Source organism: Microbacterium sp. SYP-A9085, assembly GCF_009649635.1.
Classification (GTDB): domain Bacteria; phylum Actinomycetota; class Actinomycetes; order Actinomycetales; family Microbacteriaceae; genus Microbacterium.
Map to the genome: position 1 here is coordinate 280808 of NZ_WJII01000002.1, position 359563 is coordinate 640370.

At 70.5% G+C, this 359563-nt stretch carries 316 protein-coding genes, 1 tRNA gene, 1 rRNA gene, 1 pseudogene and 1 riboswitch (1 of these 320 only partly in view); of the genes and pseudogenes, 149 read left to right on the plus strand and 170 right to left on the minus strand.

The features are described from left to right. On the plus strand, window positions 1-462 hold the 3' portion of the coding sequence (locus tag GH740_RS06125) for an aquaporin (RefSeq protein ID WP_153745204.1). 294 nt of this gene lie to the left of the window's left edge; 462 of the gene's 756 nt are visible here — the last part of the coding sequence; the start codon falls outside the window, past its left edge; the stop codon is at window positions 460-462. A gap of 57 nt (window positions 463-519) precedes the next feature. Here GH740_RS06125 and katG read toward each other — a convergent pair whose 3' ends face one another. The 3 genes from katG to GH740_RS06140 all read right to left on the minus strand — a co-directional run bounded on the left by katG (window position 520) and on the right by GH740_RS06140 (window position 4423). After that, window positions 520-2775: a catalase/peroxidase HPI gene (katG, locus tag GH740_RS06130; RefSeq protein WP_153745205.1), complete on the minus strand. Its 2256-nt coding sequence runs from the start codon at window positions 2773-2775 to the stop codon at window positions 520-522. Window positions 2776-2809: 34 nt separating this feature from the next. Continuing rightward, the gene (locus tag GH740_RS06135; protein WP_253941271.1) at window positions 2810-3259 is read right to left on the minus strand and encodes a Fur family transcriptional regulator; all 450 of its coding nucleotides are present in this window, start codon (window positions 3257-3259) and stop codon (window positions 2810-2812) included. A gap of 168 nt (window positions 3260-3427) precedes the next feature. Further along, window positions 3428-4423 (minus strand): stage II sporulation protein M, encoded by a 996-nt coding sequence (locus GH740_RS06140; RefSeq protein WP_153745207.1) that lies wholly within the window; start codon window positions 4421-4423, stop codon window positions 3428-3430. Between the two features lie 17 nt (window positions 4424-4440). Between GH740_RS06140 and GH740_RS06145 the strand changes: the two genes are divergently transcribed. Both GH740_RS06145 and GH740_RS06150 read left to right on the plus strand, forming a co-directional pair. Beyond that, entirely contained in the window at window positions 4441-5277 is an 837-nt protein-coding gene (locus GH740_RS06145; RefSeq protein ID WP_153745208.1) for an RDD family protein, read from the plus strand. A gap of 139 nt (window positions 5278-5416) precedes the next feature. After that, window positions 5417-7090 carry a tannase/feruloyl esterase family alpha/beta hydrolase gene (locus GH740_RS06150; RefSeq protein WP_153745209.1) on the plus strand — a complete coding sequence of 558 codons (1674 nt, stop codon included), beginning with the start codon at window positions 5417-5419 and terminating at the stop codon, window positions 7088-7090. A 165-nt stretch (window positions 7091-7255) separates the two neighbouring features. Here the strand turns inward: GH740_RS06150 and ahcY are convergent, their stop codons facing one another. Beyond that, on the minus strand, window positions 7256-8728 hold the full coding sequence (gene ahcY, locus GH740_RS06155) for an adenosylhomocysteinase (RefSeq protein WP_153745210.1): 1473 nt from the start codon (window positions 8726-8728) through the stop codon (window positions 7256-7258). A 32-nt stretch (window positions 8729-8760) separates the two neighbouring features. Further along, the gene (locus GH740_RS06160) at window positions 8761-8967 is read right to left on the minus strand and encodes a DUF3499 family protein (RefSeq protein ID WP_153745211.1); all 207 of its coding nucleotides are present in this window, start codon (window positions 8965-8967) and stop codon (window positions 8761-8763) included. A gap of 116 nt (window positions 8968-9083) precedes the next feature. Here GH740_RS06160 and GH740_RS06165 point away from each other — a divergent pair, with 116 nt between their 5' ends. Next, window positions 9084-9518 (plus strand): metallopeptidase family protein, encoded by a 435-nt coding sequence (locus GH740_RS06165; protein WP_172978314.1) that lies wholly within the window; start codon window positions 9084-9086, stop codon window positions 9516-9518. A gap of 33 nt (window positions 9519-9551) precedes the next feature. Here GH740_RS06165 and GH740_RS06170 read toward each other — a convergent pair whose 3' ends face one another. From GH740_RS06170 to GH740_RS06185, 4 genes are all read right to left on the minus strand, one after another. Further along, window positions 9552-10970 (minus strand): HNH endonuclease signature motif containing protein, encoded by a 1419-nt coding sequence (locus tag GH740_RS06170; protein WP_153745212.1) that lies wholly within the window; start codon window positions 10968-10970, stop codon window positions 9552-9554. A 76-nt stretch (window positions 10971-11046) separates the two neighbouring features. Next, a complete protein-coding gene (locus tag GH740_RS06175) occupies window positions 11047-12426 on the minus strand; it encodes a DUF5719 family protein (RefSeq protein ID WP_153745213.1) in 1380 nt (459 codons plus the stop codon). After that, window positions 12423-15377, minus strand: a complete 2955-nt coding sequence (locus GH740_RS06180) for a glycosyltransferase family 2 protein (RefSeq protein WP_153745214.1) — start codon at window positions 15375-15377, stop codon at window positions 12423-12425. Before GH740_RS06180 ends, GH740_RS06175 begins: the two co-directional genes overlap by 4 nt. Before the next feature lie 74 nt (window positions 15378-15451). After that, a complete protein-coding gene (locus tag GH740_RS06185) occupies window positions 15452-15772 on the minus strand; it encodes a WhiB family transcriptional regulator (RefSeq protein WP_153745215.1) in 321 nt (106 codons plus the stop codon). Window positions 15773-15962: 190 nt separating this feature from the next. Here GH740_RS06185 and GH740_RS06190 point away from each other — a divergent pair, with 190 nt between their 5' ends. The 3 genes from GH740_RS06190 to GH740_RS06200 all read left to right on the plus strand — a co-directional run bounded on the left by GH740_RS06190 (window position 15963) and on the right by GH740_RS06200 (window position 22394). Then, window positions 15963-17381, plus strand: coding sequence for an O-antigen ligase family protein (locus tag GH740_RS06190; protein ID WP_153745216.1), 1419 nt, complete (start codon window positions 15963-15965; stop codon window positions 17379-17381). Next, window positions 17378-18679: an O-antigen ligase family protein gene (locus tag GH740_RS06195; protein WP_367640864.1), complete on the plus strand. Its 1302-nt coding sequence runs from the start codon at window positions 17378-17380 to the stop codon at window positions 18677-18679. The genes GH740_RS06190 and GH740_RS06195 overlap by 4 nt, the downstream gene beginning before the upstream one ends. A gap of 91 nt (window positions 18680-18770) precedes the next feature. Continuing rightward, a complete protein-coding gene (locus tag GH740_RS06200) occupies window positions 18771-22394 on the plus strand; it encodes a CDP-glycerol glycerophosphotransferase family protein (RefSeq protein ID WP_172978315.1) in 3624 nt (1207 codons plus the stop codon). A gap of 17 nt (window positions 22395-22411) precedes the next feature. Here GH740_RS06200 and GH740_RS06205 read toward each other — a convergent pair whose 3' ends face one another. Then, the gene (locus GH740_RS06205; RefSeq protein ID WP_153745218.1) at window positions 22412-24829 is read right to left on the minus strand and encodes a hypothetical protein; all 2418 of its coding nucleotides are present in this window, start codon (window positions 24827-24829) and stop codon (window positions 22412-22414) included. Window positions 24830-25010: 181 nt separating this feature from the next. Here GH740_RS06205 and gmd point away from each other — a divergent pair, with 181 nt between their 5' ends. The 3 genes from gmd to GH740_RS06220 are packed head-to-tail and all read left to right on the plus strand — an operon-like array spanning window position 25011 to window position 28164. Further along, the gene (gene gmd, locus GH740_RS06210; RefSeq protein WP_367640867.1) at window positions 25011-26048 is read left to right on the plus strand and encodes a GDP-mannose 4,6-dehydratase; all 1038 of its coding nucleotides are present in this window, start codon (window positions 25011-25013) and stop codon (window positions 26046-26048) included. Next, a complete protein-coding gene (locus tag GH740_RS06215; protein ID WP_153745219.1) occupies window positions 26045-26974 on the plus strand; it encodes an NAD-dependent epimerase/dehydratase family protein in 930 nt (309 codons plus the stop codon). The genes gmd and GH740_RS06215 overlap by 4 nt, the downstream gene beginning before the upstream one ends. Continuing rightward, window positions 26974-28164 carry a DegT/DnrJ/EryC1/StrS aminotransferase family protein gene (locus GH740_RS06220; RefSeq protein WP_153745220.1) on the plus strand — a complete coding sequence of 397 codons (1191 nt, stop codon included), beginning with the start codon at window positions 26974-26976 and terminating at the stop codon, window positions 28162-28164. The genes GH740_RS06215 and GH740_RS06220 overlap by 1 nt, the downstream gene beginning before the upstream one ends. Window positions 28165-28191: 27 nt before the next feature. Here the strand turns inward: GH740_RS06220 and GH740_RS06225 are convergent, their stop codons facing one another. Both GH740_RS06225 and GH740_RS06230 read right to left on the minus strand, forming a co-directional pair. Beyond that, complete coding sequence (locus GH740_RS06225) at window positions 28192-30825, minus strand: CDP-glycerol glycerophosphotransferase family protein (protein ID WP_172978316.1); 2634 nt, start codon at window positions 30823-30825, stop codon at window positions 28192-28194. Continuing rightward, on the minus strand, window positions 30825-32531 hold the full coding sequence (locus GH740_RS06230) for a DUF4012 domain-containing protein (RefSeq protein WP_153745222.1): 1707 nt from the start codon (window positions 32529-32531) through the stop codon (window positions 30825-30827). Before GH740_RS06230 ends, GH740_RS06225 begins: the two co-directional genes overlap by 1 nt. Window positions 32532-32797: 266 nt before the next feature. Here GH740_RS06230 and GH740_RS06235 point away from each other — a divergent pair, with 266 nt between their 5' ends. Continuing rightward, window positions 32798-35170, plus strand: a complete 2373-nt coding sequence (locus GH740_RS06235; RefSeq protein WP_153745223.1) for a CDP-glycerol glycerophosphotransferase family protein — start codon at window positions 32798-32800, stop codon at window positions 35168-35170. On the opposite strand, the gene GH740_RS06240 is transcribed toward GH740_RS06235, so the two are convergent. Next, window positions 35148-36581: a glycosyltransferase gene (locus GH740_RS06240; protein ID WP_153745224.1), complete on the minus strand. Its 1434-nt coding sequence runs from the start codon at window positions 36579-36581 to the stop codon at window positions 35148-35150. The two genes, GH740_RS06235 and GH740_RS06240, sit on opposite strands and share 23 nt — an antisense overlap. A 142-nt stretch (window positions 36582-36723) precedes the next feature. On the opposite strand from GH740_RS06240, the gene GH740_RS06245 reads away from it, so the two are divergent. Next, entirely contained in the window at window positions 36724-38127 is a 1404-nt protein-coding gene (locus GH740_RS06245; RefSeq protein ID WP_153745225.1) for a bifunctional cytidylyltransferase/SDR family oxidoreductase, read from the plus strand. After that, window positions 38124-40733 (plus strand): glycosyltransferase, encoded by a 2610-nt coding sequence (locus GH740_RS06250; RefSeq protein WP_153745226.1) that lies wholly within the window; start codon window positions 38124-38126, stop codon window positions 40731-40733. Before GH740_RS06245 ends, GH740_RS06250 begins: the two co-directional genes overlap by 4 nt. A gap of 33 nt (window positions 40734-40766) precedes the next feature. Here the strand turns inward: GH740_RS06250 and GH740_RS06255 are convergent, their stop codons facing one another. Beyond that, window positions 40767-42911 carry an acyltransferase family protein gene (locus tag GH740_RS06255; RefSeq protein WP_153745227.1) on the minus strand — a complete coding sequence of 715 codons (2145 nt, stop codon included), beginning with the start codon at window positions 42909-42911 and terminating at the stop codon, window positions 40767-40769. Window positions 42912-43017: 106 nt separating this feature from the next. Here GH740_RS06255 and rfbA point away from each other — a divergent pair, with 106 nt between their 5' ends. Genes rfbA through rfbD form a run of 3 tightly spaced genes read left to right on the plus strand, consistent with a single transcriptional unit; the run spans window position 43018 to window position 46291 of the window. Then, window positions 43018-43890 carry a glucose-1-phosphate thymidylyltransferase RfbA gene (gene rfbA, locus GH740_RS06260; RefSeq protein ID WP_367640871.1) on the plus strand — a complete coding sequence of 291 codons (873 nt, stop codon included), beginning with the start codon at window positions 43018-43020 and terminating at the stop codon, window positions 43888-43890. Next, entirely contained in the window at window positions 43887-44885 is a 999-nt protein-coding gene (rfbB, locus tag GH740_RS06265; protein WP_153745229.1) for a dTDP-glucose 4,6-dehydratase, read from the plus strand. The genes rfbA and rfbB overlap by 4 nt, the downstream gene beginning before the upstream one ends. Beyond that, window positions 44885-46291: a dTDP-4-dehydrorhamnose reductase gene (gene rfbD / locus GH740_RS06270; protein ID WP_153745230.1), complete on the plus strand. Its 1407-nt coding sequence runs from the start codon at window positions 44885-44887 to the stop codon at window positions 46289-46291. Before rfbB ends, rfbD begins: the two co-directional genes overlap by 1 nt. A 17-nt stretch (window positions 46292-46308) precedes the next feature. On the opposite strand, the gene GH740_RS06275 is transcribed toward rfbD, so the two are convergent. The 9 genes from GH740_RS06275 to GH740_RS06315 form a co-directional block, all read right to left on the minus strand. Next, window positions 46309-47052, minus strand: a complete 744-nt coding sequence (locus tag GH740_RS06275; protein ID WP_153745231.1) for an ABC transporter ATP-binding protein — start codon at window positions 47050-47052, stop codon at window positions 46309-46311. Continuing rightward, on the minus strand, window positions 47052-47927 hold the full coding sequence (locus GH740_RS06280) for an ABC transporter permease (RefSeq protein ID WP_367640874.1): 876 nt from the start codon (window positions 47925-47927) through the stop codon (window positions 47052-47054). Before GH740_RS06280 ends, GH740_RS06275 begins: the two co-directional genes overlap by 1 nt. Window positions 47928-48022: 95 nt before the next feature. Beyond that, the gene (locus GH740_RS06285; RefSeq protein WP_153745232.1) at window positions 48023-50176 is read right to left on the minus strand and encodes an FG-GAP-like repeat-containing protein; all 2154 of its coding nucleotides are present in this window, start codon (window positions 50174-50176) and stop codon (window positions 48023-48025) included. 93 nt (window positions 50177-50269) lie between these two features. Next, window positions 50270-51391, minus strand: coding sequence for a glycosyltransferase (locus GH740_RS06290; RefSeq protein ID WP_367640876.1), 1122 nt, complete (start codon window positions 51389-51391; stop codon window positions 50270-50272). A 4-nt stretch (window positions 51392-51395) separates the two neighbouring features. Continuing rightward, on the minus strand, window positions 51396-52772 hold the full coding sequence (locus tag GH740_RS06295) for an LCP family protein (RefSeq protein ID WP_153745517.1): 1377 nt from the start codon (window positions 52770-52772) through the stop codon (window positions 51396-51398). 71 nt (window positions 52773-52843) lie between these two features. Then, on the minus strand, window positions 52844-53311 hold the full coding sequence (gene purE, locus GH740_RS06300) for a 5-(carboxyamino)imidazole ribonucleotide mutase (RefSeq protein WP_153745518.1): 468 nt from the start codon (window positions 53309-53311) through the stop codon (window positions 52844-52846). 126 nt (window positions 53312-53437) lie between these two features. Next, window positions 53438-54574 (minus strand): 5-(carboxyamino)imidazole ribonucleotide synthase, encoded by a 1137-nt coding sequence (locus GH740_RS06305; RefSeq protein ID WP_153745234.1) that lies wholly within the window; start codon window positions 54572-54574, stop codon window positions 53438-53440. 44 nt (window positions 54575-54618) lie between these two features. Continuing rightward, window positions 54619-55173: a PH domain-containing protein gene (locus GH740_RS06310; RefSeq protein ID WP_153745235.1), complete on the minus strand. Its 555-nt coding sequence runs from the start codon at window positions 55171-55173 to the stop codon at window positions 54619-54621. A 57-nt stretch (window positions 55174-55230) separates the two neighbouring features. Then, window positions 55231-56010, minus strand: a complete 780-nt coding sequence (locus tag GH740_RS06315) for a biotin--[acetyl-CoA-carboxylase] ligase (protein ID WP_153745236.1) — start codon at window positions 56008-56010, stop codon at window positions 55231-55233. Between the two features lie 257 nt (window positions 56011-56267). Between GH740_RS06315 and GH740_RS06320 the strand changes: the two genes are divergently transcribed. The 3 genes from GH740_RS06320 (at window position 56268) to GH740_RS06330 (ending at window position 59165) form a co-directional block, all read left to right on the plus strand. Beyond that, window positions 56268-57128, plus strand: coding sequence for an endonuclease domain-containing protein (locus GH740_RS06320; RefSeq protein WP_153745237.1), 861 nt, complete (start codon window positions 56268-56270; stop codon window positions 57126-57128). 205 nt (window positions 57129-57333) lie between these two features. Next, window positions 57334-58929 (plus strand): acyl-CoA carboxylase subunit beta, encoded by a 1596-nt coding sequence (locus GH740_RS06325; protein ID WP_367640880.1) that lies wholly within the window; start codon window positions 57334-57336, stop codon window positions 58927-58929. After that, the gene (locus GH740_RS06330; RefSeq protein WP_153745239.1) at window positions 58926-59165 is read left to right on the plus strand and encodes an acyl-CoA carboxylase subunit epsilon; all 240 of its coding nucleotides are present in this window, start codon (window positions 58926-58928) and stop codon (window positions 59163-59165) included. The genes GH740_RS06325 and GH740_RS06330 overlap by 4 nt, the downstream gene beginning before the upstream one ends. A 299-nt stretch (window positions 59166-59464) precedes the next feature. On the opposite strand, the gene GH740_RS06335 is transcribed toward GH740_RS06330, so the two are convergent. From GH740_RS06335 to GH740_RS06350, 4 genes are read right to left on the minus strand one after another with little or no spacing between them, the layout of a single operon-like run. Next, entirely contained in the window at window positions 59465-60541 is a 1077-nt protein-coding gene (locus tag GH740_RS06335) for a hypothetical protein (RefSeq protein WP_153745240.1), read from the minus strand. Then, a complete protein-coding gene (locus tag GH740_RS14295; protein ID WP_367640883.1) occupies window positions 60538-61791 on the minus strand; it encodes a sensor histidine kinase in 1254 nt (417 codons plus the stop codon). The genes GH740_RS06335 and GH740_RS14295 overlap by 4 nt, the downstream gene beginning before the upstream one ends. Next, window positions 61788-62450, minus strand: a complete 663-nt coding sequence (locus GH740_RS06345; protein ID WP_153745241.1) for a response regulator transcription factor — start codon at window positions 62448-62450, stop codon at window positions 61788-61790. The genes GH740_RS14295 and GH740_RS06345 overlap by 4 nt, the downstream gene beginning before the upstream one ends. 9 nt (window positions 62451-62459) lie before the next feature. Continuing rightward, complete coding sequence (locus GH740_RS06350; RefSeq protein WP_153745520.1) at window positions 62460-63800, minus strand: class I SAM-dependent RNA methyltransferase; 1341 nt, start codon at window positions 63798-63800, stop codon at window positions 62460-62462. A 52-nt stretch (window positions 63801-63852) separates the two neighbouring features. On the opposite strand from GH740_RS06350, the gene GH740_RS06355 reads away from it, so the two are divergent. From GH740_RS06355 to GH740_RS06365, 3 genes are all read left to right on the plus strand, one after another. Further along, window positions 63853-64500, plus strand: a complete 648-nt coding sequence (locus GH740_RS06355) for a nucleoside triphosphate pyrophosphatase (protein ID WP_153745242.1) — start codon at window positions 63853-63855, stop codon at window positions 64498-64500. A gap of 78 nt (window positions 64501-64578) precedes the next feature. Further along, complete coding sequence (locus tag GH740_RS06360) at window positions 64579-66345, plus strand: biotin carboxylase N-terminal domain-containing protein (protein ID WP_153745243.1); 1767 nt, start codon at window positions 64579-64581, stop codon at window positions 66343-66345. A gap of 139 nt (window positions 66346-66484) precedes the next feature. After that, on the plus strand, window positions 66485-67318 hold the full coding sequence (locus GH740_RS06365; protein ID WP_153745244.1) for a hypothetical protein: 834 nt from the start codon (window positions 66485-66487) through the stop codon (window positions 67316-67318). Between the two features lie 4 nt (window positions 67319-67322). Here the strand turns inward: GH740_RS06365 and GH740_RS06370 are convergent, their stop codons facing one another. Then, window positions 67323-68762: an NAD(P)H-quinone dehydrogenase gene (locus GH740_RS06370; protein WP_153745245.1), complete on the minus strand. Its 1440-nt coding sequence runs from the start codon at window positions 68760-68762 to the stop codon at window positions 67323-67325. A gap of 155 nt (window positions 68763-68917) precedes the next feature. Between GH740_RS06370 and GH740_RS06375 the strand changes: the two genes are divergently transcribed. The 3 genes from GH740_RS06375 to GH740_RS06385 all read left to right on the plus strand — a co-directional run bounded on the left by GH740_RS06375 (window position 68918) and on the right by GH740_RS06385 (window position 72190). Continuing rightward, window positions 68918-69748, plus strand: a complete 831-nt coding sequence (locus tag GH740_RS06375; RefSeq protein ID WP_153745246.1) for a purine-nucleoside phosphorylase — start codon at window positions 68918-68920, stop codon at window positions 69746-69748. Beyond that, window positions 69748-71412, plus strand: coding sequence for a phospho-sugar mutase (locus GH740_RS06380; RefSeq protein WP_153745247.1), 1665 nt, complete (start codon window positions 69748-69750; stop codon window positions 71410-71412). The genes GH740_RS06375 and GH740_RS06380 overlap by 1 nt, the downstream gene beginning before the upstream one ends. A 193-nt stretch (window positions 71413-71605) precedes the next feature. After that, window positions 71606-72190: a GNAT family N-acetyltransferase gene (locus GH740_RS06385; RefSeq protein ID WP_367640887.1), complete on the plus strand. Its 585-nt coding sequence runs from the start codon at window positions 71606-71608 to the stop codon at window positions 72188-72190. Window positions 72191-72285: 95 nt separating this feature from the next. On the opposite strand, the gene GH740_RS06390 is transcribed toward GH740_RS06385, so the two are convergent. Continuing rightward, the gene (locus tag GH740_RS06390) at window positions 72286-74199 is read right to left on the minus strand and encodes a transcription antiterminator (RefSeq protein WP_367640889.1); all 1914 of its coding nucleotides are present in this window, start codon (window positions 74197-74199) and stop codon (window positions 72286-72288) included. A gap of 136 nt (window positions 74200-74335) precedes the next feature. Here GH740_RS06390 and GH740_RS06395 point away from each other — a divergent pair, with 136 nt between their 5' ends. The 7 genes from GH740_RS06395 to GH740_RS06425 all read left to right on the plus strand — a co-directional run bounded on the left by GH740_RS06395 (window position 74336) and on the right by GH740_RS06425 (window position 81127). Continuing rightward, the gene (locus GH740_RS06395) at window positions 74336-74737 is read left to right on the plus strand and encodes a PTS sugar transporter subunit IIB (protein ID WP_153745248.1); all 402 of its coding nucleotides are present in this window, start codon (window positions 74336-74338) and stop codon (window positions 74735-74737) included. Further along, entirely contained in the window at window positions 74734-75009 is a 276-nt protein-coding gene (locus GH740_RS06400; protein ID WP_153745249.1) for an HPr family phosphocarrier protein, read from the plus strand. The genes GH740_RS06395 and GH740_RS06400 overlap by 4 nt, the downstream gene beginning before the upstream one ends. Window positions 75010-75013: 4 nt before the next feature. Continuing rightward, a complete protein-coding gene (gene ptsP / locus GH740_RS06405) occupies window positions 75014-76696 on the plus strand; it encodes a phosphoenolpyruvate--protein phosphotransferase (protein WP_153745250.1) in 1683 nt (560 codons plus the stop codon). Between the two features lie 31 nt (window positions 76697-76727). Beyond that, complete coding sequence (locus tag GH740_RS06410; protein ID WP_172978318.1) at window positions 76728-78296, plus strand: PTS mannitol transporter subunit IICB; 1569 nt, start codon at window positions 76728-76730, stop codon at window positions 78294-78296. Between the two features lie 83 nt (window positions 78297-78379). Further along, the gene (locus GH740_RS06415; protein WP_153745251.1) at window positions 78380-78820 is read left to right on the plus strand and encodes a PTS sugar transporter subunit IIA; all 441 of its coding nucleotides are present in this window, start codon (window positions 78380-78382) and stop codon (window positions 78818-78820) included. Beyond that, a complete protein-coding gene (locus GH740_RS06420) occupies window positions 78817-79965 on the plus strand; it encodes a mannitol-1-phosphate 5-dehydrogenase (protein WP_153745252.1) in 1149 nt (382 codons plus the stop codon). The genes GH740_RS06415 and GH740_RS06420 overlap by 4 nt, the downstream gene beginning before the upstream one ends. Window positions 79966-80185: 220 nt before the next feature. Further along, window positions 80186-81127, plus strand: coding sequence for a DUF559 domain-containing protein (locus GH740_RS06425; RefSeq protein WP_216644910.1), 942 nt, complete (start codon window positions 80186-80188; stop codon window positions 81125-81127). Between the two features lie 176 nt (window positions 81128-81303). Here the strand turns inward: GH740_RS06425 and GH740_RS06430 are convergent, their stop codons facing one another. The 12 genes from GH740_RS06430 to GH740_RS06485 all read right to left on the minus strand — a co-directional run bounded on the left by GH740_RS06430 (window position 81304) and on the right by GH740_RS06485 (window position 96190). Further along, a complete protein-coding gene (locus GH740_RS06430; protein WP_153745253.1) occupies window positions 81304-82293 on the minus strand; it encodes an ABC transporter permease in 990 nt (329 codons plus the stop codon). Continuing rightward, a complete protein-coding gene (locus tag GH740_RS06435; protein WP_153745254.1) occupies window positions 82290-83225 on the minus strand; it encodes an ABC transporter permease in 936 nt (311 codons plus the stop codon). Before GH740_RS06435 ends, GH740_RS06430 begins: the two co-directional genes overlap by 4 nt. Further along, window positions 83222-84913 carry a dipeptide ABC transporter ATP-binding protein gene (locus GH740_RS06440; RefSeq protein ID WP_367640894.1) on the minus strand — a complete coding sequence of 564 codons (1692 nt, stop codon included), beginning with the start codon at window positions 84911-84913 and terminating at the stop codon, window positions 83222-83224. Before GH740_RS06440 ends, GH740_RS06435 begins: the two co-directional genes overlap by 4 nt. Then, window positions 84910-86568, minus strand: coding sequence for an ABC transporter substrate-binding protein (locus tag GH740_RS06445; RefSeq protein WP_153745255.1), 1659 nt, complete (start codon window positions 86566-86568; stop codon window positions 84910-84912). Before GH740_RS06445 ends, GH740_RS06440 begins: the two co-directional genes overlap by 4 nt. Before the next feature lie 84 nt (window positions 86569-86652). Further along, window positions 86653-87768 (minus strand): adenosine deaminase, encoded by a 1116-nt coding sequence (locus tag GH740_RS06450; protein ID WP_153745256.1) that lies wholly within the window; start codon window positions 87766-87768, stop codon window positions 86653-86655. Window positions 87769-87809: 41 nt separating this feature from the next. Next, window positions 87810-89096: a thymidine phosphorylase gene (locus GH740_RS06455; protein WP_153745257.1), complete on the minus strand. Its 1287-nt coding sequence runs from the start codon at window positions 89094-89096 to the stop codon at window positions 87810-87812. A 49-nt stretch (window positions 89097-89145) separates the two neighbouring features. After that, complete coding sequence (locus GH740_RS06460; RefSeq protein WP_367640897.1) at window positions 89146-89544, minus strand: cytidine deaminase; 399 nt, start codon at window positions 89542-89544, stop codon at window positions 89146-89148. 22 nt (window positions 89545-89566) lie between these two features. Further along, the gene (locus GH740_RS06465) at window positions 89567-90844 is read right to left on the minus strand and encodes an ABC transporter permease (RefSeq protein WP_153745258.1); all 1278 of its coding nucleotides are present in this window, start codon (window positions 90842-90844) and stop codon (window positions 89567-89569) included. Further along, window positions 90841-92217: an ABC transporter permease gene (locus GH740_RS06470; RefSeq protein ID WP_153745259.1), complete on the minus strand. Its 1377-nt coding sequence runs from the start codon at window positions 92215-92217 to the stop codon at window positions 90841-90843. The genes GH740_RS06465 and GH740_RS06470 overlap by 4 nt, the downstream gene beginning before the upstream one ends. Next, window positions 92214-93728: an ABC transporter ATP-binding protein gene (locus tag GH740_RS06475; protein ID WP_153745260.1), complete on the minus strand. Its 1515-nt coding sequence runs from the start codon at window positions 93726-93728 to the stop codon at window positions 92214-92216. The genes GH740_RS06470 and GH740_RS06475 overlap by 4 nt, the downstream gene beginning before the upstream one ends. A gap of 90 nt (window positions 93729-93818) precedes the next feature. Further along, the gene (locus GH740_RS06480) at window positions 93819-94946 is read right to left on the minus strand and encodes a BMP family protein (RefSeq protein ID WP_153745261.1); all 1128 of its coding nucleotides are present in this window, start codon (window positions 94944-94946) and stop codon (window positions 93819-93821) included. 128 nt (window positions 94947-95074) lie between these two features. Further along, window positions 95075-96190: a mannose-1-phosphate guanylyltransferase gene (locus tag GH740_RS06485; RefSeq protein ID WP_153745262.1), complete on the minus strand. Its 1116-nt coding sequence runs from the start codon at window positions 96188-96190 to the stop codon at window positions 95075-95077. Window positions 96191-96478: 288 nt separating this feature from the next. Between GH740_RS06485 and sdhC the strand changes: the two genes are divergently transcribed. Genes sdhC through GH740_RS06515 form a run of 6 tightly spaced genes read left to right on the plus strand, consistent with a single transcriptional unit; the run spans window position 96479 to window position 102150 of the window. Further along, the gene (gene sdhC / locus GH740_RS06490) at window positions 96479-96913 is read left to right on the plus strand and encodes a succinate dehydrogenase, cytochrome b556 subunit (protein WP_367640901.1); all 435 of its coding nucleotides are present in this window, start codon (window positions 96479-96481) and stop codon (window positions 96911-96913) included. Between the two features lies 1 nt (window position 96914). Continuing rightward, the gene (locus tag GH740_RS06495; RefSeq protein ID WP_153745263.1) at window positions 96915-97355 is read left to right on the plus strand and encodes a succinate dehydrogenase hydrophobic membrane anchor subunit; all 441 of its coding nucleotides are present in this window, start codon (window positions 96915-96917) and stop codon (window positions 97353-97355) included. A 31-nt stretch (window positions 97356-97386) separates the two neighbouring features. After that, a complete protein-coding gene (gene sdhA, locus GH740_RS06500) occupies window positions 97387-99192 on the plus strand; it encodes a succinate dehydrogenase flavoprotein subunit (protein WP_367640903.1) in 1806 nt (601 codons plus the stop codon). After that, entirely contained in the window at window positions 99192-99962 is a 771-nt protein-coding gene (locus GH740_RS06505) for a succinate dehydrogenase iron-sulfur subunit (protein ID WP_153745264.1), read from the plus strand. The genes sdhA and GH740_RS06505 overlap by 1 nt, the downstream gene beginning before the upstream one ends. 57 nt (window positions 99963-100019) lie before the next feature. After that, window positions 100020-101270, plus strand: a complete 1251-nt coding sequence (locus GH740_RS06510) for a YihY/virulence factor BrkB family protein (protein ID WP_367640905.1) — start codon at window positions 100020-100022, stop codon at window positions 101268-101270. 10 nt (window positions 101271-101280) lie between these two features. After that, window positions 101281-102150, plus strand: a complete 870-nt coding sequence (locus GH740_RS06515) for an exodeoxyribonuclease III (protein ID WP_367640907.1) — start codon at window positions 101281-101283, stop codon at window positions 102148-102150. A 21-nt stretch (window positions 102151-102171) separates the two neighbouring features. Here GH740_RS06515 and ppsA read toward each other — a convergent pair whose 3' ends face one another. Next, window positions 102172-104559, minus strand: coding sequence for a phosphoenolpyruvate synthase (gene ppsA / locus GH740_RS06520; protein WP_153745265.1), 2388 nt, complete (start codon window positions 104557-104559; stop codon window positions 102172-102174). A gap of 14 nt (window positions 104560-104573) precedes the next feature. Beyond that, the gene (locus GH740_RS06525; RefSeq protein ID WP_253941272.1) at window positions 104574-105431 is read right to left on the minus strand and encodes a pyruvate, water dikinase regulatory protein; all 858 of its coding nucleotides are present in this window, start codon (window positions 105429-105431) and stop codon (window positions 104574-104576) included. 228 nt (window positions 105432-105659) lie between these two features. Here GH740_RS06525 and trpS point away from each other — a divergent pair, with 228 nt between their 5' ends. Genes trpS through GH740_RS06540 form a run of 3 tightly spaced genes read left to right on the plus strand, consistent with a single transcriptional unit; the run spans window position 105660 to window position 108160 of the window. After that, a complete protein-coding gene (gene trpS, locus GH740_RS06530) occupies window positions 105660-106670 on the plus strand; it encodes a tryptophan--tRNA ligase (RefSeq protein ID WP_367640910.1) in 1011 nt (336 codons plus the stop codon). Window positions 106671-106710: 40 nt separating this feature from the next. Next, window positions 106711-107265, plus strand: coding sequence for a GNAT family N-acetyltransferase (locus GH740_RS06535; RefSeq protein ID WP_153745266.1), 555 nt, complete (start codon window positions 106711-106713; stop codon window positions 107263-107265). Window positions 107266-107296: 31 nt separating this feature from the next. After that, entirely contained in the window at window positions 107297-108160 is an 864-nt protein-coding gene (locus GH740_RS06540) for an Fpg/Nei family DNA glycosylase (RefSeq protein ID WP_153745267.1), read from the plus strand. A 3-nt stretch (window positions 108161-108163) separates the two neighbouring features. Here the strand turns inward: GH740_RS06540 and glpK are convergent, their stop codons facing one another. After that, window positions 108164-109699, minus strand: a complete 1536-nt coding sequence (gene glpK, locus GH740_RS06545; protein WP_367640913.1) for a glycerol kinase GlpK — start codon at window positions 109697-109699, stop codon at window positions 108164-108166. A 60-nt stretch (window positions 109700-109759) separates the two neighbouring features. Further along, window positions 109760-111445, minus strand: coding sequence for a glycerol-3-phosphate dehydrogenase/oxidase (locus GH740_RS06550; protein ID WP_153745268.1), 1686 nt, complete (start codon window positions 111443-111445; stop codon window positions 109760-109762). 337 nt (window positions 111446-111782) lie between these two features. On the opposite strand from GH740_RS06550, the gene ribD reads away from it, so the two are divergent. The 4 genes from ribD to ribH are packed head-to-tail and all read left to right on the plus strand — an operon-like array spanning window position 111783 to window position 115234. Then, entirely contained in the window at window positions 111783-112820 is a 1038-nt protein-coding gene (ribD, locus tag GH740_RS06555; RefSeq protein ID WP_153745269.1) for a bifunctional diaminohydroxyphosphoribosylaminopyrimidine deaminase/5-amino-6-(5-phosphoribosylamino)uracil reductase RibD, read from the plus strand. Window position 112821: 1 nt separating this feature from the next. Continuing rightward, entirely contained in the window at window positions 112822-113475 is a 654-nt protein-coding gene (locus GH740_RS06560; protein ID WP_153745270.1) for a riboflavin synthase, read from the plus strand. After that, on the plus strand, window positions 113472-114764 hold the full coding sequence (ribA, locus tag GH740_RS06565; RefSeq protein WP_153745271.1) for a GTP cyclohydrolase II: 1293 nt from the start codon (window positions 113472-113474) through the stop codon (window positions 114762-114764). Before GH740_RS06560 ends, ribA begins: the two co-directional genes overlap by 4 nt. Continuing rightward, entirely contained in the window at window positions 114761-115234 is a 474-nt protein-coding gene (gene ribH, locus GH740_RS06570) for a 6,7-dimethyl-8-ribityllumazine synthase (protein WP_153745272.1), read from the plus strand. The genes ribA and ribH overlap by 4 nt, the downstream gene beginning before the upstream one ends. A gap of 199 nt (window positions 115235-115433) precedes the next feature. Here the strand turns inward: ribH and GH740_RS06575 are convergent, their stop codons facing one another. Further along, on the minus strand, window positions 115434-115853 hold the full coding sequence (locus GH740_RS06575; RefSeq protein WP_253941273.1) for a DUF2269 family protein: 420 nt from the start codon (window positions 115851-115853) through the stop codon (window positions 115434-115436). A gap of 226 nt (window positions 115854-116079) precedes the next feature. Here GH740_RS06575 and GH740_RS06580 point away from each other — a divergent pair, with 226 nt between their 5' ends. Continuing rightward, the gene (locus GH740_RS06580; RefSeq protein WP_153745274.1) at window positions 116080-116991 is read left to right on the plus strand and encodes a hypothetical protein; all 912 of its coding nucleotides are present in this window, start codon (window positions 116080-116082) and stop codon (window positions 116989-116991) included. Between the two features lie 70 nt (window positions 116992-117061). On the opposite strand, the gene GH740_RS06585 is transcribed toward GH740_RS06580, so the two are convergent. Genes GH740_RS06585 through GH740_RS06595 form a run of 3 tightly spaced genes read right to left on the minus strand, consistent with a single transcriptional unit; the run spans window position 117062 to window position 119768 of the window. Continuing rightward, the gene (locus tag GH740_RS06585; RefSeq protein WP_153745275.1) at window positions 117062-117895 is read right to left on the minus strand and encodes an ABC transporter permease; all 834 of its coding nucleotides are present in this window, start codon (window positions 117893-117895) and stop codon (window positions 117062-117064) included. Further along, window positions 117892-118791, minus strand: a complete 900-nt coding sequence (locus GH740_RS06590) for an ABC transporter permease (RefSeq protein WP_153745276.1) — start codon at window positions 118789-118791, stop codon at window positions 117892-117894. The genes GH740_RS06585 and GH740_RS06590 overlap by 4 nt, the downstream gene beginning before the upstream one ends. After that, the gene (locus tag GH740_RS06595; RefSeq protein ID WP_367640918.1) at window positions 118788-119768 is read right to left on the minus strand and encodes an ABC transporter ATP-binding protein; all 981 of its coding nucleotides are present in this window, start codon (window positions 119766-119768) and stop codon (window positions 118788-118790) included. Before GH740_RS06595 ends, GH740_RS06590 begins: the two co-directional genes overlap by 4 nt. Before the next feature lie 102 nt (window positions 119769-119870). Between GH740_RS06595 and GH740_RS06600 the strand changes: the two genes are divergently transcribed. The 3 genes from GH740_RS06600 to GH740_RS06610 are packed head-to-tail and all read left to right on the plus strand — an operon-like array spanning window position 119871 to window position 123504. Next, entirely contained in the window at window positions 119871-120986 is a 1116-nt protein-coding gene (locus GH740_RS06600) for a 5-methyltetrahydropteroyltriglutamate--homocysteine S-methyltransferase (protein ID WP_153745277.1), read from the plus strand. Between the two features lie 59 nt (window positions 120987-121045). Continuing rightward, window positions 121046-121843 (plus strand): SDR family oxidoreductase, encoded by a 798-nt coding sequence (locus GH740_RS06605; RefSeq protein ID WP_153745278.1) that lies wholly within the window; start codon window positions 121046-121048, stop codon window positions 121841-121843. Then, window positions 121843-123504 (plus strand): class I adenylate-forming enzyme family protein, encoded by a 1662-nt coding sequence (locus GH740_RS06610; protein ID WP_153745279.1) that lies wholly within the window; start codon window positions 121843-121845, stop codon window positions 123502-123504. The genes GH740_RS06605 and GH740_RS06610 overlap by 1 nt, the downstream gene beginning before the upstream one ends. A 196-nt stretch (window positions 123505-123700) precedes the next feature. Here GH740_RS06610 and GH740_RS06615 read toward each other — a convergent pair whose 3' ends face one another. From GH740_RS06615 to GH740_RS06630, 4 genes are read right to left on the minus strand one after another with little or no spacing between them, the layout of a single operon-like run. Beyond that, complete coding sequence (locus tag GH740_RS06615; protein ID WP_153745280.1) at window positions 123701-124693, minus strand: VOC family protein; 993 nt, start codon at window positions 124691-124693, stop codon at window positions 123701-123703. Between the two features lie 29 nt (window positions 124694-124722). Then, a complete protein-coding gene (locus GH740_RS06620; RefSeq protein WP_153745281.1) occupies window positions 124723-125817 on the minus strand; it encodes a PrpF domain-containing protein in 1095 nt (364 codons plus the stop codon). Continuing rightward, a complete protein-coding gene (locus GH740_RS06625; RefSeq protein ID WP_367640921.1) occupies window positions 125807-126505 on the minus strand; it encodes a 4-carboxy-4-hydroxy-2-oxoadipate aldolase/oxaloacetate decarboxylase in 699 nt (232 codons plus the stop codon). The genes GH740_RS06620 and GH740_RS06625 overlap by 11 nt, the downstream gene beginning before the upstream one ends. After that, a complete protein-coding gene (locus GH740_RS06630; protein ID WP_153745282.1) occupies window positions 126502-127257 on the minus strand; it encodes a PIG-L deacetylase family protein in 756 nt (251 codons plus the stop codon). Before GH740_RS06630 ends, GH740_RS06625 begins: the two co-directional genes overlap by 4 nt. Before the next feature lie 221 nt (window positions 127258-127478). On the opposite strand from GH740_RS06630, the gene GH740_RS06635 reads away from it, so the two are divergent. Further along, window positions 127479-128885 (plus strand): aminomethyltransferase family protein, encoded by a 1407-nt coding sequence (locus GH740_RS06635; RefSeq protein ID WP_153745283.1) that lies wholly within the window; start codon window positions 127479-127481, stop codon window positions 128883-128885. Between the two features lie 146 nt (window positions 128886-129031). On the opposite strand, the gene GH740_RS06640 is transcribed toward GH740_RS06635, so the two are convergent. Beyond that, window positions 129032-129943 carry a LysR family transcriptional regulator gene (locus GH740_RS06640; protein WP_153745284.1) on the minus strand — a complete coding sequence of 304 codons (912 nt, stop codon included), beginning with the start codon at window positions 129941-129943 and terminating at the stop codon, window positions 129032-129034. Between the two features lie 121 nt (window positions 129944-130064). Between GH740_RS06640 and GH740_RS06645 the strand changes: the two genes are divergently transcribed. After that, complete coding sequence (locus tag GH740_RS06645) at window positions 130065-131417, plus strand: aminomethyltransferase family protein (RefSeq protein WP_153745285.1); 1353 nt, start codon at window positions 130065-130067, stop codon at window positions 131415-131417. A gap of 42 nt (window positions 131418-131459) precedes the next feature. Here GH740_RS06645 and GH740_RS06650 read toward each other — a convergent pair whose 3' ends face one another. From GH740_RS06650 to GH740_RS06660, 3 genes are read right to left on the minus strand one after another with little or no spacing between them, the layout of a single operon-like run. Beyond that, entirely contained in the window at window positions 131460-131900 is a 441-nt protein-coding gene (locus GH740_RS06650; RefSeq protein WP_153745286.1) for a MarR family winged helix-turn-helix transcriptional regulator, read from the minus strand. A gap of 32 nt (window positions 131901-131932) precedes the next feature. Continuing rightward, a complete protein-coding gene (locus GH740_RS06655; RefSeq protein WP_153745287.1) occupies window positions 131933-133288 on the minus strand; it encodes an FAD-dependent oxidoreductase in 1356 nt (451 codons plus the stop codon). Then, window positions 133285-135018 carry a dihydroxy-acid dehydratase gene (locus GH740_RS06660; protein ID WP_153745288.1) on the minus strand — a complete coding sequence of 578 codons (1734 nt, stop codon included), beginning with the start codon at window positions 135016-135018 and terminating at the stop codon, window positions 133285-133287. The genes GH740_RS06655 and GH740_RS06660 overlap by 4 nt, the downstream gene beginning before the upstream one ends. Window positions 135019-135120: 102 nt before the next feature. Here GH740_RS06660 and GH740_RS06665 point away from each other — a divergent pair, with 102 nt between their 5' ends. Together GH740_RS06665 and GH740_RS06670 are read left to right on the plus strand one after the other, a co-directional pair. Then, window positions 135121-136563 carry an aldehyde dehydrogenase gene (locus tag GH740_RS06665; RefSeq protein WP_216644913.1) on the plus strand — a complete coding sequence of 481 codons (1443 nt, stop codon included), beginning with the start codon at window positions 135121-135123 and terminating at the stop codon, window positions 136561-136563. Window positions 136564-136646: 83 nt separating this feature from the next. Continuing rightward, window positions 136647-137771, plus strand: a complete 1125-nt coding sequence (locus tag GH740_RS06670; RefSeq protein ID WP_153745289.1) for an NDMA-dependent alcohol dehydrogenase — start codon at window positions 136647-136649, stop codon at window positions 137769-137771. A 93-nt stretch (window positions 137772-137864) separates the two neighbouring features. Here GH740_RS06670 and GH740_RS06675 read toward each other — a convergent pair whose 3' ends face one another. Further along, the gene (locus tag GH740_RS06675; protein WP_153745290.1) at window positions 137865-138659 is read right to left on the minus strand and encodes an IclR family transcriptional regulator C-terminal domain-containing protein; all 795 of its coding nucleotides are present in this window, start codon (window positions 138657-138659) and stop codon (window positions 137865-137867) included. Window positions 138660-138760: 101 nt separating this feature from the next. Between GH740_RS06675 and GH740_RS06680 the strand changes: the two genes are divergently transcribed. The 10 genes from GH740_RS06680 to GH740_RS06725 all read left to right on the plus strand — a co-directional run bounded on the left by GH740_RS06680 (window position 138761) and on the right by GH740_RS06725 (window position 148850). Beyond that, window positions 138761-139222, plus strand: a complete 462-nt coding sequence (locus GH740_RS06680) for a MaoC family dehydratase (RefSeq protein WP_153745291.1) — start codon at window positions 138761-138763, stop codon at window positions 139220-139222. Beyond that, window positions 139219-140124, plus strand: coding sequence for an SDR family NAD(P)-dependent oxidoreductase (locus tag GH740_RS06685; protein ID WP_153745292.1), 906 nt, complete (start codon window positions 139219-139221; stop codon window positions 140122-140124). Before GH740_RS06680 ends, GH740_RS06685 begins: the two co-directional genes overlap by 4 nt. 2 nt (window positions 140125-140126) lie before the next feature. Next, complete coding sequence (locus GH740_RS06690; RefSeq protein ID WP_153745293.1) at window positions 140127-141728, plus strand: AMP-binding protein; 1602 nt, start codon at window positions 140127-140129, stop codon at window positions 141726-141728. Continuing rightward, a complete protein-coding gene (locus GH740_RS06695) occupies window positions 141725-142594 on the plus strand; it encodes an amidohydrolase family protein (RefSeq protein WP_153745294.1) in 870 nt (289 codons plus the stop codon). Before GH740_RS06690 ends, GH740_RS06695 begins: the two co-directional genes overlap by 4 nt. Next, window positions 142591-143769: an acyl-CoA dehydrogenase family protein gene (locus GH740_RS06700; RefSeq protein ID WP_153745295.1), complete on the plus strand. Its 1179-nt coding sequence runs from the start codon at window positions 142591-142593 to the stop codon at window positions 143767-143769. Before GH740_RS06695 ends, GH740_RS06700 begins: the two co-directional genes overlap by 4 nt. 146 nt (window positions 143770-143915) lie before the next feature. After that, window positions 143916-144710: an ABC transporter ATP-binding protein gene (locus GH740_RS06705; protein ID WP_253941274.1), complete on the plus strand. Its 795-nt coding sequence runs from the start codon at window positions 143916-143918 to the stop codon at window positions 144708-144710. Then, window positions 144707-145567, plus strand: a complete 861-nt coding sequence (locus tag GH740_RS06710) for an ABC transporter ATP-binding protein (RefSeq protein ID WP_153745297.1) — start codon at window positions 144707-144709, stop codon at window positions 145565-145567. The genes GH740_RS06705 and GH740_RS06710 overlap by 4 nt, the downstream gene beginning before the upstream one ends. Beyond that, window positions 145564-146448, plus strand: a complete 885-nt coding sequence (locus GH740_RS06715) for a branched-chain amino acid ABC transporter permease (RefSeq protein WP_153745298.1) — start codon at window positions 145564-145566, stop codon at window positions 146446-146448. The genes GH740_RS06710 and GH740_RS06715 overlap by 4 nt, the downstream gene beginning before the upstream one ends. Then, on the plus strand, window positions 146445-147584 hold the full coding sequence (locus GH740_RS06720; RefSeq protein WP_153745299.1) for a branched-chain amino acid ABC transporter permease: 1140 nt from the start codon (window positions 146445-146447) through the stop codon (window positions 147582-147584). The genes GH740_RS06715 and GH740_RS06720 overlap by 4 nt, the downstream gene beginning before the upstream one ends. Window positions 147585-147599: 15 nt before the next feature. Then, window positions 147600-148850: an ABC transporter substrate-binding protein gene (locus GH740_RS06725; protein ID WP_153745300.1), complete on the plus strand. Its 1251-nt coding sequence runs from the start codon at window positions 147600-147602 to the stop codon at window positions 148848-148850. A gap of 92 nt (window positions 148851-148942) precedes the next feature. Here the strand turns inward: GH740_RS06725 and GH740_RS06730 are convergent, their stop codons facing one another. Then, the gene (locus tag GH740_RS06730; protein WP_216644914.1) at window positions 148943-149809 is read right to left on the minus strand and encodes an IclR family transcriptional regulator; all 867 of its coding nucleotides are present in this window, start codon (window positions 149807-149809) and stop codon (window positions 148943-148945) included. Between the two features lie 312 nt (window positions 149810-150121). Between GH740_RS06730 and GH740_RS06735 the strand changes: the two genes are divergently transcribed. The 5 genes from GH740_RS06735 to GH740_RS06755 are packed head-to-tail and all read left to right on the plus strand — an operon-like array spanning window position 150122 to window position 154812. After that, entirely contained in the window at window positions 150122-150904 is a 783-nt protein-coding gene (locus GH740_RS06735; RefSeq protein WP_153745301.1) for an ABC transporter ATP-binding protein, read from the plus strand. Beyond that, a complete protein-coding gene (locus GH740_RS06740; RefSeq protein ID WP_153745302.1) occupies window positions 150891-151601 on the plus strand; it encodes an ABC transporter ATP-binding protein in 711 nt (236 codons plus the stop codon). Before GH740_RS06735 ends, GH740_RS06740 begins: the two co-directional genes overlap by 14 nt. Window positions 151602-151604: 3 nt before the next feature. Then, window positions 151605-152486 carry a branched-chain amino acid ABC transporter permease gene (locus GH740_RS06745; protein WP_367640930.1) on the plus strand — a complete coding sequence of 294 codons (882 nt, stop codon included), beginning with the start codon at window positions 151605-151607 and terminating at the stop codon, window positions 152484-152486. Beyond that, a complete protein-coding gene (locus GH740_RS06750) occupies window positions 152486-153550 on the plus strand; it encodes a branched-chain amino acid ABC transporter permease (RefSeq protein ID WP_153745303.1) in 1065 nt (354 codons plus the stop codon). The genes GH740_RS06745 and GH740_RS06750 overlap by 1 nt, the downstream gene beginning before the upstream one ends. Before the next feature lie 2 nt (window positions 153551-153552). Further along, entirely contained in the window at window positions 153553-154812 is a 1260-nt protein-coding gene (locus GH740_RS06755) for an ABC transporter substrate-binding protein (RefSeq protein ID WP_153745304.1), read from the plus strand. Window positions 154813-154876: 64 nt separating this feature from the next. On the opposite strand, the gene GH740_RS14060 is transcribed toward GH740_RS06755, so the two are convergent. Further along, on the minus strand, window positions 154877-155527 hold the full coding sequence (locus GH740_RS14060) for a GntR family transcriptional regulator (protein ID WP_367640932.1): 651 nt from the start codon (window positions 155525-155527) through the stop codon (window positions 154877-154879). Window positions 155528-155798: 271 nt separating this feature from the next. Here GH740_RS14060 and GH740_RS06765 point away from each other — a divergent pair, with 271 nt between their 5' ends. Next, window positions 155799-157292 carry an aldehyde dehydrogenase family protein gene (locus GH740_RS06765; RefSeq protein WP_153745306.1) on the plus strand — a complete coding sequence of 498 codons (1494 nt, stop codon included), beginning with the start codon at window positions 155799-155801 and terminating at the stop codon, window positions 157290-157292. 290 nt (window positions 157293-157582) lie between these two features. Next, window positions 157583-159610, plus strand: a complete 2028-nt coding sequence (locus GH740_RS06770) for an ABC transporter ATP-binding protein (RefSeq protein WP_153745307.1) — start codon at window positions 157583-157585, stop codon at window positions 159608-159610. 57 nt (window positions 159611-159667) lie between these two features. Here the strand turns inward: GH740_RS06770 and GH740_RS06775 are convergent, their stop codons facing one another. After that, entirely contained in the window at window positions 159668-161452 is a 1785-nt protein-coding gene (locus tag GH740_RS06775; protein ID WP_253941308.1) for a phosphoenolpyruvate carboxykinase (GTP), read from the minus strand. A 237-nt stretch (window positions 161453-161689) separates the two neighbouring features. Between GH740_RS06775 and GH740_RS06780 the strand changes: the two genes are divergently transcribed. After that, on the plus strand, window positions 161690-163129 hold the full coding sequence (locus GH740_RS06780) for an XRE family transcriptional regulator (protein WP_153745309.1): 1440 nt from the start codon (window positions 161690-161692) through the stop codon (window positions 163127-163129). 15 nt (window positions 163130-163144) lie between these two features. Here GH740_RS06780 and GH740_RS06785 read toward each other — a convergent pair whose 3' ends face one another. Together GH740_RS06785 and GH740_RS06790 are read right to left on the minus strand one after the other, a co-directional pair. Continuing rightward, window positions 163145-164218 carry a winged helix DNA-binding domain-containing protein gene (locus GH740_RS06785; RefSeq protein ID WP_367640935.1) on the minus strand — a complete coding sequence of 358 codons (1074 nt, stop codon included), beginning with the start codon at window positions 164216-164218 and terminating at the stop codon, window positions 163145-163147. 46 nt (window positions 164219-164264) lie between these two features. Continuing rightward, window positions 164265-165197, minus strand: a complete 933-nt coding sequence (locus tag GH740_RS06790) for a carbamate kinase (protein ID WP_153745310.1) — start codon at window positions 165195-165197, stop codon at window positions 164265-164267. Window positions 165198-165259: 62 nt separating this feature from the next. Here GH740_RS06790 and GH740_RS13935 point away from each other — a divergent pair, with 62 nt between their 5' ends. From GH740_RS13935 to GH740_RS06805, 3 genes are read left to right on the plus strand one after another with little or no spacing between them, the layout of a single operon-like run. Continuing rightward, the gene (locus GH740_RS13935) at window positions 165260-166189 is read left to right on the plus strand and encodes a DUF2877 domain-containing protein (RefSeq protein WP_153745311.1); all 930 of its coding nucleotides are present in this window, start codon (window positions 165260-165262) and stop codon (window positions 166187-166189) included. Beyond that, window positions 166186-167724 (plus strand): acyl-CoA synthetase FdrA, encoded by a 1539-nt coding sequence (fdrA, locus tag GH740_RS06800; protein ID WP_216644915.1) that lies wholly within the window; start codon window positions 166186-166188, stop codon window positions 167722-167724. Before GH740_RS13935 ends, fdrA begins: the two co-directional genes overlap by 4 nt. Beyond that, window positions 167721-169145 (plus strand): DUF1116 domain-containing protein, encoded by a 1425-nt coding sequence (locus GH740_RS06805; RefSeq protein WP_153745313.1) that lies wholly within the window; start codon window positions 167721-167723, stop codon window positions 169143-169145. The genes fdrA and GH740_RS06805 overlap by 4 nt, the downstream gene beginning before the upstream one ends. A 17-nt stretch (window positions 169146-169162) precedes the next feature. Here the strand turns inward: GH740_RS06805 and GH740_RS06810 are convergent, their stop codons facing one another. Genes GH740_RS06810 through GH740_RS06835 form a run of 6 tightly spaced genes read right to left on the minus strand, consistent with a single transcriptional unit; the run spans window position 169163 to window position 175959 of the window. Continuing rightward, a complete protein-coding gene (locus GH740_RS06810) occupies window positions 169163-170512 on the minus strand; it encodes an MFS transporter (protein ID WP_216644916.1) in 1350 nt (449 codons plus the stop codon). Window positions 170513-170537: 25 nt separating this feature from the next. Next, window positions 170538-171542: an ABC transporter ATP-binding protein gene (locus GH740_RS06815; protein WP_153745315.1), complete on the minus strand. Its 1005-nt coding sequence runs from the start codon at window positions 171540-171542 to the stop codon at window positions 170538-170540. After that, a complete protein-coding gene (locus GH740_RS06820; RefSeq protein ID WP_153745316.1) occupies window positions 171529-172554 on the minus strand; it encodes an ABC transporter ATP-binding protein in 1026 nt (341 codons plus the stop codon). The genes GH740_RS06815 and GH740_RS06820 overlap by 14 nt, the downstream gene beginning before the upstream one ends. Next, a complete protein-coding gene (locus GH740_RS06825; protein WP_153745317.1) occupies window positions 172551-173426 on the minus strand; it encodes an ABC transporter permease in 876 nt (291 codons plus the stop codon). Before GH740_RS06825 ends, GH740_RS06820 begins: the two co-directional genes overlap by 4 nt. Beyond that, window positions 173407-174375: an ABC transporter permease gene (locus GH740_RS06830; RefSeq protein ID WP_216644917.1), complete on the minus strand. Its 969-nt coding sequence runs from the start codon at window positions 174373-174375 to the stop codon at window positions 173407-173409. The genes GH740_RS06825 and GH740_RS06830 overlap by 20 nt, the downstream gene beginning before the upstream one ends. Before the next feature lie 30 nt (window positions 174376-174405). Beyond that, complete coding sequence (locus GH740_RS06835; RefSeq protein ID WP_172978319.1) at window positions 174406-175959, minus strand: ABC transporter substrate-binding protein; 1554 nt, start codon at window positions 175957-175959, stop codon at window positions 174406-174408. 185 nt (window positions 175960-176144) lie between these two features. On the opposite strand from GH740_RS06835, the gene GH740_RS06840 reads away from it, so the two are divergent. From GH740_RS06840 to GH740_RS06850, 3 genes are all read left to right on the plus strand, one after another. Further along, on the plus strand, window positions 176145-176846 hold the full coding sequence (locus GH740_RS06840) for a GntR family transcriptional regulator (protein WP_153745319.1): 702 nt from the start codon (window positions 176145-176147) through the stop codon (window positions 176844-176846). 118 nt (window positions 176847-176964) lie between these two features. Then, window positions 176965-177573, plus strand: coding sequence for an ankyrin repeat domain-containing protein (locus GH740_RS06845; RefSeq protein ID WP_216644918.1), 609 nt, complete (start codon window positions 176965-176967; stop codon window positions 177571-177573). Between the two features lie 29 nt (window positions 177574-177602). After that, window positions 177603-178634, plus strand: a complete 1032-nt coding sequence (locus tag GH740_RS06850; RefSeq protein WP_153745321.1) for a hypothetical protein — start codon at window positions 177603-177605, stop codon at window positions 178632-178634. A 54-nt stretch (window positions 178635-178688) separates the two neighbouring features. Here the strand turns inward: GH740_RS06850 and GH740_RS06855 are convergent, their stop codons facing one another. From GH740_RS06855 to GH740_RS06870, 4 genes are read right to left on the minus strand one after another with little or no spacing between them, the layout of a single operon-like run. Next, window positions 178689-179909 carry a Xaa-Pro peptidase family protein gene (locus tag GH740_RS06855; protein ID WP_153745322.1) on the minus strand — a complete coding sequence of 407 codons (1221 nt, stop codon included), beginning with the start codon at window positions 179907-179909 and terminating at the stop codon, window positions 178689-178691. Then, window positions 179906-180961 carry a sugar phosphate isomerase/epimerase gene (locus GH740_RS06860; RefSeq protein ID WP_153745323.1) on the minus strand — a complete coding sequence of 352 codons (1056 nt, stop codon included), beginning with the start codon at window positions 180959-180961 and terminating at the stop codon, window positions 179906-179908. Before GH740_RS06860 ends, GH740_RS06855 begins: the two co-directional genes overlap by 4 nt. A gap of 4 nt (window positions 180962-180965) precedes the next feature. Then, the gene (locus tag GH740_RS06865; protein ID WP_172978320.1) at window positions 180966-182399 is read right to left on the minus strand and encodes an FAD-binding oxidoreductase; all 1434 of its coding nucleotides are present in this window, start codon (window positions 182397-182399) and stop codon (window positions 180966-180968) included. 25 nt (window positions 182400-182424) lie between these two features. After that, complete coding sequence (locus GH740_RS06870) at window positions 182425-183489, minus strand: sugar phosphate isomerase/epimerase (protein ID WP_153745325.1); 1065 nt, start codon at window positions 183487-183489, stop codon at window positions 182425-182427. A 349-nt stretch (window positions 183490-183838) separates the two neighbouring features. Between GH740_RS06870 and GH740_RS06875 the strand changes: the two genes are divergently transcribed. Next, on the plus strand, window positions 183839-185455 hold the full coding sequence (locus tag GH740_RS06875; RefSeq protein WP_172978321.1) for a sensor histidine kinase: 1617 nt from the start codon (window positions 183839-183841) through the stop codon (window positions 185453-185455). Further along, window positions 185452-186156, plus strand: coding sequence for a response regulator (locus GH740_RS06880; protein ID WP_367640942.1), 705 nt, complete (start codon window positions 185452-185454; stop codon window positions 186154-186156). Before GH740_RS06875 ends, GH740_RS06880 begins: the two co-directional genes overlap by 4 nt. A gap of 2 nt (window positions 186157-186158) precedes the next feature. Here the strand turns inward: GH740_RS06880 and GH740_RS06885 are convergent, their stop codons facing one another. The 9 genes from GH740_RS06885 to GH740_RS06925 all read right to left on the minus strand — a co-directional run bounded on the left by GH740_RS06885 (window position 186159) and on the right by GH740_RS06925 (window position 197417). Next, window positions 186159-187199, minus strand: coding sequence for an Ldh family oxidoreductase (locus GH740_RS06885; protein WP_153745327.1), 1041 nt, complete (start codon window positions 187197-187199; stop codon window positions 186159-186161). An 8-nt stretch (window positions 187200-187207) separates the two neighbouring features. Then, window positions 187208-187933, minus strand: coding sequence for an antibiotic biosynthesis monooxygenase (locus GH740_RS14300; RefSeq protein WP_153745328.1), 726 nt, complete (start codon window positions 187931-187933; stop codon window positions 187208-187210). A 118-nt stretch (window positions 187934-188051) separates the two neighbouring features. Further along, window positions 188052-189242 (minus strand): MFS transporter, encoded by a 1191-nt coding sequence (locus GH740_RS06895; RefSeq protein WP_153745329.1) that lies wholly within the window; start codon window positions 189240-189242, stop codon window positions 188052-188054. Beyond that, window positions 189242-191890 carry an aconitate hydratase AcnA gene (acnA, locus tag GH740_RS06900; RefSeq protein WP_153745330.1) on the minus strand — a complete coding sequence of 883 codons (2649 nt, stop codon included), beginning with the start codon at window positions 191888-191890 and terminating at the stop codon, window positions 189242-189244. Before acnA ends, GH740_RS06895 begins: the two co-directional genes overlap by 1 nt. Next, entirely contained in the window at window positions 191883-192209 is a 327-nt protein-coding gene (locus GH740_RS06905; RefSeq protein ID WP_153745331.1) for a putative quinol monooxygenase, read from the minus strand. Before GH740_RS06905 ends, acnA begins: the two co-directional genes overlap by 8 nt. Then, window positions 192206-193303 carry an isocitrate/isopropylmalate dehydrogenase family protein gene (locus GH740_RS06910; protein ID WP_153745332.1) on the minus strand — a complete coding sequence of 366 codons (1098 nt, stop codon included), beginning with the start codon at window positions 193301-193303 and terminating at the stop codon, window positions 192206-192208. Before GH740_RS06910 ends, GH740_RS06905 begins: the two co-directional genes overlap by 4 nt. Further along, window positions 193300-194427 carry an ABC transporter ATP-binding protein gene (locus GH740_RS06915; RefSeq protein ID WP_153745333.1) on the minus strand — a complete coding sequence of 376 codons (1128 nt, stop codon included), beginning with the start codon at window positions 194425-194427 and terminating at the stop codon, window positions 193300-193302. The genes GH740_RS06910 and GH740_RS06915 overlap by 4 nt, the downstream gene beginning before the upstream one ends. Then, the gene (locus GH740_RS06920; RefSeq protein ID WP_153745334.1) at window positions 194420-196183 is read right to left on the minus strand and encodes an iron ABC transporter permease; all 1764 of its coding nucleotides are present in this window, start codon (window positions 196181-196183) and stop codon (window positions 194420-194422) included. Before GH740_RS06920 ends, GH740_RS06915 begins: the two co-directional genes overlap by 8 nt. Before the next feature lie 64 nt (window positions 196184-196247). Then, complete coding sequence (locus GH740_RS06925) at window positions 196248-197417, minus strand: ABC transporter substrate-binding protein (RefSeq protein ID WP_153745335.1); 1170 nt, start codon at window positions 197415-197417, stop codon at window positions 196248-196250. 232 nt (window positions 197418-197649) lie between these two features. On the opposite strand from GH740_RS06925, the gene GH740_RS06930 reads away from it, so the two are divergent. The 6 genes from GH740_RS06930 (at window position 197650) to GH740_RS06955 (ending at window position 201664) form a co-directional block, all read left to right on the plus strand. After that, window positions 197650-198342, plus strand: coding sequence for a GntR family transcriptional regulator (locus tag GH740_RS06930; RefSeq protein ID WP_153745336.1), 693 nt, complete (start codon window positions 197650-197652; stop codon window positions 198340-198342). Between the two features lie 17 nt (window positions 198343-198359). Beyond that, window positions 198360-198833, plus strand: coding sequence for a ribonuclease E activity regulator RraA (gene rraA / locus GH740_RS06935; RefSeq protein WP_153745337.1), 474 nt, complete (start codon window positions 198360-198362; stop codon window positions 198831-198833). After that, window positions 198830-199495, plus strand: a complete 666-nt coding sequence (locus GH740_RS06940; RefSeq protein ID WP_153745338.1) for an aspartate/glutamate racemase family protein — start codon at window positions 198830-198832, stop codon at window positions 199493-199495. Before rraA ends, GH740_RS06940 begins: the two co-directional genes overlap by 4 nt. Next, on the plus strand, window positions 199492-199773 hold the full coding sequence (locus GH740_RS14070; RefSeq protein WP_153745339.1) for a four-carbon acid sugar kinase family protein: 282 nt from the start codon (window positions 199492-199494) through the stop codon (window positions 199771-199773). Before GH740_RS06940 ends, GH740_RS14070 begins: the two co-directional genes overlap by 4 nt. After that, window positions 199740-199826, plus strand: a complete 87-nt coding sequence (locus GH740_RS13945; RefSeq protein ID WP_367641054.1) for a hypothetical protein — start codon at window positions 199740-199742, stop codon at window positions 199824-199826. Before GH740_RS14070 ends, GH740_RS13945 begins: the two co-directional genes overlap by 34 nt. A gap of 185 nt (window positions 199827-200011) precedes the next feature. After that, window positions 200012-201664, plus strand: coding sequence for a thiamine pyrophosphate-binding protein (locus GH740_RS06955; protein WP_153745340.1), 1653 nt, complete (start codon window positions 200012-200014; stop codon window positions 201662-201664). A 13-nt stretch (window positions 201665-201677) separates the two neighbouring features. Here GH740_RS06955 and GH740_RS06960 read toward each other — a convergent pair whose 3' ends face one another. Continuing rightward, window positions 201678-203561, minus strand: coding sequence for an FAD-dependent monooxygenase (locus GH740_RS06960; RefSeq protein WP_153745341.1), 1884 nt, complete (start codon window positions 203559-203561; stop codon window positions 201678-201680). A 127-nt stretch (window positions 203562-203688) separates the two neighbouring features. Here GH740_RS06960 and GH740_RS06965 point away from each other — a divergent pair, with 127 nt between their 5' ends. Then, on the plus strand, window positions 203689-204438 hold the full coding sequence (locus GH740_RS06965) for an IclR family transcriptional regulator (protein ID WP_153745538.1): 750 nt from the start codon (window positions 203689-203691) through the stop codon (window positions 204436-204438). Between the two features lie 68 nt (window positions 204439-204506). Here GH740_RS06965 and GH740_RS06970 read toward each other — a convergent pair whose 3' ends face one another. Then, entirely contained in the window at window positions 204507-205937 is a 1431-nt protein-coding gene (locus GH740_RS06970) for an MFS transporter (protein ID WP_153745342.1), read from the minus strand. A gap of 146 nt (window positions 205938-206083) precedes the next feature. Here GH740_RS06970 and GH740_RS06975 point away from each other — a divergent pair, with 146 nt between their 5' ends. From GH740_RS06975 to GH740_RS07000, 6 genes are all read left to right on the plus strand, one after another. Continuing rightward, complete coding sequence (locus GH740_RS06975) at window positions 206084-207604, plus strand: fumarylacetoacetate hydrolase family protein (RefSeq protein WP_153745343.1); 1521 nt, start codon at window positions 206084-206086, stop codon at window positions 207602-207604. Next, window positions 207601-208284: a GntR family transcriptional regulator gene (locus tag GH740_RS06980; RefSeq protein ID WP_153745344.1), complete on the plus strand. Its 684-nt coding sequence runs from the start codon at window positions 207601-207603 to the stop codon at window positions 208282-208284. Before GH740_RS06975 ends, GH740_RS06980 begins: the two co-directional genes overlap by 4 nt. Then, window positions 208281-209840 carry a 5-carboxymethyl-2-hydroxymuconate semialdehyde dehydrogenase gene (gene hpaE, locus GH740_RS06985; protein WP_153745345.1) on the plus strand — a complete coding sequence of 520 codons (1560 nt, stop codon included), beginning with the start codon at window positions 208281-208283 and terminating at the stop codon, window positions 209838-209840. The genes GH740_RS06980 and hpaE overlap by 4 nt, the downstream gene beginning before the upstream one ends. Window positions 209841-209863: 23 nt before the next feature. Then, entirely contained in the window at window positions 209864-211027 is a 1164-nt protein-coding gene (gene hpaD / locus GH740_RS06990) for a 3,4-dihydroxyphenylacetate 2,3-dioxygenase (protein WP_153745346.1), read from the plus strand. 171 nt (window positions 211028-211198) lie between these two features. Next, window positions 211199-211984 (plus strand): 2-oxo-hept-4-ene-1,7-dioate hydratase, encoded by a 786-nt coding sequence (gene hpaH, locus GH740_RS06995; RefSeq protein ID WP_153745347.1) that lies wholly within the window; start codon window positions 211199-211201, stop codon window positions 211982-211984. Continuing rightward, window positions 211969-212772, plus strand: coding sequence for an HpcH/HpaI aldolase/citrate lyase family protein (locus GH740_RS07000; RefSeq protein WP_153745348.1), 804 nt, complete (start codon window positions 211969-211971; stop codon window positions 212770-212772). The genes hpaH and GH740_RS07000 overlap by 16 nt, the downstream gene beginning before the upstream one ends. Before the next feature lie 108 nt (window positions 212773-212880). Here the strand turns inward: GH740_RS07000 and GH740_RS07005 are convergent, their stop codons facing one another. Together GH740_RS07005 and glyA are read right to left on the minus strand one after the other, a co-directional pair. Next, window positions 212881-213762: a bifunctional methylenetetrahydrofolate dehydrogenase/methenyltetrahydrofolate cyclohydrolase gene (locus GH740_RS07005; protein ID WP_153745349.1), complete on the minus strand. Its 882-nt coding sequence runs from the start codon at window positions 213760-213762 to the stop codon at window positions 212881-212883. A 181-nt stretch (window positions 213763-213943) separates the two neighbouring features. Next, a complete protein-coding gene (gene glyA / locus GH740_RS07010) occupies window positions 213944-215218 on the minus strand; it encodes a serine hydroxymethyltransferase (protein WP_153745350.1) in 1275 nt (424 codons plus the stop codon). 39 nt (window positions 215219-215257) lie between these two features. Further along, a riboswitch (ZMP/ZTP riboswitch) is annotated at window positions 215258-215340 on the minus strand. A 166-nt stretch (window positions 215341-215506) separates the two neighbouring features. Between glyA and nagA the strand changes: the two genes are divergently transcribed. From nagA to GH740_RS07030, 4 genes are all read left to right on the plus strand, one after another. Further along, the gene (nagA, locus tag GH740_RS07015; protein WP_153745351.1) at window positions 215507-216652 is read left to right on the plus strand and encodes an N-acetylglucosamine-6-phosphate deacetylase; all 1146 of its coding nucleotides are present in this window, start codon (window positions 215507-215509) and stop codon (window positions 216650-216652) included. 627 nt (window positions 216653-217279) lie between these two features. Continuing rightward, window positions 217280-218239: a hypothetical protein gene (locus GH740_RS14075; RefSeq protein ID WP_253941276.1), complete on the plus strand. Its 960-nt coding sequence runs from the start codon at window positions 217280-217282 to the stop codon at window positions 218237-218239. A 371-nt stretch (window positions 218240-218610) separates the two neighbouring features. Continuing rightward, window positions 218611-218985, plus strand: coding sequence for a YrdB family protein (locus GH740_RS07025; RefSeq protein ID WP_153745352.1), 375 nt, complete (start codon window positions 218611-218613; stop codon window positions 218983-218985). Next, window positions 218982-220340, plus strand: coding sequence for an FAD-binding oxidoreductase (locus tag GH740_RS07030; RefSeq protein ID WP_153745353.1), 1359 nt, complete (start codon window positions 218982-218984; stop codon window positions 220338-220340). The genes GH740_RS07025 and GH740_RS07030 overlap by 4 nt, the downstream gene beginning before the upstream one ends. 16 nt (window positions 220341-220356) lie before the next feature. On the opposite strand, the gene GH740_RS07035 is transcribed toward GH740_RS07030, so the two are convergent. Both GH740_RS07035 and GH740_RS07040 read right to left on the minus strand, forming a co-directional pair. Further along, window positions 220357-221136 carry a glucosamine-6-phosphate deaminase gene (locus GH740_RS07035; protein WP_153745354.1) on the minus strand — a complete coding sequence of 260 codons (780 nt, stop codon included), beginning with the start codon at window positions 221134-221136 and terminating at the stop codon, window positions 220357-220359. A gap of 164 nt (window positions 221137-221300) precedes the next feature. Further along, window positions 221301-222395: an ROK family protein gene (locus GH740_RS07040; RefSeq protein ID WP_367641056.1), complete on the minus strand. Its 1095-nt coding sequence runs from the start codon at window positions 222393-222395 to the stop codon at window positions 221301-221303. Window positions 222396-222678: 283 nt separating this feature from the next. Here GH740_RS07040 and GH740_RS14305 point away from each other — a divergent pair, with 283 nt between their 5' ends. After that, window positions 222679-224088, plus strand: coding sequence for a L,D-transpeptidase (locus GH740_RS14305; RefSeq protein ID WP_153745355.1), 1410 nt, complete (start codon window positions 222679-222681; stop codon window positions 224086-224088). Between the two features lie 61 nt (window positions 224089-224149). Here the strand turns inward: GH740_RS14305 and GH740_RS07050 are convergent, their stop codons facing one another. Beyond that, window positions 224150-226369 carry an NADP-dependent isocitrate dehydrogenase gene (locus GH740_RS07050; RefSeq protein WP_367640955.1) on the minus strand — a complete coding sequence of 740 codons (2220 nt, stop codon included), beginning with the start codon at window positions 226367-226369 and terminating at the stop codon, window positions 224150-224152. A gap of 154 nt (window positions 226370-226523) precedes the next feature. On the opposite strand from GH740_RS07050, the gene GH740_RS07055 reads away from it, so the two are divergent. Next, complete coding sequence (locus tag GH740_RS07055; protein WP_153745357.1) at window positions 226524-226976, plus strand: N-acetyltransferase; 453 nt, start codon at window positions 226524-226526, stop codon at window positions 226974-226976. A gap of 23 nt (window positions 226977-226999) precedes the next feature. Here the strand turns inward: GH740_RS07055 and GH740_RS07060 are convergent, their stop codons facing one another. The 4 genes from GH740_RS07060 to GH740_RS07075 all read right to left on the minus strand — a co-directional run bounded on the left by GH740_RS07060 (window position 227000) and on the right by GH740_RS07075 (window position 233202). Further along, on the minus strand, window positions 227000-228811 hold the full coding sequence (locus GH740_RS07060) for an ABC transporter ATP-binding protein (RefSeq protein WP_367640957.1): 1812 nt from the start codon (window positions 228809-228811) through the stop codon (window positions 227000-227002). Continuing rightward, complete coding sequence (locus GH740_RS07065; RefSeq protein WP_153745358.1) at window positions 228808-230622, minus strand: ABC transporter ATP-binding protein; 1815 nt, start codon at window positions 230620-230622, stop codon at window positions 228808-228810. The genes GH740_RS07060 and GH740_RS07065 overlap by 4 nt, the downstream gene beginning before the upstream one ends. Before the next feature lie 565 nt (window positions 230623-231187). After that, window positions 231188-231682 (minus strand): methylated-DNA--[protein]-cysteine S-methyltransferase, encoded by a 495-nt coding sequence (locus GH740_RS07070; RefSeq protein WP_153745359.1) that lies wholly within the window; start codon window positions 231680-231682, stop codon window positions 231188-231190. Beyond that, the gene (locus GH740_RS07075; RefSeq protein ID WP_153745360.1) at window positions 231679-233202 is read right to left on the minus strand and encodes an Ada metal-binding domain-containing protein; all 1524 of its coding nucleotides are present in this window, start codon (window positions 233200-233202) and stop codon (window positions 231679-231681) included. Before GH740_RS07075 ends, GH740_RS07070 begins: the two co-directional genes overlap by 4 nt. 128 nt (window positions 233203-233330) lie before the next feature. Here GH740_RS07075 and GH740_RS07080 point away from each other — a divergent pair, with 128 nt between their 5' ends. Then, window positions 233331-234746 carry an NAD(P)/FAD-dependent oxidoreductase gene (locus tag GH740_RS07080; RefSeq protein ID WP_153745361.1) on the plus strand — a complete coding sequence of 472 codons (1416 nt, stop codon included), beginning with the start codon at window positions 233331-233333 and terminating at the stop codon, window positions 234744-234746. Between the two features lie 53 nt (window positions 234747-234799). Here the strand turns inward: GH740_RS07080 and purH are convergent, their stop codons facing one another. Genes purH through GH740_RS07095 form a run of 3 tightly spaced genes read right to left on the minus strand, consistent with a single transcriptional unit; the run spans window position 234800 to window position 238485 of the window. After that, window positions 234800-236413 (minus strand): bifunctional phosphoribosylaminoimidazolecarboxamide formyltransferase/IMP cyclohydrolase, encoded by a 1614-nt coding sequence (purH, locus tag GH740_RS07085; RefSeq protein ID WP_153745362.1) that lies wholly within the window; start codon window positions 236411-236413, stop codon window positions 234800-234802. 28 nt (window positions 236414-236441) lie between these two features. After that, complete coding sequence (gene purN / locus GH740_RS07090; RefSeq protein WP_367640961.1) at window positions 236442-237044, minus strand: phosphoribosylglycinamide formyltransferase; 603 nt, start codon at window positions 237042-237044, stop codon at window positions 236442-236444. Window positions 237045-237087: 43 nt separating this feature from the next. Beyond that, complete coding sequence (locus tag GH740_RS07095) at window positions 237088-238485, minus strand: DUF6350 family protein (protein WP_216644919.1); 1398 nt, start codon at window positions 238483-238485, stop codon at window positions 237088-237090. A 137-nt stretch (window positions 238486-238622) separates the two neighbouring features. Between GH740_RS07095 and GH740_RS07100 the strand changes: the two genes are divergently transcribed. After that, window positions 238623-240083, plus strand: coding sequence for an NCS2 family permease (locus GH740_RS07100; protein WP_153745363.1), 1461 nt, complete (start codon window positions 238623-238625; stop codon window positions 240081-240083). A gap of 61 nt (window positions 240084-240144) precedes the next feature. Then, complete coding sequence (locus tag GH740_RS07105; protein WP_153745364.1) at window positions 240145-240540, plus strand: VOC family protein; 396 nt, start codon at window positions 240145-240147, stop codon at window positions 240538-240540. Between the two features lies 1 nt (window position 240541). On the opposite strand, the gene GH740_RS07110 is transcribed toward GH740_RS07105, so the two are convergent. From GH740_RS07110 to sucC, 4 genes are all read right to left on the minus strand, one after another. Continuing rightward, window positions 240542-240982: a nitroreductase family deazaflavin-dependent oxidoreductase gene (locus GH740_RS07110; protein ID WP_153745365.1), complete on the minus strand. Its 441-nt coding sequence runs from the start codon at window positions 240980-240982 to the stop codon at window positions 240542-240544. 125 nt (window positions 240983-241107) lie between these two features. Further along, window positions 241108-241866 (minus strand): MBL fold metallo-hydrolase, encoded by a 759-nt coding sequence (locus GH740_RS07115; protein ID WP_153745366.1) that lies wholly within the window; start codon window positions 241864-241866, stop codon window positions 241108-241110. A gap of 86 nt (window positions 241867-241952) precedes the next feature. Next, complete coding sequence (gene sucD, locus GH740_RS07120) at window positions 241953-242855, minus strand: succinate--CoA ligase subunit alpha (RefSeq protein ID WP_153745367.1); 903 nt, start codon at window positions 242853-242855, stop codon at window positions 241953-241955. 28 nt (window positions 242856-242883) lie between these two features. Next, window positions 242884-244047 carry an ADP-forming succinate--CoA ligase subunit beta gene (gene sucC, locus GH740_RS07125; RefSeq protein ID WP_367640965.1) on the minus strand — a complete coding sequence of 388 codons (1164 nt, stop codon included), beginning with the start codon at window positions 244045-244047 and terminating at the stop codon, window positions 242884-242886. A gap of 179 nt (window positions 244048-244226) precedes the next feature. On the opposite strand from sucC, the gene GH740_RS07130 reads away from it, so the two are divergent. Both GH740_RS07130 and GH740_RS07135 read left to right on the plus strand, forming a co-directional pair. Next, on the plus strand, window positions 244227-244901 hold the full coding sequence (locus GH740_RS07130) for a TetR/AcrR family transcriptional regulator (protein WP_153745369.1): 675 nt from the start codon (window positions 244227-244229) through the stop codon (window positions 244899-244901). Between the two features lie 198 nt (window positions 244902-245099). Continuing rightward, window positions 245100-246143, plus strand: coding sequence for an ATP-dependent DNA ligase (locus tag GH740_RS07135; RefSeq protein ID WP_153745370.1), 1044 nt, complete (start codon window positions 245100-245102; stop codon window positions 246141-246143). 6 nt (window positions 246144-246149) lie between these two features. Here GH740_RS07135 and ligD (GH740_RS07140) read toward each other — a convergent pair whose 3' ends face one another. From ligD (GH740_RS07140) to GH740_RS07150, 3 genes are all read right to left on the minus strand, one after another. Beyond that, entirely contained in the window at window positions 246150-247175 is a 1026-nt protein-coding gene (gene ligD, locus GH740_RS07140) for a non-homologous end-joining DNA ligase (RefSeq protein ID WP_153745371.1), read from the minus strand. Window positions 247176-247240: 65 nt separating this feature from the next. Next, window positions 247241-248539 (minus strand): SseB family protein, encoded by a 1299-nt coding sequence (locus GH740_RS07145; protein WP_153745372.1) that lies wholly within the window; start codon window positions 248537-248539, stop codon window positions 247241-247243. A gap of 26 nt (window positions 248540-248565) precedes the next feature. Next, complete coding sequence (locus GH740_RS07150; RefSeq protein WP_153745373.1) at window positions 248566-250995, minus strand: ATP-dependent helicase; 2430 nt, start codon at window positions 250993-250995, stop codon at window positions 248566-248568. Between the two features lie 88 nt (window positions 250996-251083). Here GH740_RS07150 and GH740_RS07155 point away from each other — a divergent pair, with 88 nt between their 5' ends. Further along, window positions 251084-251515, plus strand: a complete 432-nt coding sequence (locus tag GH740_RS07155) for a VOC family protein (protein WP_153745374.1) — start codon at window positions 251084-251086, stop codon at window positions 251513-251515. Window positions 251516-251525: 10 nt separating this feature from the next. On the opposite strand, the gene GH740_RS07160 is transcribed toward GH740_RS07155, so the two are convergent. After that, window positions 251526-252497: a hypothetical protein gene (locus GH740_RS07160; protein WP_153745375.1), complete on the minus strand. Its 972-nt coding sequence runs from the start codon at window positions 252495-252497 to the stop codon at window positions 251526-251528. Window positions 252498-252607: 110 nt separating this feature from the next. Continuing rightward, window positions 252608-255748: a S8 family serine peptidase gene (locus GH740_RS07165; protein ID WP_153745376.1), complete on the minus strand. Its 3141-nt coding sequence runs from the start codon at window positions 255746-255748 to the stop codon at window positions 252608-252610. A gap of 242 nt (window positions 255749-255990) precedes the next feature. Between GH740_RS07165 and GH740_RS07170 the strand changes: the two genes are divergently transcribed. The 4 genes from GH740_RS07170 to GH740_RS07185 all read left to right on the plus strand — a co-directional run bounded on the left by GH740_RS07170 (window position 255991) and on the right by GH740_RS07185 (window position 258616). After that, window positions 255991-256063 (plus strand) — tRNA-Met (locus tag GH740_RS07170). Between the two features lie 104 nt (window positions 256064-256167). Beyond that, window positions 256168-256572 (plus strand): hypothetical protein, encoded by a 405-nt coding sequence (locus GH740_RS07175; RefSeq protein WP_153745377.1) that lies wholly within the window; start codon window positions 256168-256170, stop codon window positions 256570-256572. 218 nt (window positions 256573-256790) lie between these two features. Further along, on the plus strand, window positions 256791-257660 hold the full coding sequence (locus GH740_RS07180; protein WP_153745378.1) for an SAM-dependent methyltransferase: 870 nt from the start codon (window positions 256791-256793) through the stop codon (window positions 257658-257660). 89 nt (window positions 257661-257749) lie between these two features. Continuing rightward, complete coding sequence (locus GH740_RS07185; RefSeq protein ID WP_153745379.1) at window positions 257750-258616, plus strand: hypothetical protein; 867 nt, start codon at window positions 257750-257752, stop codon at window positions 258614-258616. An 88-nt stretch (window positions 258617-258704) separates the two neighbouring features. Here GH740_RS07185 and GH740_RS07190 read toward each other — a convergent pair whose 3' ends face one another. Then, window positions 258705-259679: a glycerophosphodiester phosphodiesterase family protein gene (locus GH740_RS07190; RefSeq protein WP_367640971.1), complete on the minus strand. Its 975-nt coding sequence runs from the start codon at window positions 259677-259679 to the stop codon at window positions 258705-258707. Between the two features lie 161 nt (window positions 259680-259840). Between GH740_RS07190 and GH740_RS07195 the strand changes: the two genes are divergently transcribed. The 4 genes from GH740_RS07195 (at window position 259841) to GH740_RS07210 (ending at window position 263339) form a co-directional block, all read left to right on the plus strand. Continuing rightward, window positions 259841-260758 (plus strand): Bax inhibitor-1/YccA family protein, encoded by a 918-nt coding sequence (locus tag GH740_RS07195; RefSeq protein ID WP_153745380.1) that lies wholly within the window; start codon window positions 259841-259843, stop codon window positions 260756-260758. Window positions 260759-260953: 195 nt separating this feature from the next. Then, window positions 260954-261271 (plus strand): helix-turn-helix domain-containing protein, encoded by a 318-nt coding sequence (locus tag GH740_RS07200; protein WP_153745381.1) that lies wholly within the window; start codon window positions 260954-260956, stop codon window positions 261269-261271. Window positions 261272-261326: 55 nt separating this feature from the next. Further along, the gene (gene ligD / locus GH740_RS07205) at window positions 261327-262538 is read left to right on the plus strand and encodes a non-homologous end-joining DNA ligase (RefSeq protein ID WP_153745382.1); all 1212 of its coding nucleotides are present in this window, start codon (window positions 261327-261329) and stop codon (window positions 262536-262538) included. An 87-nt stretch (window positions 262539-262625) separates the two neighbouring features. Further along, window positions 262626-263339, plus strand: coding sequence for an MBL fold metallo-hydrolase (locus tag GH740_RS07210; RefSeq protein ID WP_153745383.1), 714 nt, complete (start codon window positions 262626-262628; stop codon window positions 263337-263339). A 23-nt stretch (window positions 263340-263362) separates the two neighbouring features. Here the strand turns inward: GH740_RS07210 and GH740_RS07215 are convergent, their stop codons facing one another. The 6 genes from GH740_RS07215 to guaB form a co-directional block, all read right to left on the minus strand. Next, window positions 263363-264745, minus strand: coding sequence for a glycosyltransferase (locus GH740_RS07215; RefSeq protein ID WP_367640974.1), 1383 nt, complete (start codon window positions 264743-264745; stop codon window positions 263363-263365). A gap of 156 nt (window positions 264746-264901) precedes the next feature. Then, complete coding sequence (gene guaA, locus GH740_RS07220; RefSeq protein ID WP_367640976.1) at window positions 264902-266518, minus strand: glutamine-hydrolyzing GMP synthase; 1617 nt, start codon at window positions 266516-266518, stop codon at window positions 264902-264904. Further along, the gene (locus GH740_RS07225; protein ID WP_153745384.1) at window positions 266515-266982 is read right to left on the minus strand and encodes a DUF3817 domain-containing protein; all 468 of its coding nucleotides are present in this window, start codon (window positions 266980-266982) and stop codon (window positions 266515-266517) included. The genes guaA and GH740_RS07225 overlap by 4 nt, the downstream gene beginning before the upstream one ends. 38 nt (window positions 266983-267020) lie before the next feature. After that, a complete protein-coding gene (locus tag GH740_RS07230) occupies window positions 267021-267827 on the minus strand; it encodes an SURF1 family protein (protein WP_153745385.1) in 807 nt (268 codons plus the stop codon). Continuing rightward, a complete protein-coding gene (locus GH740_RS07235; protein ID WP_153745545.1) occupies window positions 267824-268942 on the minus strand; it encodes a GuaB3 family IMP dehydrogenase-related protein in 1119 nt (372 codons plus the stop codon). The genes GH740_RS07230 and GH740_RS07235 overlap by 4 nt, the downstream gene beginning before the upstream one ends. Before the next feature lie 360 nt (window positions 268943-269302). Further along, on the minus strand, window positions 269303-270805 hold the full coding sequence (gene guaB, locus GH740_RS07240; protein ID WP_153745386.1) for an IMP dehydrogenase: 1503 nt from the start codon (window positions 270803-270805) through the stop codon (window positions 269303-269305). A gap of 274 nt (window positions 270806-271079) precedes the next feature. Here guaB and GH740_RS07245 point away from each other — a divergent pair, with 274 nt between their 5' ends. The 4 genes from GH740_RS07245 to GH740_RS07260 are packed head-to-tail and all read left to right on the plus strand — an operon-like array spanning window position 271080 to window position 275222. Then, window positions 271080-272456: a branched-chain amino acid ABC transporter permease gene (locus tag GH740_RS07245; RefSeq protein ID WP_367640979.1), complete on the plus strand. Its 1377-nt coding sequence runs from the start codon at window positions 271080-271082 to the stop codon at window positions 272454-272456. Window positions 272457-272459: 3 nt separating this feature from the next. Then, on the plus strand, window positions 272460-273437 hold the full coding sequence (locus tag GH740_RS07250) for a branched-chain amino acid ABC transporter permease (protein ID WP_153745387.1): 978 nt from the start codon (window positions 272460-272462) through the stop codon (window positions 273435-273437). A 52-nt stretch (window positions 273438-273489) separates the two neighbouring features. Beyond that, window positions 273490-274488, plus strand: coding sequence for an ABC transporter ATP-binding protein (locus GH740_RS07255; protein WP_367641059.1), 999 nt, complete (start codon window positions 273490-273492; stop codon window positions 274486-274488). After that, window positions 274485-275222: an ABC transporter ATP-binding protein gene (locus GH740_RS07260; RefSeq protein WP_367640982.1), complete on the plus strand. Its 738-nt coding sequence runs from the start codon at window positions 274485-274487 to the stop codon at window positions 275220-275222. Before GH740_RS07255 ends, GH740_RS07260 begins: the two co-directional genes overlap by 4 nt. Before the next feature lie 96 nt (window positions 275223-275318). Here the strand turns inward: GH740_RS07260 and GH740_RS07265 are convergent, their stop codons facing one another. The 3 genes from GH740_RS07265 to groES all read right to left on the minus strand — a co-directional run bounded on the left by GH740_RS07265 (window position 275319) and on the right by groES (window position 278056). Beyond that, window positions 275319-276596: an ABC transporter substrate-binding protein gene (locus GH740_RS07265; RefSeq protein ID WP_153745389.1), complete on the minus strand. Its 1278-nt coding sequence runs from the start codon at window positions 276594-276596 to the stop codon at window positions 275319-275321. 117 nt (window positions 276597-276713) lie between these two features. Then, window positions 276714-277646, minus strand: coding sequence for an EamA family transporter RarD (gene rarD / locus GH740_RS07270; protein WP_367641061.1), 933 nt, complete (start codon window positions 277644-277646; stop codon window positions 276714-276716). A 113-nt stretch (window positions 277647-277759) separates the two neighbouring features. Beyond that, complete coding sequence (groES, locus tag GH740_RS07275) at window positions 277760-278056, minus strand: co-chaperone GroES (RefSeq protein WP_017203655.1); 297 nt, start codon at window positions 278054-278056, stop codon at window positions 277760-277762. Window positions 278057-278362: 306 nt separating this feature from the next. Between groES and GH740_RS14210 the strand changes: the two genes are divergently transcribed. From GH740_RS14210 to GH740_RS07295, 4 genes are all read left to right on the plus strand, one after another. Then, the gene (locus GH740_RS14210; RefSeq protein ID WP_153745390.1) at window positions 278363-280336 is read left to right on the plus strand and encodes an Hsp70 family protein; all 1974 of its coding nucleotides are present in this window, start codon (window positions 278363-278365) and stop codon (window positions 280334-280336) included. A gap of 14 nt (window positions 280337-280350) precedes the next feature. Next, window positions 280351-282858, plus strand: coding sequence for a LuxR C-terminal-related transcriptional regulator (locus tag GH740_RS07285; RefSeq protein WP_153745391.1), 2508 nt, complete (start codon window positions 280351-280353; stop codon window positions 282856-282858). A gap of 103 nt (window positions 282859-282961) precedes the next feature. Then, window positions 282962-283873, plus strand: a complete 912-nt coding sequence (locus tag GH740_RS07290) for an IniB N-terminal domain-containing protein (RefSeq protein ID WP_253941277.1) — start codon at window positions 282962-282964, stop codon at window positions 283871-283873. Window positions 283874-283955: 82 nt separating this feature from the next. Further along, window positions 283956-284495, plus strand: a complete 540-nt coding sequence (locus GH740_RS07295; protein ID WP_153745392.1) for a hypothetical protein — start codon at window positions 283956-283958, stop codon at window positions 284493-284495. Here GH740_RS07295 and GH740_RS07300 read toward each other — a convergent pair. From GH740_RS07300 to GH740_RS07310, 3 genes are all read right to left on the minus strand, one after another. Further along, window positions 284403-285941: a dynamin family protein gene (locus GH740_RS07300; protein ID WP_153745393.1), complete on the minus strand. Its 1539-nt coding sequence runs from the start codon at window positions 285939-285941 to the stop codon at window positions 284403-284405. The genes GH740_RS07295 and GH740_RS07300 overlap by 93 nt on opposite strands. Further along, window positions 285938-287794 carry a dynamin family protein gene (locus tag GH740_RS07305; protein ID WP_367640990.1) on the minus strand — a complete coding sequence of 619 codons (1857 nt, stop codon included), beginning with the start codon at window positions 287792-287794 and terminating at the stop codon, window positions 285938-285940. The genes GH740_RS07300 and GH740_RS07305 overlap by 4 nt, the downstream gene beginning before the upstream one ends. A gap of 109 nt (window positions 287795-287903) precedes the next feature. Further along, the gene (locus GH740_RS07310; protein WP_172978322.1) at window positions 287904-288875 is read right to left on the minus strand and encodes a hypothetical protein; all 972 of its coding nucleotides are present in this window, start codon (window positions 288873-288875) and stop codon (window positions 287904-287906) included. A 163-nt stretch (window positions 288876-289038) separates the two neighbouring features. Between GH740_RS07310 and GH740_RS07315 the strand changes: the two genes are divergently transcribed. Next, window positions 289039-290229 (plus strand): class I SAM-dependent methyltransferase, encoded by a 1191-nt coding sequence (locus GH740_RS07315; protein ID WP_153745395.1) that lies wholly within the window; start codon window positions 289039-289041, stop codon window positions 290227-290229. 5 nt (window positions 290230-290234) lie between these two features. Here GH740_RS07315 and GH740_RS07320 read toward each other — a convergent pair whose 3' ends face one another. The 8 genes and pseudogenes from GH740_RS07320 to GH740_RS07355 form a co-directional block, all read right to left on the minus strand. After that, window positions 290235-290741: a hypothetical protein gene (locus GH740_RS07320; RefSeq protein WP_153745396.1), complete on the minus strand. Its 507-nt coding sequence runs from the start codon at window positions 290739-290741 to the stop codon at window positions 290235-290237. Next, the gene (gene tsaD, locus GH740_RS07325) at window positions 290738-291817 is read right to left on the minus strand and encodes a tRNA (adenosine(37)-N6)-threonylcarbamoyltransferase complex transferase subunit TsaD (RefSeq protein ID WP_153745397.1); all 1080 of its coding nucleotides are present in this window, start codon (window positions 291815-291817) and stop codon (window positions 290738-290740) included. The genes GH740_RS07320 and tsaD overlap by 4 nt, the downstream gene beginning before the upstream one ends. Next, window positions 291814-292386, minus strand: a complete 573-nt coding sequence (gene rimI, locus GH740_RS07330) for a ribosomal protein S18-alanine N-acetyltransferase (RefSeq protein ID WP_153745398.1) — start codon at window positions 292384-292386, stop codon at window positions 291814-291816. Before rimI ends, tsaD begins: the two co-directional genes overlap by 4 nt. Continuing rightward, on the minus strand, window positions 292383-293024 hold the full coding sequence (gene tsaB / locus GH740_RS07335) for a tRNA (adenosine(37)-N6)-threonylcarbamoyltransferase complex dimerization subunit type 1 TsaB (RefSeq protein WP_367640995.1): 642 nt from the start codon (window positions 293022-293024) through the stop codon (window positions 292383-292385). Before tsaB ends, rimI begins: the two co-directional genes overlap by 4 nt. A gap of 181 nt (window positions 293025-293205) precedes the next feature. Continuing rightward, window positions 293206-293682 (minus strand): tRNA (adenosine(37)-N6)-threonylcarbamoyltransferase complex ATPase subunit type 1 TsaE, encoded by a 477-nt coding sequence (tsaE, locus tag GH740_RS07340; protein ID WP_367640997.1) that lies wholly within the window; start codon window positions 293680-293682, stop codon window positions 293206-293208. Window positions 293683-293701: 19 nt separating this feature from the next. Next, on the minus strand, window positions 293702-294826 hold the full coding sequence (gene alr / locus GH740_RS07345; RefSeq protein ID WP_367640999.1) for an alanine racemase: 1125 nt from the start codon (window positions 294824-294826) through the stop codon (window positions 293702-293704). A gap of 134 nt (window positions 294827-294960) precedes the next feature. Further along, window positions 294961-295305, minus strand: a pseudogene (locus GH740_RS07350) (holo-ACP synthase); the annotation flags it as partial. A 67-nt stretch (window positions 295306-295372) separates the two neighbouring features. Next, the gene (locus GH740_RS07355) at window positions 295373-296050 is read right to left on the minus strand and encodes a transcriptional regulator (RefSeq protein WP_172978323.1); all 678 of its coding nucleotides are present in this window, start codon (window positions 296048-296050) and stop codon (window positions 295373-295375) included. A gap of 154 nt (window positions 296051-296204) precedes the next feature. On the opposite strand from GH740_RS07355, the gene GH740_RS07360 reads away from it, so the two are divergent. Genes GH740_RS07360 through GH740_RS07385 form a run of 6 tightly spaced genes read left to right on the plus strand, consistent with a single transcriptional unit; the run spans window position 296205 to window position 302436 of the window. Then, window positions 296205-297578 (plus strand): MFS transporter, encoded by a 1374-nt coding sequence (locus tag GH740_RS07360; protein ID WP_153745401.1) that lies wholly within the window; start codon window positions 296205-296207, stop codon window positions 297576-297578. Beyond that, complete coding sequence (locus tag GH740_RS07365) at window positions 297578-298492, plus strand: sugar kinase (protein ID WP_153745402.1); 915 nt, start codon at window positions 297578-297580, stop codon at window positions 298490-298492. The genes GH740_RS07360 and GH740_RS07365 overlap by 1 nt, the downstream gene beginning before the upstream one ends. Window positions 298493-298508: 16 nt before the next feature. Next, window positions 298509-299114: a bifunctional 4-hydroxy-2-oxoglutarate aldolase/2-dehydro-3-deoxy-phosphogluconate aldolase gene (locus tag GH740_RS07370; protein WP_153745403.1), complete on the plus strand. Its 606-nt coding sequence runs from the start codon at window positions 298509-298511 to the stop codon at window positions 299112-299114. Then, window positions 299111-300415 carry an alanine racemase gene (locus GH740_RS07375; RefSeq protein WP_153745404.1) on the plus strand — a complete coding sequence of 435 codons (1305 nt, stop codon included), beginning with the start codon at window positions 299111-299113 and terminating at the stop codon, window positions 300413-300415. Before GH740_RS07370 ends, GH740_RS07375 begins: the two co-directional genes overlap by 4 nt. A gap of 9 nt (window positions 300416-300424) precedes the next feature. Further along, window positions 300425-302032: an amidohydrolase family protein gene (locus GH740_RS07380; protein WP_153745405.1), complete on the plus strand. Its 1608-nt coding sequence runs from the start codon at window positions 300425-300427 to the stop codon at window positions 302030-302032. A 23-nt stretch (window positions 302033-302055) separates the two neighbouring features. Beyond that, window positions 302056-302436 (plus strand): RidA family protein, encoded by a 381-nt coding sequence (locus GH740_RS07385; protein WP_153745406.1) that lies wholly within the window; start codon window positions 302056-302058, stop codon window positions 302434-302436. A gap of 6 nt (window positions 302437-302442) precedes the next feature. On the opposite strand, the gene glmS is transcribed toward GH740_RS07385, so the two are convergent. Together glmS and coaA are read right to left on the minus strand one after the other, a co-directional pair. Then, entirely contained in the window at window positions 302443-304296 is a 1854-nt protein-coding gene (glmS, locus tag GH740_RS07390; protein WP_153745407.1) for a glutamine--fructose-6-phosphate transaminase (isomerizing), read from the minus strand. 221 nt (window positions 304297-304517) lie between these two features. Next, window positions 304518-305471 carry a type I pantothenate kinase gene (coaA, locus tag GH740_RS07395; protein ID WP_172978324.1) on the minus strand — a complete coding sequence of 318 codons (954 nt, stop codon included), beginning with the start codon at window positions 305469-305471 and terminating at the stop codon, window positions 304518-304520. A 73-nt stretch (window positions 305472-305544) separates the two neighbouring features. Between coaA and GH740_RS07400 the strand changes: the two genes are divergently transcribed. After that, entirely contained in the window at window positions 305545-306891 is a 1347-nt protein-coding gene (locus GH740_RS07400; RefSeq protein WP_153745408.1) for an NAD(P)/FAD-dependent oxidoreductase, read from the plus strand. Between the two features lie 343 nt (window positions 306892-307234). Next, window positions 307235-308179, plus strand: a complete 945-nt coding sequence (locus tag GH740_RS07405; RefSeq protein WP_367641006.1) for a Ppx/GppA phosphatase family protein — start codon at window positions 307235-307237, stop codon at window positions 308177-308179. Between the two features lie 57 nt (window positions 308180-308236). On the opposite strand, the gene glmM is transcribed toward GH740_RS07405, so the two are convergent. The 4 genes from glmM to GH740_RS07425 form a co-directional block, all read right to left on the minus strand. After that, window positions 308237-309598 carry a phosphoglucosamine mutase gene (gene glmM, locus GH740_RS07410; RefSeq protein WP_153745410.1) on the minus strand — a complete coding sequence of 454 codons (1362 nt, stop codon included), beginning with the start codon at window positions 309596-309598 and terminating at the stop codon, window positions 308237-308239. Window positions 309599-309612: 14 nt separating this feature from the next. Continuing rightward, a complete protein-coding gene (gene rpsI, locus GH740_RS07415; RefSeq protein ID WP_367641009.1) occupies window positions 309613-310095 on the minus strand; it encodes a 30S ribosomal protein S9 in 483 nt (160 codons plus the stop codon). A gap of 26 nt (window positions 310096-310121) precedes the next feature. Then, a complete protein-coding gene (gene rplM, locus GH740_RS07420; protein WP_367641011.1) occupies window positions 310122-310568 on the minus strand; it encodes a 50S ribosomal protein L13 in 447 nt (148 codons plus the stop codon). A gap of 198 nt (window positions 310569-310766) precedes the next feature. Next, window positions 310767-311600, minus strand: coding sequence for a lysostaphin resistance A-like protein (locus tag GH740_RS07425; protein ID WP_367641013.1), 834 nt, complete (start codon window positions 311598-311600; stop codon window positions 310767-310769). Window positions 311601-311646: 46 nt separating this feature from the next. Between GH740_RS07425 and GH740_RS07430 the strand changes: the two genes are divergently transcribed. The 12 genes from GH740_RS07430 to GH740_RS07485 all read left to right on the plus strand — a co-directional run bounded on the left by GH740_RS07430 (window position 311647) and on the right by GH740_RS07485 (window position 326033). Next, on the plus strand, window positions 311647-312246 hold the full coding sequence (locus GH740_RS07430; RefSeq protein WP_367641063.1) for a low molecular weight phosphatase family protein: 600 nt from the start codon (window positions 311647-311649) through the stop codon (window positions 312244-312246). A gap of 68 nt (window positions 312247-312314) precedes the next feature. Next, complete coding sequence (locus GH740_RS07435) at window positions 312315-313859, plus strand: polysaccharide biosynthesis tyrosine autokinase (protein WP_153745411.1); 1545 nt, start codon at window positions 312315-312317, stop codon at window positions 313857-313859. A 3-nt stretch (window positions 313860-313862) separates the two neighbouring features. Further along, window positions 313863-314768, plus strand: coding sequence for a hypothetical protein (locus GH740_RS07440; RefSeq protein ID WP_153745412.1), 906 nt, complete (start codon window positions 313863-313865; stop codon window positions 314766-314768). 100 nt (window positions 314769-314868) lie between these two features. Then, a complete protein-coding gene (locus GH740_RS07445; RefSeq protein WP_153745413.1) occupies window positions 314869-316461 on the plus strand; it encodes a sugar transferase in 1593 nt (530 codons plus the stop codon). After that, entirely contained in the window at window positions 316458-317684 is a 1227-nt protein-coding gene (locus tag GH740_RS14310; protein WP_153745414.1) for a glycosyltransferase family 4 protein, read from the plus strand. Before GH740_RS07445 ends, GH740_RS14310 begins: the two co-directional genes overlap by 4 nt. Beyond that, a complete protein-coding gene (locus tag GH740_RS07455) occupies window positions 317681-318511 on the plus strand; it encodes a glycosyltransferase family 2 protein (RefSeq protein ID WP_153745415.1) in 831 nt (276 codons plus the stop codon). The genes GH740_RS14310 and GH740_RS07455 overlap by 4 nt, the downstream gene beginning before the upstream one ends. A 299-nt stretch (window positions 318512-318810) precedes the next feature. Beyond that, complete coding sequence (locus tag GH740_RS07460; RefSeq protein WP_172978325.1) at window positions 318811-319746, plus strand: glycosyltransferase; 936 nt, start codon at window positions 318811-318813, stop codon at window positions 319744-319746. Between the two features lie 13 nt (window positions 319747-319759). After that, on the plus strand, window positions 319760-321229 hold the full coding sequence (locus GH740_RS07465; protein WP_172978326.1) for a lipopolysaccharide biosynthesis protein: 1470 nt from the start codon (window positions 319760-319762) through the stop codon (window positions 321227-321229). Window positions 321230-321258: 29 nt separating this feature from the next. After that, complete coding sequence (locus GH740_RS07470) at window positions 321259-322131, plus strand: polysaccharide pyruvyl transferase family protein (protein WP_253941324.1); 873 nt, start codon at window positions 321259-321261, stop codon at window positions 322129-322131. Window positions 322132-322142: 11 nt separating this feature from the next. Next, window positions 322143-323474, plus strand: coding sequence for an O-antigen ligase family protein (locus GH740_RS07475; protein ID WP_172978328.1), 1332 nt, complete (start codon window positions 322143-322145; stop codon window positions 323472-323474). A gap of 105 nt (window positions 323475-323579) precedes the next feature. After that, entirely contained in the window at window positions 323580-325373 is a 1794-nt protein-coding gene (locus GH740_RS14315; RefSeq protein WP_153745420.1) for a DUF4012 domain-containing protein, read from the plus strand. 93 nt (window positions 325374-325466) lie between these two features. Then, a complete protein-coding gene (locus GH740_RS07485; protein ID WP_153745421.1) occupies window positions 325467-326033 on the plus strand; it encodes an LPXTG cell wall anchor domain-containing protein in 567 nt (188 codons plus the stop codon). A 180-nt stretch (window positions 326034-326213) separates the two neighbouring features. Here GH740_RS07485 and GH740_RS07490 read toward each other — a convergent pair whose 3' ends face one another. The 4 genes from GH740_RS07490 to GH740_RS07505 form a co-directional block, all read right to left on the minus strand. Then, window positions 326214-326390, minus strand: coding sequence for a hypothetical protein (locus GH740_RS07490; protein ID WP_153745422.1), 177 nt, complete (start codon window positions 326388-326390; stop codon window positions 326214-326216). 73 nt (window positions 326391-326463) lie between these two features. Further along, window positions 326464-327189, minus strand: coding sequence for an endonuclease/exonuclease/phosphatase family protein (locus GH740_RS07495; RefSeq protein ID WP_153745423.1), 726 nt, complete (start codon window positions 327187-327189; stop codon window positions 326464-326466). A gap of 54 nt (window positions 327190-327243) precedes the next feature. Further along, window positions 327244-328194, minus strand: coding sequence for an N-acetylmuramic acid 6-phosphate etherase (murQ, locus tag GH740_RS07500; protein WP_367641020.1), 951 nt, complete (start codon window positions 328192-328194; stop codon window positions 327244-327246). Beyond that, on the minus strand, window positions 328187-329074 hold the full coding sequence (locus tag GH740_RS07505; protein ID WP_172978329.1) for a BadF/BadG/BcrA/BcrD ATPase family protein: 888 nt from the start codon (window positions 329072-329074) through the stop codon (window positions 328187-328189). Before GH740_RS07505 ends, murQ begins: the two co-directional genes overlap by 8 nt. Window positions 329075-329180: 106 nt before the next feature. Between GH740_RS07505 and GH740_RS07510 the strand changes: the two genes are divergently transcribed. From GH740_RS07510 to GH740_RS07540, 7 genes are all read left to right on the plus strand, one after another. Next, window positions 329181-330029, plus strand: coding sequence for a MurR/RpiR family transcriptional regulator (locus GH740_RS07510; RefSeq protein ID WP_153745425.1), 849 nt, complete (start codon window positions 329181-329183; stop codon window positions 330027-330029). Window positions 330030-330145: 116 nt separating this feature from the next. After that, window positions 330146-331129, plus strand: coding sequence for a GNAT family N-acetyltransferase (locus GH740_RS07515; RefSeq protein WP_153745426.1), 984 nt, complete (start codon window positions 330146-330148; stop codon window positions 331127-331129). Further along, entirely contained in the window at window positions 331126-331818 is a 693-nt protein-coding gene (locus tag GH740_RS07520; RefSeq protein WP_153745427.1) for a PIG-L deacetylase family protein, read from the plus strand. Before GH740_RS07515 ends, GH740_RS07520 begins: the two co-directional genes overlap by 4 nt. A gap of 41 nt (window positions 331819-331859) precedes the next feature. Continuing rightward, window positions 331860-333179, plus strand: a complete 1320-nt coding sequence (locus tag GH740_RS07525; RefSeq protein WP_153745428.1) for an ABC transporter substrate-binding protein — start codon at window positions 331860-331862, stop codon at window positions 333177-333179. Between the two features lie 16 nt (window positions 333180-333195). Continuing rightward, window positions 333196-334149 (plus strand): carbohydrate ABC transporter permease, encoded by a 954-nt coding sequence (locus GH740_RS14095; protein WP_172978330.1) that lies wholly within the window; start codon window positions 333196-333198, stop codon window positions 334147-334149. Next, the gene (locus GH740_RS07535) at window positions 334146-334994 is read left to right on the plus strand and encodes a carbohydrate ABC transporter permease (protein WP_153745430.1); all 849 of its coding nucleotides are present in this window, start codon (window positions 334146-334148) and stop codon (window positions 334992-334994) included. Before GH740_RS14095 ends, GH740_RS07535 begins: the two co-directional genes overlap by 4 nt. Further along, the gene (locus tag GH740_RS07540) at window positions 334991-336391 is read left to right on the plus strand and encodes an FAD-binding oxidoreductase (protein ID WP_153745431.1); all 1401 of its coding nucleotides are present in this window, start codon (window positions 334991-334993) and stop codon (window positions 336389-336391) included. The genes GH740_RS07535 and GH740_RS07540 overlap by 4 nt, the downstream gene beginning before the upstream one ends. A gap of 88 nt (window positions 336392-336479) precedes the next feature. Here GH740_RS07540 and truA read toward each other — a convergent pair whose 3' ends face one another. Then, on the minus strand, window positions 336480-337325 hold the full coding sequence (gene truA / locus GH740_RS07545) for a tRNA pseudouridine(38-40) synthase TruA (protein ID WP_367641025.1): 846 nt from the start codon (window positions 337323-337325) through the stop codon (window positions 336480-336482). Between the two features lie 121 nt (window positions 337326-337446). On the opposite strand from truA, the gene GH740_RS07550 reads away from it, so the two are divergent. Beyond that, window positions 337447-339363, plus strand: a complete 1917-nt coding sequence (locus GH740_RS07550) for an acyltransferase family protein (RefSeq protein ID WP_153745432.1) — start codon at window positions 337447-337449, stop codon at window positions 339361-339363. A gap of 319 nt (window positions 339364-339682) precedes the next feature. On the opposite strand, the gene rplQ is transcribed toward GH740_RS07550, so the two are convergent. From rplQ to rrf, 33 genes are all read right to left on the minus strand, one after another. Next, window positions 339683-340237: a 50S ribosomal protein L17 gene (gene rplQ / locus GH740_RS07555; protein WP_153745433.1), complete on the minus strand. Its 555-nt coding sequence runs from the start codon at window positions 340235-340237 to the stop codon at window positions 339683-339685. A 35-nt stretch (window positions 340238-340272) separates the two neighbouring features. Beyond that, the gene (locus GH740_RS07560) at window positions 340273-341268 is read right to left on the minus strand and encodes a DNA-directed RNA polymerase subunit alpha (RefSeq protein ID WP_367641028.1); all 996 of its coding nucleotides are present in this window, start codon (window positions 341266-341268) and stop codon (window positions 340273-340275) included. 148 nt (window positions 341269-341416) lie between these two features. Next, window positions 341417-341815, minus strand: coding sequence for a 30S ribosomal protein S11 (rpsK, locus tag GH740_RS07565; RefSeq protein ID WP_129385805.1), 399 nt, complete (start codon window positions 341813-341815; stop codon window positions 341417-341419). Window positions 341816-341848: 33 nt separating this feature from the next. Continuing rightward, window positions 341849-342229 carry a 30S ribosomal protein S13 gene (gene rpsM / locus GH740_RS07570; protein ID WP_153745435.1) on the minus strand — a complete coding sequence of 127 codons (381 nt, stop codon included), beginning with the start codon at window positions 342227-342229 and terminating at the stop codon, window positions 341849-341851. Window positions 342230-342441: 212 nt separating this feature from the next. Next, window positions 342442-342558, minus strand: coding sequence for a 50S ribosomal protein L36 (rpmJ, locus tag GH740_RS07575; protein WP_153745558.1), 117 nt, complete (start codon window positions 342556-342558; stop codon window positions 342442-342444). 65 nt (window positions 342559-342623) lie between these two features. After that, window positions 342624-342845 (minus strand): translation initiation factor IF-1, encoded by a 222-nt coding sequence (gene infA / locus GH740_RS07580; protein ID WP_029145881.1) that lies wholly within the window; start codon window positions 342843-342845, stop codon window positions 342624-342626. Between the two features lie 325 nt (window positions 342846-343170). Next, window positions 343171-344175 carry a hypothetical protein gene (locus GH740_RS07585; protein WP_153745436.1) on the minus strand — a complete coding sequence of 335 codons (1005 nt, stop codon included), beginning with the start codon at window positions 344173-344175 and terminating at the stop codon, window positions 343171-343173. A gap of 223 nt (window positions 344176-344398) precedes the next feature. Further along, window positions 344399-345091, minus strand: a complete 693-nt coding sequence (locus GH740_RS07590) for a thioredoxin domain-containing protein (protein WP_153745437.1) — start codon at window positions 345089-345091, stop codon at window positions 344399-344401. Between the two features lie 13 nt (window positions 345092-345104). Then, window positions 345105-345938, minus strand: a complete 834-nt coding sequence (map, locus tag GH740_RS07595) for a type I methionyl aminopeptidase (RefSeq protein ID WP_367641032.1) — start codon at window positions 345936-345938, stop codon at window positions 345105-345107. 1 nt (window position 345939) lies between these two features. Beyond that, window positions 345940-346542 (minus strand): adenylate kinase, encoded by a 603-nt coding sequence (locus GH740_RS07600; RefSeq protein WP_153745438.1) that lies wholly within the window; start codon window positions 346540-346542, stop codon window positions 345940-345942. After that, the gene (gene secY / locus GH740_RS07605; protein WP_153745439.1) at window positions 346539-347861 is read right to left on the minus strand and encodes a preprotein translocase subunit SecY; all 1323 of its coding nucleotides are present in this window, start codon (window positions 347859-347861) and stop codon (window positions 346539-346541) included. Before secY ends, GH740_RS07600 begins: the two co-directional genes overlap by 4 nt. A 145-nt stretch (window positions 347862-348006) precedes the next feature. Next, complete coding sequence (gene rplO, locus GH740_RS07610; protein WP_153745440.1) at window positions 348007-348606, minus strand: 50S ribosomal protein L15; 600 nt, start codon at window positions 348604-348606, stop codon at window positions 348007-348009. After that, entirely contained in the window at window positions 348606-348791 is a 186-nt protein-coding gene (rpmD, locus tag GH740_RS07615; RefSeq protein ID WP_153745441.1) for a 50S ribosomal protein L30, read from the minus strand. Before rpmD ends, rplO begins: the two co-directional genes overlap by 1 nt. Continuing rightward, window positions 348791-349495, minus strand: coding sequence for a 30S ribosomal protein S5 (gene rpsE / locus GH740_RS14215; protein WP_367641036.1), 705 nt, complete (start codon window positions 349493-349495; stop codon window positions 348791-348793). Before rpsE ends, rpmD begins: the two co-directional genes overlap by 1 nt. Then, the gene (rplR, locus tag GH740_RS07625; protein WP_153745560.1) at window positions 349492-349851 is read right to left on the minus strand and encodes a 50S ribosomal protein L18; all 360 of its coding nucleotides are present in this window, start codon (window positions 349849-349851) and stop codon (window positions 349492-349494) included. The genes rpsE and rplR overlap by 4 nt, the downstream gene beginning before the upstream one ends. 2 nt (window positions 349852-349853) lie before the next feature. Continuing rightward, the gene (gene rplF, locus GH740_RS07630; protein WP_153745442.1) at window positions 349854-350390 is read right to left on the minus strand and encodes a 50S ribosomal protein L6; all 537 of its coding nucleotides are present in this window, start codon (window positions 350388-350390) and stop codon (window positions 349854-349856) included. A gap of 6 nt (window positions 350391-350396) precedes the next feature. After that, window positions 350397-350795: a 30S ribosomal protein S8 gene (gene rpsH / locus GH740_RS07635; RefSeq protein WP_153745443.1), complete on the minus strand. Its 399-nt coding sequence runs from the start codon at window positions 350793-350795 to the stop codon at window positions 350397-350399. 180 nt (window positions 350796-350975) lie between these two features. Further along, window positions 350976-351566, minus strand: a complete 591-nt coding sequence (gene rplE, locus GH740_RS07640) for a 50S ribosomal protein L5 (RefSeq protein ID WP_153745444.1) — start codon at window positions 351564-351566, stop codon at window positions 350976-350978. After that, entirely contained in the window at window positions 351566-351907 is a 342-nt protein-coding gene (gene rplX / locus GH740_RS07645) for a 50S ribosomal protein L24 (protein WP_153745445.1), read from the minus strand. The genes rplE and rplX overlap by 1 nt, the downstream gene beginning before the upstream one ends. A gap of 2 nt (window positions 351908-351909) precedes the next feature. Continuing rightward, a complete protein-coding gene (gene rplN, locus GH740_RS07650) occupies window positions 351910-352278 on the minus strand; it encodes a 50S ribosomal protein L14 (protein ID WP_153745446.1) in 369 nt (122 codons plus the stop codon). Then, entirely contained in the window at window positions 352279-352614 is a 336-nt protein-coding gene (gene rpsQ / locus GH740_RS07655; protein ID WP_153745447.1) for a 30S ribosomal protein S17, read from the minus strand. Continuing rightward, window positions 352614-352928, minus strand: a complete 315-nt coding sequence (rpmC, locus tag GH740_RS07660) for a 50S ribosomal protein L29 (protein WP_153745448.1) — start codon at window positions 352926-352928, stop codon at window positions 352614-352616. Before rpmC ends, rpsQ begins: the two co-directional genes overlap by 1 nt. Beyond that, on the minus strand, window positions 352928-353347 hold the full coding sequence (gene rplP, locus GH740_RS07665) for a 50S ribosomal protein L16 (RefSeq protein WP_153745449.1): 420 nt from the start codon (window positions 353345-353347) through the stop codon (window positions 352928-352930). The genes rpmC and rplP overlap by 1 nt, the downstream gene beginning before the upstream one ends. Next, entirely contained in the window at window positions 353347-354090 is a 744-nt protein-coding gene (rpsC, locus tag GH740_RS07670) for a 30S ribosomal protein S3 (RefSeq protein ID WP_153745450.1), read from the minus strand. The genes rplP and rpsC overlap by 1 nt, the downstream gene beginning before the upstream one ends. After that, window positions 354090-354482 carry a 50S ribosomal protein L22 gene (rplV, locus tag GH740_RS07675; RefSeq protein WP_153745451.1) on the minus strand — a complete coding sequence of 131 codons (393 nt, stop codon included), beginning with the start codon at window positions 354480-354482 and terminating at the stop codon, window positions 354090-354092. The genes rpsC and rplV overlap by 1 nt, the downstream gene beginning before the upstream one ends. Before the next feature lie 22 nt (window positions 354483-354504). Beyond that, window positions 354505-354786 (minus strand): 30S ribosomal protein S19, encoded by a 282-nt coding sequence (gene rpsS, locus GH740_RS07680; protein WP_153745452.1) that lies wholly within the window; start codon window positions 354784-354786, stop codon window positions 354505-354507. A gap of 13 nt (window positions 354787-354799) precedes the next feature. After that, entirely contained in the window at window positions 354800-355639 is an 840-nt protein-coding gene (gene rplB, locus GH740_RS07685; RefSeq protein WP_153745453.1) for a 50S ribosomal protein L2, read from the minus strand. Window positions 355640-355664: 25 nt separating this feature from the next. Beyond that, window positions 355665-355964 carry a 50S ribosomal protein L23 gene (gene rplW, locus GH740_RS07690; protein WP_153745454.1) on the minus strand — a complete coding sequence of 100 codons (300 nt, stop codon included), beginning with the start codon at window positions 355962-355964 and terminating at the stop codon, window positions 355665-355667. Next, window positions 355961-356617 carry a 50S ribosomal protein L4 gene (gene rplD, locus GH740_RS07695; protein WP_153745455.1) on the minus strand — a complete coding sequence of 219 codons (657 nt, stop codon included), beginning with the start codon at window positions 356615-356617 and terminating at the stop codon, window positions 355961-355963. Before rplD ends, rplW begins: the two co-directional genes overlap by 4 nt. A gap of 4 nt (window positions 356618-356621) precedes the next feature. Continuing rightward, window positions 356622-357281 (minus strand): 50S ribosomal protein L3, encoded by a 660-nt coding sequence (rplC, locus tag GH740_RS07700; protein WP_153745456.1) that lies wholly within the window; start codon window positions 357279-357281, stop codon window positions 356622-356624. Between the two features lie 8 nt (window positions 357282-357289). Then, window positions 357290-357598 carry a 30S ribosomal protein S10 gene (rpsJ, locus tag GH740_RS07705; RefSeq protein WP_029145857.1) on the minus strand — a complete coding sequence of 103 codons (309 nt, stop codon included), beginning with the start codon at window positions 357596-357598 and terminating at the stop codon, window positions 357290-357292. A 552-nt stretch (window positions 357599-358150) separates the two neighbouring features. Next, window positions 358151-359017 (minus strand): hypothetical protein, encoded by an 867-nt coding sequence (locus GH740_RS07710; protein ID WP_153745457.1) that lies wholly within the window; start codon window positions 359015-359017, stop codon window positions 358151-358153. A gap of 426 nt (window positions 359018-359443) precedes the next feature. Further along, a 5S ribosomal RNA gene (rrf, locus tag GH740_RS07715) occupies window positions 359444-359560 on the minus strand. Window positions 359561-359563 lie beyond the last annotated feature (3 nt).

Below are 359563 nucleotides of genomic sequence, written 5' to 3' on the forward strand. Positions count from 1 at the left end.
TACTGGGCCGCGCAGGTCGTGGGCGGCCTCGTCGGCTCGACGCTGCTGGTCCTGGTGGGCCTGTTCGGACCGGACGGGTGGCTGAGCCGTGCGCAGTCGGCCGGGTTCGCCAGCAACGGCTTCGGCGAGCACTCCCCCGGTGGCTGGGGCATCGGCGCGGCGATCATCGCCGAGGTGATCCTCACCTGCGTGTTCGTGCTCGTGGTGGCCGGATCCGTCAGCTCGCGTGCGCCCGTGGGGTTCGCGGGAATAGCGATCGGCCTGGCCCTGACGCTCATCCACCTCGTCTCGATCCCGATCGACGGCACGTCGGTGAACCCGGCGCGCTCGATCGCCACCGCGGTGTACGGCGGCGTCGCGCCGCTGGCCCAGCTGTGGGTGTTCATCGTGTTCCCGCTCGTGGGCGGCGCCATCGCGGGAATCGTGCACCGCGCCCTGTTCCCGGAGCCCACTGTCCGCTGACGCTCAGATATGAAAGCTGCCCGCCCCGAACGGGGGCGGGCAGCTTTCGTGCGGGGATCACTCCAGGTCGAAGCGGTCCAGCTCGGTGATCTTCGTCCACGCGGCCACGAAGTCATCCACGAACTTGCCGGCGGCGTCGTCCGCGGCGTACACCTCGGCGACCGCGCGCAGTTCGGCGTTCGAACCGAACACGAGGTCCGCGCGCGTGCCGATCCAGCGCTGCGCGCCGGTGGCGACATCCGTCCCCGCGAAGGCGTGCGAGCCCGGGTCCAGCGGCGCCCACTGCGTGCCCATGTCCAGCACGTTCACGAAGAAGTCGTTCGTGAGCACGCCCGGCCGGTCCGTGAACACGCCGAGCTTCGAGCCGTCCCAGTTCGCGTCGAGGACCCGCAGGCCCCCGACCAGCACCGTCATCTCGGGCGCCGTGAGGGTCAGCAGGCTCGCCTTGTCCACGAGCAGATGCTCGGCGGGAAGCTCCGCCGCAGCGGCCGCCGGTCCGACGTAGTTGCGGAACCCGTCGGCGATCGGCTCGAGGTACCCGAACGACTCGACGTCGGTCTGCTCCTGCGCGGCGTCGGTGCGACCCGGCCGGAACGGCACGACGACGTCGTGACCGGCATCCTGCGCCGCCTTCTCGACGCCGGCGTTGCCCGCCAGCACGATGAGGTCGGCCAGCGACACGGACGTGCCGAAGCCGTCCTTGATGCCGCGCAGCACGTCCAGCACCTTCCCGGAGCGGGCCGGGTTGTTGACCTCCCAGTCCTTCTGCGGAGCCAGCGCCAGGCGGGCGCCGTTCGCGCCGCCGCGCTTGTCGCTGTCACGGTAGGACGCCGCGGCCGCCCACGCCGTGGACACCAGCTCGGACACCGTCAGGCCCGACGCGAGGATCTGCTGCTTGAGCGCCGCCGCGTCCGCGTCGTCGATCAGGGTGTGGCCGACGGACGGCACCGGGTCCTGCCAGATGAGCTCCTCGGCGGGGGCGAGCGCCCCCCGGTAGCGGATCGCCGGACCCATGTCGCGGTGCGTGAGCTTGAACCAGGCGCGCGCGAAGGCGTCGGCGAAGGCATCCGGGTCGTCCCGGAACTTCGCCGAGATCGGCCCGTAGACGGGGTCGAAGCGCAGCGACAGGTCGCTCGTGAGCATGCGCGGCTCGCGGCGGGCGGTGGCGTCGTGCGCCATCGGCACCATGTCGGCGCCGCCTCCGTTCACCGGCCGCCACTGCTTCGCCCCGGCGGGGCTGTCCATCAGCTCCCACTCGTAGGCGTACAGGATGTGGAAGAACTCGTTGTCCCAGCGCGTCGGGTGGTAGGTCCAGGTGACCTCCAGCCCGCTCGCGGTCTGGTCGTCGCCCTTCCCTGTGCCGTGCGCGTTCTTCCAGCCGATGCCCATCTGCTCGATCGGAGCGTCCTCCGGCGAGGGGCCGACGAGGTCGGCGGATCCCGCGCCGTGCGTCTTGCCGAACGTGTGACCGCCGCCGATCAGCGCCACGGTCTCCTCGTCGTCCATCGCCATCCGCTTGAACGTCTCCCGGATGTCGCCGGCCAGCTCCACCGGGTCGGGGTTGCCACCGACGCCCTCGGGGTTGACGTAGATGAGTCCCATCTGCACGGCGGCGAGCGGATTCTCCAGCTCGCGCGTCGCGCCCGGCGTGTAGCGCGCCTCGTCGCCGAGCCACGTGCTCTCCGAGCCCCAGTACACGTCGTCATCCGGCTCCCACGCGTCCACCCGTCCGCCGCCGAACCCGAATGTGGTGAAGCCCATCTGCTCGAGCGCGACGTTGCCGGCGAAGATCATCAGGTCGGCCCAGGAGACGGCCGAGCCCCACTTCTTCTTGACCGGCCAGAGGATGCGGCGCGGCTTGTCCAGGCCGGTGTTGTCCGGCCAGCTGTTCAGCGGCGCGAACCGCTGCTGACCTGAGTTGCCGCCGCCGCGGCCGTCGGTCACGCGGTACGTGCCGGCGCTGTGCCAGGCCATCCGGATCATCGCGGGCCCGTAGTTGCCGAAGTCGGCGGGCCACCAGTCCTGCGGCGTGGTGAGCACCTGCTCGATGTCGCGGCGAAGCTCGTCGAGGTCGACGTCGGAGAAGTTCCTGCGGTAATCGAACTGCGCGCCCAGCGGATTAGTCGCGGGCGGATTCTTCGCAAGGATCCGCAGGTTCAGCCGGTTCGGCCACCAGGTTCGGGCGCTCGAGCCGCCGGCGCGGCTGACGCCACCGACGACCGGGCACGCGCTGCCCTGCGCGGCGGCGGCCGATTCCTCGGCCGTGGGCGTGGGAATGATGCTCTCGGTCTGGTCGATGACGCTGTCGGTCATGGTGTCCTTCCTGTGGTGGAGTGGTCGATGAGAGTCAGCTGGATGCCGCGTCCTGGGCGGCCGCACAGTCGGCGCACACGCCCCAGAACGTCACCTCGGCCTCGGTGATCCGGAATCCGTGCGTGTCGGACGGCGCCAGGCACGGCGCCTCGCCGACGACGCAGTCGACATCCGCGACCGCGCCGCATTCCGTGCAGGCGAGGTGGTGGTGATTGTCGCCCACGCGCAGCTCGAACAGCTGCGGCCGACCGGCCGGCTCGATGCGGCGGGCGAGCCCCGCCTCGGCGAAGTCGTTCAGCGCGTTGTACACGGACTGCAGGCTCGGGTGCTCGAGGGCGGGCGCCACGCGCGCGTACACGTCGTCGGCGCTGGAGTGCGGGTGCTCGCGCAGCGCCGTGAACACCGCGCTGCGCGAATCGGTCACGCGCAGCCCCGCCCCGCGGATGGCGGCGGCGGGCTCGAGGGCGGGTTCGGAGGCGGGCATGCCTCCCATCCTACCTTTTATTTGATCAAACCAAAATTACTGGACCCCACGCCTTTCCGGTTCGGGGCGCATCCCTGCAGATACGACTGCAGAACTACGCCCCAACCGCCGGAATGCGCCCCGGACCCGCTATCCCGCGCCGAGCCGGGCCATCCGGCGCCGAGCCCGCTATCCCGCGACGAGTCGCGGCGTGCCGGCCTCGCTCTCGGCGAGGTCCCCCGTCTCCCCCGACCGCGCCGCCCGGCGCCCCACGACGAGCATGTAGAACAGGAACACCGCGAGCGCCAGCGCCCCCAGCAGCACCTTGACCGGCCACGGCCAGGGCTGCGGCGTGATGAACCCCTCGACGGCGCCGGACAGGGCGAGCGAGAACACGAGCCCGATGGCGACCGTGACCAGGGCCCGTCCGGCCGCGGCGAGCGCCTCGCCACGGGGGCGCCGGCCGGGTGCGACCCACGCCCAGAACACGTGCAGTCCCGCGGCGGCCGCGACGAACACGCTCGTGAGCTCCAGCATCCCGTGGGGGGCGATGAACTGCCAGAACACGTCGCCGTGCCCGAGCGCTGTCATCACCGCGCCGGCGGTGCCGACGCCCACGGCGTTCTGCATCACGATGTACAACGGCCAGATCCCGGTGATGCCGAACAGCACGCACTGCACGGCGATCCACGCGTTGTTGGTCCACACCGTGCCCGCGAACACTGCCGCGGGGTTCTCCCGGTAATAGCCGGTGAACCGGTGCTCGGCGTAGTACTCCAGGTCCGCGCGGCTGCCCAGGGCTGCCAGCGCGCTCGCATCGGAGGCGATCCAGATCGCGACGAGCGACCCGATCACCGCGAAGCCCAGGGCCACCGCGAGCGTCGTCCAGCGCAGCCGGTACAGCGCGGCGGGCAGCTGGTGCAGGAAGAACCGCGACAGCGCGCCGCGCGTGTCGGTGCCGCTGCCGGTCAGGCGCAGCCGGGCGCGGGCGAGGATCGTGGACACGTAGTCACCGAGCGGAGTGCGGCCGGCACTCGTCTTGATGTCGGCCAGATCCGCGGACGCGGCGCGGTACCGGATGACGAGTTCGTCGACCTCCCGGCCGCGCAGGCGCCGGGCGCGGCTGAGCTCGTCCAGCCTGTCCCACTCGGTGCGACGGGCGGCCGCCAGCGCGTCGAGGTCCATGTGGTTCACTGTAGGTCATGGCCGTCGAACCCATCGCGATAGTGCCGGACGAGGTGCTCACCGGCGAGGCCGTCGCGCTGGACGTGCAGCCGCTGGGGTTCTTCCTGCGGGCGCTCGGCACGCTGATCGACGTGCTGGTGGCGGTGGCGGGGATGCTGCTGCTGGCGTGGGTGTCGGGCTGGATGCTGGGCGAGGACATCATCGGCACCGATGTCTCGAGCATCCTCAGCATCCTCATGATCGTGCTCGTCACCGTCGTGCTGCCGACCGCGGTGGAGACGCTCAGCCGCGGCCGCAGCATAGGACGGCTCGCGGTCGGGGGACGCATAGTGCGCGCCGACGGCGGCGCCGCGGGATTCCGGCAGGCGCTGATCCGGGCGCTGGTCGGGGTGCTGGAGATCTGGATGACGCTGGGGGGCCTGGCCGCGCTCGTCGGCGCTTTCACGCCCCGGTCGCAGCGGCTGGGCGACCTGCTGGCGGGCACATACTGCCAGCGCACCCGCACGCCCGCGCTGCCGGCGAGTGCGCCGGGGCTGCCGGCGGCGCTGGGCGAGTGGGCGCAGGTCGCGGATGTCACGCGCCTGCCCGATCCGCTGGCGCGCCGCTGCGCCCAGTTCGTCCGGCAGGCGGAGCGGATGCAGCCCTCCGCACGAGCCAGGCTCGCGGCATCCCTCGCCGACGAGGTGGCGGCGTTCGTGTCGCCGCTGCCGGCAACGGATGCCGAGACACTTGTCCGCGCCGTCGTGGCGGTGCGCCGCGAGCGGGAGTACGCCGCGCTTCGGCTCGAGGACGACCGGGTGGCCGGGCTCGTCGCGCGCACGCCGGCCGGCCCGCGCGGCTTCCCGCAGCGCTGAGCGATCCCGGCGGCGCCGCGCCGGCGGTTGCCGGGTTCTCATGCAACCCTCATCTCGGATTCGTTGACAAGCCCGGTCAGGCTTGGCCAGGGTCGGGCACAGATGCCGTCCGGCACAGCCAGATCGAGGGAGAGTGGCGATGAGAAGGACTGCTGTCATCGCGGCGCTGAGCGCCGTACTGCTCACCGGCGGGGTGATCAGCGGATGGGCCTCGGCCGCCGCACCCGCCGCCGCCCGCGGCATCGCCGCGCACGCTGACGCCGGGCACCCCGGCAACGGCGCCAAGACGTCGATCACCGAGCGCGTGTGCGATGGGCTGGCCGACGCCTCCGTGCCGGCAAAGGAGATCGGGCTGCCGACCACCGGGGCCACGGTCACGAAGACGACGTGGGTCGTCGACGGACGGGTCGGGCAATGCCAGGTGGTGGGCGACATCCTGCCCGTCGACCCGCAGGCGCCACCCATCGAGTTCCAGGTGAACCTTCCCGCGAATTGGAACCACCGCGCCCTGCAGCTGGGCGGCGGCGGATACGACGGGTCCCTCGTGACGGGCCTGGGGACGTACCCGCTGCAGCCGGCCGGACAGAAGACGCCGTTGCAGCAGGGCTTCGTGACGCTCGGCTCGGACGGCGGCCACAAGGGCAGCGGCGGGTTCGACTCCACGTTCGGCCTGAACGACGAGGCGCTCGCGAACTACGGCACCGAATCGATCAAGAAGACCCACGACGTGGCGATGGTGCTGATGAAGCGCACGTTCCGCGCGACGCCGAAGTACTTCTACTTCATCGGGTTCTCGCAGGGCGGGCACGAGGCGATCAACGCGGCCGGCCTGTATCCGAAGGACTACGACGGCGTCGTGGCCGGCACCCCGTCCTACAACGTGGCGATGATGCACGCGGGCATCGGATCCGTGTACCGCGACGCGCTGTACGCCGACGGCGGGGCGGGCTGGCTGAACCCCGCGAAGACGCAGCTGCTCGTGAAGGCGGTGTACCGGGCCTGCGATGGCCTGGACGGGCTCAGCGACGGCGTGATCTCGAACGTCCGGGCATGCCAGCAGACATTCGACGTCACGACGCTGCGCTGCGCGGCGGGTGCCGACACCGGTGACACGTGCCTGTCGGACGCGCAGATCCGCGCCGTGACCGAGATCGCCAGCCCGCACAACATCGGGTTCCCGATCGAGGGCAACGCGGTGGCCGCGGGCGCGCCGATCCTGTACGGCGGCACGTACACCGTGTTCACCCTGGGCACCGTCTCGCAGCCGGCCAACCCGGCCAGCGGAAAGGAGGCGTTCCAGTACTCGGTGCTGAACGCCCTGGCGACGAACATCGTCACCCGCGACCCGAACTACGACACCCGCACGTTCAACCTGAACGAGTGGGCGGACCGGATCCAGAAGGTCGGCGAGCAACTCGACAGCACGAGCGTGGACCTGTCCACGTTCGCCCGGCGCGGCGGCAAGATGATCCTCACGACGGGTCTGGCCGACGACGGGATCTCGCCCGAGAACACGATCCAGTTCTACCAGCGGCAGGCGGCCGCCTTCGGCGGCAGACTGGGCTCGTTCCTGAAGTTCTACACGATGCCCGGCTTCTCGCACGGGTTCGGGCCGTACAGCGTGACGTATGACGCGCTGCCGGCGCTCATGAACTGGGTCGAGAAGCACAAGGCGCCCACGCACCTGCACACGATCGACGCGAACGCCGCCAACAACGGCCGCACCCGGCCGCTGTGCGAGTACCCGTCGTGGCCGAAGTTCACCGGTCACAACCCCGACAAGGCGTCGAGCTTCACCTGCGTGACGCCCTGAGGCCGGGACGCCGCGCCGGCCGCGCGCGCATCGTCATCCGGCCGGCCGGCGAGCCGAGGGCATTGCGCCCAGCGGAGGGCATCCGGGAGCGGATCGCCCTCCGCCGGCGCGAAAGCCCTCCGCTCGCGCGCATCGCCGACGGCCCGGCGCGGAGCCTCGCGCGCCTCAGTACCGGTAGTGGTCGAGCTTGTACGGTCCCTCGACGGGCACGCCGATGTAGGCGGCCTGCTCGTCGGTGAGCGTCGTCAGGCGGACGCCGAGCGCGTCCAGGTGCAGGCAGGCCACCTTCTCGTCGAGCACCTTCGGCAGGGTGTACACGCCGGTCGGGTAGGCGTCGTGCTTCGTGTACAGCTCGATCTGGCCGAGCACCTGGTTCGTGAACGACGCGCTCATCACGAACGACGGATGCCCGGTCGCGTTGCCGAGGTTCAGCAGCCGCCCCTCGGACAGGACGAGGACGCTGCGCCCGTTCGGCAGCCGCCACTCGTGCACCTGCGGCTTGATCTCGACCTTGACCGCATCCGGCAGCGCCTCGAGCCCGGCGATGTCGATCTCGTTGTCGAAGTGACCGACGTTGCCGACGATAGCGAGGTGCTTGAGCGCCAGCAGGTTCTCAACGGTGACCACGTTCTTGTTGCCGGTGCCGGTGATGAGGATGTCGACCTGGTCGGCGACATCCTCCAGCCGGGTCACCTGGAAGCCGTCCATCGCCGCCTGGAGCGCGCAGATGGGGTCGATCTCGCTGACGATGACGCGCGCGCCCTGCCCCCGCAGGGCCTCGGCGGCGCCCTTGCCCACGTCGCCGTAGCCGACGACAAAGGCGACCTTGCCGCCGATCAGGACGTCGGTGGCGCGGTTGATCCCGTCCGGCAGCGAGTGCCGGATGCCGTAGGTGTTGTCGAACTTCGACTTCGTCACCGAGTCGTTGACGTTGATCGCCGGGAACAGCAGCGCTCCGGACGCGGCCAGCTCGTACAGGCGGTGCACACCGGTGGTGGTCTCCTCGGTGACACCGAGCAGTCCGTCGGCGATGCGGGTGAACCGCTGCGGGTCACGGGCGAGGCTCCTGCGGAGCAGGTCGAGGATGACGCCGTGCTCGGCGGAGTCGGACGCGACGACATCCGGCACCCGGCCCGCCTTCTCGAGTTCGACGCCCTTGTGCACGAGGAGGGTAGCGTCTCCCCCGTCGTCGAGGATCAGATTCGGCCCGTCGAACCCGGACGCCGACCAGTCGAAGATGCGGTCGGCGAGGTCCCAGTACTCGGCGAGGGTCTCACCCTTGAACGCGAACACCGGCACGCCGCGCGGCTCGGCAACGGTGCCGTGCGGGCCGACGACGACGGCGGCGGCGGCCTCGTCCTGGGTGGAGAAGATGTTGCAGCTGGCCCAGCGCACCTGCGCGCCCAGGGCGACGAGGGTCTCGATGAGCACTGCCGTCTGCACGGTCATATGTAGCGACCCGGCGATGCGGGCGCCCTTCAGCGGCTGCGAGCCGGCGAACTCCTCACGCAGGGCCATGAGCCCGGGCATCTCGTTCTCCGCGAGCCGGAGCTGGTGGCGTCCCGCTTCGGCGAGCGACAGGTCGGCGACGCGGTAGTCGAGCGGGCGTGCGGGAGCCTCAGGCAGGGATGTCGGCATCCGGCCATTCTCCCACGCGGGAATGCACGCGCCTACAGCTGCAGCGTCTCGTGCTTGACGATCACCCAGCCGCGGGGCACGGAGAGCCGCTCGGTGTGGATGGCGCACAGATCGTGGGCATGCGGGTCGCCGGCGCGGCCGAGCGGCCCGATCGCGGCCATCTGATCGGCGTAGTCGTAGGTGAGGGTCGACACCGCTTCACGGGAGCATCCGACCTTGGAGCACAGTCTCTGGCGCATTTGCCTTCCACGCTAGCGGTCCCTCCCCGCCGTGCCGCCGACCGGCGCGCCCAAACCACCGCCGGGCACGCGTGGTCGGACCATCCCGGCTCGCGCGCCGACCCTAGGATGGACGCATGATGCGGCGGCGGATCCAGGCCAGCGCGCGGCGGGCCCCGACGCGGCACGGGCGCCACGGCCGCGAGGGTCGCAGCCCGGTGGTCCGGCCGCCGCTGCCCCCGCTCGAGTCGCGGTACGAGAAGTTCGACCTCACCGTCGGCACGACGGCGGAGTTCCTGCGATCGGCGTGGGAGGAGCTGCGTGACGTGCGCTTCGAGATCGCCGACATGCCCGCGGCGTCCGACGACGATGGCATCCCGCGCTGGCTCGTCGATCGCAAGGACAAGCGGATCGTGATGTTCCGCATCCCGATCGAACGGCTCAGCCACCTGCACCGCAGCGACGATCTGCACCGCCGGGTCGAGATCGAGGGCTGCGTGTTCCGCGCCGCCGCCGAGTACCTCGGCCGCGACCCCTGGGATCTCGGCCCGGAGCGGTTCCGAGACTTCTGAGCACCACGCCGACGGGCCGGCCCACCCCGTCCCTCACCCCGTCCGTGCCGCCGCGACGGGTGCGCGCATCCAGGCGGGATGCCGCCCGGCGGGCCGCCATCGGCGACGGCGATCCCACCAGCCTGGCCCGCGCACCTCCGGCACGCCGCCGACCATCCGGATCTCCCACCCGCTGGTGCTGATCGTGCGGTGATGGAACCAGCACAGCGCGACACCGTTGTCGGTCGACGTCTTTCCCCCGGCGGCCCATTCCTCGACGTGGTGGATCTCGCACCACGCGGCGCGGATGTCGCAGCCGGGGATGACGCATCCCCCGTCGCGCAGAGCGATGGCCCGACGCTGGTAGGGCGTGAAGATCCGGTCGTCAACCTGGATGCCGAGGATCCTTCCGAAGCTGTCGAACGTGACCCGCTCGATCCGGCCACAGCAGGCGATGTGCTGTGCGACGTGCATCGAGACGGGTTCGTCGACGCCGTCGATGTGCGCATACCCGGCGCCCGCCTGCAGATCCTCGGCGCGCACCGCCACCGTCAGCGTGGGCGCCGCTCCCCCGAGACTCGGCGTGTCGGCGGATCCGGCCGCCGCGACCAGGATCGCCGCGAGCGCGTCATGCCGCCGCTGGCCCGTCGTGCGCCGGTCGGCCTGCAGCATCGGCGCATCGTCGTCCTCCGGGTCCTCGACGAATACCGGGCCTCGTCGCTTCGGGTTGTCGATCGCGTCGAACAGCAGCTGCAGCTGGGCCGCGACATCCACCAGCAGGTTCCCGCGGAGGGACACGACGCCGTCCCGCGCCCGCCCGAGCCGTACCTCGCGCACGCGCAGCGCCCGATCCTCGCGCGGCTCGGCGCCGTCCGGATCGAGCACCTGCGCCCAGACCTGCGCCTGCCACCGCAGCTCATCCGCCCCGGCCGGCGGCTCGCCTTCCGGACCGGTTCCCGCGGCGGCGGCCGCAAGCTCGACATCCGCGGCCAGCCGCTGCTCCGCGGTCGCGGCCGGCAGCGCCTGCTCCAGTACGCGGAGTACCCCGCTGACGGCCTCGGCCGACACCGCGCCGCCTGTCAACGCCTCCCGCAGCTGCGGATACCGTGCCGGCAGGGCCTGGCCGCTCGTCAGTGCGGTGGGACGATGGATGCCGCGCGCCGCGCACACCAGCTCTGTGGCACGGGCGGCCGAGCAGCGGGTCGCCCGCCGCAGAAGCTCGTTCAGATCCCGGCATCCCGCGCCGGTCGCGATCCGGTCCAGCCGATCGGCCGCGGCATCCCGCGCCCCGATGTGGCCGGTGGCCTCCACGAGGATCGCGTCGACGAGCCGCGACAGCTCGGACGCGCTCGCCAGCACGCCCAGCAGCTCATCGTCCGATGCCGCTGCCAACGCGTTCCCGCCCAGCGCCTCGCGCACCACGCAGGACAGGGCCTCGGTCAGGCCACCCAGTCGCTGCGTCAGTGCTTCCATGGACCCCATTCAACTCGGGGGTTCCGACATGAAAGCGGGTCTGACCGGGAGTTATCCACAGGTGACGGAAACGCCTCTACGGGTACACGACCACCGGCGCGGATGCCGCGTTCTGCGGCCACACCGGGTACGACGCCAGCGCCCCGTCGCCGGCGAACGCGACCGCGGCGTACGCCGCCCCATCGAGGGCGATGCGATACGCGCGTCCCGCCGCCAGCGGGACGACGGTCGCCCGGCCCGCGGCAGCGGAAACCGTCGTCGCGGTCCCCCCGTCCGCGGGCGCGACCGACACCGCGACCGCGTCCTTCCCGGCCGGCGTCACGACGAGGGCCGGGCTGGGTCCGGCCGGCACCGCGAACAACGAACCATCCACTGCCGGCGCCAGCTGCGGGGCCGCGGGGATCCAGGCGAAGTCATCGCCGGCGCCGGTCCCCGTCGCCTGCCACACTGCGGCGACCACGGGCTGGTCCGCGGTGACGACGACGGTGTACGAACCGGGCGCGAGCGCGGGCAGGGATGCCTCCACAGGTGCGCCGGCCTTCAGCGGCACCGTCATCGCCGATCCGACCGCGCCGCGCGCGCCGAGAACCGTCACGGTCGCCGTCGTCGCCCCGGTGGGGGCGAGCAGGCGCACGACGGCCGGGGCGTCGGGCGTCGGCGCCGTCACGCGCACGCCGGGGATGACCTGCGTGGTCGCGGCGGCGGCGATGGCGCCCTCCTGGTCGACCCCGCCCGGCGTCAGGCCGCGCACGATGCTCGACTGCAGCGCGGCGCGCACCGGCGCGCCCGTGGCGGTCACGCGCAGGATCGGCGCTTCGTCGCCGAACCCGAGCCCCGCCAGCGGCAGCACCTGCTGCGTGCCAGGCGCGACGATGATACGCGATCCCGCGCCCGGGTGCCGGGGCCCGTCGACGCCGTAGAACGTCAGGTCGACGGTCGCGGTGACCTTCCCCGGATTCGCCAGCAGCACGAGGTCCGCGGCTCCCGTGGACGTCGACCCGCCGACGAGCCACGACTCCATCAGGGCGGGCGTGCACGCGGCGGCGGCGAAGCCCGCGAGGTCCTCCGCAGTGACGGTGGCGGATGCCGCGCCCGCCGCCGCGGGGACGGTGCGACCGGTCGCGGGCGCCTCGAGCCTGGTGGGGCCGGACTCCCCCGGCACCCCGGTGGTGGCGAGCACGTCGCGTCGCAGGGCGCCGCCGGCGGTGACATCCTCGCCGGAGGCGACCGAGATCCCGGAGGCCGAGTGCGCGTCGCGGGCCAGGGCCAGCAGCGGCCCCGGGCAGGTCAGTACCGCATCCGCGGCCACGGGGGCGACGGACACCGACGGCGCCGGCGCCGTCCGCGGCATCCAGCCGAGCGCGACGCCCCCGCCGACCACGACCAGGGCGACCACGGCGATGGCGCCTCCGGCCGTGTACCGGGCCGCGGTGCGGAGATTCGCCGAGCGGGTCATGCCGCGTCCTCCTCGTCGACGGCCTCGTCCGCGGGGGCGAAGGATGCCGCCACGGCCACTGCGTCCGCCTCGCGTCGCCCGACGACGCGCGACGTGTACCGCGCGCGACGGCGGGAGGCCCCCGTGGGCACGGCGAGCAGCAGGCCGGCGCCCACGGCGATCAGCTGGAACAGCATGATCGCACGGGCCAGCGACATCACCGCGGGCGAGGCCTCCGCCCGCTCGGCCACGCCCCCGGTCACGCGCCACAGGGTGCCCTTGTCGGTGTCGCCGACCGAGTCGAGGCCGGCGCGCTGATTCAGCGCGGTGACCGCGGTCAGTCGCAGCGCGCGGGCCGGGTCGGCGGTCTGGTCCGCGGGCGCCAGCAGCACAAACCCGATGCTGTCGGCCTCCAGGCGCTGGACGACATCGGACGAGCTGGGGCTGACGAGGTCCCCGGCGAGGTTCGCGAGCTGCCGATCGTGAGCGTCGAGGGCCGTGCGGGTGGCGAGCACCGTGGACTGGCCGCCGAGCGTGGCGCTCTCGCCCCACACCACGCGCGCGCCGACGCCGCCGCCGGCCAGCGGCTGCAGCACGAGGGTGCCGGTGTCGGGCCGGCTGTGCCCTTCGGCGCTCACGAACGCCGGGAGCGTGGACGCCGGCCCGTCGGTGAGCGCCGACGCGCCGCGCAGGTGCGCTGTCAGCGCGGGCAGCGCGAACACGCCGAGCGCCAGCATCAGCGCCGTCGCGACGAGCACCCTGGGGCGCCCGGCGGGCAGCGCCCGGTCGGCGTCGGCGGAGGGATGCCGCGCGAAGCCGGTGTCGAGCGTCAGCGCAGCGGCGCCGACCACGCCCGCCCAGGCCAGGCTCAGCGCGGTGCCCGGCCAGATCGGGACGGCGGCGCCGTCCGCGACGCTGACCGCGACGCCCACGACGATGAACGCGGTGACGATGCCGAGCGCGGCCACCAGCAGCAGCGCGCCCCCGGCCAGCCAGCGGCGGGTGAACACCGACAGCAGGGCGAGGGCTCCCAGCGGCGCAAGGAGCAGCAGCATCCACACCGCCGGCATCCCGGCCACCCACGGCCCGAACGCGCCGCCGGTCAGGAGCGCGCCCCACCCGCCCGGATCGGCGGTCGGCGATCCGGCGGCCAGCAGCGCGCGGCCGGCCGCATCCGCACTCACCTGGGCGCCGGCGAAGGGCACACCCGGGTCGGCGAGCAGCGCCCACGGGTTCTGCGCGCCGAGCTGCCGCAGCACGAGCGGCACGGCGAGCACGACGGCGGGGATCACGACCCACGCGACGCGGGCAGCGCCGTGCCCGTGCCGCACCGTGAGCATCACGACAAGCAGGACGACCCACAGCGCGACGAGGGCGGGCGCGAGCGAGGGTGCGCACGCGACGACCGCCGCGAACAGAAGGGATGCCGCGCCCGCGGCGCCCCAGGAGCGGTGCGCGACGCAGCCGGCGTAGAGCAGCCACGGCAGCAGGAGGTGCACGAGCACCCCGGTGGGGCGGCCCTGGCCGAGCGCGGCGAGGAACGTCGGCGCGAGCGCCCAGGCGACGGCGGCGGTGCAGCGCAGGATCGACCGGTCGGTGATCCGGGTCGCGGCGAACCACGCGCCGAGCACGGCCAGCGGCAGGGCCAGCAGCCACAGGGCGACGAGTGCCCGCGAGGGATCCCCCGGCCACAGCGTGCCGAGCACCGCGACCACCGCGGAGAACGGATCGGCGGGCTCGACCTGCGCGAGTCCGATCGGGCGCAGCCCGTACCCCGCGTCCGCCCACAGCCGCGCGACCGTCGAGCGCAGCGGGGCGAGCGCCCCTCCGCCGAGGGCCGGCCAGACCAGGAGCGATGGGAACAGGGCGAGGGATGCCACGAGGGCGGCGAGCACGACCCAGGCGCCGCCGCCGGCGAAGAAGCGCAGCTCGCCCCGCCGCGTGCCGGTGTGCGCGACGTCCAGGTCGGGCAGCAGGGCCGTGCGCAGCTCGTCCCGAGTGACCCGCAGCGGCGCGAGCTGGCTCCACGCCACGCTCCGCGCGCGGCGGATCCGGGCCCGGGCGCGGACGATGCCGCCGATCCGGACCACGGCCACGAGCGCGGCGCCCCACTCGGGCAGGATGCGGCCCGGCGTCTTCGCGACCAGCTGCACGATAGTGCGCCACAGCGCTATCGGCGCCGTCGCGAGCCACAGCAGCGGCAGTGCGACCGGCGGCGCGTACGCGAGCCGGCGCTGCAACTGGGCGCGGCGGCGCACGTACCAGGTGTGCAGCGTCCGCTCCGGCGGAAGCCCCGGCAGTCCCGCGACGCCGTCCCCGTGCACGGCGACCCGGGCGGCCGGGACCACGCACACGCGCCCTCCGGCGAGCCGGATCCGGATGCCGAGGTCGAGGCCCTCGTCCGCGCCGGCGAGGGCCGGGTCAAGCCCCTGCACCTGCTCCCACGCGTCCGCGCGGACGAGGATGCCGCGCACGTCGGAGCCGAGCACGTCCTCGGTCGCGTCGTGCTGCCCTTGGTCGAACTCGCCGTCGGCGAGGCCGACGGTGCGGCCGTACGCGGTCATCGACGCGCCCAGCGAGACGATGTGCGCGCGGTCGTCCCAGCGCACGAGCTTGGGCGCCACAACGCCCACCGACGGCGCTATCTCGAGCGCGTCGGCGAGGTGCTCGAGGGCGTCCGGCTCGGGGACGGTGTCCTGCGCGAGCAGCCACACCGCGTCGCCCTCGCGCCGGCGGGTGGCCAGCGCCACCGCGTCCGCGAACCCGGTCGTCCGTCCGGCCGTGAGGACGATGGCCCGGGATGCCTGCGCGAACGCGGCCGCGTCGGCATCCTCGCCGCACAGCACTATCGTCAGCACCTGGATGGGGTGCGTCTGCGCGGTCAGCGCCGCCAGCATCCGCTCCAGGCGGTGTGCGGCCGGGATGCGCGCGTCAGGACGCACGACGAGGATGGCGTGAACTCGGGCGGGCATGGCTTCGTCAGCCTAGGCGAGCGGTCGCCGGGTTCCCGCCCGACGCGCCGCCGTTGCGGCCCGCCGGAGTCCGCTCAGCTCGCGCGACGCTTGAGCTTGCGACGCTCGCGCTCGCTGAGACCGCCCCAGATCCCGAAGCGCTCGTCGTTCTGCAGAGCGTATTCGAGGCACTGGGCCCGGACCTCGCACGACGCGCAGATCCTCTTGGCATCCCGAGTCGATCCCCCCTTCTCAGGGAAGAACGCCTCCGGATCTGTCTGTGCGCAGAGTGCGTCGGCCTGCCATGCGAGCGGATTGTCTTCTTCGACAGGGCGCCGGATGCCCGGCACCCCCAGCTCGATGGGATCGACGAACCAATCTGCGGGAACGCCTGAGCGGTACGATGCGCCCGTCATCTCGTTCTCCAACCTGCTTCCCCCCACGCGGTACGCGCTTGCTGATAATTACACAGGTGTCATTCAGAATGGTCAAGTCGCAGATCGTAAAGCCTCATCTTCGCGTTGAACCTTCACGACGCGCCGGAGAGTGCCGCCGTCGGGTAACGACCGGGTCACAGCGGACGCGCACGGTACCCTGAATCCCACCATGGCCGTCCTCTCGAAGCATCCGGTGTCGGCGCCGCCGAGCGCGCCGGTGCGCGAGAAGACGCGGCACATCCTGCTGCGCGGCTGGTGCATCGTCGTCCTGTTCCTGGCGTTGTCCGGCGTGTCGTGGGTGAACGCGATCGGCGCGGTGGCCGCGAGCGCACTTACCGTGGCGGCGAGCGTCGTCTCGCTCGTGCTCTGGGTGGCGGTGCGGCCGCCGGTGAACTGGCGGCGGGTGCCGTGGTTCCCGATGGCGTACCTGGTGTGGGCGGCGCTGTCGGTGGTGTGGTCGCAGTGGCCGGCGACGACGGCGATCACGTGGGGCCTGCTGGTGCTCACCACGATGCAGGGCCTTTTCGTGGCGGCCGTGCTCACGTGGCGCGAGATCCTGCGCACCATCGGCTCGGCGGTGAAGTGGTGCCTGGGCCTGTCGATCCTGTTCGAGCTGGCCGTGGCGGTGTTCGTGCGGGGCCCGCTGCTGCCCGAGTTCGTGATCCCCGCGCAGCGCGCCGCCGACCCCATCGTGTACTGGTGCCGCGGGAACCTCTTCAACGGCGGTCGCATCCAGGGCATCTTCGGCAATGCGAACCTGCTCGCCATCGTCGCCCTGGTCGGCATCATCGTGTTCGCCGTCCGGATCGCCGCGGGGGCGCCGCGGCGGCCCCTTTTCGTGGCCTGGATCGTGCTGGCGGCGTACCTGATGTACCGCGGGTCGTCGGCGACGGTGTACCTGTCGGCGGTCATGGCGCTGCTGGTGCTCGTCACGGTGCTGCTGATGCGCACGGCGCCCACGCCCGCCCGGCGCACCCTCTATTACGCCCTGTTCGCCGTTGTGGGTGTGGGCGGCGCGCTCACCGCGTGGCTGCTGCGCGACACCGTCTTCACGGCCCTCGGCCGCTCCGCCGACCTCACCGGGCGCGAGCGGATCTGGCAGGCGGTGCTGGAGCGGGTCGGCGAGCGGCCCGTCGTGGGCTGGGGCTTCGCGACGCCGTGGCTGCCGTTCGACCCGCACTTCGACCGGTGGATCGTCGACCACGGGCAGTCGGTGATGCAGGCGCACAACATGTGGATCGACGTCGCACTGCAGCTGGGCGTGATCGGCGTCGTGATCATGGCGCTGCTGTATCTGGCGTTCCTGTGGCGGACGTGGTTCTTCGCGGTTGACCGCCCGCGCTGGGATCTGCGCGCGGACCGCCCGTACTCGCCACTGAGCCTCGCGCCCACCCTCATCGCCGCCGTGCTCGTGGTGCAGGGGATCGCCGAGTCCGAGCCGCTGCTGCTGTGGGGCTGGATGTTCGTGGTGATGCTCGCCTTCAAGATCAAGCAGTCCCCGCACGTGGGGGTCGGGCCCGCCGAGCAGCGGGTGGCGATAGAGCGGGGCGAGCTCGTCGCGGACGGCGGTCCGGGGGCGCCGGCGTGAGCCGTCCCGCCGAGCACCCGTCCCACTGGCTGCCCGAGATGCTCCGGTCGGCGGGCCTGGCCCGGGCTTTCACGCTCGCGACGCTCGGCACCGTGTTCTCCGGGCACGCGATCCAGTGGCTGGCGGGCCTGGTGACGTACGTCACGATCGTCGCGGGGCTGTGCGTCGTGGGGCTCGGGATGCTGGTGGCCCGCCGCCGTGAGATATCGCTGTGGCGGCTGCTGCCGGTGTCACTCGTCGTGTTCCTGTGCTGGACGATCATCAGCGTGTTCTGGAGCGTCTCGCCGTCCGACACCGTGGTGGGATGGGTGTCCCAGGTGGCCGTGGCGTTCCTGGCGATAGTGATCGGGCACGTCCGCGACACGCTGCAGACCGCGCGCGCGCTCGGCGACGTGATGCGCTGGCTGCTGTCGATCTCGCTGGGGCTGGAGATCCTCATCGGCATCCTGATGCGACAGCCCGTGCACTGGCTGGGCATCGACGGCAACATCGCGCGCTTCGGGCCGGTGGAGGGCATCTTCGGCAGCCGGAACATGCTGGGGTTCGTCGCGGTGCTGGCCCTGGTCACATTCGTGGTGGAGTGGCGCACCTCCTCGGTGCGGCCCGGGGTCGCGGTGTACTCGGTGGCCGTGGGCGGCGTCATGGCCGTGCTCAGCCGCTCCCCCACCGTGCTCGCGCTGGCCGCCGCGGTGGGGGCGGCCGTCGCGGCGCTCGCACTCGTGCGGCACGCGCGGCCGCACAACCGGATGACGCTGCAGTGGAGCCTGGGCGCGGCGGTGGTGCTGGGACTCAGTGCCGCGTACGTGTTCCGTCACCAGTTGATCGCGGCGGCCGGTCCCGACTTCTCGATCCGCGCGAACCTGTGGCGGGTGCTCTCCTTCTATGTGCGGTTCTACCCGGTTCAGGGGTTCGGCTGGTTCGGGCCGTGGCCGCGCGAGGAGTATCCGTTCGTCGCCATCGACTTCTCCCTCGGCAAGCAGTACACGACCGCCCTGAACGCCTACGCCGACCTGGTGCTGCAGATCGGCTGGGTGGGGACGTTCCTGTTCATGGCGATGGTCGGCATCGCCGTCATCCGCTCCTGGCTGGTCGCGGCAGAACGCCGCTCGATCGTGTACGCGTGGACGCCGCTGATCCTGGTGACCCTCGTCGTGAACTCGCTGTTCGAGAGCTTCGCGCTGTTCGGCGCCGGCTGGCTGATCCTCGTCGTGTGCCTCGTGCGGGCCGGGCAGTCCCGGTCGTGGCGGGAACGGCTGGATGCCGTGGAAAGCGCGGAGACGCTGCCGCCCCGCCGGTGATCCGTACCCCCGCCGCCTGGGAATCGGCTCGGTCGGCCCCGGAATGGTGCTCTTAGACTTGCTTGGTCCACACCCCTTGGAGAGTCTCCGTATGCCCGAAGAATCGCCCGACCGCCGCCGAATCGCCGTTGCGCCGTTCCGCATCGCCGGGCGATGGATACGCCACATCGTCAGATCCATCGGTCTGCTGCTGCGGATTCCCGGTGCCCGCAGGGGTCTGCTCAGCATCGTGGTGCCCGTGTACAACGTCGAGAAGTACGTCCGAGGCGCCGTCCGCTCCCTCCTGGACCAGGATTACCGGAACATCGAGATCATCATCGTCGACGACGGTTCACCGGACGCGAGCATGCAGATAGTGCGCTCCATTCAATGGCGCAATCCCGCGATCCGCATCGTGCGGCAGGCCAATGCCGGCCTCGGTGCCGCCCGGAACACCGGCGCCCGTCACGCGCGGGGCGAGTTCCTCACGTTCCTCGACAGCGACGACAAGATCAACCCGTGGGCGTACACGTCGGCGATCGGCACTCTGAACCGCACCGGGTCGGATTTCGCGGTGGCGCCGTACTCCCGGCTGGACGGATCCGTCGTCCGGGCGGCGGGTGCGTGGATCTACGAGGCCCACGAACGGGAGCAGCACCGGGCGACCCTTGACAGCCATCCCGAGATCCTCGTGAACATGGTGGCGTGGAGCAAGGTCTACCGTCGGGAGTTCTGGACGCGCACCGGACTGGACTTCCCCGAGGGGGTGCTGTACGAGGACCAGGCGACATCGACACGGGCGTACGCCGCGGCCAAGAGCTTCGACATCCTCTCGGAGCCGGGTGTGCTGTGGCGGATCCGTGGCGACCGCACCTCGATCTCTCAGCAGTACACCGAGACCCGCAACGTCCGGGACCACCTCCAGGCGGCGCTTGACTCGCTGCGGGCTCTCGCCGACGCAGGATTCACGCAGGCGTACGCGGTCCGAGTCGGCCAGCTGCTCGCCAACGACTATTCGCACCCCCTCCCCGAGCTTCCCTCGTTCACCGCCGAAGCGTGGCAGAACCTCAAGGCGGCCATCGACACCCTGTTCGACGCTGCGGACTCCATCGACCGCACGTCGATCCCCGCGCGCAGCAAGGTGCTGTACTCGCTCATCCGCCAGGGACGCCGACGCGACGCCGAGCGCTTCCTGGCGCTCGGCGGCTGGGAGGAGCACCGCGTCCCGTCGGTGGTGGACGACGGACGGGTCTACGCCGACCTTCCCTTCTTCGCCGACCCCGACTCCGGGGTGCCCCAGGACGAGTTCGAGCGCTGCACGTTCGACACCCGCCTGCGCTCCGCGGTCACGCGGGCCGAGTGGACCGCCGACGGTACGCTCGACCTCACCCTCTGGGCGTCGATCACGAACCTCGACAGCGACCCACTCACCGTCACCGCGGACCTGGTGGGGAGCACGCTGCCGATACGAATCCCTCTGACCGTGACACGACGGCCGGACCCGCTGTCCGGCATCCGGATGTCGACCCCGAACGTCGATGCCACCGCGCATCACTTCGACGTCGTGATTGACGCCACGTCACTTCCGCGCGTGCCCACGACGTATTCGATCCTGATCACGGCGACCGCAGCCGGTGTCGCGCGGACACGCCTCCTTCATCTCGGTGCGCCGCCGGCGACGACCGGCGCACTCTCGCTTGCACCGCTGCTGACCGCGGAGCTGCATGCCGATCGCCGGGGCTACGCCACGCTCGACGTCGTCGCGTGGGCGGGGGCGGTGACCGGGATGACGCGCCGCGGCCGCGTCCTCACCCTCGCCGTCGACGCCCCGCCGTCGGTCGGCGACATCCAGCTCATCGACGACGAGTCCCGGAACAGTCGTGTTCTGGCCACCGGCGAGATCGTCCGCAGCGCGCCCGGCGCGCGGACCGGGACGGCAACGATCACCCTGCCCCGTCTCAAGCGCCATCCGCGCCCGCAGGCGTGCCGCCTCGAGCTCGGCCGGGATGATGACCGCCTCCCGGTACTGGCCCCTGGGGCGCCGCACCGATACGACGCCGTCTCCTTCGACAAGCCGGTGACGCTGGTGCAGAACGACGCCGGCCGGTTGTGGATGGCGCCGTCTGACGCCGGAACATCGCGCCGCTCACTCATCCCCGCCGGGAACGCGATCGTCTGGCGCAGGAAGCAGGCCGTCGGCTGCACCGATGTGACCGTCACCGGGGACACGCTCGTCATCGACATCCGGGGTGCCGACGATGTGGAAGGCGCCGTCCTCGAGCAGGCCGGAGTCCATATCGCCGCCGAGATCACGCGGGACGGCGCCGTGCACCGGCTCGCTTTCCCTCTGCATCGCGATCCGTGGCGGACCGGGTCGCTCCGCCCCTGGTCGACCGGCGACTGGACCTTGCACCTCATGGTGGCCCGCGGCGATGAGGTCGTCCTGGAGGCCGCGCGCGGACTGCTGGCCCGCATGCCGTTGGTGCTCGAGGGCGCGGATGCGACGTATGCGCCGCAGGTGAGGACGGGAACCCTCGTGGTCACCGTGGCGCCGCGTCTGAGTGTGCACGAGCTGAATCCGTTCCACCAAGAGCAGCTGCGCAGACGCTATCGCGGGGCGACGGCGCCTCTGCGGCACGCCGTGCTCTTCCGGAACCTGTACGGAGACAGTGCCAACGACACCTCGAAAGCCGTCCACGAGCAGTTGCGCGCACAGGGGACCGACCTCGAGCTTCTGTGGGCCGTCAAGGGGTTGGACGTCGTCCTTCCGGAGGGCGCGACCCCCATCCTCGAGGGCAGTGCCGAGTATTGGGATGCCTTCGCCCGGGCGAAGTACGTCATGGTCAACGTGCACCAGCCCGATTGGTTCGAGAAGAAGCCCGGCCAGGTCGTGATCCAGACGTTCCACGGGTATCCGTTCAAACTGGCCGGCCGCCGGCATTGGCAGAAGACCCGGCTGCCGCGGCGACGCGTGGACTCCTTCTACCGGCGGGCCCTCGAGTGGGACTACCTGCTGTCCCCCGCGCCGTACGCGACGCCCTTGCTCGCGGAGTTCCTGCCCACCGACCTCGGCTGGCAGGGAGAGTTCCTGGAGATCGGATACCCGCGCAACGATGTCCTGCTGTCTGCGGACGGCGTCGACATCCGGAATCGGACGCGCGCGCGGCTGGGCGTGGCCGACGACCAGAAGGTGGTGCTCTATGCCCCCACCTACCGGGATTACCTGTCCCGGGGCGAGTTCCGCGCGGAGGCCACGAAGCTTCTGGACGTCGACGCCCTGGCCCACACACTGGGCCCCGACTACACGATCATCAGTCGCGGCCACGTCATGAACGCCCGCGCCGGCGCGACGACGGTCGTCGGCAATGCCGGCATCGACGCGACGGCGTACCCGGACGTGAACGACCTGATCCTGGCATCCGATGCCGCCGTCGTCGACTACTCGTCACTACGCTTCGACTACGCGCTCACCGACAAGCCGATGCTGTTCCTGAACCCGGACCGGGATCGGTACTTCGACGGGCGCGACCCGATGGTCCCGTACGAGCCGACGGCGCCCGGCCCATGGCTGAGTTCGACGTCCGATGTCGCACGATCCCTCGCGTCCGACGAAGCTGTCGGCGGCCGGTATGCGACCGAACGCGAACGCTTCCGCTCGCTCTACATGCCGCTCGAGGACGGCCACGCAACCGAGCGGCTCATCGACCGCGTGTTCCGTGTGCGCGGCGACGCCTGAGCCGCGCTGACGGCGGATCAGCCCTTGGCCAGAACCGGCGTCGGCGCACCGGCCGTCGCCCGGTGCCATGCGTCGCCGCCCGGCTCGAGCGAATAGCCCGTCCCGAAGATGTGCTCCACCCGTGTACTGACCATCGCCGCGCATGCGCTGAATCCGCTCTTGCCGCAGACAACGACCTTGCCCAGTGCCATCAGATGGAAGTCATCGGTGGACGCGAAGTGGTGGTTCCCCTCCACGTACGTGAGCCGGTCGCCGGCCACATCGAGCCCGAGTTCGACGGCATGCGCCCGGCAGTAGTCGAGATCGTCGGAGAAGACGAACCAGTGCTTGTCCGCGAACTCGTCCAGCTGCGCGGTGCGCAGGACGAAGTCGCGGTAGTACGCATCGCTGTCGGCGATACCCAGTGACACACGGTCGCCGCGTCGGATGTGGACCACGACGGCGTCGGTCGCCAGCATCTGCTGCTCGACCCGCCTGCTGTCGTCATTCACCAGTGGCGGCAGATGGATGGCGTCCTCCCACAGCGCCTTCTTCGTCATCAGGTGGTACTTCAGCAGTCCCTCCTTGGCCAGCACGTCCATGAACAGCACACCGGGAGGGGCGGCGATGAGCCGCTCGTAGCCTTCGAGGTCGATCACCTGCACCGTGAGGCATGACGGAAAGTCGCGTCGATCCAGCGACGCCTTCAGGTGCATGCGGTCGGTGGCGAGGATCATCTCCGTCAAGCCCAGCGCGTGATACTCGCTCCGGTTGTCGCGTCGCACCGTGATGTCCCGCTTGCGCGCCTCCCGCAGTCGGCGGGAGAAGATCTCCGAGAAGACGCCGTCCGACCGCGTGAACGGAAGCACGTCGGGGCGCATATGCGGAGTGTGCGCGAGCATCTCGTCGTTGTCGAAGAGCAGATCGTCGACGTACAGGCGCAGGTCCATCTGGTCGGCGAACTCACGACAGTACACGTAGTAGAACAGCTGGTCGCCGAACCCGCTTCGCAGACAGCACACCCGCGCCTTCGCGTCGAACAGGAAGCCCGCATCGACGCGGGCGGACCACCCAGGGTCGGGGACGGCGGTGCCGTGCATGCCGACGACGTAGTTCTCGTTCGCGAGAATGTCGATGTAGTCCAGCCGGTCCAATGAATCGACGAACTCATCCGCGCCGGAGAACTCCAGGCGGAACGGTTCGCGGGCGCCGGTGCGCCCTCTCTCGAAGTACGCGAACCAGCTCTCGAGCGCATCGTCGATGTCGGCGAGGGTCGCGACGTAGCCGCGGTCGACGAAACGCTGCGGGTCCCACTCGGGATCCCGGCCGACCCTGCGAACCTCGATCGGGACCGGACGTCGGGGGTCGATCGTCACGTCGTGCCCGTCGGCCACGCGCACGACCACCCGGCGTGCAGCGGCGGATGCCGCCGACGGCGGCACCTCGGTGAACGGGTGCCGGTCCAGCGCCTCGCGATTCGCCTCCACCCGCGCCGCCGTGCGCAGCACCAGCTCGCCGCCGGCGGCGACGACCTCGTGCGCGACCGCCTGCCAGTCGACCTTCGGGTAGGCGATTGCCAGGGCAGCGAGAGCGAACGCATCGGCCGGCGTGCGAACGGCACCCTCGCGCACGAGACGCTGCAGCTCCCGGCGCTTGGGCTTCTGCCGCCGCGACAGCAGACGGCTCGCCCAATCTTGGAACGCCTGGTCGCGAGGACCGAGCGTGCTCGGCTCGACCGTGCCGCCGCAGGCGGCGACGATGGCCGCCTCGACCGCGATGTGGAAGTCCCAGCCGAGTCGGACGCTTGGCTGGCTGCCGTCGGCGGTGGGGAGGAAGTCCTCCGCCAGCGTCAGCACGCGACAGCCGGTGCGTTCCGCGAATCGCCGGTCGAGCCGGTCCAGCAGATCGCCGGCGCGGCGGATGTCATCGAGGGCGGACCGCGCCTGCACCGTGCGGCCGTCCCAGTACAGGCGCGAGCAATGCGACCGCAGCAGAATGATCCGCTGCGCGGGGTAGACGTCCAGGACCGCGTCGACGAAACGATCGAAGCCCGGGATCAGCGTGCGTTCGAGTTCGTCCCGCCCGAGTTCCTGGGGCCGGATGCGCCGCAGCCCCGAGTGCTCCTCGAGCCACGGCGCCACATCGGCGGCCAGTGCCGTGGACAACGACTCCCCCACCTGCAGGAGCTCGCGCAGGGCGAGCGTCGTGTCGATCACGAGGACGTCGGCGTGGGCCGCGCGCAGGGCGCCGCGGACATCCTTCGACAGGTCGAGTCGAGCACCGACGGTGCCTTTTCCGGACTCCAGGCGTGAGCGGAGGAACGGGTCCGGCGTCGCCCCGAGCGACAGCGGCGATGCGTCGAAGACCCGCGATACCACCGAGAACCGCCGATCGACGTTCAGATCGATCATGGAGACAAGCTCGCCGCCGAGCAGCTGCACCGTGATACCGCTCACCGCCCACCTCTCTGTCGGAGTCGGACGCACCGGGGGATGCCATCCTGCGTGAGGCCGGGAAGGCCCGGTTCCCCGAGTGTACCGAGTCCTGACCCAGCGCCGGACAGGGCCCGATCGCCCGGACACGTAGACTTGTCGGCGGAGTTCGGGACCAGCCCGCCCATCGACAACAGGAGCAGCAGTGGCCAAGCGCGCATTCATCACCGGGATCACCGGCCAGGATGGCTCATACCTCGCAGAGTTCCTGCTCGCGAAGGGATATGAGGTCCACGGGCTCATCCGGCGCGCCTCGACCTTCAACACCGCCCGTATCGACCACCTGTTCGTCGACCCGCACGACGCGGACGCGCGACTGTTCCTGCACTACGGGGACCTCAGCGACGGAGCGCGCCTGGTGACCCTGCTGGCCGAGATCCGCCCGGATGAGGTCTACAACCTGGCCGCCCAGTCGCACGTGCGCGTGTCGTTCGACGAGCCCGAGCACACCGCCGACACCACCGGCACCGGAACAATCCGGCTGCTGGAGGCGGTGCGCCTGGCCGGGATCGAGACGCGCTTCTACCAGGCGTCATCCTCCGAGCTGTACGGTTCCACCCCGCCGCCGCAGAACGAGAGCACCCCGTTCCATCCGCGGTCGCCGTACGCGGCGGCGAAGCTGTACAGCTTCTGGATCACCAGGAACTACCGGGAGGCGTACGGCCTGTTCGCGGTCAACGGCATCCTCTTCAACCATGAATCGCCGCGCCGCGGTGAGACGTTCGTCACGCGCAAGATCACCCGTGCTGTCGCCCGCATCAAGGCCGGCGTGCAATCGGAGCTGTATCTGGGCAACCTCGACGCGGTCCGCGACTGGGGCTACGCGCCCGAGTATGTCGTGGGCATGTGGCGGATGCTCCAGGTGGACCGGCCGGACGACTATGTCCTGGCGACCGGCGCGGGGTACACCATCCGGGACTTCCTCGACATCGCCTTCGGCCACGCCGACCTCGACTGGAACGACTACGTGCGCTTCGACGAACGCTATCTGCGTCCGTCCGAGGTGGACGCCCTGATCGGGCAGTCGGCCAAGGCGCAGGACGCGCTCGACTGGCAGCCGAGCGTGAAGGCTCCGGAACTGGCCCGCATCATGGTGGATGCGGACATCGCCGCCCTCGAACACGAGGGCACGCACTGGATCGACGAGGTCACGTCGGTGACGTGGGAGGGAGCCCTCGCATGAGGGTCGCCGTCACAGGCGCGCGCGGCATGCTCGGCAGCGCACTGGTCGGGTCGCTGCGTCGCCTTCGCCCGGACGTCGAGATAATGCCCATCACGCGGGCCGAAGCAGACCTGACCGATCGGGACGCGACCCGGCGGGCACTGGCCTCGGCTGCGCCGGATCTGGTCCTCCACGCCGCGGCGAAGGTCGGCGGCATCAGCGCGAACATCGCATCCCCGACGGAGTTCCTCGCCGACAACCTCGCGATCGACACCAACGTCGTCATGGGTGCGCACGAGCTCGGCGTCGACAAGCTCGTCTACTTCGGCAGTTCGTGCATGTATCCGAAGGACTACCGACAGCCCCTCGTGGAGACGGACATGCTCCAGGCGCCCCTCGAGCCGACGAACGAGGGCTATGCGCTGGCGAAGATCAGCGGCGGCAAACTGTGCGAATACATCTCGCGTCAGTACGGGGCCGCCTACCGTGTGCTCATCCCGTCCAACCTCTACGGGCCCAACGACCACTACGGCAGCGTCGGAAGCCATCTCGTCGCCGCGGCCCTGTACAAGGCCCACGTCGCCAAGCGCGACGGCGCCGACCACATCGACGTGTGGGGCGATGGGACGGCGCGACGCGAGTTCACGTTCGTCGAGGACGTCTCGGACTGGGTGGCGACGGCTGCCGGCGACCTGTCCGCGTGGCCGCCGATGATGAACATCGGGCTCGGAACCGACCACTCGATCCTCGACTACTACCGGTACGCCCTGAACGTCGTCGGCTACGACTGCGAGTTGCGGCTCGACCCGAGCAAGCCGGCCGGCATGCACCAGAAGCTGATGGACTCGTCCCTGGCCGCCGGGTTCGGGTGGACTGCCCCGACGGATGCCGAGTCCGGCATGCGCGCAGCCTACGCGGCCTATCTCGCACAACAGACGGAGCACTGATGTCCCCTACCGCCACCCCCTGGTACCCCCTGGCGACCACCACATGGGACGACGCCGAATACGACGCGCTGCAGCGGGTCATCGCATCCGGGCGATTCACGATGGGCCCGGAGGTCCGCGCCTTCGAGGACGAGTTCGCGGCGTTCGTCGGGTCTCGCCATGCCGTCATGGTGAACTCCGGCAGCAGTGCCAACCTCGCCGGGATGGCGGCGGCGTTCTTCGCCCCGGAGCTGAACCTGCAGCGCGGCGACGAGGTCATCGTCCCCGCCGTCTCCTGGGCGACCACGTATTATCCGATATCGCAGATGGGCCTGGTCCCGGTGCTCGTCGACGTCGACCTGGACACGCTGAACATCGACCCGGCGGCGGTGCGCCGCGCGATCACCGACCGCACGCGCGCGGTGTTCGCGGTGAACCTGCTCGGAAATCCCGCCGACTACACCGAACTGCAGGCGATCTGCCAGGAGCACGACCTGGTCCTGTTCGAGGACAACTGCGAATCACTCGGTGCTGCGCTCGACGGCCGGCAGGCCGGGACGTTCGGGGCGTTCGGCACATTCAGCTGCTTCTTCTCGCACCACATCTCGACGATGGAAGGAGGCCTCGTCGTCACCGATGACGAGTTCCTCTACCAGGCGATGCTGTCGCTGCGCGCGCACGGGTGGACCCGGGAGCTGCCCGACGACAATCTTGTCTTCCCCAAGACCGGTGACCGCTTCGACGACCTGTTCCGGTTCGTCCTGCCCGGCTACAACCTCCGCCCGCTCGAGATGTCGGGGGCGCTCGGCCGCCAGCAGCTGCGAAAGCTGCCGGGTCTCGTGCAGGGCCGTCGCGACAACGCCGGCACGTTCCGTTCCCTGTTCGAGAGTGTGCCGAACGTGCGGACCCAGCGTGTGCTTCCGGGGGCGGACAGCAGCTGGTTCGGTTTCTCGATGATTCTGGAAGGCCCTCTCGCCGGACGTCGCAGTCAGCTGGTGGCGGCACTGGAAGCGGCGGGCATCGAGTCCAGGCCGATCGTCGCCGGGAACTTCGCCCGCAATCCCGTGATGGCGCGCCTCGAGGCCCGCGTCCCGTTCGACCTCCGCAACGCCGACCGCATCCACGACGACGGCCTGTTCGTCGGCAACCACCACTACCCGATCGACGAGCAGCTGACCGCGCTCGCCGACATCGTCCGCACGCTGGCCTGACGGCATCCGCCGGACGCCGGTTCGGTGTCAGGCGGTGCCGGAAGGATTCCACCGATCGGGCGGCGCCGCCGTCACTCGCTCATCGAGCGGGCGGCGGGTGCGGATCTCGATCATGGCGGCGAAGACCCGCTCGCGGTTGCGCCCGTCGCGCTGGGGGAACGCGCGTCGCATCCGCTCCCGGTACTCGGGCGCCGCACCGGATTCAACCACCCGGACGAGGGCGGCGGCGGCGGTGTCGGCTTCGACGCAGACCGGCCCGAAGCCGTGCTCGTCGTAACGGAAGTAGCCGTCGCGCTCGGTGTGCCCGCTCCGGTACTCGTCGGCGTCGAACTGGTAGTAGACCACCGGGATCTGAAGATACGCGGCGTTGAACGCGGTCGACGAGTAATCGGTGACGAGGGCGGCAGCATCCACCAGCAGCGCCCGCATGTCGGCGTCGGCGTAGGACGCCCGCTGCACGTGCGCCGGCACGCGGAAGTCACCGAGGTGGGCGCGCATGTTCGGATGCGGCATGAACACGACGTCGTGCCCGGCCGCCGCCAGTTCGGCGATCCGCGGGCTGTTCAGCAGGTCCTGCCAGCACTGCGCATAGCGTGAGCGCATGAACGCGCCGACGCGCTCGCGGGCGCTGGACGTGGAGGTCATGTCCCCGACCAGGTAATCGCGCCAGGTCGGCATGATCAGCACCGTGCGCCGCGGAGAGTCGCCCCGCGCGCGCTGCAGCTGAAGGAGGACGTCATGGCGCGGCAGCCCGGTCAGCCGGACCTCTTTCGCCCCGAAGACGTACGGCGACGATCCGGTGATGTAGTCGTACTCCTCTTCGGTGGAGGTGATGAACGCGTCGATGTCCTTCTTGTTCAGCCACTCGGAGATATCGCCCTTGATGACCCCGTGCTGCAGGAAGGTGAACGCATACCCGCTTCGCAGCCGCCGTGGCACGGACGCGGTGATGAACCGGTCGGCATGGCTGGACACGAGATTGTCCGCGTGGGCCATGAGGGCCAGATGCCTTCCGGTGCCGTACGCGACCAGCCGCGCACCACGGGCCGCGAGCCGCTGCCAATCCCTGCTGTCGCGGCGGATCACGAACCACGCGTTGACCTCGGGATGGTTCTCACGCACCCAGAAATACATGTCCTCGGCGCTGTCTGCGGCGTCGACGTCCCGATCGATGAACACCCACGCGTGCCCGAACGTCCTCGCCGCCCGGGCGGACCGTCGCGCCAGCTCTCCGCGTGCCATATCGACGCCCCTGCGGAGGAATCTCTTCCCGCGCGCGATCGTTTCGCGGGCCCCCACTCGCTTCAGCCGAGCCCGTCGAGCATGCCATGTCGTGGCCGCGGCCGCCGCGTCGACACCGTACGCGTCCCGAGCCCTGCGCTCCGGTGTGCGCAGCGTCTGGGGCGTCCCGTCGATCTCGATCCGCACATCGACGTCGTCGGGCAGCCAGAGCGTACGCTGCCACGCGATCGCACGGCCTGCGTACTCCAGCGCCTGCTCCTTCGTGAACCGCGGCTCGATCTCTCGGTCGTCGCCGAGGACCCTTTCCGAGGGAACCGGGTCGCCGCCGTGCGTGTAGGTGTATGCGCGCAGACCCCGCCGCGGATCGTGCTCTGCGGCCGCGACCGCGCCATGGACGGTCGAGCCCTTGGCGATGAGCAGCGCATCACGCATCCACGGCTCGATCGGCATCAGTGCGAAGTCGTCGATCGCATCGTCGTCGATGTGCGTGAGGTAGGTGGAGATGAGTTCGGACAGCGCGACCTGCATCCGGTCGGAGAACATCACCCGCCGTGCCTCGCCGGCTTGCGAGGCGCGCAGAATCCAGAACTGGTCGTACAGGAAGAGATTCTGCAGCCAGCGCGGCACCGCACCGTGCCGACGCTCGGCGATCTCGATCAGCGGAAGGAACCCGTGCCGAAGATGATCGACGTACTTGCGCGGATCCGCCTTGCCGACCTGGATCGTCGAGTCCTGACGCTGTCGGTAGAGATACTCGGCGCCGGGGACGAAGAGCACCGTCGGGTCGTCGATGTGCAGGAGGTATTCGGAGATGAAGGCGCCGTCCTCGAAGCGCAGCCGAAGCTGTTCCGGGAAGCGGATCCCGTTCTCCTCCACGACGCTGCGCCGGATCAGGGCAGACGTCACGTGGGGTTGGATCCAGTCCGCCTGGACATCGAGGTGACGCAGCACGACGCCGTGACGGAATCTGCCGTCGAGCGCGTGGGTGTCGTCTCCGCGTCCTCGTCCGTACCAGAGCCGTATCCGCGTCGAGACGACGTCGACCCGTTCGTGGGGATGCCGCGCCAATGCCGCTTCGCATTCTGCGAAGTAGGTCGGGCGAAGGACGTCGTCGGGATCGGGGAACGTCACCCACTCGCCTGTGGCGTGCGCCAGACCCATGTTCCGCGCAGAGGCCTGACCGCCGTTCGGCTTCGAGAGGAACACGACGTTCGCGGCATTCCTGTCTGCGAACTCCTTCGCCAATCGCGGCGTCCGCCCGTCGTCCGAGCCGTCGTCCACCAGGATCACCTGCAGTCGCTCGAAGCCGACGGTCTGCCGCTGCAGCGATGCGAAGAACTCTGGCAGGTACGGGGCGACGTTGTACAGCGGCGTGACCACCGAGTACGTGGCGCCGGCGGTCGGGGGCCTGCGGCGCATCATCGCTGCGGCGGCAGGAACAGGCCGTCGCACGTCTTCGCGACCGTGACCGGTGTGGTGGTCACCGTCGGCGTGTATCGCACCGACAGCGGGCCGAGTTCCCCCTTGGGCAGGGGGCTGGTGAACGTCACGGTCTTCGACTGACCGCTGGGCACGAAGATGCGGATGCTCTTCGCGTCCCGGCCGGCCTCGACGCCCGAGCGCCAGTCCGCGTAGGAGTCGCCGAACTCCGGGTCGGTGGCGGTGATGCTGGAGCCGGGGGGAGCGAAATAGATGATGTCCTGGATGAAGGTGTTCCGCAGCAGGCCGTATCGCTTGTTCCGGACGCCGAGCTGGTACTTCGTCATCCCCTCCAGGGGAGCGCTGTTCGCGATCGTCAGCGACGTCGTCATCGTCCGCGCATCGGCGTTGCAGGTCACGTTGACCTTGGTCTTCATGAAGTATTCGAGCTTGCTGTACGCGGCGTCATTGACGAAGATGCCGACTTCCGTCGTCTTCTCATTGCTCGTCGCGAGAGCCCCGTCCAGCCCCAGCTGGACCGCCATCGCCTGTTCGGCCGGGCGCGCGAACCACACGTGCAGGCGCTGCTCCGTCACCGAGATCTGGAGCTGATCCAGCATCTTCATGACATCCCACTTGCCGGATGCGACCTTGTCGAACACCCGCGAGGCGACGTCCGCGAAGAACATGTCCTGCTGGGCGTTGATCGGGTATCGCGTATAGGCGTCGTACAGGAGGGCTTCCACGACGTTGCCCGATGTGAGCGTGCGGCCGTCGGCGGTGGCGATGGGGCCGGTGACCTTGAGCATGTGCGAGAGGACGATGGGATCCACCGAGATCACGCCGTCCAGACGCGTGCCCTGGGTGTTGAACCACAGATTGTCGAAGGTCTGCGCTGTGGTGGGGAAATCGGGAGTGCGGGTGAAGTTCCCGAAGCCCATGAACGTGTCCGGCTCATACAGGCGCAGCGTGTCTTCGGGCAGGTCGATCACCCGCTGGTTGCGGGGGAAGCTGTAGGTGCTGGTCTGGGCGGCGAGCTTCACCTTGCCGTTGTCGACGGTGACGATGGCGGTGGCAGCGGGCAGCCCTCCGCCGCTGCGCGACTCGGCGTTGTTCTGGAAGATCAGCATGTAGGTGCGCTTCTCGTCGACCCCCGCGGCCTTCAACAGGGTGGGCAGATAGTGCTGGACGTTCTCCAGCGCGGGGCCCGCCTGATCCATGATCTCGAACAGCGACCCGATCGCCTTGTCGACGACGGGGAGGATCTTCGTCCGATCGATGCCGTCGAGCTTTTGCTGCGCTTTCGCGAACGCGTCGGTGATCTCGGGGAGCGACGAACTCGCCTCCTGGATGGGCTTGAGGTTGATCCCGCCGCCCTTCACCGAGACCTTGTCGAGGCGGAGGGTGCTCAGCAGCTTCACGCCGGCCGGCATCGCCCCCTCGGCGAGGATGTGCGTCGCCTCGGTGGCCTTGCGCACGGCATCCACGTTCTGGCCGACGAGGGGGATGCCGGCGGCGATCTCCCACAGCGGCCCCTGCACGGTGGTGTCGGCGGCGCGGGTGAGGTCGAGGACCTTGTCTCCTGCGAGCGCGATCTTGCCCGAGTCGCCCGCCTTCAGGTACCCCGTGATCGAGGAGATGTGCGCCTTCGCGGACAGCAGGTCATCCTGCACCGACATGGCCTGCTGGGCGAACACCAATGCCACTCCGCCGAGCCCAGCGATCACGCCCACGACGGCGGACGCCGCGATCCAGGGCCACCGCCGGCGACGGCGACGCGCCGCGTGGGATCCGGCACGATCCGCGCGGTAGCGTCCGTGAGAATGGCGAGGGGGCACCCGTCGACATTATCGGGTCGTCACTGTGACGCCGCTGAAGGGCACGCAGGAGAGCGACCTTCCGCCGCCGATCGGTCGATCGAGTCGAATAGACTCTGCCCGACCACCACTCGCATGAGGAGAGCCCCGCCACGATGCCCAGCATCCGAAGCATCCTGCGCCGCAGCAGCCTCCTGCAGAAGTGGCGGTGGGCCCCCTACTTCCTCAGTTACGCGCTGCTGGCGAGGTTCACCCGCGTCCGCCCGGGCCGCATAGTGTTCCTCTCCGACTCCCGGGCGGGGTATTCCGGCAACCTCGCCTTCCTCCGCGACGAAGTCCTCCGCCAGGATCCCGGCGCCGAGATCATCGGGATCTTCAAGCGCGGCCTGCGGTCACGCCGGCCCCTCCGGGACATGGTCCGCCTGCCGTGGATGACCGCGACGGCCCAGACGATCGTCGTCGACGACTTCTATCCCCTCATCTACCCGTTCCACATCCGGCCCGCTACCCGGCTCGTCCAGGTGTGGCACGCCGCCGGGGCGTTCAAGCGCGTCGGCTACAGCCGGGCGGGCCTGCCCGGTGGGCCGATCCCCGGATCGATCATCCACCGCAACTACACGGACGTCACGGTGAGCAGCGAGGGCGTCAGACCGGACTACGCCGAGGCCTTCGGGGTGGACCTCGACCGGGTGAAAGCACTCGGTGTGCCCCGCACCGATGTGTTCTTCGACGAACGGATCATCCGGGAAGCGGGCCGCGCGGTGCGCGCACGCTACGGCGTCCCCGAGGGGACGCGGATAGCCCTCTACGCGCCCACGTTCCGCGGCAACGGCCAGCTGACCGCGACGTTCGACTACGACGGCGTGGACTGGGCGACGCTGGCGCACGATCTCGCCGACGACTTCGTGCTCCTCGTGAAGATGCACCCGTTCGTCCGCCCGCTGACGGTCGCCCGTCCGGGGACCGTCGGCGTCCTGGATGTCAGCGCCGACCGCGAGATCACACAGCTGCTGATGGCGGCCGACGTGTTGATCACGGACTACTCGTCGACGATTTTCGAGTACGCGCTGCTGCGGCGTCCCGTCGTCTTCTTCTGCCCGGACCTGCAGGAGTACACGGCAGAGCGGGACTTCTACCATCCGTTCAGCGAGTATGTGACCGGGCCGCTGGTCACCGATCCGACCGGGCTCGCGCAGGCCATCCTCGACGCGCGGTACGAGGCCGGTTCCACGGACTTCCTCGAGCGCTTCATGGGGGCGTGCGACGGACGGTCGTCCGAGCGCATCACGCGGGAACTCATCCTCACGCCGCGGGAGGGCGGGCGCCCCGAGGCCGCCGCCCCCGGGGGCAGCTCCCCCGCGCCGACACGGGCGTCGGGAGCGATGGGCCTGCGGCTGCTCGTCGCCTACACCGCCCGCGTCGCACTGAACGTCGCCTACGCGCCGCTGCGGCTCCTGCCGCGGCGGCGGAAGGTGGTGATGATCAGCCGCGAACACGAGAGCGTGCCCGGCGACTTCGTCGACCTGGCCGCCGCCATCACCCGCGCCGATCCGTCGATCCGGATCGTCACCCTCGTGCGGATGGTGCCGCCCGGCTATCTCGCGAAGATCGGCTACGCGCTCCACATGCTCACGCAGCTGTTCCATGTGGCGACCTCACGGGTGCTCGTCATCGACACCTACTCGATGGTGGCGAGCCTGCTCCGACACGGCCGCGGGCTCACGGTCGTGCAGATCTGGCATGCCCTGGGCGCCTTCAAGAAGTTCGGGCTCAGCATCCTCGACCACGAGGAAGGGCGGGATCGCCGCCTCGCCCGCGCTATGCGAATGCATGCCGGCTACGACATGGTGCTGGCCAGCGGCGAGGACTGCCGGCCTGCGTTCGCCGAGGCGTTCGGGACGACCCCCGATCGTGTGACTGTCGCCCCGCTCCCCCGCGTCGACCGCCTTCTGGATCCGGACCGCGCCCGGATCACGCGCGACCGGATCCGCGCGGTGCACCCCCACCTTCAGGGACGCCGCGTCGCCGTGTTCGCGCCGACGTTCCGGCTGGACGGGACCGTCACCGTGGACACGGCCGTGCTTGCGCGCGCCCTGGAAGGGATCGGCATCCACCTCGTGGTGAAGGTGCACCCGCTGATGGCGACGGACTTCGGGCCGCACGTGGACACCGCACCGGGCTTCTCGACCCAGGAGATGCTCGACGTCGCCGACCTGTTCATCACCGACTACTCCTCGGCGCTGTACGAGGCCGCCGTCCTCGGCATCCCGAGCTACTTCCTCGCCCCGGACCTCGACGAGTACACGGCGTCACGCGACTTCTACCTCGACTACCGCCGCGACCTCCCCGGCCCGATCGTGCGCGACGTCGACGAGCTCGTCGCGTCGATCCGGGCCGGCGAGGGCACCGCGGATGCCGCACGCGCGTTCGCCGCCCGCTGGGTGCAGGTGCCGCAGGATGCGGGCATGTCGACGACCGCGTGCGCGGACACCATCGCGGCGGCGGTCATCCGTTCCGTCGACGCCTGATCCGGCGCGCGAGCCGGTGCAGCACCAACTGCGCGTCCCACACCAGTCGCCGCCACGGTGAGCCGAGCGGCCCCGGCACCGGTTTCCACACCCGCACCTCGCCCTCGCGGGCGGGGACCGCCCCGCGCAGCTGCCCGAACACGCGACGCCGGTGACGGTCCTGACTCTGGCCAGGCGAGTCGCCACGCACACCGTCGATCACGGGCCTTGCGGCGCCGTCGGCGACGACCCGCGCCCCGCCCGGCGCCGCCGCACTCCACCGGTGCAGCAGCTGCTGCCCGAAGTAGTCCGGGGTGCTGACCGCCCCCACCGCATCGATCCGTTCGTCGCCGGTCCGGACCTCGACCGACGTCGGATCCGCGACCGCGAGATCGAGGCTGGGGCCCCGCCGGTAGGCGCCGACCCACGCCGGGATCGGCCTGCCCGCGAGCAGCTGCAGCAGCAACCGGGATTCCAGCGGAAGGGCTGTGGCGTCGTAGCGGAACAGCCGGTCCTCGTCGACGTGGGCCGCGCAGGCGGCGAGGGCGTCCAGCGTCGCCCGCTGTCCGTCCGCGTCCAGGACCGAGGCGTAGCCGTCCGCCGTGAGCTGGACCGGCAGCAGCCACTGACACTCGTAGAGGAACATCGCCTGCAGCCATTCCGGCACCCCGCCCGATGCCGCCGCCCGCTCCATCAGCTGCGCGTAGCCGTCACGGAACCGGCCGATGTACGTGTCCGGATCGCGACGGAATCCGTCGATCGCGGAGTCCGCGGCGGCGCGTCGCCGATACACATAGCGCGCGCCGGCCACGAGGCCGAGCACGGGTTCAACCTCGTGCAGCAGGAACTCCGCGACGAACAGCGCGTCCTCCGAGGCGTGCAGGTTCGTGCGGAACCGAACACCCCTGTCGGTGAGGTCGCCGCGACGGAAGAACACCGACGCCACGTTGAGCTGGAAGAAGTCCGGAAACCGGACCATCGACACCCGGCGATCGCCCGCCATGAAACGGAACTTGAGGGCGTGCACATCGCGAACCCTGGTCTCCGGCTCGCGGAGACGGACCAGCCGCGTGGAGGCCAGCGAGACCTGATCACCGTGACGCCGCAGAAAACGCGCGACACGGCGGAAGTAGTCGTTCGCCACGAAGTCGTCCGAGTCGGGGAACGTCACCCAGTCGCCGGTCGCCGCGTCCATGCCCGCGTTGCGTGCAGCGCTGACTCCCGCATTGGCCTGGCGGATGACGCGGCCCGCGGTCCGCGTCTGTGCGAGCCACTCCTGCGCCAGCCGGGCAGAGCCATCCGGAGAGCCGTCGTCGACGAAGATCACTTCGAGGATGTCGTCGCCGAGCCGCTGCGCCGCGAGACTGCGCAGCAGGTCGGGCAGGTACCGCTCCACACGGTACAGCGGAACGACGGCGCTGATGAAGGCCATCTGCAGGGAACCCCCTTTCCGGTCGCTGCCCGCGCAGTCGGGCGCAGTGAGGCGGCCGCACAAGGCACTCAGACAGTAAACCGTAAGATGGGCACGCGCCACCTCGGCGCGTTGCGCTCATCGTTCCATGAGGTGTCGATACATGGCAGACAGCACCAGAACAGTCGCGGTCGTTCTCGCGGGCGGGATCGGAGTCCGCGTCGGACTGGGCATCCCCAAACAGCTCATCCGCATCGCGGGGAAGGCGATCGTCGAACACACCCTGGAGGCGCTGGAGGCGAGCGAGCGCATCGACGAGATCATCATCATGATGAACGCCGGTGCCATCTCGGAGCTGGATCGCCTCAAGACAGACCCGCGTTTCCCGAAGCTCACCCGCATTCTTCCCGGTGGACAGACCCGCAACGACACGACCCAGCTCGCCATCGCGGCCCTCTCCGGTGACGACACGAAGGTGCTGTTCCACGATGCGGTCCGTCCGTTCATCGACGATCGGATCATCGACGACTGCATCGACGCCCTCGACACGTATGAGGCCGTCGACACCGCCATCCCGTCGGCCGACACGATCATCCAGATCGACGACGCCGGTCACATCTCCGGAATCCCCGACCGCAGCCACCTGCGCCGCGGCCAGACGCCCCAGGCCTTCCGCCTGGGCACGATCCGGCGTGCGTACGAGCTTGCGCGCAAAGACCCGACGTTCCACGCGACAGACGACTGCGGCGTGGTGTTCAGCTACCTTCCGGAGGTGCCCATCCACGTGGTGGACGGTACGCCCGAGAACATGAAGGTGACCGAGCCGATCGACGTCCACATCGCCGACAAGCTCTTTCAGTTGCAGTCCACGAGCCTCTCGCTCGAGGGGATGCAGGCGCTCCCGGACCTGACCGGCAGGGGTGTCGTGGTCTTCGGCGGCAGTTATGGGATCGGCGCGAGTATCGTCCGGCAGGCGGAGTCCGCCGGCGCGACGGTGCGTGAATACAGCCGTTCCACGACCGGAACGGATGTGACCTCGGCGAAGCAGGTGAAGAACGCGCTGGCCGACGCCGCGCGGCACCTCGGACGGATCGACGCCGTGGTCGTGACCGCCGGCGTGCTGCGGATCGCACCGCTGGTCGACACGACGAAGAAGGACCTGAAGAAGACGATCCAGACGAACCTCACCGCACCGGCGCTGATCTGCAGAGAGGCCTACCGGTACCTCGCCGAGACACAGGGTCAGGTGATCCTGTTCACCTCCAGCTCGTACACCCGCGGTCGCGCGAACTACAGCACGTACTCCGCAACGAAAGCCGGCGTCGTCAACCTCACTCAGGCCCTCTCCGAGGAATGGGCCGACGACGGAGTGCGGATCAACTGCATCAACCCTCAGCGCACCGCGACGCCGATGCGCACCGCTGCGTTCGGCGAGGAACCGGCGGGCACCCTCCTCGACCCGGAGGATGTCGCCCGGGTCACCACGCACGTCATGCGCGCCGGCCTCACCGGTCAAGTCGTCACCGTCGACGTCGCCGCGATGGCCGCCCTCAAAGAGCGGAAATGACCGGCTCGATCCGTTTCAGCCTCGTCGTCCCGATGCACCGAACAGCGCTGTATCTTCCCGCGCTGCTCGAGTCGCTGGGTGCGCAACGGCCGGGCCCATACGACGTCGAATTCATCTTCGTCGACGACGGTTCACCCGACGATGCCGCCGACATCGCCGAGCGGTGGCTCGCCGCCGGAGCGCGTTCGGGGCGCGTGCTCCGTCAGGAGAACCGCGGCGTCAGCGAGGCGCGGAACGCCGGGATCGCCGCAGCCGCGGGAGACTGGATCGGTTTCCCGGACAGCGACGATTTCGTGGGCGACCGATATCTCGATGCGGCGGCACGCGCGATCCTGGCAGATCCGACGGCGGTGCTGGTCAGCACGAACGTGAAGTGGTTCCGGGAATCGGTCGGTCGGGTCACGGACAATCACGTCCTTCGGCGGAAGTTCGCGGCCGGAACGCGCGTGGTGGATCTGGATCGCGACCCCCGGTTCATCCAGACGCAGGCGGCATCCGCGTTCTTCCGGCGTGACCTCATCCTCACGCACGGTACCCGCTTCCGACCCGGACTGGACATGTCCGAAGACGCCGTGTTCGTCGCCGACTATCTCCTGGACGCGCCCGACCGGTGCGTGCTGTGTGTCGCCGACAGCGAGTACATCTACCGCCAGCGCGCGGCCGGCGATTCAGCCGTCGACACCGCACGTTCCAACCCGAACTTCTACCTCGGCCGATTCGACGACGGATATGCCCCTGTCTTCGAAAAAGCGGTGATGCGGGGACCCATCCCCGCCTGGCTCGAGACGACGTTCATCTACGACGTCAGCTGGTTCCTGGCGCGGGAGGACGATGTCGCCACGAAGGCGACCTGGCTGACGGCTGACGAGAAGCGTCGCGTCCTCGCGGCCCTGAGCGGCATCATGCACCACGTCGCCGACCGCAGCATCCATGCGTATGGGATCACGCCGCTGTCCGTCGAGCTGCGGTGCCTGCTTCTTGCGCTCAAGGGCTCCGGGTTGCCGGACCAGGGCGTCGCCAAGGCCGTCGTCGCCGACGGGCGGGGAATCGACGTGCGATACCTGTTCCAGGGCGCCCCACCGGTGGAGCGCTTCACTCGCGGGGATGAGACCCTGACCCCCACCACGGGAAAGATCCGCCGGATCGACGTGTTCGACCAGGACCTGATCCGAGAGCGCATCGCGTGGCTGCCACCGGGCGAGCTGCCGCAGCTCGACCTGGACGGGCGCGCCGTCGCCCTCTCCGTCGGGACGTATCAAGCCCTCCACGCCCAGCCGCTCCGGGATGCCTCACCGGCCCCCGCGGGGCCTGTGCGTCGCCTGGCATGGCGCGCCCTCGAACGGGCGCGCGCCGAGATCGCCGTGATCATCCCGGGCGCCTTCGCGGCGCACGCGCGTACAGCCACGCGCGCCGCGGGGATGCGGGCTCGCCGGGGCACCCGGACACGGCAGCTGCTGGGGCTCTCCCACCGCTTCCGGCGGGCCTGGGTTCTGATGGACAGGGTGTCGGCCGCCGGCGACAGCGCGGAGTACCTGTATCGCTATCTGCGCGAGCATGAGCGATCGGTCAATCCGTGGTTCGTGCTGTCCGCCGGCTCACCCGACTGGGCGCGTCTGCGCAGGGACGGCTTCCGGCTCGTGGGATACGGAACCGCGAGACATCGGGCCCTCCTGGCCGCAGCCCCGGTGGTTCTGTCGACTCATCTCGACGTGGAGGTGACCGAGCCCTTTCCCGAGCTGTTCTATCCGGATCGGCGCCGGCCGTGGCGGTTCGTGTACCTGCAGCACGGCGTCCTGCAGCACGACCTGTCGCACTGGTTCAACAAGAAACCCATCGACATCATCACGACTGCGAGCGTCGACGAGCAGAAATCGCTCGTCGAGGACGACTCGTCGTATGTGCTCACGTCGGTGCAGGCGAAGCTGACGGGGTTTCCGCGGCATGATGAAGTCGCCCGGCTGGCGGCGGGCGCCGATCCCGCGCAGCGCGACATCATCCTGGTGGCCCCGACGTGGCGGAACGGGATGCACGCGGCGAAGACCGCGCCCGGCGCACTGCGCACTCTCAAGGAGCCGTTCGAGGCGACCGCGTTCGGCCATTCCTGGCTGTCCCTCTTGAACGACCCCGGGCTGCACGCGGCGGCCGCGGAGCATGGCGTGCGGGTCGTGTTCCTCCCGCATCCGAATCTGCGAACCCAGATCGATCCCCGCTTGCTGGCCGAACCGGTCGAGCTGATGCGGTCGGTGGACGATGTGCACCGACTGCTCATGCGGTGCCGATGCGTCGTCACCGACTACTCATCGATCGCGTTCGAAGCCGCGCTCGCGGGTGCGGATGTGTCCTACTTCCAGTTCGACCGTGACGAGTTCCTCCGCGGCGGGCACACGTATCTGCCCGGATACTGGTCGTACCAGGAGCACGGCTTCGGGCCCGTCTCGACGACCGTGGACGACGCGGTGTCCGTCGTCGAGCGCCAGCTGACCGGCGGCGCCGACCGAGCGCTGTATCGGGGACGGGTGGACCGCACCCTGCCGATGGTCGACGGACGGTCGAGCGAACGGATCACGGTCCGCGTGAAGTCCCTGCTGGCTGCCACCTCGGGATAGCGGACAGCTCCGGTCGTCGCGACGTTGCGGCGGCTACCTGGCGGAACGTGCCATCAGCGCGTCTGCGCTGCGCGCGATGTCCGGCGCCAGCGACCGTGCAAAGGTTCCGGAGAGATGGCCGCGGTCGAAGTACACGATCACTCCCCCGAGCACGGAATAGCAGACCTGGCCGGAGCAGATCCGGTCGGTGAGATCGAGCACCGACAGGTTCGGTGCGGAAATGGCCTGTGCGGCGTCGGCAAGCGGGTCGGTCTGCTTCCGCGATGCGGTCCCGTCGCATGCGGACAGGTCGTCCTCATGCTCGCTGACGCAGTCGGGTACGTTCGTCAGCTCGGTGGCGTACGGCGTGTCACGCAGCACGAGCACCGGCACACCGGCGTCGACCCAGGTCTTCAGGACACGCGTGTAGGACTTCTGCGCCTCCGGGAACGTCTGCGCCAGGGTCAGGCCGGGCATCGTGCGGGAGGTGCGGTTGGAGAAGACGACGAGGTCGTAGCCGGCCTTCTTGATCGTCGCGATGACCTTGTCGTTCCAGGCCAGGCAGTTCGCGGTCCTCTCGGGCGTTTCGAACTGGATCTTCTCGTCGACGGTGTAGCACTCCGAGATGAGGTATGTCGTGATGCTCCAGTTCTGCGTCGTCGCGATCTGCTGAAGCGCCGGCAACCAGTGACCCGCATGCGAATTGCCGACCAGGGCCACCCGCTTGGCATCCGGCGCGGTGCTGCCGTAGTGGCATGTCTTCTGGTCGCTGAAGTCACCGAGGATCCAGCAGCCGTCGGCATACGGCTCCGGCTTGTCGTCCTGCGCGAAGACCGGGCTGGTCAGCAGCCGGTCGCCGTGCGGCGAGCAGCCGGGGTTCACCAGGGCCCGCGATCCGAAACACGAGGTCGGATCGCTGAGCGCGCGGGTGAGCTTCGTCTGGGCGTTCGCGGCTTGCACGTTGACGAACGCGATCGCCGACCCGCAGACCAGACCGATCGCGAGCATCCCCACCGCACCGAAGACGAAGGAGCGCCGAAGAGGTACCCCGAGCGGCTTGCGGCCGCGGAACCGGTCCTCGACGAAGATCTTCGTCAGCCACGCCAGCCCGAACGCCAGAACGATGGCGAGCACCTTGGCGACACGGTGCAGATCCTGGCCGAGAACATACGGCAGAAGCACGAGCGCCGGCCAATGCCAGAGGTACATGCTGTACGAACTGTCGCCGACGATCTGCACCGGCTTCCACGACATCGGCCGCAACGGTGAGAACCGGCCACGCTCGACGGCCGCGATGATGACGAGGGCCGTGCCGACGACGGGGATCGCGGCCGTCGCGCTGGGGAACGGAAGGGCGCCGGTGTACACGAACGCGGAATACGCGATCATCGCGAGGCCCGCGTACGCCACGATCAGCCGGACACCCGCCCGCCCGTCCAGCCGGCGCTGTGCCCAAGGGAAGACGCAGGCGGCGAGGCCGCCGAGCCCGAGCTCCCACGCTCGGGTCCACGAGACGAAGTACGCCGACGCGGGGTCGGTCGCGGTGATCCACACGGAGGCGACGAGCGACGCGGCGACGATGACGCCGATGGCGACTCCCACCGCACGCCGGTCCGCGTCTTCGCGCCGGCGCCGGACGAGCCAGATCGCCAGCAGGACGACGATCGGCCACACGAGGTAGAACTGCTCCTCGACCGACAGCGACCAGAAGTGCTGCACCGGGCTGGGGGCGGCATCGGCGGCCAGGTAGTCGACGGCCTGGCCGGCGAGGAACCAGTTCTGCACGTAGAGGGCGGACGCCGCGACCTGCTCCGCGACCCCCTTCCACACCGTCTGCGGGGCCCATACCAGCGTGACCACGATCGTGACGACCAGAACGAGGAACGACGCCGGCAGCAGCCGTCGGATGCGGCGTCCCCAGAAATCGGCCAGCTGCCCCCCGGTCTGCGGGGGCTTGCCGATCAGGTGGCCGGTGATGAGGAAGCCCGAGATCACGAAGAAGACGTCGACACCGACGAAACCGCCGGGAAGACGCCCCGGGAAGAAGTGGTAGACCACGACGAGGAGGACGGCGAGCGCACGCAGCGCCTGGATGTCGGCCCGGATCGGTGTGACGTGAGCCGCGGCCGTATCGCGCTCGCGACGGTGCGTCGTCCTCGACCCGGGCAGACCGATGTCGGGCTTCTCGAAGACGGTCATCACCCGTGGATTTTACGCGACCTCACCTGAACGCCCGTGGAGAACGCGCACGGCGGGCTCGGCGCAGCCTCTGCTGGCGTGCGGCGTGCTCTGCCAGGATGGCAATGTGAAAGGCATTATCCTCGCCGGGGGCTCCGGCACGCGTCTGCATCCGATCACGCTGGGGGTGTCGAAGCAGCTGATCCCGGTATACGACAAGCCGATGGTCTACTACCCGCTGTCCACTCTCATGCTCGCCGGGATCCGCGACATCCTGGTCATCACGACCCCTCACGACGCGCCGTTCTTCGAGCGGCTGCTGGGCGACGGGTCGCAGTTCGGGATCTCGCTCACGTTCGCGCAGCAGCCCTCACCCGATGGCCTGGCCCAGGCCTTCACGATCGGCGCGGACTTCATCGGCGACGACAAGGTCGCCCTCGTCCTCGGCGACAATCTGCTGTACGGCCCCGGCCTCGGCCGGCAGCTCAAGCGTTTCGCCGACGTGGACGGCGGTGCGGTGTTCGCCTACTGGGTGTCGCAGCCCGAGGCCTACGGCGTGGTGGAATTCGACGGGGACGGACGGGCCGTCTCGCTCGAGGAGAAGCCCGCGCACCCGAAGAGCAACTACGCCGTGCCCGGTCTGTACTTCTATGACAACGACGTGATCGAGACCGCACGCGGCCTGCAGCCCAGCGCCCGCGGCGAGTACGAGATCACCGACGTGAACCGCGCCTACCTCGACCGCGGCACCCTGCACGTCGAGGTGCTCCCCCGTGGCACCGCGTGGCTGGACACCGGCACGTTCGACCAGATGACCGACGCCGGCGACTACGTGCGGACCATGGAACGACGCACGGGGATGAAGATCGGGTGCCCGGAGGAGATCGCGTGGCGGCAGGGGTTCCTCACCGACGATGAGCTCGGCGAGCGCGCCGCGCTGCTGGCGAAGTCCGGATATGGCGGGTACCTGCTCGACCTGCTGGAGCGAGGGCGAGCATGAGCCGACTGCTGGTCACCGGCGGCGCCGGATTCATCGGGTCCAACTTCGTGCACCACCTGGTCGCGCACACCGACCATCACGTCACGGTGCTCGACAAGCTGACGTACGCCGGGAACCGCGCGTCGCTGGCCGATCTGCCCGAGGACCGCGTGACGTTCGTGCACGGCGACATCCTCGACGCCGGCCTCGTCGACGAACTGTTCGCGGACACCGACGCCGTCGTGCACTATGCCGCCGAGTCGCACAACGACAACTCGCTGCACGATCCGCGGCCGTTCCTGGACACGAACATCGCCGGCACCTACACGCTGCTGGAGGCCGCGCGCCGGCACGGCACCCGGCTGCACCACATCTCCACCGACGAGGTGTACGGCGACCTCGCGCTCGACGACCCCGGCCGCTTCACCGAGCACACCCCGTACAACCCGTCCTCACCGTACTCGTCCACGAAGGCGGGATCGGACCTGCTCGTCCGCGCCTGGGTGCGGTCATTCGGCGTGCAGGCGACGATCTCCAACTGCTCCAACAACTACGGGCCGTACCAGCACGTCGAGAAGTTCATCCCCCGTCAGATCACGAACGTCATCCGCGGCATCCGCCCCAAACTGTACGGCGCCGGTCACAACGTGCGGGACTGGATCCACGCCGAGGACCACTCCTCCGCAGTGCTGACGATCCTCGAGCGCGGGCGGATCGGAGAGACGTACCTCATCGGCGCCGACGGCGAGAAGGACAACAAGACCGTGATCGAGCTGATCCTCACGCTGATGGGCGAGGATGCCGGAGCCTACGATCACGTCACCGACCGGGCCGGCCACGACCTGCGGTACGCGATCGACTCGACCAAGCTGCGGGACGAGCTGGGCTGGCAGCCGCGATACCGCGACTTCGAGGCGGGGCTGGCCGACACCATCGACTGGTACCGAACCCACGAGGACTGGTGGGCGACCGCCAAGGACGCCACCGAGGCGTTCTACGCGAGCAAGGGCCAGTGATGGCCGAGTACGGCAAGGCGCTGCGATCCACGGCGACACCCATCCCGGGGCTGGTCGTCTGGGACCTTCCGGTGCACGGCGACAGCCGCGGCTGGTTCAAGGAGAACTGGCAGCGCGAGAAGATGACGGCCGCAGGCTTGCCGGATTTCGGCCCCGTGCAGAACAACATCTCGTTCAACGACGCGGTCGGCACCACCCGTGGCATCCACGCCGAGCCGTGGGACAAGTTCGTCTCCGTCGCCACCGGACGGATCTTCGGTGCGTGGGTCGACCTGCGCGAGGGCCCGAGCTTCGGCGCCGTGTTCACGTGCGAACTGGACCCGTCGCGGGCGATCTTCGTGCCGCGCGGCGTCGGCAACGCGTACCAGACGCTCGAGCCGGACACCGCCTATACCTACCTCGTGAACGACCACTGGTCGCCGGATGCGACCTACACGTTCCTGAACCTCGCCGACGAGACCGCCGCGATCGCCTGGCCGATCCCGCTCGATCGGGCCGAGCTGTCGGCGAAGGATGCCGCACACCCGCGTCTCGCGGACGTCACCCCGGTGCTGCCCCGCAAGACCCTGGTGATCGGCGCGAACGGGCAGCTCGGCCGTGCGCTGCGTGCCGAGTTCGGCGACGCCGCGCACGTCGAGTACGCGACCCGCGCCGAGCTGGACCTCGCCGATCCGGCGCTGGAGACCGCGCGGCGCTGGCGCGACTACGAGGTCGTGATCAATGCCGCCGCATATACGGCTGTGGATGCCGCCGAGACGGCGGAGGGACGCGCCGCCGCGTGGGCGGTGAACGTGACCGGGGTCGCCGCGCTCGCCCGCGTCGCGACCGCGTACGGGCTCACGCTCGTGCACGTCTCGAGCGACTACGTGTTCGACGGCACCTCTGATCGACCGTATCGCGAGGACGACCCGCTGTGCCCGCTGGGAGTGTACGGGCAGACGAAGGCTGCCGGCGACGGGGTCGCGGCCACGGTTCCCCGGCACTACATCGTCCGCACGTCGTGGGTGATCGGCGATGGGAAGAACTTCGTGCGCACGATGGCCTCACTGGCCGACCGCGGCGTCGATCCACGGGTCGTCGACGACCAGATCGGACGCCTCACGTTCACGGACGATATCGCACATGGCATCCACCATCTGCTGAGCACACACGCGCCATTCGGGACGTACAACCTGACGAACACAGGGCCGGCTGTGAGCTGGGCGGGCATCGCGCGACAGGTTTTCGCCCTCACCGGGCACGACCCGGCACGGGTCACCGGCGTGTCGACGGAAGACTACTTCTCGCAGGCGGCCATGCCGATCGCACCTCGGCCGCGCAACAGCGTGCTGGAGCTCAAGAAGATCCGCGGGGTGGGAGTCACGCCCGAGACGTGGGACGCCCGCTTGCGGGCCGCGCTGCGCTGACGCGGCGACCGCTGCCGCTACCCCTCGAGGACCTGCAGCGCCTCGTCGATGGCGCCGTCGAAGACGACCTCCCCCTTGCGGATGACGATTCCGCGCGAGCAGAGCTCCTTGACCTGTCCGGCACTGTGGCTGACGATCATCATCGTCACGCCCTGAGCCGCCATCTCCTTGAGCTTGGCGTTGCACTTGGCGCGGAACGGGGCGTCGCCCACGGACAGCACTTCATCGACGAGGAGCACGTCGAGTTCGACGTGGATCGCCACGCTGAACGCGAGGCGCATGAACATGCCGGACGAGTAGTGCTTCACCTCCTGGTCGATGAAGTCGCCGATCTCGCTGAACGCGACGATCTCTTCGAAGCGCTCCTTCGTCTCCTTCTCGCTCATCCCCAGGATGGCGGCGTTCAGGAACACGTTCTCGCGGCCGGTGAGGTCCGGATGGAACCCCGCGCCCACCTCGATGAGTCCGGCCACCCGACCGCGTGTCAGGACCTGGCCCTCGTCAGGTCGCAGGACCCCCGAGACCATCTTCAGCGTGGTGGACTTGCCTGAGCCGTTCAGGCCCATCACCGCGACCGACTCGCCCTCGTGGATCGTGAACGAGACGTCCCGCAGCGCCTGGAACTGCTGTGAGCGCACGGGCTGGCGCTTCACCCAGCTGATGAAGGCGTCCTTGAACGAGCGGGTGGAACGCTTGTTGAACCACTTCGAGACATGCTCGACGACGATGGCGGGCTGCGCGGTCATGGTCCTCGGTGTCATCACAGGTCCTGTGCGAACGTGCGCTCGAAGCGTCGGAAGACGAACTGGCCGACGATCGTGACGACGACGATGATGGCGATGCCGATCAGCAGGATCCAGCCGAATTCGGGCGGCCAGCCCAGCTGCTTGTCGGCCGGGACGACCGGCGACCAGAAGGCGTTGTGGAACATCTCCACGGCGACGGTGATGGGATTGCTCATGTAGGCCATGAAGATCCATCGCGCGTGCTCGGTATGGTCGTACACCATCGCCCACGTGTACATGATCGGCGACGACCATGTCGCTATCGTGCGGATGATCTCGATGAAGTTCTGGGCGTCGCGGAAGCGGACGTTGATCGCGGAGAACAGGAGACCCACGCCCAGCACGAACGTCGTGACCAGAAGCAGGCCGCCCACGGCGAGCCCCACCGAGGCGAACGTCGGCATCCACCCGAAGATCAGCGAGACGATCACCAGCACTGCCAGCTGGGGCAGGAAGTGGATGAACGATCCGACGACGGCGGAGATGGGGAACAGCTCGCGCGGCAGGTAGATCTTGCGCACGAGGGCCTTGTTGTCCACGATCGACCGGGTCGTGGCGCCCATGGCCTCGTTGAAGAGGTTCACGACGACCAGCCCGGAGAACAGGTACAGGGGGTAGTCCTCCACGCGACCGTGCAGACCCAGGATCTGCCCCATCACGAGGTAGTAGATGAGGAACTGGATCGTCGGCCGCACATAGGACCACAGCCAGCCGAGCACCGAGTTGCGGTACCGCAGCGAACTGCCCTTCGAGATGAGCAGCCGCAGCAGGTATCGATACCGGAAGACGTCGAGGAGCCCTCGGCCCTTTCCAGGTGTGTCGAAGGCGCTCTTGTCGAAGGTGGTTGTCACGGGTATGTCGTCCTAGCGGCCGCGCGCGTCCGCATCCGGGCCACCCGCAATCCTAGTGGACGAGCGGCTGAGAACCGTCTGGGGCGCGACTGCGCTCAGTGGATCTGGACCATCCCGTTCCAGCCCCAGCCCACGGCAGACCAGCCCGACCAGCCGCCCGAACCGTTGCCGCGATACAGCCACAGCTCTCCGTTGCGCTTTCGCGCCAGCACGTCGGAGTGGCCGTCGCCGTTGAAGTCGCCCGGGCTGAACACCGACGTGAACGATCCCCACCCGGTGCCGATCTTGCGAGCGCCGAGCCACGAACCGGTTCCGCTCATCCGGTACAGCCACAGCGTGCCATCGGTCTTGCGCGCGATGAGGTCCGGCCGGCCGTCGCCGTCGAAGTCGGTCGCGGCGAACAGCGCAGAGAACGACCTCCATCCACTCCCGATCACCGGGCGGCGTTCGGAGACCCATCCGCCCTTCCCGTCCCCCCGGTACAGGGTCAGGTAACCCGCCCGGTTGCGGGCGATCAGGTCGGTGTGACCGTCGCCGTCGAAGTCGATACCGCCGATGAGCGCCGTGAACGATCCCCAGCCTGTTCCGATCCGCACGGGGGACGCGAACGTGCCGGAGCCTGCACCGCGATACAGCCAGAGACTGCCGTCGCTGCGCCGCGCCGCGATGTCGGGGCGCCCGTCACCGGTGAAGTCGCCGAGCGGGACGAGGGTGGCGGTCCCCCAGCCGGGGACCGGGGTGGATGACGCGCGCCACTTGCCCCTGCCGTCGCCGGGGTAGAGCAGCAGTCGTCCGTCCTTGCGCACGGCCAGGACATCCGAGGTCTTGTCGCCGTTCAGATCTCCGACGCCCGCCGACCGGACCCCCGCAGCCTCCGCGGGCGGGGCGGACGGGGTCGACGGGGTCGACGGCGTCTCGAGCGCGAGGTAGTCGCTGTGTGCCCACATCGCCGTGCCGCCGACACTCAGCCGCCACCATTCGCCGTACGTACCGGTTCGGGTGTACTTCTGCCCCTTCGTGATCGACCGGACCCCCGTGGAGCAGTCCGTCGAGGGGGCCGTGCGCGCGTTCAGCGACGACACCGTGACCACGGCCGTGCCGGAGGCGCTCGTCACCTTGGCCGGTTGCGCGCACCCGGTCACGGCCGGTGCACCGTCACCGGACGTGCTGTCGACCGTCAGGTAATCGCTGACCACCCACAGCGTCGCACTGCCGACCGCGATCTGCGACCACGCGCCGTACACGCCCTCGACGTCCACGGCGGTGCCGCGGGACAGGGAGCGGATCCCGCTGCCGCACAGCGTGGTGGGTGCGGTGCGAGCGTTCAAGGCGTCGACGTTCACCTTCGCGGTCTGTGTGCGGGTCGCCACATCCGCGGCGGCCGGCTTCGTGCACGCGCTGATCTGCGCCGGCGCCCCGGTCGAGGTGGAGGCGTCGGGCGCGAACCAGGCCACGTAGTAGTTGTAGAAGTTGCGGTTGCCGTACGTCGAGCAGGCGTCACCTAGGCCCCAGCCGGCGGCCAGCGCAGCGACGTTCGGGCGGTACGGCGTGTAGTTGTACAGGTTCGCGGTCGCCTGATTCTTGATGTAGACCTTCGACGACCCACACGAGGAACTGGGGTCCCACTTGATCGTGTTGTACTGGCCCGCACGGTAGCTGAACGAGGTCGGGTACTTCGTGTAGATCTGCATCTGCCGAGCACCCAGATACACCTGCTTCCAGAACCCGGCCGACGCCGCCGAGCAGCCGTCCGCGGTGTCCGGGCAGTTCTGGCCCATGGCGTGCTCGAAGTTCCACGCGCTCGGCTTCGTCGAGGTGACCAGACCCTGCTCCTTCTGCAGCATCACGATGATGACCTTGGGGTTGATCTGGCACGCGATCGACGCGCGGTAGATCATCCGCGCCGCGGTGACGCCCTTCTCGGCCGTCGCACCCGCACAGTACGAGTCCTTGGACTGCGCCTCGATGTCGCCGCGGTAGGTCTTCAGGCACGTCGCACCCGACGCGCACGTGGGGACCTTGCTGTTGAGGAACGTCTGGATCTGCGCCTCGGTCATCGAGCCGGACCGGTAGAACTCGGCATCCGAGATGATGTACCCGCCGTCGATGATCGTGCCCGGCAGCTCGGCGGCCTGCGCCGTTGTTGCGGGAGCCACCGCCGTGAGGGCGGCTGCCGCCATCAGGGCCGACAGCAGCAGGATGAGCCATCGCCGGGGAGCGGTCGAGGCCGGACGCGCGCGAGAAAGCATGTGGACATTGTGACTGAAGTGGCGCGTGATTACCACCCGAATCTGAGATCCCGACGCGCGACACGCTGAATCCAGCGGGCTGGAGGGTTGATTTCAGAGGTCGGCGTGCAGCTGCCAGACCCGGTCGGCGGCCTCCCGCCATGAGAAGGCGCGACCCCGGTCGCCGGAGAGGACCGCAAGGCGCTCCAGCGCGGCCGTGGACGAGAGCGCGTCCGTGATCGCGGCCGACAGCGCCGCGGCATCCTCGCCATCGTCGTTCTCGTCGCCCACGACGCGTCCCCCGTCGAGGACGACCTCGCGGTGGTCCGGCGATGCCGCGGCCACGACCGGTACGCCCAGGGCCATCGCCTCCACGATCCGCCACGGGAACGCTCTGCGCCGCGACGGCGCGACCACGATCGCGGCGACGTCCAGGATCGCGGCCCGGTCCCCCGGATCGGGGTCGACGCGCACATGCACCCGGCGCGCCGGGATTCCCGCCGCCTCGGCGTACTCCACGATCGCGGGCTCCTGCCCCTCCCGCGCGTCCACCACGACGATCGGCAGGTCGGCGCCGGAGCCGGCGATCGCGCGGAAGCCGGTCTGAAGCGCCGCCGAGGGCGCGGCATCCCCGACCAGCACGATGATCCCCTCGGGCACGCTCAGTGTGCGCCGGCGCCCCACGGCGTCGACGGGCACCGCGAACCCGGCGGGTGCGGCCCCGGCGATCACGCGCACGCGGCCGTCGACGTCGACGATCTCCGCGAGCCGCTGCGCCATCGCGTGCGTGGGCACCACGACGGCATCCGCGTGCTTGCGGGCGCGCTTGAGCATCGCCTTGAACCACATCTGAGCCGGCCGCGGCAGCTCCTCCGGCTGCTCCCAGGGCAGCAGGTCCCACAGCGTCACGACCGTCTGGTCGTGGTCGTTCACGCGGTCGTGGCGCCCCAGCGGCGCCAGCAGGGTCGGCGAATGGATGAGCCCACCGCCGGTCCCGGCCGTCACACCCAGCTGCCACGCTGCCGCCAGCTCCCGGCGGCCCATGCCCAGCCGGCGCACCTCGGCGACGCCGGGCAGGTCCAGTTCGTGCGCCCCCGACGGCACGAGCGCCCCGACCTCGCAGCCGCTGGGCGCGGCCTGCACGAGCGCGTGCGTCAGCTCGCGGGACGCCGTCGCGAGGTCCGGGTCGGTCTGGGTGATCAGCTGGTCCAGCACCACCCGCAGCAGCACGCTCACCGCATCATCCCTTCGGGGTCGGGGTCGGTGTCGGCGGGTGCAGGGCCTTGCGGACGAGACCGTGCACATAAGCGATGTCGGGGTGCGTCTGATCGACCTCGGCGCCGTCCGGAGTGAGCTCGATCGAGGTGACCTTATGCCCCTTCGCCTTGATCGCGAGGTCGGTGAAGTAGCCGAACATCGACGACGGGATGTCGGTCTTCACGAGGTGCTCCCCCGCCTTCGTGATCTGCTCGAAGCGGCCGAGCACGGTCCCGGGGGTGAACTGCTTGAGGACCGCCTCCTGCAGCTGCCGCTGCCGCTTCATCCGGTCCCAGTCGCTCGTGGTCTTGCGGGAGCGCGCGTACCACTGGGCGGTCTTGCCGTCCATGTGCTGCGGCCCCTTCTCGATCCACCCTGTCGCCCACTCGTCCACGGGCTGGCCCTCGTACTTCGGCCCGCCGCCCTCCGGCAGGCGCTCGCTCACCGTGATGTCCACGCCGCCCAGGGCGTCCACGAGCGCCGCGAACCCCGCCATGTCGATGAATGCGTAGTACGGGATCCTGATCCCGAGCAGGCCCTCCGCGGCATCCTTCGTCGCCTCGACACCGGGCGTCGAGGCGTTCTTCTCGGCGTCCGGGTAGATCCTGCTGCCGTCGCGGCACACCTCCAGCTCGGTGTTGAGCTGGTTTATGGCGCCCGTCCACCCGCACGTCGGGCTGCCGTGCCCGGTGTGCACGTCGGGGTAGAGCGTATGCATCGGGCTGTCCTTCGGGAACGGGAAGCCCTCCAGGTCGCGCGGGATGCCGGTGATCACCACGCGGCCGGTGTCGGCGTTCACCGACACCACCGAGATCGAGTCGAACCGCATCGAGTCGCGGCCCTTCCCGCTGTCGGCGCCCAGCAGCAGGATGTTGTAGTAGCCGTCCGAGGGCGGCACCGCCGGGCCCTCGGACACGAAGATGCTGCCGAGCGCGCTGCGCGCGGCATCCGTCTTGCTCACCGCCATCCCGGTGCCGACGCCGGAGACCACCAGCAGGACGGTGGAGAGCACCGCGATGCCGAACCGGGCGCCGGGGCCGGTCCTCACGAGCCGGACCAGGCGCAGCGTGTCGATCGTGAGCACTATCCACAGCACCAGGTACGCCACCAGCACCGCTTCGAGCAGCAGCGATGCCGCGAAGATCCGGCCGCCCCACGGCAGCGGCACCGCCGCGGTGAGGATCGAGGTCAGCACCGGCAGCGAGGTCACCGCGGTCACGACGGCCACGACGATCAGCACCCACATGAGGATCGTCGCGCCCAGGCCGAACCGGCCCAGGCGCCGATTGCCGGCGAGCACCTGCGCCGAGCCGGGGAGGAGGAAGTTCATCACGACCAGCCACCAGCCGCGCCGCGTCATCAGCGACGTCGCCTCGGCGTCCGGATATCGCAGCGGCCGCTCCTCGACGATGTGGCGCGCGGCCTGCGCCGTCACAGAGACTCCTTGAGCCGGCGGTTCTTCTCCTCCACCTGACCGGCGAGGTCCCGCGCATACGCCTCGATCCGGTCGGCGAGCGCCGCGTCGGACGCACCGAGGATGCGGGCGGCGAGGATGCCCGCGTTGCGGGCGCCGCCGATCGACACCGTGGCGACGGGGATGCCCGCGGGCATCTGCACGATGCTCAGCAGGGAGTCCATCCCGTCGAGGGTCGCCAGCGGCACGGGGACGCCGATCACGGGGAGGGATGTCACGGATGCGAGCATGCCGGGCAGGTGCGCGGCGCCGCCGGCTCCGGCGATGATCGCCTTCAGCCCGCGCGCGCGGGCGCCGCGCCCGTACGCGACGAGCTTGTCCGGCGTGCGGTGCGCGGAGACCACCTCGACCTCATGCGGGATGCCGAAGTCCGTCAGCGCCTGCGACGCGTCGCTCATCACCCGCCAGTCCGAGTCGGAGCCCATCACGACGCCGACGAGGGGGGAGGTGGAGGAGTGCAGCGGCTCGGTCACCCGTCAAGGCTAGGGTGCATGACTGGAAGATCCCCGCAACGGCACGGGTTCGCGGTCCGTGCGGCCCGCCCCGGCGCGTCAGTCCTGGAAGAGCGACGCGGCCGCGCGGGCGTCATACGCGACGTCGTCGAGGTCGTCGCCGACGGCGTTCACATGTCCGACCTTGCGGCCCGAGCGCGGGTCCTTGCCGTACGTGTGCACCTTGACGGCGGGGTGCGCGGCGAACACGCTCCCAAGACGGTCGTCGAGGCTGCCGGAGGCGGGCCCGCCGAGGATGTTCACCATGACGGCCCACTCCTGCCGCGGCGACGGGTCGCCCAGGGGCAGGTCGAGCACCGCCCGCAGGTGCTGCTCGAACTGACTGGTCATCGCGCCGTCCTGCGTCCAGTGCCCGGAGTTGTGCGGGCGCATCGCGAGCTCATTGACGAGGATGCGGTCGTCGGTCGTCTCGAACAGCTCGACCGCCAGCATCCCGGTCACCCCGAGGCCCTCGGCGATGCCGACGCCGACGCGGGCGGCGGCGTCCGACAATGGCGCGCTGAGGTGCGGGGCGGGCGCTATCACCTCGGCGCAGACGCCGTCCCGCTGGATGGTCTCCACGACCGGGTAGGCGCGCACCTGCCCGGACGGGCGGCGGGCGACCTGCTGCGACAGCTCGCGTCGGAAATCCACGAGCTCCTCCACGAGGAGCCGGCCGCCGCGGGCGTCCTCGGCCAGCGCCGCGAACCAGTCCTCGGCCTCGGTGGCCGCGCTCACCACGCGCACGCCCTTGCCGTCATACCCGCCGCGCGGCGTCTTCACCACCGCCCGGCCGCCGTGCCCGTCGAGGAACTCCTGCAGCTGTGCGGTGTCGGACACCGCCGCCCAGTCCGGCTGCGGCATCCCGAGCTCGTCGAGGCGGGCGCGCATCAGCAGCTTGTCCTGGGCGTACTGCAGCGCGTCGGGCCCGGGGTGCACGGCAACGCCGGCGTCCACGAGCGCGCGCAGCACCGGCTGCGGGACGTGCTCATGATCGAACGTGACGACATCCACGGTCTTCGCGAACTCCAGGACCGTGTCCGCGTCGCGGTAGTCGCCGACGGCGGATGCCGCCAGCTGCGCCGCCATGCCGTCCTGCTCGGCGAGCACCTGCAGGTCGACGCCGATCTCGACGGCGGGCGCGATCATCATCCGGGCCAGCTGGCCCCCGCCCACCACTCCGACTCGCAGCGTCATCCTGCTCCCTTCGCCCCGACCATTCTCGCGTATCGACGCGCGAGTCAGGATCCCGCGGACGCCAGCGGGATGGACGTCGCGTCGCGGTGGGCGAGGATCTGGCTGACCTCGACCTGGTCCACGAGCGCCTCGTGCACGAGCGCGACGCTCGGGACGTTGCGCAGCCGCATCGGCTCGTCGACCCCGTTGGACAGGATGAGCGTGCCCGTCCCCCACAGCCGCTGCAGCGGACCGCGGCGCAGCTGGATCGTGTACCCCCGGACGTGCTCGAGCTCGCGGCGGCGCACGCGGAGGATGCCACGGCGCTCCATGATGCGGCGCGTGGTCAGCAGGTACACGTGCGACCACCAGGACAGGAACGGCATCACCACGAGCAGCACCACGACGACGATGGCGGCACCGCCGAGCATCAAGTCCTCGAACGGGGCCGGGAGGTTGCCCCACAGCCGCCCGGTGGCCGCGGCAACCCCGATCAGCACGAGCGCCGACCAGAACAGCCGGCGCGCGTGCGGGCGGAACCGGGCGATGCGCAACTCAGGCGTCGGCGATCCCGGGGCCGGCGTGAAGGGCCGTCCCCCGATGGTCGTCGGCTGGCTCATACGTCCATTCTCACCGGCACCGCCGACATCCACGCGCATATGGCGCCGGATGTCGCCTCAGGCTCCCCGCACGTGCACGACATCCCCCGCCGAGACGGCGGTCTCGGCCGCCCCGGACACGACGACGAGCCGTCCGTCGTCGTCGAGCCGCTGCGCGATGCCCTCCAGCTGCGACCCGTCGGGCAGCAAGACCCGCACCCGCTGGCCGAGGGTCAGGCACAGCGCCTCGATCTCGCCGCGCACGCCCGCCTGCGCCGCACTGCCCCGCGCGAGGGCCGCGAGCTGCTCGTCGAGCGCTGTTAGGTAATCGGCGAGGAGCCGGTCCTCGTCCGCCTCGCGCCCTATCTCGGCGAATGAGGTGGCGGTGGGCAGCGGCAGGTCGGCACGGCTCATCCGGGTGTTGATGCCGGAGCCGATCACGACGACATCCTCGCTGATCATCTCGGCGAGGATGCCGCAGATCTTCCCCCCGTCCACGAGCACGTCGTTCGGCCACTTCAGACCCACGGAGTGCCCGGTGCCGAGCAGTTGCGCGCCGATGGCGCGGGCCATCGCCGCCCCCGCGGCGAGCGGGATCCAGCCGCGGGACGCCGGCGGGATGCCGGGGATGCGCACCACCACCGACACGGCCAGGGAGGTGCCCGGCGGTGCCGTCCAGGTGCGGTCGAGCCGGCCGCGCCCGGCGCGCTGGTCATGCGTCAGCAGCAGGCTCAGGTGCGGCCACGCCGACGGCTCCGCGGATGCCATGGCCACGACATCCGCGTTCGTGGACCCCGTGGACTCGACGACCTGGACCCGCGGGCTGACGGCCGCGGTGCGCGGAAATCCCTGTGTCATGGGGCGAGCTTACGGCGTGGCCGCGCGGGGCCGTCGGCGGCGGCGGCGCTGCTGCGGGCACCGCGCCGAGCGGAGGGCATCCCGCCCAGCGGAGGGCAGGAGGGGCGGGAGAGCCCTCGCGCGAGTCGAAAGCCCTCGCCTCGGCGGCCGCGCGCGGCGCGCCGCCGGCGCCTCCCCAGGCCGGGGTCTGCCGCGACTTCTCCACAGAATCTGCCCGCGGCGGCATCCACCCACCCGCCGCGCACGACACTCGGGGGATGGAACCGCCGATCGTATCGAGCCGAAGGCTGCGGGAGAGGATGACGGCGTTCGGGTACGTGCACCGTCTGGACCTGGTGGATGCCGGATGGAGCGGTGAGAGCATCCGGGCCGCCGTGCGGGCGGGACAGTTCATCGTCGCCCGCCGCCACTGGATCCTCGCGCCGGAGAGCGGCCCGATCCTCGTGCGCGCCGCCCGCGCCGGCGGCAGGGTGACGTGCCGCAGCGCCACGCGGCTGCTCGGGCTGTGGGATCCAGGACTGACCGACGTCGGGCACATCGCCGTAGGCGCCCACTCCAGCAGCTGCTTCGAGTCCGGCATCGTCGTGCACCGGGCGAAGCCGATCGCACCGATCCCGCCGCGGGACCTCGTCGATCCGATCGAGAACGTGCTGGCGGCCATCGCCACGTGCTTCCCGTACGAACAGGCACGCTCGATCTGGGACTCCGCACTGCGGGCGCGGAAGACCACCCTCGAGCACCTCCGCGCCGTGCCGGGCTGGCCGCCGCAGGCCCGGCGGCTGCTGACGGAGGCCACCGCGCTGTCGCACTCCGGGCTCGAGACGAGGGTCGTAACGCGCCTTGCCCGCGTCGGCGTGGCGATGGTGCAGCAGGCGCTGATCGCCGGCCATCGGGTCGACGGACTGATCGGCGAACGGCTCGTGATCCAGATCGACGGTTACGAGTTCCATCAGGATGCCCGGCAGCGCCGCTCGGACATTGCGCACGACGTCGAGCTGCGGCTGCTCGGCTACACCGTGCTCCGGTTCGACTATTTCCAGGTCGTGCACTGCTGGCCGCAGGTGGAGGCGCAGATCCTCGCCGCCATCGCGCAGGGTCTCCACCTCGCCGCCCGCTGAGCCGTCTCACCTCGCCGCCCGCTGAGCCGAGGGCATCCCACCCGGCGGAGGGCATTCCGCGCGCATCCGCCCTCCGCTCGCGCGCAGGCCCTCCGCTCGGCAGGGGCGGGCAGGGTACGGGATGCCGCGCCCGTGCGACTCCCACAGTGAATGGCGGGTCTGCTTGTGCGCGGCCTCCAACCGGCGGCTGGCGGCGGTCGTTAGGGTGGAATGCGTGACGGAACCGGACCTGACCACGACCGCCGGCAAGATCGCCGACCTGCGCGCCCGCTTCCAGCAGGCCGTGGTCGACGCCGAGGCGACGGCGCAGACGAAGCAGCACGCGAAGCACAAGCTGACGGCGCGCGAGCGCATCGACATGCTGCTGGACAAGGGCTCGTTCACCGAGATCGACGAGTACGTGCGGCACCGCACGACCGCGTTCGGCATGGACAGGGCACGCCCCTACGGCGACTCCGTCGTCACCGGCGTCGGCACGATCCACGGCCGCACCGTCGCCGTCTACGCGCAGGACTTCTCCACGTTCGGCGGGTCGCTGGGCGAGGTCGCCGGCGAGAAGATCATCAAGGTCATGGAGCTCGCGCTGCGCAGCGGCATCCCGATCGTCGGCATCCTCGACTCCGGCGGCGCCCGGATCCAGGAGGGCGTGGTCGCGCTCGGCAAGTACGGCGAGATCTTCCGCCTGAACACCGCCGCCTCCGGCGTCATCCCGCAGATCTCGATCATCATGGGCCCGGCCGCCGGCGGCGCCGTGTACTCCCCCGCCCTCACCGACTTCGTCGTGATGGTCGACAAGTCCAGCCAGATGTTCGTCACCGGACCGGATGTGATCAAGACCGTCACCGGCGAGGACGTCGGGATGGAGGAGCTCGGCGGCGCGTACACGCACAACACCCGTTCCGGCGTCGCGCACTACCTGGCCGACGACGAGGACGACGCGATCGACTACGTCCGCGGTCTGCTCGGCTTCCTCCCCGACAACAACATGGCCGAGCTGCCGGTGTACGAGAGCGCGTTCGAATGGGAGACCACCGACTCCGACCGCGCCCTGAACACGGTGATCCCGGACTCCCCCAACCAGCCGTACGACATCCACCTGGTGATCGAGCGGATCGTGGACGCGGGCGACTTCCTCGAGGTGCAGCCGCTGTTCGCGCCGAACATCGTCGTGGGCTTCGGCCGCGTCGAGGGCCGCACGGTCGGCATCATCGCGAACCAGCCGAACCAGATGGCGGGCACCCTGAACATCGACGCGGGTGAGAAGGCGAGCCGCTTCGTGCGGTTCTGCGACGCGTTCAGCGTGCCGATCGTGACCCTCGTCGACGTGCCCGGATACCTGCCCGGCACCGACCAGGAATGGACGGGCGTCATCCGCCGCGGCGCGAAGCTGCTCTACGCGTATGCCGAGGCCACCGTGCCGCTGGTCACCGTGATCCTCCGCAAGGCGTACGGCGGGGCCTACATCGTGATGGGGTCCAAGCAGCTGGGCGCCGACGTGAACGTCGCATGGCCCACCGCGGAGATCGCCGTGATGGGCGGGCAGGGCGCCGTGAACATCCTGTACCGCGGCGAGCTCAAGCGCGCCGCGGAGGCCGGGGAGGATGTCGCCGCCGTGCGCGCGCGGCTCGCGAACGAGTACACGTACAACGTGGCATCCCCGTTCCTGGCCGCCGAGCGCGGCGAGCTCGACAGCATCCTGGAGCCCGCGCAGACCCGCGTTTTCATCGCCAAATCGCTGCGGGCGCTGCGCGGGAAGCGGGCAAGTCTGCCCGCGAAGAAGCACGGTAACATCCCGCTATGAGCGCGGCGCAGGCGGACGCGGCGGCCGACGAGCCGCTGCGGATCGAGGTGGTGCGCGGCACTCCCACCGATGAGGAGCTGGCCGCGCTGATCGCCGTTGTCAGCGAGGAGTATTCGTCCCAGGAGGCGGCGGCCACGGCGGCCGACGAGCCCTCCCGGAGCGCCTGGGACCTCACCGCGCGGAGCCTGCGCGAGCCGCTGCGGCGCGAGTTCGGCTGGGGCGGATTCGCCGGCTGACGGCCCGTGCGCGACGCGGTTTTCGCCGGGTTTCTCCTGGAGAAATTACGCGCGTAAATGTCCCCCAAAATGCCTACAGATTTTCCGGGCGCGCTGACGGATACTTGAGGTGCTGGAACGCTTCTGCGTTCGGCTGGCCGGCTCGTCCAGGGTAGACGAGCTCAGGTTCGGCCACCGTGGATGGTTTTCGGGTAACCGTCCACCAGGCGAGGGGCGGGCGGCTTCGCCGCCCCTCGCCTCTCTCTTCGCCTCCGCGCACGACGCCGCGGGATGTCACGGGCTGAGCCGGGATGCCGCGGTCAGTCCGCGGCGGGCGGGCGCGGGATCTCGCGCCACAGGTCCACGCTGTCCTCGTCGGTGAGCGCGCCGCCGGCCGCCGACCGGCCCACCACCGTCACCGCGACCTGCGGGTGGGTGGAGGCGCGGATGAACAGGCGATCCGAGTCCGCCTCGCGCAGGGCCGCAGCCAGATTCGCGCGGATCTGGGCGAGCTGCGTCCCGGTCAGGCCGTCCAGGCCCCCCTCGTCCAGCACCGACACCGTCGCGCCGCGCCGGCGCGCGGCATCCAGCTCGGCGCGCACCCCGTCGTCCAGCAGCCGGGCGCCGCGCAGCTCGTCGCGCAGCTGTCCCTCGGCGATCCGGGCCTCGACGCGCTCCCGCTCGTCGAGATCCCCGGACTGCTCGATGGCGCGGGACAGGATCGGACCGGCCACCGCGAGGGCTCGCTGCACCTGCACGCGCCGCTCGCGCTGCCGCCCGAGCTGCGCCGCCCGCCACGCCGACGCGGTCCGCTGCAACTGCGCGAGCCGGGCGGCGTCACGCGCGGCGCGGTCCATCGACAGCAGCAGCAGCTGTGCGGCCACCACCCACATCACCGAGCCCACGAGCCCGAACGTGAGCGCCGCGAGCGGGCCGATCCAGATCATCGTGGACACGCCCAGCAGGATGAGGCCGATCCAGGCCACCAGTGGCCGGCGGCGGACCATGACCATCGTCATCAGCAGGCCGATCGCCCCCACGTACCAGGTGCCGTAGGACGTCGTGCGCGAGTCGTCGCCTACGCAGTACACGACCGCGGTCGGCATCGCCAGTGCCACCACGAGGGCGACCGCGCACACCCACAGCGGCAGGGGCGTGGGACCGCCCCGCCCCGTGGACATCATGGCGTCGTCGGTCTCCGCGGGTGCGGGGGCCGGGGTCCCGTCCACCACGAGCGCGAGCGCGGCGGCAGCGAGGTAGACGAACGCCACCAGCACCATCACGACGGGGTGGTCGACGGTGCCGCCGGCCCAGACCAGGCCGCGCACGGACAGGTACAGCGCGAACGCGGCCCCGAGCACCGTGAGCATGCCCTGGACGCTGCCCCTCACCTTCATGCGCCCTCCGCCCACTCCAGCGTCACCTGCGTGCCGTCGGGGCTGGAGTCGATGCTCGCGCGCCCGCCCACGGCGGCGACCCGCGCGATGATGGACCCGCGGATGCCGAGCCGGTCGTCGGGGATCGCGTGCAGGTCGAACCCCGGGCCTCCGTCGCGCACGCGGACGGCGACCTGCACGGGGTCCGCCTCGCACGCCACACTCACCCTCAGGCCGGCGGCGCCCGCGTGCTGGATGGCGTTCGCTATCGCCTGCGCGGCGGCCAGCGTCAGCGCCCGGGCCACCACGCCGGGCAGGCGCACGTCGGTCGTGTGCACGCGTTCGACGCGCAGCGGATGGCCGAGTTCCGCGGCGGACGTCTCGATCTCACGCGCTATCGTGTCGGCCGCCACCGGTGCCTCCGACCCCATGCTCGCGTCGCGCTCGGCGTTCGCGAGCCGGGTCAGCGCCTCGCGCGACATCCCGACCGCCAGGGTCCGCTCGCGGTCGCTGTGCGCGCGCTCCACCGCCAGCAGCGCCGCCAGCACGCTGTCGTGCATGAGCGCGCCGACAGCCACCCGCTCCTGCTCCGTCGCGTCGGCGGCCGCCGCAGACGCGTACGACGCGACGGCGGCCGCGCGGGCGGCATCCACGTTCGCCGCAACGGTGCGGAACACCCACCCGAGCACGACGATGATGCCGCCCAGGATCAGGGCGAACGACACGTCCACCGGGACCGGGACCAGGTACGCAGGCGCGAACCCGGTCTGCGTCAGCCGGACGACCCCCCACAGCACGGGGATGACGATGGTGGTGATCACCTGCAGCCGCAGCGGGAAGCTGAGCACGGACGCCGCGGTGCCGATGTTCAGAAGGAAGAAGATCCAGGGCTCCGCCCCGCCGGCGATCGGCACTCCGCTGGTGGCCACCGGCCACAGCACGAGCGCGCCGGTGAAGAACACGACGAACACCCCCGCGAAAAGGCGCACGCCGCGGCCGATGAAACAGGCCACCAGCATCACGAGGTACGGGATGAAGACGATCATCTCCATCGCCGGATGCCAGCCCGGCGCCTCCACGCCCGGGTCCAGGGCGGCGAAGAACCCCTGCGCACCGAGCGCCACGCACCCCACGGCGATGACGATCCCGATGATCCGCTCGACACGGGCCCGCGTGAACGAGCCGAGACGAGCGACCCCCTCGGACGACTGCGGGAGTCGTCCCCAGGCGTCGGCGAGGGGGGCCCGCTCGGTGTCAGGGGGCGGTGTCACTGATCGCCGGCATCCTCGATCGGGGTCAGGATGCCGTCCTCGACGGCACGGCGCAGCAGGTCGACCTTCGTCGGGGCGGGACGGCCCACGTCGACGTACTTGACCCGGACGCGGTTGATGTTCTCCTTCGCGGTGGAGTACGCGATGCCCAGCCGGTCGGCGACCACCTTCAGTGGCAGGCCCGTCGCGTACAGGCGCAGCACCTCGCGCTCGCGCGCCGACAGCTGCGCGTCCGCGAACGCCTGGTCGCCGTCCACGGCGCTGGCCCATTCCACGTTGTTCAGCGGCTCGCCGTGGGCGACGGCCTGCACCGCGGCGATCACCTCGTCGATCGGCGACGCCTTGCTGACGATGCCGGCGGCGCCGGCGGCGAGGGCCTCGCGCACCGCCGCGGGGCGGTCGGCGACGCTGTGGATGATGACGCTGGAGCCGTCGGATGCGAGCCGCTGCACATTCTCGGTCACGGTCGTGCCGTCGCCGAGCGTCAGGTCGAGCACCACGACGTCGGCGGGCAGGGCGGCGTTCACGGCGCGCCAGTCGATGTAGGCGGTGACCGAACTGCCGGAGAACACGACATCCATCCCGTCGGCGCGCGCGCAGGCGGCCTCGAGCCCGAGCCGGACGGACTCGTGATCGTCGATCAGCGCCACATGGGTCATGACCTCAGGCTAGCGTGACCCCGCGACGGGGGTGAGCGCCGCCACGGCCTCGATGTGGTGCGAGTTCGGGAACAGGTCCACGGCCGTCACGGCGGACGCCTCGTATCCGGCCTCGCGGAACGTCTTCAGGTCGCGGGCCAGGGCGATCGGGTCGCAGGCGACGTAGACGACGGATGCCGGGGCCAGCGCGGCGATGTCGCGCACCACCGCGGCGCCGGCGCCGGAGCGCGGCGGGTCCAGGATCACGGCGCCGTCGCGCAGCCGCTGCAGTTCGCGCGGCGACGCCGTGGCGCGCAGCTGCGCGAGCCAGCGGTCGACGCGGGATGTCTCGGCGCGCGCTCCGACCCACTCGGCGAGATTCTCGCCCGCGTGCTCGGTGGCGCGGGCGTCCGACTCGACGCTCACCATCCGCGCCGCGCGGCCCGCGAGCCCGCCGAGCACGGTGGCGAAAAGGCCGACGCCGCCGTACAGGTCCAGGTGCAGCGCCTCCGGGTCGAGTGCGTCCGGGAGCGCCGCGGTGACGAGCCCCGTGAGCGTGGCCGCGGCGCGGTCGTGCACCTGCCAGAAGCCGCCGGCATCGACGCGGAAATCGCGGTCGCCGACCCGTTCCATGACGACCTCGCGCGCCGCCTCGTCGGCGTGCTTGACGCGGGCGGCCACCGCCTGGGCGGCGCGCCGCTCCGTCTCGTCGGGTCGGCGTCCGCCACGGCGCCGCACGGGCTGCCGGCGTCGCTCGGCGGGGCGCGGGACGATGCGCACGCGCCCGTCCGCGGGCCGGACCAGATCGATGCGGCCGGGAGCCGATGCGTGCACGGTGGCGGCGAGCCGCTCGATCGGAGCGACCGCGAGCGGCAGGTCGTCGACGGGGATCACGGTGTGGCTGCGCGCGGCGTACGGGCCGATGCGGCCTTCCTCGTCCACGTGCAGGCTCACGCGGGTGCGCCAGCGCAGGCCGTCACGCTCGTCGTCGCCAGGCACCGGGACCATCTCCGGCGTCACGTCGAGCCCGCCCATCCGTGCCAGGGCGTCCTGCAGCACATCGAGCTTCAGCGTGCGCTGGTGGGTGAGGTCGATGTGCCCGAAGTCCGCGCCGCCGGGCCGGCGCTCGGGCGGCGTGTCGATGTCGGCGGCGCGCCACACATGCGCGCGGCGGTGTGGTGAGGCATCCCGAACCTCCAGCGCCTCGCCCCGCCAGAACGACTTCTCCCCGGTCTGGGTGAGCTGCACGCGCACGCGTTCGCCGGGGAGCGTGTCGGGCACGAAGACGACCCGCCCCTCGTGCCGCCCCACGAAGACGCCCCCATGGGCGACGGCGGTGATGTCGAGTTCGACCTGGTCGCCCGGTTGCATCATCCGATCGTTCCACACCTGCCTGACCGACCGCCGCCGCTACCGTGGAGCCATGCGTGTGTGCCTGGCCTCCACCTCCCCCGCCCGTCTCATGCTGCTGCGGCAGGCCGGCATCGATCCGCAGACGATGGCGCCCGACGTGGATGAGGAGGCGATAGTGTCGGCCGTCCAGTCCGCGGAGGGCCGGATGCTGGAGCCGGAGGAGTACGTGCTGCTGCTGGCGCGCCGCAAGGCGGCGGACGTGGCATCCCGCATCGCCGCCGACGACCCTGGGTTCGACGGCGTCGTGATCGGCGGCGATTCGATGTTCGTTCTGGACGGGCGGATCCTCGGCAAGCCGTACACGCCGGAGACTGCGACGCAGCGGTGGCGCGAGATGCGGGGCCGCACCGGCGTCCTGCACTCCGGGCACAGCGTGTTCCGGCTGACCCCGGGCGCTGCCCCCGTCGAGGCGCACGCCGTGGCCGAGGCATCCGTCACGTTCGCCGCCGACGTCACCGACGACGAGATCGACGCGTACGTCGCCACCGGCGAGCCGCTCCTGGTCGCGGGCGCTTTCACTGTCGACAGCCTCGGCGGTGCGTTCATCGAGCGGGTCGACGGCGACCCCTCCACGGTGGTCGGGATGTCGCTGTCCACGCTGCGCCGGCTCGTGCGCAGCCTCGGGGTGGGGTGGCCGGATACGTGGACGTCCTCGTAGATGCCTGCACATAAAAGCGCGGGTTTCTTGTGCGGTGCAGTCAAAAGCGGCCGAAATCGGCTGGGTAGGCTGAACACCATGCCTGAAATCGCCAAGGTGCTCATCGCGAACCGCGGCGAGATCGCCGTCCGTGTCATCCGTGCCGCCCGTGACAGCGGGAAGGCGTCGGTCGCCGTCTACGCCGACCAGGACCGGGACGCCCTGCACGCCAAGCTCGCCGACGAGGCGTACGCCCTGGAGGGCGCCACGAGCGCGGAGACGTATCTGTCGATCGACAAGATCCTCTCGATCGCCCGCCGCTCGGGCGCAGACGCGGTGCACCCCGGGTACGGGTTCCTCGCCGAGAACGCCGAGTTCGCGCGCGCCGTGATCGGCGCGGGCCTGGTCTGGATCGGCCCCTCCCCGGAGGCCATTGAGGCGCTCGGCGACAAGGTCACCGCCCGCCACGTGGCCGAGAAGGTCGGGGCGCCGCTGGCGCCCGGCACGCAGGGCACCGTGTCCGGCGCCGACGAGGTCGTCGCTTTCGCGCAGGCGCACGGGCTGCCGGTGGCGATCAAGGCCGCGTACGGCGGCGGCGGGCGCGGGCTGAAGGTCGCCCGCGAGATGGACACCATCGCCGAGCTGTTCGAGTCGGCCACCCGCGAGGCCGTCGCGGCGTTCGGCCGCGGCGAGTGCTTCGTCGAGAAATACCTGGACAAGCCGCGCCACGTCGAGACGCAGTGCCTCGCGGACACCGCCGGCAACGTCGTCGTGGTGTCCACGCGCGACTGCTCGCTGCAGCGGCGCAACCAGAAGCTCGTCGAGGAGGCGCCGGCGCCGTTCCTCACCGACGCGCAGCGCGACGTCCTGTACACGTCGTCCAAGGCGATCCTGCGGGAGGTCGGCTACGTCGGCGCGGGCACATGCGAGTTCCTCATCGGGGCGGACGGCACGGTGTCGTTCCTCGAGGTGAACACCCGTCTGCAGGTCGAGCACCCGGTCTCCGAGGAGGTCACCGGCCTGGACCTCGTGCGCGAGCAGTTCCGGATCGCCGAGGGCGGCATCCTCGACTACGACGATCCGGCTCCGCTCGGGCACTCGTTCGAGTTCCGCATCAACGGCGAGGACCCGGGGCGCGGCTTCCTCCCGCAGCCCGGCCCGATCAAGGTGTTCAAGACGTTCGGGGGGCCCGGGATCCGCCTGGATTCGGGCGTCACGGCCGGGGATGTCGTCGGCGGGACGTTCGACTCGCTGCTGGCGAAGATCATCGTGTCCGGCCGCGACCGCGCCGAGGCCCTGGAGCGGGCACGGCGCGCGCTGGACGAGTTCGAGGTGGGCGGGCTGCCCACGGTGCTGCCGTTCCACCGCAAGGTCGTGCGCGACCCGGCGTTCACCGCCCCGGACGGCGTGTTCGGCGTGTACACGCGGTGGATCGAGACCGAGTTCGTGAACGACATCCCGCCGTGGGACGGCGAGGTCGCCGACCCCGAGCACGTCGAGACGCGGCACACCGTCGTGGTCGAGGTCGCCGGCAAGCGCCTGGCGGTCAGCCTGCCCGACCGCATCGCGGCCGCTCCGGTGGCCGCCGGCCGCCCCGCCGTGGCGCCGCCAACGCGCCGCGCGCACTCGTCCGCCGCCGCGATGGGCGCCTCCGGCGATGCCGTGAAATCGCCGATGCAGGCGACGGTCGTCAAGGTCGCCGTCGAGGAGGGGCAGCCGGTCGTCAAGGGCGACCTGGTCGTCGTGCTCGAGGCGATGAAGATGGAGCAGCCGATCCAGGCGCACAAGGACGGCGTGATCGGCGGCATCGACGCGACCCCCGGCTCGACCGTGTCGGCGGGGCATCAGCTGCTGACGATCTCGTAGCGCGGCATCCCGCTCGGTCGCAGCGCGGCGCGGCATCCCGTTCGGTCGTCACGAAATGCGACCTGGGAGGCCACGAACCCGCACTTTGCGACGACTGAAACGCCGGCGCGGAGGCGACGCTCGTGGCTAGGGTCGACACATGGGGATCCTTGCGCGCCGTGGGCTCACCGCGGCCGTGTTGCTCGCCGTCTGCCTGTCCGCGGCGGCGTGCGCCCCCACGCGGGGCTTCGACGCCGACGTCGCGTACGCATGGGCCGACACGCAGTTCCATGCCGAATTCGCGCGAGGATCGCTGGGGCTCGCCGTGGTCGGCACCGACGGGACCTCGAGCTCTGCCGAGACCGGCCTCTCTTTCGCGGCCTCGACGGTCACGGATCTGCGAGTGCGCTGCTACGGCGGAGCGATGATCCAGATCGACGCGCGGATCACCGGCGGGACGGACCATGCGGCGTTGCGCGGGCTCGTCCCGTGCGATCGGACGGATCACCTGATCCCGCTGGCACCGGCATCCCGCTTCCCGGCGACCTCGGTCACGCTGTATGCGATATCGCGGGCAGAGACCGCGGCACTTGTCATCGTCGAAGGCGCGGCAGCCCCGGGCGACGTCTGGGACGGGTACTTCGACAATGAGCTCGGGCGGATCCCGGCGTCTGCCGCGTACTCCGGATCGTTCGCCGCCTCCGGGGTCTTCCAGAGCTCGGATGCCTCGGTTCCCGCAGGCCATCACCGCGTCACGGTCACGTGCGCGGGCGAGGCCACCGTCACGGTCACGCTCGCCGGCCTGGACGAAAGTCGCAACGGCGGAAGCGTCGACGCGTCACCCGCGCTGACGACGGACATCGTGTGCCCGGTCACGGCGCTGCTGGAGCTGACCACAGACCGGTCCGGAATCTCGATGCGCCTGGACAGCCACGGCACGCCCGGCGCATTCCTGGTCCGCGTCGATCCGGGCTATCACCCGCTCGGGCCGTGAGCGATCAGCCGCCGACGTGGATCTGGTGCATCGCGCGGGTCGCGTCCGTGATGCTCCCCGACAGGGACGGATACACCGCGAAGACCCGTGACAGCTGGTCGACGGTGAGACGGCGCTCGACGGCGACGGCCACCGGGTAGATGAGCTCCGACGCCTTCGGTGCGACGATCACACCGCCGATCACCGTGCCGCTGCCGGAGCGGGCGATGACCTTGACGAAGCCGTCCTTGGTGCCCATCATCTTCGCGCGAGGATTCGCCGCCAGCGGCAGCTTGTGCACGACCCCGTTGATGAGGCCGGCGTCGACATCCGCCTCCTGCCAGCCGACGGTGGCGATCTCGGGGGCGGTGAAGATGTTCGAGGCGATCCGGCGCCGCTCGAGCGGGATGACGACGTCGCCGAGCGCGTGGAACACCGCGGTGCGGCCCTGCATCGAGGCGACGGATGCCAGGGGCACGAACGTGGTGCAGTCGCCGGCCGCGTAGATGTTCGGCACCGAGGTGCGTGCGACGCGGTTGACCTGGATGTGCCCCGACTCGGTCATCTGGATGCCGGCCTCTTCCAGGCCGATGTGCTTCGTGTTGGGGATCGAGCCCACCGCCATCAGGCAGTGGCTGCCGGTGATCACGCGGCCGTCGGAGAGCGTGACTTCGACGCCGTCGCCGGTGTTCACGACCTTCTCCGCGCGGGATTTCGACAGCACCTGCATGCCACCGCGCTTGAAGACCTTCTCGAGGACGGCCGCGGCATCCTTGTCCTCCCCCGGCAGCACGCGCTCGCGGCTGGAGACAAGCGACACCTTCGCGCCGAGGTTCATGTACGCGCCGGCGAACTCGGCGCCGGTGACGCCGGAACCCACGACGATGAGGTGCGGCGGCAAAGCCTTCATGTCGTACAGCTGGGTCCAGGTGAGGATGCGGTCGCCGTCCGGCAGCGCCGACGGGAGCTCGCGGGGGGCCGCGCCCACCGACACGACGAGCGTGTCGGCTTCGATGCGGTCGAAGTCGGTGCCGCCGTGGGCGGTGGCGGCCACGATGGCGTTGCTTCCCTCGAGACGTCCATGCCCGGAGATGATGCGGACGCCGGCATCGACCAGGGCCGCGCGCATGTCGTCGGACTGCTGCCGCGCGAGTGAGAGCAGGCGGTGGTTGACGGCCGCGAGGTTTATGGCGATCTCGGGCTTGAGTGGCTTGCCGTGCGCGCCCTTCGCGAACAGCTGGACGCCGAGGTCGGATGCCTGCGCTATTGCCACCGCCGCGTCGGCGGTGGCAATAAGGCTCTTCGACGGAACGACGTCGGTGATGACGGCCGATCCGCCGACGCCGGCGCGCTCGACGAGCGTGACCTCGGCCCCGAGCTGGGCGGCTGCGAGGGCGGCCTCGTATCCGCCCGGCCCCCCGCCGAGGACGGCGACGGACTGGGTGCGCTCGAAGCTCAACGACATGGAACCCATTCTCTCAGGCCCGCCCTCCCGCCGAGGCATCCCCTAAGTTCGCGGCTGCCTCGCGGGCTTCGGGGCTGCCTCGCGGAGTTCGGGGCTGCCTCGCGGAGTTCGGGGCTGCCTCGCGGGCGAGGGGCGGCCCGGGCTACCGTGGGGGGATGCACGAGATGGACAATCCGCTGGACGATCCGGCCGCAGACCCGTTCGAGATCGCCCGCACCGCCGCCGCCGACATCGCACACCTGACCGGCGTCGGACGGCACGACATCGCCCTCACGCTCGGCAGCGGCTGGGGGAAGGCCGCGGAGGTCGTGGGCGAGACGATCGCCACGATCCCCGCCACCGAGGTCACCGGATTCAGCCACCCCGCGCTGGAGGGTCACGTCGGCACGCTGCGCAGCATCCTCACCCCATCCGGCAAGCGGATCCTCGTGATCGGCGCCCGCACCCACTATTACGAGGGCCACGGCGTGCGCCGCGTCGTGCACTCGGTGCGCACCGCGGCGGCGACCGGCGCGACCGTGATGGTGCTCACGAACGGCGCCGGCGGCGTGAACCGCACGTATACGCCGGGGCGTCCCGTGCTGATCAGCGACCACATCAACCTCACCGCCGACTCGCCGCTGGAAGGCGCCACGTTCGTGGACCTCACCGATCTGTACTCGCGGCGGCTGCGCGGCATCGCACGCACGGTCGACCCGTCGCTGCCCGAGGGGGTGTACTGCCAGTTCCGCGGCCCGCACTACGAGACGCCGGCGGAGGTGCGCATGGCCGGCATCATCGGCGGTGACATCGTCGGAATGTCCACGGCGCTCGAGGCTATCGCGGCGCGCGAGGCGGGCATGGAGGTCCTCGGCTTCTCACTCATCACGAACCTCGCCGCCGGCATCCAGGAGACGCCCCTCAGCCACGACGAGGTGCTCGATGCCGGGCGCGCCGCCGAACCGGTGATCTCGCAGCTGCTCGCGCGGGTCGTCGAGGCGATCTGATGGACGCCGAACTCGCCGCCCGCGCGCAGGCCTGGCTTGCGCAGGACCCCGACCCGCAGACGCGCGCCGAGCTGCGCGAGCTGCTCGATCGCGCGACCGCAGGCGATGTGGATGCCGCGGCCGACGTGGCCGACCGGTTCCGCGGGCGTCTCGGGTTCGGCACGGCGGGCCTGCGCGGTCGGCTCGGGGCGGGCAGCAACCGCATGAACCGCGTCCTCGTCGCCCAGGCCGCCGCCGGATTCGCCGCGTATCTGAACGAGAAGGGCGGCCCGGATGCCGCCCCCACCGTCGTGATCGGCTACGACGGGCGCCGCAACTCGCGCGCTTTCGCTATCGACTCCGCCGAGCTGTTCGCGGGCGCCGGCCTGCGCGCCATCCTGCTGCCGCGCCTGCTGCCGACACCGGTCCTTGCATTCGCCGTGCGGCACCTCGGTGCCGACGCGGGCGTCATGGTGACGGCATCCCACAACCCGTCCGACGACAACGGGTACAAGGTGTACCTCGGCGGCAGCGACCACGGTTCGCAGATCGTCGCGCCCGCCGACAGCGAGATTGCCGCGCACATCCAGCGGGTGGCCGACGAGCTGAGCGTCAGTGAGCTGCCGCGCTCGACCGCGTACGAGACCGCTGCGGAGAGCCTGGTCGACGACTACGTCGCGGCGACCGCGGCTGTGGGACCGGCGCCGGCGGGAGCGACGGGCCTGCGCTGGGTGTACACGGCGATGCACGGCGTCGGGTGGGAGACGATGTCGCGCGTGCTCGAGTCGGCGGGGTACCCGCAGCCGACGACCGTGACCGCGCAGATCGAGCCGGACGGCGCGTTCCCGACCGTGGCCTTCCCGAACCCGGAGGAGCCCGGGGCGATGGGTCTGGCGTTCCAGACCGCGCGGGAGGCGGATGCGGAGTTCGTCATCGCGAACGACCCGGACGCGGACCGTCTCGCGGTCGGCATCCCGTCCCCCGGCGCGGAGGGCGGATGGCGGCGGCTCACCGGGAACGAGGTCGGGCTGCTGCTGGGCTGGCGCGCGGCCCGGGATGCCGCCGGCGGAACCCTCGCCTGCTCACTCGTGTCCTCGCCGGGCCTGGAGGCGGTCGCGGGGCACTACGGCATGGACTTCGCCGCAACGCTCACCGGGTTCAAGTGGATCTCGCGGGCGCCGGGGATCGTGTACGGATTCGAGGAGGCCCTCGGCTACCTCGTGAATCCCGACACCGTGCGCGACAAGGACGGGATCTCGGCGGCCGTCGCCATCCTGCAGCTCGCCGCCGAGGCGCGCGCCGGCGGGCGGACGCTCGCCGGCCTGCTGGACGAGTTCGCGGGCATGTTCGGCGCGTTCGCGAGCGACCAGATCTCGATCCGCGTCGACGATGTCGCCGTGATCGGCCGGATCATGGCGGCGCTGCGCGCGTCGGCTCCGGAGCGGCTCGGGGATGCCGCGGTGGACGCCGTCGAGGACTTCCGCGACGGGCGGGATGGCCTGCCGCCCGCGGACGTCCTGCGGTTGCGCGTCGCCGGGGGCGCACGCGTCATCGTGCGTCCTTCGGGCACCGAGCCGAAGCTCAAGGCGTACCTCGACGTGCGCGGGGACTCCGCGCGGGATGCCGCCGCCCGGTTGGACGCGCTGCGCGACGCCGTCACCGCCCTGCTCGACGCGCTGCAATAACGCGCCGCGCTCTCCGCGAGGCATCCCCCAACTTCGCGAGGCATCCCCCAGCTTCGGGGCTGCCTCGCGGATTTCGGGGCTGCCTCGCGGGTTTCGGGGCTGCCTCGCGGGTTTCGGGGCTGCCTCGCGGATTTCGGGGCTGCGTCGCGGGTTTCGGGGCTGCCTCGCGGAGGTGCGGGTCTAGGCTCGTGCCGTGGAATTCGTCGAGCCTGTCACCCTGGAGAACGGCCACGTCCGGCTCGAGCCGCTCACCACGGCGCACGCGGGCGACCTCGCCGATGCCGCCGTCGGCCTGGAAAGCGCGTGGTACACGGCGGTGCCCACGCCCGCCGGCGTGCCGGACGAGATCGCCACGCGGCTGCGCTGGCAGGCCGAAGGCCACATGAACCCGTTCGCGATCCGGCGCATCGCCACCGGCCGGATCGTCGGGATGACCACGTTCTGCCACATCGACCAGCCGAACCGGCACGTCGAGATCGGCTACACCTGGCTGGGCATCGAGGCGCAGCACACCGAGGTCAACCCGGCGGCGAAACTGCTGCTGCTCGGCCACGCGTTCCAGGCATGCGACGCCATCTGCGTACAGCTGCGCACGCACTGGCACAACCGGCAGTCGCGCGCGGCGATCGAGCGCCTCGGCGCCAAGCAGGACGGCGTGCTGCGCAACGACCGGATCATGCCCGACGGCACGTTCCGCGACACCGTCGTCTACTCCATCCTGCCGCACGAGTGGTCGGCGGTCCGGCGCGGCCTGCTCGCCCGGCTCGAACGGAACTGACAGGCGCGTTCGGGGCGCATCCGTGCGCCGCAACCTGCAGAGATCCGCACCGAACGCAGAGATCCGCCTCAAACCGAGCGGGGTGAGCCGGCGCGCTACCCGTCGATCACGGCGACGAGCTCGTCCAGGAACGAGGAGAAGTCGGTCGCGCGCCGCACTATCCGCTGCACCGAGTCGCGCTCGCTGAACACCTCGACCAGCTGCTCGAACACGGTCTGGAACGCCTCCCGGTCCGCCTCCGAGAACGCCACCATCGCGACCACCTGCACGCGCGCGTCGCCCCACGCTATCGACCGGTCCGCGACGCCCACCGCGATCACGGTCCGGGTCGCGGTCATGCCGATCGCATGCGGCACCGCCAACGCGTCCGTGAACGCCGTCGACGACAGCCGCTCGCGCTCGATCGTGCGCTGCACGTAGTCGTCGTCGATCACGCCCTGCGCCACGAGCATCCCGCCCAGGCGCCGGATCACCGCCTCGACCGGCTCGTCCGGCAGCGCGGCCGTGAATGCCGCGCCGTCGAAGTATCCCTCCAGTTCGCGCCGCAGCCGCGCGAGCCGCCGGCCGCGCCGGATCCGGGATGCCGCGGCCTGCACCCGCTCCACGTCGGCGTCGCCGAGGAACGGCTGGATGCGCACCACCCGGTCGCCCAGGGGCGGCGCGTCCACCGTCGACAGGATGAGATCGGTGCCGATCGCCGCCCAGTCCGGGTCGAGCCGGGTCTGCAGGTCCACCACCTCGATCGACTGCCCCAGCGACCGGTCCACGGACGAGCGCAGCAGCTCGTGCATCTCGTAGTAGCCCGGGCAGACGATCGTCGCGGTCAGCAGCTGCTCGGCGCGGCGGCTGCGCTCCAGCCGCCCGCCCACGTGCAGCGCTATGTACGCTATCTCGTCGTCGGGCAGCGACATCCCGAGCCGCTCCCCCAGGCCGCTGGCGATCGAGACGGCGATGTCGAAGATCATCGGATACGTCGACTTCAGCGACCGCGCCAACGGATTGCGCGACCACGCCTGCTCGGCCGCGCGCCGGCGCAAGTTCTGCACGTGCATGGCCAGCCGGCGGATGAAGTCCTCGTGCACGAGGTCGACGAGGAACTCCTCCGCCGCCGCCGTGACGAGGTCCCGCACCGCGTCCAGCACCGCGGGGTCCAGGCTCGTCCCGGGTGCCGCGGCCGCCGGGTCCGGGGTGATCACCCGGGTCAGCAGGAGCATCGCCAGGTGCTGCCGGTCCCCCGCGCCCAGTCGCACCCCGAAGTGCTGCTCGACGAGCGCCGCCACCAGCTCCGCGACGGCGTCCGCGGTCTCGTCGGCGGCGGCGACGGCGCTCTCGAGCGCGCGGCCCTGCGCGACGCGGTCGGCGGCGATGCCGATGTGCATCACGACATCGGCGATGCCGAGCTCATTGATGTAGTACCCGCGCGCGACCAGCGCCGCCCGCAGCGCCGTCTCGAACGCGCCGAGGCCCTGCGCGCCCAGCGACCCCTCGCCGAGCGCGCGCCGCAGCGCCTGCGGATCGAAGGCCCCGGCATCCATCTCCTCGTGCACGAGCCGGCTCAGCAGCCGGCGCTGCGCGCTCTCCGCGCCGTGCAGCCGCACCCGCGAGCCCGCCCGCGCCAGCACGAGCGTCGTGCCGGTGAGCAGGGCCCGCACCCGTGCGAGGTCCGCTTCCACCGTCGCGTCCGAGACATGCAGGGTGTCGGCCACGTCGTGCACGTCGATGCCGTCCTCGGCATCCAGGAGCGCCCGCACGAGCGTGTGCAGCCGGTCGCCGGGCGTGCCGGCGTCCGCCGCCGGCGCCCGCTGGGCGGCCCCGGCATCCGGCCCCGCCCGGTAGCCCTGCGCGCCGGACTCGACCACGACGCCCGGCACCCGTCCGTTCAGGGCCGTCACGTACGACCGCACGCTGCGCGGCGTCACCCCGAGCGCATCGGCCAGACGCGCGGCGGTCACCCAGTCGCCGGTGCGCACAAGGGTCGCCAGCAGGCGGTCTTGTCGCGCTCTGGTCACCAGCGGCCTCCGGTATCGGGATGCTGCGACCAGTCAATCACGCCCGGACCGGCCGGGTCTGTTTCCGCCCCCGTGGAAACAGACCTGGTTGTCCCGCCGTGCGCCGGGTCGGGACAATGACGATCAGGAGGGATCGATGAGGATCATCGTGATGTGCGCCGCCGGCGCGTCGAGCACGTTCGTGGCGCAGCGGCTGCGCACGGCGATAGCGGCCGACGGCGGGTCGGACACCGCCCGCGCGGCGTCGCTGTCATCCCTGCCTGCATGCCTGGACGACGCGGACGTGCTGCTGCTGGGCCCGCACCTGTCCGGGCATGCCGCGCAGCTCGGGCAGGACGCCGCACGCCGCGGCGTGCGCGTGGCGGTGCTGCCCGAGGACATCTTCACCGACCGCGACGGACACCGCGCCCTGGCCATCGCCGCCGCCGCCACGGCACCGAGCACCGCCGCCGCCACGGCACCGACGTACGCCGCCACGACACCGACCGCACCCACCGCCGTCCCACGGCAGCGGGCCCAGGAGAGGACCGACAGATGAGCCAGGCGACCCGGACCACGCGGATCGGCTCCGCCCACGGACTGCACGCCCGTCCCGCGAAGCTTTTCGCGCAGGCGGCCAAGGATGCCGGCATCCCGGTGACGATAGCGAAGGGCGACGGCAACCCCGTCAACGCCGCGAGCATCCTCGCCGTGATCGCGCTGGGCATCGAGCAGGGCGACGAGGTCACCGTCGGAGCCGACGGCGACGATGCCGACGGCGTGGCCGACCGGCTGGCCGAGCTGCTGCGCACCGACCACGACGCGGAGTGAGGGCATGGCCACGCTGAGCGGGGTGGGGATCGGGACCGGCGTCGCCGCGGGCCCCGTGGCCCGCATGGCCGACCCGCTGCCCGCACCGGCGAACGTGCCCAGCACGCTCGCCGCCGACGCGGAGCGCGCCCGGGCGCACGAGGCGCTGTCGGCCGTGGCCGCCGAGCTCGGCGCACGCGGCGAGCGCGCCGGGGGGCTCGCGCAGGAGGTGCTCGAGGCGCAGGCGATGATGGCCGAGGACCCGTCCCTCATCGAGGAGATCGACGCGCGCCTGTCCGCCGGGCGCACCGCCGAATGGGCCGTGCACGACGCGTTCGCGTCGTTCCGCGACACGCTCACCGCACTCGGCGGATATCTCGGCGAGCGCGCCGCCGACCTGGACGACGTCGCCCAGCGCGTCGTGGCCCGGCTGCGGGGCGTCCCGGCCCCCGGCCTGCCCGACCCCGGGCATCCGTTCGTCCTCGTCGCCCGCGACCTCTCCCCCGCCGACACCGCCGTACTCGACCTTCGCAATGTGCTCGCCCTCGTCACGCTCGACGGCGGCCCCACCTCGCACACCGCCATCCTCGCCCGCGAGAAGTCGATCGTCGCGGTCGTCGGCGTGGCAGAGGCCTCAGCGCTGGCGGACGGGCAGACCGTGATAGTGGATGCCGCCGCCGGCCTCGTCGCCACGGACCCGTCCGCCGCCGACCTGGCCGATGCCGCCGACCGGGCCCGCGCGCACGCCGCCACGGCGTCCTCGCCGCCCTCGCCCGGCGCACTGCGGGACGGCACCGCGATCCCGCTGCTGGCCAATCTCGGCACGCCGGCCGATGCCGGGGCCGCGCGCGCGCTGGGCGCGGAGGGCGTAGGCCTTTTCCGCACCGAGTTCCTGTTCCTGTCCGCCGACGCGGCGCCCACCGTGGCCGCGCAGCAGGCCGAGTACGAGCGGCTGCTGGCGGGATTCCCCGGCATGAAGGTGGTCGTCCGGCTGCTGGATGCCGGGGCCGACAAGCCGCTGCCGTTCCTCAACGACGCCGACGAGGAGAACCCCGCCCTCGGTGTGCGGGGCCTGCGCGCGCTGCGCGCGCACGAGGGCATCCTGCGCGACCAGCTGACCGCGCTCGCGCAGGCGGATGCCGCGACCCGCGACCGCGGTGAGGGCGCCGACCTGTGGGTGATGGCGCCGATGGTCGCCACCGTCGAGGAGACGCGGTACTTCACAGACCTCGCTCGCGAGCACGGGATCCGCACCGCCGGCGTCATGGTGGAGATCCCCGCCGCGGCGCTGCTGGCGGACCGGCTGCTGGCGGTCGCCGACTTCGCCTCGATCGGCACGAACGACCTGACCCAGTACACGATGGCCGCCGACCGGGTGCTCGGCGCCGTCGCGGGGTACCAGGATCCGTGGCATCCCGCCGTCCTCCGGCTCGTGCGCGAGGTGGGCGCCGCCGGGTCGGCCGCCGGCAAGCCGGTCGGCATCTGCGGCGAGGCCGCCGCCGACCCGCTGCTGGCCCTGGTGCTCGTGGGCCTGGGCGCCACGTCCCTGTCGATGGCGCCGGCGGCCCTCGCCGCGGTGCGGGCCCTTCTGACGGAGCATTCGTTCGACGACGCGAAGCGCGTGGCCGAGACATCCCTGGCCGCCGAGGATGCGGCCTCCGCGCGCGCGGCCGCACGCGCCGCGGCATCCATCCCCGCGTCGGCATGAGCCGGCGCACCACACAGAAAGAGACACGGCCATGACAACGGTGTCCGTACCCGCAGCGCAGAGAGGCGGCGCACGCGTCCATATCCAGCGCTTCGGCACATTCCTGTCCGGCATGATCATGCCGAACATCCCGGCGCTGATCGCGTGGGGCATCTTCACGGCGTTCTTCATCGACGTCGGGTGGACTCCCAACGCAGACCTGTCCACGATCGTCGGCCCGATGATCCACTACCTGCTGCCGATCCTGATCGCCTACACCGGCGGCCACATGGTCTACGGGGTGCGCGGCGCGGTGGTGGCCTCGATCGCGACGTTCGGCGTGATCGCCGGCTCCGACAACCTGATCGCGCAGTTCAACGCCGAGCTCGCCAAGACCGACCCGACCGCGGCGCCGCTGGGCCAGATCCACATGTTCATCGGCGCGATGATCATGGCCCCGATCGCGGCGTACACGATGAAGTGGCTGGACCGGCTGTGGGAGGGGAGAATCAAGGCGGGCTTCGAGATGCTCGTGAACATGTTCTCCGCCGGCATCTGGGGCTTCGTGCTGGCCGTGATCGGCTTCTACCCGCTCGCGTGGCTGGTCAACGGCCTGATGAACGTGCTCAGCACGGCGGTGAACTGGCTGGTCTCCGCGCATCTGCTGCCGCTGACGAGCATCCTGATCGAGCCGGCGAAGGTGTTCTTCCTGAACAATGCCATCAACCACGGCGTGCTGACACCGCTCGGCATCGAGCAGGCCTCCGGCGAGGCGCACAAGTCGATCCTGTTCCTGCTCGAGGCGAACCCCGGACCCGGCATCGGCCTGCTGCTGGCGTTCACGATCTTCGGGATCGGCGCGGCGCGGGCCTCCGCCCCCGGCGCGGCGGTCATCCAGTTCATCGGCGGCATCCACGAGGTGTACTTCCCGTTCGCGCTGATGAAGCCGACGCTGATCATCGCGCTGATCCTCGGCGGCATGACCGGCGTCACCACGAACGTCCTGTTCAACAGCGGACTGCGCGCACCGGCGGCGCCGGGCAGCATCATCGCCGTGATAGCCCAGACGTATCAGACCGACTACGTCGGCGTGATCCTGTCGGTGATCCTCTCCGCGGCGGTCACGTTCGTGGTCGCGGCGGTCATCCTGCGGGCCTCGCGCAGGAAGGACCTCGCCGCCGCGGCGGCGGGCACCGACCGGTTCGAGGCGGCGATCAGCCAGACCGAGACGAACAAGGGCAAGTCCTCCGACGCGCTCGCGGGCTTGCGCGACGGCGCGACCGAGGCGGCCGCAGCCGGTGCGGACACGCTGGTGGGCGGGCGGACCGTCACGAGCATCGTGTTCGCGTGCGACGCGGGGATGGGGTCGTCCGCGATGGGGGCGAGCGTGCTGCGCAACAAGATCAAGAAGGCGGGCCTGGACGGCGTCACGGTGGTCAACAAGGCCATCGCGAACCTGGACGGATCGGCCGACCTGATCATCACGCAGAACCAGCTCACCGACCGCGCCCGCACCCGGGCGCCGGACGCGATCCACGTGTCGGTGGACAACTTCATGAACTCGCCGAAGTACGACGAGGTCGTGGAGCTGGTGCGCGAGCAGCACGAGCCCACGCCGTAGCGCAGACGGCTGCGGGGTCGGGCCGGTGGGAGACCCCCGGCCCCGCGGCTCCCCGGACATCCTCTTCACGGACAGGAGCAGACATGGCAGGCGACGTCCTCACCCCCGGGCAGGTGCGCATCCACGCCGCCGGCGCGACGCAGGAGGAGGCGATGCGGGAGGCCGCCGACATCCTGCAGGCCGCCGGCGCCGTCACCGGCGCGTACTACGACGCGATGCAGCAGCGCGAGCAGACCGTCTCCACGTACATGGGCAACGAGCTGGCGATCCCGCACGGCACGAACGAGACGAAGGACGCGATCCTCGACTCGGCGCTGTCGTTCGTCCGCTACGACGGCGGCATCGACTGGGGCGGCGACCCGGTCACGTTCGTCGTCGGCATCGCGGGCAAGGGCGACGAGCACCTTGAGATCCTGTCGCAGATAGCGATCCTGTTCTCCGACGACGACGAGGTCGCCACACTCAAGGCGGCCGCCACGCCGGAGGAGCTGTTCGCCCTGCTGTCGACCGTCAACGGATCATGAAGGCCGTCCACTTCGGCGCCGGCAACATCGGCCGCGGCTTCGTGGGGCTGCTGCTGCACGAGGGCGGCTACGAGCTCGTGTTCTCGGATGTCGCTTCTGCGCTGGTCGACGCGCTGCGCGCGGCCGACGCGTACACCGTGCACGAGGTGGGAGCGGCCGGCCGGGATGTCACGGTCACCGGGTTCCGGGCGCTCAACAGCGCCGAGGAGCCGGATGCCGTCGCCGACGAGGTCGCGACGGCGGAGCTGGTGACCACGGCGGTGGGCCCGACGATCCTGCGGTTCGTGGCGCCGCTGATCCTGGAGGGGCTGCGCCGGCGCGCGGCCACGGCGGCGCCGCTGCAGGTGATGGCCTGCGAGAACGCTATCGGCGCGACCGACACCCTGCGCGCCGAGATCGTCGGCGCCGCCGGCGACCAGTGGCCGGATCTGGCATCCCGGGCGGTGTTCGCCAACACCGCCGTGGACCGCATAGTGCCCGCGCAGCCGGAGGGGTCGGGGGTGGATGTCACGGTCGAGCCGTTCTTCGAGTGGGCCATCGAGCGCACGCCGTTCGGCGACACCCCGCCGCGCATCCCGGGCGCACACTTCGTCGACGACCTCGCGCCGTACATCGAGCGGAAGCTTTTCACCGTCAACACCGGCCACGCCGCGACCGCGTACTTCGGCGCGATCGCCGGGATCGAGCGGATCTCGGACGCGCTGGCCGAACCGGGCATCGCGGCGCGGGTGGCGGCCGCGCTGGAGGAGACGTCCGCGCTGCTGGCGGCCAAGCACGGGCTCGACCCCGGTCAACTCGCGGCCTACCGGGCGACGATCCTGGACCGGTTCCGCAACCCGGCGCTGCCCGACACGGTGTGGCGGGTGGGCCGGCAGCCGCTGCGCAAGCTGTCGCGGCACGAGCGGTTCATCGGGCCGGCGGCCGAGGCCGCCGAGCGCGGCCTGCCCACCTCGGCGCTCGTGGCCGCGGTGGCCGCGGCGCTGGCATTCGACGACCCCGCCGATGCGCAGTCCGTCGACCTGCAGCGGATGCTGCGGGAGCTGGGCGCCGATGCGTTCACCACCGAGGTGATGGGCCTTGCGGCATCCCACCCCCTCTACCCCGCCGTGCGGGACGCCGTCGCCGCCCGGCAGGTCGGGCTCTAGGCGGCGCGCCCCGTCGTTCAGAACTCATCCTGTCCCGGCTCCGACGTCGGGAAACCGGGCGGATTCGGCGGAGACCGCCCGAAACTGGATGAGTTCTGAACCAGGAACTGCACCATGCTCAGGCGTGCCGGTTCCTCCCCGGGCGCCGCGGCGCGCCGAGTTGCCCACAGATTTCGGGTGCGGGCCTCCCCGACGCGCCGGACACGAGTGTCATGGCGGGATGGCAGATGCGAAGAAGACGCCGCGTGAGCTGTCGGCGGAGATCCTCCCCGCCACCTTCCTGAGCCGGGCGGCCCTGGTGGCGCGAGGACTGCGGAGCCGCGACATCACGCGCCTGGTCGCCGGCGGCGAGATCATCCGATTGCGCAACGGCCGCTATGTGGGCTCCGATCTCCGGCCGGCCCTGGTCCGCGCCGGCAAGCTCGGTGCGCGTCTGGACTGTGTCTCGCTGCTGAGCGCACTCGGGGTCTTCGTGCACACTCACCACGGCCTGCACGTGCAGATCGAGAACGGCGCCACTCGACTGCCGATCCCTGAAGCGGACGTCGTCCGCCATTGGCGCCGATCGCGCCGGAACCCCAACCATCCCGCCGCCGATATCGTCGAAGCCCTGGCCCAGTCATTCCGATGCCAGCCTCTGCGCGAGGCGATCGCCACCCTCGACAGCGCCTGGCACCACGGCCTCGTCGACGAAGCCGCAGTGGCCGCCGTGTTCGGTCTCCTCCCCCGCCGCTATCGTCCACTGCGCCGGCTCTTGGACAGGAGATCGGAGTCGGGTCCCGAGACGATCATGCGGCTGATCCTTCTGGGCCTCGGATGCGATATCGAATTGCAGGTCAGGATCCCGGGTGTCGGACGCGTGGACTTCGTCGTGGACGGATGGCTCATCATCGAGTGCGACAGCCGGGAACATCACGCCGGATGGGAGAACGAGAAGCGCGACAGACGGCGCGACCTCGTCGCCGCCACGCAGGGCTACACGACAGTTCGGCCGATCGCGGAGGACATCCTCTACCACCGCGAGGAGATCGTCGACATGCTCGGGCAGGTCCTGGCCCACCCACCCGTCCGGGCGAGGGGTCAGAACTCATCTTCCACGACGCGGACGGTGCGGAAATCCGCGGGATTTGGGCCTGCGCGCGCGACGGTGACGGAGTCCTGAACCTCCGGCCAGCGCGCGCCGCGCGGCGCATCGTGTGACCGCAGCACCCGTGCCGACGGCGGCACCGCGCAGAACTCCGTCTGTTCCGTCCGATCGGGCACTGCACGGGCGCAGATCGGCATCCCGCGGGTTGGATGAGCGGAGTTCTGAACGGTCAAACCCGGGAGCAGGACGGGTCAGGCGGCCTTCACGCGGGGGTCGACGAACCCGTACAGCAGGTCCACGACCACGTTCGCCACGACGATCAGGAACGCCGAGAACAGGGTGAAGCCGACCACCAGCTGCAGGTCGAGGCTGTGCACCGCGTCGATCAGCATCGCGCCCAGACCCTGCATCGAGAACACCTTCTCCGCGATCACGGTACCGCCCAGCAGCGCCCCCAGGTCGAGCCCGAAGATCGTCACGACCGGGATGATCGCGTTGCGCAGCCCGTGCCGCAGCACCACCCGCGGCTCGCGCAGCCCCTTCGCGCGGGCGGTGCGGATGTAGTCCTGCCCCATCGACTCGATCATCTCGCCGCGCGTCAGGCGCGCGTAGATGGCGGCGCTGATGAACGCGAGCGTGCACCACGGCAGCACAAGATGCAGCAGCCACTGCACCGGGTCCTCGCTCAGCGGCACGTACCCGCCCGTCGGCAGCCATTGCAGCGTGAACCCGAACAGCAGGATCGCCAGCAGCCCCACCAGGTAGCTCGGCGCCGACACCCCCGCGATGGCGAGCGTCATGACGCTGCGGTCCAGCCACGTGCCGCGCCGCAGCGCGGAGATCACGCCGCCCACGACGCCCAGGATCAGCCACAGCACAGCGGCCCCCACCGCGATCGACGCGGACACGGGGAATCGGGATGCTATCAGCTCGGTCACCGACGCGTTCTGCTGGAACGAGTACCCGAAGCAGGGGGCGGCGCAGGAGATCGCGGCATCCCCGCTGCCGAAGCTGCGGCCCGCGACGATCCCCCACAGGAACGCACCCAGCTGCTGCCACCAGGGCAGGTTCGTGCCCATGAACTGCTTCGCCCGCTCCAGGTTCTCCGGCGTGCAGGGCTTCCCGCAGCTCAGCTGCGCGGGGTTGGCCGGCAGCAGGTAGAACACCGCGAACGAGATCACCGCTATCACGGCCAGCACCAGCAGCATCCCGGCCGCCCGCTGCAGGATGAACCGGGTCATCGCCGCGCCCCCTTCGGGTCCAGCGCGTCGCGCAGCCCGTCGCCGAGCACATTGAACGCGAGCGTGATGAGGAACAGTGCGACGCCCGGGAACACGAGGTACATGGGGCTTATCTGCACCCAGCCCACCGCTTCGCCGATCGTCCGCCCCCAGCTGGGGGTGGGTGGGGGCACGCCCACGCCGAGGAACGACAGCGCCGCCTCGAACCCGATCATCGAGGGCACCATGATCGTGGTGTACACGATGATCGTCGCCGACACGTTCGGCAGCACCTGCGTGAACGCCACCCGCCAGCCGCCCGCGCCCATCGCCGTGGATGCCGTGACGAACGCCCGCTCGCGCAGCGACAGCACCTGTCCGCGCACGACCCGCGAGATCGACGGCCAGCCGAACAGCCCGATCACGAGGATCATGAACAGCGGCTTCGGGAACGCGGTCGGGACGATGGCGGTCAGCGCGATCATGAACACCAGCACCGGAAACCCGAACATCACGTCGACGACGCGGCTGGCCACCCTGTCGTACCAGCCGCCGAAGAACCCGGTGGTCACGCCCACGAGCACACCGATCAGCACGGACAGCACCGTGGCGGACACGCCCACGAGCAGCGAGATGCGTGCGCCGTACACGACGATCGAGAACAGGTCGCGGCCGGTGAGCGGCTCGACGCCGAACCAGTGCGCCCCGCTGATCCCGCCGCCGAACCCGAGCGGCGCGCCGGAATCGTCGAGCAGGTCGAGGTGGTACGTGTAGGGGTTCTGACCGGTGATGCCGGTCAGCGGGGCGGCGAGCACCGCCGCCGCGACGAACACGATGATCACGACGGCGCCCGCCGTGGCCCACGGATCGGCCAGCACCGACCGCAGCACCGGGACGAAGCCCGTCCGGCGCGATGCGATACCCGCGCCCTCGATCGTGTTCGCGACGGTCATGCCGCCGTCTCCGCGTCGCCGGCGAGCTGCCGCCAGGCCTCACGACGCACCTGCTGGGCGTCCGGATCCGCGACGGGAGCCGCCGCCAGCAGCCGTCGCGTGTACGGCTGGACCGGGTGCGCGAGCAGCTGCCGCGCGGGGCCCGCCTCCACTATCCGGCCGGCCTGCATCACGGCGACGTCGTGGGCGACCTCGCGCACGACGGCGAGGTCGTGGCTGATGAAAAGGGACGCGAACCCCAACTCGCGCTGCAGGTCGACGAACAACCGCAGCACCTGCGCCTGCACCGACACATCCAGCGCGCTGGTGGGCTCGTCGGCGATCAGCAGCACCGGATGCAGCGCTATCGCGCGCGCAATGGCGACACGCTGCCGCTGCCCGCCGGACAGCTCGTGCGGATACCGCTGTGCGAAAGCGGACGGCAGGGCCACCGCATCCAGCAGCTCGGCGACCCGCGCACGCCGCTGCTGCGGGCCGAGGTCGCTGTGCAGCCGCAGCGGCTCCGCGATGGCCCGGCCGACCGTGCCGCGCGGATTGAGGGATGACGCCGGGTCCTGGAAGACGTAGCCGATGCCGCGGCGCACCCGCCGCAGTTCGCGCCGCGACGCCGTGGCCAGGTCGACGCCGCCGACCACTACGGATCCGGTCGCCACGTCCACGAGGCCGGCGAGCGCCCGGCCGAGCGTGGACTTGCCGGACCCGGACTCGCCGACGAGCCCGAACGTGCGACCCGGGTCGATCCGGAATGTCGCGTCCGCGACGGCGCGCACGGGACGCCGCGCCCAGCCGCCGCGCCCGTACACTATCGACGCGTCCCGCACCGCGACGACCGGCTCCGGCGCGGCATCCGCGGCGCGGCGGGCGTCCGCGGCGTCCGGCGCGTCGAGCCGGGGCACGGCGGCCAGCAGCTCACGGGTGTAGGCGGCCTGCGGGCGCGCGAAGAGGGTGCGTGCGTCGGCGCGCTCCACGACAGCGCCCTGCCGCATCACCACGACGTCGTCGGCGAGGTCGGCGACGACGCCCATGTCGTGGGTGATCAGCAGCACCGCCATCTGCCGCTCGTTCCCCAGCCGGCGGATGAGCTCGAGGATGCCGGCCTGAACCGTGACATCCAGTGCCGTGGTGGGCTCGTCGGCGATCAGCACGGCCGGGTCCCCGGAGATCGCCATCGCTATCATCGCCCGCTGCAACTGGCCGCCGCTGAGCTCGTGCGGGTGCGATGCGGCCACCCGGTCGACATCCCGGATCCCCGCCGTGCGCAGCAGCTCCCGCACGCGCCGGCGCAGCTGCGCACGGGAGCGGCGCCCGCCGTGCGCGGTGAGCGCCTCAGCGAGCTGCCATTCGATCGTGTACACGGGGTCGAACGCGCTCATCGGCTCCTGGAAGATGGTGCCGACCACGCCGCCGCGCACCTCGCGCAGCCGCCCCGCGGGGGCGCCCACGAGCTCCTGCCCGCGCAGCCGGATGCTGCCGGTCACCCGTGCCGTCGGCGGCAGCAGGCCCAGGACCGACATGGCCGTGACGGACTTGCCCGACCCCGATTCGCCGACAAGCGCGAGGACCCGGCCCGGATACAGGTCGAAGCCCACACCGTCCACGACGGTGCGGGCTGCGCCTGCGGTGCTGTCGGCGAAGGCGATCTGGACCGCCTTCGCCGACAGCACCGGTTCGACCGGGCCGATGGTCACTGCTTCAGTGTGACAGTGAGGTAGTTCGGGTAGGCGGGGAAGGAGGCGACGAAGAAGTCGTCGACGGATCCGCCGCGCAGGAACGACTGCTTGGCGTATGTGAGCGGGACGATCGGCGCGTCCTGCATGATTCGCTTGTCGGCCTGCGCCCACAGCTGCTGCGCCGCGGCGGGGTCGACCGCGGCGGTGGCCTGATCGATCAGCGCGTCGACGTCGGGGTTCGCGTAGCGGGAGAGGTTGTACCCGCCGCCGCCGACCTGGCTGGAGTCGAACAGCGGCTGGATGTTGCCGTTCGCGCTCGGGAAGTCGGGCTGCCAGCTGCTGAGGATCAGGTCGTAGCCCGGGTTGTCGCCGGTGGCCTCGGTGTACATGTTCGTCAGGTCCATCGGGGTGATCGTGACCTTGATGCCCGCCCGCTCCAGCCCCTGCGCGATGGCCTGCGCCTGCGCCTGGCTGGACGTGTCGTTCGCGGCCCACAGGGTCAGCGACAGGTCCGTGGCGTGCCCCGCGGCGGCCAGCAGCCGCTTGGCCTTGGCGACGTCGCCGTCGTCACCGGCCGGGTACAGGTCGTACTCGACGCGGCCCGGGATGCCGGGGGTGATCAGCGTGGTCGCGCGGATAGCGGCCTGGCTGCCACCCTGCGCGATGATGAACGCCTTCGGGTCGATCGTGTACTCGATGGCCTGGCGCACCGCGACATCCTTCAGCGCGCCGCGCTGCGTGTTCATCGCGAGGTAGGTGATGGGGCCGGCCTCGCTGGTGGCGAGGCGCTTCTTGGCATCCGGGTTCTTGTTGACGAGGTTCAGCTCGGCCGCGCCCAGGTACGTCGCCAGGAACGACGTCTTCGCGCTGCCCGCGTCGCTGATCAGCGACTGCGTGCTCGTTGCGACATCCTGGCTCTCCTTGAAGATGATCCTGTCGGGGCCGGCGGTGCGCACCGGGTCGGTGCTCTTGTCCCAGTGCGTGTTGCGCACGAGCTCGAGCGCCGTGCCCTGCTTGTTGGACGCCACCTTGTACGGGCCGGTCGCGACCGGGTTCTCACCGTAGGTCTGCGGGTTGTCCTTCGCCTTCGGAACGGGAGCGAACGCCGGCATCGACGCTATCCACGGCCAGTCGCCATACGGCGCGTTCAGGTGGAAGACGATCGTCTTGGCATCGGGGGTGGAGATCGAGGCGAGGTCGCCGCCGGTGTACGGGCCCTGGTACTTCTCGCCGCCCACCAGCAGCGACTTGTGGTAGCCGAGGCCACCGGACAGCTCCGGGGCGAAGGACCGCTCCACGCCGTACTTGATGTCCTGCGCGGTGATCGGCGTGCCGTCGGCGAACTTCAGGCCGTCCTTGAGCGTGTACGTCCACGTCTTGCCGCCGTCCGTGGCGGTGCCGGTGTCGGTGGCCAGGTCCGGCACCACCTTCGCGGCACGGCCGGGCTGGATGTCCCACGTCGTCAGCCGGCGCTCGAGGAGGCCGAGCGTCGTGATGGCGAGATTCTGGCTCTTCGCCGGGTCGAGGTTTATCTGGGTCGCCGACGTGAGGATCGTCAGCGTGCCACCGGTGTCGTCCGTCTTGGCGGGGCCGCCGCCTCCGCCTGCGCAGGCGGTCAGCGCGAGTGTCGCTGCGGCTGCCACGGCGATCGCCGCGGTGACATGTCTTCTCATATGATCCTCGTTTCGTCGGTATCTACCAGCGTGTCACCGGCCCGACGTATTCCCGGCGTCGCCGAAACGTGACGTCACCGCGGGTCAGCCGCCGAACCCGGAGACGATCACGTCGATGAGCTCCTCGCGCTCCTCGACCGGCAGGAACGTGCCGGCGGCCGCGTTCAGCTGGAACGCCTCGATGTCGCCGAGATCGTAGTCGAACGCGTCGGCCAGCAGCGCGAGCTCGCGGGTCAGCGACGTGCGGCTCATCGTGCGGTTGTCGACGTTGACGGTCACCGCGAACCCGAGCTGGTAGAGCAGGTCGAACGGGTGGTCGGAGAGCTCCGTGCCCCACGCCGCGATGGCTCCGGTCTGCAGGTTCGAGGACGGCGAGAGCTCGAGCGGGATCTCCCGGTCGCGGACCCAGCGCGCCACGTCGCCGAAGCGCACCTGCACCTCGTCGCCGTCGTGGCCGATGATCTCCAGGTCCTGCGCGATCCGCACGCCGTGCCCGAGTCGCAGCGCCCGCCCGTCGATCAGGGCCGAGCGGATGGAGTCCACTCCGGCGGCCTCCCCCGCGTGCACGGTGGCGGGGAAGAACGCCGACGCCAGGTAGTCGAAAGCGTCGCGCAAGCGCGACGGCGGGAACCCGTCCTCGGGGCCGGCGATGTCGAACCCGACCGCGCCCCGGTCGCGCCAGGACACCGCGAGCTTCGCGACCTCGAGGGCCCGGTCGGTGTGCCGCATCGCCGAGATCAGCTGCCCGACCCGGATGTCGTGCCCGGCGGCCGCGGCCGCATCCTCGCCCTGCTCGATGCCGGCCTGCACGGCGGCCACGGCCTCGTCCGGGCTGAGCCCGCCGGCCCCGTGCTGCTCGGGCGCCCAGCGCACCTCGCCGTACACGACGCCGTCGGCGACGAGGTCCTCCACGAACTCGCGGGCCACCCGGGTGAGAGACTCGCGGGTCTGCATGACCGCTATCGTCAGGTCGAACGTCTTCAGGTACTCCACGAGCGAGCCCGAGTCGGCCTGCCGGGCGAACCAGTCGCCGAGCGCGGACGCGTCGTGTGCGGGGACCGGGATGCCGGCGGCATCCGCGAGCTCGATGATCGTCGCGGGCCGCAGCCCGCCGTCCAGGTGATCGTGCAGCGACACCTTGGGCAGGCTGCGCAGCGAGACGCCGCCGATGCGGGCGTCGTCGTTCTGGTCGATGGGCATGATGGTGCTCCTTGCAGGGTGGGATGCCGTCGTGCGGCTCGTTACGCGGTGATGCGCTCGATCACGATGCCGCGGCTGGCGGCGGCCGTGTCGCCGATCGCCCAGCCGCCCTCGAGCGCGGCCAGGGCGCGGGGGATGCGGGATGCGTCGTCGGCGGCGAGCGTGAAAACGGGCTGCCCGGCGGTGACGGCGTCGCCGGGTTTGACGTGCAGGTCGATGCCGGCCGCGTGCACGACCGGGTCCCGCGGGCGGGCGCGGCCGGCGCCCAGGCGCCACGCGGCGACGCCGAAGTCCCAGGCGTCGATCCTGGTGACGATGCCGGCCGTCGCGGCGGTGACGGTGTGCGTCTCGCGCGGGGTGGGCAGCGGCGCGTCGGGGTCGCCGTCCTGGGCGCGGATCATCGCCCGCCACACGTCCATGGCGCGGCCGTCGCGCAGCGCCGTCTCGACGTCAGCGTCCGGCTGCCCGGCCAGGGCGAGCATCTCGCGCGCCAGCGTCGCGGTCAGCTCCACGACATCCGCGGGGCCTCCCCCGGCGAGCACCTCGACGGACTCGCGGACCTCGTTCGCGTTGCCGATCGCCAGGCCCAGCGGCGTGTCCATGTCGGTGATCAGCGCCGTGGTGGCCACCCCGGAGTCGGCGCCGAGCGCGACCATGGTCCGCGCGAGCTCGCGGGCCTTCTCGAGGTCGTGCATGAAAGCGCCCGAGCCCACCTTCACGTCGAGCACCAGCGACTCGGTGCCCTCGGCGATCTTCTTCGACATGATGCTGGAGGCGATCAGCGGCACCGCCTCAACGGTGCCGGTGACATCCCGCAGCGCGTACAGCCGCTTGTCGGCGGGGGCCAGGCCCGACCCGGCCGCGCAGATCACGGCGCCGATGCCGCGCAGCTGCGCGAGCATCTCGTCGTTGGAGAGCGCGGCGCGCCAGCCCGGGATCGACTCGAGCTTGTCGAGCGTCCCGCCGGTGTGCCCCAGGCCCCGGCCGGACAGCTGCGGGACGGCGACGCCGAACGCCGCCACCAGTGGCGCCAGCGGCAGCGTGATCTTGTCACCGACGCCGCCGGTGGAGTGCTTGTCGACGGTGCGCTTGCCGAGCCCGGCGAAGCTCATCCGCTCCCCCGACGCGATCATGGCGTCGGTCAGCACCCGGACCTCGTCCCGGTCCATCCCGTTCAGCAGCACCGCCATCGCGAACGCCGCCATCTGCGCGTCGGTGACGTACTCGCGCGTGTACGCATCCACCATCCAGCGCAGCGCGTCCGGGTCGACCCCGGTCCGGTCGCGCTGGGCGCGGATCACGTCGACGGCGTCGTACGGCTCCGTCATCGCGCGACCGGTCCCCGAGCGAGGGGCGCGGCCGCCCGGCGACGGGCGGTCACCGCACCGTCTCCAGGTCGCGCGGCCCGAACGCGTCCGGCAGCACCTCGTCGATGGTGCGGATGCCGGACACCGTGTCCAGCAGCATCCCGGGCAGCGCGTGCTCGTGCAGCAGCTGCCGGCACCGGCCGCACGGCATGATCGTCTCGCCCTGCCCGTTCACGCAGACGAAGGCGACCAGCCGCCCGCCGCCGGACATGTGCAGGTCCGAGACCAGGCCGCACTCCGCGCACAGCGTCACGCCGTAGGACGCGTTCTCGACGTTGCACCCCTGGATGATGCGGCCGTCGCTGACCAGTGCCGCCGCGCCCACGCGATACCGCGAGTACGGCACGTAGGCGCGCTCGGACGCCTCCCGCGCCGCCGCGTGCAGCGCATCCCAGTCGATGTCGGTCACGTTGTCTTCCTCCGATGCCCGGCTAGCCCTTGATGTACGGTTTGCCGTCTGCCGCGGGCGCCTTTATCTGCCCGGCGAAGCCGGCGACCGCGAGGATCGTCACGACGTACGGCAGCATCAGCATGAACTCGCTGGGGATCGGGGTCTTCAGCACCGTGAGCAGGTTCTGCAGGTTCGTCGCGAAGCCGAACAGCAGCGCCGCCAGCGTCGCCCGGACCGGGTCCCAGCCGCCGAAGATCACGGCGGCCAGGGCGATGAAGCCGAGTCCGGCGGTCATGTCCTTCGTGAACTGCGGGACCGACACGAGCGTGAAGTAGGCCCCGCCGATGCCGGCGATGGCCCCGGCCAGCAGCACGTTCCAGAACCGGGTGGGGTTCACCCTGATGCCGACGGTGTCCGCGGCCTGCGGGTGCTCCCCCACGGCGCGCAGCCGCAGGCCCCAACGGGTGCGGTACATGCCCCAGGCGACCACGCCGACCACGATGTACATGAGGTACACGATGAACGTCTGGTCGAACAGGACCGGACCGATCACCGGGATGTCGCCCAGCAGCGGGATCTTCCAGTTCGGGAACGTGACGGCGTTGTTCAGCGTCGCCTCGTTCGGGGACAGCATCGCGCCGTAGAGGAAGCCGGTGAGCCCGGAGACCAGCACGTTCAGCACGACGCCGACGATGATCTGGTCGACGAGGTACCGGATGGCGAACGCGGCGAGCACGAAGGCGACGAGGACCCCGCCGATCATCGCGCCGATGAGTCCGACGAACGGGTTGCGCGTGATGCTCGACAGCAGCACGGCCGAGAACGCGCCCAGCAGCAGCTGGCCCTCGATCGCGATGTTGACCACGCCGCCGCGTTCGCCGATGACGCCGGCCAGCGCGCCGTACACGAGCGGCACCGACAGCGAGAGCGCCCCGGCGAGCGTTCCGGCGACGGGGACGACGCCGCCGTCCTGCGCGGCCCATGCCAGGAATGCGAACATGCTCAGCACGGCATACAGGATCGGCAGCCACAGTCCGGAGCGGCGGTAGCCGACGGCATCCCACCACGCCCACGCGGTCAGCACCGCGACGAGGATCCAGGTGATCCACACCGTGGGGGCGGAGGGCACGTGGATGTCGGGGATCGACCAGGCTATGCCGTCGCTGACCCGGAACACGCTGTCGCCGGTGACCGGGGACAGCAGGAACAGCAGTCCCAGCACGACGGACACTATCGTCAGCGTGATCGCCACTTTGAGGTGGCGGGTGCGCACGACGGTGGGGGTGAACACGGCCTCGTCCGCGGTCATCGTCGTCATGAGGCCACCGCCTTGCTGTCCGCGGCGGCGCGGCGTCGCACCGCCTTCGCGCGTCCCCTGGCCGACCGGTCGGAGTCGTCCTTCGGGAGGAAGAAGATGGCGCGCACCAGCGGCGGCGCGGCGATGAACAGCACGATCATCGACTCCACCACCAGCACGATGTCCACCGGGATGCTCTGCGCGGCCTGCATCGTGAACGACCCCGCCTTCAGCGCGCCGAACAGCAGGCCCGCCCAGAACGTTCCCCATGCCCGGCTGCGTCCGAGCAGCGCGACGGTGATGGCGTCGAACCCGATCCCGGCGTCGATGCCGTCACCGAAGCCCGTGGGCACGGAGCCGAGGATCTGGTTCATGCCGGCCATGCCGGCAAGGCCTCCGGCCAGCAGCATCGCGTACACGTACATCCGCTGCACGCTGATTCCCGCGGCCCGTGCCGCGTGCGGGTTCTCGCCGACCGCGCGCAGCCGGAAGCCGAGCGTGGACCGCTCGATCAGCCACCAGACGATCAGCGTCGCGATGACCACGATCGGGAAGCCCCAGTTCAGCAGCGGGAACTGCTCTCCGAGCAGGGACGGGAACTGGGCGGACTCCGGGGTGGGCGCCGAGATCGGCTGGTTCGTGCCCGGCTTCTGCAGCAGATGCGGGGTGCGGATAAGCCAGCGGATGAGGTACAGCGCGACGAAGTTGAGCATGATCGTGAGGATCACCTCGTGCGCGCCGGTGCGGGCCTTCAGCAGGCCCGCGATGCCGCCCCAGATGGCGCCTCCCGCGATCCCGGCCAACAGGGTCAGCGGCATGTGGATCCACAGCGGCAGGTCCAGGCTGAACGTGGCCATGGCCGCCGCCGCGCAGGCGACCAGCATCTGGCCGCGGGCGCCGATGTTGAAAAGGCCCGCACGGAACGCGAGGGCGACGCCCAGGCCCGCCGCTATCAGCGGCGCCGCGAAGCCGAGCGTGTTCGTCAGCGGCCGGATGAACTTGACGAACGAGTTCGCCTCGGGGTTGACGATCGAACCCTGGAACAGCGCGTAGTAGCCGCCGGAGACCGCGTGCCAGACCGCGGCGAGCATGTCCTGCGGGCGAGCGAAGAAGTAGCCGGCGGTGGCCTGCACGGTCTCGTCGGTGGCGGCGATGAGGATGCCGCCCACGATCATCGACGCGACGATGGCCAGGACCGTGGTCACCACCGAGCCGCGCAGGATCTCGCGCATCAGCTGGTTCGAGCGCGGCGGGGGCGGGATGTGGCCGCCGGCCTCGGCGGGCGGCCGCTCGGCGCGCGCGGACTGTCCGGTCAACGGACCGGATGCCGTGGGCAGCTGCTCGGGCGGGAGCCCGGTGGGCTCGGGGCCGGCGCCGGGAACACGGTCGCTCATGCGGCGGCCTCCGTGGGGTTCTCGCCGGCCATCATCAGGCCGAGCACGTCGCGGGGCGTGTCCCCGGGCACTATGCCGACGATGGCGCCGCGGTACATCACGGCGATCCGGTCGGCGAGCGCGACGACCTCGTCGAGCTCGGTGGAGACCACGACCACCGGCACTCCGGCGTCGCGGGTGGCGATGATGCGCTTGTGGATGAACTCGATCGATCCGACATCCACGCCGCGGGTGGGCTGCAGCGCCAGCAGCAGCTTGAGATCGCGGCTGAGTTCGCGGGCTATCACGAGCTTCTGCTGGTTGCCGCCGGACAGGGACCCGGCGGCGCTGGCGGGACCCTGCGTGCGGATGTCGAACTCGGCGATCTTCTCGTGCGCGAAATCGTCCAGCACGCCGCGCCGCACGGTGCCCAGCGTCTGGAAGCGCGCGTCGGAGCTGCGGTCGAGGATGAGGTTCTCGGCGACCGTGAAGGAGCCGACCAGGCCGTCCTCCTGACGGTCCTCGGGCACGAATCCCACGCCCTCGTCGAGGATGCCGCGCACGCCCTTGCCGAGGAGCTCCTCGCCGTCGAGGGTTATCGACCCGGTGACCTTCTCCTGAAGGCCCACGATCGCCTCGGCAAGCTCGGTCTGGCCGTTGCCCTGCACGCCGGCCACCGCGAGCACCTCCCCGGGGCGGACGTCGAAGCCGACGTTGTCCACGACCACGGCGCCCTGGGCGGACAGCACGCGCAGGTCGCGGATCTGCAGCCCGCCGGTGCCGATCCGCGGCGGGTCCTTGTGCACGGTCAGCTCGACGGCGCGGCCCACCATCATCGAGGCCAGCTGCGCGTTCGTCTCGGTGGGGCTGGCCTCGCCGATCACCTTGCCCAGCCGCACCACGGTGATCCGGTCGGCGACCGCGCGCACCTCGCGCAGCTTGTGGGTGATGAACACAATCGCGGTGCCGTCGTCCCGCAGCTGCCGCATGATCCCCATGAACTCGTCGGTCTCCTGCGGGGTCAGCACGGCCGTCGGCTCGTCGAAGATGAGGATCTTCGCGTTGTGGGCGAGCGCCTTGATGATCTCCACCCGCTGCTGCACACCCACCGGCAGGTCGCCCACCCGAGCGTCCGGGTCGATGTGGAACCCGAATCGGTCGGCGAGTTCGCGCACGCGGCGCCGGGCGGTGCCGATGTCGAGGATGCCGAGCGCGTTCGTGTCCTCATGGCCGAGCATGAGGTTCTCGGCCACCGTGAACACCGGGATCAGCATGAAGTGCTGGTGCACCATCCCGATTCCCGCGGCGATGGCATCCCCGGGGCCGCGGAAGTGCTGCACCACCCCGTCGATCGCGATCTCGCCCTCGTCGGCCTGGTACAGGCCGTACAGGACGTTCATCAGCGTGGACTTGCCGGCACCGTTCTCCCCCAGCAGCGCGTGGATCTCGCCACTGCGCAGCTCGAGGTCGATGCGGTCGTTGGCCACCAGGCTCCCGAAGCGCTTCGTCACGCCCCGCAGCTCGAGCTTCATACTGTGCACCCTATCCGCATTGCCCGTCCCCACGAAGGAGGGCGGCCGGGCCGGATGCAAGGCATCCGATCCGGCCGCCCGACCCTCCGACTACTTCGGCGAGTTGGTCGACGTGACCTTCAGCGTGCCGTCGATGATCTGCTTCTGCAGGTCGGCGAGCTTGGCGGTCAGGCCGCTGGGCAGCTTGCTCTCGAAGTCGTGGAACGAGCTCAGTCCCACGCCCTCGTTCTTCAGGGTGCCCACGTACGGGGTGACATCGAACTTCCCGGTGGATGCCGACTTCACGGTGTCGTAGACGGCCTGGTCGATGCGCTTCATGACCGAGACCAGCGTGACGCCGGCCACGGACGGGTCGGCGACGGCGAGGTCGGAGTCGACGCCCATCATCATGGTCTTTTTGCCGCTGTCCTTGATCGCGGCTGCGGCGCTCTTGTAGATCGGGCCGCCGACCGGCAGGATCACGTCGACGCCCTGGTCGAGGATGCCCTTCGCGGTCTGCTTGGCGGTGTCGTTGGCCGCGAAGCCGCCCGTGAACGAGCCCTTCTGCGCCGCGACGTCCCAGCCGTAGGTGGCGACCTTCGTGCTGTTGTCGTCGTTGAACTTCTTGACGCCCTCGATGAAGCCGTCCATGAAGATCGACACGGACGGGATCTGCAGGCCGCCGAACGTGCCGACCTTGTCGACGCCGTCCTGGTGCGACCATGCGGCGGCCGCGTAGCCGCCCAGGTACGCCGCCTCGACGGTGTTGAACAGGAGGGGCTTGATGTTCGGCGCGTCGGGCTTGCCGTCCTGGTTGGCGTCGGCGCCGTCGTCGATGATCGCGAAGTCGACGTCCGGGTTCGCCTTGGCGGCCTTGATCGTGTCCGCCGACAGCTTGAAGCCGACCGAGATGATCAGAGTGCAGTTCTGGGCGAGCAGGTTGTCGATGTTGGGGCCGTAGTCGCTCTCCGCGTTGGACTCCACCTCGACGGCCTTGACCTTGAGCTCATCGGCGGCCTTGTCGATGCCGTTCTTGGCCGACTCGTTGAACGACTTGTCGTTCCAGCCGCCGTCGTCGGAGACGATGCAGGGCTTGAAGCCGGCCACCGCGGTGCTTCCCCCCTGGGACGGCGCGGTGGTGTTGTTCGCCTCGGGAGCGGCACCACAGCCGGCCAGGGCGAGGATCAGGCCCGCGGCGGCGGAAACGCCGACGAGCTTGCGAGCAGGAGAGATGGTCAACTCGACCTCCACAGAAACGGGCCGCGAGGCTCGCGGCGGTCCTTAGAAGTTACCCAGTGTGACACCGAATTTGCGCACTTCGCACCCGTGTGCCTGCGAATGGTTACCGTTCCGCAATGTTGGCGGGTCTACAGCACGTCACCGCGCCCGGTCAGCTTCAACGCATCGACGACGCCTTTGACCCGTTGCGCGTTCTCGCTCGTGGTCACCAGCAGGGCGTCCGGAGTGTCCACGACCACGATGTCCTTGACCCCGATCAGCGAGATCACGCGCCGGGTCTGGCTGACCACGATGCCGCTGGCGGCGTCGGAGAGGACCCGCGCGTTCTCGCCGAGGATCGCCAGGTCGTTCTTGCGTCCGTGGGAGTTGAGCTTGGCCAGGCTCGCGAAATCGCCCACGTCGTCCCAGTCGAAATGCCCGGGGATCACCGCGAGCCGGCCCCGCTCGGCGGCCGGCTCGGCGACCGTGTAGTCGATGGCGATCTTCTCCAGCGTCGGCCAGACCCGGTCCACGACCGGCCCCCGGGCGTCCCGGTCGTCCCACGCCTGGGCGAGGTCCATGAGGCCCGCGTACAGGTCCGGCCGGCTCTCGGCGATCTCCCCGAGGATGACATCGGCGCGCGCGATGAACATGCCCGCGTTCCACAGGTAGGAGCGGTCGGCGAAGTACTCCTTCGCGGTGGGAAGGTCCGGCTTCTCCACGAACCGCTCGACAAGCGCCGCCTCCGGGGCGCCGTCGACGATCAGCTCACCCGCCTTCTTGATGTAGCCGAAGCCGATGGACGGCTCGGTGGGCGGGATGCCGATCGTGCAGATGTACCCCTCGCGCGCCACCTCGATGGCCTGGCGCACCGCCCAGTCGAACAGGTGCGGCACGTCGATCACATGGTCGGCGGCGAACGAGCCGACGATGACATCCGGCTCGCGACGGGACAGGACCGCGGCGGCAAGGCCGATAGCGGCGGTGGAGTCGCGCGGCTCGGACTCCAGGAACACGTTCTTGTCGGGGATGCCGGGCAGCTCCTTCTCCACGGCGGCCCGGTGTGCGCGTCCGGTGACCACGGCGATCCGGTCGGGCCCGACCAGCGGCTCCAGCCGGTTCCAGGTGTCGCGCAGCAGTGTGTGCCCCGACCCGGTGAGGTCGTGCAGGAACTTCGGTGCGTCGGCGCGCGACAGCGGCCACAGCCGGCTGCCGATGCCGCCGGCGGGGATGATCGCGTAGAAATCGGGAATGGGGTCGGCCATGGCCTCCAGGGTAATCGGGTGGCGTGGTGCTGCGGGGATGCCGGTGGGCTGAGCTTCCCGCGACGGCCTGCGGCCGTCGCCCGCCAGACCCGAGCCAGCTCAGCCCACCGGCATCCCCTGCGCTGTGCCCGCTGGCTTGTCGTGACGTCGAGAGAGGTAAGGTCCGCCTAATCGACCCCCGTCGAGCCGCGGGAATAGGATGGAGCCGCGCCCGAGCGACGCCGAGGCCGATCGGCCTTCGAGGGGCATGGTCCGCCCCGACTCGAGTTCGACCCAAGGAGGACGGACGTGTCTGCACCAGCACGCGTCACACCGACGGTGGCCGAGACGACATCCCGAGCTCCGCGGGGAACGCTGTACCGCGGGCACGAGGGAATGTGGTCCTGGGTGCTCCACCGCATCACCGGCATCGGGATCTTCTTCTTCCTGCTGGTGCACGTTCTGGACACGGCCCTGATCCGTGTCGCGCCCGACGCGTACGACGCCGTGATCGGCACGTACAAGCAGCCGATCATGGGAATCGGCGAGATCGTCCTGGTCGGCGCCATCGCCTACCACGCGTTCAACGGGCTGCGCATCATCCTCGTCGACTTCTCGCGCTGGGCCGCTGCGCACGAGCGGCAGCTGTGGTGGGGTGTGCTGGCCCTGTGGGTCGTCGTCATGGCCGGTTTCGTGCCGCGCCAGATGATCGTCATCGTGGCCGAGCTCACCGGAGGACACTGACATGACCGCCGACACCATCGCGGCCCCTCGCACGCCCGCCCCCCGCCGCAAGGGCGTCAACCTCGAGAAGTGGGGCTGGGTGTTCATGCGCGGCTCCGGCGTCATCCTCGTGGTCCTCATCTTCGGGCACCTCATCGTGAACCTCGTCATGGGCGAGGGAGTGCGTCAGATCGACTTCGCTTTCGTGGTCGGCAAGTACGCCACGCCGTTCTGGCAGTGGTGGGACGTCGTGATGCTCTGGCTGGCGCTCATCCATGGCACGAACGGCATGCGCACCATCGTCAACGACTACATCGCCCACATCGGCACCCGCCGGGTGCTCATCTGGGCGCTGTGGATCGTCGCCGCACTCCTCATCCTGCTGGGCACGCTCGTGGTCTTCACGTTCGATCCCTGCATCCCGCCCACCCCGGACTCGCTGGCCGGCATCTGCCCCGCGTGATCCGCACCCCCGAGACGAAGGCATTCCACACGTGAGCACCTACCCCGCAGGCGGCGTCGTCAAGGACGGCGTGCACTACCACCAGTTCGACATCGTGATCGTCGGCGCCGGCGGCGCCGGCATGCGCGCGGCCATCGAAGCAGGCCCCAACGCGAACACGGCCGTCATCTCGAAGCTGTACCCCACCCGCTCGCACACCGGTGCGGCGCAGGGCGGCATGGCCGCGGCGCTGTCCAACGTCGAAGAGGACAACTGGGAGTGGCACACCTACGACACCGTCAAGGGCGGCGACTACCTCGTCGACCAGGATGCCGCGGAGATCCTCGCCAAGGAGGCCATCGACGCGGTCATCGATCTGGAGAACATGGGGCTCCCGTTCAACCGCACGCCCGAGGGCAAGATCGACCAGCGCCGGTTCGGGGGGCACACGCGCGACCACGGCAAGGCCGCCGTGCGCCGCGCCTGCTATGCGGCCGACCGCACCGGGCACATGATCTTGCAGACGCTGTACCAGAACTGCGTGCGGCTGGGCATCAACTTCTTCAACGAGTTCTACGTGCTGGACCTGATCACGGTGAAGGACGACGAGGGCAACACGCAGGTCGCCGGTGTGGTCGCCTACGAACTGGCCACCAGCGAATTGCACGTGTTCCAGTCCAAGGCCGTCATCTTCGCCACCGGCGGCTTCGGGAAGATCTTCAAGACCACCTCGAACGCGCACACCCTCACCGGTGACGGCGTCGGCATCGTCTGGCGCAAGGGCCTGCCGCTGGAGGACATGGAGTTCTTCCAGTTCCACCCGACCGGGCTGTACGGCCTGGGGATCCTCCTCACCGAAGGCGCCCGCGGCGAAGGCGCGATCCTGCGCAACGCGTCGGGCGAGCGGTTCATGGAGCGCTACGCGCCCACGATCAAGGACCTCGCCCCCCGTGACATCGTCGCCCGCAGCATGGTCCAGGAGGTGCTCGACGGCCGTGGTGCCGGCCCGCACAAGGACTACGTGTACCTGGACTGCACGCACCTGGGCGCCGAAGTGCTGGAGACCAAGCTCCCCGACATCACCGAGTTCGCCCGCACCTACCTGGGGGTCGACCCCGTCGTCGAGCCGGTTCCGGTGATGCCCACCGCGCACTACGCGATGGGCGGCATCCCGACCACGAACAACGCCGAGGTGCTGCGCACGAACACCGACGTCGTGCCCGGCCTGTACGCGGCCGGCGAATGCGCGTGCGTGTCCGTGCACGGCTCGAACCGCCTGGGCACCAACTCGCTGCTGGACATCAACGTGTTCGGCAAGCGGGCCGGGCGCAACGCCGTCGAATACGTGAAGACGGCCGAGTTCGTGCCGCTGCCCGAGGACCCCGCCCGCGAGGTGCGCGAGATGATCGAGGGCCTGCGCGAGAACACCGGCACCGAGCGCATCGCCACGCTGCGCAAGACGCTGCAGAACGACATGGATCTGAAGGCGCAGGTGTTCCGCACCGAGCAGTCGCTGGGCGAGATGCTGGACACCATCGAAGAGCTGCGCGAACGCTACAAGAACGTGCACGTCGACGACAAGGGCAAGCGGTTCAACACCGACCTGCTCGAGGCCGTCGAGCTCGGGTTCCTGCTGGACATCGCCGAGGTCGTCGTGCACGCCGCGCGCAACCGCAAGGAGAGCCGCGGCGGCCACATGCGCGACGACTACCCGAAGCGCGATGACGAGAAGTACATGAAGCACACGATGGCGTACCTGACCGGGGACCCGCATTCGTCGGATGCCACCGATCACATCACCCTGGACTGGAAACCGGTCGTCATCACCCGCTATCAGCCCATGGAGAGGAAGTACTGATGTCCACCGCGGTGATCGAGTCGGAGCAGCCGGGCGCGGCGGAGGAGCCGCCGATCCAGTCGTTCCTCGTGACGTTCATCATCCGTCGGTTCGACCCCGAGGTCGACGAGGAGCCGCGCTGGGTCGACTACGACGTGGAGATGTACCCCACCGAGCGCGTGCTGGACGCCCTGCACAAGATCAAATGGGACCAGGACGGATCGCTGACGTTCCGCCGCTCGTGCGCGCACGGCGTCTGCGGCTCGGACGCCATGCGCATCAACGGCCGCAACCGGCTGGCGTGCAAGACCCTCATCAAGGATCTGGACATCTCCAAGCCGATCTACGTCGAGGCGATCAAGGGCCTGCCGCTGGAGAAGGACCTCGTCGTGGACATGGACCCGTTCCTGGACGCGTACAAGGCCGTGCAGCCGTTCCTCATCTCGCACTCCAAGCCCGAGCACGGCCACGAGCGCCTGCAGTCCGCCGAGGAGCGGGCGCGGTTCGATGACACCACGAAGTGCATCCTCTGCGCGGCGTGCACGTCATCGTGCCCGGTGTTCTGGACGGACGGTCAGTACTTCGGTCCCGCGGCGATCGTGAACGCGCACCGGTTCATCTTCGACTCCCGGGATGACGCGGCCGATGTGCGGCTGGACATCCTCAACGACAAGGAGGGCGTCTGGCGCTGCCGGACGACGTTCAACTGCACCGAGGCGTGCCCGCGCGGCATCCAGGTCACCCAGGCCATCGCGGAGGTCAAGCAGGCGATCCTGCGCGGCAGCCGCTGAGCCGATTCCCTCGGGCGCCCGCCGGTCGATCCGGCGGGCGCTCGTTAGTCTGTGACCGTGGACGGGTCTCGGGAGCGGGGCGTGCCGGCGCAGCACCGGCGCCCGGTCGACGCTCTCGCCCTGCATGACGAACAATCGCTGCGCGAGCGGTGGGATGCCGCGGCGACGGGTCTGCGGGAGCGGTTCGACGAGCCGATCAGTCGTGCGAGCGCCCTCACCCGCCGCACGCTCGGGTGGTTTCCGATCCGCGTGTGGCGGCATTTCCTGCGCAGCAACGGCTTCCTGCTGGCAGCGAGCATCAGCTACCAGTCCCTGTTCGCGATCTTCGCCGTGATCTACGTCGCTTTCGCGACCCTCGGCATCTGGGCGGGCGCCGACCCCGCGATCACCGCACGGATGATCGCTCTGATCAACCGCATCCTCCCCGGAGTGATCGGCGATCCGCCCGCGGGGCTCGTGTCGCGGGACGCGGTGACAGCGGTCGCGAGCGGCGGCGGCTCGGTCCTTGCGCTGACCGGCGCCGTCGCCCTGGTCGTGGCGGGATGGACCGCGATCGGGTTCGTCACGTTCACCCGGCGGGCGGTGCGCGTGATCTTCGACCTGCCGTTCGACGCGCGCAGCTACGTCCTCCTGAAGGCCCGCGACCTGCTCGCCGCGGTGCTGTTCGGCCTGGCGTTCCTCGTCGGCGCAGCCGTCGGCGCTCTCGCCGGCGGCGCGCTGGACGCGCTGTTCCGGCTGGCCGGGCTTCCCCTGCAGGGGACCGCCCTGACCGTGAAGGTGCTGTCGGTGCCGGTGGCGTTCGCGATCAACGCCACCGCGCTCGCGGGGCTGTTCCGGTTCCTCAGCGGCACCACGCTGGCGTGGCGGCGGATCTGGCCGGGTGCGCTGCTGGGCGGTGCGGCGATCGCCGTGCTGCAGCTGGGCCTCGGATTCCTCGTCGCGTACACGCCGTCGAACCCGCTGCTGGCCACGTTCTCCGTGCTGATTGCGTTCCTGCTCTGGTTCCGGCTGATCGGGATCGTGATCCTCGTCGCGGCATCCTGGATCGCTGTCTGGGCGCAGGACCGCCGGATCCCGCTGCGTGTGCCCAGTACGGCCGAGCGGCTGCTTGCCGAGCACGAGGCGCTGCTGCTGGCCGCGCACATCCGGCTGCGTGAGGCACGTGCGGCTCGTGCGGTCGCGGGCCGGTTCCGGCGATGGCGCGCCGATCGTGCCGTGCGCGCCGCCGACGAGGACCTCCGCCGGATCGAGGCCGCCCGCCCCTCCCCCGCGGGGCCTGCCTCGCTGAGCGTCGGCGGCGGCGGTTAGGGTGGGACGCGTGCCCGCTCCCGACCGCCTCCCCGACACCGTCCGCATCGCCTCCATCAACGTCAACGGCATCCGCGCCGCCGTTCGCCGGGGAATGTGCGCCTGGCTCGACGAGGCAGACGTCGACATCATGGCCCTGCAGGAGGTGCGGGCCACCGGCGATCAGCTGCGGGCGGCGCTGCCGGGCTGGGAGATCGTCGATCACGAGGCGCTCGCGAAGGGGCGGGCGGGGGTCGCGATCGCCACGCGCACCCCGGTCGCCGCGGTGCGCACGGGACTGCAGGCGGACCAGCTCGATTCGGCGGGACGCTGGATCGAGGCGGATGTCGCGCTCGGCGCGCGCACCCTCACCGTGGTCAGCGCGTACGTGCCCACCGGCGAGGCCGACACCCCCAGGCAGGACCACAAGTGGGCGTTCCTGGACGCGATGGAGCAGCGGATGCCGCAACTGGCCGCCGACGGCGCACTGGCGCTGATCATGGGCGACCTGAACGTCGGGCACCGTGAGCTCGACATCCGCAACTGGCGCGGGAACGTGAAGAAGGCCGGCTTCCTGCCACGCGAGCGGGCGTACTTCGACCGGTTCTTCGGCCCGGCCGGCGCTCCGGTCGAGGCTGTGGACGGCACCGCCGCCACGGGCCTGGGCTGGGTGGACGTCGGGCGCCGCTTCCACGGCGAAATCGATGGCCCGTACTCGTGGTGGTCCAGCCGCGGCAAGGCGTTCGACAACGACACCGGCTGGCGCATCGACTACCACGTGGCAACGCCCGCGCTGGCCGATCGCGTCCGCGGTTACTGGATCGGACGGGCCCCGTCCTGGGACACCCGGTGGAGCGACCACGCCCCGGTCGTCGTGGACTACGCCGTCACCGCGCACTGACCCACCGGCCGGCGCCGCCGCTCAGCGGGCGGCGGGCACCGGATGGCGGGACAGCCGCATCCACGTCTCGACGATCGTGTCCGGGTTCAACGACATCGACTGGATGCCTCGATCGACGAGCCATTCCGCCAGGTCCGGATGATCGGAAGGTCCCTGGCCGCAGATCCCGATGTACTTCCCCCGCCGCACGCACGCGTCGATCGCCATCCCGAGCACCGCCAGCACCGCCGGATTGCGCTCGTCGAACGTCGACGCGATCAGCGACGAGTCACGATCGAGCCCCAGCACCAGTTGCGTCATGTCGTTGGACCCGATCGAGAAGCCGTCGAACACGTCCAGGAACTCATCGGCCAGCAGCGCGTTGGAGGGGATCTCGCACATCATCACGACCTCGAGTCCGTTCTCGCCGCGCCGCAGGCCGTTCTCGGCGAGCAGGTCGACGACCGCCTGCCCCTCGGCGACCGTGCGCACGAACGGCACCATGATCTTCACGTTGGTCAGACCCATCCGGTCGCGGACGTGCTTCAGCGCCGCACACTCCATGTCGAAGCAGGAGCGGAAATCGCCCGACACGTAGCGGGAGGCGCCCCGCCAGCCCAGCATCGGGTTCTCCTCGTCGGGCTCGTACGCCTCTCCCCCGAGCAGGTTGGCGTACTCGTTCGACTTGAAATCGCTCATCCGGACGATCACCGGGTGCGGGGCGAACGCCGCGGCGATCATCGAGATGCCCTCGGCCACCCGCTGCACGAAGTAGTCACGCGGCGACGGGTAGGCGGCGACGCGCTCGTCGATCTGCGCTCGCAGGCCCGCGGGGAGCGTGTCGTGCTCCAGCAGCGCACGGGGATGGATGCCGATCTGCCGGTTGATGATGAACTCCAGGCGGGCAAGGCCCACGCCCCGGTTCGGCAGCTTGGCGAACGCGAACGCCTGATCGGGCGTGCCCACGTTCATCATCAGATCGACCGGGATCTCCGGCATCGCGTCCAGCCGGGTCTCCTCCTCGACGAACGTCAACCGCCCCTGGTACACGTGCCCGTCATCGCCCTCGGCGCACGAGACCGTCACGCCGCTGCCGTCCGTGAGCGTGCGGGTGGCGTCGCCGGTGCCGACCACGGCCGGGATGCCGAGCTCGCGCGCGATGATCGCGGCGTGACAGGTCCGCCCGCCGCGATCGGTGACGATCGCGGCGGCGCGCTTCATGATCGGCTCCCAGTCCGGGTCGGTCATGTCGGCCACCAGCACGTCCCCGGGCCGGAACTGGTCCATCTGCCCGACATCGCGCAGCACCCGCACCGAACCGGCGCCGATCCGCTGTCCGATCGCGCGGCCGGTGGCCAGCACCTCACCGCGCTCGCGCAGCACGAACCGGCGCATCACCGCGCCGTCGGTCCGGGAGACCACCGTCTCGGGGCGGCCCTGCAGGATGTACAGCTGCCCGTCCACGCCGTCGCGCGCCCATTCGATGTCCATCGCGCGCCCGTAGTGCTCCTCGATCACCAGGGCATGCCGGGCCAGCTGTTCGACCTCCTCGTCGGTGATGCTCAGCCGCCGTCGATCCGCCACGGGCACGTCCTCGAACGCGGTCGACGCGTCGACGCTCCTGCCGCCGGCGTAGCGCATCGCCACCGCCTTCTCGCCCGCCTGGCGCTTCAGGATCGCGGGGCGCCCGGCCCGCAGCGCCGGCTTGTAGACATAGAACTCGTCGGGATTGACGGCGCCCTGCACGACCGCCTCGCCGAGGCCGTAGGAGCTCGTGACGAACACGGCATCATCGAACCCGGACTCCGTGTCGACCGTGAACATCACGCCCGACGCGCCGACATCCGAGCGCACCATCCGCTGCACCCCCGCGGACAGGGCCACGTCGTGATGCGCGAAACCGTGGTGCGCGCGATAGGCGATCGCCCGGTCGTTGTACAGCGACGCGAAGACGCGGGCGATGGCGTGCAGGATGTTCTGCACGCCCCCGATATTCAGGAACGTCTCCTGCTGACCGGCGAATGAGGCGTCCGGCAGGTCCTCGGCGGTCGCCGACGAACGGACCGCCCATGTCACGGCATCCGGGTCGGGGTCGTCGGCGAGGAGGGTCGCGTACGCCTCCCGGATGTCATCCTCCAGCTCGCGCGGGAACGGCTGGTCCTCGATCCACCGTCGCACCTCGGCGCCGACCCTGGCCAGCGCCGCCACGTCCTCGATGTCCAGCGCCTGCACCGCACGGTGGATGCGGGCGGCGAGCCCGTCATGCGCGAGGAAGGCGCGGTAGGCGTCGGCGGTGGTCGCGAATCCACCGGGCACGCGCACCCCGGCGGCGGACAGGTTCGAGACCATCTCGCCCAGCGACGCGTTCTTGCCGCCGACCTGCGGGAGGTCCCCCATTCCGATCTCGTGGAACCACAGGATGTTGCTCATTTCGGGCCTCCCGGTTAGGCACGCAGCTTCATGGTCTGCATGATGACGGCGGACATCTCCTCGACGCTTCTGGTCGCGGAGTTCAGGAACGGGACGCCGTTGCGGCGGTACAGGTCTTCGGCGCGACGCAGCTCGAGGGTGCACTGCTCGAGGCTCGCGTAGCGCGAGGACGGCCGCCGCTCGTGGCGCACCTGGCTCAGCCGCAGCGGCGTCGTCGTCAGGCCGAAGCAGCGGTCGCGGTACGCGGCGACGGTCCGCGGCAGACTCACGGTCGGATAGTCGTCGTCGGTGAGCGGGTAGTTCGCCACCAGAAGCCCGTACTGCAGCGCGAGGTACATCGTGGTCGGCGTCTTGCCGCACCGCGAGGGGGCGATCACGATGACGTCGGCGATGTCGAGGGCCCGGCCGCTCTGGCCGTCGTCATGCTCGATCGCATACTCCACCGCACGCATCCGCGCGAGGTACCGGTGCATGTCGCCGACGCCGTGGTACTGGCCGAGCGCGGGGGACGCCGTCGCGCCCAGCGCGCTCTCCAGCTGGGCGAGGTGGCCGGCCAGCAGGTCGATCACAACAGCGCCAGAATCCTCGATGATGCCGCGCAGCCGCGGATGCTTCACGGTCGTGAACACCAGCGGCGACATCCTCGCCGCGTCGGCGGCGCGGATCTCGGCGACCACCTGATGGGCGCCGTCGACGGTGTCCACGAAAGGGATGGTGCGGCGCGCGAACTCGATCGCCGGGAAGTTGACCAGCAGTGCGCTGCCGAGGGTCTCCGCCGTGATGCCGGTGCTGTCCGAGATGAAGTACACCGCACGCCGGGTCGCCGCCGGAGGCGGAGCGGCCTCGACGCGGTGCATGCTCGGATCGGTCATCACGGCTCCGACGGTGGACGGCAGAAGGACTGGACTGGTCCGAGGCTAGGAGGCCGGAGGGGGTGTCTTATCCGGACCTCCCCCCGAAAGAACGACCGATTCTTCAGCGGAAACAAGATCCCCGCCGCTCCGCGCCGGCAGTGCGTCCGCGGCGATCGGCCGGGACCGCCGGGCGGGGCGGCGGGGCGGGCCGCCGGGCGCCGTCAGCACGCCCCATAGGATTGACGGGTGAACAAGCCCCGTCTCTACTCAGGAATGCAGCCCTCGGCCGCCTCCCTCCAAGCCGGCAACTACATCGGGGCGCTCCTGCAGTGGCGGGACCTGCAGGACACGTACGACGCGTTCTTCTCGGTGGTCGACCTGCACGCCCTCACGCAGCCGAACGACCCTGCCGAGCTGCGGGCGAAGACCCGCCGCACCGCCGCGCAGTACATCGCCGCGGGCATCGAGCCGTCGCGCTCGACGCTGTACGTGCAGTCGCACGTGCCCGCGCACGCCGAGCTGACCTGGATCCTGTCCACGATCACCGGCTTCGGTGAGGCGAGCCGGATGACGCAGTTCAAGGACAAGTCGCAGCGGTACGGCGCGGACGCCACGACGGTCGGGCTCTTCACCTACCCGGTCCTGATGGCCGCCGACATCCTGCTGTATCAGACCGACATCGTGCCCGTGGGCGAGGACCAGAAGCAGCACGTCGAGCTCACGCGCGACATCGCGGAGCGCTTCAACTCCCGCTACGGCACCGTGTTCGAGGTGCCCCGGCCGGTGATCCAGAAGGACACCGCCCGCATCTACGACCTGCAGAACCCGACCGCGAAGATGTCGAAGTCGGCGGAGTCGGACGCCGGTGTGCTGTGGCTGCTGGACGAGCCCGCGAAGACCGCGAAGAAGATCATGCGCGCGGTCACCGACTCGGAGGGCTCGGTGCGGTACGACCGCGAGAACAAGCCGGGCGTGTCGAACCTGCTCGTGATCTACGCCGCGCTCACCGGGCGTCAGATCCCGGCGATCGAGGACGAGTACGCCGGCCGCGGCTACGGCGACTTCAAGAAGGGCCTGGCCGAGGTCGTGGTGAACGAGTTCGGGCCGGTGCGGGACCGTGCCCTCGCGCTCCTGGACGACCCCGCCGAGCTCGACCGGGTGCTGGCGGCCAACGCCGGCCGCGCCAGCGAAGTGGCCGAGCGGACGCTGGCCGACGTGTACGACAAGGTGGGCCTGCTGCGGCGCGTGGCGCTCTGACGCCGCGGCCCGGCACCGGCCGCCGGATAACCTGGGACGGATGGAACCGATCACGCTGCGCACCGCGCGCCTTGTGCTGAGCCGCCCTGCCCCCGAGGACGCGACGGCGATCACCGTCGCCGCGCAGGACCCCGAGGTGCCGCGCTGGACCACGCTGCCGTCGCCGTACACGCTGCGGGACGCGGAGGAGTTCATCGAGCGCAGCGAGCGCGGCTGGAAGGACGGCACGAACCTGAACTGGTCCGTTCACCGCGACGGCCGGTGGGTCGGGATGGTGGGACTCGCGCACGTCACCCGCGGCGGGGACGCCGAGATCGGGTACTGGATGTCGGCCTCCGCCCGCGGGCAGCGCCTGCTCACCGAGGCGGCGCGCGCCGTGATCGACGTCGCGTTCGGCGAGCTGGACCTCGTCCGCATCGAATGGCGGGCCACGGTCGGGAACATCGCCTCGGCGCGGTCCGCGCGCGCCCTGGGCTTCCGGTACGAGGGGATGCTGCGGCAGGGCCTGTCCGACCCGCGCGGCCGGCACGACGGGTGGATGGCGGCGCTGCTGCACGACGACGACCGTACGCCGCAGGACTGGCCGATGCTCTGACGCCGTCGGCGCGGCGTGGCAGGATGGGCGCATGCCGGAGATGCCGGAGGTGCAGGGCCTGGCCGAGTTCCTCGACCACCGGATCGTCGGGCTGCAGATCCGGCGGGCGACGGTCGCGAACATCGCCGCACTGAAGACGTACGACCCGCCGATCGACGCGCTGCGCGATGCGTCGGTGACCGGTGTCAGTCGGCACGGGAAGTTCGTCGACGTCGCGACGGATGCCGACGCCCATCTGGTGTTCCACCTGGCGAAGGCGGGATGGTTGCGCTGGTATGACGCGCTGCCGGCCACGATCATCAAGCCCGGACGCACGCCGATAGCGCTGCGGGTCGCGCTGTCGGACGGCGCGGGATTCGATTTGACCGAGGCCGGGACGAAGAAGTCGCTCGCCGTCTACGTGGTGCGGGACCCGGCCCACGTGCCGGGCATCGCACGGCTCGGCCCGGACCCGCTGGACCCCGGCTTCACGCGCGACGCTTTCGCGGCGCTGTTGGCCGGAAAACGCACGCAGATAAAGGGGCTGCTGCGCGACCAGGCCGTGATCGCCGGAATCGGCAACGCGTACTCGGACGAGATCCTGCACGCAGCACGGATGTCGCCGTACGCACTGGCGGCGAACCTGTCCGCGGCGGACGTGGACGGACTGTACGCCGCAATGATCGCGACGCTGCGCGATGCCGTGGCCACCGCTTCAGGCCGGCCTCCCGCCGACCTGAAGGACGCGAAGCGGCGCGGCATGCAGGTCCACGGCCGGCGCGGCCAGGCGTGCCCGGTGTGCGGCGACACCGTGCGCAGCGTGTTCTTCGCGGACAACAGCCTGGAATACTGCGCGACGTGCCAGACCGGCGGCAAGGTCCTGGCCGACCGGCGGCTGTCGCGCCTGCTGAAGTAGCGCTCAGGCCTCGTCCGGCATCCGGGTGTCGTCGTCGACCCAGTCCAGGGACTTCGTGACGGCCTTCCGCCAGATCCGGTAGCGGCGCTCGCGTTCGTCGGCGGCCATCGCCGGCTCGAACCGCCGATCCTCCTGCCACAGGCCGCGCAGCTCGTCCAGCCCGCTCCACACGCCGGTGGCCAGCCCCGCCGCATACGCCGCGCCCAGCGCCGTGGTCTCGACCACCGCGGGGCGCACGACCGGGATGCCGAGGATGTCGGCCTGGAACTGCATGAGCGCGTCGTTGCGCGTCATCCCGCCGTCCACGCGCAGCTCAGGCAGGGCCCGGCCGGTGTCGGCGAGGACCGCGTCGATGACATCCCGCGTCTGGAACGCCGTGGACTCCAGCGCCGCACGCGCTATGTGCGCCTTGTTCACATAGCGGGTCAGTCCCACCAGGGCGCCGCGGGCGTCCGGCCGCCAGTATGGCGCATACAGCCCGGAGAAGGCGGGCACGAAGTGGGCGCCGCCGTTGTCGTCCACGGTCGCCGCGAGCGTCTCCACGTCCTCGGACCGGGAGATGATGCCCAGGTTGTCGCGCAGCCACTGCACGAGCGAACCGGTCACCGCGATCGAGCCCTCCACCGCGTACCGCGCCGGCTCCCCTTCGCGACGGTACGCGACGGTGGTGATCAGTCCGTGCTCGCTGCGCACGATCTTCTCGCCGGTGTTCACGATCAGGAAGTTGCCGGTGCCGTACGTATTCTTCGACTCGCCGGCGTCGAAGGCGGCCTGGCCGAACGTCGCGGCCTGCTGGTCGCCGAGGATCCCCGCGATCGGGATGCCGCGGACCGCCGGCGGCGCCTGGGCCGTCCCGACGACCTGCGCGGACGAGCGCACCGCCGGCAGCATCGCGCGCGGGATCCCCCACTGCCGCAGCAGATCGTCGGACCAGTCCAGGGTCTCCAGGTCGAACAGCAGCGTGCGCGACGCGTTCGTCACATCCGTGACGTGCACTCCGCCGTCCGCGCCGCCGGTGAGGTTCCAGATCACCCAGGCGTCGGGCGTGCCGAACAGCAGGTCGCCGGCCTCGGCGGCATCCCGGGCCCCGGGCACCCGATCGAGGATCCAGGCGATCTTCGACGCCGAGAAGTACGTCGCCAGCGGCAGCCCCGTCGTCGCCGCGAAGCGGTGCACGCCGGCGGGGTCGGCGGCGGCGAGCGCGTCGATGCGGTCCTGCGTGCGGGTGTCCTGCCAGACGATCGCGTTGTGCACGGGGCGCCCGGTGCGGCGGTCCCACACGATGGCGGTCTCGCGCTGGTTCGTGATCCCGATCCCGGCGACGTCGCGGGCGGTCAGCTCCGCCTGCGACAGTGCCTGCGCGAGGACCCACTGCGTGTTCGTCCAGATCTCGGCGGGATCGTGCTCGACCCATCCCGCGCGCGGGAAGATCTGCTCGTGCTCGCGCTGCGCCGCCGCGACGATCCTGCCGGCGGCGTCGAACACGATGGCCCGGGTGGACGTGGTCCCCTGATCGATCGCCAGCACGTGCGCTGCCACGCCGCCTCCTCGCAGACTGTTCGGTTGCCGTGTGGCCACGCTACCGCGCGGCCACGGCGGTCAGGATGCCACGGGCACGGCCGCGTGCACGGCGGCCAGCGCCCGCGCGACCTCGGCGTCCACGTCCCACTCCAGCAGCGCGGCGACGGCCTCGGCGACCTCCCGTGCCGACGCGGCCGTGACCCGGCCGGTGAACGCGATGGTCGTGCGGCGCATCAGGAGGTCCTCGAGGTGATGCACGGCCTCGGTGCGGGCGAGGTGCCGCAGCTCGCCGGTCGAGTAGCCCGGCACGGTCTGCAGCATCCGGTCGTCGGGGTCGGCGACGATGGCGGCGATGACGTCGGCGGCCACCGTGCCGTACCGCGACAGGAGCGTGCCGGCGCGGGCGACGCCGACGCCGGTGCCGTGGTCGGCGAGCCACTGCTGCCGCGTGCGCTCGGTGGTGGGATAGCCGCGGCCGCCGCCGATCGCCACGCCGCGCGTGGAGCGCCGGCGCGGCGTCGCGAGAGCCTGCAGCGCACGGTCGGCGAGGTGCTCTGCGGACGACCGGAACGTCGTCCACTTCCCGCCCACCAGGCTCAGCAGCACGACATCCCCGGGCATCCGGCTCGCCTCGACGCGATAGTCCCGGGAGACGAACCCGGGCGCCAGATCGCCGTGCCCGGGCAGGGGCCGCACCCCGGCGTACCGGTACACGATCTGCTCGCGGGAGACCGGGACGCCGGGCAGCACGTGCCCGATAAGCCCGAGGAAGTAGTCCACCTCCGCGTCCGTGCACACAAGCGGCTCCACCATGTCGTGCTCGAGGTCCGTGGTTCCCACGAGCACACGCCCCGCCAGCGGGTAGATCAGCACAATCCGTCCGTCGCTGTGCTCGAAGAACAGCTCGCGGCCGCCGGTGGCCGCCAGCAGCTCGGGGTTGTCCAGGACGATGTGCGAGCCCTTCGTCCCGCCCATGAACCGGGTCGGCTCGTGCAGGGCCGCGTTCGTGAGGTCCGTCCACGGTCCCGTCGCATTGACGACGACGGATGCCGTGAACCGGACCTCATCGCCGGTCGCGGCGTCCCGCAGCACGACCCGGCCGTCGTCCGCGGCGACCGCCGCCGTCCGGTTCGCCGCCCGGGCCCGGTCACCCCCCGCGGCGACGCCGTCGCGGAGCACGTCCAGTCCGAGCCGCTCCGGGTTGCGCAGCGACGCGTCCCAGTACGTCGCGGTGTACCGCACGTCCGGGTTCAGGCGCGGCAGCCGCCGCAGCGATCCGCGCCGACCGTGGAACGTGTGCTTGGGCACGCGGCCCCCGCCTCGGGAGAACGAGTCGTAGATGACCAGGCCGATCTTTATCAGCAGGGCGCCGCGCTCGCGCGGGCTGGTGGCCCGGTGCCGGACGAACCGCCACGGCGCCGACAGCACTCCGGAGAACGTCGAGAAGATCGGGATAGTGGTCTGCAGCGGGCGGACGTAGTGCGCAGCGGTGCGCAGCAGCATGTTGCGCTCGGTGACGGCCTCGTGCACGAGCCGGAACTCGCCGTTCTCCAGGTACCGGATGCCGCCGTGGATCATGTGGCTGGAGGCCGCGGACGAGCCCGAGACGAAGTCATCGCGTTCCACGAGGGCGACATCCACCCCCTGCAGCGCGAGGTCGCGGAACGTGGCGATGCCGTTGATGCCGCCGCCGATCACCAGAACGTCCGCGTATGGCCTTGCCGCCAGCGCGGCGAAGCCGTCCCGCTGCAAAGTGCCGTGCATGCTGTCCTCCCTGGCCCCAGGCTACGTGGGCCGGGTCACAACGGCCTGAACGCGCGCGGCCGCGGGGGGAAGGATCCGGGACCTGCTGCGTTGGGTAGACTCGGGAGCACAACGTGCTCCGGGGTCGGTGAGAATCCGAACCGGCGGTGACAGTCCGCGAACCGCGGCGTCGCATCCTCGATGCGGCCGCGGTCGACCCGGTGGAACTCCGGGACCGACGGTGATGCGATGGCCAGCCATCGCGAGTCCGGATGGGAGGCAGCACGTGCAGCGCGCGGCGCGTCCGCGGGCTGCCGCCTCCCGTACCCGCAGCGCCCCGGACGAGTCAGGAGAGCGGATGTCGGTGAGTGCCGTCGAGCGCAGCGCCATGCGTCGTGCGCTCGCCCTCGCCCGCCGCGGCCCTCGCGGCGTGAACCCGCAGGTGGGCGCGGTGATCCTCTCCCCCGACGGCGACGTGCTCGCCGAGGGCTGGCACCATGGCGTGGGCACGCCGCACGCCGAGGTCGACGCCCTGTCTCAGCTCGCCCCCGGCGCGGCGCGGGGCACCACCGCGGTCGTCACGCTGGAGCCGTGCAACCACACCGGGCACACCGGCCCGTGCGCGCTGGCCCTGATCGAGGCGGGCGTCGCCCGAGTCGTGTACAGCGCCGAGGACCCGGGGGTCCGCTCCGGCGGCGGCGCCGCGCGGCTGCGCGCCGCGGGGGTGGATGTCGCCGGCGGCGTGCTCGTCGACGACGGCGTCGCCCTCATCGACGACTGGCTCGTGGCAACCCGGTTGGGCCGCCCCTACATCACCGTGAAGTGGGCACAGAGCCTGGACGGCCGGGCGGCGGCATCCGACGGCACCAGCCGGTGGATCACCGGCCCCGCCGCCCGCGCCGACGTGCACGAGCGGCGCGCGTCCACCGACGCCATCCTCGCCGGCACCGGCACGATCCTCGCCGACGATCCCGCCCTCACCGCGCGCACCCCCGCCGGCGCGCTGCACGAGCACCAGCCGATCCCGGTGGTCCTGGGCACGCGCGCCGTCCCCGCGGACGCGGCCGTGCGCCGGCATCCGCATCCCCCGCTGTTCTACGACGATCTCCACGTCGCCGTCGCCGACCTGCACGCGCGCGGCATCCACCGGCTGTTCGTCGAGGGCGGCCCCACCGTCGCCAGCGCGTTCCTGCGTGCGGGCCTGTACGACGAGATCCTCGCGTACACGGCCCCCGTGCTGCTCGGCGGCGACCGGCTCGCGCTCACCGACATCGGCGTGGCCACGATCGGCGCCGCCCGCCGGTTGCGGGTGGCATCGATCGAGAAGCTCGGCGACGACCTGCTGATCGTCGCGCACCCCCGCCCGGATGCGACCCGGGCCGAAAGGAGTTCGTGACATGTTCACGGGGATCATCGAGGAGACCGGCCGGATCACGGCCGTCGCACCGTCCGGCGACGGCGTACGGCTCACCGTGCAGGCGCCGCTGGCGGTGACGGATGCCGCGCACGGCGATTCCATCGCTGTGTCCGGCGTGTGCCTGACCGTCGTCGACCAGGGCGAGGACTGGTTCACCGCCGACGTCATGCGGCAGACCCTGGACATGTCCACGCTCGACGCGGACGCGGCCGGGCGCCGCGTGAACATCGAACGGGCCCTGCGCGCGGACGCGCGACTGGGCGGCCACATAGTGCAGGGGCACATCGACGGGACCGGCGAGGTCCTCCAGGTGCGGCCCGGCGACCGCTGGCGGGTGCTGCGGGTGGCGCTGCCCGGCGACTGCGCCGACCTCGTCGTCGACAAGGGGTCGATCGCCGTGGACGGCGTCTCGCTGACCGTCAGCGCCGTGAGCGCCGCCACCGCCGCGCCCGCCTGGTTCGAGGTGTCGCTGATCCCGGAGACCCTGGTTGCGACCACGCTCGGCGAGCGCGCGCCGGGCGACCACGTGAACCTCGAGACCGACATCCTGGCCCGCCATGTGCGGCGCCTGCGTGCCTTCACCCCGGACGCGGCCGACCCCGCGCCATCCCTCATCGAAGGAGGCTCGCGATGAGCCTGTCCACCATCCCCGAGGCGCTCGACAGCCTGCGCGCCGGCCGGCCGGTCCTGGTCGCCGACGACGAGAACCGCGAGAACGAGGGGGACGTCATCCTGTCCGCCCAGCTCGCGACACCGCAGTGGCTGGCGTGGACGATCCGCTACTCGAGCGGCTACCTGTGCGCGCCGATGCCCGCGGAGTGGGCCGACCGGCTCGACCTGCCGCCCATGGTGGCCAACAACCAGGACTCGCGCGGCACCGCCTACACGGTGAGCGTGGACGCGGCGGACCGGATCTCGACCGGCATCAGCGCCGCCGACCGCGCGCACACCCTGAACGTGCTGGCGAACGCGCAGTCGACGCCGTCCTCCGTCATCCGCCCCGGGCACGTGCTGCCGCTGCGGGCCGTGGACGGCGGGGTGCGTGAGCGCAGCGGGCACACCGAGGCGGCGGTCGAGCTGATGAGGCTCGCAGGCCTGTCGCCGGTCGGCGCCATCGCGGAGGTCGTCGCCGAGGACGGCAGCATGATGCGGCTGCCGGGGCTCATCGAGATGGGCCAGCGCGAAGGCATCCCGGTGATCACCATCGAGCAGCTGATCGCGCACCTGGACGAGCACGAGCCGCGCACCGCGCCGCTGGCGCACCGGCGCCGGGTGAGCCTGCGTGCGGAGGCCAACGTGCCCACCGCGCACGGCCGATTCCGCGTCCTCGCGTACAAGGACCGCATCACCGGCACCGACCATCTCGCGATAGTGTCGGGCGACCTGTCCGGGGATGCCCCGCTCGTGCGCGTGCACTCGGAGTGCCTCACCGGCGAGGCGTTCGGTTCGCTGAAGTGCGAGTGCGGCCCGCAGCTGCAGGCGGCGCTGGACGCCATCGACCGCGACGGCGGCGTCGTGATCTACATGCGCGGCCACGAAGGCCGCGGCATCGGGCTCATCAACAAACTGCGCGCCTACAGCCTGCAGGAGCGCGGCATGGACACCGTCGACGCGAATCTCGCGCTGGGGCTTCCCGCGGACGCCCGCGACTACGCCGCGGCCGCCGGCATCCTCGCCGAGCTCGGCGTGGAACGGGTCCGTCTGCTGACGAACAACACCGACAAGGTCGACCAGCTGCGCAGCTTCGGGCTGGACATCATCGAGCAGGTGCCGCTGCTGGTGGGCGTCGGCCCGAACAACCACCAGTACCTGCAGACCAAGCGGGACCGGATGGGACACATCATCGACGCCGACGACCTCGCCGACGCGCTCGCGCACATGCACACGGCGGAGGGCACCGGACACGAGGGAGCGAAGGCATGAGCAAGGCGGGGGCGCCCCAGGCGCAGCAGGTCGACGGCACCGGCGTGGAGGTCGTGGTCGTCGCGGCCCGCTGGCACGAGGCCATCTCGCAGGGCCTGATCGCCGGGGCTCAGCGCGCCCTGGACGCCGCCGGCGCGTCGCACCGGCTCGTGCGCGTGCCGGGATCGTTCGAGCTCGCGCTCGCCGCACAGGCCGCGTTCGCCGGCGGCGCCGACGCCGTCGTGGCGCTCGGGGTGATCATCCGCGGCGGGACGCCGCACTTCGAATACGTTTCGGCGGCGACCACCGACGGTCTCAACCGGGTCGCGCTGGACGCCGGCCGGCCGATCGGCTTCGGCGTGCTCACTCTGGACGACGAGCAGCAGGGGCTCGACCGGGCGGGGCTGCCGAGGTCGCAGGAGGACAAGGGCGCGGAGGCGGCGGATGCCGCGCTGCGCATGGTGGGACTGCTGCGGGGGCTGCGCGGCTGAGTCTTCCCGGGTTCCGTCGGGCTGGGTTTCCGTTGGGCTGGGTTTCGGGAGCTGCGCGGGATGCCGTCGGGCCGAGCATCCCGCGACGGCCTGCGGCCGTCGCCCGCCAGGCCCGAGCCGGCTCGGCCCGACGGCATCCCGCTCCGCTGTGCCGCTTTCCGAGATGGCTCAGTTCAAGGCGCCCCGGGGCGGTTGGGTGCTAGGGCTTCCAGATCATGAGGACGACGACGGCCAGCAGCAGGAGCGCCGAGAGGCCGCTGGTGGCGGCGATGATGCCGTAGTTCGCCGGCTTCGCGCCCTCGGCGGCCCCCTCGGCCGCGGCGGTCATCCGAGGCACGACCACGAAGATCGTGAGCAGGAACGCTATCGCGTACAGGATGATCGACCACAGGATCCACGGGGTCGTGAAGCTCAGGTTGAATTTCGGGTCGGCCATTCCCATGACGCCGAATCCGAACACGAACGTGAGCAGCGACAGCCATGTGAAGATTCCGGTCGAGCGGGCCAGCGTCCGCACCTGCGCTGCGTTGCCGCTGCGCAGGGATCGCAGGCCCGTCATCGGGAGAATCGCCATCGGGCCGACGATGAAGACGGCGGTGGCAACATGCAAGACGGTCATCACGGTATCCATCCCCCGAGCTTAGGCCACCCTGAAGGTTCCCGCATCGCCGGGCGCGGCATCCCCGCTCGCCCTGACCTCCACTTGCGTGAGGTGGCACGAATGGCGGGAATTTCGCTTGTCATTCCCGCCATTCGTGCCACCTCACGGGCGGGGGCGGAGGACGCGGCGGGCAGGGTGTGGATAAGTCCGCGGGGAGATCGGCGCGGCGGAGCATTCTGGACGGATGGCTCGCAGCGCTGCTCCCCTCCCCGAGCCGTTTCCGGGGAAGTCGTTCTCGGTCGGGGCGGCGCGCGCGCACGGCATCTCCCGCAGCCGAACGCGGGCGGGCGACCTCATCCGGCCGCACCAGGGCGTCCGATCCCCCGCCGGTGTCGACCTGCCGTTCGGGCACCGGTGCGCGGCACTGGAGACCCGGCTGCCCGCCAGCGCTGCGTTCAGCCATGTGACGGCCGCCCGCCTGCACGGGCTGCCGCTGCCGACCGCGCTCGAGGACGAGGACGTCTTCGATGTGACGGTTCCGCGCGCGACACGGGCTCCCCGCGTGAAACGGGTGCGCGGCCATCATTCCACCCTCGGCGAGAAGGATGTCGACGAACGCACGCATGTGCGCGCCACCACCCCCGAGCGCACGTTCTGCGACCTCGCCTCGATGCTCACGCTCGCTCAGCTCGTGGCGGTCGGCGATGCACTCCTGCGCCGGGGCGGTGACGGGGCGGCGCGGCGCCTTGCCCGCTCGGCCGCCGCCCATCCCGCCCGCAAGCATCGTCGCCGCCTGCGTCGCGCCCTCGAGCTCCTGGATGCGAGGTCCGAGTCGCCGAAGGAGTCGGAGCTCCGCGTCCTCCTGATCGAGGCGGGATTCCCCGTGCCGGAGGTCAACCACGTCGTCGCGGACGGCGCCGGGGCATTCGTGGCACGCGTCGACCTCGCCTATCCGGGCCTGAAGATAGCGATCGAGTACGAGGGCGACCAGCACCGCACGGACAAGGCGCAGTGGCGCAGGGATCTCACCCGCCGTCGTCGCCTCGAGGCGCTCGGCTGGATCTACCTGTCCGTGACGCAGGCCGACCTGACCGACCCCGCCGCGCTCTTCGCCGACCTTCGCGCCGCCCTGGCCCGCCGCATCCCGTCTTCGTGAGGTGGCACGAATGGCGGGAATTCACGCCGAAATTCCCGCCATTTCTGCCACCTCACGCCGGATGAGAGGGTCAGTCGAGGAAGAGGGCGCGCAGGCGCTTCGTGGTGAAGACGAGGCCCACGGCGATCATCGCAAGGTAGTACAGGATGTGCCAGGCCATGCCCGCGGTGTAGGCGCCCGTGGTCAGCGCCCGGATCAGCTCGACGCCGTGCCAGAGCGGGAACGCCATGATCACGGACTGGATCCACTCCGGGTAGATCGAGATCGGGTACAGCGTCGCCGAGAACAGGAACATCGGCAGCAGCACGATGTTGATCCAGTCCATGTGCTGGAACGTCTTCATGTAGCTGGTGACAGCCATGCCCAGGCTCGCGAAGCCGAACGCTATCAGCAGCACCGCCGGCAGGGCGAGGATCGCGGTGGCCGCCAGGTTCAGCCCGAACGCCTGCATGATGATCATGAAGCCGCATGCGTACAGCAGCCCCCGCAGCAGCGCGTAGAGAATCTCGCCGAGCGCGACATCCAGCGGACCCAGGGATGTCGCCAGCATCCCCTCATACAGCTTCCCGTAGTTCAGCTTGAAGAACACGTTCCACGTCGAGTCGTAGATGGCCCCGTTCATCGCCGACACCGCCAGCAGCGCGGGCGCTATGTACGCCGCGTACGGCACCGACACGTCCGGCGACACCTGGACGTCGCCGACCAGGGCGCCGAGGCCGATGCCCAGGGACAGCAGATAGAACACCGGCTCGAAGAACCCGGAGAGGATGACGACCCAGCTGGACGAGCGCGCGGCGATGAGCCCTCGCTGCACGACCGCCCACGGGTTGCCTGCCCAGAGGGCCCGTACTCCCCCGCGCCGGGCGCGGACATCCGTCGGGGCCGGGGATGTCACGGCGGTCATTTCGCGAGCCTCCGCGTGAAGATGCGACGGGCGAGCAGGTATCCGCCGCCGGCGAGCACCACCAGGTACCCCAGGTGGACGGCAAGCATCACCGGATCGATCGGCGCGCCGAATGTCGTCATCCGTCCGAGTTCGGTGGCGTGCCACAGCGGGGAGATCCAGCCGATCCACTGCAGCCAGACCGGAAGCGTCCACAGTGGGTAGAAAGTGCCCGAGAACAGGAACATCGGCATGAACACGAACCGCTGGACGAGGGCGAACTGACCCTTGTCCTGCTCCAGGGACGCGGCGTATGCCATCAGCGGCATCCCGAACGCGAGGCCCGCCAGGAGCCCGATCGGCACCGAGATCCAGCCCGTGGCCGGTGCGGGCACCGTCACGAGCGGGAACACCGCGCCGAACGCCCAGATGAACGCGTAGTAGGCGGCGCCGGCGAACAGCATCCGCGCCGATGCCGCGACCGCCACGCCGTTCGCGATCTGCGGCGACGAGAGCGCCGACGCGTTGAACCCGTAGAAGTAGCGCCGCCACTTGAACCCGGCCATCACCGGATAGGTGAACTCCTCGGAGGCCACGGCGATCGTGGCCGTCATCAGCAGCGCCGGCGCGACGAACACGAGGTAGGATACCGTGCTGCCGTCGCCGGCCGGGATCTCCTGACGGATGAGGGCCGCCAGCCCGACGGCCAGCCCGAACAGGTACACCAGCGGCTGGGCCAGAGCGCCGACGAGGATCGTCCAGCCGTACGCGCGCATGGCGCGCAGCATGTGCTCGGTCGCGTACCACGTGCCGTACCGGCGCGGCCGGCGCCCGGCCTCCAGCGCCTCGGCGCGCAGGTCGTCGAGCGTGGGGTGCGCGCCGCGGTTCGGCTCTTGCGCCTGCTGGAGGGATGTCATTCGATCAGCGACCTTCCGGTCAACCGCAGGAAGACATCCTCCAGGCTCGAACGACGCACGAGGCTCGTCAGCGGCTGCAGCCCGACTTCGGCGATGCGGGTGAGCACGCTCTCCCCGTCGTGCGCGTACACGAGGACGCGGTCCGGCAGCACCTCGACGCGGTCGCCGACACCGGCCAGTTGCGCGGCGGCGTGCGCGTTGTGCTCCGAGCCGAACCGCACCTCGGCGACCTCGCGGCTGGAGTGCTCGCGGATCAGCGCGGCCGGGGTCCCCTGGGCCATGATCCGTCCCTTGTCCACGACGATGAGCCGGTCGCACAGCTGCTCGGCCTCGTCCATGTAGTGCGTGGTCACCACGAGCGTCGTGCCGCGCTCCTTCAGCCGGAACAGCCGGTCCCACAGGATGTGCCGCGCCTGCGGGTCAAGACCCGTGGTCGGCTCGTCCAGCAGCAGGATGCGCGGATCGTTGATGAGGCCGCGGGCTATCGTGAGACGGCGCTTCATGCCGCCGGAGAGCTGGTCGACCTTGCTTCCGGCCCGGTCCTGCAGCTGCGCGAACGCCAGCAGCTCGTCCGCCTTCTGCGCGCACACCCGCCCCGGCAGCCCGAAGTACCGTCCATACACATACAGGTTCTCGCGCGCATTCAGCTCGCCGTCGAGGTTGTCCTCCTGCGGCACGACGCCCAGGCGCGACCGGATCTCCGGTCCATACCGGTCGGGGTCCAGCCCCAGGATCTCCAGCTCCCCGGACGTGCGGGTGGACACCGCGCCCACCATCTTCATGGTGGTGGACTTGCCCGCACCGTTGGGGCCGAGCAGGCCGAACGACTCCCCCGGGGCGACCTCGAAGTCCAGCCCGTCGACGGCGAGGAACTCCGGCTGGGCGGAACGCGCGCTCGAGCCGCGCACGGAGCGCGGGGATCCCTTCACTCGGTACGCCTTGACGAGGTTCGCTGCACGGATCACGGGAGCGGGCACCGGACTACTCTAATCGCGGCCGCAGACACCGGTCGCGCTGTTCGGATGACGTCGCATGACACGGGATGTCGACGCCGCCGGCATCCGGAATACCATCGCACGATGACCACCACACCTCCGTTCCGCGCCGACGTCGTCGGCAGCTTCCTGCGCCCCGCCTCGCTCAAACAGGCCCGCCGCCGCCACGCGGACGGCGAGCTCGACGACGCCGGGCTGCGCGCCGCCGAGGACGCCGCCATCGCGGACCTGGTGGCGCGGGAGGCGGACGCCGGGCTGGCGCTCGCCACCGACGGCGAGTTCCGCCGGTCGTGGTGGCATTTCGACTTCTTCGGCTTCCTTGACGGCGTCGACATCGTGGAGCTGGACCACGGCATCCAGTTCCAGGGGGTGCAGACCAAGCCGCGCGGCGTCGAGGTCTCCGGCCCGATCCGGTTCGATGCCCGGCATCCGTTCCTGCAGCACTTCGCATCGCTGAAGGAGGCGCTGGCGCGGACGACCGGAGCGACCCCGAAGTTCAGCATCCCGTCGCCGACGGTGCTGGACTTCCGCCTCGAGCCCGGCCATATCGCGGAATCGGCATATGACGGGCGGGATGCCATCGTCGAAGACCTCGTGCAGGCGTACCGGGACGCGCTGGCCGCGTTCTACGACGCCGGCGCGCGCTATCTGCAGCTGGATGACACCGCATGGGCGTACCTGTGCAGCGACGCCGAGCTCGCAAAGGCGCGGGAGCGGGGCATCGACACGGACGGGATCGCCGCACGGTACGCCGGCATCCTGAACCGGGTCCTGGCCGGCAAGCCGGACGATCTCGTCGTCACCACGCACGTGTGTCGCGGCAACTTCCGCTCCACGTGGATCTCCTCGGGCGGGTACGAGCCGGTCGCCGAGCAGCTGCTGGATGTCGTGCAGTACGACGGCTACTTCCTGGAGTACGACAGCGACCGCGCCGGCGGGTTCGAGCCGTTGCGCTTCCTGCCCCGCGGGGACAAGACGGTGGTCCTCGGTCTTGTCACCACGAAGACCGGGCAGCTGGAGAATCCCGACGACATCAAGCGCCGCATCGACGAGGCCACCGCGTACGCGCCGCTGGAGCAGCTCGCGCTCAGCCCGCAGTGCGGCTTCGCGTCCACCGAGGAGGGCAACACGCTCAGCGACGACGAGCAGTGGGCGAAGATCCGCTCGGTGGCGGAGATCGCCGCCGACGTGTGGGGCTGACCTGCAGCCCGACGCAGGACTAGGCTGACGACCGTCTCACGACGTCGTCAGGAGCCCGCATGCCCGGATCCGCTTCGTCCGTCCTGATCACGGGCGGTTCGCGGGGGATCGGTGCGCGCCTGGCCGCCCTTCTGGCGGCCGACGGCATGGACATCACCATCACGTACCGGCGCTCCGCGGATGCCGCCGACGCTGTCGTCGCCGGCATCCGCGCGGCGGGCGGCACTGCACGTGCGGTGCGCACCGAGCTCGAGTCGCCGGACGACCTGGACGCCCTGTTCGCCGGCGACACGGCGTTCGACGCGGTCGTGGCCAATGCCGCGGCATCCGCCTTCAAGCCCATCGCGCAGCTGTCGGCGCGGAACCTGGAGCGCTCGTGGGCCACGAACGTCCGGTCGTTCGTACTGCTCGCGCAGCGGGCGGTGCCGCGGATGCCGGATGGCGGCCGCATCGTCGCCATCACCAGCTACGGCGCCGGGCGCGCGTTCCCCGCGTACGGCGCGATCGGGGCGGACAAGGCGGCCGTGGAGTCGTGGGTGCGCCATATGGCCGCGGAGTTCGGGCCGCGAGGGATCACGGTCAACGCCGTGAACGGGGGCCTCATCGAGACCGACTCGCTGCACGGGTTCTATGCGACACCGGGAATGCCGCCGCTCGCGGACGTCACCGCGCGCATCCCGCTGGGGCGCGTGGGCAGCGCGGATGAGATGGCGCACACGGTGCGGTTCCTGCTGTCGCCGCAGGCGGGCTACATCACGGGGCAGGCGATCGTCGTCGACGGCGGGCTCACTATCACCGCGCCGCCGTTCTGGGAGGACGTGCGCCGGGCACAGGCCCGGATGCAGGAGGAGGAATGATGACCGGGAACAGCGATTACGACCCCACCGCCCTGCGGCAGGTCTTCGAGGCGCACTTCACCTGGGCCGCCGCGTTCGAGCGCAACGTGCACCGGTACGCGCGGCGGCGGGCGCTCACAGATCCGCCGAGCGGCCGGTCCTGGACGTATGCCGAGCTGGGCGCCGTGACGGGCCGGCTCGTGGCGGGGCTGCGTGCGCGGGGTCTGGGCACCGGGGACGTCGTCTGCTACCAGCTGAAGAACACACCGGAGTTCGCGTTCCTGTACATCGCGGCGCAGGGTCTGCGGGCGGTGAGCTCGCCGATGAACTTCCGCCTCGCGCCGGCCGAAACCGCGCACATCCTCGACCAGGCCGCGCCCACGCTGTTCGTCTACGACGGGACGGATGCCGCGAGCGCCGCCGCCGCCCTCGACCTGGCCGCACACCGGCCCCGCATCGTCGCCGCGGTGGGCGGCGAGCTCATCGACGGGGCGATCCGGTTCGAGGAGCTCTTCGCCGCGGAGGCGCCGTCCTTCCATGCGCCCGAGGACGCGAGCACGTGGGACGAGACATCCCGGCTCTACACGAGCGGAACCACGGGCCTGCCCAAGGCGGTGCCGCTGGCGAGCCTGAACGAAGTGCTCACTGCGCACGACGTCACGATGCACTTCCCGCTGGGCCCGACCGACCGGACCATGAACATGTCGCCGTGGTTCCACCGCGGCGGAAACTACTGCGCGGGCCCGAACACCGCGTTCTTCGTGGGCGCGGAGGCAGTCACGCTCCCCCAGTTCGACGCAGATGTCGTGCTGGATGCTGTCGAGCGGCACGGGCTGACGTATGTGGTCGGCGCACCGACGAACCTGGAGCGGCTCGCCGACGCGCAGGAGACGCGGCCTCGGGACCTGTCGAGCCTGCGCGGGATCGTGACGATGGGCGCGCCGCTCGGGCACGACGCGGCGCTGCGGTACCAGCGCGTGCTCACGCCGCGGGTGGCGAACGGCTACGGGACCACGGAGGCGTTCTGGAACACCTATCTGCGCCCGGACGACCTGCCGGACGCCGCCGGCGCCGCCGGACGGGCGTGCCTGGACGACGACGTCGCGGTGGTACGGGTACAGGCCGATCGGATCTCGGAGCCTCATGAGCACGCGCGCAAGGACGGCACCGAGGTCGGCGAGGTCATCATGCGATCCGTCAAGAGCGGATACGCGTACCTCGGCAACCCGAGCGAGCAGGCGGAGAAGTTCCGCGACGGATGGGTGTACCCGGGGGACCTCGCCACGTGGGACGAGGACGAGATCGTCACGGTCGTCGGCCGCAAGGACGACATGATCATCTCCGGCGGGGAGAACGTCCATCCCGTCCAGGTCGAGGAGGTGCTCAGCGGCCACGCCGGCGTGATGGACTCGATCGTCGTCGGCCTGCCGGATCCGCAATGGGGCGAGCTCGTTGTCGCCTACGTGCAACCGCGTGCGGGAGCGCTGACTGATGCCGATGCCGCCGCCTCCGAGCTGGACGCGTTCCTGCGGGCCAGCGTGCGGCTCGCGGACTTCAAGCGGCCCCGCCGCTACGCGTTCGTGGACGAGCTGCCGTACACCGCGACCGGCAAGAAACAGCACTTCAAGATGAAGGAGCAGGCGCCCGCCGACGCCGAGGCCGGTCGCTTCGTCGCCCCGTAGCGCGGGGCCCGCGGCCCCGGGGGCACACCACGGCTTCAGTCGTCACGAAATGCGACCTGGCGGCAGCAGAACGCGCACTTTGCGACGACTGAAGCGGACAAGGATGCCGGTCGGCCGAGCTGGCTCGGGCCCTGGCGGGCGCCGGCCGTAGGCCGGCGCGGGAGGCTCGACCGACCGGCATCCTTCGCAGAGAGGATCAGTGGCCGGCGAGGGCCTGCCGGTCGATCTCCTCCTGGTTCTCGACGTACGGGGTGCCGTGGGTGTGGAACGTCGCGACGGTCTTCATGCCCCACGCCTGGCCCTTGGCGCGCTCGGCGGCGCTCCATTCGACGACGGGCCAGTCCGGGTCCAGGAGCAGCCGCGCCTGGGCGTTCGCGAACTCGATGCGGTTGCCGCCGGGCTCCCACACGTACAGGAAGAACGTCTGGTTGATCGCGTGCTTGTACGGGCCGTACTCGATATAGACGCCGTTCTCCAGGCAGATGTCGGCGGCCTTGAGGATGTCCTCGCGCGAGTCCGGGGCGAACGCGAAGTGGTGGAAGCGGCCGCGCGTCTTCGTCCAGTCCTCGGAGTACACGACGTCGTACGACTTCTGGTGGAACCGGAACCACCACGCCGCCATGTGGCCGTCGTCCATGCGCACGCGCTCGGACTCGCGGGCGAACATCACGTCGCGCCAGAACTCGCCGGCCGCGTCGACATCGGCGGCGAGATAGTTGATGTGGTCGAGGCGCCGGGCGTTGATGCCGCGGCCGGGATACGCGGACGCCTGGTTCTTCAGCGCGGGGCGGTCCTCGTCGTCGGGCACGTAGTGCTCGGTGTCGTAGTAGAGGGCCATCAGGTGCCCGTCCGGGTCCTCGAACTCGTACGAGCGGCCGACGCCGACCTCCGGGTCGCGCCAGCCGTGGCCCAGGCCCGCCTTCTCGATGGCGGCGACCCGGCGGTTCAGCGCGTCCGGGCTGGTGGCGCGGAAAAGGGTGCGTCCGACGCCGTTCGTGTCGGATGCCGTGAGCTTCAGCGAGTACTGCTGGTACTCGTCCCACGTGCGCAGGTAGGCCGAGTCGCCCACTCGCGCGACCTCGCGCATCGCGCAGATGTCGCGGAAGAAGTGCAGACTCTCCTCGAATTTGGGGGTGTACAGCTCGACTGCGCCCAGGTGGGCGAGGTCGAAGCTCTCGGCGTGTGCCATAGGGTCCTCCTGTTGCGGTTGTACGGATGTCAGGTGCGGGGGCGGGGGAAGACCCGCCCGTCGAAGAGCTTGCGGGCGGTGCGCAGCGACGTCGACGTCGCTCGCCACACGCCGTCGGATCCCTGTTCGACGGCCACGCGGGCGGTGAACACGCCCTGGGGGTGCTCCAGGGGCGTCTGGTCCGGGTCGTCGATCCGTGCCATCGCGGAGCCGACGGCCCCGGGGATGCGGATGCCGGCGGCGACGGATGCCGCCATCAGCACGCCGATCGAGGTGTGCACGCGGGCGGGGATGAACGCCCGGGTGCCGATAGCGCCGCCGTGCCGGGGCGGCGTGAGCAGGAACATCTTCGGCACTGTCTGCGCGGACACGTCGCCGAGGCCGAACAGCTCCCCCGCCGCCAGCCGCACCTGCTCGACCTGCACGTGGAGCCCGGCGCGCTCCTCGAGCTCGGCGGGGGTCTCGGTGCCGTCCACGCCGAACTCCGCGGCATCCATCAGCACCACCGGCATCCCGTCGTCGACGAGCGTCACCCGGTGGCCGGCCACCTCGTCGACGACGTTGCCGGTGGGCAGCAGCGGCTTCGCCGGCGCGAGCTGCAGGTCGATCGGGCACGCGGTGCCGGGCACCCCGTCGATCGAGGCCGCGCCGTCGTAGTCGGGGCGCCCGTCCCGGACGGCGAAGGATGCCGTGGCCACGTCGCCGGTGTTCACAAGGCGGATCCGCACGGTGGCCGTCGGCTCCGCGGCCTCGATGAGCCCGCGCTCCAGCGCGAAGGGGCCCACGCCTGCGAGCAGGTTGCCGCAGGTCTGCCGGTCGCTGACGACGGGTTCGTCGACGGCCACCTGCAGGAACAGGTAGTCGATGTCGACGTCGGGCTCTTGCGAGCGCGACACAATGGCGACCTTGCTCGTCAGCGGATGGGCGCCGCCGATCCCGTCGATCTGGGCCGGGTCGGGGCTGCCCATGATCCGCAGCACGAGGTCATCGCGCACGGCCGGGTCGGCCGGCACGTCGTCGGCGAGGAAGTACGCGCCCTTCGAGGTGCCGCCGCGCAGGAGCATGCAGCGGATGCCGTCCCGCACCGGGTCGGCGGCCGCGCTGCCGTGCGGGTCAGCGGCCATCGTATTCCTGCTGGGTCATATACACGACGCCCAACTCGGACAGGCTCTGCCGCAGGCCCTTGCGGTCCAGGCTCAGCGCCCCGCCCTGGTACGCGGCACGGTCGGCGGCCTCCTTCTCCACGCGTGCGTCGGACGCGGCCAGCGCGGCGGCGGCATTCTCCCGCGGCACGCACAGGACGCCGTCGTCGTCGGCCACGATCACATCGCCGGGCCGGACCACCACACCGCCGAGCACGACCGGCACGTTCACCGAGCCGCCCGTCGACTTCACGGTGCCCTGCGCGTTGACGGCTGCCGACCACACCGGGAATCCGAGCTCGCGCAGCTCCGCGACATCCCGCACCCCGGTGGTGGTGATCAGGCCCCGCACGCCGCGGGCGTGCAGGGCGGTGCCGAACAGCTCGCCGAACGCGCCGTCCACCGACGGCGAGACGGTCGTGACGACGAGGATGTCGCCCTCGCGGCACTGCTCGACGGCGGCGTGGATCATGAGGTTGTCGGCGGGCCAGCTGAGCACCGTGACGGCGCTGCCGGCGATCCGGGCGCCGTCCTGGATCGGCCGCAGCGACGCGCCGACCAGGCCCGTGCGCCCCATCGCCTCGTGCACCGTGGCGACCCCGTGCGCGCCGAGGGCATCCACGACCGCGGCATCCGGGCGGGCGATGTCGGTGACGATGACGCCGCTCACTGCAGCACCCCCGTCACCTCCGGGTAGTACCGCATGTAGGCCTCGCCCATCGTCTCGTGCGGCAGCCCCAGGTTTGGCCCCGCGTTGCGCTTGACCTGCACGCCGCGGCGCACGGCCAGGTCGGTGTAGTACGACCACATGTGCTTCTGCGCCGGCATGCACTCCATCGCGGCGCGCTTGGCGGCAAACGCGTCGGTGATGTCCAGGAGCACGTTGGGCTTGAAGTCGCACTGCTCACTCTGGTGCGGCTCGAAGAAGAACACCGGCGGAGCGCCGATGATGTCCGCCTTCGTCGGGAACGAGCCGTCGGAGTTCGCGACGCCGATCGCCTGCGCGAGCACCCGCGCCTGCAGCGCCATCCGGGCCGCGGCGGGGTGGTCGCCGTTGTATGGGTCGACGAGGGGGTGGGTCAGCACCACGGTCGGCTTCACCCGGCGGTACACGTCGACCAGGCGCGATACGGCCTCGTCGCTCTCGCGCAGCGGATAGTCGCCCAGGTCGAGGAACTCGATCTCGGCACCCAGGGCGGATGCCGCGGCCTCGGCCTCGGCCCGGCGGATGGCCTTGATCTCGTCGAGCGACTTCCCGGCCAGCCACTGGCTCGCCGATTCGCCGCGCTCGCCGTAGCTGAGGCAGGCCACGACAGCCCGCTCGCCGCGCTGGACGGCCGCCGCGATAGCCCCGCCGGCACGCCACACGAAGTCGCCCGCGTGGGCGCTCACGACCAGGAGTGAAGGGGTGCTGTCGGCCATGGGGCTCCTCATCTTCTCGCGCCGCCGCGGGTGACGGCAGACTGCCCCCAGACAAGCACACCCGGGCATATTGGTCAAGATTTTGTCTACAATATTGGTTCCGGAGAATCACTATGCCAAATACCTATGGACATAGTGGCTCGGGAGCCATAGCATGAGGTCGGATCGAACCCCGGTGCACGGTCGTGCCGGGTACGCCAACGATGTCGAGGGAGTTTTCCATGGCCGAGAATCTGCAGCAGCTGCTGGACGAGAAGGGGAACATCGTTCAGATGCTCCGCAACTCGCAGCTGGGCACCTATATCTACCCGGTGGTTCCCGCCGAGTTCAGCAACTGGCGACGGGAGCAGAAGGCATGGCGCGAGACCGCCGTGCTGTACGACCAGACCCATCACATGGTGAACTTCTTCGTGTCGGGCCCCGACGCGCTGAAGCTGCTGAGCGAGACCGGGATCAACTCGTTCGCGAACTTCCCGGTCGACACCGCGAAGCAGTTCGTGCCCACCGCCTCCAACGGCGGCGTGATCGGCGACGGCATCCTGTTCCGTGAGGCCGAGAACGAGTACGTGTACGTCGGCCGCAACCCCGGCGCGAACTGGCTGCAGTTCCACGCCGAGACCGGCGGCTACGACGTCGAGTTCCGCTACGACGACCGCTCGCCGTCGCGCCCGTACGGCGCCGCCGTGCACCGCGACTACTACCGTTTCCAGATCCAGGGCCCGAACGCCTGGCAGATCATCGAGAAGCTGGCCGGCGGCACCGTCGAGAAGGTCAAGTTCTTCCACATGGGGCACATGACCATCGCCGGCTCCCAGGTGCGCACGCTGCGTCACGGGATGGCCGGTGCGCCCGGTCTCGAGCTGTGGGGACCCTACGCCGAGCACGGCAAGATCCGGGATGCCATCCTCGAGGCGGGCCGCGAGTTCGGCATCGAGCCCTGCGGATCGCGCGCGTACTCGTCGAACACGCTGGAGTCGGGCTGGATCCCCTCCCCGCTGCCGGCCATCTACACCGGTGGTGACGTCGAGCGCCGCTTCCGCGAGTGGCTGCCCGCGAACGGCTACGAGGCGATCAACGCCCTCGCCGGCTCGTTCGTCTCGGACAGCATCGACGACTACTACCTGAACCCGTGGGAGCTCGGCTACGGCTCGTTCGTGAAGTTCGACCACGACTTCATCGGCCGCGACGCGCTCGAGAAGCTCGACCCCGAGCAGCAGCGCAAGAAGGTCACCCTGGCCTGGAACGACGAGGACCTCGCGAAGATCCTCGCGTCGGTCCTGGACCGCACCGGCCCCGGGTACCAGTTCTTCGACCTGCCGAACGCGAACTACGGCTCGAGCAACTACGACGCCGTGATCGACGCGGACGGCAACACCGTCGGCCTGTCGCTGTTCACGGGCATCACCGCGAACGAGAAGCGCGGCCTGTCGCTGGCCACCGTCGACCGCGACGTCCCGATCGGCGCCGAGGTCCGCGTCGTGTGGGGCGAGCCCGACGGCGGCTCCGGCAAGACCACGGTGGAGCCGCACGAGCAGTTCGCCGTGCGCGCGATCGTCAGCCCGGTCCCGTACGCGGAGACCGCCCGCCAGGAGTACCACGGCGGCTGGCGCACCACCGGCACGCTCTAAGGCAGCTCACGGACGCCGCTCGGGGACTCCCCGGGCGGCGTCCGCGTGTGCGCGGCGTCGGAGATCGTGGGGCGGCGCGCCGCCGCGGCCGCCGCCGGATCGGCGTGGCGCGCACGATCTCCGGCACGCGGCACGGCGCCAGCCCGTCAGGAGCCGGCGTGGATCGCGGCGAACCGGCCCGGCGTGGCCGAGATGATGTCGCCGACGGTCGAGTAGAACCAGTCCAGCGCGCCGAGGTGCTGGGTGGTGGGCCGCCGGTACAGGTGCAGCTCGGCGTCGGGCAGGTCGAACGGCACGTCGTGCACGGCGATCGGCCAGGTGCCGGTCCAGCCGCGGGCGAGCGTCTCCGGGATCGTCGCGATGAACTCACCGGTTGCCAGCAGATCCGGCAGCGACACGAAGTGCTGGACGCGCAGCACCGGCGCGCTGACGCCGCCCAGCCGCCGATGCGCGGCCTGCAGGTTCTGAGCGCTGGAGTCGCTGGTCACCCAGACGCGGCGCGCGCCCCGGTAGTCGTCCACCGTGAGCGGACCGGCCGCCAGCGGGTGGGTGTCCCCCATCGCGACGCGGTACCCCTCCCGCTTGACGCGCCGGTGCTCGCACGCCAGCGGCGCGGATGTCACGGCCAGGTCGATGGCGCCGCGGGCGAGCTCGTCGCCGATCGTCGCATTGTCCAGCGGGACGACATCCAGCCGCGCCCGCGGCGCCCGCTCCCCGACGACCCGGGCGATGTCCGGGAGCCAGCCGATCTCGCCGAGCTCGGACAGGGCTATCCGGAACACCCGCTCGGAGCCGGCCGGGTCGAAGCCGTGCACGGCATCCAGCGCCCGGTCGATCACGGTCACCGCGTCCCGGAACTCGGGGTACAGCGCATCGGCGAGCGGCGTCGGCTGCATCCCGCTGCCCTCGCGCTGGAACAGGGCGTCGTCGCACTGGCGGCGCAGGCGCCCGAGCGCCTGGCTGACGGCCGGCTGCGTGACGAACAGCCGCCCGGCGGCCGCGGTGAGGCTTCGCGACTCGTACACCGCGACGAACACGCGGACGAGGTTCAGATCCACCGGCGGCTCCTCCACAGGCTAAGCAGCGATTCCCGCATCATAATCGATGCTTATCGGGAAACCCTTCCAAAATACCCACCGTTTACTAACATGGCGAGCAACCCGACACGAAGGAGTCTCCATGGCCGCATCCGCTTCACAGGTCATCGCCGAGGCCGGCAGCCCCGTCCACTACCTGCGCAACGCCCCCGCCCGCCCCACGGTCTTCCCGGTGACGCCGGAGTTCACGAACTGGCGCTCCGAGCAGCGGGCGTGGCGCGAGTCGGTCGCGCTGCTGGACCAGTCGCACCACATGACGGACCTGTTCATCTCGGGTCCGGACGCGCTGCGGCTGCTGTCGGATGTCGGCGTCAACAGCTTCGCGGACTTCCCCGTCAACGCGGCCAAGCAGTTCATCGCGGTGAACCACGAGGGCTACCTCATCGGCGACGCGATCCTGTTCCACCTCGAGGAGGGCCGCTACGACCTCGTGGGATGGCACATGGTCATCGACTGGCTCCAGTTCCACGGCGAGCGCGGCGACTACGACGTCACGTTCGAGCGGGACGGCAGCTCGCTGGTGCGCGCCGGCGACCCGGTCCTGTACCGCTTCGAGATCCAGGGGCCGCACGCACTCGCGCTCATGGAGAAGCTGACCGGCGGCCCGGTGCCGCACACGAAGTTCTTCGGCATGGCCGATTTCACGATCGCGGGCGTCCGGGTGCGGTCGCTGCGGCACGGGATGGCCGGGCAGCCCGGGTTCGAGCTGTTCGGGCCGTGGGCCGACGGCGCGCGCGTGCGCGCCGCGATCGTCGAGGCGGGCGAGCAGTTCGGGCTGGTCCTGGTGGGCTCGCGCGCCTACTCGTCCGCGAACCTCGAGTCCGCATGGGTGCCGTCCCCGCTGCCGGCGGTGTTCACCGGCGAAGAAGCGGCCGAGTACCTGGAATGGCTGCCGGCGTCCCGGCTCGGCTCCCTCGCGGGCAGCTTCGCCTCCGACGACATCGAGGACTACTACCTGACGCCGTACGACCTCGGCTACGGGCGCAGCGTCGCGTTCGACCACGACTTCATCGGCCGTGCGGCCCTGGAGCGGATCGCCGCGGGCCCGCTGCGGCAGAAGGTGACGCTGGTGTGGGATGCCGACGACGTCGCCGCCGCGCAGCGGACGCTGCTGGAGGAGGGCGTGCCGGCGAAGTACATCGAGTTCCCGAAGGCCCGGTACGGCCAGTACCAGGTCGACCGGGTGCTCGCGGGCAGCCAGGATGTCGGCGTCTCCCACGACTGCGGCTACATCGTGGGCGAGCAGGTGTTCGCGTCGCTGGCCAGCGTCGATGCGGACGCGGCCGCACCGGGGACCGAGGTCGTCGTGCTGTGGGGCGAGGAGCCGAACTCGCGCAAGCCCGCCGTCGAGCCGCACCGCCAGGTGCCGATCCGCGCGATCGTGCAGCCGGCCCCGTACTCGCGTTTCGCCCGGGAGAACTACCGCGCGAATTGAGCGGCCGCGCCGGTCGCGGCGTCCGGCGCCCTCACTCGGGCGTCAGGATGCCGTGACCGGCGCGCTCTCGTGCAGGGAGCGGCGCGCGCGGCGCAGGTACTCCGCGAACGCGGCGGCCTCGTCGGCCGTGAATTCGCTCAGGATCAGCCGCTCCAGCTCGGCGACGTGCGGCCGCGCCCGCGCGATGGCCGCCGACCCGGTGTCGGTGAGGTACAGCAGCAGCCGCCGGGCGTGCCCAGGATCCCGCTCCCGGCGCACGAGCCCCGCCTCCAGCAGCGGATCCATCGTCTGGGCCATGGTCTGCGCGCGCACGAACGAGCGGCGGGCGAGCTCCGAGCTCGTGATCCCGGGACGCCGCTCCAGGACGGTCAGCGCGGTGTACTGCGCCGTTGTCATCCCCGCCGCCGCACACGCGCCGTCGATGTAGGGCCGGAGCGCGAGCTCCACCTGCTTGATGACGTACGTGAAGTTCGTGTTGTCCATGGCGCGTCCAGGCTAGCGCGGCGCCGTGGCGATCACAGCGCTGTCGCCACCGGCGCCGTCGTGCCCAGGTACGCCCCGTCCTGCTCGAGGCGCCGCTGCAGCACGGCGGTGTCCACGGCGGCCGCCGTCGTCCCGGACGCGAGCGCGATGTCGGCCGCGGTGCCCGCGGCCTGCCCCATCGCGAAGCAGGGCCCGGTGACCCGTCCCGACGACTGCCCGCGCTGCGTCATCGACGCGCAGCGCCCCGCCACCAGGAGGTTGTCCACGTGCTGCGGCACGAGCATCCGGTACGGGAGCTGGTTGAATCCGCGGGATTCGCGCGGCGCGAACCGGAACTCGACGTCCCCGGCCACGTGAGCCTCCACCGGCCACCCGTTCACGCCGATGGTGTCGTCGAAGTCCGCGCACCCGAGCACGTCGTCCTCGGTGAGCTGGTACGGCCCGACGATGCGGCGCGTCTCGCGGATGCCGATCTGCGGCGCTATGTCGACCACGTACGAGTCCTGGAAACCGGGGGTGTGCTCGCGGATGAACGCGAAGGTGTCGCGCACCTGACGGCGGCCCTGGATCTCGCCGTGCGTGAGCTGGCGCACGTCGGTGCCGTCCACGGCCGAACCGTCGTCGTTGGAGAGCTGGGTGAGGTTGGAGCGCCACTCCAGCGGATTGCGCTGCGGCCGCACTATCGGCTTCTTCCGCGGGAACCGGTGGGTCCCGGCGGCCTCGGCCTCCTCCATGATCCGGGCGATCGTCTTCCAGGCCTGGCCCGCCTCGTCGGGGTGCACGCCGTTGATGCGGAACATCAGCGACGGGTACAGCAGGTGCTCGCTGCGCTCGAACGGCGCACCGGCCATGGCCGCGACATCCGCGTCCCCGGACGTGTCGATGAAGAACTGACCGCGGATGACGCCCGCGCCCGACTTCGACTCGACCACGACGCCGTCCAGGCGTCCGTCCGCGCCGGTCACCACGCCCTGCACGGATGCGTGGAACAGCAGCTCGGCACCGGCCGCCAGCACGAGATCGTCGGCGGCCAGCTTGTACGCGGAGATGTCGAACGCCTGCGCCTGGATGCGCTGTTCGACGGACAGGTGCGGCTCGCTCAGGCCGTCCAGCTGCTCGAGACGCTCGAGCAGCTCGTCGGTGTAGCCGCGGATGACCCGGAGGTCCTCGCCGTGCACGCGGGCGTGCAGGCCGCAGAAAGTGCTCAGGCCCCCCATCGTGCCGGCGCCGCCGAGGAACCCGTACCGCTCGATGAGCAGGGTCGAACGTCCGGCGCGGGCGGCCGCGGTGGCGGCCATGATGCCGGCGGGGCCGCCACCGACGACGACGACGTCGTACTCGCCGATGACCGGGACGTCACGGGCGGGAAGGTGCACGGTGGCGCTCATGCCGACGCCTCCGATCCCGCGAACACCGCATTCTCGTGGCCGTCGCACGCTCCGCACGCGCGGCATCCGAGGACCGCCCCGCATGAGAGCGGCTGGACGATCTCGCGGTACTGGTCGAGGTATCCCCCGCCGGTGTCGCGCTTGACGGTCGGCGCGTACACCTCCCGCGCGGCGAGCACGTCGGCGGGCACGTTCAGGTCGAGGCTGCCGGTGGCCAGGTCGATCGAGATCTCGTCGTCGTCGCGCACGCGGCCCAGCGGACCGTCGGCGATGCCCTCGGGCGAGACCTCGCCCACCGTGATGCCCTGGTTGACGAGGCCGCTGAACTGTCCGTCCGTGACGAACGCGACCTTGTCGGCCAGGCCCCGCGCGTTCAGCGCGAAGATGAACGACGACGTGAATCCGAGCGCGGGGCCGCCGACCGCGCCGATGCCGCGGATCACCGCGACATCGCCGGGCTGCAGCGTCCCGTCGGAGATCCCGTCGATCGCCTGCTCGCGGGTGTCGAACACGCGGGCGGGGCCGGTGAACTGCTTGGGACCGGGATCGGGCACCGGGCGCTTCGCGACCGCGCCGCCCGGGGCGAGCGTGCCGCGCAGCACGACGATCGCCGGGTCGGTGCTGTACGGGGCCTCGATGGAGCGGATGACATCCCCGTCCGCCGGAACCGCGTCCTGCGCGTTCTCGGCGAGTGTGCGACCGGTGACGGTGAGCGCCTCGCCCTCCAGGAGCGGCATCAGCTCGCGCAGGATCGTGGCGGCGCCGCCGGCGTCCTCGAACTGCTCGGTCAGGGTTGCGCCGTTCGGGCGCACCGAGCACAGCACCGGTGTGGAGCGCCCGAGCGTGCGGTACGCCTCCCAGACGTCGACATCGACGCCGGCCTCGACGGCGACGGCCTGCAGGTGCTTGATCGTGGTGGTGGATCCGCCGACGGCGAGCATCGTGCGCACGGCATTGCGGATCGAGCCGGCCGTGATGATGTCGCGGGGGCGGATGTCGTGCTCGATCATGTGGACCAGGGCCGCCGCCGAGCGGCGGACGTTGTCCCACATCCGCTCGCTGTTCGCGCGCACCGGCGCGGCACCGGGCACCGCCATGCCGATGGCCTCCGCGACGATGTGCATCGAGTTGGCGGTGGCCAGGCCCGCGCAGACCCCGGGGCTGAGGATCGCGTCGTCGGCCATCTCCTGGAGGTGGTCGGTGGGCTCCTTCGTGACCGCGGCCATCGCCGCCTGCAGGAAGATCTCCTCGACGTCGGCCTCGCGGCCGGCGGCCAGGCCGCTGTGCTGGTAGCCGCACGGGATGATGATCGTCGGCACGTTCAGCCGCCCCGCCGCCATCAGGTGCGCCGGGGTGGTCTTGTCGCAGGAGCTCAGCGCCACTATCGCGTCGAGCTGCGCGCCCTCGACGGCGACCTCCACGTCGTTGACCATGAGGTCGCGGGCGGAGAGGATGTAGCTGCCGCCGCGGCCGGCGCTGGTGATGAAGTCACTGGGCGCCGCGGTGCGGATCTCGAACGGCAGCACGCCGAGCGCACGCAGCTCCTGCTTGAGGACCGGGACGATGTCGTCCAGGTGCGCGAAGCACGCGGCGAGGTCGGACGAGCTGTTGACGATCGCGACCTTCGGCTTGTGGAGCTCGTCGGCACGGATCCCCAGCGGCCGCCACTCCGCTCGCCGGGCGATCCCCAGTGCCGACGACGGGGAGAAATTGCTGCGCAGTTCGGTCATATCCCTCATCGCCTTCGGTGGGTGGTCGCCTCCAGTGTACGCATGGCGGTCGATTGGTCGCAATGCGTGACATCTTCGGGTCGCCGGTGTTAGCCTGCCCCCGTGCCCGATACAACGATCGTCTCCGAGACAGTCTTCGCCGGCGGGGAATTCCTCACACCCACCGGCGCCGCCTCCCTGACCGTGGTCAACCCGTTCGACGAGACCGTGATCGGTCACGCCCCCGACGGCACCGCCGCCGACGTCGACCGGGCCGTGCGCGCGGCGCGCGAGGCGTTCGACCGCGGGCCGTGGCCCCGACTGTCCCCCGCCGAGCGCGGCGAGTGGATGGACCGCCTCGCCGACCACCTCGAAGAGCGCGCGACCGATATATCGTCGTTCGTCGTCGACGAGATCGGGCAACCCGTCTCCGTGGCGCGGTTCATGAACGGCATCCGGCCCGTCCAGCACCTGCGTTACTACGCGCGCCTCGCGCGCGAGCTGCACACCGAGCAGCAGCGCGCGAACGTCGACCGCGCGGGGCACTCCCTGCACCTGCGCCGTCCGCTCGGCGTCGCCGCGCTGATAGTGCCGTGGAACCACCCGCAGTCCTCCACCACCCTGAAGCTCGGCCCGGCCCTCGCCGCCGGCTGCACGGTCGTGATAAAGCCGGCCGCCGAGTCCCCGCTGGACATCTTCGCCCTCGCGCGCGCCGCACAGGCGATCGGCCTGCCGCCCGGGGTCATCAACATCGTCCCCGGCGGCCGCGAGACCGGCCAGGCCCTCGTCGCGCACCCGGACGTCGACAAGGTGGCTTTCACCGGGTCCACCGCCGCCGGCCGCCACATAGCGGCAGCCGCCGGCTCCCGCCTGGTGCCGGCCACGCTCGAGCTCGGCGGCAAGTCCGCGGCGCTCCTGCTGGAGGACGCCGATCTGTCCACCGTGACGGCCAGCCTGCGCTACGCGTCGTTCGGCAACTCCGGTCAGAACTGCGTCTCGCTGTCGCGGGTGCTGGCCCCGGCATCCCGCTACGACGAGGTCGTCGACGCCGTCGTGGCGCTCGCCCGCGATCTGCGCGTGGGCGACCCGAAGGACGCCGCGACCGAGGTCGGGCCCCTCGTGTCCGAGCGCGCGCTGCAGCGCGTGACGGGGATGCTCGACCAGGCCCGCGCCGAGGGCGCGACGATCCTCGCCGGCGACACGCCCACCCCGGACCGCGGCTGGTTCTTCGCCCCCCGAGTGATCGTGGGCGCGGGCGTGGACAGCATGATCGCGCAGCAGGAGATCTTCGGCCCCGCCATCAGCATCCACCCCTACACGGACATCGACGACGCCGTGCGCATAGCGAACGCCACCCGTTACGGGCTGGCCGGGGCGGTCTTCGGCGGCGACGAGGAGCAGGCCCTCGCTGTCGCGCGGCGCGTGCAGACCGGCTCGATCGGGATCAACGGGTACGCCCCAGACCTCGGCTCGCCGTTCGGCGGCACGAAGGACTCGGGCCTCGGCCGCGAGTTCGGTCCCGACGCCATCGAAAACTATCGCGAGAGCACGTCGATCTTCCGTTGAGCGGCCTGGCCGTCGCATCCATTTGCAGGTAACCTGATATTCCGGTCGACGTCGACCGTCCGCACCGGTTCCGAAGGAGGAGCATGCCCATCACGTCCCGCGCCGCAATCGTCCGCAAGGTTCCCGGCGAGTTCGAGGTCGCCGACGTCATCGTCGACGATCCGCGGCAGAACGAGATCCGGGTCCGGGTGGTCGCCGCCGGCATGTGCCACTCGGATTACCACATGATGACCGGCGACAGCGTGGCCGGGCACCTGCCGATGGTGTGCGGCCACGAGGGCACCGGGATCGTCGAGTCCGTCGGCCCGAACACGCCCGGCTGGGCGGTCGGGGATGCCGTCGTGTTCACGTGGATCCCGAGCTGCGGCAAGTGCCGCTGGTGCGCGTCGGGCATGACGAACCTCTGCGACCGGGGCCGGTACCTGCTGGCCGGGCACCGGTTCGACGACGAGAACAGCTACCGGTTCGCGCTGGCCGACGGCACCCCGGTCGGGCAGATGTGCCAGGTGGGCTCGTTCTCCGAGCACACCCTCGTGTCGGTGGACTCGACGATCAAGCTGCCGTCGGCGGACGACCTCGACAAGCTCTGGCTGCTCGGCTGCGGCGTCGGCACCGGCTGGGGCAGCGCCGTCTATGCGGCCGAGACCGCCCCCGGCGACGTCGTGATCGTGATGGGCGTGGGCGGCGTCGGCATCAACGCCGTGCAGGGCGCGCACCACGCCGGGGCCGTCGACGTGATCGCCGTCGACCCCGTCGAGCTCAAGCGCGAGGCGGCGCTGCGCCTGGGCGCCACGCACGCCTTCGCCTCCATGGACGAGGCCGCCGACTACGCCCGCTCCGTGACGAACGGGCAGGGCGCGGACCGCGCCATCGTCACGGTCGGCGTCGTCTCCGGCGAGCACGTCGCGCAGGCCGTGTCGTCGATCCGCAAGGGCGGCGTCGCGGTGATCACCGGCATCGCCCCCGACAGCGAGACCGGCATCCCGATCAGCCCGCTCGAGCTCACCCGCTACCAGAAGCGCATCCAGGGCACCATCTACGGGCACGCCAACCCGCAGGCCGACGTGCTGCGCCAGCTGCAGATGTACCACGCGGGGCAGCTCAAGCTCGACGAGCTGATTACCAAGATGTACCCGCTCGACGACATCAACCAGGGCTACCGCGACATGATCGAGGGCCGCAACATCCGAGGCGGCATCCTCTTCTGATCCCCACCCCTCACTCGCTGAGGGGACGCGAATGGCGGGAATGACGGCGATCATTCCCGCCATTCGCGTCCCCTCACGCGCGGGGCGGCAGGGTCAGCGGTTCGGGATGCGCAGGTTCGGGTTCGCGCCCAGGTAGCCGCGCGCTATGCGCTCGGCGGCCGCGGCCAGCACCGGCACCGCGTCGCGGGTGAGGGATGCCTCGTCCTGCCGCACGGTGGTCGACGAGATCCCGAGCGCGCCCACGGCCTCGCCCTCCACCGCGATCGGCACGGCCGCGGCGACGCTGCCCGGCGTGAGCTCCTCGATCGACACGTCGTATCCCTGCCGGCGCACCCGGGCGATCCGCGAGCGCAGCCGGTCGCGGTCCGTCAGCGTCGCCGGCGTGTACCGCTCCAGGACCGCGCGGGACAGATACGTCTCGAACGCCGGCGCCGGCAGATCCGCCAGCAGCACCTTGCCCACCGCGGTGGCGAACGCCGGCAGGCTCCCGCCGACATGGATGGATCCGGGCAGCGGGCGGTGGTCCTCGACCCGCGCCACATGGATGACGTCGGGCCCGCTGAGCACGCCGAGGCTGCACGTCTCCCCCAGCTGCGCGACGACGTCGTCCATCGCGCTGCGCGCGATCTCCGGCAGCGAGGACGCCGAGAAGTACGCGGCGCCCAGCTCCAGGATGCGCGGCGTGAGACTCCACAGCCCCTTCCGGCCGCGGACGTAGCCGAGGTGCTCGAACGTCAGCAGGATGCGGCGCACCACCGGGCGCGGCAGCTCGGCGCGCGCGGCGACCTCGCCCGCCGACAGTTCGGTGGCGCGCCGGTCGAACACGCGCAGCACGGCGAACGCCCGCTCGATGCTCTGCACGCGGTCGCGGGATCGGTCGGCTGTCACGGCCTCATCCTAGGGCCGCCTGACACCCGTCCAATTATCAGGTAACCTGAGATAGAGCACTATCGCTCGCACACGACACGCATCGACGCGGAAGAGGTGACATGGCCGAGAACGCGGTATCCGCGACCATCGAGGACCTGCCCGAGCTGAAGGGACGCGCCTTCGGGCCGTCCGACTGGCGCGAAGTGACGCAGGACGAGGTGAACCTGTACGCCCAGATCTCGGGCGACGACAATCCGATCCACGTGGACGCGGAGTTCGCCGCGAACACGCCGTTCGGCACCCGCATCGCGCACGGCCTGCTGACGCTGAGCCTCGTCGTCACGCACATGCGGCAGATCTTCCGGATCACCGGCGCCGGGATGGGCATCAACTACGGCCTGAACCGCGTCCGCTTCCCCGCGCCCGTCCCGGTCGGCTCGCGCATCCGCGTGTCCGGCGAGATCGCCGACGTCACCGACATCGGCGGCGGCTGGCAGGTCATCGTCCCGGTCACGTTCGAGGTCGAAGGCGGCGCGAAGCCCGCGTGCGTGGCCGAGCTCGTGCTGAGGTACTACCGATGAGCGCGCCGATCCGCCTGGACGGCAAGGTCGCGATCGTCACCGGCGCGGGCCGCAGCCTCGGCCGCGCGTACGCCCTTGCCCTCGGCACCGCCGGCGCCGCCGTCGTCGTCAACGACATCGACGCGGAGTCCGCCGGCCAGACCGTGGACGACATCCGCGCCGCCGGCGGCCGCGCCACAGCCGTGATCGCACCCGTCGGGCCCACCCCCACCGCGGACGCGCTCGTGGCCGCCGCGGTCGACGAATTCGGCAGGCTCGACATCCTCGTCGCCAACGCGGGGGTCCTCCGCGACCGGGTGCTGTGGAAGATGAGCGACGACGACTTCGACCTCGTGATCGCCACGCACCTGCGCGGCTCGTTCACGTGCGGACGCGCCGCCGCCACCCGGATGCGCGAGCAGGGCGACGGAGGGCGCATCATCCTGATCGGATCGCCCGCCGGCCAGTTCGGGAGCTTCGGCCAGACGAACTACGCCACCGCGAAGGCGGGGTTGGTCGCGATGGCCCGCACGTGGTCGCTGGAGCTCGCGCGCGCCGGGATCACCGCGAACGCCGTGATCCCCACCGCGCTGTCGCCGATGACCGCCACGATCCCGAAGTACACGCAGGTGTACGAGGACTACCTCGCCGGCACGCCCATCCCCGTCACCTACCGGCGCGACAACGCGTTGGGAACGCCGGAGGATGTCGCGTCGCTCATCGTGTGGCTGGCCTCGGACGCGTCCGCCGACGTGACCGGGCAGGCCATCGGCATCGGCGGCGACCGGCTCACGCTGTACGCGCACCCGTCGGCGCTGCGCGCGCTGAACCATGACGACGGCTGGGCGCCCGAGGACATCGACGCCGCCTGGCACGACGACCTCGCCGCGCAGGCGCAGCCGTCCGGGCCCGCCAAGGACTGACGATGCGCGCGCACTACGCCGACCTCTGGCAGGCGGTGGCCCGTGCGGTCCCCGACCGGGTCGCGCTGCAGACGATCGACGGCGAGCGCTTCACGTACGAGCGCTTCGCCCGCGAGGCGGGGGCGCTTGCGGCGTCCCTGTCCGCGCGCGGCGTGCGCGCCGGTCAGACCGTGGCGATCCTGCTGTACAACCGGCCCGAGTTCCTGATCACGTTCTTCGCGTGCCTGGCCGCCGGCGTCATCCCGGTGCCGCTGAACTACCGATTCCGCGCGGGCGAGGTCACGGCGCTGCTGGACGACTCCGCCGCGGCGGTGCTGATCTACCCGACGTCGCTGGCGGCGGTGGCAGGGGATGCCGTCGCCGCGGCGGATCACGCCGTGGACCTCATCGCGGTCGCCGACGACGACACCGCCGAGGCTCCGGGCCTGCCCTGGGCCGAGGCCGTCACCGGCACCGCCGCGTTGCCGCAGGCCGCCCCCGACGACACCGAGTTCTGGATCTACACCGGGGGCACCACCGGGCGGCCCAAGGCGGTGCGCTGGGACGAGCAGGACATGTTCGAGGCGCAGATGGTCGCCACGTACTCGCTGTCGGACCGCCCGTGGCCGCACACCCTTGAGGAGGCCGTCGGGATAGCGAGCGACCCGCGCCACCCGCGCATGGTGAACCTGCCGCTGGCCCCGTTCATGCACGGAACGGCGCTGACGACGTCGATGAACACTCTCACCGTCGGCGGGACCGTGCTGATCACGTGCTCGCCGCGGCTGGATGCCGAAGCCGCGGTCCGGTTCGCGAACACCGAGGGCGCCACCCGCATCATCGTCGCGGGCGACGCGGTCACCATCCCGCTCGTCGAGGCCGCCGAGCACCTGGGCGTCCGCCTTCCCACGGTGACGTCGGTGATGAGCTCGGGGATGCGGTTCAGCCCGGACAGCAAGCGGCGGCTGCACGAGCTCGGCGAGATCACGATCCACGACCTGCTGGCCTCCACCGAGGGCGGCGGGTTCGCCGTCACCACCACGAGCGGCGTCGCCGACCTGCCCGGCCGTCCGAAGCTGTTCCCGTCCGCCGTCGTCCTCGACGAGCAGCAGCGCGAGGTGCAGGACCGGCCCGGCGCGCTGGGCGTCCTCGCGCAGCGCGGCGCGCTCCCGCTGGGCTACCACGGCGACCCCGCCAAGACGGCGGCCACGTTCCCCGTGATCGGCGGGGTGCGCCACGTCGTCCCCGGCGACTGGGTGCGCGTGGAGGACGACCGGCACATCGAGTTCCTCGGCCGCGGCAGCGGCGTCATCAACTCCGGCGGCGAGAAGATCTATCCGCTCGAGGTGGAGGAGGCCCTCCTCACGCACCCCGCCGTCGCCGACGCCGTCGTCCTCGGCGTCCCCGACCCGCGCTTCGGCGAACTCGTGACCGCCGTCGTGGAGCCCGCCGCCGACGTCACCGCCGAGGAGCTGCTCACGCACGTGGACGGCATCCTCGCCGGCTACAAGCGCCCCCGGCACATCCTCTTCCGCACCTCGATGGACCGCACCCCCACTGGCAAGGTCGACATCGGCCGGATGCGCGACGAGGTCGTCCACGACCGCGACAAGGAGCACCAATGAGCGCCCTCGAGAACATCCGCGCCATCGACACGCACGTCCACATCCAGGTCGACGACAGCGGCCACTACGGCGCGTCCGACGAGCAGCGCGAGGCGATGAGCCGCTACTTCGGCAGCGGGGAACCCGCCCGCTCCGTCGACGAGACGGCGGCGTACTACCGTGAGCGCGCGATGATGGCGGTCGTGTTCACCGTGGACGCCACCACGAACTCCGGACACGCGCCCAACAGCATCGACGACATCGTCGCCGGCGCCGCCCGCAACCCGGACACGCTCATCGCGTACGGGTCGGTGGACCCGCTGCAGGGTGCGGCCGCCCTGGACGAGCTGCGGCGTCAGATGGCGCTGGGCGTGCGCGGCTTCAAGTTCCACCCCACCGTGCAGGGCTTCGACCCGTCCGATCCCACGCACGACCCGATCTTCGCCGCGATCGAGGAGGCCGGGCTGCCGATCGTCGTGCACACCGGGCAGACCGGCGTGGGCGCGGGCATGCCCGGCGGCCTCGGCCTGCGGCTGGGACTGTCCAACCCGATGCTCCTGGACGAGGTCGCCGCGCGGCATCCGCAGCTGCAGATAGTGATGGCGCACCCCAGCGTGCCCTGGCAGGACGAGGCCATCTCGATCGCCACGCACAAGGCCAACGTGTGGATCGACCTGTCCGGCTGGTCGCCGAAGTACTTCAGCCCGGCCCTCGTGCGCGCCACCCGCACCTACCTCAAGCACAAGATGCTGTTCGGCTCGGACTTCCCCGCCCTCACCCCCGACCGCTGGCTGCGCGATTTCGCCGGCCTCGAGCTTCCCGACGAGGTCGTCCAGCTCGTCCTGAAGGACAACGCGGTGCGCCTGCTCGGCCTGGACGGGTCATGACCGCCGCCGCGCTCGACTACCCCGGCGACCTGCTCGGCTTCGCCGACGACCTCACCGACGCCGAGCGCGACAAGCTCGCGCTGCTGCGCGCGTACCTCGACGAGCACGTGCGGCCCGTGCTCGTGGACCGGTGGGAGCGCGGCGAGAACCTCGCCGACTTCCGCGCGCCGCTGGCCGCACTGCACCTGCTGGACGACCCGGACCTGCTCGACGGGAACGGCGCGCTGCGCCCCCTGTACCGCGGCTACGTCACGCTCGAGCTGTGCCGCCTCGACCTCGCGATGTCGATCACCTACGGCGGACAGGTCGGCATGTTCCGCACGCTCGTGCACGCCGGCGGCAGCCCCGAGCAGATCGCCGCGTGGGACCCCGGCATCCTGGACTTCTCGTTCACCGGATGTTTCGCGCTGTCCGAGCCCGACCACGGATCGGACGTCGCCGGCGGCCTGGAGACCACCGCGCGCCGCGACGGCGCCGACTGGGTGATCGACGGCGCCAAGCGCTGGATCGGCAACGCCACGATCTCCGACAACATCGTCGTGGTCGCCCGCGAGGACGGCAGCGAGCGCGTGCTCGCGTTCGTCGTGCCCGCCGACGCCCCCGGGTTGCACCGCGAGGTCATCGCGCACAAGGGCGCCGCGCGCCTCGTGCACAACGCCGACATCACGCTGCAGGGGGTACGCGTCGGCGAGGACCGGCGCCTGCCGCGCATCGAGTCGTTCCGCGACATCAACCGCGCGTTCCGCGAGCTGCGCGCGACGATAGTGTGGGCAGCCGCCGGCATGCAGCTGGGCGCCTACCGCGCGGCCGCGGACTATGCCCAGGAGCGCCGGCAGTTCGGCCGGCCGATCGCGGGGTTCCAGCTGATCCAGGACAAGCTCGTGCGGATCACCGCGAACATCGCGCAGACCCTGGCGCTCGCGGTCCGCACGACCACCCATCCGCTCCAGGACGACGTCACGCCGAGCCTGCTGAAGCTCATCGCCGCCGACCGGCTGCGGGAGTCGGCGGCCCTGGCCCGCGAGATCATGGGCGGCAACGGCATCCTCCTCACCGGCGACGCCATGCGCTTCTTCGCCGACGCCGAGGCCATGTACACGTTCGAGGGCACCCGGGAGATGAACACGCTCATCGTGGGCCGTGCGCTGACCGGGCTGGGCGCCTTCACCCGCTGACCGGCGCCCTCCGCCGCGCAGGGACTCCGTCCAGTCTCAGGCAGACTGGCACTTGATTTGATTCTCAGGTTGCCTGATACTAGGGGAACCTGCTGCGGAAGCAGCGGATGCCGAAGGTCGATCTCACCGCCGAGAGGACACGTCCATTGCTTGACGACGACGCGCCCGGTCGCTCCGCGACCACGGCGCCCGAGCGCGGGCTCGCGCTCCAGATCGCCGGACTCAGCGTGCGGTACGGCCGCTCGATCACGGCCGTGCGCGACGCGAGCCTGACCGTTGCCGCCGGCGAGGTCGTCACGCTGATGGGCCTGAACGGGGCCGGAAAGTCCTCGCTCGCGCGTGCCGTGACCGGGCTGCTGCCCGCGCAGGGCGGCTCCATCACGGCCGGACGCATCCACAGCTTCGGCACCGACGTCACCCGCCGCTCCCCGCGCAGCGTCGTCCGCCACGGCGTGGCGCAGACGCTCGAGGGCCGCCGCATCTTCGGCGCGATGACGGTCGCGGAGAACCTGGAGATGGGCGGCGTCACCGTGCGCGGCGCCCAGCTGCGGGAGAACCGCGACCGCATGCTCACCCTGTTCCCGCGGCTGGCCGAGCGCCGCGACCAGGCCGCGGGGCTCCTCTCCGGCGGCGAGCAGCAGATGCTGGCCGTCGCCCGCGCACTGATGTCCTCGCCGCGGCTGCTGGTCCTCGACGAGCCCACCCTGGGCCTGTCCCCGAAGCTCGTGACGTTCGTGGGCGACACCATCCGCGCGATCGGCGCCACCGGCACGAGCGTGCTGCTGATCGAGCAGAACGCGACGATGGCGCTGGCGGTCTCCGACCGCGGCTACGTCATCGAGCATGGCCGCATCGTGCACACCGACACCGCCGCGAACCTCCGCGCCGACGAGGGCCTGCAGCGCCTGCTGCTGGGGCTGGGGACGGAGGATGCCGCATGAGCACGGATCCCCGCCCGCTGCTGCAGGTCCAGGATGTCGAGCTCACGATCGGCGGGCTGCACATCCTGCGCGGGGTCACGTTCGACGTCCATCCCGGTGAGTTCTTCACCGTGATCGGGCCCAACGGCGCCGGCAAGACGTCGCTGCTGAACGTCATCAGCCGCATCTACCGGCCCACCGGAGGCGACGTCCGCTTCGACGGCGCCTCCCTGCTGGACGCGAAGCGGTCGGCGCTGGCGGGCCTGGGCATCGCCCGCACGTTCCAGAACCTCGCCCTGTTCGAGCAGATGGATGTCATGGACAACGTCGTGCTCGGTCGCCACCGGCTGATGCGCTCCGGCGTGCTCACCGGCGCCGCCTGGTTCGGCCGCGCCCGGCGCGAGGAGGCCGTCGCGCGGCGCGCATGCGAGCCGCTCATCGACCTGATGGGGCTCGGCGACTATCTGCGCCGCCCCATCCGCGACCTCCCCTACGGCATCAAGAAGCGCATCGAGCTGGCCCGCGCTCTCGCCGTCGAGCCGCGCCTGCTGATGCTCGACGAGCCGGCCGCGGGCATGAACGAGGAGGAGACCGACGAGCTGGCCGAGTGGATCCTCGTCGCCAAGCGCGAACTCGGGCTCACCGTCGTCATGATCGAGCACGACATGGGCCTGGTGACCCGCCTGGGCGACCGCGCGCTCGTCCTCGACTTCGGCACCACCATCACGATCGAGCCGCCGCGCGCGGCGATCGCCGACCCCCGCGTGATCTCCGCGTACCTCGGCGGCGAGGACGCCGAGGCCGGCGATGCGACCGTCACCGGGAACATCGGCCTCGCCCTGCCGCGGGCCGCCACCAGGAAGGGAGCCGCACGATGACCGACATCCTGCAGACCCTCGTCTCCGGTGTCGCGCTGGGATGCTTGTACGCCGTGCTGTCCCTCGGGTTCGTCGTGGTCGCGCGCGCGTCCGGCATCCTGAACCTCGCCCAGGGCAGCTTCGTGGTGATGGGCGCGTACCTCTCCTATGCGCTGATCCACCAGGCCCGCCTGCCGTTCTGGGTGGGGGTCGTGACAGCGATGGCGATAGTGGCGGTGTTCGCCGTCGCGCTCGAGGCGCTCGTGGTCCACCGCGTCACCGACCACTTCGTCGCCCTGCTCGTGACGTTCGGTGTGACGATAGCCATCGGCCCGCTGATCACCGCCATCTGGCCCGGCGACTCGCTCAACCTCGGCGACCCGTGGGCGCTGAACGTGATCCGCGTCGCCGGCATCGGCATCACCGCCCGCGACGCGACCCTCATCCCGATCACCGCGCTGCTGCTGGCCGCGTTCTTCGTGTTCTTCCGGTTCACCCGGATCGGGCTGAGCCTGCGTGCCACGGCGATCGACAGCGAGGCCGCGCAGGCGCAGGGCGTGAGCACCCGCTTCGTCTACGGCATCTCCTGGGGCATCGCCGGAGCCCTGGGCGCGTTCGGCGGCGTCGTGCTGTCCACGACCGTGGGCGGCGGCGTGCGGCCCGGCCTCGAGGTCTACGCGTTCCTGGCCCTGCCGGTCATCATCCTCGGCGGGCTGGAGTCGCCGCTGGGCGCCGTGGTGGGCGGGCTGATCATCGGCGTGGTCCAGCAGTTCACGGTCTCTCTGGTCCCGGAGAACTGGGGGTCGGGGTTCTCCGACGTCGTGCCGTACCTCGTGATGCTCGCGATCCTGCTCATCCGGCCCGCAGGCCTGTTCGGCACAGAGGAGATACGACGCGCATGACCGCCACCACCGTCGACGGTGTCCTCGCCCGCAGCGACCGCGCCCGCGCCCCGCGGCTTTTCGACACCCTGACCACCAAGATCCTCGCAATAGTGTTCCTCGTCGCCATCGTCGCCATCCCGCTGAACATCGGTGACAGCTACGTGCTGACGGTCCTGGCCACCGCCGCGGTCGCGGCCATAGCCGCCGCAGGGCTCAACCTTCTCACCGGCTACGCCGGCCAGATCTCCCTCGGCCACGCTTTCTTCGTGGGCGCCGGCGCTTTCGCCGGTCAGGTGCTGGGCGGCCAGCTCGGCCTGCCGCTGCTGCTCTGGCTGCCGCTGGCGGGACTCTTCGCTGGAGCGCTCGGCGCGATGGTGGCCCCGTTCGCGTTGCGGCTGCGCGGCCCGTACCTGGCCATCGTGTCGCTGGGGCTCGTATACATCGGCATCTACGCGGCCCGCAACCTCCCCGCCCTGACCGGAGGGCTGAACGGCACCGTGGTCACCGCGCCGGTGGCGATCGGCCCGGTCGACTTCGCCGCGCTGCGCGTCGGCCCGTTCCTGCTCACCCGCGAGCAGGGCATGTTCATCCTGTGCTGGGGCGTGCTCGCGCTGATCCTGCTGGCCACCGCGAACATCGTGCGGTCGCGCTCCGGCCGGGCGATGCAGGCCATCCGCGACCACGACCTGGCCGCCGAGGTGCTCGGCGTGCGGCGACTGCCCGCGATGATGAACGCGTTCATCGTGTCGTCGGTGTTCGCCGGCATCGCCGGCGGCCTGCTCGGCGTGCTGCTGCAGTACATCCGCCCGGAGAACTTCGGCCTGGACCTGTCGATCCAGTACGTCGCCATCGTCGTCATCGGAGGGCTCGCCACCGTCTGGGGGCCGGTCCTGGGATCGCTGTTCATCGGCCTGGTCCCGGTGCTGGCGATCTGGCTGGCCGACTACCTGCCGTTCATCGCCAAACCCGGCCAGCACGGCGGGATCAGCGTCTCGGGGTTCGGGCTGGTCGTCTACGGCGTTCTCATCGTCCTGTTCCTCCTGTTCCGCCGAGGTGGCCTCATCTCGTTCTTCCGGCTCCCTCGCCGGCGGCGGGATGCCACGGCCGGGCCGGCCGCACCCGATCCCCGCACCCCTGAGAATCCGCATCCCTGAGGAAGGACACACATAGTGAAGATTCGCACCACCGGCGTCCTCGCCGTCGTCGCAGCGACGCTGCTGCTGACATCCTGCGCCGTGCAGAATACCGGCGGCACGCAGACCACCGGCCCGCAGCAACTTCGATCCGTCCCCGGATTCGACGCCGCGAAGGGCGTCATCCACGTCGGCCAGATGACGGCGCTCAGCGGCCCGCTGGCGCCCTCCTCGAACGAGCAGGTCGCCGGCCAGCAGGCGTACTACGACCACATCAACGCGTCGGGCGGCATCGCCGGCAAGTACAAGGTCGAGATCGTCACCGCCGACAACCAGTACAACCCGCAGCTGGCGGTGCAGGAGTACCAGCGCGTGAAGGACCAGGTCGTGATGCTGTCGGGCGTGCTCGGCGATCCGTCGACCGAGGCGCTGCTGCCGATCCTGCAGCAGAACAAGGCCGTCGCGCTGCCGTCCACGCAGAGCTCGCGGTTCACGAAGGACGAGAACCTGGGCATGACGTTCACGTCGTACCAGTCGAACGTGTGGAACACGATGTCGTACCTGTTCGAGCACGGGAAGATCACGAAGGACTCGATAGTGTGCTCGATGATCCAGGCCGACCAGTCCGGGCAGGCCCGGCAGGACGGCCTCGAGTACGCCGCGAAGCAGCTGGGCTTCACGGTCGGGCCGAAGGCCGAGTTCGCCCCCACCGACGCGGCGTTCACCGCGCAGGTGCAGACGCTGAAGAACGCCAAGTGCCAGGTGGTCGTGTTCGGCGGTGCGACCAACAACGTGCCGAACCTCGTCGCCGCCGCGACGCAGCTGTCGTACTCGCCGACGTGGCTGGCCGAGTTCTTCGCCATCGCGCAGTCGTTCAAGGACACCGACATCGCCGGCTACCTGCACGACCACTTCCTCATCACCGGGCTCGCCGGCGACCTGGACGACACCTCGATCGAGGGCATCAAGGTGCTCACCGAGCAGCTGGGCAAGGCCCCGACGATGCAGAACGTGTACGGGTTCATGCAGGCGATCACCGCGACCACGATCCTCACGAAGGCCGTCGAGCTCGGAGACCTGTCCGGACCCGGCATCATGAAGGCGATGGACGCCCTGGACAAGGTGAGCTACCTCGGCCTGAACGGCGACATGACGTACGGTCCCGCCGCGGACCGGCTGCAGCCGGACACCTCGTCGATCTTCTCGTACGACCCGAAGGCGCCGGGGAGCCTGAGGTCGATAGCGTCCAACTACGTGGCGCCGCAGGGCCGCGGCCCCGGGTTCTGAGCCGACGCCGCCCACTGTCGCCTGCCGACGCTCGTGCCCGCGCACGACCCGGCAGGCGACAGTCGCGTGTGGGGCGGATGCCGCGAGCGCGGCTATCCCGCCGCCGCCCGCTCCTCGCCGAGGCCCGCGAAATAGTCCAGGGACGCCAGTGAACTGTTCACGAGCGCGTGCACGCCGCGGCCGTGGGCGGGCGCACCGTCGGGCAGGTAGGCGTCCTCGAGGGCCCGGGTGACGCCGGCAGCGGCCAGTGTGAGCAGCTCGATGATCCCCCGGGCGGACCGCCCGTCGTTGGGGATCACGACGCCGAGCGCCGCGTACACCACGCCGTGCGGGCCCATCACCGGGACCGCGACACCGCGGGACTGGTCGTGGATGTGGCCGGGCAGGTCGGCGAACCCGTCCGCGCGCACGCGACGCAGGCGCGCCCGCAGCGCGGCCTCGCCGACGATCGTCTGCGCGGTGAACCGCGGCCAGCCGGCCGCGACCACGTCGCCCAGGGTCTCCGGGTCGGCGTGCGCGAGCAGCACCAGCCCGCTCGAGGACACCGGCATCGGCGTACGACCGCCGATCAGTGTCGCGTTTATCACGGCCTCGCGGGTCGACATCCGCTCGATGAACAGGACGTCCCGCCCGCTGCGGACCCCCAGCTGGGTGTGCTGACGCACGCGTGCGTGCACGCCGCTCATCCACGGCCGGGCCAGCTCCCGCAGGCCGAGCGCGCCGGGCGTGCGCGACGCGAACTCCCACAGCCGCACGCCGAGCCGGTAGGTGCGGTCCGGCAGGCGCTCCAGCATCCCCTCAGCCTCCAGCTGCGCGACCAGCCGGTGGGCGGTGGAGGGGGCGAGACCCGCGGTGTGCGCTATCTCGGTCAGCGTCAGGAACGGGCGCAGCGTGTCGAACGCCTCGAGCACCCGCAGGTGCTTGCGCAGCGCCGATTCGCCGTCCGATCCCCGTGCCACCACGACCTCCTCCGACGCCAGGCTACCCGCCCGCCGCGACGCGGGCGCCGTGCGCGAGTTCCGTTGAAGGGAAACGGAGCCCCGAACGCGGCGCGGTGAGAGGATTCTGGTGGTGACCTGCGGATCGCCGAAGCCGGTCGACAACGGTTGGGTAAAGACACGCGTAACCTCACACCAAAATCGTTGACAATCCAAGCGCGGATCCGTACCGTCCCATGCCAAGGACAGTGTCCGTCCTGACCTGAGGACGCGAACCCGACGACACTGGCCGAGACCGTCCGACCCGGGACGATGACGACATGGGAGGCGAGCATGGCTGCTCGATTGACGCTGCAGGACGTGAGCCTGCACTTCGGTGGCGTCAAGGTGCTCGACGACGTCGGGTTCGAGGTGGAGCCCGGTCAGATCTTCGGACTGGTCGGGCCGAACGGCGCCGGCAAGACGTCGCTGTTCAACTGCATCAGCGGACACTACCGCCCCAGCGGCGGCTCGATCCGCATCGATGAGGAAGAGGTGCGCGGTGCGCGCCCGGCCACCCTCGCCCGCCACGGTCTCGCGCGCACGTTCCAGCATCCCGCGCTGCAGCTGAACCAGACGGTGCTGGAGAACGTGCTGCTGGGCGCGCACACCCGCCTGCCCGGCGGGCCGCTCGAGTGGTCGCTGCGGCTGCCGCACACCGCCCGTGCCGAGCGGCGCCTGCGCGACGAGGCGCGGGCGCTGCTCGAGCACAACGGCCTGGGCTGGGCCACCGACGTGCGCGCCGACGAGCTCTCGCACGGCCTTCACAAGGGCATCGAGCTGTGCCGGGCCCTGCTCATGAAGCCGCGCCTGCTGCTGCTGGACGAGCCGGCGGCGGGCCTGCCGCACTCCGAGGTCGAGCAGCTCATCGCAAGCGTGCGCCGCATCCGCGAGGAGGACGACATCACCGTCATCATCGTCGAGCACAACATGGGGCTGATCGCGGCGCTCACCGATCGCGTGGTCGTGCTCGACCATGGCCGCAAGCTGATGGAGGGCACCGCCGCGCAGGCCCAGTCGGACCCGCGGGTCATCGAGGCCTACATCGGGAAGGACGCCGCGGATGCCGCTGCTTGAACTGACGGATGTGACCGCGTTCTACGGCCCGGTCCAGGTTCTGGACACCGTGTCGCTGTCGGTGCCCGAGGGCGGGGCCGTCGGCATCCTGGGTGCGAACGGCGCCGGCAAGACGACGACGCTGCGCGCCATCAGCGGCACCGTGCGCGCCGGCGGCAGCATCACATTCGACGGCACCGAGATCCGCAGCCTCCGGCCGGACAAGGTCGCCGCGCTCGGCATCGCCCACGTCCCCGAGGGACGCGGCACGCTCGGCGACCTCACGGTGCGCGAGAACCTCCGGGTGGGCGCGTACCTGCGCCGGGACAAGAAGGCCGTCGCGCACGACATCGACTACTGCCTGGACCTGTTCCCCCAGCTGCAGAACCGCATCCGCTCCAACGCGTCGGCCCTGTCCGGCGGCGAGCAGCAGATGCTCGCGGTGGGCCGGGCGATCATGGCGCGGCCGCGGCTCATGCTGCTGGACGAGGCATCCCTCGGGCTCGCACCGAGCACCGCGAAGACGGTGTACGAGGCCATCGGCCGGCTGCGCCGCGAGTCCGGCATAGCGATGCTGGTCGTCGAGCAGAACGCCAACCTCGCCTTCACCCTCGTCGATTCCGCCACCGTGCTGGAGACCGGGCGCAACGCCCTCTCCGGCACCACGGCGGAGTTGAAGGGGATGGACGAGATCCGACGCGCATACCTGGGAGGCTGACCGGTGGGGACGTTCATCCAACTCGTCATCGACGGGCTGTCGACCGGGTCGATCTACGCGGCGCTCGCGCTGGCGATAGTGCTCGTGAACCAGGCGACGGGGCTGATCAACTTCGCCCAGGGCGGCATCGCCGTGCTGTCCGCATACATAGCGTGGCTGTTCATCGGGGTCGGCGTGCCGCTGATCCTGGCGATCCTGCTGTCGATCCTCGTCTCGTTCGTGATGGGCGCCGTGATCGAGCGGTACCTGATGCGGCGCTTCGAGGGCGGCGACCCGGACACCGCGGTCGTCGTCACGATCGGCCTGCTGACCCTCATCACGGGGCTGTGCGGCTGGCTGTGGACATACAACAACCAGCAGTTCGGGTCGCTGTTCTCGCTGGACACCATCCAGTTCCTGGGTGCGTCGATCAGCGTCCGCTCGATCGGCACCACGGTCGTGATCGTCGTGATGATGATCCTGCTGCAGGCGCTGTTCCTGGGTACGAAGCTCGGCCTCGCGCTGCGCGCGGTGGCCGTGAACCCCCAGTCGGCGTCGTTCTCCGGCCTGCCGGTGGGACGCCTGCTGATGGTGGGATGGGGCCTGGCCGCCGTCCTCGGCGCCGTCGCCGGGGCACTCGTGGCCCCGCAGCTGACGCTGACGCCCGGGATGATGGACAACGCGCTGGTGTACGCGCTGGCGGCGGTGATCCTCGGCGGCCTGTCCAGTCCGTTCGGCGTCGTCGTGGCCGCGTGGCTGATCGGCGTGCTGGAGAACCTGGCCGCCGTGTACGTCCCGTTCATCGGCTACGACCTGAAGGTCGCGGTGCCGTTCATCCTCATCTTCGTCGTGCTGATAGTGCGACCTCAAGGGCTGTTCGGCCGGAAAGCGGTGGTGCGCGTCTGATGTCCGTGACCTCCTTCTTCCACAAGACCTGGGTGCGCTGGGCGCTCGCCCTGCTGCTCGTGGTCGCGCTCGCCGTCGGCCCGCTGGTGCTGCCGGAGTTCGCGAACCAGACGATCGCGCGGATCGGGGTGTTCGCGGTGGCCGTGCTCGGTCTGAACGTTGTGATGGGCTACACCGGGCAGGTCTCGCTCGGCCAGATCTTCTTCGTCGGCCTCGGCGCCTACGTCACCGCGTACGGCGTGACGCACGAGTGGAACATCGTCGTCACGTTCGTGCTGTCCTTCCTGATCCCCGCCGTCGCGGGCCTGCTGATCGCCCTGGCCGCCGCGCGGCTGGGGGGCCTGGCCATCGCGATGGTCACCATCGCGCTGCCGATCGTCGGCGTCCCGCTGGCCAAGCGCCTGGGCGATGTCACCGGCGGGTCGCAGGGCCTGTCGGCACGGTTCACCGACGCGCCGGAGTGGACCGGCCTTTTCAACGACCAGTGGCAGCTGTACATCGTGATAGTGATCACCGTGATCTGCTTCCTGCTGACCCGGAACCTGGTCCGCGGGCGGTACGGGCGGGCGTTCGCGATCGTCAAGGGCAACGAGGCCGTCGCGTCGTCGATGGGCATCTCGCCCTACTGGTACAAGGTCATCGCGTTCACAGTGGCGTCGCTGATCGGCGGTGTCTCCGGCTTCCTGTACATGGTCGTGGTGCAGTACACCTCCCCCGAGACGCTCAGCTTCGGCCACTCGATCACGCTGCTGGCGGCCATGGTCATCGGCGGGGCAGCCAGCATCGTGGGGTCGCTGATCGGCGGCGCGTACTACGTGCTCGTCCCCCAGCTGACCAACATCGTCGACCCGAACTCCACCGCGCTGCTGCAGGGCGCGATCCTGCTCGTGGTCCTGTTCGTCCTGCCCGGCGGCATCGTGTCGCTTCCGCGCGTGCTGCACCGTCTCGCGCGGCGCCGGCGCGGCGGGACCGGCAGGGGCGGCATCCAGACCACTCCGATCGCGGAACCGGACCCGGCCGCCGCACCGGAGGGACACCCAACAGAGAGGCAAGGTCAGGCATGAACATGCGCTCAACAGCTCGGAAGGCCGTCGGCGTCGTCGCCATGGCATCCGTGGTCGCGCTCGCCCTCGCGGGATGCGCCCGCGGTGGCGGCGGTGACGGCGGCGACAGCACGAACGCCGCGGCAAGCCCCGGCATCACCGACACCACCGTCACGCTCGGCATCACGACGCCGCTCAGCGGTGCCACCGCCGGCCCCGGCACCTGCACGGTCGCCGGTGTCACCGCGTACTTCGGCGCGAAGAACGCCGAGGACGGCGGCGTGAAGTTCGGCGACGGCAAGACCCGCAAGGTCGAGATCCAGAAGCTCGACGACGCGTACGACCCGCAGAAGGCCAAGGCGAACTACGACCAGCTCAAGGACAAGGTGTTCGCGATGGGCGTGGGCCTGGGCACCCCCACGAACCGGGCATGGCGCGAGGCAGCCATCGCCGACAAGGTCCCGCAGGTGCTCGTGGAGACCGGCGACCCGATCTTCAGCGACCGCTCGCAGAGCCCGTGGCAGCTCGGGTTCGTCCCGATCTACCAGAACGAGGGTGAGGCGTTCGGCAAGCTGCTGGCGACCGCCACCGGGAACCACAAGGTCGCCATCCTGTCGCAGAACGACGACTTCGGCAAGGGCTACGTCGAGGGCTTCAAGGAGGGCATCAAGGGCGCGTCGAACATCACCATCGCCAAGGAGCTCACCTACGAGGCCACCGACACCTCGGTGGACGCGCAGCTGACCGAGCTCGCGGCGACCGGTGCCGACGTGTTCTTCAACGCCATGTCGATCACCCCGCTGGTGATCACGTCGCTGCAGAAGGCGCAGCAGCTGAACTGGAAGCCCAGCTGGTTCCTGCCGTCGAACACCTCGAGCCCGAAGGCCATCCTCGAGCCGGGCAAGGCGACCGCCTTCCCGGGTGTCTACTCCGTCGCGTTCTCGAAGGCTGTCGCCAGCCCCGCGTACGCCGGTGACGCGGACGTGAAGAAGTTCCTGTCCGACCTCAAGCAGTACGGCAACTACCAGGACGTCCCGGCGTTCCCGCACTGCGTGTGGAGCTACATCAGCGGTGCGACGCTGGAGCAGGCGTTCGAGAAGATGACAGCGCCGACGCGGGAGAACTTCATGAAGGCTCTCCTGTCGATCTCGGACTTCAAGGCGCCGCTCATGCTGGACGGCACCGCCGTGGACACGACGAAGGACGGTCAGCCGGCCGTGTCGACCGTGGTGGTCCAGAAGTTCAACGGCAAGGGCTTCGACACCGTGACCTCGTTCCAGTGATCCCAGCCTGACGCAAGACGGGGGTCCGGTTCGCCGGGCCCCCGTTCGCGTTCCCGCGGAACGCTCAGTCCATGCCGCGGAGCACGTCGATGATCCCGGCCAGGTGCCGGCGGGTGGCCTGCTCGGCGGCATCCGCATCCCGCGCGAGGATGGCATCGATGATGGCGACGTGCTCGGGGGCGGAGGTCGCGGCCCGGCCGGGCACGAACGCGAGCCGGAACTGATGGCGGGCGGACTGCGCGCGCAGCCGCTCGAGCAGCTGCATCGCGGTGTGGTGCGCGCCGATCTCGCGGATCCGCTGATCCAGCTCCTGGTTCACGAGCGAGTAGTCCACGAGGTTCCCGGAGTCCGAGGCCGCCTCGATGCGGGTGCGCAGCTCGCGCAGCGCCGCTGCGTCGTCCGCGGTGAGGTTCTCGGCGGCCTTGCGGGCGACGAGGGACTCCAGGCCCATCCGCACCTCGACGATCTCCACGGCCTCGTCCACCGTGATCGCCCGCACGCGTGCGCCGCGATTGGGGAGCCGCTCGACGAGCCCCTCGTTGGTCAGGTTCAGCAGCGCCGTGCGCACGGAGGCGCGGGAGGCGCCGTAGCGCTCGCTGAGGTCGGCTTCGATGAGGCGCTGATCCGGCGCGAACTCGGCGTTCTGGATCGCGTCGCGCAGGCGCTGCGTCAGATCGGGTCTGGTGACCGACTCCGCCTCGATCGTGGTGGACACTCCGCCTCCCTGGGGATGCCGTCGTCGGCACCGTGCGTGCCGGGCGTTCACGAGGATAGCGCTTCGCGCGTTTGTATACGAGATTCGAGATGATTTTGTCGCGAGTCTTGAATACCGCCCGTGCGAGGAGCACGATGAGAGAAATCCGGCGTTTCGCCCGGCGCATCCGCCGGTGCCGGGATGTCGGCGGTGGCGTCCGAATGGATCCCGCGCGTACCTGCGCGCGGGCGACGCGTGAGCACGGAGAGGTGTGATGGGGATGTCAGGAACGATGGAAACAGGCACGGCGGCAGCGGTGCGGACCGGCCTGTTCATCGGGGGCGAGGAGCGGTTCACCGAGGAGGTGCTGTCGGTGGCCGATCCGGGCAAGCCCGGCGTCGTGGTGGGCGAGGCGGCCTCGGCGTCGCCGCAGGACATCGCGGACGCCGTCGCGGCCGCGAAGGCCGCGTATCCGGCCTGGGCGGCGCTGGGTGCGGCGGGCCGCGCGAAGGCGATGGCCGCCGCCATCGCCGGCGTCGCCGACGACCGGGACGCGGACGCCGCGATCCTGTCGCAGGAGAACGGGAAGATCCGGCTGGAGGCGTGGATCGACGCGCTCGTGTTCGAGCTGCGCTGGAATCTCGCGCTGCAGGTGGCCGACCAGGTGGACACCACCTCGACGCTGCCGGTGGTGCCGGGCGCCATCCCGGTGGAGACCACGGTGGCGTACCAGCCCCTGGGCGTCGTCTCGATCATCGTGCCGTTCAACTGGCCGATCGCCATCCTCGGCGCATCCCTGCCCGGCGCGCTCCTGGCCGGCAACGCGGTGATAGTGAAGGCGCCGCCGACGACGCCCCTGGCCATCACGCGGGTCGTGCAGCGGGTGGCCGCGAAGCTTCCCGCCGGCGTCCTGAACGTCGTCAGCGGCAAGGACGAGAACATGTCCGGCCTCATCCAGAACAAGGACGTCGCGAAGGTGTCGTTCACCGGCAGCGTCAACGGCGGCAAGCGGATGATGCAGATGGGCGCCACGACGCTGACCCGGGTGACCCTCGAGCTCGGCGGCAACGACCCGGCGGTGTTCCTGGCCGACGCGATCATCGACGACGAGCACCTGGACCGGCTGTACGCGTCCATCTTCGACACGACCGGGCAGATCTGCATGAACGCGAAGCGCGTGTTCGTGCACCGGTCGCGGATGGACGAGGTGGTCGCGGGACTGTCCGCGCGGCTGGAGAAGGCCGTGCTCGGCTACGGTCTGGATGAGGGCACGACGATGGGCCCCCTGAACTCGGGCGCGCAGAAGGCGTTCGTCGACGAGATCATCCAGGAGGCGAAGGATGCCGGCGCCGACGTCCGCGAGTTCGGGACGCTGCCCGGCGGTGACCTCGCCGGCGGCAACTTCGTGCGCCCGGCGATCGTCGTGGACCCCGACCTGGCGCTGCGCGTCGTGACGCAGGAGCAGTTCGGCCCGGTGATCCCCGTCATCCCGTTCGACGACGAGGACGAGGCCGTGCGGCTGGCCAACGACACGTGGGCGGGGCTGTGCGGCTCGGTGTGGACCGCGTCGCCGGAGGCCGCGCAGCGCGTGGGCTCGCAGCTGGTGTGCGGCTACGTCTGGATCAACGACCACGGTGCCACCCGCCTGGACCTGCGCGCCCCGTTCGGCGGCATGAAGGGCTCCGGCTTCGGCCGCGAGCAGGGCATCGAGGGCGTGCGCGACTTCCAGGACACTCGGGCGATCGCCACGATCGACCCCGACGCCCTCGCCGCGATGGCGCACTGAGCGCTGCGGTCGCTGCGCGGGACCTCCCGCGCGATCCCACGATGTCCGGGCGTGCGGGTGCCGCCCGGACATCGTTCGTCGACCCGGGCCCGCTGGCCGGAAATCGTCTTGTGGTGCCGCTCCCGCGGCGCGAAGCGGCACCACCGGACCGCGATTCGGGCAGGGCATCAGCCAGGCTGGGGGTGAGCCGTCAGGCGGTGCACAAGAAGGACGGACGAAGATGAAGAGCGGCCCCTCCCCCGGCCCGCCCGCATCATCCGTCTCAGCCGCATTCTGAGGAGACACCCCGCATGTCATCCACCGCCGCTCCCGCGCGCCGTTCGCTGTTCCGCCGCGGAAGGCAGGACGGCCCTCGCGCCCGGATGCGCCATCTGCTCCCGTACATCTTCGAGCACCGCGGCGTGATCGCCGTCGTGATCGTGCTCAGCGTCGTCGGGGCGCTGGCGAGCCTTGCGCAGCCGCTCATCGTCGGCGAGGTGATAGCGCGGGTGCAGGCCTCCACGCCGCTGGGCGCGCTCGTCTGGCTGCTCGTCGCGCTGGTGGTCGCGGCATCCCTCATCTCCGGGTTCCAGCACTATCTGCTGCAGCGCACCGGCACCGCCGTCGTGTACTCCAGCCGCCGGCGTCTGATCGCCCGCATCCTGCACCTGCCGATCAGCGAGTTCGACGCCCGCCGCACTGGGGACCTCGTGTCGCGGGTGGGCACCGACACGACCCTGCTGTACGCGGTGCTCACGCAGGGGCTCGCGGATGCCGTGGGCAATGCGCTGATCTTCGTGGGCGCCCTCGTGGCGATGGCGATCATCGACCCGCTGCTGCTGGTGCTGATCCTCGTGGTGATCGGTGCGTCGGTCGCCGTGGTCGGCGCCCTGTCCGGCCGGATCCGGCGCGAGACGCGGGCGCAGCAGGAGAAGGTGGGCGAGCTGGCGTCCGGCGTGGAGCGGGCGGTGGGCTCGATCCGCACGATCCGCGCGGCAGGGGCGGCCGAGCGCGAACAGCGGGCGATCACGCAGGTGGCGGCCGAGACGTACGACATCGGCGTGCGGATAGCGAAGGCGTCGGCGCTCGTGGTGCCGATCGCGGGCATCGCGCTGCAGGTGTCGCTGCTCGTGGTGCTGGGCGTGGGCGGTTACCGGGTGGCATCCGGCGCCATCACCATCGCCGCCCTCATCACGTTCGTGATGTTCCTGTTCATGCTGATCCAGCCGCTGGGAACGTTCTTCGGCGCGATCATGTCGGTGAACCAGGCGCTGGGGGCGCTCGGCCGCATCCAGGAGGTGCTCGAGCTGCCGACCGAGACCGCGGAGGACGCCGCGACAGCGGCCCACGTCGCGAGCCGCCCCTCGGCCGAGCCGAGGATTTCGGCCGGGGCGAGGACCGGTTCCGGCCAAACCCTCCTCGCCTCGGCCGATCCCCTCGCCTGGGCCGAGGGGCAGAATGCGGGGGTCCCCGCGATCGAGTTCCGCGACGTGCGGTTCCGCTACCCCGCCGCCGTCGTCGAGGCCCGGCGCAAGACGGAGGCCGAGGCGCTCGCGCTGCTGGAGTCCGCCCGCGTCGACACGTCGGGGGTCGCGCTGCCGGATGCCGACGGCGAGGTGATGCGGGATGCCGACGGTGGGCGGCTGCGGGATGTCGACGGCGAAGTGCTGCACGGGGTGTCCTTCGCGGTGCCGCGCGGCTCGCGGGTGGCGCTGGTGGGCCCGTCCGGGGCCGGGAAGTCCACGACGCTCGCGCTCATCGAGCGGTTCTACGACCCCACCGCGGGCGCGATCCTCGTCGACGGCCGGGATGTGCGCACGATGCAGCGCGATGCGCTGCGCGCGCAGCTCGGCTACGTCGAACAGGACGCCCCGACGCTGGCCGGCTCGATCGCCGACAACCTGCGCCTGGCCTCACCGGAGGCATCCGACGCCGACTGCGAACGCGTGCTGCACGCGGTCAACCTCACCGAGGTGCTCGACCGCAGCCGGCTGGGGATCGACGCCCCGGTCGGCGAGGCCGGCGTGATGCTCTCCGGCGGCGAGCGTCAGCGCCTCGCCATAGCGCGGGCGCTGCTGGCCGCTCCCCCGATCCTGCTGCTGGACGAGTCGACGTCGTCGCTGGACGGCCTGAACGAGCAGCGCATGCGCGAGGCCATCGACGCCGTCGCCACCGGGCGCACCCTCGTGGTGATAGCGCACCGCCTGTCGACGGTCGTGGACAGCGACCTCATCGTGGTGATGGACCACGGCCGCATCGTCGGACAGGGCACGCACTCCGACCTCGTCGACTCCACACCCCTGTACCGCGACCTCGCGAAGCACCAGCTGCTGGTGTGACGCGGGCGCGGCATCCCGCCCCTCACCGGGAGGGAACGGGATGCCGTCGGCAGCCGGTCAGGACGCCGCGACGGCGTGCTTCAGGCGGTACCGCAGTGCGGACAGCTCGGCCTGCAGCGCCGCCGGCACCCGGCCGCCGAATGTCGCGTAGAACTGCTCGGTGAGGTCGGCCTCCTGCTGCCACGTGCGCGGGTCGACCGCGAAAAGCTCGCGCATATCGTCGTCGGAGACATCCAGCCCGTCGAGGTTCAGGTCCTCCGGCCGCGGCAGGCGTCCGATCGGGCTGTCCACCGCGCCGACCGTGCCGTCCACGCGGCGGATGATCCACTCGATCACGCGCGAGTTGTCGCCGAATCCCGGCCACAGGTACCGTCCGTCGGCGCCGCGGCGGAACCAGTTCACCTGGAAGATCCGCGGCGCCTTGTCGAACCGCATGCTCTGGCCCACCTTGAGCCAGTGCCCGAAGTAGTCGGCCATGTTGTAGCCGCAGAACGGGAGCATCGCGAACGGGTCGCGACGCAGCTCGCCCACGGTGCCCTCGGCGGCGGCGGTCCGCTCGCTGGAGATGTTCGACCCAAGGAACACGCCGTGCGTCCAGTCGGTGGCCTCCACGACCAGCGGCACGTTCGTGGCGCGGCGCCCGCCGAACAGGATGGCGTCCAGCGGGACGGCCTCCTCCCAGTCGGCGGCGATCTGCGGGCACTGCGCGGCGCTGACCGTGAACCGGGAGTTCGGGTGCGCGGCGGGGTGCCCGGACTCCGGCGACCACGGGTTGCCCTGCCAGTCGATGAGCCCCTCGGGCACCTCGTCGGTCAGGCCCTCCCACCACACGTCGCCGTCCGGGCGCAGCGCCACGTTCGTGAAGATCGTGTTGCCCCACAGCGTCTCCACCGCCGTGACGTTCGTGGACTGGCCGGTGCCCGGCGCGACGCCGAAGAACCCGGCCTCGGGGTTGATCGCCCACAGCCGTCCGTCCTCGCCCGGGCGCAGCCACGCGATGTCGTCGCCGAGCGTCTCCACCCGCCAGCCCGGGATCGTCGGGCGCAGCATCGCAAGGTTCGTCTTGCCGCACGCCGACGGGAACGCCGCCGCCACGTGGTACGCCTTGCCGGCCGGGTCGATGACGCGGATCAGCAGCATGTGCTCGGCGAGCCATCCCTCGTTGCGGCCGATCACCGACGCTATCCGCAGTGCGAAGCACTTCTTCGCGAGGATCGCGTTCCCGCCGTATCCGGACCCGTACGAGTACACCTCGAGCGTGTCGGGGAAGTGCACAATGTACTTCTCGTCGCTGCACGGCCACGTGACATCCCGCTGCCCGGGCTCCAGCGGCGCCCCCACCGAGTGCACGGTGCGCACCCACGGCGCACCGTCCGCGATGAGCCGGGTGACGCTGGCGCCGACCCGGGTCATGATGCCGATGGATGCCACGGCGTACGCGCTGTCGGTGACCTGCACGCCGATGTGCGACAGCGGTCCGCCGACGGCGCCCATCGAGAACGGGATGACGTACATGGTGCGTCCGCGCATCGACCCGGCGAACACGCCGTTCAGCGTCTGACGCATCTGGTCCGGATCGGCCCAGTTGTTCGTGGGGCCGGCGTCCTCCTCCTTGGCGGAGCAGATGAACGTGCGGGCCTCGGTGCGCGCGACGTCCTTCGGGTCCGAGCGGGCCAGGTACGATCCGGGCCGCCACTCCGGGTTCAGCTTTATGAGCTTGCCCTCGCCGACCATCTCGCGCATCAGGGCGTCGTTCTCGGCGCGGGAGCCGTCGATCCAGTGGATCCGGTCCGGGCGGGTGAGGGCGGCGATCTCGTCCACCCAGTCCACGAGGGCCTTCATGCCGGGCCCGTCGATGTCGGGGCGGCGGCCGAGCTCGTGCACGTCGCGCACGGTGCGGTGACCGTTCGGGGCGGTACGGGTGAAGGATTCGGCGAGGGCCATGGCTGCTCCCATCAGTCGGCGGTCGGACGGATGCTGGCGATCAGATCGCCGGTGTTCCCACCCTTTCAAGCGATCCCGGCGTCTTTCCGGGCCACCCGGTGAAAAGAATCAGGGTTCTTTCGCTATCATCAAGGAATGGCGTCCTCTGTCGAACTGACCACGCTGGGCCACCGGATCCGGCACCATCGCGTGTCGCGGGGGCTGACGCTCGACGAGCTGGGCGCCCAGGTCGGCGTGGCCGGCAGCCACCTGAGCCTGATCGAGAACGGCAAGCGCGAGCCGAAGCTTTCGCTGCTGCAGGAGATAGCCCGCGCCACCGGCACCGATGTCACCGATCTGCTGTCCTCCGAGCCGCCCAATCGGCGTGCGGCGCTGGAGATCGAGCTGAACCGCGCGCAGGCCAGTCCGGTGTTCCGGCGCCTGGGGATCCCGCCGATCAAGGTCACGAAGGGCACCAGCGACGAGATGCTCGAGTCGGTGCTCGGGCTGCACCGGGAGCTGCAGCGCCGCGAGCGCGAGGCGATAGCGACGCCCGAGGAGGCCCGCCGCGCGAACACCGAGCTGCGGCTGCTGATGCGCACGCGCGACAACTACCTGCCCGACATCGAGCAGCTCGCGGAGAAGCAGCTGAAGGCGGCCGGGCACACGTCGGGGGCGCTCACGCACCGCACCGTGAGCATCATGGCCGAGCAGCTGGGCTTCGAGCTGATCTACGTGAACGACCTCCCGCACTCGGCGCGGTCGGTGACGGACCTGGAGAACGGGCGCATCTACCTGCCGCCCGCATCGATCCCCGGGGGGCACGGGCTGCGGTCGATGGCGCTGCAGGCGATGGCGCATCGGCTGCTGGGCCACAAGCCGCCCACCGACTACGCGCACTTCCTCAAGCAGCGCCTCGAGATCAACTACTTCGCCGCGTGCTGCCTGATGCCGCAGACGGCGGCGGTCGGGTTCCTGCAGCAGGCGAAGAAGGAGCGCAACCTCGCGGTGGAGGACTTCCGCGACGCGTTCGGCGTCACGCACGAGGCGGCGGGTATGCGGATGACGAACCTGCTGACCGCGCACCTGGGCATCCCGCTGCACTTCCTGCGCGTGGACGGCGCCGGCGCCATCTCCCGGGTGTACGAGAACGACGACCTGCCGCTGCCGATGGACGTGACCGGGGCGGTGGAGGGGCAGATAGTGTGCCGCAAGTTCTCCGCCCGCTCCGCGTTCGCGGAGCAGAACCGCACGACCGAGCACTACCAGTACACGGACACCCCGGCGGGGACGTACTGGTGCGCGACGCAGACCGGCGCCACCGCCGACGGGGAATTCTCGATCACCGTCGGTGTGCCGTTCGACGACGCGAAGTGGTTCCGCGGGCGCGAGACGCCCGGCCGGGCGAGCTCGACATGCCCGGACGATGCGTGCTGCCACCGGCCGGACGCCGCGCTGACGGCGCGCTGGGCGGGCAATGCGTGGCCGAGCGCCCGCGTGCACATGCAGATGTTCAGTCCGCTGCCGCGCGGCGCGTTCCCCGGCGTGGATGACAGCGAGGTGTACGCGTTCCTGGATCGCCACGCGGCGGAGTAGTGAGGATGCCGCAGGTCACCCCGCGATGAACCGGGCGTAGCGGTCCAGCGCCGCCGCCACCTCCTCACCGGTCGCCGCGCGCGGCGCGAGCAGATCCGGCACCGGGTCGTCGGCGTGCCGTCCGGCGGCCACCGAGTGCGTCCACACGCCGACCACGCGCCCGCGCGCGAGCAGGAGAGGACGCACCAGCCCGTTCGCGCCGGGCCCCACCGCCCCGGCGAGCTCCGGCGGACACACCGGCGAGCGGTCGGCGTAGGAGAGGTAGTACTCGTCGAACGGGGCGAGCGCGATCACGTCCGGCGCCGACCGATGCCGGCGCGGACGATCCGGAGCCATGTACGCCCCGTCGTCCACCTCCACCAGCCGGTCGGCCGCCGCCGCGGCCGCCTCCCGCGCGAGCCCGAGCGGCAGCCCCGCCCACCAGGCGAAGTCCGCGGCGCGCGCGGGCCCGTGCCCGTCGACATAGCGCACGAAGAGCTCGACGAGCGGATCCGCCGGATGGGCGGAGTCGGCGATCCACTCGTCGGCGAGCACGAAGCACTGCTCGCGCGTCGGTACGGAACCGGCGCCCCGCGCGACGACCGGCCCCTGCACGAGCACACCGGCGACGCTCAGCGCGTATAGCAGGTGGTAACCGCGTTGGCCGGTCGGCGGGATCCCGGACACTTCCAGCAGGGCGAAGATCTCGGCACGCGTCATCCGGCCCCCGCCGACCAGGGCACCCACGATCGCGCGCTCGGCACGGCCGACCGCGTCGGGCTCCAGCCCGAGCGCGCGGCGACGCGAGTCGGCCTGCCGCGCCTGCCGGGCGCCGGTCACCTGCAGCATCCAGGCCAGATCCCGTGCGGGGACGATGTGGATCGTGCCGCGCATCGTCCACGAGCGCACGAGGTGCCCGGCGTCGAAGGCGGCATCCACGGCGGCAAGCCCCGGGGCACCGCGGGTCCGCGACGCCAGCGCCCAGCGTCCGCCCCGGAACTCCTGCGCCTGCACGGCCAGCATGTGGGCGGCGGCGTCCTGCACGGTGGCCGCCGGGGCGGACAGCCGATGCGAGCGCAGACGCTCGGCGAGCAGGCGATGCGGGGTCACCGGTCCATCCTGACGTGCCGCACCGACATCCCCAACGCCGCGATCATCACGCGTAGACGATGCCGCCCTCCACGTCGGCGCGGATCTCGGTCCCGACCGTGCGGGCCAGCAGGTCGTCGAGCCGGTCCAGCGGACCGATCAGCGCGCGCCCACCCGACCGTGCGACGCGGATTGCCGCCTCGACCTTCGGCTGCATCGAGCCCTCCGCGAATGCCAGCTCGGCAACGGCATCTGCCGACGCGGTGAGGATGTCGCGCTGTTGGGGCGTGCCCCAGTTCTCGCTGACGAAGTCGCCGTCGGTGAGCATGATCAGGGTGTCCGCGCGCAGCTCGGCGGCCAGCGCCGCACTTGCCAGGTCCTTGTCGACCACCGCCTGCATCCCCGTCTGCCGATGGCCCTGCGCATCGACCTTCACCGGGACCCCGCCACCGCCCACGCACACGACGAGGTGACCGCTCTCCAGCAACAGACGCACCAGCGGCGCCTGCACGACCCGGACGGGATTCGGCGATGGCACCACACGCCGGAACGCCGAACCGTCCCGGGCGATGGTCCAGCGGTACGCCGCCGCGGCCTCCGCGGCATCCTCCGCCGAATAGGTCGGGCCGATCAGCTTCGTCGGTCGCTCGAAGGCGGGGTCGTGCTCGTCCACCACGGTCGTGGTGATGACGGCAGCGACCTCACGCCGGCCGGCGAGGGCGTTGGAGAGCTCCTGCTGCACCACGTATCCGATCATGCCCTGCGTCTCGGCACCCAGGATGTCCAACGGGTACGCGGCGACATCCTGGTAGGCGAGATTCTGCAGCGCCAGCAAGCCGACCTGGGGTCCGTTGCCGTGCGTGATCACGAGTTCGTTCTCGTCGGCGAGTCCGGCCAGCGCCCGGCACGTCGACCGCACGTTCTCCCGCAGCCGATCCGCGGTCATCGGCTCACCCCGGCGGGCGAGGGCGTTCCCGCCCAGTGCGACCACGACGCGCATTGCCGCCTCCTTCGCAGGACCGGCCTGGCCCTGATCGTCCCTAATGGTATACTATATCCCGCATGAGCGTCGCCGCTGCGGTTCACCCCCTGCATGACTCGCCGGCGATCACGCGCGCACTCACGATCGATGTCACCCTCGCGCATCGACTGCGGCGCGGACCCCGGCGGGCGCGCGTGCATTCGGTGTTCCACCACGTCGTGAACCTCAGCACCCGGACGGGTCGCCTGATCGCCCTGTCCGCCCGCTCGCTCGACGATGCACCCTGGTCGGTCCGCGTGGATGTCGCGGACTGGGCCGTCCCCGCGGTGCACGCGGGCGAGCCCGCCGTCCTGACGGCGTCCGACATCCGACTCCCCGGCCGCCGCATCCTCATCGACGGGGCCCGCCACTGGCGTCCCCGCCTTCCATCGCTGCCACTGGACACGTCCGTGACGCGCGATCGAATCCGGGAGCTCGAGCACCTCCTCGGCGCCGCCGGCGACCCCGGTGCCGACGGCCGCAGGCGGGCCGGCGACGCGTTCGCACACGCGTCCGCCGCCCGGCTGCGTGCCGCACGCACGGCCGCGGTGCGCGCCGAGCTCGCAGGCGACCGCGGGGCGGCGACCGCCGCCGTGGTGGAGATGCTGGGACTCGGGCCGGGGCTGACCCCGGCCGGGGACGACATGCTGGTGGGAATGGCGCTCGTGGCCGCCTGCCCGAACAGCGGCATCACGGTGCTGCCGTGGGCGATCGTCGACGCGCTGGCGCGCCACCCGCACCGCACCACCGACCTCAGCCGCACGACGCTGCACGAAGCGGTGCGGGGGCGGGCGCGGCAATCGCTCATCGACCTCCTCGAAGGGTCATGCCGGCCTCCGGCAGGAACTGCGGACGATGTGCACCTCCGACTGGAGAAGGTGCTCGGCATCGGGCACACCTCGGGCAGAGACCTCGCATCCGGCATCCTCACCGGACTGCGGCTGGCAAGCGAACGGAGAGGCAGCGCGTGAGCGTCACGACACTGATCAAGAAGAACACCTATGTCGACTCGGTGTCGCTGATGTCGATCTCGACCCGGGCCAATGACATCGCCGGCGTCGAGCAGGCGTTCGTGGCGATGGCCACCGAGATGAACAAGGCTGTGCTGTCCGACCTCGACCTGCTCTCGCCGGAGCTTGCGGACGCCGGCGGCAGCGATCTGATGATCGTCGCGGTGACGGCCCCGGACGTCGACCGTGACCAGACGCTCGCTCAGATCGAGGCGCTGCTGGCGCGCCGTGGGCCGGTCGGCGACGAGGCCGCCTCACCCCCGCGCACCCTCGGCGCGGCGGTGGCCTCCGATCCCGACGCGAACCTCGCCGTCATCGCCGTGAACGGCGCCTACGCGGCGCGCGAGGCACGGGCGGCGCTCGAGAACGACCTGCACGTCCTGCTCTTCAGCGACAACGTGTCCGTCGACGACGAGATCGCCCTCAAGACGCTCGCCCACGAGAAGGGCCTGCTCATGATGGGCCCCGACTGCGGGACCGCGATCATCAACGGCACCGCCCTGTGCTTCGCCAACGCCGTGCGGCGCGGCCCGATCGGAATCGTGGCGGCCAGCGGCACGGGCTCCCAGGAGGTCAGCGCCCGCATCCACGAGCTCGGCGGCGGCGTCTCGCAGCTGATCGGCACCGGCGGGCGGGACCTGTCCGCAGCGGTCGGCGGGATCACGATGACCGACGGCATCCGCGCCCTCGCCGCCGACGACCAGACGAAGGCGATCGTGCTGGTCTCCAAGCCCCCCGCACCCGAGGTGGAGAAGCGCGTGCTCGCCGAAGTCGCGACCGCCGGTAAGCCCGTCGTCGTCTACTTCATCGGCGGGTCCGAGGCGGCCGTCACCGCTGCCGGGGCCCGTTTCGCCGCCAGCAGCCAGGACGCCGCGCTGCAGGCGGTCCGGTTGACGGTGGACGCCGGCGCGGCGGTGCCCGCCCTCGACACGTCGGCCGTGGCATCCGTGCGTGCACGACTGCGTCCCGAGCAGCGTTACGCCCGCGGGCTGTTCTGCGGCGGCACACTGTGCGACGAGTCGATGTATGCCCTGCTGGATGCCGGGGAGGCCGTGTACAGCAACATCCAGAGGGACCCGGCCTTCCTGGTGCGCGCCGGCGACCCCGGTCGCGGCCACACGTTCCTCGACTTCGGGGACGATGAGTTCACCGCCGGGCGCCCGCATCCGATGATCGACCCGTCGCTGCGCCTGGAACGCCTGGTCGCAGAGGCGGCGGACCCCAGCGTTGCGGTCATCGTGATGGACTTCGTGCTGGGATTCGGCGCGCATGAGGATCCTGTGGGCGTGACGCTGCCGGCGATCGCGCAGGCGCGCGCGCAGGCCGCCGGCCGCCATCTCGAGATCGTGGGGTACGTGCTGGGCACCGACCGCGACACCCCCGCGCTGTCCGACCAGATCTCGGCACTGGAAGCGGCCGGGGTCACCGTCATGCACAGCAGCACTCAGACGGGCGCATACGTCGGCGCCGTCGTTCGGAAGGAGACCGCCGCATGAGCACCAGCACCGCCGCGCTGTTCTCGACCCCGCTGAGGGTCGTGAACCTCGGGCTGCAGATGTTCCACGATGACATCGCGTCCCAGAGCACGCCGGTCACGAGCGTCGACTGGGCACCGCCCGGCGGGGGCGACCCGGCCGTGATCGCGGCACTGGACGTGCTGGCCTCCGGCGACCTGCCCGAACGCATCGCTGCGGCCAATGCCGAAGCGCTCGAGCGCATCCTCGACGCCCGTCCCATGCTGATCGGCTACGGGCGCGCCCTGGATGTCGTGCCGGGGATGACACCCACCACGATCCTGCACGCCGGTCCGCCGGTCGCCTGGGAGCGCATGTCGGGGCCGATGCGCGGGGCGGTCACCGGCGCCCTCGTATTCGAAGGACTCGCGAAGGACATCGACGAGGCCGCCGAGGTCGCCGCCTCCGGGAAGATCACGTTCTCCCCCTGCCACGAACACCAGTCGGTCGGCTCCATGGCCGGTGTGACGTCGGCGTCGATGTACGTGCACATCGTCCGCAACGAGACACATGGCAACGTCGCGTACACGAATCTGTCCGAGCAGATGGCGAAGATCCTGCGGATGGGTGCGAACGATGCGAGCGTCATCGACCGGCTGATCTGGATGCGCGACGTGCTGGGGCCCATGCTGGCCGAGGCCATGCAGATCGGCGGACCGATCGATCTGCGCCTGATGCTGGCCCAGGCCGTCCATATGGGCGATGAGGCCCACAACCGCAACAGCGCGGGCACGCTCCTGCTCTTCCAGGCGCTAGCCCCGGCGCTCCTGCAGACGAACTTCACGACGCTGCAGAAGAAGGAGGTGTTCGACTTCATCGCAAGCTCGGACTACTTCTCCGGCCCGACCTGGATGGCTACGGCGAAGGCGGCCCTGGACGCCGCGAACGGTGTCGCCGAGTCCACCGTGGTGACCACCATGGCCCGCAACGGCGTCGAGTTCGGCATTCGCGTCGCCGGTCTTCCCGGCCAGTGGTTCACGGGACCCGCGCAAAAGGTCGTCGGACCCATGTTCGGCGGGTACAAGCCGGAGGACTCCGGTCTGGACATCGGGGACAGCGCCATCACCGAGACGTACGGCTTCGGCGGCTTCGCCATGGCCGCCGCCCCGGCGATCGTCGCGCTGGTCGGCGGCACCGTCGCCGAGGCCGTGGGCTACACCCGGCAGATGCGGGAGATCACCACGGCAGAGAATCCGAATGTCACGATCCCCGCCCTCGGCTTTGCGGGCCTGCCCAGCGGCATCGACGTGCGCAAGGTGATGGATGCCGGCATCCTTCCGGTGATCAACACCGCCATCGCCCACAAGGAGCCCGGCATCGGCATGATCGGCGCCGGCATCACGCATCCCCCAGTGGAGGCCTTCCAGAAGGCGACGATCGCGCTGGCGGATGCGTTGGCGTGAGCGCTTCGCGGCCGCGGCTACTCGAGCGCGTCGCCCGCGCGATAGCGCGCCAGCTCCGGCACCGCCACGACGACCACCGCCACACACGCCACCAGGATCAGCCCGCAGAAGAATGTGGTCGCCGCCACGCCGGCGGACTGGGCGATAATCCCCAATCCGGCCGCGGCGACCGGAGTGATGCCGATGGCCAGCTCCTGGACGCCCATGGCCCTGCCCTGCGCCCGCGAGGGTGTCACCATCAGCAGCAGGGTGGTCTGGTAGATCACGAACGGAGCCGAGGCCAGCCCGATGCCGCCCAGCAGCAGGAATGACAGCCACGGCTCGCGCGAGAGCGCGAACAGCGCCCAGAGCACCCCCCAGAGGATCGTGCCCCCGGCGAAGATCGCCCCCTGTCCGCGCACCTCCCCCAGCATCGCGATCGTCAACGACCCGATCATGCCGCCCACGCCCGCACAGGTGAGCATCATGCCCAGCCCCGCGGCATCCATCCCCAGGATCTGCTCGGCGAACACCGGCATGAACGACTGGAACACCGGCCACAGCAGCATGTTGGCGAACAGGGTGATCAGCATCACGCTCAGTGCGACCGGGCTGCGGCCGATCGCCGCGAACCCGCCCACGATCATCCGCCACGGCGATTCGTGGTGCGCGGCGATGCCTGCGGTGGTGGCGCGCATGAGCCAGAGCGCGGTCAGCGCGACCGCGTACCACGCGGAAGACAGCGCCAGCGCCGCCGGTGCGCCCAGCACACCGATCAGCGCTCCTCCGATCGCCGGCCCCACCATTTGAGATGCGCTCATCGCCAGCGCATTCAACGCGTTCGCGTTACTGAGGTTGTCCCGTCCGACCAGGTCGAACACCAGCGCCGCGCGCGCCGGCTGCGCGGGCGCCTGAGCCATGCCCAGGACCAGACCGGCGGCCATCAGCACGCCCACCCCGGCCGCCCCGGCGAACGCGATCGCCGCCACAGCCGCGATCGCGGCCAGCGCCAGCACGTTCGCGAGGATCACCAGCCGTCTCCGGTCGAAGCGGTCCGAGAGCATGCCCCAGAACGGGCCGAGCAGCAGCGGCGCGAACCGGAATGTCGTGAACAGCGCGAGCAGGAATGCCGAGCCGGTCAGCTCGAACACCATCCACCCCAGAATCATCGTCTGGGTCCACACGCCCCCGAAGAAGCAGACGCTCGAGATCCACAGCAGTCGGAACTGAGGGCTCACCCGCAGCGATCTGACCGCACGCAGCGAATCCCGCCGATTCCGTCCGCGCACCCGGCCCGCTCCTGCCTCGGCGACCTCCGGCCCGCCGCCGTGGCCGGCGTCGGCGGCGCGACCGCTCAGCGCCCGGCCGTCGCGGGCGCCGTCGTCCACCTCGCGACGCCTCGACCCGCGGCCGTCATGCGACCACCTTCTCGTGCTCCTCGCGGCTGGGACCGCCCACATGCAGCGGGAAATGGCAGGCGGCCAGGTGGGCGGACTCCTCCGGACCCCGCATCGCCGGCTCCTCCCGCGCGCACAGTTCCTGCGCCATCGGGCACCGCGTGCGGAATCGACAACCGCTGGGCGGGTTGCTCGGCGAGGGCAGCTCGCCGTGCATGCGCAGCGGCGCAGAAGGGGTGCGTCCAGGCACCGCGTCAAGCAGGACCCGCGTGTAGGGGTGCCGCGGGGCCCGGAACACCTGCTCGGCGTCGCCGAGCTCGCAGAGCTTGCCGAGGTACATGACGGCGACGCGGTCGCTGATATGGCGCACCACCGAAAGATCGTGCGAGACGAAGATGTAGCTCAGCCCCAGCTCGCCCTTGATGCGCTCGAGCAGATTGATGATCTGCGCCTGCACCGACACATCCAGTGCCGAGACGGGCTCGTCGCACACCACGAGCTTCGGGCTCAGCGCGATCGCCCGGGCGATCGCCACCCGCTGCGCCTGGCCACCGCTGAGCTGACGTGGGAAGCGCGGGCCGTGCACAACGGGGTCGAGTCCGACCAGGTCCAGCAGTTCGGCCACCCGCGCCCTGCGCTGGGCGCGGGTGAGCGTCGTCTCCAGACGCAGCGGCTCGTCAAGGGACTTCTCCACAGACCACCGGGAGTCCAGCGACGACATGGCATCCTGGAAGATCATCTGGGTGCTGCGCCTGGCGGCGCGCTGACGAGCGCCGCGCAGCCGGCTGAGGTCCTCGCCGTCGAGGACGACGCGCCCCGCGGTGGGCCGGGTGACACCGAGGATCGAGCGCACCAGCGTCGACTTGCCGCTGCCGGTCTCGCCGACGATGCCCAGCGTCTCGCCACGGCCCAGGGTGAACGACACGTCGGCGACCGCCTGCACGCGCTCGCGGGAGCCCACCGAGAACGTCTTGACCAGGTTCTGCACCGTCAGCAGCGGCGTCGTGTCAGGCGCGGTCATCGGAGCCTCCATCGGTGAGCGGGTGCCAGCAGCGGTACCGGTGGTCGGCGGCGCCGTCCACCGGTGGATCGGCCGACCTGCACACGTCGGTCGCGAACCGGCAGCGCGGCGCGAACGCGCACCCCACGGGGAGGCTGCGCAGGTCCGGCGGGCGACCTTCGATCACCGGCAGCTCAGAGTGCGGCGGTGACTCCGGCTGCGGAACGGCGGTCATCAGCGCCCGCGTGTAGGGCATCAGCGGGCGATTGATCACGGCGCTGACCGGACCGTCCTCCACCACTCGTCCGGCGTACATCACGGCCACCCGGTCGGCGTGGTCCTCAGCGATCCGGATGTCATGGGTCACCAGCACCACGGCCGTGTCATGGCCGCGCTGCAACTCGCCCAGCAGACGCAGGATCTCCGCCTGGGTGGTCACATCCAGCGCCGTGGTCGGCTCGTCGGCGAGCAGGACCCGGGGCGCACAGCTGAGCGCTATCGCTATCACGATGCGCTGGCGCATGCCGCCGGAGAGCTGATGCGGGTATTCATCGAAACGCCGCGCGGCGTTGGGTATCTGCACCTGATCGAGCAGCTCCATCGCGCGGGCTTTCACCTGCACGCCGCTCAGATCACGGCGATGGATGCGGATCGCCTCGGCGATCTGCGTGCCCACCTTCATCGTCGGGTTCAGCGACCGCAGCGGGTTCTGGAACACCATGCCGATCTCACTGCCGCGGATCCGGCGCCACTGGCCCTCGTCCAGATCGGTCACGTCACGCCCGCCGATGAGGATGGAGCCCCCGGACACGTGCCCGCCCGGCGGCAGCAGACCCATGGCGGCCTTCGCGGTCATCGACTTCCCGGCGCCGGACTCCCCCACCAGTGCCAGCATCGCGCCGGGCTCCACGGTGAGGGACACACCGTTGACAACACTGGCTCCGCCGAGCTGCACATGCAGATCCCGCAATTCGAGGGCCGCCGCGACGTCCTCGCGCCGCGGGGAGGCCACCGTCTCCATATGTGTGCTCATCGTTCATCCCTCGCTTGCCGCAGCGATTCGCCGAGCAGGTTCAGCGCACCGATCGTCACGAACAGGAACAGGCCCGGAACCAGGACCACCCACGGCTGGTCACCCAGGGACTGCTGGCCGCTGGCCATCATGTTGCCCCAGCTGGGCGCCGGCGGGCGGATCCCCAGACCGAGGAAGCTCAACGTCGCCTCGATGATCATCGCGGTGCCGCATTGCAGGATCGCGAACGTCAGCAGCGGCGAGGAGATGTTCGGGATGATGTGGCGGCGGATGATCGTGGATTCGGAGACGCCGGCCAGCCGTGCGGCGACGATGAACTCCTCCTTGCGCGCCGACAGTGTCGAGGCCCGCGCGATCCGCGCGGTGGCCGGGATCAGGAAGATCGACACCGCGTAGATCTCGTTCACGAGGCTCGGCCCGAGGTAGGCGGCGATTGTCAGTGCGAGGATCAGCGCGGGGAAGGCGAGCAGCACGTCGAACACCCAGCCCAGGATCTTCTCGGCCCACCCGCCCCGGTAGCCGGCCACCATGCCGAGGATCCCGCCGACGACCAGCCCGATCAGGGTGGCGCCGACCCCGACGATGAACGAGACGCGCCCGCCGTGCAAAGTGCGCGAGAGCATGTCGTTGCCCAGCGGGTCCGTTCCCAGCAGATGACCCGGAGACAGCGGGGGCAGGCGTGCGTCCGACAGCGACCCGCCCGAGGCCGGCGCCAGAGGCAGAACCTGAGGGAGGATGAAGCACGCGATCACCATGGCGATCAGCACCGCGGACGCTATCTGCGTCTGGTTGATCCGCCAGCGGCGTCGCAGCGGGCGGCGCGCCGGCGGCGGGACGGCGAGGGAGCGGGTATCAGGCGTCAGCGTGATCATGGCGGATCCTTGGGTCGACGACTCCATACAGCATGTCGATGACGACATTGACGACGACGACGCTGGTGGCGATGAACACCACAACGCCGAGCACGACGGGCACGTCGCGCGAGGTGATGCTCTGGATCAGCAGGAGCCCGACTCCGGGAACGCCGAAGATGCTCTCGACGACCACGGAGCCGCCCACCAGCAGGCTCGTTGTCAGGCCCACCATCGTCATCATCGGGAACAACGAGTTGCGCAGCACGTGGCGGAACAGGATCGTCCGCCGCGCAACCCCCTTGGCACGTGCGGTGGTCACATAGTCCTCACGAGTGAGCTGCTCCACCATGTCGGCGCGCAGCAGCCGGGAGAAGTACGCGAACGGCGTCGCCGCCAGAGTGAGCGCCGGAAGGAACGCCGTCATGAGGTTGCCGATCGGGTCCTGTGAGAACGGGACCCACCCCGACACCGGGAACGCGCGCACCGCGATCGCCAGCACGAGGATCAGCAGCAGCCCGACCAGGAACGACGGTGTCGCCAGGAACGAGAAGCTGAGCATCCCCAGGATCCGGTCCAGGATGCCGCCGGGGCGGCGGGCTGCGAGCACGGCGGTGGGGATCGCGCACACTATCGCGATCGCCAATGCGAGCACCACCAGCTCCAGCGTCGCGGGGATCCGCTGGGACACGGCGTCCCACACCGGCTGCTGGTTCACCAGCGAGGATCCCAGGTCGCCCTGCAGGGCGGCACCGAGCCAGGCCAGGAAGCGCTGGGGCAGCGGCTGGTCCAGGCCCAGCTGCGCGGTCAACGCCGCGATCTGCTCGGGCGTGGCCTGGTCGCCCAGCACGGCGGCCGCGACGTTGCCGGGCAGCGCATTGATCAGGAAGAAGGTGAGCAGGCTCACGCCCAGAACGACTCCGACCAGCCTGGCGAGCCGGCCCGGCAGTCTCTTCACGACATCACGCACCTGCTCACCTCCTTCCTTCTCGTCACCGGATCACTTGGCCGACACCCACGCACCGTTGAGGTAGAAGATGTCGGTGACCAGGTACTGGATGCCGTGGATGCGCTGGTTCTGCAGGCGCATCACCGGGTAGTCCGAGACGTACACGGTCGCGGCCACTTCCCCCATGCGCTGGGCGACCTGCCGGTAAATGTCCTTGCGCGCGTCGGCACCGGCCGTGGTGCGGCCCTTGGCGAACAGGCCGTCCAGTTCGGCGTCGTGCAGTCCGCTGGGGTTCGCGCCGGCCGTGCTGTCGAAGAACGGACGCACATAGTTGTCCGGATCCGGCAGACCGGGGATCACGAACCAACCAGCCTCGTAGTTGTGCGAGAAGACGTCCGCGATCTTCTTGGACGGCTCGACGGCGTCGATCTTCATGTCGATCCCGGCCTTGGCCATCATGGCCTGGACGGCGGCCGCCTGCTGCAGGAAATCGGTGGAGTTGGACACCTTGACCGAGAACGACAGACCGCCGATCTCGCTGACGAGCTTCTTGGCCTCGTCCAGGTCGTACGACGGGTACGAGTCGACGGTCTGTCCGGGGGAGGCCCACGATCCCTCGGCGATCATGCTCTCGGTCGGCTTGAAATAGCCGAAGAACAGCGACTTCGACAGCGCCTGCTGATCGATCGCGTGGCCGACCGCCCGCCGTGCCCGCACGTCGTCGAACGGCGGCTTGGTGGTGTTCAGCATCAACTGGTTGACACTGAGGGCCGGGCTCTTCCGGAGCGTGAACGCGGCATCGTCCTTGACGGCGTTGGCCTGCTGCGGCGCCACGAAGTCCATGACGTCGGCGCCGCCGGATTTCAGCGTCTGCAGTGCGGAGTCCGCCGATCCGAGCGCGCGGTAGGTGACCGAATCGAGGTAGGGCTCGCCCTTGACCCAGTAGTTCGGGTTCTTCACGAGCTTGATCTGCTGACCGACCACTTGCGAGTCGAGCATGAACGGTCCGGCGCCCACCGGGTGCAGCCCGTATTCGGCGCCCCACTTCTTCACCGCGGTCGGCGACGCCATCAGCCCCACCGAGGTGGTGGCCAGCGCCGAGGGCAGGGCCTCGTCGGGTTCGCTGAGCTTGACCACAGCGGTGTGCTCGTCGACGACCTGCACCGTGATGTCCTGTGGCAGGTTGCCGCCCTCACCGGCACGCTGGTTCGGGTCGACCTGGCGTTCCAGGTTGAACTTGACCGCCTCCGCATTGAACGGGGTCCCGTCGCTGAAGGTGACCCCTTCCTGGAGATGGAACGTCCAGGAGAGCCGGTCCGGGCTGGTCTCGTATGACTTGGCCAGCCAGGGCACGATCTTCCCATCCGGGGTCATCCGGAGCAGGCCATCGTAGATCGTGTTGATCAGCCCCTTGATCGGGGTCACTGCGGGCGCCGCGATGTCCAGATGCGCCCAGCTGCGGCCACTGATCACGAACGTGGCGTCCCCACCGGCGACGGGCTTGCCGTCGCCGGAGGATGCCGGTGCCGGGCCGGCGCCGCTGCACCCTGCCAGAAGCAGGGCCGCAGCCGTCACCAGCGCCGTTGCTGCCAGACGTACACGCATGTGTTTCTCCATTCGGGAGGAGGTGCCGAGGCGGGAATCCTCGACTTCTGAGGAATGGTATACAGTCGACCTACTCGTGTCAAGGATTCTCGGCAGGGGCATTTGGCAGGGTTCCGCTTCCCGGCGTCGCGCATTGCGTACAGTATCCCTTACGGGAAGCTAAATCCCAGCGGAGGAGATCTGACATGACGCAGCTGTCCGTCCATGGCCTGCCCCCGGGCGGCGACGACAACCAGCCCAACCTCGGAGCCCGGCATCAGCCTCTGCGGGAGCAGGTGCGCGACCTGATCCGGGATCGCATCGTCCGAGGTCAACTGGCGCCGGGCAACCGCCTGGTCGAGCGCACGCTCGCAGAGGAGCTGGGCGTCTCCCGCGTGCCGGTGCGAGAAGCACTGAATCTCCTCAAAGGGGAGGGCTTCGTCCAGGACGTGCCCCGCCGCGGCGTCATCGTGACGACGCTGTCGCGCGAGGACATCGACGACCTCTTCGAGGTGCGCGAGGCGCTCGAGGTGCAGGCCGCTCGCCTGGCCTGCCTGCGCGCGACCCAGGACGAGGTGGAGTATCTCGTCGGCATCGCCGATCGCGCGCAGCAGGCGCGCGACAGCGGGGACTTCGCGGCGATCGCCGACCTCAACGAGGCGTTCCACGATGCGATCCCCCGGCTCGCCCACAACCGCACGCTGGCCACCACCCTCGAGCCCCTGGAGGGCCGGCTGCACTGGGTGCTCCGCCAGAACCGCTCCCCCGAATCCCTGATCCGGGAGCACTCCGAGCTCGCCGCCGCGATCGCCGCTCGTGACCCCGAGCGAGCCGCGGACGTCGCACGGCGACATGTGGAGTCCAGCCGGACGATCTGCCACGAGGTGATGTTCGCGAACGGGGAATGACCAGCGCCGGAAACGGACGGAGGCATGCCATCTCGGGCGTTTTGGGCTATCGCACTCTGTATACCATCTGCTAACCTTTCCGATGTGCGCATCGCACGCCGAGAAGGGGAGGTGGCCCGTGACATCGGACACCCTGTCACGACCGTCGTTGTTCGAAGCTGCCGTCGCCGGCCGCTCCCGGACCGTCGAGGAGCTGATCGCGGCCGGGGAGGACCTCGATGTCGTGGACGGACGGGGCCGCACGGCCATCCTGCTGGCGGCCATGGAGCGGCACTATGAGGTCGTGACCCTGCTGGCGGCCGCCGGAGCGGACATCGACAAGCAGGACAACACCTCCCTGAACCCGTTCCTGCTCGGCTGTACGACCAACGACGTGACGCTCGTGCGCCTGATGATCGACGCCGACGCGGATCTGACCAGACTCACGCGATTCGGCGGCAACGGCCTCACGCCCGCCAGCGAGAAGGGGTTCCTGGAGATCGTCCGGGAGCTCTTGACCCGCACCGACATCAACGTCAATCACACCAACTGGGTGGGCTGGACGGCACTGATCGAGGCGATCATCCTCAACGACGGCGGTCCGCGCCAGCAGCGGATCGTCCGACTCCTGCTCGACCACGGCGCAGACCCCGCGATGACCGACAAGTACGGCGTCACGCCTCGCGAGCTCGCGATCCGGCACGGCCATACCGCGCTCGCCGAGATCATCGCCGCCGCCGAGGGCTGAGCCGCGCACCGCCCGACGGAAGGACGTCCATGCCAGATGAGGCCCTCGCCGTGCGAGGCACCGCCGCCGGATCGGCCCGGTCGGTGACATGCATCCACGCGCGGCGCGGACGCATCGGCCTCGTGGGGCCACCGGGGTCCGCGTCGCAGGAGGTGGCTGCCCGGATCCATGACTTCACCGGCGGCATGTCGACATTCGTCGCAACCTCATCGGCGGCGACGACGACCATCCGCGAAATCGACGCGATCGTCGCCGGCGTCGACGCGCTGCAGTCTGACGCCGCATCCACGGTCGTGGTCGTGGTCGCCCCACGACCCACGCCGATGGCTGCTGCGACCCTGATCGAGAAGCTCGCGGGGGCGCGCATCCCGGCCATAGCGTGCGTCGTCGGGGCGGACGAGGCGACCATCGCTCTGGGCACGTCCCGGGATGTGCCCGTGTACACGCGAAGCAAAACCGCGGCACTGGCCGCGGTGACGGCCGACGGCGTGGATCCCGAGTCGCTCGACCTGCACCCCCTGAACGAACCGCTCATCGCCGAGGTGCGGGCGATGCTGGCGCCCGAGCAGCGCTACATCCGCGGGCTGTTCACCGCGGGAGGACTGCGCGCGGAAGCCATCGCCCTGGCCCGGGAGTTCCACCCCGACGTGCGGGAGGGCGCCCCCGATGCCGGTGTGGGCACGCCTGCGCACGTCTTCTGGGATCTGGGTGCGTCCGCTGCCGATGATCGGCATCCCAAGACGGACGCACGGGCGCGCTCGCGTCTGCTGCGGGCGACCAGCGCCGACCCCGCCGTGGGCGTCGTGGTCCTCGACTTCGTCCTCGGCGCCGGCGCGGACGACGACCCGGTCGGCGCGATGCTTCCGGCCATTCGCGCCGCCAAGGGCGCTGCGGCGGACCGGGGCCGGCACCTCGAGGTGCTGGGCTATGTCCTGGGCACCGACGCGGATCCGCAGGGCCTGGCGGCTCAGACCGCGATGCTGCAGGACGCCGGCGTGACCTGGGCGTCGTCGGCCACCAACACCGGCCTGCTGGCGCGTGCGTTCGTGGCGGCGCGCTGAGAGAACGGACGCGCAGGGCCGCCCCGCCGCAGCGGGCCGGCCCTGCGCGCTTACTCAGACCACGACGAGGTGGTTCGGGAGCGTGTTCAGCTCCTCCACGCCGTCGGTGGACAGCAGCACCGTCCCGCCGACGCAGACCCGCTGACCATCACGCAGCGCGTTCGGCTCGAAGGCGAACGCGTGCCCGACCTCGATCACGAAATCGCCGTCCAACGGGACGCCGAGGGGCAGCTGCGGCAGCACCGACAGTGCCGGATCCACGCCGGGGTCCAGGCGGGTGCCGGAATTGTAGATCGGCGGGACCGTCTGCACCATCGGGCCCGTGTTCCACGTCTGCGATGACGCCAGCGGAGCTTCCATGACGGCGGCCAGCTCGGAGAAGCGCATGCCCGGCCGCAGGGCCGCCAGCCCGGCTTCGTATGAATCCCGGCAGACCTTCTCGAGCTCCCGCAGAAGGGGGGCGGGCTCTCCGATGCTGACGTCGATCTGCTGTTGGGACTCGATGCCCCCGTAGAACGCGAAGATCTCAGCGGCGACGGTGTCGCCCGGCTGCGGCACGTGGGGGGTGCCGCCCATCGCGAACCACTCAGGGACGCTCCACGCGAACATGCTCGCCCCCGCTCGCTCCAGCATGAACGGGGATCGCACCCAGCCGCCGCCGGCGATGATCGCCTGGAAGGATGCCGCCGCGATCTCGTGCTCGTTGCGTCCCTCACGGGCGGCCTCGACGAAGGCGGTGCAGGCGCGCTCCCCGAGCTGGGCCGCCTTGCGCAGCATCGTCTGCTCCTCCTCGCCGAAGACGATCGTGAGCGACTCGTACGCGTCGGCGATGTCGGCCCACCGCACCGTGGGCAGGGCCGCGTCCAGACGCCGCCAGGTGGTGTGCGAGATGACACCGGCCCACTCCCCCACGGCCCGGCTGGTCAGGCCCACCACGCCCAAGCGGGCGGCGGCGAGTCCCTTCAGACGCACCCGCGTCGCAAGGTTGCCGATGGGATCCCCCGCGACCCAGTCGGCGACCCAGCGCTCCCATCGGGCACCGGGAACGTCGTAGTGGTCCAACGGGACGTCGCCGAGGAACATGACGGGGTCGTCGTCCAGCGTGAGCAGGGTGATCGACTTGCGTGCCTCGTTGGTCAGGTAGGAATCGGCGACGTTGCGGCCGTTGCCGAACACCACCACACCGTCCAGGCCTTCGCGGGCCAGCAGCGCGCGCACATTCTGCCAGCGCCGGTCGCGCTCGGCCAGGGAGAGGGTGGGATACCGGTCGGTCATGCTGTCTCCTTGCTCATGGACGGGCGGACATCGTCGAGCAGGCCGCGCAGGGCATGCCTGCTCTGCTCGAGGAACCGGCGCGGCTCGTCGGCTTCGACGGGTGCTGCCAGCGCCGCGGCGTCTGGCACCTCGCCGTCGCGCGCGCGCCGCTCATAGTCGTCGGCGAAGGCGAGCAGTTCATCCTGCTCGGCCATCACGCGGTCGGGGTGGCCGGACGCCCAGCGTGCGTCGAACACCGGCACCGACATGCCGGCCCGGCTTGCGATGATGCCTTCGATCGACAGCATCGGCGCGGCGGGTGCCAGCGCGTTCAGCACGACGGGCCACTCGATCAGCCCGTCACCCACTGGCGCCAGATAACGCCGCAGGCCGTCCGGTTCGCGCACCAGCACGACGTCGCGGATGTGCGTCGCCCGCACGTACGGCGCGATCCGCCGGGCGGCGGCGGTGGGTGATTCGCCGCGGACCACGACGTTCGCGGGGTCGAACGTGATGCCGACGGCATCCGGTCCCACTGCTTCGACGATGCGCACGAGCTCGAAGGACGTGATCTCCTCGTGGGTCTCGACATTCAGGTGACTGGCGTGATCGCGCAGCGCAGGGGCCAGCACCTTCAGAAACGCCGTGGTCGCCCGCAGCTGCGTCGGCCAGTCCACGTCGGTGCGGAACCGGTCGAAGGCGTACAGCCCGGACAGGTGGAACTGGTAGTTGCTCAGCGCGCTCCACAGCTCGTGGATGCCGATGGAGGCAGCAGCCTCGATCATCAGGACCTGGGCGCGACGGTAGTCGCCGCCACCGAGCTCCCGGATGTGCGGCGCCTCGGGTGTGGAGAACGGGTTGATCTTGCCGATCCCGGCCTCCAGCCGCAGTCCACGATCCCGCGCCTGCTGGGCCACGTCCCGCAGTTCAGCGGGGTCGAGGGTGGCGCTGAGGTCGAGGATCGAGCGGAAAGAGACGCCTTCCAGGCCCATGCCGGCGGCTTCGTCGATCAGGCCGGTGGCCGTCAGGCCCGCCGCCCCCGGGAACTTCGCGCTGTCCGCTCCGATCCGCATGCGTTCAGCTCGCAGCGGTGGTCAGCGACTGGTCGAGCTCTTCGAGGTCGACCAGCCCGTGGGCGAAGACATTGCGCGGATCGTACTCCGCCTTGACCCGCACCAGCCGGTCGTACTTGTCGCCGTAGATGCTGCGCGCACCACGCGCGTCGCTGTGCTCCGACGTGAAGTTGATGTAGCTGCCGTTCTCCCAGGGGGCGATCGCGGCCGTGAACCGCTTGACCCACGCCACCAGCTCCGGCCGCTCGTCGGGATACTCCCAGTCGGCGCCGATGTTGCCGGCCCATCGAGAGTGGATGCCGGTGGTGGAGTCGTTGGCGTGGTCGCGCGGCGTGAGCTTGCCGGCGATGAGTTCGAACGGGCACATCACCTGGTGCGTGATGAACGAACTGGAGTTCAGCGATCGACCCGGGTACGCGTCGGCATGCTCCATCGCCAGATCGATGAGCTCGTCGGGCAGCTCACCCAGCGACACGTGCCGCCAGTAATGACGCAGTCCGTACCGGAATTCGTCGTCGGTGGAGTGCTGCAGCGTCACGTGCGGGATGCTGCGCACGCTTGCATACAGCGGCTTGCCGTGCTCGAAGACCCCGGCCGTGAGCGCGGGCTCGTCGGCGGGATCGCCGTAGGTCACCGTTGCGACGGAGATGATCGGCTGCCCGCGGTGGGCGGCCGGCACCTGGCTCCAGTACGGCGGGCACCGGTACAGACGGACGTAGGTGGTGACGTTGTCGGGCATCGCCGGGCCCTGCTCGCGGAACTGCTGCAGGATCTCGCGGCGCTTGCCGGCCGGATACAACGCGAGGCGCACCGTGGCCAGCCCCGGGAGGTCGACATAGCAGTACACGAACTCGGTGGCGATTCCGAAGTTGTGCCCGGCGCCCTTGAGCGCCCAGAACAACTCCGGCTCGTTGTCGGCGTTCACCCGGCGGATGATGCCGTCCGCGGTGACAAGCTCGACCTCCTGCAGGTAATCCACCGTCGCGCCGAACATCCGCGAGAGGTAGCCGATGCCGCCGCCGAGCGTGAGTCCGGCGACGCCCGTGTGCGAGACCACGCCCGCGGGCAGAGCGACGTCGTAGGGTTCTGCGGCACGGTCGACGTCGCCCCACCGGCATCCCGCTCCGACCGTGAGCGTGCGGGCGTCGGTGTCCACGCGCACGGACCGCATCAGGCCGGTGTCGATGAGCACCGTGTCGTCCGCGACCGCCGTTCCGGCGAGGTTGTGCCCACCGCCGCGGACCGTGAGCGGTGCGTTGTTGTCCAGGCACCACCGCAGCGCGGCAGCGGCGTCCTGCGCGGTGCGGCAGCGCACGATGGCGGAGGGGTACTGATCGATGTCGGCGTTCCAGACGTGCCGGAGCGTCTCGTAGCCCGGCTCGTTCGGGAAGACGACATCGCACTCCACGGCGTCGCGCAGACGGGTGATCTCGAGCATGCGTTCTCCTTGGGTCTCGTTCGTCTCAGTGTCGGGGGGCGGGGGCGGGCACCGTGCGCAGGAGCCGGCGCAGGGCGGCCAGTGACCGCTCCAGGAAGTCGCGGTATGTCGTGTCGGGGTCGCCGTTCGCGCGCAGGGCGGCGACGTCGGGAGCGGTTCCGGCCGCGGCATCCCGCGCCTGACGGTCGGCAAGGCGTTCCAGTTCGCCGATCTCGCCGTCGTCGAGATCGGGGTGGGCGGCTCGCCAGAACGGATCGTCGGGCCGGAGCGCCATCTCGGCGCGGGTGCCGCCCACCGCCTCGATGAGCAGGTCGACGTCGTCCCGGCCCGCGATCAGGCCCAGCAGCGCCGTCCACTCGATCTGCCCGTCGCCGATCGGCATGAGGAAGCGGGAAAGGCCCTCCTCGGTGCGGGCGAGCACCAGGTCGCGCAGGTGGGTCAGGTGCACGTAGGGGGCGACCCGTCGCGTTCCGTCGAGCACCGTCTCGCCGCGCACCGGAAGGTTCGCAGGGTCGAGACAGACGCCGACGATGTCCTCGCCGTGCGCCCGGACGAGCGCGAGCAGCTCCGTCGTGGTGATCTCCTCGTGCGTCTCGATGTTCAGGCGCACCCCCTCGGCACGCAGCGTCGGCTCAAGCTTCGCGATGAACGCCGACGTCGCCTCCAGCTGGGCCTGCCACGACACGTCGGTGCGGAACCGGTCGAAGCAGAAGGGAGCGGGCAGACCCGACTTGAAGCCGCCCACCGCGGTCCACACCTCGGTCCAGCCGTAAGATCCGCACAGCCGGATCATCCGCTGCATACCGGCGAGATAGCTTCCTTCCCCGAGCACCCGCACGCGGGGAAGCTCCGCGGTCATGTACGGGTTGATCTTGCCGATCCCCATCCGCACGAACATCCCCAGCGCGTCCGCCGCCCGGGCGAAACCCGACACGGCGGCCTCGTCCAGCGTGGGGAAGGCCTCGTCGATCGTGCGCACCAGGATGCCGTCGACGTCCAGACGGGACAGCACGTCCAGCGTCATCCGGGGCGTTGCGGCCAGCCGGCTGCGGCCGTCCTGGAACTTCACGTCCGCACCGATGCGGCTCATCCGTCCTCCATGGTCAGAAGGAGCCCGGCGCCATGCAGCCCGGAGGCTGCGCTCCGGGTGCTGCGGTGGCCTCGGGCTCCCCACGAGTGATGGTATACAGAATGCCGTAAGGGACGCCGTCTTGTCAAGAACGTCTCGGGAGCCTGCGCCGGAGATGCTGCTGACGCTTCCCCTGCCACACCGGGGCGTGAGATCCGCCGGCCGCCTTCTGCGCGTTTCGTGCGTTGTGCTCGGCACTCCGGCGGCCCCGGGACGCCGCCCGGGTGACAGAATTGCGGGGGCGCGCCCGCATCCCGAGGGCTGCGCGCGCCGCACACACCCGCGACGAGGCGACGAGGCAGGAGGGCCGATGGCACGGCGCAGCATCCGCCTGTCGACGAACATCCTGCGCACCCAGCTGGCGGTGCTCCTGGGGGCGCTGCTGGTCGCGTTCGGCCTCGCACTGTGGCAGTCGCACGAGCTGCTGGTCCACCAGTTCGAGCAGCGGGCGCTGGCCATCGCCGACACCGTGACCGTCGCGCCCGGCATCGCGCAGGCTGTGGTCGACGGCGACCCCGGCGGCATGGTGCAGGAGCGCGCCGAGGCCATCCGGCGCTCCACCGGTGCACTGTTCGTGGTCGTCACCGACGACCACGGCATCCGCTACTCACACCCGGTGCCGGAGCGGATCGGCGAGCGCGTCTCCACGGACCCGAGCGCGGCGTTGTCCGGGAAGACCGTCGTCAACATGGAGCACGGCACGCTCGGCCTGTCCGCCCGCGCGAAGGTGCCGCTGCGCGCGGACACCGGCCGGATCGTCGGCGAGGTGTCCGTCGGCATCGACGCCGAGGAGATCGCCGCGAGCCTGTGGCGCCTGGCGCCGTCGATAGCGCTGTACTCGGGCATCGCGCTGGCGGTCGGGCTCGTCGGCTCGCTGATCCTCGCCCGGCGCCTGAAACGGCAGACGTTCGGGCTCGAGCTCAACGAGATAGCGACGCTGCTGCAGGAGCGCGAGGCGATGCTGCATGGCATCGCGGAGGGGGTCGTCGGGCTCGACCCGAGCGACCGGGTCGCCCTCATCAACGACGAGGCCCGGCGGCTCCTGGGTGTCGAGTCGACGCCGTCCGGGCAGGCCGTGGAACGGCTCGCGCCGCCCGGCCGCATCCGCGACATCCTCACCGGCGCCATCGAGGGTACGGACCTCGTGGCGCTCACCGACGAGCACTGCCTCGTGATGAACCGCATGCCGGTGTCGATGCAGGGCCGCGACCTCGGGCACGTGGTGACGATCTCCGACCGTACCGAGCAGGAGGCACTGCTGCGGGAGCTGGACAGCGTGCGGGGGCTGACCGACGCGCTGCGCGCGCAGCAGCACGAGTTCGCCAACCGCGTGCATGCGCTGTCCGGGATGCTCGAGCTCGGCCGCATCGACGAGGCGACGGACTACATCGCCGAGCTGTCCGCGACCGCCACGGATCTGGCGGCGCGGCTGCAGCGGCGGATCGCCAGCCCGCAGCTGGTCGGCCTGCTCGTGGCCAAGTCGGTGGTGGCGTCCGAGCGCGGCGTCGCGCTCGTGCTCACCGACGACTCCGACCTGCCCGAGGGCGAGGCCGACCCGCGCGCGCTGCTGACGGTGCTCGGCAACCTCGTCGACAACGCCATCGACGCCGCCGTCGCCGGCGACGCGCCGCGGCGGGTCGAGGTCGCTGTCCGGTGCGACCCGGACACGGTGCGCGTGCAGGTGCACGACACCGGCCGGGGTGTGCCCGCCGACGCCACCGCGCTGGTGTTCGAGGACGGGTTCAGCACGAAGCCGGACGACGGCATCCGGCGCCGCGGGCTCGGGCTCGCCCTGGTGCACCGCGTGGTCGCCCAGCACGCGGGGCGGATCGAGGTCTCGCCCGGCCCGGGAGCGGTGTTCACCGTGACCCTCCCCCGGCTCGGCGCGACATCCGCGGCCGACTGCCCGGCGGCGGTGCCGCGGTGACCGGCACGGTGGCGGCGATCCGCACGGTCATCGTCGACGACGACTTCCGCGTCGCGACGATCCATGCCGGCTTCGTCGCGAAGGTCCCCGGCTTCGAGGTCGCAGGAATCGCCCACACCGCGGCCGACGCACTGGCGATGGTCGCCGCGGAGCATCCGGATCTCGTCCTGCTGGACCTGTACCTCCCGGACGAGTCGGGGCTGGACCTCATGCGCCGCCTCGGGGAGGGGATCACCCCGCCCGGCGTGATCGTCATCTCCGCGGCCCGGGACCTCGCGCACATCCGGTCGGCGATGACACAGGGCGCCGTGCACTACCTCGTCAAGCCGTTCCGGTTCGCCACGTTCGCCGAGCGTCTGACGGCGTTCCGCGACCTGCACCGCCGGCTCGAGGACCTCGGCGCGCGCAGCGCCGAAGCCGACCAGCAGGAGGTCGACGGGCTCTTCCAGCTCATGCGCACCGGCACGATAGCGCTGCCGCCGAAGGGCCAGTCCCCGGAGACGATGCGCCTGGTGCGGGACTTCGTGCGGGGCGCGCGGGCGGATGTCTCCGCCTCCGACGTCGCGCAGGAGCTCGGCGTGAGCCGGCCGACCGCGCAGCGGTACCTGTCCGCCCTCGCCCAGCAGGGCGTGCTCGAGCTCCACCTGCGCTACGGGACCACGGGACGCCCCGAGCACCGGTACCGCGCGATCCGCGGCTGAGCTCACCAGCCGGTGGTCACGCCGCACGCGTCGGCGAGCGCCTGCAGGTCCTGCCGGGTCTTCTCGGGCAGCCCGATGCCGCGGGCGGCCGCGAGGTTCCGGTTCTCGAGCTCGCCGGGGTACAGGATCTCGCCGGCGCCGGGCGCGCGGCGCGCGTCCTTGACCTGGCCGATCAGCGCCGACATCCGCTCGTCGAACGCCGCGAGAGGCCCGAACGCGGAGATGTCGATCGCGATGGCCAGGTGCCCTGCACCGCTGTGCGCGTCCGGCTGCCAGGGGCCGCCCACGTCCCGCCCGAACGACGAGCCGGTCAGGACGCCGGAGAAGACGTCCATCATGAATGAGATCGCGTACCCCTTGTGGCCGCTCATCGGCAGCACGACCCCGCCGTCGAGCGCGACGGCCGCGTCGGTGGTCGGGTGCCCCGCGGCATCCAGCGCCCACCCCTGTGGGATCGGCACGCCCTTCTCGGCGGCGGCGTAGATCTTGCCGCGTGCGACGCCGGTGTTCGCGATGTCGAGCACCGCGACATCCCCCTGCCCGTCCGGCGCCGCCAGCGACCACGGATTCGCGCCCACGGCCTTGTCCATGCCGCCCCACGGCGCCATCGCCGGGGAGCCGTTCGTCGTGAGGATCGCCGCGCAGCCGGCGGCGGCGGCGCGGCGGGTGAAGTACGCCGCGGTGCCGAAGTGGTTGGAGTTGCGCACGCCGACCGCGCCGATGCCGTGCGCCTTCGCGCGCTCGACGGCGAGGTCCATCGCGCGGGCCGTGACCACCTGGCCGACGCCGGAGTTGCCGTCGACGCTGACGAGGGCGCCGGTGTCGTTCAGCACCGTCAGCCGCGTCACCGGCTCGATGCGCCCGGTGCGCAGCCTCTCGACGTACCACGGCAGCCGCAGCATCCCGTGCGAGGGATGCCCCCACAGCTCCGCGACCACGAGCGAATCGGAGACGAGCGCGGCGTCGTCGGCGGGCACGCCCAGGCTCTCCAGCACGCGGGTGCCGAACGCGCGCAGGTCGTCGGCGGGAACGAGTGTGTCCATGTGGCCCCTCAGAATCCCTGGAGCACCGGCCGGTCGTGCACGACGACCGGCGGCTCGGCGAAGAACGGGCCGACGAGGGCCCGCCATTGCGCGTACTCGGCGCTGGCGCGGAACCCGTCGATGTGGGCGGCGAGGCTGTCCCACGCGACGCACAGCACGTAGGTCGAGGGCTCCTCGACGATGCGGCGCAGTTCGAGGCTGCGGCATCCGGGCGTGCGCTGGAACAGCGGCACGGCTTCGGCGACCGCCGCCTCGAACGCGTCCTCGGCACCGGGGCGCACCCGGATCCGGGCGGTCTCCCGGCACGCGTCGCCGGGCCCGGCACCCGCCTCCGCGTCGACGCGGCGCACCTGCCCGGTCGCGTCCAGCCGACGTGTCGCGTCGACGGACGCGTATGTCCAGAAGATCGTCATCGGCGCGGTGTCCGACGCGTTCTCGAAGTGGTGCGGGAGGTTCGCAGGCACGAACGTCGTGTCCAGCCGCGCGAGCGTGGTCCGCGCGCCGTCGATGTCGACGACGGCCGTGCCTTCGACGATCATGACGCTCTCGGCGCAGTTGTGGCTGTGGTGCGCGATCTTCGCGCCCGGCGCGAAGTGGGTGATGCCATTGAGGAACGACGTCGCCCCGGTCTCGCGGGTGACGAGCGGGATCGTGCGGGCGCCGTTCCCCCGGTCGATGGCGGACATCGTGGCCGGCGTGAGGACGCGCGGTGGCCAGGGATGCTGGGTGGTCATGTGCTCTCTCTTCTCGTCGGGTTCGGGATGCCGCGTTCCGCGCCAGTTTCCGGCATCCGCGCCTGAAATTCGATGGCGCGGATTCGGAAAAGTGGCGCGGACGCGGGAATGGCGCGGGTCACGTCTGGTCCCCCGCCGCGCCCGCGGCCGGGTCGCCGGGCACCCCGGTCCCCGACCACGCGGCGACCAGGAGCATGACGCTGCTGGCGGCGAGGACGCCCGCCGCTCCGGCGGCCGCCGCCAGCACGCCGAGGGTCGCCGGCAGCACGGTCTGCCCGAGCCGGTTCGCGGCCAGGCGCATCGACATCGCCAGGCCCCGGGTACCGGGCGGGGCTATCAGCGAGATCCACGACATCGTCATCGGCTGGCAGATGCCGACGAAGAATCCATACCCGCACGCGAACGCCACGAGCACCGAGGCCGGCAGGTCGAACACCGGCCCGGCGAAGGTGACCGCTGACAGCAGGATGCTGCCCACGAGCAGCCGCCGGCGCCCCAGCACCCGCGACAGCACCCCGAGGAACAACCGTGAGAACATCGAGAACCCGGAACGGGCGATGAGCATCAGGCTTATCACGACAGCGGGCAGTCCCCGGTCGTGGCCGATCAGGGGCGCGTACGCGATGAAGATGTCGACGGACGCCAGGACCAGGCTTCCCGCGACGAGGGCGTTGGGCAGTCCCGGCGTGGCCATCACGCCGCGCGCCGTGCGCAGCATCCCCTGCCTCCCGGCGATGCCGGACCGGGCCGGCGAGCTGATCAGCAGCGAGACGACGAGCAGGAGGCCCGCGCAGGCCAGGCTCACCGCGAAGATCAGCGTCACCGGGGGTGTGTTCGCGGTCCCGCCGGGCAGGATCAGCATGATCGGGCCGACGGTCTGGCCGACGGCGACGGCGAACCCGTACACGCCGAACGTGGCGTCCGAGCGGTGCGCGGTGGAGATCGCGCCGATGTAGGACTGCTCGCCGAGCACCGTGAACATCTGGCCGCATCCGAGCAGCACGGATGCCGCCATCAGCGTCAGCAGGGACGACCCGGCGAACACCGCCACCGCGGCCGCCGCGGCGACCGTGACGGCGCCGATCACCATGCCCCGGCGTTCGCCGATCAGGTCGGTGACCCGGCCCGCCGGCAGTGCCAGGAACAGCGCGGGCAGCGCGTAGAACGCCGACAGCACGCCCAGCGACGCGGGCGAGCTGCCGAGGTCCAGCGCCGCATACGACAGCGACGGTCGCATCCCGAAGATGATGATCTGCATCAGGGCGGCGTGGACCAGGAGCAGCAGCAGCCCGCGTCGCCCGGTCGCCATCAGCGCCCGGACCGGGGGTCGGCGATCATCCCGGCGTGCTCGCGCTGCCGGCGCAGCACGTACTTCATGACGCCGCCCTGCCGGTACAGCTCGCGTTCGCGCGGCGTGTCCAGGCGCACGGCGGCCTCGAACGCTATGTCGCCGGCGCGCACCCGCACGCGCCCCGCGCCGGGGTCGGCAAGGCCCCGGATGTCGATCGGTTCGGCGCCGGTGATCCCGAGCTCGGCCGCCCCCTGGCCGGGCAGGAACTGCAGCGGCAGGATGCCCATCCCGATGAGGTTCGCGCGGTGGATGCGCTCGAACGACGCGGCGAGCACCGCGCGCACGCCGAGCAGGGCCGGGGCCTTGGCCGCCCAGTCGCGGGAGGACCCGGTGCCGTACTCCGCTCCCCCGATCACCACGAGCGGGACGCCCGCGGCCCGGTACGCCTGCGCGGCGTCGAAGATCGTCTGCTGCGAGCCGTCCAGGAGGTTGCGAGTGTACCCGCCCTCCACGCCGGGCAGCAGTCGGTTGCGGAGGCGGACGTTCGCGAAGCATCCGCGCATCATCACCTCGTGGTTCCCGCGCCGCGACGCATAGGTGTTCAGCGCCGCCGCCGGCACCCCGAGCCCGGCCAGGTACCGGCCGGCCACCGACGCGGCGGGGATAGCCCCGGCCGGCGAGATGTGGTCAGTCGTGATCGAGTCGCCCAGCAGCGCCAGCACTCGCGCGCCGGTGATGTCGGCGGGGTCGTCGGCGGTCGCGCTCATGCCCTCGAAGAACGGCGGACGCCGGATGTAGGTGCTGTCCGGATCCCAGTCGAACACCGCCTCGGCGGGGGCGGCGAGGCTCTGCCACCGCTCGTCGCCGGCGAACACGTCGCGGTAGGCCTCGGCGAACATCTCCGGGCTCAGCGTCTGCGCGATAAGGGCCGCTATCTCGTCGTCGGCCGGCCACAGGTCGGCCAGCCGGATCGGGCGTCCGGCGGCGTCGCTGCCGAGCGCGTCGCGGGCCAGGTCGATGTCCATGGTGCCGGCCAGGGCGTAGGCGATCACGAGCGGCGGGGAGGCAAGGTAGTTCATCCGCACGTCGGGGTTGATGCGCCCGTCGAAGTTGCGGTTGCCGCTGAGCACGGCTGCCACGGCGAGGCCCTGCTCGCGGACGGCGTCCTGCACGGCGGGGATCAGCGGCCCGGACGCGCCGATGCACGTCATGCAGCCGTAGCCGGCGGTCGCGAACCCGAGCGCGTCCAGGGGGGCGGTGAGGCCGGCCTTCTCCAGGTACTGGGTGACCACGAGCGATCCGGGCGAGAGCGTCGTCTTCACCCAGGGCTTCGTGGCAAGGCCCGCGGCGACGGCGTTGCGGGCGAAGAGCCCGGCGGCGAGCATCACGGCGGGATTCGACGTGTTCGTGCACGAGGTGATGGCGGCGATGGCGACCGCGCCATGGCCCAGGGCGGTCGGTGCGGCGGGCAGCTCCACGATGAAGCGCTCGGCGGCGTCGGCGCCGGGGGGCAGCAGGTCGGGGAGGGTCGCGTGGTGCGACGCCTGCGCGTCGGCGAGCGCGACGCGGTCCTGCGGGCGACGGGGTCCGGCGAGGGATGCCGTGACGGTGCCGAGGTCCAGCTCGATCGTCTCGGTGTAGTCGGCGGTGTGACCCCGCCGGTGCCACAGGCCCTGCCGCTTCGCGTACGCCTCGACGAGTGCGACCCGCTCCGGGTCCCGTCCCGTGAACCGCAGGTAGCGGATCGTCTCGTCGTCGATCGGGAAGTAGATGCACGTCGCGCCGGACTCCGGGCTCATGTTCGCTATCGTCGCCCGGTCGGCCAGGCTCAGCCGGGACACCCCGTCGCCGAAGAACTCCACGAACGACCCGACCACGCCGTGCGCGCGCAGCAGCTGCGTGACGGTGAGCACGAGGTCGGTGGCGGTGGCCCCCGCCGGCAGCGCTCCGGTCAGCCGGAATCCGACGACGCGCGGGATCAGCATCCCGAACGTCTCGCCCAGCATGACGGCCTCGGCGTCGATCCCGCCGATCCCCCACCCGAGCACCCCGAGCCCGTTGATCATCGTGGTGTGCGAGTCGGTGCCCAGGCAGACATCCGGGTACGCCCAGCCGTCCTCGGCGATCACGACGCGGGCGAGCCGTTCCAGGTTCACCTGGTGCATGATCCCGGATCCCGGCGGCACCACCTCGAACCCGTCGAGCGCGTGCTGCCCCCACTTCAGGAACCGGTATCGCTCGGCGTTGCGCTCGTACTCCAGGGCGACGTTGCGCTCGCGCGCGTCGGGCGTGCCGAAGAAGTCGGCGATCACGGAGTGGTCGACGACGAGCTCCGCGGGAATCGACGGGCCGACCCGGGCGGGGTCGCCGCCAAGGGCCGCCATCGCGTCGCGCATCGTGGCGAGGTCGACGAGGGCCGGGACGCCGTTCGTGTCGTGCAGGAACGCGCGCGACGGGGTCAGCTCGATGGCGGTGCGCAGCGAGGCAGCCGACCCCCAGTCGATCAGCGCGTCGGCCTGCGCGCGGGTGACCCGGTCGTCGTCCTGGCACCGCAGCACGTTCTCCAGCAGGATCCGGATCGAGTACGGCAGGCGGTCGGGGATGCCGTCCAGCGGCGTGATCCGGTAGTCGCCGTACGCGGTGGACAGTCGTGCCGGGTCAGTCATGCGCGGCCATCTCCTCGGGGCGGTCGGGGACCGCGTACGTGTTGCGTCGCCCGGACGGCGCCACGCACCACTCGCACAGCGCGGTCCATGCCGCGTAGTGCGCGGCATGCCGGTGACCGGTGAAGAACGCGTCCTCGTCCGCGTAGATCTCGTACAGGATGAAGCGGTGCGGGTCGTCCTGCGCCCGCAGCACGTCGAACCGGAGGCATCCCGGTTCCCTGCGCGTCGCGGCGGCGTTGGCGTGCAATCCCGCCGTGAACTCGTCGATCGTCTCGGGCCGCGCATCGATAGTGACCAGCACCACGAACACGCCGGTCACCCGTGCACGGCGGCGGTGCTCGCCTCGATAGCGGCGGCGACGGCGGCGGCGAACCCGCTCGTGGAGGCCGATCCGCCGAGGTCGCCGGTCGCGGTCCCGGCAGCGACCGTGGTGTCGACGGCCGTGCGGATCAGCTGCGCGGCCTGCGCGAGCCGGTCGTCGTCGTGCCGGCCGCCGAGCCACTCCAGCAGCATCGCCGCGGACAGGATCATCGCTATCGGGTTGGCTATATCGCGGCCGGCGATGTCGGGGGCCGACCCGTGTGCGGCCTGTGCCATCGCCTGGGTGAGCGAGCTGTTCACGGATGGGGCTATCCCGAGCGAGCCGGCGAGCTCGCCGGACAGGTCGGAGAGGATGTCGCCGAACATGTTCTCGGTGACGATCACGTCGAAGTCGGGGGCGCGCCGCACCAGGTGCACGGTCATCGCGTCGATGTGGAAGTCGTCGATCGTCACGTCGGGGTACTGCGCGCCGACCTCGCGGCACACGTCGCGGAACAGCCCGGTGGTCAGGGACAGCACGTTGGCCTTGTGCACTATCGTGACGTGCCGGCGCCGCTGCATCGCCAGCTCGAACGCGGCGTGCGCAATCTTCTCGGTGGCGGCGCGGGTGATGATGCCGTGCGCTATGGCGACATCCGGGGTCGGCATGAACTCGCCGGTGCCCGCGTACGTGTTGCGGTCGGCGTAGAACCCCTCGGTGTTCTCCCGGACGATGACGAGGTCGGTTCCGGGCACGAGCGCCGGCGACCCCGGGAACGACTTCGCCGGACGGATGTTCGCGAAAAGACCCGCGTGCTTGCGGATAGTGCCGCTCGGGTTCAGCTGCGACCGGTGCGGCTGCGGGTACGACACGGAGTCGTGCGGCCCCAGCATCCACGCCTCCAGGTCGTCGAGCCCCGCGAGCGTCTGCGCCGGCACGGCCGCGCCGTACGCATCGATGGCGCTGCGCCCGAGCGGCAGCTCCACCCACTGGACGGGCTCCAGTCCGACCGCGCGGGCCGCGGCATCCACCGCCGCCCGCGCGGCGGGGACGATCTCCGGGCCTATTCCGTCGCCGGCCAGCAGGCCGATCCGATACACATCCGTGCTCATACCGCCACCTTCATGAGATCGAGGGCTTCTGTGGAGGGACCCGACTCGCCGGGATACACGTGCGCGTCGTCGGGGCTGAACACGAGCCGCACCGCGCCGCCGAGCGACCCGTCCGGCGAGACCACCTGCACGGCGATGTCGCCCAGGCGCAGGATGTACTCGTAGCGCGAGCCGACGTACGCCGTGGTGACGACCTCGGTGTCCAAGACGTTCAGGTCGCGGCTGCCGGGCTCCTCGCTGCGGATCGTGAGCTTCTCCGGGCGCACGGCCACGGTCACCGGCGCGCCGGGAAGCCAGTCGGCACCCGCGGCGACCGACACGACGGTGCCGGTGGCCTGCAGCCGCACGTCGACGTGGTCGCCGCGGGTCTGCTCGACGGTGCCAAGCAGGAAGTTGCAGCTGCCCACGAACGCGGCGACGGCCGCCGTGGCCGGGCGCTCGTAGATCTCGTGCGGCGTGCCGATCTGCGTCATCACGCCGTCGAACATCACGGCGATCCGGTCGCTGAGCGTCAGCGCCTCGTCCTGGTCGTGCGTGACGTACAGCGTCGTGATGCCGAGGTCGGCCTGCAGCCGCTTCAGCCACGCCCGCGCCTGCTCGCGCAGCTTCGCATCGAGGTTGGACAGCGGCTCGTCCAGCAGCAGCACGCTCGGCGAGTAGACGAGCGCACGGGCCAGGGCCACGCGCTGCTGCTGCCCGCCGGACAGCTGATGCGGATAGCGGTCCTCGAGGTGGGCCAGGCCCACCTTCTCGAGCGCCTCGTGGATGCGGGCGTCCCTGTCGGCACGGCCCGCCTTGCGGATGTTCAGCGGGAACGCGAGGTTCTTCCGGATGGTCATATGCGGCCACAGCGCGTATGACTGGAACACCATGCCGAGGTTGCGCTCCTCGGTGGGGACGTAGACGCGCGCGGCGCGGTCCACGAGCGGCCTCTCGCCGATCGAGATCGACCCCTCGGTCGGGTCCTCGAGCCCGGCGATGCAATTCAGGGTCGTCGACTTGCCGCAGCCGCTGGGGCCGAGGAGCGTGAAGAACTCGCCGTCCTTCACCTCGAAGTCGATGTCGTTGAGGACCTTGACGTCCCCGAACGTCTTGGCCATGTGCGAGACACGGATCTCAGGCATCCTTCTTCTCTTTCATCAGGAGGTTCGCAAGACCGACGACGACGGCGGTGATGGCGATCTGGATGGTCGCGAGGGCCGCGACCGAGCCGGTGTTGCCCTGCACCCACAGCTCGAGCATCGTCGTGCCGATGACGTTCGAGTTCGCGGACGACAGGAACAGCGCAGCCGAGTACTCCTTGAGCATCGTGACGAACACGAGGAGCATCGCCCCGGCGAACGCGGGGACCAGGAGCTTGCGCAGGATGCGGGCGAAGACCCCGACCCAGTCGGCGCCGATCACCCGGCCCGCGTTGTCGAGCTCCGTCGCTATCTGCATCAGCGCGGGCGATATCGATCCGAACGCGGTGGGCAGCGCGCGCAGCCCGAACGCTATGATCACGGCCGCGAGCGTGCCCTGGATGACGCTGCCTCCGGGCATTATCGCGAACGCCCAGAAGAACCCGATGCCGACGATGATGCCGGGGATCGCCTGCGGCGCAAGTGAGAGGTATTCGACGGCGCGGGCGAACCGGAACGTGGAGCGCCGGGCGACCACCACCGCCACCAGGGCGAGGGCGCTGACCAGGATCGCGCCGACGATCGCGATGATGACGCTGTTGTAGATCGACTGGATGTACGCCTGGTACGTGAACACGGTCTGGTAGTTCTGCAGCGTGAGCGACTTCAGCGGGCTCTGCAGCGGCGTGAAGATCAGCGTGAACGAGCGCAGGATGAGGCCGAGGATCGGCAGCGCCGCGCCGAACACCACATAGATCACGATGAGGACAGTGGCCAGCCACTTCAGCCAGCCGAGGTCCAGCCGGCGCGGCCGGGTGGCCTTGCCGCGCACCGACACGAACCGCTGCGCGTTCTTGAGCACCTTGGCCTGCAGGGCGACGGTGGCGATGGTGACGACGAGGATGATCGTCGATGCCGACGCCAGCACCCCGTAGTCCGGCCGGATCGACTGCAGGCCGTGCGTGTACAGGAACGTGGAGAACACCTCGATCCGCACCGGGGTGCCGTACAGCAGCGGCACGCTCAGCGTCTCGATCGACATGCTGAAGATGAGGATCGACGCGTACACGATCGGGGGCCGCAGCAGCGGCACTATCACCTGGAAGACGATGCGCAGCGGGCCGGAGCCGCACACCCGCGCCGCGCTCTCCAGGGACGCATCGGACTGCCGCAGAGCGTTCGCGCAGAACACGTAGGCGATCGGGGCCAGGCCCACCGCCTCGGTGAGGGCCATCCCGGGAATCGAGTACAGGTTCCAGGGTACGAAGCCGACCAGGCGCTGCACCTCGACGCTGATGAACCCGGCCGGACCGTACAGCGTGATCCAGCCGAAGCCCAGCAGCAGCGACGAGATGAAGAACGGCCACTGCATCGACCCGGCCAGCAGCCGGCCGAACGGCAGCTTCGTGCGCACCACCAGCACCGCCATCGGGATGGCGAACAGCAGCGTGAGCAGGGTCGTGAGCACGGCGAAGATCGCGGTGTTCAGGATCACCTGGCCGAACCCGGCCTCGGTGAACAGCTTGACGTAGGAGTCGACCGTGAACGCGCCGGTGGCGTCGTACAGCGGCTTGCTGCGGATCGACTGGTAGAGGATCGGCGCTATCGGCGCGATGACGAACAGCGCGACGATGATCAGGATCGCGTACTGCACGACGCGGTCCCGGCCGACGCCGAAGATCCGCAGGTACTTCGGCGCCGGGAGTGTCTGCGACCGATCCGACGGGGCCTTCTGGGGGGCGTCGGTCAGGGTTGTCATGAGATCTGTTCCACTTTCGGATGTCGCGGACGGCCCCGGTCGGATCCGGGGCCGCCCGCCGTGGTCACTTGCCGAGCATGCCGTTCCACTTGTCGGTGAACGCCTTCACATCCGCGTCGGAGGTGATCGTGTAGGGCACCCGGATGATCGCGTCCTCACCGGCCTGGCTGACGATCTCCCCGTAGGTGTGGAGACCCTCGGCCTGCTTCACGCTGTCACGGTAGGCGGTCAGGCCTCCTTCGGCGACGGCGTTCTGGCCCTCTTCGGACAAGACGAAGTCGAGGAACAGCTTCGCGGTGGCGGGGTGCGGTCCCTTCGGCGTGATGCCGATGCCGCGACCGAGCACGACGGTGCCGTCCTTCGGGAACACGAACTTGAAGATGCCCTGCGCCTTCGTCTCCTGCGGGAATGCGACCGCGCTGGAGATGAAGAACCCGGCCAGGTACTCGCCCGAGGTGATCTTGTCGATCTGCGTGCCCGAGGAGGTCTCGGGACGCGCCGACGGCAGGATCTTCGCGAGCTGGCTCCAGGCATCCGAGTCGCCGTCGACGAAGCCCTTGGACACCGTGAAGCCGAACGAGCCGCTCACGTCACGCGTGGTGATCTTGTTCTTGAACTTCGCGGGGTCGGCCGAGACGATCTTGGCGAGGTCGGCGATGCTCGTGGGGTTCCCACCGAGCAGCTGCTCGTTGTATGCGAGCCCCACCGGGTCCATCGACAGGGCGTAGACGTTCGGCATCACCTGCGCGAAGTCCGGCAGCTTCGCCAGCTCCGGCGACTTGTAGGCCAGCACCCGGTCCGGCGCGTCGTCGTACTTCGCCCACGCCTGGACGGCGTTCGTGGCGAGGATGTCGGCGGGCGCGTTGCCGGTCGCGGTCTCGCTGAGCTGCTTCTGGAACACCTCGTCGCTGTCGAGGTTGTTCGCGGAGATCTTCGTGACGAACGGGTACTTCTTCTGGAAGTCGCGGAAGATCGGCGCCCAGTTCTCCTGGTCGGTGTTCGAGTAGATCGTCAGCTCGCCGCCCTCCTTCTTGGCGGCGTCGACGATGCTCCCGTAGTCGGACGGGTAGTAGCTGGGCCAGACCCCCTGGGAGATCTTGTTCTCGGGCGCCTTGGGCGCGGCGTCGCCGGCACAGGCGCTGAGCGACACCGCCAGACCTGCCACCGCGACGGAGGCGACCGCGACGGTCGACCAGCGCCGTCGTGCGTGTGAGGAACGCGACAGACGATTCATACTTTGCACTCCTTTGTGATTGCAGAGCCGCGGCAGGACAGCGCCGCGGATGAAGTCACGATATGGTTATAACGAGCAGCCGTCAATCGTCCTCGAGTTTTATCCGGGATTCCGCCTCTTTCGTGCATTTTGCTCACGGCCGCCGAGATTCCGTGGCCCACACTGGATGCTTCGTTATAACGAGCACTGCTCGTATGTTATAACGGAGTCACCCTCTCAACGATCGGCCTTCATGAGCGCACCGACTTCCACCACGCCCGCCCCGCCCGACTACCGGGTGAAGAGCGACTTCGCGTACGACGTGGTGCGGGACCGCATCCTGGCCGGCCGGTACGCGCCCGGCGCCACGTTCAACCAGGCGCACCTGGCACGGGAGCTGGGCATCAGCACCACTCCCCTGCGCGAGGCGCTGCGCAAGCTGCAGACCGAGGGCCTCGTGGAGCTCGGCGCGCATCGCGACGCCGTCGTGACGAGTCTCAGCGTCGAGGAGGCGCACGACCTGCTCGAGATGCGGCTCGCGCTGGACCCGCTCGCGGCGGGCCTCGCCGCGCAGCGGCGCACCCGCGAGGACATCGCGCAGATCCGGGCGGCGTCCGCGATCCGCGCCCTGCCGGGGCACCCCACCGTCGACCAGCTCGTGCGGCACCGCCGGTTCCACCAGGCTATCTACCGGGCATCGCACAACGAGGTGCTGATCACGACGCTGGACGCCCTGTGGGACAAGTCCGACCGGTACCGGCTCGCAGCCCTGCGCCGCGACCGCGCCGACGACGAGCTGGCCCAGAAGGACGCCGAGCACCACGACATGATGATGTGCGTGATCGCCGGCGACGCGGCCGGGGCCAGCGACGTGATGCGCCGCCACATCCAGTCGAGCCTCGGCGTCACCGCCGCACAGCTGCTCAGCGAACGGCCGGACGCCTGATCCGTGAAGGGGACGACATGACGACATCCACCGCAGACCTGTGGGACGAGCGCGGTGACGCGCTGAGCGCGCCGACCACGCAGTTCCGGGACTTCGGCGGCGAGATGCGGTTCGCCGGCCCCGCGCGCACCGTCCGGTGCCGGGAGGACAACGTCCTCGTGGCACGGCTGCTGGAGACCCCCGGCGACGGCGCCGTACTGATCGTGGATGGTGGGGGCTCGCTTGCCTGCGCGCTGATGGGCGACCGGATAGCGGGCCTTGCCGCGGCGAACGGATGGGCCGGAGTGATCATCAACGGCGCGGTGCGCGACAGCGCGGCCCTGGCCGCCCTTCCCATCGGGATCAAGGCGCTCGGCACGAACCCGCGCAAGAGCGGCAAGCAGGGCGCCGGCGAGGTCGACGTCCCCGTCGAGATCGGCGGCGCCCTGATCCGCCCGGGAGCCCTCGTCACCGCCGACGAGGACGGCGTGGTCGTCGAGCACCGGCCATGACCTCCCCCGCACCGCGGGTCGCCCTGGTGGGTGCGGTCGCGGCGGCGGCACCGCCGGCCGAGCGCGCGTTCGCCGAGGTGTTCCCGCAGGCGCAGACGTGGAACCTGCTGGATGACCGCCTCATCACGGACGCCCTGGACGCCGGCGCCGTCACCGGGCCGCTGGCGGCGCGGATGACGGCGCTGATCGACTACGCGATCGGCAACGGCGCCGCCGGGGTGCTCCTCACGTGCTCGATGTACGGTCCGGTCGCGCACGCGGTGGCCGGCCGCGCGGCCGTCCCCGTGCTCGCCGCGGACGACGCCGCTTTCGCGGACGCCGCGTCCGGCGGGTTCGGCCGGGTGGCGCTCGTCGCGTCCCTGCCGCTGCCCCTCGCCGACGCGCGGGAGCGCTTCGACGGGTTCCTTGCCGCACGCGGTGCGCGCGTCGACGTCGTCGACGTGCTTGCCGACCGGGCCGCGGGAACCGCGGATGCCGGCGCGGTGGCCGATGCGCTCGAGGAGGCGCTGCGCGGCATCCCGGTGGACGCGGTGCTGCTCGCCCAGTACTCGATCTCGCCGGCGGCCGCCGCCCTCCAGGACCGGCTCGGCATCCCGGTGCTCGCCGGTCCCGCGCGGGCCGCCGCCCGGATGCGCGCGGCGCTGACCGGGGACGACGGATGATCGGCGCCATCGCCGACGACCTCACCGGCGCGACCGACGTGGCCGCCGCGTTCCAGTCCGCCGGGCTGCGGGTCGGGCTGTTCTTCGGCGGCATCGCCGCGTCGGCGCCGACCGCCGACCTGGACGCGGTCGTGGTCGGGCTGAAGACCCGCACGGTGCCGGCGGCCGACGCGGTGGATGCCTCGCTCGCCGCCGCGCGCGCTCGGCGTTCGCGCGCGGGCTCACCCACGGATCCACCGGCAACATCAGCGCACGGGTGGCGGACAGCGTGCTGGTGACCCCGACCGGGGTGAGCCTGGGCAAGCGCACCCGTCCGCTGTCACCCGCCTAGGCGGAGGCCCTGCACCCGCCGGCCTGACCGGGCGCGCCATACGGCGCCGATATACTCGTCACGTCCGGCATCCGCGGCGCGTCGCGCCGCGTGCCGATGCTCGAAAAAGGGGCACGAAGCCGCCCGGCGCTGTGGCGGGCCAGACACATACGGATTCGCACCGTCCCCGTCTGGAAGGCTCCGTCATGCCCATCGTCTCCGCCCACGTCGCCGCGGCCCTGGCCGCCCACATCGATCACGTGTTCGGGGTGATGGGCAACGGGAACGCGTACTTCCTGGACGCTCTGGTGCGCACGACGCCCGCCGACTACACGGCGGTGCGGCACGAGGCCGGCGCCGTGGTCGCCGCCGACGCGCACTTCCGCGCGTCGGGACGGATAGCGGCCGCCACGGCCACGTACGGGGCCGGGTTCACGAACACGCTGACCGCGCTGGCCGAGGCCGTGCAGGCGCACATCCCGCTCGTGCTCGTGGTCGGCGACGAGCCGACATCCGGACCCCGCCCGTGGGACGTCGACCAGATTGCGATGGCCTCCGCGGTCGGCGCCCGCACGTACACCGTGGGACGGACGGATGCCGTGGCCACCACCGTGATAGCCATCGAGCACGCCCTCGCCTACCGGGTGCCCACCGTGCTCGCGATCCCCTACGACGTCGCGACGCTCGAGGCCGGCCCCGTCCCGCCGATCCCGGTGCCGCAGCCGCGCGCGCCGCTGCAGCCGGCCGGGCCGTTCGCGGCCGCCGCGATCACGGACCTCGCGAAGGCGCTGTCCACCGCACGGCGGCCGTTCCTGCTCGCCGGCCGCGGCGCCTGGCTGGCCGGCGCGGGCGAGGCGCTCGGCGCGCTCGCGTCCCGGGTCGGGGCCGTCACCGCGTCCAGCGCGCTGGGCCGCGGCGTCTTCCCGGACACCCGCTACGACGTGGGCGTGGCCGGCGGGTTCGGCGCCGACGGCGCCATGGCGCTCGCTCGCGAGGCCGACGTCGCCGTCGTGTTCGGGGCGTCCCTGAACCAGTTCACGATGCGGTTCGGCGAGCTTTTCGCGCCGGGCACCCGCGTCGTGCAGGTCGACATCGCCCCCGCCGCGACGCACCCGAACGTGGGCGGCTTCATCCGAGGGGATGCGGCGATCGTCGCCGCAGCCCTCGTGGCCGAGCTGGACGCGCTGGGCGCGACGGGCAGCGGCTGGCGCGAGCAGATCGACGTCGCCGCGGCGCTGGCCCGCGACGCCGGCGGCGAATACGCCGCGGACGGACGACTGGATCCGCGGGCGGTCGCGGTGCGGATCGGGCAGCTGCTGCCGGAGGACCGCGTGGTCGTCTCCGACGGCGGCCATTTTCTCGGCTGGTCGAACATGTACTGGCCGGTCGCCTCCGCGGACCGGATGATCATGGTCGGCACCGCGTTCCAGGCCATCGGGCTCGGCTTCGGATCGGTGGCGGGCGCCGCGCTCGCCCAGCCGGACGCGACGGTCGTGCTCACGACCGGGGACGGCGGCGGGCTGATGGCGGTCGCCGACCTGGAGACCGCGGTCCGGGTCGCCGGCGGCCGCGGCATCGCCGTGGTCTGGAACGACGGCGCGTACGGCGCGGAGGTCAACCTGTACGGGCTGAAGGGCCTGGCCACCGAGCCGATGCTGATCCCCGACGTGAACTTCGCCGGCCTGGCCGACGCGGTGGGCGCCGACGGCGTCGTCGTGCGCAGTCTCGCCGACCTCGACCGGCTCGCCGAGTGGGCGCAGCTGCCGGCCGACGAGCGGCCGTTCCTGCTGCTGGACTGCCGGATCTCGTCAAGCGTGATAGCGCCGTACCAACAGGAGATCATCCGCGTGAACTCCTGAGCGCGCCGACGCCTCAGTCGGCCGGGACGAGGTTCCGGGCGAAGAACGCGGCGAGCTCGTCGGTGGCCGCAAGCGGCAGCACCGCGGCGACGTACTGGTCGGGACGGACCACGACCACGACCCCGTCGCGGGACAGGCCGCGCTCGGCGAAGATGTCCGTTCCGCTGCCGGCGGCGTACACCTTCTCCCAGTTGCGCAGCGCGAGCGCGCCGCACCGGGGACGGAACACCTCGGGCGCGCGAGTCACGTCCACGGCCGCGAAGTCCTGCTGGTAGGTCACCGTGACATCCAGCACCGCGTCCGCGTCCGCGCCGGCGGGCGTGCACCGGACCACCGGCGACTCCGGCGAGGTCGCCATCCACTGCGCCCAGTCGGCCAGCGCGGATGCCTCGCCCTGGCCGGGACGGTCGGCGAACGCGTAGATCCGCCAGCGCCCGTCCGCGAGATGCCGGTGCCCGATGTGCTCGATGTTCCCGTCGCACACCCGCACAGCCTGCGCGGATTTGAACCGCTTGCCGATCGGGAACCCCGTCGCCAGGTCCTGGTGCGACGCGTCGCCGACGATCATCGACGGCGGGTATTGGGTCATGAACCCGGACGGGAACTCGCTCGTGGCGAGGTAGAAGTCCGCCAGCTCCTGCGGGTCGGAGATCTCCTCGGGCTTGCGGGCCATCAGCGCCGACCATTCGCGGTCGAAGTCGATGAGCTGCTGCGCGACAGGCTGCCGCTCCGCGGAGTACGTAGCCAGCAGCGCCTCGGGGCTGCGGCCGGTGAGCACGGAGCCGAGCTTCCAGCCGAGGTTGAAGCCGTCCTGCATCGACACGTTCATGCCCTGCCCGGCCTTGGCGGAGTGCGTGTGGCACGCGTCCCCCATCAGGAACACGTGCGGGGCGTGGTCGGCGTCCACGTCCACGTCGTCGAACTTGTCGGTGACGCGGTGGCCCACTTCGTACACGCTGTGCCATGCGGCCTGGCGGACCTCGATCGTGTACGGGTGCAGGATCTCGTTGGCCTTCTCGACGATCCGCTCCAGCGGGGTGTCGCGGACGCGGTGGTGGTCGTCCTCGGGCACCTCGCCGAGGTCGACGTACACGCGGGACAGGTACCCGCCTTCGCGCGGGATGTGCAGGATGTTGCCGGCCTCGGAGTTGATCGCGCACTTCGTGCGCCAGTCCGGGAAGTCGGTCTCCACCGTGACATCCATCACCCCCCACGCGTGTGCGGCGAACTTGCCGATGTGCTTTCGTCCGATCGCCTCGCGGACCCGGCTGCGGGCGCCGTCGCCGCCGGCGACGTACTTCGCGCGCACCGTGCGCTCCTGCCCTTGGCGGGGACCGGCGACGTAGCGCACGCGCACCTCGACCGGGTGCTCCCCGCCGTGATGGACGGTCAGGTCCACGAACTCGATGCCGTAGTCGGGGGTGATCCGGGCGGGGCCGCGCACGGCGGCCTCGGCGAAGTAGTCCAGCACGCGGGCCTGGTTCACGATCAGGTGCGGGAATTCGCTGATGTCCTGCGCGTAGTCGGCCTGCCGGGTCGTGCGGATGATGTTCTCGGGGTGCTCCGGGTCGGGCGTCCAGTAGTTCATCCACCCGATGTTGTAGGCCTCGGAGACGATGTGCGGGCCGAAGCCGAACGCCTGGAACGTCTCGACGCTGCGGGGCTGGATGCCGTCGGCCTGCCCGAGCACGAGCCGGCCGGAGCGCTGCTCGATCATGCGGGTGACGACGTCGGGGAACTGCGACATCTGCGCGGCCAGGAGCATGCCCGCAGGGCCCGACCCGACGATGAGCACGTCCATCTCGTCGGGGAGCTCGGTCGGGCGGTCGATCCCGGTGCCGGCGGCGGGCAGCACCCGCGGCTCGCCGGACACGTACCCGTTGTGATGGAACTGCATGGACTCTCCTCGGCGTCGAGGGTGTCGCAACGCACCGCAGTGTTCTATATTGGAACGCGACACTCTACTATTGAACAGAATCGTATACGACGTGCGGATGTCGAGCAAGATCCGCGATCGGAGCAGCATGGCCGCGGACCCGCTCAGCCACCCCGTGCAGGGCCTCGCCCCGGCCGGGCGCGCCGTCGCGCCGGCGTCGCAGACGCTCAGCCGCGGCATCCGGATCCTGGAGCTGCTCGGTGACGCCGGCGAGCCGCTCACGATCGACGAGGTCGCCCGCCGGCTGGGGGTGCACCGATCCGTCGGCTACCGGCTGCTGCGCACTCTCGAGGACCACGGACTGGTGTCCCGGACCGACGCGGGGCGGATCGAGCTCGGCGCGCGCCTGGCGGCCCTGGCTGCCGGCGTCGCGCACGACCTGCAGTCTGAGGCGCTGCCGGAACTGACCGCGGTGGCCAACGAGCTCGGCATGACGTGCTTCCTCGTGGTGCTCGACCGTGACGAGTGCGTGACGCTGACCAGTGTCGAGCCGCGGCACGCGGCGGCGTCCGTGGCGCAGCGGCCAGGGTCGCGGCATCCCATCGGCATCGGTGCGCCGGGCAAGGCGGTGCTCAGCCTGCTGCCTCGCGCGCAGTGGCCCGCCACGGTGACCGCGCAGGCCGAGCAGCTGGTGCGCGACGCGGCGGCCCGCGGGTTCATGGTGAGCCATGACGAGGTGATCCCGAGCCTGCACGCGGTGGCGGTGCCGCTGCCGCTGCGCGGCCGCGCCCCGGCGGCGATCGCCGTGGTGTCGCTGGCCAGCGAGCGCCCCGCCGCCGAGCTGGCCGCGCGCCTGCAGCGCGCCGCCACCGCGATCCGCACCGCGCTCGGCGGCTGACCGCGCCGCCCCAGAACCGCGAGGCGCGCGGCCGCCCGGCGGAGTCGGATGCCGGGATCGCCGCCGCGTCAGGCCCTGGCCATGCCGTAGATCTGCCCGCGCGCCTGCTCGGCCTCGTGCTCGGGGCCCAGCGGGATGCCGGTGCGGTCGCGCAGCAGCAGCGTCGCGGCCAGGCCGACCACCGTGATGCCGGCGAGGTACCACGTGATGCCGATGGTCTGGCCGGTCGCCTGGAAGATCGCCTGCGCGATCACCGGCGAGAACGCCCCGCCCAGGATCGCACCGAGCGCGTAGGAGATCGACACGCCGGAGAACCGGATTGAGGCCGGGAACAGCTCCGAGTACAGCGCCGCCTGCGGCCCGTACGTGAAGCCGAGCCCGATCGACAGGATGATCAGCGCGGCTGCCAGCGACCACACCGACCCCACGTTCGTCAGCGGGAACAGCAGGAACACGCCGATCAGCTGCAGGATCCAGCCGATGATGTACGTGTTGCGCCGGCCGATCTTGTCCGAGAACCACCCGGCGAACCACGTGGAGGCCAGCCAGCTGACACCGGACAGCGCGACGACCCAGAACACCGGGCCGGTGGGCAGCTTGATCGGCCCCTCCGGGTCGGTGGCGTAGTGCTGGACGTATCCGCCGGTGGTCATGTACCCGACGGCGTTGTTGCCGGCGAACACGAGCGCCGCGACGATCACGAGCAGCAGGTGGTGACGCAGCAGCCGGACGATCGGCATCCGCGTCTCCTCCTTGCGCTCGGCGATCTCGGTGAACACCGGGCTCTCCGAGACGCGCAGGCGCACCCAGTAGCCGACGCCGATCAGCACTATCGACAGCAGGAACGGCACGCGCCAGCCCCACTGTCCGAACGCGGTGTCCTGGAGGGCGACGTTCGAGCCGGCGGGGACCCCGGGGGCTATCTGCGCCATCAACGCGAGCACCATGGATGCCAGCAGCAGGCCGATCGGCACGCCGATCTGCGGGGACGCCCCGAACAGGCCGCGCTTGCGCTTGGGCGCGTGCTCGACCGCCATGAGCACGGCACCGCCCCACTCGCCACCGGCGGAGATGCCCTGGAGCACCCGCAGCAGGATCAGCAGGATCGGCGCCCACACCCCGATCAGGGCGTGCGTGGGCAGCAGACCCACGAGCGTGGTGGCACCGCCCATCAGCAACAGCGTGATCACAAGCATCGGCCGGCGGCCGATCTTGTCGCCGAAGTGCCCGGCCAGGAACGCACCCAGCGGCCGGAACAGGAAGCTCACGCCGACGCTGAAGAACGCCACTATCTGCGAGAAGTCCTTGCCCATCGGCTCGAAGAACAGCGACGCGAACACCGTCGCGGCCGCGAACGCGTAGATGAAGAAGTCGTACCACTCCACCGTGGTCCCGACGACGGTGGCGAAGACCACGCGGCGGCGGTCGGCCGCGGAGGCGATGGTGCCGGTGGGTGTGAACCCGTCCCCGGCCGCGTCGGGGGAAGGGGTTGCGGTCATGATGTGACTCCTCTGTCAGGGTGACTGAACTCCGCTCGGTGCGCGCATCCGTGCGCCCGACATCGCTCCGGGTCGGACCAACCGTCGTTGCCGAAGTGTCACCGATCATATACGATTTGAGATACAACACAAGGGCGAGGGAGCTCATGAGCACTGACAGCACTCCGTCGGCCGAGTCCGCAGGCGCCGACTCGGTCGATCCGCGTTTCGCCGCGCTGCCGGGCCGCCCGGGCAAGATCATCGCCGTGCACCTGAGCTATGCGTCGCGCGCCGACCAGCGCGGCCGCCGCCCGGCATCCCCCTCCTACTTCTTCAAGCCGTCGAGCTCGGTGGCCGGCACCGGCAGCGCCATCGAGCGCCCTGTCGGCACCGAGCTGCTCGCGTTCGAGGGCGAGATTGCGCTCGTGATCGGCACCGCCGCCCGCCGCGTCGGCATCGAGTCCGCGTGGGACCACGTCGGCTGGGTGACCGCGGCCAACGACTTCGGCCTGTACGACCTGCGCGCCAACGACAAGGGCTCCAATGTGCGGTCCAAGGGCGGCGACGGCTACACGCCCCTCGGCGCCCGGCTCATCGACGCGCGCACCGTCGACCCCGCCGCGCTGCGCCTGCGCACGTGGGTGAACGGCGCACTCGTCCAGGACGACACGACCGCGGGGCTGCTGTTCCCGCTCGCGCAGTTCGTCGCCGACCTCTCCCAGCACTTCACGCTGGAGCCGGGCGACGTGATCCTCACCGGCACCCCCGCGGGCTCGTCGGTCGTGGTCCCCGGAGACGTCGTCGAGGTCGAGGTGGATGCCCCGGATGCCGCGGGCGCGCCCAGTTCCGGACACCTCGTCACGCATGTGGTCCAGGCCGCGCACGGGTTCGACGCCGCTATCGGCTCGCTGCCGACCGCCGACGACACGCAGCGCGAGGACGCGTGGGGCTCGCGGGAGGCCGCGGGCCTGGGCGCCCCCGCTCCCCTGCTCACCGCCGAACTGCGCGACAAGCTCGCCCGCACGCCGGTCGCCGGCCTGTCCGCTCAGCTGCGCAAACGCGGCCTGAACAGCGTCGCGATCGACGGCCTGACGCCTATGCATCCCGACGCGAAGCTCGTCGGCACCGCGAAGACGCTGCGGTTCGTGCCCGGCCGGGAAGACCTCTTCGCCGCGCACGGCGGCGGTTACAACCCGCAGAAGCGGGCATTCGACGCGGTCGGCGCGGGTGAGGTCGTCGTGATCGAGGCGCGCGGAGATGCGGGCGCCGGCACGCTCGGCGACATCCTCGCGATCCGTGCGCACGCCGCCGGCGCCGCGGGGATCGTCACCGACGGCGCCGTGCGCGACTACGACGCCGTCGCCGAGGTCGGCATCCCGGTGTTCTCCAAGGGCGCGCACCCCGCGGTGCTCGGCCGCCGGCACGTCGCGTGGGACTACGACCTGACGATCGCGTGCGGCGGCGCGACAGTGCAGCCGGGGGATGTCATCGTCGGCGACCGCGACGGCGTCATCGTCATCCCGCCCGCCCTCGTCGAAGAGGTCGTGGATGCCGCGCTGGCCCAGGAGGACGAGGACGGCTGGATTGCCGCGAAGGTCGCCGACGGCCACCGCCTGGACGGGCTGTTCCCGATGAACCCGCAGTGGCGCGAGCAGTACGACGCCGGGCGCGCCGAGGACGGACGATGAGCCAGACGCTGACGGCGAGCAAGTCCGAGCGCGCGTACCAGCACCTCCATGACCGGATAGTGCACCACGAGTACACGCCCGGCTACCGGCTCGTCCTCGGCACTATCGCCGAGGAGCTGGGCATGAGCGTCGTGCCGGTGCGCGAGGCGATCCGGCGGCTCGAGGCCGAGGGCTACGTGACGTTCGAGCGCAATGTGGGTGCGCGCGTCGCGGTCGCCGACGAGACCGAGTACGTGTTCACGATGCAGACGCTGAGCCTTGTCGAAGGCGCCGCGATAGCGATGGCCGCGCCGCTGCTGACCGCCGAGGAGCTCGCGCACGCCCGCCGCATCAACAACCAGATGCGCCAGCTGCTGGAACACTTCGACCCCCACGAGTTCACCCGCCTGAACCAGCGGTTCCACACGATCCTGTTCGAGCGCTGCCCGAACCCGCATGTGCTCGACCTCGTGCACCGCGGATGGCGGCGCCTGCCCGGCGTGCGCGATTCGACGTTCACGTTCATCCCCGAACGCGCCGGCCACTCGGTCGACGAGCACGACGCGCTGCTGGCCCTCATCGAGGGCGGCGGCGAGCCGCTGCAGATCGAGCTGGCCGCGCGCAATCACCGGCTGCGGACCCTGGACCAGTTCCTCGCCGCCCGCCACCCCGATCTCTCAGCACCGACGGAGGACCAATGACCGATCCCACCCTCGCGATGCGGCACGTCCCGGCCGACCTGCCCACGCGCATCCAGCACTACATCGGCGGCGAGTTCGTCGACTCCCTCGACGGCGACACGTTCGACGTCCTCGAACCGGTCTCCAACGAGGTCTACCTGCAGGCGGCCTCCGGCAAGAAGGCCGACATCGACCGTGCCGTCGCCGCGGCGAAGAAGGCGTTCGACGAGGGCCCGTGGCCCCGGATGCTGCCGCGCGAGCGCTCCCGCGTGCTGCACCGGATCGCCGACATCGTCGAGTCGCGGGACGCGCGGCTGGCCGAGCTCGAGTCATTCGACTCGGGCTTGCCGATCACCCAGGCGCTCGGGCAGGCGCGCCGCGCCGCGGAGAACTTCCGGTTCTTCGCCGACCTCATCGTGGCGCAGGCCGACGACACGTTCAAGGTGCCGGGCCGCCAGATCAACTACGTCAACCGCAAGCCGATCGGCGTGGCGGGCCTGATCACGCCGTGGAACACGCCGTTCATGCTCGAGTCGTGGAAGCTCGGCCCGGCGCTGGCCACCGGCAACACGGTCGTCCTCAAGCCCGCGGAGTTCACGCCGCTGTCCGCGTCGCTGTGGCCGGGCATCTTCGAGGAGGCCGGCCTGCCCGAAGGCGTCTTCAACCTCGTCAACGGGTTCGGCGAGGAGGGCTTCGCGGGCGACTCGCTCGTCAAGCACCCCGACGTCCCGCTCATCTCGTTCACCGGCGAGAGCCGCACCGGCCAGATCATCTTCGCGAACGCCGCGCCGTTCCTGAAGGGGCTGTCGATGGAGCTCGGGGGCAAGTCCCCCGCCGTCGTGTTCGCGGACGCCGACCTGGATGCCGCTGTCGACGCGACGATCTTCGGCGTGTTCTCGCTGAACGGCGAGCGCTGCACGGCCGGCAGCCGCATCCTCGTGGAGCGCGCCGTGTACGACGAGTTCGTCGAGCGGTACGCCGCGCAGGCCACGCGGGTGAAGGTCGGCTACCCGCACGACCCGGACACCGAGGTCGGGGCGCTCGTGCACCCCGAGCACTACGACAAGGTGATGAGCTACGTCGAGATCGGCAAGCAGGAGGCGCGGCTGGTCGCCGGCGGCGGCCGGCCCAAGGGCTTCCCGGAGGGAAACTTCGTGGCCCCCACCGTGTTCGCCGACGTGAAGCCGGACGCGCGGATCTTCCAGGAGGAGATCTTCGGCCCGGTGGTGGCGATCACCCCGTTCGACACCGACGAGGAGGCCCTCGCGCTGGCGAACGGCGTGAAGTACGGCCTGGCCGCGTACATCTGGACGAACGACCTGAAGCGCGCACACAACTTCGCGCAGGCGGTCGAGGCCGGCATGGTGTGGCTGAACTCGAACAACGTGCGCGACCTGCGCACCCCGTTCGGCGGAGTGAAGGCCTCCGGCCTCGGTCACGAGGGCGGCTACCGCTCGATCGACTTCTACACCGACCAGCAGGCCGTGCACATCACGCTCGGCAAGGTCCACAACCCCACGTTCGGCACGCAGGACCACCACACCGAGGTCGACCTGGACGACCCGGACCCCCGCTGAACCCCACACGCAAGGACGCTGACATGACCGACCGCAAAGACATGACCCTCACCTCCTCCGGCTTCTACGTGTCGCAGGAGGCGCCGATCAGCTGCGAGAACCCCACTCCCACCCCGACCGTGCCGGCCCCCGACATCCTGCGCTGTGCGTACATGGAGCTCGTGGTGACCGACCTGAAGCGCTCGCGCGACTTCTACGTCGACGTGCTGGGCCTGACCGTGACCGAAGAGGACGACGAGGCGGTCTACCTGCGCACGCTCGAGGAGTTCATCCACCACAACCTCGTGCTGCGCCAGGGCCCGGTCGCCGCCGTCGCGGTGTTCGGCTTCCGGGTGCGCACGCCGGAGGACCTGGACCGCGCGGTCGCGTTCTACGAGGAGCTCGGATGCCGCGTCGAGCGGCGGGCCACCGGCTTCACGAAGGGCATCGGCGACTCCGTGCGGGTCACCGATCCGCTCGGGTTCCCGTACGAGTTCTTCCACGACGTGGAGCACGTCGAGCGGCTCGCCTGGCGCTACGACCTGTACACGCCCGGGGCGCTCGTGCGCCTCGACCACTTCAACCAGGTCACCCCGGACGTGCCGCGCGCCACGAAGTTCATGCAGGACCTCGGCTTCCGCGTCACCGAGGACATCCAGGACGAAGACGGGACCGTGTACGCGTCGTGGATGCGCCGCAAGCCCACCGTGCACGACACCGCGATGACCGGCGGCGACGGCCCCCGCATGCACCACATAGCGTTCTCCACGCACGAGAAGCACAACATCCTCTCCATCTGCGACAAGCTCGGCGCCCTCCGCATGTCCGACAACATCGAGCGGGGGCCCGGGCGGCACGGCGTCTCGAATGCGTTCTACCTGTACCTGCGCGACCCGGACGGGCACCGCGTGGAGATCTACTCGCAGGACTACTACACCGGCGACCCGGACAATCCCGTGGTGACATGGGACGTGCACGACAACCAGCGCCGCGACTTCTGGGGCAACCCGGTCGTCCCCAGCTGGTACCGGGATGCCTCGCTCGTGCTGGACCTGGACGGCAACCCGCAGCCGGTGACGAAGCGCGAGCAGGCCAGCGAGCTCGAGGCCACGATCGGCGCCGACGGCTTCTCGTACACGCGCTCTGCGGACGAGGGCGGCATGCCGGAGTGGAAGCTCGGCGAGTACAAGCTCGGCCACCAGCTGTAGGCCGCGGGCCGCGGCGGATGCCGTCCCGCGACGTGTCGCAGAAGCTGCGGGTTGCCACCCGCGCAGCCCGCATCTTCTGCGACACTCCCCAGTAGGCGTCGCAGTTCGCGCGGGATGGCGACGCTCCACCCGCACTTTCTGAGACACGTGCGACGACAGGAAAGAGGCAGGATGCTGGACCCCGACACGATCGCGCAGCTCGCCGGCGAGCTCGCCGAGGCCGACCGCACCCGCAGCGTGATCCCGCGGATCACCGCGCGGTACCCGGACGCCACGATCGAGGACTCGTACGCGATCCAGGGCGTGTGGCGCGACGCGAACCTCGCCGCGGGCCGGCGCCTCGTGGGCCGCAAGATAGGCCTGACGTCGAAGGCCATGCAGCAGGCGACCGGGATCAGCGAGCCCGACTACGGCGTGATGTTCGACGACACCGTGTACGAGAACGGGGCGACGATCCCGTTCGACAGCTTCTCGAACGTGCGCATCGAGGTCGAACTCGCTTTCGTCCTGAACCGGCCACTGGAAGGCCCGCACTGCACGCTGTTCGACGTGCTGCGCGCGACCGAGTATGTGACCCCGGCGCTGGAGGTGCTCAACTCGCACATCGAGCTGGAGGGCCGCACGATCGTCGACACGATCAGCGACAACGCGGCATACGGCGGGATGGTCCTCGGCGGCGTGCCGATGCGCCCGGACCAGGTCGACCTGCGGTGGGTCGCGGCGATGCTGTACCGCAACGAGACGATCGAGGAGACCGGGGTCGCCGCCGGCGTCCTGAACCACCCGGCGACCGGTGTGGCCTGGCTCGCGAACAAGCTCCACCAGCACGGCGCGCGGCTCGAGGCCGGCGAGATCATCCTGGCCGGGTCCTTCACCCGGCCGGCGTGGATCTCCCGCGGCGACAGCGTGCTGTGCGACTACGGACCGATGGGAACCATCACATGTCGCTTCGCCTGACCCCGACCTTCCGCGACCGGCTCGCCGCGGCATCCCGCCCCCTGATCGGGATGTGGGCGTGCACCGGCAGCCCGGTGATGGCCGAGATCGACGCCGGGTCGGGCCTCGACTGGCTGCTGATCGACATGGAGCACTCCGCGAACTCGCTGCAGTCCGTGCTCGTGCAGCTGCAGGTGGTCGCCGCGTATCCGATCACGCCGCTCGTGCGGGTGCGCTGGGGGGACCTCGTCGAGATCAAGCAGGTGCTGGACCTCGGCGCGCAGAACCTTCTCGTGCCGATGGTGTCCTCGGCCGACGAGGCGCGGGCCGCCGTGGCGGCCACGCGATACCCGCCGGCGGGCGTGCGCGGCGTCGGCAGTGCCCTCGCGCGCAGCGCCCGCTGGAACCGCGTCGACGGCTACCTCGGCGACGGCGCGTCGCACGTGTCGCTCACGGTGCAGGTCGAGACGGCGGCGGCCGTCGAGCACGCGGCCGAGATCGCCGCGGTCGACGGCATCGACGCGGTGTTCGTGGGGCCCTCGGACCTCGCGGCGTCGATGGGGCACCTCGGCGCCCAGAGCCATCCGGAGGTGACCGCTGCCGTGCACCGCACGTTCGCGGCGGTCAAGGCCGCCGGCAAGCCGGTGGGCGTGAACGCGTTCGACCCGGCCGTCGCACAGGGCTACATCGAGGCGGGCGCGGACTTCGTCGCGGTCGGCGCCGACGTGGCGATGCTCGCTCGCGCGTCCGAGGCCCTGGCCGCGCGGTTCATCCCGGAGTCCGACCGCGCGCAGCGCGACTCGTACTGACCCAGGGGGGCGCACGGCGCGGGTCGTGCGGACCCGCGCCGTGCGGCGCAGGTCAGGATGCCGCGCGCTCGGCCGCCTCGACGACGTTCGTCATCAGCAGCGCGACGGTCAGGATGCCGCGCGTTCGGCGGCCTCGACGACGTTCGTCATCAGCAGCGCGACGGTCATCGGGCCCACCCCGCCGGGGTTCGGCGAGAGCCAGCCGGCCACCTCGGCCACGGCCGGGTCGACATCCCCGTACACCGTGCTCTTGCCGGTGGCCGGGTCGTCCTCGCGGGTGACACCGACATCCAGCACCGCCGCGCCGGGTTTGACGTCCTCGGGCCGCACGATGTGCTTCACCCCGGCGGCGGCCACGATCACGTCCGCCTGGCGCAGATACGAGGGCAGGTCCACGGTGCCGGTGTGCGTGAGCGTCACTGTCGCGTTGATCTGGCGGCGCGTGAGCAGCAGCCCGATCGACCGGCCGATCGTCACCCCGCGGCCGACCACGACCACGTGCTTGCCTGCCAGGTCGTAGTCGTTGCGTCGCAGCAGCTCGATCACCCCGCGCGGCGTGCACGGCAGCGGCGTGGTGATCGGGCTGTTCACGTTCAGCACGAGCCGGCCCAGGTTCGTCGGATGCAGACCGTCGGCATCCTTGGCCGGATCGATCCGCTCCAGGACCGCGTCGGTGTCCAGGTGCTTTGGCAGCGGCAACTGCACGATGTAGCCGTGGCAGGCCGGGTCCGCGTTGAGCCGGTCGATCGCCGCCTCGACGTCGGCCTGCGTCGCGTCCGCGGGCAGCTCGACGTGGATCGAGTTCATCCCGATCGCCTCGGACTGCTTGCGCTTCATGCCCACGTACAGCTGCGAGGCCGGATCCGCCCCCACCAGCACGGTCGCGATCCCCGGCGTGATCCCCCGCGCCCGCAGCGCCGCGACCCGCTCGGCCAGCTCAGCCTTGATCGCCGCCGACGCGGCCTTCCCATCCAGCACCTGCGCTGTCATGTCTCGTCTCCTCGTGTCCGGTCCCCGTCGGCGAGAGTGCATCTGACGGACGAGAACGTGGGTATTCCCCGCCCCCTCGTCCGTCAGATGCACTCTCGCGGTCGGCGGGGCGGCCGACCGTCGCCAATCACTATGCCGATAGTGATACTACCCCGGCGGGATGCCGCGGGCGCCAGACCCGCTACTGCTGCAGCCCCGGGTACAGCGGGAACGCCTCGGCGAGCGCGGCGACGCGGGCGCGCAGCGCCGCGACATCCGGGTCCGGCAGCAGCGCGAGCGCTATGACGTCGGCGACCTCCGCGAACTCGGCGTCGCCGAACCCGCGGGTGGCCAGCGCCGGCGTGCCGATGCGCAGGCCCGACGTGATCATCGGGGGACGCGGGTCGTTCGGCACCGCGTTGCGGTTCACGGTGATGTGGATCTCGTGCAGCAGGTCCTCGGCCTGCTTGCCGTCGATGACGGCGTCGCGCAGGTCGACGAGGACCAGGTGCACATCCGTGCCGCCGGAGCGCACCGCGATCCCGGCGTCCGCGACATCCCGCTGCGCGAGCCGGTCCGCGATGATCCGCGCACCGGACAGGACGCGCTCCTGACGCTCGGCGAACTCCGGCGTTGCCGCGATCTTGAACGCCGTCGCCTTCGCGGCGATCACGTGCATGAGCGGGCCGCCCTGCTGACCCGGGAACACCGCGGTGTTGATCTTCTTCGCCAGCTCGGCGTCGTTCGTGAGGATGAAGCCGGACCGCGGCCCGCCGATCGTCTTGTGCACGGTGGATGACACGACGTGCGCGTGCGGGACCGGGGACGGGTGCAGCCCGGCCGCGACGAGCCCGGCGAAGTGCGCCATGTCCACCCACAGCAGCGCGCCCACCTCGTCGGCGATGGCGCGGAACGCGGCGAAGTCGAGGTGGCGCGGGTAGGCCGACCAGCCCGCGATGATGACGCGCGGCTTGTGCTCGTGCGCGAGCCGGCGCACCTCGTCCATGTCCACGAGCGACGTGGCGGGATCCACGCCGTAGGCGACGATGTTGTACAGGCGCCCGGAGAAGTTGATCTTCATGCCGTGCGTGAGGTGCCCGCCCTGGTCCAGGGACAGCCCGAGCAGCGTGTCGCCGGGCCGCGCTATGGCGTGCAGCACGGCGGCGTTCGCGGTCGCACCCGAGTGCGGCTGGACGTTCGCGTACGCCGCGCCGAACAGCGACTTCGCGCGCTCGATGGCGAGCTGCTCGGCGACATCCACCTCTTCGCAGCCGCCGTAGTAGCGGCGCCCGGGGTAGCCCTCGGCGTACTTGTTCGTGAGCACCGATCCCTGCGACTGCAGCACCGACACCGGGACGAAGTTCTCCGAGGCGATCATCTCGAGGTAGCCGCGCTGCCGCTCGAGTTCGCGCTCGAGGACCTCCGCGATCTCGGGGTCGACCTCGGCGAGCGGGGCGTTGAAGTAGCGGTCGGTCATGACATCTCCTCGACTCGGCACAGGCAGGCAACGGGTGTTCACATCGGCCCAGGCGCGCGGTCGAATGCCGGTCGGTCGCTCCCCGGTGGTGACCCACCCCAACGCCAGTCGCGACATCCCGAGCATACCGGATGGGCCCGCGGCTCCTTGTCCCGTGCCCGAAGGGTTTGTTAGTGTGCCTTACATGAAGCGCATGCGCCGCGGCCGCGGTACGGAGGCCGCCGCCGTGCTCGCGCCTGTGCCCGGCCGCACCATCTTCCGCTCGCCCGAGATCGCGTGGGCCGGCCGATGAGTGTTGACCGCGTCATCCACTCCGCCCGGCTCGTCGACGACGGCAGCGTCACCGACGATGCGTGGGTGGCGTTCGCGGCGGGCACGGTGGCGGCACGGGGCACGGGTGCGGGATGGCGCGAGCTGGCGCCGCGCGCCGTCGACGACGCGCACGGGGCATGGCTGACGCCCGGTTTCGTGGACATCCACGGGCACGGCGGGGGTGGCGCGGCGTACGACGACGGCGAGGCGGCGATAGCGACCGCGCGGGCGGTGCATCGTGCGCACGGCACCACGCGCGCGGTGATCTCGCTGGTGACCGCGCCGATCGAGGATCTCGCCGCGCGCGCGGCGGTCGTTGCGGAGCTGGCGGCCGCCGATCCCACGGTCCTCGGCTCGCACCTGGAGGGACCGTTCCTCGACGTCGGACACAAGGGCGCGCACCCCGCGTCGCTGCTGCGCGCGCCGGATGCCGCGGCGATCGACCGGCTGCTGGAGGCGGGCGCCGGGACGATCCGGCAGGTGACGCTCGCCCCGGAGCTGCCCGGCGGGATGGCGGCGATCCGGCGCCTGTCGGCGGCGGGGGTCGCCGTCGCCGTCGGGCACACCGATGCCGACGACGCGGCGGCGCGAGCTGCGTTCGATGCCGGAGCCACGATCCTCACGCATGCGTTCAACGCGATGCCCGGCATCCATCACCGGGCGCCGGGGCCCGTGGTCGCGGCGCTGAACGACGAGCGGGTGACGCTCGAGGTGATCGCCGACGGCACGCACGTGCACCCCGACGTCATCCGCCTGCTCGTGCAGGGGGCGCCGGGCCGGGTCGCCCTGGTCACGGATGCCATGGCGGCGGCGGCCGCGGGGGACGGCGAGTACAACCTGGGCGGTCTCGCGGTCTCGGTATCCGGCGGGGTGGCACGGCTCGTGGAGGGCGGCGCCATCGCGGGATCGACGCTCACCCAGGACGCCGCGATCCGGCTCATGGTCACGCGGGTCGGGATGCCGCTGCCCGCCGCGGTCGCCGCCGCCACCGCCGTTCCCGCCGCCGCGGTCGGCGTCGCGGACAGGTTCGGTTCGCTCGCGCCCGGCCGCGCCGCCGACGCCGTGCTCCTCGACGACGCACTCACGGTGCGCCGGGTCTGGGTCGACGGGGCGCCGGTCTAGCGCGCGCGGGCGGGCGCCGCGCTCACGGTGCGCTCGGCCGCCGCGCTCGGCCGCTGCGCTCGGGCGCTTCGCTCGGGCGCTTCGCTCGGCGCTTCGCTCGGGCGCTTCGTTCGGTCGGATCGCTCGGCCGCCGCGCTCGGCCGCTTCGTGGCGCTCTGCCGGGCCCGCTACGCGCTCGCGCTACACGAATCCGCGTCCGCGCCACGAATTCGCTGACGCGAACGCAGAACGCTACAGCGCGAAGGGCTCGACGATCGAACGCACCGCGAAGGACGCATCCGTCCGCGCCATGCGTCGCGCGCCCCAGCGCCTCACCCACCACCTCGCGCTACAGGAATCCGCGTCCGCGCCCGGGATTCCCAGCAGCGAACGCGCAACGATGCAGCGCAAAGGATGCAGCCACCTCGCGCTACACGAAATCCGCGTCCGCGCCACGAACTCGCTGATGCGAACGCAGAACGGTGCAGCGCACAACCCGCGGATGCCGCACGGGACACGACGCGGCAGCCGCGGCATCCATCTCCCGGCGCCTCCCCAGACCAGCGAAATCGCCCGGACTCCGCGACTTCTCCCCATCTGTCGCGTGACGTCATCGTCACGCCCGCGCGGAGCGGCACCATCGTACGCATGACGCTCCAGCTCGACTCGACGCTCGCCTTCATCCGCCGATCCGACCGGCCGCTCGACCCGGTCGACGACCGGCGCCTGCGCCGCGCGATCGATGCCGGCGAGTGGACGCGCATCGTCCCGGGCGCGTTCACACCCACCGCGGACTGGAACGCACTCTCGCCACTCGACCGTCACCGCGTCTTTGTCGAAGAGGCCCTGCGCCGGCGGGAGAGCCCCGCGGTCATCTCGCATTGCGCCGCTGCAGCGCTGCACGGAATCGACATCCTCGGCCCCTGGCCTCGGCACATGGATGTCACGACGACGTGGGCGACGGGCGGGCGGTCGAGCGGCACGACCCGTCGGCACGCTCTCGGTCTGGATGACGTCGAGCGGGTGCCTTGGGGCAACCACGAGATCACGACGCCGGCGCAGACCGCGCTCGATCTCGCGCGCACCCTCCCGTTCACGAAGGCCGTGACAGCCGTCGACCAGGCCATCTGGGCCGACCGGCCGGGCGGGCCGCTGACCACGATCGAGGAGATCCTGCGCAGGTTGGGCGACAGCCGACCGCGCCGCGGCGACGTGAAAGCCCGACGAGTCATCGCTTTCGCCGACCCGACGGCCGCCAACGTCCGGGAATCGCAGAGCCGCGTCGTCGTCGTGCAGCTCGGCTTCCCCACACCCGTCGTGCAGGCGCGTCGCGTGCTGCGCAGCGGCCGGCTCGCGATCGCAGACCTCCTGTTCGAGGACGAGGATCACTGGTGCGAAATCGACGGACGCGGCAAATACCTCAGCCCGGAGTTCGGGGCAGGGCGCGACGCCGCGCACATCGTCATCGACGAGAAGAACCGCGAGAACGAGATCCGTCGCGAGGTGCGGGGGTTCTCCCGGTGGGAAGCCACCGACGCGGATCATCCGCGCCGGATCTGGGACATCCTCGTCGGGGACGGCATGCGCTGTTCACGACCACGCCCGTAGAGGATGCCGCGGCGCGGCGTCGTCTGCGGCTCCGGCCGTGCGCGAGGCGGCTCGGATCCTCGCGCTACACAAATCTGCAATCGCGCCAGGAGTTCCGTGGCGCGAACGCGGAAAACTGCAGCGCGAGCGAATCGGCACCGCGAAACGGAGCAGCGCACGCACAAGATCGCAGCGGGAGCAGAGGCGTGCAGCGCGAGCGAGGACGTGCAGCGCAGGCGACGTCCGGATCCTCGCGCTACACAAATCTGCACCCGCGCCAGGAGTTCCGTGGCGCGGACGCGGAAAACTGCAGCGCGAAGGAGACGACTTGAACCCCGCCCCCCCACCCCGCACCCCGCTCCCCGCACCGCGCCCCAACGTAGACTGAGGGCATGTCCTCCCCCGATCACGCCGCGCCCGCGCCGGGCACCCGCGAGCCGCTGTCGGCGGTCGACGTCGTCGCGTTCCTGTGCGAGCTCTTCGCGTTCTTCACGCTGGCGTTCTGGGGCTTCGCCGCGTGGGTGTTCCCATGGAACATCGTGCTCGGGCTCGGGCTGCCGATCGTCGCGATCCTGCTCTGGGCGCTGTTCGTCTCCCCCCGCGCGATGGTCCCGGTGCACCCCTTCGTCCGCGCTGTCGTCGAGCTGCTCGTCTACGCGGCCGCCACGATCGCGTGGTGGCACATGGGCCAGGCCTGGATCGGGCTCGCTTTCGCCCTCGTCGCCGTCACCGCGGGCGTGATCGCCGGGCGCCGCCGCTTCATATGACGGATGTCGTCGCCCTGCTGCGCGCCGCGCTCGGCGAGAGCGTCGACACGACGGATGCCGCGCTGCAGGCGGTCCGCGCCGACAAATCCGGGCATGCGGAGGCCGGCACGCCCCTCGCGGTCGTGCACGCGGCATCCGTCGCCGACGTGCAGGCGACGCTGCGGATCGCCACTGCGACGCGCACCCCGGTCGTGCCCCGCGGCGCCGGCACTGGCCTCGCCGGCGGCGCCAACACCGGCACCGGCGCTATAGCGCTCTCGCTGCGGCGCATGGACCGGATCCTCGAGGTGAGCCCCGACGACCTGCTCGCGGTCGTCGAGCCCGGCATCCTCAACGCCGACCTCAACGACGCGCTCGCCGCGCACGACCTGTGGTGGGCGCCCGACCCCGCGAGCCGCGCGATCTCGACCGTCGGCGGCAACATAGCGACCGGCGCCGGCGGCCTGCTGTGCGCGAAGTACGGGGTGGTCCGGGATGCCGTGCTCGGCCTGGACGTCGTCCTCGCCGACGGCCGTCTGCTGCACCTCGGCCACCGCAGCGTGAAGGGCGTCACCGGCCTCGACCTGACGAGCCTGCTGATCGGCTCCGAGGGCGTGCTCGGCGTCGTCGTCGGCGCCACGCTCAAGCTGCGCCGCCTGGTCCCCGGCGAGGTGCACACGATAGTGGGCATGTTCGCCGACGTCCGCGCCGCGGCCGCGGCATCCGCCGCCGTCACCGCCGCGGGAATCCAGCCCGCGATCATGGAGCTGATGGATGCCACGAGCCTGGCCGCCGTGCACAGGCTCCTGGCCCTGCCCGTCCCCGACGGGGCCGCGCAGCTGACGATCCAGACCGACGGCCCGGCCGCCGCCGCCGAAGCCGCCGCGATCGCGGTGGTCCTGCGCGCGCATGGCGGACACGTCGAAGTCTCCGCCGATCGCGAGGAGGGTGAGCGGTTGCTCGCCGTGCGCCGCAGCATGCACGCCGCGATGGCGTCGCTCGGGACCACGCTGATCGAGGACGTGGCGGTGCCGCGCAGCCGGCTCGCCGAGATGTTCGACGAGATAGCCCGCGTCGAACGCGAGCACGGCGTCGTCATCCCCACCGTCGCGCACGCGGGCGACGGCAACCTGCACCCGAACTTCATCTTCGACGGCCCCGACGTGCCCGAGGAGATCTGGGATGCCGCCGACGACGTGTTCCGCGCCGCGCTGCGGCTGGGCGGGACGCTCACCGGCGAGCACGGCATCGGCGTGCTCAAGCGCCGCTGGCTGGCCGACGAGCTCGGCCCGGACCAGTGGGAGCTGCAGCGGCGGATCGCGGCGGTGTTCGACCCGCTCGGCATCCTCAACCCGGGGAAGGTCTTCGCCCCGTAAGCAGGGCGTCAATCCCTCACAGTTCCTGCCACGCCGGCTTGTTGTCCCACGTGTAGCGGTAGTAGTCGGCGAACCGAAGCCGGGATGCCGCGGCCTCGTCCACGACGACGCTCACGCGCGGGTGCAGCTGGATCGCCGAGCCGGGCAGCGACGCGGTGACCGGCCCCTCGACGGCGCCGGCGACGGCATCCGCCTTGCCCTCGCCGAACGCGAGCAGCACCAGGTGCCGCGCGCGCAGGATAGTGCCCAGCCCCTGCGTGATGCAGTGCATCGGCACCTCGTCGATCGAGTCGAAGAAGCGCGCGTTGTCGGTGCGGGTCTGCTGCGTCAGCGTCTTCACGCGCGTGGCCGAGGCGAACGACGAGCCCGGCTCGTTGAAGCCGATGTGCCCGTCGGTGCCGATCCCGAGGATCTGCAGCTCCACGCCGCCGGCGGCCTCGATCGCCTGCTCGTAGTCGGCGCCGGCGTGCTCGATCGAGGCGACGGCGCCGTTCGGCACGCGGATGCGGTCGGGGTCCAGGCCGAGCGGCTCGATCACCTCGCGCCGGATCACGTTGCGGTAGCTCTGCGGATGCTGCGAATCGATGCCGACGTACTCATCGAGTGCGAAGCCCCGCACCCGGGATACGTCGATCCCCGCCAGGCGCGGCCGCAGCGCCTCGTACACCGGCAGTGGTGTCGAGCCGGTGGCAAGACCCAGGACGACCTCCGGGTCGGCGGCGACCAGCGCGACGATCTCGTCGGCGACGAGCGCGCCCGCCGCGGCGGCGTCCGGGACGATGATGACTTCAGCCATGGGTGGCCCTCTCGGTAGGGGTGTCGTGGGCGGTGCTGACGCGCCCGTCGTCGGCGACGGCGTCGGTCGTGGTCCCGCCGACGTCGAGGCCAACTCTGATCGGGCCGGTCATGTGCGCGGTTCGCTCTCTTCGGGTGCGTTGTGTCGCGGGGTCGGGGACGGAGCTAGGAGACGCCGAGCTGCGCGGACAGGACCATCACCGCGGTCCCGCGCAGCACGATGTCCGGCCCCTGGTCGGTCATCCGCACCCGGATGCCGTCGTGTACCCGGGCGAGCGTCCGCGCGCGCAGGGTCTGCGCGGTGGCGTCCGCGAGCGGGCCGTCGAGCAGGTCGCGGGGGCCGGACAGGACCACTTCGGACAGGTCCAGGGCGCCGACGATCGGCGCCAGCGCCAACCCCAGCCGGGCGCCCGCGTCGCGCAGGACGGCGGCGCCGGCGACGGGACCGGATGCCGCCGCCAACCGATCGGTGAGCGCGGGTACCGCGATCCAGGCCTCGAGGCATCCGTCCCGTCCGCACGAGCAGCGGGGACCGCCGTCGGTGCCGACCGTGACGTGCCCGATCTCACCCGCCGCGAAGCGGCCGCCGATCAGGGGACGGCCGTCGGACAGCAGCGCCGACCCGACGCCGCGGCCGACACGGACGAGGATCACGTCGTCGCCGGCACCGCCGAACGTGTACTCGGCGAGCACCGCGGCGTTCGCATCGTTCGCGACGACGACCGGCAGGCCGAGGGCGCCGCGGAGGGTGCCCTCCAGGTCGAATCCTGTCAGTCCCAGGTTTGGGGCGGTGAGCACGACGCCGGCGTCGTCGACGATGCCGGGCGTGCCCACCCCAATGCCGAGGAGGGGAGCGTGCGCGTCGGCGACGAGGTCCCGCGCGAACGCGACGATGGTGCCGACGACATCCCCGTCGGGGCCGGGGTGCGCCACCTCGCGGCGGACGAGGATTGTGCCGTCCAGGGTGAGCAGTGCGCCGGTGAACACGGCGGTGCCGGACAGGTCGAGGCCGAGGATGCGGTGGCCGTCGCGGTCGAGGTCGACGAGCATCGCCGGCTTGCCGGGCCGCGACACCTCGCGCATCCCCTTCTCGGCGATGAGTCCGTCGGCGATGAGCTCGGCCACCAGGTCCGAGATGGTGACGCGGGTGAGGCCGGTCTCCCGTGACAGGTCGGCGCGGCTCATGGCGCCGCGGTGGAAAAGGGTCTGCAGGACGAGGGCGCGGTTGTGGGCGCGGGCGTGCTCGGGGAGGACCTTCACGGCGCGCCGCGAGCGGGCGCGGGCGACCGGACCCGCGGATGCCGCGGACGCGGCGGGTGCGGGGGTTCCGGCTGCGGAAGGCTCACGCCGCACGTCCGATGACGACACATTTGTTAGTGAACCTTACGAACACCGTCGGCGCAAGCTCGTCCGCCCGGTTCGCACCGGGTTTACAGAAACGTTATCGCGCCGGGGCTCCGACGCCCCGCCTGGGTGCCCGATCCTCCCGACTGCGGCCCGGTGGTCCATTAGCATTGACGCCCAGGGGGAACAGGGGGCGACCGTGGGTGAGGCACCACAAGAACCCGGCATCGACGCGCCGGGCGACGTCGCGTACGCGTGGGCGCCCGCGCCCGCCCCGCGCCGCCGGCGGCGTCTGGGACTGTGGCTCGGCACGCCCGCCGCCGTCGTCCTCGTCGGCGTGATCGCCGCGTCCCTCATCCTGATAGCGCCGGGCACCGCCGTGGCCGGCGTCGCCGTGGGCGGCATGACGCCGGGGGCCGCGGCCGCCGCCATCCAGTCGCACCTGGACAAGACGACGATCCGGCTCACCGGCGCCGGCGTCGAGGCGACGCTCACCGGGGCCGACCTCGGGGCCAGGGTGGATGCCAAGGCCCTGGCGGACTCCGCGTTCCGGCAGCACCCGATGTGGAACCTCGCGGCGTGGTTCGCGGGCCGGCTGCAGGCGCCCGTCGCGCTCGACGAGGCCCGGGCCACAGCGGCGCTGCGTCGTGCCGCCCCCGGCCTGTACCAGGACGCGACGGATGCCGGGGTGCGCTTCGATGCCGGGTCGGGGATGTACGCCGCGAGCCCCGCTGCGGACGGCACGAAGATCGACCTCGGCACCGTCACCACGGCCCTGCAGGACGCTTTCGCCGGCGGCGCACCCGTCTCGGTGGATGCCGTGAAGGTCCCGGCATCCCCCGCGGTGTCCACCGCGACCGCGGAGAGCACGGCCGCGTCCCTGAACACGCTGCTGGGCACCATCGGGTTCTACGTCGGCGAGGAGCGCGCCGTCCCCGTGGACCGCAAGGTCGCGGCATCCTGGCTCACCGTCACGCCCGCCGACGGGAAGCTCGTCGTCACCGCCGACACCGCCGCGATCCAGCGCGTCGTGGACACGCTCGCCGTCAAGGTCGACCGCAAGCCGCGCACCGGCGTCGAGGTGACCGACACCGCCGGCAAGCTGCTGGGCACGGCCACCGAGCCGCTGGACGGGCGGACCCTCGGCGACACATCCGGTGCGGCGGCGGCGTTCGCGGCGCAGCTGGCCGCCGGCGACGGGAAGTACCAGGTGCCGGTGACGCTCGCGAAGGCCACCACGACGACGGTGTCCCGCAGCGCGATCGTCGACCTCAGCGACCAGCGCGCCTACTTCTACGAGGACGGGAAGCTGTGGCGCAGCTACCTCGTGTCCACCGGAGCGGTCGGGCACGACACCCCGACGGGCTACTTCCGGGTGTTCGCGAAGGTGCGCATCCAGGACATGGGATGCTTCCCCGGGGCCGAGTACTGCACCAGGAACGTGCCCTGGGTCACCTACTTCGCGCCGGACGTGGGTTTCCACGGCACGTACTGGCACCGCAATTTCGGGCACGTGATGAGCCACGGCTGCGTGAACATGCCGATCGACGTCGCCAAGTACATCTACGACTGGGCGCCGTACGGCATGGAGGTCACCGTTCGCCGCTAGCCGGCTGACCGCGCGAGGCCGACGCCGAGGGGTGGATGCCGTCGGCAGCCACCCGCCGCTGTCAGCGCAGGCCGTCGATGATGGCGTTCAGCGTCGCCGACGGCCGCATCACCTTCGCGACGAGGTCGCCGTCGGGGCGGTAGTAGCCGCCGATGTCGACCGGGGACCCCTGCACGGCCAGGAGCTCGTCGACGATCGTGGTCTCGTTCGCGGCGAGCGCCTTCGCGACCGGGGCGAACGCCGCCGCCAGCTCGATGTCGTCGGTCTGCTGGGCGAGCTCGGTCGCCCAGTACAGGGCGAGGTAGAAGTGGCTGCCGCGGTTGTCGATGGTGCCGAGCTTGCGGCCGGGCGACTTGTCGTTCTCCAGGAACGTGCCGGTCGCGCGGTCGAGCGTGTCGGCGAGCACCTGCGCCTTCGCGTTCCCGGTGACCGTCGCGTAGTGCTCGAACGACGCGGCGAGGGCGAAGAACTCGCCCAGCGAGTCCCAGCGCAGGTAGTCCTCCGCCAGCAGCTGCTGCACGTGCTTGGGCGCCGACCCGCCGGCGCCGGTCTCGAACATCCCGCCGCCGGCCAGCAGCGGGACGATCGAGAGCATCTTCGCGCTCGTTCCCACCTCGAGGATCGGGAACAGGTCGGTGAGGTAGTCGCGCAGCACGTTGCCGGTGACGGAGATGGTGTCCAGCCCCTGGCGCATGCGCGCCAGGGAGTAGCGGGCGGCTTCGGACGGCGGCAGGATCGTCGTGGTCGCCCCGGCGGTGTCCAGCCGGCCGAGCTCGGTGGCGACCTTGGCGATCAGCTGCGCATCGTGCGCGCGGTTCGCGTCGAGCCAGAACACGGCGGGGTCGCCGGTCGCGCGGGCGCGCGTCACGGCCAGGCGCACCCAGTCGCGGACCGGGACGTCCTTCGTCTGGGTGGCCCGCCAGATGTCGCCCTTGCCGACGGCGTGCTCGATGAGCACGTCGCCCTCGCCGCCGACGATCTGCACGCGCCCGGCGGCGGGGATCTCGAAGGTCTTGTCGTGGCTGCCGTACTCCTCCGCGGCCTGCGCCATGAGTCCGACGTTGGGCACGGTGCCGATCGTGGCGGGGTCCAGCGGGCCGTTCGCGATGACGTCGTCGATCACGGCCTGGTACACGCCGGCGTAGGACGAGTCCGGGATGACGGCCAGTGTGTCGTCCTCGCCGCCGTCCACGCCCCACAGCTTTCCGCCGTTGCGGATCAGCGCCGGCATCGACGCGTCCACTATCACGTCGCTGGGCACGTGCAGGTTCGTGATGCCCCGGTCGCTGTTGACGTACGACAGCCGCGGGCCGCGGGCAAGATCCGCGGTGATGGCGGCGGCGATCTCGGCGCCGCCGTCCACGTCGGCAAGACCGGTCAGGATCGAGCCCAGGCCGTCGTTCGCGCTGAGCCCCGCGGCGGCGAGCTGCTCGCCGTATCGGGTGAACACGTCCGCGAAGTAGGCCTTCACGACGTGCCCGAAGATGATCGGGTCGCTGACCTTCATCATCGTGGCCTTCAGGTGCACGGAGTACAGGACGCCGGCGTCGTCGGCCTCCCGCATCGTCTGCGCGAGGAACGCGTCCAGGGCCGCGGCGGACAGGAATGTGGCATCCACTATCTCGCCGGTGAGCACCTTCAGGCCGTCCTTGAGCACCGTGACGGTGCCGTCCTCGGCGATGTGCTGGATTGTCAGCACATCGTCGGCGGGGAGGACGACGGACTTCTCGTTGTGCGCGAAGTCGTCGTGCCCCATCGTGGCCACGCGGGTCTTCGACCCGGCGGGGAACGGCTTGTTCGTGTGCGGGTGCTTGCGCGCGTAGTTCTTCACCGACAGCGGCGCGCGGCGGTCGCTGTTGCCCTGGCGCAGCACCGGGTTCACGGCGGAGCCCTTGATCCGGTCGTAGCGGGCGCGGACGTCCTTCTCCTCGACGGTGGACGGCTCGTCCGGGTAGTCCGGGATGTCGTACCCCTTGCCCTGCAGTTCGGCGATGGCGGCCTTCAGCTGCGGGATCGACGCGGAGATGTTGGGGAGCTTGATGATGTTCGCCTCGGGGAGCGTGGCGAGCCCGCCGAGCTCGGCGAGCGCGTCGCCGACCTGCTGTTCGGGTGTGAGGTCCTGCGGGAACGCGGCGAGGATGCGGCCGGCCAGCGAGATGTCGCGGGTGGCGACATCCACTCCCGCCGTCCCTGCGACCGCCTGCACGATGGGCAGGAAGGATGCCGTAGCCAGTGCCGGCGCCTCGTCGGTGTAGGTGTAGATGATGGTGGAGTCGGTCACCGCGGGCCTCTTCGTCTTGTCGCTCGAATGGGGTGTCTCCAGCTTATCGTGACCCCGGAGATATCTTGATATCGAGATATCTCGAGGGGCGTGGACCGCGTCCGCGCGTGGCGGGGCCATGTGCCGGAACGGCAATTGCCGTTACCCTGGCGTTATGAGCGAGCTACGACTGGTGGAACTGTCCGCGTCGACGATCGTGGCGGTGAACAACTTCTCGCTCAAGCCCGGCCAGGAGGAGTTCCTCTCCCCGGTCAGCTACGGCATCGCGGCCACCGTCGTGAACCCCCAGACCTCGTGGCAGCGGGTCGTCGTCGACGACGACGAGGTTGTGGGGTTCATCAGCGCGAACTTCGACCCGGACTTCCCGCAGGAGCACTTCCGGTCCGTGCTGTGGCGGATCAACGTGGACGCCGACGAGCAGGGGCGCGGTGTCGGCCGGTTCGCCGTGGACGGGCTGCTGGACGAGGCGCGCAAGCGCAACATGAGCCACGTGGACGTCATCTACGAGGCCGGCAGTGGCGGCCCGGAGAAGTTCTTCCAGCGCGTCGGGTTCGTCCCCGTGGGCGAGACCGAGTACGGCGAGGTCATCGCCGAGATCACGCTCTGACCCGACACCCCGTCGCGGGGATGTCACACGAGCGACTCGCGCCACGCGGCGTGCAGCTGCGCGAACCTGCCGGTGCCGGCGATCAGCGTCTCGGGGGCGTCGTCCTCGACGATGCGGCCGTGCTCCATCACCAGCACCCGGTCGGCGATCGCGACCGTCGACAGGCGGTGCGCGATGATGATCGCGGTGCGGTCGGCCAGCAGCGTCTGCAGCGCCTCCTGCACCTGCCGCTCGCCGGGCATGTCCAGTGACGCCGTCGCCTCGTCGAGGATCAGCACCGCCGGATTCGCCAGGAACGCGCGCGCGAACGAGATCAGCTGCCGCTGCCCGGCCGAGACGCGCCCGCCGCGCTTGTTGACGTCCGTGTCGTAGCCGTCCGGAAGCGCCGCGATGAAGGCATCCGCCCCGACGGCCCGCGCGGCGGCGCTGATCTCGTCCATCGTGGCATCCGGTTTGCCGAGGGCGATGTTGTCGGCGACGGTGCCGCTGAAAAGGTACGCCTCCTGCGTGACCATGACGATGGCCCGGCGCAGGTCCTTCGGGTGGAGGTCGCGCAGGTCCACGCCGTCCAGCATCACCGCCCCGCTCGAGGGGTCGTAGAAGCGGGACACGAGCTTGGCGAGCGTGGACTTGCCGGCACCGGTGGTGCCGACCAGGGCCACAGTCTGCCCGGCCGGGATCTGCAGCGAGAAGTCGGGCAGGACCGTCTTGCCCGCGCCGTACGCGAACGAGACATCGTCGAATCGCACGGCGCCCTTCGCGTCCCACAGGTCCACCGGCTGCATCGGGTCGGGGACGCTCGGCTCCTCCTCCATCACGCCGGAGACCTTCTCCAGCGCCGCGGTCGCGGACTGGTAGGAGTTCAAGAACATGGCCACCTCCTCCAGCGGGCTGAAGAAGTTGCGGATGTAGAGGACCGCCGCCAGCAGCGTGCCGATCAGCAGCGTGCCGTCGACGACCCGGAACGCACCCCAGAGCAGCACGACCGCCATCGTGACGTTCGCGAGCAGGATCAGCGCGGGATCGAACACGCCGTACAGGTTCACCAGGCGCAGGTTCACCCGCCGGTACTCGGCGGAGATCTCGCCGAACTCGCCGTCGTTGCGCTTCTCCTTGCGGAATGCCTTCACCGCGCGGATGCCGGTCATCGTCTCGACGAACTGGACGATGAGCCGCGCCGAGACCACGCGCGACTCGCGGTAGCCCTTCTGCGACTGCCGGTAGAACCAGCGCATCAGCAGCGCGAGCGGGAGGCCCATGCAGATCAGGACCGCGCCGCTGCGCCAGTCCAGCAGGAACAGCGAGATCAGCGTGAACACGCCGAACAGGGCGCCGGAGACGAGCTGGTTCAGGCCTCCGTCCAGCAGCTCCCGGATCGCCTCGAGGTCGCTGGTCTGCCGCGAGATGATGCGGCCGGACGTGTACGTCTCGTGGAACTCCAGGCTCAGCCGCTGCGTGTGCCGGAAGATCCGAGTGCGCAGGTCGAGCAGGATCGTCTGCGTGAGCTTCGCCGACAACACGACGAACCAGCCCATCAGCAGCGCCCCGACGACCCCGACCACGAGGTACGCGATCGTGATGCCGAACGCCGGCATCCAGTCCGCCGCCGCAAGCGCACGCGGCAGCGCGACGTTGATGCCGAACGCAATCAGTGCGGGGCCGATCACCTGCAGCGCGGTGGAGACGACGATGACCACCGCGGAGAGGACCACGAGCCCGCGCATCGGCGCGACCAGCGACCCGAGCAGGCGCAGCGAGCGCTGCCGGATCGCCCGGCTCTCCGCCTTCGTGTAGTCGTTGCGGTCCTCGCCTGCGGTTCCAGAGACAGTGCTCACAGGTTCACCTCCGTCGTCCGCACGCGCTGATCCTCGTCCTGCAGGCTCGAGATCACGTAGCGGTAGTGCTCGCTGGAATGCAGGAGCTCGGTGTGCGTGCCGACGGCCGTGATCCGGCCGTCCTCGAGCAGCGCGACCCGGTCGGCCAGAGCCACGGTGGACGAGCGGTGCGCGACGATCAGGGCCGTGGTGGCGGCCAGGACCCGCCGCAGCGCCGCCTCGACGAGCGCCTCGGTGTCGACATCCAGCGCCGACAGCGGGTCGTCCAGCACCATCACCGTCGGCGCCGCCGCGACCGCGCGGGCCAGGGCGAGCCGCTGGCGCTGCCCGCCGGACAGGCTGAGCCCCTCCTCCCCGACGGTGGTGTCGACGCCCTCGGGCAGCTCATACGCGAACTGCGCCTGTGCGGTCTGCAGGGCTTCATCGAGCACGGCCTGCGCCTGCGGACTGTGGATGTCGAGGTCGTCGCGGCCCAGGAGCACGTTCTCGCGCACGGTGGCCGAGAACAGCGTGGCATCCTCGAACGCCATTGCGATGTGCCGACGCAGTTCGGTGAGCGTGAGGTCGCGCACGTCGACGCCGTCCAGCTCGACGCGGCCGCCCGTGACGTCGTAGAGGCGGGCGGGCAGCGTCGTCAGCGTCGTCTTTCCGGAGCCGGTGAGCCCGACCAGGGCCATCGTCTCGCCGGGACGCAGCACGAGGTCGATCCCGTCGAGCAGATCCCGCTCCCCTGCGCGGGCATCCTGATACCGGAACCGCACGCCGCGGAACGCGAGCTCGCCGCGAGGCTGGCCGATGGTGGCGGGATGCTCGGGGTCGGCGATAGTGTCCTGCTCGTCGAACACTTCGAAGATCCGGTCGGTGGCGGTGCGCGCATCCATCAGGAACGAGAACAGGAACCCGAGCGAGTCCAGCGGCCACCGCAGCGCCGTCGCCATCGCGAAGAACGCGAACAGCTCGCCGACCGTGAGCTGGCCCAGCGTGGCCAGCCAGATGCCGAGCAGCAGGCAGACGCCGAACGCGAGCATCGGCACGGACTCGAGCCAGAACCACAGCAGGCCGACCTCCCGCGCCTTGCGCATCTCGATGCCGCGCAGGCTGTCGGCCTGCCGGGTGAACTTCGCCAGCGCGTGCTTGCCCCGGCCGAACGCCTTCAGGACCCGGATGCCGTGCACGCTCTCCTCGACGGAGGTCGCGAGGTCGCCGGCGCGGTCCTGGCTCTGCCGGGTGAGCGTGCCGTAGCGCTGCTCGAACCGGTAGCCGAAGAACCACAGCGGGACCGAGATGACGATGAACGCGGTCCCCAGCGCCCAGTGCCAGCGGAACAGCAGCAGGGTGCCGATCACCACGGTGAGCAGGTTGACGACCAGCATGATCACGCCGAACACGAGCCAACGGCGGACGAGGCTGATGTCCTGCATCATGCGGCTGAGCAGCTGACCCGACTGCCAGCGGTCGTGGAACGCGACGGGCAGCCGCTGCAGCCGCTGGTAGAACTCCTGCCGGATCTCGTACTCGACCTTCGTGGCGGGGCCGAGCACGAACGCGCGGCGCAGGAACACGAACAGCGCCTCGAGCGCGCCCAGCAGGAGCACGCCGGCGCACGCCCAGACGATGAGCGGGATGTGGCCGTCGGCGATCGGGCCGTCCACGGCGCCCTGGAGCACGATCGGGATGATCAGCGTCATGATCGTGGCGGCCAGGGCTGTCAGCATCCCGCCGACAAGGCGTGGCATGACCGGCCTGACGAAGGGGATGAGGCGCGCGAGCGCGCGCGGCGTGGACAGTCGCTGCGAAGACGTGGAAGTCATGATCCTTGGAAGGGGTGGATGGCAGACGGATGTGACCCGGAGGGGCACCGGAGCGGCGACCGATACGGCCGCGGGATGTCGGTCAGTCGTGCCGACGACGAGGCGGTGGCGGAGCGGCTATCCCTCGGCGAGCGGCCCGGCGACGATCGGACGGAAGACGACCGGCCCTGCAGCACTGACGGCCTGATACATGGCTTCCTCCTCGGATCGACGTGGCGCTGTCGCGGGCACCGCTCGCGACAGCCCTCCAGCCTATGCCCGCGCTTCCTCCGCGCGCAACACACCCCCCTGTCGCGAGGCATCCCCCAAATCCGCGAGGCATCCCCCAAATCCGCGAGGCATCCTCAAGTCCGCGAGGCATCCCTCAAGTCCGCGAGGCATCCCCCAAATCCGCGAGGCATCCCCCAACTCCGCGAGGCATCCCCCAAATTCGCGAGGCATCCCTGCGAAGTTCGGGGCTGCCTCGGCAAGTTCGGGGATGCCTCGCGAAGTTCGGGGCTGCCTCGCGCAGTTCGGGGCTGCCTCGCGAAGTTCGGGGCTGCCTCGCGGGACGGGGGGCGAGGCGTCAGGCGGCGGACTCGCGGGTCAGCAGGCTCCGCTTGACGTCGACGCCCCAGGCGAAGCCGCCCATCGAGCCGTCGCCGCGCAGCACACGATGGCATGGCACGAACAGCGCCGGCGCGTTCCGGGCGCAGATGGACGCGACCGCGCGCACGGCCGACGGCCGGCCGAGCGCCGCCGCGAACTCCGTGTACGACAGCGGCGCGCCGGGGGTGATGGCGCGCAGCGCGCGCCATCCGGTCTCCTGCATGGATGTCCCGAGCTGCCGCACCGCGACCGTGCCCACGGCCGCGACGTCGCCGCGGTAGTACGCGTCCACGGCCTCCGCCGCCTCGGTCCGCCCGGCGACGACATCCGTCGGCCGCAGCCGCGGGTGGATCCGGGCGACGGCGACCTCAAGATCTCCGGTCCAGCCGGACGCCAGCACACTCCCACCCTCGTCGGCGACGATAGTGAACGGCCCGTCGGGGGTGTCGATGGTCTGCCATGTGCTGCTCATGAGGTGCTCTTCCTGGTCGAGGTGGTCGAGGTGGCCGAGAGGCTGGGGGTGATCGCGGTGACCGGAGGGGCCTGGACGGATGCCGTGCGCCAGAAGTGCGCGGTCAGGTAGCTGCGCCACGGGGCGGCGCGGGCCGCCCACTCCACCAGCGGCTTCGGGTCGGCGGGCAGGCCGAGGCGAGCGGCGCCCGCCCGCGCCGCGAGATCCCCGGGCAGGAACACGTCCGGGTCGCCGGTGATCCGCATCCGCACGTAGTCGGCGGTCCACGGCCCGATGCCCGGCAGCGCGAGCAGCGCGGCCCGCTGCCGCCCCGGGTCGTCCCCGGGGCCCAGCTCGAGCCGTCCCTCGGCGACGGCCGCCGCGGCGCCGGTGATGGCGCGGATGCGGGCACCCGGCCCGCGCAGCACCTCGGCGCCGCGCTCGGCGATCGCGGTCATGGTGGGAAACAGGATGCCGCCGTCGGCGAGCCGCTCCCCCAGGGCCGCGGTCAGCCGGCCGAGTGCGGTGCGAGCAGCGGCGACCGAGATCTGCTGCCCGATCATGGCGCGCACGAGCATCTCGTCCGGGTCGACCGCGCCCGGGACGCGGATGCCGGGCACCGCCATCACCGCGGGCACGAGCTCGGGATGCCGCGACAGGGCGGCGTCGACGGCGGCGGGGTCGGCGTCAAGATCGAAAAGCCGGCGGGCACGCGCGAGCAGCGCGGGCAGGTCGGACAGGTGCGCGAGCTGCGCGTCCAGGCGGAGCGTGCCGTCCTCGGCGTGGATGCGCATCCGAGCCGGTCCGTGCGGCAGCGCGAGCGTACGCGCGTACGACGCGGCATCCGCCTGCTCCATGCCGTCCACGGCACGCGCGCTCATCCAGCCGAACAGCCCGGCGAGGTCGATCGGCGCGCGGTGCGCGAGGATTAGCCGGATGCCGCCGCCGGCCGCGTCGCCGGACGGCACCGTGTGCCGCCGAGCGCGCAGCTGCAGCGGCGTCATCGCGAACACTTCGCGGATCGTGTCGTTGAACTGGCGGATGCTGGCGAACCCGGATGAGAACGCCACGTCCGCCGCGGGCAGCGCCGTGCCGACCAGCAGCATCCGGGCCGTGTGCGCACGGTGCGCACGGGCGAGCGCGACGGGCCCTGCGCCGAGCTCGGTCGTGAGGATGCGGTTCAGCTGCCGTGCGGAGTACCCGAGCCGGCGGGCGAGCCCGGGCACGCCCTCGCGCTCGATGACGCCGTCCTGGATCAGGCGCATGGCCCGGCCCGCGGCATCCGTGCGCAGGTTCCACTCCGGCGAGCCGGGCGCGGCGTCCGGCAGGCACCGTTTGCACGCGCGGTAGCCGGCCTCGTGGGCCGCGGCCGCGGTCGGGTAGAACGTGACATTCGAGGGCTTGGGGGTGCGCGCCGGGCAGCTCGGGCGGCAGTAGATGCCGGTCGAGCGGACGGCCGTGATGAACTGCCCGTCGAACCGCGCATCCCGCGCGTCGATCGCGCGGTAGCGCTCGTCGAAGGTCATCGTCGCCAGGCTCATGCCCCTAGCCTGACACGCCCCGACGACAACGGCTCGCGGAAATCGGACATGGCCGTGGCGGCCGCAGGCGGCGTGAGGCGGCACGGCGGCACGTGGCGGCGGACACTGCACCGGCCTACCGTGAGGTGATGCAGACATACGACCTCATCGTGATCGGCGCCGGACCCGTCGGGGAGAACGTCGCGGATCGCGCGGCGCAGGGCGGCCTGGCGGTCGTTGTGGTGGAAAGCGAGCTCGTCGGCGGGGAGTGCTCGTACTGGGCGTGCATCCCGTCGAAGGCGCTGTTGCGCGCGCCGGCGGCGATCCGCTCAGCCCAGGACGTCGATGGTGCACGCCAGGCGGTGACCGGCCCGGTCGATGCGGCAGGCGTCTTCCGCCGTCGCGACCGCCTCACGCACGACTGGGCCGACGACGGCGACGTGGAGTGGCTGCGCAGCGCCGGCATCGACCTCGTACGGGGGCACGGGCGCCTCACCGGAATCCGCGAGGTGACCGTCACCCCGACTGCCGGCGCGGCCGTGACACTGCGGGCGCGCCACGCGGTGGCGGTGTGCACCGGGACGACCGCGTCGATCCCCGACATCCCCGGACTGCGCGATGCCCAGCCGTGGACCAGCCGCGAGGCCACGTCGGCACGGGCGGTGCCCGATGCGCTGGCTGTCATCGGGGGCGGCACCGTCGCATGCGAGATGGCGACCGCGTATGCCGCGCTCGGCAGCCGGGTGACCATGGTCGTCCGCTCGAGCCTGCTCGGGCGCGCGGAGCCGTTCGCGCGGGATGCCGTCCGCGACGGTCTGGTGCGGGCGGGCGTGCAGATCCGCTCCGGCGAGGCGATCGACGTCCAGCGCCGACCCGACGGCTCGGTCGTGCTCGCGCTCGACGACGGCGACAGCGTGCACGCGAGCGAAGTGCTCGTCGCGACCGGGCGCGCACCGCGCACGGAGGATGTCGGACTTCAGGCCGTCGGCCTGCCGACCGGATGGCTGCACGTGGACGACACGATGCTCGTGAACGGGACCACCTGGCTGTACGGCGTCGGCGACGTGAACCACCGCGCCCTGCTCACGCACGAGGGCAAGTATCAGGCGCGCGCCGCGGGAGATGTGATCGCCGCACGGGCGGCAGGTGCGATGGTGGATGACGCACCATGGGGCCGGCACGTCGCGACGGCCGATCACGCGGCCGTGCCGGAGGTGACGTTCACCGATCCCGAGGTCGCCTCGGTCGGGCTCACAGCCGCAGCCGCCGAGGCGGCCGGGCATGATGTCCGTGTCGTCGACATCGACCTCGCTGGCATCTCAGGCTCGGCCACGCACGCCGACAACTACACCGGTCGGGCCAGGGCGGTCATCGACCGCGGTCGCGGCGTGCTGTTGGGTGCCACGTTCGTCGGACGGGATGTCGCGGAGATGCTGCAGGCCGCGACGATCGCCGTGGTCGGGGAGGTGCCGCTGAAGCGCCTGTGGCATGCGGTGCCGGCGTTCCCCACGATCGGCGAGGTGTGGCTGCGCTGGCTCGAGGCGTACGGCCGCGACAGCGCCTGAGCGGTGCCCGGTCCGGTGCGGACGGACGCCCGGGGCGCCGCCGGCATCCCGGATCAGTGGAAGAAGTGGCGCTCGCCGGTGAAGAACATCGTGATGCCGCGCTCGCGGGCCAGGTCCACGGTCTCCTCGTCGCGCACGGAGCCGCCCGGCTGCACGATGGCCGTGACCCCCGCGTTCATGAGGATCTCCGGGCCGTCCGAGAACGGGAAATAGGCGTCGGATGCCGCGACCGCGCCGGTCACGCGGCCCCCGGCCCGCTCCACCGCGAGCTTGCACGAGTCGACGCGGTTCACCTGGCCCATGCCGATGCCGACCGTCGCGGAGTCCTTCGCGAGCACAATCGCGTTGGACTTCACGGCGCGGCACGACTTCCACGCGAAGATGAGGTTCTGCATCTGCTCAGCGGATGTCGGGCGCTCGCCGGACACGAGCTCCCAGTTCGCCGCGACCGACGCGAAGTCGTCGTCGGGGAACCGGTCGGCGTCCTGCAGCAGCAAGCCGCCGGAGACCAGGCGCACATCCATCCGCTCCTGCTGCCAGTCGGCGGGCAGGCGCAGGATGCGCAGGTTCTTCTTCAGCGAGAACAGCTCGAGCGCCTCCGGCTCGAAGTCGGGGGCGACGATCACCTCCGTGAAGATGTCCCGTAGGTTCTCCGCCATTTTCAGGGTGACCGTCCGGTTCGCGGCTATCACGCCGCCGAACGCGGACAGCGGGTCGCACTCGTGCGCGCGCAGATGAGCGCTCGCGATCGGGTCCAGCGCGTTCGGGGCGGCCACCGCAATCCCGCACGGGTTCGCGTGCTTGATGATCGCCACGGCCGGCAGCACCATGTCGAACGCCGTGCGCAGCGCGGCATCCGCGTCCACGTAGTTGTTGTACGACATCGGCTTGCCCTGCAGCAGGTCGGCCTGCGCGATGCCGTGCCCGCCGACGCGGGAATAGATCGCCGCCCGCTGGTGTGCGTTCTCCCCGTAGCGCAGCGGCGCGATCCGCTCGGCCTTGATCGTCAGGTGCTGGGGCAGGTCGACGCCGTCCGCGAGCGTCTCCTCGGAGAACCAGGTGGCCACGGCCCGGTCGTACGCGGCGGTGTGCGCGAACGCGCGTGCCGCGAGCTGCTTGCGCTGGGTGAGCGTGGTCCCGCCGCCGCCGACCGCCTCGATCAGGGCCGGGTACGACTCCGGCGAAACGACGACCGCGACGTTCGCGTAGTTCTTCGCCGCCGCGCGCACCATCGCCGGTCCGCCGATGTCGATCTGCTCCACGACGTCGTCGGCGGCCGCGCCCGAGCGCACCGTCTCCACGAACGGGTACAGGTTCGCCACGACGAGCTCGAACGGCAGGATGCCGAACTCGGCGAGCTGGTCCTCGTGGGCCTGCAGCCGCAGGTCGGCCAGCAGCCCGCCGTGCACGTACGGATGCAGCGTCTTGACGCGCCCGTCGAGCATCTCGGGCACCCCGGTGACGGCGGAGACGTCCGTGACGGCGAACCCGGCATCCCGGATCGTGGCGGCCGTCGACCCGGTCGACACGATCTCCACGCCCGCCGCGGCCAGGGCCGCGGCCAGCGGCACGAGGTCGGTCTTGTCGCTGACCGAGACCAGGGCGCGCCTGATCGGCACGACGTCGCGCTCGCGGTAGAGGGAGGGATCGTGTCGGGGGCCGGCCATGTGTTCTCCTGATTTTTCTCGGATGCTGTCAGCGGATGCGCGGGACGGATGTCGCGGCGAGGTCGAGGTCCCCGGTGGCGACACGTCGCACCACGTCGATGAGCAGGCGCCGCTCGACGGGCTTGATGCGGTCGTGCAGGGTGTGCTCGTCGTCGCCGGGGAGCACGCTCACACGCTCCTGGGCGAGGATCGGACCGCTGTCGACTCCGTCGTCGACGACGATGACGCTGGCTCCGGTCAGCGTGACGCCGGCCGTCAGCGCGTCGCGCACGCCGTGGGCTCCGGGGAATTCCGGGAGGTACGCCGGGTGCGTGTTCACTATCCGCGGCGACCAGGCCGCGACCACGGATGCCGGCAGCAGCCGCATCAGGCCGCTGAGCACGACGAGATCGGGGTTCCACGCCCGCAGCTGCGCGTCGAGCTCCCGGCCCCACTCCTCCCGCGACGGATACGCCTCATACGGGACGGTGAACGTCGGGATGCCGAACGCCTCCGCGTGCTCGAGCCCGTCCGCCTCGCGATCGGCGCCGACGACGACGATCCGCGCGGGGTAGGCGGGGTCGGCGGCGGCGTCGAGCAGGGCCCGCAGATTGGAGCCGGTGCCCGAGATGAGGACCGCGACCGTGAGCACGCGCCCAGTCTACCCATCGGGTCGGCGCTGCCCTGACGCTGTGTCAGTCCCCGCGCTCGCGCAGGAATCCGGGATCGATCGGCTGCGTCTCGGTGGCGTCCGCGTCCGGCGGGGCGGCGCCCTGATGCGGCGCCGCCGGGGCCTCGCGCGGAAGGGAAGCGTCGCCGGTCCACCCGCGGTCGGGGTCCCACGCGGACGATGCGGCCCGGCCGGGCGCATCCGCCGCGACGCCGTGCCGGGGCCGGTCGGCGACGTCCGGGCCGAGCAGCAGCACGGCCGCGCCGATGAGCACTTCGACGCCGACGGCGAGCGCGACCGCCCCCGGCTGCGGCCCCACGTGGGCGAGGCGTCCCGGGCCGATCGAGCCGGACGCGAGCCACGCCATCAGGGCCGCGCCGCCGCCGGTCACCGCCGCGACGCCGACCGCCAGCACGACGCGCAGACCGTACTCGGGGGCGGTCGTCAGGGCCCGGACCCGGTCCCGCAGCACCCAGCCGGCGACGCCGCCGGCCGCGATCGGCAGCAGCACGACGCCGAGCAGGAGCGGCGACACCGACTCGGGCAGTCCCCCGAGGATCGGGATGCCGGGGACGATGCCCAGTTGCGTGCCGGCGGGAGACACCGCGGTGTCCAGGCCGACCGCGAACCCGGGGCCGGCCAGGAACGACACCGCCCACACCACGAGCGTGGGCAGGAAGGCGAGCTGTGCGAGCGAGACGACGATAACGCCCGCGGCATCCAGGTTTCCCGCCTGATACAGGGCGACGACCTCGTCGCCGCGCGCCAGCAGCGCCACCGTGATGGCGAGGGCCCCCGCACCGCACAGGGCGGTCAGCGCCGCCGCGGCCCCGCGCAGGACGAGCGCGGGAGCCTCCGGCCACATCCCCGGCAGATCCAGGAGGAGCGCGCGCAGCCGCACCGCGCGGCCGGCCGCGTCCCGCCAGGACACCGCGATGGCGGCCGCGGCGGCAGGGATCGCGAACACCGCCACCGGCAGCAGCACCGCCTGCCACAGCGCGGTGACCGCTATCGGCGTCCGCGCGGTGGCGGCGACGATCACGGCGACGGCCGCGAACACGACGGTGCCGGCGATGACGCCGACGGTGCCGCGGCCGCTGCGGCCGGCGCGGGCGCCGGAGCGGGCGGCGAACAGCGCCGTGAGACCGGCGAGGGCCAGCGGTGCCAGCGACAGAGTGAAGGATGCCGCACCCTCCGGGATCCCGGCGGCCGCCAGGTACTCCACGGGCAGGTGCAGGACGACCGGGACGAGGTGGCCGAGCTGCCAGATGGCGGCGGTGGCCGGCCACAGGCCGACCCAGTGCGGGGAGCTCATGCCCGCCACCCACAGCAGGGTCAGCGGCGCGAGGACGACGACGAGTCCGACGGCGGCGGTGACGGCGGCGTCGAACGCGGCGAGGACGGCGACGAGGACTCGGTGCATGGGCGTCCTCGACACTACCCAGCTGCTCGGAATCCGGCGCGCCGGGCGCGCCCGGACGACGGAATGGAAGCCATTGCTGAAAGAATGCTGTGCAAGCGCCGAGTTGACGCTAGGTTTCTCTCGGAGGTTCCCCCGATATGAGCACAGCCCCTGCCCCCGTGACCACGGCCGAAAGTCCCCGCGAACCGAAGAACGGCTTCGACCGGTTCTTCGAGATCACCGCGCGCGGATCCACCCTCGGCACCGAGATCCGCGGTGGTCTTGTCACATTCGTGACGATGGCCTACATCGTCATCCTGAACCCGATCATCCTCGGCGGGACCAAGGACGTCGCCGGCGCGGTGCTGCAGAATCAGCAGCTGGCCGCCGTCACCGCGCTCACCGCCGGTGTCATGACGATCCTGTTCGGCCTGGTCGCCCGCCTGCCGTTCGCGTTCGCCGCGGGCCTGGGCATCAACTCGTTCCTGGCGGTGAGCGTCGTCGGACAGCTCACATGGGCCGAGGCGATGGGGCTCGTGGTCATCAACGGCCTCATCATCGTGCTGCTGTCGGCCACCGGGCTGCGTCGCATGATCATGGACGCCATCCCGATGGAGCTGAAGATCGCCATCACCGTCGGCATCGGCATGTTCATCGCGTTCATCGGCCTCGTCGACGCCGGCCTGGTCACCGCGAGCGGGGTCCCCTCGCCGCCGGTCGGACTGGGCGTCGGCGGCTCGATCGCCACGGTGCCGGTGCTGCTGTTCGTGCTGACCCTGCTGCTGGCCGGCATCCTGATGGCCCGCAAGGTCAAGGCGGCGCTGCTGATAGCGCTCGTGTCCGGCACCATCGTCGCGATGATCGTCGAGGCCATTTGGCACCTCGGCAGCCGCGTGAACAACCCCGGTGGGTGGGGGATGTCGGTGCCCACCCTTCCCTCGCAGTGGTTCAGCATCCCGGACCTCGGCCTGATCGGCCAGGTCGACCTGGTCTCCAGCTGGGGCCGGATCGGCGTGATCGCCTGCGTCATGCTGGTGTTCACGCTGGTGTTCACGAACTTCTTCGACGCAATGGGCACGATGACGGGCCTCGCCGAGGAGGCCGGCCTGTCCGACAAGAAGGGCGACTTCCCGCGCCTCAAGTCCGCGCTGATCATCGAAGGCGTCGGCGCCGTGGTCGGCGGCGGCACATCCGGGTCGTCGAACACCGTCTTCGTGGAGTCGGCATCCGGCATCGGCGAGGGGGCGCGCACCGGGCTCGCGAACCTCGTGACCGGTGTGCTGTTCCTGCTGGCCATGTTCATCACGCCGCTGACCTCGATAGTGCCCAGCGAGATCGCCGCAGCGGCGCTGGTGATCGTGGGTGCGCTGATGATGGCGCAGATCCGGCGCATCAACCTCACCGAGATGTCGGTGCTGGTGCCGGTGTTCGTGACGGTCGCGATCATGCCGTTCACGTACTCGATCGCCAACGGCATCGGTGCCGGCTTCATCGCGTGGGCAGTGGTGCGCAGCCTGTCGGGCAAGGCCCGGCAGATAAGCCCGCTGCTGTGGATCGTGGCCGCCGGATTCGTGATCTACTTCGCGCGCGGCCCGCTCGAGGCCCTGCTCGGCGGCTGATGGTTCGCTCGCACCGCCGTCGTCGTCATCCGTGACGGCGGCGGCGGTGTAGCGTCGGCGCATGACCGGACCGACGCCGTACCTGCTCTTGCCCGGAACCGCGCACGCGGCGCTCACGTTCTACCAAGGGGTGTTCGGCGGCGAGATCACCATCGCCACGTACGCGCAGGCCGGCCGCGACGACGGGCCCCGGGATGCCGTTGCCCACGGGACCCTGACCGGACCGGTGGAGCTTTTCGCGGCGGACGCGGCGCCCGGCGAGGAGCCGATGAACATCCGCGGCGCAATGTTCGCCCTGCTCGGCACCGCCGACGCGGGCACGCTGGAGGCCTGGTTCTCGGCTCTCGCCGAGGGCGGGAGGGTCGTCGATCCCCTGCAGGCCCGGCCGTGGGGCGACCACGACGGTCAAGTCGCCGATCGCTTCGGTGTCACGTGGCTTATCGGCTACGCCGGGTGAGTCATCCCTCGCGCGGGTCGAGCGCGAACACCGCGATGACCCGGTCGGTCTTCTTCTGGTACTCGGCGTAGTCCGGCCACGCCTCGACCGCCCGCGCCCACCACGCGTCGCGTTCGGCGCCGCTGAGCTCACGCGCGGTGTAGTCGCGCTTGACCGCGCCGTCCTGCAGCTCGACGTGGGGGTGCTTGCGCATGTTCGATGCCCACTTCGGCTCGGCCGGAGCCCCACCCTTCGAGGCGACGACCGCGTACCGGCCGTCATGCTCGACACGCATCAGCGCGGTCTTGCGCAGCGCACCGGTCCGCGCCCCGACGGTGGTCAGCACGATGATGGGCTTGCCGCGCATGGTGTTCGCCTCGGCGCCGCCGCTCGACTCGAATTTCTCGGCCTGCGTGCGCGCCCAGTCCGCGGTGCTCGGTCTGTATTCTCCGGTCAGAGGCATGTCTCTACGCTAACGCCGCCCGCGGGGACCGGTGGCCGCGCGGCATCCCGGGTCCTGAGACCTGCCGTCCCGGGATGCCGCGTCCCGCGGGCCGCGGGCAGTGCCGGATGCCGCACGACGCCGCGTCACAGCGTGAGCTTCTCCCCCGCGGTCGGCACGCGCAGGCGCCCGGCCAGCCCGGCGAGCCCGAACTCGCGCACGAGCCGCTCACGGGTCTCGCTGAAGTGATGCCATCCCTCGGCGTGCAGAGGGACGATCACGGCATCGCCGAGCACCCGCGCCGCGTCGACGGCCGTGCGCGCGTTCAGCGTCATGTCCTCGTCGCCGAACCGTCCGACGTTGGCGGCGCCCGCGAACAGCAGCGCGATGTCGAGCGGCCCGACCCGGTCGACGATCTGCTGGACGATCTCGACGGCGGCGTTGTCGCCCGAGACGTACACGGTCGGCGCGTCCGGCGCGCGCAGCAGGAACCCGGTCACCGCGCCGGACATCGGTTCGCAGCCGACGGGCCCGTGCCGTGCCGGCAGACCCGTGATCTCGACATCCCCGACGGTGTGCGTCTGCCATGCCGCGAGCCCGGTGACGCCATCGATCCGCGCCGCCGCGTCGAGTGTCGAGAGCACGGTCCCCACGCGGGGCAGATACGCGCGGCCGGCGGCGTCGAGGTTATCGGGATGCTGGTCGTGCGAGAGCAGCACGACGTCGACGTCGCCGATCTCGTCGGGACCCAGCGCCGGCCCGGTGAGCTTGTGCAGCCCCACGCCGCCGCCGGGATAATCGCCGGGCGGGTCGAACGTCGGGTCGGTGAGCAGCCGCACGCCGGCGTAGTCGATGACGGTCGTGGGACCGCCGATGAGGGTGACCGTGGTGGGGAATCGTGTCATGTCCTCATCGTGCCGCATCGCCGGGGCCACAAACGCGGATGCCGCAGCCTCCCGCGGTGCGGGGCTGCGGCATCCGTCTGTGAGACCTAGAGCGCCGTGATGATCTCGCGCATCAGGGCGGCCGTCTCGCTGGGCGTCTTGCCGACCTTGACGCCGGCGGCCTCGAGGGCCTCCTTCTTGGCCTGCGCGGTGCCGGCCGAGCCGGACACGATGGCGCCGGCGTGGCCCATCGTCTTGCCTTCGGGAGCCGTGAAGCCGGCGACGTAGCCGACGACCGGCTTCGTGACATGGGCCTTGATGAACTCGGCCGCACGCTCCTCGGCGTCGCCGCCGATCTCGCCGATCATCACGATGGCCTTCGTCTCGGGGTCGGCCTCGAACGCGGCAAGCGCGTCGATGTGCGTGGTGCCGATCACCGGGTCGCCGCCGATGCCGATCGCCGTCGAGAAGCCGAGGTCGCGCAGCTCGAACATCATCTGGTACGTCAGCGTGCCCGACTTCGAGACCAGGCCGATCGACCCCTTGCCGGTGATGTTCGCGGGGGTGATGCCCACGAGCGCCTCGCCGGGGGTGATGATCCCGGGGCAGTTCGGCCCGATGATGCGGGTCTTGTTGCCCTTGCTCTGCGCGTACGCCCACGCCTCGGCGGTGTCGCCGACCGGCACGCCTTCGGTGATGACCACGAGCAGCGGGATCTCGGTGTCGATGGCCTCGACCATCGCGTCCTTCGTGAACGCCGGCGGCACGAACGCTATCGACACGTCCGCGCCGGTCTTCTCGATGGCCTCGGCCACGGAGGCGAACACCGGCAGCTCGACCGGGTTGCCGTCGCGGTCGACATGCGACACCGTGGTACCGGCCTTGCGGGCGTTCACGCCGCCGACGACGTTCGTCCCGGCCTTGAGCATGAGCGCGGTGTGCTTGGTGCCCTCACCGCCGGTGATGCCCTGCACGATGACCTTGGAGTCCTTGTTGAGGTAGATCGACATTTCTCTCGTCCTTGTCTGGTCGTCAGGGTCAGGCGTTCGCCAGCTCGGCCGCCTTGTCGGCGCCCTCATCCATGCCGGCAGCCAGGGTCACCAGCGGGTGGTTCGCGGCGGCGAGGACCGCGCGGCCCTGCTCGACCTGGTTGCCGTCGAGCCGGACCACGAGCGGCTTGGTGGCGGCATCCCCGAGGATCTCGAGGGCCTTCACGATGCCCTCCGCGACGGCCACGCAGGACGTGATGCCGCCGAACACGTTCACGAACACGCTCTTGACCTGCGCGTCGCCGAGGATGACATCCAGCCCCGCGGCCATCACGGTGGCGGAGGCGCCGCCGCCGATGTCGAGGAAGTTCGCCGGTTTCACGCCGCCGTGCTTCTCGCCGGCATACGCGACGACGTCCAGCGTCGACATGACAAGGCCCGCGCCATTGCCGATGATGCCGACCTGGCCGTCGAGCTTGACGTAGTTCAGGTTGTGCTGCTTGGCCTTGGCCTCGAGCGGGTCGGCGGCCGACCGGTCCTCGAGCCCCTCATGCGCGGGATGCCGGAACGCGGCGTTGTCGTCGAGGGACACCTTGCCGTCGAGGGCGATGATGTCGCCCTCCTCGGTCTGCACGAGCGGGTTCACTTCGACGAGGGTCGCGTCCTCGCCCTTGTACACATTGAAGAGCTTGACGAAGACGTCGGCGACCTTGGGCGCCAGCTCGTCGTCGAAGCGCGCGGCCTTGGCGATCTCGAGCGCCGTGGCGTGGTCGATGCCGGTGAGCGGGTCGACCTCGACGCGAGCGAGCGCCTCCGGCTTCTCGACGGCGAGCTGCTCGATCTCCATGCCGCCCTCGACGCTCGCCAGGGAGAGGTAGGAGCGGTTGGCGCGGTCCAGCAGCACGGAGAAGTAGAACTCCTTCGCGATCCGGGCGCCGCCGGCGACCATGACGCGCTTGACGATGTGGCCCTTGATGTCCAGGCCGAGGATGGCCTTGGCGGCCTCGTACGCCTCGTCGGGGGTCTTCGCGACCTTGACACCGCCGGCCTTGCCACGGCCGCCGGTCTTGACCTGCGCCTTGACCACGACGACCCCGCCGAGCTTCTCGGCGGCGGCCCTCACTTCCTCGGGTGTGTCCGCGACGATACCGGGGAGCACCGGCACCTCATACTGTTCGAACAAGTCTCGTGCCTGGTACTCGTAGAGATCCACGTGCAATCCTTCGTTGGGACGAATGCGGGGTGGCGAGGCGAAAACGTCTCGATGTCGAGATAAATCGACCAATCCCCCAGCCTACTACCCGAGACTGGGAGCACATGGCGCAAGGCATCCGTGGGCGCCGCCGCGACCCATGCCGCGACCGGCGGCATCCCGCGGGTACGCTCGGTGGGATGAGCACCACTTCGCCCGCCCCGCACACCGCGGTGATGGCGGCGGCGCTGGACCTGTTCGACCGTCAGGGGTTCGAGGCCACCTCGGTGGAGCAGATAGCGCAGGCGGCGGGGGTGTCGCGGTCGACGTTCTTCCGTCAGTTCGGCGGCAAGGACGACGTCGTGTTCGCCGACCACGAGCTGCTGCTGGACATGCTGCGGGGCGAGCTCGCCAAGCCGCACGACGATCCGTGGGTGGCGGTGCGGGATGCCTCGCTGAAGGTGTTCCGCCATTTCGCGTCGGATCCCGAGCTGGCGCGGCGCCGGTACGCGGTCGTGCGGCAGGTCCCGGCTCTGCGCGAACGGGAGATCGTGACGGTGTTCCGGTACGAGCGACTGTTCGACGAGTATCTGCGTCAGGCGCTGCCCGGTCTGGATCCGCTGGACGCGGTGAGCTTCGCCGCGACCGTCACCGCGATCCACAATCACGTGCTGCGCCGGCTGATCCGCGGCTCGAAGCACGTCCCGGTCTCCGTGCTGCGCGACGCGCTGAACAACGCGATGCGCAGGTTCGGGGTGCTGGATGAGGATGCCGCCCCCGGCGACGACGACATAGTGATCGCGGTGTTCCCGCGCCGCACGCCCGCGGCCGAGGTCGCGCGGCGCCTGCAGCGCACCCTCCCCCGCACCCCCTGACTCGCGAGACATCCCCCAAATCCGCGAGACATCCCCCAAATCCCCGAGATTCGACCTCTGGTTCGGGGATGCCTCGGCAAGTTCGGGGATGCCTCGCGGAGTTCGGGGCTGCCTCGCGAAGTTCGGGGCTGCCTCGCGGAGCTGGGGCGGAACGGGGGCGGGGTCGACGGGAGAGGGGAGAGCCGGGAGGATGGACGCATGCCGCATGAGATCCCCGCGCCGATGCTCGCCAAAGCCGTCCCGTCCGTGCCCGCGCCGGACAGCGTGCCGGGCGGGCTCAGCTACGAGCCCAAGTGGGACGGGTTCCGCGGCCTGGTCTCGTGGGACGGCGCGACCGTCGAGATCGGCAGCCGCGGCGCAAAGCCGCTCACCCGCTACTTCCCCGAGCTCGTCGAGGCCTTCTCCCGCCTGCTCCCCGAGCCGTGCCTGCTCGACGGCGAGATAGCGGTGCCCACGGGCGAGCCGGGCCATCGTCGGTTGGACTGGGAGGCGCTCACGCAGCGCATCCACCCCGCCGCTTCGCGTGTCGCGCGACTGGCGGACGAGACTCCGGCGATGTTCGTCGCGTTCGATCTGCTCGCCCGCGGCGACCGCGACCTGCAGACCGAGCCGTTCGCCGTCCGACGCGCGGAACTGGAGGACCTGATCGGTGGCCTGCCGCATCCCCTGCACCTCACCCGGACGACCCGGGATGCCGACCTCGCCCGCCGCTGGCTCGATGAGTTCGAGGGCGCGGGCCTCGACGGCGTCGTGGCCAAGCCCTTGGCCCAGCCGTACGCCCCGAACAAGCGCACGATGTTCAAGATCAAGCACGCCCGCACCGCGGACGTCGTCGCGCTCGGTTACCGCGTGCACAAATCCGGCAGCGGCGTCGGCTCGCTGCTGCTCGGCCTGTACACCGCCACGGGGCAGCTGCACAACGTCGGCGCGGTCTCGGCGTTCAGCAACGCCCGGCGCGAACAGCTCGTCGACGAACTCGCCCCGCTGGTGGAGAAGGATGCCAACGGCCAGGCGGTGACCGGCGCGACTGACAAGTCCCGGTTCAGCGCCGACAAGGATGTCTCGTTCGTCCGGCTGCGCCCCGAGCGCGTGCTCGAGGTGCGGTACGACCAACTCGAGGGCGCGCGGTTCCGCCACACCGTTCAGTTCGAGCGGTGGCGCCCCGACCGCGACCCGGGATCGTGCAGGTTCGATCAGCTGGAGGTCGTGTCGGCGTTCGACGTCGACAACGTGCTGGCCTGACTCCTCTCAGTCCTCGGTCTTGCGGGCACGACTTGGCTGCACCCGCGGCGGCTCCCCCGGCATCTTCGGAAACTCGGGCGGGAACGGCAGCTCACCGAGCCCGTCGGCGACGTCGCGCTCCCACCACTGCAGCAGCGTGTCGATGCGCCCCGGCTTCATCGCGAACTCGGCCCAAGGATCGCCCACCTCAGCGAGGCGCCGCGGCATGGTCCGCACGGTGAATGAGGAGGGATCGACGGATGCCAGTTCCTCCCACGTCACGGGCGTCGACACCGTCGCGCCGGGAAGCGCCCGCGGACTGTACGCGCCCGCCATCGTGCGGTCACGGTTGGCCTGATTGAAGTCCACGAAGATGCGCCGCCCGCGCTCCTCTTTCCACCAGTCCACCGTCACCTGGTCCGGCATCCGCCGTGCGAGCTCGCGGCCCGCGGCGATCACCGCGTGACGGACGTCGAGGAACTCGTGGCGCGGCTCGATCGGGCAGAACACGTGCAGGCCGCGGCTGCCGCTGGTCTTGATCCACGCGTCCAGCCCGCCCTCGGCGAGCACATCACGCAGCGCCGGCGCGACGGCGACCGCGTCCGCGAAGTCGGTGCCCGGCTGCGGGTCGAGGTCGATGCGCAGCTCGACGGGGTTGTCGGTGTCGTCCGCAAGGGAGGCCCAGGGGTGGAACACGACGGTGTTCATCTGCGCCGCCCAGACGGCTGCCGCAATCTCGGTGATCACGAGCTGTGGATGTCGTCGCCCACTGTTGTACGTCACGGTGACAGCGTCGACGTAGTCCGGTGCGCCGCGGGGCGGGTTCTTCGAGAAGAAGCTCTCCCCGTCCACGCCGTCGGGGTAACGCTGCAGCGACACGGGGCGAGCGCCGTTCGCGGCCAGGAAGGGCTCCGCCACGGCGATCAGGTACTCGGCGAGGTCACGCTTCGTGATCCCCTGCTCGGGCCAGAGCACGCGGCTCGGGTTCGACAGGCCGACCTCCCGGTCGCCGTGGGGGCCGGGGACGGTCAGCGTGATCCGCGCGGATGCCATCTGCTCAGGCTATCCGCCGCCACCGACGTCCCGGAAGGAACCCGGATGCCGCCGGCAGCCGGGTGTCAGGCCTTGTCGTCCTCGCGGGAGGGCGGTGCGTCGTCGTCCGCCCCGGAGTCGTCGTCCGCCGCGGACTCGTCATCGGCTCGGGTCTCCTCGTCGGCGGGCTGGGGGCCGTCCGGACCGATGGCATCTTCGACATCCTCCGAGTCGACGTCCTCCGCGTCCTGGGCGTCCTCGTCGTCGTCCGCTTCGACATCCTCGACGTCGTGCGCCTCGTCGACGTCGACGTCCTCGGCATCCGCCCCGTCTGCGGCCTGCTCATCGGCGGCCGGCTCCGGCAGGTCCATCACGGGCGTGAGCTCGTCGCGGTCCAGCCGGATCCACGGGCCCGCCGGGTCTACGACGATGCCGGCGATCTCCGTATCGCTGCGCAGGGCCGAGCCGAGCTGCGCCGCGGAGAACGCGACGGGCTGGTCGCCGCGCCCGAGCGCCACGACCTCGAGGGGGTGCGAGAAGATGGGGAGGATCCGCTCGCCGGCGTCGGTGCGCGACTCGGCGACGCCCCACTCATCCTCCTCGGAGGCACGGTTCACGGCGATCCACAGCGGGGCGTGGGTGAGAGCCTGCGCGACGATGGCCGCAGTCTCGTCGGTGCGCGGTCCGGTTACGAGGCGCTTCAGCGTCAGCTCGGCATCCATCTCCGCGAACATGCGCTCGAACAGGGCGCGCGGCAGGACCACCGAGGCGGGCGCCGAGGCGTGGTCGATGATCACGCCGGCGAACCCGCCCTGCAACACGTACTGCAGCACGGCCGGCGCAGCCTGCCCCATCGCGGATGTCTCGGTGTCGCCGTCGGCGTTGACCGCGGTCGCGAGCGCCTCGCCGCAGCTGTACACCATCACGAAGTTGCCCTCATCGCGGGTGGCGATCGCGAGCGGAATCTCGGCGCCGGAGTTCATCAGCTCCTGCGCATTGCCCTTGACCCGCAGGTAGACGTTGCCCTGCAGAAGCTGGCGAGCGACGTTCAGGACCTCGTGGCCCTCCGGCTCGGTGCCCAGGGCGGCCAGCGCCGCGCGCAGCACCACGTTGTCCGGCAGGCCGGGAATCGTCTCGGTGGGAGCGGGCGCCTCACCGGTCAGCGTGGGCGCGGGTGCCGCCGCGGCGGTCTCGGCGCCGAACCCCCCATACGAGGTCGTCGAGATGCCGACGTCGGGCACCGTCTCGGCCGGTGCGGCGGCCTCGGCGGCCGTCCGGTCTTCGGGCTCGTCGGGCGCCGCGGGCGCGGTGTCGGCGTCGGTGGTCGGCGTCGTTGCCTCGTCCCCTGCGTCGTTCGCCTTCGAGCCGCGTGAGAAAAGTGCCATTCCGCAACCCTAACCCGGCGCGCGATTCACAGCTTCTCGATAGGCGCGATCTTGATGAGAAGCTTCTTCGCGCCGGCCGTGTCGAACCTGACGTGCGCGACCCGTTTCGCCCCCTCGCCGGTGACGAGGTCGACGATGCCCTCGCCGAAATCCTCGTGACGGATGCGGTCGCCCCCGGCCAGCTCCATGTCGCCGTTGTCGCGGACGCGCGCCGGGATGCGATTGGGGAACCGCTCCATCGCGGTGGATGTCGGCTTCAGCGGCGGCGGATCGTCGTGGCGCCGTCCGCCCCAGCTCCCGGGCCGCCGTGCGTTCAGCGCACGGGACTGCATTCCGCCGCGGGAATTGACATCCCCCGGCGACTGCCGCCAGTCCACGAGCTCGGCGGGGACCTCCTGCAGGAACCGGCTGGGCATCGCCACGGTCACCTCGCCGAACTGGGCGCGGGTCATCGCCAGCGTGAGGTACAGCCGCGTGCGGGCCCGGGTGACGCCCACGTAGAACAGGCGACGCTCCTCGGCCGGCCCGCCGGGCTCACCGGCGGAGATCCGGTGCGGGATCAGGTCCTCTTCGACGCCGGTGATGAACACGGTGTCGTACTCGAGCCCCTTCGCCGTGTGCAGAGTCATCAGCGAGACCGTGCCGGACGCGTCGTCGAGGTCGTCCGCGTCGGAGACGAGGGCGACCTCGGTGAGGAAGTCGAGGATCGTGCCCTCCGGATTGTTCCGCGCGAACTCGCGGGCGACGGCCACGAGCTCGTCGAGGTTCTCCAGCCGCGCCTCGTCCTGCGGGTCGCGGCTCATCTGCAGGGCGTCGCGATAGCCGCTCTGGCCGAGCAGGAGCGACAGCCCATCGGCGACGGCCGTGGGTGGGGCGATCTCACCGGATGAGGGGAGCATGATCTCGGATGCCTCGGCCAGCGCGGCGTCCAGCCGGCCGATCGCGGCCTGCAGCTTCGGCCCGACGCCCAGCGCGGACGCGTTCGCGAGAGCGTCGCGGAACGTGATGCCCTCGTCGGCGGCGTACCGGGCGATCGTCTCGACGGTGACGTCGCCGATGCCCCGCCGGGGCTTGTTGATGATCCGGCGCAGGGCCATCTCGTCTGCGGGGTTGGCGACCGCGGTCAGGTAGGCGAGGGCGTCCTTGATCTCGGCGCGCTCGTAGAACCGGGTGCCGCCCATGATCTTGTACGGGATGGCAGCGCGGATGAAGATCTCCTCCAGCGCCCGCGACTGCGAGTTCGTCCGGTAGAAGACGGCCATCTGGGCGTACCCGATGCTGCCGCGGCGCAGCGTCTCGATCTCGTCGGCGACGAACTGCGCCTCGTCGTGCTGGGAGTATCCGGTGTAGCCGACGATCTTCTCGCCCGCGCCGACATCCGTCCACAGCCGCTTGTCCTTGCGGTCGAAGTTGTGGCTGATGACGGCGTTCGCGGCGGACAGGATGTTCTGGGTCGAGCGGTAGTTCTGCTCGAGCAGTACGACCTTGGCGCCGGGATAGTCACGCTCGAATTCGGTGATGTTGCGGATGTCGGCACCGCGGAACGCGTAGATCGACTGGTCCGAGTCGCCCACGACGGTCAGCGACGCGGCCTCCACCTCGGGCGCCTGGTCCGGCTCGAAGATCATCATGCCGCCGGCGGCATACGGCTCGGCGGCCCGTCCGGTGACGGGGCGGGTGAGCTCCCGGATCAGCGCGTACTGGGCGTGGTTCGTGTCCTGGTACTCGTCGACGAGGATGTGCCGGAACCGGCGCCGGTACAGGTCAGCGACATGCGGGAAGGCGCGGAAAAGGTACACCGTCTGCGCGATGAGGTCGTCGAAGTCGAATGCGTTCGCCTTCTGCAGGGCCCGCTGGTAGTCCCCGAACACCTCGACGAACTTGCGTTCGGCGGGATCGGACATGTTCGCCTGCCGCGCGTACGACTCCGCGTCGGAGAGTTCGTTCTTCAGCTTCGAGATGCGGCTCTGCACGGCGGCGGGCGTCAGCCCGAAGGCGTCCGCCTCGTGCTCCTTCACGAGCCGCTTGACCAGCGCCCGCGAGTCTCCGGAGTCGTAGATCGTGAACGCCTTCGTGAACCCGAACTGCTCGGCCTCGCGGCGCAGGATCCGCACGCACGCGGAGTGGAATGTGGAGATCCACATGCCCTGCGCGTGCTGCCCCACCAGCTGCGCGACGCGCTCCCGCATCTCACCGGCGGCCTTGTTCGTGAACGTGATCGCCAGGATCTGGCTCGGCCAGGCCTCCTTGTTGCGCAGCAGCGAGGCGACCCGGTGCGTGAGCACCCGCGTCTTGCCGGACCCGGCGCCCGCGACGATCAGCAGCGCCGGCCCCCGGTACACGACGGCTTCCCGCTGTTGCGGGTTGAGCCCTTCGAGGAGGTCCTCGTCGGGTCGGCCGCCCGCGCGGGGACCGGAATCCCCGCCGACGATGAGGGGCGAGAGTGCGTCGGTCATGGCTCTTAGAGTCTAGGCGCGGCTGCCGACACCGTTCCCGGCCCGGGATGCCGGCCCCGATGTCCGCGGCTGCCGCTACGGTTGCCGCATGGATGCACGTCTGACCTTCATCACGCTCGCGGTTGCCGACATCGCCGCGACCCGTCGCTTCTATGTGGACGGCCTGGGATGGGAGCCCGCGTTGGAAGCGAACGGCGAGGTGATCTTCTTCCGTGTCGCACCGACCGTGATGCTGTCGCTGTGGAGCCGTGCCGGCTTCGAAGCCGAGGTGGGGCCGCTGGGTGCCGACACCGGTATTCCGCCGATCACGCTCTCCCACAACATGCCGGATGCCGCGGGCGTGGACGCCGTCCTCGCGGACGCTGCGGCGGCCGGCGCCGAGATGGTGCGGCCCGCGCAGCAGCGCGAGTGGGGCGGCTACTCCGGGTACTTCGCCGACCCGGATGGATTCCGATGGGAGGTGGCGTACAACCCGCAGCCGTTGGGACGAGAGCTCATGGAGGCGGCCGGACTCGCGTGACCGAACCGGATCAGGAAGCCACGGGCCGGCGCACGGCATCCCGTCGCACGGTCAGCAGCGCACCCGCCGCGAGCACCACGACGCCCGCCGCGGCCACCCACCACACGGTGGCGTCCGGGATGTCTAGTTGCAGCGTGACCGCGACGATGCGCTCGAGTCCCCACGGCAGGAGCCCTGCGCGATCGTCCCAGACCGTGAGGGTTCGCTCGATGCCCACGACGGCAACCAGTAGCGCGGGCACCGCGACCGCCGCACCCACCCCGCACAGGACCGCGCCGATGCCGCGACGGGCGCCCAGCTGCGCGAACAGGGACCAGCCGGCGACCACGAACAGCCACAGGAACAGGGCGAACGCGACCGTCACGTAGGCGCCGCGGGCGACGGACATCTCCCAGAACGCGTACCAGTACCCGCCCGGACCGGCGACCGACAGCGCGATGAGCGTGAGCAGACAGCGCAGCACGACGGCGCCGCCGACGGCGGCGATCACCGGCCACGGCGAGCGCTCGCGGACGACGATGCGCAGCACGAGGGCGAACACGGTCCAGGCGCCGATCACGACGACAAGGCGCAGCCAGCCCGTGAACGAGCTCTGCACCGCGCGGGTGGCGATCAGCAGCGCCACCGGCACCGCGAACAGCAGCCAGCGGTCCAGCGACAGCATCCCGAGCGTCGACTCCCGCGCCCGCCAGGGGCGTGTCGCGGCCAGCCACGACGCGCGCGCGGCGGCGGCGCCGGGCCGGCGGACGAGGCTCGTGCGGGCGGCGGCGAACCCGATCGCGAGCCACGCCACCGCGAGCACGAGCAGGATCCGCGCGAACCATGCCATGAGCTGGTCGTCGGGCGTGATGGCGCCGGGATCAGCGCCCAGCGCCTGCGTGTCGACGGCGTTCGCGACCACCATGGCGACGCCCGCGGCCAGCGCCAGGAGGAGTACGAGGATCGCGACAGCGAGGATGCCTCGCCTGTCCGCCGTCGCCATGGATAGATCCTACCGATGGGCGCGGGTCGCCCCGAACGCCCGATCGCGCCGCCCGCACGCGACGCCGTGAAGGGCGACCGGTATCACCGGCCGCCCCCCACGTGTCGCGCTCAGCGCATCTCGAGCAGGATCGCCTCGCCGGCGCCCGCCTTGTTGTCCGGCACCACGATCATCGTGCCCAGCGGCTTGAGCGTCCGGAACGCGGCCGGATCGACCGTCACGCCGAAGCTGGCCGTGCCGCCCACGGGGACGACGCCGAACTGGCCGTTTTCGACGCCCGGCGCCGCCGGGTCGTACGATGCCGTGCCGCCGAACTCGGTGAACACCGTGCTGTCGGTGATCGAGAAGGCGCCCACCGTGTAGTCGAACGCCCCCGACGCCTGCAGCGAGCTGGCGAACACCGGGATCACCATCGTGCTGCTGTCGGTCGGCGCCTGCGGCAGGAAGTTCGTCGCGAACAGCGCGCCCGTCGCGTTGTTCAGGACGAACACCCGATCGATCCCGTCGACGGAACCGGTGGTCACGAGGCCGTTGTCGGCGACGATCACGGTCCGGTCGGTCGTGCCGTCGTGGTCGAAGTCGAGAGGGATCTCGACGTCGATCGAGGCGGGGTTCGACCAGCGGGAGTGCATGCTGACGGCGAAAACGTACAGGGCGTTCGACCCGGTGCCGAACGACTGCACGCCGGCGGCTCGCAGGTCGAGGCCGGGATCGGCCGCACCCTTCTTCATCGACGAGGCCCGGCTCAGGCCCCACGTGTAGAAGTCGGCCGAGGCATCCAGCGCCCCGCCCTTGTTCTGCAGCGCGACCTGGTAGGTGCCGCCCTTGGTGCCGGCGTCCTTCACGAACCAGCGACCGGTCGAGGTGGACGTCACGTTCGAGTCGGCGCGCGGGACCAGCAGATACGGCACGCGCAGTGTCGAGCTCGGCGCCGTGAACACGACGTCGCCGGAGATCTCGTAGAACGCGTCATCCGCCAGCGACGAGCCGATGGTGCGCGCGCCGGCGGTGAGGTTCACCGTCACCGACACCGTCTTGCCCGGCTGGACGGTGACCCGCGACGGCGACACCGTGACGGTGGCATCCTCGGACGCCCCGGTGGCGGCCGTCCTGACCTGGTAGGTCGTCGCGGTGGTGCCGTGGTTCGTCAGCTGGATCGCGCGGCTTTCCCGCAGCATCCCGGTCGAGCTGTCGAAGCCGAAGCTCACCGTCGGCTGCGTGACCTTCCCGCTCGGGGTGCGCCCGGTATCGCTGGATGCCGTGACCGTGCCGGCCACGGCGGCCGCGGCATCGATGAGCCCGACGCCGCCGCGGGTGTTGTCCTGCCCGATCACCTTGGTCGGGTTGGCCGTGACCTGCAGCAGCGAGGCGACATCCACTGCGGACCAGCCCGGGTGGGCCTGGACCGTCAGCGCGGCGACGCCGGCCACATGCGGGGACGCCATCGACGTGCCCGACAGCACCGCGCTGCCGGAGCCCGTGCCGACCCCGGCCGACGCGATGGACACGCCGGGAGCGGCGACGTCCGGGGCGATAGCGCTATCACCGGACCGCGGGCCGCTCGACGAGAAGTCGGCGTAGTGGCGGAACGACGGGTTCTGGATGGCCTGCGGCGTGATCGTCGCCTGCGTGCCCGCGGCGGCGGTCAACGTGGGGCCGTCCGCCATCGAGACGCCGAGGAACGGGATCGTCACGGTGAATGGAGTGCCGTCGTCGGGGTTCTCGGTGATGGTGCCCTCGAACGGCGGCAGCGCGTTCGTGTTGTTGACCATCAGCGCGGCCGATGCTCCCGCCTGCTGCGCGAAGATCGCCTTCGCGACGCGCGCGCAGGTGCCGCGCTGCGAGACGGCAAGCTGGCCGCCTCCGGCGACCACGCCGGCCTTCGTGTACGCGGCGACCGAGCAGCCCAGGGCCTCATTCTCGGGGGTGGCCGGGTCGTCCTTGAGGACGACGACGGTCATCGGCGGCAGGTTGGACAGGTCGGCGCCGTTCGCGTTGATAGCGGTGAGCGTCTTGCCGCCGACCGCGATGGCGGCGCCGGGGAACGAGGGCGTGCTGTCGACGGCCGCGACCGTGATCACGCCGTCGCCGACACCGGGCGAACCGGTGAGATAGGGGCTCGGGCCGGAGTTGCCGGAGGATGTCACGACGACGACACCGGCGGCGACGGCGTTCGACGCGGCCTGGGCGTCGGGGTCGTCGGCGCGGCCGAACGACGAGCCGAGCGACATGTTGATGACGTTCATGCCGTGGTCGACGGCCCAGTCGATCGCCGGGACGACGACGTTCGTGCTGCCGTTGCAGCCGAACACCCGGACGGCGTAGAGGTCGGCCTTCGGGGCGACGCCGGGTCCGACCTTGAACGAGCGGGACGGTGTCGACGCGTCGTAGGGGCCGGTGTACGTCGACCCGTCGGCGTTCACGCCGCTGCCGGCGGCGGTGCCGGCGACGTGGCTGCCATGCCCGTTGCAGTCCAGCGGGTTGGGGTCGGGCTTGGGCACCGATGCCGGGTCGTCGGCATCGTAGGCGTCGCCGACGAGGTCGGTGCCGCCCTTGACGCGCGCGGCGGCCGGGCCGAACAGGGCCGGATCCGCGGGCTGCGCCTCGGCGGCGTGGGCCGCGTCGTACGCGGCCACGGTGCCAGGGCCGCCGAAGTCGGCATGCGTGTAGTCGATACCGGTGTCGATGACGGCGACCTTGACACCGGCGCCGGTGTAGCCGGTGTCCTGCCAGACGGCGGGGATGCCCAGGAACGGCACCGACACGGTGTTGTCGAGCGTGTGCGTAGTCGCCGGGTAAACCTGCTGGACCCCGGGCAGCGCCGCGACGGCATCGATCTGATTGGCGGGGATGTTGATCTGCAGGCCGTTGTACGCGGACTGCATCTGCGATTCGATCTTGCCGCCCTTCGCGCGGATGGCACCCGTGATGCCGTCCTGCGCGGACTTCAGCTGCTTCTTTATCGCGTTGCGCTCGGCACCGGTGAGCTTGCGCCCCTTCTGTGCCTGCACGACGGCGACCGGGTCGCCGGTCATCTGGACGATGACGCTGACGTGTCGCGCCGGGTTCGCGCTCTTGGCGACGAACGAGGATGAGACGCGGCCGGTTCCGGCTGTCATCGTCTCGAACCGCGCCGCGGGGTCGGGGTTCGTGTCACCGTTGGTCGCGGCGGTGGCCGCGGTCGCCGGCAGCGTCAGCGCAAGAGCGCCGACCAGGACGAGCATTCGCTTGTCCCAGGTCCATCTGTTCATGGATTCCCGCCTTCTCTTCGTTGAGCGTGTGCCCGGAGTCGGCCCCGTTCTGCAGGACTGAAGGGCACCCGAGGGAACGCTAAGAGATGGCTGAACCCCGGTCAATGGACAAAGCCCTACATGAGAGGCGTCTCACGCGCGGGATGCCGCGGACTGCCTCGGGATGTCATCCGACGTCATCCCGGTTCACGGGGCGTCACCGCGGTCGGCGTTGTCGGACATGCCGCCTACGGTGGACCAATCGCGACGGTCCGGGTGGTCCCGGGCGCCGGTTCATACCCGGTCGTGCAGCGGGTTCGACTCCCGCCGTCGCGTCGACTTTCGCGGGGTCGACTGGGAGCCGTTTCGGAAGGTGTCCTTCTCGCCGCCGCCGGCGTATCGTCTGCTCATCATGACGGACGCGCTGTGGGGCTTCATCGGTGTCATCGTGGGCGCAGTTCTCGCCGGCGCCATCGAACTGTTGCGAGATCGGACCGCGAAGAAGCAAAGAGATACGGAACGAGCACGGGATCTGCGGGCTGAGGGCGTGCGCGCAGCTCTTGGTAGCTGCCCGCCGGCTGCGCTACGCGGCGCGCGCCGACGCCACGATCGATCCCGGTCGCATCGATGAGGACAAGACCGACCTCTCGACGGCGAGGTACATGATCGCATTGCTGGGCCCCGAGAGCGTGGCGCAAGCCGCGAACACCGTGCGTCGCAGCGTCTTGGATTATGTGAACGCCCGAGAGAAGCGCGGGCCGCACGGGACCTGTGAGACGGAAAGGCTGGCCGCTCGTGCCGCCGTCAAGGAGTTCATCCAGATAACCCGTCCCGAGTTCGCTTAGGGGCCCGCCTTCTCCACGGAGTGGACGCGATTCTGCACGACCGTGCCGGTTTCCGCGGGATCGCGACCACTCTGCGCCACAGCCGCTCGAGGAGTGGACGGGATTCCCCGCGCGGAGCCCGCAATGCGCGAAATTGCGACCACTCCGCGAGCGCGAGCACGTTACGCCCCCAGCGAATAGCCCCGCGTCCGCCCCGCCCGCCGCGCCAGGATCGAGGCATGCCCATCGACGGAGTCGGCGTCACGGCGGTCGCCGTCGCGGCGGCGCGCGCGCTGGAATCCACCCGCGCGGACCCGCTCGTCGAGGACCCCTGGGCGTTGCACCTCGTGCGCGCGTCGCAGACGCCCGTGCCGTTCCCCGAGACGTGGCCGGCGGATGCCGCCGTGTCCCCCATCGACGAGTCGATGCTGCTGGGCGCCACCTACATCGCCCTGCGCACGCGCTTCATCGACGACGAACTCCGCCGCGCGGCGCTGCCGCAGGTCGTCATCCTCGGCAGCGGCCTGGACACCCGCTCCTGGCGCCTGGACTGGTTGGACGGCACCGCCGTGTTCGAACTGGACTCGCCGCAGGTCGTCGCGTTCGTCGACACGACGATGGCGGCCGCCGGCGCCACTGCGCGATGCCGTCGCGTGCCGATCGGCGTCGACGTCACCGGGCCGTGGGCGGCGCGCGCCGTGGCCGCCGGCTTCCGCCCGGACCGACCCACGCACTGGGTGCTCGAAGGGCTCCTCCCCTACCTCGCGTCGCACGATCAGCGCGCGCTGCTGCAGGACGTCATCGACCTTTCGGCACCCGGCTCCCGCGCGGTGATCGAGCGCGCACCCCAGCTGATGGACACCCCCGAGACGCGCGAACGGCTGCGCACGTTCGCGCTGACCACCGGCATCCCGATGGACGAGCTGCTCGCCCGCACCGATCCCCCCGACCCGGCCGCGGTGCTCGCGGAGGCGGGCTGGGATGTCACGCCCGTGCCGGTGTCCAACCTCGAGGCCCGCTATGCGCGGCCCCTCCAGATCGGACGGGATGCCGCGGCCGTGCCACCGCCGCAGCGCGGCGGGTTCGTCACCGCCCGCCGACCCGGCTGACCGCGGCCCGTCGTCGCGGCTGACCGTCATCAGGCACGCGGCATCGTGGCGGTTTCCCGCTGTTCACCCCGCTGTGGAAACATGCAGGCATGGACAGTGCCGTTCGTGACGAACTTCGGATGCTGCGCGCCCGCGCCTACGGGCCCTCCCCCGACATCGAGGGCGATCCCACCGCTTTGCATCGCCTGCACGCGCTCGAAGCGGAGGAGCGGGCCGCGCAGGCCGCCGAAGTTGTCACCGCCGGCCCACACGAGACGCCCGCCGCGGCCCCCGGGATGCCGCCCGCACAACCCCCGCTGCCGCCGCTGACCGCCATGGCCGCCTCTCGCCTCGCCGCCGCCCGCCTCACCGCCCCCGTCGTTGTCGCCGCAGGCGCACCGCCGGCATCCGCCGCCCCCGTCGTGGTCGCCGCAGGCAGACCACCGGCATCCGCCTCCCCCGTCCGGATGCCGCCGCGGCGCTGGTTCCTCTCCCGCGGCCTCGGGATGCTGTGGGTCGCCTCGCTCGTCGCGGTCGCGGCGGTCGCCACCGGCACGACGTTCGCGGCCGGCTGGATCGCGCCGATCGCGGTGCACGTCGAGTCCCGGCAGATAGCGACGCTCACCCCCGAGCCCGGCTTCATCTGGCCGGACCAGTTGTTCGGTTCCGCGCAGTCCGGCGCGCTCGGCTTCTCGTTCCGCGGCGTGACGATCATGCGCGCCCCGCGCGGCATGGTGAGCTTCGGCGTGGATGCGCCGTGCCTTATCGCCGTGGCCACCGCGCAGCTCCAGGACGAGGGCGCCGGGATCGACGGGCCCATCTACTCGGGCTGCGGAGCGGGATCCTTCCCCGCGACGCTGCAGTTCCTGATCGACCCGAGCTCGCCCGCAGAGCTGCGCAGCACCCTGCCGGTCGGCAGCGCCGTCCAGTTCGTGCTCGACGGCGACCGGCTCGGCGTCTTCTCCGACGCCCGCTGATCCGGGATGCCGCGCCCGGCCCGCCGGATGCGGCGCCCCGCCGCCGCGCCGCCGCGCCCGCCGCGCCTGGCGAAAACCACCCGGCCGGTCAGCGGAAGACGCGGATGCCGAGGTCCGGATGGTCGACGAACACGCCGTCGACGCCGGCATCCCGCAGCATCCCCCACTCCCCCGCGTAGTCGCCGAACGCGGCCTCGCCGCCACCGCGGCGGAACGCCCGCGTCAAGAACGCATTCTCGGGCCGGCACGTCCAGGTGAACACGCGCAGCCCGCGGGCATGCGCGTCATCGACGATCGCCGACGGTCCCCGCCGGTCGGCCAGCAGCATCCGCTTGTCGACGCTGATTCCGTCGACAGCCCCCGCGAGCGCGGCCAATCCCTCCACGGACGCGAACCACGCGAACTCGGGCGCATCGGCGCCCCGCGCGTGGACGAGGTCGAAAGGGGCACCGGATGCCTCCAGCAGAAGAATGTACTGCGCGACCACGCCGCGCTCGCGCACGGCCGACAGCACCGTGGGCTCGAAGGACTCGACCACGAGCGGCCGGGCGCCGTCGGCCCAGCCTGCCGCCCGCAGCTCGTCGGCGACGATGGCGGCGACATCCCACCCCAGCGCGGTGAAGTACGTGGCGTGCTTCACCTCGAGGACCACCCCGCGGTCCGCGGCGGCGGCGAGGTCCAGCACGTCGCGCAGGCGCAGCATCGGCTCCTGGCCGTCGAAATGCGCACTGCCGGCTCGCAGGTCGGGGATGCGCTCACGGCAGCGCAGGGTCGTCAGCTCGTCCCACGTGAAGTCCTCGGTGAACCATCCGGTCACCCGCTGACCGTCGATCGTCGCGGTGCGCCGGCGGTCCGCGAACTCGGGACGGGAGGCGACATCCGTGGTATCGGAGATCTCGTTCTCGTGCCGGACCACGATCGTGCCGTCCTTCGCCAGGACGATGTCGGGCTCGACGGCATCCACCCCCGAGTCCAGCGCGAGCCGGTACGAGCTGCGCGTGTGCTCGGGGCGGTAGCCGGGCGCGCCGCGGTGGCCGATCACGAGGACGGGTTCGTCGCGCACGCCGCCAGAGTACCCACGGCGGAAGCGCCCGGTCGGACGGCGGGCCGGATCGGCCCGTTCAAAGGCGAATCACAGCGCCGCACCGCGCACCGGCGCACCGTCGCCGGTATCGTGGAGGCACAGCACCGTGCTGTGACCTTCGACTTCTGGAGTGTGCGAGCATGCCTTCGGCAAACCCCGCCTTCAACAACCCCGCGTTCCAGGATCGGCGCGCGGTCCGGACCTACCCGGGTGGCGCCGATGCCGCCTCGATCGGCGGTCAGACCCAGAGCACCGCGTTCCCGCAGCAGGCGCAGTCCACGGCCGTCAATGCCCACCTCGAGGGCCAGTTCGCGGCCCCGGCCGCCGGTGCCCTCGAGACCGACCGGATGAGCGTCGAGGACACCGTCCTGAAGACCCTCGCCCTGTTCGCCGTGCTCGTGGTCACCGCCGTCATCGGATGGGTGTGGTCGGCGTCGACGATGACCGTGGACAACCCCGCACCGAACGTGATCCCGTGGATCGTGGGCATGGCCGGCGGCTTCATCCTCGCGATGATCGTGTCGTTCTCCAAGAAGGTGCGCCCCGCCCTGATCTTCGGGTATGCCGCATTCGAGGGCCTTTTCGTCGGCGGCATCTCGCTGTTCTTCGAGACGATCTGGCCGGGCATCGTGCTGCAGGCCACCCTCGGCACGCTCGCCGTCGTCGGCGTGACGCTCGCCCTGTTCGCCAGCGGCAAGATCCGCGCCTCCAAGCGGGCGACGAAGATCTGGATGATCGCGATGATCGGCTACCTGGTCTTCTCGCTGATCAACGTCGGCATGATGATGTTCGGCGCGTTCCCGGCCGGGTCGGGCGGACCGTTCGGCATGCTCAGCAGCATCAAGATCGCCGGCATCCCGCTGGGTCTGATCATCGGCGTGCTCGTGGTCATCATGGCCGCGTACTCGCTCGTGCAGGACTTCGACTTCATCCAGCAGGGCGTGCGCAACCGGGCGCCCCGCCGCTACGGCTGGCTCGGCGGCTTCGGCATCATGGTCACCGTCGTCTGGCTGTACATCGAGATCCTGCGCATCATCGCGATAGCGCGCAGCAACTGACATCCCGTCCTGCGAAGGGGGATCGCCCGGCTGGGCGGTCCCCCTTCGCCGTTGCGGCGCGCCGATCCCCGTCCCGCAGTGTCGCTTCGGCCGCGGGAGACGACACGAAGGGACGGGATGTCGCGGACCGCGCGGGCCGTCCGCTGTCAGCGGAACGGGCGGACAGCGTCCCCGCCGCGGCCGTATCGTGAGGCCATGGCCGAGATCATCCCGCTGCATCCGGAGCCGCCGTCGCGTCCGAGCGCGCCGATCGAGCCGCTGTGGCGCGAAGCGGTCGGCCACGTCCTGCGTCGCACGCGGCACGAGCGCGGCGAGCGCCTCGCCGACACCGCCCTGCGGTCGGGGGTCTCTCCCCAGTACCTGTCCGAGATGGAGCGGGGGCGCAAGGAGCCCTCCAGCGAGATGCTCGCCGCCGTCGCCGGCGCGCTCGAGCTGACCCTCGTCGACCTGACATCGGCCGTCGCCGACTCCCTGCAGCCCGCGGCGAGGGCCGCCGAGGTCGACGCCGCATAAGGTCGACGCCGCGGAGGGGCTGGCCGCGGCATCCCGCCCCCGCTAGCGTGGCGGGATGAGCGGAAAGGGCGATGCGCACCTCGACGTCGACGGGCACGACGTGCGCATCTCGCACCCCGACAAGATCGTCTTCCCCGAGCCGGGCCTGACCAAGCTCGACCTCATCGAGTACTACCTCGCGGTCGCGGACGGCGCGCTGCGCGGTGCGGGCGGACGCCCGCTCGTGCTGAAGCGCTTCGTGAAGGGCATCGACGCCGAGCCGTTCTTCCAGAAGCGCGTGCCCGAGAACCACCCGCCGTTCATCGACACCGCGACGCTCCGGTACGCCTCGGGCACGTCCGCCGAGGAGACCGTGATCCGGGATGCCGCGGGCCTGGCATGGGTCGTGAACCTGGGATGCCTCGACCTGAACCCGCATCCCGTGCGCGCCGAGGACCTGGATCACCCGGACGAGCTGCGCGTCGACCTCGACCCGATGCCGGGCGTGGAGTGGGCGCAGATCGTGGACGTCGCGTTCGTGGTCCGCGACGTGCTGGCCGACCACGGTCTGACCGGCTGGCCGAAGACGAGCGGCTCGCGCGGCATCCACATCCTCGTGCGGATCCGTCCGGACTGGGAGTTCCGCGACGTGCGGCTGGCGGCCGAGTCGCTCGCGCGCGAGGTCGAGGCGCGCGCGCCGGGCCTGGCGACCGCGCGCTGGTGGAAGGAGGAGCGCGGGGAGAGCGTGTTCGTCGACTTCAACCAGAACGCGAAGGACCGCACCGTCGCGTCCGCCTACGCGGTGCGCGCGCTGCCGGACGCCCGGGTCTCGACCCCGCTCGGGTGGGACGAGCTGCGCACGCGGCGCCCGGACGAGTTCACGGTGCTCACCGTGCCGCAGCGGTTCGCCGAGGACGGCGATGCGCACGCCGGGATCGACGACGACGCCGGGTCGCTTCACGGCCTGCTGCGGCTCGCGGAGCAGCTCGGTCCCGCCGAGAAGCCGCCGCGGGGCGCGAGCGCCGACGGGCGCCGGGCTTCGACGATGCCGCTGATCGAGATAGCCCGCACCCGCACGAAGCCGGAGGCCGAGGACGCCCTCGCGCAGTGGCGGGCCGCGCACGCCGACGTCGCGGCACTCCTGCACCCTGCCGATGTGCTGGTGGACGGGATGCGCGGCGCCAGCTCGCTGTGGTACCGCGTGCGCGTCAACCTGCAGCACGTGCCCGAGGCGGAGCGCCCCGCGCAGGGCCCGCTGCTGGCGGACTACGACCCCTGGGCGCGGTAGCGCGGGTTCCGGCCGCGGCGCCGGATCCACGCAACGCCGGGCCGATACGCTGGCCATGCCCGCAGCATCCCGCCCCGGAAGGCCCCCATGGAACTCGGACCGCATCTCCGCCGCATCGGCAATGACATCGTCGCCGCCTATCTGATCGTGACGGACGACGGGATCACTGTCATCGATGCCGGCCTCGCGGGGCAGTGGCGCGACCTGCAGCGAGAGCTCCAGGCTATCGGCCGGTCGCTCGCCGACATCCGCGGGCTGATCGCGACCCACGGCGATTCGGACCACCTCGGGTTCGCCGAGCGGCTGCGCCGCGAGACCGGGACGCCCGTGTACGTGCACGCCGCCGATGCCGACCGCGCCCGCGGCGGCGGCAAGCCCAAGACCGCGTGGGGCTCGGTGCGGCTGGGCGCGCTGCTCGGCTTCCTCGGCTACACGATCCGCAAGGGCGGGATGCGCACGCGGTGGCTCACCGACCTGGTCGAGGTGCAGGACGGCGCCGAACTGGAGCTGCCCGGTGCGCCGCGCGTGATTTCGCTGCCCGGGCACTCCCCCGGCAGCATCGCGGTGTACTCGCCGGTGGCGCACGCGGTGTTCGTCGGCGACGCGCTGACCACGCGCAACGTGCTCACCGGCGTGCCGGGTCCCGCTCCCGCCCCGTTCACGGACGACCCCGCGCAGGCGCTCGCATCGCTCGAGCGGATCGCGGGGCTGGACGCGGAATGGGTGCTGCCCGGGCACGGCGCGCCGTGGCACGGGTCGCCGGAGCGCATTGTGGAGGCCGTGCGAGGGGCGGCCGTCTGACGCGCGGCCGTCTGACGCCGGCGTCACACCCGCCGGGACGGCACCGCCAGGACATCCCGGACCGCGGCGGCCAGCGCATCCATCACGTGCTCGGGGTCGACCCGGCGCGCCGACTGCACGGCTTCGCGTGAGAGCCGCACGCGCAGCTCCGGGTCGTCGAGCACCCGCACCAGCGCGGCGGTGAGCCCGGCGACATCCCCGTCCGGCACGAGGATGCCGCCGCCGTCCGCGAGCGCGTCGCGCGGGCCGTAGCGCACGTCGTACGAGACGACCGGGCAGCCGTGCGCGAGCGCCTCGACCACGGCGAGCCCCTGCCCCTCGAACGCGGACGTGAACAGCAGGACGGATGCCTCGTTCAGCACGCGGTCCGGGTCCGTGACCGATCCGTGCAGCGCTATGTGCGCGCCCAGCCCGCGCTCGTCGATAAGGCGCTGCAGCGCCGCGCGCTCGGAGCCGTCGCCGTACACGTCCAGGCGCGCCGCGGGGACCGCCGTGACGACGTCCGCGAACGCGCGAATGGCGTGGTCGATGCGCTTGCCCGACGCGAGCCGGTTCAGCATCACGACGCGGCCCTTCTCGCGGCGGGCGGGCGGAACCACGGATGCCGCGGCCGACACGCCGTGCGGCACGACAACGTGCACGCCGTCCAGTCGGAAGCGCCGCCGCGCGTCGGCGCGCTGCTCGGCAGTCAGCCACAGCACCGCGTCGAACCGCTCGGCGAGGGCGAACCAGCGCGACCACAGCGCGTTCACCGGGGCGTCGGGGCTGTATGGCGGCTCGAGGTGAATCGTGTGGATGGCGTGGATGAGGCGGACGCCCGGGTCGCCCCAGCCGGCCAGCAGCTCGCCGAGTTGCCGCGATTCGCACAGCACGACCACCGGCAGCGCCGGGTCACCGTGGCGCAGCTGCGCCACGACATGATCGAGCCACGCGCGATACAGCGCTCCGAACCCGTCGAGCACCCCGATCGTGGTGCCCGCGGCATCCCGGACCGCCACCGGCGCCGTGCAGATGTGCCAGTCGGGATCGTGGGGGATCACCGGGAGCGCGACCGCGCCGTCGGCGACGACGCGGTACTCGAGCGCGGGATCCGGCTGGCCGGTTTTCGCGGCATCGCGGAGCCAGCGCGCCGCGCCCCCGCCGGAGGCGGACGCCTCGTCGAACAGGTTGCGCATGCGGGCCGGGTCGGTGACGAGGTCGCGCTCGTCGAACTCGCGGCGGTGCCGGGCGTGGTCGGCGGCCGTGCCGGGATCAACGGTGAGCAGCAGCGGGCCGGCGCCGTCGTGCACGCCCGCGGCCGCCATCTGCCGCGCCCGCGCGAGCGTGGCCAGCGTGTACCCGCCGTCCAGGTCGGGGATCAGCCGGCTCGACAGGACCACATACGCCGCGTGGGGGAAGGAGGTCACCCCTCCATCCTGCCGCGGCCCGCCGGCCGCGGCATCCCCGAACCCACCCGTCAGTGCCGAACCCACCCGCGGCAGCGAGTGGGTTCGGCACTACGAGGTGGGTTCGGCGCGGCGCGCGGGGCGCGGGGCGCGGCGCGGCGCGCGGCGCGGGGCGCGCTACTCCCACTCGATGGTGGCGGGGGGCTTGCTTGTGACGTCGAGGACGACCCGGTTGATCTCGCGGACCTCGTTCGTGATGCGGTTCGAGATGCGCGCGAGCACGTCGTACGGCAGGCGCGTCCAGTCCGCGGTCATCGCGTCCTCGCTCGAGACCGGCCGCAGCACGACGGGGTGCCCGTAGGTGCGGCCGTCGCCCTGCACGCCCACCGAGCGCACATCGCCCAGCAGCACGACGGGGCACTGCCAGATCTCGGCGTCCAGGCCCGCGGCGGAGAGCTCCTCGCGCGCTATGGCGTCGGCCTCGCGGAGGATCTCGAGCCGGTCCCGGGTGACCTCGCCGATGATCCGGATGCCGAGGCCCGGCCCCGGGAACGGCTGGCGGCCGACGATCGCCTCGGGGATGCCGAGCTCGCGGCCGATCGCGCGGACCTCGTCCTTGAAGAGGGTCCGCAGCGGCTCGATGAGCTCGAAGTCGAGGTCCTCGGGCAGCCCGCCGACGTTGTGGTGGCTCTTGATGTTCGCGGTGCCCGAGCCGCCGCCGGACTCGACGACATCCGGGTACAGCGTCCCCTGAACGAGGAAGCGGATCGGCTCCCCCTCCGCCGCGGCCTCGGCGACGAGGTCGCGCTGCACCTTCTCGAAGGCGCGGATGAACTCGCGCCCGATCACCTTGCGCTTCTCCTCCGGGTCGGTGACGCCGGCCAGGTGCCCGAGGAACGTGTCCGCGGCATCCACCGTGATCAGCTTCACACCGGTCGAGGCGACGTAGTCGTTCTCGACCTGCTCGCGCTCGCCCTTGCGCAGCAGCCCGTGGTCGACGAACACGGCGGTCAGCTGGTCGCCGATCGCCCGGTGCACGAGCGCAGTGGACACCGCGGAGTCGACGCCGCCGGACAGCGCGGAGATGACGCGGGCGCTGCCGACCTGGGCGCGGATGCGCTCGACCTGCTCGGCGATCACGTTCCCGCTGTTCCAGTCGGCGGGCAGCCCCGCGGCGTTGTGCAGGAAGTTCTCGATCACGCGCTGGCCGTACGTGGTGTGCTTCACCTCGGGATGCCACTGCACGCCGTACAGTCCCTTCGCGGCGTTGCAGAAGGCGGCGACCTCGGTGGCGGCGGTGCGTGCGAGGACCGTGAAGCCCTCGGGGGCGCGGGAGACCTGGTCGCCGTGGCTCATCCACACGTTCTGCTGCGCGGGGGTGCCGGCCAGCAGCACGCCGCCGCGGTCGTCGCCGCCGTCGCCGTCGCCGTTGGAGGCGTCGGCGAGCGTGGCATCCGTCGCCCCATATTCGCGCAGGCCGGTGTTGGCGACCTCGCCGCCGAGCGCCTGCGCCATGACCTGGAACCCGTAGCAGATGCCCAGCGTCGGCACGCCGAGGTCGAACACGGCCGGGTCGAGCCGGGGGGCGCCCTCCTCATACACCGACGACGGCCCGCCGGTGAGGATGATCGCCACCGGGTTGCGGGCGGCGATCTCGGCCGCGGTCGCGTCGTGCGGGACGATCTCGCTGTACACGCCCGCCTCCCGGACGCGGCGGGCTATCAGCTGCGCATACTGCGCGCCGAAGTCGACGACCAGGACGGGGCGCTGCGAGGTCTCGGTCTGCTCGGTCACCGGGCTCCTTCGGGTGAGCGGGTGGAGGATTCGGATGCCGTGGCCTCGCGGTCGGCGAGGTAGTGGCGCACGTCGCGGGCGACGACGGTCTCCATGATGAAGGACAGGAACGGGACCACGCCGCCGGCGGCGAGCATGATGAACCGCCAGAACTGCCAGCGCATGAGGCTCCACACGCGGAAGCAGCTGAACAGGTACACGACGTAGAACCAGCCGTGCACGATGAGGATCGTCATGTTCAGGTTCAGTCCGTTGCCGGTGGACTTGCCGTCGAACGTGACCGGCGACAGGTACAGGAACCCGCCGGCACCGCCGAGGAACAGCTCCTGGCCGAAGCCGTATTTCATGATCATCTCGGCCACCAGCAACAGCAGGAACGTGCCGGTGATGACGGAGCAGATCTGGTAGAACTTCAGCGCGCCACGGATGGCAGGGAAGGACGCCAGTTTCGGGGCGAGGGCCATGCGTCCATCCTACCGGCGCGGTCGGGAGCGCCTTTCGCTCAGCCGGCGTCCGGCTCCTCCAGCTCCTCGACCTCCTTCTCCCACGCGTCCTTCGCCAGCCGGTACCAGAGGTAGAACGCGAAGCCGGCGAAGATCGCCCACTCGGCGGCGTAGAAGAGGTTGAGCCAGTTCAGGCCGGCCTGCCCCTCGGGAGGACGCGAGGAGATGGTGATGAGCCCGGCCGGCGCCTGCTCGGAGGTCAGGTACGGTCGGTAGACGTCCAGGCCCGCGGTGTCGTGCCAGCGGCTGAGCAGGGCCGCCGGCGACATCGTGGTGAGCGCGAACGGGTCGTCGCGCGGCGGCACCGCGGGGCCTTCGTCCGAGATCACGCGTCCGGTGACGGTGGTGGATGCCGGCGGCGCGGCGTTCAGGCCGGCCGCGGCATCCCTCGCCTGCTGCAGCGTCGGAGCCCAGCCCACGGCGACGGCCAGCGACGTGGGCGCCGCGGCGTCGACACGGAACTGCCCGGTGACCCAGAAGCCCTCGACGCCGTCGTTGATCCGCCGCGAGACGACGAGGAAGTCCCCCGGCACGAACGCGCCGTGCGCGCCGACCTTCTGGCCCACGAGCGGGGCGTTCAGGTAGGCGCCCGGGGCGACGACATCCTCGATCGGGACGACCTTTTCGGTCTGCCCGGCCTCGACAGGGATGGTGTCCAGGGCCCGGGCGAGCTGCCACTGCCCGAGCCATGCGAACACGCCGGCGACGGCAAGGCACAGCGCGAGCATCGCGAGCCAGCGGGGCCGCAGCATCACCTCGCGCAGCGTGGGCGGGAAGACCTCGGGGAGGTCGTCGGGCGCGGTCATTCCACGCCGTACGGCGCGACGACCACCTCGACGCGCTGGAATTCCTTCAGGTCGGAGTAGCCGGTGGTGGCCATCGACTTGCGAAGCGCGCCGATCAGGTTCGCGGTGCCGTCGGCGACCGGCGCCGGCCCGTAGAGGATCTCCTCGAGCGAGGCAACCTGGCCGACGTGCACACGGCGGCCGCGCGGCAGCTGCGGGTGGTGCGCCTCCGGCCCCCAGTGGAAGCCGCGGCCGGGGGCGTCGGTCGCCCGGGCCAGGGCGACGCCGAGCATGACGGCATCCGCCCCCATCGCGAGGGCCTTCACGATGTCCCCGGACGTGCCCACCCCGCCGTCGGCGATCACGTGCACGTAGCGGCCGCCGGACTCGTCCATGTAGTCGCGGCGCGCGCCGGCGACGTCGGCGACGGCGGTGGCCATCGGGGCGTGGATGCCGAGGGTCGCCCGGGTGGTGGATGCCGCTCCCCCGCCGAATCCGACGAGGACGCCGGCGGCGCCGGTTCTCATCAGGTGCAGCGCAGCCGTGTAGGTGGCGGCGCCGCCGACGATGACGGGGACGTCGAGGTCGTAGATGAACTTCTTCAGGTTCAGCGGCTCCGCCACCGACGAGACGTGCTCGGCGGACACCGTGGTGCCGCGGATCACGAAAAGGTCGACGCCGGCGGCGACGACGGTCTCGTACAGCTCCTGGGTGCGCTGCGGCGTGAGCGATCCGGCGACGGTGACGCCGGCCTCGCGGATCTGGGCGAGGCGATCGCGCACGAGCTCGGGCTTGATCGGCTCGGTGTACAGCTCCTGCATGCGGCGGGTGGCGTCGCCCTCGTCGAGGGCCGCGATCTCGGCGAGGAGGGGGTCGGGGTCTTCGTACCGCGTCCAGACGCCTTCGAGGTCGAGGACGCCGAGCCCGCCGAGCTTGCCGAGCATGATGGCGGTGGTGGGGCTGACGACGGAGTCCATCGGGGCGCCGATCACCGGCACCGCGAACTGGTACGCGTCGATGGACCAGGCGGTGGAGACGTCCTCGGGGTTGCGTGTGCGCCGCGAGGGCACCACCGCGATGTCATCGAACGTGTACGCGCGACGGGCGCGCTTCGCGCGGCCCAGCTCGATGTCCATGCTCACCACTCCACCCTACCCGCGCCCCCTTCCCGCGCTTCCCGCGCGTCCCGCGCTTCCCGCACGAGGCATCCCCCAACTCCGCGAGACATCCCTTAGATCCGCGAGACAGCCCCCAAGTCCGCGAGACAGCCCCCAACTCCGCGAGGTAGCCCCGAATTCTGCGAGGGTCCCCTCTGCAAGTTAAGGGATGCCTCGGCAAGTTCGGGGATGCCTCGGCAAGTTCGGGGATGCCTCGGCAAGTTAAGGGATGCCTCGCGGAGTTGGGGGATGCCTCGCGGAAAGAGGGGCACAGGAGGAGGGCGCGGGCCAGCCGTCGAGCTCGGCCGTCATCGAGGCGGAATGCCCCGGCCCGGGCGCCTACTTCTTGTAGTTCGGCGCCTCGACCACGATCTGCACATCGTGGGGGTGCGACTCTTTGAGCCCGGCGGCGGTGATCCGCACGAACCTGCCCCGCTGCTTCAACTCCTCGACGGTGCGCGCGCCGACGTAGAACATCGACTGACGCAGCCCTCCGATGAGCTGGTACGCCACGGCCGACAGCGGGCCGCGGTACGCGACCTGGCCCTCGATCCCCTCCGGGATCAGCTTGTCGTCGCTCGGGACGTCGGCCTGGAAATACCGGTCCTTCGAATACGAGGTCTTCTTGCCGCGGGTCTGCAGCGCGCCCAGCGACCCCATCCCGCGATACTGCTTGAACTGCTTGCCGCCCTGGAACACAATCTCCCCGGGCGCCTCGTCGGTGCCCGCGAACAGGGATCCGATCATGACCGAGTCGGCCCCGGCCACGAGCGCCTTCGCGATGTCGCCGGAGTACTGCAGGCCGCCGTCCGCTATCACCGGCACGCCGGATGAACGAGCCGCCAGGTACGCCTCGTACACCGCGGTCACCTGCGGCACGCCGACGCCCGCGACGATCCGCGTCGTGCAGATCGACCCCGGGCCCACGCCCACCTTCACGGCATCCACCCCGGCGTCGATCAGCGCCTGGGCGCCCTCCCGGGTCGCGACGTTGCCGCCGATCACGTCGATGCCGTCGAACGACGGATCCGCCTTCAGCCGGCGCACCAGGTCGATCACGCCCGCGGACTGGCCGTTGGCCGTGTCCACGACCAGCACGTCCACGCCGGCATCACGCAGCGCCTCCGCACGCTGCCACGCATCGCCGAAGAATCCGATCGCCGCGCCGACGCGCAACCGCCCCTGCTCGTCCTTCGTCGCCAGCGGGTACTTCTCGCTCTTGTCGAAGTCCTTGATCGTGATGAGCCCGGCGAGCTTGCCGTCCTCGTCCAGCAACGGCAGCTTCTCGACGCGGTACTTCGCGAACGTGGCGATCACCTCGCCGGCGCTGATCCCGACGGGCCCGGTGATCAGGCCCTCGCTGGTCATCACGTCGCGCACCTTCGTGGTCTGACGCTCGAAGCCGGACACGAACCGCATGTCGCGGTTCGTGATGATCCCGACCAGCCGCCTGTCCTCGGCGATCACCGGCAGGCCGGAGATGCGGTACTGCGCGCACAGTGCGTCGACCTCTTCGATCGTCGCATCCGGGGTCGTCGTGATCGGGTTCGTGATCATGCCCGACTCGCTGCGCTTGACCTGGTCGACCATGCCGGCCTGGTCCTCGATCGACATGTTCCGGTGGAGGATGCCGAGCCCGCCCTGTCGCGCGATGGCGATGGCCATCCGCGCCTCGGTCACGGTGTCCATCGCCGCGGAGATCAGCGGGGTGGCCACCGTGATCCGCCGGGTCACGCGCGAGCAGGTGTCCGCCTCGCTGGGGATCACATCCGTGTGCCCCGGCAGGAGGAGGACATCGTCGTAGGTGAGTCCGACGAAGCCGAACGGGTCGGGCTGTTCCATGAAGGCTCCTCTCGCGCCCTGGGCGCGCGTCGACGCAGCGGGCGGCGGGCGCCAAAGCGCGGAAGGACTGACACTCCGCCACCTCCCATTGTACGCGCGCCGTGATGGGTGACCGCCCGTGACGGCGGCCGAGAACGACCCGTCGCGGGTCACGGACGCCGCACGTTCGGGGGCCTGTGGTAGGACAAAGCCGCCGAGCACGTTACGCTCAAACCGTCACGCTGAGCGGTGCCGGGTACCCGTCGGCGCCGCGTGGACTCGATGTGGAGGTTGCGTGAAACACAGGACTGCGGCGCTTCGCCGACTCGGAAACTGGCGCGTCGCACTGCTGGGTGCTGCGGCGACCGCCCTCTTTCTGCTGGTACAGCCGGTCGCTGCGGCGTCCGCGCTCGAGCCGGCGCCGGCCGGCGTCGCGGTGACCGTCGCAGCAGCGCAGTCCCATCCGGGCGTGGTGCCCGCGGACGAGAACGCGCCGAAGACGGACTTCTATTTCGCCGGCGTGATCAAGTTCGATGACAAGCCGGTGGACGGCGTCGTCGTGAAGATCTCGGGCAACGGCTTCGACGCGCAGACGAAGACGGACGCCACCGGCCGGTGGCGCCTGTACGTGCCCGCGAAGGCGAAGTACACGCTGACGGTGGATGAGGCGACCCTGCCCAAGGGTGTGATCGTGCAGGGCGAGTCGGCGTCGCAGGATGTCGAGTTCGGCCTGACGAACACGAAGATCGTCAACCTGTTCCTCGGCCACGGCGAGCGCGTGACGGAGGCCTTCGCGTCGCAGCTGCTGTCCCGCGCCGTGCAGGGCCTGAACTTCGGCCTCTTGCTCGGCCTGGCTTCGATGGGTGCAGCCCTGATCTACGGCACGACCCGACTGGCCAACTTCGCGCACGCCGAGATGGTGACGTGGGGGGGCCTGGTCGCGTTCGTCGCCACCGGGATCTTCAACATGCCGCTGTGGGCGGGGCTCATCCTCGCCGTGATCGCCGGCGGTGCGCTGGGGCTGGGGATGGATGCCGGGATCTGGCATCCACTGCGGCGCAAGGGCCTGAGCACGGTGCAGATAATGATCGTCAGCATCGGCTTGTCGCTGGCACTGCGGTACTTCTTCCAGTTCCTGATCGGCGGCGGAACGCTGCAGCTGCCCGGCGCCAGCCCCGAGCCGTTCCACATCGGTCCTATATCGCTGTCCTACATCGACGTGATCAGCATGGTCGTGAGCCTCGTCGCGATCCTCGCGGTGGGCTTCTTCCTGACCCGCACCCGGATCGGCAAGGCCACCCGCGCAATCTCGGACAACCCCCAGCTCGCGGCGGCGTCCGGCATCAACGTCGACCGGGTCATCCGGATCGTCTGGATCCTCGCGGGCCTGCTCGCGGCGACCTCCGGCGTCCTGTGGGCCTACTTCCGCCCCGGCGTGAAGTGGGACATGGGCGTGCAGATGCTGCTGCTGATCTTCTCCGCGATGACGCTGGGGGGCCTGGGCACCGCGTTCGGCGCCCTCGTCGGATCGCTCATCGTCGGCATAGCGATCGAAGTCTCGACGCTGTGGATCCCGTCGGATCTGAAGTACGCGAGCGCGCTGATCGTGCTTATCGTCATTCTGCTGGTGCGGCCCCAAGGGCTGCTCGGTCGCAAGGAAAGGCTGGGCTGAGCCATGGACTGGGGAGGCATTTTCTCGAACACCGCCGTCTACCTGATCAGTCCCGTCACCATCGCGTACGCGCTGGCGGCCACCGGGCTCGCGGTCCACTTCGGATACGGCGGCCTACTGAACTTCGGTATGGCTGCGTTCATGGCCGTCGGCGGCTACGGGTACGCGATCTCGGTGCTCTCGTTCGGGCTGCCGTGGTGGCTGGGCATGCTGATCGGCCTCGCGGCCGGTGCCCTGTTCGCCCTGATCCTCGGCATCCCGACGCTGCGGCTGCGCGGTGATTATCTCGCCATCGCGACGATAGCCGCGGCCGAGATCATCCGGCTGCTGCTGCTCACGCAGGTGTTCGAGCAGTGGACCGGCGGATCGGCGGGCCTGGCCGGCTACCACGCCGGGTTCCGCGGCGCGAACCCGTTCCCCACCGGCACGTACGGGTTCGGCCCGTGGACGTTCAACCAGAACGAGCTGTGGGAGCGCACGTTCGGCCTGCTGCTGCTGGCGGCGTCGATAGTGCTGGTGTGGCTGCTCATGCGCAGCCCGTGGGGCCGCGTGCTGAAGGGCATCCGCGAGGACGAGGACGCCGTGCGCGCGCTCGGCAAGAACGTGTTCGCGTACAAGATGCAGTCGCTCGTGCTGGGCGGCGTGATCGGCGCAGCCGGCGGCATAGTGTTCGTGCTGCCCTCGGCGGCGGTGCCCGGCAGCTACTCGACCTCGCTCACGTTCTTCCTGTGGACGATCCTGCTGCTCGGCGGTGCCGCGACGATCTTCGGCCCGACCCTGGGCACGATCCTGTTCTGGGTGATATTCGCGTTCCTCGGTAATCTGCTGCCGGACCTGGCATCCGCCGGGCTCCTGCCGTTCTCGACGTTCCAGGCGGCCACGATCCGGTTCATCCTGGTCGGCGTTGCGCTCATGCTGCTGGTGATCTTCCGCCCGCAGGGCATTCTCGGCGACAAGAGGGAGATGACCTTTGTCAAGTAGCGAGTCCGGGTCCGGGTCCGCCCCGATCGAGCCCACCACGTCCACCACCGGCATCCACCGTCCCAAGACGACCGGACTGGCCGTCGGTGAGCCGGCGCCCGGTGTCGCCAAGAACGACCCGATCCTCGTGATCGACGGTGTCACCCGCCGGTTCGGGGGCCTGAACGCCGTCGACGTCGAGCACCTGGAGATTCCGCGCGGCGCCATCACCGCCCTGATCGGGCCGAACGGCGCCGGCAAGACGACGCTGTTCAATCTGCTGTGCGGGTTCGACAAGCCGAACACGGGCCACTGGGCGTACGACGGCACGGAGCTGGCCGGCGTCCCGTCGTTCAAGGTCGCCCGGATGGGCCAGGTCCGCACGTTCCAGCTCACGAAGGCGCTGTCGCTGCTGACGGTGCTCGAGAACATGAAGCTCGGCGCGCGCGATCAGATCGGCGAGCGGTTCTGGACGTCGCTGCTGCGGTTCATCTGGCGCCCGCAGGAGCGCGAAATCGAGCAGAAGGCCCGCGATCTGCTGGTGCGCTTCAAGCTCGACACGAAGGAGAAGGACTTCGCGGCGTCACTGTCCGGCGGGCAGCGCAAGCTCCTGGAGATGGCGCGCGCGCTGATGTGCGACCCGCAGCTGGTGATGCTCGACGAGCCGATGGCCGGCGTCAACCCCGCGCTCACCCAGTCGCTCCTCGGCCACATCCTGGATCTGAAGGACACCGGCACCACGGTGCTGTTCGTCGAGCACGACATGCACATGGTGCGCCACATCGCCGACTGGGTCGTCGTGATGGCCGAGGGCCGCGTCGTCGCGGAGGGTCCGCCGGACGCCGTGATGCGGGATGCCGCGGTGATCGACGCGTACCTGGGCAGCCACCAGGATGTCGACCTGGGAGTGGTCACCGGACGCATCGCCGGTGAGCTGAACACGTCGGCGATCGACCTGCTCGAGGAGATCGAGGAGGAGCGCCTGGAGATCGCCGAGGGCGACGATGCCGACGTGCGGCCCGAGCACCCGGATGCGACATCCACCGACACCCGGAAGGGGGACCGCTCGTGACCGGATCCAAGGCTGTCGTCGAGCTGACCGACGTGCACGCCGGGTATCTGCCCGGGGTCAACATCCTCAACGGCGCGAACCTCGTCGCGCACGAGGGCGAGCTCGTGGGCATCATCGGCCCGAACGGCGCCGGCAAGTCGACGCTGCTGAAGGCCATCTTCGGGCTCGTGCAGGTGCGCGGCGGCGACATCCGGGTCAACGGCGAGAGCATCGTGGGCCTGAAGGCCGACAAGCTGGTCGCCCGCGGCGTCGCGTTCGTGCCGCAGACCAACAACGTGTTCCCGTCGCTGACGATCGCCGAGAACCTGCAGATGGGCCTGTACCAGAACCCGAAGATCTACGCCCGGCGGCTCGAGTTCGTCACCGGCATCTTCGCGGAGCTCGGCGGACGCCTGAACCAGCGCGCCGGATCGCTGTCCGGCGGGGAGCGGCAGATGGTCGCCATGTGCCGGGCGCTGATGATGGACCCGTCCGTGCTGCTGCTGGACGAGCCTTCCGCGGGCCTGTCCCCGGTGCGGCAGGACGACGCTTTCATCCGCGTCTCCGACATCAACAAGGCCGGCGTGACCACGATCATGGTCGAGCAGAACGCGCGCCGCTGCCTTCAGATCTGCGACCGCGGCTACGTGCTGGACCAGGGCAAGGATGCCTACGAGGGCACCGGCCGCGACCTGCTGAACGACCCGAAGGTCATCGGCCTGTACCTGGGCACACTCGGCACCGAAGCCGCGTAGCCCGCCGCATCCCCCGCATCCGCGACGGCGAGGGGATGTCACCGCCACGGCAAAGCGCCCCGGGCCATCGGCCCGGGGCGCTTCGTACGAATCGGATCAGTTGGTCCGCTCGTAGGTGTTGTCCGCCTTGTACTTGAACGTGCCGATCACGGCGCCGTGCGGGTCGCCCTTCTCGTCGAACTTGCTCTCACCGGAGTAGCCCTTGTAGGCCGGTGTTCCGCCGTCGGCGATGATCTGCGCGCACTTCGCGAAGCTGTCGCACTCGGTGCCGCCGCTCGCGCCGCCGGAGACGGCCTGCATCTTGCCCGCGATGTCCTTGCCGGTGACCGACTTGGCCGCCAGCGCTGCGAGCGAGATGAGGACGACAGCGTCATAGGCCTCCGCCGAGTAGGTGAAGTCCTTCAGCTCGGAGTTGCCCGCGCCCTTCCAGAACGTCTGCAGACGCTGCTGGAAGTCGTCGGACAGTGCCGGACCGGGACGGGTGCCCTGCGCGCCGGCGAGCGAGACGGGCATGTCCTTCTTGTTGCTGTAGTCCACGGTGTTGCCGTCGACCAGGTAGAAGCTCGACGACTTCAGGCCGGCGTTCACCAGCAGAGGACCGATCGTCTTGAACTGGTCGAACGAGACCACGGCGACGGCATCGGGGTTGGCCGCCTTGATCGTCGCCACCTGCGAGTCGAACTGCGCGTCACCGACGTTGAACGACGCCTCGGCGACGACCTTGCCGCCGCTGCCCTCGAACGTCGACTTGATCGCCTTCGCCAGGCCGGTGCCGTACGGGTCGTTCTGGTAGATGATGCCCAGCGACTGGTGCGAGTCCTCGGCGATCAGGTTGCCCAGGGTCTCACCCTGCAGCAGGTCGCTCGGCGCGGTGCGGTAGAACAGTCCGTTCTTCCCCGGGAAGTCGGTGAAGTCCGGCGACGTGTTCGACGGCGACACCGTGAGGATGCCGGCGCTGACGTTGCCGTCCAGGATCAGCTTCGTGACACCGGATGCCGCCGCACCGACCATTGCCGTGATGCCCGCGCTGCGCAGCTTCGTGACGGAGGTCTCGTACGCCTTCGTGTCGGTGTCGCCTTCGTCGCCGGACGTGTAGTCGAGCGTGATGCCCGCCTTGGCGTCGTTGACTTCCTTCACGGCGAGACCGACACCGGCCTCCATGGGCGGACCGAGGAACGCGAGCGATCCGGTCTGCGGAAGCAGCGATCCGAGCTTGAGGGTGAGCTCCGTCGCCGGCCCCTTGTTGCCGCTGTTCGTGCTGCTCGGGTTGGTGGCGGGCGAGCCGCTGCAACCGGCCAGCACGACCGCGGCCGCACCAGCAAGGGCGATCGCTGCGATCGTCTTGCCTCGGCGCAGGCCTCTCATTCCGTTCATTGTGCTCCTTTGCTTGAACGTGGCGAGCCACGGTGGGTGCTCTAACCCTATGGGCACGCGGGTACGGATTCGTGTATCACAGATATCGGTGCGTTAACGTTTCGCCGCCCGGCGAGCTCAGACGACCTCGGCGATCTCGGCGGGCGTGCGGTTGCGGCGCGCCTGGCGCAGCGAATCGGCGGTGAGGATGACCAGTGCCACCCAGACCAGCGCGAAGCCGATCCAGCGCTCGTTGGACATCTCCTCGTGCAGGATGACGACGCCGGTGATGAACTGCAGGATCGGCGTGAGGAACTGCAGCAGGCCGATCAGGCTCAGCGGTGCGCGTCGGGTGGCGGCGGCGAAGAACAGCAGCGGCACCGCGGTGATCACGCCCGCCGAGCCCAGCAGTACCGCATGTCCCGTGCCGTACGCGCCGAACGTGATCCCGCCGGTCGCGGAGACCCAGACGAGCATCCCGGCGGCGACCGGCGCCAGCCACGCTGTCTCCAGGGTGAGGCCGGTGAGCGCGTCGACGGACGGGCCGACCCGGTTCTTCGCGAGCCCGTACAGGCCGAACGAGAACGCGAGGCCGAGCGCTATCCACGGCACCTGGCCGTACCCCACGACGATCACCACGACCGCGACCAGGGCCACGCCGATGGCTATCCACTGCGCGACGCGCAGGCGCTCGTGGAGCACGAGCACCCCCAGCAGCACCGTGACGATGGGGTTGATGAAGTACCCCAGGCTGGCCTCGATGACATGGCCGGTGAGCGTGGCGATGAGGTACACGGTCCAGTTGACGAAGATGAGCACCCCGGCCACCGCGGTCCAGCCCAGGAGCCGCGGCTGCCGCACCACACGGCCGATCGCGCGCCATCCGCGGGTCACCGTCAGCGCGAGCACGCAGAACAACAGCGCCAGCAGCACCCGCCAGGCCACGACCTCCCAGGGACCGGCCGGCAGCAGCGTGATGAAGTAGAGGGGGAACGCGCCCCACAGCAGGTACGCGACGAACGCGTACACTCCCCCGACCGCGGTGTCACTGCGCCCCGCTGTGCTCCGGATCACCGCTCCAGCCTCGTTCTCGCCTCACGCGCTGCCGTCCACCGGGCGAAGGTGGACGGCGGAAAAACCGGAGGGCCCGGATGCGGTCGCATCCGGGCCCTCGCGGACAGGACTCAGCGGACCACGACCGCCAGCACGTCACGGGCCGACAGGACGAGGAACTCGTCGGCGCCGAACTTGACCTCGGTCCCGCCGTACTTGCTGTACAGCACGCGGTCGCCGACGGCGACGTCCAGCGGAACACGGTTGCCGTTGTCGTCGATGCGGCCGGGGCCCACCGCGACGACCTCGCCCTCCTGGGGCTTCTCCTTCGCGGTGTCGGGGATGACCAGGCCACTCGCGGTGGTCTGCTCGGCCTCGACCTGCTTGATGACGATGCGGTCCTCGAGCGGCTTGATGGAAACCGACACGGTCTACCTCTTCCTTGTTGAGACTGAAGACTCGTTAGCACTCTGACATGTCGAGTGCTGATCCCAGTTTAGGCATGCGCTGGCACTCACGCAACGCGAGTGCCAATCCGGACGACACGCGGCGGGCCGGCAGGCTCCGGTCTCCCGACTCTTGTCGGGTCTGAGGACGCGGCGTACACTCGGTCCCCAGCACTATTGCTCGGTGGTCTGTGAGCAAGAAGGAACCACGCACTGGGGTGTCGGCGGATCGGGTCCGTTGCGTCGAATGGTTCGGGGCGTGTGCATTCGCGATCGGGGGCGAAGCACATGGGTGACGCGTACGTGCTCGCGGTGGATGTCGGGGCGAGCACCATCACCGCCGCCGTCGCGCGCCCGGGCACGGATGAGATCGTCGCCACGACGCCGATCCGGCTGGGCAGCCGGGACGACGCCCTTCCCGCCGTCGCCGCGGTGCTCGAGGAGGGCGCGATCCTGTTCGGCGAGAGCGCGCAGGCGCACGGCCTGCTGCATCCGCAGACCCGGGTGGACGGGTTCGCGCGGCTCGTGGGGGAAGATGTCCCTCTGGTGGTGAGCGGGTGGCGTCTGCCTGCGGAGGATGTCTTCGCGCAGGCCGTCGCCCATGTGGTCAGCCTCGCCGCGGAGCGCGAAGGACGGGCTCCGGAGCGGGTCGCGCTGGTGTGCCCCGTCGACTGGGGCGAATACCGGCGCGCCGTGATTCGCCGCGCCCTGGATGGCGCCGGCGTGCACGATGCGGAGCTGATCAGCGCCCCCCTGGCCGCCGCCCGGGTCGGCGCCGCCGCCCACCCTGTGGAGGGCGGCGACGTGCTGGTGGTGTACGACCTCGGCGCGGCGACGTTCTCGGTCACGGTGGTGGGCGAGGACGACGAGCACAATCTCTGCGTGCACGGCGACCCGGTGTCCCTCGCGGACGTCGGCAGCGCGGACGTGGACGATGCCGTCATGCGCTACGCCGCGTCATCCTCGGATGCCCTCGCCCGCGCGCTCGAGGACGACGATCCCGCCGCGACCGGCGCCATCACCGGCTTCCGGGGCGACTGCGCGAGGGTGAAGGAGGCCCTGTCCGCGGATGCCGCCGCCGTCATCCCGGTCGCCCTGGCCCCCGACGTCGCCGGCATCCGGCTCACCCGCGCCGAGCTGGAGGCGATGGCGCAGCCCGTCATCCAACGCACCTTGGATGCGGTGGATGCCGCGCTCGCCGCGACCGGAACGACGGCCGATCGCGTCCGGGCCGTCGTGCCCAGCGGCGGCGGCGCACGGATGCCGCTCGTGGCACAGCGCCTGTCCGAGCACCTGGGCCGGCCCGTCTGCACCGACGCGGACCCTGCGTTCCTCGCCGTCCTGGGCGCCGCCGGGTGGGGGTGGGAATGCGCGTGTGCCGCGGCCGACGCAGCGAATGAGATCCAGGCACGCGACGAGGCTCTCCGGGTGGCGCCGCGGCGCCACGCCGAGAGCCCTGCGCAGGAGATCCACGCGCTCGCAGCCCCGGCGGGGAACCGCTGGTACTCCGCCGCCCTGATCGCGGGGGCCGCTCTCGTCGCGGCCGGGATCGTTCTCGGCGGCTCGATGGCTGCGGGGCTGCGGCTGGACTTCGACGACAGCGCGTACCCCACGCCGGCCACCACCGACGACGACGGACCGAGCGACGACGCCGCGCGGCCCGCCCGCGCCTCGCAGGCGCTGCTTCCCGAGCGCGGCGGCCCGGGCGTGCAGATCATGTCGCCGTTGCGCGTGGTCGCCTCCCGCCCGGCGCCGCCGCTGCGCACCGGTCTGCGCCTCATCGACGACCCGCCGCTGCTGCCGATCGCCACCGCCCCGTCGTCGCCGGGGCACGGGACCACGCATCCACGGCGGATCCCGACGATGACCGCGCCCGGCGACCCGCCCTCGACCGTTGACGCCGCCCCCGGCACCCCCGCGGGCGGATCCGGGCCGTCGCAGACGCAGACTGCACCGGAGACCACGCCGACCACGGCGCCGACCCCTGCGGACCCGCCCGTCGAGCAGCCGGCACCGACAGACCCGCCCGCATCCACGCCCGACCCCACCGACCAGCCCGCACCGGCACCCACCGTCGATCCCGATCCGCCCGCATCGACCCCCGATCCCGAGCCCCCGGCTCCCGCCGCCGACCCGAGCACGACCGCGGAACCCGCCCCCGACCCCGCCCCGACGGTCGAACCCGCGCCCGGCCCGGCGCCGTCCCCCGCGCCGCCCTCCCCCGAACCGACTCCCGAAGCGACCGCCGACCCGGTTCTGTGAGGACGGACAGGAGCATGCCGACCACTGCGACCAGCCATACCGCGGGCCCGCTCCGGCCGCTGCTGACCGGGGCCCGGCACGCGCAGCGGATGGTCGATGCGCTGATCGCCGCCCAGGAGCCGCCGCGCGCGTTCATCGTCGGCAGTGCCGGCTCCGGCAAGTCGACGGTGCTGCACCGGGTGCGGGCGGTGCTGGCCGAGCGCGGAGTGATCACGCGGACGATGGACGCGTCCGTGGATGCCGCCCTCGTGCCGCCCGACGAGGTCCTCATCGCGGACGATCTGCACCTTCTGCCCGCCACCGCGCTGCACGGCCTGTCCGAGCGAGCGGCGGTCACCCACACGGCGCTCATTGTGGCGAGCCGCCCGTGGCCGCGGACGGACGCCCTGGTCCAGGCGACGATGCGGCTCGAGCACGCGCTGCCCACGATCGTGGCCGGGCAGGTGCGAGCCGATGACCTTTCCGCGTACCTCGCGGTCCGGCAGTGCGTGCTGCCCGCTGACTGTGTCGACGACATCATCCGGATCACCGGGGGCATGACGTGGCTGGTCACCGAGGCTCTCAGCGTCCACGACCCGGGCGGATGCGGCGACGCCGACCACGCGTCGCTGCGCCATCACCTGGTGGAGCGGGTGGCCCAGCGGCTGCTGTCGGTGGATGCGACGCTGCGCGACGCCCTCGAGGCGATCAGCCTCGGCGGGGGGAACCCCGCGCCGGGCGCGGACGACGTGATAGCGCAGGGCTTCTCGGAAGGGCTGCTGCTGCGCAACGGCGCCGCGATCCCGATCGTCCGGGACGCGGTCCGCACGACGATCCCCTTTCACCGGCTGCGCGAGCTGTCGCAGCGTGGCGACACCGCGGCGGCCGTGTCGGAGATCTTCACCGGCCCCGTCGACTGGAGCGGGACGCGGGATGCCGAGATCGGTCGCGCACTGCTCGCCGAGGCCGCACGGCTCGCGGACACCGACCCGGTGCGGGCCGAGGCGCTGTGCCGCCGGGCACTGGAGACCGGCGCCCCCGCCGCGGAGGCGACGCCGATCCGCGCCCGTGCGGCGTGGGCGGCCGGCGACATCGATCGCGCCGCCGTGCTGCTGGACGGGGTGGCGGCCCGCGGCGACGACCCCGATGTCGCCGCCATGCTCGCAGCCATCTGGGCCGCGCGCGGAATGATGCCGGTAGCGCGGACGATCCACGACGGTGCGCTCGGCACGGCATCCGCCCCCATGGCCGACATCACGCGCCTCGCGGTGGGCACCGCGCGGCCCCCCGGCACGCCATCGGCCGACGCCGAGCCCCCGCCCACGACGCTGAGCGTCGCCCTCGCGACGACCGCGGCGGGTCTGCGGCGCACCGTCGACGCGCCCGCCGGCACCCGCGCGCTCAGCGACCTCGCCCGGGCCTCGCGCCTGTACACCGTCACCGGATCGGCCGCCCCGGTGACCGAGCTGCCGGCGGTGATCGCCGCGGTGGCCGCCGTGGGCCTGGGCGAACCGACAACGGCCGCGCACATCATCTCCGCCGCGGTCGCCGGCGACCATGGCGGGACGTGGGCCCGCCGCCGGCTGCTGCTGTGGAGTGGATGGCTGGCGATCCAGCGCGAGGAGCCTGCGCAGGCGCGCGAGTGTCTCCGGCGCGCACACCTGATCCGGCAGCCGTGGACGCCGCGCGACAGGTTCCTCGAGACCGCCGTGCGGGTGGCGCTGACCCGCCGGTACGAGGAGGTCGCCGATCTGCGGATGCTGTGGGAGCAGGTGCGCGACGACGTGCAGCAGGTCACCGTCGACCTGTTCCTCCTGCTGCCCCTTGCGTCGCTGGTCGCCGCCGTCGCCCGGATCGGCGACCACAGCACGCTGCAGCCGCTGATGGACGACGCGCTGGCGTTGCTGGAACGGCTCGGATCGCCCGCTGTCTGGTCCGTGCACCTGCGCTGGGCCGGCATCCAGCAGGGGATCCTCCTGGACGAGCCGGATCGCGTCGCCCCGCATGCCCACGCGCTCGTGGACGCCGCCGCGCACAGCGCGATCGCCGCGACGATGGCGGGCGCCGGCAGGATCTGGATGTCGGTGCTCGCAGGCCACGTCGACCCGGATGCCGTCGAGGAGGCGGCGATCGAGCTGGCCGCGTGCGGCCTGGCCTGGGACGGCGCGCGGCTCGCGGGCCACGGCGCCGCCCGCGCCGACGACCGGCGCACGGTGGCGCGCCTGCTCGCGTGCGCCCGTCAGCTGCATCCTCCCGCCGCCCCCGATCCGCTCACGCCCGTGCCGGAGGGCGCCCTCCGCTCCGCCGCCAACGTCGCCGGGCTCAGCGAACGCGAGCTCGAGGTGGCTCGCCTCGTGGTCGAGGGCAGGACATACGCCGAGATTGGCCGGATGATCTTCATCTCCCCGCGCACGGCCGAGCATCACATCGCCCGGATCCGGCAGAAGCTCGCGGCCACGAGCCGCTCGGACCTTGTCGCACGGCTGCGGGTCGCTCTCAGCGCCGCACCGGCGGACACGGAGGGATCCCCATGGACTCCCTAATCCCCCACGAGGCGAATCGGGGACAACCCCGATCCCGGACGCAGACCGGACGCGTAGCGTCGGATGCGACGGCGACCGCTGACAGATCCAGCGAGGAGCGTGCATGATGACCACACTGCTGACGACGATCGCGAACGCGCTGATCGACTTCATCCTGAGCCTGCTGCGTGACCCCGCGGCGCTGGACGAGTTCCAGAAGGACCCCGACGGCATGCTGGCCCGCCATGGGCTGAGCGGGGTGAGCGCCGCCGACGTGCAGGCGGTGAGCCCGGTCGTGATCGACCATCCGCAGGTGCACGCGCGCGACGAGGTGGTGGTGGTCACCCATCCGGTCGTCCACATGTACGCCGCCGACCCGGTCGTCATCCGCGAGATCACGAGGATGGCGCAGACGTTCCACTTCGACAACCGGTCCACCATCGTCGACCAGTCCGTCAACCAGAGCATCTGGGCCGACGGCGACGTGACCCAGCAGTTCGATCACGAGGCGGTCCTCGCCTCCGGTGACGGGTCGTCCGCCGCGGGCCACGACATCGACCACTCCACGACCACGACCACGATGGGCGACGTCTCCCTCGGGAACACCGACACCACCGTCACCATCGACGACTCGTACAACGACTCCTCCACCGACACCACGACCACCGTGGATGCCGATATCGACGGGTCGTACAACGACAGCTCCAGTCAGACCGACGTGGACACCACCGTCACCGACTCGTTCAACGGCGACGGCGCCGGGCTGGCCGTGGCGGCCACCTCCGACGGCGGGACGGCCGGCGACGCGCCGGCGACGGACGACGCGCCGGCGACGGACGACGCGGCTCCTGCGGACGACGCGCCGGTGGACGACGCTCCGGCGGACGACACCGGCGCCGCGGATGCCGCGCTCGCGGCCGCGCCGGATCCCACGGTGCTTCCGGCCGAGGTGGGCCTGGACGACGGCGCGGACGACGCGGGCGGCGCGTACGTCGACGCCGAGCCGCCGATGGATGTCGCGTTCGATGAACCGTGACCGGGTGCCGGCCCCGCTGCCCGCGCCGGGTGCGGGCGCCGAAGGGCCGGAGGCGGCGCGCACCCCGCCGGATCGTCCGCGCTTGTCGAACCCGAACGCGGCGCCGGTCATGGTCAAGGTGCCGCCGCCGGCGTCGATCCGCCTCGCGCAGCTGATGTGGGTGCTCAGCTTCGTGTTCGGCGGGTTCTGCGTGGTCTACTTCTTCATCATCCGGAAGGAGCAGCTGCCGCTGATCGAGGATGCCGTGCGCGCGGTGGACTCGACCCGGCCGGATGCCGTCTATGCGAGCGCGGCGGACATCGTCTTCTGGGTGTGCTTCGCGATCATGGTGGGGCTGCTGCTGGCGCAGATCACGCTGCTGGTCTCGTTCATGAGCCGCCGGCCGGGGATCCGCTGGTGGCAGTTGGCCACGTTCATCGCCCAGGTGCTTCTGTACCTCGTGGTGATCCAGCTGGTGGCGATGGGGCCGCAGGGGACGCTGCTGCGGCCGGCGCTGCTGTTGCAGTGCGGACTGGTGCTGCTGGCCCTGCTACTGAGCACTTTCAGCCGCGCCATGGCGTGGACCGCCCGCCGGCACGACATCCGCCGGGCCGGGCAGGACGCGACCGCATCCGAGCTCTGACGCCATCCGCTCCAGGCTCCGCGCCACGACCCGCGCGGCCTGCGCGCCGGCCCGCGAGATCGTCGGCGATCCGCTCACGGCCCGCCAGTGGTCGAGCCGGTCCTGAAGCCTCGCACACGCGTCGTCGGGCGCGGCATCCGCCGGGACCCCGAGCCGCACCGACGCCTCCTCTCCGGCGCCGCCGATGATCCGCTCGGCCTCGGCGACGAGCGCCGGCGGGAGCCCGGTGTCGCCAGTGCGGATCCGTCCCAGCAGCGACAGCTCGCGCAGGCCGTGGGCGCCCAGCTGCATCCGCTCCAACCCCGCGTCGATCTCGCGCGCGGCGGGACGGGGGTCCTCCGCGACGATCCGGGTCAGCGCGTCGACGACGGCGCGGGCCTTCAGGGTCGCGGCCCGCGCGCGGAACTGCAGGCGCACGGTGGCGACGACGTCGTTGAGTCCGCTGTGCGCGACGAGTTGCTCGGCGAGGGCGGTGGAGTCGTGCGCGCCGCCGCGGATGAGGGAGGTCGCCAGGCGGATCCCGAAGATCCCGAACCGGTCCAGCAGCTCGGTGCGCGTGGTCTGCGGCAGCACGCCCGCGGTGCGCGCGAAGCGGTCGGCGGACACGAGCATCGGCTCCCGCTCGCGGCGGTCCAGTGCGGCAAGGCGGCGGAAGGACGCGAACTCGTCCTCCCGGAGCGTGCGGGCGCCCTCCGCGAGGAGCCCTGCGACCGGCAGGACGCCGAGCGCGAGGGAGGACAGGTCGCCCTGCTGCTCGTACCGTTCGGCGACGCGTCGCGCCGACAGCAGCGAGTCGATGCGTCCGGACCCTATCTCGTCGGCGCGGGACAGCACGGCCAGCGCGTTGACGGTCTGCGTCGGGCCGGCGGCGTTGTCGCGGAACGCCTCAAGGAACTTCAGGTCCGAGGCGTGCAGGTGGCGGACGAGGTACAGGATCGCGTCGGCCGAGGACGGGGACGCGTCGGGCGTGAGCAGCGCCAGCGAGCGGGCGGACAGGTCCTGCGACAGGGATGCTATGCCGGGTGTGTCGATCAGCGTCATCGACTGCAGCACCCGCGACGGCCAGTGCACCTCGATGTGGTCGAGGTCGTCGGCGTGGAACGAGCCGAGGTCCAGCACGAGCCGCCCGTCGGTGCGCCGCACCGGGATCGGCTGCGGACCCGCTCCGTGCGGGTGCACCGTGATCGACGGCAGGTCGGCGTACCGGTACCAGGTGACCACGCGGGTGCACTCGCCCGCGTCGGTGGGCGCTATCCGCTCCCCCAGCAGCGCGTTCAGCAGCGTCGACTTGCCGGCCTTCACGATGCCGGCCACGGCCAGGCGCAGCGGCTCACCCAGCCGCCGGTCCAGCTCGTCGAGCACCCGCTGCACGGGCAGATCGTCGGCGTACGGCGTCCGCGCCGCGTGTACGAGGGCTGCGGCCTGCGGGATGTCGGTGTCCGTCATGACCGGTCGGGCTCGCGCTCCGGAAGGGCCGCCAGGCGCCGCTGCAGCACGGTGAGCCGCTCGGACTGCGCCTGCAGCCGGGCCAGCTGCTTCTCGCGATCGGTGCTGTACGCGCCGGCGGCGGCGCGGGCCCGGTTCACCGCCTCGGTCAGCGACCGGTACAGCTCGTCGGCGATCCCGCCGAAGTGGTCGCGCGCCGTGCGCTGCACCATCCGCAGGCGGTCTTTCAGCTGCTTCGCGGACTGGAAGACGGTGTCGTCGACGTAGCGCCGCACGAGCGACTTCGCCTCGAACCGTCGCCGTGCCAGCCGCGCACTCATGTCCTCGCGGTACGCCCGGCGGCCGACGAGCACCCCGGCCAACAGCGAGATGGGGTTGATCAGCGTGAGCCCGATCAGGCCGGTCGCCAGGCCCACCATGAGGACGCCGCCGTACGATCCGCGCACGCCGATGTAGATCTTCTCGGCCGCGTTCATCCGGCCCGGGTCCAGATCGTTCGGCCGCTCCACGGCATCCAGCACCCCGTCGACGTCGCCGACCGCAATCGTCGGCAGCGTGCGTTCCCCCTCCGCGAAAAGACCGGCGACCTCCTCGGTCAGCCACCGGGACCGCTCGTTCGTCCACACGAACGTCTCGGCGACCGCGGCGGCCGTGCGCTGGTCGATCCACTCGACGATCTGCTCCCAGATGGGGCCGGGGTCCCCCTCGTCGATGGCATCCTCCGCCTCGCGCTGCACCTTCCGCAGACGCTCGCGCAGGTCGTGCTCCATGTCCGAGATGAGGTCGCCGATGCCGTCGTTGAGGGCTATCTGCCATTTCGCGGTGCGGCCGCGGAACTCCTCGGCGCGCGCCGTGGCATCCTGCAGCTCGGCGAGGATCCGCGGCTGCTCGCTCGGGTTGCGGAGGGCCTCCAGCTCCGTGCGCACGGCGATCGCCATCTGCTCCACGACCGAGCGCAGATCGTGCGCGGCGGCCTGGGTGTGCAGGAGCGCCGCATGCTCCACGACGTTGCGACGCAGGTGCGCGACCAGGGCGGGGAAGCCGGACTCGGCGTTCAGCTCCCGGTCCTGCCCGGCGGCGGCCAGCAGCCGCAGATCGCTGGAGACCGCGAAGATCGGGACGTCGCCGACATCGCCCAGGTGCCCGCGGTCGATCGACTCGATCTGCCGCCACTGCGGATAAAGATCGGTCTTGGCGAGCACGGCGGCCACGTTCGGCGACAGCCGCAGCGCGTATCGCAGGAACTGCACCTCGGGCTCGGTGTACTCCTGGGAGGCATCCGAGACCAGGAGGACCGCGTGCGCGGAGGCGAGGGCGGTGAGCGTGGACAGGGCGCTGCGCGACTCGAGCCCGCCCACCCCCGGCGAGTCGACAAGACGCAGGCCCCCCTTGAGGATCTCGCGAGGCAGGGACGCCTCGGCCGCCACGATCCCCTGCTCGTTGCCGGGATTGCCGCGCTCAGACACGTACGCGGCGAGGTCCTCGATCGCGACCGGGGTGCGGTCGGTGCCGGTGGCGCCCGCGACCTCGGGCACGCGGGTGATGATCCATGCCTGCGGCTCGGCGCCGTAGCCGACCTCGGTGGGAACGCTCGTGGCGATGTCGTCGTCGACCGGGCACACCGGCGCGTTGACGAGGGCGTTGATGAGCTTGCTCTTGCCCTGCTTGAACTCGCCCACCACGACGACGCGGACGGTCGGATCCTGTAGCCGGTTGCGCGCCTGGGCGAGGCGCTCGCCCAGGTCGGAGCGCCCGACGTCCGCGACGATCCGCCCGACGTCGCCGATGAGCTCCACGAGCTCCTCGGGCGTCGCCGCGCGCACCGTGGCAGGGGCGGCGATCGGCTCGGTCACATCGACCCTCCCGGAGTTTCGATGAAGACTCACAGTACGCCTGACCGCTTCCGCGCAACAGCGTGCCGGTCGCCCGCGGGCGGCCGGCACGCTGTCACCGTGCACAACGTCAGAAGCCGATGTTGTCCCCGCCGTCGCCGTCACCGGCTTCGGCACCAGGGCTGAACATGTTGCCGCTGTTCTCCCAGCTCTGCATGTCGTGCGAGTCGACCTCGCTCGTGAAGGAGTGATCGAACTGCGCGTTCACGTCGACGTCCGTGGACTGGTCGTTGAACGAGTCGTCGATGTGCGTGTCGACATCCCACGTGTTCGTCGTCGAGTAGTCGTTGAACGCGTTGTCCATCGCCACGTCGATGTTCGTGTTGCCGACGTTGATGTCGCCGACGTCGATCGTCGTGTGCGAGTTGTCGATGTCGCCGCCGGCGGCGTTGGCACCGTCGCCGCTGGCCCACACCGCGGACTGGTCGAAGTTCTGGTGAACGTCACCGCCCGCGCTGACCGCCTGGCTGACCGACTGATCGCTGAGCGCGGCCCTGTTGTCGATCGAGATGCCCCCCGACATCCCACCCATGGCGGCCAGCGGGGCGGCGCCACCCCCACCCCCAGCGCCTCCGAGATCCAGATCGCCGAAGCCCGTGTTGTATTGACGGACCCCGATCGACGTCGAGTGGTCGTTCAGCGTCTGCGTGTTGAACGAACTGGTCAGATTGAACGAGTCCTGGTTGCGGACCTCCGTGGAGTGGTCGGAGTTGTCGGAGTTGTCCGAATTGTCGGAGTTGTCCGAATTGTCGGTGTTGGTCGAGTTGTCGGAGTGGTCCGCCGAGTTGTCGTCCGTCATCGAGTTGTCCGAGTTGTCGGTGTTGGTCGAGTTGTCGGAGTGGTCCGCCGAGTTGTCGTCCGTCATCGAGTTGTCCGAGTTGTCGGTGTTGGTCGAGTTGTCGGAGTGGTCCGCCGAGTTGTCGTCCGTCATGGAGTTGTCCGAGTTGTCGGAGTTGTCCGTGTTGTAGGAATCCGTCGTGTTATCCGACATGAGGTCGGTGTTGAACTGCGCCCCCAGAAGGTTCGCATTGGAGTCAGCCATTGTCGTCCCTTTCTCACCCAGTGTCGGATGACCTGGGAAGAGTCTCGAACGGCACACCGGGTCCCGGCATCGGGGAGGGACCCCGCACTCGGTGGTCCTCGTTAGGGGTATCCGGGTGCGCCGGGGATCGGGGTTAGGGGCGCGGCCGCATATCGTTGACGGGATGGAACGCACAGACCTGGCCGAGCTGCTGCAGCCGGACGCGCTCCGGCTGCTCGACGAGGTGGGGCCGATCGCCGGCACGGCCGACGCCGCCCGCGCCGTGTCGCGGCTGCGCGCGGCAGGGCACGCGCCGGGCCTGGTGGCGGCGGTGGTCGGCCAGGCGCACCTGCGAGCGAAGGCCGTGGCGAAGTTCGGCGAGTTCGCGAGCGGGATGCTGTTCACCCGCGCGGGGCTGGAGCAGGCGACGCGGCTGAACGTCGCCGCGCATCACGCGCACCGGATGCGCGGCGCCGGCATCGCGTCGGTGGCGGACCTCGGCTGCGGGATCGGCGGGGACGCTCTCGCGTTCGCCGCGGCGGGCCTGACGGTGCGCGCGGTCGACGCCGACGAGGTGACGGCTGCCATCGCCGCGTACAACCTAGCGCCGTTCGCGGACGCTGTCACCGTCGCGCACGGCCGCGCCGAGGCATCCCCGCTCGACGGGGTGGACGCGCTGTGGCTCGACCCGGCGCGCCGGACCCCCGGCCACGGCGAGACCGCGCGGGTGGGGGCGGCGGACTACTCGCCGCCGCTGGAGTGGGTGTTCGCGGCGGCGGCCCGGATGCCCGCGGGCATCAAGCTCGGCCCGGCGCACGACCGCGACGAGCTGCCTGACGGCGCCGAGGCGCAGTGGGTCAGCGCCGACGGCACTGTCGTGGAGCTCGTGGTGTGGTCCGGGCGGCTGGCACGGGAAGGCGTGGGTCGCGCGGCGCTGGTGCTGCGCGGGGACGACGTGCACGAGATCACCGGATCCGGGCCGGCGGAGGATGCCGAGGCACGGGAGCTCGGCGAGTACCTGCACGAGCCGGACGGAGCGGTCATCCGCGCGAGTCTGATCGGCGAGGTCGCCCGGTCGCTGCAGGGCGGGATGCTGGATCCGCACATCGCGTACATCACCGGGGATGCCGGGGTCACGAGCCCGTTCGTCCAGTCGTTCCGCGTCCGCGAGACGCTGCCGGCGGGCGCCAAGCCGCTCGCGGCCGCGTTGCGCGCCCGCGGCATCGGGACTCTGGAGATCAAGAAGCGCGGCGTCGACATCGATCCGGCCGCGTTCCGCCGCCGGCTCGCGCTGCGCGGCGACGACTCGGCGACGCTGATCCTCACGCGCGTGGGGACCCGCCGGATCGCGGTGCTCGCCGACCGGGTGGCATAGGCGGCTCAGCCGACGGCGGCGAGCTGACCGGCGACCCACAGCAGCCAGCCGGCGCTGTACAGGAGCGACAGCAGCGCGAGGGCCAGCGCCCACCCGGCGACCACGCGGCTCTCCACGGGGCGGCGCAGCGCGACGACGGCGACGATCACCCCGACGATGCCGATCGGGAAGCACCAGCCGACGACGAACGACGCCGCCAGCGCGACGATGGCGACACCGAGCGCCCAGCCGGCGACGCCCCGCCGCTGGTGCGGCTGCGCGGTGCGCGGCTCCGCAGCGCTCCACGGCATCCCGGGCTGCGGGTCCCGCGCGCCGAACGGCATCCCGGGCGGCGGCTCCTCGGACGGCCCGCTGGCGACACCGGGCACGTCCACGGGCCCGGTGGGCAGCCGCTGGAACCCGCCGCGGTGCTCACCGGGGAGGCCGGGAGCTGCCGGCGGAGCCGCACCCAGGTCGATCTCCGGCGGGGTCGGCACGTCCTCGCCGGACGGGGAATCGCTGCGCCGCCTCATGCGGCGGCTCCGGCATCCCGCGCCGCCACCTGGATCTCGGTGACCGGCAGCGTCGAATCGGCGCCGAACGCGAGTGTCGACGGCGCCCGCCCGGACATGATCAGCTGCGCGGCGAGCGCCGCGATCATCGCGCCGTTGTCCGTGCACAGGCGCAGCGGGGGGATGCGCACCGTGACGCCGGCGGCCGCGCCGCGCGCCAGCGCGACATCCCGTAGCCGACGGTTGGCGATCACCCCGCCGCCCAGCAGCAGCCGCGGCACGTCGTGCCGGCGGCAGGCGTCCAGCGCCTTGCTCACCAGCACGTCGACGACCGCCTCCCGGAAGCTCGCGGCGACGTCCGGGACGGGAACCGGGACACCATCCGCGGTGCACCGCTCCACCCACCGGGCCACGGCCGTCTTCAAGCCGGAGAACGAGAAGTCGTACCGGTGCCGGTCCATGTCCGACGCCCGCGACAGTCCGCGCGGGAAGCGGATCGCGCTCGGATCGCCGGATGCCGCCACCCGGTCGATCTCGGGCCCGCCGGGGTAGGGCAGCCCGAGGATCCGCGCCACCTTGTCGAACGCTTCGCCGGCCGCGTCGTCCATCGTCTCGCCCAGCAGCTCGACATCCGTCGTCAGGTCGCGCACGAGCAGCAGCGACGTGTGCCCGCCCGAGACCAGCAGCGCCACCGTCGGGTACTCCAGGGGGCCCGCGTCCGCGTCCAGGATGTCGGCGGCGATGTGCCCGACGAGGTGGTTCACGGCGTACAGCGGCCGGTCCAGCGCGACGGCGAGCGCCTTCGCCGCGCCCACGCCGACCATCAGGGCTCCGGCCAGGCCCGGCCCGCTCGTCACCGCTATGGCATCCACGTCGGCCAGGGCGACGCCGGACTCGGCCAGCGCCGCGTCGATCGACGGCTGCAGCGCCTCCAGGTGGGCGCGCGCGGCCACCTCGGGGATCACGCCGCCGTACCGCGCGTGCTGCTCCATGCTGCTGGCGATAGTGTTCGACAGCAGCGTCCGGCCGCGCACGATCCCGATCCCGGTCTCGTCACAGCTCGTCTCGATGCCCAGCACCAGCGGTTCGCGGCTCATCCCTTGGCTCCCCTCGCCGGGTCGACGTGCAGGACTCCGTCGATTCGGGCGCCGTCGGCCGATTCAGGCCGGTTCTCGGTCTGGATCGCCGATTCGGGCGGAGTTCCGGACGGCTCGCGCCGGGCAAGGTCGGCGCGCATCACGATCGCGTCGACGTCGTCGGGCTGGTAGTAGCGCGGGCGCCGCCCTATCTCGACGAAGCCCGCCGAGGAGTACAGCGCCTGCGCGACCGGGTTGTCGGCGCGCACCTCGAGGAACAGCTCGCGCACCCCGCGGTGCGTCGCCTCCTCCATCAGCGCGGTCAGCAGCATCCGCCCCCATCCCCGGCCCCGGGATGCCGCGGCCACCGCGATCGTCTGGATGTCGCCCTCCCGCGACCCGGCCACGACCCGCAGGCCCGCGTAGCCGACCACGGCCCCGTCCGCCTCGAGCACGAGGTAGCGGCCGTGCGGCGAGACGAGCTCGTCGTGCATCGTGCGCTCGGTCCAGGCATCGGTGGGGAACGACGCGCGCTCCAGCGCCATGATCGCCGCCAGATCGCCGACGCCGGCGTCCCGCACCGCGGTCATCGGCCGACCTTCTTCGGGGCGGTCGGGGCGGCGACATCCGGCGAGCGCAGGTACAGGGCGTCGGCGGGGCCGATCGTGCGGCCGGCGGCGAGCGCCCGCGCCGCGGCCAGCGCGACCATCGCGCCGGACACCGCATGCGCGTCGCGACGCCGCGCGCCGAGGTCGGCCAGCACGGCGTCCACCCCGTCGCGCGGCGCGAGCGCGGGGCCGGCCGTGCGGATCGGCAGGCCGTCGTCGTCGTCGATGCCGTCGTACACGGAGTACGCGACCTCGCGACGCCGGGCGTCGGTGACGACCGCGAACCGGCCGTCGCCGGCATCCGTCAACGCGTCGTGCAGCAGCATCTCCAGGGCCACCGCGTCGTGGCTGACCACGGGGAGCACCGGGATGCCGCGGCCCAGCGCGAACGCACGGGCGGCGGCGATCCCGATCCGCAGCCCCGTGAACGGGCCCGGGCCCATCCCCGCCGCGACGTGCGTGATGTCCGCGGGCGCGCCGGCGACGACGTCGTGCAGCAGCGTGCCGATCACCTCGGCGTGCGCGAGCGGGTTCGCGCTGTCGGCCTGGCCGCGGATCACGCCGTCGTCCTCGACGACCGCGACGGTCGTGCCGAGGGAGGTGTCGATGCCGAGGATCACCTCTCCAGGGTAGTCGGCGACGTCGCGGCCCCCGCGTCCTCAGGCGCCGCGGCGGGCGATCGTCACGATGCGCGGGTCGGGCGCGCGTCAGGCGCCGCGACGGGTGATCGTCACGACGCGGGCCCCCGCGTCCTCAGGCGCCGCGGCGGGTGATCGTCACGATGCGCGGGTCGGGCGCGCCTCAGGCGCCGCGGCGGGTGATCGTCACGACACGGGGGTCCGGCGCGTCCTCGTCCTCGGGATCCGCGGGCGATCCGCCTTCGGCGCGCGCGAGCTCGACGTCCCACCACGTCTCGCGGAGGCCGTCGGCCATTCCGCGGCCCCACTCGACGACGACGACCGAGTCGTCCACGTCGATGTCGAGGTCGTCCAGCTCGAGCGCCGAGCCGAGCCGGTACGCGTCCACGTGCACGAGGGGCGCGGCGCCGACGAGGGACGGGTGCGTGCGCGCTATCACGAACGTCGGGCTCTGCACCGGCCCGCGCACGCCCAGCCCGGCGGCGATGCCGCGAGTCAAGGTCGTCTTGCCGGCCCCGAGCGGACCGGTCAGCACGACCAGGTCGCCGGCGTGCAGCATCCCGCCCATCCGCCGGCCGAGGTCCTCCATGTCGGCGGCCGACGCCACCTCGTACCGGCCGATCAGCGCGTCCAGGCTCACCGCGCGGCTCCGGCGCGGTTCACGAGGTCACCGTCCGGCGCGGCACGCGCGGCCCGATCCGGCTGACGATCTCGTAGTTGATCGTGGATGCCGCGGCCGCCCACTCCTCCGCGCCGGGCGCCCCGCGGGCCGGGTCGCCGAACAGCACCGCTTCGTCGCCCACGGCCACGGGCGCGTCGCCGACGTCGACGATGAACTGGTCCATTGCCACCCGACCGGCCACATGAAAGCGTCGGCCGCCGATCACGACCGGGCCGGCGTTGGAGGCCTGTCGCGGGACGCCGTCGGCGTACCCGATCGGCACGAGGGCCAGAGTGGTCTCCCGGTCGGTGCGGTACGTGTACCCGTACGAGACGCCCTGCCCGGCCGGCACGCGGCGGACGGCGGCGACGGCGGCGCGCAGCGTCATCACCGGCCGCAGGCCGAGGTCGGCCGAGCTGCGGTCGGCGAACGGGGACAGCCCGTAGACGCCGATGCCGAGCCGGACGCAGTCCAGCCGGGTCTCGGGCAGGTCGATCGCGGCGGCGGTCGCAGCGATGTGCCGCACCCGGGCGGTGAGCCCCATCGCCGCGGCGGCGTCCACCGCCTGCAGGAAGCGGGCCAGGGCCGTGCGGTCGTCGTCGTGCGACGCGTTCGAGAGGTGGCTGAAAATCCCGACCACGCGCAGCCGGCCGATGCGCTCCAGGCGCGCCGCCTCCGCGGTCACGGCAGCCGCGTCGGCCGGCGCTATGCCGTTGCGGCCGAGCCCGGTCTCGTACTTCAGGTGCACGGCGACGGGACGGTCAGGGGATGCCGCGGCGGCGGCCGCCTGCAGCTGGTCCATGCTCGAGATGCCGAGCTCGATCCCGTGCGCGGCAGCCTCGTCGAACACGGTGCCGGGGGCGTGCAGCCAGGCGAGGATCGGTGCGTCGATGCCGGCGCGGCGCAGCTGCAGCGCCTCGGCGACGTCGGTGACGCCCAGGCGGGCGGCGCCGCCGGCGACCGCCGCCGCCGCCGAGCGCACGGCGCCGTGTCCGTACGCGTCGGCCTTGACGACCGCCATCACGTCGGTGCTCAGCATCCGCCGCAGCGCGGCGACGTTCGCGCTGAGAGCGCCGGTGTCGATCACCGCCTCGCGCAGCACGCCGTCGGCGAGCCCGCTCACGCGTCTCCCCCCTCGCGAACCCACCCGTCGTTGCCGAACCCACCCGCTACGGCTGGTGGGTTCGGCAACACGGGGTGGGTTCGGGGCACGGCCGCGCCGGCGGGGGCGTCGCGCTCGGCCTCGGGGCGGGAGCCCTCGGCGACGACGTACGCGATCGCCAGGCCCGCGTCGTGCGACATCGACACGTGAAGGATGCCGATGCCCTTCGCGGCGACGGCGTCGGCGGTCGACCCGGTCAGCGCGAACCACGGCTTGCCGCCGGCATCCGGCACTATCTCGATCTCGGTCCAGTGCACGCCGTCGGACCCGCCGAGGGCCTTGATGAGCGCCTCCTTCGCGGCGTACCGCGCCGCGAGCGACCGGCCCGCGAGCGGGCGCTCCGCGGGCGCGAAAAGTCGCGTCAGCAGCCGCGGGGTGCGGGCCAGGGTGCGTTCGAACCGGGCGATGTCGACCAGGTCGACGCCGATCCCGACGATCATCGAAGCTCCCCTCGTGCCGCGGCCGCGGCATCCTCGACCCTATCGTGCGCGCCCGGCAGCGCCCTGGTCAGTTGGCGGCGCGACGGGCCTCGTCGAGGTATGCGTAGGCCGTGACCCGGGAAATGCCCAGGCGCACGGCGATGGTCTCGACGGACTTGCGCATCTGCGTGGCGCCGCGGGCGTCCAGGCGCTGCAGGACCCCGATCTTGTCGTCGCGCGTCATCTGCGCGGCGGGTTTGCCGACCTCGTCGATCGCCTCGCCGATCATGGCGTCCATCACGGAGACAAGGTCGCGGCCGAAGTGCTCGTCGGGCGCGGAGGCGGCCGACGGCTGGGCGGGCAGCAGCGCATCCAGCAGCGAGCGCGCGTGCTGCACGGCGCTGAGGTCGACGTTGACGCACAGCGCGGCGATGATGTCGCCCGCGCGGTTACGGAAGTAGACGCTCGAGCAGCGCAGCTCGCGGCCGTCGGCCGTGAAGCCCCGATACCCGAACGCGTCGTGGTCGTCCTGCCGGTTCTGCAGCACCGTGAGCCCGAGGCTCGTGGACGGGCCTCCGACCTCGCGGCCGGTGACGTGCCCATTCTCGATCGCGGCGATGGTGTGCCCGAGGTCGACGTCGGCACCATCGAGATTGTGCAGCACGACCTCGCACGCCGGCCCCCCGGCGGCCGCTATGGCGCGCATCACCGGCCGGAACGCGGCGAGCACCTCGGCCGCGTCCTCGTACGTGTCGTGTGTCTGCATGTGCACGCTGTCCACGGGTCCCCCGATCTCTGCCCCCATTTTGTCACGAACACAATGTCTTTGCTATAGACAATGTGTTCGCGAGACGCTATTTTTGCTTGCGGCCGCCATCGAGGGCGGCCATTCAACCAGGGCACGGAGTAAGGAGGCTCTCATGACCCGAGCCGACACCGGCAGAGGACTGACCGGCAAACAGCGACGGATGATCGCGGGTGGTTCCATCGGCACGCTGATGGAGTACTACGACTACTACCTGTACGGTCTGGCATCCGCCGCCGTCTTCCCCGCGGTGTTCTTCTCCACCGACGACCCGATCATCGCGCAGCTCTCGTCGTTCGCGACGTTCGCGGTGGGCTTCCTGCTGCGGCCGGTCGGCGGCATAATCTGGGGCATCGTCGGCGACCGCGTCGGCCGCAAGGCCGTGCTCATGATCACGGTCGTGGGGATGGGCATAGCGACCACCGCGATCGGCCTGATCCCGCCCGATCACATGATCGGGGTCGCCGCTCCCCTGCTCCTGCTGCTGTGCCGCATGTTCCAGGGCTTCTTCGTGGGCGGCGAGATGGGCGGCGCGGCCACGATGGTCGTCGAGAACGCGCCCACCGGCCGGCATGGCCTGTACGGCGCATTCCTTATCAGCGGCGCCGGCGTCGCGAACCTCGTCTCCGGCGGCCTGATGGCCGCGCTCGGCCTGACGCCCTCGTCCTGGTTCCTCACGTGGGGCTGGCGCATCCCGTTCGTGTTCTCCATCGTGCTGGCGATCGTCGCGGTCCTGCTGCGGCGCAAGCTCGAAGAGTCCGACGAGTTCATCCAGACCCAGACCGCGCAGATCGCCGCCGCCGGCAAGCGGGCGAACCCGCTCGTGGAGGCGTTCCGGCACCCCAAGAACACGATCATGGGGGTGCTGATCGGCCTGCCGCAGTCGATCGCGGGGTACGTCATCCTCACCTACGGCCTCGGCTTCATGGTCACGAACAAGCACCTGCCCGCGTGGATGGGGTTCGCCGGCACCATGATCGTGGGCCTGCTGCAGATCGTCGTCGCCCCCGCCTGGGGGGCGGTGTCGGACCGGATCGGACGCCGCACGGTCTACATCATCGGCTGCGTCGGCTTCGCCGCCATGGTCTATCCCGCGTTCATGCTGTTCTCCACCGGCAACCTGTGGCTCATCTGGCTCGGCCAGATCGTCGGCTTCGTGCTGTTCGGGGTGGCGATGCAGGCCACGCTGGCGACGATGCTGGTCGAGATGTTCGACCCGGAAGCCCGCACCACCGGGGTCAACATCGGGTACCAGTTCTCGAACACGCTCGGCGGCGGGTTCGCCCCGCTCATCTGCGCGGCGCTGGTCGCCGGCGCCGGCGGCGCGTTCTGGCCCGTGGTGGTGTACTCGGCGGTGATCGCCGCGGTCGGCGTGATCGCCACGCTCATCGCCTCGATCCGGCCCGACCGGGAGGGAGCGGATCGGCTGCACGTGCTCGCGGCCACGCAGAGCATCCGCATCGACAAGGTCACGGCGTCCTTGCACTGATGCGCACTCCGACATCCACTCCGCGCCTGATCACGGTGGGCGAGACCATGGTGATGATCACGCCCGCGCGCGCCGGGTCGCTGGCCACCGCCGACGACGTGCGGCTGCACGTGGCCGGGGCCGAGTCGAACGTGGCCACGCACGCGGCCGCGCTCGGCGTGGGCGCCGCCTGGGTGGGCGCCGTCGGCGCTGACGTGCTCGGCGAGCGCGTGCGCGACACCGTGGCGCGGCGGGGAGTGGATGTGCGGTGGGTGCGGACGGATCCGGATGCCCCGACCGGCGTGTACCTCAAGGATCCCGGCCGCGGCGTCCTCTACTATCGCCGCGGCTCCGCCGCCTCGCGGATGGGCCCGGATGCCGTCGCCGATGTGCCACTGGAGGATGCCGACATCGTGCACGTCACCGGGATCACCCCGGCTCTGTCGGCGACGTGCGCGGCCCTCGTCGACCGGATCGTGGAGCGGGTGGCCGGCAGCGGTGCTGTCCTCAGCGTCGACGTGAACCACCGCGCCGCACTGTGGGCGCCGGGCGCCGCCGCGCCGGCGCTGCGGGCTCTCGCCCGACGCGCCGGCATCGTCTTCGTCGGCCTCGACGAGGCCGCGGCCGTGTGGGGATGCGCCACGGCGGACGACATCCGGACGCTGCTGCCGGAACCCGGCGTGGTCGTCGTCAAGGACGGCGCCGTCGGCGCCACCGAGTTCGCCCGCGTGGACGGCGCCGACACGGTGACGTTCGCCCCCGCGATCCCCACCGATGTGGTCGAGCCGGTGGGCGCGGGCGATGCGTTCGCCGCCGGATACCTCGCCGCGCACCTGCGCGGCGCCGACGCCGCCGCGCGCCTGGCCGCCGGCCACGCGCGCGCTCACCTCGTCCTGCTCTCGACGAGCGATTTCGTCGACGAGCCTCCCCAGTGAAAGGCTGGCACCGGTCATGACAGACAATTCCTCCTTCGACGAGCTCTTCGGCGGAGTGCGCCTGATGGCGATCCTGCGGGGCATGGGCGTCGAGCGCAGTCTCGCCGTCGCGACCACCGCGTGGGACCTCGGCATCGAGGCCGTCGAGGTGCCGGTGCAGACCCCGACGGATGTCGAGGCGCTGCACGCCGTCGCCGAGGCGGCGGCCGCGCGCGGCCTGCGGGTCGGCGCCGGCACCGTCGTGTCGCCGGAGCACGTGCGCCAGGCGAAGGACGCCGGCGCCGCGTTCACGGTGAGCCCCGGCTTCGACGTCGAGATAGTGCGCGCCTCGCACGCGGCGGGGATGCCGTCGCTGCCAGGCGTGGGCACCGCCACCGAGCTGCAGCTCGCGCTGCGCGAGGGCCTGACCTGGGTCAAGGCATTCCCCGCCTCCGTCCTCGGCGCGGGGTGGTTCGGCGCCATGCGCGGGCCGTTCCCGCAGGCGCGGTTCGTCGCCACGGGCGGGATGGACGCCGCCACCGCGCCGTCGTTCCTTCAGACCGGGGTGCGGGTCGTCGCCGTCGGCTCCGCCCTCGAGGACCCGGCGCAGCTGCCGGCGCTCGCGCAGCTGCTCGCACGATGACCGCCTCACGCCTGCGGGACGTCCCCGACGAGCCCCTCACCGCCCGCGACAAGGGCATCCCCTCCCGCGCCGTCGGCATGACGATCGCCGAGTTCCTCGCGACCTCGCCGCGGCTGGACGAGTTCTGGACGCCGCTGGTCGTGCTCGACGACGCCGCGATGCGCCACAACGTGGACACGATGGCGGCCTGGTGCGGCGAGCGCGGCCTCGCCCTGATGCCGCACGGCAAGACCACGATGGCGCCGACGCTGTGGCAGCGCCAGCTGGACGCCGGCGCCCTCGGGATCACGCTCGCGACGATGGGCCAGGTGCGCACCGCACGCAGTCTGGGCCTTGACTCGATCATGCTCGCCAACGCCGCCGTCGACGAGCGGTCGCTGCGCTATCTCGCCGCCGAGCTCGCCGACCCGAACCTGCGGTTCGTGTGCTGGGTCGACTCGGTCGACACTGTCGACGCGATGGCACGGGTGCTCGCGACGGTCGGCGCGCCGCGCCCGGTCGACGTGTGCGTCGAGCTCGGTGCGCCGGGCGGCCGCACCGGGGCGCGCACGCTCGACGCGGCCGTGGCGGTGGCCGAGCGGGTCGCCGCGACCCCGACGCTGCGGCTGGCCGGGGTCGCCGGGTACGAGGGCAGCCTCGCGCACGACCGGTCGGATGCCGGGCTGCACGCCGTGCGCACCTACCTGCGGCAGCAGGTGACGCTGCATGAGCGCATCCGGAACGAATACGGACCGGGCGACGTGTACGTCACCGCCGGTGGCAGCGCGTACTTCGACGTCGTCGCCGACGTGTACGCCGACGCCGGGGCGGGCGCGGCGCCCACCGGCGGCCAGCGCACCCACTTCACGCTGCGCTCGGGCGCCTACATCGTCCACGACGACGGCTTCTACCGGCTGATCTCCCCGTTCGACGAGGGCCGCAGCGCCGACGACGCGCCCCGGTTCCGCACCGCTATGCACGGCATCGCCCGGGTCGTCTCGCACCCGGAGCCGGGCCTCGCGCTGCTGGACGGCGGCAAGCGGGATCTCCCGTACGACGAAGGCCTCCCGATCCCGCGGGGCGCGGCATCCGACCTCGGCGCACCGTGGGCGCCGTTTGCCGATGCCGCGATCTCGGCGATGAACGACCAGCACAGCTACCTGCGACTCGGCGCCGACGCGCGGGATGTCGCCCCGGTGGGGTCGGTGGTGGCCCTCGGGCTGTCGCATCCGTGCACGGCGTTCGACAAGTGGCGAGTGCTGCCGGTCGTCGACGCGTGGGGATCGGGCGCGGTCGTCGACCTGGTGCGCACGTATTTCTGAGGAGGAGCCATGAGCGGATCGCCGCGACCGGCCCGCACCGTCCTGCGCGGCGGGCGAGTCGTCGACGCGTCCGGCGAACGGACCGCGGACGTGGCCATTGTCGGCCGCGAGGTCGCCGCGGTGGGCGACATCCCCGCCCGCCCCGGCGACACTGTCGTGGACTGCATCGGCCGGCTCGTCCTTCCGGGGATCGTCGACGCGCACTCGCACGCGGACGGGCTGCTCGGCGACGACGCCGTGCAGCGCGCGCTGCTGCGCCAGGGCGTCACGACCGTGATCGTCGGTCAGGACGGCGTGTCGTACGCGCCCGGCGACGGGGGGTACGCGGCGGAGTACTTCGCCGCCATCGACGGCGACCGGCCCGTCGCCCCCGGCGGCGGGGTCGCCGGCTACCTCGCCGCCGTCGACGGGGCGTCCCGGCTGAACGCCGCGTACCTGGTGCCCGCCGGCACCGTGCGGTTCGAGGTAGCCGGCCGGTCGCAGGCCTCCGCCGGCCCGGCGCAGCGGGCGGCGATGGTGGGGCTCGTCGAGGAGGGCCTGCGCGCCGGCGCGGTCGGCCTGTCCACGGGGCTGGACTACGTCCCGGGGATGTTCCAGGATGCCGACGAACTGGCCGCCCTGTGCGCGCCGGTCGCCCGGGCCGGCGGCGTGTACGTCAGCCACATGCGCGGCGGCTACGAGGCGAACGCGGCGGCGGGGATCGCCGAGATCGCCGCCATCGCTCGCGCGGCATCCGCCGCGACCGGCGCAGCGCTGCGGGTGCACGTCTCGCACTTCCACGCCGACGCCGACATAGTGCTCGCACAGCTCGACGCGCTGGAGGCCGCCGGGGTGGATGCCACGTTCGACGCGTACCCCTATATCCGCGGCTGCAGCCTGATGGGAATGCCGCTGCTGCCGCCGGAGCTGTCGGCCCGGCCGGTGGACGACATCCTGCACGCCCTCGGTGACCCGGAGCAGCGCGACCGGCTGGCCCGCGAATGGTTCCCGCGCGTCGCACAGAACCCGAGCCTCGGCCCCGACTGGGCGAGCATGATCACGCTGTCGCACCTGGCCGCGCCCGAGCTGGCGTGGGCGCACGGCCTGACCATCGCGGAGGCCGCCGCCCGCGCCGGCACCGACCCGATCACGTTCGCGCTCGATGCTCTGCACGCGTGCCGGCTGCGCGCGAACATCGTGATGGCCGTCCGCAACGAGCGCCCCGTCGCCGAGCTGGCCCGCATCTTCGCGCATCCCGCGCACATGGGCGGCTCGGACGGCATCTTCATCGGCGCGCACCCGCATCCGCGGGCCCGCGGGACGTTCGCCCGCTACCTGCGCGAGTACGTCCGCGAGACCGGCACGTGGACGTGGCGGGATGCCGTCCGGCATCTGTCCACCGGCCCGGCCGCCCGGTTCGGCCTCGGGCGGCGCGGCGCTATAGCGCCCGGTGCCGTCGCCGACCTCATCGTCGTGGACCCGGATGCCGTCGCCGACACCGCGACGTACGCGCAGCCGCAGGGCGAGTCGGTGGGCATCGACGACGTCTACGTGGGCGGCATCCCGGTGCTCGCCGGCGGCGAGCTCACCGACGCGCTGCCCGGCCGCGGCCTGCGCCGCGCCGGATCCGACCGTTGACCATCCAGAGAAGGGAATCCCCCATGACCAAGACCGCTCTCCGCACCGCGAACGCGCCTCAGCCTGCGGGCCCGTACAGCCAGGGCATCGTCGCGAACGGTTTCCTCTACACAGCCGGCTTCGGCCCGCAGGACCCGGCCACCGGGGCGGTGGCCGACACCGTCGCCGAGCAGACCCGGCAGGTGCTGCGCAGCATCGGGGCCGTGCTCGCCGAGCACGATCTCACCCTCGACGACTGCGTGAAGACCACCGTGCACCTGGCCGACCTCGCCGACTTCGCGGAGTTCAACGCGGCGTACCAGGAGTTCTTCGCTGAGCCGTACCCGGTGCGCACGACGGTTGGGTCGCAGCTCGCCGGCATCCTCGTCGAGATCGATGTGGTGGCCGCGCTGCCGGCCGCGTAGGGGCCGCTATTCGACGGTGACGGACTTGGCGAGGTTGCGGGGCTGGTCGATGTCCAGGCCCCGCGCCGTCGCCAGGCCCATCGCGAACACGTGCAGCGGCACGACCGCCAGCAGCGGCTCGAACAGGGGCCCGGCCAGCGGGATGCGCAGCACCTCGTCCGCGAACGGCAGCACCGCGGCATCCCCCTCTTCGGCGATCACTATCACGCGGGCGCCGCGGGCGCGGATCTCCTGGATGTTGGACACGACCTTGTCGTGCAGCACCGGCGAGTGCACCGGCGACGGGACGATCACGAACACCGGCTGTCCCGGCTCGATCAACGCGATGGGGCCGTGCTTGAGCTCGCCGGCGGCGAAGCCCTCCGCGTGGATGTACGAGATCTCCTTGAGCTTGAGCGCACCCTCCAGCGCTATCGGGAACCCGACGTGGCGGCCGAGGAACAGCACCGAGCGGCTGTCGGCCATCCAGCGGGCCAGCTGCGTGACGCGCTCCTGCTGGTGCTCGAGGATCCACGAGATCTTGCCGGGGACGGCCTCGATCTCGGCGACTGCGGTGGCCTGCTGCTCCGCGGTGACGGCGCCGCGCACGCGGCCGATGTGCAGCGCGAGCAGGTACAGGGCCGTGATCTGAGCGACGAACGCCTTCGTCGAGGCGACGGCGACCTCGGGACCGGCGTGCGTGTACACGATCGCGTCCGACTCCCGCGGGATCGTCGCGCCCTGGGTGTTGCAGATCGACAGCGTCTTGGCGCCGCGCTCGCGGGCGTACTTCACCGCCATCAGGGTGTCCATCGTCTCGCCGGACTGGCTGATCGAGACCACGAGCGTGCCGGGGTCGAGGACCGGGTCACGGTAGCGGAACTCGTGCGCGAGCTCCACGTCGACGGGCACGCGCGCCCACTGCTCGAGCGCGTACTTCCCGACCTGGCCGGCGTACGCCGCCGTGCCGCAGGCGATCACGAGGATGCGGTGGATGCCGGTGAAAAGGCCGTCCAGGCCCTCCAGCTCCGGGATCTCGACGATGCCGTCGTGGGTGCGGCCGCGGACCGTGTTGGCGACGGCCTCCGGCTCCTCGGAGACCTCCTTGGCCATGAACGACGACCAGCCGCCCTTCTCGGCGGCGGCGGCATCCCACGTCACCTGGAACGGCTCGACCTCGACGGCGTTCCCATCGAAGTCCGTCACGCGCACGCCCTCCGGAGTGATAGCGACGATCTGATCCTGGCCGATCGCCAGGGCGCTGCGGGTGTGCTCGACGAACGCCGCGACATCAGAGCCGAGGAAGTTCTCGCCGTCGCCGAGGCCGATCACCAGCGGCGAGTTGCGGCGCGCGCCGACGACGAGGCCGGGGTGCTCCTGGTGCATCGCGAGCAGCGTGAACGCGCCGTCCAGGCGGCTCACGGTGGACCGGAACGCCGCCTCGAGGTCGCCGCCGTTCGCGCGGTACTCATGCGCGAGCAGCACCGCGGCCACCTCGGTGTCGGTCTCGCTGAGGAACGTGGCGCCGGAGGCGAGCAGCTCGGCCTTGAGGGCCGCGAAGTTCTCGATGATGCCGTTGTGGATGACGGCCAGTCGGCCGTCGTCGGCCAGGTGCGGGTGCGCGTTCTGATCGGTCGGACCGCCGTGGGTGGCCCAGCGGGTGTGGCCGATCCCGGTGGTGCCGTCGGGCAGCGGAGTGCGGGCCAGGTCGTCGCGCAGGACGCCGAGCTTGCCGGCGCGCTTGCGCATCCCGAGAGTGCCGTCGGCGTCGATGACGGCGATGCCCGCCGAGTCGTAGCCGCGGTACTCGAGCCGGGCGAGCCCGGACAGCAGGATGCTCTCACTCGGCCGCGGGCCGACGTATCCGACGATTCCACACATGCCCCCCATGGTACGGAGCACCGATTGCGAAGCGCCTGAACAAACGCGCGCCGCGCGCGCCGCGCCGGGCCGCGCCCCGGCGCGGGCGCGATGCGCCGAACCCACCTCCCAGTGCCGAACCCATCCGCTATAGCGCGCGGGTTCGGCAACCTGTGGTGGGTTCGGCGCGGGGCGCGCGCGCGGGATGCCGCGGGAGGGGGATGCCGCGGCGCGGCATCCCGCTACAGCTTGCGGAGTTGGATGCGCTCGACGGCGTGGTCGCGGCCCTTGCGCAGCACGAGCGACGCACGATGCCGGGTGGGCAGGACGTTCTCCTCGAGGTTGGGCAGGTTGATCTCGGTCCAGAACCCGAGCGCGCGGGCGACGGCGTCCTCGTCAGTGAGATCGGCGAACACGCGGAAGAACGAGCTCGGGTTGCTGAAGGCGCTGTGGCGCAGCGCGAGGAAGCGGTCCACGTACCACCGCTCGATGTGTGCGGGATCGGCATCCACATACACGGAGAAATCGAACAGATCGCTGACGGCGACGTCGTTGGGCGTGGGCGGCGGCTGCAGGACGTTCAGGCCCTCGACGATCAGCACGTCCGGACGCCGCACCGTGACGTGGGCGTCGGGGACGATGTCGTACCGCATGTGCGAATAGAAGGGGGCGCGGGCCTCGGGCACCCCGCTCTTTATCTGGATCAGGAACTCGACGAGCGCGCGCCGGTCATACGACTCCGGGAACCCCTTGCGCTCCATCAGCCCGCGCCGCTCCAGCTCAGCGTTCGGGTAGAGGAACCCGTCGGTCGTGATGATCTCGACGCGCGGTGTGTCAGACCACCGACTCATCAGCTCTCGCAGCAGCCGCGCGATCGTCGACTTGCCGACCGCCACGGATCCGGCCACGCCCACGACAAACGGGGTCGTCGAGTCCGTCTCCTCGCCGAGGAACTCCGCGGTCTCCGCGCCGAGCCGCTTGGTCGCCGTCGCGTACAGGCTCAGCAGACGGCTCAGCGGCAGGTAGACGTCGCGTACCTCTACGAGATCGAGCCTGTCGCCGAGGCCCCGGATCTGGACGACCTCGGTCTCGGTGAGCGGCTGCGCCATCCCCGCGGCCAGGCGCGCCCACTCCGCGCGCGGGATCTCGCGGTACAGCTCCGGCGCCGGTGCCTGGGTGCTCATCTCAGGGGACATCGCGAAACATCGTAGCGGCAGGCGCCGTCGCGGCGGACGGCGCGTCGACACAGAGCCCCCCTATGCTGGCCGGATGCGGACCCGTGTCTTCACGGACGGCGACGACGCCGTCCCCGCCCCCGCCGACGGAGCGCCCGAGCGCGTGGTGGTCGTCGGCGCCGGCATCGCGGGGCTGACCGCGGCGAACGCGCTGCGCACCGCGGGCGTCGACTGCGTCGTGGTCGAGGCGCGCGACCGTATCGGCGGGAGGCTGCACACCGTCGACGTCGACGGGCACGCCGCCGACCTGGGCGGGTCGTGGGTGCATCATCCCGGGCACAACGTCCTCGCCGACTGGGTGGAGTTCGCGCAGGTGCCGTGGATCGCGGATCCGTCCGGCGCGTTCTTCGCCGGGTACGACCTGGGCGAGCGTCGGCCGCTGACGCCGGACGAGCTGGATGCCGCGGGATACGCGGCGCTGGAGCCGGTCGCCGCGATCGTGCGGGCGGATGCCGCGGCCGGCCGGCCGGACCGCTCGGCGGCCACGGTGATCGACGAGCATCTCGCCGGCATCCCGGAGCCGGAGCGCACCCGGCGCTGGCAGATCATGGCCGCCCTGATCGAGCAGGACGGTGCGGGCCTCCTGGACGACATCTCCGCGCGCTGGGCGTTCTCAACGACCGCGCTGGTCGGCGACGTCGTCGACAACGTGCCGATCGGCGGGTACCGGCGCGTGTTGGCGCCGCTGGCGGCGGGAAGCGACATCCGGCTGTCCGCTCCGGTGCGGCGCATCGCGCAGACCGCCGACGGCGTCGAGGTGTCCGGCGATGGGTGGTCCGAGGCGGGGTCGCACGCGATCGTCACGCTGCCGCTGGGGGTGCTGCAGTCCGGGAGCGTGGAGTTCGATCCGCCGCTGCCGGCCGCGCGCCGCGACGTGATCGCGGGCACCGGGTTCGGCAGCATGGAGAAGGTCGTGCTCGCGTTCGAGGAGCCGTTCTGGCGGGCCCGCGGCATCCAGCACGCCGTGGTCCTGCCCGCCGACCGCACCCAGGCGTCGACGTGGATGTGGGACTTCGGGCTGACGCCGACGATGATGATCCTCATCGCGCAGAGCGGGACGGCCGCGGCCTGGCACGATCCGCGCGGCTGGGCGCTGGAGCAGCTCACCGCGCTGTGCGGCGGCGACATCCCGGAGCCGACCGGCCTCGCCGCGACCGACTGGCTGCACGACGCGTACGCGCGCGGCAGCTACACGCACATCCGCCCCGGCCGCAGCGACGCCGACATCGACATCCTGGCGCAGCCGGTGGGGCGGATTCTGTTCGCCGGCGAGCACACGAGCCGGGCCCGGCTCGGATACGCGGACGGCGCGCTGTCGAGCGCCCTGCGCGAGGCGCGGCGCCTGCTGCGCACGCCGCACATCGAGCTGTCCGCTCCCTGACGCGCCGAATCCGCCGGCGCCGCGCGCCGAACCCACCCGTCATTGCCGAACCCACTCGCCATAGCGGATGGGTTCGGCACCAGCGGGTGGGTTCGGCGCGACGGGATGCCGAGGAGCAACACGGCGCGACGGGATGCCGCGGGGCAAAACGGCGCGGGGGGCGACGCGGCCCAGGTTGACGCATCCCCCTCCCGCGCGCCGCCCCGCCGCGCGCGCCGAACCCACCCGTCAGTGCCGAACCCACCCGCTATAGCCGATGGGTTCGGCACCAGCGGGTGGGTTCGGCGCGATAGAGCACGCAACACGGCGCGAGTCCCGCCGCCGCGCGCACTACGCTGGCCCCGTGCGCCTGGGAGTCCTCGATATCGGCTCGAACACCGTCCACCTGCTCGTGGCGGACGTGCGTCCGGGCGGACGGCCGCTCGCGACCACGAGCGAACGCGCGATTGTGCGGCTGATGCGGTTCCTCACCCCGGACGGCGCCATCAGCGAGGAGGGCGTCCGGGCGCTGGTGGATGCCGTGGCCCACGCCCGCGACCTCGTGGCCGCCGACCCCGTTGACGAGCTTCTCGCCACCGCCACGTCCGCGGTGCGCGACGCGACGAACGGCCCCGCCGTGATCGCGCAACTCGAGAGCACGCTCGGCCATCCGCTGCAGGTGCTGGATGGGGAGACCGAGGCGCGGCTGACGTTCCTCGCCGCCCGGCGCTGGTTCGGATGGGCGTCCGGGCGCATCCAGCTGTTCGACATCGGCGGCGGCTCGCTCGAGCTCGCGACCGGTCCCGACGAGGTGCCGGAGGTCGCGGCATCCGTCCCCCTCGGCGCGGGACGCATGACGCTCCGATTCCTGCCCGACGACCCGCCCGGCGAGGTTGCCGTCGACACGCTGCGCCGCCACGCCCGCGGGGTGCTCGCCCCGGTCGCCACCCGGTTCCGCGAACTGCCCCGCCCGGATCACGTGATCGGCTCGTCGAAGGCGATCCGCTCGCTCGCCCAGCTCGCCGGCTACCCACGCGCGGGATGGAGCGGGACCGAGCGGATGATGCTTCCCCGCGCCGCGCTCGGGTCGTGGATCCCGCGCCTCGCGCGCATCCCGGCATCCTCCCGCCAGGAGCTGCCCGGAATCACCCCGGACCGCACGATGCAGATCGTCGCGGGCGCGGTGGTGCTGCACACGGCGATGGAGCTGATGGATGTCGCGGAGCTCGAGGTGTGCCCCTGGGCGCTGCGCGAGGGCGTGCTGCTGCGCTACATCGAGTCGCTCGCGTGGCAGTCCGCCGCCGGCTGAGCCCACGCGACACCCCGCACGCGCAACGCAGCGACGCGCGCCGCCCCGCAGAACCCCCTACGCCGGCAGCGCCAGATGCTCGCGCACGACATCCGCGAGCTGCCCGGCGATCTGCGACGCCAAATCCGCGTCGGCGGCCTCGACCATGACGCGCACGAGCGGCTCGGTGCCCGACGCGCGCAGCAGCACGCGGCCGGTATCGCCGAGGGATGCCTCGGCGTCGGCGACGGCCGCGGACACCCGCGGGTGCGCGACCTGCGTGCGATCCACGCCCTGGACGTTCACGAGCACCTGCGGATACACCGTCATCACGGAGGCGAGCTCGGCCAGGGACCGCCCGGTGGATGCCATCCGCGACAGCAGGTGCAGGCCGGTGAGCAGGCCGTCGCCGGTCGTGGCGTACTGGCTCATGATCACGTGCCCGGACTGCTCGCCGCCCAGGGCGAACCCGCCCTCGGTCATCCGCTCCAGGACGTAGCGGTCGCCGACGGAGGTCTGCTCGACTCGGATGCCGTGCTCGGCCATCGCGCGGTGCAAACCGAGATTGCTCATCACGGTTGCGACGAGCGTGTCCGCCACGAGCGCCCCGCGCTCCTTCATCGCCACCGCGAGGATCGCCATGATCTGGTCGCCGTCGACGATGCGCCCGGCGGCGTCCACCGCCAGGCACCGGTCGGCGTCGCCGTCGTGCGCGATGCCCACGTCGGCGCCGAGGCGGACGACCTCCAGGGCGAGCTTGTCGATGTGCGTGGACCCGACGCCGTCGTTGATGTTCACGCCGTCGGGGTCCGCGCCGATCACGGTCACCCGGGCGCCCGCGTCGCGGAACGTCTCCGGGGAGACGCCGGAGGCGGCGCCGTTCGCGCAGTCCAGGACCACGTGGATGCCGTCGAGCCGGTGGGGCAGCGACTGCAGCAGGTGCACGACGTAGCGGTCCTCGGCATCCGCGAACCGGCGGATGCGGCCGACGGCGGCGCCGGTCGGCAGCAGTTTGGGTCCGACCAGGGCGGCTTCGATGCGCTGCTCCACGACATCCGGGAGCTTCACCCCGCCGCGGGCGAAGATCTTGATCCCGTTGTCGGGGGCGGGGTTGTGGGATGCCGAGACCATGACGCCGAAGTCGGCGTCGATCGATCCGATGAGGAACGCGGCGGCCGGGGTCGGGATGACGCCGGCGTCCAGGACGTCGACCCCGGATGCCGCGAGCCCGGCCGCGACGGCGGAGGCCAGGAACTCGCCGGACACGCGCGGGTCGCGGGCGACCACGGCGGTGAGGCGCTTGCCGGCGGCGCGACGCGCGTCGGCGGTACGACCCTGGCCCAGGACGACAGCGGTCGCCTGGGCCAGGGTGAGCGCGAGATCGGCGGTGAGGGGGCCGTTGGCCAGCCCCCGCACCCCGTCCGTGCCGAACAGCGGCATCGAGACGGTCCCGATCAGCGCTTCGAGTACTGCGGAGCCTTGCGGGCCTTCTTCAGACCGGCCTTCTTGCGCTCCTTGACGCGGGCGTCGCGGGAGAGGAAGCCGGCCTTCTTCAGGGTCGGGCGGTTGTTCTCGACGTCGATGCCGTTCAGCGCGCGGGCGATGCCCAGGCGCAGGGCGCCGGCCTGGCCCGAGTCGCCGCCGCCGTGGATGCGGGCGATGACGTCGTACGCGCCGGTGAGGTTGAGCACCGTGAACGGGTCGTTGATCAGCTGCTGGTGCAGCTTGTTCGGGAAGTAGTCCTCGAGGTCACGGCCGTTGACCGTGATCTTGCCCTCGCCGGGGATCAGCCGCACGCGGGCGATCGCCTGCTTGCGGCGGCCGACGGCCGCGCCGGGGACGCTGAGTACGGGGCGGGGAGCCGCCGCCTCGGCGGCCACGTCGGCCGTGCTCTCGGTGGTGTAGTTCGTGAGTTCGGTGGAGTCGTTGTTCGCCACGAGTGTGTCCTTTGTGTCTGCGGCGCTTACTGGGCGACCTGATCGAAGGTGTACGTCTTGGGCTGCTGGGCGGCGTGCGGGTGCTCGGCGCCGGCGTAGACCTTCAGCTTGGTGAGCTGCTGGCGACCCAGGGTGTTCTTGGGGAGCATGCCGCGCACGGCCTTCTCCACTGCGCGGACGGGGTTCTTCTCCAGAAGCTCCTCGTACGAGACGGACTTCAGGCCGCCCGGGTAGCCGGAGTGGCGGTAGGCCAGCTTCTTCTGGAGCTTCTGGCCGGTCAGGGCGACCTTGGCCGCGTTCACGATGACGACGAAGTCGCCCGTGTCGAGGTGGTTCGCGAAGGTCGGCTTGTGCTTGCCGCGCAGGAGCGCGGCCGCGTGCGAGGCCAGGCGGCCGAGCACGACATCGGTGGCGTCGATGACCAGCCACTCGCGCTGGATCTCGCCAGCCTTGGGGGTGAAAGTGCGCGTCACAGTAGTGCTGCTTTCTGATCGAACGGAGACGTTCGTGAATCCCACTCCGGGGTGGTTCTGCGGCGAAGCCGCCGAACACGCCAGTGGAGGGCTCACGTTCGCGGTGCACCCGCAGTGGACGCACCAACGGGACAGTCTACGGCATCGGGATGCCGCGGCCAAACGCCCTACGTGGGGTGACGGGCCCGCAGCCTCCCTCTACCCCAGCAGCGTCCCCGCCAGCGCCAGCAGTACGAACGATCCGTTGTAGACGACGTGGATCAGCACGGCACCCCAGATCCGCCCGGTGAGCACGACGGTCAGCCCGCACACGAGTCCGAGCAGCGCGAGCGACACGACCTGATCGAGGGCGACGGCATCCAGGCCGTGCGCCAGCAGGAACAGCCCCGTGCTCGCGACCACCGCGATGCCGCCGGCGATCACTCCCCCGAACGCACGCCGCAGCACGGCGTAGACCGAGACGAGGAGGACGGCGCGGAAGAAGAACTCCTCGACCAGCGGGGCGATCACGACGGGCGAGACCGCGTCGGTGAACCACCATCCGTCCGGCAGCGACCCGCCGATCCGCGGGTACGAGGGCAGCGCACCGCTGCCGCCCGCGGCCATCTCCAGCCATCCCTGCGTCAGCCGCAGGATCAGCCCGAGCGCGACCCCATAAAGGAGGTCCAGCGGACGCAGGCGCAGAAGCCCGACGGGCCGCGACCGCGAGAACGCGATCACGATGGGCACGAGCATCCCGACCCAGGCCAGTCCCGTGCCGATCAGTGCGCCCAGGGTGCCCGGCAGGAAGACCTGCAGCGCCGATCCGGCGAGCAGCATGACTCCGAACACGATGCAGGCCCACGCCAGCATCCCCTCCCGCCAGCGCAGCACGGTGCGGCCCCCCAGGCGCCAGTCGGTGCGGCGTCGACGCCGATGACGCCGCGGGGTCGGCGCATCCGTGTCGTCGAGGTCGAGCCGTGCGCCGTCGAACCGCAGGGCGCTGAAGTCGACCTCGTCGAGGCGGATCGCGTCGCTAGAGTGGTCGGGCACGCGCCCACGATACCGGGGCGGACGATGGAGGTGCGTCCTGTTCGAGATCCTCACCGTCTGCACCGGCAATATCTGCCGGTCGCCGCTGGCGGCGCTCGTGCTGCAGCAGCATCTCGGCCCGTTCGGCGCCCGCGTGTCCAGCGCCGGCACGCGTGGCCTGGCATCCGCGTCGATGACGCCGGAGGCGCAGACGCTTGCGGCCGCCATGGGGGTGGCCGCCGACGAGAGTTCCGCGCACCGCTCGCGATTCCTGACGGAGCCGATGATCGCGCCGGCCGATCTCGTCCTCACCATGACCCGCGAGCATCGGCGGGAGGTGGCCGAGCTGGCGCCGGCGCGTCTGGCGGCGGTGTTCACGGTGCGCGAGTTCGCGCGGCTGGCGGCAGATGTGCCCGATGTCGAGATCCTCACCGCGGCTGACGCCGCGGGGCCGGATGCCGCGGCGCGCGTGCGTGCAGCGACCCGCGCCGTCGCGTCCCGGCGGGGACTCGTCCTGCCGCCGGCCGACCCGTCCGACGACGACGTGATCGACCCGTATCGGCGTCCGTGGGCGGTGTATCAGCAATCGGCCTCGCAGCTGGCGCCGGCGCTGAACCGGGTGATCCGCACGGTGCGCGCCGCGCTCGAGGGAGCGCCCTCCTCCTGAGGCTGGTGTGAACGCTGTGGCAATATGGGGCGCAGGCGACCGACGGGCCGCGGTACCCGAGAGGCATCATGGAGCTCAGCGACTACATCCGCATCCTCCGCAAGAACTGGCTCGTGATCATCATCGCGACCCTGCTGGGCATCGGCGCGGCCGCGGCGTACTCGATCACCCGCACGCCGCAGTTCGAGGCGGAGAGCACGGTCTTCGTGTCCACGCAGTCGAGTGACTCGGTGCAGGACTTGCAGCAGGGCAACAGTTTCACCCTCGCGCGCGTCACGACGTACACGAACCTCGTCACCACGCCGATCGTGATGAACCCGGTGATCGCGAAGCTGGGCTTGAAGACGACCGCCAACCAGCTGTCTGAGAACGTCACCGCAACCAGCCCGCTGAACACCACGCTCATCACGATCACCGTGACCGACCCCGACCCGGTGAAGGCCGCCGATATCGCAAACGCCCTGGGCGCCAGTCTGACCAGCGCCGTCGAGTCGATTGAGACGCCGAAGGGCGGTGAGAACAGCCCCGTCCGGCTCACGCGCGTCAAGGACGCCATCCCGGCCCTCGTGCCGTCCAGTCCCAACGTCCCGCTGAACCTCGCGCTCGGCGCCCTGGTGGGCCTCGCCCTCGGCGTGGGCATCGCGGTGCTGCGCTCGGTGCTCGACACCCGGGTGCGGACCCCGCGGGATGTCGAGCTCGTCACCGAGGCGCCGATCATCGGCGCCATAGCGTTCGACCCGAAGGCGAAGGAACGCCCCCTGATCGTGCACGCGGATCCGCGCAGCCCCCGCGCCGAGTCGTTCCGCGCGTTGCGCACCAACCTGCAGTTCCTCGACATGGGCGGCCGTTCGAGCTTCGTGATCACCTCAAGCGTGCCCAGCGAAGGCAAGTCGACGACAACGATCAACCTTGCCATAGCACTGGCCGACGCCGGGAAACGGGTGGCCCTGCTGGACGCCGACCTGCGCAAGCCGAAGGTCGCCGAGTATCTCGGCATCGAGGGAGGCGCCGGTCTCACCGATGTCCTGATCGGGCGCGCCCGGGTCGGTGATGTGATGCTGCCGTGGGGCCAGCGCAGCCTCTACGTGCTGCCGGCCGGCAAGATCCCGCCGAACCCGAGCGAACTGCTCGGCTCCAACCAGATGCACCTGCTGCTTCAGGTACTCGAGCGCGACTTCGACGTCGTGCTGTGCGACGCACCGCCACTGCTGCCGGTGACGGATGCCGCGATTCTCGCCAAGGAGACCAGCGGCGCGATCGTCGCCGTGTCGGCCGGACGTACCAGCCGCCACCAGCTGGCGGGGGCGATCGAGGCGCTGGCGACGGTCGGCGCGAAGGTGGCCGGTGTCGTCATGTCGATGGTCCCGACCCGAGGGCCGGATTCTTACTACACGTATGGCTACGGGTATGGGTACGGCTACAAGGAGCCGGAACCCAAGAAGCAGCGAGCCCCCAAGCACCCGGCCGCGAAGCGCCGGAACGCCCCGGTAGCTCCGGCACCGTACGCGAACGCATCCGTCGAAGACCTGTTCGGCCCGCCTGCCGCGGCGCCCGACGGCACGGGGCCGGTGCGCAGCCGGTCCGCCGCAGCCGAGTCGCGCCGGACGCTGTAGGCGATGCCCCGCCGGCGTCGCGGTCCGACCGTCTCCCGGGCCGTCGCCATCGTCGTGGTGGCCGTGGTCACCGTGCTCGTCGCCGTCGCAGCGGTCCTCGCCTTTCAGCATGCACGCCCCTCCGGCACAGCAGCCACCGCAGCCCCCGTCCCGACGTTCTCGCTGGGCGTCGACGTCGGCTCACCTGCGACGCCTTCCCCCACCGCGACGACGCCGCCGAGCGCGGGCGACCGGTTCCTGACGGTCGGGTCCGATGCACTGTGGCGTGCCACCGCGGGCCGGTGCGGCGTGACGGAACCTCGCGTTGAACGTTCCACCGACGGCGGCAGCAGCTGGACCGACATCACCCCGCGCTACAAGGGAATCGCCCAGGTGGGTGCCCTCGATCCCCTCGGCGACAGCGCGGCGCAGATGGTGGCCGCGCTCGGTGAGAAATGCGACGTGGAGGGCATTCGCACGTTCACGCGAGGCCGCTTCTGGGAGCCGAACAAGGACGTGATCGCCCCGGCCCGGTACATCGATTTCCACGATGCCGGCGTCGTCGTGACACCGGGCGGTGAGATCGCGGCACCGTGCGCCTCGGCGCACGGACTGCGCGCCACCGGCCCGGTCGTGGCGCTTGTGTGCGGGAAGACCGCATACGTAGTAACGGGTGACTCCTGGACGAAGCTGCCGGCGACGAGGGTCGCGGCCGTGGCCGTCTCCTCTGGGACGGTGATCGTGGCTCACGACGGCAACCAATGCCGCGGCCTGACGCTGACCGAGTACCCGGAGGGACACCCGTCGGCCGGCAACATGGTCGGCTGTGCGGTCGACGCGGATGCGGGGAAGCAGACGGCCATCGCCGTTGGCGGCGACGGCGGCATCTATGTGTGGTCCGGCGAGAGTTTCGAGCTCGTCCGTCCGTGATGTCGAAGCGCTACGCGCGTCACGTCGGCGAGTAGGATTCGAGGCGATGCACTTGGGAACGACATCCTTATAACACGAACACGAAAGCTCATCGCCATATATGACATCGGATGACCGACCTTCGCTGGGTGACGGAGGAAACAGACTTACCGAAACCTCGCTGACCACCGACTGGGAGCCGCAGCCAACGCGGCACAGCGAGGGCCGCCTCAGCGGGGAAGTATGCAGGGATAACAAGCAGGCCTCCCCCGACGTCGCTCCACGCAGAGGCCCCACAAAGTGGCGGAAGATCTACTCCCGCCGTGTGGCAGCGACGGATCTCCTCGTCCTGATCTGGGTCGTATACGGAACTCAGATCGGCTGGCTCGGCTTTGGAAACCCAGGACTAGACGGACTTGACATCGTCTCCTACTGGGCGTTCTCCGCCTTCCTAGTCGCGACCTGGTTTTGCGCCCTGTCACTTGCTGACACCCGTAGCGATCGTGTCATTGGCAAGGAGAACACTGAGTATGTGCGCGTTGCTGACACAAGTTTACGCGTCTTCGGGGCACTCGCGATCGCCGCGTTCCTAATGCGGGTCGACATCGCCCGCGGATTTCTCCTCCTAAGCCTACCCATCGGCATCATCGTGTTACTCGTCGAGCGATGGCTATGGCGTCAGTGGCTCGTTTCGAAGCGAGCGCTCGGCCAGTTCTCTGCACATGTACTCCTCGTCGGCTCAGAGGGCTCTGTCGTTCAAATATCACGGGAACTTAACCGAGCACCCGATGCTGGTTACAGGGTTGTGGGCGCCTGCGTACCCCGAGGTCAAGTCGGTGACCTGGTACCTGGCACCGAGATTGCCATCATGGGTGATCTCGATTCGATCGAAAATGCAATTGCTGCCACCGATGCCGACACGGTGGCTATTACAAGTACTGGAGATCTCCCACCAGGCAGAATCAAGCAGATCTCCTGGGGTCTCGCGGCCGGCCACCAGCATCTTGTACTTGCACCAAGTGTCACCGACATCGCGGGGCCGCGAATACATGCGCGTCCAGTGGCCGGCCTTCCGTTAATCCACGTTGAGACGCCGCGATTTTCTGCCGGACAACGATTCTCGAAACGAACCTTTGATATCCTCTTCTCGACGGTACTCCTGATTGTCCTTTTCCCGGTATTGCTCTTGGTCGCTATCCTCGTCAAGACAACCAGCCGCGGACCACTCATCTTTAGCCATGAACGCGTCGGCCTGAAGGGACAATCGTTCCGCGTCCTCAAGTTCAGATCGATGAAACAAGGTGCCGACCGAGAACTAGCTGCACTGCTTGCCGACCAAGGTACAGCCGATTCCCCCCTGTTCAAGGTGAGAAACGATCCACGCATCACGCAAATTGGCCGCATCCTACGCAAGTACTCGCTTGATGAACTTCCGCAACTGTTCAACGTAATTGCCGGGTCAATGAGTCTCGTGGGGCCGCGCCCCCAGGTCGCGGCCGAGGTGGCGCTCTATTCAGACGCGGCCAAGCGCCGACTACTCGCACGCCCTGGGATAACGGGTCTGTGGCAAGTAAGTGGCCGCTCATCGCTCGCGTGGGACGACGCCGTGAGACTCGATCTCTATTACGTGGAGAATTGGTCGCTCCTTAGTGACATAGCAATCCTCGCTAAGACGCTGAAAGCCGTCGTGCGTCCTGGGAACGACGCCGTATGACGAGCTCCGACTCCCTGCCGGACGACGCTGCGAGCGACCGACTTTCCCATAAACGTCCTCGGGTGCTGTTGGTTACACCATTCTCCCCCCGCTTCTTATACGGGCACGGAAGCGACGATATCGGGCGGTTTCTATACCAGGCACTCGGGTTCGTTTGCGATCTGACCGTTTATGCCCCCCGCCCAAGCGATAGGTGCCCCGTCACTGAAACCAGTAATCTCTCGTACGATCTTGTAGAAACTCCAGCGGGGAAACAATCTGTCACACGGTTTCTCGGCACGTACCCTGCCGCTGCGAGAAAGGACTGGGCGGCGATTCACACGGCACGGGTGCATGATCTACAGCAACGGCTCCGGCCCGATCACATCCATATCGAGTATCTACAGCCCGTCGAAGTGGGACTTACTCAGTCAGCAGCGCCGTGGAGCATCACCTTCCATGACATCGGCACGATCGTAAGCCACGAATCAATCAGCGGCGCGGCCGGCCCGACCAAGATTCATCGTGCCGTTGAATCGGCACGCATTCGACGGTTAGAAGCACGAACAATCCAAAAGGCGAACGGCATCTTCGTCCTGTCGGAGCGAGACCGCCAATGGATTCGCGAGCGCGGCGGACAGCCAACAGTCCTGCGGCTCGGGATTCAACCAGCAAGCATCCGGTGGATCCCTCCAACGGGTGATGCGAATCTGACGCTACTCTTCGCCGGAGCAATGTGGCGAGACGCCAACGAGCGCTCCGCCATCTGGCTGATGACGCAGGTTCTTCCACGCATACACGCCGAGATTCCCGATGCCCGCCTCCGAATTGTTGGTGAGCGTCCAACTCCCCGACTTATGGAATTTGCGCGCGCGTCCAACCGGGTGGACGTCGTCGGACACGTAGACAATCTTGACGCAGAGTATGCGGGCGCGGGCCTCATCTTGGCCCCCACGATGGTGAGTGCAGGAATTCTCCTAAAAGTACAGCGGGCACTCGCTTGCGGAGCGCCAATGGTCATCAACAGCGCCGCCGCTCAGCCACTAGGTCTCACCAATGGGGTGAACGCCCTCATCGCTAACGACCCCCAAGGCTTCGCGGAAGCCGCAACCGCTGCCCTCAAGAGTTCAAGACTCCGTCGACTACTCGGATCGAATGCACACCACTATGCAACTGAGTACGGGAGTTGGGAGCACACTGCGCGGCAGTTCGTCCGACTAATTAGGACAGCGAGAGGGATATGATAGCACTCATCGTTGTCTATCAGTCGCAACAAACATTGCGTCAATGTGTCGACGCGGCCATCACCTCCGGGGTTGAAAGAGTCGTAATATGGGATAACTCACCTCGGCCAGTTGCAGAGCCAGCACTTCGTAGCCGGCGGTCATCGCACGTGACAATTTTTCACGACGGAAAAAATCTTGGCTTCGGCGCAGCAATGAATCGCGCCTTCGATCAGGTGGAACCGAGGCCGGATGAGGAAGTATTACTGCTGAACCCGGATTGTATTGCCTCGTACGATGCTCTGCAGCGGATGAGTTCGACACTATCCTCCCCCGGCATTGGAATCGTCGGGCCCCGTATGCACTATGCAGACGGGCGCGCGGGAATATCCGGCGGCACGAAGCCAACACTGATCAAAGAGGCCCTGGCGCAGACCCGCGTCGACGACCTCCTGCCGGACCGTGCACGGCAATGGGCGGTCAACACAATCACAAGACGGCGCGGCAGTGGCGGATACGGAGACACTCTCGTCCAAGGGGACCCAATCCAAGTCGATTGGCTTTCGGGATTTTGCATGTTGATGCGGGCGGAAACATACCGCTCCGTTCGTGGATTCGACGAAGACTTCTTCCTGTACTTCGAGGACGTGGATCTCTGCGAACGTATTCGGCAGAGTGGCCTGGCCTGCGTCATTGATCGACGCACTCAGCTCCTCCATTATGAGAGCACGAGTACATCAATGGCCGGCAAGAGCGCTCTATATCGTGCAGGAATGTGGACATACTTTTCAAAGCACGGCAACCCCTTCGAACGCGCGATAGCTCGAACAGTACGAGGAAGACGATGAGAGTTCTTGTGGTGACACCCTGGCAGATCGATCGAACGCGACCCCGCTCGCGTGGCCTCATCGCGATTCTTTCACAGCATTGTGAAGTACGAATCGTATCAGTGGTCTCCAGTTCCAGAAGTCCAAGGACCGCCAGGGCGACCTCGTCAGTTCAGAAGTCACCACCCGCGCCGACGCAAACTGTTCCTTTGTCGCCCGTCGGAGCGATCACACGCGTCGTCGCTGCGATCTTTAGAGGAGGATCACTTCAGCAAGCCTTTGTCAGTTCGGCACGCGCACGGCGAACGATCCAGAGAGCAGTGTCGGAATTTCATCCCGACTTTGTGTATTTCAATGTTCTGCGAACCGCGCAGTTCATCAAAGACGCAGCGGGAGTACCCGCCATAGTCGACCTCGACGAGTTTCGAAGCAAGTTTTATGACCAATTGGCAACTTCGAGTTCGAGCGCATTCTGGCGCCTCGTAGCACGCATTGAGTCAGCGCGCATGCGACGGGCCGAACACGACGTCATGACGAAAGCGGCGTTGATTCTGGTATCCTCACCTGCGGACCTGCGCCCCGACACGCGAGCTCCCATCCGGCTGGTCAGGAATCCGCACGAATTCGGCGGTCCGTTGGCCGTGGAAATGAGTGAGACGCTGCATCGAGAACACGGCCGCGTCACCAAGCGGATAGTTTTTGTCGGGCGCCAAAGCTATCGCGCCAACCGCGAGGGGATTCTGTGGTTCGCGACGAGAATATTCCCGCGCGTAAAAGCTCTCGAACCTGGTTGCGTGCTTCAGATCGTAGGGGAGCGACCGCCTGCCGCGATTCGCGCCTTGGCCTCGCCCGACATTATGGTCACCGGCGGTGTCGAATCGGTCGAACCCTACTATCGGGGAGCCTGTATCTCTATCGCGCCAATACGCCAAGCAACCGGCGTCCAGATGAAGCTCGTCGAGTCGCTCGCGCTCCAGACACCCTGCGTCGTAACCCCCACGGTCGCAGTGGGAGCAGGCGTTTGTGACGGCATGGAGTGCCTTGTCGCGGATACCGAGGACGAATGGTTTGACGCCGTTTGTCGTTTGATTCACGATCAAAAATTGAGGGAAGACCTGAAAGGGCACGGTAACTTGTGGGTGGATGAGATGCATTCCACTCCGGCCGTAGAAAAGCAGTTCATGGCTGCATTGACAGAAGCAGGTATTGTTCCGCCAGGCGCCGGCGGTTCAAGCGACTCCTTGGCCAGCGGATAGGAGCAGGCCCGACTTGGTCACCAATCTCGCATCCCACGCAGCACGTGGTGCCACGTTCACGATCGCTTTACAGGCGACCAAATTTTCGATTCAGCTCGTAGGCCTTGTTATACTTGCGCGGATCCTGCCACCGAGTGTATTCGGGCTCGTAGCGATGGTGACCGCGGTGGTAGGTGTGGCAGATGTGCTTAGAGATTTCGGGTTATCGTCCGCGGCCGTGCAACTCCGAGAACTGTCCGCGAAGCAAGCGTCGAACCTCTTTTGGATAAACTCCACTCTCGGCCTCTTTCTTGCAGCGTTGACCGCGGCCGCGGCCCCGCTACTAGTTAGTCTCTACGGTGATCCTCGTCTGCTTGAGATTGCTGTCGCGATTTCGCTCGTCTTCGCGTTCAATGGCGCACAAACACAATTCCAAGCACACCTGACCCGGCAAATGCACTACCGGACTCTCGCGCTGACGGACCTGGGGGCACAGGCAGTAGCGCTTATAGTCGCAATTGGCGCTGCGTGGTGGGGCGCGGGGTATTGGGCGATAGTGCTCCAGTTGATATCTCAATCATTTTCGCTACTCGTGTTCAGGTTCTCGACTTCTGATTGGCGGCCCGGCCTGCCGGCTCGATCCGCAGACGTCCGCCCAGCGTTAAGATACGGCAGAAACTTGGCCGGGACGCAATTGCTGGTGTATGCGAGTGCGAACCTTGACTCGGTGCTGGTGGGAGCCAGGTTCAACGAGACACAGTTGGGCCTCTATAGCAGAGCGTATCAGTTGCTCGTGCTTCCCATAGGCCAGATTCTCTCACCGCTTACGGCGGTTGCCCTGCCAGTGCTATCACGTCTGCAGGATGACCGGAAGCGGTTTGTGGCGTATCTCCTGCGAGCACAAACTCTCGTCGTCTACTTGACAACTTCCCTCTTTGCCACGTCTGCGACATGTGCCACCTACGCGATTCCACTCATCCTCGGAACTGCCTGGTCGGAGTCGGCATTCATATTTCAGATATTGGCGGTCGGTGGCGCCTTTCAAGCCGTTAACTACGTAACATACTGGGTGTACATATCGCTTGGCCTCACGCCACAGCATCTTCGATATACACTTACTACGCGGTCCTTGCTCATTATTCTCATGGTCGCAGGAAGTTTCTTCTCACCCGCTGGAGTTGCCGCTGGGTTCTCAGCGGGCATGGCACTGGCATGGCCGATCTCTCTCATGTGGGTGCGCCGAAGCGCGCACATCCCGATACGGGGGCTCGCGAGCGTTGGTATCCGAGGAATCACAATGGGGGTGGTTGGAGCAACAGTCGGCATGCTCGCGGGATACATGACCGCTCACGCCGGTGACTTGACTCAGTTGATCGTCTCCGCACTTGCGTGTGTGGTGTCAATGGCGGTGATCACGCTCACCTTCCCTACCGGACGACGTGATATCCGTGAGATCGCTCTCACGGTGTCCCTCCTCAGGCACAGGAAGGCAGGCAGGGAATGAAAACCGCTTTCTGGTGGTCCCCACGCCGAATGGTCCGCCTACTGTGGCCAGAGGTTCGACAAAGCTCTCGGGCGTGGCTGTCCTTGCGCATAACCGGAGGAAGAGTACTTCGAAACTTTGGTGACGAACTTGCGCCACACCTGTTCGAGGCGGCGACTGGCGAATCGCTGAGATGGGCGCCACCATCGCATGCAGCAATAATCACGGTTGGCTCAATCATCGACCTTTACGCGTATCATGCTCAGGGCGCTTCTGTATGGGGTGCGGGTCTTCGCCGTCTCCCCGCGAGTCCAGGCGAGGGCCGTGCGCTGCGAGCGCGACTCGGACGCTGCTACGCCGTACGGGGCCCTCTCACCCGCGAAGCATTAGGGCTATCTGATGAGTGCATCCTCGGAGACCCCGGGATCCTCGCTCCGGAAATTTTGCAAGGCGAAGTGCCGCTGCCTACCGGGCGCCCACTGGTAATACCGCACTATCGGGCGTGGGGATCGAGGCAAGGTCGGGTCGTGATTAAAGAGTTTATGCGGGCTGGATTCGATGTCGTCGGGCCGAATCAAGATCCGGTCAATATAGTTCGGCATATCCGGAATGCATCGGCTGTATTCGGGTCCAGCCTGCATGCGATAATCGTCGCCGACGCATTCGGGGTTCCGGCTAGCCTCACGACATTCGCGGAAAAGGCTCCTTTAGGAGAGCCCAACTTCAAGTATCGTGATTACTTTCAGAGCGTCGGCGCGATGCCCGAGTGGTTGAGCTGGCGCGACGTCATCTACGACTATGATGGTGCCGTGGAGTCCATCCGAACGGTGTCGGATATACGCTTCAATGCTTTGGTGGCTCTACGTGAGGGCCTGAAGACCTCGGCCAGGAGTGTCTTGACTGGAGCCGAGTCTGAACAATGACAGTGCTACTTGTGACAACGCTGGCTATGGTCGGGGTTCTTATCGTTGCCCATTTCGGCGGCACTCTCGGCGCATCGATCGTGGTGCTCCTCTTCACATTGTCAGCTTACCCCAAGACGCTTACATCGGTTGCGGGCTCTCCAATCCCTCATGTCGGAATTGCCGCGGCAACACCTTCTTTGACAACATACTCGCTGGCACTCGTAGTCATTATTGTCGGACTATTTCTGCGACATGGCATACCACGTTCGTTATGGTTGTGGGCGCCGTTCAGCCTCTGGTGCTGTGTAGCGCTGACCACCGGCTGGTGGCCAAATACTGACGAAGCATGGGCCGGCATATTTCAGCTCGCCTTAGCGCCCCTCGCGTGGTGGGTCGGGTGTGAAGCGGCAACTGGGGCTCGGAATCAACCGCGCATTGCACGGGTCGTTGTCTACGCGATCCTCGCGATCTTGATAATTCAGCTTGCCGTCGCGTCGCTGCAAGCCAGCGGTATTGCAATTAATCCGATGCCGCCAGCGAATGAGGCCCTGCTCGGCAATCGCTCGAATGGGACGCTTTCTCATCCGAACGACCTGGGCAAGATTGTCCTGTTGCTGACTGCGGTCAGTTTGCCCCTGTTCGCGGATCGTGATGGCATACGAGTGAGTAGGCGGTTCTTCTTACTTCTAATTCTGAGCTTCGCAATCCTTGTTCTAACTGGCGGCAGAGCTGTTCTCATCGGATCAGCGGCCACAATCATCCTTTGGTTCCTATTGCAACCGAACACACGCGCGGGGATGAACCGGAAATTTGTCGTCATAGGCTTTTCAAGTGTTGGCGCTCTTCTCGTCTGGATGGCACTCGCGGCACGGTTTGATGAAGACCCGACGGGTGGTGCACGTAACCAGCTCAGCGCGCTCGCGCTCCAACAGATCTCGATGCGGCCATTCATTGGGACCGGCCCGAATTCTTATGTCTCTATTGTTGGCCAGTTCGATCCACTCACAGCGAGTGGGGTTCCCGTGCATAGTTCGTTCTTGCTCGCAGCAGCAGAATTGGGGATTCCTGGGGCCATCGCATTTGCGCTTCCGTTCGCGGTCGCTGTGCTACGCGCCTTGCGTAAGACTCCCGGACGAACAAGCGTCTCGGCCTGGTCACGGAGCCTCATTGCCGTCATTCCTGCGTGTGTGCTGATCGGCGCCACGGGCTGGGGACTGCTTGGGAGTTACGTCCTGCCCTTGCTTTCTTTCATGTTCGGCTGGCTTGCCTTCGGGGAGGATCACTTAGTTGGAAGACGGCTCCCGCATCACTCTGGTCCACGTGCCACGCGACACTTCGTTTCGCGGTCGAGAGGACTTTAGCGATGAGTAGGACAGACTCAGTGGTCTGACGGGCGCGAATGGACCCGTCAGCGTTTCGCCAGGCCGCGCATCCGCACTAGTCAGGCGTCATTTAGAGTTGATCAAGTGACCCAACCCGCCCTACCGCGCAGAGCGCGCATCGTCGGAGTCGCCATTGCATGGGCATTGGCGGTGTCCCTCGTGTCGTCGATTTCAGTCACCGCTTGGGTCGCGGTACGCGGATTCCTGGCATATGGACATCTTCGCAACGTCGAGACGACGGCGCTCGCAGTAAAGGCCGACATGTCCGACCCCGCCAAGGCCTCTGCCGCGATCACACGGCTTTCTGAAGACACCTCCGCCGCACGATCGCTGACATCGGACGCCATCTGGAAGGCGGCCGAAGGTCTGCCCTGGGTGGGGCCCCAGCTCAAGGCCGTATCAACGCTGACGGCCGCCGCCGACGACGTCACAAGCAAGGCGCTCGGTCCCCTCGCGCAGGTGGCAGCCTCCTTCTCCCTGGACTCGATCCACCCGAAGAACGGCGCCATCGACCTCTCGTCGTTCACATCGATCCGCACTGCCGCAACGACAGGCGCGACGCAGATTGGCGAAGCCGCGGCATCCGTGGATGCAATCGACAAGCGCCCGTTGGTCCAGCCGCTCCGTGACGCCATCGATCAGGTCAGCCAGATCTTCAGTGAGACCCAGGTAGCGGCGGAGGTCTTGGTCCGGACGACGACACTGCTGCCGCCAATGCTGGGCTCCGACGGCCCCCGCAACTACCTCGTCATCTTCCAGAACAACGCCGAGCTGCGCTCCCTCGGGGGGATCAGCGGCGCGATGGCGCTCATCCACACCGACAAGGGAAAGATGACGCTCGCCGCACAGGACTCGACGAGCGGATTTCCGCGATACGACAAGCCGGTCGTGCCGCTCGGCAAGGAGGTCCTGGGCATCTACGGCGAGCGCCCAGCGCAGTGGATGCAGAACGTGACCCAGGTTCCCGACTTCGCGCTGACGGGCAGGATCGCGCGAGCGATGTGGGCACGGGAACACGACGGTCAGAAGGTCGACGGGGTGATCTCACTCGACCCCGTGGCACTCTCGTACCTGCTCCAAGCCACCGGGCCCGTCAAGCTGGCCACGGGCGACGAACTCACGAGCAAGAACGCCGTCTCACTGCTGCTCAACGACGTCTACAAGCGCTACGACGACCCCCGCCGGCAGGACGCGTTCTTCGCCGCCGCGGCGGCCTCGGTGTTCCAGGCGCTGTCAGACGGACGCGCCCAGCCCGCCGAGCTCGTGAAGGCGCTGAGCCGTGCCGGGGACGAGCGACGTCTGCTGCTGTGGAGTGCCCACGCGGCCGACCAGAAGATCCTCGCCGATACGACGCTGTCTGGAGGGCTTCCCGTCACCGATGCGTCCGGCACGCGGTTCGGCGTCTACCTCAACGACGGCACGGGATCGAAGATGGACTACTACCTGCGCGACGACGTGAAAGTTGCCTGGCAGCAGTGCACCACGCGTAGCGGAAGCACATCTGGCACCGCCACGCTGACGGTGAAACTCACGAATGCCGCACCCAAGTCCGCAGTATCCCTCCCCGACTACATCACCGGCGGCGGCGTTTACGGAGTCAAACCGGGCACCTCGCGGACCGTCGCGTACGTGTACCTTCCCGAAGGATTCCAGTTGCAGAACGCCGCGCTGAGCACGAATAAGGGCTTCGGCGGCGGAACCCACGAAGGCCGCCAGGTGCTCAGCTTCACCATGGATCTCAAGCCAGGGCAGTCGGCATCCGCCGTCTTCACAGGCCTGATCACCGCCGCCGCGTCACCGACTCTCGACGTCGCCTCTACTCCCACGGTTAACTCTGGTAACGCTACGCGGGTTGCTGCGAGTTGCCCCAATGCATAGGATGAGGTATAGGGGACACCGCAGCATTTCACTTTGATGCCCCCTGGCCATCCATCAAGCCCTTCCCCAGGGGGCCGTCTAGAAAGTTGCGGAATGAAGAACAAGTTGCTCAAGGCGGGTGTCATCGCGTCGGTTGCCGCTGGCGCTGCGCTGCTCGCACCCGCTGCGGCACAGGCCGCGACGATCTACCCGCCCACTAACGCCTGCTCCATCTCGCCGGCCACGATCACCCCTGGCGGCACCGTCGACTTCTCCTGCGGTGCGGGCACGTTCTCGGCCAACGAGAAGGTCACCATCACCATCACCGGTGAAGATGGCGCCAACGTGAAGATCGGCTTCGTCAAGTTCGCCATTTCGACCGCCAGCGGGACATCCACGTCCGCTGCCGACGGCTCGCTCGCCGCGGTCCCCCTCGCCTTCCCGGCCGATGCCTCCGGCGCGTACAACATCGCCGCGGTTTCGCCGACCTCGGCCGGTGGCACCGCCAGCGTCGCCGTCGCCGCCGCGGGTGGCGGCAGCAGCGCTGAGCTGCCGGTCACCGGCATGGACAGCAGCCAGCTGCTCGGCTTCTGGATCGGCGGTGGGGCCCTTGTCCTCGCCGGTGGTGCGTTCGCCGTCGCCGCCAGCGTGCGTCGTAACCGCAAGCAGGCCCGCGCCTGATCTCAGGCTTACGTCGAACGCCCCCGGGAGAGTCTCCTGGGGGCGTTCGGTTGTCCGGGGTGCAACCCGGGGGCTTCTTCTCGCTGCGGCTCGCTCAGCGCCCGGTGTCGGGTCGTACAGACAAAGAGAAAGCGCCGGTGTCCGTGCGGGAGGACATCCGGCGCTTTCGTCGTCTGCGGGTTACGGCAGCTCGCCGCTCTTGTGCTCGTGACGCGAGTGGTGCATCGGGATGCCGATCGACGTCGCACACAGCAGGATGCCGAGCACGAAGATCGCCGACTGCCAGCCGTCGACGAACGGGGCGTAGCCGAAGCATGCGAACCCTGCGACGAAGAGCAGGAAGCAGAGGATGAACATTCGGATCCTTCCGGGACGGCGGTGCTGCTCCCAGGCTATCGCGTTTCGGCGGGCGTCCGCGAACACCGCGAGGTCAGGATGCGGTGGCCAGGCCGCCATCCGGGCCGGGCGGCATCGCGCGGCGCCGCGGACGCGACATCCGCGCCGTCACCAGGATCGGCAGGTGGTCGCTGCGGCCCTGCGGCAGTGTCCGGATGCGCTCGATGTCGAACCCCATCGACGTGGCGAAGTCGTAGTGCCCGCGGAAGTAGCGATACCGGGTGTACGTGCGGGCGTCGCTGAGGGTCAGCTCATACCCCTGCTCGCGCACCTTCTGCCCCAGGTTCTCCTTGAACACGGGGTAGTTGTAGTCGCCCACCATGAGCGTGGGAAGCCCGTTGCCGAGCTCCTGCAGCTCGGCCAGGGCGGCGCTGATCTGGTGACGCCGCAGCGAGTTCAGCGCGGTCAGCGGCGCCGCGTGGAATGACGCCACGATGAGGTCGCGCCCCTGGTCGATGTCGTGCAGGCGCACCCCGAGCATCCGCTCCTCGGCGGGCTTGAGCACGCGGTCGTGCAGCGACTTCTTCAACGACATCGAGCGGACCTCGAGCGGCCGGTACATGTCGATCCGGAAATAGACCGCCAGTCCGAGCCGGTTGCGGTGGGTCGCATCGGCCAGCCGGAGCCCGGAAATCTCGTCCGGGATGTCGGAGGTGTCACACTCCTGCAGGCAGAGCAGGTCGGCTCCGTGGCCATCCACGAGCGCGGCCAGTTCGGTCGCGGCGCGGTGCTTGCGCAGGTTGTACGAGAGCAGCTTCATCCTGTTTCCAGGGTAGACCGGCTCTCCCGACAGCGGGCTGGGCGCCCGGACCGGCTACGCGGACGCGGCGCCCTGGGGAAGGATCGCGGCCCGCAGGTGGCCGTCCGCGGCGGCGAGCCGCGCGCGGGCCTCGTCCGGGGAGATGCCGGCCAGCAGCCCCAGCAACGCCACCTTCACCGACCCGTCCGACCGGTCGAGCGCCTGCTCGGCGACGTCCATCGTCACCTCGGCGATGCTCATCACGGTGCGGATCGAGCGCGCCCGCAGCTTCTCGTTGGTGGCCACCAGGTCCACCATGACGCCGTTGTAGGTCTTGCCCATCCGCACCATCGCGAGCGTCGAGAGCGTGTTGGCGATGAGCTTCTGCGCGGTGCCGGACTTGAGCCGGGTGGAGCCGGCGATGAACTCCGGGCCCACGACCACCTCGATGGGGACATCCGCGATGCGCCCGATCACCGAGCCGGCGTTCTGGGCGATCGCTATCGTCAGCGCGCCCACCTGCTTCGCGTACCTGAGTCCGCCCGCGACGTACGGGGTGCGACCGGACGCGGAGATGCCGACGACAGCGTCATCGGCGGTGAGACCGAGCTCGGCGAGCGTGGCCGGCGCCTCCGCGGTGTCGTCCTCGGCATCCTCGACCGCCTTCATGATGGCTGTCGGGCCGCCGGCGATGAGCCCGACCACCATTCCCGGATCCGTGCCGAACGTGGGCGGGCATTCGCTCGCGTCGAGGACGCCGATGCGGCCCGCGGTCCCCGCACCGAGGTAGATGAGGCGCCCGCCGCGGCGGAACCGCCCGACGATGCCGTCCACCGCGGCGGCGATCTCTGCGGCGCGCTGCCCCACGAGCAGCGGCACCGCCTGGTCGCCGGCGTTCATCAGCCGGACCAGCTCCAGGCTGCTCAGATTGTCCAGGTCGACGGCCGCGCCCCGCGTCTCCGTCGTAAGCTGTGACAGCTCGTGCAGGAGGTCGCGCAGTCGCGCCCCGGTCTCCTCGTCATGCACGGTGAATGCTCCCTTCCAGCGGCAGATTCGTCCGCTGCACCATGATCAGTGCGCCATCCAGCGCGTTCCCCTGCGCCGGAGCCACGCGCAGTCCGCGGGCGACCAGCGCGGTGCGCAGGCGTTCGCGGAACCCGGCATCGGCGGTGACACCGCCCACGAGCGACACGTCGGCGACGTCGACGTCGCCCGCCGATGCCGCCGCCGTCTGCACCACATGGGCGACGGCGCGGTCGACGACGTCCACGGCGACCTCGTCGCCCTCGGCCGCGCAGGCCAGGACGGCGGGGGCGTACGCCGCCAGCTTCGCGGCGGCGTCGGGATGCGCCACCGCCGCGTCGGCGGCTGTGCGCGGGTCGGCGATCCGGTCGAGGAGCGCCGTCGGCGGCCCGACCCGCACCTGCGCCGCCTCCGCGGCCCGCAGGCCCTCGCGCCCGATCCAGGATCCGGACCCCCAATCTCCCGCCAACAGACCCCGGCCGTCGCGCATCGATGAGCGCCCGTCCGGGGAGACAGCGAGCGCGACGGCACCGGTGCCGACGATGAGGCACACCCCCGGTCCGCCGCCGAACGCGCCGATATGGGCGGTGACGACATCCGATGCGACCGCCGCGGCGACGTCGTAGCGCGCCGCCACCAGCGCCGCGAGCCGCGCCGCGGCGCCGGGCGCCGCGAATGCGCCGGCGGCACCGATGCCGATCACCGCGAACCCCTCGGGCTCTCGGCCGTCGAGCAGCTCGCCGATCCGGGCCGCCGACCGCGCCGCCGACCCGTCCGCGCCGAGGCCGGCCAGGCCCTCGCCGACGACGACTTCGTCGCGCACCCGTATCCGGCAGCTCGTCTTGCCCAGGTCGACGCCGACGGCAGATCCTTCTCGCGGCACATCATCCTCACGAATCTCATGTCCAGTTTGATTGACTGTACTGTAACTTGCTTCCAGGGCGGTGTATAGATAGATGGAGTACACCCCGTCAGCGAGGGAGCAAGGCATGAGCATCCAGTCGACGATCGAGGCAACCGCCGCATCTCTGTCACCATCCTTGCGCCGCATCGCGGAGGCCGTCGGCCGCAACCCGCAACTGGTGCTCGAGAACACGATCAACCAGCTCGCCCAGACGTGCGACACCTCCGTCGCCTCCGTGGTGCGGTTCTGCCAGGCGATCGGCCTGTCCGGGTACGCGCAGCTGCGCGTCGCCCTGGCCACCGAGCTGGGCAAGCAGTCCGCGCAGTTCGGCCCCTCCGACTACGGGGCCGACATCTCGCCGACGGACTCGCTCGAGGACGCCGCCCGCAAGATCGCCGCGCTCGAGCTGATGGCGATCGACGAGACGGTGGGATCGATCGACTTCGCCGTGATGGAGCGCGTGATCGATCGCTGCGAGACCGCGACGCGCATCCTGATCTACGGGATCGGCGCGAGCCAGTTCGTCGCCGACGACTTCCAGCACAAGCTGTTCCGGATCGGCCGCGAGGCGTTCGCGTTCCATGATCCGCACGAGGCGTGGGGGGCCGCCGCGCTGCCGATCGGCGGCGTCGTCGCGATCGGCATCTCGCACTCCGGCGAGACGCCGGAGACGAACAAGTTCCTCCGCGTGGCGAAGGAGAACGGCGCGTACACGATCGCCCTGACCGGCGTCCCCGGGTCGAGCCTCGCGGGGCTCGCGGATGTCGCGCTGCTGACCCGGGTGCGGGAGACCACGTTCCGAGCCGGCGCCATGGTGAGCCGCATCGCACAGCTCGCCCTCGTCGACTGCCTGTTCACCGGCATCGCCCAGCGCCGCTACCGGTTCACGGTGGATGCGCTGCGGCGCACCCGTGAGGTCACCCGCGCGCACTGACGGCCGGGCTCACCGGGCGGACACCCGCTCCTGAAACTTACGTCCGAATTGTGTCTTGACTCTGTAACTGAATGCCGTATTCTCATCACAAGCCCATATCCGAGGAAGGACGACGAATGTCCGATGGTCCGGCTGTCTTCCGGCACTACGCCCCAGGAGACGGTGCCCGCATCGCCGATGCATGGACCCTCGCCGCACCCGGCGACGGCATCACCCCGCGGCGGTTCCGCGACCTCGTCCTGCTCGACCGCAACTTCGATCCCGAAGGACTCGTCGTCGCCGAGGCGGACGGCCGCATCGTCGGCGCCGCCTACGCGGTCCGCCGGCGGGTCGCCGAGCAGGGCGACGACCTGGAACGAGGGCGCGGCTGGATCCTGTTCTTCTTCGTCGTCCCCGACGCGCAGGGCGCCGGCATCGGCCGCGCGCTGCTGACCCGCGCGATGGACTGGCTGCGCGGCCACGGCGCCGAGGAGGTCGTCTACTCCGGGTACACGCCGAACTACGTGCTGCCCGGCCTGGACGCCGACCGGTACCCGGCCGCGTTCGCCCTGATGTCCTCGCTGGGATTCACGACCCTCGAGAAGGCCGACGCGATGTCGCGGTCGCTGCGCGGCTACGCGATGCCGGCCGACGAGCGGGAGCGCGCCGACCGTCTGCGCGCCGAGGGCTGGTACCTGGGCACCCCGCAGGACGACGACCTCGTCCCCCTGATCGCGCTGGCCCGCGACGCGTTCAACGCCGACTGGGCCCGGGCGATCCGCGAAGGGATCGTCGCCGGCCTGCCGGCCGAACGCATCATGATCGCCCGGAACCCGGACGGCCGGGTGATCGGCTGGGCGATGCACGGGACGTACGAGGGCGTGATCGATCGCTTCGGCCCATTCGGCGTCCTCCCGCAGAGCCGCGGAACCGGACTCGGCCGCCTCCTGCTGCACCTCACCCTCGAGCGGATGGTCGCCACCAACGCGCAGACCGCTTGGTTCCTCTGGGCCGACGAGGGCACCCCGGCATGGAACCTGTACCAGAAGACGGGATTCGAGGTCACCCGCACGTTCTCGATCCTGCGCGCACCGCTGAAGCAAGAGGAGCACCAGGCATGAGCAGCACCGTCATCGCCGTCGGCGGCCACATCGGCGACATGGAGCTGACCGCCGGCCCCACGCTGGCCAAGGCCGTCCTTGAAGGCGGCCGCGCCATCATCGTCGACTGCACATACGGCGAGCGCGGACATCCCACCATCGCCCCCAGCGTCTACCGCGCGCAGAAGGTCGACGAGGCGCGGTTCTTCGCCGACGCCATCGGCGCCGAGGTCGTCACCCTCGACTACTCCGACGGCTTCCTGCCGGACACCGACGACGTCGCCGAGCAGATCGCCGCGATCATCCGCGACGCCAAGCCCGACCTGCTCATCACGCACTGGCTGCACTCGATGCACCGCGATCACGAGCGGGCCGCGCAGACGGCGCTGCGCGCGGCGTTCCTCGCGTCCATCCCCATCGAGGAGATCGACACTCCCCGGCACTCGGTGCCCGCGATCCTGCACGCCGAGAACTGGGAGGACATGGAGGGCTTCGAGGCCGACACGTTCTTCGAGATCCCGGATGCCGCGTACGACCGGTGGCGGACCGGCATCGAGCGCCACGCCTTCGCCCGCGGCGAGACCTACGGGTTCCGATACATCGACTACTACTCCGCGCTGATGGAGGTCAAGGGGTGCCTGGCGGGATGCCGTCGCGCCGCCGCCTTCAAGACATCCAGTCACGAGAAGTTCACCCTCGCCGGACCGTGACCGCCGGCGTTCTGCACCCACACAAACAAGAGAGGTTGACCATGCGTAAGCACAAGACATTGGCGTCCCTGGGCGTCGTGGCCGCAATCGCCCTCGCGGCGACCGGCTGCTCCGCCGGCGGCGGCGGCAACGACTCCGGAACCCAGCAGCTGACGTTCCTCACGCACTGGGGCCCCGACCAGGTGAAGCTGCTGGAGAACGCCGCGGCCGCATTCACGAAGAGCAACCCCGGCATCACCGTCAAGGTGCAGGCCGTCCCGTTCGCGAACCTGCTCTCCACGCTGCGCACGCAGGGCAGCTCCCCCGACGGCCCCACGATCGCGGGCATCTACGACGCGTGGCTGCCGGAGCTGGCCCGCGACCAGCTGGCCGCGCCCGCTCCGCAGGATGTCGTCAGCGACGTCACCGCGAACTGGCCGAAGGGGGTCGTCGGCGCCGCCACCCAGAACGACAAGGTGTACGGCATCCCGAACGAGGTGGACCTGTACCAGCTCAACTACAACAAGGCGATCTTCGCCGACGCCGGCCTGAAGGCCGCCCCCACCACGTGGGACGAGGTCATCAGCGCCGCGAAGGCCATCACCGCGACCGGTCAGGGCCGGCAGGGCATCGGGTTCATCACGAACTGGAACTCCGGCGCCGTGCACCCGTTCCTGTCCCTCCTGGCCTCCAACGGCGGCAGCTTCCTGAACGGCGCCGGCGACAAGGCCGACCTGCAGTCGCCGCAGGCTCTGGAAACCGCGCAGTTCTACCAGAAGCTCGTGGATGAGGGGCTCACGAAGGCGTCGATGTCGAACGCCAACGCGAACACCACCGGCCCGTACCTCGACAACTTCGTCAACGGCAAGACCGGCATGATCATCATGGCGAACTGGTGGGAGAGCTCCCTGAAGGACGCGATGGGCGACAAGTTCGCCGATGTCGCCACCGCCCCGATCCCGGTCGGTCCCAGCGGCGACGGGTCCCACTCGATCTCGTACTCGTGGGACACCATCGTCAACGCGAACGCGACGGATGCCAAGCAGAAGGCGGCCTGGAAGTTCCTCAGCTGGCTGAACGGGCCCGACTCGGGCAAGAACGGATCCTCGGCGATGGGTGACATCCTCATCTCCATGGGCATCCTGCCCAGCCGCACGTCCGACGTCGCCGCGCACGCGGACACGCTCAAGACGCCGTTCCTGAGCTCGTACGTGTCGGCGCTGGACAGCGCGGTGCCGTTCCCGACCGTGCTGGGCGCCAGCGCCGGGGCCGACGCGCTCCAGCGTCAGGTCGAGGCGCTGCTGAACAAGCAGGTGGATGCCGCGAAGGCGATGTCCACGGCCCAGTCGGACGTCGACAGCGCCCTGTCCTCGGCCCGCTGACCGCCAAGGCGATCGGGTGGCCAGCACCGTCAATACCGTCCTCCCCGGGAGCGCCGCGCGCACGCGGCTCTCCCGGGGCGGCGCGCCCGGATCCGGTCTCGCCCAGCGCCGCTGGGTGACGACCCTGTTCCTCAGCCCCACCCTCGTGGTGATCGGGCTGTTCACGATAGTGCCGATGATCATGACCGTGATCATCAGCTTCCACCGGTGGTCGATGTTCACGCCGATCACCAAGATGACGCCGGTCGGCTTCGACAACTACGCGCGCCTTTTCACCGACAGCGCCCGCGTGCAGGCGCTGGCCAACACCGGCGTGTACGTCGGCCTCAGCATCCTGATCACCGTTCCGCTCGCGTTCCTGGTGGCGATGCTCCTGTACTTCCCGCGGCTGCGCGGGCAGAGCGTGGTGCGCGTCATCCTGTTCGCGACGTACGTGATCCCGACGATCGCGATCGTGATCATCTGGAGCAACATCTACGCTCCCGGGTACGGACCGCTCAGCGCGATCCTGACCGCGATCGGCGTCACGCCCCCGGCCTGGCTGAGCGACCCGTCGTGGGCGCTGGTCTCGCTCGTGATCTTCAACGTGTGGCAGATGCTCGGCTACTACGTGATCCTGCTCGTGGCGGGCCTGACGCAGATCCCCGCCGACCTATACGAGGCCGCCCGGATGGACGGGGCCGGCATCGTCCGGCAGACGCGGTCGATCACGATCCCGCTGCTGAGCCGCTCGCTGGTGTTCGTGATCCTGATGACGTTCATCAACTCGATCCAGGTGTTCGACCCCATCTACCTGCTCACCCAGGGCGGGCCTGCCGGATCCACGAACGTGGTGTCGTTCGAGATCCAGCGCTCCGCGTTCCAGTACGGCCTCGCGGGAGACGCGAGCGCGCTGGCCGTCTCGGTGTTCCTTCTCATCGTGGTCGTCGGCGCGGTGCTGGGGACGATCATGAAGGTGAGGAAGCGATGAGCCCGCGTCGCCTGTCTCCGCGCACGCGCGCGCAGCGCGGCATCCTCTACCTGCTGCTCACGGTGGTCGCGGTGATCCCGCTGTTCCCGCTGTACTGGCTCGTGATCTCGGCGTTCAAGGCCCCGCGCGAGTTCGTCAGGATCCCGCCGTCGTGGGTGCCCACGTCGCCGACCCTGGACCCGCTGGGCACGGCGCTGACCGAGGTGCCATTCGCGCAGTCGATGCTCAACAGCATCATCATCGCGGGCGTGGCCACGATCGCCGTGATCATCACCAGCACGATGGCCGGGTACGTGTTCGCGAAGTACCGGTTCCGCGGGCGGGATGTCGTGTTCTGGACGATCGTGGCGACGATGTTCCTGCCGCCGATCGTCACCCTGGTGCCGCTGTACTACCTGGTCTCGTCGATGGGGCTGGCCGACTCGTACCTGGGCGTGCTGCTGCCGTGGCTGGCCAATCCGTTCGGGATCTTCCTGATGCGGCAGTTCATCATGGACGTGCCCGATGAGCTGATCGAGGCCGCCCGTGTCGACGGCGCGGGCGAGTTCCGCATCGTCTGGCAGTTCGTCGTGCCGCTGATCAAGCCGGCCGTGGTGACGCTGGCCGTGTTCATGTTCGTGTTCTCGTGGAACAACTTCCTGTGGCCGCTGACGATCCTGCGGTCCGAGGCGCTGTACCCGGTGGTGCTGACCCTGAACCGGCTGATGTCGTACACGATGAGCTTCGACTACCAGAACGTGGTCCTGGCCGGGGCGCTGGTGGCCTCGATCCCGACCCTCGTCGTGTTCCTGATCTCGCAGCGCGTGTTCGTGCAGGGGATCGCCTCGAGCGGAGTGAAGGGATGACCACGGTCCGGCAGGATGAGTCGGTGCCCGAGCCGGACCTGGCGGCGCTCGCCGGCAGCCTGCCCGCGGGTGCCCTCGTCACCGACCCGGATGCGATGGCGGCGTACACGCGCGACCATGCGCAGCATGTCACGCCCGGGGTGCCGCTCGCGGTCGTCCGCGCCACGTGCACGGCCGACGTGCAGGCGGCGCTGCGGTTCGCGGCGGCGCACCGGGTGCCGGTGGTGCCGCGCGGGACGGGGTCGGGGCTGTCCGGAGGCAGCACGGCGATCGACAGCTGCATCGTCGTCGCGCTGGACGAGATGCGCGCGGTGCGCATCGATCGCGCCACGCGCACCGCGACCGCGCAGCCGGGCGCGTTCAACGCGGAGGTGAAGGCCGCCGCGGCGGCGCAGGGCCTGTGGTACCCGCCGGACCCGTCGTCGTTCGAGTTCTGCTCGATCGGCGGGAACGTCGCCACGAACGCGGGCGGACTGTGCTGCGTGAAGTACGGCGTGACCGCCGACTATGTGCTGGGGCTGACCGTGGTGCTCGCCGACGGGCGCGCCGTGACGCTCGGCGGACCTCGCATGAAGGATGTCGCGGGCCTGCCGCTCACGAAGCTGTTCGTGGGCAGCGAGGGCACGCTCGGGGTCGTCACCGAGGTGGTCCTCCGGCTCGTCCCGCCGCAGCAGCGGCCGGTGAGCCTGGTCGCGACGTTCGCGGAGATGGCCGCCGCGATCACCGCGGTGCGCGAGATCACCTCCCGGCTGCGGCCCTCGATGCTCGAGCTGATGGACCGCACCACGATCAACGCGGTCGAGGACCTGACGAGGATGGGCCTGGACCGGGACGCGGCGGCCATGCTCGTCATCCAGTCCGACGAGCCCGGTCCGCGCAGCGTCGAGGACCTCGCGGTGATCGAGCAGATCTGCACGGCTGCCGGTGCGTCCGAGTGCTTCGCGAGCGACGACCCCGACGACAGCGAGTCGTTCGTGGCGGCGCGGCGGATGGCGGTGCTCGCGGTCGAGAAGAAGGGCACGCTGCTGCTGGAGGATGCGGGGGTCCCGCTTCCGCGGCTCGGCGACCTGGCGGCGGGCGTCGAGCGCATCTCGGCCGACCGCGACACGCTGATCGCGCTGGTCGCGCACGCCGGCGACGGCAACACGCATCCGATGATCGTGTTCGACGCGACGGATGCCGACGCCGTGACGCGCGCCGAGGCGGCGTTCGACGACATCATGCGCCTGACGATCTCGCTCGGCGGCACCATCACCGGAGAGCACGGCGTGGGCCGGCTCAAGCAGCCGTGGCTGGGCGATCAGCTCGGCCCGGACGTCGCCGCGCTGGGGCAGACCATCAAGGACGCGCTCGACCCGCTCGGCATCCTCAACCCCGGGGTGATCTTCGCGCGGTAGCGGGCGGTTCGCGTCGCGGCTGGCGCGCGTTGCGGCTCGGCTCCTCGGCGGCGCGGCTCCTCGGCGTCGCGGCTGATGCGCGTCGCGGCTACTCCGCGTCGCGGCGCGCCCGGGTCTGCTCGGCGCGCGCGGCGAGCAGGTCGTCGGCCGGGTAGCCCACCTCGACGAGGGTCAGGCCGCGGGCGGCGAGGACCTTGAAAGCGCTCGTGCGCTCCCCGGCATCCCGCAGCAGCGCGGCATCCGCCGCCGTCAGCCGCCCCTCGCCCACCGCGACGCAGGCGCCGACGAGGGCGCGCACCATCGAGTGGCAGAACGCGTCGGCCTGCACGGTGCCCACGAGCACCCCGTCCGCGTCGCGATGCCAGCCGAACGCGAGCAGGGTCCGGATCGTCGTGGCCTCGGGCCGCGGCTTGCAGTACGCCGCGAAGTCATGCAACCCGATGAGCGACCGGGCCGCGGCATCCATCGCCTCCACCTGCAGCGGGGCGTGCACGGTCGTGGTGCGGGCGCGTTCGAGCGGGTCATAGCCGGAGACGTCGTCGGCGACCCGGTACTCGTACCGGCGCCACACCGCCGAGAAGCGCGCGTCGAACCCGTCGGCGGCGACCGCGGTGCGGTGCACGGTGACGTCGGGATATCCGCCGAGCACGCCGCGTAGCCGGTGCGCGAGCCGGTCGACGGGATCGGATGTCCCGTCCCGGCGGGTGCGGGCGAACAGCCGTGCGCGCTGGTCGTCGTCGAGGTCGACATGCGCGACCTGACCGCGCGCGTGCACGCCGGCGTCGGTGCGGCCGGCCACCACGAGCCGTGGCGCGCCCCCGACGATGCGGGCGATGGCATCCTCGAGCACGCCCTGCACCGTGCGCAGCCCGGGCTGGCGGGCCCACCCGCGGAAATGGGTGCCGTCGTAGGCGATGTCGAGGCGGATGCGCACGGAATCAGCGTAGCGGCGGCATCACGGCACGCCCGCGCCGCACGGTGTCGGGCGTGCGCGGAACGTAGACTGGAGGGGTCCCGGCGCGCTCCCCCGTTCCCCGCCGAGGCGAACCCCCGCCATGACGCAGCCTGCCTCCATCCCGCCCCCGCGCGCCCGATACGCGGGTCTCGACGGGCTTCGCGCCATCGCGGTGGCACTCGTCGTCGTGTACCACCTGTTCCCGGGCTGGTGGCTGCGCAGCGGGTTCATCGGGGTCGACGTCTTCTTCGTCATCAGCGGCTTCCTCATCACGTCCCTGCTGCTGCGCGAGCGGGCGCGCGCCGGGCGCATCGACCTCGTCGACTTCTGGCGACGGCGCGCGCGACGGCTGCTGCCGGCCCTCGCGCTCCTCGTGACGGTGATCGCCACCGGTGCCCTGGCCGTGGGCGGCGACGCTCTCGTGCACCTGGGCCGCCAGGTGCTGGGCGCGGCCACGTTCAGCTACAACTGGCTCTCGGTCGCCGGCGGGGCCGACTATTTCTCCGCCGATACGCCGGAGCTGTTCCGCAACCTCTGGTCCCTCGCCGTCGAAGAGCAGTTCTACTGGGTGTGGCCGCTGCTGCTCCCCCTGCTCCTGCTGGTGCCGTGGCGTCCGGTGCGCGCGGTCGTGGCGATCGTCGCCGCGGCCGCCTCCGCCGTATGGATGGCGGATGTCGTCGCCACCGGCGGTGACGTCACCCGCGCGTACTTCGGCACCGACACGCACGCGTTCGGCCTGCTGCTGGGCGTGGCGCTGGCCGTCGGCGCGGAGCGCGTGCTGGACGCCCCGCCGCGGTGGCTCGAAGGGCGCGGCGCGCGCATCGTGGGTGTTGTGCTCGGCGGCGGTGCGGTGGTCGGCCTGCTCGTGCTGGCCATCCTGCCGCCGCAGCAAGGGGTGGCGACGTTCCCCGGCATCCTGCTCGCTGCCAGCGCGCTGACGGTCTGTGCGGTCGCCGGCGGCGTCGCGCCCCGGTCCTGGCTCGGCCCGGTGCTGGACGCCCGGGCGCTGCGCTGGGTGGGCGACCGCTCGTACGGCATCTACCTGTGGCACTGGCCGCTGCTCGTGCTGGTCGGATCGATGGCCGGCGTCACGGCGGGGGCCGACACCATCCCGCTGTGGGTGGGAGCGGTCGCTCTGGCCGCGACGATCGCGTTCGCCGAGGTGTCGTACCGGTTCGTGGAGCGGCCGGTGCGCCGGCACGGCTTCCGCCACAGCCTCGATCGCGCCCGCGAGCACCTGGTCGGTCCGCCGCGCACCTTCTTCCCGGCGCTCGGCGTCCTGCTGGTCGCGATGGCGATGGTCACCGGCACCACGACGGCGATAGCGCTGGCACCGACATCCACGTCCGGGCAGGATGCCGTCGCGGCCGGCCGCAGCGCCCTGCAGAAGCCGCGCGGTCCGCGGCCCCCGCTCGTGGACGGGGAGCCCGGCGCGCTCGGCGGGCGCGCGTCGGTGACGCCGGCGAAGGTCGACGGGCGGCAGATCGACGCGATCGGGGACTCGGTGATGCTCGCCTCCGCCGGAGCGCTGATGGACCGCTACCCCGGCATCCATATCGACGCGAAGGTGTCCCGGTCGATGTATGTCGCTCCGGGAATGGTCGAGCGGCTCGCCCGCGACGGCCGCCTGCGGCGGTACGTCGTGCTGGGACTGGGTACGAACGGGTTCATCGACAAGCGCTCGCTGGACCTCGTGGTGCAGGCGCTCGGGCCGCAGCGGCGCCTCGTCCTGGTCACGGCATTCGCGCCCCGGTCGTGGATCGCCGGCGTGAACAAGGAGCTGCGGGAGTACGCCGCGCGGAACCCGGACGTAGTGATCGCCGACTGGGCCAGCGCCATCCGCCCGCACGCCGACCTGCTGGCCGGCGACGGCATCCATCCCGGCGACAGCGGCGGCCGGATCTACGCGAGCGCTGTCGCGCAGGCCATCGACGCCGCGCAGCTGGCGCAGGCGCAGCAACGGGAGCGCATGATCCTGCGTGCGGACCGCCTGGCCGAGCGCGCCCCCGCGCGCTGACCCGCGCCGCCGCCGCCGCGCGGTGCCGCGCCGCGCGGTGCCGCGCCGCGCGGTTGGCCGAACCCACCCTCTATTGCCGAGCCCACTCGCTGTAGCGGATGGGTTCGGCAACAGAGGGTGGGTTCGCGGGATGTCCCGCCCGCGCCGCGCGCGCCGCAGCGCGCCACCGCGCCGAACCCACCCTCTATTGCCGAGCCCACTCGCTGTAGCGGATGGGTTCGGCAACGAGAGGTGGATTCGGCGGGATGTCGCGCCGCAGACGACGAGACCCGCACACCGTGCGGCGTGCGGGTCTCGTCTCGCGGGTGCGGGAAGGCGCTTACTCGGCCTTGTCGGCCTCGTCGGCAGCGGCATCCTCGGCGGGAGCGTCGGCGGCGGCATCCACCGTCTCCGTCTCCTCAGCCGGGGTCTCCTCGGCCGGGGTCTCCTCGGCCGGAGTCTCCTCGACGGGGGTCTCCTCAACGGGCGCCGCCTTCTTCGCGGTGCTCTTCTTCACGGCGGACGCCTTCTTCGTGACCGGCTCGAGCACGAGCTCGATCACGGCCATCGGCGCGTTGTCGCCCTTACGGTTGCCGACCTTCGTGATGCGGGTGTAGCCGCCGTCACGGTCGGCCACCAGCGGCGCGATCTCGGTGAAAAGGACGTGCACGACCTCCTTGTCGCCGATCACCGCGAGGACGCGGCGACGGGCGTGCAGGTCGCCGCGCTTGGCGAACGTGATGAGGCGCTCGGCCAGCGGGCGCAGGCGCTTGGCCTTGGTCTCGGTGGTCTTGATCGACTTGTGCGTGAACAGCGCAGCGGCGAGGTTCGCAAGCAGCAGGCGCTCGTGGGCGGGGCCGCCTCCGAGGCGGGGTCCCTTTGTGGGCTTAGGCATTCTCAGTTACTCCCGTGTGAAAAGTCGATCGAGGATCAAGCGTTCTCGGCGTCGTCGTCGTAGCCGCCGTAGAAGTGCGCGCCGTCGAAGCCCGGCACGGAGTCCTTCAGCGACAGGCCCAGCGAGACGAGCTTGTCGCGCACCTCGTCGACCGACTTCTGACCGAAGTTGCGGATGTTCATCAGCTGCGTCTCGGACAGGGCGACCAGCTCGGACACGGTGTTGATGCCCTCGCGCTTGAGGCAGTTGTACGAGCGGACCGACAGGTCCAGGTCCTCGATCGGCATCGACAGCTCGGTGGAGGCGACGGTCTCGACCGGCGCGGCGCCGATCTCGATGCCCTCGGCGTCGACGTTCAGTTCGCGGGCCAGGCCGAACAGCTCGGTGAGCGTGCGTCCGGCGGAGGCGACGGAGTCGCGCGGCGAGATCGCCGGCTTGGTCTCGACATCCAGCACCAGCTTGTCGAAGTCGGTGCGCTCACCGGCGCGGGTCGCGTCGACGCGGTAGCTGACCTTGAGCACCGGCGAGTAGATCGAGTCGACCGGGATCTGACCGGCCTCGGCGTACTCGTTGCGGTTCTGCGTCGCCGACACGTACCCGCGGCCGCGCTCGATCGTGAGCTCCAGCTCGAAGCGCGCGGTGTCGTTCAGGGTCGCGATGACCAGCTCGGGGTTGTGCACCTCGACACCGGCCGGGGCCGAGATGTCGGCGGCGGTGACCTCGCCGGCGCCAGTCTTGCGCAGGTACGCGGTGATCGGCTCGTCGCGCTCGCTGGAGACGACCAGCTGCTTGATGTTCAGGATGATCTCGGTGACATCCTCCTTGACACCGGGAATGGTGCTGAACTCGTGGAGGACCCCGTCGATGCGGATGCTGGTGACCGCGGCACCCGGGATCGAGGAGAGCAGGCTGCGACGCAGCGCATTGCCGATCGTGTAGCCGAAGCCGGGCTCCAGCGGCTCGATGACGAAACGGCTGCGGAACTCCCCGATCTTCTCCTCGGTCAGGGTGGGACGCTGTGCAATGAGCACTATGTGTTCCTTTCGTGCGACGTGCCCGCTATATGACACGTGCAGTGGGTGAGGTGTTGAGTTTTCTCCGAGGGATGCTGCCGGTCGTGCGCATCCGGAAGCGTGGGAGTGCCGGATGCCTCACCAGGAGGCATCCGGCACCGAGATCTCAGACCCGGCGACGCTTGGGCGGGCGGCAGCCGTTGTGCGCCTGCGGCGTGACATCCTGGATCGAGCCGACCTCCAGGCCCGCGGCCTGCAGCGAGCGGATCGCGGTCTCACGACCCGAGCCCGGGCCCTTCACGAAGACGTCGACCTTCTTCACGCCGTGGTCGGCGGCCTGACGGGCGGCCGACTCGGCGGCCATGCCGGCCGCGTACGGGGTGGACTTGCGCGAGCCCTTGAAGCCCACGCCGCCCGAGGACGCCCAGCTGATCACGGCGCCCGACGGGTCGGTGATCGAGACGATCGTGTTGTTGAACGTCGACTTGATGTGGGCCTGGCCCAGCGCGATGTTCTTCTTCTCCTTGCGGCGCGGCTTGCGCGCCGCGGACTTGGCCTGTGCCATGTGTTGTTCTCTCCTCAACCTGTCGCGGCGCGCTTACTTGCGGCCGGCCTTCTTCTTGCCGGCGACGGTGCGCTTCGGGCCCTTGCGGGTGCGGGCGTTCGTCTTGGTGCGCTGACCGCGCACGGGCAGGCCACGACGGTGGCGGATGCCCTCGTAGGAGCCGATCTCGACCTTGCGGCGGATGTCGGCGGCGACCTCGCGGCGCAGGTCACCCTCCACCTTGTAGGTGCCTTCGATGTGGTCGCGGAGCTGGACGAGCTGGTCGTCGGTGAGGTCCTTGACGCGGATGTTCTCGTCGATCCCGGTCGCAGCGAGGATCTCGTTCGAGCGGGTCCGGCCGATGCCGTAAATGTAGGTAAGCGCGATCACCACGCGCTTGTCGCGCGGGATGTCAACGCCGGCAAGACGTGCCATGCGTTTCTCCTAGGAGTGTTGTGGAGGTGTGGAGCAGGATCGGTGCCCGGGCCTCCAGCCCGAGGTGTCCCCCATACGGGTTCTGATCCTGCCGGTGTGTGTTGAGTTGTTGCGTGTCTTGCCTGCAGGGCGGCCCGTCGTCGGCCTGGGCCCGGGGCTGTGTCAGGCGGGCGTCGCCCGCTTCGCTCAGTCGCGAGTCGCCGGCGGGCGACTCAGCCCTGGCGCTGCTTGTGGCGCGGGTTGGCCTTGCAGATCACCATCACGCGGCCGTGACGGCGGATCACCTTGCAGTGGTCGCAGATGCGCTTGACGCTCGGCTGAACCTTCATGATTTCCTTTTCGCTGTCTTCACCGGCGGGCACGGAGGTGCCCGGGGCGTTACTTCTCGACCGGACTAGCGGTAGCGATAGACGATGCGGCCGCGGGTGAGGTCGTACGGGCTGAGCTCGACGACCACGCGGTCCTGAGGGATGATGCGGATGTAGTTCTGCCGCATCTTCCCCGAGATGGTGGCGAGCACCTTGTGTCCGTTGGTCAGCTCCACGCGGAACATCGCGTTCGGCAGAGCCTCGGAGATCACGCCCTCGATCTCGATGACACCGTCTTTCTTGGCCATAGCCTCGCTATCGATTCTGCAGACCGGTCGGTCTGCGGTGGATGGGATGTGGTGCCGATTCTCGGGAAAGAGACACGCCGAAACAGGCGCAAGGCACCAATGAATTAGTGTACGTCACCCGCCCACCCCGGGCAACTCGGCACCCGCCCGCGGCCCGCCGCGGCGCGGCATCCCGGCGCGGCGTCCCGGCGCGGCGCAGCCCGGCGCGGCGCCGCCCGCCCTGTTCGCCGAACCCACCCGCTGTTACCGAACCCACCAACTGTAGCGAGTGGGCTCGGCAGCAGCGGGTGGGTTCGGCAGGCCGGTCACGGCGGTCAATGGCCGGTCAGCGGGGCGGGGAGATGTGGAAGGCGGCGAGGCGCCGCGCGAGCGCGGTCGGGGTCTGGATGTGCTGCATTCCCCACCGCGCCAGCGGGCGCCCCGTGGTGCCCCGAATCCAGTCCTCGCGCTCCTTCTCGGCCTGGAAGACGTCACGCGGGGTTGCGCCACGCACTACAGCGAGTTCGTGGTACTTCGTCTTGCCGTCGCTCTCACCCCAGGCATGCGCGTCATCCATCCCGAAGTCCACGGAGAAGAACCCTCCCCACGGATCTGGCACCGGGACCTGCAGCCGCGGGGCCGCGAAGCCGATCTCCGTCAGGCGGACCCGGCTGACGCTTTCCAGGGGCAGCTGGGCGCGGCCGTCGGCGAACTCGATGACGCGCCGCGCCTGCCGGATGCCGCGGGCGCCGCGCGCGGCATCCACACGGTGCCTCATCGCGGCCTTCCAGCGCGCGGCGGCCCGCTCGTGGTAGGTGCGGGTGCGTTCATCCCATGCGATGCGCCGCAACGCGGCATCCGCGCACGCGACGGCGGCATCGAACGAGAGGCTGCGGATCAGATCGAACACCGTGCGGTCGAGCGTCGTGCACGGGATCCCGAACAGTTCCATCGTGTCTTCGGCGGCGATCGTGACCTCGTGTCGGGCGACGAGTCGATCCGCGTGCACCCGGCCGTCCCCCGCGGGGGCCGCGACGTGCACGCGCTTGGGCCATGTGTTGTACAGGGGCAGTCCGTGTGCGACGACGGCGGACGCCCCCACGAACACAATGTCTGAGGAGCGGAGCCTCGCCGCGACGCCGATCACCTGCATGAGATGCCGCTCTTCGGGGTAGGCGCCCGTCCAATCCGCGCCGACGACGTAGGCGTCGCGGTGGATGCGCTCCAGGGTCCCGCCGGCCACGGCGGCGGCGATCGCATTGTCGCTCATGCCGCGCTGGCGCAGGATGCCGCGGTTCAGCACCTTCGCGCGGGTGGCATCGACATCCATGCCCTCGATGATCCAACGCACGCTGCCCGCCGCGCGCCCTTCAGCCGGATCTGTGGATGAAGCGCCGCCGCGCCGCACCTGTGCAGGAACCGCCGCGAACCACCCACCTCGCCACACACCTCGCCGAACCCACCCGTGAATGCCGAACCCACCCGCTATGGCCGATGGGTTCGGCAACAGAGGGTGGGTTCGGCGCGGCGCGGCGCGGCGCGGCGCGCGGCGGCGCGGCGCGGCGCGCGCGGCGCTACTTGAACAGGGTGCCGAGCTGGGCGGGCTCGGGGAGCGTCGAGTTGGCGATGGTCGTGCCGTTGATCGCTATCGTCGGCGTGCCGATCCCGGCCGAGCCGGGCGCGACCGGCGTCTTCGGCGTCATCGACTGCACGTATTTGGCGTATTTGTGCGACGTGATGTCCGCCTTCAAGGCGTCCGTCACGTTCACGCCGGCACCCTCCGCTATCGCGATGATCTGGTCGTCGGTCAGGCCGGTCGAGCCCTCCTCCGGCTGATTCTGGAACATCCCCTGCATGAATGCGTACGCCTTCGCCGGGTCGGCGTCGGCCACCGCGTACATGGCGCTCGCGGCACGCGACGAGTAGTCGGTGCCCTGCGAGCGGCTGTCCAAAATCGCTATCGGGTGCACGTTCAGCGTGATGGTGCCGTCGCTGACCAGGCCCTGGATCGAGGAGCCGTACGACTGCTCGAACTGCCCACAGATCGGGCACATGAAGTCGATGTAGGTGTCCATCGTCTTCGAGCCGCTGCCGAACGCTATCGCCCCGGTCTCGGTGTTCACGGTCTGGCTGCTGGGCGCGGCGCCCGGGCCGGAGGCGGCGCTGTTGATGGCGATCACGATGCCGGTCACCACGGCCAGCACCACCACCGCCGCCACGCTCACCCAGATGGCGAACCAGTTCGTCTTGCGCAAAGTGCTGGCCATTGATGTCCTCGCTCTACTTGATCGGGGCCGGTTCGATGCCGAACGGAGCCAGTCCCGCCGCCCCGCCATCGGGCGCGGTCAGCACCCAGATACCCTCATCATGCACGGCCACGCTATGTTCCCAATGTGAGCCGGCTGTACCGTCGACGGTGGACACCGTCCACCCGTCCTCACCCACCCGCGTCGCCTGGTCGCCGATGACGACCATCGGCTCGATGCAGATCGCCAGGCCCGGGCGCACCTCGGGTCCCCGGTCGCTGACGCGGTAGTTGAACACGGACGGCGACTCGTGCATCCGCCGTCCGATGCCGTGCCCGACATAGTCGCGCAGGATGCCGTAGCCGTGGCCGGATGCCTCGATCGACCCCTGCACGGCGGCACCCACCTCGGCCAGGTGCTGCGCGGATGCGAGCGCCGCGATCCCGGCCCACAGCGACCGCTCGGTCACCCGCGACAGCTCCTCGCGCTCGGCGACGAGCTCGGGCCGCGCCGGGTCCGGGACGACGACGGTGATCGCCGCGTCGCCGTTCCACGCGCGGTACTCGGCCCCGGCATCCACCGACACTATGTCGCCGGGCTCGAGCACCCGCCGGCCCGGGATGCCGTGCACGACCTCGTCGTTCACGGACACGCACACGGTGTGGCGGTACCCGCGCACCATCTGGAAGTTCGACAGCGCGCCGCGGGAGCGGATCACGGCGGCGGCCGCGGCATCCAGCTGCAGCGTCGTGGTGCCGGCGACGATCAGCGGCCGCACGGCGTCGAGCATCGCGGCGGTGATCAGGCCGGGCTCGACCATCGCCCGCAGCTGCGCGGGCGACTTGTAGATGCCGCGTCGAAGGCCCACCTCAGACGGCCGCGGGACGGGTGATGCCGCGCGCGGTCAGCGCCGCGACGATCCGCTCGGTGATCTCGTCGAGCGTGCCGACGCCGTCGATCGTGTCGACCGTGCCGCGCTCGCGGTACACGTCGAGGATCGGCGCGGTCTCGCTCTCGTAGATCGCCAGGCGCTTCGCGATGATCTCGTCGGTGTCGTCGGTGCGGCCCTGCTCCTTCGCGCGCAGCGCGAGCCGCTCGATGCTCTCGGCACGGGGGACGCTCAGTTCGATCACGGCGTCCAGGTGCGCGTCGCGCTCGGCGAGGAAGCCGTCCAGGTCCTGCACCTGCCGGAGGTTGCGCGGGTACCCGTCCAGCAGGAACCCGGCCGCGGCGTCGTCCTGGGACAGCCGGTCGCGCACTATCTGGCCGGTCAGCTCGTCCGAGACGAGGTTGCCGGCCGCCGTGATGGCCTTCACCTGCTCGCCGAGCGGGGTGCCCGCCGCGATGTTCGCGCGGAACACGTCGCCGGTGGAGACGGTCGGGATGCCGAGGGCCTGCGCAATCCGCGCGCCCTGCGTGCCCTTGCCCGACCCCTGCGGTCCGACGATCAGCAGGCGTGCTGTGCGGGTCATCGCAGGAGCCCTTCGTAGTGGCGCTGCTGCAGCTGCGCGTCGATCTGCTTCACGGTCTCCAGGCCGACACCCACCATGATGATGATGGACGCGCCGCCGAACGGGAAGTTCTGGTTGGCGCTGACGGTGGCCAGCGCGATCAGCGGGATCAGCGAGACGAGGCCCAGGTAGATGGCGCCGACGCTCGTGATGCGGGTGATCACGAAGTCGAGGTACTCGGCTGTCGGGCGGCCGGCCCGGATGCCGGGGATGAAGCCGCCGTACTTCTTCATGTTGTCGGCGACCTCGGTCGGGTTGAACGTGATGGCGACGTAGAAGAACGTGAACCCGACCGTCAGCAGGAAGTAGATCAGCCAGTACAGCGGATGGTCGCCCTTGACGAGGTAGTTGTTGATCCAGACCACCCAGCCGGCGGGGCTCTCCCCCACGGCGGGCTGGTTGAACTGCGCGACCAGCGCGGGCACGTACAGCAGCGACGAGGAGAAGATGACCGGGATGACGTTGGCCATGTTCACCTTGATCGGGATGTACGTGTTCGTCCCGCCGTAGGTGCGCCGGCCCACCATCCGTTTCGCGTATTGCACCGGCACCCGCCGCTGCGACTGCTCCACGAACACGATGAGCGTGATGATCACCAGGCCCACCAGGATCACGAGGAAGAACACGTCCCAGCCGCGGGCCTGCTTGATCGACCACATCGCCGACGGGAACGTCGCCAGGATCGAGATCAGGATGAGGATCGACATCCCGTTGCCGATGCCCTTCTCCGTCATCAGCTCGGCCATCCACATGATCAGGCCGGTGCCGGCGGTGAGCGTGAGCACCATCAGCAGCTGCGCCCACCAGGCGTCGTTCGTGAGGATCCGCTGACACGCGGGCGCGGCGGAGCCGCCGAACAGCTGCCCGCTGCGGGCCACCGTGACAAGCGTCGTGGACTGCAGCACCGCCAGCGCGATGGTGACGTAGCGGGTGTACTGGGTGAGCTTGGCCTGCCCGGACTGCCCCTCCTGGTACAGCGTCTCGAAGTGCGGGATCACCACGCGCAGCATCTGGACGATGATGGATGCCGTGATGTACGGCATCACGCCGAGAGCGAAGATCGACAGCTGCAGGAGCGCCCCGCCGCTGAACATGTTCACCATCGCAAGCAGGCCTTCGGTGCCGGCGCCGGTGGCGAGGCACTGCTGGACCTGAGGGAAACTCACGAACGGTGTCGGCACGTGCGACCCGAACCGGTACAAGACGATGATCAGCAGGCTGAACATGATCTTGCGCCGCAGGTCGGGCGTGCGCATGACGCGCTTCACGAGGGTGAACAAGCGGATTCCTCCAGAAAGGGTTCCCGGCGCGCTCGGGGGCGCGCACAGACAACCAGGGTATCCCAGGGCGGGGCGTGGGCGTTGCGGCCTTCGTCGCCGGATGCGAAAACGGGGCCGGAGGATCCTCCGGCCCCGTCTGCGACGCTTACTGGGCGGCTGCCACGGTGCCGCCGGCCGCCTCGATCTTCTGCTGGGCGGAGCTCGAGATCTTGTCGACGGCGACGTTCAGCTTGACCGAGATGTCGCCGGTCCCGAGGACCTTGACCTTCTCGTTCTTGCGCACCGCACCCTTGGCGACCAGGTCGCCGACGGTGACGTCGCCACCGGCGGGGTACAGCTCGGCGAGCTTGTCCAGGTTCACGACCTGGTACTCGACGCGGAACGGGTTCTTGAAGCCGCGCAGCTTCGGCGCACGCATGTGCAGCGGAAGCTGGCCGCCCTGGAAGCCCGGACGCACCTGGTAGCGCGCCTTGGTGCCCTTGGTGCCACGGCCGGCGGTCTTGCCCTTCGAGCCCTCACCGCGGCCGACGCGCATCTTGGCGGTGTTGGCGCCGGGGACCGGACGCAGGTGGTGCACCTTCAGCACACCCGGACGCGCCTGCGCGACATCCTTCTGCGCCGCCTTCTTCGCGGGCGCCGACTTGGCGGCGGCCGGCTTGGCAGCAGCCTTGGCGGCCGTGGCCTTCTTGGCGGGAGCCTTCTTCTCCGCCTCGGCGGCGGTGGTGTTCTCGGCCTTCTCAGCCATCAGTCGATCTCCTCAACCTTCACGAGGTGGGCGACGGTCTTGACGTAGCCGCGCGTCTGCGCGTCGTCGGGACGGACGACAGTGTCGCCGATCCGCTTGAGACCGAGGCTGCGCAGCGTGTCGCGCTGGTTCTGCTTCTCGCTCACCTTGGACTTGATCTGTGTGACCTTCAGACGCTCGGCCATCAGGCACCTACCTTCTGATCACGCGCGGCGGCGGCCGCAGCCGCCTCCTCGCGGACGAGACGGGCCGGCGCCACCTGGTCGAAGTCCAGGCCGCGACGGGCGGCGACGGCGCGCGGCTCCTCGAGGCCCTTCAGGGCCTCGACGGTCGCGTGCACGATGTTGATCGTGTTCGACGAGCCGAGCGACTTCGAGAGCACGTCGTGGATGCCGGCGCACTCCAGGACCGCGCGCACCGGGCCACCGGCGATGACGCCGGTACCGGCGGCGGCGGGGCGCAGCAGCACCACACCGGCGGCGGCCTCACCCTGCACCGGGTGCGGGATCGTCTTGCCGACGCGCGGGACGCGGAAGAAGTTGCGCTTGGCCTCTTCGACGCCCTTCGAGATCGCCAGCGGCACCTCGCGGGCCTTGCCGTAGCCGACACCCACCACACCGTTGCCGTCGCCGACGACCACGAGGGCGGTGAAGCTGAAGCGGCGTCCGCCCTTGACGACCTTCGAGACGCGGTTGATGGTCACCACGCGCTCGAGGAACTGGCTGTCGTTGCGGTCGCGCGAACCACGGCCACCACGGTCGCCGCGCGCGTTGCGGTCGCGCCCGCCGCGGCGGGGCTCGCGCTCGTTCGTCGCCTGAGCCTCGGCCGAAGCCTCCTGCTCCGGCGCTGCCTGATCGGCGGTCACTTGGGTCTCCTTGTTGTCACTCACAGGTTCAGGCCTCCTTCGCGGGCGCCCGAGGCCACCGCCGCGACGCGACCGGCGTAGCGGTTGCCGCCGCGGTCGAACACGACCTCGGCGACACCGGCGCTCTTCGCACGCTCAGCGACGAGCTCGCCGACCTTGCGGGCCTTGGCGGTCTTGTCACCGTCGAACGAGCGCAGGTCGACCTCGAGGGTGGAGGCGCTTGCCACGGTGTGGCCCTTGCTGTCGTCGACCAGCTGCACGAACACGTGCCGCGCGGAGCGGGTCACGACAAGGCGCGGACGCTCGGTGGTGCCGACGATCTTCTTGCGAAGACGGGCGTGGCGACGCGCGCGGGCGTCGGACTTCGACTTCACAGCCATGCTCACTTACCAGCCTTTCCGGCCTTGCGCCGAACTATCTCGCCGGCGTAGCGCACACCCTTGCCCTTGTACGGCTCGGGCTTGCGGATCTTGCGGATGTTCGCAGCCGCCTCGCCGACGGCCTGCTTGTCGATGCCGCTCACCGTCACCTTGTTGTTGCCCTCGACCGTGAACGTGATCCCGGTCGGCGGGTCCACGAGCACAGGGTGCGAGAAGCCGAGCGCGAACTCGATCGCGGCGCCCTTCTGCTGGACGCGGTAGCCGGTGCCGACGACCTCGAGGCCCTTCGTGTAGCCCTGGGTCACACCGATGATGTTGTTGTTGATGAGGGTGCGGGTCAGCCCGTGCAGCGAGCGCGACTCGCGCTCGTCGTCGGGGCGGGACACGAGGACCTGGCCCTCCTGGACCGCGACCTCGATGGGGGTGGCCACGGTGAGCGCGAGCTCACCCTTGGGGCCCTTGACCTGCACCTGCCGTCCGGCGACCTCGACGGTCACGCCGGCGGGGATGTCGATGGGAAGACGTCCGATTCGCGACATCGTCGATCACCACACGTAGGCGAGGACTTCCCCACCCACGCCCTTCTGCTCGGCCTGGCGGTCCGTGAGGAGGCCAGAGGAGGTGGACAGGATGGCTACGCCCAGGCCGCCGAGGACCTTGGGCAGCTCGTTCGAGCGTGCGTACACGCGCAGACCGGGCTTCGAGACGCGCTTGATGCCGGCGATCGACCGCTCACGGTTCGGGCCGTACTTCAGCGTCAGGGTCAGGGTCTGGCCCACGCGGGCGTCGGCGACCTCCCAGCCTGCGATGTAGCCCTCACGGGTGAGGATGTCGGCGATGGTCGTCTTCAGCTTCGAGCTCGGCAGTGCCACGGAGTCGTGGTGCGCCGAGTTCGCGTTGCGCAGACGGGTCAGCATGTCTGCGACCGGGTCTGTCATTGTCATTGTGGTGTCCTTTGTTCATAAGGTTTCGGACGCGGGTACACCCACGGCCGACCTTCTATGACGGGTTCCCATCCCGCCGGGCCGGGCGCGGCATCCCGATCTCTCGGCACGCCGCTGACGCCGGGATCCGGCAGGAGGGGTGGATTTTCAGTTGTCAGTCTACGGGGCGCTCGCCGCGGCTCACGCCGCCTGGTCGGCCGAGCGGAACGGGAAGCCCAGGTGGCGCAGCAGCGCCCGGCCCTCGTCGTCCGTGGTGGCGGTGGTGACGATCGTGATGTCGAAGCCGCGCACCCGGTCGATGCGGTCCTGGTCGATCTCGTGGAAGACCGACTGCTCCTGCAGGCCGAACGTGTAGTTGCCGTGCCCGTCGAACTGCTTGTCGGACAGGCCGCGGAAGTCGCGGATGCGCGGCAGCGCCAGGTTGACGAGGCGGTCCACGAACTCCCAGGCGCGGTCGCCGCGCAGCGTGACGTGCGCGCCGATCGGCTGACCCTCGCGCAGCTTGAACTGCGCGATGGACTTGCGGGCCTTCGTGACGACCGGCTTCTGCCCGGTGATCTTCGTGAGGTCCTCGACCGCGCCGTCGATCACCTTGCTGTCGCGAGCTGCCTCGCCGACGCCGGTGTTGACGACGACCTTGACCAGACCGGGGATCTGCATGACGTTCGCGTAGCCGAACTCCTCCTGCAGCGCCTTCTTGATCTCGGTCCGGTACTTCTGCTTCAGGCGGGGCTGGATCTTGCCAGCCTCCACGGCAGTGGTGTTGCTCATCAGAGGTCCTTACCGCTGTTCTTCGCGTAGCGCACGCGGACGGTGCGCTTCACGCCGTCCTTGACCTTCTCCTCGACGCGGTGGCCGACACGGGTCGGCTTCTTGCTCGAGGGGTCGACGACGGCGACGTTGGAGATGTGGATCGGGGCTTCCATCGTCTCGATGCCGCCCGTCTTCGCACCGCGCTGGGTCTGCCCCACGCGGGTGTGCTTGGTGACGTAGTTCACGCCCTCGACGATGACGCGGTCCTGCTCGACGAGGACCTCGAGGACCTTGCCCTGCTTGCCGCGGTCACTGCCGGAGAGGACCTGGACCAGGTCGTCCTTCTTGATGTTCGCCATGATCAGATGACCTCCGGGGCCAGCGAGACGATCTTCATGAACTTCTTGTCGCGAAGCTCACGGCCGACCGGGCCGAAGATGCGGGTGCCGCGGGGCTCCCCGTCGTTCTTCAGGAGCACGGCGGCGTTCTCGTCGAACTTGATGTAGGAGCCGTCCGCACGCCGGGTCTGCTTGACGGTGCGCACGACGACGGCCTTGACGACATCGCCCTTCTTGACGTTGCCGCCGGGGATGGCATCCTTCACCGTCGCGACGATCACGTCGCCCAGGCCCGCATACCGGCGGTTGGAGCCGCCGAGCACCCGGATGGTGAGCAGCTCCTTCGCGCCGGTGTTGTCGGCGACCTTGAGTCGGGATTCGGTCTGAATCATTTACTTGGCCTTCTCGAGGATCTCGACCAGCCGCCAGCGCTTGGTGGCGCTCAGCGGCCGGGTCTCGTGGATGAGGACGAGGTCGCCGATCCCGGCCGTGTTGCCCTCGTCGTGCGCCTTGACCTTGCTGGTCACGCGGATGACCTTGCCGTAGAGGGGGTGCTTCACGCGGTCCTCGACCTCGACGACGATCGTCTTGTCCATCTTGTCGCTGACGACGTAGCCGCGGCGGGCCTTGCGGTAGCCGCGGGCGCCGGCGGTGCGGACGTCGTGCTCAGCGTGCTCGTGGCCGGAGGTCTCGTCGACCTCGGCCGCAGCCTTCTTCGCAGTGGCCATCACTCAGTCTCTTCCTTCGCCTCGGCGGAGGTCTCGGCATCCGCCTTCTTCGCCTTGCTCTTCTTCGGCTTGCCGGTCTCGACCGCGGTGGGGGTGGCACGGATGCCGAGCTCCCGCTCGCGGATCACGGTGTACAGCCGCGCGATGTCGCGCTTGACCGCACGGATGCGGCCGTGGCTCTCCAGCTGACCGGTGGCCGACTGGAAGCGCAGGTTGAACAGCTCTTCCTTGGCCTTGCGCAGCTCCTCGACGAGGCGCTGGTCTTCGAACGTGTCGAGCTCGCTCGGGGCGAGCTCCTTGGTGCCGATCGCCATTACGCGTCGCCCTCCTCGCGCTTGATGATGCGTGCCTTCAACGGGAGCTTGTGGATGGCGCGGGTCAGCGCCTCACGAGCAAGCTCCTCGTTGACGCCGGCGACCTCGAACAGGACCCGGCCCGGCTTGACGTTCGCGACCCACCACTCGGGTGAGCCCTTACCGGAACCCATGCGGGTCTCGGCGGGCTTCTTGGTCAGCGGACGGTCGGGATAGATGTTGATCCACACCTTGCCGCCGCGCTTGATGTGACGGGTCATCGCGATACGAGCGGACTCGATCTGACGGTTCGTCACATACGCGGAGGTCAGCGCCTGGATGCCGTACTCGCCGAAGGAGACCTTCGTGCCGCCGGTGGCCTGGCCGCTGCGGCCCGGGTGGTGCTGCTTGCGGAACTTCACTTTGCGGGGGATAAGCATTACGCCGATGCTCCTTCTGCGACGGGCGCCTCGCTGCGCGGGGCACGACGCGGACGGTCGCCGCGGGTCGGCTTCTGGTTCGCCTGCTCGCGCGCGAGCTCCTTGTTCGTGAGATCGCCCTTGTAGATCCAGACCTTCACGCCGATGCGGCCGAACGTCGTGCGCGCCTCGTAGAAGCCGTAGTCGATGTTCGCGCGCAGCGTGTGCAGAGGCACACGACCCTCGCGGTAGAACTCCGAGCGGCTCATCTCAGCACCGCCGAGGCGGCCGGACACCTGGATCCGCACGCCCTTGGCGCCGGCGCGCTGCGCGCCCTGCAGACCCTTGCGCATGGCGCGGCGGAACGCCACGCGCGCCGAGAGCTGCTCGGCGACGCCCTGGGCGACCAGCTGCGCGTCGGCCTCGGGGTTCTTCACCTCGAGGATGTTCAGCTGGATCTGCTTGGCGGTGAGCTTCTCCAGCTCACTGCGGATGCGCTCGGCCTCCGCACCACGACGACCGATCACGATGCCCGGACGGGCGGTGTGGATGTCGACGCGGACGCGATCGCGGGTGCGCTCGATCTCGATGTTGCTGACACCGGCGCGGTCCAGCTGCTTCGCGAGCAGCTGCCGGATCTTGATGTCCTCGGCAACGTAGTCGGCGTAACGCTGACCCGGCTTCGTCGAGTCGGAGAACCACCGCGACACGTGATCGGTGGTGATGCCGAGGCGGAAGCCGTACGGGTTGACCTTCTGTCCCATTACTTGCTCGCCTTCTTGGTTGCTGCGCCGGCCTCGGCGACCTCGGGGGTCGTCAGCACGACGGTGATGTGACTCGTGCGCTTCTTGATCTGGAAAGCGCGGCCCTGTGCACGGGGCTGGAAGCGCTTGAGCGTCGTCCCCTCGTCCACGAAAGCGTTGCTCACGTACAGATCCTGCTCATCCAGGAACTCGCCGGCCTGGTCGGCCTTCACGCGGGCGTTCGCGACGGCGGATGCCACGAGCTTGTAGATCGGCTCACTGGCGCTCTGCTGCGCGAACTTCAGAATGGCAAGGGCCTCTTCGGCCTGCTTGCCCTTGATCAGCGCGACGACACGACGAGCCTTCTGAGGGGTCACGCGGATGTGTCGCACGCGTGCGATGGACTCCACCATTTCTTCTCCTCTAGCCGACGCCTCAGCGACGGCGGCCCTTCTTGTCGTCCTTCTCGTGGCCGCGGAAGGTGCGGGTGGGCGCGAACTCGCCCAGCTTGTGGCCCACCATGCTCTCGCTGACGAACACGGGGATGTGCTTGCGGCCGTCGTGCACCGCGATCGTGTGGCCGAGCATGGCCGGCACGATCATGGAGCGGCGCGACCACGTCTTGATGACGTTCTTCGTACCCGACTCGTTCTGGACGACGACCTTGCGAAGCAGGTGCTCGTCGACGAAGGGGCCCTTCTTGAGACTGCGTGGCATCTTCTGTTCCTACCTACTTGCGCTTCTTGCCGGCGGTGCGACGGCGAACGATGTACTTGTCGCTTTCCTTGTTCGCGTGACGGGTGCGGCCCTCGGGCTTGCCCCACGGCGTGACAGGGTGACGACCGCCGGAGGTGCGGCCCTCGCCACCACCGTGCGGGTGGTCGACGGGGTTCATCACGACACCGCGGACGGTCGGGCGGACGCCCTTCCAGCGCTTGCGGCCGGCCTTGCCCCAGTTGATGTTCGACTGCTCGGCGTTGCCGACCTCGCCGATCGTGGCGCGGCAGCGCGCATCCACGTTGCGGATCTCGCCGGAGGGCAGACGCAGCTGGGCGTACGGGCCGTCCTTGGCGACCAGGCGCACACCGGCGCCGGCCGAGCGGGCGAGCTTCGCACCGCCGCCGGGGCGCAGCTCGATCGCGTGCACCACGGTACCGGTGGGGATGTTGCGCAGCGGCAGGTTGTTGCCGGGCTTGATGTCGGCCGATGCGCCGGACTCGACGATGTCGCCCTGGTGCAGCTTCTCCGGAGCCAGGATGTAGCGCTTCGTGCCGTCCACGTAGTGCAGCAGCGCGATGCGCGCGGTGCGGTTCGGGTCGTACTCGATGTGCGCGACCTTGGCATCCACGCCGTCCTTGTCATTGCGACGGAAGTCGATGACACGGTACTGGCGCTTGTGCCCACCGCCGATGTGGCGGGTGGTGATGCGGCCCTGGTTGTTGCGTCCGCCGGTCTTGGCGAGCGGCTTGAGCAGGGACTTCTCCGGCGTCGATCGGGTGATCTCGGCGAAGTCCGCCACCGACGAGCCGCGGCGACCCGGGGTCGTGGGCTTGTACTTGCGAATAGCCATAATTCTTAGTCCTTCGTCCCGACCGTCAGCCGACTGCCGTGAAGATGTCGATGGTGCCCGACTTGAGCGTGACGACGGCGCGCTTGGTGTCCTTGCGCTTGCCGGTGCCGAAGCGGGTGCGGCGGGCCTTGCCGACGCGGTTCAGGGTGTTCACCGACGCGACCTTGACGGAGAAGATCTTCTCGATGGCGAGCTTGATCTCGGTCTTGTTCGCGCGGGGGTCCACCAGGAACGTGTACTTGCCCTCGTCGATCAGCCCGTAGCTCTTCTCGGAGACCACCGGCTTCAGGATGATGTCGCGCGGGTCCTTGTTCACGGCGGTCATGCCGAGACCTCCTGGGTGGCGGCGGTCTTGGACGCGACGAACGCGTCGAAGGCGGCCTTGGTGAAGACGATGTCGTCGGAGACGACGACATCGTAGGCGTTGAGCTGGTCGAAGCTCAGCACGTGCACGTACTCGAGGTTGCGCACGCTCAGCAGCGTCAGCTCGTCGTCGCGCTCGATGACCACGAGGACGTTCTTCGTGGCGCCCAGCGTGGCCAGGACCGACTTGGCGGCCTTCGTCGACGGGGTGCCGTCGATGCCGAACGACTCGACGACGTGCAGACGCTCGCCGCGGGCACGGTCGCTGAGCACGCCGAGCAGGGCGGCCGCGATCATCTTCTTGGGCGTGCGCTGCGCGTAGTCGCGCGGCTTCGGCCCGTGGACGACGCCACCGCCGGTGTGCTCGGGTGCCCGGATCGAGCCCTGACGGGCGTTGCCGGTGCCCTTCTGCTTGAACGGCTTGCGGCCGGAACCGGAGACCTCACCGCGACGCTTGGTCGAGTGGGTGCCCTGGCGCGCCGCGGCGAGCTGGGCGACGACCACCTGGTGGATCAGGGGGATGTTGGTGTTGACGTCGAAGATCGCGGCGGGCAGCTCCACGGAGCCGGCCTTCTTTCCGTCTGTCTTGCGGACGTCAAGGGTCGTGTCAGCCATGGCCTCAGGCACCCTTCACTGCGTTGCGGACGTAGACGATGCGGCCGCGCGCACCGGGGACGGCGCCCTTGACGAGCAGCAGACCCTTCTCCGCGTCGACGGCGTGCACCGTGAGGTTGAGGACGGTCACGCGCTCGCCGCCCATGCGGCCGGCCATGCGCATGCCCTTGAAGACACGGCTCGGGGTCGCCGAGGCGCCGATCGAACCGGGCTTGCGGTGGTTGCGGTGTGCACCGTGCGAGGCGGAGACGCCCTTGAAGTTGTGGCGCTTCATGACACCCGCGGTGCCCTTGCCCTTGCTGGTGCCGACGACGTCGACCAGCTGACCGGCCTCGAACGTGGCATCCACGGTCAGCTCCTGACCGAGTGAGTAGTCAGCGGCATCCGCGGTGCGCACCTCGGTGACGTGACGGCGCGGCGTGACGCCGGCCGCCTCGAAGTGGCCCTCGAGGGGCTTGGTGACCTTGCGGGGGTCGATCTGGCCGGCGGCGATCTGCACGGCGCTGTAGCCGTCCTTCTCGGGCGTGCGAACCTGGGTGACCACGTTCGGCGCGACCTGGATCACGGTGACGGGGACGAGCTTGCCCTGCTCGGTCCACACCTGGGTCATGCCGAGCTTGGTGCCCAGCAGACCCTTCGAAGTCTTGTTGTTGATGGCAGCCATGTCGAACCTCAGAGCTTGATCTCGATGTTGACGTCGGCCGGCAGGTCGAGGCGCATCAGCGAGTCGACGGCCTTGGGCGTCGGGTCGATGATGTCGATCAGGCGCTTGTGGGTGCGCATCTCGAAGTGCTCGCGGCTGTCCTTGTACTTGTGGGGCGACCGGATGACGCACACGACGTTCTTCTCGGTCGGCAGCGGCACCGGGCCCACGACGGATGCGCCGGCTCGGGTCACGGTGTCGACGATCTTGCGGGCCGAGGAGTCCAGGCCGGCATGATCGTACGACTTCAGGCGAATGCGGATCTTCTGTCCCGCCATTGTCTGCTCACTCTCTTTATCGCGTCTTACGCTTTCGCGCATTGGACGCACGGCGACGCTTGCGCGCCGGGGCACGTGCACCGGCTGTCGCCGGCGATGCTGCACCGCTGTTCTGCTGTCACACCGGGCGCGGTGCGCCCGGACCCGCACGCACACCTGTCCGGGAATCCGGGAGGAGGGGTGCGGGATATGGCGCGCAGCCTGTCGGGATCGAACCCATGCTGCGCTGTTCTGCTGCCCGCGGCCTAGGCTCTCGCCTATGCACTGCCCTGGCAGTGATCCGAGCGCGCGCCGAAGCACACGCTGGAATATGGAACCTCAACAGTCTACGTGCATCCCGGGCGTGTCGCAAACCGACCCCCTCTCCCCCCGCATCTCCCCTCGGTTGCGTCTCTTCTCGGCTGCGTCTCTTCTCGCGAGACAGCCCCCAACTTCGCGAGACATCCCCCAAGTCCGCGAGGCAGCCCTCAAGTTCGCGAGGCAGCCCCCAAGTTCGCGAGGCAGCCCCCAAGTTCGCGAGGCAGCCCCCAGCGGGCCGGCTGTGATCGGCGTTCAGCAGAACCCGATGGATCGGAGGAAGCGGGCGAAGTCGTCGATCGACGCCATCTGCTCGAACCCCCAGCGGTCACAGCGCCACTGCGTGGCGGACTCGACCTTCCGCTGTCGCGCGTCTTGGGCCCTCCGGATGTCCTCGCTCGAGCGCCCAGCGAGAAGCGCCGGATCGCTGTACTTGATCAGTCCATCGAACTCCGCCCACCGGCCGAGCCCCGGCCAGCAGAGGTCGAGCAGCGCGTAGGTGCCGTCTGCGAAGTCGACCCGGTACTGCAGCACCGGGTCGGCCACGCCCAGCTGCCAGCACCACAGGCGCGACAGCGACTCGCCGGGCGATCCCGCGCGGCCGTCCGCGAATTCGACGACGAAGCGAGCCTGCCGGATCCCGCGAGCGCCGGCGTGGGCGATGACGCGACGGCGCACGCGTGCGCGGAACTCCGAGTCCGCAGCGATGTCGTACGTGTTGTGGATGTCGTCCCATGCGACGGCGTGGAGCGCGGCATCCATCACCATCACGGCGGTCTCGACGGACCCGAGCCGGATGACGTCGTATACCGTGCGTTCCAGGGATGTCGACCGCAGCCCCTCCAGCTCGACGATGTCGTCGTCCGGGACCGGAACATGGTGCCGACGCACGTCCGCAACGCTGCGTCGCCCGCGGACATCCGGGCAGATGACGTCGATCCGATCGGCGCGCACCTTGTAGAGCGGGAGGCCGTGGAGCGCGGCGGCCGTCGCGTAGGCGAAGACGCCCGTCTCGACACGCGTCAGCTCCTGGACCGCGTGCGCACGAGTGCGCAGCCGGGCGTCGCCGAACAGATCCGACCACTCCTGCTCGAGCACATACGCACCGCGATGAACACGCATGAGATCTCCGGGCTCCACGCCCACGCGCGGACGCACCCACGGACGCTGAGGGGCCGGAACGATCCGTGCAGATGACTGCGTCTGGTGCATTCATCCACCATGTCGGAACCCACGCATGGGATCCGTGGAGCCGGCACATCTGTGCAGAACCAGCCGGCGACCCGCGCCTGGGGAGGACGCGACGCCGGGATGCCTCGCGAACTTCGGGGATGCCTCGCGAAGTTCGGGGATGCCTCGCGAACTTCGGGGATGCCTCGCGAACTTCGGGGATGCCTCGCGAACTTCGGGGATGCCTCGCGAACTTCGGGGATGCCTCGCGAACTTCGGGGATGCCTCGCGAAGTTCGGGGATGCCTCGCGAAGTTCGGGGATGCCTCGCGTTAACGCAAAGAAGCCGCCCCGGAGGGGCGGCTTCTTTGCAATGGAAGTCCGGCGGTGTCCTACTCTCCCACAGGGTCGCCCCTGCAGTACCATCGGCGCTGAGAGGCTTAGCTTCCGGGTTCGGAATGGGACCGGGCGTTTCCCTCTCGCTATGGCCGCCGAAACA

Coding starts and splice junctions, on each gene's coding strand:
- katG (WP_153745205.1), bottom strand. CDS start 2,775: ATGACCGACAGCGTCATCGACCAGACCGAGAGCATCATTCCCACGCCC.
- GH740_RS06135 (WP_253941271.1), bottom strand. CDS start 3,259: ATGCCCGCCTCCGAACCCGCCCTCGAGCCCGCCGCCGCCATCCGCGGG.
- GH740_RS06140 (WP_153745207.1), bottom strand. CDS start 4,423: ATGGACCTCGACGCGCTGGCGGCCGCCCGTCGCACCGAGTGGGACAGG.
- GH740_RS06145 (WP_153745208.1), top strand. CDS start 4,441: ATGGCCGTCGAACCCATCGCGATAGTGCCGGACGAGGTGCTCACCGGC.
- GH740_RS06150 (WP_153745209.1), top strand. CDS start 5,417: ATGAGAAGGACTGCTGTCATCGCGGCGCTGAGCGCCGTACTGCTCACC.
- ahcY (WP_153745210.1), bottom strand. CDS start 8,728: ATGCCGACATCCCTGCCTGAGGCTCCCGCACGCCCGCTCGACTACCGC.
- GH740_RS06160 (WP_153745211.1), bottom strand. CDS start 8,967: ATGCGCCAGAGACTGTGCTCCAAGGTCGGATGCTCCCGTGAAGCGGTG.
- GH740_RS06165 (WP_172978314.1), top strand. CDS start 9,084: ATGATGCGGCGGCGGATCCAGGCCAGCGCGCGGCGGGCCCCGACGCGG.
- GH740_RS06170 (WP_153745212.1), bottom strand. CDS start 10,970: ATGGAAGCACTGACGCAGCGACTGGGTGGCCTGACCGAGGCCCTGTCC.
- GH740_RS06175 (WP_153745213.1), bottom strand. CDS start 12,426: ATGACCCGCTCGGCGAATCTCCGCACCGCGGCCCGGTACACGGCCGGA.
- GH740_RS06180 (WP_153745214.1), bottom strand. CDS start 15,377: ATGCCCGCCCGAGTTCACGCCATCCTCGTCGTGCGTCCTGACGCGCGC.
- GH740_RS06185 (WP_153745215.1), bottom strand. CDS start 15,772: ATGACGGGCGCATCGTACCGCTCAGGCGTTCCCGCAGATTGGTTCGTC.
- GH740_RS06190 (WP_153745216.1), top strand. CDS start 15,963: ATGGCCGTCCTCTCGAAGCATCCGGTGTCGGCGCCGCCGAGCGCGCCG.
- GH740_RS06200 (WP_172978315.1), top strand. CDS start 18,771: ATGCCCGAAGAATCGCCCGACCGCCGCCGAATCGCCGTTGCGCCGTTC.
- GH740_RS06215 (WP_153745219.1), top strand. CDS start 26,045: ATGAGGGTCGCCGTCACAGGCGCGCGCGGCATGCTCGGCAGCGCACTG.
- GH740_RS06220 (WP_153745220.1), top strand. CDS start 26,974: ATGTCCCCTACCGCCACCCCCTGGTACCCCCTGGCGACCACCACATGG.
- GH740_RS06225 (WP_172978316.1), bottom strand. CDS start 30,825: ATGCGCCGCAGGCCCCCGACCGCCGGCGCCACGTACTCGGTGGTCACG.
- GH740_RS06235 (WP_153745223.1), top strand. CDS start 32,798: ATGCCCAGCATCCGAAGCATCCTGCGCCGCAGCAGCCTCCTGCAGAAG.
- GH740_RS06240 (WP_153745224.1), bottom strand. CDS start 36,581: ATGGCCTTCATCAGCGCCGTCGTTCCGCTGTACCGTGTGGAGCGGTAC.
- GH740_RS06245 (WP_153745225.1), top strand. CDS start 36,724: ATGGCAGACAGCACCAGAACAGTCGCGGTCGTTCTCGCGGGCGGGATC.
- GH740_RS06250 (WP_153745226.1), top strand. CDS start 38,124: ATGACCGGCTCGATCCGTTTCAGCCTCGTCGTCCCGATGCACCGAACA.
- GH740_RS06255 (WP_153745227.1), bottom strand. CDS start 42,911: ATGACCGTCTTCGAGAAGCCCGACATCGGTCTGCCCGGGTCGAGGACG.
- rfbB (WP_153745229.1), top strand. CDS start 43,887: ATGAGCCGACTGCTGGTCACCGGCGGCGCCGGATTCATCGGGTCCAAC.
- rfbD (WP_153745230.1), top strand. CDS start 44,885: ATGGCCGAGTACGGCAAGGCGCTGCGATCCACGGCGACACCCATCCCG.
- GH740_RS06275 (WP_153745231.1), bottom strand. CDS start 47,052: ATGACACCGAGGACCATGACCGCGCAGCCCGCCATCGTCGTCGAGCAT.
- GH740_RS06285 (WP_153745232.1), bottom strand. CDS start 50,176: ATGCTTTCTCGCGCGCGTCCGGCCTCGACCGCTCCCCGGCGATGGCTC.
- GH740_RS06295 (WP_153745517.1), bottom strand. CDS start 52,772: ATGACGCGGCGCGGCTGGTGGCTGGTCGTGATGAACTTCCTCCTCCCC.
- purE (WP_153745518.1), bottom strand. CDS start 53,311: ATGGGCTCCGACTCGGACTGGCGGGTGATGAGCGACGCGTCGCAGGCG.
- GH740_RS06305 (WP_153745234.1), bottom strand. CDS start 54,574: ATGACGCTGCGAGTCGGAGTGGTGGGCGGGGGCCAGCTGGCCCGGATG.
- GH740_RS06310 (WP_153745235.1), bottom strand. CDS start 55,173: ATGAGCCAGCCGACGACCATCGGGGGACGGCCCTTCACGCCGGCCCCG.
- GH740_RS06315 (WP_153745236.1), bottom strand. CDS start 56,010: ATGACACAGGGATTTCCGCGCACCGCGGCCGTCAGCCCGCGGGTCCAG.
- GH740_RS06320 (WP_153745237.1), top strand. CDS start 56,268: ATGGAACCGCCGATCGTATCGAGCCGAAGGCTGCGGGAGAGGATGACG.
- GH740_RS06330 (WP_153745239.1), top strand. CDS start 58,926: ATGAGCGCGGCGCAGGCGGACGCGGCGGCCGACGAGCCGCTGCGGATC.
- GH740_RS06335 (WP_153745240.1), bottom strand. CDS start 60,541: ATGAAGGTGAGGGGCAGCGTCCAGGGCATGCTCACGGTGCTCGGGGCC.
- GH740_RS06345 (WP_153745241.1), bottom strand. CDS start 62,450: ATGACCCATGTGGCGCTGATCGACGATCACGAGTCCGTCCGGCTCGGG.
- GH740_RS06350 (WP_153745520.1), bottom strand. CDS start 63,800: ATGCAACCGGGCGACCAGGTCGAACTCGACATCACCGCCGTCGCCCAT.
- GH740_RS06355 (WP_153745242.1), top strand. CDS start 63,853: ATGCGTGTGTGCCTGGCCTCCACCTCCCCCGCCCGTCTCATGCTGCTG.
- GH740_RS06360 (WP_153745243.1), top strand. CDS start 64,579: ATGCCTGAAATCGCCAAGGTGCTCATCGCGAACCGCGGCGAGATCGCC.
- GH740_RS06365 (WP_153745244.1), top strand. CDS start 66,485: ATGGGGATCCTTGCGCGCCGTGGGCTCACCGCGGCCGTGTTGCTCGCC.
- GH740_RS06370 (WP_153745245.1), bottom strand. CDS start 68,762: ATGTCGTTGAGCTTCGAGCGCACCCAGTCCGTCGCCGTCCTCGGCGGG.
- GH740_RS06375 (WP_153745246.1), top strand. CDS start 68,918: ATGCACGAGATGGACAATCCGCTGGACGATCCGGCCGCAGACCCGTTC.
- GH740_RS06380 (WP_153745247.1), top strand. CDS start 69,748: ATGGACGCCGAACTCGCCGCCCGCGCGCAGGCCTGGCTTGCGCAGGAC.
- GH740_RS06395 (WP_153745248.1), top strand. CDS start 74,336: ATGAGGATCATCGTGATGTGCGCCGCCGGCGCGTCGAGCACGTTCGTG.
- GH740_RS06400 (WP_153745249.1), top strand. CDS start 74,734: ATGAGCCAGGCGACCCGGACCACGCGGATCGGCTCCGCCCACGGACTG.
- ptsP (WP_153745250.1), top strand. CDS start 75,014: ATGGCCACGCTGAGCGGGGTGGGGATCGGGACCGGCGTCGCCGCGGGC.
- GH740_RS06410 (WP_172978318.1), top strand. CDS start 76,728: ATGACAACGGTGTCCGTACCCGCAGCGCAGAGAGGCGGCGCACGCGTC.
- GH740_RS06415 (WP_153745251.1), top strand. CDS start 78,380: ATGGCAGGCGACGTCCTCACCCCCGGGCAGGTGCGCATCCACGCCGCC.
- GH740_RS06420 (WP_153745252.1), top strand. CDS start 78,817: ATGAAGGCCGTCCACTTCGGCGCCGGCAACATCGGCCGCGGCTTCGTG.
- GH740_RS06425 (WP_216644910.1), top strand. CDS start 80,186: ATGGCAGATGCGAAGAAGACGCCGCGTGAGCTGTCGGCGGAGATCCTC.
- GH740_RS06430 (WP_153745253.1), bottom strand. CDS start 82,293: ATGACCCGGTTCATCCTGCAGCGGGCGGCCGGGATGCTGCTGGTGCTG.
- GH740_RS06435 (WP_153745254.1), bottom strand. CDS start 83,225: ATGACCGTCGCGAACACGATCGAGGGCGCGGGTATCGCATCGCGCCGG.
- GH740_RS06445 (WP_153745255.1), bottom strand. CDS start 86,568: ATGAGAAGACATGTCACCGCGGCGATCGCCGTGGCAGCCGCAGCGACA.
- GH740_RS06450 (WP_153745256.1), bottom strand. CDS start 87,768: ATGCCCATCGACCAGAACGACGACGCCCGCATCGGCGGCGTCTCGCTG.
- GH740_RS06455 (WP_153745257.1), bottom strand. CDS start 89,096: ATGACGGAGCCGTACGACGCCGTCGACGTGATCCGCGCCCAGCGCGAC.
- GH740_RS06465 (WP_153745258.1), bottom strand. CDS start 90,844: ATGACGACGATGACCGCGGACGAGGCCGTGTTCACCCCCACCGTCGTG.
- GH740_RS06470 (WP_153745259.1), bottom strand. CDS start 92,217: ATGAGCGACCGTGTTCCCGGCGCCGGCCCCGAGCCCACCGGGCTCCCG.
- GH740_RS06475 (WP_153745260.1), bottom strand. CDS start 93,728: ATGAAGCTCGAGCTGCGGGGCGTGACGAAGCGCTTCGGGAGCCTGGTG.
- GH740_RS06485 (WP_153745262.1), bottom strand. CDS start 96,190: ATGGCCGACCCCATTCCCGATTTCTACGCGATCATCCCCGCCGGCGGC.
- GH740_RS06495 (WP_153745263.1), top strand. CDS start 96,915: ATGACCGCCGACACCATCGCGGCCCCTCGCACGCCCGCCCCCCGCCGC.
- GH740_RS06505 (WP_153745264.1), top strand. CDS start 99,192: ATGTCCACCGCGGTGATCGAGTCGGAGCAGCCGGGCGCGGCGGAGGAG.
- ppsA (WP_153745265.1), bottom strand. CDS start 104,559: ATGAGCAACATCCTGTGGTTCCACGAGATCGGAATGGGGGACCTCCCG.
- GH740_RS06525 (WP_253941272.1), bottom strand. CDS start 105,431: ATGACCGATCCGAGCATGCACCGCGTCGAGGCCGCTCCGCCTCCGGCG.
- GH740_RS06535 (WP_153745266.1), top strand. CDS start 106,711: ATGGAACCGATCACGCTGCGCACCGCGCGCCTTGTGCTGAGCCGCCCT.
- GH740_RS06540 (WP_153745267.1), top strand. CDS start 107,297: ATGCCGGAGATGCCGGAGGTGCAGGGCCTGGCCGAGTTCCTCGACCAC.
- GH740_RS06550 (WP_153745268.1), bottom strand. CDS start 111,445: ATGCACGGCACTTTGCAGCGGGACGGCTTCGCCGCGCTGGCGGCAAGG.
- ribD (WP_153745269.1), top strand. CDS start 111,783: ATGTCGGTGAGTGCCGTCGAGCGCAGCGCCATGCGTCGTGCGCTCGCC.
- GH740_RS06560 (WP_153745270.1), top strand. CDS start 112,822: ATGTTCACGGGGATCATCGAGGAGACCGGCCGGATCACGGCCGTCGCA.
- ribA (WP_153745271.1), top strand. CDS start 113,472: ATGAGCCTGTCCACCATCCCCGAGGCGCTCGACAGCCTGCGCGCCGGC.
- ribH (WP_153745272.1), top strand. CDS start 114,761: ATGAGCAAGGCGGGGGCGCCCCAGGCGCAGCAGGTCGACGGCACCGGC.
- GH740_RS06575 (WP_253941273.1), bottom strand. CDS start 115,853: ATGACCGTCTTGCATGTTGCCACCGCCGTCTTCATCGTCGGCCCGATG.
- GH740_RS06580 (WP_153745274.1), top strand. CDS start 116,080: ATGGCTCGCAGCGCTGCTCCCCTCCCCGAGCCGTTTCCGGGGAAGTCG.
- GH740_RS06585 (WP_153745275.1), bottom strand. CDS start 117,895: ATGACCGCCGTGACATCCCCGGCCCCGACGGATGTCCGCGCCCGGCGC.
- GH740_RS06590 (WP_153745276.1), bottom strand. CDS start 118,791: ATGACATCCCTCCAGCAGGCGCAAGAGCCGAACCGCGGCGCGCACCCC.
- GH740_RS06600 (WP_153745277.1), top strand. CDS start 119,871: ATGACCACCACACCTCCGTTCCGCGCCGACGTCGTCGGCAGCTTCCTG.
- GH740_RS06605 (WP_153745278.1), top strand. CDS start 121,046: ATGCCCGGATCCGCTTCGTCCGTCCTGATCACGGGCGGTTCGCGGGGG.
- GH740_RS06610 (WP_153745279.1), top strand. CDS start 121,843: ATGACCGGGAACAGCGATTACGACCCCACCGCCCTGCGGCAGGTCTTC.
- GH740_RS06615 (WP_153745280.1), bottom strand. CDS start 124,693: ATGGCACACGCCGAGAGCTTCGACCTCGCCCACCTGGGCGCAGTCGAG.
- GH740_RS06620 (WP_153745281.1), bottom strand. CDS start 125,817: ATGGCCGCTGACCCGCACGGCAGCGCGGCCGCCGACCCGGTGCGGGAC.
- GH740_RS06630 (WP_153745282.1), bottom strand. CDS start 127,257: ATGGCCGACAGCACCCCTTCACTCCTGGTCGTGAGCGCCCACGCGGGC.
- GH740_RS06635 (WP_153745283.1), top strand. CDS start 127,479: ATGGCCGAGAATCTGCAGCAGCTGCTGGACGAGAAGGGGAACATCGTT.
- GH740_RS06645 (WP_153745285.1), top strand. CDS start 130,065: ATGGCCGCATCCGCTTCACAGGTCATCGCCGAGGCCGGCAGCCCCGTC.
- GH740_RS06650 (WP_153745286.1), bottom strand. CDS start 131,900: ATGGACAACACGAACTTCACGTACGTCATCAAGCAGGTGGAGCTCGCG.
- GH740_RS06655 (WP_153745287.1), bottom strand. CDS start 133,288: ATGAGCGCCACCGTGCACCTTCCCGCCCGTGACGTCCCGGTCATCGGC.
- GH740_RS06660 (WP_153745288.1), bottom strand. CDS start 135,018: ATGACCGAACTGCGCAGCAATTTCTCCCCGTCGTCGGCACTGGGGATC.
- GH740_RS06670 (WP_153745289.1), top strand. CDS start 136,647: ATGCCCATCACGTCCCGCGCCGCAATCGTCCGCAAGGTTCCCGGCGAG.
- GH740_RS06680 (WP_153745291.1), top strand. CDS start 138,761: ATGGCCGAGAACGCGGTATCCGCGACCATCGAGGACCTGCCCGAGCTG.
- GH740_RS06685 (WP_153745292.1), top strand. CDS start 139,219: ATGAGCGCGCCGATCCGCCTGGACGGCAAGGTCGCGATCGTCACCGGC.
- GH740_RS06690 (WP_153745293.1), top strand. CDS start 140,127: ATGCGCGCGCACTACGCCGACCTCTGGCAGGCGGTGGCCCGTGCGGTC.
- GH740_RS06695 (WP_153745294.1), top strand. CDS start 141,725: ATGAGCGCCCTCGAGAACATCCGCGCCATCGACACGCACGTCCACATC.
- GH740_RS06700 (WP_153745295.1), top strand. CDS start 142,591: ATGACCGCCGCCGCGCTCGACTACCCCGGCGACCTGCTCGGCTTCGCC.
- GH740_RS06710 (WP_153745297.1), top strand. CDS start 144,707: ATGAGCACGGATCCCCGCCCGCTGCTGCAGGTCCAGGATGTCGAGCTC.
- GH740_RS06715 (WP_153745298.1), top strand. CDS start 145,564: ATGACCGACATCCTGCAGACCCTCGTCTCCGGTGTCGCGCTGGGATGC.
- GH740_RS06720 (WP_153745299.1), top strand. CDS start 146,445: ATGACCGCCACCACCGTCGACGGTGTCCTCGCCCGCAGCGACCGCGCC.
- GH740_RS06735 (WP_153745301.1), top strand. CDS start 150,122: ATGGCTGCTCGATTGACGCTGCAGGACGTGAGCCTGCACTTCGGTGGC.
- GH740_RS06740 (WP_153745302.1), top strand. CDS start 150,891: ATGCCGCTGCTTGAACTGACGGATGTGACCGCGTTCTACGGCCCGGTC.
- GH740_RS06750 (WP_153745303.1), top strand. CDS start 152,486: ATGTCCGTGACCTCCTTCTTCCACAAGACCTGGGTGCGCTGGGCGCTC.
- GH740_RS06755 (WP_153745304.1), top strand. CDS start 153,553: ATGCGCTCAACAGCTCGGAAGGCCGTCGGCGTCGTCGCCATGGCATCC.
- GH740_RS06765 (WP_153745306.1), top strand. CDS start 155,799: ATGGAAACAGGCACGGCGGCAGCGGTGCGGACCGGCCTGTTCATCGGG.
- GH740_RS06770 (WP_153745307.1), top strand. CDS start 157,583: ATGTCATCCACCGCCGCTCCCGCGCGCCGTTCGCTGTTCCGCCGCGGA.
- GH740_RS06775 (WP_253941308.1), bottom strand. CDS start 161,452: ATGAAGGCCCTCGTGGACTGGGTGGACGAGATCGCCGCCCTCACCCGC.
- GH740_RS06780 (WP_153745309.1), top strand. CDS start 161,690: ATGGCGTCCTCTGTCGAACTGACCACGCTGGGCCACCGGATCCGGCAC.
- GH740_RS06790 (WP_153745310.1), bottom strand. CDS start 165,197: ATGCGCGTCGTGGTCGCACTGGGCGGGAACGCCCTCGCCCGCCGGGGT.
- GH740_RS13935 (WP_153745311.1), top strand. CDS start 165,260: ATGAGCGTCGCCGCTGCGGTTCACCCCCTGCATGACTCGCCGGCGATC.
- GH740_RS06805 (WP_153745313.1), top strand. CDS start 167,721: ATGAGCACCAGCACCGCCGCGCTGTTCTCGACCCCGCTGAGGGTCGTG.
- GH740_RS06815 (WP_153745315.1), bottom strand. CDS start 171,542: ATGACCGCGCCTGACACGACGCCGCTGCTGACGGTGCAGAACCTGGTC.
- GH740_RS06820 (WP_153745316.1), bottom strand. CDS start 172,554: ATGAGCACACATATGGAGACGGTGGCCTCCCCGCGGCGCGAGGACGTC.
- GH740_RS06825 (WP_153745317.1), bottom strand. CDS start 173,426: ATGATCACGCTGACGCCTGATACCCGCTCCCTCGCCGTCCCGCCGCCG.
- GH740_RS06835 (WP_172978319.1), bottom strand. CDS start 175,959: ATGCGTGTACGTCTGGCAGCAACGGCGCTGGTGACGGCTGCGGCCCTG.
- GH740_RS06840 (WP_153745319.1), top strand. CDS start 176,145: ATGACGCAGCTGTCCGTCCATGGCCTGCCCCCGGGCGGCGACGACAAC.
- GH740_RS06850 (WP_153745321.1), top strand. CDS start 177,603: ATGCCAGATGAGGCCCTCGCCGTGCGAGGCACCGCCGCCGGATCGGCC.
- GH740_RS06855 (WP_153745322.1), bottom strand. CDS start 179,909: ATGACCGACCGGTATCCCACCCTCTCCCTGGCCGAGCGCGACCGGCGC.
- GH740_RS06860 (WP_153745323.1), bottom strand. CDS start 180,961: ATGCGGATCGGAGCGGACAGCGCGAAGTTCCCGGGGGCGGCGGGCCTG.
- GH740_RS06865 (WP_172978320.1), bottom strand. CDS start 182,399: ATGCTCGAGATCACCCGTCTGCGCGACGCCGTGGAGTGCGATGTCGTC.
- GH740_RS06870 (WP_153745325.1), bottom strand. CDS start 183,489: ATGAGCCGCATCGGTGCGGACGTGAAGTTCCAGGACGGCCGCAGCCGG.
- GH740_RS06875 (WP_172978321.1), top strand. CDS start 183,839: ATGGCACGGCGCAGCATCCGCCTGTCGACGAACATCCTGCGCACCCAG.
- GH740_RS06885 (WP_153745327.1), bottom strand. CDS start 187,199: ATGGACACACTCGTTCCCGCCGACGACCTGCGCGCGTTCGGCACCCGC.
- GH740_RS14300 (WP_153745328.1), bottom strand. CDS start 187,933: ATGACCACCCAGCATCCCTGGCCACCGCGCGTCCTCACGCCGGCCACG.
- GH740_RS06895 (WP_153745329.1), bottom strand. CDS start 189,242: ATGGCGACCGGGCGACGCGGGCTGCTGCTGCTCCTGGTCCACGCCGCC.
- acnA (WP_153745330.1), bottom strand. CDS start 191,890: ATGACTGACCCGGCACGACTGTCCACCGCGTACGGCGACTACCGGATC.
- GH740_RS06910 (WP_153745332.1), bottom strand. CDS start 193,303: ATGAGCACGGATGTGTATCGGATCGGCCTGCTGGCCGGCGACGGAATA.
- GH740_RS06915 (WP_153745333.1), bottom strand. CDS start 194,427: ATGCCTGAGATCCGTGTCTCGCACATGGCCAAGACGTTCGGGGACGTC.
- GH740_RS06920 (WP_153745334.1), bottom strand. CDS start 196,183: ATGACAACCCTGACCGACGCCCCCCAGAAGGCCCCGTCGGATCGGTCG.
- GH740_RS06925 (WP_153745335.1), bottom strand. CDS start 197,417: ATGAATCGTCTGTCGCGTTCCTCACACGCACGACGGCGCTGGTCGACC.
- GH740_RS06930 (WP_153745336.1), top strand. CDS start 197,650: ATGAGCGCACCGACTTCCACCACGCCCGCCCCGCCCGACTACCGGGTG.
- rraA (WP_153745337.1), top strand. CDS start 198,360: ATGACGACATCCACCGCAGACCTGTGGGACGAGCGCGGTGACGCGCTG.
- GH740_RS06940 (WP_153745338.1), top strand. CDS start 198,830: ATGACCTCCCCCGCACCGCGGGTCGCCCTGGTGGGTGCGGTCGCGGCG.
- GH740_RS14070 (WP_153745339.1), top strand. CDS start 199,492: ATGATCGGCGCCATCGCCGACGACCTCACCGGCGCGACCGACGTGGCC.
- GH740_RS06955 (WP_153745340.1), top strand. CDS start 200,012: ATGCCCATCGTCTCCGCCCACGTCGCCGCGGCCCTGGCCGCCCACATC.
- GH740_RS06960 (WP_153745341.1), bottom strand. CDS start 203,561: ATGCAGTTCCATCACAACGGGTACGTGTCCGGCGAGCCGCGGGTGCTG.
- GH740_RS06965 (WP_153745538.1), top strand. CDS start 203,689: ATGGCCGCGGACCCGCTCAGCCACCCCGTGCAGGGCCTCGCCCCGGCC.
- GH740_RS06970 (WP_153745342.1), bottom strand. CDS start 205,937: ATGACCGCAACCCCTTCCCCCGACGCGGCCGGGGACGGGTTCACACCC.
- GH740_RS06975 (WP_153745343.1), top strand. CDS start 206,084: ATGAGCACTGACAGCACTCCGTCGGCCGAGTCCGCAGGCGCCGACTCG.
- GH740_RS06980 (WP_153745344.1), top strand. CDS start 207,601: ATGAGCCAGACGCTGACGGCGAGCAAGTCCGAGCGCGCGTACCAGCAC.
- hpaE (WP_153745345.1), top strand. CDS start 208,281: ATGACCGATCCCACCCTCGCGATGCGGCACGTCCCGGCCGACCTGCCC.
- hpaD (WP_153745346.1), top strand. CDS start 209,864: ATGACCGACCGCAAAGACATGACCCTCACCTCCTCCGGCTTCTACGTG.
- hpaH (WP_153745347.1), top strand. CDS start 211,199: ATGCTGGACCCCGACACGATCGCGCAGCTCGCCGGCGAGCTCGCCGAG.
- GH740_RS07000 (WP_153745348.1), top strand. CDS start 211,969: ATGTCGCTTCGCCTGACCCCGACCTTCCGCGACCGGCTCGCCGCGGCA.
- GH740_RS07005 (WP_153745349.1), bottom strand. CDS start 213,762: ATGACAGCGCAGGTGCTGGATGGGAAGGCCGCGTCGGCGGCGATCAAG.
- glyA (WP_153745350.1), bottom strand. CDS start 215,218: ATGACCGACCGCTACTTCAACGCCCCGCTCGCCGAGGTCGACCCCGAG.
- nagA (WP_153745351.1), top strand. CDS start 215,507: ATGAGTGTTGACCGCGTCATCCACTCCGCCCGGCTCGTCGACGACGGC.
- GH740_RS14075 (WP_253941276.1), top strand. CDS start 217,280: ATGACGCTCCAGCTCGACTCGACGCTCGCCTTCATCCGCCGATCCGAC.
- GH740_RS07025 (WP_153745352.1), top strand. CDS start 218,611: ATGTCCTCCCCCGATCACGCCGCGCCCGCGCCGGGCACCCGCGAGCCG.
- GH740_RS07030 (WP_153745353.1), top strand. CDS start 218,982: ATGACGGATGTCGTCGCCCTGCTGCGCGCCGCGCTCGGCGAGAGCGTC.
- GH740_RS07035 (WP_153745354.1), bottom strand. CDS start 221,136: ATGGCTGAAGTCATCATCGTCCCGGACGCCGCCGCGGCGGGCGCGCTC.
- GH740_RS07055 (WP_153745357.1), top strand. CDS start 226,524: ATGAGCGAGCTACGACTGGTGGAACTGTCCGCGTCGACGATCGTGGCG.
- GH740_RS07065 (WP_153745358.1), bottom strand. CDS start 230,622: ATGACTTCCACGTCTTCGCAGCGACTGTCCACGCCGCGCGCGCTCGCG.
- GH740_RS07070 (WP_153745359.1), bottom strand. CDS start 231,682: ATGAGCAGCACATGGCAGACCATCGACACCCCCGACGGGCCGTTCACT.
- GH740_RS07075 (WP_153745360.1), bottom strand. CDS start 233,202: ATGAGCCTGGCGACGATGACCTTCGACGAGCGCTACCGCGCGATCGAC.
- GH740_RS07080 (WP_153745361.1), top strand. CDS start 233,331: ATGCAGACATACGACCTCATCGTGATCGGCGCCGGACCCGTCGGGGAG.
- purH (WP_153745362.1), bottom strand. CDS start 236,413: ATGGCCGGCCCCCGACACGATCCCTCCCTCTACCGCGAGCGCGACGTC.
- GH740_RS07095 (WP_216644919.1), bottom strand. CDS start 238,485: ATGCACCGAGTCCTCGTCGCCGTCCTCGCCGCGTTCGACGCCGCCGTC.
- GH740_RS07100 (WP_153745363.1), top strand. CDS start 238,623: ATGAGCACAGCCCCTGCCCCCGTGACCACGGCCGAAAGTCCCCGCGAA.
- GH740_RS07105 (WP_153745364.1), top strand. CDS start 240,145: ATGACCGGACCGACGCCGTACCTGCTCTTGCCCGGAACCGCGCACGCG.
- GH740_RS07110 (WP_153745365.1), bottom strand. CDS start 240,982: ATGCCTCTGACCGGAGAATACAGACCGAGCACCGCGGACTGGGCGCGC.
- GH740_RS07115 (WP_153745366.1), bottom strand. CDS start 241,866: ATGACACGATTCCCCACCACGGTCACCCTCATCGGCGGTCCCACGACC.
- sucD (WP_153745367.1), bottom strand. CDS start 242,855: ATGTCGATCTACCTCAACAAGGACTCCAAGGTCATCGTGCAGGGCATC.
- GH740_RS07130 (WP_153745369.1), top strand. CDS start 244,227: ATGAGCACCACTTCGCCCGCCCCGCACACCGCGGTGATGGCGGCGGCG.
- GH740_RS07135 (WP_153745370.1), top strand. CDS start 245,100: ATGCCGCATGAGATCCCCGCGCCGATGCTCGCCAAAGCCGTCCCGTCC.
- ligD (WP_153745371.1), bottom strand. CDS start 247,175: ATGGCATCCGCGCGGATCACGCTGACCGTCCCCGGCCCCCACGGCGAC.
- GH740_RS07145 (WP_153745372.1), bottom strand. CDS start 248,539: ATGGCACTTTTCTCACGCGGCTCGAAGGCGAACGACGCAGGGGACGAG.
- GH740_RS07150 (WP_153745373.1), bottom strand. CDS start 250,995: ATGACCGACGCACTCTCGCCCCTCATCGTCGGCGGGGATTCCGGTCCC.
- GH740_RS07155 (WP_153745374.1), top strand. CDS start 251,084: ATGGATGCACGTCTGACCTTCATCACGCTCGCGGTTGCCGACATCGCC.
- GH740_RS07160 (WP_153745375.1), bottom strand. CDS start 252,497: ATGGCGACGGCGGACAGGCGAGGCATCCTCGCTGTCGCGATCCTCGTA.
- GH740_RS07165 (WP_153745376.1), bottom strand. CDS start 255,748: ATGAACAGATGGACCTGGGACAAGCGAATGCTCGTCCTGGTCGGCGCT.
- GH740_RS07180 (WP_153745378.1), top strand. CDS start 256,791: ATGCCCATCGACGGAGTCGGCGTCACGGCGGTCGCCGTCGCGGCGGCG.
- GH740_RS07185 (WP_153745379.1), top strand. CDS start 257,750: ATGGACAGTGCCGTTCGTGACGAACTTCGGATGCTGCGCGCCCGCGCC.
- GH740_RS07195 (WP_153745380.1), top strand. CDS start 259,841: ATGCCTTCGGCAAACCCCGCCTTCAACAACCCCGCGTTCCAGGATCGG.
- GH740_RS07200 (WP_153745381.1), top strand. CDS start 260,954: ATGGCCGAGATCATCCCGCTGCATCCGGAGCCGCCGTCGCGTCCGAGC.
- ligD (WP_153745382.1), top strand. CDS start 261,327: ATGAGCGGAAAGGGCGATGCGCACCTCGACGTCGACGGGCACGACGTG.
- GH740_RS07210 (WP_153745383.1), top strand. CDS start 262,626: ATGGAACTCGGACCGCATCTCCGCCGCATCGGCAATGACATCGTCGCC.
- GH740_RS07225 (WP_153745384.1), bottom strand. CDS start 266,982: ATGGCCCTCGCCCCGAAACTGGCGTCCTTCCCTGCCATCCGTGGCGCG.
- GH740_RS07230 (WP_153745385.1), bottom strand. CDS start 267,827: ATGACCGCGCCCGACGACCTCCCCGAGGTCTTCCCGCCCACGCTGCGC.
- GH740_RS07235 (WP_153745545.1), bottom strand. CDS start 268,942: ATGGACATCGAGCTGGGCCGCGCGAAGCGCGCCCGTCGCGCGTACACG.
- guaB (WP_153745386.1), bottom strand. CDS start 270,805: ATGGAACAGCCCGACCCGTTCGGCTTCGTCGGACTCACCTACGACGAT.
- GH740_RS07250 (WP_153745387.1), top strand. CDS start 272,460: ATGGACTGGGGAGGCATTTTCTCGAACACCGCCGTCTACCTGATCAGT.
- GH740_RS07265 (WP_153745389.1), bottom strand. CDS start 276,596: ATGAACGGAATGAGAGGCCTGCGCCGAGGCAAGACGATCGCAGCGATC.
- GH740_RS14210 (WP_153745390.1), top strand. CDS start 278,363: ATGGGTGACGCGTACGTGCTCGCGGTGGATGTCGGGGCGAGCACCATC.
- GH740_RS07285 (WP_153745391.1), top strand. CDS start 280,351: ATGCCGACCACTGCGACCAGCCATACCGCGGGCCCGCTCCGGCCGCTG.
- GH740_RS07290 (WP_253941277.1), top strand. CDS start 282,962: ATGATGACCACACTGCTGACGACGATCGCGAACGCGCTGATCGACTTC.
- GH740_RS07300 (WP_153745393.1), bottom strand. CDS start 285,941: ATGACGGACACCGACATCCCGCAGGCCGCAGCCCTCGTACACGCGGCG.
- GH740_RS07310 (WP_172978322.1), bottom strand. CDS start 288,875: ATGGCTGACTCCAATGCGAACCTTCTGGGGGCGCAGTTCAACACCGAC.
- GH740_RS07315 (WP_153745395.1), top strand. CDS start 289,039: ATGGAACGCACAGACCTGGCCGAGCTGCTGCAGCCGGACGCGCTCCGG.
- GH740_RS07320 (WP_153745396.1), bottom strand. CDS start 290,741: ATGAGGCGGCGCAGCGATTCCCCGTCCGGCGAGGACGTGCCGACCCCG.
- tsaD (WP_153745397.1), bottom strand. CDS start 291,817: ATGAGCCGCGAACCGCTGGTGCTGGGCATCGAGACGAGCTGTGACGAG.
- rimI (WP_153745398.1), bottom strand. CDS start 292,386: ATGACCGCGGTGCGGGACGCCGGCGTCGGCGATCTGGCGGCGATCATG.
- GH740_RS07355 (WP_172978323.1), bottom strand. CDS start 296,050: ATGCAGACACACGACACGTACGAGGACGCGGCCGAGGTGCTCGCCGCG.
- GH740_RS07360 (WP_153745401.1), top strand. CDS start 296,205: ATGACCCGAGCCGACACCGGCAGAGGACTGACCGGCAAACAGCGACGG.
- GH740_RS07365 (WP_153745402.1), top strand. CDS start 297,578: ATGCGCACTCCGACATCCACTCCGCGCCTGATCACGGTGGGCGAGACC.
- GH740_RS07370 (WP_153745403.1), top strand. CDS start 298,509: ATGACAGACAATTCCTCCTTCGACGAGCTCTTCGGCGGAGTGCGCCTG.
- GH740_RS07375 (WP_153745404.1), top strand. CDS start 299,111: ATGACCGCCTCACGCCTGCGGGACGTCCCCGACGAGCCCCTCACCGCC.
- GH740_RS07380 (WP_153745405.1), top strand. CDS start 300,425: ATGAGCGGATCGCCGCGACCGGCCCGCACCGTCCTGCGCGGCGGGCGA.
- GH740_RS07385 (WP_153745406.1), top strand. CDS start 302,056: ATGACCAAGACCGCTCTCCGCACCGCGAACGCGCCTCAGCCTGCGGGC.
- glmS (WP_153745407.1), bottom strand. CDS start 304,296: ATGTGTGGAATCGTCGGATACGTCGGCCCGCGGCCGAGTGAGAGCATC.
- coaA (WP_172978324.1), bottom strand. CDS start 305,471: ATGTCCCCTGAGATGAGCACCCAGGCACCGGCGCCGGAGCTGTACCGC.
- GH740_RS07400 (WP_153745408.1), top strand. CDS start 305,545: ATGCGGACCCGTGTCTTCACGGACGGCGACGACGCCGTCCCCGCCCCC.
- glmM (WP_153745410.1), bottom strand. CDS start 309,598: ATGCCGCTGTTCGGCACGGACGGGGTGCGGGGGCTGGCCAACGGCCCC.
- GH740_RS07435 (WP_153745411.1), top strand. CDS start 312,315: ATGGAGCTCAGCGACTACATCCGCATCCTCCGCAAGAACTGGCTCGTG.
- GH740_RS07440 (WP_153745412.1), top strand. CDS start 313,863: ATGCCCCGCCGGCGTCGCGGTCCGACCGTCTCCCGGGCCGTCGCCATC.
- GH740_RS07445 (WP_153745413.1), top strand. CDS start 314,869: ATGACATCGGATGACCGACCTTCGCTGGGTGACGGAGGAAACAGACTT.
- GH740_RS14310 (WP_153745414.1), top strand. CDS start 316,458: ATGACGAGCTCCGACTCCCTGCCGGACGACGCTGCGAGCGACCGACTT.
- GH740_RS07455 (WP_153745415.1), top strand. CDS start 317,681: ATGATAGCACTCATCGTTGTCTATCAGTCGCAACAAACATTGCGTCAA.
- GH740_RS07470 (WP_253941324.1), top strand. CDS start 321,259: ATGGTCCGCCTACTGTGGCCAGAGGTTCGACAAAGCTCTCGGGCGTGG.
- GH740_RS07485 (WP_153745421.1), top strand. CDS start 325,467: ATGAAGAACAAGTTGCTCAAGGCGGGTGTCATCGCGTCGGTTGCCGCT.
- GH740_RS07490 (WP_153745422.1), bottom strand. CDS start 326,390: ATGTTCATCCTCTGCTTCCTGCTCTTCGTCGCAGGGTTCGCATGCTTC.
- GH740_RS07495 (WP_153745423.1), bottom strand. CDS start 327,189: ATGAAGCTGCTCTCGTACAACCTGCGCAAGCACCGCGCCGCGACCGAA.
- GH740_RS07510 (WP_153745425.1), top strand. CDS start 329,181: ATGAGCATCCAGTCGACGATCGAGGCAACCGCCGCATCTCTGTCACCA.
- GH740_RS07515 (WP_153745426.1), top strand. CDS start 330,146: ATGTCCGATGGTCCGGCTGTCTTCCGGCACTACGCCCCAGGAGACGGT.
- GH740_RS07520 (WP_153745427.1), top strand. CDS start 331,126: ATGAGCAGCACCGTCATCGCCGTCGGCGGCCACATCGGCGACATGGAG.
- GH740_RS07525 (WP_153745428.1), top strand. CDS start 331,860: ATGCGTAAGCACAAGACATTGGCGTCCCTGGGCGTCGTGGCCGCAATC.
- GH740_RS07535 (WP_153745430.1), top strand. CDS start 334,146: ATGAGCCCGCGTCGCCTGTCTCCGCGCACGCGCGCGCAGCGCGGCATC.
- GH740_RS07540 (WP_153745431.1), top strand. CDS start 334,991: ATGACCACGGTCCGGCAGGATGAGTCGGTGCCCGAGCCGGACCTGGCG.
- GH740_RS07550 (WP_153745432.1), top strand. CDS start 337,447: ATGACGCAGCCTGCCTCCATCCCGCCCCCGCGCGCCCGATACGCGGGT.
- rplQ (WP_153745433.1), bottom strand. CDS start 340,237: ATGCCTAAGCCCACAAAGGGACCCCGCCTCGGAGGCGGCCCCGCCCAC.
- rpsK (WP_129385805.1), bottom strand. CDS start 341,815: ATGGCACAGGCCAAGTCCGCGGCGCGCAAGCCGCGCCGCAAGGAGAAG.
- rpsM (WP_153745435.1), bottom strand. CDS start 342,229: ATGGCACGTCTTGCCGGCGTTGACATCCCGCGCGACAAGCGCGTGGTG.
- rpmJ (WP_153745558.1), bottom strand. CDS start 342,558: ATGAAGGTTCAGCCGAGCGTCAAGCGCATCTGCGACCACTGCAAGGTG.
- infA (WP_029145881.1), bottom strand. CDS start 342,845: ATGGCCAAGAAAGACGGTGTCATCGAGATCGAGGGCGTGATCTCCGAG.
- GH740_RS07590 (WP_153745437.1), bottom strand. CDS start 345,091: ATGGCCAGCACTTTGCGCAAGACGAACTGGTTCGCCATCTGGGTGAGC.
- GH740_RS07600 (WP_153745438.1), bottom strand. CDS start 346,542: ATGACCCGCACAGCACGCCTGCTGATCGTCGGACCGCAGGGGTCGGGC.
- rplO (WP_153745440.1), bottom strand. CDS start 348,606: ATGGCTGAGAAGGCCGAGAACACCACCGCCGCCGAGGCGGAGAAGAAG.
- rpmD (WP_153745441.1), bottom strand. CDS start 348,791: ATGGCCGAGCGTCTGAAGGTCACACAGATCAAGTCCAAGGTGAGCGAG.
- rplR (WP_153745560.1), bottom strand. CDS start 349,851: ATGGCTGTGAAGTCGAAGTCCGACGCCCGCGCGCGTCGCCACGCCCGT.
- rplF (WP_153745442.1), bottom strand. CDS start 350,390: ATGTCGCGAATCGGACGTCTTCCCATCGACATCCCCGCCGGCGTGACC.
- rpsH (WP_153745443.1), bottom strand. CDS start 350,795: ATGACAATGACAGACCCGGTCGCAGACATGCTGACCCGTCTGCGCAAC.
- rplE (WP_153745444.1), bottom strand. CDS start 351,566: ATGAGCAACACCACTGCCGTGGAGGCTGGCAAGATCCAGCCCCGCCTG.
- rplX (WP_153745445.1), bottom strand. CDS start 351,907: ATGGCGAACATCAAGAAGGACGACCTGGTCCAGGTCCTCTCCGGCAGT.
- rplN (WP_153745446.1), bottom strand. CDS start 352,278: ATGATTCAGACCGAATCCCGACTCAAGGTCGCCGACAACACCGGCGCG.
- rpsQ (WP_153745447.1), bottom strand. CDS start 352,614: ATGGCCACTGCGAAGAAGGCTGCGGCCGAGGTCGACGAGACCTCCGGC.
- rpmC (WP_153745448.1), bottom strand. CDS start 352,928: ATGGCGATCGGCACCAAGGAGCTCGCCCCGAGCGAGCTCGACACGTTC.
- rplP (WP_153745449.1), bottom strand. CDS start 353,347: ATGCTTATCCCCCGCAAAGTGAAGTTCCGCAAGCAGCACCACCCGGGC.
- rpsC (WP_153745450.1), bottom strand. CDS start 354,090: ATGGGACAGAAGGTCAACCCGTACGGCTTCCGCCTCGGCATCACCACC.
- rplV (WP_153745451.1), bottom strand. CDS start 354,482: ATGGTGGAGTCCATCGCACGCGTGCGACACATCCGCGTGACCCCTCAG.
- rpsS (WP_153745452.1), bottom strand. CDS start 354,786: ATGCCACGCAGTCTCAAGAAGGGCCCCTTCGTCGACGAGCACCTGCTT.
- rplB (WP_153745453.1), bottom strand. CDS start 355,639: ATGGCTATTCGCAAGTACAAGCCCACGACCCCGGGTCGCCGCGGCTCG.
- rplW (WP_153745454.1), bottom strand. CDS start 355,964: ATGACCGCCGTGAACAAGGACCCGCGCGACATCATCCTGAAGCCGGTG.
- rplD (WP_153745455.1), bottom strand. CDS start 356,617: ATGGCTGACACGACCCTTGACGTCCGCAAGACAGACGGAAAGAAGGCC.
- rplC (WP_153745456.1), bottom strand. CDS start 357,281: ATGGCTGCCATCAACAACAAGACTTCGAAGGGTCTGCTGGGCACCAAG.
- rpsJ (WP_029145857.1), bottom strand. CDS start 357,598: ATGGCGGGACAGAAGATCCGCATTCGCCTGAAGTCGTACGATCATGCC.
- GH740_RS07710 (WP_153745457.1), bottom strand. CDS start 359,017: ATGCGTGTTCATCGCGGTGCGTATGTGCTCGAGCAGGAGTGGTCGGAT.